The 461,373-nt window shown below is 55.8% G+C and carries 417 protein-coding genes, 13 tRNA genes, 6 rRNA genes, 5 pseudogenes, 1 riboswitch and 1 other annotated feature (2 of these 443 only partly in view); of the genes and pseudogenes, 203 read left to right on the forward strand and 238 right to left on the reverse strand.

Translation table 11 applies throughout. From position 1 onward, the window contains the following. Positions 1 to 53 (reverse strand): annotated as a pseudogene (locus BH712_RS25295) (DUF2575 domain-containing protein) (its annotated part extends 153 nt beyond the left edge of the window); the annotation flags it as partial. Between the two features lie 115 nt (positions 54 to 168). On the opposite strand from BH712_RS25295, the gene rpsT reads away from it, so the two are divergent. Beyond that, positions 169 to 432 (forward strand): 30S ribosomal protein S20, encoded by a 264-nt coding sequence (gene rpsT, locus BH712_RS10910; RefSeq protein ID WP_003856458.1) that lies wholly within the window; start codon positions 169 to 171, stop codon positions 430 to 432. A gap of 58 nt (positions 433 to 490) precedes the next feature. Here rpsT and nhaR read toward each other — a convergent pair whose 3' ends face one another. From nhaR to dnaK, 4 genes are all read right to left on the reverse strand, one after another. Beyond that, entirely contained in the window at positions 491 to 1,390 is a 900-nt protein-coding gene (gene nhaR / locus BH712_RS10915; protein WP_003856462.1) for a transcriptional activator NhaR, read from the reverse strand. Positions 1,391 to 1,448: 58 nt separating this feature from the next. Continuing rightward, positions 1,449 to 2,624, reverse strand: coding sequence for a Na+/H+ antiporter NhaA (nhaA, locus tag BH712_RS10920; protein ID WP_006810167.1), 1,176 nt, complete (start codon positions 2,622 to 2,624; stop codon positions 1,449 to 1,451). Positions 2,625 to 2,797: 173 nt separating this feature from the next. After that, entirely contained in the window at positions 2,798 to 3,943 is a 1,146-nt protein-coding gene (gene dnaJ / locus BH712_RS10925) for a molecular chaperone DnaJ (protein ID WP_008502040.1), read from the reverse strand. 87 nt (positions 3,944 to 4,030) lie between these two features. Continuing rightward, a complete protein-coding gene (gene dnaK, locus BH712_RS10930; protein WP_006810169.1) occupies positions 4,031 to 5,944 on the reverse strand; it encodes a molecular chaperone DnaK in 1,914 nt (637 codons plus the stop codon). Positions 5,945 to 6,240: 296 nt separating this feature from the next. Between dnaK and satP the strand changes: the two genes are divergently transcribed. Next, positions 6,241 to 6,807 carry an acetate uptake transporter gene (gene satP, locus BH712_RS10940; RefSeq protein WP_006810171.1) on the forward strand — a complete coding sequence of 189 codons (567 nt, stop codon included), beginning with the start codon at positions 6,241 to 6,243 and terminating at the stop codon, positions 6,805 to 6,807. On the opposite strand, the gene BH712_RS10945 is transcribed toward satP, so the two are convergent. The 3 genes from BH712_RS10945 to tal all read right to left on the reverse strand — a co-directional run bounded on the left by BH712_RS10945 (position 6,784) and on the right by tal (position 9,880). Beyond that, positions 6,784 to 8,106 carry an MFS transporter gene (locus BH712_RS10945; RefSeq protein ID WP_006810172.1) on the reverse strand — a complete coding sequence of 441 codons (1,323 nt, stop codon included), beginning with the start codon at positions 8,104 to 8,106 and terminating at the stop codon, positions 6,784 to 6,786. The genes satP and BH712_RS10945 overlap by 24 nt on opposite strands. A gap of 122 nt (positions 8,107 to 8,228) precedes the next feature. Continuing rightward, on the reverse strand, positions 8,229 to 8,816 hold the full coding sequence (mog, locus tag BH712_RS10950) for a molybdopterin adenylyltransferase (RefSeq protein WP_032673658.1): 588 nt from the start codon (positions 8,814 to 8,816) through the stop codon (positions 8,229 to 8,231). A gap of 110 nt (positions 8,817 to 8,926) precedes the next feature. Continuing rightward, positions 8,927 to 9,880: a transaldolase gene (gene tal, locus BH712_RS10955; protein WP_006810174.1), complete on the reverse strand. Its 954-nt coding sequence runs from the start codon at positions 9,878 to 9,880 to the stop codon at positions 8,927 to 8,929. A gap of 262 nt (positions 9,881 to 10,142) precedes the next feature. Here tal and BH712_RS10960 point away from each other — a divergent pair, with 262 nt between their 5' ends. Both BH712_RS10960 and yaaA read left to right on the forward strand, forming a co-directional pair. Beyond that, positions 10,143 to 11,576, forward strand: coding sequence for an alanine/glycine:cation symporter family protein (locus BH712_RS10960; RefSeq protein ID WP_006810175.1), 1,434 nt, complete (start codon positions 10,143 to 10,145; stop codon positions 11,574 to 11,576). A gap of 66 nt (positions 11,577 to 11,642) precedes the next feature. Further along, on the forward strand, positions 11,643 to 12,416 hold the full coding sequence (gene yaaA / locus BH712_RS10965; protein ID WP_006810176.1) for a peroxide stress protein YaaA: 774 nt from the start codon (positions 11,643 to 11,645) through the stop codon (positions 12,414 to 12,416). 32 nt (positions 12,417 to 12,448) lie between these two features. Here yaaA and BH712_RS10970 read toward each other — a convergent pair whose 3' ends face one another. The 7 genes from BH712_RS10970 to yjjY all read right to left on the reverse strand — a co-directional run bounded on the left by BH712_RS10970 (position 12,449) and on the right by yjjY (position 19,264). Beyond that, a complete protein-coding gene (locus BH712_RS10970) occupies positions 12,449 to 12,745 on the reverse strand; it encodes a DUF2502 domain-containing protein (RefSeq protein WP_006810177.1) in 297 nt (98 codons plus the stop codon). A gap of 248 nt (positions 12,746 to 12,993) precedes the next feature. Further along, entirely contained in the window at positions 12,994 to 14,280 is a 1,287-nt protein-coding gene (gene thrC, locus BH712_RS10975; protein ID WP_006810178.1) for a threonine synthase, read from the reverse strand. A 3-nt stretch (positions 14,281 to 14,283) separates the two neighbouring features. Beyond that, positions 14,284 to 15,213, reverse strand: a complete 930-nt coding sequence (thrB, locus tag BH712_RS10980; protein ID WP_006810179.1) for a homoserine kinase — start codon at positions 15,211 to 15,213, stop codon at positions 14,284 to 14,286. 1 nt (position 15,214) lies between these two features. After that, the gene (gene thrA / locus BH712_RS10985; RefSeq protein WP_006810180.1) at positions 15,215 to 17,677 is read right to left on the reverse strand and encodes a bifunctional aspartate kinase/homoserine dehydrogenase I; all 2,463 of its coding nucleotides are present in this window, start codon (positions 17,675 to 17,677) and stop codon (positions 15,215 to 15,217) included. Positions 17,678 to 17,701: 24 nt separating this feature from the next. Then, positions 17,702 to 17,819: a sequence feature (Thr leader region), on the reverse strand. Further along, positions 17,758 to 17,826, reverse strand: coding sequence for a thr operon leader peptide (gene thrL, locus BH712_RS10990; protein ID WP_015572623.1), 69 nt, complete (start codon positions 17,824 to 17,826; stop codon positions 17,758 to 17,760). Its footprint overlaps the feature before it by 62 nt. Before the next feature lie 211 nt (positions 17,827 to 18,037). Next, a complete protein-coding gene (locus BH712_RS10995; protein WP_006810181.1) occupies positions 18,038 to 18,724 on the reverse strand; it encodes a tRNA/rRNA methyltransferase in 687 nt (228 codons plus the stop codon). Positions 18,725 to 19,123: 399 nt separating this feature from the next. Beyond that, positions 19,124 to 19,264: a YjjY family protein gene (gene yjjY, locus BH712_RS24630; RefSeq protein WP_001541509.1), complete on the reverse strand. Its 141-nt coding sequence runs from the start codon at positions 19,262 to 19,264 to the stop codon at positions 19,124 to 19,126. 95 nt (positions 19,265 to 19,359) lie between these two features. On the opposite strand from yjjY, the gene arcA (BH712_RS11000) reads away from it, so the two are divergent. Continuing rightward, positions 19,360 to 20,076, forward strand: a complete 717-nt coding sequence (arcA, locus tag BH712_RS11000) for a two-component system response regulator ArcA (RefSeq protein ID WP_003856501.1) — start codon at positions 19,360 to 19,362, stop codon at positions 20,074 to 20,076. A 46-nt stretch (positions 20,077 to 20,122) separates the two neighbouring features. Here the strand turns inward: arcA (BH712_RS11000) and creD are convergent, their stop codons facing one another. The 4 genes from creD to creA are packed head-to-tail and all read right to left on the reverse strand — an operon-like array spanning position 20,123 to position 24,130. After that, positions 20,123 to 21,475: a cell envelope integrity protein CreD gene (creD, locus tag BH712_RS11005; RefSeq protein WP_006810182.1), complete on the reverse strand. Its 1,353-nt coding sequence runs from the start codon at positions 21,473 to 21,475 to the stop codon at positions 20,123 to 20,125. 56 nt (positions 21,476 to 21,531) lie between these two features. Next, positions 21,532 to 22,956, reverse strand: coding sequence for a two-component system sensor histidine kinase CreC (gene creC, locus BH712_RS11010; protein ID WP_006810183.1), 1,425 nt, complete (start codon positions 22,954 to 22,956; stop codon positions 21,532 to 21,534). After that, positions 22,956 to 23,645 (reverse strand): two-component system response regulator CreB, encoded by a 690-nt coding sequence (gene creB, locus BH712_RS11015; RefSeq protein WP_006810184.1) that lies wholly within the window; start codon positions 23,643 to 23,645, stop codon positions 22,956 to 22,958. Before creB ends, creC begins: the two co-directional genes overlap by 1 nt. 14 nt (positions 23,646 to 23,659) lie before the next feature. Next, the gene (creA, locus tag BH712_RS11020) at positions 23,660 to 24,130 is read right to left on the reverse strand and encodes a protein CreA (protein WP_003856503.1); all 471 of its coding nucleotides are present in this window, start codon (positions 24,128 to 24,130) and stop codon (positions 23,660 to 23,662) included. A gap of 215 nt (positions 24,131 to 24,345) precedes the next feature. Here creA and robA point away from each other — a divergent pair, with 215 nt between their 5' ends. Next, positions 24,346 to 25,215 (forward strand): MDR efflux pump AcrAB transcriptional activator RobA, encoded by an 870-nt coding sequence (gene robA / locus BH712_RS11025; protein WP_006810186.1) that lies wholly within the window; start codon positions 24,346 to 24,348, stop codon positions 25,213 to 25,215. Here the strand turns inward: robA and gpmB are convergent. Then, positions 25,212 to 25,859, reverse strand: a complete 648-nt coding sequence (gpmB, locus tag BH712_RS11030) for a 2,3-diphosphoglycerate-dependent phosphoglycerate mutase GpmB (RefSeq protein ID WP_006810187.1) — start codon at positions 25,857 to 25,859, stop codon at positions 25,212 to 25,214. The genes robA and gpmB overlap by 4 nt on opposite strands. Before the next feature lie 49 nt (positions 25,860 to 25,908). Between gpmB and yjjX the strand changes: the two genes are divergently transcribed. Continuing rightward, complete coding sequence (gene yjjX / locus BH712_RS11035; protein ID WP_032673791.1) at positions 25,909 to 26,424, forward strand: inosine/xanthosine triphosphatase; 516 nt, start codon at positions 25,909 to 25,911, stop codon at positions 26,422 to 26,424. Here yjjX and trpR read toward each other — a convergent pair. Further along, positions 26,415 to 26,744, reverse strand: coding sequence for a trp operon repressor (trpR, locus tag BH712_RS11040; protein ID WP_024907404.1), 330 nt, complete (start codon positions 26,742 to 26,744; stop codon positions 26,415 to 26,417). The two genes, yjjX and trpR, sit on opposite strands and share 10 nt — an antisense overlap. A 55-nt stretch (positions 26,745 to 26,799) precedes the next feature. Continuing rightward, complete coding sequence (gene sltY / locus BH712_RS11045; protein WP_006810190.1) at positions 26,800 to 28,737, reverse strand: murein transglycosylase; 1,938 nt, start codon at positions 28,735 to 28,737, stop codon at positions 26,800 to 26,802. Between the two features lie 226 nt (positions 28,738 to 28,963). On the opposite strand from sltY, the gene ettA reads away from it, so the two are divergent. Continuing rightward, positions 28,964 to 30,631 (forward strand): energy-dependent translational throttle protein EttA, encoded by a 1,668-nt coding sequence (gene ettA / locus BH712_RS11055; RefSeq protein WP_006810191.1) that lies wholly within the window; start codon positions 28,964 to 28,966, stop codon positions 30,629 to 30,631. Positions 30,632 to 30,723: 92 nt separating this feature from the next. On the opposite strand, the gene BH712_RS11060 is transcribed toward ettA, so the two are convergent. Next, a complete protein-coding gene (locus BH712_RS11060; RefSeq protein ID WP_006810192.1) occupies positions 30,724 to 31,623 on the reverse strand; it encodes a LysR family transcriptional regulator in 900 nt (299 codons plus the stop codon). 108 nt (positions 31,624 to 31,731) lie between these two features. On the opposite strand from BH712_RS11060, the gene BH712_RS11065 reads away from it, so the two are divergent. After that, positions 31,732 to 32,733 (forward strand): zinc-binding alcohol dehydrogenase family protein, encoded by a 1,002-nt coding sequence (locus BH712_RS11065; protein ID WP_006810193.1) that lies wholly within the window; start codon positions 31,732 to 31,734, stop codon positions 32,731 to 32,733. A 97-nt stretch (positions 32,734 to 32,830) separates the two neighbouring features. On the opposite strand, the gene nadR is transcribed toward BH712_RS11065, so the two are convergent. The 3 genes from nadR to serB are packed head-to-tail and all read right to left on the reverse strand — an operon-like array spanning position 32,831 to position 36,464. Beyond that, positions 32,831 to 34,063 (reverse strand): multifunctional transcriptional regulator/nicotinamide-nucleotide adenylyltransferase/ribosylnicotinamide kinase NadR, encoded by a 1,233-nt coding sequence (gene nadR / locus BH712_RS11070; RefSeq protein ID WP_006810194.1) that lies wholly within the window; start codon positions 34,061 to 34,063, stop codon positions 32,831 to 32,833. Positions 34,064 to 34,098: 35 nt separating this feature from the next. Beyond that, positions 34,099 to 35,484, reverse strand: coding sequence for a DNA repair protein RadA (gene radA, locus BH712_RS11075; RefSeq protein WP_003856523.1), 1,386 nt, complete (start codon positions 35,482 to 35,484; stop codon positions 34,099 to 34,101). An 11-nt stretch (positions 35,485 to 35,495) separates the two neighbouring features. Continuing rightward, positions 35,496 to 36,464, reverse strand: a complete 969-nt coding sequence (gene serB, locus BH712_RS11080) for a phosphoserine phosphatase (RefSeq protein WP_006810195.1) — start codon at positions 36,462 to 36,464, stop codon at positions 35,496 to 35,498. A gap of 117 nt (positions 36,465 to 36,581) precedes the next feature. Here serB and BH712_RS11085 point away from each other — a divergent pair, with 117 nt between their 5' ends. The 3 genes from BH712_RS11085 to BH712_RS11095 all read left to right on the forward strand — a co-directional run bounded on the left by BH712_RS11085 (position 36,582) and on the right by BH712_RS11095 (position 39,129). After that, complete coding sequence (locus tag BH712_RS11085; protein WP_006810196.1) at positions 36,582 to 37,226, forward strand: YtjB family periplasmic protein; 645 nt, start codon at positions 36,582 to 36,584, stop codon at positions 37,224 to 37,226. Between the two features lie 39 nt (positions 37,227 to 37,265). Continuing rightward, positions 37,266 to 38,279, forward strand: a complete 1,014-nt coding sequence (lplA, locus tag BH712_RS11090; RefSeq protein ID WP_032673659.1) for a lipoate--protein ligase — start codon at positions 37,266 to 37,268, stop codon at positions 38,277 to 38,279. A 166-nt stretch (positions 38,280 to 38,445) separates the two neighbouring features. Further along, a complete protein-coding gene (locus BH712_RS11095; RefSeq protein WP_006810198.1) occupies positions 38,446 to 39,129 on the forward strand; it encodes a DUF1120 domain-containing protein in 684 nt (227 codons plus the stop codon). Between the two features lie 55 nt (positions 39,130 to 39,184). On the opposite strand, the gene deoD is transcribed toward BH712_RS11095, so the two are convergent. From deoD to deoC, 4 genes are all read right to left on the reverse strand, one after another. Continuing rightward, a complete protein-coding gene (gene deoD / locus BH712_RS11100; protein ID WP_006810199.1) occupies positions 39,185 to 39,904 on the reverse strand; it encodes a purine-nucleoside phosphorylase in 720 nt (239 codons plus the stop codon). Between the two features lie 125 nt (positions 39,905 to 40,029). Next, the gene (deoB, locus tag BH712_RS11105; RefSeq protein WP_006810201.1) at positions 40,030 to 41,253 is read right to left on the reverse strand and encodes a phosphopentomutase; all 1,224 of its coding nucleotides are present in this window, start codon (positions 41,251 to 41,253) and stop codon (positions 40,030 to 40,032) included. Between the two features lie 53 nt (positions 41,254 to 41,306). Then, positions 41,307 to 42,629: a thymidine phosphorylase gene (gene deoA, locus BH712_RS11110; RefSeq protein WP_032673792.1), complete on the reverse strand. Its 1,323-nt coding sequence runs from the start codon at positions 42,627 to 42,629 to the stop codon at positions 41,307 to 41,309. 100 nt (positions 42,630 to 42,729) lie between these two features. Further along, the gene (gene deoC / locus BH712_RS11115) at positions 42,730 to 43,509 is read right to left on the reverse strand and encodes a deoxyribose-phosphate aldolase (RefSeq protein WP_003856543.1); all 780 of its coding nucleotides are present in this window, start codon (positions 43,507 to 43,509) and stop codon (positions 42,730 to 42,732) included. A gap of 262 nt (positions 43,510 to 43,771) precedes the next feature. Here deoC and BH712_RS11120 point away from each other — a divergent pair, with 262 nt between their 5' ends. Next, positions 43,772 to 45,307 carry a YjjI family glycine radical enzyme gene (locus tag BH712_RS11120; RefSeq protein WP_032673660.1) on the forward strand — a complete coding sequence of 512 codons (1,536 nt, stop codon included), beginning with the start codon at positions 43,772 to 43,774 and terminating at the stop codon, positions 45,305 to 45,307. Beyond that, entirely contained in the window at positions 45,282 to 46,142 is an 861-nt protein-coding gene (locus tag BH712_RS11125) for a YjjW family glycine radical enzyme activase (RefSeq protein WP_032673661.1), read from the forward strand. Before BH712_RS11120 ends, BH712_RS11125 begins: the two co-directional genes overlap by 26 nt. Here BH712_RS11125 and BH712_RS11130 read toward each other — a convergent pair. From BH712_RS11130 to BH712_RS11165, 8 genes are all read right to left on the reverse strand, one after another. Then, a complete protein-coding gene (locus BH712_RS11130) occupies positions 46,137 to 46,916 on the reverse strand; it encodes a metal-dependent hydrolase (protein ID WP_006810207.1) in 780 nt (259 codons plus the stop codon). The genes BH712_RS11125 and BH712_RS11130 overlap by 6 nt on opposite strands. Then, entirely contained in the window at positions 46,916 to 47,968 is a 1,053-nt protein-coding gene (locus BH712_RS11135; protein WP_032673663.1) for a patatin-like phospholipase family protein, read from the reverse strand. Before BH712_RS11135 ends, BH712_RS11130 begins: the two co-directional genes overlap by 1 nt. Positions 47,969 to 48,090: 122 nt before the next feature. Beyond that, the gene (locus BH712_RS11140) at positions 48,091 to 48,252 is read right to left on the reverse strand and encodes a DUF1328 domain-containing protein (protein WP_003856556.1); all 162 of its coding nucleotides are present in this window, start codon (positions 48,250 to 48,252) and stop codon (positions 48,091 to 48,093) included. Positions 48,253 to 48,377: 125 nt separating this feature from the next. Beyond that, positions 48,378 to 48,995, reverse strand: coding sequence for a molecular chaperone OsmY (gene osmY, locus BH712_RS11145; protein ID WP_006810209.1), 618 nt, complete (start codon positions 48,993 to 48,995; stop codon positions 48,378 to 48,380). A 304-nt stretch (positions 48,996 to 49,299) separates the two neighbouring features. Continuing rightward, entirely contained in the window at positions 49,300 to 50,889 is a 1,590-nt protein-coding gene (prfC, locus tag BH712_RS11150; protein WP_006810210.1) for a peptide chain release factor 3, read from the reverse strand. Positions 50,890 to 50,981: 92 nt separating this feature from the next. Continuing rightward, entirely contained in the window at positions 50,982 to 51,659 is a 678-nt protein-coding gene (gene yjjG / locus BH712_RS11155) for a pyrimidine 5'-nucleotidase (protein ID WP_006810211.1), read from the reverse strand. 19 nt (positions 51,660 to 51,678) lie between these two features. Beyond that, entirely contained in the window at positions 51,679 to 52,122 is a 444-nt protein-coding gene (gene rimI, locus BH712_RS11160; RefSeq protein WP_003856565.1) for a ribosomal protein S18-alanine N-acetyltransferase, read from the reverse strand. Further along, on the reverse strand, positions 52,091 to 52,504 hold the full coding sequence (locus BH712_RS11165; protein WP_006810212.1) for a DNA polymerase III subunit psi: 414 nt from the start codon (positions 52,502 to 52,504) through the stop codon (positions 52,091 to 52,093). Before BH712_RS11165 ends, rimI begins: the two co-directional genes overlap by 32 nt. A gap of 101 nt (positions 52,505 to 52,605) precedes the next feature. Here BH712_RS11165 and rsmC point away from each other — a divergent pair, with 101 nt between their 5' ends. The 4 genes from rsmC to BH712_RS11185 all read left to right on the forward strand — a co-directional run bounded on the left by rsmC (position 52,606) and on the right by BH712_RS11185 (position 54,098). Beyond that, complete coding sequence (rsmC, locus tag BH712_RS11170; RefSeq protein WP_006810213.1) at positions 52,606 to 53,634, forward strand: 16S rRNA (guanine(1207)-N(2))-methyltransferase RsmC; 1,029 nt, start codon at positions 52,606 to 52,608, stop codon at positions 53,632 to 53,634. Between the two features lie 144 nt (positions 53,635 to 53,778). Continuing rightward, a tRNA-Leu gene (locus tag BH712_RS11175) sits at positions 53,779 to 53,865 on the forward strand. A gap of 28 nt (positions 53,866 to 53,893) precedes the next feature. Further along, positions 53,894 to 53,979: transfer RNA gene (locus tag BH712_RS11180), tRNA-Leu, on the forward strand. A 32-nt stretch (positions 53,980 to 54,011) separates the two neighbouring features. Beyond that, positions 54,012 to 54,098: transfer RNA gene (locus BH712_RS11185), tRNA-Leu, on the forward strand. A gap of 41 nt (positions 54,099 to 54,139) precedes the next feature. Here the strand turns inward: BH712_RS11185 and BH712_RS11190 are convergent. Then, a complete protein-coding gene (locus BH712_RS11190) occupies positions 54,140 to 54,409 on the reverse strand; it encodes a DUF1435 domain-containing protein (RefSeq protein WP_006810214.1) in 270 nt (89 codons plus the stop codon). A 216-nt stretch (positions 54,410 to 54,625) separates the two neighbouring features. Here BH712_RS11190 and BH712_RS11195 point away from each other — a divergent pair, with 216 nt between their 5' ends. Both BH712_RS11195 and fhuF read left to right on the forward strand, forming a co-directional pair. Beyond that, positions 54,626 to 55,690, forward strand: a complete 1,065-nt coding sequence (locus BH712_RS11195) for a GGDEF domain-containing protein (RefSeq protein WP_006810216.1) — start codon at positions 54,626 to 54,628, stop codon at positions 55,688 to 55,690. 95 nt (positions 55,691 to 55,785) lie between these two features. Then, positions 55,786 to 56,574, forward strand: a complete 789-nt coding sequence (gene fhuF / locus BH712_RS11200; RefSeq protein WP_006810217.1) for a siderophore-iron reductase FhuF — start codon at positions 55,786 to 55,788, stop codon at positions 56,572 to 56,574. Positions 56,575 to 56,657: 83 nt separating this feature from the next. Here the strand turns inward: fhuF and BH712_RS11205 are convergent, their stop codons facing one another. Continuing rightward, on the reverse strand, positions 56,658 to 58,004 hold the full coding sequence (locus tag BH712_RS11205) for a PTS cellobiose transporter subunit IIC (protein WP_006810218.1): 1,347 nt from the start codon (positions 58,002 to 58,004) through the stop codon (positions 56,658 to 56,660). 328 nt (positions 58,005 to 58,332) lie between these two features. Between BH712_RS11205 and BH712_RS11210 the strand changes: the two genes are divergently transcribed. Further along, complete coding sequence (locus BH712_RS11210) at positions 58,333 to 58,791, forward strand: YbaK/EbsC family protein (protein WP_003856572.1); 459 nt, start codon at positions 58,333 to 58,335, stop codon at positions 58,789 to 58,791. A gap of 37 nt (positions 58,792 to 58,828) precedes the next feature. Here the strand turns inward: BH712_RS11210 and bglJ are convergent, their stop codons facing one another. Together bglJ and BH712_RS11220 are read right to left on the reverse strand one after the other, a co-directional pair. Beyond that, complete coding sequence (bglJ, locus tag BH712_RS11215) at positions 58,829 to 59,464, reverse strand: DNA-binding transcriptional activator BglJ (protein WP_032673666.1); 636 nt, start codon at positions 59,462 to 59,464, stop codon at positions 58,829 to 58,831. After that, positions 59,461 to 60,198: a helix-turn-helix transcriptional regulator gene (locus BH712_RS11220; RefSeq protein WP_032673667.1), complete on the reverse strand. Its 738-nt coding sequence runs from the start codon at positions 60,196 to 60,198 to the stop codon at positions 59,461 to 59,463. Before BH712_RS11220 ends, bglJ begins: the two co-directional genes overlap by 4 nt. 388 nt (positions 60,199 to 60,586) lie before the next feature. Here BH712_RS11220 and BH712_RS11225 point away from each other — a divergent pair, with 388 nt between their 5' ends. The 16 genes from BH712_RS11225 to BH712_RS11300 all read left to right on the forward strand — a co-directional run bounded on the left by BH712_RS11225 (position 60,587) and on the right by BH712_RS11300 (position 74,657). After that, positions 60,587 to 61,363: a threonine/serine exporter family protein gene (locus tag BH712_RS11225; RefSeq protein ID WP_032673668.1), complete on the forward strand. Its 777-nt coding sequence runs from the start codon at positions 60,587 to 60,589 to the stop codon at positions 61,361 to 61,363. Beyond that, on the forward strand, positions 61,354 to 61,827 hold the full coding sequence (locus BH712_RS11230) for a threonine/serine exporter (RefSeq protein ID WP_006810222.1): 474 nt from the start codon (positions 61,354 to 61,356) through the stop codon (positions 61,825 to 61,827). Before BH712_RS11225 ends, BH712_RS11230 begins: the two co-directional genes overlap by 10 nt. 44 nt (positions 61,828 to 61,871) lie before the next feature. After that, the gene (locus tag BH712_RS11235; RefSeq protein ID WP_006810223.1) at positions 61,872 to 62,324 is read left to right on the forward strand and encodes a MarR family winged helix-turn-helix transcriptional regulator; all 453 of its coding nucleotides are present in this window, start codon (positions 61,872 to 61,874) and stop codon (positions 62,322 to 62,324) included. A gap of 85 nt (positions 62,325 to 62,409) precedes the next feature. Beyond that, entirely contained in the window at positions 62,410 to 62,838 is a 429-nt protein-coding gene (locus tag BH712_RS11240; protein WP_006810224.1) for an organic hydroperoxide resistance protein, read from the forward strand. Positions 62,839 to 62,961: 123 nt separating this feature from the next. Next, positions 62,962 to 63,507: a primosomal protein DnaT gene (gene dnaT, locus BH712_RS11245; protein ID WP_006810225.1), complete on the forward strand. Its 546-nt coding sequence runs from the start codon at positions 62,962 to 62,964 to the stop codon at positions 63,505 to 63,507. Then, positions 63,504 to 64,241 (forward strand): replicative helicase loader DnaC, encoded by a 738-nt coding sequence (dnaC, locus tag BH712_RS11250; protein ID WP_006810226.1) that lies wholly within the window; start codon positions 63,504 to 63,506, stop codon positions 64,239 to 64,241. Before dnaT ends, dnaC begins: the two co-directional genes overlap by 4 nt. 84 nt (positions 64,242 to 64,325) lie before the next feature. Further along, positions 64,326 to 64,808, forward strand: coding sequence for a YjjA family protein (locus BH712_RS11255; protein ID WP_006810227.1), 483 nt, complete (start codon positions 64,326 to 64,328; stop codon positions 64,806 to 64,808). Between the two features lie 271 nt (positions 64,809 to 65,079). After that, positions 65,080 to 67,371, forward strand: a complete 2,292-nt coding sequence (opgB, locus tag BH712_RS11260) for a phosphatidylglycerol--membrane-oligosaccharide glycerophosphotransferase (RefSeq protein ID WP_006810228.1) — start codon at positions 65,080 to 65,082, stop codon at positions 67,369 to 67,371. 180 nt (positions 67,372 to 67,551) lie between these two features. Then, entirely contained in the window at positions 67,552 to 68,190 is a 639-nt protein-coding gene (locus tag BH712_RS11265) for an EAL domain-containing protein (RefSeq protein WP_006810229.1), read from the forward strand. A gap of 145 nt (positions 68,191 to 68,335) precedes the next feature. Then, entirely contained in the window at positions 68,336 to 68,836 is a 501-nt protein-coding gene (locus tag BH712_RS11270; RefSeq protein ID WP_006810231.1) for a Csu type fimbrial protein, read from the forward strand. Positions 68,837 to 68,838: 2 nt separating this feature from the next. Continuing rightward, the gene (locus tag BH712_RS11275; protein ID WP_006810232.1) at positions 68,839 to 69,618 is read left to right on the forward strand and encodes a fimbrial biogenesis chaperone; all 780 of its coding nucleotides are present in this window, start codon (positions 68,839 to 68,841) and stop codon (positions 69,616 to 69,618) included. Beyond that, on the forward strand, positions 69,536 to 71,830 hold the full coding sequence (locus tag BH712_RS11280) for a fimbria/pilus outer membrane usher protein (RefSeq protein ID WP_006810233.1): 2,295 nt from the start codon (positions 69,536 to 69,538) through the stop codon (positions 71,828 to 71,830). The genes BH712_RS11275 and BH712_RS11280 overlap by 83 nt, the downstream gene beginning before the upstream one ends. Further along, positions 71,821 to 72,777, forward strand: a complete 957-nt coding sequence (locus BH712_RS11285; RefSeq protein ID WP_032673669.1) for a Csu type fimbrial protein — start codon at positions 71,821 to 71,823, stop codon at positions 72,775 to 72,777. The genes BH712_RS11280 and BH712_RS11285 overlap by 10 nt, the downstream gene beginning before the upstream one ends. Positions 72,778 to 72,905: 128 nt before the next feature. Then, the gene (locus BH712_RS11290; RefSeq protein ID WP_006810235.1) at positions 72,906 to 73,646 is read left to right on the forward strand and encodes a winged helix-turn-helix domain-containing protein; all 741 of its coding nucleotides are present in this window, start codon (positions 72,906 to 72,908) and stop codon (positions 73,644 to 73,646) included. A 1-nt stretch (position 73,647) separates the two neighbouring features. Next, on the forward strand, positions 73,648 to 74,121 hold the full coding sequence (locus tag BH712_RS11295) for a hypothetical protein (protein ID WP_006810236.1): 474 nt from the start codon (positions 73,648 to 73,650) through the stop codon (positions 74,119 to 74,121). Positions 74,122 to 74,150: 29 nt separating this feature from the next. After that, positions 74,151 to 74,657: a GNAT family N-acetyltransferase gene (locus BH712_RS11300; protein ID WP_006810237.1), complete on the forward strand. Its 507-nt coding sequence runs from the start codon at positions 74,151 to 74,153 to the stop codon at positions 74,655 to 74,657. Between the two features lie 136 nt (positions 74,658 to 74,793). Here BH712_RS11300 and tsr read toward each other — a convergent pair whose 3' ends face one another. Further along, positions 74,794 to 76,458, reverse strand: a complete 1,665-nt coding sequence (gene tsr / locus BH712_RS11305) for a methyl-accepting chemotaxis protein (protein WP_032673670.1) — start codon at positions 76,456 to 76,458, stop codon at positions 74,794 to 74,796. A gap of 83 nt (positions 76,459 to 76,541) precedes the next feature. Continuing rightward, entirely contained in the window at positions 76,542 to 76,982 is a 441-nt protein-coding gene (gene hpaR, locus BH712_RS11310) for a homoprotocatechuate degradation operon regulator HpaR (protein ID WP_006810239.1), read from the reverse strand. Between the two features lie 269 nt (positions 76,983 to 77,251). Here hpaR and hpaG point away from each other — a divergent pair, with 269 nt between their 5' ends. From hpaG to BH712_RS11380, 14 genes are all read left to right on the forward strand, one after another. Continuing rightward, the gene (gene hpaG / locus BH712_RS11315; RefSeq protein ID WP_032673671.1) at positions 77,252 to 78,529 is read left to right on the forward strand and encodes a 4-hydroxyphenylacetate degradation bifunctional isomerase/decarboxylase; all 1,278 of its coding nucleotides are present in this window, start codon (positions 77,252 to 77,254) and stop codon (positions 78,527 to 78,529) included. Beyond that, on the forward strand, positions 78,526 to 79,992 hold the full coding sequence (gene hpaE, locus BH712_RS11320; RefSeq protein WP_006810241.1) for a 5-carboxymethyl-2-hydroxymuconate semialdehyde dehydrogenase: 1,467 nt from the start codon (positions 78,526 to 78,528) through the stop codon (positions 79,990 to 79,992). Before hpaG ends, hpaE begins: the two co-directional genes overlap by 4 nt. Before the next feature lie 2 nt (positions 79,993 to 79,994). Then, positions 79,995 to 80,846, forward strand: a complete 852-nt coding sequence (hpaD, locus tag BH712_RS11325; protein WP_032673672.1) for a 3,4-dihydroxyphenylacetate 2,3-dioxygenase — start codon at positions 79,995 to 79,997, stop codon at positions 80,844 to 80,846. A gap of 9 nt (positions 80,847 to 80,855) precedes the next feature. Then, positions 80,856 to 81,236 (forward strand): 5-carboxymethyl-2-hydroxymuconate Delta-isomerase, encoded by a 381-nt coding sequence (locus BH712_RS11330; RefSeq protein ID WP_006810243.1) that lies wholly within the window; start codon positions 80,856 to 80,858, stop codon positions 81,234 to 81,236. Positions 81,237 to 81,367: 131 nt separating this feature from the next. Continuing rightward, the gene (gene hpaH / locus BH712_RS11335; protein ID WP_006810244.1) at positions 81,368 to 82,171 is read left to right on the forward strand and encodes a 2-oxo-hept-4-ene-1,7-dioate hydratase; all 804 of its coding nucleotides are present in this window, start codon (positions 81,368 to 81,370) and stop codon (positions 82,169 to 82,171) included. 10 nt (positions 82,172 to 82,181) lie between these two features. Further along, positions 82,182 to 82,979 carry a 4-hydroxy-2-oxoheptanedioate aldolase gene (hpaI, locus tag BH712_RS11340; protein ID WP_032673673.1) on the forward strand — a complete coding sequence of 266 codons (798 nt, stop codon included), beginning with the start codon at positions 82,182 to 82,184 and terminating at the stop codon, positions 82,977 to 82,979. Positions 82,980 to 83,000: 21 nt separating this feature from the next. Then, positions 83,001 to 84,347, forward strand: coding sequence for a 4-hydroxyphenylacetate permease (gene hpaX, locus BH712_RS11345; protein WP_006810246.1), 1,347 nt, complete (start codon positions 83,001 to 83,003; stop codon positions 84,345 to 84,347). After that, positions 84,319 to 85,245, forward strand: coding sequence for a 4-hydroxyphenylacetate catabolism regulatory protein HpaA (hpaA, locus tag BH712_RS11350; protein ID WP_006810247.1), 927 nt, complete (start codon positions 84,319 to 84,321; stop codon positions 85,243 to 85,245). Before hpaX ends, hpaA begins: the two co-directional genes overlap by 29 nt. Before the next feature lie 184 nt (positions 85,246 to 85,429). After that, positions 85,430 to 86,992 carry a 4-hydroxyphenylacetate 3-monooxygenase, oxygenase component gene (gene hpaB, locus BH712_RS11355; protein ID WP_006810248.1) on the forward strand — a complete coding sequence of 521 codons (1,563 nt, stop codon included), beginning with the start codon at positions 85,430 to 85,432 and terminating at the stop codon, positions 86,990 to 86,992. 17 nt (positions 86,993 to 87,009) lie between these two features. After that, the gene (locus BH712_RS11360; protein WP_006810249.1) at positions 87,010 to 87,519 is read left to right on the forward strand and encodes a 4-hydroxyphenylacetate 3-monooxygenase reductase subunit; all 510 of its coding nucleotides are present in this window, start codon (positions 87,010 to 87,012) and stop codon (positions 87,517 to 87,519) included. Positions 87,520 to 87,851: 332 nt separating this feature from the next. Then, on the forward strand, positions 87,852 to 90,005 hold the full coding sequence (locus BH712_RS11365; protein WP_006810250.1) for a carbon starvation CstA family protein: 2,154 nt from the start codon (positions 87,852 to 87,854) through the stop codon (positions 90,003 to 90,005). Positions 90,006 to 90,101: 96 nt separating this feature from the next. Then, entirely contained in the window at positions 90,102 to 90,305 is a 204-nt protein-coding gene (locus tag BH712_RS11370) for a YbdD/YjiX family protein (RefSeq protein WP_003856610.1), read from the forward strand. A gap of 10 nt (positions 90,306 to 90,315) precedes the next feature. Then, a complete protein-coding gene (gene yjiA / locus BH712_RS11375) occupies positions 90,316 to 91,269 on the forward strand; it encodes a GTPase (protein ID WP_006810251.1) in 954 nt (317 codons plus the stop codon). Positions 91,270 to 91,455: 186 nt separating this feature from the next. Then, the gene (locus tag BH712_RS11380; protein ID WP_006810252.1) at positions 91,456 to 93,303 is read left to right on the forward strand and encodes a 3'-5' exonuclease; all 1,848 of its coding nucleotides are present in this window, start codon (positions 91,456 to 91,458) and stop codon (positions 93,301 to 93,303) included. A 64-nt stretch (positions 93,304 to 93,367) separates the two neighbouring features. Here the strand turns inward: BH712_RS11380 and BH712_RS11385 are convergent, their stop codons facing one another. Further along, complete coding sequence (locus BH712_RS11385; protein ID WP_006810253.1) at positions 93,368 to 94,726, reverse strand: esterase-like activity of phytase family protein; 1,359 nt, start codon at positions 94,724 to 94,726, stop codon at positions 93,368 to 93,370. 411 nt (positions 94,727 to 95,137) lie between these two features. Here BH712_RS11385 and BH712_RS11390 point away from each other — a divergent pair, with 411 nt between their 5' ends. Further along, on the forward strand, positions 95,138 to 95,683 hold the full coding sequence (locus tag BH712_RS11390; protein WP_006810254.1) for a YfaZ family outer membrane protein: 546 nt from the start codon (positions 95,138 to 95,140) through the stop codon (positions 95,681 to 95,683). 175 nt (positions 95,684 to 95,858) lie between these two features. Here the strand turns inward: BH712_RS11390 and BH712_RS11395 are convergent, their stop codons facing one another. Beyond that, positions 95,859 to 97,229 (reverse strand): NAD-dependent succinate-semialdehyde dehydrogenase, encoded by a 1,371-nt coding sequence (locus BH712_RS11395; protein WP_006810255.1) that lies wholly within the window; start codon positions 97,227 to 97,229, stop codon positions 95,859 to 95,861. Between the two features lie 315 nt (positions 97,230 to 97,544). Here BH712_RS11395 and BH712_RS11400 point away from each other — a divergent pair, with 315 nt between their 5' ends. Continuing rightward, on the forward strand, positions 97,545 to 98,816 hold the full coding sequence (locus tag BH712_RS11400; protein WP_006810256.1) for a DUF445 domain-containing protein: 1,272 nt from the start codon (positions 97,545 to 97,547) through the stop codon (positions 98,814 to 98,816). On the opposite strand, the gene BH712_RS11405 is transcribed toward BH712_RS11400, so the two are convergent. The 7 genes from BH712_RS11405 to BH712_RS11435 form a co-directional block, all read right to left on the reverse strand. Beyond that, positions 98,813 to 99,889, reverse strand: coding sequence for a DUF2955 domain-containing protein (locus BH712_RS11405; RefSeq protein WP_006810257.1), 1,077 nt, complete (start codon positions 99,887 to 99,889; stop codon positions 98,813 to 98,815). The genes BH712_RS11400 and BH712_RS11405 overlap by 4 nt on opposite strands. Continuing rightward, the gene (locus tag BH712_RS11410; RefSeq protein ID WP_102765767.1) at positions 99,879 to 100,946 is read right to left on the reverse strand and encodes an HlyD family secretion protein; all 1,068 of its coding nucleotides are present in this window, start codon (positions 100,944 to 100,946) and stop codon (positions 99,879 to 99,881) included. The genes BH712_RS11405 and BH712_RS11410 overlap by 11 nt, the downstream gene beginning before the upstream one ends. Next, on the reverse strand, positions 100,943 to 101,413 hold the full coding sequence (locus tag BH712_RS11415; protein WP_006810260.1) for a MarR family winged helix-turn-helix transcriptional regulator: 471 nt from the start codon (positions 101,411 to 101,413) through the stop codon (positions 100,943 to 100,945). Before BH712_RS11415 ends, BH712_RS11410 begins: the two co-directional genes overlap by 4 nt. Positions 101,414 to 101,559: 146 nt before the next feature. Then, on the reverse strand, positions 101,560 to 102,255 hold the full coding sequence (locus BH712_RS11420; protein WP_006810261.1) for an ArsR/SmtB family transcription factor: 696 nt from the start codon (positions 102,253 to 102,255) through the stop codon (positions 101,560 to 101,562). After that, positions 102,230 to 102,625, reverse strand: a complete 396-nt coding sequence (locus BH712_RS11425; RefSeq protein ID WP_006810262.1) for a hypothetical protein — start codon at positions 102,623 to 102,625, stop codon at positions 102,230 to 102,232. The genes BH712_RS11420 and BH712_RS11425 overlap by 26 nt, the downstream gene beginning before the upstream one ends. Then, a complete protein-coding gene (locus tag BH712_RS11430) occupies positions 102,618 to 102,941 on the reverse strand; it encodes an antibiotic biosynthesis monooxygenase family protein (protein ID WP_006810263.1) in 324 nt (107 codons plus the stop codon). Before BH712_RS11430 ends, BH712_RS11425 begins: the two co-directional genes overlap by 8 nt. A 152-nt stretch (positions 102,942 to 103,093) precedes the next feature. Further along, positions 103,094 to 104,509, reverse strand: a complete 1,416-nt coding sequence (locus BH712_RS11435) for an aldehyde dehydrogenase family protein (RefSeq protein WP_006810264.1) — start codon at positions 104,507 to 104,509, stop codon at positions 103,094 to 103,096. A gap of 100 nt (positions 104,510 to 104,609) precedes the next feature. On the opposite strand from BH712_RS11435, the gene BH712_RS11440 reads away from it, so the two are divergent. Continuing rightward, positions 104,610 to 105,512: a LysR family transcriptional regulator gene (locus BH712_RS11440; RefSeq protein WP_006810265.1), complete on the forward strand. Its 903-nt coding sequence runs from the start codon at positions 104,610 to 104,612 to the stop codon at positions 105,510 to 105,512. Here BH712_RS11440 and BH712_RS11445 read toward each other — a convergent pair. Next, complete coding sequence (locus tag BH712_RS11445) at positions 105,499 to 105,978, reverse strand: carboxymuconolactone decarboxylase family protein (RefSeq protein ID WP_006810266.1); 480 nt, start codon at positions 105,976 to 105,978, stop codon at positions 105,499 to 105,501. The genes BH712_RS11440 and BH712_RS11445 overlap by 14 nt on opposite strands. A gap of 102 nt (positions 105,979 to 106,080) precedes the next feature. Here BH712_RS11445 and pdxR point away from each other — a divergent pair, with 102 nt between their 5' ends. Further along, complete coding sequence (pdxR, locus tag BH712_RS11450; RefSeq protein ID WP_006810267.1) at positions 106,081 to 107,469, forward strand: MocR-like pyridoxine biosynthesis transcription factor PdxR; 1,389 nt, start codon at positions 106,081 to 106,083, stop codon at positions 107,467 to 107,469. 85 nt (positions 107,470 to 107,554) lie between these two features. Here the strand turns inward: pdxR and BH712_RS11455 are convergent, their stop codons facing one another. After that, positions 107,555 to 107,716: a DUF1127 domain-containing protein gene (locus BH712_RS11455; protein ID WP_003863073.1), complete on the reverse strand. Its 162-nt coding sequence runs from the start codon at positions 107,714 to 107,716 to the stop codon at positions 107,555 to 107,557. A 176-nt stretch (positions 107,717 to 107,892) separates the two neighbouring features. Between BH712_RS11455 and BH712_RS11460 the strand changes: the two genes are divergently transcribed. Beyond that, positions 107,893 to 109,308, forward strand: a complete 1,416-nt coding sequence (locus tag BH712_RS11460) for an aminotransferase-like domain-containing protein (protein WP_003863072.1) — start codon at positions 107,893 to 107,895, stop codon at positions 109,306 to 109,308. 108 nt (positions 109,309 to 109,416) lie between these two features. On the opposite strand, the gene BH712_RS11465 is transcribed toward BH712_RS11460, so the two are convergent. Beyond that, a complete protein-coding gene (locus BH712_RS11465) occupies positions 109,417 to 109,650 on the reverse strand; it encodes a DUF2171 domain-containing protein (protein WP_032673675.1) in 234 nt (77 codons plus the stop codon). A 219-nt stretch (positions 109,651 to 109,869) separates the two neighbouring features. Here BH712_RS11465 and BH712_RS11470 point away from each other — a divergent pair, with 219 nt between their 5' ends. After that, positions 109,870 to 110,055, forward strand: coding sequence for a hypothetical protein (locus BH712_RS11470; protein ID WP_032673676.1), 186 nt, complete (start codon positions 109,870 to 109,872; stop codon positions 110,053 to 110,055). Positions 110,056 to 110,101: 46 nt separating this feature from the next. Here the strand turns inward: BH712_RS11470 and BH712_RS11475 are convergent, their stop codons facing one another. Both BH712_RS11475 and BH712_RS11480 read right to left on the reverse strand, forming a co-directional pair. Beyond that, positions 110,102 to 111,223, reverse strand: coding sequence for a ribosomal protein uL16 3-hydroxylase (locus BH712_RS11475; RefSeq protein ID WP_006810271.1), 1,122 nt, complete (start codon positions 111,221 to 111,223; stop codon positions 110,102 to 110,104). Between the two features lie 134 nt (positions 111,224 to 111,357). After that, the gene (locus BH712_RS11480; protein WP_006810272.1) at positions 111,358 to 111,963 is read right to left on the reverse strand and encodes an ATP-dependent Clp protease proteolytic subunit; all 606 of its coding nucleotides are present in this window, start codon (positions 111,961 to 111,963) and stop codon (positions 111,358 to 111,360) included. A gap of 300 nt (positions 111,964 to 112,263) precedes the next feature. On the opposite strand from BH712_RS11480, the gene BH712_RS11485 reads away from it, so the two are divergent. After that, the gene (locus tag BH712_RS11485; RefSeq protein ID WP_006810273.1) at positions 112,264 to 112,881 is read left to right on the forward strand and encodes a response regulator transcription factor; all 618 of its coding nucleotides are present in this window, start codon (positions 112,264 to 112,266) and stop codon (positions 112,879 to 112,881) included. A 3-nt stretch (positions 112,882 to 112,884) separates the two neighbouring features. Here the strand turns inward: BH712_RS11485 and BH712_RS11490 are convergent, their stop codons facing one another. The 5 genes from BH712_RS11490 to BH712_RS11510 form a co-directional block, all read right to left on the reverse strand. Then, entirely contained in the window at positions 112,885 to 118,470 is a 5,586-nt protein-coding gene (locus tag BH712_RS11490; protein WP_006810274.1) for a trifunctional serine/threonine-protein kinase/ATP-binding protein/sensor histidine kinase, read from the reverse strand. A 9-nt stretch (positions 118,471 to 118,479) separates the two neighbouring features. Next, positions 118,480 to 118,860 (reverse strand): response regulator transcription factor, encoded by a 381-nt coding sequence (locus BH712_RS11495; RefSeq protein WP_006810275.1) that lies wholly within the window; start codon positions 118,858 to 118,860, stop codon positions 118,480 to 118,482. 23 nt (positions 118,861 to 118,883) lie between these two features. Then, positions 118,884 to 119,144 carry a XapX domain-containing protein gene (locus BH712_RS11500; RefSeq protein ID WP_006810276.1) on the reverse strand — a complete coding sequence of 87 codons (261 nt, stop codon included), beginning with the start codon at positions 119,142 to 119,144 and terminating at the stop codon, positions 118,884 to 118,886. After that, positions 119,141 to 119,362: a DUF1427 family protein gene (locus BH712_RS11505; RefSeq protein ID WP_006810277.1), complete on the reverse strand. Its 222-nt coding sequence runs from the start codon at positions 119,360 to 119,362 to the stop codon at positions 119,141 to 119,143. Before BH712_RS11505 ends, BH712_RS11500 begins: the two co-directional genes overlap by 4 nt. A gap of 61 nt (positions 119,363 to 119,423) precedes the next feature. Further along, on the reverse strand, positions 119,424 to 120,110 hold the full coding sequence (locus tag BH712_RS11510) for a hydrolase (protein WP_006810278.1): 687 nt from the start codon (positions 120,108 to 120,110) through the stop codon (positions 119,424 to 119,426). Positions 120,111 to 120,331: 221 nt separating this feature from the next. On the opposite strand from BH712_RS11510, the gene BH712_RS11515 reads away from it, so the two are divergent. Genes BH712_RS11515 through BH712_RS11530 form a run of 4 tightly spaced genes read left to right on the forward strand, consistent with a single transcriptional unit; the run spans position 120,332 to position 125,078 of the window. Then, a complete protein-coding gene (locus BH712_RS11515; RefSeq protein ID WP_006810279.1) occupies positions 120,332 to 122,203 on the forward strand; it encodes an amidohydrolase in 1,872 nt (623 codons plus the stop codon). Further along, a complete protein-coding gene (locus BH712_RS11520; protein ID WP_006810280.1) occupies positions 122,203 to 122,610 on the forward strand; it encodes a DoxX family protein in 408 nt (135 codons plus the stop codon). Before BH712_RS11515 ends, BH712_RS11520 begins: the two co-directional genes overlap by 1 nt. Beyond that, positions 122,607 to 124,226, forward strand: a complete 1,620-nt coding sequence (locus BH712_RS11525) for an MFS transporter (protein WP_006810281.1) — start codon at positions 122,607 to 122,609, stop codon at positions 124,224 to 124,226. The genes BH712_RS11520 and BH712_RS11525 overlap by 4 nt, the downstream gene beginning before the upstream one ends. Before the next feature lie 30 nt (positions 124,227 to 124,256). Then, positions 124,257 to 125,078 (forward strand): alpha/beta fold hydrolase, encoded by an 822-nt coding sequence (locus BH712_RS11530; protein ID WP_006810282.1) that lies wholly within the window; start codon positions 124,257 to 124,259, stop codon positions 125,076 to 125,078. 30 nt (positions 125,079 to 125,108) lie between these two features. Here BH712_RS11530 and BH712_RS11535 read toward each other — a convergent pair whose 3' ends face one another. After that, positions 125,109 to 126,236 carry a cellulase family glycosylhydrolase gene (locus BH712_RS11535; protein WP_006810283.1) on the reverse strand — a complete coding sequence of 376 codons (1,128 nt, stop codon included), beginning with the start codon at positions 126,234 to 126,236 and terminating at the stop codon, positions 125,109 to 125,111. Positions 126,237 to 126,347: 111 nt separating this feature from the next. Between BH712_RS11535 and BH712_RS11540 the strand changes: the two genes are divergently transcribed. The 3 genes from BH712_RS11540 to BH712_RS11555 all read left to right on the forward strand — a co-directional run bounded on the left by BH712_RS11540 (position 126,348) and on the right by BH712_RS11555 (position 129,512). Beyond that, positions 126,348 to 127,358 (forward strand): LacI family DNA-binding transcriptional regulator, encoded by a 1,011-nt coding sequence (locus BH712_RS11540; protein WP_006810284.1) that lies wholly within the window; start codon positions 126,348 to 126,350, stop codon positions 127,356 to 127,358. Between the two features lie 192 nt (positions 127,359 to 127,550). Further along, positions 127,551 to 128,552 (forward strand): tryptophan--tRNA ligase, encoded by a 1,002-nt coding sequence (gene trpS / locus BH712_RS11545; RefSeq protein ID WP_006810285.1) that lies wholly within the window; start codon positions 127,551 to 127,553, stop codon positions 128,550 to 128,552. A gap of 588 nt (positions 128,553 to 129,140) precedes the next feature. Next, a complete protein-coding gene (locus BH712_RS11555; protein ID WP_006810287.1) occupies positions 129,141 to 129,512 on the forward strand; it encodes a hypothetical protein in 372 nt (123 codons plus the stop codon). Positions 129,513 to 129,570: 58 nt separating this feature from the next. On the opposite strand, the gene BH712_RS24310 is transcribed toward BH712_RS11555, so the two are convergent. Then, the gene (locus BH712_RS24310) at positions 129,571 to 130,038 is read right to left on the reverse strand and encodes a SymE family type I addiction module toxin (protein ID WP_006810288.1); all 468 of its coding nucleotides are present in this window, start codon (positions 130,036 to 130,038) and stop codon (positions 129,571 to 129,573) included. Between the two features lie 300 nt (positions 130,039 to 130,338). Between BH712_RS24310 and BH712_RS11565 the strand changes: the two genes are divergently transcribed. Beyond that, positions 130,339 to 131,208 (forward strand): phosphorothioated DNA-binding restriction endonuclease, encoded by an 870-nt coding sequence (locus tag BH712_RS11565; RefSeq protein WP_032673678.1) that lies wholly within the window; start codon positions 130,339 to 130,341, stop codon positions 131,206 to 131,208. A gap of 369 nt (positions 131,209 to 131,577) precedes the next feature. On the opposite strand, the gene BH712_RS11570 is transcribed toward BH712_RS11565, so the two are convergent. The 5 genes from BH712_RS11570 to BH712_RS11590 are packed head-to-tail and all read right to left on the reverse strand — an operon-like array spanning position 131,578 to position 135,275. Further along, entirely contained in the window at positions 131,578 to 133,911 is a 2,334-nt protein-coding gene (locus BH712_RS11570) for a primase-helicase zinc-binding domain-containing protein (protein ID WP_006810290.1), read from the reverse strand. Between the two features lie 14 nt (positions 133,912 to 133,925). Continuing rightward, entirely contained in the window at positions 133,926 to 134,249 is a 324-nt protein-coding gene (locus BH712_RS11575; RefSeq protein WP_006810291.1) for a DUF5375 family protein, read from the reverse strand. Continuing rightward, entirely contained in the window at positions 134,246 to 134,470 is a 225-nt protein-coding gene (locus BH712_RS11580; protein WP_001014979.1) for a hypothetical protein, read from the reverse strand. Before BH712_RS11580 ends, BH712_RS11575 begins: the two co-directional genes overlap by 4 nt. Then, positions 134,470 to 135,018, reverse strand: a complete 549-nt coding sequence (locus BH712_RS11585) for a host cell division inhibitor Icd-like protein (RefSeq protein ID WP_000761643.1) — start codon at positions 135,016 to 135,018, stop codon at positions 134,470 to 134,472. Before BH712_RS11585 ends, BH712_RS11580 begins: the two co-directional genes overlap by 1 nt. Then, positions 135,015 to 135,275, reverse strand: a complete 261-nt coding sequence (locus BH712_RS11590; protein ID WP_001084853.1) for a helix-turn-helix transcriptional regulator — start codon at positions 135,273 to 135,275, stop codon at positions 135,015 to 135,017. Before BH712_RS11590 ends, BH712_RS11585 begins: the two co-directional genes overlap by 4 nt. A 905-nt stretch (positions 135,276 to 136,180) precedes the next feature. On the opposite strand from BH712_RS11590, the gene BH712_RS11595 reads away from it, so the two are divergent. The 5 genes from BH712_RS11595 (at position 136,181) to BH712_RS11615 (ending at position 141,799) form a co-directional block, all read left to right on the forward strand. Continuing rightward, entirely contained in the window at positions 136,181 to 136,933 is a 753-nt protein-coding gene (locus BH712_RS11595; protein WP_000214380.1) for a phage polarity suppression protein, read from the forward strand. Further along, positions 136,930 to 137,484, forward strand: coding sequence for a phage polarity suppression protein (locus BH712_RS11600; protein WP_006810292.1), 555 nt, complete (start codon positions 136,930 to 136,932; stop codon positions 137,482 to 137,484). The genes BH712_RS11595 and BH712_RS11600 overlap by 4 nt, the downstream gene beginning before the upstream one ends. Position 137,485: 1 nt before the next feature. Then, positions 137,486 to 137,758, forward strand: coding sequence for an Ogr/Delta-like zinc finger protein (locus BH712_RS11605; RefSeq protein ID WP_006810293.1), 273 nt, complete (start codon positions 137,486 to 137,488; stop codon positions 137,756 to 137,758). Between the two features lie 395 nt (positions 137,759 to 138,153). Beyond that, positions 138,154 to 140,139 carry an ATP-dependent nuclease gene (locus tag BH712_RS11610; protein WP_006810294.1) on the forward strand — a complete coding sequence of 662 codons (1,986 nt, stop codon included), beginning with the start codon at positions 138,154 to 138,156 and terminating at the stop codon, positions 140,137 to 140,139. Beyond that, complete coding sequence (locus tag BH712_RS11615) at positions 140,129 to 141,799, forward strand: ATP-dependent helicase (RefSeq protein ID WP_006810295.1); 1,671 nt, start codon at positions 140,129 to 140,131, stop codon at positions 141,797 to 141,799. Before BH712_RS11610 ends, BH712_RS11615 begins: the two co-directional genes overlap by 11 nt. 32 nt (positions 141,800 to 141,831) lie before the next feature. Here BH712_RS11615 and BH712_RS11620 read toward each other — a convergent pair whose 3' ends face one another. The 5 genes from BH712_RS11620 to rraB form a co-directional block, all read right to left on the reverse strand. Further along, the gene (locus BH712_RS11620) at positions 141,832 to 143,091 is read right to left on the reverse strand and encodes a tyrosine-type recombinase/integrase (protein WP_006810297.1); all 1,260 of its coding nucleotides are present in this window, start codon (positions 143,089 to 143,091) and stop codon (positions 141,832 to 141,834) included. Positions 143,092 to 143,254: 163 nt separating this feature from the next. After that, positions 143,255 to 143,339 (reverse strand) — tRNA-Leu (locus BH712_RS11625). 105 nt (positions 143,340 to 143,444) lie between these two features. After that, a complete protein-coding gene (locus tag BH712_RS11630) occupies positions 143,445 to 144,167 on the reverse strand; it encodes a hypothetical protein (protein ID WP_006810298.1) in 723 nt (240 codons plus the stop codon). Between the two features lie 30 nt (positions 144,168 to 144,197). Beyond that, on the reverse strand, positions 144,198 to 144,956 hold the full coding sequence (miaE, locus tag BH712_RS11635; protein ID WP_006810299.1) for a tRNA isopentenyl-2-thiomethyl-A-37 hydroxylase MiaE: 759 nt from the start codon (positions 144,954 to 144,956) through the stop codon (positions 144,198 to 144,200). A 46-nt stretch (positions 144,957 to 145,002) separates the two neighbouring features. Beyond that, positions 145,003 to 145,428, reverse strand: coding sequence for a ribonuclease E inhibitor RraB (rraB, locus tag BH712_RS11640; protein ID WP_006810300.1), 426 nt, complete (start codon positions 145,426 to 145,428; stop codon positions 145,003 to 145,005). A 99-nt stretch (positions 145,429 to 145,527) separates the two neighbouring features. On the opposite strand from rraB, the gene argL reads away from it, so the two are divergent. The 3 genes from argL (at position 145,528) to xynR (ending at position 147,542) form a co-directional block, all read left to right on the forward strand. Beyond that, positions 145,528 to 145,623 (forward strand): putative translational regulatory protein ArgL, encoded by a 96-nt coding sequence (gene argL, locus BH712_RS25145; protein ID WP_213748629.1) that lies wholly within the window; start codon positions 145,528 to 145,530, stop codon positions 145,621 to 145,623. Next, a complete protein-coding gene (gene argF, locus BH712_RS11645) occupies positions 145,593 to 146,597 on the forward strand; it encodes an ornithine carbamoyltransferase (RefSeq protein ID WP_006810301.1) in 1,005 nt (334 codons plus the stop codon). Before argL ends, argF (BH712_RS11645) begins: the two co-directional genes overlap by 31 nt. Before the next feature lie 186 nt (positions 146,598 to 146,783). After that, positions 146,784 to 147,542 carry a DNA-binding transcriptional repressor XynR gene (xynR, locus tag BH712_RS11650; protein WP_006810302.1) on the forward strand — a complete coding sequence of 253 codons (759 nt, stop codon included), beginning with the start codon at positions 146,784 to 146,786 and terminating at the stop codon, positions 147,540 to 147,542. A 4-nt stretch (positions 147,543 to 147,546) separates the two neighbouring features. Here xynR and BH712_RS11655 read toward each other — a convergent pair whose 3' ends face one another. The 5 genes from BH712_RS11655 to BH712_RS11675 all read right to left on the reverse strand — a co-directional run bounded on the left by BH712_RS11655 (position 147,547) and on the right by BH712_RS11675 (position 154,354). Continuing rightward, positions 147,547 to 149,157, reverse strand: a complete 1,611-nt coding sequence (locus tag BH712_RS11655; RefSeq protein WP_006810303.1) for a glycoside hydrolase family 43 protein — start codon at positions 149,155 to 149,157, stop codon at positions 147,547 to 147,549. A gap of 11 nt (positions 149,158 to 149,168) precedes the next feature. Then, positions 149,169 to 150,551 (reverse strand): MFS transporter, encoded by a 1,383-nt coding sequence (locus tag BH712_RS11660; protein WP_006810304.1) that lies wholly within the window; start codon positions 150,549 to 150,551, stop codon positions 149,169 to 149,171. Between the two features lie 226 nt (positions 150,552 to 150,777). Continuing rightward, positions 150,778 to 152,745 (reverse strand): xylonate dehydratase YagF, encoded by a 1,968-nt coding sequence (gene yagF, locus BH712_RS11665; RefSeq protein ID WP_006810306.1) that lies wholly within the window; start codon positions 152,743 to 152,745, stop codon positions 150,778 to 150,780. 14 nt (positions 152,746 to 152,759) lie between these two features. Next, positions 152,760 to 153,668: a 2-keto-3-deoxygluconate aldolase gene (gene yagE / locus BH712_RS11670; RefSeq protein WP_032673680.1), complete on the reverse strand. Its 909-nt coding sequence runs from the start codon at positions 153,666 to 153,668 to the stop codon at positions 152,760 to 152,762. A gap of 233 nt (positions 153,669 to 153,901) precedes the next feature. After that, positions 153,902 to 154,354, reverse strand: coding sequence for a YhcH/YjgK/YiaL family protein (locus BH712_RS11675; protein WP_006810308.1), 453 nt, complete (start codon positions 154,352 to 154,354; stop codon positions 153,902 to 153,904). Positions 154,355 to 155,028: 674 nt separating this feature from the next. Here BH712_RS11675 and arcA (BH712_RS11680) point away from each other — a divergent pair. The 5 genes from arcA (BH712_RS11680) to BH712_RS11700 all read left to right on the forward strand — a co-directional run bounded on the left by arcA (BH712_RS11680) (position 155,029) and on the right by BH712_RS11700 (position 160,325). Further along, entirely contained in the window at positions 155,029 to 156,249 is a 1,221-nt protein-coding gene (gene arcA / locus BH712_RS11680) for an arginine deiminase (protein ID WP_006810309.1), read from the forward strand. Positions 156,250 to 156,258: 9 nt separating this feature from the next. Then, on the forward strand, positions 156,259 to 157,170 hold the full coding sequence (gene arcC, locus BH712_RS11685; protein WP_006810310.1) for a carbamate kinase: 912 nt from the start codon (positions 156,259 to 156,261) through the stop codon (positions 157,168 to 157,170). 139 nt (positions 157,171 to 157,309) lie between these two features. Further along, positions 157,310 to 158,314, forward strand: a complete 1,005-nt coding sequence (gene argF / locus BH712_RS11690) for an ornithine carbamoyltransferase (RefSeq protein WP_032673681.1) — start codon at positions 157,310 to 157,312, stop codon at positions 158,312 to 158,314. A gap of 47 nt (positions 158,315 to 158,361) precedes the next feature. Next, a complete protein-coding gene (locus BH712_RS11695) occupies positions 158,362 to 159,765 on the forward strand; it encodes a YfcC family protein (protein WP_006810312.1) in 1,404 nt (467 codons plus the stop codon). Between the two features lie 80 nt (positions 159,766 to 159,845). Beyond that, a complete protein-coding gene (locus BH712_RS11700) occupies positions 159,846 to 160,325 on the forward strand; it encodes an arginine repressor (protein WP_003863366.1) in 480 nt (159 codons plus the stop codon). Positions 160,326 to 160,328: 3 nt separating this feature from the next. On the opposite strand, the pseudogene BH712_RS24635 reads toward BH712_RS11700, so the two are convergent. After that, positions 160,329 to 160,446, reverse strand: a pseudogene (locus BH712_RS24635) (hypothetical protein). Between BH712_RS24635 and BH712_RS11705 the strand changes: the two are divergent. The 5 genes from BH712_RS11705 (at position 160,426) to gbpA (ending at position 164,017) form a co-directional block, all read left to right on the forward strand. Beyond that, a complete protein-coding gene (locus BH712_RS11705; RefSeq protein WP_022646880.1) occupies positions 160,426 to 160,530 on the forward strand; it encodes a pyrBI operon leader peptide in 105 nt (34 codons plus the stop codon). The pseudogene BH712_RS24635 and the gene BH712_RS11705 sit on opposite strands and share 21 nt — an antisense overlap. A gap of 34 nt (positions 160,531 to 160,564) precedes the next feature. Then, positions 160,565 to 161,497, forward strand: coding sequence for an aspartate carbamoyltransferase (gene pyrB, locus BH712_RS11710; RefSeq protein ID WP_003863368.1), 933 nt, complete (start codon positions 160,565 to 160,567; stop codon positions 161,495 to 161,497). 12 nt (positions 161,498 to 161,509) lie between these two features. Next, positions 161,510 to 161,971, forward strand: coding sequence for an aspartate carbamoyltransferase regulatory subunit (pyrI, locus tag BH712_RS11715; protein WP_003863370.1), 462 nt, complete (start codon positions 161,510 to 161,512; stop codon positions 161,969 to 161,971). A gap of 74 nt (positions 161,972 to 162,045) precedes the next feature. Further along, entirely contained in the window at positions 162,046 to 162,432 is a 387-nt protein-coding gene (gene ridA / locus BH712_RS11720) for a 2-iminobutanoate/2-iminopropanoate deaminase (protein WP_006810315.1), read from the forward strand. Between the two features lie 136 nt (positions 162,433 to 162,568). Continuing rightward, positions 162,569 to 164,017 (forward strand): N-acetylglucosamine-binding protein GbpA, encoded by a 1,449-nt coding sequence (gene gbpA, locus BH712_RS11725; protein WP_006810316.1) that lies wholly within the window; start codon positions 162,569 to 162,571, stop codon positions 164,015 to 164,017. A gap of 95 nt (positions 164,018 to 164,112) precedes the next feature. Here the strand turns inward: gbpA and BH712_RS11730 are convergent, their stop codons facing one another. Then, a complete protein-coding gene (locus BH712_RS11730) occupies positions 164,113 to 166,497 on the reverse strand; it encodes a beta-N-acetylhexosaminidase (RefSeq protein WP_006810317.1) in 2,385 nt (794 codons plus the stop codon). Between the two features lie 210 nt (positions 166,498 to 166,707). Beyond that, positions 166,708 to 169,416 (reverse strand): magnesium-translocating P-type ATPase, encoded by a 2,709-nt coding sequence (mgtA, locus tag BH712_RS11735; RefSeq protein ID WP_032673682.1) that lies wholly within the window; start codon positions 169,414 to 169,416, stop codon positions 166,708 to 166,710. 386 nt (positions 169,417 to 169,802) lie between these two features. On the opposite strand from mgtA, the gene treR reads away from it, so the two are divergent. After that, the gene (gene treR, locus BH712_RS11745) at positions 169,803 to 170,750 is read left to right on the forward strand and encodes a trehalose operon repressor TreR (RefSeq protein WP_006810319.1); all 948 of its coding nucleotides are present in this window, start codon (positions 169,803 to 169,805) and stop codon (positions 170,748 to 170,750) included. 80 nt (positions 170,751 to 170,830) lie between these two features. On the opposite strand, the gene BH712_RS11750 is transcribed toward treR, so the two are convergent. Together BH712_RS11750 and BH712_RS11760 are read right to left on the reverse strand one after the other, a co-directional pair. Further along, a complete protein-coding gene (locus tag BH712_RS11750; protein WP_006810320.1) occupies positions 170,831 to 171,310 on the reverse strand; it encodes an Hcp family type VI secretion system effector in 480 nt (159 codons plus the stop codon). A 228-nt stretch (positions 171,311 to 171,538) separates the two neighbouring features. Beyond that, positions 171,539 to 172,231 (reverse strand): hypothetical protein, encoded by a 693-nt coding sequence (locus tag BH712_RS11760; RefSeq protein WP_006810322.1) that lies wholly within the window; start codon positions 172,229 to 172,231, stop codon positions 171,539 to 171,541. A gap of 383 nt (positions 172,232 to 172,614) precedes the next feature. Here BH712_RS11760 and treB point away from each other — a divergent pair, with 383 nt between their 5' ends. From treB to BH712_RS11775, 3 genes are all read left to right on the forward strand, one after another. Then, positions 172,615 to 174,033, forward strand: a complete 1,419-nt coding sequence (treB, locus tag BH712_RS11765; RefSeq protein ID WP_032673798.1) for a PTS trehalose transporter subunit IIBC — start codon at positions 172,615 to 172,617, stop codon at positions 174,031 to 174,033. A 51-nt stretch (positions 174,034 to 174,084) separates the two neighbouring features. Next, positions 174,085 to 175,740: an alpha,alpha-phosphotrehalase gene (treC, locus tag BH712_RS11770; RefSeq protein ID WP_006810324.1), complete on the forward strand. Its 1,656-nt coding sequence runs from the start codon at positions 174,085 to 174,087 to the stop codon at positions 175,738 to 175,740. A gap of 135 nt (positions 175,741 to 175,875) precedes the next feature. After that, the gene (locus BH712_RS11775; RefSeq protein ID WP_006810325.1) at positions 175,876 to 176,622 is read left to right on the forward strand and encodes an oligogalacturonate-specific porin KdgM family protein; all 747 of its coding nucleotides are present in this window, start codon (positions 175,876 to 175,878) and stop codon (positions 176,620 to 176,622) included. An 8-nt stretch (positions 176,623 to 176,630) separates the two neighbouring features. On the opposite strand, the gene BH712_RS11780 is transcribed toward BH712_RS11775, so the two are convergent. Continuing rightward, the gene (locus BH712_RS11780) at positions 176,631 to 177,290 is read right to left on the reverse strand and encodes a MurR/RpiR family transcriptional regulator (RefSeq protein WP_006810326.1); all 660 of its coding nucleotides are present in this window, start codon (positions 177,288 to 177,290) and stop codon (positions 176,631 to 176,633) included. Positions 177,291 to 177,469: 179 nt separating this feature from the next. Between BH712_RS11780 and BH712_RS11785 the strand changes: the two genes are divergently transcribed. The 5 genes and pseudogenes from BH712_RS11785 (at position 177,470) to nrdG (ending at position 185,127) form a co-directional block, all read left to right on the forward strand. Beyond that, on the forward strand, positions 177,470 to 178,867 hold the full coding sequence (locus BH712_RS11785) for a PTS fructose transporter subunit IIC (protein WP_071850048.1): 1,398 nt from the start codon (positions 177,470 to 177,472) through the stop codon (positions 178,865 to 178,867). Between the two features lie 10 nt (positions 178,868 to 178,877). Next, entirely contained in the window at positions 178,878 to 181,475 is a 2,598-nt protein-coding gene (locus BH712_RS11790; protein WP_006810328.1) for a glycoside hydrolase family 38 N-terminal domain-containing protein, read from the forward strand. 1 nt (position 181,476) lies between these two features. Then, positions 181,477 to 182,050: pseudogene (locus BH712_RS11795) on the forward strand (PTS sugar transporter subunit IIA). A 368-nt stretch (positions 182,051 to 182,418) separates the two neighbouring features. After that, positions 182,419 to 184,557 carry an anaerobic ribonucleoside-triphosphate reductase gene (nrdD, locus tag BH712_RS11800; RefSeq protein WP_006810330.1) on the forward strand — a complete coding sequence of 713 codons (2,139 nt, stop codon included), beginning with the start codon at positions 182,419 to 182,421 and terminating at the stop codon, positions 184,555 to 184,557. A gap of 105 nt (positions 184,558 to 184,662) precedes the next feature. Then, complete coding sequence (gene nrdG / locus BH712_RS11805) at positions 184,663 to 185,127, forward strand: anaerobic ribonucleoside-triphosphate reductase-activating protein (RefSeq protein WP_006810331.1); 465 nt, start codon at positions 184,663 to 184,665, stop codon at positions 185,125 to 185,127. A gap of 32 nt (positions 185,128 to 185,159) precedes the next feature. Here nrdG and BH712_RS11810 read toward each other — a convergent pair whose 3' ends face one another. The 12 genes from BH712_RS11810 to pmbA all read right to left on the reverse strand — a co-directional run bounded on the left by BH712_RS11810 (position 185,160) and on the right by pmbA (position 195,902). Beyond that, positions 185,160 to 187,070, reverse strand: a complete 1,911-nt coding sequence (locus BH712_RS11810; protein WP_006810332.1) for a BglG family transcription antiterminator — start codon at positions 187,068 to 187,070, stop codon at positions 185,160 to 185,162. 19 nt (positions 187,071 to 187,089) lie between these two features. Continuing rightward, positions 187,090 to 188,226, reverse strand: coding sequence for a lactonase family protein (locus tag BH712_RS11815; protein WP_006810333.1), 1,137 nt, complete (start codon positions 188,224 to 188,226; stop codon positions 187,090 to 187,092). Between the two features lie 94 nt (positions 188,227 to 188,320). Next, positions 188,321 to 189,061 (reverse strand): 2-dehydro-3-deoxy-phosphogluconate aldolase, encoded by a 741-nt coding sequence (dagF, locus tag BH712_RS11820; RefSeq protein WP_006810334.1) that lies wholly within the window; start codon positions 189,059 to 189,061, stop codon positions 188,321 to 188,323. Then, positions 189,058 to 190,176, reverse strand: a complete 1,119-nt coding sequence (locus BH712_RS11825) for a DgaE family pyridoxal phosphate-dependent ammonia lyase (RefSeq protein ID WP_006810335.1) — start codon at positions 190,174 to 190,176, stop codon at positions 189,058 to 189,060. Before BH712_RS11825 ends, dagF begins: the two co-directional genes overlap by 4 nt. Further along, entirely contained in the window at positions 190,160 to 191,293 is a 1,134-nt protein-coding gene (locus tag BH712_RS11830) for an amidohydrolase/deacetylase family metallohydrolase (RefSeq protein ID WP_006810336.1), read from the reverse strand. Before BH712_RS11830 ends, BH712_RS11825 begins: the two co-directional genes overlap by 17 nt. Before the next feature lie 42 nt (positions 191,294 to 191,335). Then, positions 191,336 to 191,977: a DUF4310 family protein gene (locus BH712_RS11835; protein WP_003856081.1), complete on the reverse strand. Its 642-nt coding sequence runs from the start codon at positions 191,975 to 191,977 to the stop codon at positions 191,336 to 191,338. A gap of 13 nt (positions 191,978 to 191,990) precedes the next feature. After that, positions 191,991 to 192,767, reverse strand: coding sequence for a DUF4311 domain-containing protein (locus tag BH712_RS11840; RefSeq protein WP_006810337.1), 777 nt, complete (start codon positions 192,765 to 192,767; stop codon positions 191,991 to 191,993). Between the two features lie 22 nt (positions 192,768 to 192,789). Continuing rightward, positions 192,790 to 193,089, reverse strand: coding sequence for a DUF4312 family protein (locus BH712_RS11845; protein ID WP_006810338.1), 300 nt, complete (start codon positions 193,087 to 193,089; stop codon positions 192,790 to 192,792). A 2-nt stretch (positions 193,090 to 193,091) separates the two neighbouring features. Continuing rightward, positions 193,092 to 193,454, reverse strand: coding sequence for an SFCGS family glycine-rich protein (locus BH712_RS11850; RefSeq protein ID WP_006810339.1), 363 nt, complete (start codon positions 193,452 to 193,454; stop codon positions 193,092 to 193,094). Between the two features lie 10 nt (positions 193,455 to 193,464). Then, positions 193,465 to 193,803: a PRD domain-containing protein gene (locus BH712_RS11855; RefSeq protein WP_026080657.1), complete on the reverse strand. Its 339-nt coding sequence runs from the start codon at positions 193,801 to 193,803 to the stop codon at positions 193,465 to 193,467. A 317-nt stretch (positions 193,804 to 194,120) separates the two neighbouring features. Then, positions 194,121 to 194,507 (reverse strand): cytochrome b562, encoded by a 387-nt coding sequence (gene cybC, locus BH712_RS11860; RefSeq protein WP_006810340.1) that lies wholly within the window; start codon positions 194,505 to 194,507, stop codon positions 194,121 to 194,123. A 42-nt stretch (positions 194,508 to 194,549) separates the two neighbouring features. Continuing rightward, positions 194,550 to 195,902 (reverse strand): metalloprotease PmbA, encoded by a 1,353-nt coding sequence (gene pmbA, locus BH712_RS11865; protein WP_006810341.1) that lies wholly within the window; start codon positions 195,900 to 195,902, stop codon positions 194,550 to 194,552. Positions 195,903 to 195,997: 95 nt separating this feature from the next. Between pmbA and yjgA the strand changes: the two genes are divergently transcribed. Continuing rightward, positions 195,998 to 196,549 (forward strand): ribosome biogenesis factor YjgA, encoded by a 552-nt coding sequence (yjgA, locus tag BH712_RS11870; protein WP_003856072.1) that lies wholly within the window; start codon positions 195,998 to 196,000, stop codon positions 196,547 to 196,549. Between the two features lie 88 nt (positions 196,550 to 196,637). On the opposite strand, the gene mpl is transcribed toward yjgA, so the two are convergent. Further along, the gene (mpl, locus tag BH712_RS11875; RefSeq protein WP_001303447.1) at positions 196,638 to 198,011 is read right to left on the reverse strand and encodes a UDP-N-acetylmuramate:L-alanyl-gamma-D-glutamyl-meso-diaminopimelate ligase; all 1,374 of its coding nucleotides are present in this window, start codon (positions 198,009 to 198,011) and stop codon (positions 196,638 to 196,640) included. A 179-nt stretch (positions 198,012 to 198,190) separates the two neighbouring features. Here mpl and fbp point away from each other — a divergent pair, with 179 nt between their 5' ends. Continuing rightward, on the forward strand, positions 198,191 to 199,189 hold the full coding sequence (fbp, locus tag BH712_RS11880; RefSeq protein ID WP_003856070.1) for a class 1 fructose-bisphosphatase: 999 nt from the start codon (positions 198,191 to 198,193) through the stop codon (positions 199,187 to 199,189). A 39-nt stretch (positions 199,190 to 199,228) separates the two neighbouring features. Here the strand turns inward: fbp and BH712_RS11885 are convergent, their stop codons facing one another. The 5 genes from BH712_RS11885 to ytfQ form a co-directional block, all read right to left on the reverse strand. Continuing rightward, positions 199,229 to 200,797 carry a methyl-accepting chemotaxis protein gene (locus tag BH712_RS11885; RefSeq protein WP_006810342.1) on the reverse strand — a complete coding sequence of 523 codons (1,569 nt, stop codon included), beginning with the start codon at positions 200,795 to 200,797 and terminating at the stop codon, positions 199,229 to 199,231. A gap of 93 nt (positions 200,798 to 200,890) precedes the next feature. After that, complete coding sequence (gene yjfF, locus BH712_RS11890) at positions 200,891 to 201,892, reverse strand: galactofuranose ABC transporter, permease protein YjfF (RefSeq protein WP_032673685.1); 1,002 nt, start codon at positions 201,890 to 201,892, stop codon at positions 200,891 to 200,893. Next, the gene (gene ytfT / locus BH712_RS11895) at positions 201,879 to 202,904 is read right to left on the reverse strand and encodes a galactofuranose ABC transporter, ATP-binding protein YtfT (RefSeq protein WP_169313200.1); all 1,026 of its coding nucleotides are present in this window, start codon (positions 202,902 to 202,904) and stop codon (positions 201,879 to 201,881) included. Before ytfT ends, yjfF begins: the two co-directional genes overlap by 14 nt. A gap of 10 nt (positions 202,905 to 202,914) precedes the next feature. Continuing rightward, entirely contained in the window at positions 202,915 to 204,417 is a 1,503-nt protein-coding gene (gene ytfR, locus BH712_RS11900) for a galactofuranose ABC transporter, ATP-binding protein YtfR (RefSeq protein ID WP_006810345.1), read from the reverse strand. A gap of 131 nt (positions 204,418 to 204,548) precedes the next feature. Then, entirely contained in the window at positions 204,549 to 205,505 is a 957-nt protein-coding gene (gene ytfQ / locus BH712_RS11905; protein ID WP_039272999.1) for a galactofuranose ABC transporter substrate-binding protein YtfQ, read from the reverse strand. Between the two features lie 309 nt (positions 205,506 to 205,814). On the opposite strand from ytfQ, the gene ppa reads away from it, so the two are divergent. Next, positions 205,815 to 206,345 carry an inorganic diphosphatase gene (gene ppa, locus BH712_RS11910; RefSeq protein ID WP_006810347.1) on the forward strand — a complete coding sequence of 177 codons (531 nt, stop codon included), beginning with the start codon at positions 205,815 to 205,817 and terminating at the stop codon, positions 206,343 to 206,345. 141 nt (positions 206,346 to 206,486) lie between these two features. On the opposite strand, the gene BH712_RS11915 is transcribed toward ppa, so the two are convergent. From BH712_RS11915 to tamA, 3 genes are read right to left on the reverse strand one after another with little or no spacing between them, the layout of a single operon-like run. After that, positions 206,487 to 206,831: a gamma-glutamylcyclotransferase family protein gene (locus BH712_RS11915; protein WP_017383925.1), complete on the reverse strand. Its 345-nt coding sequence runs from the start codon at positions 206,829 to 206,831 to the stop codon at positions 206,487 to 206,489. Between the two features lie 2 nt (positions 206,832 to 206,833). Further along, entirely contained in the window at positions 206,834 to 210,610 is a 3,777-nt protein-coding gene (gene tamB / locus BH712_RS11920; protein WP_006810349.1) for an autotransporter assembly complex protein TamB, read from the reverse strand. Then, entirely contained in the window at positions 210,607 to 212,340 is a 1,734-nt protein-coding gene (gene tamA / locus BH712_RS11925) for an autotransporter assembly complex protein TamA (protein WP_006810350.1), read from the reverse strand. Before tamA ends, tamB begins: the two co-directional genes overlap by 4 nt. A 224-nt stretch (positions 212,341 to 212,564) precedes the next feature. Between tamA and msrA the strand changes: the two genes are divergently transcribed. Continuing rightward, positions 212,565 to 213,206, forward strand: a complete 642-nt coding sequence (gene msrA / locus BH712_RS11930; protein ID WP_006810351.1) for a peptide-methionine (S)-S-oxide reductase MsrA — start codon at positions 212,565 to 212,567, stop codon at positions 213,204 to 213,206. Here the strand turns inward: msrA and BH712_RS11935 are convergent, their stop codons facing one another. Beyond that, positions 213,207 to 214,265: a LacI family DNA-binding transcriptional regulator gene (locus tag BH712_RS11935; RefSeq protein ID WP_001117848.1), complete on the reverse strand. Its 1,059-nt coding sequence runs from the start codon at positions 214,263 to 214,265 to the stop codon at positions 213,207 to 213,209. Between the two features lie 192 nt (positions 214,266 to 214,457). Between BH712_RS11935 and BH712_RS11940 the strand changes: the two genes are divergently transcribed. The 6 genes from BH712_RS11940 to paeA all read left to right on the forward strand — a co-directional run bounded on the left by BH712_RS11940 (position 214,458) and on the right by paeA (position 222,051). Further along, positions 214,458 to 215,609, forward strand: coding sequence for a Gfo/Idh/MocA family protein (locus tag BH712_RS11940; RefSeq protein ID WP_006810352.1), 1,152 nt, complete (start codon positions 214,458 to 214,460; stop codon positions 215,607 to 215,609). A gap of 15 nt (positions 215,610 to 215,624) precedes the next feature. Next, a complete protein-coding gene (locus tag BH712_RS11945) occupies positions 215,625 to 216,803 on the forward strand; it encodes a Gfo/Idh/MocA family protein (RefSeq protein ID WP_006810353.1) in 1,179 nt (392 codons plus the stop codon). A 2-nt stretch (positions 216,804 to 216,805) separates the two neighbouring features. Then, positions 216,806 to 217,873 (forward strand): Gfo/Idh/MocA family protein, encoded by a 1,068-nt coding sequence (locus tag BH712_RS11950; protein ID WP_006810354.1) that lies wholly within the window; start codon positions 216,806 to 216,808, stop codon positions 217,871 to 217,873. Between the two features lie 9 nt (positions 217,874 to 217,882). After that, complete coding sequence (locus BH712_RS11955) at positions 217,883 to 218,905, forward strand: Gfo/Idh/MocA family protein (protein ID WP_006810355.1); 1,023 nt, start codon at positions 217,883 to 217,885, stop codon at positions 218,903 to 218,905. 69 nt (positions 218,906 to 218,974) lie between these two features. Continuing rightward, positions 218,975 to 220,519 (forward strand): MFS transporter, encoded by a 1,545-nt coding sequence (locus tag BH712_RS11960; RefSeq protein WP_006810356.1) that lies wholly within the window; start codon positions 218,975 to 218,977, stop codon positions 220,517 to 220,519. A 194-nt stretch (positions 220,520 to 220,713) separates the two neighbouring features. Continuing rightward, positions 220,714 to 222,051, forward strand: a complete 1,338-nt coding sequence (gene paeA, locus BH712_RS11965) for a polyamine export protein PaeA (RefSeq protein WP_006810357.1) — start codon at positions 220,714 to 220,716, stop codon at positions 222,049 to 222,051. A 76-nt stretch (positions 222,052 to 222,127) separates the two neighbouring features. Here paeA and BH712_RS11970 read toward each other — a convergent pair whose 3' ends face one another. Continuing rightward, positions 222,128 to 222,334: a DUF1107 domain-containing protein gene (locus BH712_RS11970; RefSeq protein ID WP_003856054.1), complete on the reverse strand. Its 207-nt coding sequence runs from the start codon at positions 222,332 to 222,334 to the stop codon at positions 222,128 to 222,130. Positions 222,335 to 222,658: 324 nt separating this feature from the next. On the opposite strand from BH712_RS11970, the gene BH712_RS11975 reads away from it, so the two are divergent. Beyond that, a complete protein-coding gene (locus BH712_RS11975) occupies positions 222,659 to 223,216 on the forward strand; it encodes a YtfJ family protein (RefSeq protein WP_006810359.1) in 558 nt (185 codons plus the stop codon). Here BH712_RS11975 and cysQ read toward each other — a convergent pair. Then, complete coding sequence (cysQ, locus tag BH712_RS11980) at positions 223,210 to 223,950, reverse strand: 3'(2'),5'-bisphosphate nucleotidase CysQ (protein WP_032673688.1); 741 nt, start codon at positions 223,948 to 223,950, stop codon at positions 223,210 to 223,212. The genes BH712_RS11975 and cysQ overlap by 7 nt on opposite strands. A 190-nt stretch (positions 223,951 to 224,140) precedes the next feature. Between cysQ and BH712_RS11985 the strand changes: the two genes are divergently transcribed. After that, a complete protein-coding gene (locus tag BH712_RS11985) occupies positions 224,141 to 226,084 on the forward strand; it encodes a bifunctional 2',3'-cyclic-nucleotide 2'-phosphodiesterase/3'-nucleotidase (RefSeq protein ID WP_032673689.1) in 1,944 nt (647 codons plus the stop codon). Between the two features lie 81 nt (positions 226,085 to 226,165). Here the strand turns inward: BH712_RS11985 and BH712_RS11990 are convergent, their stop codons facing one another. Next, positions 226,166 to 226,552, reverse strand: coding sequence for a winged helix-turn-helix transcriptional regulator (locus BH712_RS11990; RefSeq protein ID WP_006810362.1), 387 nt, complete (start codon positions 226,550 to 226,552; stop codon positions 226,166 to 226,168). Between the two features lie 84 nt (positions 226,553 to 226,636). Between BH712_RS11990 and BH712_RS11995 the strand changes: the two genes are divergently transcribed. From BH712_RS11995 to BH712_RS12005, 3 genes are all read left to right on the forward strand, one after another. After that, the gene (locus BH712_RS11995; RefSeq protein ID WP_006810363.1) at positions 226,637 to 227,485 is read left to right on the forward strand and encodes an SDR family oxidoreductase; all 849 of its coding nucleotides are present in this window, start codon (positions 226,637 to 226,639) and stop codon (positions 227,483 to 227,485) included. Positions 227,486 to 227,566: 81 nt separating this feature from the next. Beyond that, complete coding sequence (locus tag BH712_RS12000; protein ID WP_006810364.1) at positions 227,567 to 228,391, forward strand: AraC family transcriptional regulator; 825 nt, start codon at positions 227,567 to 227,569, stop codon at positions 228,389 to 228,391. 75 nt (positions 228,392 to 228,466) lie between these two features. Further along, positions 228,467 to 229,432, forward strand: a complete 966-nt coding sequence (locus tag BH712_RS12005) for a DMT family transporter (RefSeq protein WP_039272994.1) — start codon at positions 228,467 to 228,469, stop codon at positions 229,430 to 229,432. 79 nt (positions 229,433 to 229,511) lie between these two features. Here BH712_RS12005 and BH712_RS12010 read toward each other — a convergent pair whose 3' ends face one another. Then, complete coding sequence (locus BH712_RS12010; RefSeq protein WP_006810366.1) at positions 229,512 to 231,161, reverse strand: methyl-accepting chemotaxis protein; 1,650 nt, start codon at positions 231,159 to 231,161, stop codon at positions 229,512 to 229,514. Positions 231,162 to 231,406: 245 nt separating this feature from the next. Between BH712_RS12010 and ytfE the strand changes: the two genes are divergently transcribed. Continuing rightward, complete coding sequence (ytfE, locus tag BH712_RS12015; RefSeq protein ID WP_006810367.1) at positions 231,407 to 232,069, forward strand: iron-sulfur cluster repair protein YtfE; 663 nt, start codon at positions 231,407 to 231,409, stop codon at positions 232,067 to 232,069. A gap of 86 nt (positions 232,070 to 232,155) precedes the next feature. Here the strand turns inward: ytfE and cycA are convergent, their stop codons facing one another. Then, positions 232,156 to 233,565 carry a D-serine/D-alanine/glycine transporter gene (gene cycA / locus BH712_RS12020; protein ID WP_006810368.1) on the reverse strand — a complete coding sequence of 470 codons (1,410 nt, stop codon included), beginning with the start codon at positions 233,563 to 233,565 and terminating at the stop codon, positions 232,156 to 232,158. Between the two features lie 315 nt (positions 233,566 to 233,880). Then, positions 233,881 to 234,501 carry a BamJ family beta-barrel-assembly machinery protein gene (gene bamJ / locus BH712_RS12025; protein ID WP_008502892.1) on the reverse strand — a complete coding sequence of 207 codons (621 nt, stop codon included), beginning with the start codon at positions 234,499 to 234,501 and terminating at the stop codon, positions 233,881 to 233,883. Positions 234,502 to 234,732: 231 nt separating this feature from the next. Between bamJ and BH712_RS12030 the strand changes: the two genes are divergently transcribed. Beyond that, on the forward strand, positions 234,733 to 235,371 hold the full coding sequence (locus BH712_RS12030) for an OapA family protein (protein ID WP_032673691.1): 639 nt from the start codon (positions 234,733 to 234,735) through the stop codon (positions 235,369 to 235,371). Positions 235,372 to 235,417: 46 nt separating this feature from the next. Here the strand turns inward: BH712_RS12030 and BH712_RS12035 are convergent, their stop codons facing one another. The 5 genes from BH712_RS12035 to rpsF form a co-directional block, all read right to left on the reverse strand. Then, positions 235,418 to 236,347: a DMT family transporter gene (locus tag BH712_RS12035; protein ID WP_032673692.1), complete on the reverse strand. Its 930-nt coding sequence runs from the start codon at positions 236,345 to 236,347 to the stop codon at positions 235,418 to 235,420. Positions 236,348 to 236,499: 152 nt separating this feature from the next. Further along, a complete protein-coding gene (gene rplI, locus BH712_RS12040; RefSeq protein ID WP_006810372.1) occupies positions 236,500 to 236,949 on the reverse strand; it encodes a 50S ribosomal protein L9 in 450 nt (149 codons plus the stop codon). Between the two features lie 41 nt (positions 236,950 to 236,990). Then, the gene (gene rpsR, locus BH712_RS12045; protein WP_000135199.1) at positions 236,991 to 237,218 is read right to left on the reverse strand and encodes a 30S ribosomal protein S18; all 228 of its coding nucleotides are present in this window, start codon (positions 237,216 to 237,218) and stop codon (positions 236,991 to 236,993) included. Positions 237,219 to 237,222: 4 nt separating this feature from the next. After that, positions 237,223 to 237,537, reverse strand: coding sequence for a primosomal replication protein N (priB, locus tag BH712_RS12050; protein WP_003856035.1), 315 nt, complete (start codon positions 237,535 to 237,537; stop codon positions 237,223 to 237,225). A 6-nt stretch (positions 237,538 to 237,543) separates the two neighbouring features. After that, entirely contained in the window at positions 237,544 to 237,939 is a 396-nt protein-coding gene (gene rpsF, locus BH712_RS12055) for a 30S ribosomal protein S6 (protein WP_003856034.1), read from the reverse strand. A 342-nt stretch (positions 237,940 to 238,281) separates the two neighbouring features. Between rpsF and yjfY the strand changes: the two genes are divergently transcribed. Beyond that, entirely contained in the window at positions 238,282 to 238,557 is a 276-nt protein-coding gene (gene yjfY, locus BH712_RS12060) for a DUF1471 family protein YjfY (protein ID WP_006810373.1), read from the forward strand. 133 nt (positions 238,558 to 238,690) lie between these two features. Here yjfY and BH712_RS12065 read toward each other — a convergent pair whose 3' ends face one another. The 6 genes from BH712_RS12065 to ulaA are packed head-to-tail and all read right to left on the reverse strand — an operon-like array spanning position 238,691 to position 243,098. Then, entirely contained in the window at positions 238,691 to 239,377 is a 687-nt protein-coding gene (locus tag BH712_RS12065; protein WP_006810374.1) for an L-ribulose-5-phosphate 4-epimerase, read from the reverse strand. Next, positions 239,370 to 240,230, reverse strand: coding sequence for an L-ribulose-5-phosphate 3-epimerase (locus BH712_RS12070; RefSeq protein ID WP_006810375.1), 861 nt, complete (start codon positions 240,228 to 240,230; stop codon positions 239,370 to 239,372). Before BH712_RS12070 ends, BH712_RS12065 begins: the two co-directional genes overlap by 8 nt. Before the next feature lie 9 nt (positions 240,231 to 240,239). Then, the gene (gene ulaD / locus BH712_RS12075) at positions 240,240 to 240,890 is read right to left on the reverse strand and encodes a 3-keto-L-gulonate-6-phosphate decarboxylase UlaD (protein ID WP_006810376.1); all 651 of its coding nucleotides are present in this window, start codon (positions 240,888 to 240,890) and stop codon (positions 240,240 to 240,242) included. Positions 240,891 to 240,902: 12 nt separating this feature from the next. After that, positions 240,903 to 241,370, reverse strand: coding sequence for a PTS ascorbate transporter subunit IIA (ulaC, locus tag BH712_RS12080; protein WP_006810377.1), 468 nt, complete (start codon positions 241,368 to 241,370; stop codon positions 240,903 to 240,905). A gap of 9 nt (positions 241,371 to 241,379) precedes the next feature. Beyond that, positions 241,380 to 241,685, reverse strand: a complete 306-nt coding sequence (gene ulaB / locus BH712_RS12085; RefSeq protein ID WP_003856022.1) for a PTS ascorbate transporter subunit IIB — start codon at positions 241,683 to 241,685, stop codon at positions 241,380 to 241,382. Between the two features lie 12 nt (positions 241,686 to 241,697). Further along, complete coding sequence (ulaA, locus tag BH712_RS12090) at positions 241,698 to 243,098, reverse strand: PTS ascorbate transporter subunit IIC (RefSeq protein WP_006810378.1); 1,401 nt, start codon at positions 243,096 to 243,098, stop codon at positions 241,698 to 241,700. 359 nt (positions 243,099 to 243,457) lie between these two features. On the opposite strand from ulaA, the gene ulaG reads away from it, so the two are divergent. Then, positions 243,458 to 244,522 carry an L-ascorbate 6-phosphate lactonase gene (gene ulaG / locus BH712_RS12095; RefSeq protein WP_006810379.1) on the forward strand — a complete coding sequence of 355 codons (1,065 nt, stop codon included), beginning with the start codon at positions 243,458 to 243,460 and terminating at the stop codon, positions 244,520 to 244,522. A 110-nt stretch (positions 244,523 to 244,632) separates the two neighbouring features. After that, positions 244,633 to 245,388 carry an HTH-type transcriptional regulator UlaR gene (gene ulaR, locus BH712_RS12100; protein WP_003856014.1) on the forward strand — a complete coding sequence of 252 codons (756 nt, stop codon included), beginning with the start codon at positions 244,633 to 244,635 and terminating at the stop codon, positions 245,386 to 245,388. Here ulaR and yjfP read toward each other — a convergent pair. Then, positions 245,385 to 246,107: an esterase gene (yjfP, locus tag BH712_RS12105; protein ID WP_006810380.1), complete on the reverse strand. Its 723-nt coding sequence runs from the start codon at positions 246,105 to 246,107 to the stop codon at positions 245,385 to 245,387. The genes ulaR and yjfP overlap by 4 nt on opposite strands. A 137-nt stretch (positions 246,108 to 246,244) precedes the next feature. On the opposite strand from yjfP, the gene bsmA reads away from it, so the two are divergent. The 3 genes from bsmA to BH712_RS12120 all read left to right on the forward strand — a co-directional run bounded on the left by bsmA (position 246,245) and on the right by BH712_RS12120 (position 249,100). Beyond that, on the forward strand, positions 246,245 to 246,574 hold the full coding sequence (gene bsmA / locus BH712_RS12110; protein WP_003856011.1) for a biofilm peroxide resistance protein BsmA: 330 nt from the start codon (positions 246,245 to 246,247) through the stop codon (positions 246,572 to 246,574). Positions 246,575 to 246,722: 148 nt separating this feature from the next. Next, positions 246,723 to 246,998 carry a DUF1471 family protease activator YjfN gene (gene yjfN, locus BH712_RS12115; RefSeq protein ID WP_006810381.1) on the forward strand — a complete coding sequence of 92 codons (276 nt, stop codon included), beginning with the start codon at positions 246,723 to 246,725 and terminating at the stop codon, positions 246,996 to 246,998. A 170-nt stretch (positions 246,999 to 247,168) separates the two neighbouring features. Next, positions 247,169 to 249,100, forward strand: coding sequence for a methyl-accepting chemotaxis protein (locus BH712_RS12120; protein WP_006810382.1), 1,932 nt, complete (start codon positions 247,169 to 247,171; stop codon positions 249,098 to 249,100). On the opposite strand, the gene BH712_RS12125 is transcribed toward BH712_RS12120, so the two are convergent. Further along, positions 249,097 to 250,719, reverse strand: coding sequence for an isovaleryl-CoA dehydrogenase (locus tag BH712_RS12125; RefSeq protein ID WP_006810383.1), 1,623 nt, complete (start codon positions 250,717 to 250,719; stop codon positions 249,097 to 249,099). The genes BH712_RS12120 and BH712_RS12125 overlap by 4 nt on opposite strands. A gap of 195 nt (positions 250,720 to 250,914) precedes the next feature. Here BH712_RS12125 and BH712_RS12130 point away from each other — a divergent pair, with 195 nt between their 5' ends. Then, positions 250,915 to 252,189 carry an MFS transporter gene (locus tag BH712_RS12130; RefSeq protein ID WP_006810384.1) on the forward strand — a complete coding sequence of 425 codons (1,275 nt, stop codon included), beginning with the start codon at positions 250,915 to 250,917 and terminating at the stop codon, positions 252,187 to 252,189. 91 nt (positions 252,190 to 252,280) lie between these two features. Here BH712_RS12130 and rlmB read toward each other — a convergent pair whose 3' ends face one another. From rlmB to nnr, 14 genes are all read right to left on the reverse strand, one after another. Then, entirely contained in the window at positions 252,281 to 253,012 is a 732-nt protein-coding gene (gene rlmB, locus BH712_RS12135) for a 23S rRNA (guanosine(2251)-2'-O)-methyltransferase RlmB (RefSeq protein WP_006810385.1), read from the reverse strand. Between the two features lie 63 nt (positions 253,013 to 253,075). Beyond that, positions 253,076 to 255,517, reverse strand: coding sequence for a ribonuclease R (gene rnr, locus BH712_RS12140; protein WP_032673693.1), 2,442 nt, complete (start codon positions 255,515 to 255,517; stop codon positions 253,076 to 253,078). 38 nt (positions 255,518 to 255,555) lie between these two features. Further along, a complete protein-coding gene (nsrR, locus tag BH712_RS12145; protein WP_006810387.1) occupies positions 255,556 to 255,981 on the reverse strand; it encodes a nitric oxide-sensing transcriptional repressor NsrR in 426 nt (141 codons plus the stop codon). 193 nt (positions 255,982 to 256,174) lie between these two features. Then, complete coding sequence (locus BH712_RS12150) at positions 256,175 to 257,473, reverse strand: adenylosuccinate synthase (RefSeq protein ID WP_032673800.1); 1,299 nt, start codon at positions 257,471 to 257,473, stop codon at positions 256,175 to 256,177. A gap of 104 nt (positions 257,474 to 257,577) precedes the next feature. Beyond that, positions 257,578 to 257,775: a DUF2065 domain-containing protein gene (locus BH712_RS12155; protein WP_003855996.1), complete on the reverse strand. Its 198-nt coding sequence runs from the start codon at positions 257,773 to 257,775 to the stop codon at positions 257,578 to 257,580. 71 nt (positions 257,776 to 257,846) lie between these two features. After that, positions 257,847 to 258,851 (reverse strand): protease modulator HflC, encoded by a 1,005-nt coding sequence (hflC, locus tag BH712_RS12160; protein ID WP_006810389.1) that lies wholly within the window; start codon positions 258,849 to 258,851, stop codon positions 257,847 to 257,849. Between the two features lie 2 nt (positions 258,852 to 258,853). Further along, the gene (gene hflK, locus BH712_RS12165; RefSeq protein WP_006810390.1) at positions 258,854 to 260,113 is read right to left on the reverse strand and encodes an FtsH protease activity modulator HflK; all 1,260 of its coding nucleotides are present in this window, start codon (positions 260,111 to 260,113) and stop codon (positions 258,854 to 258,856) included. Between the two features lie 56 nt (positions 260,114 to 260,169). Further along, the gene (hflX, locus tag BH712_RS12170; protein ID WP_003855991.1) at positions 260,170 to 261,450 is read right to left on the reverse strand and encodes a ribosome rescue GTPase HflX; all 1,281 of its coding nucleotides are present in this window, start codon (positions 261,448 to 261,450) and stop codon (positions 260,170 to 260,172) included. 74 nt (positions 261,451 to 261,524) lie between these two features. Continuing rightward, positions 261,525 to 261,836 carry an RNA chaperone Hfq gene (gene hfq / locus BH712_RS12175; RefSeq protein WP_006810391.1) on the reverse strand — a complete coding sequence of 104 codons (312 nt, stop codon included), beginning with the start codon at positions 261,834 to 261,836 and terminating at the stop codon, positions 261,525 to 261,527. Between the two features lie 85 nt (positions 261,837 to 261,921). Then, positions 261,922 to 262,872, reverse strand: coding sequence for a tRNA (adenosine(37)-N6)-dimethylallyltransferase MiaA (gene miaA / locus BH712_RS12180; RefSeq protein WP_006810392.1), 951 nt, complete (start codon positions 262,870 to 262,872; stop codon positions 261,922 to 261,924). Further along, the gene (gene mutL, locus BH712_RS12185) at positions 262,865 to 264,709 is read right to left on the reverse strand and encodes a DNA mismatch repair endonuclease MutL (protein ID WP_006810393.1); all 1,845 of its coding nucleotides are present in this window, start codon (positions 264,707 to 264,709) and stop codon (positions 262,865 to 262,867) included. Before mutL ends, miaA begins: the two co-directional genes overlap by 8 nt. Positions 264,710 to 264,718: 9 nt before the next feature. After that, positions 264,719 to 266,059, reverse strand: a complete 1,341-nt coding sequence (gene amiB, locus BH712_RS12190) for an N-acetylmuramoyl-L-alanine amidase AmiB (RefSeq protein WP_006810394.1) — start codon at positions 266,057 to 266,059, stop codon at positions 264,719 to 264,721. A 16-nt stretch (positions 266,060 to 266,075) separates the two neighbouring features. Then, the gene (tsaE, locus tag BH712_RS12195; RefSeq protein WP_003855970.1) at positions 266,076 to 266,537 is read right to left on the reverse strand and encodes a tRNA (adenosine(37)-N6)-threonylcarbamoyltransferase complex ATPase subunit type 1 TsaE; all 462 of its coding nucleotides are present in this window, start codon (positions 266,535 to 266,537) and stop codon (positions 266,076 to 266,078) included. Beyond that, positions 266,530 to 268,053: a bifunctional ADP-dependent NAD(P)H-hydrate dehydratase/NAD(P)H-hydrate epimerase gene (nnr, locus tag BH712_RS12200; protein WP_006810395.1), complete on the reverse strand. Its 1,524-nt coding sequence runs from the start codon at positions 268,051 to 268,053 to the stop codon at positions 266,530 to 266,532. Before nnr ends, tsaE begins: the two co-directional genes overlap by 8 nt. Between nnr and queG the strand changes: the two genes are divergently transcribed. Then, complete coding sequence (gene queG / locus BH712_RS12205) at positions 268,052 to 269,191, forward strand: tRNA epoxyqueuosine(34) reductase QueG (RefSeq protein WP_006810396.1); 1,140 nt, start codon at positions 268,052 to 268,054, stop codon at positions 269,189 to 269,191. The genes nnr and queG overlap by 2 nt on opposite strands. Positions 269,192 to 269,461: 270 nt before the next feature. On the opposite strand, the gene BH712_RS12210 is transcribed toward queG, so the two are convergent. The 4 genes from BH712_RS12210 to orn form a co-directional block, all read right to left on the reverse strand. Beyond that, a tRNA-Gly gene (locus BH712_RS12210) sits at positions 269,462 to 269,537 on the reverse strand. 45 nt (positions 269,538 to 269,582) lie between these two features. Then, positions 269,583 to 269,658: transfer RNA gene (locus tag BH712_RS12215), tRNA-Gly, on the reverse strand. Between the two features lie 45 nt (positions 269,659 to 269,703). Beyond that, a tRNA-Gly gene (locus BH712_RS12220) sits at positions 269,704 to 269,779 on the reverse strand. A gap of 196 nt (positions 269,780 to 269,975) precedes the next feature. Then, a complete protein-coding gene (gene orn, locus BH712_RS12225) occupies positions 269,976 to 270,521 on the reverse strand; it encodes an oligoribonuclease (protein ID WP_003855965.1) in 546 nt (181 codons plus the stop codon). 107 nt (positions 270,522 to 270,628) lie between these two features. Here orn and rsgA point away from each other — a divergent pair, with 107 nt between their 5' ends. The 3 genes from rsgA (at position 270,629) to mscM (ending at position 276,090) form a co-directional block, all read left to right on the forward strand. Then, positions 270,629 to 271,681: a small ribosomal subunit biogenesis GTPase RsgA gene (gene rsgA / locus BH712_RS12230; RefSeq protein ID WP_169313201.1), complete on the forward strand. Its 1,053-nt coding sequence runs from the start codon at positions 270,629 to 270,631 to the stop codon at positions 271,679 to 271,681. Between the two features lie 97 nt (positions 271,682 to 271,778). Next, on the forward strand, positions 271,779 to 272,747 hold the full coding sequence (gene asd, locus BH712_RS12235; RefSeq protein ID WP_032673801.1) for an archaetidylserine decarboxylase: 969 nt from the start codon (positions 271,779 to 271,781) through the stop codon (positions 272,745 to 272,747). 19 nt (positions 272,748 to 272,766) lie between these two features. Continuing rightward, positions 272,767 to 276,090, forward strand: a complete 3,324-nt coding sequence (gene mscM, locus BH712_RS12240; protein WP_032673694.1) for a miniconductance mechanosensitive channel MscM — start codon at positions 272,767 to 272,769, stop codon at positions 276,088 to 276,090. Positions 276,091 to 276,126: 36 nt separating this feature from the next. On the opposite strand, the gene yjeM is transcribed toward mscM, so the two are convergent. Continuing rightward, entirely contained in the window at positions 276,127 to 277,626 is a 1,500-nt protein-coding gene (yjeM, locus tag BH712_RS12245; RefSeq protein WP_006810400.1) for a glutamate/gamma-aminobutyrate family transporter YjeM, read from the reverse strand. Positions 277,627 to 277,804: 178 nt separating this feature from the next. After that, the gene (gene epmA / locus BH712_RS12250; RefSeq protein WP_006810401.1) at positions 277,805 to 278,782 is read right to left on the reverse strand and encodes an elongation factor P--(R)-beta-lysine ligase; all 978 of its coding nucleotides are present in this window, start codon (positions 278,780 to 278,782) and stop codon (positions 277,805 to 277,807) included. Positions 278,783 to 279,092: 310 nt separating this feature from the next. Here epmA and frdA point away from each other — a divergent pair, with 310 nt between their 5' ends. The 4 genes from frdA to frdD are packed head-to-tail and all read left to right on the forward strand — an operon-like array spanning position 279,093 to position 282,386. After that, the gene (frdA, locus tag BH712_RS12255) at positions 279,093 to 280,883 is read left to right on the forward strand and encodes a fumarate reductase (quinol) flavoprotein subunit (protein ID WP_006810402.1); all 1,791 of its coding nucleotides are present in this window, start codon (positions 279,093 to 279,095) and stop codon (positions 280,881 to 280,883) included. Further along, on the forward strand, positions 280,876 to 281,610 hold the full coding sequence (gene frdB / locus BH712_RS12260) for a fumarate reductase iron-sulfur protein (RefSeq protein WP_006810403.1): 735 nt from the start codon (positions 280,876 to 280,878) through the stop codon (positions 281,608 to 281,610). Before frdA ends, frdB begins: the two co-directional genes overlap by 8 nt. Positions 281,611 to 281,620: 10 nt before the next feature. Beyond that, positions 281,621 to 282,016, forward strand: a complete 396-nt coding sequence (frdC, locus tag BH712_RS12265; protein ID WP_032673696.1) for a fumarate reductase subunit FrdC — start codon at positions 281,621 to 281,623, stop codon at positions 282,014 to 282,016. 10 nt (positions 282,017 to 282,026) lie between these two features. After that, a complete protein-coding gene (gene frdD / locus BH712_RS12270) occupies positions 282,027 to 282,386 on the forward strand; it encodes a fumarate reductase subunit FrdD (protein ID WP_000609653.1) in 360 nt (119 codons plus the stop codon). A 29-nt stretch (positions 282,387 to 282,415) separates the two neighbouring features. On the opposite strand, the gene ampR is transcribed toward frdD, so the two are convergent. After that, positions 282,416 to 283,291 carry a LysR family transcriptional regulator AmpR gene (ampR, locus tag BH712_RS12275; RefSeq protein ID WP_006810405.1) on the reverse strand — a complete coding sequence of 292 codons (876 nt, stop codon included), beginning with the start codon at positions 283,289 to 283,291 and terminating at the stop codon, positions 282,416 to 282,418. Positions 283,292 to 283,423: 132 nt separating this feature from the next. Between ampR and blaACT the strand changes: the two are divergent. Next, a pseudogene (gene blaACT / locus BH712_RS12280) lies at positions 283,424 to 284,569 on the forward strand (ACT family cephalosporin-hydrolyzing class C beta-lactamase). 108 nt (positions 284,570 to 284,677) lie between these two features. Then, positions 284,678 to 285,208: a lipocalin family protein gene (locus tag BH712_RS12285; protein ID WP_001221665.1), complete on the forward strand. Its 531-nt coding sequence runs from the start codon at positions 284,678 to 284,680 to the stop codon at positions 285,206 to 285,208. Here BH712_RS12285 and sugE read toward each other — a convergent pair. After that, on the reverse strand, positions 285,205 to 285,522 hold the full coding sequence (sugE, locus tag BH712_RS12290; protein ID WP_000118522.1) for a quaternary ammonium compound efflux SMR transporter SugE: 318 nt from the start codon (positions 285,520 to 285,522) through the stop codon (positions 285,205 to 285,207). The two genes, BH712_RS12285 and sugE, sit on opposite strands and share 4 nt — an antisense overlap. A 262-nt stretch (positions 285,523 to 285,784) precedes the next feature. Between sugE and BH712_RS12295 the strand changes: the two genes are divergently transcribed. Continuing rightward, positions 285,785 to 286,384, forward strand: coding sequence for a LuxR C-terminal-related transcriptional regulator (locus tag BH712_RS12295; RefSeq protein ID WP_006810408.1), 600 nt, complete (start codon positions 285,785 to 285,787; stop codon positions 286,382 to 286,384). Positions 286,385 to 286,420: 36 nt separating this feature from the next. Here BH712_RS12295 and ecnB read toward each other — a convergent pair whose 3' ends face one another. From ecnB to efp, 3 genes are all read right to left on the reverse strand, one after another. Beyond that, on the reverse strand, positions 286,421 to 286,567 hold the full coding sequence (gene ecnB, locus BH712_RS12300) for a lipoprotein toxin entericidin B (RefSeq protein WP_003855942.1): 147 nt from the start codon (positions 286,565 to 286,567) through the stop codon (positions 286,421 to 286,423). A gap of 108 nt (positions 286,568 to 286,675) precedes the next feature. Further along, entirely contained in the window at positions 286,676 to 286,807 is a 132-nt protein-coding gene (locus BH712_RS12305) for an entericidin A/B family lipoprotein (protein ID WP_006810410.1), read from the reverse strand. 57 nt (positions 286,808 to 286,864) lie between these two features. Further along, the gene (gene efp / locus BH712_RS12310; protein WP_003855940.1) at positions 286,865 to 287,431 is read right to left on the reverse strand and encodes an elongation factor P; all 567 of its coding nucleotides are present in this window, start codon (positions 287,429 to 287,431) and stop codon (positions 286,865 to 286,867) included. 40 nt (positions 287,432 to 287,471) lie between these two features. Between efp and epmB the strand changes: the two genes are divergently transcribed. Further along, a complete protein-coding gene (gene epmB / locus BH712_RS12315; RefSeq protein WP_006810411.1) occupies positions 287,472 to 288,500 on the forward strand; it encodes an EF-P beta-lysylation protein EpmB in 1,029 nt (342 codons plus the stop codon). A gap of 66 nt (positions 288,501 to 288,566) precedes the next feature. Here epmB and BH712_RS12320 read toward each other — a convergent pair whose 3' ends face one another. Next, on the reverse strand, positions 288,567 to 288,920 hold the full coding sequence (locus tag BH712_RS12320) for a DUF4156 domain-containing protein (RefSeq protein ID WP_003855938.1): 354 nt from the start codon (positions 288,918 to 288,920) through the stop codon (positions 288,567 to 288,569). A 232-nt stretch (positions 288,921 to 289,152) separates the two neighbouring features. Here BH712_RS12320 and BH712_RS12325 point away from each other — a divergent pair, with 232 nt between their 5' ends. The 3 genes from BH712_RS12325 to iadA are packed head-to-tail and all read left to right on the forward strand — an operon-like array spanning position 289,153 to position 291,432. Next, a complete protein-coding gene (locus tag BH712_RS12325; protein ID WP_006810413.1) occupies positions 289,153 to 289,800 on the forward strand; it encodes a nucleoside recognition domain-containing protein in 648 nt (215 codons plus the stop codon). Then, positions 289,797 to 290,258 (forward strand): YjiG family protein, encoded by a 462-nt coding sequence (locus BH712_RS12330; RefSeq protein WP_006810414.1) that lies wholly within the window; start codon positions 289,797 to 289,799, stop codon positions 290,256 to 290,258. Before BH712_RS12325 ends, BH712_RS12330 begins: the two co-directional genes overlap by 4 nt. Before the next feature lie 10 nt (positions 290,259 to 290,268). Next, positions 290,269 to 291,432: a beta-aspartyl-peptidase gene (gene iadA, locus BH712_RS12335; RefSeq protein ID WP_006810415.1), complete on the forward strand. Its 1,164-nt coding sequence runs from the start codon at positions 290,269 to 290,271 to the stop codon at positions 291,430 to 291,432. Between the two features lie 65 nt (positions 291,433 to 291,497). Here the strand turns inward: iadA and groL are convergent, their stop codons facing one another. Both groL and BH712_RS12345 read right to left on the reverse strand, forming a co-directional pair. Next, positions 291,498 to 293,144 (reverse strand): chaperonin GroEL, encoded by a 1,647-nt coding sequence (groL, locus tag BH712_RS12340; protein ID WP_006810416.1) that lies wholly within the window; start codon positions 293,142 to 293,144, stop codon positions 291,498 to 291,500. 39 nt (positions 293,145 to 293,183) lie between these two features. Continuing rightward, on the reverse strand, positions 293,184 to 293,477 hold the full coding sequence (locus tag BH712_RS12345; RefSeq protein ID WP_003855929.1) for a co-chaperone GroES: 294 nt from the start codon (positions 293,475 to 293,477) through the stop codon (positions 293,184 to 293,186). Positions 293,478 to 293,655: 178 nt separating this feature from the next. On the opposite strand from BH712_RS12345, the gene yjeH reads away from it, so the two are divergent. Continuing rightward, positions 293,656 to 294,903 carry an L-methionine/branched-chain amino acid transporter gene (gene yjeH / locus BH712_RS12350; RefSeq protein ID WP_006810417.1) on the forward strand — a complete coding sequence of 416 codons (1,248 nt, stop codon included), beginning with the start codon at positions 293,656 to 293,658 and terminating at the stop codon, positions 294,901 to 294,903. 23 nt (positions 294,904 to 294,926) lie between these two features. Here yjeH and BH712_RS12355 read toward each other — a convergent pair whose 3' ends face one another. After that, entirely contained in the window at positions 294,927 to 295,391 is a 465-nt protein-coding gene (locus BH712_RS12355) for an FxsA family protein (RefSeq protein ID WP_032673697.1), read from the reverse strand. A gap of 335 nt (positions 295,392 to 295,726) precedes the next feature. On the opposite strand from BH712_RS12355, the gene aspA reads away from it, so the two are divergent. The 5 genes from aspA to BH712_RS12380 all read left to right on the forward strand — a co-directional run bounded on the left by aspA (position 295,727) and on the right by BH712_RS12380 (position 301,328). After that, positions 295,727 to 297,163, forward strand: a complete 1,437-nt coding sequence (gene aspA / locus BH712_RS12360) for an aspartate ammonia-lyase (RefSeq protein ID WP_003855923.1) — start codon at positions 295,727 to 295,729, stop codon at positions 297,161 to 297,163. A gap of 116 nt (positions 297,164 to 297,279) precedes the next feature. Then, positions 297,280 to 298,581 carry an anaerobic C4-dicarboxylate transporter gene (locus tag BH712_RS12365; RefSeq protein WP_003855921.1) on the forward strand — a complete coding sequence of 434 codons (1,302 nt, stop codon included), beginning with the start codon at positions 297,280 to 297,282 and terminating at the stop codon, positions 298,579 to 298,581. 113 nt (positions 298,582 to 298,694) lie between these two features. Further along, positions 298,695 to 299,018 (forward strand): divalent cation tolerance protein CutA, encoded by a 324-nt coding sequence (cutA, locus tag BH712_RS12370; RefSeq protein WP_003855908.1) that lies wholly within the window; start codon positions 298,695 to 298,697, stop codon positions 299,016 to 299,018. Next, positions 298,994 to 300,703 (forward strand): protein-disulfide reductase DsbD, encoded by a 1,710-nt coding sequence (locus BH712_RS12375; RefSeq protein WP_006810419.1) that lies wholly within the window; start codon positions 298,994 to 298,996, stop codon positions 300,701 to 300,703. The genes cutA and BH712_RS12375 overlap by 25 nt, the downstream gene beginning before the upstream one ends. A gap of 49 nt (positions 300,704 to 300,752) precedes the next feature. Further along, complete coding sequence (locus BH712_RS12380) at positions 300,753 to 301,328, forward strand: transcriptional regulator (RefSeq protein ID WP_032673698.1); 576 nt, start codon at positions 300,753 to 300,755, stop codon at positions 301,326 to 301,328. Here BH712_RS12380 and BH712_RS12385 read toward each other — a convergent pair. Next, the gene (locus BH712_RS12385; RefSeq protein ID WP_032673700.1) at positions 301,325 to 301,915 is read right to left on the reverse strand and encodes a LysE family translocator; all 591 of its coding nucleotides are present in this window, start codon (positions 301,913 to 301,915) and stop codon (positions 301,325 to 301,327) included. The genes BH712_RS12380 and BH712_RS12385 overlap by 4 nt on opposite strands. Positions 301,916 to 301,952: 37 nt before the next feature. After that, on the reverse strand, positions 301,953 to 302,798 hold the full coding sequence (locus BH712_RS12390) for an AraC family transcriptional regulator (RefSeq protein ID WP_006810422.1): 846 nt from the start codon (positions 302,796 to 302,798) through the stop codon (positions 301,953 to 301,955). A 169-nt stretch (positions 302,799 to 302,967) separates the two neighbouring features. Here BH712_RS12390 and BH712_RS12395 point away from each other — a divergent pair. Continuing rightward, positions 302,968 to 303,043: transfer RNA gene (locus BH712_RS12395), tRNA-Phe, on the forward strand. 113 nt (positions 303,044 to 303,156) lie between these two features. After that, positions 303,157 to 303,772: pseudogene (locus BH712_RS12400) on the forward strand (DUF2238 domain-containing protein). 108 nt (positions 303,773 to 303,880) lie between these two features. Here the strand turns inward: BH712_RS12400 and rrf (BH712_RS12405) are convergent. The 4 genes from rrf (BH712_RS12405) to BH712_RS12420 form a co-directional block, all read right to left on the reverse strand. Then, positions 303,881 to 303,996: ribosomal RNA gene (gene rrf / locus BH712_RS12405) — 5S ribosomal RNA — on the reverse strand. 71 nt (positions 303,997 to 304,067) lie between these two features. Continuing rightward, a 23S ribosomal RNA gene (locus BH712_RS12410) occupies positions 304,068 to 307,277 on the reverse strand. A gap of 183 nt (positions 307,278 to 307,460) precedes the next feature. Next, positions 307,461 to 307,536, reverse strand: a tRNA-Glu gene (locus tag BH712_RS12415). 85 nt (positions 307,537 to 307,621) lie between these two features. Further along, positions 307,622 to 309,163, reverse strand: a 16S ribosomal RNA gene (locus BH712_RS12420). The 16S, 23S and 5S rRNA genes sit together here with 1 tRNA gene alongside, the layout of an rRNA operon. 482 nt (positions 309,164 to 309,645) lie before the next feature. Between BH712_RS12420 and BH712_RS12430 the strand changes: the two genes are divergently transcribed. Then, a complete protein-coding gene (locus BH712_RS12430; protein ID WP_006810424.1) occupies positions 309,646 to 310,599 on the forward strand; it encodes a nickel/cobalt transporter in 954 nt (317 codons plus the stop codon). A gap of 32 nt (positions 310,600 to 310,631) precedes the next feature. On the opposite strand, the gene proP is transcribed toward BH712_RS12430, so the two are convergent. After that, positions 310,632 to 312,134, reverse strand: coding sequence for a glycine betaine/L-proline transporter ProP (gene proP / locus BH712_RS12435; RefSeq protein WP_006810425.1), 1,503 nt, complete (start codon positions 312,132 to 312,134; stop codon positions 310,632 to 310,634). Positions 312,135 to 312,782: 648 nt separating this feature from the next. Between proP and kdgT the strand changes: the two genes are divergently transcribed. Beyond that, the gene (kdgT, locus tag BH712_RS12440) at positions 312,783 to 313,775 is read left to right on the forward strand and encodes a 2-keto-3-deoxygluconate transporter (RefSeq protein ID WP_032673701.1); all 993 of its coding nucleotides are present in this window, start codon (positions 312,783 to 312,785) and stop codon (positions 313,773 to 313,775) included. 33 nt (positions 313,776 to 313,808) lie between these two features. Here the strand turns inward: kdgT and BH712_RS12445 are convergent, their stop codons facing one another. Both BH712_RS12445 and crfC read right to left on the reverse strand, forming a co-directional pair. Next, complete coding sequence (locus BH712_RS12445) at positions 313,809 to 314,687, reverse strand: diguanylate cyclase regulator RdcB family protein (RefSeq protein WP_006810428.1); 879 nt, start codon at positions 314,685 to 314,687, stop codon at positions 313,809 to 313,811. After that, a complete protein-coding gene (crfC, locus tag BH712_RS12450; protein WP_006810429.1) occupies positions 314,684 to 317,038 on the reverse strand; it encodes a clamp-binding protein CrfC in 2,355 nt (784 codons plus the stop codon). Before crfC ends, BH712_RS12445 begins: the two co-directional genes overlap by 4 nt. A 590-nt stretch (positions 317,039 to 317,628) precedes the next feature. Between crfC and BH712_RS12455 the strand changes: the two genes are divergently transcribed. The 16 genes from BH712_RS12455 to phnP all read left to right on the forward strand — a co-directional run bounded on the left by BH712_RS12455 (position 317,629) and on the right by phnP (position 329,513). Continuing rightward, positions 317,629 to 317,964 (forward strand): zinc ribbon domain-containing protein YjdM, encoded by a 336-nt coding sequence (locus tag BH712_RS12455; RefSeq protein ID WP_006810430.1) that lies wholly within the window; start codon positions 317,629 to 317,631, stop codon positions 317,962 to 317,964. Positions 317,965 to 318,044: 80 nt separating this feature from the next. Then, positions 318,045 to 318,476, forward strand: coding sequence for a VOC family metalloprotein YjdN (yjdN, locus tag BH712_RS12460; RefSeq protein ID WP_006810431.1), 432 nt, complete (start codon positions 318,045 to 318,047; stop codon positions 318,474 to 318,476). Between the two features lie 173 nt (positions 318,477 to 318,649). Continuing rightward, positions 318,650 to 319,438, forward strand: coding sequence for a phosphonate ABC transporter ATP-binding protein (gene phnC, locus BH712_RS12465; protein ID WP_003860210.1), 789 nt, complete (start codon positions 318,650 to 318,652; stop codon positions 319,436 to 319,438). A 23-nt stretch (positions 319,439 to 319,461) separates the two neighbouring features. Continuing rightward, positions 319,462 to 320,478, forward strand: a complete 1,017-nt coding sequence (gene phnD / locus BH712_RS12470; protein WP_032673702.1) for a phosphonate ABC transporter substrate-binding protein — start codon at positions 319,462 to 319,464, stop codon at positions 320,476 to 320,478. 158 nt (positions 320,479 to 320,636) lie between these two features. Further along, positions 320,637 to 321,416, forward strand: coding sequence for a phosphonate ABC transporter, permease protein PhnE (phnE, locus tag BH712_RS12475; protein WP_006810433.1), 780 nt, complete (start codon positions 320,637 to 320,639; stop codon positions 321,414 to 321,416). Between the two features lie 20 nt (positions 321,417 to 321,436). After that, entirely contained in the window at positions 321,437 to 322,162 is a 726-nt protein-coding gene (phnF, locus tag BH712_RS12480) for a phosphonate metabolism transcriptional regulator PhnF (RefSeq protein WP_006810434.1), read from the forward strand. Next, positions 322,163 to 322,615 (forward strand): phosphonate C-P lyase system protein PhnG, encoded by a 453-nt coding sequence (phnG, locus tag BH712_RS12485; RefSeq protein WP_006810435.1) that lies wholly within the window; start codon positions 322,163 to 322,165, stop codon positions 322,613 to 322,615. Beyond that, entirely contained in the window at positions 322,612 to 323,196 is a 585-nt protein-coding gene (gene phnH / locus BH712_RS12490; RefSeq protein ID WP_006810436.1) for a phosphonate C-P lyase system protein PhnH, read from the forward strand. Before phnG ends, phnH begins: the two co-directional genes overlap by 4 nt. Beyond that, positions 323,196 to 324,260 (forward strand): carbon-phosphorus lyase complex subunit, encoded by a 1,065-nt coding sequence (locus tag BH712_RS12495; RefSeq protein WP_006810437.1) that lies wholly within the window; start codon positions 323,196 to 323,198, stop codon positions 324,258 to 324,260. Before phnH ends, BH712_RS12495 begins: the two co-directional genes overlap by 1 nt. After that, positions 324,253 to 325,098, forward strand: a complete 846-nt coding sequence (phnJ, locus tag BH712_RS12500) for an alpha-D-ribose 1-methylphosphonate 5-phosphate C-P-lyase PhnJ (RefSeq protein ID WP_006810438.1) — start codon at positions 324,253 to 324,255, stop codon at positions 325,096 to 325,098. Before BH712_RS12495 ends, phnJ begins: the two co-directional genes overlap by 8 nt. Next, positions 325,095 to 325,850, forward strand: coding sequence for a phosphonate C-P lyase system protein PhnK (phnK, locus tag BH712_RS12505; protein ID WP_006810439.1), 756 nt, complete (start codon positions 325,095 to 325,097; stop codon positions 325,848 to 325,850). The genes phnJ and phnK overlap by 4 nt, the downstream gene beginning before the upstream one ends. A 106-nt stretch (positions 325,851 to 325,956) precedes the next feature. Next, a complete protein-coding gene (gene phnL / locus BH712_RS12510) occupies positions 325,957 to 326,637 on the forward strand; it encodes a phosphonate C-P lyase system protein PhnL (RefSeq protein WP_006810440.1) in 681 nt (226 codons plus the stop codon). Next, positions 326,634 to 327,770, forward strand: a complete 1,137-nt coding sequence (gene phnM / locus BH712_RS12515) for an alpha-D-ribose 1-methylphosphonate 5-triphosphate diphosphatase (protein ID WP_006810441.1) — start codon at positions 326,634 to 326,636, stop codon at positions 327,768 to 327,770. The genes phnL and phnM overlap by 4 nt, the downstream gene beginning before the upstream one ends. After that, a complete protein-coding gene (gene phnN / locus BH712_RS12520; RefSeq protein WP_032667876.1) occupies positions 327,767 to 328,318 on the forward strand; it encodes a ribose 1,5-bisphosphokinase in 552 nt (183 codons plus the stop codon). The genes phnM and phnN overlap by 4 nt, the downstream gene beginning before the upstream one ends. Then, complete coding sequence (gene phnO, locus BH712_RS12525) at positions 328,311 to 328,745, forward strand: aminoalkylphosphonate N-acetyltransferase (protein WP_006810443.1); 435 nt, start codon at positions 328,311 to 328,313, stop codon at positions 328,743 to 328,745. The genes phnN and phnO overlap by 8 nt, the downstream gene beginning before the upstream one ends. 9 nt (positions 328,746 to 328,754) lie before the next feature. Then, positions 328,755 to 329,513: a phosphonate metabolism protein PhnP gene (phnP, locus tag BH712_RS12530; protein ID WP_006810444.1), complete on the forward strand. Its 759-nt coding sequence runs from the start codon at positions 328,755 to 328,757 to the stop codon at positions 329,511 to 329,513. 58 nt (positions 329,514 to 329,571) lie between these two features. On the opposite strand, the gene yjdP is transcribed toward phnP, so the two are convergent. Continuing rightward, complete coding sequence (gene yjdP / locus BH712_RS12535; protein WP_006810445.1) at positions 329,572 to 329,892, reverse strand: DDRRRQL repeat protein YjdP; 321 nt, start codon at positions 329,890 to 329,892, stop codon at positions 329,572 to 329,574. A gap of 69 nt (positions 329,893 to 329,961) precedes the next feature. Then, positions 329,962 to 332,241 (reverse strand): ATP-binding protein, encoded by a 2,280-nt coding sequence (locus BH712_RS12540; protein WP_006810446.1) that lies wholly within the window; start codon positions 332,239 to 332,241, stop codon positions 329,962 to 329,964. A gap of 125 nt (positions 332,242 to 332,366) precedes the next feature. Between BH712_RS12540 and BH712_RS12545 the strand changes: the two genes are divergently transcribed. The 6 genes from BH712_RS12545 (at position 332,367) to BH712_RS12570 (ending at position 338,540) form a co-directional block, all read left to right on the forward strand. Next, entirely contained in the window at positions 332,367 to 333,887 is a 1,521-nt protein-coding gene (locus BH712_RS12545; RefSeq protein ID WP_006810447.1) for a sugar ABC transporter ATP-binding protein, read from the forward strand. After that, positions 333,884 to 334,879: an ABC transporter permease subunit gene (locus tag BH712_RS12550; protein WP_006810448.1), complete on the forward strand. Its 996-nt coding sequence runs from the start codon at positions 333,884 to 333,886 to the stop codon at positions 334,877 to 334,879. The genes BH712_RS12545 and BH712_RS12550 overlap by 4 nt, the downstream gene beginning before the upstream one ends. A 28-nt stretch (positions 334,880 to 334,907) precedes the next feature. Next, on the forward strand, positions 334,908 to 335,849 hold the full coding sequence (locus BH712_RS12555) for an ABC transporter substrate-binding protein (RefSeq protein WP_006810449.1): 942 nt from the start codon (positions 334,908 to 334,910) through the stop codon (positions 335,847 to 335,849). Positions 335,850 to 335,963: 114 nt separating this feature from the next. Next, the gene (locus BH712_RS12560; RefSeq protein ID WP_006810450.1) at positions 335,964 to 336,650 is read left to right on the forward strand and encodes a D-lyxose/D-mannose isomerase; all 687 of its coding nucleotides are present in this window, start codon (positions 335,964 to 335,966) and stop codon (positions 336,648 to 336,650) included. Between the two features lie 10 nt (positions 336,651 to 336,660). After that, positions 336,661 to 337,521 (forward strand): ketose 1,6-bisphosphate aldolase, encoded by an 861-nt coding sequence (locus tag BH712_RS12565; protein WP_006810451.1) that lies wholly within the window; start codon positions 336,661 to 336,663, stop codon positions 337,519 to 337,521. Further along, the gene (locus tag BH712_RS12570; protein WP_006810452.1) at positions 337,521 to 338,540 is read left to right on the forward strand and encodes a carbohydrate kinase family protein; all 1,020 of its coding nucleotides are present in this window, start codon (positions 337,521 to 337,523) and stop codon (positions 338,538 to 338,540) included. The genes BH712_RS12565 and BH712_RS12570 overlap by 1 nt, the downstream gene beginning before the upstream one ends. On the opposite strand, the gene BH712_RS12575 is transcribed toward BH712_RS12570, so the two are convergent. After that, the gene (locus BH712_RS12575; RefSeq protein ID WP_006810453.1) at positions 338,522 to 339,253 is read right to left on the reverse strand and encodes a response regulator; all 732 of its coding nucleotides are present in this window, start codon (positions 339,251 to 339,253) and stop codon (positions 338,522 to 338,524) included. The genes BH712_RS12570 and BH712_RS12575 overlap by 19 nt on opposite strands. A gap of 256 nt (positions 339,254 to 339,509) precedes the next feature. On the opposite strand from BH712_RS12575, the gene fdhF reads away from it, so the two are divergent. The 3 genes from fdhF (at position 339,510) to BH712_RS12595 (ending at position 342,929) form a co-directional block, all read left to right on the forward strand. Further along, positions 339,510 to 341,657, forward strand: a complete 2,148-nt coding sequence (fdhF, locus tag BH712_RS12585; RefSeq protein ID WP_080010477.1) for a formate dehydrogenase subunit alpha — start codon at positions 339,510 to 339,512, stop codon at positions 341,655 to 341,657. A gap of 323 nt (positions 341,658 to 341,980) precedes the next feature. Further along, entirely contained in the window at positions 341,981 to 342,133 is a 153-nt protein-coding gene (locus tag BH712_RS12590) for a Hok/Gef family protein (protein WP_006810456.1), read from the forward strand. Between the two features lie 121 nt (positions 342,134 to 342,254). Then, the gene (locus tag BH712_RS12595) at positions 342,255 to 342,929 is read left to right on the forward strand and encodes a tetratricopeptide repeat protein (RefSeq protein ID WP_006810457.1); all 675 of its coding nucleotides are present in this window, start codon (positions 342,255 to 342,257) and stop codon (positions 342,927 to 342,929) included. 51 nt (positions 342,930 to 342,980) lie between these two features. On the opposite strand, the gene gltP is transcribed toward BH712_RS12595, so the two are convergent. Beyond that, complete coding sequence (gene gltP, locus BH712_RS12600; protein WP_006810458.1) at positions 342,981 to 344,294, reverse strand: glutamate/aspartate:proton symporter GltP; 1,314 nt, start codon at positions 344,292 to 344,294, stop codon at positions 342,981 to 342,983. A gap of 422 nt (positions 344,295 to 344,716) precedes the next feature. Here gltP and acs point away from each other — a divergent pair, with 422 nt between their 5' ends. The 3 genes from acs (at position 344,717) to actP (ending at position 348,769) form a co-directional block, all read left to right on the forward strand. After that, positions 344,717 to 346,675: an acetate--CoA ligase gene (gene acs / locus BH712_RS12605; RefSeq protein WP_006810459.1), complete on the forward strand. Its 1,959-nt coding sequence runs from the start codon at positions 344,717 to 344,719 to the stop codon at positions 346,673 to 346,675. A 133-nt stretch (positions 346,676 to 346,808) separates the two neighbouring features. Further along, positions 346,809 to 347,123 (forward strand): DUF485 domain-containing protein, encoded by a 315-nt coding sequence (locus BH712_RS12610; protein WP_006810460.1) that lies wholly within the window; start codon positions 346,809 to 346,811, stop codon positions 347,121 to 347,123. Beyond that, complete coding sequence (gene actP / locus BH712_RS12615; RefSeq protein ID WP_006810461.1) at positions 347,120 to 348,769, forward strand: cation/acetate symporter ActP; 1,650 nt, start codon at positions 347,120 to 347,122, stop codon at positions 348,767 to 348,769. Before BH712_RS12610 ends, actP begins: the two co-directional genes overlap by 4 nt. Positions 348,770 to 348,802: 33 nt before the next feature. Here actP and BH712_RS12620 read toward each other — a convergent pair whose 3' ends face one another. Then, positions 348,803 to 349,492 (reverse strand): LrgB family protein, encoded by a 690-nt coding sequence (locus BH712_RS12620; protein WP_006810462.1) that lies wholly within the window; start codon positions 349,490 to 349,492, stop codon positions 348,803 to 348,805. Next, the gene (locus BH712_RS12625) at positions 349,485 to 349,895 is read right to left on the reverse strand and encodes a CidA/LrgA family protein (protein WP_006810463.1); all 411 of its coding nucleotides are present in this window, start codon (positions 349,893 to 349,895) and stop codon (positions 349,485 to 349,487) included. Before BH712_RS12625 ends, BH712_RS12620 begins: the two co-directional genes overlap by 8 nt. A gap of 102 nt (positions 349,896 to 349,997) precedes the next feature. On the opposite strand from BH712_RS12625, the gene BH712_RS12630 reads away from it, so the two are divergent. Further along, entirely contained in the window at positions 349,998 to 350,885 is an 888-nt protein-coding gene (locus BH712_RS12630; protein ID WP_006810464.1) for a LysR family transcriptional regulator, read from the forward strand. 82 nt (positions 350,886 to 350,967) lie between these two features. On the opposite strand, the gene BH712_RS12635 is transcribed toward BH712_RS12630, so the two are convergent. From BH712_RS12635 to soxR, 4 genes are all read right to left on the reverse strand, one after another. Further along, the gene (locus BH712_RS12635) at positions 350,968 to 352,614 is read right to left on the reverse strand and encodes a Na+/H+ antiporter (RefSeq protein ID WP_006810465.1); all 1,647 of its coding nucleotides are present in this window, start codon (positions 352,612 to 352,614) and stop codon (positions 350,968 to 350,970) included. A gap of 152 nt (positions 352,615 to 352,766) precedes the next feature. Continuing rightward, positions 352,767 to 354,116, reverse strand: coding sequence for a guanine/hypoxanthine transporter GhxP (ghxP, locus tag BH712_RS12640; protein WP_006810466.1), 1,350 nt, complete (start codon positions 354,114 to 354,116; stop codon positions 352,767 to 352,769). Positions 354,117 to 354,413: 297 nt separating this feature from the next. Next, on the reverse strand, positions 354,414 to 355,085 hold the full coding sequence (locus BH712_RS12650; protein ID WP_006810467.1) for a glutathione S-transferase family protein: 672 nt from the start codon (positions 355,083 to 355,085) through the stop codon (positions 354,414 to 354,416). Positions 355,086 to 355,441: 356 nt separating this feature from the next. Further along, positions 355,442 to 355,900, reverse strand: coding sequence for a redox-sensitive transcriptional activator SoxR (gene soxR / locus BH712_RS12660; RefSeq protein ID WP_003860275.1), 459 nt, complete (start codon positions 355,898 to 355,900; stop codon positions 355,442 to 355,444). A 98-nt stretch (positions 355,901 to 355,998) separates the two neighbouring features. Between soxR and soxS the strand changes: the two genes are divergently transcribed. Next, on the forward strand, positions 355,999 to 356,325 hold the full coding sequence (gene soxS / locus BH712_RS12665) for a superoxide response transcriptional regulator SoxS (RefSeq protein ID WP_003860277.1): 327 nt from the start codon (positions 355,999 to 356,001) through the stop codon (positions 356,323 to 356,325). A 6-nt stretch (positions 356,326 to 356,331) separates the two neighbouring features. On the opposite strand, the gene BH712_RS12670 is transcribed toward soxS, so the two are convergent. Further along, entirely contained in the window at positions 356,332 to 357,897 is a 1,566-nt protein-coding gene (locus tag BH712_RS12670) for an EAL domain-containing protein (RefSeq protein WP_006810468.1), read from the reverse strand. Between the two features lie 659 nt (positions 357,898 to 358,556). Here BH712_RS12670 and BH712_RS12675 point away from each other — a divergent pair. Continuing rightward, entirely contained in the window at positions 358,557 to 358,838 is a 282-nt protein-coding gene (locus tag BH712_RS12675; protein ID WP_022646751.1) for a YjcB family protein, read from the forward strand. A gap of 61 nt (positions 358,839 to 358,899) precedes the next feature. On the opposite strand, the gene ssb1 is transcribed toward BH712_RS12675, so the two are convergent. Further along, positions 358,900 to 359,430 (reverse strand): single-stranded DNA-binding protein SSB1, encoded by a 531-nt coding sequence (ssb1, locus tag BH712_RS12680; RefSeq protein ID WP_006810470.1) that lies wholly within the window; start codon positions 359,428 to 359,430, stop codon positions 358,900 to 358,902. Positions 359,431 to 359,681: 251 nt separating this feature from the next. Between ssb1 and uvrA the strand changes: the two genes are divergently transcribed. Then, a complete protein-coding gene (gene uvrA / locus BH712_RS12685; RefSeq protein WP_006810471.1) occupies positions 359,682 to 362,504 on the forward strand; it encodes an excinuclease ABC subunit UvrA in 2,823 nt (940 codons plus the stop codon). 3 nt (positions 362,505 to 362,507) lie between these two features. On the opposite strand, the gene BH712_RS12690 is transcribed toward uvrA, so the two are convergent. The 6 genes from BH712_RS12690 to dnaB form a co-directional block, all read right to left on the reverse strand. Then, positions 362,508 to 362,861 (reverse strand): MmcQ/YjbR family DNA-binding protein, encoded by a 354-nt coding sequence (locus BH712_RS12690; protein ID WP_006810472.1) that lies wholly within the window; start codon positions 362,859 to 362,861, stop codon positions 362,508 to 362,510. A 2-nt stretch (positions 362,862 to 362,863) separates the two neighbouring features. Continuing rightward, positions 362,864 to 363,280, reverse strand: a complete 417-nt coding sequence (locus BH712_RS12695; RefSeq protein ID WP_032673703.1) for a secondary thiamine-phosphate synthase enzyme YjbQ — start codon at positions 363,278 to 363,280, stop codon at positions 362,864 to 362,866. A gap of 112 nt (positions 363,281 to 363,392) precedes the next feature. After that, on the reverse strand, positions 363,393 to 364,106 hold the full coding sequence (gene aphA, locus BH712_RS12700) for an acid phosphatase AphA (protein ID WP_006810474.1): 714 nt from the start codon (positions 364,104 to 364,106) through the stop codon (positions 363,393 to 363,395). 216 nt (positions 364,107 to 364,322) lie between these two features. Next, positions 364,323 to 365,516: an aromatic amino acid transaminase gene (tyrB, locus tag BH712_RS12705; RefSeq protein WP_006810475.1), complete on the reverse strand. Its 1,194-nt coding sequence runs from the start codon at positions 365,514 to 365,516 to the stop codon at positions 364,323 to 364,325. Between the two features lie 109 nt (positions 365,517 to 365,625). Beyond that, positions 365,626 to 366,705 (reverse strand): alanine racemase, encoded by a 1,080-nt coding sequence (gene alr / locus BH712_RS12710; RefSeq protein ID WP_006810476.1) that lies wholly within the window; start codon positions 366,703 to 366,705, stop codon positions 365,626 to 365,628. A 16-nt stretch (positions 366,706 to 366,721) separates the two neighbouring features. Beyond that, complete coding sequence (gene dnaB, locus BH712_RS12715; RefSeq protein ID WP_003860298.1) at positions 366,722 to 368,134, reverse strand: replicative DNA helicase; 1,413 nt, start codon at positions 368,132 to 368,134, stop codon at positions 366,722 to 366,724. Between the two features lie 60 nt (positions 368,135 to 368,194). Between dnaB and BH712_RS12720 the strand changes: the two genes are divergently transcribed. After that, positions 368,195 to 369,178 carry a quinone oxidoreductase gene (locus BH712_RS12720; protein WP_006810477.1) on the forward strand — a complete coding sequence of 328 codons (984 nt, stop codon included), beginning with the start codon at positions 368,195 to 368,197 and terminating at the stop codon, positions 369,176 to 369,178. 185 nt (positions 369,179 to 369,363) lie between these two features. Here BH712_RS12720 and pspG read toward each other — a convergent pair whose 3' ends face one another. Next, entirely contained in the window at positions 369,364 to 369,606 is a 243-nt protein-coding gene (gene pspG, locus BH712_RS12725; protein ID WP_017382623.1) for an envelope stress response protein PspG, read from the reverse strand. A gap of 136 nt (positions 369,607 to 369,742) precedes the next feature. Continuing rightward, positions 369,743 to 370,738, reverse strand: a complete 996-nt coding sequence (gene dusA / locus BH712_RS12730) for a tRNA dihydrouridine(20/20a) synthase DusA (protein ID WP_006810479.1) — start codon at positions 370,736 to 370,738, stop codon at positions 369,743 to 369,745. Positions 370,739 to 370,885: 147 nt separating this feature from the next. Between dusA and BH712_RS12735 the strand changes: the two genes are divergently transcribed. Beyond that, on the forward strand, positions 370,886 to 371,149 hold the full coding sequence (locus BH712_RS12735; RefSeq protein ID WP_006810480.1) for a type II toxin-antitoxin system HicA family toxin: 264 nt from the start codon (positions 370,886 to 370,888) through the stop codon (positions 371,147 to 371,149). Then, positions 371,146 to 371,481 (forward strand): type II toxin-antitoxin system HicB family antitoxin, encoded by a 336-nt coding sequence (locus BH712_RS12740; protein WP_006810481.1) that lies wholly within the window; start codon positions 371,146 to 371,148, stop codon positions 371,479 to 371,481. Before BH712_RS12735 ends, BH712_RS12740 begins: the two co-directional genes overlap by 4 nt. Positions 371,482 to 371,513: 32 nt before the next feature. On the opposite strand, the gene BH712_RS12745 is transcribed toward BH712_RS12740, so the two are convergent. Then, positions 371,514 to 372,800 carry a conjugal transfer protein TraF gene (locus tag BH712_RS12745; RefSeq protein WP_226865092.1) on the reverse strand — a complete coding sequence of 429 codons (1,287 nt, stop codon included), beginning with the start codon at positions 372,798 to 372,800 and terminating at the stop codon, positions 371,514 to 371,516. A gap of 192 nt (positions 372,801 to 372,992) precedes the next feature. After that, positions 372,993 to 373,481 carry a cupin domain-containing protein gene (locus BH712_RS12750; protein ID WP_006810483.1) on the reverse strand — a complete coding sequence of 163 codons (489 nt, stop codon included), beginning with the start codon at positions 373,479 to 373,481 and terminating at the stop codon, positions 372,993 to 372,995. A gap of 117 nt (positions 373,482 to 373,598) precedes the next feature. Here BH712_RS12750 and zur point away from each other — a divergent pair, with 117 nt between their 5' ends. Beyond that, positions 373,599 to 374,111: a zinc uptake transcriptional repressor Zur gene (gene zur / locus BH712_RS12755; RefSeq protein ID WP_006810484.1), complete on the forward strand. Its 513-nt coding sequence runs from the start codon at positions 373,599 to 373,601 to the stop codon at positions 374,109 to 374,111. Positions 374,112 to 374,158: 47 nt separating this feature from the next. Here the strand turns inward: zur and BH712_RS12760 are convergent, their stop codons facing one another. The 4 genes from BH712_RS12760 to BH712_RS12775 all read right to left on the reverse strand — a co-directional run bounded on the left by BH712_RS12760 (position 374,159) and on the right by BH712_RS12775 (position 376,974). After that, complete coding sequence (locus BH712_RS12760; RefSeq protein WP_003860314.1) at positions 374,159 to 374,368, reverse strand: CsbD family protein; 210 nt, start codon at positions 374,366 to 374,368, stop codon at positions 374,159 to 374,161. Positions 374,369 to 374,487: 119 nt separating this feature from the next. After that, a complete protein-coding gene (dinF, locus tag BH712_RS12765) occupies positions 374,488 to 375,825 on the reverse strand; it encodes an MATE family efflux transporter DinF (RefSeq protein ID WP_006810485.1) in 1,338 nt (445 codons plus the stop codon). A 63-nt stretch (positions 375,826 to 375,888) separates the two neighbouring features. Further along, positions 375,889 to 376,497, reverse strand: a complete 609-nt coding sequence (lexA, locus tag BH712_RS12770) for a transcriptional repressor LexA (RefSeq protein ID WP_006810486.1) — start codon at positions 376,495 to 376,497, stop codon at positions 375,889 to 375,891. A gap of 108 nt (positions 376,498 to 376,605) precedes the next feature. Then, positions 376,606 to 376,974 (reverse strand): diacylglycerol kinase, encoded by a 369-nt coding sequence (locus BH712_RS12775; RefSeq protein ID WP_006810487.1) that lies wholly within the window; start codon positions 376,972 to 376,974, stop codon positions 376,606 to 376,608. A gap of 154 nt (positions 376,975 to 377,128) precedes the next feature. Between BH712_RS12775 and plsB the strand changes: the two genes are divergently transcribed. Next, positions 377,129 to 379,549 (forward strand): glycerol-3-phosphate 1-O-acyltransferase PlsB, encoded by a 2,421-nt coding sequence (plsB, locus tag BH712_RS12780; protein WP_006810489.1) that lies wholly within the window; start codon positions 377,129 to 377,131, stop codon positions 379,547 to 379,549. Positions 379,550 to 379,640: 91 nt separating this feature from the next. Here plsB and ubiA read toward each other — a convergent pair whose 3' ends face one another. From ubiA to malK, 5 genes are all read right to left on the reverse strand, one after another. Next, positions 379,641 to 380,510 carry a 4-hydroxybenzoate octaprenyltransferase gene (gene ubiA / locus BH712_RS12785; protein WP_006810490.1) on the reverse strand — a complete coding sequence of 290 codons (870 nt, stop codon included), beginning with the start codon at positions 380,508 to 380,510 and terminating at the stop codon, positions 379,641 to 379,643. 12 nt (positions 380,511 to 380,522) lie between these two features. Then, positions 380,523 to 381,020 (reverse strand): chorismate lyase, encoded by a 498-nt coding sequence (gene ubiC / locus BH712_RS12790; protein WP_003860326.1) that lies wholly within the window; start codon positions 381,018 to 381,020, stop codon positions 380,523 to 380,525. Positions 381,021 to 381,192: 172 nt separating this feature from the next. After that, positions 381,193 to 382,131 (reverse strand): maltose operon protein MalM, encoded by a 939-nt coding sequence (malM, locus tag BH712_RS12795; RefSeq protein ID WP_006810491.1) that lies wholly within the window; start codon positions 382,129 to 382,131, stop codon positions 381,193 to 381,195. Positions 382,132 to 382,245: 114 nt separating this feature from the next. Beyond that, positions 382,246 to 383,556, reverse strand: coding sequence for a maltoporin (locus tag BH712_RS12800; protein WP_026080558.1), 1,311 nt, complete (start codon positions 383,554 to 383,556; stop codon positions 382,246 to 382,248). 42 nt (positions 383,557 to 383,598) lie between these two features. After that, positions 383,599 to 384,708, reverse strand: coding sequence for a maltose/maltodextrin ABC transporter ATP-binding protein MalK (gene malK, locus BH712_RS12805; protein WP_003860329.1), 1,110 nt, complete (start codon positions 384,706 to 384,708; stop codon positions 383,599 to 383,601). A 370-nt stretch (positions 384,709 to 385,078) separates the two neighbouring features. On the opposite strand from malK, the gene malE reads away from it, so the two are divergent. From malE to malG, 3 genes are all read left to right on the forward strand, one after another. Continuing rightward, positions 385,079 to 386,269 carry a maltose/maltodextrin ABC transporter substrate-binding protein MalE gene (gene malE, locus BH712_RS12810; protein WP_032673704.1) on the forward strand — a complete coding sequence of 397 codons (1,191 nt, stop codon included), beginning with the start codon at positions 385,079 to 385,081 and terminating at the stop codon, positions 386,267 to 386,269. A gap of 120 nt (positions 386,270 to 386,389) precedes the next feature. Further along, positions 386,390 to 387,934 carry a maltose ABC transporter permease MalF gene (gene malF / locus BH712_RS12815; RefSeq protein WP_006810495.1) on the forward strand — a complete coding sequence of 515 codons (1,545 nt, stop codon included), beginning with the start codon at positions 386,390 to 386,392 and terminating at the stop codon, positions 387,932 to 387,934. Positions 387,935 to 387,948: 14 nt separating this feature from the next. After that, positions 387,949 to 388,839 carry a maltose ABC transporter permease MalG gene (gene malG, locus BH712_RS12820; RefSeq protein WP_006810496.1) on the forward strand — a complete coding sequence of 297 codons (891 nt, stop codon included), beginning with the start codon at positions 387,949 to 387,951 and terminating at the stop codon, positions 388,837 to 388,839. A gap of 96 nt (positions 388,840 to 388,935) precedes the next feature. On the opposite strand, the gene psiE is transcribed toward malG, so the two are convergent. The 6 genes from psiE to pgi all read right to left on the reverse strand — a co-directional run bounded on the left by psiE (position 388,936) and on the right by pgi (position 395,316). After that, positions 388,936 to 389,346, reverse strand: a complete 411-nt coding sequence (gene psiE / locus BH712_RS12825) for a phosphate-starvation-inducible protein PsiE (protein WP_000202963.1) — start codon at positions 389,344 to 389,346, stop codon at positions 388,936 to 388,938. A 179-nt stretch (positions 389,347 to 389,525) separates the two neighbouring features. Continuing rightward, positions 389,526 to 391,622: a YjbH domain-containing protein gene (locus BH712_RS12830; protein ID WP_006810497.1), complete on the reverse strand. Its 2,097-nt coding sequence runs from the start codon at positions 391,620 to 391,622 to the stop codon at positions 389,526 to 389,528. Further along, positions 391,622 to 392,359, reverse strand: coding sequence for a capsule biosynthesis GfcC family protein (locus BH712_RS12835; protein WP_006810498.1), 738 nt, complete (start codon positions 392,357 to 392,359; stop codon positions 391,622 to 391,624). The genes BH712_RS12830 and BH712_RS12835 overlap by 1 nt, the downstream gene beginning before the upstream one ends. Beyond that, complete coding sequence (locus BH712_RS12840; RefSeq protein WP_006810499.1) at positions 392,356 to 392,994, reverse strand: YjbF family lipoprotein; 639 nt, start codon at positions 392,992 to 392,994, stop codon at positions 392,356 to 392,358. The genes BH712_RS12835 and BH712_RS12840 overlap by 4 nt, the downstream gene beginning before the upstream one ends. 63 nt (positions 392,995 to 393,057) lie before the next feature. Next, positions 393,058 to 393,300 carry an exopolysaccharide production protein YjbE gene (gene yjbE, locus BH712_RS12845; RefSeq protein ID WP_003860341.1) on the reverse strand — a complete coding sequence of 81 codons (243 nt, stop codon included), beginning with the start codon at positions 393,298 to 393,300 and terminating at the stop codon, positions 393,058 to 393,060. 366 nt (positions 393,301 to 393,666) lie between these two features. Next, a complete protein-coding gene (gene pgi, locus BH712_RS12850; protein ID WP_006810500.1) occupies positions 393,667 to 395,316 on the reverse strand; it encodes a glucose-6-phosphate isomerase in 1,650 nt (549 codons plus the stop codon). A 374-nt stretch (positions 395,317 to 395,690) separates the two neighbouring features. Here pgi and lysC point away from each other — a divergent pair, with 374 nt between their 5' ends. From lysC to BH712_RS12865, 3 genes are all read left to right on the forward strand, one after another. After that, positions 395,691 to 397,040 (forward strand): lysine-sensitive aspartokinase 3, encoded by a 1,350-nt coding sequence (gene lysC, locus BH712_RS12855; protein ID WP_006810501.1) that lies wholly within the window; start codon positions 395,691 to 395,693, stop codon positions 397,038 to 397,040. A gap of 93 nt (positions 397,041 to 397,133) precedes the next feature. After that, positions 397,134 to 398,078, forward strand: coding sequence for a ketopantoate/pantoate/pantothenate transporter PanS (gene panS / locus BH712_RS12860; protein ID WP_006810502.1), 945 nt, complete (start codon positions 397,134 to 397,136; stop codon positions 398,076 to 398,078). A 50-nt stretch (positions 398,079 to 398,128) separates the two neighbouring features. Beyond that, complete coding sequence (locus BH712_RS12865) at positions 398,129 to 398,401, forward strand: YjbD family protein (protein WP_006810503.1); 273 nt, start codon at positions 398,129 to 398,131, stop codon at positions 398,399 to 398,401. On the opposite strand, the gene rluF is transcribed toward BH712_RS12865, so the two are convergent. From rluF to metH, 5 genes are all read right to left on the reverse strand, one after another. Then, a complete protein-coding gene (rluF, locus tag BH712_RS12870) occupies positions 398,402 to 399,274 on the reverse strand; it encodes a 23S rRNA pseudouridine(2604) synthase RluF (RefSeq protein ID WP_006810504.1) in 873 nt (290 codons plus the stop codon). A gap of 53 nt (positions 399,275 to 399,327) precedes the next feature. Continuing rightward, positions 399,328 to 399,666: a helix-turn-helix domain-containing protein gene (locus BH712_RS12875; RefSeq protein WP_006810505.1), complete on the reverse strand. Its 339-nt coding sequence runs from the start codon at positions 399,664 to 399,666 to the stop codon at positions 399,328 to 399,330. A 2-nt stretch (positions 399,667 to 399,668) separates the two neighbouring features. Then, the gene (locus BH712_RS12880) at positions 399,669 to 400,019 is read right to left on the reverse strand and encodes a type II toxin-antitoxin system RelE/ParE family toxin (protein ID WP_006810506.1); all 351 of its coding nucleotides are present in this window, start codon (positions 400,017 to 400,019) and stop codon (positions 399,669 to 399,671) included. Positions 400,020 to 400,161: 142 nt separating this feature from the next. Further along, positions 400,162 to 401,793 (reverse strand): Na/Pi cotransporter family protein, encoded by a 1,632-nt coding sequence (locus tag BH712_RS12885; RefSeq protein ID WP_006810507.1) that lies wholly within the window; start codon positions 401,791 to 401,793, stop codon positions 400,162 to 400,164. Between the two features lie 217 nt (positions 401,794 to 402,010). Then, positions 402,011 to 405,694: a methionine synthase gene (metH, locus tag BH712_RS12890; protein ID WP_006810508.1), complete on the reverse strand. Its 3,684-nt coding sequence runs from the start codon at positions 405,692 to 405,694 to the stop codon at positions 402,011 to 402,013. A gap of 193 nt (positions 405,695 to 405,887) precedes the next feature. On the opposite strand from metH, the gene iclR reads away from it, so the two are divergent. Next, positions 405,888 to 406,715 (forward strand): glyoxylate bypass operon transcriptional repressor IclR, encoded by an 828-nt coding sequence (gene iclR / locus BH712_RS12895; RefSeq protein ID WP_000258962.1) that lies wholly within the window; start codon positions 405,888 to 405,890, stop codon positions 406,713 to 406,715. Positions 406,716 to 406,737: 22 nt separating this feature from the next. Here iclR and aceK read toward each other — a convergent pair whose 3' ends face one another. The 7 genes from aceK to BH712_RS12930 form a co-directional block, all read right to left on the reverse strand. Further along, positions 406,738 to 408,489: a bifunctional isocitrate dehydrogenase kinase/phosphatase gene (aceK, locus tag BH712_RS12900; RefSeq protein WP_006810510.1), complete on the reverse strand. Its 1,752-nt coding sequence runs from the start codon at positions 408,487 to 408,489 to the stop codon at positions 406,738 to 406,740. Positions 408,490 to 408,606: 117 nt separating this feature from the next. Continuing rightward, entirely contained in the window at positions 408,607 to 409,911 is a 1,305-nt protein-coding gene (gene aceA, locus BH712_RS12905) for an isocitrate lyase (protein WP_032673705.1), read from the reverse strand. A gap of 31 nt (positions 409,912 to 409,942) precedes the next feature. Continuing rightward, positions 409,943 to 411,544, reverse strand: a complete 1,602-nt coding sequence (gene aceB, locus BH712_RS12910) for a malate synthase A (RefSeq protein WP_006810512.1) — start codon at positions 411,542 to 411,544, stop codon at positions 409,943 to 409,945. 270 nt (positions 411,545 to 411,814) lie between these two features. Next, complete coding sequence (metA, locus tag BH712_RS12915; protein ID WP_006810513.1) at positions 411,815 to 412,744, reverse strand: homoserine O-acetyltransferase MetA; 930 nt, start codon at positions 412,742 to 412,744, stop codon at positions 411,815 to 411,817. Between the two features lie 222 nt (positions 412,745 to 412,966). Then, positions 412,967 to 413,082 (reverse strand): 5S ribosomal RNA (rrf, locus tag BH712_RS12920). A gap of 71 nt (positions 413,083 to 413,153) precedes the next feature. Then, a 23S ribosomal RNA gene (locus BH712_RS12925) occupies positions 413,154 to 416,059 on the reverse strand. A 198-nt stretch (positions 416,060 to 416,257) separates the two neighbouring features. After that, a 16S ribosomal RNA gene (locus tag BH712_RS12930) occupies positions 416,258 to 417,799 on the reverse strand. Between the two features lie 563 nt (positions 417,800 to 418,362). Between BH712_RS12930 and purH the strand changes: the two genes are divergently transcribed. Then, positions 418,363 to 419,952: a bifunctional phosphoribosylaminoimidazolecarboxamide formyltransferase/IMP cyclohydrolase gene (gene purH / locus BH712_RS12940; protein ID WP_006810514.1), complete on the forward strand. Its 1,590-nt coding sequence runs from the start codon at positions 418,363 to 418,365 to the stop codon at positions 419,950 to 419,952. A gap of 15 nt (positions 419,953 to 419,967) precedes the next feature. Then, positions 419,968 to 421,260, forward strand: a complete 1,293-nt coding sequence (purD, locus tag BH712_RS12945; protein WP_006810515.1) for a phosphoribosylamine--glycine ligase — start codon at positions 419,968 to 419,970, stop codon at positions 421,258 to 421,260. A 67-nt stretch (positions 421,261 to 421,327) separates the two neighbouring features. Here the strand turns inward: purD and BH712_RS12950 are convergent, their stop codons facing one another. The 6 genes from BH712_RS12950 to nudC form a co-directional block, all read right to left on the reverse strand. Continuing rightward, positions 421,328 to 422,020 (reverse strand): DUF1481 domain-containing protein, encoded by a 693-nt coding sequence (locus BH712_RS12950; RefSeq protein WP_006810516.1) that lies wholly within the window; start codon positions 422,018 to 422,020, stop codon positions 421,328 to 421,330. An 11-nt stretch (positions 422,021 to 422,031) separates the two neighbouring features. After that, on the reverse strand, positions 422,032 to 422,304 hold the full coding sequence (gene hupA / locus BH712_RS12955) for a nucleoid-associated protein HU-alpha (RefSeq protein WP_002445246.1): 273 nt from the start codon (positions 422,302 to 422,304) through the stop codon (positions 422,032 to 422,034). Positions 422,305 to 422,490: 186 nt separating this feature from the next. Then, positions 422,491 to 423,081 (reverse strand): YjaG family protein, encoded by a 591-nt coding sequence (locus BH712_RS12960; RefSeq protein WP_003862310.1) that lies wholly within the window; start codon positions 423,079 to 423,081, stop codon positions 422,491 to 422,493. Positions 423,082 to 423,122: 41 nt separating this feature from the next. Further along, positions 423,123 to 423,794 carry a deoxyribonuclease V gene (gene nfi / locus BH712_RS12965; protein ID WP_003862312.1) on the reverse strand — a complete coding sequence of 224 codons (672 nt, stop codon included), beginning with the start codon at positions 423,792 to 423,794 and terminating at the stop codon, positions 423,123 to 423,125. A 9-nt stretch (positions 423,795 to 423,803) separates the two neighbouring features. Continuing rightward, a complete protein-coding gene (gene hemE / locus BH712_RS12970; protein ID WP_006810517.1) occupies positions 423,804 to 424,868 on the reverse strand; it encodes a uroporphyrinogen decarboxylase in 1,065 nt (354 codons plus the stop codon). A 38-nt stretch (positions 424,869 to 424,906) separates the two neighbouring features. Beyond that, positions 424,907 to 425,680, reverse strand: a complete 774-nt coding sequence (gene nudC / locus BH712_RS12975; protein ID WP_006810518.1) for an NAD(+) diphosphatase — start codon at positions 425,678 to 425,680, stop codon at positions 424,907 to 424,909. Between the two features lie 95 nt (positions 425,681 to 425,775). Between nudC and BH712_RS12980 the strand changes: the two genes are divergently transcribed. From BH712_RS12980 to BH712_RS13025, 10 genes are all read left to right on the forward strand, one after another. After that, a complete protein-coding gene (locus BH712_RS12980) occupies positions 425,776 to 426,273 on the forward strand; it encodes an Rsd/AlgQ family anti-sigma factor (protein WP_032673706.1) in 498 nt (165 codons plus the stop codon). 54 nt (positions 426,274 to 426,327) lie between these two features. Beyond that, a riboswitch (TPP riboswitch) is annotated at positions 426,328 to 426,437 on the forward strand. A gap of 79 nt (positions 426,438 to 426,516) precedes the next feature. Then, positions 426,517 to 428,412 (forward strand): phosphomethylpyrimidine synthase ThiC, encoded by a 1,896-nt coding sequence (gene thiC / locus BH712_RS12985; RefSeq protein ID WP_006810520.1) that lies wholly within the window; start codon positions 426,517 to 426,519, stop codon positions 428,410 to 428,412. Continuing rightward, the gene (gene thiE / locus BH712_RS12990) at positions 428,412 to 429,053 is read left to right on the forward strand and encodes a thiamine phosphate synthase (protein ID WP_006810521.1); all 642 of its coding nucleotides are present in this window, start codon (positions 428,412 to 428,414) and stop codon (positions 429,051 to 429,053) included. The genes thiC and thiE overlap by 1 nt, the downstream gene beginning before the upstream one ends. Next, positions 429,040 to 429,795: a thiazole biosynthesis adenylyltransferase ThiF gene (gene thiF, locus BH712_RS12995; protein ID WP_006810522.1), complete on the forward strand. Its 756-nt coding sequence runs from the start codon at positions 429,040 to 429,042 to the stop codon at positions 429,793 to 429,795. Before thiE ends, thiF begins: the two co-directional genes overlap by 14 nt. Beyond that, positions 429,779 to 429,979 (forward strand): sulfur carrier protein ThiS, encoded by a 201-nt coding sequence (gene thiS, locus BH712_RS13000; RefSeq protein WP_006810523.1) that lies wholly within the window; start codon positions 429,779 to 429,781, stop codon positions 429,977 to 429,979. The genes thiF and thiS overlap by 17 nt, the downstream gene beginning before the upstream one ends. A 1-nt stretch (position 429,980) precedes the next feature. After that, on the forward strand, positions 429,981 to 430,748 hold the full coding sequence (gene thiG, locus BH712_RS13005) for a thiazole synthase (RefSeq protein WP_006810524.1): 768 nt from the start codon (positions 429,981 to 429,983) through the stop codon (positions 430,746 to 430,748). After that, positions 430,748 to 431,881, forward strand: coding sequence for a 2-iminoacetate synthase ThiH (thiH, locus tag BH712_RS13010; protein WP_006810525.1), 1,134 nt, complete (start codon positions 430,748 to 430,750; stop codon positions 431,879 to 431,881). The genes thiG and thiH overlap by 1 nt, the downstream gene beginning before the upstream one ends. A 333-nt stretch (positions 431,882 to 432,214) precedes the next feature. Further along, on the forward strand, positions 432,215 to 433,756 hold the full coding sequence (locus BH712_RS13015) for a sensor domain-containing diguanylate cyclase (protein WP_006810526.1): 1,542 nt from the start codon (positions 432,215 to 432,217) through the stop codon (positions 433,754 to 433,756). A 180-nt stretch (positions 433,757 to 433,936) separates the two neighbouring features. Continuing rightward, positions 433,937 to 434,245, forward strand: coding sequence for a PTS sugar transporter subunit IIB (locus tag BH712_RS13020; protein WP_006810527.1), 309 nt, complete (start codon positions 433,937 to 433,939; stop codon positions 434,243 to 434,245). After that, complete coding sequence (locus BH712_RS13025; protein ID WP_003862327.1) at positions 434,245 to 434,562, forward strand: PTS lactose/cellobiose transporter subunit IIA; 318 nt, start codon at positions 434,245 to 434,247, stop codon at positions 434,560 to 434,562. Before BH712_RS13020 ends, BH712_RS13025 begins: the two co-directional genes overlap by 1 nt. Before the next feature lie 58 nt (positions 434,563 to 434,620). On the opposite strand, the gene rpoC is transcribed toward BH712_RS13025, so the two are convergent. The 13 genes from rpoC to BH712_RS13095 form a co-directional block, all read right to left on the reverse strand. Beyond that, positions 434,621 to 438,844, reverse strand: coding sequence for a DNA-directed RNA polymerase subunit beta' (rpoC, locus tag BH712_RS13030; RefSeq protein ID WP_006810528.1), 4,224 nt, complete (start codon positions 438,842 to 438,844; stop codon positions 434,621 to 434,623). A gap of 76 nt (positions 438,845 to 438,920) precedes the next feature. After that, positions 438,921 to 442,949, reverse strand: a complete 4,029-nt coding sequence (rpoB, locus tag BH712_RS13035) for a DNA-directed RNA polymerase subunit beta (protein WP_032673707.1) — start codon at positions 442,947 to 442,949, stop codon at positions 438,921 to 438,923. A gap of 319 nt (positions 442,950 to 443,268) precedes the next feature. Next, on the reverse strand, positions 443,269 to 443,634 hold the full coding sequence (gene rplL / locus BH712_RS13040; protein ID WP_002445276.1) for a 50S ribosomal protein L7/L12: 366 nt from the start codon (positions 443,632 to 443,634) through the stop codon (positions 443,269 to 443,271). A gap of 66 nt (positions 443,635 to 443,700) precedes the next feature. Continuing rightward, complete coding sequence (gene rplJ / locus BH712_RS13045) at positions 443,701 to 444,198, reverse strand: 50S ribosomal protein L10 (protein WP_003862338.1); 498 nt, start codon at positions 444,196 to 444,198, stop codon at positions 443,701 to 443,703. Positions 444,199 to 444,487: 289 nt separating this feature from the next. Continuing rightward, positions 444,488 to 445,192 (reverse strand): 50S ribosomal protein L1, encoded by a 705-nt coding sequence (gene rplA / locus BH712_RS13055; protein ID WP_006810530.1) that lies wholly within the window; start codon positions 445,190 to 445,192, stop codon positions 444,488 to 444,490. A gap of 3 nt (positions 445,193 to 445,195) precedes the next feature. Further along, positions 445,196 to 445,624 carry a 50S ribosomal protein L11 gene (gene rplK / locus BH712_RS13060; RefSeq protein ID WP_003862340.1) on the reverse strand — a complete coding sequence of 143 codons (429 nt, stop codon included), beginning with the start codon at positions 445,622 to 445,624 and terminating at the stop codon, positions 445,196 to 445,198. 156 nt (positions 445,625 to 445,780) lie between these two features. Then, on the reverse strand, positions 445,781 to 446,326 hold the full coding sequence (gene nusG / locus BH712_RS13065) for a transcription termination/antitermination protein NusG (protein WP_003862341.1): 546 nt from the start codon (positions 446,324 to 446,326) through the stop codon (positions 445,781 to 445,783). A 1-nt stretch (position 446,327) separates the two neighbouring features. Beyond that, the gene (secE, locus tag BH712_RS13070; protein ID WP_003862342.1) at positions 446,328 to 446,711 is read right to left on the reverse strand and encodes a preprotein translocase subunit SecE; all 384 of its coding nucleotides are present in this window, start codon (positions 446,709 to 446,711) and stop codon (positions 446,328 to 446,330) included. Between the two features lie 227 nt (positions 446,712 to 446,938). Continuing rightward, positions 446,939 to 448,123, reverse strand: a complete 1,185-nt coding sequence (gene tuf / locus BH712_RS13075) for an elongation factor Tu (protein ID WP_023323999.1) — start codon at positions 448,121 to 448,123, stop codon at positions 446,939 to 446,941. Positions 448,124 to 448,242: 119 nt separating this feature from the next. Then, a tRNA-Thr gene (locus tag BH712_RS13080) sits at positions 448,243 to 448,318 on the reverse strand. 6 nt (positions 448,319 to 448,324) lie between these two features. After that, positions 448,325 to 448,399: transfer RNA gene (locus BH712_RS13085), tRNA-Gly, on the reverse strand. A 116-nt stretch (positions 448,400 to 448,515) separates the two neighbouring features. Continuing rightward, positions 448,516 to 448,600, reverse strand: a tRNA-Tyr gene (locus tag BH712_RS13090). Between the two features lie 8 nt (positions 448,601 to 448,608). Further along, a tRNA-Thr gene (locus BH712_RS13095) sits at positions 448,609 to 448,684 on the reverse strand. Between the two features lie 317 nt (positions 448,685 to 449,001). Between BH712_RS13095 and coaA the strand changes: the two genes are divergently transcribed. Beyond that, positions 449,002 to 449,952 (forward strand): type I pantothenate kinase, encoded by a 951-nt coding sequence (gene coaA / locus BH712_RS13100; RefSeq protein WP_032673708.1) that lies wholly within the window; start codon positions 449,002 to 449,004, stop codon positions 449,950 to 449,952. A 41-nt stretch (positions 449,953 to 449,993) separates the two neighbouring features. Here the strand turns inward: coaA and dppF are convergent, their stop codons facing one another. From dppF to dppA, 5 genes are all read right to left on the reverse strand, one after another. Continuing rightward, positions 449,994 to 451,007 carry a dipeptide ABC transporter ATP-binding subunit DppF gene (gene dppF / locus BH712_RS13105; RefSeq protein ID WP_006810533.1) on the reverse strand — a complete coding sequence of 338 codons (1,014 nt, stop codon included), beginning with the start codon at positions 451,005 to 451,007 and terminating at the stop codon, positions 449,994 to 449,996. Beyond that, on the reverse strand, positions 451,004 to 451,987 hold the full coding sequence (dppD, locus tag BH712_RS13110) for a dipeptide ABC transporter ATP-binding protein (protein WP_006810534.1): 984 nt from the start codon (positions 451,985 to 451,987) through the stop codon (positions 451,004 to 451,006). Before dppD ends, dppF begins: the two co-directional genes overlap by 4 nt. Before the next feature lie 10 nt (positions 451,988 to 451,997). Next, the gene (gene dppC / locus BH712_RS13115; protein WP_006810535.1) at positions 451,998 to 452,900 is read right to left on the reverse strand and encodes a dipeptide ABC transporter permease DppC; all 903 of its coding nucleotides are present in this window, start codon (positions 452,898 to 452,900) and stop codon (positions 451,998 to 452,000) included. A 9-nt stretch (positions 452,901 to 452,909) separates the two neighbouring features. After that, entirely contained in the window at positions 452,910 to 453,929 is a 1,020-nt protein-coding gene (dppB, locus tag BH712_RS13120) for a dipeptide ABC transporter permease DppB (protein WP_006810536.1), read from the reverse strand. Positions 453,930 to 454,106: 177 nt separating this feature from the next. Then, a complete protein-coding gene (gene dppA, locus BH712_RS13125) occupies positions 454,107 to 455,714 on the reverse strand; it encodes a dipeptide ABC transporter periplasmic-binding protein DppA (RefSeq protein WP_006177809.1) in 1,608 nt (535 codons plus the stop codon). 618 nt (positions 455,715 to 456,332) lie between these two features. Between dppA and BH712_RS13130 the strand changes: the two genes are divergently transcribed. The 4 genes in view from BH712_RS13130 to BH712_RS13145 are tightly spaced (at most 40 nt apart) and all read left to right on the forward strand, a layout consistent with a single transcriptional unit that may run on beyond the window. Then, entirely contained in the window at positions 456,333 to 457,175 is an 843-nt protein-coding gene (locus tag BH712_RS13130; protein ID WP_000090707.1) for a TnsA endonuclease N-terminal domain-containing protein, read from the forward strand. After that, positions 457,162 to 459,285 (forward strand): transposase, encoded by a 2,124-nt coding sequence (locus BH712_RS13135; RefSeq protein ID WP_000351437.1) that lies wholly within the window; start codon positions 457,162 to 457,164, stop codon positions 459,283 to 459,285. The genes BH712_RS13130 and BH712_RS13135 overlap by 14 nt, the downstream gene beginning before the upstream one ends. Continuing rightward, positions 459,285 to 460,733, forward strand: a complete 1,449-nt coding sequence (locus BH712_RS13140) for an ATP-binding protein (protein ID WP_001049180.1) — start codon at positions 459,285 to 459,287, stop codon at positions 460,731 to 460,733. Before BH712_RS13135 ends, BH712_RS13140 begins: the two co-directional genes overlap by 1 nt. 40 nt (positions 460,734 to 460,773) lie before the next feature. Next, on the forward strand, positions 460,774 to 461,373 hold the start of the coding sequence (locus BH712_RS13145) for a TnsD family Tn7-like transposition protein (RefSeq protein WP_006810538.1). 957 nt of this gene lie beyond the right edge of the window; 600 of the gene's 1,557 nt are visible here — the first part of the coding sequence; its start codon is at positions 460,774 to 460,776; its stop codon lies off the right edge, out of view.

A 461,373-nucleotide genomic window follows, 5' to 3' on the forward strand; every position in this document is an offset into this window, starting at 1 on the left:
CTGTATTCACGAACGACAAGCTGGTAGAATCCTGCGCCATCACTACGTAACGTAGCGTCGCCACATTAACGGCGCTTATTTGCACAAATCCATTGACAAAAGAAGGTATAGAGGGCATATTCCTCGGCCTTTGAATTGTCCACATAGATCATATTTGGGAGTTGGACCTTGGCTAATATCAAATCAGCTAAGAAACGTGCCGTTCAGTCTGAAAAGGCTCGTAAGCACAATGCAAGCCGTCGCTCTATGATGCGTACTTTCATCAAGAAAGTATACGCAGCAATCGAAGCTGGCGACAAAGCTGCAGCGCAGAACGCATTTAACGAAATGCAACCAATCGTGGATCGTCAGGCTGCTAAAGGTCTGATCCACAAAAACAAAGCAGCGCGTCATAAAGCAAACCTGACCGCGCAGATCAACAAACTGGCTTAATCGCCACTTGTTGTTGCTTGTTTGAAAGAACCCGCTTAACGCGGGTTTTTTTATGTCTTCAGATTGCCGGTGGCGTAAACAGCGCCGAGTAGTCACGGTTGCAGATTCGCTGCACCGCCGGGTGCTGAATCATCCTTTCGGCGAATATGGCGTGATACTCCTCCATCACGTTATCTACCCTGCCAATCTCCGTAATCTTGTCGTCTGAATAGAGATCGTGCGCGTATAGCGTCGGGGCAACGAAGATAGCGTTGTGCGCCTCGCCAAAGGCTTTCATCAGCGCTGCATCGTCGAACTCACCGAGGATTTCTACGTTCAGCCCCTGCGAGTTAAACCAGTTAAGCAGCTTGCGCCCGAGCATTGAGCGTCTTCCCGGCACCAGCAAGCGGCGCTCTTCCAGGCAGGCCGGAAACGGTTTTTCCGGTGGCGGATTGATGCACCAGAAACTGACGCCGCATTCACCAATTTTCACCGAGAACAACCCTTCCTGTTGCGTCGAATCGATGGGGCAGTCCGAGATAATCATGTCCAGCTTGTGCTGGCTCAGCTGTTCCAGCAGCATTTCATGAGTGGACTCAAAGCAGCGTAAATGAATCTGTTCATCTTCCACCACCGCCGCATCCAGCACGCCGCTCACCAGCCGTTTAGACAGCGCATCCGCCACCCCCACGTCAAAGAGCAGGTTAGACTCTTTGCGATAGTTAACGATATCCAGCATCTCCTGGCTCAGGGTGAACATCTTGTCCGCGTAACGGAACACCAGTTCACCCAGCTCGCTCGGCTCAATGCCCCGCCCTTTCCGCTTAAAAAGCTTTCCCTGCAAGCGCTCTTCCAGGGCTTTGATTTGCCCGGTGATAGTCTGTGGCGTCAGGTAGAGCGCCTCTGCGGCTCCCACGACCGAGCCCTGCTTGTAGACATGCCAGAAGTAATAGAGGTGGTTATAGTTCAAATGTGACATCACGTTTTCACTCCCTGATAGTTTATCGGGAGAAGGCTTCCCTCCTCCCGGTTTCCTGTTATGCCTGGACAGCCTGTCCGGACAACTTCACCTTCAACAAGGTATAACCAACAACCGCGGCCAGTAACGACCCGATAAGAATGCCGAGTTTCGCCCAGATAATAAGCTCAGGCGCGCTTGCACCAAACGCCAGCGTCGAGATAAAGATCGACATGGTGAAACCAATACCGCACAGCACGCCGACGGCCATAATCTGTCTAAAGGTGGTTCCGTTTGGCAATGACGCCAGCTTCAGTTTCAGCGCCAGCCAGCAGAACAGGCTAATGCCCAGCGGCTTACCGATAAACAGACCGGCGATGATGCCCAGCGGCAGCACGGAGGTGAGTCCGTCCAGGGTAACCCCTGCCAGGGACACACCCGCGTTGGCAAACGCGAACAGCGGCAGGATCATAAAGCCCACCCACGGGTGCAACACATGCTCTAACTGTTTAGCAGGCGATTTACCGTCCTTCTCCTTCAGCGGAATAAAGAAGCCAACGATGACGCCAGCCAGCGTGGCATGCACGCCAGACTTCAGCACCGCCGTCCACAGCACCATTCCCACCAGAATATAAATACCCGTGCGTCGGACATTGAAGATGTTCAGCAACGCCAGCACCGCAATAGCCACGGCCGCCACGCTCAGCGACAGAACAGACAGATCGCTGGTGTAGAACAACGCGATAATCACGATAGCGCCCAGGTCATCAATAATCGCCAGCGCCATCAGGAAAATTTTGAGTGCGGTCGGCACACGGCTGCCAAGCAGGGCTAAAACGCCGAGCGCAAACGCGATGTCCGTCGCGGCCGGGATCGCCCAGCCGTCACGCGCAACCGGATCCTGCCACGCAAACGCGAGGAAAAGCAGCGCCGGAACGACCATCCCGCCAATTGCCGCGATCACCGGAAACGCCGCGCGCTGTCGGCTGGCAAGCGAACCGATCACAAGTTCACGTTTGACCTCCAGCCCCACCAGCAAAAAGAACACCGCCATCAGTGCATCGTTGATCCACAGCAGCATGTTCTTGTTAATTTCCAGCGCCCCAACCTTAAGCTCAACGGGCGTTTCCAGAAATGCGTGATAGAGATCGCGCGTCATGCCCATGTTGGCGAGCAGCATAGCAGCCACAGCAGCAATGATCAGAATGATGCCGCCGGACGCCTCACTGCTAAAGAAACGGTGTAGTAATTTCACGTTTACTCTCTCTTTTACAACAATACCTCGGTAAAACCATAATATCAGCGCAAACAGATCGGTAAAAACAGATTAATATTGGGTATAGATTCAGTTTAACCGAGCAATAAGGCTATAAAGCAAAAAGCCCGGAATCGCTTCCGGGCTTTAAAGGATAGTAACCAGCTGGCGAATTAGCGGGTTAAATCGTCGAAGAATTTTTTGACGCCATCGAAGAAGCTTTTGGAGCGCGGGCTGTTTTTCTCACCCGTTGGGCCGCCAAAGCTTTCCTGCAACTCTTTCAGGAGCTGTTTCTGCTTGTCGTTCAGGCCGACCGGCGTTTCAACGACCACGCGGCATAACAGGTCACCCTGCGCGCCACCGCGAACGGATTTAACGCCTTTGCCGCGCATGCGGAACAGTTTGCCGGTCTGGGTTTCGCCAGGAATTTTCAGGTTAACGCGACCGTCCAGCGTCGGCACTTCGATTTCACCGCCGAGTGCCGCCATCGCGAAGTTGATCGGCACTTCACAGTACAGGTTGTTACCTTCACGCTCGAAGATGGCGTGCTGCTTCACCTGCACCTGAACGTACAGATCGCCTGCCGGTGCGCCGTGCTCCCCTGCTTCACCCTCGCCTGCCAGACGGATGCGGTCGCCCGTATCAACGCCCGCCGGGATCTTAACGGACAGCGTTTTGGTTTTCTCAACGCGACCATGACCGTGGCATTTGGTGCACGGATCTTTAATCAGCGTACCGCGACCATGACAGTGCGGACACGCCTGCTGCACCGCGAAGAAGCCCTGACGCATCTGGACCTGACCGGAACCGTGACAGGTCGGACAGGTCTGCGGCTGAGTTCCAGCCTTCGCACCGCTGCCGTGGCAAACGTCACACTCTTCCAGCGTCGGGATACGGATCTCTTTGGTTACGCCACGAACCGCTTCTTCCAGCGTCAGATCCATGTTGTAGCGCAGGTCTGCGCCGCGCGCCGCGCGTTGACGACCACGACCACCACCGAAGATATCGCCAAATACATCGCCAAAGATGTCGCTGAAATCCGCACCGCCGCCAAAGCCGCCGCCACCAAATCCACCGCCGCCCATGCCGCCCTGTTCAAAGGCCGCGTGACCGTACTGGTCATAGGCCGCACGTTTTTGTGCATCGGTCAGGACTTCGTAGGCTTCTTTGATCTCTTTAAATTTGGCTTCAGCCTCTTTGTCACCCTGATTGCGGTCCGGGTGGAATTTCATGGCCAGGCGCTTATACGCCTTTTTAATTTCACGCTCTTCCGCAGTTTTCGGAACGCCTAAAATCTCGTAATAGTCTTGCTTTGCCATTGGTTTTTTTAAGCCCCTTAACATGCGAGCACGGGCGTGGAGAATTCTCCTACGCCCGTGCCGATTACTTACCCTGCATCAGGGCGATTATTTTTTGTCTTTCACTTCTTCGAACTCAGCGTCGACAACATCGTCGTCTTTCGCGTTGTTCTGGGAAGCATCAGCGCCCGCCTGCTGCTGTGCGTGCTGCTGCTGAGCGATTTCCATCAGCTTCTGAGAAACCTGTGCCAGCTCCTGCATCTTCGCTTCGATGTCCGCTTTGTCTTCGCCTTTCAGAGACGTTTCCAGCGCGCTCAGTGCAGTTTCGATCGCAGTTTTGTCTTCCGCTGGCAGTTTATCGCCCGCTTCTTCAACCTGCTTACGGGTGCTGTGCAGCAAATGGTCACCCTGGTTACGGGTCTGAACCAGCTCTTCGAACTTACGGTCGGATTCCGCGTTAGCTTCGGCATCACGAACCATTTTTTCGATTTCCGCTTCGTTCAGGCCAGAAGATGCCTTGATGGTGATCTTCTGCTCTTTACCGCTGTTTTTGTCTTTCGCAGACACGTGCAGGATACCGTCAGCATCGATGTCGAAGGTGACTTCGATCTGTGGCATGCCGCGTGGTGCCGGGTTAATACCGTCCAGGTTGAACTGACCCAGAGATTTGTTATCTGCCGCACGCTTACGCTCACCCTGAATCACATGGATGGTTACCGCAGACTGGTTGTCTTCAGCGGTAGAGAACACCTGGCTGTGTTTCGTCGGGATAGTGGTGTTTTTGTTGATGAGCGGGGTCATCACGCCACCCATGGTTTCGATACCCAGAGACAGCGGGGTAACGTCCAGCAGCAGTACGTCTTTCACTTCACCCGTCAGTACACCACCCTGAACCGCAGCACCGATAGCCACTGCTTCGTCCGGGTTAACGTCTTTACGTGGCTCTTTGCCAAAGAATTCAGCCACTTTCTTCTGAACCATTGGCATACGGGTCTGACCACCTACCAGGATAACGTCCTGAATGTCAGACACGGACAGGCCAGCGTCCTGCAATGCAACTTTCAGTGGCTCGATAGAACGGTTCACCAGGTCTTCTACCAGGCTTTCCAGTTTCGCACGGGTCACTTTGATGTTCATGTGTTTTGGACCGGTCGCGTCTGCGGTGATGTACGGCAGGTTCACGTCGGTCTGCTGAGCGGAAGACAGCTCGATCTTCGCTTTCTCAGCGGCTTCTTTCAGGCGCTGCATCGCCAGCGGGTCGTTACGCAGGTCAATGCCCTGATCTTTCTTGAACTCGTCAACGAGGTAGTTGATCAGACGGGTATCGAAGTCTTCACCACCCAGGTGGGTATCACCGTTGGTTGCCAGAACTTCGAAGGTTTTTTCGCCGTCAACGTCGTCGATTTCGATAATAGAGATATCGAAAGTACCACCACCCAGGTCGTAAACCGCGATAGTACGGTTGCCAACTTCTTTATCCAGACCGTAAGCCAGCGCAGCTGCGGTTGGTTCGTTGATGATACGTTTTACTTCCAGACCTGCGATACGGCCAGCATCTTTGGTTGCCTGACGCTGAGCATCGTTGAAGTAGGCAGGTACGGTAATAACAGCTTCAGTTACCGGCTCACCCAGGTAATCTTCCGCGGTTTTCTTCATTTTTTTCAGCACTTCAGCAGAGATCTGCGGTGGTGCAGTTTTGGTGCCTTTCACATCAAGCCATGCATCGCCGTTATCCGCTGCGATGATTTTGTAAGGCATGATGGAAACGTCACGCTGAACTTCTTCGTCCTGGAAGCGGCGGCCAATCAGGCGTTTGATCGCAAACAGGGTATTTTGCGGGTTTGTCACTGCCTGACGTTTAGCCGGCTGACCAACCAGAGTTTCACCATCCTGGGTATAAGCAATGATAGAAGGCGTGGTGCGATCGCCCTCGGCGTTCTCCAGCACACGTGCAGTAGTGCCATCCATAATCGCTACACAAGAGTTGGTAGTACCCAGGTCGATACCAATAATTTTACCCATCTAAACGTCTCCACTAAAAATTCAGTCAACATGTGGTTGTGTACCTGTAATAAGGGCAGAACGTGCTTTTTCAACTGCCCAGATTTGTTTTTTTTCAGGTCCACACACTGCGGTTGCTTACAAGATGGGGTCACAACGGCATCCATCAAGGGGGAAGGATAAAAAATTTTTTAATTTCACCCCGATGAGATCATAGACGGCGTCGATGCCGCCCATTATGATGCCGCGCCCCGTCAGGGAGAACTGGCGCGGGTTTAACCATTTCACCATATTAATGATGATTTTTTTGAGGACTTATGGGCAACACTAAGTTGGCTAATCCGGCTCCGCTGGGCCTGATGGGTTTTGGCATGACCACCATTCTGCTGAACCTGCACAATATCGGGATGTTCCCGATGGACGGCGTAATCCTGGCGATGGGCATTTTTTACGGCGGTATCGCACAAATTTTTGCGGGCCTGCTGGAATATAAGAAAGGCAACACCTTCGGCTTAACCGCCTTTACCTCTTACGGTTCCTTCTGGCTGACTCTGGTCGCGATTCTGCTGATGCCTAAAATGGGCCTGGCGGAGGCGGCAAACGCCCATTTCCTGGGCGTGTACCTGGGGCTGTGGGGCGTGTTCACCCTGTTTATGTTCTTCGGCACCCTTAAGGCGAACCGCGCGCTGCAATTCGTCTTCCTGAGCCTGACCGTACTGTTCGCCCTGCTGGCCATCGGTCACCTGGCGGATAACGAAGGCATCGTTCACGTTGCCGGCTGGGTGGGTCTGGTTTGCGGCGCAAGCGCAATCTACCTCGCTATGGGTGAAGTGCTGAACGAGCAGTTCGGCCGCACCATTCTACCGATTGGTGAAAAACACTGATCCCTCTGTCGTGCCCGCGTCGCGGGCACGACGTCCCTCTGACTGGCGAAGCCACATCCCCAATACCAGACCCATCAGCGATAACGCCAGCACGTACCACGCTGGTGCGAGCGGCGACACGCCCATCAACACCGTGACCACAATCGGGGTCAGCCCACCGAAAATGGCATACGAGACGTTATAAGAGAAAGAGATCCCGGTGAAGCGTACCTCCGGCGGGAAGGCGCGGACCATCACGTACGGTACGGCGCCAACGACGCCCACGCACAGCCCGACAATGCCGTACAGCAGGAACAGCTGTTCAGGATGGTTGCCCGCCAGATGGTAAAATGCCCAGCTCGACGCGGCCAGCAGCAGGCTGCCGACAATAAAGGTCACGCTGGCCCCGAAACGATCCGCCGCCAGACCGGCGGCCAGACAGCCAAAGCAGAGCATAATTGTCGCGATACTGTTCGCCTGTAACGTCACGGCGGGCGCAAAACCGTACTGTTTTTGCAGCCAGACTGGCGACATCAAAATGACCACCACAATGCCCGCAGACAGCAGCCAGGTCAGAAGCATCGATACCACCACCGCTTTTTTATGCCGCACCACCACCGTTTTCACCGGCAGTTCTTGCGCCAGCGCCTTTCGCTGCTGCATTTCCAGAAATATTGGCGTCTCCTGCAACCAGCGTCGCAGGTACATTGCCACCAACCCAAACGCCCCGCCCAGCAGGAACGGGATACGCCAGCCCCAGTCGTGAACGGCCTGCTGCGTCATGCTGGTATTGATGATGGTGGCGACCACGGAGCCAAGCAGGATCCCGATCGTCAGCCCTGCGGTCAGCGTTCCGCACGCAATGCCGATCCGGCGCACCGGGACGTGCTCCGCGACAAACACCCAGGCGCCCGGCACTTCCCCACCGATGGCCGCCCCCTGGAGAATACGCATCAGCAGCAGTAATAACGGGGCGATAATGCCCATCGACTCATAGGTAGGCAAAAGACCAATCGCCAGCGTCGGCACGGCCATCAGCAGGATACTGAGGGTAAACATCTTCTTGCGCCCAACCAGATCGCCAAAGTGCGCCATGACAATGCCGCCCAGCGGACGCGCCAGATATCCGGCGGCAAAAATGCCGAAGGTTTGCACCTGACGCAGCCATTCAGGGATATCCGCCGGGAAAAACAGCGCCCCCACGACGGCAGCGAAGAAGACGAAGATGATGAAGTCGTAAAACTCCAGCGCGCCGCCTAAGGCGGCGAGCGTCAGGGTTTTGTAGTCCAGTCGATTCAGAGGTCGGGTGTTATGTGACATAGCGAACCATTGTGCATGTGTTGTGGATTATTTTTTACAGCAATCGTAAAGAAAAAATTACTATATCGTAAATCCATTTACACGCTACCGTGGCTGGCGCGAATGTCACATTTTAATCAATTTCAGGAGATTGTTTCGCGGCGAGCGCTTTTAGGGCGAAATGCTGCTACCACGTTGCCGTCAGTTTCCACATAGGGACCGTCAAGCAACTGTATACAATACGGTACACTTGCAAAGATGCCGTGCACGATAACGCTGCCGTCCTCGGCTTTCACCCCTTCCAGCGTTTCTTTGATCGACTTCGGCTGCCCCGGCAGGTTCAGGATCAGCGCCTGTTTGCGGATCACCCCGACCTGACGGGAAAGAATGGCCGTCGGGACAAAGTGTAGACTGATCTGACGCATCTGTTCACCGAAGCCCGGCATTTCGCGGTCGGCAACCGCCAGCGTCGCGTCCGGCGTCACATCGCGGCGCGCGGGGCCGGTTCCGCCCGTTGTCAGAACAAGGTGGCAACTCATCTCATCCACCAGTTCACACAGGGTCTGCTCGATGATCGGCTGCTCGTCCGGGATCAGGCGAGTCTGGATCTCAAACGGGGTAGTGAGCGCGCTGCTCAGCCACGCTTCCAGAGCAGGGATGCCTTTATCCTGATAAACACCGCTGGAGGCGCGGTCAGAAATCGACACTAAGCCGATGCGTAAGGTATTCATATCCATTCCATTCAAAAAGTACTGATTAAAGGGAATGATACACGCAGAGAGGAAATTCAGACAGTGGCGGGGGGAAGACGCGTGACCGGGAACCCGGTCACGCAGAATGATTACAGCAGGTCGCCGATCATTTTTTCCAGTTTTTCCTGGTCGATAGCAAACTTACGGATACCGTCCGCCAGTTTGTCTACGGCCATTGGATCCTGGTTATGCTGCCACAGGAACTCGGATTCGGTGATGCGCTCCGGGCGCGCTTTCACTTCGCCGGTGTAAGACAGTTTACGCTCGATAGTCCCTTCGCTTTCTGCCAGCTCTTTCAGCAGCGCAGGGGCGATGGTCAGGCGGTCACAGCCAGCCAGCTCGATGATTTCGCCGACGTTACGGAAGCTTGCGCCCATAACAACGGTCTCATAGCCGTGCTGTTTGTAGTATTCGTAGATTTCAGTCACGGAAATCACGCCAGGATCTTCAGACGCCGCATACTCTTTCTTGTCGGTATTGGCTTTGTACCAGTCCAGAATACGGCCCACGAACGGAGAAATCAGGTATACGCCAGCTTCTGCACATGCACGCGCCTGCGCGAAGGAGAACAGCAGAGTCAGGTTACAGTTGATGCCTTCTTTTTCCAGCTGCTCAGCAGCGCGGATGCCCTGCCAGGTAGAGGCCAGTTTGATCAGGATACGATCGTTGCTGATGCCCGCATCGTTGTACAGTTTAATCAGGCGTTTTGCTTTGGCGATAGACGCTTCGGTGTCGTAGGAGAGACGTGCATCAACTTCGGTAGAGATACGGCCAGGAACGAGTTTCAGGATTTCCAGACCGATGTTCACTGCCAGTTTGTCAGTGGCATCCACAACCTGCTGCGCGCGGTCATTGCTCTGTGCTTTCGCCCAGGTCACCGCCTCGTCGATCAGTTTGCGATACTCAGGGATCTGCGCGGCGTTAAGGATCAGAGAAGGGTTGGTTGTGGCATCCTGCGGCTGGTACAGCTTCATTGCCGCGATATCTCCGGTGTCAGCGACGACAGTAGTGAACTGACGAAGGGAGGTCAATTTATCCGTCATGATAGTGTTTCTCTTTTAACGTGCCCTGGATAATTCACACTACCGACAGCTTGCCAGCAGCGGAAAAATGACAGGTTTACTTGTTAGGGGGATGTAACCGGTCTGCCCTGATGATAACACGAGTGAGAGGCAGCGCAACCGCAGACAGTGCGCTTAGGCAGAGTATGATAAACTCAGAATATTAACAGGCTGCTAAGTAACAGCATGCACACTCAGTGGTAGCGCTTACATATTCACTTTGGCATCAACAAGAGGGACGTTAGTGCCTGATTTCTTTTTCTTTATTAACGAAGTCCTTTGGGGTTCGATCATGATATACCTGCTTTCAGGAGCAGGTATCTGGTTTACGTGGCGCAGCGGGCTGATTCAGTTCCGCTATATCCGCAAATTTGGCAGAAGTCTGAAAAACAGCGTCACCCCACAGCCGGGCGGTCTGACCTCGTTTCAGGCGCTCTGTACCAGCCTGGCCGCACGCGTGGGCAGCGGTAACCTGGCCGGTGTCGCGCTGGCGATCGGCGCGGGCGGTCCGGGCGCGGTATTCTGGATGTGGGTGACAGCGATTATCGGCATGGCCACCTCCTTTGCGGAGTGCTCCCTTGCGCAGCTCTACAAAGAAAAAGACAGTAAAGGTCAGTTCCGAGGCGGCCCTGCCTGGTATATGGCTCGCGGGCTGGGAATGCGCTGGATGGGCGTGCTCTTCTCACTCTTTTTACTGATTGCCTATGGCCTTATTTTCAATACCGTACAGGCAAACTCCGTCGCCCACGCGCTACGTTTCGCCTTCAACTGTCCGGAGTGGCTGACGGGCGGCGCGCTTGCCCTTCTCACCCTGCTGACCATTGTGACCGGGCTAAAAGGGGTTGCCCGCCTGATGCAGTGGCTGGTTCCGCTGATGGCGCTGCTGTGGGTGTCCACCAGCCTGTTGGTGTGCGCGATACATATCGACGAGGTGCCGAACATTATCGCCACCATTTTCAAAAGCGCGTTCGGCTGGCGCGAAGCTGCTTCCGGCGCACTGGGTTACACCGTAAGCCAGGCACTCGCCGCAGGATTTCAGCGGGGGATGTTCTCCAACGAAGCGGGGATGGGTTCCACGCCGAATGCCGCCGCCGCGGCCGCATCCTGGCCCCCGCATCCCGCCGCGCAGGGCATTGTGCAGATGATTGGCGTCTTCACAGACACCATTGTTATCTGTTCCGCCAGCGCGATGATAATGCTGCTGGCTGGTGCGACTGAACATCCGTCCGGCAATACGACAGGTATTCATTGGGTACAACAGGCGCTGGTCTCCCTCGTCGGCGGCTGGGGCGCGGGCCTTGTCGCACTTGTCGTGGGGCTGTTTGCCTTCAGTTCCATTGCGGTGAATTATATCTATGCCGAAAATAACCTTATTTTCCTGAAGGTTGATTCGCGTCTGGCCCGCAACGTACTTCGCGCGGGGGTGCTGACGATGGTGATCGTCGGCTCCCTGCTCAGCATGCCGATGATCTGGCAAATAGCGGACGTCATTATGGCGCTGATGGCCATCACCAACCTGACGGCCATTTTGCTCCTTTCACCGGTTGTGGCGCTGATCGCGCGCGATTATCTGCGTCAGCGCAAGCTCGGCGTACAGCCCGTCTTTGACGCCTCACGCTATCCCGAAATCGAGTCACAACTTGCCCCTGGCACCTGGGATGATTTGCCGCGGCAATAACAGCTATCGATCAATTCAGGGCGATTTTTTGTTAAAGTCGCTCTAAATTTCCTGCAAGGACTGGATATGCTGATTCTGATTTCACCTGCAAAAACGCTCGACTACCAGAGCCCGCTCGCCACTGAGCGTTATACCCAGCCGGAATTGCTGGACTACTCGCAACAGCTGATCCACGAGGCGCGTAAACTTTCGGCTCCGCAGATCGCCTCGCTGATGAGCATCAGCGATAAACTCGCCGACCTGAACGCCACCCGTTTTCACGACTGGCAGCCTGACTTCACGCCCGCTAATGCCCGCCAGGCGCTGTTAGCCTTCAAAGGTGATGTCTACACTGGCCTGCAAGCAGAAACGTTTAGCGAAGCCGATTTCGATTTTGCCCAGCAGCATCTGCGCATGCTGTCCGGTCTGTACGGGGTTCTGCGCCCGCTGGATCTGATGCAGCCGTATCGCCTGGAGATGGGTATCCGCCTGGAAAACGCCAAAGGCAAAGATCTGTACCAGTTCTGGGGCGATGTTATCACCGACACGCTTAACGCCGCGCTGCAAGCCCAGGGGGATAACGTGGTGATCAACCTGGCCTCCGATGAGTACTTCAAATCGGTGAAGCCGAAAAAGCTGGATGCGGACATTATCAAGCCGGTGTTCCTCGACGAGAAGAACGGCAAATTTAAAGTGATCAGCTTCTACGCTAAAAAAGCGCGCGGTCTGATGAGCCGCTTCATCATCCAAAACCGCCTGACGAAGCCAGAGCAGCTCACCGGCTTTAACTGTGAAGGGTATTTCTTCGACGAGGCATCGTCAGGAAAAAACGAGCTGGTGTTTAAGCGTCACGAGCAATAAATGACAACCCCGCCCTCTGGCGGGGTTCTGCATTAATGGTGTTTCCAGTCCGGGCCAGGACGATGATCGTCATGGCGACGATCGTCATGATGGTGGTCACGATCGCGATGTTCATCGTGCGGACGCCAGTGGTTATCGCGCCAGTCATAGTGCGCTTTCCACCAGTCATGGTCGCGCCAGCGGCCACCATCCCAGTAGTGTCCGTTATTATCCCGATCGCCTATTTGCAATTTTACCGCAGGTACGAGAGTAATTTCAGATGCCTGTACCGCCATAGGGGCGACCAGCATCAGGGAAAGCGCGATGAGTGCAGGTTTCAGTGTAGACACAGGTGACTCCTTATTCTTCTTGCCCGACGTGGGCCGATGTAAGGAGAGTACGTGATGGGAACGGGGGATGTTATTCTCTGCAATCCTAAACGCTAAGTGACCGCATTTATTGGGAATTTCTGCTTTTTTCCTGCTGTTTTTCTCCTTAATTTCTCCATAAAAAAGCCGGGTGGCGGCTTCGCCTTACCCGGCCTACATTCTGAGCCGTTGTAGGCCCGGTAAGGCGTAGCCGCCACCGGGCAACAAACTTACGCTCGGGTCATCATCAGCTTACGCAGCGCGGCAAAGTCTGCGGGCAGCTCATGGGACAGCAGCGGCAGCTCGGCGCGCTCGGCCAGCTCTTTTGGCAGCGGCAGCGTTTCGCCCAGGATCGCTTCCACGCTCTCTTTGAACTTGGCTGGATGGGCGGTGCCGAGGAACAGGCCATACTCGCCCGGTTGAAGCTGATCGCGCAGGGCACGATAGGCAATCGCCGCGTGTGGCTCAGAGGTATAACCCACCGCTTTCAGCTCGCGCATGGTGGCTTTAGTGGTTTCGTCCGTTACCGCAGCGTAGCCCAGGTCGCCCAGACGCCAGACCTTACGGCGGAACAGCTCTTCCACACGCGGCCAGTTGTTAGGCTGTGACACATCCATCGCATTGGAGAGCGTGGCCTGAGTCGCGTTCGGCGCCCATTTTCCGTCCTTCAGGAAACGCGGCACAGTGTCGTTGACGTTGGTAGCGGCAATAAAGCGTTTCACCGGCAGGCCGAGTGATTTTGCCAGCAGGCCCGCCGTCAGATCGCCGAAGTTCCCGCTTGGCACGGAAACCACCAGCTGATTGCGCGCTTCCTGCGGCAGCTGCGCCACCGCTTCGAAGTAGTAGCAGATCTGCGCCAGCAGACGGCTGATGTTGATGGAGTTGGCAGAGTTCAGCCCCAGCGCCGCCTTCAGCTCTTCGTCATCGAAGGCCTGCTTGACCAGCGCCTGGCAGGCATCGAAGTCGCCGTCGATCGCCACGGTTTCAATGTTGCCCCCCAGGGTGCAGAACAGTTTTTCCTGAAGCGGACTGATTTTGCCTTTCGGATAGAGGATCACCACGCGGACGTTTTTCAGGCCGTAGAACGCATGGGCCACCGCTGCCCCGGTATCACCGGAGGTCGCGGTCAGGATGGTCACCGGTTTGTCGCCGCTGATGTGGGTCAGCATCTGCGCCATAAAGCGACCGCCGAAATCTTTGAACGCCAGCGTCGGGCCGTGGAACAGCTCCAGACAGCCAACGTCAGGCTCCACCTGTTTCACCGGAGCCGGGAAAGCAAACGCCGCACGCACGCGCTCTTCAAGCAGCTCCTGCGGGATTTCGTCGCCGATAAACGCAGACAGAATTTTGGTGCTGCGGGTGACAAAGTCCTGTTTCAGCAATTCATCAATTTCAGTCAGCTGAAATTCCGGCAGGTCGTGGGGGAAGAACAGCCCCTGATTTTTGCCCAAACCCTGCGTTACCGCCTGCGCGAAGCTGACCTGCTCGTTATGATCTTTAAGGTTGTAGAGTTTCATTCGTTATCCCAGTACTCGTGCGCCAGCCGTGTCCAGACGGCAAATATGAACAAAGCCTTCCTGATTTTGCAGGTAGTGTTTAGAGAGCCAGTCCGCCACGCGCTGCGCGGTGTCTGGCTTGTCGCATAAGGCGAACAGCGTCGGGCCGGAGCCGGAGATGCCACACGCCTGTGCGCCGATATCCATGGATGCCTGTCGCGCATCGTTAAAGCCCGGCAGCAGCTTCGTGCGATACGGTTCGGCAATGACGTCTTTCATCAGTTTCGCCGCCAGCTGCGGCTGACGGGTGTAGCAGGCGTGAATAAAGCCCGCCAGATGACGCCCGTGGGCGATACAGTCCTGACGACGATACTGCGCCGGCAGGATCGCACGCGCTTCGGCGGTAGACACTTTAATGCCCGGATAGGCCAGTACCCACAGCCACTCATCAAACCCTGGCACCTGCTGGCTGATGATGCCATTTTCTTCAATCATCAGTTGCATGCCGCCAAGGAAACATGGCGCCACGTTATCATAATGAATGCTGCCGGAGATGCGCCCCTCCAGCTCGCCCATCAGCGCCAGCAGACGGCTGTTGTTCAGCGGCTTGCCGCAGTGCTCATTCATCGCCACCAGCGCGGCAACCACCGAGCAGGCGCTCGAGCCGAGGCCCGAGCCAATCGGCATGCTCTTTTCCAGCGTCATGGCGACCGGCACGTTTTTGCCGATCTCCTGACAGAAGCGTTCCCAGCACTGATAAACGATATTTTCGCGCGGCTCAGACGGCAGTTTGCTGGCGAAGCGGCCCACGTTATTCAGGCTAAAGCTATCAGCCGCTTCCACCGTTACCGTATCACCCAGCAGCGAACCATCCACCGGCGTCACCGCCGCGCCCAGCACGTCAAACCCGACGCTCATATTGGCGCTGGAAGCCGGGGCATATACTTTAACCATCTTAAACTCCTAACTTCCATGACAGGGTACGCAGCAGATCGGCAAACACGCCCGCCGCCGTTACATCATTCCCTGCGCCATAGCCGCGAAGCACCAGCGGCAGTGGCTGATAATAATGGCTGTAGAACGCCAGGGCGTTCTCGCCGTTTTTCACCTTGTACAGCGGATCGTTGCCATCCACTTCGGCAATCTTCACCCGGCACACGCCGTCTTCTTCAATGTTGCCAACATAGCGCAATACCTTACCTTCATCACGGGCTTTCGCAACGCGTGCGGCAAAGGCATCGTCAAGCTGGGGCAAATTCGCCATAAAGGTGCTGACATCGCCGCTGCTGTCAAACTCGGCTGGCAGCACCGGTTCAATCACGATGTCGGAAAGCTCCAGCTCGCGGCCCGTCTCACGCACCAGGATCAGCAGCTTACGCGCCACGTCCATGCCGGAAAGGTCGTCGCGCGGGTCTGGCTCGGTGTAGCCCAGCTCGCGCGCGGCGCGGGTGGCTTCCGACAGGCTCATCCCTTCATCCAGCTTGCCGAAGATAAACGACAGAGAGCCGGAAAGGATGCCGGAGAAACGCTGGAGTTCATCCCCCGCGTTCAGCAGGTTTTGCAGGTTCTCGATGACCGGCAGGCCCGCGCCCACGTTGGTGTCATACAGAAACTTGCGGCGCGACTTACTCGCCGCCAGGCGCAACTGGTGATAGTAATCCATCGACGAGGTGTTGGCCTTTTTGTTCGGCGTCACCACGTGGAAACCTTCGCGCAGGAAATCCGCGTACTGATCGGCCACCGCCTGGCTGGAGGTACAGTCGACGATCACCGGGTTAAGCAGGTGATACTCTTTTACCAGACGGATCAGGCGGCCCAGGTTAAACGGCTCTTTTGCCTCTTCCAGCTCCGCCTGCCAGTTTTCCAGGTTCAGACCGTGGACGTTAGTCAGCAATGCTTTCGAGTTAGCGATACCGCAGACGCGCAGATCGATGTGCTTTTTCTTAAGCCACTCCTGCTGGCGCTTGACCTGCTCCAGCAGCGCGCCGCCGACGCCGCCAACGCCCACCAGGAACAGCTCAATCACCTGGTCGGTATTGAACAGCATCTGATGCACCACGCGCACGCCGGTAGTGGCATCATCGTTATCCACAACCACGGAAATTGAACGCTCTGATGAGCCCTGGGCAATCGCCACGATATTGATATTGGCCCGCGCCAGCGCGGCGAAGAATTTGGCAGAGATACCGCGCAGGGTGCGCATGCCGTCACCCACCACGGAGATCACGGCCAGGCGCTCCTGAATAGAGAGCGGCTCCAGCAGTTCCTCTTTCAGCTCCAGGTAGAACTCTTCTTCCAGCGCGCGACGGGCGCGCAGGCAATCGCCCTGTGGGACGCAGAAGCTGATGCTATATTCCGAGGAAGACTGCGTGATCAGCACGACGGAGATCCCGTTGCGGGACATGGCGGCAAACACGCGCGCAGCCATGCCGACCATGCCCTTCATGCCCGGGCCGGAGACGCTGAACATCGCCATGTTATTAAGATTCGAAATGCCTTTCACCGGCAGGTCATCTTCATCCGCGCTGGCGCCAATCAGCGTACCCGGCGCCTGCGGATTACCGGTATTTTTAATCAGGCAAGGGATCTGGAACTGGGCAATCGGGGAGATGGTACGCGGGTGAAGCACTTTAGCGCCGAAGTAGGAAAGCTCCATCGCTTCCTGGTACGACATCGACTTCAGCAGCCTGGCGTCCGGCACCTGGCGCGGATCGCAGGTATAAACGCCGTCGACGTCAGTCCAGATCTCACAACAGTCTGCACGTAAACAGGCCGCCAGCACGGCAGCGGAGTAATCAGAGCCGTTACGCCCCAGCACCACCAGTTCGCCCTTCTCGTTACCGGCGGTAAAGCCTGACATCAGGATCATATGGTCAGACGGAATTTTGCTTGCCGCAATGCGGCGTGTCGACTCGGCAATATCGACGGTGGATTCAAGGTAGTGACCTACTGCCAGCAGTTTCTCAACCGGATCGATGACCGTCACGTGGTGACCGCGCGCTTCCAGCACCCCCGCCATGATGGCGATGGAGAGTTTTTCACCCCGGCAAATCAGCGCCGCGTTGATGCTGTCCGGGCACTGACCCAGCAGGCTGATACCGTGAAGAACATGTTTGATCTGGGCAAATTCGAGTTCAACGGTGGCTTTCAACTGCGCCAGCGGGAAACCAGGCTGGGCGTCTGCCAGCCCCTGAAGCAGATCGGCGAAGATATGCTCGGCGTCGCTGATGTTCGGCAGTGCATCCTGACCACCGATGGTTTTTTCAATCATCGCCACCAGGTGGTTCGTGATTTTGGCCGGGGCAGAGAGCACGGTGGCAACCTGCCCCTGCCTGGCGTTGCTTTCCAGGATATCGGCAACACGCAGAAAACGCTCTGCATTTGCCACTGACGTACCGCCGAACTTCAACACTCGCATGGTTCTACCTCATTTCCTTTAGCCGAAAAAAAAGCCCGCACTGTTCAGGTGCGGGCTTTTTTCTGTTTTTCCTGTACGCGTCAGCCCGCATCGTTACCTGTGGTAATGATGATGGTTGTAGTAATGGTGGTGATGCTGATGCGTTTCATGGATGTTGTGTACTCTGTCATTATTATCTGTCTGTGCTCTATTCTTTTAGGGTTAAAGGATCGAGCCTCTTAAGTCAATGAATTTTTAATTTGATCACAATTCGGGACATTCTCACGTCCCGCTGTGGGCTGATTTATTTTCATCGGAATCCCCCAGATGCAACCCCAGACATTAGCAGGATCGGCCATAATAAAAACCTATGGCACGATTTTACTCGGCTAATTTTTTTTCAATATCATGGAGCAATCGGTGCAGCATTGCGGTGTCGCGCTGTTCAAGACGCCCTAAACGCTGCTGCAACCAGTCCACCATTTTTTGATCATCCGCGACGCCCAGCTGCACAAGAAGCTTATCCGCACGAACCCGCAGTGCCGCCAGCTGGTTTTCATCCGGCATTGTCACCGGTGGCTGAGAAATTTGTATTAAGGATGCTAATTGATAGCAATAAACCATCACCGCCTGCCCCAGATTGAGTGATGGATAATCCGCCACCATCGGCGCGCCCGTCAGCACGTCAGCCAGCTCCAGTTCTTCGTTGGTCAGCCCGGAATCCTCGCGTCCAAATACCAGTGCGGCTTTCTCCAGCCACTGGCTTTTTTCTTCCAGCATCGGCACCAGTTCAGCGGGCGTGGCGTAATAGTGAAACTTCGCCCGGCTGCGCGCGGTCGTCGCGACGGTAAACGAAATATCGTGCAGCGCGTCAGCGAGTGTTGCGTAAGTGGTTATATTATCGAGAATATCACCCGAACCGTGCGCAACCCACCGCGCAGGAGGTTCCAGATGTGCGGTGCTGTCCACAATACGTAAATCGGTAAAACCCATGGTCTTCATAGCCCGCGCCGCAGCGCCAATATTCTCGGCTCTCGCTGGTGCAACCAGCACAATCGACAGATGCATTTATGCTCTCTTTTTAATCAGTTAGCGGGTAAAAATGTGATTCACTTCATCATATTACGCAGCGCGAATTTACAAATTTGCAACACAAATCACTGAAATAGCGTTTCATAACAAATTAAAAACGCTAAACTATTTTGTGGCTGAACAATCAGTTAGAATGTTAACAGAAGTTCATTATCCTTATGTTTTGTAATGATAATGACCATATGAATACTCTTTTCTGATTGGATTCGTACCGTTTATCAATCAATGTCCGCAACTAGTTGGTTTATTGAAAAATTGTGACAAAGGCTAGCATTCAGCTACGATGATTTCATCAAACTGTTAACGTGCTACAATTGAACTTGATATATGTCAACGAAGCGTAGTTTTATTGGGTGTCCGGTGTCACTTAGCCTGTTATGTTGCTGTTAAAATGGTTAGGATGACAGCCGTTTTTGACACTGTCGGGTCCAAAGGGAAAGTACCCACGACCAAGCTAATGATGTTGTTGACGTTGATGGAAAGTGCATCAAGAACGCAATTACGTACTTTAGTCACGTTAAGCCGATCATGTTAATTTGCGACATGCATCAGGCAGGTCAGGGACTTTTGTACTTCCTGTTTCGATTTAGTTGGCAATTTAGGTAGCAAACATGCAGACCCCGCACATTCTTATCGTTGAAGACGAGTTGGTAACACGCAACACGTTAAAGAGCATTTTCGAAGCAGAAGGCTACGATGTCTTTGAAGCGACCGATGGCGCAGAGATGCATCAGATCCTTTCTGAAAATGATATCAACCTGGTGATTATGGATATCAATCTGCCGGGCAAAAACGGGCTTCTTCTGGCGCGCGAACTGCGTGAACAGGCGAACGTCGCGTTGATGTTCCTGACAGGCCGTGACAACGAGGTTGATAAAATTCTTGGTCTGGAAATCGGCGCGGATGATTACATCACTAAGCCGTTCAACCCTCGCGAGTTAACCATTCGTGCACGCAACCTGCTGTCCCGCACCATGAATCTTGGTACGGTCAGTGAAGAGCGTCGTAGCGTCGACAGCTACAAATTCAACGGCTGGGAACTTGATATCAATAGCCGTTCGCTGATTAGCCCGAACGGTGAGCAGTACAAACTGCCGCGCAGTGAATTCCGCGCGATGCTGCACTTCTGCGAGAACCCGGGCAAGATTCAGTCCCGTGCAGAACTGCTGAAGAAAATGACCGGTCGTGAGTTGAAGCCACACGATCGTACCGTTGACGTAACCATCCGTCGTATTCGTAAACATTTCGAATCTACGCCGGATACGCCGGAAATTATCGCCACGATCCATGGTGAAGGCTATCGTTTCTGCGGTGACCTCCAGGAGTAATCCGTTCCGTCACGCAGTAAAAAACGGCGCTTTTGCGCCGTTTTTTTTATTTCCAGATCCGCATCGTATCGTCATCCGGCGATGCTGGTGGCTCAGGCCGCTTCGGCTGTGAAAGTGAATACCAGTCGAGATGTCGGGTCAGGTACATCACGGCGAACAGCGCCAGCGCGAGAACCGCAGACCCCAATAGCAGCGCGCTATCCTCCGAGCGCAACAGGAACCACATCACCACGTCCAGCCCCAGTAGGGCCAGCACGAACAGCCCGCTGCGCTTCCAGCTTTTCAGCACAGCATGCAGGTACATCCCGTTCATCGCCGCGCCCACCAGACTTGCAACAACCCAGGCTGGTGTAAAGCCGACGTGTTCTGACAGCGCCAGCAGCACCAGATAGAACAGCACCAGCGAAAGCCCCACCAGCAGATACTGCATCGGGTGCAGGCGCAGACCGGTGAGAGTTTCGAAGACAAAGAAGGCCATAAACGTCAGCGCAATCAGCAAAATAGCGTATTTGATCGCCCGGTCAGTCAGTTGATACTGATCGGCGGGCGTGGCTACCGTGACGCTGAAAGCGGGGATCGACTCCCACGTCGGAGATTCACTGCCGTTGAACCAGCTCTCAAGGTTGTTCGCAAACCAGCTGCTCTGCCAGTTCGCCTGAAAACCGGAATCACCAATTTTGTGTTTCACCGGCAGATAGTTACCCATAAAGCCCGGATGCGGCCAGTTGCTGTTCAGCGCCATTTCACTGTTACGTCCCACAGGCACCACGGCAAAACTTCCCGTCCCCGCCAGATTCAGCGACATCTCCATGACAAACGTTTTTGGCTCCAGCGCTTTGTCCGTCAGCGGGATATGAATACCGGAAAGCCCCCCATACACGCCTGAACCCGGCTCTACGCTCAGCGTCTCACCGTTAATACTGGAGACGTTCACCGTGCCAATGCCGCGAGCATCGCCCACGCCAACAACGATAAACGGCTGCCCCAGGGTCATCGTCTCCCCTTTCAGTTGAGTGATTTTTTCGGTGTTGAATCGCGCTTTTATGTTGAGTTCAGTGTTCCAGATCTGACCGTCATAAATACCGATATTTCGGGACTCAACGTGCTGGTTACCCTCAACAAGCAGAGACTCCGGCAGGATGAAACGCATATAGCTTTTCTTGTACTCGACTTGCTTCTCATCCTCTGACTTGTAGAAGACCTCCGTGACCGGGATCGCCATCAGCGGGCCGACCAGTTTTTGCGGTCCACTGGTACTCTGGCGAAGCGTGTTTTCGACATCATTACGGTAGCTTTCACGCTCTGAAATGAGGTTACTCACCATACACAGCGGAACTAACAGCAGCAGAATGCACCCCAGCAGGGTGCTTACTTTCCAGAACAGGGGGGATTTCATCATTACGTCTCCTTTGCGATGAGGAGAGCGTAACCAGGCTGTGTGGGGGCAGTTTGAAGTTATGTGAAGGGACGGTGAAGTGTCAGCGTGGCCATCACGCCGCCTTCATCACGATTGCGCAATGTAATCTCTCCCTGATGCAGACGAGCCACCTCCTGGACAAAGGCCAGCCCAAGCCCGCTGCTCTTAACCCCATTCTCCCGCGGCAGGGAATAGAAGCGTTCAAAAATACGATCCCGCGCGTAATCCGGGATCCCGCTTCCGCTGTCGGTGACGATCAGCTGTATCTGCCCGTGCTCTTCCCGGGCCGCCAGTTCTATGGATCCGCCCTCCGGTGTGAAATCGATAGCGTTATCCAGCAAATTACCGAGCGACTGTTCGAGCAGGTCGGGATCGCCTTTAACATAAAGCGAAGCAGGCTGGAGGGTCAGCGCAATCTCTTTTGACGCCAGCTGCGCCGATCGCGCGTCAGCAAGCCGGGTAAACAGCGAGTCGACCCGGACGGCCTCGGGCGTAATCTCGACCCGATTTTCAAGCCGAGCCTGAGCGAGCAGTTTTTCAACCAGCGACTGCATGCGCGCGTTTTGTACCAGAATGTTATCGATGAACCGCGCAGCCACCTGCGGCGGCGGCTGCTCGGCGAGTATTTCCGCCGCGCCGCGTATGGCCGCGATCGGGCTTTTCAGCTCGTGGGTGAGCGCATGGACATAGCGTTCAATATAGTTTTTCCCTTCGAGGCGAATGCGCATATTTTCCAGCGCCTGGGCCAGCTTGTGCAGTTCGCTGCTGCCCGGATTGGGCAGCGGGAGAGGCGTGTCGGTGGTCACCGAGTCGGCGTAGCGCGATAACGTACTGATGGAACGGTTGATCCACCAGGCGACAAAAAGACCGATCAGCAAAGCAATGCCGAGCAGCGCCCCGCCTGCCCACAGAATTCGCCGCTCGCTGCGTTGAATAACCGGGGCCATCGCGCTGTTAGGTTTCCCCACCGACAGCACGCCGATGATTTTGCCCTGCTCCACAACCGGCGCGGCAACATACATCACCGTACTCTCCGGATCCTCGGGATTGATCTGAGTACTGCGCGCGCCGTATTCGCCGCGAAGCGTCAGCCAGACGTCGTTCCAGCGAGAGTAATCTTGTCCTAACGCCAGGCCTGTGGAATCAAACACCACTCTGCCCTGCGCATCGGTCATATAGACGTGATACTCGTTGCGCACCTTATGAATGCCGCCGATATTGGCGCGGAAAGGCCGCTGATGGAGCTGGGAAAAGGCCTGCGCCAGTTTGCCCTGCTGCGCATTGCCCGAAAGAAGATCCTCACGCCCGACTTCGGCGAGCAAGGTCGCGGTATCGATCAATGTGCCCTCGGTTGCCCTACGCACGCCGGGCTTCACTTCCTGAACAAAGATCGACAGCACAAACCACGCGGCGATGGCCACGATGAGGAAATATCCCAGCAATAACCGCATCCCAATGCGCATCAGTAAAGGCCCAGACTATAGCCCATACCGCGATGGGTGCTGATGGGTGAAAGCTCCTCGTTCACCGCCCGCAGCTTGGCGCGCAGGGTTTTGATGTGGGTATCCACAGTACGATCGAAACTGTCCCCGTCTTCACCCCATACCTTGTCCATGAGCTGCTGGCGAGAAAATACGCGTCCGGGCGCCTGTAACAGGGTTTTGAGCAGCAAGAATTCGTAGCGGGTCAGGGGCAATGCTTCACCGCACCAGCTGATTCGGGCTGCAGGTTCGTTCAGTTCAAACTGCCCGATACGCACCGTCTCTGCTGGCGCGGCGGATTTTTGCATCCGCCGTAAAATGGTCCTTACCCGGGCGCATACCTCGCGCGGGGAGAAAGGTTTGGCGACGTAGTCGTCTGCGCCCATTTCCAGGCCGAGGAGTTTATCCACTTCGTCACTGCGTGCCGTCAAAAACAGCACGGGCAGTGACGGATGCTGCGCCAGAAGCTGGCGGCAGAGCTCGAAACCACTGATGTCCGGCAGCCCGATGTCCAGAATGGCGAGCGCCGGAACCTGCCGCCGCGCCGCCTCCAGCACGGGTAGCCCCCGTTCAAACGCCTCTACCGCAAACCCTTCCTGCTGAAGCATGTAGATAAGCGTATCGGCAATACTGGTTTCGTCTTCAACCAGCCAGACCACAGGTTGTTGCATGGTTCATTCCTGTATCAATGCCACGGCATAATCGGCACCGCGCTAATCGCGTTTTTCGGTGAGCCTTCCACGACTTTGTCGGAATAAGCCAGATAAGCCAGGGTGTTGCGCTTCGCGTCATAAAAACGCACCACCTGTAGCTTTTTGAATACCAGCGAGGTCCGTTTCTGGAATACGACGTCGCCCTGCGCTTTGCCGTTTTTGATTTTGTCACTCAATTCCACCGGGCCAACCTGCTGGCAGGAAATGGCCGCGTCAGACGTGTCTTCAGCCAGACCCAGGCCGCCTTTAATCCCGCCCGTCTTCGCCCTGCTGACATAGCAGGTGACGTTTTTCACGTCCGGATCGTCAAAGGCCTCCACCACAATTTTGTGGTCCGGCCCAAACATTTTAAACACGGTATCCACGGAGCCAATTTGCTCCGCCTGCGCCACGCGCCCTGCCATCAGCGCCAGAGCCGCAAAGACTAAAACCTTGTATTTCATATTGTTACCATTCATAAAAAATTACGCTGAGCGATTATTCAACAGGTTAGGTAAAAATGTAGCAAGATCACAGGATTAGAATATATCCGCACATAAATCACCACAAAAAGCATTTATGCGCAAAAAAAACACTGAATGCTAAAACGTCAAAAAATGCTATTATCCGCTAACCTGTAAACAGGCACCTGCGGCAGTTTTAAGGATGAGGATAGTATATGGATCAGGCTGGAATTATTCGCGACCTGCTCACCTGGCTGGAAGGTCATCTCGACCAGCCATTGTCACTGGATAATGTGGCGGCAAAAGCAGGCTATTCCAAGTGGCATCTGCAAAGGATGTTCAAAGATGTCACCGGTCATGCTATCGGTGCCTATATTCGTGCACGACGGTTATCAAAGTCTGCTGTCGCGTTGCGCCTGACCGCGCGACCAATACTGGATATTGCTCTGCAATATCGCTTCGATTCACAGCAAACCTTCACCCGCGCCTTTAAAAAACAGTTCTCGTTAACGCCAGCGCTTTATCGTCGTTCGCCGGACTGGAGTTCCTTTGGTATGCGTCCGCCGCTGCGTCTGGGCGAGTTTGCGATGCCAAAATATGAAATCATCACCCTGCCGGAAACGCACCTGGTTGGCACCACGCAGAGCTACTCCTGTTCCCTGGAGCAGATCTCCGAGTTCCGCCATCAGATGCGTGTTCAGTTCTGGCGCGAATTTTTAAGCCACGCTCCGGCGATCCCGCCGATTCTGTATGGCCTGAACGAAACGCATCCAAGCCAGGAAAAAGACGACGAGCAGGAGGTGTTCTATACCACGGCGCTGACGCCTGACATGGCGAACGGTTACATTCATGGCTCGAAGCCTGTCGTGCTGGAAGGCGGCGAGTATGTGATGTTCTCATACGAAGGTTTAGGCACGGGCGTTCAGGAGTTCATCCTGACCGTTTACGGGACCTGCATGCCGATGCTGAATCTGAATCGCCGTAAAGGTCAGGACATTGAGCGCTACTATCCGGCGCATGATGCTAAACCGGAAGAAGGCCCTATCAATCTGCGTATGGAATTCCTGATTCCGGTACGTCGTTAACGCTGCAATTCGTCCAGTGCAGGGGCATCAAGATGCGAAATGTCCCCTGCCATCTCAACCACCCACCCCGATGCCAGCCAGGCACTTTCCTGATAGTCGATACGGGAAATGGAACAGTTGCGCAGACGCAAACGACGCTCGGCATAAGCCGGCAGTCCCAGAATGGTGCTCACCAGGCAACCCAGCGCGATACCGTGGCTCACCAGCAGCGGTCGGCTACCCGCAGGAAGTTTCAGGCACTCTGCCAGCGCGGCATGCATGCGCACGCTCAGCTCCTGCATGGATTCCCCCTCCGGGATGCGACCATCTTCAGTACCGTTCACCAGCGTGCGACGCCAGCCTTCTTCGGTTTCCGTCAGCGTATCGATAGGACGTTTTTCCAGCACCCCCATATCCAGTTCGCGCAGGCGCGGTTCGAGGGTGACGTCGCAGCCACAGGCATCGGCAATGATGCGCGCCGTCTGCTGCGTGCGGCCTAAATCACTGGAGATGACGTGAGTGATACCCAGCGTTCTGGCGCGCTCCGCCACCTGCCACGCTTGTTGCACACCCTTGTCGGTGAGAGGACTGTCTGACTGGCCTTGAATACGTCGCTCGGCGTTCCACTGCGTTTCACCGTGGCGAACAAGGTATACCTGTAACATGCTTTTTTTCCGTTATACTGCGATGAATTTTTTTAAATCGAGCTTAATTATGCACCATGTTGTCTCTGCTACCACCAATCCTGCCAAAATTCAGGCAATTCTAAGGGCATTTGAAGAGATCTTCGGCGAAGGATCCTGCCATATTGACGCCGTCGGCGTCGAGAGTGGTGTGCCGGAACAGCCGTTTGGCAGCGAGGAAACGCGCGCTGGCGCACGAAATCGCGTGGCGAATGCCAAAGCCGCCGCGCCAGACGCTGACTTTTGGGTCGCGATTGAAGCGGGCATCGACGAAGGCGCAACCTTCAGCTGGGTGGTGATTGAAAGCCGTGAGCAGCGCGGCGAAGCGCGTTCAGCCACCCTGCCCCTGCCGGAGATTATTCTGGAGAAAGTGCGCGAAGGCGAAGCGCTCGGGCCGGTGATGTCGCAGTACACCGGCATTGATGAGATTGGCCGTAAAGAAGGGGCCATTGGCGTCTTTACCGCGGGCAAGCTCACCCGTTCGAGCGTTTACCACCAGGCGGTGATCCTGGCGCTAAGCCCGTTTCATAACGCCATTTATCGTTGATCGCTCAATAAGACTGACTCGAGCCACTGGCGCAGCTCAACCGGCGCAGACTTCAGGCTGTTCGATCCACGGGTAATCGTCGCGATGCCCGCGCCCAGCTCGTTTTTCAGCTCGCGCTGGCTCATCTCACCGCGCAATAGCTCTTCAATAATCCGCACGCGCGTGCCCAGCGCCTCACGCTCGTCCGGCGTAAGCATCAGCTGCATGAGGGGTAGGTGCAAATCCTGCTCGTAAGACTGGCGAAGCAGCTCCACAAAACGAAGCCACTCCTGGTGACGCTGTTCGGCCATCGCCGAGGAATACGGGGAATGCTGGGTCATGTTATGCTGCCTCTTGTACTCATTAGCGAGTACAGCATAACACAACCCACGCCGATCAGTAACGTCTCTGCCACTCGGCATCGCTCATCAGGGTATCTTTCTGCCCCATGAAGTAGCGATAGTAGGCGTCATACGCCAGCACGTTCTTCACATAGCCGCGCGTTTCCGAGAACGGAATGCTCTCGACGAACGCCACGGCGTCGATACGCCCTGCGCTATTGCCAAGCCATGTCCGCACGCGGCCGGGTCCGGCGTTGTACGCCGCTGACGCGAAGATGCGGTTATTACCGAACTGCTGATAGACATACTGCAAGTAGCTGGTGCCGATATTGATGTTGGTCTCCGGATCCAGCAGCTGGGACGGGCTGCTGTAGCCTGGAATAGTAAACATCTTCACCGTGTGCGTCGCGGTGCCCGGCATAATCTGCATCAGGCCACTGGCCCCCACAGGAGAACGCACTTTCGGGTTCCACGCGCTCTCCTGACGGGCAATGGCCATCGCGTAACTTTGCGGAATGTCTTTGCCGCTGGTGTAACGTTCGAAGAGATCTTTATAAGCCAGCGGGAAACGCTCTTCGAGATGATCCCACAGCTTGCCGGCGATCGTCGCCTGTACGCTCAGATCCCACCAGCGATTATCAAACGCATAGCGGGCAAGCTGCGCTTTCTCATTCGTGGTGCGGCTGGTCACCAGGTTGGCCCATTCGCTGCGCGCGGTATTATCCAGATTCCAGTACATCAGCTCGCGCACGCGCGCCATTTCTGGCCCCTGCGTCAGCGCCGGGTTCGCGTTAGCTGGCGCTTTGTCGATCTTAAGGGTGTACTCCTCGCCCAGACGCTGCGCCGCCGCCATCGGGTAGAAGCCGCGCTGCTGCATCAGGGAGTGGAGGATCTCTTTGGCTTCGTCTTCACGACCACGCTCCAGCAACAGGTCCGCCTGCCAGTATCGCCATTCATCTTTCTCTTTGGCATCCATCGGCAGACGTGCCAGCCAGGTATTGAGACCACGACGATCGCCCGTGCCCAGCGCCATGCGCACGCGACGTTCCACCAGCGAGACAGAGTTTGAACGCATTACCGCATCGTCACGCCAGCGCGCCTGTTCGTCGGTCACATCCGTACCCATCAGTCGCCACGCAACAATGTCGCGCAGTTCCTGGGTTTGATCGTCATTCAACTTCTGGGCCTGCACCAGCTGCGGGATCATCAGCCGGGCGTTTTCCACATCATCACGCGCCACGCTGGTAAAGGCCACCGCCGCCATCTGGCGGGTAAAATCGGTTGCGCCAGTGGTGCGCGCAAACGTCAGCACGGTATTGGGATCGTTCGCCAGACTGATAACGGCAGACGCAATGGTCTGATAATCCGCTGGCATCTGGCCCGCCAGCACGGTGACCAGCCGGGTGTTTCCGGCCTTCATCGCCAGGCGAATGCGTTCCAGGTAAGAGAGCGGATCCTGCTTGCCCGAGGCGCGCCAGGCGCTGAAAAGCGGGTCACAGGCGTTTGGCTGGCTTTTCCCCGTCAACCACAACTCTTTCGCACCAGCCCAGGCTTCCTCCTGCTGACCGGTCGCCCATTTCGCATAATAGTAATTACACTGCGCTTCCGTCGCGCCCGGTTTATCCGGGCTGAAGGCCAGCAAACCGCGCCAGTCTTCGCGACGGGCCAGCTCGTTTACGAACCGGGACTTCAGGGTGCGCGCAGGCGGCAGGGTCGGGTTCGCCTGAATGAAGTTATTGACGGTGACGGTCGGTTGATTCATGAGATCGTCGGTGATCTGACGATACTCCAGATACGGATACAGCGGATAATCCTTCAGCGTCGGCATCAGCGCCTGGACGGTATCCATCTGCTTGTTGTCCCATGCCTGTTTAATCTGGGCATAGCGGCTACGTTGTTCATCCAGTGAATCGGCATGTACCGCCTGGCTTACCGCCATTACGCATACGCTGGCCGCCAGCAGACGCCAGACCACCCGTTTGGCTTTTTCCACACGCTCTTCCTCATTGTTTTTCGTCAGTTGCAGCGTCTTGCCACGTAAAAGTTACATCAACTTATGCTAACCAGGCATCCCACAACGCGCCACGTCATGGACACTTTTTTACCTTTCTTGCGCGTTTTAACACTCCCGACGTTCCTGGCTGGGATTAGGGCGTGAAAAAGGCTACACTTCGAGGCTGAAATTCCTTCTCATCACGATAAAAGAGGCGAAGTCCAACGTGGCTCAATTCGTTTATACCATGCATCGTGTCGGCAAAGTTGTTCCGCCGAAACGTCATATTCTTAAAAATATCTCGCTGAGCTTCTTCCCGGGCGCAAAAATCGGTGTTCTTGGTCTCAACGGTGCCGGTAAGTCCACCCTGCTGCGCATCATGGCCGGCATCGATACAGACATCGAAGGTGAAGCCCGTCCGCAGCCTGGCATCAAGATCGGCTACCTGCCGCAGGAACCTCAGTTGAACCCGGAACACACCGTTCGCGAATCCGTTGAAGAAGCGGTATCCGAAGTGGTTAACGCGCTGAAAGGTCTGGATGAAGTGTATGCCAAATACGCCGAGCCGGATGCGGACTTCGACAAGCTTGCTGCACAACAGGGCAAGTATGAAGAGATTATCCAGGCGCACGACGGTCACAACCTGAACGTGCAGCTGGAGCGCGCCGCTGATGCCCTGCGTCTGCCAGACTGGGATGCGAAAATCGCTAACCTGTCCGGTGGTGAACGCCGCCGCGTGGCGCTGTGCCGCCTGCTGCTGGAAAAACCAGACATGCTGCTGCTCGACGAACCGACCAACCACCTGGATGCGGAATCCGTGGCATGGCTGGAGCGCTTCCTGCACGACTTCGAAGGCACCGTGGTGGCAATTACCCACGACCGTTACTTCCTCGACAACGTGGCAGGCTGGATCCTGGAGCTGGACCGCGGGGAAGGTATTCCATGGGAAGGCAACTACTCCTCCTGGCTGGAGCAGAAAGACCAGCGTCTGGCGCAGGAAGCGTCTCAGGAAGCCGCCCGTCGTAAATCTATTGAGAAAGAGCTGGAGTGGGTGCGTCAGGGCGCGAAAGGCCGTCAGTCTAAGGGCAAAGCCCGTCTGGCACGCTTTGAAGAGCTGAACAACACCGAATACCAGAAACGTAACGAAACCAACGAACTGTTTATTCCACCTGGCGCACGTCTGGGGGATAAAGTGGTTGAAGTAACCAACCTGCGTAAGTCCTACGGCGACCGCCTGCTGATCGACGATCTGACCTTCTCCGTACCGAAAGGCGCTATCGTCGGCATCATCGGTCCGAACGGCGCGGGTAAATCCACCCTGTTCCGCATGATGTCCGGTCAGGAACAGCCTGACAGCGGCTCTATCACCCTGGGTGAGACCGTGAAGCTGGCCTCCGTTGACCAGTTCCGTGACGCCATGGATAACAGCAAAACCGTGTGGGAAGAGGTCTCCGGCGGTCTGGATATCATGCGTATCGGCAACACCGAGATGCCAAGTCGCGCCTACGTTGGCCGCTTTAACTTCAAGGGCACCGACCAGGGCAAACGCGTGGGCGAGCTGTCCGGCGGTGAGCGCGGTCGTCTGCACCTGGCGAAACTGCTCCAGGTTGGCGGCAACGTTCTGCTGCTCGATGAACCGACTAACGACCTGGACATCGAAACCCTGCGCGCGCTGGAAAACGCCCTGCTGGAATTCCCGGGCTGCGCGATGGTTATCTCGCACGACCGTTGGTTCCTGGACCGTATCGCGACCCACATCCTGGACTACCAGGACGAAGGTAAAGTGGAGTTCTTCGAAGGTAACTTCACCGAATACGAAGAGTACAAGAAACGCACGCTGGGCGCCGACGCGCTGGAGCCGAAGCGTATTAAGTACAAGCGTATTGCGAAATAAGTGCCTGAGTGCCGGGTGGCGGCTTCGCCTTACCCGGCCTACGGTACTGCGCAGTTTGTAGGCCGGGTAAGCGTGAGCGCCACCCGGCTTTTTTATTTGCCCACGTAGTACCGCTTCACCTCATCAAACTGCATTGCAAAGTCGATATAGCTCATTAGCGCAGGCGAATTCAGCTTGCGGCTCGGGTAGGCCAGCCAGAGATCGTTACCTTCAACGCTCCATTCTGGAAGCACCTGAACCAGCGCCCCCTTTTCGATCTTATCCTCCAGCAGAAAGGCGGGTAACAGCGTGATCCCCGCCCCGGCAATGGCACACTCACGGGCATATACCAGATTATCGGTCATGTGCGCGTTATCCGGCAGGTAGCGGTAATCCTCGCTCTCGCTTCGCAGAAGCCACTCCGACCATGCCCGGTGCGTAATGCAGCGGTGATCCACCAGTTGTCGGGGATGGGTTAACGGCGCACGACGCGCCAGATAGTCAGGCGAGGCAAGCATGTAGCGCGGACAGTGCCCAATCATGCGGCCAATCAGGGAGGAGTCCTGCGGTTTGCCGGTGCGCAGCGCCACGTCAAAGCCAGACTCGACCAGATCCACCACGTCGTCAGAGATCGACACATCCAGCGACACGTCAGGATAGCGAAGCTGGAACTCGGCATTCATATGCGCCAGCAGCGTCGCGCCAATCCCGGCCGGACAGGTGATCCGCAGCCGCCCGCTGGGGTTTTCGCGCAGGCGCTGAATGGCATACTCCGCGCGCTCGCTGGCCGCCAGCATTTCACGGCAGTGCACCAGATAGTGCTCGCCTGCAAAGGTCAGGCTGATCCTGCGAGTCGTGCGGTTAAGCAGGCGGATCCCCACCTGCTGCTCCAGCTGGCTTATCCGCTGGCTGACGCTGGATTTCGGCAGCTCCGCCTTCTGCGCCGCCGCGGTAAAGCTGCCCATCTCGGCCACCAGCGCAAACAGCGCCATATCCTGAAGCTGTTTAAACATGATTGTTCACCCTGTGCGAACGCTGAGTTCTTGATTGTCCATCTTATCATGCAGCTGACCACTTACTAGACTAGCCTCAACAAGACGCATTTCATTGAGGAGCACACCATGTCTGTTAAAGCCATTGCCGTTAGCCCAGAAAATCCCTCCACCTTTATTGAAATCGCCCCGCCGATGCCGCAGCCCGGCGAGCACGATCTGCTGGTTGAGGTAAAAGCCGTATCCATAAATCCGGTCGATACCAAAGTGCATGCGGGGATCGCCAAAAATGGGCTGAAAGAGCCACGCATTCTCGGGTGGGATGCCAGCGGGATCGTCAAAGCGGTTGGGGCTGGCGTCACCGGATTCAAACCGGGTGACGAAGTGTGGTACGCGGGAGATATCACCCGTCCGGGGAGCAATACTACGCATCAGCTGATCGATGCGCGTATTGTCGGGCACAAGCCCACAAGTCTTGGCTGGGCCGCCGCGGCTGCGCTGCCGCTGACGGCGCTTACCGCGTGGGAAGGCCTGTTTGAACGGCTGAACATTCAGGATGCCGACGCAGATAAGACTCTGCTGATCATCGGCGGCGCGGGCGGCGTGGGATCGCTGGCGATCCCGTTTGCGAAGCACAACAGCAAGGTGAAGATTATCGCAACCGCTTCGCGGGAAGAATCCGCCCGGTGGTGTCGCGATCGCGGGGCTGACGTAGTGGTCAACTACCGCGATCTGAAAGGCGAGCTGGCGAAGCAGGGGATCACCTTTGTGGATTACATTTTTATCCTCAACGACACCGACGGACACTGGGATGCGGTCAGCGATCTGATTGCGCCGCAGGGGCATATCTGTTCCATCGTTGAAAACGCGCATCCGCTGAACCAGGACAAGCTGAAGTCCAAATCTGCCGCCCTGCACTGGGAATTTATGTACACCCGCAGCATGTACCAGACCGCAGATATGGCGCGTCAGGGGGAGATTTTAAACGAGGTGGCGAAGCTGGTGGATGACGGCGTGGTGGAAAGCTCGCTCAGCGAAACGCTGCACGGGCTGAGCGTGGAAAGCATTACCGAAGCGCACCGCAGGGTGCTGGAGGGGCATATGCGGGGGAAAGTGGTGGTTGAGTATTGAGGTATTCCCCCCTCACCCCGGCCCTCTCCCCAAAGGGGCGAGGGTGTAATTATTCCCTCTCCCCTCTGGGGAGAGGGTTAGGGTGAGGGGTTATCTTTTAACCCTGCTCCCCCATCATCTCCTTCACCAGCTCGACGCAGCGCAGGAAGCGGGAGTCGTAGTCCGACTCCTCCACATGGACAAACTCAACGTTGTTTTCGTTGAGCATCTCCACCAGCATGGACTGGAACTCGCGCCTGTCCACGGAGCTGCCAAGGCTGCGCATGCCGTCAGCCACCCACGGCGTGTTGTTTTCCAGCAGGATCACCAGGTCAAAGCGGTATTCGTCAATCAGCGCCTGCACGAACGGGTGCTCGCGCCCCTCGTACTTCTTGCAGAACGCCTGCGTGGTGACGAAATCGGTATCAATAAACGCCACTTTGTTAGCGTATTTCACCGCGAAATCAATGTACTGGGCATGCCCGAGCGCGATTTTATCGTAGTCGGAATACTGCAACGCCATCTCGTCACCGCCGAGGTGTGAGAAGACGTAATCGCGGCCATACTCCCACGCGCTGGTAGTGTTGAAGATGTTCGCCAGCTTATTTACCAGCGTCGATTTCCCGCTCGACTCGCCGCCCAGAATAGCCACGGTGCGCACGAAGAACGGCTTCACTTCGGTCGGAATGTAATCCCAGTAGCGGAACGGGTTCTCGCGGATCTGCGCCCCGCTGATGTTCATGAACGTGCGTTTAGGATCGATCAGCACCGTCTCAATGCCCAGATGCTCGCGGAACTGCGGCGCGTCCGACTCTTCAGAGGTGTAGATCCAGTTAGGCGCGATGCCCTTCTCTTCCATAAACGCTTTGATGCCGTTGCTCCACACGTCCCAGCCGTGCGGGTACGGCTCCATGCCCTCTTCGTTGAAAGCATGAATGCGAATATTTTTCTGATACTTAAACGTCTGAAGCAGCCAGCGAAGGCGGTCCGGCACGGTGGGCTGCTGCGACATGGCGCTGTCTTCAAACAGCTGGCGATCGCGGGTTTCATCATAACCCATGATGATATGCAGTTCGTCAACCTGGCTACAGGCGCGCTGGATCAGATAGATGTGACCAGTATGCAGCGGGTAGAACTTACCGAACACCACGCCAATGTTCTTTTGCATTCGCGGAAATTCAAGCCCCAGAAAACGGTGCAGCGCTTCAAGCTTCTGCGCGCTGGGGCTTTTGATTTTGGCGTTCAGCAGTTGGCTCAGGTAGCCCTTGGTCATGCCGCTGGCGTCCGCCACCTGCTGCAACGTGCAGCCCTTCTGGCGGATAGCGGTCTTGATGTAGTCAAATGATGACATAAATTACGGTGCCTCCTGCAAAATCGAATACGTAATTATAAGTCGTCAAAGACATTTAACGCATCTGCGAGTTTTTTAACGCCAAAAACCTGCATCCCTTCCGGGATTTTTTTCGGCACGTTGGCGGCCGGAACAATCGCGCGGCGGAAACCGTGTTTTGCCGCTTCGGAGATACGCTCCTGGCCGCTCGGTACCGGGCGTATCTCGCCGGCCAGCCCCACCTCGCCAAACACCACTAAATCCTGCGGCAACGGTCTGTCGCGCAGGCTGGAGACCATTGCCAGCAGCAGCGCCAGGTCCGCGCTGGTTTCCGTCACCTTTACCCCACCCACCACGTTGACGAACACATCCTGATCCGCCATTTGCAGGCCGCCGTGACGGTGCAGGACCGCCAGCAGGATCGCCAGGCGGTTCTGTTCCAGACCAACCGCCACGCGCCGCGGGTTGCCCATCATCGAGTGATCCACCAGCGCCTGAATTTCAACCAGCAGCGGACGCGTTCCCTCCCACAGCACCATCACCGAACTGCCGGAGGTGATCTCGTCGCCACGGCTCAGGAAGATGGCCGACGGGTTGCTGACTTCGCGCAGCCCCTGCTCGGTCATGGCAAACACGCCCAGCTCATTCACTGCGCCAAAGCGGTTTTTATGGCTACGCAGGGTACGAAAACGGGAGTCCGCATCGCCGTCGAGCATCACGGAGCAGTCGATACAGTGCTCCAGCACCTTTGGCCCCGCCAGCGAGCCATCTTTGGTGACGTGGCCGACCATCACTATCGCCACGCCACGCGTTTTGGCAAAGCGCGTCAGGTAGGCTGCGGTTTCACGCACCTGTGCCACGCTCCCCGGCGAGGACTGGATGTCCGCCATGTGCATCACCTGGATGGAGTCGATCACCATCAGCTTCGGCTGCTCTTCTTCGGCGATCATGCAGATCTGCTCGATGCTGGTTTCCGACAGCATATTCAGATTGCCGGTTGGCAGGCCGAGGCGGTGCGCACGCATCGCCACCTGCTGGAGTGACTCTTCACCCGTCACGTACAGGGTTTTCATCTGTTCGGCGAGCTTGCAGAGCGTTTGCAGCAGCAGGGTCGATTTACCCGCGCCCGGGTTACCGCCGATCAGAATGGCGCTGCCCGGCACGACGCCACCGCCGAGTACGCGGTCAAATTCTTTGAATCCGGTAGAGAAGCGCGGCAGCGCCTCAAGGCTGATATCCGAAAGTTTTTGTACCTTCGACACGCCTGCATTGCCCGCATAGCCGCTCAGCCGTTCATTGCGGGCCACGCTCGGCGAAGCCGCCACACCACGCACTTCAGTGATGGTGTTCCAGGCATGACAGGCGCTGCATTGCCCCTGCCAGCGCGGATAATCCGCACCACATTCATTACAGACAAATGCGCGTTTTGGAGCTTTCGCCACGGTTTACCTCGTTATTTTTGATTAATGCTGCCGGAGAGAATGCAGAACACCCCCATCAGGTCAGCGTGACGGATAGTCACTTCCGTCTTTTCATTCACTTTCGGCTTGGCATGGAAGGCAATACCCAGTCCGGCCACTTTGATCATCGGCAGATCGTTCGCGCCATCGCCGATGGCAACGGTCTGCTCGACCGGAATGTCATATTTCTCCGCCAGACGCGTCAGCGTATTGGCTTTGTACTGCGCATCCACGATGTCACCGATGACCTGCCCGGTCAGCTTGCCGTCCATGATCTCCAGTTCGTTGGCCACCACGGTGGTCAGACGCAGTTTGTCACGCAGGTAATCGGCAAAGAAGGTGAACCCACCGGAGGCAATCGCCACCTTCCAGCCGAGCGTCTCCAGCTTGAGCACCAGCTGCGTCAGCCCCGGCATCAGGGGCAGTTCGTCGCGCACCTGACGCAAAATAGTCGCATCGGCCCCCTTCAGGGTCGCCACGCGCTGTCTCAGGCTGGCGGTGAAATCCAGCTCGCCGCGCATCGCACGTTCGGTGACTTCCGCCACCAGCTCGCCGCTGCCCGCCAGTTTAGCAATCTCGTCAATACACTCGATCTGAATGGCGGTGGAGTCCATGTCCATCACCAGCAGGCCCGGCGTTTTCAGGTGCGGAATTTTGCCGAGCGGGGCAACGTCCAGCCCGGCGTCATGCGCCAGACGGGTGGCGCGCTGCGTCAGGGAACCCGCCAGGCGAATAACCTGATAGTCTTCCACGCACCAGGCCGCAACGATGACCATCGCTGCGCCCAGTTTGGTTTGATACTGCGTGAGGCGTTGCTTATCCAGGCCGCGTCCGTACAGCAGCCAGCCGCTACGGCCAGCGTGGTAATCGAGAGGCATCACCTCATCGCCACTTAAAGAGAGCGGCAATCCTGGCCATAAAGAGACATCCGTTGGCAGGTCGCACCAGGTAATGTTCGGCATTGAAGCTCCTGTAATTTCGTTCGCGCCGGAAGGTTCCAGAGGGAAAATAACGCATGAGGCTACCCTGTAACCATCACTTCTGGCAACATTAAGCCGTAAATTTTAAGCAGGTGGAATATGGCTCGCGCAAAACTGAAATTCCGGCTTCATCGCGCCGTGATTGTCCTGATCTGTCTCGCACTATTAGTGGCGCTTATGCAGGGGGCATCCTGGTTTAGCCAGAATCACCAACGGCAGCGTAACCCGCAGTTTGAAGAGCTGGCCCGTACGCTGGCGCGTCAGGTGACGCTCAACGTTGCGCCGTCTATGCGCACCGAAACGCCGGATGATAAGCGGATAGCCCAGGTATTACGCCAGCTGACGGAAAACAGCCGCATTCTGGATGCGGGGGTGTACGATGAACAGGGCGACCTGATTGCCCGCGCGGGTGAGCACGTCGACGTGCGCGACAGGCTGGCGCTGGACGGCAAAAAAGCCGGTGCTTATTTCAACCAGCAAATCGTCGAACCTATTCAGGGCAAGAATGGTCCGCTCGGGTATCTGCGCCTGACGCTTGACACTCACACCCTGCCAACCGAAGCCAAACAGGTGGATAACACCACCAATATTTTGCGCCTGATGCTGCTGCTCTCACTGGCGACTGGCGTGGTACTGGCGCGCACGTTGCTGCAAGGCAAGCGCACCCGCTGGCAACAGTCACCGTTCCTGTTAACCGCCAGCAAGTCGGTCCCCGAAGAGGAAGAGAGCGAGAAGAAAGAATAGTGGTAAAGTAGGCGGATGATTCGGAAAAGGAACTCTGCCATGACGACGTTACGCCTGCTTATCTCTGACTCTTACGATCCCTGGTTTAACCTGGCGGTGGAAGAGTGCATCTTTCGCCAGATGCCCGCCACCCAGCGCGTCCTGTTTCTCTGGCGCAACGCTGATACGGTCGTTATTGGTCGCGCGCAAAATCCGTGGAAAGAGTGTAACACCCGCCGTATGGAAGAGGACAACGTCCGCCTGGCGCGCCGGAGCAGCGGCGGCGCGGTGTTTCACGATCTGGGCAATACCTGCTTTACCTTTATGGCAGGCAAACCGGAGTATGACAAAACCATCTCCACCGCTATTGTGCTCAACGCGCTCAATGCCCTCGGCGTGACGGCTGAAGCTTCCGGACGTAATGACCTGGTGGTGAAAACCCCTGAAGGCGACCGGAAAGTGTCAGGCTCAGCCTACCGCGAAACAAAGGATCGCGGATTCCACCATGGCACCCTGCTTCTTAACGCTGATCTGAACCGCCTTGCGAATTACCTTAACCCCGACAAAAAAAAGCTTCAGGCAAAGGGAATTACCTCTGTACGTGGTCGTGTGGCTAATCTGGTTGAACTTCTGCCGGATATTACGCACGAGCGGATCTGTGAAGCCGTTCGCGAGGCGTTTTTTGCCCATTACGGTGAGCGCGTTGCAGCAGAAATTATCTCACCGGATAACACCCCGGACCTGCCCAACTTTGCAGAGACGTTCGCGCGACAGAGCAGCTGGGAATGGAATTTCGGCCAGGCCCCCGCGTTTTCGCATCTGCTGGACGAACGGTTCGCCTGGGGCGGAGTAGAACTGCACTTCGACGTTGAAAAAGGGCATATCACCCGTACGCAGATTTTTACCGATAGCCTCAATCCGGCACCGCTGGAAGCGCTGGCCGCGCGTTTACAGGGGTGTTTGTACCGTGCGGATATGCTCCAGCAGGAGTGTGATGCGCTGCTGGTTGATTTCCCGGAACAGGAAAATGAGCTGCGGGCGCTTTCAGCGTGGATAGCAGGCGCGGTGCGCTAACCTATCCGGGCGCATTCCACGGCAGATTGAGCTTATTATCAATTTAAACTTTATAATCAATGAAGAAAAAATAATTAAAGTAGAGTGACTGGTCTGATTATCATCATCCTGATTTGCACAATTTGTGCTATAGCCCGTGGTTGATTATTACTATCAAGGAAATGATATGAAGAAGTCCTCAATTGCCGCCGCCCTTTTTTGCGCGGCCTTTATGACTACTGCCCATGCAGCAGAAACCGCCGTTCTTAAATTAAAAGGTACGTTAACCAATTCTGCCTGTACACCTGAACTGAGCAATGGCGGTATTGCCGATTTTGGTTATATCCGTACGGCGGAATTAAGCGCGACACAAACAAACCAGATCGGAAAACGCGACATTACGCTGACAATTAACTGCCAGACCAAAACCCAGGTAGGCTGGAGCATTGTTGACAACCGCGCGGACAGCTTACCAAGTCCTTTCATTACCGTTGATGATGCCGCTGCGAACGGTGAATATGCCTTTAGCGGATCGTCCACGTTTGGCGTTGGAAAAACGCCAGGTGGCGTTAACATCGGTGCCTATGCCGTCTATGCCGATCTGCCGAACGTAACGGGTAATGGCATTGCTGTTGATGTTCTTTCTCATGCAGGCGATAGCTCCACCTGGACTAAGAGCACCACGGGTCGCCCGACGATCGGTGTCGATGTCTTTACCGTTACGAACAAGGGTGAGAAAGAGCCTATTGCATTTACCGAAGCCGTGTTCCCACTGAAAGTGGTACTGGCTGTTCAGGCTACCGACAAGCTGTCGATCACTGACGACGCGCCGTTAGATGGTCAGGCGACCATCAGCCTTACTTATCTGTAATTTGCAGAAATAAAAAAGCCTCCGTCACGACGACGGAGGCTTTTTAGTAATAGCGTTACGCTTTATCGCCCAGCAGAACGGATTCCAGCGCGATTTTGATCATGTCGTTGAAGGTGGTCTGACGCTCGGCAGCAGTGGTCTGCTCGTGGGTACGGATGTGGTCGGACACGGTGCAGATGGTCAGCGCTTTCGCACCAAACTCAGCCGCCACGCCGTAGATACCCGCCGCTTCCATTTCCACGCCCAGGATGCCGTATTTTTCCATCACGTCGAACATGTCGCCTTCTGGCGAGTAGAACAGATCGGCAGAGAACAGGTTGCCCACGCGCGCGTCAACGCCCAGCGCTTTTGCCGCGTCAACCGCGTTACGCACCATGTCAAAGTCAGCGATTGCCGCAAAGTCATGATCTTTAAAGCGGATGCGGTTGACTTTGGAGTCGGTACACGCGCCCATGCCGATCACCACGTCACGCAGCTTAACGTCCATACGTACCGCGCCACAGGAGCCGACACGGATGATTTTCTTCACGCCGAAATCGGTGATCAGCTCTTTGGTGTAGATGGAGCAGGATGGGATACCCATGCCGTGACCCATCACGGAGATTTTGCGGCCTTTATAGGTGCCGGTGAAGCCCAGCATGCCGCGCACGTTGTTCACTTCACGCACGTCTTCGAGGAAAGTTTCTGCAATGTGCTTCGCGCGCAGCGGGTCGCCCGGCATCAATACGACGTCAGCGAAATCACCCATTTCTGCATTAATGTGAGGAGTTGCCATCTTCAGTTCCTTTTACATTGTTGTTTTTGCCGGGTGGCGGCTACGCCTTACCCGGCCTACATTCTGTTCTCCCTCTCCCACGGGGAGAGGGCCGGGGTGAGGGCATCAGGCCGCACCCAATCCGTTTAGAACATAGCCTTGCCATATTCCATGTCAGACGTACCAAAGTATTTCGCAATGGTCTGGCCGATGTCCGCGAAGGTTTCACGGTGACCGAGCGAGCCCGGTTTGACTTTCGGGCCATACACCAGCACCGGAATGTGTTCACGGGTGTGATCGGTACCGGTCCAGGTCGGGTCACAGCCATGGTCAGCGGTCAGGATCAGAATGTCATCTTCCCCCACCAACTCCATCAGCTCTGGCAGACGGCGGTCAAACAGCTCCAGACCCGCAGCATACCCGGCGACGTCGCGACGGTGGCCCCAGGAGGAGTCGAAGTCCACGAAGTTGGTGAAGACAATCGTCTTATCACCCGCTTCTTTCATCTCTTTGATGGTGGCGTCGAACAACGCATCCAGACCGGTCGCTTTGACCTTTTTGGTAATGCCGCAGTTGGCGTAAATGTCCGCGATTTTACCCACGGAAACGACCTGACCGTCTTTCTCGTCGACGAGTTTTTGCAGCACGGTCGGCGCCGGTGGCTCCACGGCCAGATCGTGACGGTTGCCGGTACGCTGGAAGTTACCCGCTTTGTCGCCGATAAACGGACGCGCGATAACACGGCCAATGTTATAGCCGCCTTCGGTCAGCTCTTCACGCGCGATTTCGCACAGTTCGTAGAGTTTATCCAGACCAAAGGTCTCTTCGTGGCAGGCGATCTGGAACACGGAGTCAGCGGAGGTGTAGAAAATCGGCTTACCGGTTTTCATGTGCTCTTCGCCGAGCTGATCCAGAATCACGGTACCGGAAGAGTGGCAGTTGCCGAGGTAGCCCGGCAGGTTAGCGCGCTGCACCAGCTTATCCAGCAACTCCTGCGGGAAGCTGTTCTCGTGATCGGAGAAATACCCCCAGTCAAACAGCACCGGCACGCCAGCGATTTCCCAGTGACCGGACGGGGTATCTTTACCGGAAGAGAGCTCGTGCGCCCAGGCGTAGGCGCCCACCACTTCCGCGTTACCGTCCATACCGGCTGCGATTTTACCGGTAGAGCCTTCATGCGCTTTTACCAGCCCGAGGCGGGTCAGGTTTGGCAGGGTCAGAGGTCCTTTACGACCGTTGTCCGCTTCGCCTTTGGCACAGGCTTCCGCGATGTGACCCAGGGTATCGGAACCCACGTCACCAAAACGTTCTGCATCTTCGGTTGCGCCGATGCCGAATGAGTCCAGCACCATAATAAATGCACGTTTCATAATTGTTCTCCGTACTTAGTGCTTCATAAAAATGCGATCAGATCAGTATACCGCTATTCAGTGATACGACGATAGACCGTCGGTGTGGTTTCCGGTGCTTTATCGTCAAGAGATATTGCCGCTTTCACCGCTTTCGCCGCGTCCTGCCAGCTGGCTTCGTCTTTCGCGTGGATCACCGCCAGCGGACGCTGGCCGTCAACGCTGTCGCCCAGACGGGCCATATCGGTAAAGCCGACGCTGTAATCAATGGTGTCCGATGCCTGACGACGACCGCCGCCCATAGAGACGACAGCCATGCCGAGCGCGCGGGTATCCATAGCCGAAACAAAACCTTCGCTGTCCGCATAAACGGCTTTGCTGAGCATCGCGGTTGGCAGGTATTTCGCGTAGTTTTCCACGAAGTCGGTCGGGCCTTTCTGCGCCGCGACCATCCGACCAAAAATCTCCGCCGCTTTGCCGTTGTCCAGCACCGCCTGCAATTTCGCGCGTGCTTCCGCATCGTCTTTCGCCAGCTTGCCGGAGTTCAGCATCTCCACGCACAGCGCCATGGTGACGTCGAACAGGCGCGGATTGCGGTATTCGCCTGTAAGGAACTGCACGGCCTCGCGGACTTCGACGGCGTTACCGGCGCTGGAGGCCAGCACCTGGTTCATGTCCGTCAGCAGCGCGGTGGTGCGCACGCCCGCGCCGTTGGAGACGCCAACGATCGCCTCGGCCAGCGCCTCAGAGAGTTCATAGGTTGGCATAAATGCGCCGCTGCCCACTTTCACATCCATCACCAGCGCGTCCAGCCCTTCCGCCAGTTTTTTGGCAAGGATAGAGGCGGTGATCAGCGGGATGGAGTCTACGGTCGCGGTAATATCACGCGTTGCGTAGAAACGCTTGTCTGCCGGAGCAAGAGAGCTGGTCTGGCCGATAATTGCCACACCAACGTCTTTAATAATGTCGCGGAAACGGCTGTCATCCGGGAAGATATCGAAGCCCGGAATGGCTTCCAGTTTGTCGAGCGTCCCGCCGGTGTGGCCCAGGCCGCGCCCGGAAATCATTGGGATGTAACCGCCGCAGGCCGCCACCATAGGGCCAAGCATCAGGGAGGTCACGTCGCCCACGCCGCCGGTGGAGTGTTTGTCCACAATTGGGCCGTTGAGGTTGAGGCTTTTCCAGTCCAGAACGGTTCCTGAATCTCGCATCGCCATGGTCAGCGACACGCGCTCAGGCATAGACATATCGTGGAAGAAAATGGTCATCGCCAGAGCCGCAATCTGCCCTTCTGAGACGGTGTTATCACGAATGCCGTTGATAAAGAAGCGGATCTCTTCGTCGCTTAATGCATGACCATCACGTTTTTTACGAATAATTTCTTGTGCGAGAAACACGGTAACCCCCATGCGGAATCGGGTGAATGGCGGCGGGTATGTTGACCCGCCCTACGATCCTGTAGGCCGGGTTAGCGTAGCGCCACCCGGCAATTCAAACTTAGTAGCTGCTTGCGCTCTTACCGTCGCCGTGACCCAGCGCCTTCAGCAGGCTGGCCAGCAGGCTGGATGCGCCGAAGCGGTAGTGGCGGGAATCGGCCCAATCGGCACCGAACAGCTCGTCGGCAATCGCCAGGAACTGCTGCGCGTCTTCCGCGGTACGCACGCCACCCGCCGGTTTGAAGCCAACGGTTTTGGACACGCCCATATCGCGAATAACTTCCATCATGATGCGCGCGCTTTCCGGCGTAGCGTTGACCGGCACTTTACCGGTAGAGGTTTTGATGAAATCCGCACCGGCTTTGATGGAGATTTCAGACGCTTTACGAATCAGCGCCTCTTCTTTCAGCTCGCCGGTTTCGATGATCACTTTCAACAGCACGTTTGCCGCCGCGCACGCGTCTTTACAGGCTTTCACCAGGTCAAAACCGACCTGCTCGTTGCCCGCGATCAGCGCGCGGTACGGGAACACCACGTCAACTTCGTCTGCGCCGTACGCAATCGCCGCGCGGGTTTCCGCCAGCGCGATCTCGATGTCGTCATTGCCGTGCGGGAAGTTAGTTACGGTTGCAATGCGCACATCCGGCGTGCCCTGCTCTTTCAGCGTTTTGCGGGCAATCGGGATAAAGCGCGGGTAGATGCAGACGGCGGCGGTGTTACCCACTGGCGTTTTCGCCTGATGGCACAGGGCGATGACTTTTTCATTGGTGTCGTCATCGTTCAGGGTGGTCAGGTCCATCAGTTTCAACGCACGCAGGCTGCTTGCAGTTAAATCGGTCATAACATTCTCCAACGGCAGTGCCGTATAAATTTTACCTTGCGGGTCTGTGAGTATTCTAACATTCACCCGCATCCACACTTCGACATTCATCACAGTTAATGAAAACTGTGTGCAAATTTGCATTACTGTAATGAGATCGTCTTCAAACTTTAGCGCGTTAATTGCTGACTAAATCGGCGATATCCCCTGTCGGATCAAAAGCGCCGTCAGACGGGCTTCCTACAATTCGTTCACCGTCCGCCGAACAATCAAGGAAATGAATATGTCCGACGCCCTGCAACAACGTTGCCAGCACATTGTGACCAGCCCGGTGTTAACCCCCGAACAAAAACGTCATTTTCTGGCGCTGGAAGCGGAGAACAACTTGCCCTATCCCGCTCTGCCAGAGGCGGCCCGCGCTGCGCTGGACGAGGGATTCATCTGCGACATGTTCGAAGGCCATGCGCCGTACAAACCGCGCTACGTGCTGCCGGATTACGCTAAATTCCTGGCTAACGGTTCAGAATGGCTGGAGCTGGAAGGGGCGAAAGATCTGGATGATGCCCTCTCGCTGCTCACTATCCTTTATCACCATGTTCCATCCGTCACATCGATGCCGGTCTATCTGGGCCAGCTCGATGAGATACTCAATCCCTATGTTAAAATTCTAACACAGGATGAAATCGATAGCCGAATAAAACGTTTCTGGCGTTACCTGGACAGAACCCTGCCCGATGCGTTTATGCATGCCAATATCGGCCCGGCGGATACGCCTGTCACCCGAGCCATCCTTCGTGCGGATGCAGAACTGAAGCAGGTTGCGCCGAACCTGACCTTTATCTACGACCCGGACGTTACCCCCAGCGATCTGCTGCTGAGCGTGGCGAAAAACATTTGTGAGTGTAGCAAGCCGCATATTTCCAATGGCCCGGTGAATGATAAAATTTTCACAAAAGGCCGTTATGGTGTGGTGAGCTGTTACAACTCCCTGCCGCTGGCAGGCGGTGGCAGTACGCTGGTGCGCCTTAACCTGAAGGCGATTGCGGAGCACAGCCACTCCCCGGAAGACTTTTTCACCCGCACCCTGCCGCACTATTGCCAGCAACAAATCGCGATCATGAATGCGCGCTGCGATTTTTTGTATGAGCAATCCGGCTTCTTTGAGAATAGCTTCCTGGTGAAAGAGGGGCTGATTGATGCCGATCGTTTTGTACCGATGTTTGGCATGTACGGCCTGGCCGAAGCGGTGAACGTGCTGTGCGAGAAAGCAGGTATTACGGGCCGTTACGGTAAAAACGAACAGGCTAATGCACTGGGCTACCGCATCAGTGAACAGCTGGCGGCGTTTGTTGAAAACACGCCGGTAAAACACAGCTGGCAGCACCGCGCGATGCTGCATGCCCAGTCTGGGATCAGTTCCGATTCAGGCACCACGCCGGGCGCGCGTCTGCCGTATGGCGACGAGCCGGACCCTGTCAGCCACCTGCTGGCCGTGGCGCCGCACCATAAACACTATCATTCGGGGATCAGCGATATTCTCACCCTGGATGAGACGGTTAAACGTAATCCTCAGGCGGTGGTGCAGCTGTGCCTGGGGGCGTTCAACGCCGGTATGCGTGAGTTCACCGCGAATGTCGCCGGAAACGACCTGGTGCGCGTAACCGGGTATATGGTGCGGCTTTCCGATCTGGAGAAATACCGGGAGGCTGGCTCACGCACCAACACCACCTGGCTCGGCGAGGAGGCCGCGCGCAATACCCGTATTCTGGAACGACAGCCACGCGTGATAAGCCATGAACAGCAGATGCGCTTTAGTTAGTCAGGTTATACCTTTCTCCTGCGTGGATGGGCCGGGCAGCCGCCTGGCGCTGTTCCTTCAGGGCTGTAACCTGCGCTGCAAAACCTGCCACAACCCGTGGACGATAGGGCGCTGCAACGACTGTGGCGACTGTGTTCCTCACTGTCCTCATGATGCGCTGACGATTCAGGCCGGGCGCGTCTGGTGGCAGGAGAGTGACTGTCAGCAGTGCGACACCTGTCTGCACCTGTGTCAGCAGCAGGCGACGCCGATGGCGCAGCGCTATAGCGTTGAGGAGATCCTCACCCGGATCCGCACGTCCGCGCCGTTCATTGAGGGCGTGACCGTCAGCGGGGGGGAGGCCACCACGCAGCTGCCGTTTGTGGTGGCGCTGTTCACCGCGATCAAAGCCGATCCGTCCCTGCGCCATCTGACGTGTCTGGTGGACAGCAACGGCCTGTTAAGCGAAACCGGCTGGCAAAAGCTGTTACCGGTGTTTGACGGCGCGATGGTGGATCTGAAAGCCTGGGGCAATGAGCATCACCGTTTTCTGACCGGGCGCGAAAACACGCTGATCAAGCAGAGCATCCGCTGGCTGGCCGATCGTCATCGCCTGACGGAGTTACGCCTGCTGGTGATCCCCGATCGGTGTGATTATCTGCAACATCTGTCACCGTTGACCGCTTTTATCCACACGCTGGGGAACGTTCCGGTGCGGATCAACGCGTTTCATATCCATGGGGTTTACGGGGAGGCGGCGCGATGGCGGAGCGCCACACCGGAAGATATTGAGCCACTGGCCCTGGCCCTGGAACAGCAGCAGATTACGGTGATCCGCCCTGCTCTTTATCTATAGCGAGATGCCGAAGACCGCTCGGGTATTTTCCAGCAGCGCGCTGGCAATCACATCGTCAGGCTCCTGACGCAGCTCACACAGCACAGCAAAAACGCGCGCCGCCTGCTCCGGGCGGTTGGGCTGGCCCTGAAAATCCTTCAGCGGCATGTCAGGCGCATCTGTTTCCAGCAGGAGCGAGGTCAGCGGGAGTTGCGCCATCACATCACGGGTTTTGCTGGCACGCGGATAGGTAATGGTGCCGCCGACGCCTATTTTATAACCCAGCTCGATGAAACGCTGCGCCTGCTGAAGGCTGCCAGCGAAACCGTGGACCACGCCCCTGCGCGGCACATCGATGCGCTTCAGTTGCATCGCCAGTTTGTCATGGGTACGTCTGGAGTGGAGGATCACCGGCAGATCGTGGCGCTTTGCCAGCCGGAGTTGCGCATCCAGGATCGTCTGCTGGCGCTCGAACTGCGGATCTTCACGATAGAGATCGAGGCCGATCTCACCGATGGCAACCAGCTTCGTATCCGCGTTTTGCAGCATGGCATCCAGCCTGTCGATATGGTCATCAAGATGATGCTCAATAACGATCGGATGCAGACCCAGCGCGGCGTACAGCGCATCGTTATCCCGGGCAAGCGCCAGCACTTTCTCGAATCTTGCCGCTTCAATAGCGGGCACAATGATGGCTCTCACACCGGCCTGAGCCGCGCGCTCAATGCTTGATGTTTCCTCCCCGCTGAACGGCGGGAAATCAAAGTGGCAATGGGTATCGACAAAGCAGTGCATCACGCCAGATCCTCGTTATCGAGTAAGCCATCGTTGGCCTGCGGCGCGTCCACCAGCGGCATCGCCACCGCGTCATTAGCCACAATAGCGGGCGGCAAAATGATGCTTTTATGCCGTTGAACAGGCGGTTGCTCGGCCAGCATTTTTCCGACGGTCGCCAGGAAGTAACGCCCGCAGAGCCGCCCTGTTTTGTAATCCATACGCAACGCAGGCAGCCGACTGCCCAGCGCCATGCTCAGCAGCGGCTTAGGCGGATAAATTTCAAAGATGCGCAGCTTGCCCGGTGGTTTTTCAATAAAACGCTGCATCGCGCCGTAGGTCGTTTCATGCTGCTTCGCGATATTCACCAGCGGTTGCAGACTGCTGTCGCCCAGCCAGCGTTCCATCCGCTTAAACCACTGTGGGGTGTAATACATTTGCGATGGCACCGTGCGGATCACCACAATGGTTTTTGCCCCGCGCCGCGCCGCCTCCTGTACCGGCACCGCGTCGCTGATACCGCCGTCAAGATAGCTTATTCCCTCCAGCAACGCGCCGGTGCGGTAGAAACCCGGGATCGCGCTGGATGCGCGAATGATATCGAGCCAGTTCTCTTTCTGCGGCGAAAAGTAACCCGGCGAATAGTCATCGCCACGGCTGGCGCACATCCAGAACGCTTTGCCGGTATCGAACAGACGTGCAGCGGTATCCATAGCCAGCGGCATCTGGCTGGAGGTGGCATCCAGCAGCCAGTCGAGATCGATCAGGTTCCCGCCGCGCACGAAGCGTACCGGATTGAAGAATTCTTTGGAGGTGGTGTAGCGCATAATCACTTTACGCGCATAGCCGGGCTGGTTGCAGACATAGGCAGAGAGGTTTTGCGCCCCGGCAGAGGTACCAAAATAGAGATCGAACGGGTTGAACTGCGCGCGCATAAATTCGTCGAGCACACCGGCCGTGAATATACCGCGCTGCCCACCCCCTTCACAGACCAGCGCAAGCTGGCCTGCATGAAACGGTTTTAACGTCAGCGGCGCAATATTGCCGAGCGTCACGGGAATTCGTTGCCCCACCTCTGCCTTCCTGTTTTCATTATTTTGATGAGACACAGTAACGCACTTCCCCGGTGGTTCTCAAACAAGAAAAAGCCAGTCACGAGGACTGGCTTGAGTTTGTTTAATATATATTGCGTTTGCTACGGGCGACGTCGACCCGTAAACAGGCTGACCAGGAACAGAATAATACCCACGACGAAGACAATTTTTGCTGCCCAAGCCGCAGTACCCGCCAGTCCACCAAAGCCCAATGCGGCGGCAATTAACGCGATAACCAGAAATATAATGCCCCAACGAAACATAAGCCTCTCCTTTACCATAGTTAATGTCGGCCGCTAAACGTGAGCGCTCAGGTCACTCACCGGCTTTTCCAGAGTCGTTTTTATTTCGCCCGCAGGTGTAATCCTGTCGGGCGAATGGTGCTGCTTTACTTCGTTTTCAGATCGTTTTTGACGCTTTTCACACCATCAATCGCTTTCGCAATTGACTCGGCACGATCGCTTTGTGCCTGGTTCTCAACCGTACCGGACAGCTGGACCACACCATCGGTGGTTTCAACTTTCACCATACGGGATGGCACGATGTCGTCAGCTAACAGTTTAGCTTTGATTTCGCTGGTAGTTGCTGCATCTCCGGCATAGCCCTTCACCGACGATTCTTTGTTGTCACGTACGTGCAGTTTGTCGCTGACGGAGCTAACGCCCTCAACGCCTTTAGCCACTTTAACGGCCTCTTCGGCCTGGGTCTGGCTTTCAACGAAACCGCTCAGGGTGACAACTTTGTTGTCGGTTTTAACAGAAATATCGGTGCTCTTGATGGATTCATGATCCACCAGTGCGGCTTTCACTTTTGCTGTGATTGAGCTGTCATCCATGAAATTACCGACTTTATTCATAGAGCTATCGATTTTTTCCCCTGCGGTATCGGCGGTATTTTGCGCTTTATCCATGGTGCTGGTTTCCGCCAGTGCAGAACCGCTTACCAGGACACTACCCAACGTTACAGCCAGCAGAGTTTTAGAAATCTTCAGTCTTGTCATATTCATCGATTTATTCCTGTGTTTTGCCCGTTATTTGGGCGACATACTTCCCTAAATCTTGGTTTTATATATTGCGAATTAACACCGGGGCAAAATGGAGAACCAATCGACATGCATTGAACAGTTAATTCATCCACGCCCGGTGCTAAACACTGAGTTAAATATAGATCACAATCAGAGGGGTGCATTCAGAATTGGGGAAAAAACGAACGAATAGCGAAAAATTGCGGTGAATTAAGAACATTCCGCAAGGGTTTAATAACACAGGAATTAAAGAAGAGCACGGCGGCTGCCGTGCTCTGAGAGGGGATTAATGCTCGCGCGTTTTGCGGAACTGAACATCAGGATAACGTTCCTGCGTCAGGTTCAGGTTTACCATGGTCGGGGCGATATAGGTCAGGTTATCGCCGCCATCCAGCGCCAGCTGAACTTCGTTCTTACGCTTAAATTCTTCGAATTTCTTCACGTCTGAACATTCAACCCAACGCGCGGTCGCCACGTTCACCGATTCGTAAATCGCTTCCACGTTGTACTCGCTCTTAAGGCGGGCTACCACCACGTCAAACTGGAGCACACCTACCGCGCCCACGATCAGATCGTTGTTGGCGATTGGGCGGAACACCTGGACTGCCCCCTCTTCGGAAAGCTGAACCAGGCCTTTCAGGAGCTGCTTCTGCTTCAGCGGGTCGCGCAGACGAATGCGGCGGAACAGTTCCGGCGCGAAGTTCGGAATGCCGGTGAACTTCATCATCTCGCCCTGCGTGAAGGTATCGCCAATCTGAATGGTACCGTGGTTGTGTAAACCAATGATGTCGCCCGGATAGGCTTCTTCCACGTGCGAACGGTCGCCCGCCATGAAGGTCAGCGCGTCGGAGATCACCACGTCTTTACCGATACGCACCTGACGCAGCTTCATGCCCTTCTCATACTTACCGGAGACGACACGCATAAAGGCGACGCGGTCGCGGTGTTTCGGGTCCATGTTGGCCTGAATTTTAAAGACGAAGCCGGAAAACTTCTCTTCCTTCGCTTCCACTTCGCGGGTGTCGGTTTTACGCGGCATCGGCTGCGGTGCCCACTCCACCAGACCGTCAAGCATATGGTCAACACCGAAGTTACCCAGCGCGGTACCGAAGAAGACCGGCGTAATTTCACCGCTCAGGAACAGCTCTCTGTCGAACTCGTGCGACGCGCCTTTCACCAGCTCCAGTTCATCGCGCAACTGTGCAGCCAGCTCTTCACCGACAGCGGCGTCCAGTTCCGGGTTGTCCAGACCTTTCACAATGCGGACTTCCTGAATGGTGTGGCCTTTACCGGTCTGGTACAGGTAGGTTTCGTCTTTATAGAGGTGGTAAACCCCTTTGAACAGCTTGCCGCAGCCAATCGGCCAGGTGATGGGCGCGCAGGCAATCTTCAGCTCGTTTTCCACTTCATCCATCAACTCCATCGGGTCACGGATGTCACGGTCGAGTTTGTTCATAAAGGTGAGGATCGGCGTATCGCGCAGACGGGTAACTTCCATCAGCTTGCGGGTACGATCTTCAACCCCTTTCGCAGCGTCGATCACCATCAGGCAGCAGTCCACCGCCGTCAGGGTACGGTAGGTATCTTCGGAGAAGTCTTCGTGGCCCGGGGTGTCAAGCAGGTTCACCAGGCAGTCGTGATACGGGAACTGCATCACGGAGGTGGTAATCGAAATACCACGCTGCTTTTCCATCTCCATCCAGTCGGATTTTGCATGCTGGCTGGAGCCACGGCCTTTAACGGTCCCCGCGGTCTGGATCGCCTGTCCGAACAGCAACACCTTCTCGGTGATGGTCGTTTTACCGGCATCCGGGTGCGAGATAATGGCAAAAGTGCGGCGTTTGGCCACCTCTTGCAGATAAGGAGACAACGTCATAATCAATTCTTCTTAGGTAAGCGCGGTAGCAGGCCGCGCATCATGGAATACGAAAAATGCGGCTATTTTACCCATCAACAGGGGGCAGGCAATCATTGTTTACACAGGAGCTGCTCCAGTTCGTTCAATGACGTAACGGTCCAGGTCGGCTCGATGCCTTCCGGCAGCGCGCGCCCATGCGCATTCAGCCAGACGGTAGACAGACCCGATCTCATACCCCCCAGAATATCAGATTCTGCCGTATCCCCCACCATCAGCACGCGATCGCGGTCAGGATTACCGGCTTGCGCCAGCGCATAATCGAAAATACGCGGATCCGGCTTCGGTACGCCCACCTGTTCGGAGATCACCAGCGCGTCGAAATGATCGCGCAGGCCGGTGCGTTCAAGGCGGATCTGCTGAAGCGCGGTAAAGCCGTTGGTGATGATCCCAAGCTTCGCCTTCCCTTTCAGCGAATCCAGCAGAGAAACGGCGCCAGGCAGCGGCGCGCAGATGTCCGCCATCGCATTCAGGAAGGCCTCATTCAGCACCCCTGGACTGACATTTAACCGTTCAGCCCACACGTCAAAACGCTGATGCTGAAGCTGTAACGCGGTGATGGCACCGTTCTGGTAGTCCACCCACAGCGGTTTGTTCACCGCCTGATAGTCCTGAAAATCTTCAGCGGTGAAGGTCACGCTATAGTCGAGAAACATCCGCTGTAGGCCGCCGAACGAGTCAAACGTAAACAGCGTTTCGTCGGCATCAAAGAAAATCCAGTCCCATTTCATCGTTACAACCTTATTTTCGTTATCCAATTGGCAGAGCCATGATAATGGCGTCTTCACGTCCCTCTGCGGTGGGGTAGTAGTTACGGCGGATAGTCGCCTCGTTGAAGCCTAAGCTTTCATAGAGCGCGATGGCGGCGACATTGGACGCGCGCACTTCCAGCCACAGGGTGAAAACGTCACGGGTTTCCAGCTCACGGATGAGGTGCTCAAGCAGTTCCCTGCCCAGCCCGCGGCGTTGGTAAGCGGGATCGACCGCGATATTAAACAGCGTCGCCTCGTCCAGAACGACCTGCGTGATGGCGAACGCAGCCATCGCACCGTCCACGTCCAGGCGGAGATTTAAATAGCGTTCGCCCTGATTGCTGGCAAACGTCTTTTCGCTCCACGGAAAGGCATGGGCGCGGGTTTCAATCGCGAACGCGGTAGTCAGGTCAGCCGTCGTGAGGGAAGAAATCGTGTTCATATTCGCAAATTTGTTGCCATAGCGCGCTGCGCGCTTTTGGGTTGGCTTTCAGTTCGTCCAGCGCTGGCGAGCTGATCTGGCTTCCTTCAAGAGGAAGCTCGTCCACCGCCCCGATTCGCCAGCTGTTACAGCGGCTGTCAGGGGGAAGCATCGCGACGCTTTCGGGCGCCAGCTGTAATACCTGATCGCGGGTCACCTTCAGGCTGCGAAGGACATCCTCAATCAGCGGTTCATTCAGGGCAGGCAGCGCCTCTGCCACCATCACCAGGCGGACATGCGCAGGGATGGAGATGGCTATTTCGCCCCGCAACGCCGTCGGGCGACGCAAAGCCCACTGGGTGATGCCCAGTTGCTGCAACTGCCAGTCTCGTCGGGATGTCATAGCAAAACTCCTGTCTCTCAGGCGCGCAAATATAGCAAATGTGTCGAAACTGCGCCATCTACCTACTATAATCCCCGCCTGAGTTTATTGAGGAACAATTCATGTCTGCATTTACCCCGGCAAGTGAAGTCTTGCTGCGTCACAGTGATGATTTCGAAGAAAGCCGTATTCTGTTTGCCGGAGATATGCAGGATGACCTGCCCGCACGTTTCGACTGTGCTGAAAGCCGTGCCCATACCCAGTACTATCACCACTGGCAGGTGCTGAGCCGCCAGATGGGCGAGCGTGCGCGCTTTAGCCTGGCGGCGGAGCAGAGCGATATTGCTGACTGCGATACGCTCATTTACTACTGGCCAAAGAACAAGCCGGAAGCCCAGTTCCAGCTGATGAACCTGCTTTCTCTGCTGCCGGTTGGCTGTGATATTTTTGTTGTCGGTGAGAACCGCAGCGGAGTGCGTAGCGCAGAGCAGATGCTCGAAGCCTGGGCGCCGCTGACGAAAATCGACAGCGCCCGTCGCTGCGGCCTGTATCATGGCCGTCTGGAAAAACAGACCACCTTTGATGCCAACGCCTTCTGGGACGAGTATCAGCTTGACGGCCTGACCATTAAAACCCTGCCAGGCGTATTCAGCCGTGACGCGCTTGATACGGGCAGCAAACTGCTGCTGTCCACCCTGACGCCGCACACCAAAGGCAAAGTGCTGGACGTGGGCTGTGGCGCGGGCGTGCTGTCAACGGTTCTCGCCAGCCATTCACCCAAAGTGCGTTTAACCCTGTGTGACGTAAGCGCCCCGGCGGTGGAAGCCAGCCGCGCCACGCTTGCTGCGAATGGCATTGAAGGTGAGGTGCTTGCCAGCAACGTTTTCTCCGACGTGACCGGTCGCTTTGACATGATCATCTCTAACCCGCCGTTCCACGACGGTATGGAGACCAGCCTTGAAGCGGCGCAAACGCTGATCCGTGGCGCAACCCGTCACCTCAACAGCGGCGGTGAGCTGCGTATCGTGGCGAACGCCTTCCTTGCGTACCCGAAAGTGCTGGATGAAACCTTTGGTTTCCACGAAGTGATCGCCCAGACGGGCCGCTTCAAGGTATACCGCACCGTAATGACGCGTCAGGCGAAAAAGTAATTCCCCTGTCCGGCGATGGCTGACGCTGCCATCGCCCATTTTTGCAGCAATCAAAACAACGTGCGCAATTTTCTGTTGACGTAAAGCTGAAAACATCTAGAATGCGCCTCCGTGGTTACGATACTTTTACAGTGTCGATGGTATGCGAAGGTGGCGGAATTGGTAGACGCGCTAGCTTCAGGTGTTAGTGTCCTTACGGACGTGGGGGTTCAAGTCCCCCCCCTCGCACCATAAATCACGTTGATATTGCTCGCACTGGGCGAAGGTGGCGGAATTGGTAGACGCGCTAGCTTCAGGTGTTAGTGTCCTTAGGATGTGGGGGTTCGAGTCCCCCCCCTCGCACCAACGAGGCGATATCAAACCAGTAAGATGACTGTGCGAAGGTGGCGGAATTGGTAGACGCGCTAGCTTCAGGTGTTAGTGTCCTTACGGACGTGGGGGTTCAAGTCCCCCCCCTCGCACCAATTATCTTACATCCCTTCAGCAGTACCTCTTGTTTTTCCTTTTATTTCAAACTCATCAGAATCACCAGCAGCCCACTGATTAGTGCAACGCATGATGGCAGCAGCACATAGTGCCGTAACTGTTTGTGCCAGATCATCGCGGATGTCACCAGCAACCCTGAGACAATCATTGCTTTCCAGATATCAATGGGAAGATCGGCAAACATTAATCCACCGATGATGGAACCAGGCAGCAATATCCCCCACCCACTTCCCAGCGCTTTGCTCAACATGGTTTCACCTCTCGCACTGATAATGATAACCAATATCATATGATAGTAATTATCACTTGTCAGTATGCGACGTAAGAAATTGCGCCAGCATATGCTTTCCCATAATGACAGAGAATGTGTAAGGTGATAAATTGCCCACCTGTTAACTTTCTATAAAGTTTTTCTGATAATAAAAATTCAATTTTGAAGCGCCCAATATTACATAACAACACCTTGCTCCTTGTTTTAATTGAGTTTTAATAAAAACGCACGCATATGACATCACAATCCTGGCTGTCTCTGGTCAACAAGAAATATCAGCTATCTTTACGTTTGTTTTTATTTCTGAACGCCGCATCAGCACTGTTCTCGGTAACAAACCCCCTTTATTCCGTACGTGTGTTATCAGTTCCCCTGATTGCCGTACTGACTATCAGCACAGGCTTACTTATCTGGCACTGGAAAAACAGCACGCGAAAAATAAATATCCCTGTTGTTTCAGCTATTTTTGGGCTTTTATGGGCCTGGCAGATCGTCTCAAAATTTCTCTTAATAACGCACGATCATGCGACCTATTTAATGATGGCGCTATTAACGGTGCTTTTTATAGGGTCTCTGGCGTTTGCCAGTAATATTAAAGCCTTTACGCTACATTCCTTTCCCGCTTTTATCTCCTGCCTGTGGCTTAGCCCGTCCGAAAACTGGCTGAGAATGGTCTATTTTTTCGCGCTGCCGGTGGTCGCCATTGGTATTCACCATGTACTTCAACGGCGCAATGACCGTTTCGCCCAGGAGTTGCTTTCCGAACTGCTGGAAGAGCGGGAAACCCTGACCGATCTCAGCATGATGGATCCGCTCACCGGCTTATATAACCGTCGCGGGCTGCAAAGCCGTCTGGAGAATCTCCCCAGACCTGACGGTGGCGAGCACTTCGTGCTGCTGATGGATATCGACCATTTCAAAGCCTACAACGACCATTACGGCCATATGATGGGCGATCAGGCCTTAATCAGAGTCTCGGCTGCGATCCGCGACGCCGTACGCTCACGCGATGTTGTCGCCCGGTTTGGCGGGGAAGAATTTATGGTGCTGTTGAGTAACATCCCCCTGGAGCAAGCACGCCAGACGGCAGAGCGCATACGTCAGAAGGTTTACGATCTTAAAATCCCCCATATGTTTAACGAAAGCGTCGCCACTAACGTGACTATCAGCATTGGCATCGCCATGTTCGAAGGAGAAGACGTTGAGGGCGCGCTGGCGAAAGCCGATAAAGCTCTCTATGAAGCCAAGCATATGGGACGCAACAGCATTCTGCTGAGCGACGAGCTTCATACCGCCTGAAACCGCCTTCACAGCGCCAGTATAAAACGCTTGCGCTCGGTTTTATCTATAGTTAGGATTGGCAATCATTATCATTTAGATTTGTAATCCACACTATGGCGACTCGTACTGCACACATCGTTGAGCCTCTACTCTGGCGAGCTCCACTCTCCGCCGGGGAAACGACGCTTGCGGATGCCATTCGGGAAAAAATCGCCGTAACACGCGCCCATCTGCTGGATTTCATCAAACTGGATGAAGCGCCCCCGCATCATGCGCTGACGCTGAGTCAGTGGCAACGACCTGCCGAGCTGCGGTCACTGCTGGCAACCTATTCCGACCACATTTATCGTAACCAACCGACGCTGACGCGGGAAAACAAACCGCTACTTTCCCTCTGGGCACAGTGGTATATCGGTCTGATGGTACCGCCAGTGATGCTGGCATTGTTGACCCAGGAGACCATGCTCGATCTCTCGTCGGAACATTTCCACGTCGAATTTCATGAGACCGGGCGCGCCGCCTGTTTCTGGATTGATGTACATGAAGATCCGAGCGCGAAGCATTTGTCATCCCAGGCGCGTATGGAACGGCTGATCACAAGCGCGCTGGTTCCAGTCATTGATGCGCTGGAAGCGACAGGTGAGATCAACGGCAAACTGATCTGGAGTAATACCGGATATCTTATCCACTGGTATTTAACGGAGATGAAGCCGCTGCTCGGCGACGAGAAAGTCGATGCGCTGCGTCAGAGCTGTTTCTTTGCCAGACAGCTGTCGGATGGACGGGATAACCCTCTTTACCGCACCGTGGTGCCGCGTGAGGGACTGCTGGTACGTCGTACCTGCTGTCAGCGCTACCGTCTGCCGGATGTTCAGCAGTGCGGCGATTGCACGCTTAAGTAGTCTGGCCCGGCCTGTTGCCCTCAGCCCGCAGGGCGAGGGAACAAACACTAAAACGGCAACCTGCGTTGCCGTTTTGCTTTTACCTAAGCGACCTGCTGATTTTCCTCTTCCCCATTACGCTGTGCTTCTTCCGCTTCCTGCTGAAGCAACTGTTTCTCATACACCTTGAAGAACGGGAAATAGATAATGGCGGAGACGCAGGCTAAAACCAGCACCAGGATGGCTGCCCGGAAATCCCAGCCCAGCGCCCAGGCGGCACCAACCGGAGCCGGTGCCGTCCACGGCACAACGGAAATCACGCGGCCAATCAGATCAAATTTCATCGCTGCCCATGCCAGCACGGCATTGACCATCGGCGCCAGCAGGAAAGGAATAAAGAACACCGGATTCATCACAATCGGCGTACCGAAAATCACCGGTTCATTGATATTGAAAATGCTTGGCACCACGCTCAGACGTCCAATGGAGCGCAGGTGTGCGGAGCGGCTACGCAGATAGCAGAACACCAGCCCCATCGTCGCCCCCGATCCGCCGATAACAATAAAGAACGTCCAGAAGGCTTCCATAAAGATGTGTGGCAAAGGCAGGCTCGCCGCCAGCGCGGTCTGGTTCGCCCCGAGGTTAGTCAGCCAGAACATTTGCAGCATCCCGGAGACAATCGCTGCGCCGTGGATCCCGGCAAACCACAGCAGGTGACCAATCAGCACCGCCAGCAGGATCGCAGGCAACGAGTCAGCCGCAGAGACCAGTGGCTTGAATATCGACATGATGGCCTGTGGGATCAGCATACCGAACTGCGACTGGATCAGCAGGCTCAGCGGATAGAGCGTCAGCACCACCACCAGCACCGGAATCAGCAGGTCAAACGAGTTTTTGATCATCGGTGGAACCTGGTCTGGCAGGCGGATCCCGATATTGTGCGCTTTCAGGAAACGCATCATCTCAACGCAATAGATCGCCACCAGAATCGCGGTGAAAATACCGGTCCCTCCAAGGCTATCGACCGGTAAAGCGCCTTTGGTTTTAGGGGCGGCTACCAGCAGGAACGCCATCAGCGACAGCATGGCGCACATGAACGGATCCAGCTGATGGGTTTTAACGTAATGTTTGCCCAGGTTGTAGGCAATAGCCGCACAGATATAAAGGGACATCACCCCCATCGTCATATCAAACGGCGTCAGAATTTGACCTTCAAACTGCTTCGCCATATCCAGCCAGGCGCGAGCAAAACCCCAGGTAGTATCAGGCGAAAAAGGCGGGTAAGCGAACACTAATAAAAACGAACCCACAATCATAAACGGCATCGCTGAGATAAACCCGTCACGAATAGCCATGACATGGCGCTGGGAAGAGATGCGCCCGGCAATAGGGCTGACATAATTTTCAACGAAGCGGAAAATCAGATTAAATGCAGCATGGTTGGCAGACATAGCAGCTCTCCTGTCAGACGTTCGTTTCGGACGCTCTCACGTCACACGTTGTTCCATACATCAGCGTCACAACCTTGCCGGATCGTGTACCAGCGGTACTGCTCAAACGGAATGGTTTCATAATTAGCTCTTATTATTAGATACAGGGGAAGTTACACACTTAGTATTAATCTCTGCATCACGCTCTGCAACCGGTTACTGTAACCGGTTTCTGTGAATGTGAAGGCGATCCAGAAATCACCCCCGGCGGATATTTGTTACGTGAGGGATATTTACAGCGACTAAATTCTTATGACAGATTACGCAGGATATTTGTCAGGAGGAATCAATGAGTTTGCAGTCTGTACAGCAGTTTTTCGCCGAACACGCTCCGGATATAGAGATCATTGAGCTTAACCAAAGCACAGCGACTGTTGCCCTTGCTGCTGCCGCGCACAACGTTGAACCCGGCCAGATTGCCAAAACGCTGTCACTGAAAATCAAAAATGACGTGATTCTGGTGGTCGCAAAAGGCGATGCGCGTCTGGATAACAAAAAGCTCAAAGAGACATTCGGCGCAAAAGCCCGCATGCTCAGCAGCGATGAGGTAGTCACTCTGACGGGTCATCCTGTTGGCGGCGTCTGCCCGTTCGGACTGGAAAATCCGCTCTCTGTTTACTGTGACATCACATTAAAACAGTACGCGGAAGTGTTACCCGCAGCGGGCGCCATCCACAGTGCGGTGCGTATATCGCCCGACAGAATGGCGGAACTGACCGCAGCAAAATGGGTGGATGTCTGCATTTGAACGTTGCGCCAGAAGAACTCTGGCGCATCACTTTATGCTAAGAAAATGAAGGAACGGTGAGAGCGGAACGACGGACTTCACGGGCAGGGAGATGCGCCAGAATATCCGCCGCATCCAGTAATCCCACGTCAGAATTGACACCCAGCTTTACCATGGCATTAAATTTATGCGCCCGGATGGTTTTAATATTGCGTTCAAGCTGTGCCGCAATTTCAGGGATTGAAAAACCCGATGACATATAACGCAGAATCGCCCTTTCGGTCGGGCTTAGCATGCGATTCTGGCTCACACACCAATGATTGTACATGTTGTCATTCACCTGATGCGTTTCGCTGAGTAATGTCTCCAGCCCCTCCATTAACTGCTTTAGCGGAACCGATTTACTGATTATCCCATGCAAGCGAGAAGGCGAAAGATGGCTGACCAGCCTCGCCTCCATCTCATCAGAGGCCAGCACGATACGCTGGACGTCGCTGTGGGTGAAGGTGAGATCCCGTAAACAGGCCAGACAGTTTCTCCGCTCCTCACGCTCATCAGACAATGAATAGATAACCGCATAGAATGAGATATCCGAGAGCGCCACTTTAAAACTATCGAATCTGCTAAACAGGTGCACCTGGTAATGGCTCAGGGCGGGCATCGCAAAAAGATGCTTCAGCCCTACAGCGCTCATTGAGCAGCTTTCGATGACGGCGATATGTCTTGTTGCAGTGGTCTTTTCCATTCCTCAAACTCTCCATAAGCCGACATTAAACTGAGTTCTCGCATTCCCTGGGTACTGCTTATCCACGCGTACATATCGGCATTACTGCGAAGTGATAAGCGGCGCATTGCACTGTTTTTCTGTGCACTGATCGTTTTATTACTCTTATTCAGTAACGTGGCAATTTGGTTGATCCCCCAACCTTTACCAAGCAAACGCAACACCTTGCGCTCAGAGTGGGTGAGCGCAATCATTTGCTCACTCTCCTCTTCAATATCGGGCGTTTCCGGTATTAATAACGTCTGGCTTATTCGCTCGGCACGCTCACTGCCCGCGCGAATAGCGTTAATAACGCCTTCAATGGGTTCCATATCCGAAAGCAGCGTGCTTTCCGGACGCATAAGAAGCTCTACTGCAAGCGGATAAAGGGGACGCGAGACAAGGAATATCCAGTGAATATCCCGATACTGATTCATTAATCCATAATATTGCTCAAGCGTGCCGCGAGGATTGCGATACTCACCCGAAATATCGGCAATAACGACCCCAGCGCGACGCAACTGTAGTAGCGTCAACTCCTGCATCGAACGGCAATACGTTATCTCAAAATCGGGAAAGTGACGCGACATGACGCTACCTAACCCATTTTGCATAACCGGTACTCTACTAATCACAACTCCGTGTTTACCATTCAATGGCAACATAGACCCTCCATGTCATGAATTCATTATTTAAGAACGAACTAACCCTACGAGATTAAACACGTTTGTATTCCTTAGTACAAAACGCCTTAATATTCGTAAACCAGTAGAAATGTCACGTGGGTTATGAAACGCCCAATACAGTCTTAATATCGCACAAAGACTACAAGAATTTAATTCACATTGCGTGAAAAGATCGAAAATATGAAATTAGAAATACTTAATACATTGTTTCTATAAATTCCCATCACACATTCATTAAATAAATAAAAATGACGCTTTCGCCGTGCTGGAAACGCAACTGATCGCACAAATGTTGATCTGGCCCAGCGCAAAGGCCCCCGCACTTTGTGTTAAAAGTAAGCAATCTCTCTTCTCTTCAGGGCGTTTCATGCAGGCAGATCGGTCTACGCAACGTGCTACCACGCGGCTATGTATTCAGTGCGGGCTTTTTCTCTTACAGCACGGGGCAGAAAGCGCCCTCGTGGAAGAACTTTCCACACGCCTGGGGCTGGCGCTGGGGATGGACAGCGTTGAGAGCTCCATCTCGTCAAATGCCATTGTGCTGACCACCATTAAAGACGGACAGTGCCTGACCTCCACCCGTAAAAATCATGACCGCGGCATTAACATGCACGTCGTGACGGAAGTGCAGCACATCGTGATCCTTGCCGAACACAAGCTGCTCGATCTCCGGGAGATAGAGAAACGCTTCAACCAAATCAAACCTCTCCGGTATCCACGCTGGCTGGTTGTGCTGATGGTGGGACTGTCCTGCGCCTGCTTCTGCAAGCTCAACGCGGGCGGCTGGGACGGCGCTGTCGTGACTTTCTTTGCCAGCAGCATCGCGATGTATGTCCGCCAGCTGTTGACGCACAGGCAGTTACATCCGCAAATTAACTTCTGCATCACGGCTTTTGTGGCGACAACCGTATCCGGCCTGCTTTTGCGCCAGCCCTTTTTCGCCAGCACGCCGACTGTGGCGATGGCCGCCAGCGTATTGCTTCTGGTGCCGGGTTTTCCCTTAATCAATGCCGTCGCTGATATGTTTAAAGGCCACATCAACACCGGTCTGGCGCGCTGGGCGATAGCCAGCCTGCTGACACTGGCGACCTGTATCGGGGTGGTAATGGCCATGACGCTCTGGGGGTTACGCGGATGGGCGTGATGGATTTTCTGCTCGCACTGGCGCAGGACATGCTTCTGGCAGCCCTTCCCGCCGTTGGATTTGCGATGGTGTTTAACGTCCCGCAGCGTGCGTTACCCTGGTGTGCGCTGCTGGGTGCCATTGGTCACGGCTCACGTATGGTCATGATGACGTCGGGCTTTAATATCGAGTGGTCGACATTTATCGCCTCCATGCTGGTTGGCAGCATCGGTATTCAGTGGTCCCGCTGGTATCTGGCGCACCCGAAAGTGTTCACCGTGGCGGCGGTGATCCCGATGTTCCCGGGCATTTCAGCCTATACGGCAATGATCTCCGCCGTAAAAATCAGCCACTTTGGCTACAGCGAGCCTCAGATGATCCTGCTCCTGAGCAACTTCCTCAAAGCCTCGTCGATTGTGGGCGCGCTCTCCATCGGCCTGTCGATCCCCGGCTTATGGCTTTACCGCAAACGTCCACGCGTGTAATAAAATCGCTTGCAATTGTATCGTGCGCTATCTATATTCATTTCATGGACGCAAAAACGAACGACACCACCCACGCGCTTCTGCTGGATAACCAGCTCTGTTTTGCCCTCTATTCGGCAAACCTGGCGCTTAACAAGCTGTACCGGCAACTGCTGGCGCCGCTTAACCTGACCTACCCGCAATACCTGGTGATGCTGGTGCTGTGGGAGCAGGACGATATTACGGTGTCAGATATTGGCGAGCGGCTGTTCCTGGATTCCGCCACGCTGACTCCCCTGCTGAAACGCCTGGAAAGTGCGGGGTTGATCTTCCGCCAGCGTTCCCGTCAGGATGAGCGTCAGGTCGCCGTCACCCTGAGCGATGCGGGTCGCGAGCTGCAACAGCAGGCCGTGGCGATCCCACACGCCGTGGGCTGTGCAGCGAAGTGTGATACCGACACCCTGCTGGCGCTCAAGCAACAGCTTGAACTTTTGCGCCAACAGCTGCATCGCGCTTAAGCGCTATACTTTACGCGTCCGCTTTTAACTTAATACATCGCGCGCTATTTAATAGCGCATATAAACGTAAGATGAGGAACCTGCCATGTCTTTAGAAAAAGTTGTCTACACTGCCAAAGCCAAAGCAACCGGAGGCCGTGATGGCCGCGCCACCTCTTCCGATGGCGTTCTGGATGTCAAACTGGGTGTGCCAAAAGAGATGGGCGGCATGGGGGGAGAAGTCACCAACCCTGAACAGCTGTTCGCTGCGGGCTACTCCGCTTGCTTCCTGGGCGCAATGAAGTTCGTGGCGGCACGTGACAAATTCGCTCTGCCAAAAGACGCCTTTATTGAAGGCGAAGTAGGAATTGGCCCGCTGCCAACCGGTTTTGGTATCGAAGCGAAGCTGAATATCCACGTTGAAGGAATGGACGCAGCGGAAGCCAAAAAACTGGTGGATGCGGCGCATATCGTCTGTCCGTACTCTAACGCAACGCGCGGCAATATTGACGTGACGCTGAAAATCATCGCGTAACAACGCCTGTGATGATAGCCCCGGTAAGCGTAACGCCGCCGGGGAAATCCTCTGCTTTCCTTCCCTCTCTCTGTGCTACCATAACCCTCAATCACGCCCGTAGTAATCAGTAGAGAAAGTGTTATGTCCTCCAGAATCCTGACCACCAGCATTGCTGGCATTGATGCCTTTATGCGCGATCCTCGCGGTGTGTTGACGCACGCCGAAGGCGGCACGCTCGCGGTATTTGCCGACAACGCCCCGGCGTTTTACGCGGTCACGCCGGAACGTCTGGCGCAGCTTCTGGAGATTGAAGCGAAGCTGTCGCGCCCGGCGAGCGATGTCATGCTGGATAATCAGTTTTTTGACGAACCCACCAGTGCCCCGGTAGCCATCCCAATGGGGAAATTTCCCATGTACGCTGGCTGGCAGCCGGACGCCGATTTTCAGCGGCAGGCGGCATTATGGGGAATAGCCCTCTCGCAGCCCGCGACACCGGAAGAGCTGGCGGCCTTTACCGCTTACTGGCAGGCTGAAGGGAAAGTATTCCACCATGTTCAGTGGCAGCAAAAGCTTGCGCGCAGTCTGCAAATCAACCGCGCCAGCAACAACGGCCAGCCAAAACGTGATATCAATGCCTTTTCAGAACCGGACAAAAAAATTCCTGATGGATTCCGAGGTGCAAAATGAAAAACGTCGGCGACCTGATGAAACGTTTGCAGAAAATGATGCCCGCCAACGTGAAGCCCGCCTTCACCACCGGTGAAGAGCTGCTGGCGTGGCAAAAAGAGCAGGGTGAAATCCGCGCGGCGGCCCTCGCCCGCGAGAACCGTGCGATGAAAATGCAGCGCACCTTTAACCGCTCGGGCATTCGCCCTCTGCACCAGAACTGCTCCTTTGAGAACTACAAGGTTGAGTCACAGGGGCAGATGAACGCCCTTAACCAGGCGCGCCAGTATGTGGATGAATTTGACGGCAACATCGCCAGCTTCATCTTTAGCGGTAAACCCGGCACCGGGAAAAATCACCTGGCGGCCGCTATCTGCAACGAGCTGCTGCTGCGCGGGAAATCAGTGCTGATTATCACCGTGGCCGATATTATGTCCGCCATGAAGGACACCTTCAGCAACCGCGAAACCAGTGAAGAACAGCTGCTGAATGATTTAAGTAACGTGGATTTGCTGGTCATCGACGAGATCGGCGTCCAGACGGAATCCCGCTACGAGAAAGTGATCATCAACCAGATTGTCGATCGCCGTTCGTCATCAAAACGTCCCACCGGTATGCTGACGAACCACAATATTGACGAGATGACCCGGTTGCTTGGCGAGCGGGTGATGGATCGCATGAAGCTGGGTAATAGCCTGTATGTCATCTTCGACTGGGACAGCTATCGCAGTCGCGTCACCGGCAAAGAGTATTAAGATATTTCCAGGGAGCGCCAGAAGAGCAGAGGTATATACTGGACCCACTTCTGGCCCAAAACGGACCTTGTTGAGTAATTCATTATGAAAAAACAGTTTTTTATCAGCATCCTTACTGGCGCTCTGCTGGTGACTGGCGCAGCGCAGGCCGCATCATGGCAGGAGTCGCTCTCCAGCGCAGCAAGTGAGTTGACCAAAGAGAGCGGTACTTCTCAGGGCGGGCTGTCCGCCTCGTCCCTCACCGGCCTGCTGAGTAACAGCTCCCAAAGCCTGAGCGCCGGAACGATGAACAACGCGGCGGGTATTCTGGAATACTGTGCGAAGCAGAAGCTGGCTTCCGTCACCGATACCGAAAACATCAAGAACCAGGTGCTGGGTAAACTGGGTCTGGACACCCAGGAGCAGAAGGCGGATACCAACTATATGGACGGTATTCAGGGCCTGCTGAACGCGCAAAATGGCCAGCAACTTAATCTCAGCACCCTTGGAAACTCATCTCTGGCGAAACAGGTGAAAACGAAAGCCTGCGATCTGGTGCTGAAACAAGGCGTTAATTTCCTCTCCTGATCGTCCCCCATTTTCTGCCACAACACGCCGCGTTTATCGCGTTAGTCTTACCCCGCGGCGTGAAGTGCGTTTTTTTACCCCTTGCCACCACTTCAGCGTCCGTATGCCACGATGCGACTGTATTCAAAAATCCGATTTTATAAACCAAATCCTAACAACAGCACACTTTCGTGACACTAAAATTGCAGCTAAGCGACATCGCAATTACATTGTATTACCCAAAAAATAAGCAATTAGCCGGCTAAGCGTCCGGCATGATGAGGATCGGCTGTTGTCAGAGTTAATGTCCCTTGTCCTTTTCCTGGCTTCCATCGGCGTTTATGCCTGGAAAGCCGGTCGTCACACCTGGTGGTTTGTGGCCACCCTGGTGGTACTCGGCATTTTTATTGTTCTAAACATTACGTTATATGCCAGCGATTACTTTACCGGCGACGGTATTAACGACGCGGTGCTTTACACGTTGACCAACAGCCTGACCGGCGCTGGTGTGGGTAAGTACATCCTTCCGGGTCTGGGGCTGGTGGTCGCGCTGGTGGGCATTTTCGCCGCGCTGGCCTGGGTCCTGCGCCGTCGCCGTCACCGTCCGCATCATCATGGCTACAGCCTGCTGGCGCTGTGCCTGGCGCTGGCCTCGGTGGATGCCAGCCCGGCATTTCATCAAATTACCGAGCTGGTAAAATCCCAGTCGCGCGATGGCGATCCGGACTTCGTGACCTACTACAAAGAGCCAGCGAAAAAAATCGATAACCCCAAACTTAACCTGGTCTACATCTACGGTGAGAGTCTGGAACGCACCTATTTTGACAACGAGGCGTTCCCGAACCTGACGCCAGAGCTTGGCGCGCTGAAAAATCAGGGCCTCGACTTCAGCCACACCATGCAGTTACCCGGCACGGATTACACCATCGCCGGGATGGTGGCCTCCCAGTGCGGCATTCCGCTGTTCGCTCCGTTTGAAGGTAACGCCTCCGCCTCGATGTCGAGCTTCTTCCCGCAAAACATTTGCCTTGGCGATATCCTGAAAAACTCGGGCTATGAAAACTACTTTATGCAGGGCGCTAATCTGCGCTTTGCCGGGAAAGATGTGTTCCTGAAATCCCACGGTTTCGATCACTTGTATGGTTCCGAAGAGCTAAAAACCACCGTCGCCGATCCGGCTTACCGCAATGACTGGGGCTTTTACGACGATACCGTTCTGGATGAAACCTGGAAGAAATTCGAGGAACTTTCTCGCGCCGGTAAACGCTTCTCGCTGTTTGCGTTGACCGTCGACACGCACCACCCGGATGGTTTCGTATCGCGCACCTGTAAACGTCAGCGCTACGACATTGACGGTCAAAACAACAAGTCCTTTAGCGCCGTGACCTGTAGCCAGGAGCATATCGCGGCGTTAATAGAGAAAATCAAAGCCTCGCCTTATTTTAAAAATACGGTCATCGTCGTGTCGTCTGACCATCTGGCGATGAAAAACAGCGCCTGGGATGAGCTGAATAAGCAGGATCGCAGCAACCTGTTCTTTGTGCTGCGCGGCGATAAACCGCAGCAGGAGGTCATTGCCGCTAAGCGTAACTCGATGGATAACGGCGCGACCGTGCTGGATATTCTGGGGGGCGATAACTTTATTGGCCTGGGCCGCAGCACGCTGTCGGGCCAGTCCCTGTCGGAAATCTTCCTCAACATGAAGGAAAAAATCCTCGCCTGGAAGCCGGATATCATTCGTCTGTGGAACTTCCCGAAAGCGATTAAAGATTTCACCATCGATCAGGATAAAAAAATGATCGCGTTCTCCGGCAGCCATTTCCGCCTGCCACTGCTGCTGCGCGTGTCGGATAACCGCGTCGAGCCGCTGCCGGAAAGCGAATACTCCGCACCACTGCGCTTCCAGCTGGCAGAATTTGCCCCGCGCGATAATTTCGTCTGGGTCGACAGGTGCTACAAAATGGGCCAGCTCTGGTCGCAATCGCTGTCGCTGTCCACCGACTGGTGCGTCTCTCAGGGACAACTCGGCGGTGAGCAGACCGTGCAACACGTTGACAAACCGCAGTGGCAGGGGAAAACCGCCTTTAAAGACACGGTGATTGATACCGCACGCTATCAGCGCAACGTTGACCTGCTGAAAATCGTCGATAACGACATTCGCTACAAAGCAGACAGCTTTATCTTTAACGTTGCCGGTGCGCCGGAAGAGGTGAAGCAGTTCAGCGGTATTTCACGGCCTGAATCCTGGGGGCGCTGGTCTAACGCACAGTTAGGTGATGAGGTGAAAATTGAGTATACCCAGCCGTTACCGGAGAAATTCGATCTGGTGATCACCGCCAGAGCATTTGGTCCCAACGCAAACCGCCCTATTCCGGTGCGCGTCGGTGATAAAGAACAGACGCTAACGCTGAGCAATGACGTCACCACCAGCACGCTGCATTTCGATAATCCTTCGCGCAGCAATACGCTGGTCATTGTGCCGCCCGATCCACAGTCCACTAACGAAGGGAATATTCTCGGTCACTCTCCACGCAAGCTGGGGATCGGCATGGTGGAAATCAAAATCGTCAAAAACAACGGGTAATGCGCGCAGCGCCCGGCTTCCTGCTGGGCGCTTATGAAATTAAATAATCCTTTATAACGTTTATAAATTAGATAAAAACACTATATATACGCGTTTTTTATTTATAAATATCCCGCCAAAATCACAATCCATAAAATGTGCAGCTTCTGAATTTACCACGGAGCGTTACGCACTTTTATCATGCTAACCGGCTATAAGTTCGAATCCATCCGGGCACTGCGCAGCGAACACGTGATTGCCTGGGAGGTATTGTCCACGGCACTGCCTCACGTCGATCTCGAAGACTATTTTTGCTCGATGCCCGCGACGCAGCGTAAAGCGCATTTCTTTGCGCAGCTTCGACATGCCATGTTCTGCGAAGCGGGCGACAAATATTATCTCAACGCGACGACAGATTTGCTGCTGGAAACGGACTTCCTCGACAGGCTGAAAGAAGAAACGCCCAGCCCGGAGAGGCTTGCTGTCGAAGTCACCGATCTTTACAGGCTGGTACATCTTGACGATACGCAAAGCCGGACCCTGCGGACGTGCATCGCCACGCTGCATCGGTGGGGAATAGAAGTGTGGGCCGACGATGTCTGCGAAGACATTCTTCCCGACCTGCTTGCCAGCCAGATCCGCTTCTGCGGTGTAAAAATTGACAAGCATACCTTCTGGGGCGGACGCACCGAGCGGGAAAAGTTTTTACAACTCACCCGCCAGTGCAAACGTCTCGCCAGCAAGGTGCTGATAGAGGGCATCGAAACCGCGGGTGATTTCGCCCTGGCCCGCTCCAGCGCGGCCGATTACGGTCAGGGTTACCTGTGGGGAAGACCGTGACGCCTGGTATCGTTAACGCTGGCTATCAGGTCATCGTCCTGTTTTGCAGCCATCCCCTGGCGGAGTTTCATCGGAAGCTCTGCCTGCTGGACGCTCAGTCCTTTTCTTTGTCAATGCACCGTTAATCACGTTAGGAAATACAATCATGAGAATTATTCCCACAGCTATATGTTGTTCCGTTCTCCTGCTTCCTGCCGCTGCTATCGCCGCAGACAACAGCACCGCGAGCGCGACGATGCACGTCTCACTGGAAGTGGTTAAGTCCTGCACCCTCAACGCCAACGATCTTAACTTCTCGCGCCACGGTACGGACGAAGCGGGTGAAATTCAGGCCAGAACGCAGGTCGATATTGTCTGCACCAACGGTACGCCGTTCACCCTTTCCGCCACCAGCAGTGACAGCAGTGAGAACGGCACCTTCTGGCTGAAGCCGGAAAACGGCGAAACGGGCGCACAAAAGATTGCGTGGAAGCTGTTTGCTGACGAAGGCAAACAGACGCAAATCACCGGCACCGAAGGGCTCACCGATACCGGCAACGGGATGAAACAGGAAGAGACGCTGTATGGCGTGATTGACGCAGGCGCCCTGACGACCGCCCAGGCGGGTACCTATAGCGACGATGTAACCTTAAACCTGGAGTACTGATCGTGCGTCGCTTTCTTCCCTGCTTCATTATCTGGTTCATGATGCTGGCGCTGCTGTCACGGTACGCGCTGGCCGCCACGCTTCAGGTCGCGCCCGTGACGCTCGACATGCAGAGCGGCCAACGAGCCACGGCCGTTTACCTCACGAACAGTGGGAAAACGGCCATCCACGCTCAGATACGGGTGTACGAATGGTCCCAGAAAAACGGCAAGGATGTTCTGGAAGCAACCGAAAAGGTCGTCAGCAGCCCGGCGATGACCTCGCTGGCGCCGGGCCAGCAGCAGCTGGTGCGTATTATCGTGATGCAGCCGGGTGCGCATAAACAGGAGCAAAGCTACCGGCTGGTCATCGATGAGCTGCCAGACGCCGCGTCCCGTGCCGCCAACCCCAGCGCCGTTCACTTCCTGCTGCGTTACTCGATTCCGGTCTTCATAGCCGGAAGCCAGACAACGCCCCTCAGCCAGGATGACCTGAGCTGCGAACAGGCCGAAATCCCGGCAACGCTTCGCTGCTATAACGCCGGAAACCGCCATATTCGCCTCAGCCACCTTCAGGTCCTGACGGCCAGCGGGCAGGTTGCCGGATCGGTCAAAGGGCTGGCGGGCTATGTTCTGCCGGGCCAGACCGCGCTTGTACCGCTCAAGCAGACTCCCCGCCACTCGCTCAGCGCGTTACGCGCCTACATCAATGACGATCGCCATGCCAGCCAGATCCCCCTGCGTCCGCTCGCTGCTCGCGCTCCTGCTTTGGCTACCGCTCATTCTGTCAGCAGCCCGGGCTGAATCTCCCGTCGACGCCGTTCAGTGGCTGGCCATTACCGTTAACCACGCCCCGCGCGGTGAGCTGTGGGCCTGCCGCGTTGCGGGTGATGCCCTGTGGATTGGCCGCAGCGATATCGCAAAACTGGGGCTTCGCGCCCCGGAAGGCCGCAGCGAGTGGGTTGAACTGACGTCCCTGCCGGGCCTGAAGGTCAGCCTCGACGTGCTTTCGCAGCAGGTGACTATCAACGCCGAGGCGAAGGCGCTTGAGGGTCAGCAGCACGTAACGTTCGGGAGGCCTCCCTCGCAGTACCGCTATCCTGAAGCGCAGCCCATCAGCGCCTTTACCCTCGGGTACGCGCTCTATGCCAGCGAGTCCGAGGGAAAACGCCAGCTTAATGCGCAAACCACGCTGTCCGCCTCCGGGCCGCTGCCCGGCCTGTTCAGCAGCAGCTTTTCCAGCCATGCGGGGGAGGAAAACAGCGCGGGTCGCCCCACCCACACGCGTCTTGAAACCCGCTGGCAGCGGGATAACGCAGACTCGCTGACCAGCCTGGCGCTGGGGGACAGCATCACCACCGGCACGCGCTGGAGCCGCCAGGTCCGCTTCGGCGGGCTGCACTGGGCGCGCAATTTTGAGCTTAATCCGCAACTCAACACCGAACCGCGCAGCCGTTACAGCGACACGGCCATCCTGCCTTCAACGGTCGATCTTTACATCGACGGCCTTAAGCAGAGCAGCCAGCAGGTAACGCCGGGTGATTTTCTGCTCGATACCCTGCCTTCCTTTACCGGCAGCGGGCAGGCGCAGGTGGTGATTACCGACATCAACGGCCAGCGGCGTACCGTTCAGCTCGATTTGTACGGCGCGCCGGGAATGCTGGCGGAGGGGCTTAGCAGCGGTTCGCTGGACATTGGCTGGATGCGGCAAAACTATACCTTGCGATCCGATGACTATGCCGCCTCGCCGATGCTCGATGCCGGCTGGCGCTATGGCGTGAATAACCAGCTGACGCTGGCGCTGCATACGGAACAGCAGCGAAAGCTGCGCAACGTGGGTACAGGCGCAGACTGGCTGATCTCCCCCACTGCGGGCATTCTTAGCCCGCACATCGCCCTAAGCGACAGCGCCTACGGGAAGGGGATGCAGTGGGGCCTCGGCTGGCAGTGGAATGGCAGCGGGACGGGGCTTTCCGCCAGCACCGTTCGCACCGACGCCGCATTCGCGGATAACGCCCGCATGAGCGGGGCCGCGCCCGTCAGACGCAGCGATAGCGTATGGGTTAGCCACGCATTTCCCCATTTCGGCACGCTGGGGGCGGGCTGGGTGCAGCAAAATATACAGGGCAACCGACAGCGCTATCTTAATGCCTCATGGTCCGTCTCGCTGCCAGCACATCTCTCCACCACGCTGAGCTATACCCGCTCGTTTACGGACGCGTCGAGCAATGTCCAGCTTATGCTCTCCGTCCCGCTGGGCCGCCAGAACACCCTCTCGGTTCAGGCCAGCCGGGACCGGCCGCGTATGGACTATCGCCACCAGCCAGACAATCAGGCGGGCGGCTGGTCCTGGCAGCTGGGGCAGGGCTTTGGCCAAAACCGGGAAAGGTATGCAGACGCAGGCTACCTTGGCCGCGCCGGAGAGTGGCACGTCGGGCTGGAGCAGAGCGCTAACGCGGGTAACCAGTACGCCTCGGCCGAAGGCAGCCTGACGCTGCTGGACAACAGCCTGCACGCTTTACGCTACAGCCAGCAGGGTCTGCCGCTGGTCTCCACGCGTGGTATCGGGCATGTACCGGTGATGCTGGAAAACCGCCGCGCGGGTGAAACCGATGAGCAAGGATACCTTCTGCTGACCGACCTGCCGCGCTACCACAACAGCAAAGTCACCATCGATCCGCTGGAACTGCCGCCCGACGTCATCGCCCCCGTCACCGACATGTATGCCAGACCGGGCAACGGTAACGCGGTGAAAGTCGATTTTAACGTCCATCGCGCCATGACGGTTCAGGCCCGGCTGGTCGACAGACACCGCCAGCCGCTGCCGCTGGGCAGCGTCGTTTCAACGCCACACGGCGCCACCATTGTGGGTCGCGACGGGTTTATCTGGCTTGAAGATCCGCCCCTGCCGGGCGAGCTGGTGGTGAAAACCGGTGAAGGCGAGTGCCGGGTCACGCTTCCGGCCCCGCGCACCTCGTCAACCGTAATCAATATTGGAGAACAACTGTGTCATTAAAAACGCTGTTAACGTTGCTGCTTGTGCTGTCCATGAAGGCGATGGCGGCAGCGTGCTGGATCACCTCCCCCGCCGTTATTAACTTCGGCAACGTCGTGGCGGGTAACGCAGCCTCAACCCACACCGAGGTAAAGTTTAGCTGTCAGGCCGACAACTACGGCACGGCAGAATATATCAACGTCTGTCTGAGCAGCATCGACGCCCCGCCCTTTCAGATGCTTTCGACGGGCGACCAGGAGGGAAAACAGTACACCCTGCTGTTTCGACTGCTTAACGGCCTCGCGCGCTCGCAGGAGTTAGGCCCCGCCAGCCGCGGGGATCTCATCCAGCAGACCATCACTGCGGGAAGCAACGCCAGCGTCAGCGGCAGTTTTCCGCTTATCGCCACCCTGCCAGCGGGGCAAAGCCAGCTCCTCGCGACCCACTATTACAACTACAACATGAACCTGCGTATCGCCTGGCACAGCGCCACCCGCCAGGATGCCTTGCAAAGCTGTGCTGACGGCTCTGCGGAGGGGGAACAGGTGCAGGGCGGGAGCAATGCGCAGGCCGAAATCAGCGAAGGATGCTACATAGAGCGTGTCACGCCGCTGAACTTCGGCACCCTGACCAGCACCGCCACGCTGCGCCCCACGCGCTCGACGGCAACCCTCACCACGCGCTGCCCGGCCGGTACCGCATTCACCCTTGCCATGGGGAAAGGCAATCATGCCAGCGGCGACTGGCGGCAGCTTTGCAACGATGAGGGCCAGTGCCTGCGCTATGGACTCTGGCAGGATGCGGGCGCGACGCAGCGCTGGGGCGATCGAAGCAGCGGCGATACGCTGAACGTCACCAACCCCGCAGGCGGCACGCAGAACTTCACCGTATACGGGGAGGTTCCGGCCCAGCCCCTGAGCGGGACGGGGGAATTTATTGATGACGTGATAGTCACACTGACTTATTAACCTCACCAAAAAACCGTCTGGATCAATGTTATCGGTAACAGTGACGCTAAAATAACCAATAACGCTGCTTACTAAGACGTAATGCCTGGTTTTTTAATTGAATATCTCTGTCTGTATTACAACACCTTATGAAATACCTGCTTGCTGACGCCCTCATTTACAATGACGAGGACGGCATTATTACTCCTGTCAATGCGCCGGAAGAGGATGCGCAGATCCTCACCTGTACGGCCAATACCATCCTGAAGCTGCTGGTGAAGCATCACGGGAACGTTGTCGAACGGGAAACTTTCCTTCATGACGTCTGGGATCGGCGCGGGCTTCAGGGCTCCAACAACTCGTTAAACCAGTACATCAGCATCCTGCGCAAAATGCTGGCCAGCCTGGTTCCCGACGTGCTGTTTATCGTCACGGTGCCGAAAACGGGCTTTATGCTCTGCGCGGACGTCACGGTGACGACGCTGGAGGAAGGGGCACCCGCGGCCGAAACGGCAAAACCGGCATGGCGCGTTCGTCCGGAACGGCTGTTCTGCGGCGCGTTCACGCTGGCGATTATTGCGCTGTGCGTCTGGATAACGGCCATTAAGCCCGATGCACCACAGAGTGACATTCACCTGCTTACCCATATCGGCAAGTGTCCGGTCTACACCTTTACGCCGCTGGCGGATGTGTTCCATGACAGGGCCATTGCCCTGGCGCAAAACCTTCAGCAGGACGGTCATCTCCCGTGCCTGAAAAATTCGATCTTTTACATGCACATTCAGAGAACGCTTTTCTACGGCCATGAAGGGCGGCTGGTGCTTTCCCAGTGCTCGCTCACGCACGATAAAGCCAGCGCCTGTCGTACGCTTTACTATTACGAGTGGTGATATGAAACACAAAAAAGTGTGGCTAATACTGGTCCTTAACCTGTTGCTTCTGGGCGCCGCGCTGGCGTGGTATGTCTACACGCCCCCGCTGTCGGTGGCCTGCGATGGAAATCTGACCTTCTCCGACAGGCGCGATAACCACGAGTTCACGTTCGACGGGGAGATCATCATGCATTTTCACCCCGATAAAACGGGCTACATCACGCTAAACGGCAACGTTGAGAATGCTCCGAAAAGCTGGGAGGTTTCTCGTCAGGAGATGTTTAAATGGCGGCACGTTGAGGGAGCGCTGTATGAAATTATCATTCAAAAAGTGGAGCGCTTCAGCCATGACGCCATGCCGCCGGGGGTATTTGAAAAGTACGTGGCTGGCCTGACGCTGGGGAAAAAAAGGCTCCTGACGATAGAGCGTACGCCGCATAAGGCGCTGGTGATCAGCAATTTTTACTCGCCGGTGCTGGTCTGCTCGGAGTAATAGCGGTCGGTCAGGCTATACTTCCCGCCATGAACATGACTATTCGCCCCACAACCCGCGATGACGTTACCGCCCTGCCCGCGATCGAACGTGCGGCCGGGCAGCGGTTTCGCGACGTTCCTGAGCTGGCCTGGCTTGCCGACGGCGAGGTCATTTCCGTTGAGGATCACCTCGGCTATGCCGCGCGAGGATCAAGCTGGCTGGCGCTGGCAGACGACAGGCCGGTGGGGTTTATTCTCACCGAAGCCCATCCATCGTCGCTGTTTATTGTGGAACTCTCTGTTCATCAGGACTGGCAGGGACACGGTCTCGGACGCCAGTTAATTGCCCGTGCCGCGGCGCATGCTCGCAGTCTCGGCCTGAACTCGCTGACGTTAACGACGTTTCGTGATGTCCCGTGGAATGCGCCGTTCTATGCGCGGCTGGGGTTTGAAATGATGACGACGCTGACGCCGGAGCTGCGCCAGAAACGCGAAGAAGAGGCGGCGCACGGTTTAGCGTATGGTTCCCGCTGCGCCATGCGCCTGCCCCTGTAGTATCGCCCGGTGGCGCTGCGCTTACCGGGCCTACAAAAACCCATCCCGTAGGCCGGGTCAGGCGCAGCCGTCACCCGGCGAAACGCCCCCCGTAGGCCGGGTCAGGCGCAGCCGCCACCCGGCAAAAAGCACAGCGTCAGAACGTTTCCCAGTTATCGCCCGCGTCTGCGGTCGCTGGTTTACGCGCCACGACCGGTGCGGCAACGCTTTTCGCGGAGGCAAACTCGCGCGCCTTCATCTGCTCCTGCTGAATACGGAACACCGCAACAGCCTGCGTCAGACGGCTCGCCTGCTCTTCCAGCGCCGCCGCCGCAGCAGCAGACTCTTCCACCAGCGAGGCGTTCTGCTGGGTCACGCGATCCATCTCCGCTACCGCCAGCCCCACCTGGTCGATACCGCGGCTCTGCTCGTCAGACGCAGACGCAATCTCGCCCATGATGTCGGTCACGCGGGTCACCGCATTCACGATCTCACCCATGGTTTCACCGGCGCTTTCTACCAGCGTTGAACCCACTTCCACGCGGCCCACGGAGTCTTCAATCAGGCTCTTGATCTCCCGCGCTGCCTGGGCGCTGCGCTGCGCCAGGTTACGGACTTCACCTGCAACCACCGCAAAGCCGCGGCCCTGCTCGCCCGCACGCGCCGCTTCTACCGCCGCGTTCAGCGCCAGAATATTGGTCTGGAAGGCAATACCGTCGATCACGCTGATAATATCAGCGATTTTCTGCGAACTGCCCGCGATGTCGCGCATGGTCTGCACCACGTTATCCACCACTTTACCGCCTTTCTGCGCGGTTTCGGATGCGCTCAGGGCCAGGTTGCTCGCCTGACGGGCATTCTCGGCGTTCTGCTTCACGGTGGCAGTCAGCTGTTCCATGCTGGCGGCGGTCTCTTCCAGAGAGGCAGCCTGCTGTTCGGTACGGGATGAGAGATCGTTATTGCCCATCGAGATTTCGCTCGCACCGCTGTAGATGGCATTCGCGCCGTTACGCACGTCACCCACGGTACGCACCAGCTCGCCCTGCATGTGGCGCAGGGAGTCGGCCAGTTCGCCCATCTCGTTGGAGCCTTCCACGTCGATACGCTTCACCAGATCGCCGCTGGCGATATGACGAATGCTGTCAATCAGACGGTTCATCGGTGAAATCAGCGCCTGACGAATGCCCAGCCAGACGGCAACAATCACCACCAGCACCGCAACCAGCACGCTAATCAGCACCCAGATCGCCTGGCGGTAAGAGCTGTTGCTGTCTTCAACCGCGGTCTGATACAGCGCGTCGTTCTGTTGCAGGTAGTTAACGTACTGCTTCTCAAAGCCATCCTGATAGCTCTGGGTCGGCTGGTCGAAGAACGCGTTGATCTTGCCTGCCCCCAGCAGCTGGATCAGCTCAGCCAGCGCACCGTGGTAGATATCGTAATTACGTTTGATTTCCAGCGCCGCAGCGTCGCTCTGACGCGGGTCGCGCGGCAGTGCTTCGTAATCGGCCCAGTTTTTTTCCGCCTGTTTCAGAGACGCAGAGGCAATCTGCATCAGCTCGTTGACGGTTGAGCCGCTGCCGATGTTGTTCTGATCCATCATGTAGCGGATACCCGCGCGGTTCAGGGTATTACGGGTTTGCAGCAGCGCCACCCAGCTACCGTTCAGGGTGGATTGTTGCTGGCGAATGGTTTGCAGGACGGTGAAATTCTCTTTGTCATGCTTCAGGGCATTGAAGAAAAGACCACCGGATGTGAGTTGTAAAAGGCCAAATATCGCTAAAACCAGCATGAGACTGGTGACAATCTTGATACGATTTAACATGTTTTCTCTTTCCTCAGACAGATACAGAATTTTCGGCCTGGAAAGGGAAAACTTTACGAAAATCATCCTGGAATTTAGGGTTTTTACTCTTCGTCCCGCGCGGCAATATGTCGGTTTCCAAGTTCAATAAACTCTTCCAGCAGCGCCGTGAGCTGCTTCATCTTCTCCGGCGTATATTCCGCCTCAATCTGCTGGTACGCCTCTTCCACCTGAGCCTGAGCACGCTGGTACAGTGCGTTGCCTTCTTTCGTCAGCGACACGTACAGCTTGCGCTGGTCGTTCACCGGCTTTAAGCGCAGCACCAGACCGTCGCGCTCCATCCGCGTCAGAATGCCGGTCAGGCTCGGGCGTAAAATGCAGGTGCGAAACGCCAGATCGTGAAAATCCATGGAAGGATGCTCGGCCAGCACGCGGACAATACGCCACTGCTGCTCGGTCAGATTATGCCGCTTCACTATCGGGCGGAAGTAGCCCATCGCCGCTTCACGCGCCTGCAACAGCGCGATGGTTAATGAGTCATGCATCACCTTCCCCTTACATCATTAACAAGTAAACAATTAAAAACAGATGCTTTTATAGACAACCTGTTTTAACCCAAAAAGTGTAACAGAAACAACGCCATTTTTTTAATGCATTGATTTAAATGCAAATCCACTCATTTATGTAAATTTATTGTTATTCATATCACAAATTATTCACTTCTGATTGCGAAACGAACAGCAAAAGCATAAAACCAGATCATTAACATATTAATGAAAATCAAAACCGGACAGCCGGTCTGAGGAGTATGGGAATGAAAGGTACTGTTTTTGCCGTGGCGCTAAACCATCAAAGCCAGCGCACAGCCTGGGCTGAAGCGTTTGAAAAAGCCCCCTATAACGCGCCGCCAAAAACGGCGGTGTGGTTTATCAAGCCGCATAACACCGTTATCCGCGCAGGCGAACCGATTCCCTTCCCGCAGGGAGAAACCGTGTTAAGCGGTGCGACGGTAGCGCTGGTGGTGGGCAAAACCGCCAGCAAGGTACGCGTTGAAGAGGCGGCGGCGTACATCGCCGGGTATGCGCTCGCCAACGAGGTGAGCCTGCCGGAAGAGAGCTTCTACCGCCCGGCCATCAAGGCCAAATGCCGGGATGGTTTTTGCCCGCTTGGCGAACCTGTCGCCGTTGATAACGTCGATAACCTGACCATCATCACCGAGATCAACGGTCGCGAAGCGGACCACTGGAACACGGCCGATCTGCACCGCAACGCCGCCGAACTGCTGAGCGCCCTGAGCGAATTCGCCACCCTGAACCCCGGTGATGCGATATTGCTCGGCACCCCGCAAAGCCGCGTGGAGATCCGCCCGGGCGATCGCGTGCGCATTCTGGCGGAAGGTTTCCCGCCGCTGGAAAACCCGGTGGTCAATGAACGCGACGTTGCCATCGCTCAACGCACGCCGCCGCACGCCACATTGTTTGCCCTCGGTCTGAATTATGCCGACCACGCCAGCGAGCTGGACTTTAAGCCGCCCACCGAGCCGCTGGTGTTTATCAAAGCGCCGAACACCTTTAACGGCGACGGCCAGACCTCGGTGCGCCCGAACAATGTCGACTATATGCACTACGAGGCCGAGCTGGTGGTAGTCATCGGTAAAACCGCGCGCAAGGTGAGCGAAGCCGAGGCGATGGAGTATGTGGCGGGCTACACGGTGTGCAACGACTACGCCATCCGCGACTATCTCGAAAACTACTACCGCCCGAATCTGCGGGTGAAAAGCCGCGACGGGCTGACCCCCATCAGCCCGAACGTGGTGCCAAAAGAAGCCATTCCTGACCCACACAACTTAACCCTGCGCACCTTCGTCAACGGTGAACTGCGTCAGGAAGGCACCACCGCCGATCTCATTTTCAGCATCCCATTCCTGATTGCGTATCTGAGCGAGTTTATGACCCTGCAACCGGGCGACATGATTGCCACCGGCACGCCGAAGGGGCTGTCCGACGTGGTACCGGGCGATGAGGTGGTGGTGGAAGTGGAAGGCGTAGGCCGTCTGGTAAACCGAATTGTCAGTGAGGAGACCGCAAAATGAAAAAGATTAACCACTGGATCAACGGGAAAAACGTCGCCGGAAGTGAGTACTTCCACACCACCAACCCGGCCTCCGGCGAGGTGCTGGCTGAAGTGGCCTCCGGCGGGGAAGCCGAAATCCATCAGGCCGTTGCCGCCGCCAAAGAGGCGTTCCCGAAATGGGCCAACCTGCCGATGAAGGAGCGCGCGCGCCTGATGCGTCGCCTGGGCGATCTGATTGACCAGAACGTGCCGGACATTGCCGCGATGGAAACCGCCGACACCGGCCTGCCGATCCACCAGACCAAAAACGTGCTCATTCCGCGCGCCTCGCACAACTTTGAATTCTTCGCCGAGGTGTGCCAGCAGATGAACGGCAAAACCTACCCGGTCGATGACAAGATGCTCAACTACACCCTGGTGCAGCCAGTGGGCGTCTGCGCGCTGGTGTCGCCGTGGAACGTGCCGTTTATGACCGCCACCTGGAAGGTTGCGCCGTGCCTCGCGCTGGGAAACACCGCGGTGCTGAAGATGTCTGAACTCTCGCCGCTGACCGCCGACCGTCTGGGCGAGCTGGCGCTGGAGGCGGGCATTCCGGCGGGCGTGCTGAACGTGGTGCAGGGCTATGGCGCGACGGCGGGCGACGCGCTGGTGCGCCATCACGACGTGCGCGCCGTCTCCTTTACCGGCGGGACCGCCACCGGGCGCAACATCATGAAAAACGCCGGGCTGAAGAAATACTCTATGGAGCTGGGCGGTAAATCGCCGGTATTGATTTTTGAAGACGCCGACATCGAGCGTGCGCTGGACGCCGCCCTGTTCACCATCTTCTCCATCAACGGCGAACGCTGCACCGCTGGCTCGCGCATCTTTATCCAGCAGAGCATCTACCCGGAATTCGTCAAGCGCTTCGCCGAGCGCGCCAGCCGCCTGCGCGTGGGCGACCCGACCGATCCGAACACCCAGATTGGTGCGCTCATCAGCCAGCAACACTGGGAAAAAGTCTCCGGCTATATCCGTCTCGGTATTGAAGAAGGCGCGACCCTGCTGGCGGGCGGCCCGGACAAACCAACCGATCTGCCTGCGCACCTGAAGGGCGGCAACTTCCTGCGCCCGACCGTACTGGCGGATGTTGATAACCGCATGCGCGTGGCGCAGGAGGAGATCTTCGGGCCGGTGGCCTGCCTCCTGCCGTTCAAAGACGAAGCGGAGGGCCTGCGGCTGGCGAACGACGTGGAGTACGGGCTGGCGTCATATATCTGGACCCAGGACGTCAGCAAAGTGCTGCGTCTGGCGCGCAATATCGAAGCGGGCATGGTGTTCGTTAACACCCAGAACGTGCGCGACCTGCGCCAGCCCTTTGGCGGCGTGAAAGCCTCCGGCACCGGGCGCGAGGGTGGCGAGTACAGCTTTGAAGTCTTCGCGGAGATGAAGAACGTCTGCATCTCCATGGGCGACCATCCGATTCCAAAATGGGGGATCTGATCATGGGAAAATTAGCGTTAGCGGCAAAAATCACCCACGTCCCGTCGATGTATCTCTCCGAACTGCCGGGCAAAAACCACGGCTGCCGCCAGTCGGCCATCGACGGGCATAAAGAGATCAGCAAGCGCTGCCGCGAGCTGGGCGTGGACACCATCATCGTGTTCGACACCCACTGGCTGGTGAACAGCGCGTACCACATCAACTGCGCGGACCATTTTTCAGGCGTCTACACCAGCAACGAGCTGCCGCATTTTATTCGCGACATGACCTACGACTACGACGGCAACCCGGAACTCGGTCAGCTGATCGCCGACGAGGCGGTGAAGCGTGGCGTGCGCGCCAAAGCGCACAACATCCCGAGCCTCAAGCTGGAGTACGGCACGCTGGTGCCGATGCGCTACATGAACGCGGATAAGCACTTCAAAGTGATCTCCATCTCGGCGTTCTGCACGGTTCACGACTTCGCCGACAGCCGCAGGCTGGGCGAGGCCATCGTCAGCGCCATCGAAAAATACGACGGCACCGTGGCGGTGCTCGCCAGCGGCTCGCTCTCGCACCGCTTTATCGATGATCAGCGCGCGGAGGAGGGGATGAACAGCTACACCCGCGAGTTCGACCGCCAGATGGACGAGCGGGTGGTGAAGCTGTGGCGCGAAGGCCAGTTTAAGGAGTTTTGCAGCATGCTGCCGGAATACGCCGACTACTGCTATGGCGAGGGCAACATGCACGACACGGTGATGCTGCTGGGGATGCTCGGCTGGGACAAATACGACGGCAAGGTGGAGTTCCTCACCGAGCTGTTCGCCAGTTCCGGCACTGGTCAGGTTAACGCCGTTTTCCCGCTGCCCGCGTAAGGAGTCACCATGCCGCATTTTATTGCTGAATGTACCGACAACATCCGCGAGCAGGCCGACCTGCCGGGGCTGTTCGCCAAAGTGAACGAGGCGCTGGCCGCCACGGGCATCTTCCCCATCGGCGGTATCCGCAGCCGCGCCCACTGGCTGGACACCTGGCAGATGGCCGACGGCAGGCACGATTACGCCTTTGTGCATATGACGCTGAAGATTGGTGCCGGGCGCAGCCTGGAGAGCCGGGAAGCCGTGGGGGAGATGCTGTTTGAGCTGATCAAAACGCACTTCGCGGAGCTGATGGCGGAGCGCTATCTGGCGCTGTCGTTCGCCATGGAAGAACTCGATCCGACGCTCAACTACAAGCAGAACAACGTGCACGCGTTGTTTAAGTAACACGCTTGATCGATCCCCTCTCCCCTTTGGGGAGAGGGTTAGGGTGAGGGGAAATCTCTGCGGCCTGATGCCCTCACCCCGGCCCTCTCCCACAGGGAGAGGGAGAAAACAAATAACAACAGGATATCGCCATGCTCGACAAACACACCCATACTCTGATCGCCCACCGCCTGCATCAGGCGGAACAATCCCGGGAGCAAATCCGCGCGATCTCGCTGGAGTACCCGGAGATCACCATTGAAGACGCCTACGCCGTCCAGCGCGAATGGGTGAACCTGAAAATTGCCGAAGGCCGTGTGCTGAAAGGCCACAAGATCGGCCTCACCTCCAAAGCGATGCAGGCCAGCTCGCAGATCAGCGAGCCGGACTACGGTGCACTGCTGGACAACATGTTCTTCCACGACGGCAGCGACATCCCCGTGGATCGCTTTATCGTCCCGCGCATTGAAGTGGAGCTGGCCTTCGTGCTGGCAAAACCGCTGCGCGGCCCGAACTGCATGATCTTCGACGTCTACAACGCCACGGACTACGTCATCCCCGCCCTGGAACTGATCGACGCCCGCTGCCACAACATCGACCCGGAAACCCAGCGCCCGCGCAAGGTGTTCGACACCATCTCCGATAACGCCGCCAATGCGGGCGTGATCCTCGGCGGCCGCCCAATTAAACCCGACGAGCTGGATCTGCGCTGGATCTCCGCCCTGCTCTACCGCAACGGCGTGATCGAAGAGACCGGCGTTGCCGCTGGCGTGCTTAACCACCCGGCGAACGGCGTGGCGTGGCTGGCGAACAAACTCGCGCCATACGATGTGCAGCTTGAACCAGGGCAAATCATCCTCGGCGGCTCGTTTACCCGCCCGGTACCCGCCAGCAGGGGCGACACCTTCCACGTCGACTACGGCAACATGGGCTCCATCAGCTGCCGCTTTGTATAAGGAGATGACCATGCAAAACGCATTCAAAGCGGCGCTGAAGGCGGGCCGTCCGCAAATCGGGTTATGGCTGGGGCTGACCAGCAGTTACAGCGCAGAGCTACTGGCCGGAGCAGGCTTCGACTGGCTGCTGATCGACGGGGAGCACGCGCCAAACAGCGTGCAGACCATCTTAACCCAGCTACAGGCCATCGCCCCTTATCCCAGCCAGCCGGTGGTGCGCCCGTCGTGGAACGATCCGGTGCAGATCAAACAGCTGCTGGACGTGGGGGCGCAAACCCTGCTGGTGCCGATGGTGCAAAACGCCGACGAAGCGCGGCTGGCGGTGAGCGCCACGCGCTACCCGCCTGCGGGCATTCGCGGCGTTGGCAGCGCGCTGGCGCGGGCGTCGCGCTGGAACCGCATCCCGGACTATCTGCATCAGGCTAACGACGCCATGTGCGTGCTGGTGCAAATCGAAACCCGCATGGCATTGAAAAACCTGCCGCAGATCCTGGACGTGGAAGGCGTCGACGGGGTGTTTATCGGCCCGGCGGATCTGAGCGCCGACATGGGCTTCGCTGGCAACCCGCAGCACCCGGAGGTGCAGGCCGCCATTGAACAGGCGATCGCGCAGATCCTGAGCGCGGGTAAAGCGCCCGGCATCCTGATGGCGAACGAGCAGCTGGCGAAACGCTACCTTGAACTCGGCGCGCGGTTTGTCGCCGTCGGCGTGGATACCACTCTGCTCGCCCGTGGCGCGGAAGCGCTGGCGGCGCGCTTTATCGAACAACCGGTTACGTCAGTGAATAACAATAAATCCGTCTACTAAACGTAAGATCTGGAGCGCACCATGACGACCTCTACCCTGCAAGATAAGAAAGCTATAGAACATCGCGCGATCAACAAGCTGTTCCGTCGTTTGATCGTGTTTCTCTTTATCCTGTTTGTTTTCTCGTTTCTCGATCGCATCAACATCGGCTTTGCCGGACTGACGATGGGCAAAGATCTGGGCCTCACCTCCACCATGTTTGGCCTGGCCGCGACGCTGTTTTACGTCACCTACGTGCTGTGCGGCATCCCGAGCAACATCATGCTGGCGAAGGTCGGCGCCCGCCGCTGGATCGCCGGGATCATGGTGGTATGGGGCATCGCCTCCACCTGCACCATGTTCGCCACCAGCCCGGAAACGCTTTACGTGCTGCGCATGCTGGTGGGCATTGCCGAAGCCGGTTTCCTGCCGGGCATTCTGGTGTATCTCACCTGGTGGTTCCCGGCCTATCATCGCGCCCGCGCCAACGCGCTGTTTATGATTGCCATGCCGGTCACCATGATGCTCGGCTCGATCCTCTCCGGGTACATCCTGGCAATGGACGGGCTGTGGAACCTGAAAGGCTGGCAGTGGCTGTTCCTGCTGGAAGGGTTGCCGTCGGTGGTGCTCGGCGTCGTGACCTGGTTTTACCTCAACGACACGCCGGATCAGGCCACCTGGCTGGACGATGACGAAAAGCAGGCGCTGAAAGCGATGATCGCCCGCGAGCAGGAGGTCGCCATTGCCCAATCCGTCACGCCACGCTCGACGCTGCGCGAAGTGCTGACTCCGGCGGTGCTGCTCTACACGCTGGCCTACTTCTGCCTGACCAACACACTCAGCGCCATCAACATCTGGACGCCGCAGATCCTGCAAAGCTTCAACACGGGAAGCAGCAATATCGTCATCGGCCTGCTGGCGGCGATCCCGCAGTTTTGCACCATCCTCGGGATGATCTGGTGGAGCCGCCGCTCCGACAGGCTGAAAGAGCGAAAAAAGCACACCATCCTGCCGTATCTGTTTGCGGCAGCGGGATGGATGCTGGCCTCGGCGACCGATCACAGCCTGATCCAGCTGCTTGGCATCATCATGGCCTCAACCGGATCGTTTACCGCCATGGCGATCTTCTGGACCACGCCGGACCAGGTGATTAGCCTGCAATCCCGCGCGGTGGCGCTGGCGGTGATCAACGCCATCGGCAACGTCGGATCTGCCGTCAGCCCGTTGCTGATTGGGATCCTGCGCGACGCGACCGGCAGCTTTAGCTCGGGGCTGTGGTTCGTGGCGGGTCTGCTGGTGGTGGGCGCGCTGGTGCTGACGCGCATTCCGATGACGCAGCGGGATCAACAGAGGAACGATCATGTGCCTGAGCCCCATCGCCAACATTGATATCAGCAAGGAGTACGACGAAAGTCTGGGCACCGACGATGTGCATTACCAGTCGTTTGCCCGCATGGCGGCCTTTTTTGGCCGCGACATGCAGGCGCATCGTCACGACCAGTATTTTCAGATGCACTTTCTCGATACCGGACAGATTGAACTTCAGCTTGACGATCACCGCTACTCGGTGCAGGCCCCGCTGTTTGTGCTGACGCCGCCGTCGGTGCCGCACGCGTTTATCACCGAATCCGACAGCGACGGTCACGTGCTGACGGTGCGCGAGGATCTCATCTGGCCGCTATTAGAAGTGCTCTACCCCGGCACGCGGGAAGCGTTCGGCCTGCCGGGGATCTGCCTGTCGCTTGCCGACAGGCCTGACGAACTGGCGGCGCTGAAGCACTACTGGCAGCTCATTGCCCGGGAATCCACGGAACAGCTGCCGGGACGTGAATATACGCTGACCCTTCTGGCGCAGGCGGTGTTTACCCTGCTGCTGCGCAACGCGAAGCTCGACGACCACGCCTCAGGCGGTATGCGCGGCGAGCTGAAGCTGTTCCAGCGCTTTAATCAGCTGACAGATGCGCACTACCACGAGCACTGGACGGTGCCGGAATACGCCAGCGAACTGCACCTCACCGAATCCCGCCTGACGGACATCTGCCGCCGCTTCGCCAACCGCTCGCCGAAACGGCTGATCTTCGACCGGCAGCTGCGGGAGGCCAGACGGCTGCTGCTGTTTTCCGACAGCACAGTGAGCGAAATTGCCTGGCAGCTGGGGTTTAAAGATCCGGCCTATTTCGCCCGGTTTTTTAACCGGCTGACGGGGTGCTCACCCAGCGCGTATCGGGCGCAGAAAGTACCGGTTTCCCCTCACCCCGGCCCTCTCCCCACAGGGGAGAGGGTGTAATTGTTCCCTCTCCCCTGTGGGGAGAGGGTTAGGGTGAGGGGACAACGATCACAAATCCCCTCTCCACCCGAAAAGTACCTGCCGTTGTCCCAATCGTCCCTTCACGTTCCGCCCCTCTCACGCTTCAATTAAACAACAAAAACAAAACATAAATTTAACAACCATCTTCCGATACGAGGTCCCTATGAAGCCTGAAGATTTCCGCGCTGATGCCAAACGTCCGTTAACCGGTGAAGAGTATTTAAAAAGCCTGCAAGATGGCCGTGAGATTTATATCTACGGCGAACGCGTGAAGGACGTCACTACCCACCCGGCATTTCGCAATGCGGCGGCGTCCATCGCCCAGATGTACGACGCCCTGCACAAGCCAGACATGCAGGATACCCTCTGCTGGGGCACTGACACCGGCAGCGGCGGCTACACCCATAAATTCTTCCGCGTGGCGAAAAGCGCCGACGACCTGCGCCAGCAGCGTGACGCCATCGCCGAGTGGTCGCGCCTGAGCTACGGCTGGATGGGGCGTACGCCGGACTACAAAGCGGCGTTCGGCTGCGCGCTGGGGGCGAACCCTGCCTTCTACGGTCAGTTCGAGCAGAACGCCCGCAACTGGTACACCCGTATTCAGGAAACCGGCCTCTACTTTAACCATGCCATCGTAAACCCGCCGATCGACCGCCACAAACCGGCGGACGAGGTGAAAGACGTTTACATCAAGCTGGAGAAAGAGACCGACGCCGGGATCATCGTCAGCGGCGCGAAAGTGGTGGCGACCAACTCGGCGTTGACCCACTACAACATGATCGGTTTTGGCTCGGCGCAGGTGATGGGCGAAAACCCGGACTTCGCGCTGATGTTCGTCGCCCCCATGGACGCCGAAGGGGTGAAGCTGATCTCCCGCGCCTCTTACGAGATGGTGGCAGGTGCCACCGGCTCTCCGTACGACTATCCGCTCTCCAGCCGCTTCGACGAGAACGATGCGATCCTGGTGATGGATAACGTGCTAATCCCATGGGAAAACGTGCTCATCTATCGCGATTTCGACCGCTGCCGTCGCTGGACGATGGAAGGTGGCTTCGCCCGCATGTACCCGCTTCAGGCCTGCGTGCGTCTGGCGGTGAAGCTCGACTTCATCACCGCCCTGCTGAAAAAATCGCTGGAGTGTACCGGCACCCTTGAGTTCCGTGGCGTACAGGCAGATCTCGGCGAAGTGGTGGCGTGGCGCAACATGTTCTGGGCGCTGAGCGACTCCATGTGCTCCGAAGCCACGCCGTGGGTGAACGGCGCGTACCTGCCTGACCACGCGGCGTTGCAGACCTACCGTGTGATGGCGCCAATGGCCTATGCGAAGATCAAGAACATCATCGAACGTAACGTCACCTCCGGGCTGATCTACCTGCCGTCCAGCGCCCGTGACCTGAACAACCCGCAGATCGACCAGTATCTGGCGAAGTACGTGCGCGGCTCCAACGGAATGGATCATGTCGAACGCATCAAGATTCTGAAACTGATGTGGGATGCCATCGGCAGCGAGTTTGGCGGACGTCACGAGCTGTACGAAATCAACTACTCCGGTAGCCAGGATGAAATCCGTCTGCAATGCCTGCGTCAGGCGCAAAGCTCCGGCAACATGGACAAGATGATGGCGATGGTTGACCGCTGCATGTCCGAGTACGACCAGCACGGCTGGACCGTACCGCACCTGCACAACAACACTGATATCAACATGCTGGATAAGCTGCTGAAATAACGCAGCGGGAGGTTTCAATGCAAACAGAAGAACGCCTGCGTTTTCGCGACGCGATGGCCAGCCTGTCGGCGGCGGTGAATGTGGTCACCACCGAGGGGGACGCCGGTCGCTGCGGCATTACCGCCACCGCTGTCTGCTCGGTAACGGACACCCCGCCTTCGATCATGGTCTGCATCAACGCCAACAGCGCCATGAACCCGGTCTTCCAGGGCAACGGCAAACTGTGCGTCAACGTGCTGAACCACGAGCAGGAGATCATGGCCCGCCACTTCGCCGGGATGACCGGCATGGCGATGGAGGAGCGCTTCGCTCTCTCCTGCTGGCAGAAAGGCCCGCTGGCGCAGCCGGTACTGAAGGGCGCCCTGGCAAGCCTGGAAGGTGAGATAGCCCAGGTGCAAACCATCGGCACCCATCTGGTCTATCTCGTGGAAATTAAGAACATCATCCTCAGCAGCGAGGGGCACGGCCTGATCTACTTCAAGCGCCGTTTCCACCCGGTGATGATGGAGATGGAAGCCGCGGTGTGATCCCGTTGCGCAAAAAAACGCTAACGTTTCGGCAAAGGTTCGCGGTTAACACGCCATAAGATCGCTTTCCGGGAAGGCTGGCGCGCAGGGCCAGCCTTCCCCCGCAGGATTAGATTATCCTTAGTGATCTCAATCACATATTTTCGCCCGCCGGGGGTGAGCCTAAACCACTTACCCTCGCTTTTGACCGCTCACGCATCGCTTTCAACCACTCACCCATTTACCGTGCTTTACACGCGCGAGGATCTGGCACGATCGCTCCAGCATTACTCAATACCTCCTCACAACGAACCCTGACCCTTTTTTCTTTACATAAAAAACCAGGTCTTACTATGGATACTAAAAAACTACTCAAGCACGTGCCCTGGGCCTTACTCGGGATCATCGGTGCTTTCTGTCTGGCGGTTGTCGCATTACGCCGGGGCGAGCACGTCAGCGCCCTCTGGATCGTGGTCGCGTCGGTTTCCGTCTACCTTGTGGCTTATCGCTACTACAGCCTGTACATCGCGCAGAAGGTCATGAAGCTCGACCCGACGCGCGCCACCCCGGCGGTCATTAACAATGACGGCCTGAACTACGTGCCAACCAACCGCTACGTGCTGTTTGGTCACCACTTTGCCGCCATTGCAGGCGCTGGCCCGCTGGTCGGCCCGGTGCTGGCCGCGCAGATGGGCTACCTGCCGGGTACGCTCTGGCTGCTGGCAGGCGTGGTGCTGGCGGGTGCGGTGCAGGACTTTATGGTGCTGTTTATCTCCTCGCGTCGTAACGGTTCGTCGCTGGGCGAGATGATCAAAGAGGAGATGGGCCGCGTGCCGGGCACGATCGCCCTCTTCGGCTGCTTCCTGATTATGATCATCATCCTGGCGGTGCTGGCGTTGATCGTGGTGAAAGCGCTGGCCGAAAGCCCGTGGGGCGTCTTTACCGTCTGCTCTACCGTACCGATTGCGCTGTTCATGGGCATCTACATGCGCTTCCTGCGCCCTGGCCGCGTGGGTGAAGTGTCGGTCATCGGTATCGTGCTGCTGGTCGCGTCCATCTACTTCGGCGGCGTGATTGCGCACGACCCGTACTGGGGCCCGGCGCTGACCTTTAAAGACACCACCATCACCTTCGCGCTGATCGGTTACGCGTTCATCTCTGCGCTGCTGCCGGTGTGGCTGATTCTGGCCCCGCGTGACTACCTGGCGACCTTCCTGAAAATCGGCGTTATCGTCGGGCTGGCGATTGGTATTGTGATCATCAACCCGGAGCTGAAAATGCCGGCGGTGACGCAGTACATTGACGGTACTGGTCCGCTGTGGAAAGGCGCCCTGTTCCCGTTCCTGTTTATCACCATCGCCTGCGGCGCCGTATCTGGCTTCCACGCGCTGATCTCCTCCGGCACCACGCCGAAGCTGATGGCCAACGAAACCGACGCGCGCTTTATCGGTTACGGCGCGATGCTGATGGAATCCTTCGTGGCGATCATGGCGCTGGTTGCGGCGTCGATTATTGAGCCTGGCCTGTACTTCGCGATGAACACCCCGCCAGCGGGTCTCGGCATCACCATGCCAAACCTGCACGAGATGGGCGGCGAAAACACCGCGCTGATCATGGCGCAGCTGAAAGATGCCAGCGCACACGCGGCGGCGACCGTCAGCTCCTGGGGCTTCGTGATTTCGCCTGAGCAGATCATGCAGACCGCGAAAGACATCGGCGAACCGTCCGTGCTGAACCGCGCAGGTGGCGCACCGACGCTGGCCGTGGGCATTGCACACGTGTTCCACAAAGTGCTGCCGTGGGCGGACATGGGCTTCTGGTACCACTTCGGTATTCTGTTTGAAGCGCTGTTCATCCTCACCGCGCTGGATGCCGGTACGCGTGCAGGCCGCTTCATGTTGCAGGATCTGCTGGGTAACTTCGTGCCGTTCCTGAAGAAAACCGACTCTCTGGTAGCCGGTGTGCTGGGTACTGCGGGTTGCGTAGGCCTGTGGGGTTACCTGCTGTATCAGGGCGTTGTTGACCCACTGGGCGGCGTGAAGAGCCTGTGGCCGCTGTTCGGCATCTCTAACCAGATGCTGGCGGCTGTGGCCCTGGTGCTGGGTACCGTTGTCCTCGTGAAGATGAAACGCACCAAATACATCTGGGTAACCGTCGTTCCTGCACTGTGGCTGCTGCTCTGCACCACCTGGGCGCTGGGTCTGAAACTATTCAGCACCAACCCGCAGCTGGAAGGCTTCTTCTTCATGGCTAACCAGTACAAAGAGAAGATTGCCGCAGGCGGCGCGGATCTGACCGCGCAGCAGATTGCCAACATGAACCATATCGTGGTGAACAACTACACCAACGCGGGTCTGAGCATTCTGTTCCTGGTGGTGGTGTACAGCATTATCTTCTACGGCATCAAAACCTGGATGAAAGTGCGCAACGCCGAAGGCCGTACGGATAAAGAGACCCCGTACGTGCCGGTACCGGAAGGCGGCGTGAAGACCTCTTCGCACCATTAAAAAAATGGCGGGTGGCGCTACGCTGACCCGCCCTACAACGGTACTGTAGGCCCGGTAAGCGTAGCGCCACCGGGCTTTGTCTTATCAGGATGCATTATGTTTGGTAACTTAGGCGAAGCAAAAAAATACCTCGGTCAGGCGGCGAAAATGCTGATTGGCATTCCGGACTATGACAACTACGTTGAGCATATGAAGACCAACCATCCGGATAAGCCGTACATGACCTACACTGAATTCTTCCGCGAGCGTCAGGAAGCGCGCTACGGCGGAAGTGGAGAAGGCGGCGTCCGCTGCTGCTAAAGGAGAAACCATGACCCCGATTGCCGTTACCCTGCTGACCGGTTTCCTCGGCGCCGGTAAAACCACCCTGCTGCGCCATATCCTGAATGAACAGCACGGCTTCAAAATCGCCGTTATCGAAAACGAATTTGGCGAAGTCTCCGTTGACGATCAATTAATCGGCGACCGCGCCACGCAGATCAAAACCCTGACCAACGGCTGCATCTGCTGCACCCGCTCTAACGAATTAGAAGACGCCCTGCTGGACCTGCTCGACAGCCGCGATCGTGGGGACATCGACTTCGACCGCCTGGTAATCGAGTGCACCGGCATGGCCGACCCCGGCCCGATTATTCAGACCTTTTTCTCGCACGAGATCCTTTGCCAGCGCTACCTGCTGGACGGCGTGATTGCCCTGGTCGACGCGGTCCATGCCGACGAGCAGATGAACCAGTTCACCATCGCCCAGTCCCAGGTGGGCTACGCCGACCGCATCCTGCTGACCAAAACCGACGTGGCGGGTGCAAGCGAGAAACTGCGCGAGCGCCTGACGCGCATTAACTCGCGTGCGCCGATTTACACGGTGACGCACGGCGATATCGATCTCGCTCAGCTGTTCAACACCAACGGCTTTATGCTGGAGGAGAACGTCACCGCGAAGCCGCGCTTCCACTTTATATCCGACAAGCAAAACGACGTGGCGTCGATTGTGGTGGAGCTGGACTACCCGGTTGACATCAGCGAGGTCTCCCGCGTGATGGAGAACCTGCTGCTGTCGTTTGCCGACAAGCTGCTGCGCTACAAAGGGATGCTGTGGATAGACGGCGAGCCGAACCGCCTGCTGTTCCAGGGCGTACAGCGCCTGTACAGCGCCGACTGGGACCGCCCGTGGGGTGAGGAAGCGCCGCACAGCGTGATGGTGTTTATTGGAATACAGCTGCCGGAAGAGGAGATTCGGGCAGCGTTTGCGGGGCTGAAGAAATAAATTTTCGCTCCCTTTTAATCCATAAAGGGAGCGTATTTCAGTGAGGCAAAATGCGGGTTTCGTCCTTTCTGTTTGCAATATTGTCTGTTAATGTTCTTACCAATAATGAAATCATGCTTTGATTAATATTCATTACAATATTAATTAATTGGATTCGTATAATTTTCATGAATTGGTAGGCGTATTATGGCAATGATTATTCCCACAATTAGCAGCTGTAGCGAAAGAATAATGGCCGGAGAAAAAAGGCTTGCAAGGCTTCTGGAGGGTGGGCTTAGCGAACAGTGTACCTGCTGGTATGATACCCGAATGGGAGACAAAGACGATCATCCTGATTTTGTGATTCTGTCCCCCGATAAAGGACTGCTGTTTATAGAAGTGAAAGACTGGTTTATCACAAAAATAAAATCGGCTAATAAAACGCATATTCATTATGAAACCAAAAACGGCATAGAGCCGTTGAAGAACCCACTCGAACAGGTTCGACAATATACATTTAATATCGTCAATAGCCTGAAAAAAGATCCCCTGCTTCGCCAGCAACAGGGAGATCATGAAGGCGGTTTTGTTATGCCGTATGGGTATGGTGTTTATTTGAGCAACATCACCCGGGCACAGCTGGAAAAGAGTTTTCTACCCGAAGAGCTGAATGAAATACTGCCCGCCAGCCAGGTGATTTGCAAAGATGAGCTTACAGAGTTTATGACCAGAGATCAGATCTCTGCCCGGCTCGAATCCCTTCTTAAACATCGCTTCGTCCATCACACGACACCACAACAACTCGACCGCATTCGGTGGCATCTTTATCCCGATGCACGTATTAATTCATCCGTGACGCGGGTTGAGCTGGATAATTTTACGCTCCACACGCCCGATATCGTTTGTATGATGGATACAAAGCAAGAACAGCTCGCAAGAAGCATGGGAACGGGGCACCGCGTTATCCATGGTGTAGCAGGATCAGGAAAAACCCTTATTTTACTTCACCGCTGTATTGAACTTGCTAACAATATTGAAAACACCAAACCGATCCTGGTCGTTTGCTATAACATCACTCTGGCCAAAAAACTCAAAGCGCAACTGGAGCAACACACTCTGCGTCTTCCTGTCGACGTCACCCATTTCCACGCCTGGTGTTATCAACAATTAAACGCGCACCGGCGTCTTCCACCCAGGAGCAAAAATTTTATTGAACTGATGGAAAATGCGCTGACGGTGGCATTTGAAGAGGGAGTGATCAAATCGGAGCAGTACAGCGCCGTTTTGATAGATGAAGGACACGATTTTAAGCCAGAATGGCTAAGAATTCTCGCTAAGATGCCGGACAATAAAGATAGCGCCCTGCTTTTCCTGTACGATGACGCTCAGTCAATCTACCAGAAAAAGAAAGCGCTCGATTTTACCCTTTCCAGTGTCGATATAAAGGCGCAGGGTCGTACCACTATTCTGGATACCAATTATCGCAACACCCGGCAAATACTCCATTTTGCCAGCAGCGTTGCATTTAATTATCTCAATAACCACATAGAAGCGTCCCTCAAATACCAGCAGCCTGCCGCAGGAGGACTACCCGGGAAGTATCCGGCGCTGGTCAGTTTTGATAATCAGGACGAAGAGATTACACACGTTCTCGATTGGGTCACAGAGCAGCGACAGCAGGGAGTTGCATGGTCGGAAATCGCCATACTGTGCCCCTCAACCTACAGCATTTCAGGTATGCTCGCGCCACGGCTTGAAGCCCGCAAGATCCCATATCAGATGATTGTCTCAAGCGATGATAAAAAACACTGGTCCCCGCAGAATGATTTCCTCTGCGTCATGCCGCTGCCCAGCAGCAAGGGGCTTGAGTTTAACTCGGTCGCCATTATGGATGCGGCAAAGGAAAGGGACAGCGAAGATCTGAGTGACGATATCAAGCGCCTTTACGTCGGTTTTACCCGTGCGCGACAGAATCTTCTGGTGACCATGCACGGAACCGGAAATCTGCGAGATCATCTGGTCGAGACCTGGGAAAAGAGCGTTAAGATGGTCTAGCTGTCCAGTAAGCACCGAACATCCCCTCTCCCCTGCGGGGAGAGGGTTAGGGTGAGGGGTAAAATTATTTCAACGCCTCCGGCAGCGTTACAATCCACAGCTCGCTGTCGGACTCCGGCTTCTTCAGCGGCTTCACGCTGAGCGTGGTTTCCACCGGCTTATCATCCAGCGTCAGCGTGCCTTCCGCGTTCACCCGATAATCCTTGAGCTTCTTGCCCTCGACCGGGTTTTGCATTGCCACCTTCACGCCAAAGTCATTATCGTTCGCCACCGCAAGCCGTTTGCCGTCGATCAGCGCCAGCCCTTCGGCCTTCTCCTGCTGCCAGCCCAGCGCACGCAGATCGACCACCTGCGTTTTAGCCGCAAGGGTGATGCCGCGCTGCGCCAGCGTTTTCTCATCATCAAACTCCGGGTACTCGCCCGGCTTGTCGAATGCCGCCAGATCGCTCGCCTTACTCAGATCCACCCTGTAGATAAGGTTACGCATCGCGTCGTTTTTATCCTCGCCCTGTTCAATCAGCAGGATGGTGTGGTTACCCAGCGCCACGATGTCGCCGATTTTAGCGTCGCTGTTTTTGCTGTAGGCCGCGCTGTCGATGGGGTAGCCGTACATCGCGGTTTTCCCGGTCGCCGGGTCGAAGCTCACCAGACGCGTAAACAGCGCCTGTTTTTTGCTCTTCCCGTCGATATCCAGCGTGCTTTGCACGGCGGCGATAATGCGTCCGTCCGGCATACGGGTCAGCCCTTCGAAGCCCCGGTTTGCCTGACGCCATTTGATAACGTTTGGCAGACCGCCTGCGATGGATTTCTCCCCTTCCGCCGCCTGCGGACCGTGGATCGCGAGGATTTTCACTTTACTGTCGATATTGATCAGGAACGGGCCATACTCATCGCACAGCCAGAAGCCGCCCTTCCCGTCCGGGGTGATGCCTTCCGTATCCAGCCCGCGGTTATCGCCTTTCAGCACTTTTAAGGTGTCGCTTAGCGCGATTTCATTGGTGGAACCAATCACCCCGCTTTGCAACGGCAGACCGTTGATCTCGCCTTTATCGTCATGCAGAGGACGCGCATCTATGGCCTCCGCTTTACCGTTTTGCACACGGATCGTCATCAGCAGCGGGGCGAAATCCGGGGTAACAAAGATTTTGGCGTCGTTTTTCCCCATTTTTGGCGAGTCCGCGTTAGGACCGCGATCGGTCACGGTCGCAAACGTCAGCGCATCGCCCTGCTTGCCCGTGAACAACAAACCCGAACCGATTCCCACAGGCAGCCCATTCGGGAATGCGCTGGCAAATGCACCGCTGTATTTGATATGTGAGCCTTCGGGAAAGGTGACGACGTAGCGCTCCGCGGTTGGCTGTGCCGCCAGTCCAGAGAAAGAGAGCGCACAACCGATAAGCACAGGAATGATTTTTCTTTTCATATTGTTAGCATCCAGTTAGTGAAGCCAACAACGTAATGAAGAAACGTGTCAGAAAAATGACATGTTTAAGCACTGAACCGCCTCTTATAGACGTATATCAATCACCAGAAATGTAAACCTCTGTCTTTATCTATGTCAGCTGAAATACTTTTGGAAATTATTAGAAACTCAATTAATTCATCGCGAATGACTATTTGCGCCTCGTTCATTTTACGTTTAGCCAGGAATGTAAACTGTCCTTAAACGCGAATGTATTGGGCATTGACGATTTGCCCTATAAACAATTTCACAACATTTAAGATTCAAAAACCCAATAAACCCAGTATAAAAACGCGACAACAGTCACGTTTGCAGTCATAAACATCACTTGTTAAGGTGCCCTCAGATTAATTTAATGACGAGGAAACACTCATGAAAAAACTTAACATCCTGATCCTTTCTGCTCTGACCGCCGTATCGGGCTCCGCACTGGCCATGGGTGGCAGCATTGAGCAAGGTAAAAACTTTACAAACCTCAATCTGGAAATGGGGAAATCCTCATCCGGCCTGTATGCGGAGAGCAACTGGCTGAAAAACACCGATGACGGCACCCAGACCGGCGGCGTTGGGGCTGGCTACAACCTGGAAGTAGGCCCGGTAATGCTGAACGCGGGCGCTAAAGCCATCTACATCGGCCCGAAAAAAGGCGATAACGGCGTGGCGTTCCCGATTGGTGGCGGTGTCAACGTTGCGCTGACGGACAGCATTCACGTGTTTGGTGAGGGTTATGTGGCACCAGACGGGCTGAACAACAGCGTGAAGAACTATGTTGAAGCTAACGGCGGCGTAAGCTGGACGCCAGTCAAACCTGTCACGCTGAAAGTGGGCTATCGCCACGTGAGCGTAGACGGTAAAGACGGTCGTCCAAACCACACGCTGATCGACGGCGCATATGTAGGCGGTGGAGTGTCCTTCTAAGCCTGTCTGCGCATTTCGCCCGGCGGCGCTACGCTTGCACGGGCCTACAATGAAGGGTGCAATGTATTAAAATTATTGCACATTGTAGGCCGGGTAAGCGCAGCGCCACCCGGCAAGAAAGGCGATGCGACCGTTAATGGCAAACCTGCCGGATGGCAGGTTTTTTATTACCACGTTACTTGCGAACGACCACCAGCTTCTGGTTCACAAACTCTTTGATCCCCAGGTCCGACAGCTCGCGTCCGTAACCCGAACGCTTCACGCCGCCGAACGGCAACTCAGCCGCAGTGTCGGTGAGCCAGTTGATGTACACCATCCCGGTCTCAATGCGTGACGCCATTTTCTTCGCGCGCTCGATGTCCTGGCTGAACACCGCGCCGCCCAGACCGTAGTGGGAATCGTTCGCCAGGGCGACCGCCTCGTCGTCGTTTTTCACCACATAGATCTGCGCAACCGGGCCAAAGAACTCTTCGAAGTACGCCGGGTTATCGCGTGAGATATTGGTCAGGATGGTCGGCTCAAAGAAGCTCCCGTCACGCTGCACAGGCTTGCCGCCATAGTGCAGCGTTGCACCGTTTTTCACTGCCTCGTCGACCTGTCTGGTCAGCGTTTCCAGCGCATCTTTAGACGACAGCGGCCCCAGCGTGGTGCTTTCGTCCAGCGGATCGCCAATCTTCACCTGCTTAAACGCCTCGGTGAACTTGCTCAGGAACGCGTCTGCAATGCCCTCATGCAGGATAAAGCGCTTCGCCGCGGTACAGACCTGCCCGGCGTTGTTGAGTCGGGCGTTAACGCCGATCTTCACCGCTTTCTCCAGGTCCGCATCGTCCAGCACCACGAACACGTCGTTCCCGCCCAGCTCAAGGGTCGATTTTTTGATGTGCTTCGCCGCCTGTGCCGCAACCACGCTACCCGCTTTTTCTGAACCGGTCAGCGCCGCCCCCTGCACCCGATCGTCGGCGATGATGTTTGCCACCTGATCGGACGAGATAAACAGGTTGGTCCACGCCCCTTCCGGCGCGCCCGCTTCACGTACCAGCTGTGCAAACGTCTCTGCACAGTGCGGCACGATGCTGGCGTGCTTGGCGATCACCGGGTTGCCCGCTGCCAGGTTTGGCGCCAGAACGCGCATCAGCTGATAGTACGGGAAGTTCCACGGCTCGACGGCCATCAGCACGCCAATGGGTTGATGTTCAACCCATGCTTCCCCGAGTTCAGAGTCATACTTCACCGGGGCCAGGAACTGCTTCGCGTTGTCCGCATAGTAGCGGGCAATTTGCGCGCACAGCTTCACCTCGCCGCGGCTTTGCTCGATGAGCTTACCCATCTCCTGGCTGGCGATTTTTGCCAGGTCCTCCACGCGTTCGTCGATCAGGTCCGCCAGCTTATGCAGCACCGGCAGGCGCTGGCTGATGTCGCCTTTGGCCCAGTCGGAGTGATAGAGCGCATCGGCTGCCTTCAGGGCCGCTTCAACGTCTGCGTCAGTGTGGGAGGGATATTCTTTGATGAGCTGGTTCGTGGCAGGATTTACTGTCTGGTAAGCCATATCGAATCTCCTTGTTTTACCGCTTAGGGTATTAAGGGTAGTCAATCTGACTGGCTATGAAGGTAAAGTTGGGTATATACGGAGGGTTCTTAACAAGACGCTGCCAGGCGATGCGCAGCCATGGTATAAAAAACGCTCATTACCGGAGTACTTATGACCGATACCCGTCACATCCGCCAGACCTTTCACCGCGCAGCAGGCCTTGAGCTGCGCATCTACCTTTTGATTTGATTTCTGAAGGAGCATTCCAGAAAGCGAGATGACTGGCCTCGTGCAGCTTTGCACTTTTCCCCCGTATCCCTCTATCCTTAACCCATGGAAAAACATACCGAACTCAAACGCGCCAAGCTTCTTGCGCTGTCGCTGCTGCTGATTGCCGTCGCGGCCTTTATCATCACCCTGTTCCTGCCGCAGACCTTCTGGGTACGCGGCGTAAAGGCCATTGCCGAGGCGGCGATGGTTGGCGCGCTGGCGGACTGGTTTGCCGTCGTCGCGCTGTTCCGCCGGGTGCCCATTCCGTTTATCTCGCGCCATACGGCGATTATCCCGCGCAATAAAGATCGTATCGGCGACAATCTCGGCCAGTTCGTGCAGGAAAAGTTTCTCGATACGCAATCCCTTGTCGACCTTATCCGTCGCTACGAGCCGGCCCAGATGATTGGGACCTGGTTCAGCCAGCCCGACAACGCTCAGCGGGTCGGGCAGCATTTGATTCAGGTTATGAGCGGTTTTCTGGAGCTCACTGACGATGGACGCATTCAGCGCCTGCTCAAACGGGCGGTACATAAGGCCATCGACAAGGTCGATTTAACCGAGACCAGCGCCGTCATGCTGGAAAGCATGACCAAAAACAACCGCCACCAGGTGCTGCTGGACGCGATCATTAACCGCCTGATTACCCTGATCCAGCGGGAAAGCACGCGGGAATTTATTGCCGACCAGATCGTTCACTGGCTCAAGACCGAGCATCCGCGCAAGGCGATGGTGTTGCCCACCGAGTGGCTGGGCGATCAAAGCGCCGAGATGGTGTCAAACGCGGTGAACACGTTGCTGGACGACATCAGCCACGACCGCACGCACCAGATCCGTCAGGCGTTTGACCGCGCCACGATCAAGTTCATCGATAATCTGAAAAACGATCCGGAAATGACGGCGAAAGCCGAGAATATCAAACACTACCTGAAGAATGACGAGGCCTTTAACCGCTATCTGGGGGAGATGTGGGCCGATCTGCGCCAGTGGCTGAAAAATGACATGCAGAGCGACGATTCCCGCGTGAAGCAGCGTATCGCCAACGCCGGGCTGTGGTTTGGCGAAACGCTGACCAACGACGCCAGCCTGCGCGCGTCGCTGAACGAGCATCTGGAGCAGGCCGCGCACCGCGTGGCGCCGGATTTCGCCACCTTCCTGACGCGCCATATCAGCGACACGGTGAAAAGCTGGGATGCCAAAGACATGTCACGCCAGATAGAACTCAATATCGGTAAAGACCTTCAGTTCATTCGCGTTAACGGCACGCTGGTGGGCGGAACGATTGGCCTTATCCTGTTTCTGCTCTCGCAGTTGCCCGCCTTGCTGGGGCATTAATCCGCTTTTGGCGGCGCGATAACGTAGCGCGTCGCCTCAAAGCGATTCAGGATCAGGTGTACCAGAAAGACCATTGTCAGCGTGACCACCAGCGCAAAGGTGACGGAGGTGATGCGGTACAGATCGCTGAACACCAGGTCGCTGTCCGGGTGCATATTCTGCCCGAACATAATGCCGATGGTGGTAATACTGGCGAAGCCTACCCCGGCACCGACCTTCTCCATCACGTGCAGTCGCGCCCCAAACGCCAGCCCAAGGCCAATCAGCGGCATCATCAGCAACATATGGCTGCTGTGATCGTAGAGGATCAGCTGGACGACAAGGATATAGAGGCAGCCCAGCACCACGCCGACCACGCGCCAGATCGAGCTGATTACCGAGCCGCGATAGTGCATCGGGAACAGGATCAGAATGCCCGCCATCAGCGCCGAAAGGGAATCGCTTAAGTCGCTGATCTGAAATACCACAAAAATCAGCGTCGCCACGGTGCCCGAGAGCAGCGACTCGTGCCGCACGCGGGCGTCATCTTTCTCGATCAGCGGCGGCGGCTTACGCGGCTCCACGTCCGGCAGCAGGTAGTTCATCAGCGCGCTCAGGCATACCGCCATCACGCTCGCTTCGATGTTGGAGAATAAAAGCGTGTGCCAGTTGGTGGTGGGATAGCTCATAAAGTTGAGCATCACACTCTGGCAGACCACGCCCATCGAACCGAACAGGAACAGCGGCCCCTTACTCATAAAGCGAAAACGCATCACGTACAGGGCAAACACCACCAGCGTCATAATGATCGGCCACTGGGACAGATAGCCGATGATAAACACCATTTCGACGCAGTTCAGCGAGGCGCTGAAGATAAACTGCTTCGCCACGTGGCGGTTAAAGACCGGCACCAGCGACAGCAGCATGATCGGGTAGACCACAAAAAACACGCCGTAGCTGGTGTTGTAGAAACTCGAAATGCTGAGCGCAATCATCCCGGCAAAGACGATGCGCAGGGTCTGGCGAAAGTCGTTTGCCGTATAGACAATGTTGCCGTGCGGGGTAAATACCCGCGCCAGGGTGCTAATAGACATAGTGAAGCAGGCTCACCAGATGGATTTGCATCCCGGAGAAGAATCGCGCAAACGGCCCTTCGCTGTTATAGAGCTGCACGGTGGCGCGCGCGCCGGTCGGCAGCGGCTTCGGTAAGGCTTCGTCCAGCGCCACGTGAATGCGCATACGTTGGGCATCACGCACCCAGCGGTTGGAGGTTTCCGGTTCAGAAAGTTGACCGTTTACGGCCTCCTGTCCGGCGAGGATCCCCGCGTCGCTGCTGGTAACGTGGGCACGGAAAACCTGCCCCGGGAAGGCGTCAAACACCACGGCGGCGTCGGTGCCCTGGTGGGTATGACGCAGGCTCTTCTCGCGGAAATCCGCCACGATATCGATCCGGGTGTTCACCAGCGCCAGCGCAGCCGAACCGGACGAGGCATAAAAACCGGGGCTTAATTGCAGGTTACTGACCGTGCCGTCCGCCTCGGCGTAGACCTTCGTCCAGCCAAGATTCAGCTCCGCTTCGTCCAGCGCGTTACGGTATTTTTGCAGCGTCACGTTACGGTGCTCGTCCCGCTCGCCGCGCTGAATGCGCAGGTTATGAATATTCGCCTGAAGCGAACTGACGGACTGCTCACTGCTCTGCCAGGTGGTGCGGACTTTATCCAGATCCGCCTGCGACACGTTCTGCAAGGTGCTGAGTTTCTGGTAGCGGTCGAAGGTCACTTTGTCGTTACGCGCCGTCAGCACGGCGGTTTTCAGGCTGGCCTGCGCCGCGGCAATCTGCGCATCCAGCTGATCGTTTGACAGACGCGCCTGTTCCAGCGCGATTTGCGCCGCTTCCACCTTATTGCGAAACGGCGTGGCGTCGAGCTCAAACAGCAGATCGCCTTTCTTGACCTGACTGTTGTTGTGGACATGTACCGCCGCCACATAGCCGGAAACGCGCGCAGACACCGGGGTCACCACGCGCATCACGGTGGAGTCCGGCGTCAGCGGGATCCAGATATCCGCGACGATAAAGTAGACAAACATCAGCAGGAAAGAGGCAATACTCACCCTTACCCAGCGGGCAAACTTTTGTTCAGGAGTCATTATTTTTCGGTCTTATTATCTTCTTCGCGGATTGTCCGCAAATTGCAGGCGATTTGATTGAGTGTGGCGCTGAAAATGTCGATATGTTCCGGCGAGATGTTTTGCGATACGCGCGCCTGATACGTCTCAATCACCCGAGTGAGCCTTTCAAGAATGGCTTTTCCCTCAGGCGTCAGCGTCAGCAGCCGGATGCGCTTGTCATACGGCGAGACGGTACGCAGCAGGTAGCCCTGCTTTTCCAGCTGTGTCAGCGTGCGCATCAGCGGAGGCAGTTCAATCCCCTGCACTTCCGCCAGCTCGCTGACCGAGACATTATCCCCGAGTTGATGAAGCTGCATCATCACCGTCCAGCTCGACTGGGTTAACCCGGTATCGAGAATGGCGTCGTCAATGACTGCGCGCCATTGACGCACGATCATCGCCATCCGCATGCCCATCGGCCTGCGGCTAAACAGATCTTCTTCACTCATGGGGAGTCCTCTCGTCGTACGCCATTACGATAATAGTTATCAGGGTAAGTATCAAGAAACGAGAGGTAAAAGCGCAGGAATTGCGAAAGGCGTTACGGGAGGCGATGTACACGTAGGCCCGGTAAACGCAGCGCCACCGGGCGTTTTTAGCGGCTAAAAAGCCTCTTTACAGCGGCCTTTCCCGTCGCCGTCACCACCACCTCCCGATACCCCACCACCCGCTGGATCCAGCCTTTACTTTCAAGATAGTCGAGCAGCAACGCACCGGCTTCTCCGCCCAGGTGAAAGCGCCGCTCGCTCCAGTCCAGGCAGGCGCAGCAGGCCTTGCGACGGGGCTTGGGATTTAACGCAATACCGAGCTTCAGGAACTGCTCGCCGCCATACGGCGTGAGCGCTGAACCGTCTGCCTCCAGCCAGCCTTCCGTCTGCATGAAATCATAGATTTGCACCGCGACCGTTCCGGCAAGATGGTCGTAGCAGGTCCGCGCTTCGCGCATGGCTTTCGGCGCGGTGGTTTCCGGCGGGGTGATGCGGCTCCAGGAGATCCCCATCATCTGCTCGACCAGCGCCGCCACGTCGTGCCCCGCCAGACGATAATGGCGGTGCCGCCCCTGAGACAGACAGATAATTAACTTTCCCTCCACCAGCCGGGCGAGATGCCCGCTGGCGGTCGACGGCGCGACGTCTGCCACGGTGCTCAGTTCGGTGGCGGTCCACGCCCGCCCGTCCATCAGCGCGCACAGCATCTTCACGCGCGACGGATCGGCCATTGCCGCCGCCACCGCCGCAATGGCCTGCTCCAGCGCCGCGCTGTTATCAGTCGGTAAGCTTGTCTTTAACATGTGCCGCCCAGGGTTCGGTGATCTCTGCGGCCAGCTTATCATCATCCGTCACCAGAATAAGGTGATTCGCATGGTCGCTGTACTGGGTTAGAACAGACACGCCGCGTGCCGCCAGCGCCGCCGCAATTTCACCCAGCTCGCCGGGGCGCTCCTGTTTGAGTTTTCTGATAACCGGCCTGCGCACCGCCTGCACGGTAAACCCGGCCTCCATCAGCACGCGACGGGCTTTTCCCCCGTCCTCCACCAGAAAATGGGCTTCTGTACCGAATACGCCGCCACCCTCAAGCCCCACGCCGTTGCGCCCTAACAGCTGTCCAAAGCGCGCCAGCTCACCGGGCCTGTCGCTGAAAATCACGTGAACGTCATACATCCGCGTGCCCTCCGGTTTCGGAACTGTACTCCCGCACCAGCTGCGCCACCCGAATACGGTAGAAAGAGAAAATCGACTCCCGCCCTTCGGCCTGCGCGGCCTGATGGAAAACATTCTGCTTCCAGCGGCGGACGGCCTCTTCATCCCGCCACCAGGAAAGGGACAGGATTTTGCCGTCGGTCGTCAGGCTCTGGAACCGTTCGATATCGATAAAGCCGTCGATGTTGGCCAGCAAAGGCTTAAGCTCTGCGGCAAGTTGAAGATAGCGCGCCTGATGGGCAGGCGCGGCTTTGGCTTCGAAAAGGACTGCGATCATGAAGGTTTCTCCGCTGTGATGTTGAGGAGAGCATGCAGGAGGAAAAAGCACAATGCTTCGGTATGGAGCGAAGTGTTGTGCCGGATAGCGCTGCGCTTATCCGGCCTACGGGCTCCTGTAGGCCCGGTAAGCGCAGCGCCACCGGGCAGGGTTTAACCCACAATCGACCTCGGCTCCATAAACGCCCGGATCCCCCACTCGCCCATCTCGCGTCCCACGCCGGAGTGCTTAAACCCGCCGAACGGCGCTTTCGGTTCATGAGCGAGGGTGTTCACCAGCACGCGACCGGAGACAATCTGCTGCGCCACGCGGCGCGCGCGATCCGCATCGCCGCCCAGCACCATCGCGCTCAGGCCGTATTCTGTGTCGTTGGCAATGGCAATCGCCTCCGCCTCGTCCCGATATGGGATTACGCACAGCACCGGGCCAAAAATCTCGTCACGGGCAATCGCCATCTGGTTGTTCACGTCGGCAAACAGCGTCGGGCGCACAAACCAGCCGTCCTGCGTGCCCTCTGGCCGCCCTTCTCCGCCCGCCAGCAGGCGCGCCCCCTCTTCAATACCTTTGCGGATATAACCCTGCACCCGCTGCCACTGTTTTTCGCTGACCATCGGGCCGACCTCCGTCGCGCTATCGCGCGGGTCGCCGGATCTCACCGCCGCCACGGCCTGCGCCAGCGCGGTTTCGATCTCCGCCTTACGTGCCTGCGGTATCAGAATGCGCGTTCCGGCCACGCATGCCTGCCCGCTGTTCATAAACCCGGCCTGAATCACCAGCGGGATCGCCTGCGCCAGATCCACATCATCGAGCAGGATCGTCGGCGATTTACCGCCTAACTCCAGGGTTACGCGCGTAAAGCTCTCCGCTGCATTGCGCAGGATCGCCTTGCCGGTATTCGTGGAGCCGGTAAACGAGATTTTGGCCACGTCCGGATGGCGGCTGATAGTCTCACCGACCGTCTCACCCCGCCCGGTGACAATGTTAAACACGCCCGGCGGCAGCGCGGCATCGCGCAGCGCTTCGGTGACAATCCGGGTTTGCAGGGCGCTCATCTCGCTCGGCTTGATGACTGCCGTGCAGCCCGCCGCCAGCGCGGTCGCCAGCTTGCCGCAGATAAACCCGGCGTCGCTGTTCCACGGCGTAATCAGCCCGGCCACGCCGAGCGGCGTCATCTGCACCGTGGCTGCGCCTGCGGAGGTGACGAACTCAAACGCCTCCAGCGCCTCGATGGCCTGTGCAATTACCTCCGCCGGATAGCGGGCCATCCACGCTGAGCGCGAGGCGGGCGCGCCGTACTCTTCGATGACCGCTTCCAGCAAATCGTCATGACGCGCGACCACGGCGGCGTGCATGCGCTTCAGCGCCGCGATACGTTCCTGCTTTGTGGTCTGTGACCACGCCGGAAAAGCCGCTTTTGCCGCCGCAACGGCGCGCGCGGCGTCAACCTCATCCGCCAGACGAACCTGGCCGATGACCTGCGCCGTCGCCGGGTTGTACAAATCAAACCACTCGGTGCCGTGCGGGGTAACAAATTCGCCGTTAATAAAGATCTGTTCGATGGTGTGCATATAAACCTCCTCAGGCTGTGTGAGCACAGTCTGGCACGGCTTCTCCGTTGCGATAATCCACGCTATGCTGCAAGGGTTGTTTCGATTTTCAGGATAATCTATGCATCGTTCAGGTCTGACAGAGCTGGAAGTGGTCATGGCGGTGGTGCGGCGCGGCAGCTTTCGCGGCGCGGCGCAGGAGCTGGGCATGTCCGCCACGGCGGTAAGCAACGCCATCGCCGGGCTGGAGAGCCGCCTTGATACCCGCCTCTTTAACCGCACCACCCGCAGCGTGGCGCTCACCGACGCCGGACAGCGCTACGTGGCGCGTATCGGCCCGGCCCTCCAGGAGATCCGCCTCGCCAGCGAGGAGATCCACAGCGACACCGGGGAACCCGCCGGTACGCTGCGTCTGAACGTACCGAACCATATCGGCACCCTGTTTCTGGACCAGCTGCTGATCGACTTTATGATCCGCTACCCGAAAATGCGCGTCGAGACCGTCAGTGAAGCAAGAATGATCGACATCGTCGCGGAAGGCTATGACGCGGGGATCCGCCTTGAGGAGTCCGTGCCGCAGGACATGATCGCCGTGCCGCTGACCGGGGAGATCCGCCAGCTGGTGACCGCCACGCCGGACTATTTTGCCCGTCACGGCACGCCGCAGACGCCTGACGATCTGCTTTCACATCAGGGGATCGGCATGCGCATGGCCCACGGCGGGATCTACCGCTGGGAGCTGGCGCGTCGGGGGGAAACGTACGCCCTTGCCGTGCCGCCGCGCTTTGCGACGTCCGATCTTTTTGCCGCGATCCGCGCCGTAAAAGCGGGATTAGGGGTGGGATTTTTGCCGGAACTGTATATCCGGGAAGCGCTTGAGCGTGGAGAACTGGTGAGCGTGCTAAACGACTGGGTGCAGCCCTTTGCCGGACTGCGCCTGTATTACCCCGGCCATCGCCACGTCCCGCCGGGATTACGGGCGCTGGTGGCGATGATCCGCGAGCGCGGGATTATTCCAGGTTAGCTTTATTCAGTCCGTATGCCGCATCCAGCGAGCCAGGCTCCATGCGGGAGGTAATGCCCAGGCGGTTCCAGGCGTTGATCGCTACGATGGCGAAGTTTAGCTCTGAAATTTCCACGTCCGAGAAGTGCTCCGCCACGCTGCGGTACAGCGCGTCGCTTACCCCATGTACGCCAGGCTGGGTCAGCGCTTCGGTGAAGGCCAGCGCGGCTTTCTCGCGGGCGCTGAACAGCGGAGACTCGCGCCATGCCGCCAGATGGTACAGGCGCAGCTCGCGCTCGCCAGCAATTTTGGCCTCTTTCGAATGCATATCCAGGCAGAAGGTACAGCCGTTCAGCTGCGACACGCGAATATCGATCAGGTGCTTCAGCGCCGGGTCAATGGAGGTTTTCGCCACTTCCATGCTCAGGGCGGAAAGCGCGTTAGCGAGGGCAGGTGTGGCTTTGTGGTGGTTGACGCGAGTGCTCATTGTCTTTCCTCTTTTTTGTGCGGTTTATTTCATGCGATGAGGCAAATCTACGCCGTTAATGACATAGTAAAAAGACACAAAACATGTGAAATGAGGTAGGACATGAAGCCGGGCTATCACGAGATTTATACCCGCTATCGCGATAACATCACCCGCGGCGTACTGAAGCCCGGCGACAAGGTGCCTGCCATCCGCGTGCTGGCTGAAGAGCTGAAGGTCGCGCGAAAAACCGTTGAAACCGCCTATGCCATTCTGACGGGGGAAGGGTATCTGGTAAGCCAGGGGGCGCGCGGGACGCGGGTGAACCCGGATCTTCTGCTGCCCGCGCAAAACGCCCCCGCAGAACAAGCAACCGGCACGCTGCCCGCGTCGTTGATTAGCCAGCGCGAACGCGCCGGTTTTCTGCGCCCCGGCATTCCCGCGCTCGACAGCTTTCCCTATAAAAAATGGCTGCTGCTGGCAGGCCAGGCGACACGCGCCATGCGTCAGGAGGAGATGCTCAACCCGCCCGTTCTGGGCTGGTATCCGCTGCGCGAGGCGATTGCCCGCTATCTCAATATCTCGCGCGGGTTATCCTGCACCGCAGAACAGGTGCTGATTACCAGCGGCTACAGCGGCAGCCTGCGCCTGATCCTCGACACGCTCGCCAGCCGCAGCGACAAGGTGGTGTTTGAGGATCCGGGCTACTTTATGGGCCAGCAGTTGCTCAAGCGGATTGTGCCCCGTCTGCACACCGTGCCGGTCGATCGCGCCGGGATGGATACGGACTATCTGCTGCGTAATCACCACGATGCCCGCTTCGCCATCGTCACTCCGTCGCACCAGAGTCCGCTGGCGGTTACGCTCTCCCTGCCGCGCAAGCAGCAGTTGCTCGACTGGGCGTCACAAAACGAGGCGTGGATCATTGAAGATGATTATGACGGCGAATTTCACTACACCCGCAAAGTGCTGCCGTCGCTGAAAAGCCTCGACCGGCACGACAGGGTGATCTTTATGGGCACCTTCAGTAAAACCATCATGCCATCGCTGCGCATGGGCTACGTGGTAATGCCCGCCAGCACCGTCGGGGCCTTTACCGACTGCGCGGATATCCTCACCAGCGGCCAGCCGGTCCTGACGCAAAAAATTCTCACTGCGTTTCTTAACGAGGGCCATTTTTTTCGGCATCTCAAGAAGATGCGCGCCCTCTATCAGACCCGCCGCGACTGGATGATCGCCGCCCTGCGTGAGGTGTATGGCGATCTGTTTTTCACCGAGCAAAACGACGGTGGAATGCATATTGTCGCGTTCCTCGCAAAGGGAAGCGCGGACCATGAGATCGCCCGCTGCTGGCAGGAACAGCAGCTTCAGGTGAATGCCCTCTCGGCGTGGTATCGCGGATCGGGCAAACGCTACGGGCTGGTGATGGGCTATAACAACGTGCGGTCGTATCAGGAGGCGCTGGATTTACTGGAAAGGCCGAAACGGCAGACGCAAGAACTGTTGAGCTGAAAACCGCCGGGTGGCGGCTGCGCCTTACCCGGCCTACGGTCTCCTGTAGGCCCGGTAAGCGTAGCGCCACCGGGCAACCCTATGCTCACACATCATATCGCGATAACCCGACATCCTTGAGCTGCTCGTCGCTCATCTGGCTCAGAATACGGCGGGTACGGTTGATGCGATACCAGTTACGCAGCGTTTTCGCTACCCAGACAAACGCGATAAACGGACGTTTTGAACGATTCTCGTAGAATTCCATGATGCTCTCCTCGCTGTGCCAGTGGGGTTATCATCATGGAAAACGGCCATTACAATACAGATTCAAAAACTGCTTTTGTTTACCATACAGATCCGCTAAAACGGTATCTGCATGGTGGTTTACCCATCAATCTGTACTGGTTTAATGCTCTGTATGGTGAAAACAAAGGATACAGCATGACGCGCTATCAACATCTGGCCAACCTCCTGGCGGAACGTATTGAACAAGGGCTGTATCGCAGCGGCGAACGTCTGCCGTCGGTCCGCACGCTGAGCCAGGAGCATGGCGTGAGCATCAGCACCATACAGCAGGCCTACCAGATCCTCGAAAATCTCCAGCTGATCACGCCTCAGCCGCGCTCCGGCTATTTTGTCTCGAAACGCAAAGCGCAGCCGCCCGTCCCGGCGATGACGCGCCCGGTGCAGCGCCCCGTGGACGTCACCCAGTGGGATGAAGTGATGATGCTGCTGGACGCCCGCGCCGACAAAGAGATGATCTCCTTTGGCGGCGGCTCGCCGGACATTAACCAGCCGAGCCTGAAGCCGCTGTGGCGCGAGATGAGCCGCATTGCGCAGCATAACCCGGGCGAAATGCTGAGTTATGACGTGCTCGACGGCCGCCTGGAGTTACGCGAGCAGATCGCCCGCCTGATGCTGGACGGCGGCTCTACCGTCGCGGCAAACGAGATTGTCATCACTAACGGTTGCCACGGCGCGCTGTCGATCGCCCTGCTCTCGGTGTGTAAGCCGGGGGATATCGTGGCGGTCGAGTCACCATCCTTTCACGGCACCATGCAGATGCTTCGCGGGTTTGACATCAAGGCGATTGAAATTCCCACCGATCCTGAAACCGGGATCAGCATCGAGGCGTTGGAGCTGGCGCTGGAGCAGTGGCCGATCAAGGCGGTGATCCTGGTGCCAAACTGCAATAACCCGCTCGGGTTTATCATGCCGGAGGCGCGTAAGAAGCAGGTCTTAGCCTTGGCACAGCGGCACGACATCGTGATTGTTGAGGATGATATCTACGGCGAGCTGGCGGCGGAGTATCCGCGTCCGCGCACCATTCATTCTATGGACATTGATGGTCGCGTGCTGTTATGCAGTTCGTTTACCAAAACCGTGGCGCCGGGCCTGCGGGTCGGCTGGATTGTGCCGGGGCGCTATTACGACCGGGTGATGCACATGAAGTACGCCGCGGGCGGGTTTAACGTGCCGGGCACGCAGATGGCGGTGGCGGCGTTTATCCGCGACGGCCATTACCATCGCCACGTGCGGCGTATGCGCCAGATTTATCAGCAGAATATGGAGACCTACACCTGCTGGGTGCGGCAGTATTTTCCGGCAGAGATATGCGTCACCCGCCCGCAGGGCAGCTTCCTGCTGTGGGTTGAGCTGCCGGAGACGGTCGATATGGTGTGCGTCAGCAAGCAGCTGTGTCGGCTGAAGATCCAGGCCGCGGCCGGGTCGCTGTTTTCCGCCTCCGGGAAGTACCGCAACTGCCTGCGGATCAACGTGGCGCTGCCGCCGACAGACAAAAATCGCGAGGCGTTGAAAAAGATGGGAGAAGCGATTGTGATTGCGATGGAGGAGTAGTTTTTTGCCGTTGTAGGCCCGGTAAGGGCAGCAATCACCGGACGCAGACATTATTACGCTCCGGGCGAAGCCGGAGCGTATACGTATATTTCTTTGCGAGAAATATATTTATGCTTCCTGCCACTCAGCAAAAACCTCTTTATGGTTTTTGGTCAGGACAACTTTATTATCTTCGACCTTATCGACCCAGCCGAGAGGAATAAAGTGGTGCTTGCCGCCCGATTCCGGGTCGCTCTTCGCAAGCTTGATACGCTCACCGTCTACATGGTCCACAACCCCGACGTGCGTTCCGCAGCTGGCGACAACCTGAGTGTGATCCTTAATTGCGCTTTTATCTACCATAATCATTCTCCTGTTTCGGTTATTTGCCTGTTGCACGAAATTAACTGTAGCGCATAAATTCAGGCATAAAAGGCTTATTAGCATTTTGAAACATCATTGACAGAAGCGAATATTGTGTCTATTTAGCGCCGAATTGAAAAAATAAGAATGAGATGAATTATTACCGGCTGATTATTTCCCGTTCATAATTAAATTATGGCAACCAACGAGGAGGTATTTATGACGATTCGCAACAATCGGGCAGAAATTTCGCTGGCTCTTGGTGAAGCGGTTTTAGACATCGTGCAAAAAGGCCATGAAGTATCGCGAGAAAATCTCGCCCAGGCGATGAAAAATAAAGCGGAGAAAGAGCGCGATGATGAGCGGCTTCTTAACTACTGGAAGGCCTGTAATATGCTGGTTTAAACGTAGCGGCGTTTAGCCTGACTAAACGCCGCCTGCTGTTACTCATCTACTCGTCGAAGTACCAGTAGCCCTGGTTAATTAATCCGGTCAGCTCGTCCACAAACGCCGGATTATTCAGCGCCTCGCCCAGCTCAGCCTGGCCCAGCTCGGTGTAGCGACACAGCGCATCCGCCGCGTTCGCATCCACCGTTTCCAGCTGTTCGCTGTTGATAAAGAAGCTGCCGTTGATATTCAGCATGCGCAGCCCGCTCAGGCGGGAGAGCGTTTCGCCCCCTTGCAGCGCGTCGAGCACCTCTTCTGCGGAATACGGCGGCTCGGCGGCAGCAATATCCAGTTCATGACGCGGCGTCGAGACGAAGCTGCCAAACCATTTCGTGAAATCATCTGGCTTGCTAATCATGTCGATCATCATCTGGCGGATACGATCAAGCTCGTACTGCTCCACGCGGCCAGGGTGTTCGCGACAGGTCAGATCCGGATCGCTGTAGTGCTCGCCGCCCAGATCGTTCTCCAGCGCGTAATCGGCGAAGCTGCTGATCAGATCGCGGCCGTTCGGCCCGCGGAAACCGACAGAGTAGTTGAGCGCGGTTTCATGGGTGAAGCCGTCATGCGGGAATCCAGGCGGAATGTAGAGGATATCACCCGGCGCCAGATCTTCGTCGATGATCGGCTCAAATGGATCTACATGCAGCAGGGCCGGATGCGGACAGAACTGACGCATCGGCAGTTTGTCACCCACGCGCCAGCGACGGCTACCCATCCCCTGGATGATAAACACATCATACTGATCGATGTGCGGCCCCACGCCGCCGCCCGGGACGGAGAAGGAGATCATCAGGTCATCAAGACGCCAGTCCGGCAGGACGCGGAACGGACGCACCAGTTCTGCGGCGGGCATATGCCAGTGATTCACCGCCTGCGCCAGCAGCGACCAGCCGGTTTCACCGAGATTATCGAAATGCTCAAACGGGCCATTGCTCGCCTGCCACTTGCCGTTAGCATGGCTTACCAGGCGGCTATCGACTTCCGGCTCCATCGCCAGACCCGCCAGTTCATCAGGGGTAATGGGGTCGACAAAATTCGGGAAGGCATTTTTCAGCACAACGGGTTGTTTTTGCCAGTATTTTTCAAGAAATTCCGGCCAGTTCAGGTTCAGTTGATACGCCATGGTTAGCACCAGTGAGAGGGTAAACAGGCGCGATTATAGAAGAGACGGCCAGGGGGGAACTTGTCATGGGTCAATCGAGCGCGTGTAGGTCGGGTAAGGCAAAGCCGTCACCCGACGCACACGCGGGCTAAAACTTAATCCAGGTTCAGCTCGTCATAATGGGTGATCAGTTTGCCCACGATGCCGTAGTCCAGCGCTTCCGCCGGTGACATCCAGAAGTTACGGTCGGTGTCTTTCTTCACTTTTTCCAGCGGCTGGCCGGTGGCATCGGCAATCAGCTTGTTCACGCGTTCCAGCATGCGGATGATCTCACGCGCTTCGATCTCAATATCCGTCGCCTGGCCGCGCACGCCGCCCAGCGGCTGGTGGATCATAAAGCGGGTATTCGGCAGCGAGTAGCGGTGCTCTTTTTTCGCCGCCAGGAAGATGGTGATCCCGGCGCTCGCCACCCAGCCGGTGCCGATAACGTGCACGTCCGGGCGGATGAACTTGATGAAGTCGTGGATGGTGTCGCCCGCTTCCACGTGGCCGCCCTGGCTGTTGATGTACAGCTTGATCGGATCGTTGCTGACGCTTTGCAGCAGGATCATCTGCGTGATGACTTTCTGGGCCAGCTCCTGGTTGATCTCACCGGAGATGACAATCGAACGGGATTCCAGCAGTTTTTGCTGTAGAGCGCCCGCGCCGTTTGTTCCTTCCGCTTTTTCTTTATCGTCACTGCTTTTCAGTGTGTAGTGCATCGTTATGTCCTCAGCTTGTCGCGCTCAAAATCAGAGTGTAGCCTGTTTTACTCGTCGGCGTCCTCACACAAAACATCGCGTGTCGTGCGCTGGCTCCGCAGCCAGAAAGATCTCTAAAAACAGCGCTTCACTCCTAACTAATTCGCCACATTTTTATTACACTTTCATATCATCTTCATATTGATAAATGATAATAATAATTAATGTGTTAGTATGAATGAGGATAGCAAACAGTCGCTTACGTTCAAAAAGGCGCTATTTTATTCTCGATGATTTACTGATCACACACCGGGGCGGTGAATGGAACACATTGTTTATGTGGTTGATGACGATGACACAGTCAGGCAGTCCGTTGTTGGGCTGCTGGAATCAGCGGATATACACGCCCTTGGCTTTTCCTCCGCAGAAGCCTTTCTCAGTTACCCCTTTGAGGATCTGCCCTCCTGCGTGATCCTGGATATGCAAATGCCGACAATAACCGGATTTGATGTCGCAGATGCGCTGAAAGCCAGCGGGCGGGAAATACCGATCATCTTTCTCACCGGCCACGGCACCATTCCTATGTCCGTCCGGGCGATCAAAGGCGGGGCCTACGAGTTTCTCACTAAGCCCGTTGAATCCAGCGCGCTGATTGGCTCCATTGAATCCGCGCTCCGGCTGGCACAGCACAACGCCGCCCGCGTCAAAGAGCACTACGCCCTGAAACAGCGCCATATGTCCCTCACCCCGCGCGAGCGTGAGGTGCTTGAGCTGGCCATCAGCGGCAAGCTCAACAAGCAGATCGCCGCCGAGCTGGGCGTCAGTGAAATTACGGTGAAAGTGCACCGCCGCCGGGTAATGGAGAAAATGCAGGTCCGCTCCGTGGCCGAGCTGGTCAGGGCGGTTGAGCGCCTGACCAAACATCAGCCTGCGGAGTAACCGTTACTCTTCCTGTCCGGCCAGCGGCAGCGCGAAGGTAAAGACCGTGCCGTACGGCTCTCTGCGGCGCGCGCTCAGTTTCCCCCGGTGCCGTTCAATGATGCTGGCGCTGATGGTCAGCCCCATCCCCATCCCCTGCGCTTTGGTCGAGTAAAACGAGTCAAAGATCCGCTCGGTATGCTCCGGCTCGATGCCGCTGCCGGTATCGGCAATCTCAAAGATCACCTTCCCCTCGGCGCAGTTCGCGGTGGAGATCGTGATGCTGCACGGGCGATCCGTCACTTCCGCCATCGCTTCCATCGCATTCATCACCAGGTTAAGCAACACCTGCTGGATCTGCACGCTGTCGCCGATGATAAAGCTGTTATCAGCGTTCAGAAGATAATCAACGCTTATGTGTCGCAGTTCAAGTTCGCTGCGGGAGAGCATAATGATGTGGTGGATCAGGAAGTGCAGATCGATTCGCGTAAACGTGGGATCCTGTTTGCGCGTCAGCGACTGAATGCTGCGGATGATCTCCCCTGCCCGCTCGCCCTCGGCGGCGATCTCCTCCAGCCCCTCTCGCACTTTGTCCAGCCGCGCCGGATCGCGGTTGAGCCAGCGCAGGCTTGCCCCGGCGTTCGAGACAATCGACATCAGCGGCTGGTTGATCTCGTGGGCGATCGACGAGGTCAGCTGCCCGACGGTGGTGGCCCGGGAGACTCGCGCCAGATCCGCCTGTGCCACCCGCATCGCATCCTCCGCCGCCCGCTGGCTGGTGATGTCGGTGATAATACCGTAATACTCATTCACCTCGCTGCCTACGCCCACCGGATCGCCAATCCCGAGGATGTAGCGAACGGAGCCGTCGGTGCGGATGATGCGAAACTCCGCGCGCATCGACAGCCCGTCACGCACGCTCTGGTTAACGAGAGTGCTGATCCGGCCATAATCGTCCTCATGCACGAAGGTCAAAAACTCCGCCATTGAGATCATTTTTTGCTGCTCCGGCAGACCAAGGATGCGGGCGTACTCTTCGGACATAAACATCAGATCCTGCACCAGCTCCCAGCGCCAGCTGCCGGTGTGGCTGATCTGCTCGCCCAGCATCAGCGAGGTCTGGCTGGCGCGCAGCTCTTTCTCCACCCGTCGGCGCTGGATGTTTTCCGCCAGCAGCTCGGCGTAGAGCCGCGCCGTCTCCAGCGAAACCGCCGCCTGCGCGCCCAGCAGGCTGACCACGCGTGAATGCTCGGCGGTAAACACTTCCGGCATCAGGCGGTTTTCCAGATACAGTACCCCCACCAGCCGCGCCTGTTTGAACATCGGGACGCACATTACGGCGGCGCCGGACGTTACCAGATAAGGATCCTGGCTGAACGGGTGAAACTCCTCCGGTTTGCCGGTGCGGATCTCCTGCCCGGTGCGGATCACCGCGGCCAGCACCGACAGCGGCATGTCCGTCGCCATCGGTGACGCTTTCAGGATCCGCACCCGTACCCCGTCAGTGCGGGTCCAGGCGCTGGCTTCGATCTCCGGGATGTGATTTTCACTGACGCGCAGCAGCAGGCCACGCTGCGCCCCGGCCCGTTCAAGCAGCAGCGTCATCAGGTTTTCGATCAAACGTTCAAGGTTGATCTCTTCGGACAAGGCGCGTGAGGCTTTGATGACGCTCTGTAAATCGCGGATCACCTCGTTCTGGGCGAAGGCCGCCGTGTCATACGCGCGGCTCTGCCCGGAGGCCAGCAGATGCGGGAAATCCTGCTCCAGCTGGCGCACCTTGGCCTGTGCCCCGGCACGGCCCCAGGCGGCAATCGCGCCGCGGAAATGGGCGTCGGAGGCGGTCGGGTAGCCGCAGGCCAGCGAGAAACGCCCTGCCAGCTCGTGCGCCAGGGCGTTGATCGGGTTAAACCCGCCCTCCCGCGAAAGCCGCACCGCTTTTTCATACTGCTCCAGCGCGATGCTGTTCATGCCGTCCAGACGGACGATTTCAGCGTAAATCAGCGCCTCTTTATCGGCAAACGTGCCCGGATTAATTCGCGCCCAGAGGGCGATTTTGTCGTAATGGTGATGAATACTGCGGCGATAATCCGCCGAAAAGGTCTCCGGCGTGAGCTGGCGCGAGAGCGCCAGCGCGCTGTAAAAATGGTAATCCAGCAGATGAATATGACCCGGCGCGGACCACGCATACCAGCCCGCCCTCTCTAAATCCGCCTGCGCGTCGGCATATTCGCCGCAGGTAAAATGCGCCATCCCGCGATAGAGCCAGTACCAGAACAGCATGGTCGAGGTCTGATCGGGCGCCTGTTCCGGCGGCGCGGGCAGCAGATCGTCAGGCAGCGCCTGGGCGGCGCTCCAGGTGCCCGTCACCGGCGTACGTAAAAACTCCACGTAGCGGCGCTGAATGTGCAGAACGGTTTCAATGTCCTGAAAATCCGTTTTGTGCACAAAGGCCAGGCCGCGATCGATGCTGGTCAGCACGCCATCCAGATGATCGCCCCGGGAGAGGAAGTTAATGATCTGATGACAGGCCGCGAAACAGGCCATCGTCATGTCACCGTGGGTCACCGCCGAGGTAAAGCAGGCTTTTGCGCACTCAATCGTGTACGACAGCGGCTGGGTCCAGACGCTGAGCTGGTCGAGCGGTAGCAGGGTTTTGGCTTCATAGGCGTCATAGCCGTGGCGGTTCACCAGCTCGCGAGCCAGCGTGCCGTACTCAAACCCGAGACGGTATTCGGCGTAGCGGTGGCCAATCAGCACGCCAAACCAGGCCATCGCCGTGGTGGAGGCGCCGGTTATGCCGTGGTCGAGCGTCAGGTGCATCATCCGGCACAGGAGTAAAAAGTGCAGGCGCGGGCAGGTAAAGCTGGCGAATATACTGGCGCTGTAAAGCAGGTTCATCACCGCTTCGGTCTCTGCGCTCTCCATCAGCTTAAGCTGAGAAAACGGGTTCTGCGGCGCGTCGGCGGTGCGTTGACAGAACAGCTGCCAGGCTTCGTCACATTCGGCATTTTCCGGGTAGCGACTGATCTGGATCCCGAACACGCCCAGCCAGCATAACGACGCCTCCAGCGCCAGGCGGATCTCCGACTGGCGCATATAGACTTCCGCCAGCAGGTTGGCGGCCAGCGCTTTTTCCGTCAGCCCGCCCGGTGAACCGAGGATCGCATCGCACAGCGCGCGCGTACGCTCCAGGTGCCCAAGCGCAAACTCACAGCCCGCCTCTTCGATATCCAGCATAAAGTCCGAGACCGGGCCAGCGTTCCCCAGCGCTCTGGCGGTCTGGATATAGCTTAAGGCGGAGAGGTAATCGCCGGTACGCTTCGCACGCCGCGCGGCCTGAAGGCTTAGCTCACGGAATCGCTGCCGCTGGGGGGCAGGCTGGATGCAGTCCAGCGCGGCGCTGACGTGGTGAACCGCGCGGAACAGCAGTTCGTTGCCTGCCGTCTGCCGCACGGCATCCGCCAGCAGGCTGGCGGTGGTCAGGTGCAGATGGCTTTTCTCGCCCTCATCCAGCAGGGCAAAGGCGGCTTCCTGCACCCGATCGTGGGTAAAGGCGTACTCTTTCTCCGTCAGCACAATCAGCTGAGCGGTAACCGCCGGGTGAAGCGCGTAGCGGATTTCCGCCGCCGACTGCCCCACCACGCGGCACAGCATCTCCAGTTCGCCCGTGCAGCCGAGGCAGGCGATGCTGCCCAGCAGACGGCGCGTCTCGTCAGGCATCTCCTCCAGCTGCTCCAGCACCAGCGTCACCACGTTTTCGGTATAGTGCCGGGCGCGGATGGCCTGGAGATCGTAATGCCATTTCCCCTGGTATTTGTTATGCACCACCAGTCCGTCATCGACGATGCGGCGGAAAAATTCCTGCACGAACAGCGGGTTGCCGCCGGTTTTTTCATGGATCAGCGTGGCAAGATCGGCGGTGCCGGTACTGCGGACATGAAAAATCCCCCCGAGCCAGCGCGCCACGGCCTTCACCGACAGCGGCTGTGGCACGATCGTCGTGGCATGCTGCGCCGCCTCCGGCAGGCTCGCCAGCGCGGTCTGCAAGGTGGCGTCAGAAAGCGAACTGAGATCGCGGTGCGCCACCACCACCAGCAGCGGGATGGCGCCACAGGTACGCAACAGGTGATCGAGCGTTTGCAGGCTGGCCGCGTCAATCCACTGCACATCGTCCAGCAGCAGCACCAGCGGCGCGCCCTGGGTGGCGAAGGTTTTCACCAGCGCCAGCACCATATGGCTGAAGCGCGCCCGCGCGTCGATGGAAAACGTATCCGCCGAGAAACGCGGTTTATTCTCCAGAAGTAAATTCAGCTCCGGCACCAGGCTGACAGCCAGCTCTTCGTAGCCTTCCAGCGCGCGCGACAGGCGGATTTTCCACGTCGCCACCTCCCCGCCCGGCAGCCCGAGCAGGTGCAGCGCGAGCGTCCGAAACGCCGAACTCAGTACGCCGTAGGGCAGCGTGGGGGAATATTGATCGACCTTGCCTACCGCCAGCAGCACCTTGCGCTGTTGCAGCGATTTCAGGGTGGTGGCGATCACGGAAGATTTGCCGATCCCCGACGGACCGCCAATCGTCACCAGTTCCGGCGCACCGCTCTGGCTGACCTGTTCAAACGCGGCGATAACGTCGCTGGCCTGCGGGTGCGCAGAGAAAAGCGCATCCGCAAGCTGGATCGCCGGAGAGTGATCCTGCTGGCCGGGAATAAAGTCGACGATTTCGCCTTCGGCGGTCAGCGTCGCCTGGCAGCGCCTGAGGTCGGCTATCAGCCCGTCAACGGTCTGATAGCGATTCTCCGGATTTTTTTCCAGCAGCTTAAGGATAATGGTCGACAGCATGCCGGGTACGTCCGGACGCACCCGCCCCGGGGCAAGCGGCTGTGAGGCAATGTGGTAATGCGCCCAGTTGGTCTGGTCATCAGCGCTCAGTTCAAACGGTAATCGCCCGGTCAGAAGTTCATAAAGCACGATACCCAGACTGTAGAGATCGCTCCGGCTGTCGACGGCGCGTTGGGTACGCGTGGTGTGTTCCGGTGACATATACGCGGGCGTGCCGCCCGAGGCGGAAAGCGGGGTCCGGGAGAACGCGTCGGAGGTGTCGCAGGAGAGGCCAAAGCTGCACAGACGGCAGGTAGCGTCGTGATGAACGAAGATCGCCCCGGGTTTGATATCGCCGTGGATCAGGTTGTGCAGGTGCATCTGGCGCAGGGGACCGCAGAGGCGGATCGCCATCTCGATAAAACGGGCGATCCCGGAAATCGCCTTACCTGCCCGGCACGCCAGCAGTTCAAAGCAGAACGGCGCGTAGACCAGCGCAAAACGTCCGCGGTACTGGGTCGAGGCGACGGGCCGGATTGCCCAGCCGTCATGAAGCCTGTCGCGCAGGGCAAACTCGTTTTTCAGCCGCCGGGTGGCCCGCTCCTCGTCTTCATCGCTGACCGCAGTAGCAATAATAAACGAACCGCCGGACTGGGGATGTCGCCCGTTCATCCAGGAGATGCCGTCCTCCTGCGCCAGCACGGTAAAAATAACATCCTCTTTCAGAACAAAAGCCCGCCCTTCATGGAGACTTCCCCGGGCGGGCCAAAATGCAGGCGACGTATGTTCGTTCATCCGCGATCCTTATTGTCGGCGGGTCAGCTCCCGCTGAATATGATCCAGCAGAATATCGATGTTAATCGGCTTACGCAAAAATGCAGCGGCCCCCAGACTGAGTGCATACCGCTGCATATTTTCATCAGCATGGCCGGAGATAAACAGTATTGGCGGCGGCGGCGTGGCCAGCAACCGCAGCTTCTCAAACAGCTCGATGCCGTTCATGCCGCGCAGCTTGATGTCGGTGATCACCAGCGACGCGCCGGACAGGGCGAGAGGGTGGCTCAAAAACACCTCTGCCGAATCGAAGGTATCGGTAGCATACCCTTCCGATTGCAGCAGATTACTGAGTCCGCTGCGAACAGAGCGTTCGTCATCAATGATGGCAATGCGCCACGGCAGCGTCATGCTGTCTTTCCTCAAATAAATCGTTACGCGTCGCGGCTTTCCTTCGCGGGCGCTGGGGGCGCGGTACCGCTGATCTTCGGTACGCATTCATGACGAAACCAGGCCAGGGTCAGCGGTTCGCGGCTCACCAGGCGACGTCCGATGGGGATCAGCTGTTCACCCACCAGCATACCGAACAGGCCAAGCAGCGCGACGACCGGCGGCGCCGGGGAATGCACGTCGAGCAGGGCGTAAATTACCCCAGCCGCGACCCCGCACACCAGCGAAATAATCCAGGCCTTCATGATGACGCTCCGTTCGGGGGCTGAACGTGGGGAATCGTCACCTGCACGTCAGCGGGATTATCGCGGGATAAAAGATGACGCATTGCCTGTTCGCCTGCCAGCATCCCCAGCAGACCAATCAGCGCCAGCGCGGGCGGCGCGGGGGAACGCACCTTCAGCACGGCATACATCAGGCCAATCAGCACGCCTGCTGCGAGGGATATCAACCCTGTACTCATCGTGAACTCCAGAGAAAGCGTCAGCGGCGAGCCGGATGAGGGACCAGCCCGCCAGCGGAACTTAGCGAGCCGGGACCGGCGCTAAGGTGCGGTGCTCGCTCTTCTGGCGAGACGGCGCTTTGTGCACCATGGTGTAGGCGTAATCCACGCCCATGCCGTAGGCACCGGAGTGCTCGCGCACGATATCCATCACCGCGGTGTAGGTCTCTTTACGCGCCCAGTCGCGCTGCCACTCCAGCATCACCTGCTGCCAGGTCACCGGGATCACGCCCGCCTGGATCATGCGCTGCATCGCGAAGTCGTGGGCTTCTTTGGAGGTACCGCCGGACGCGTCCGCCACCATATAAATTTCGTAGTCGCCTTCCAGCATCGCGCACAGGGCAAAGCTGTTGTTGCACACTTCGGTCCACAGACCGGCAACCACCACCTTCTTCTTGCCGTTAGCCTTCAGCGCATCGCGCACCTTCTGGTCGTCCCAGGAGTTCATGGAGGTACGCTCCAGAATGTCCTGGCCCGGGAACACGTCCAGCAGCTCCGGGTAGGTATTACCGGAGAAGCTTTCGGTTTCAACGGTGGTGATGATGGTTGGGATGTTGAACACCTTAGCCGCTTTCGCCAGCGCCACGGTGTTGTTTTTCAGCACCTGGCGGTCAATAGACTGCACGCCAAACGCCATCTGCGGCTGGTGGTCGATAAAGATCATCTGACAGTTGGCAGGGGTTAAGACTTCGAGCTTAGAAGTGGTCATAAGATTATCCAGTGAGGTTAAAGGTTAAAATCGCCGCGAACAGCGCGCCGATAAAATCACCTTCATCCTATGGCCCCCACCGTTGGTGTGTAATTATCTCTTCGTATAGTTAACCTTAGGTATAGTTATACTTTGGTATACCTATCCTATTGTATAACTGGATCTTTGCCGAAACCGGTTCCCATAATCCTGACCATTCCCCCTCTCAGTCTGGAGCAGTTATGGTTACCCCCGGTAAAGCCGATCTCATCCTGGTTAACGGCCAGTTTCACACCGTCGATCGCGAGAATCCTCTCGCGGAAGCCGTTGCCGTGCGCGACGGGAAATTCCTGGAAGTGGGCACCGTTGCCGAGGTGATGCAACACCACTGCGACGCCACCAAAGTGGTCGACTTAAAAGGCCACACCGCCATCCCCGGCCTGAACGACTCGCACCTGCACCTCATTCGCGGCGGGCTGAACTACAACCTTGAACTGCGCTGGGAAGGCGTGCCGTCCCTGGCCGACGCCCTGCGGATGCTGAAAGAGCAGGCCCTGAGCACGCCGTCGCCCCAGTGGGTGCGCGTGGTCGGCGGCTGGAGCGAATTCCAGTTTGCCGAGCGCCGTATGCCAACCCTGGACGAGATCAACGACGCTGCGCCGGATACCCCGGTGTTCATTCTCCACCTGTACGACCGCGCCCTGCTCAACCGCGCCGCGCTGAAGGTGGTCGGTTACACCAAAGAGACGCCAAACCCGCCGGGGGGCGAGATCCAGCGCGACGCCAACGGCAACCCGACCGGGATGCTGATTGCCCGTCCGAACGCCATGATCCTGTACTCAACCCTCGCCAAAGGGCCGAAGCTGCCGCTGGAGCAGCAGGTCAACTCCACGCGTCAGTTCATGCGCGAGCTGAACCGTCTGGGGCTGACCAGCGCCATCGACGCGGGCGGTGGCTTCCAGAACTACCCGGAAGATTACGAGGTGATTGCCGAGCTGCACGAGAAAAAGCAGATGACCATCCGCATCGCCTACAACCTGTTTACCCAGCGTCCGGGCCACGAACTGGAGGACTTTGAAAAATGGACCGACATGCTTACGCCGGGCCAGGGCAGCGACTTTTTCCGTCACAACGGCGCGGGCGAGATGCTGGTCTTCTCCGCCGCCGATTTTGAAGACTTCCTCGAACCGCGCCCTGACCTCGCGCCGGGCATGGAGGACGAGCTGGAGCGCGTGGTGCGCCATCTGGTGGAGCACCGCTGGCCGTTCCGCCTGCACGCCACCTATAACGAGTCCATCAGCCGCATGCTGGACGTGTTCGAGAAGGTGAACCGCGACATTCCGTTCAACGGCCTGCACTGGTTCTTCGACCACGCCGAAACCGTGTCGCAGGCCAACATCGACCGCATCAAAGCACTCGGCGGCGGCATTGCCGTGCAGCACCGCATGGCCTTCCAGGGCGAGTACTTTGCCGAGCGTTACGGCATCGAAGCCACCCGCCACACGCCGCCGGTGGCAAAAATGCTTGAGACCGGCGTGCCGGTGGGATTAGGGACGGACGCCACCCGCGTGGCGAGCTATAACCCGTGGACCGCCCTCTACTGGCTGGTCTCCGGCCGCACCGTTGGCGGGATGCAGATGTACGATCACAGCGCTCGTCTGGACCGCGATACCGCCCTGATGCTCTGGACCCAGGGCAGCGCGTGGTTCTCCAGCGAGCAGAATCAGAAGGGGCAGATCAAAGCGGGCCAGCTCGCGGATCTGGCCGTGCTCAGCAAAGACTACTTCCGCGTGCCGGAGGAGGAGATCAAGGGCATCGAGTCCGTCCTCACCGTGGTGAACGGCGATATCGTCTATGCCGCAGGCGCTTTTGGCCCGCTCGCGCCGCCCGCCATTCCGGTCCTGCCCGAGTGGTCCCCGGTGGTGAAGGTGCCGGGCCACTACCGCAGCGCGCCGCCGCAGGCCGCACGCGTGGGCATGAGTGTGGCTCACCACTGTAGCGGCCCGTGCGGGGTTCACAGCCACCAGCATGATTTTGCCCGCACGTCAGCGATGCCGGTATCCGACGATAACGCTTTCTGGGGGGCGCTGGGTTGCAGCTGCTTTGCATTCTGATGAAACAAAATGACGCTTCGCCCCGGGTCGACCCGGGGCTGTTCTTTCTGCGCCTGACCGGCAGTCTGCTGCTGCTTTACGTGCACGGCCTGCCGAAGGTGCTGCACTTCAGCGAAGAGCTGACGCGCATCGAAGATCCGTTTGGTTTCGGGCCGTATGCCAGCCTGATCCCGGCGATCGTCGCCGAGGTGATCTGTCCGCTGTTTATCATTGCGGGGGTTTACACCCGTCTGGCGTGCCTGCCGATTATCGCCGTGCTGCTGGTGGCGATGCTGGCGGTTCACCCGAACTGGTCGATTGCCGAGGGGCAGTTCGGCTGGCTGCTGCTGATTATCTTCACCACCCTTGCCCTCACCGGGCCGGGCCAGTGGCGAGTGCAGCGTAAAACAACGGAGAGGTTCGCATGACCCAGGTAAACGACGTTCGCGACGCACACGTCGAGACGACCCCCGCACCCGCGGTTTCGCCCTGGCAGCCGCTGAGCCAGCCGGTGTTCCGCATGCTGTGGATCGCCACGGTGGTCTCTAACGTCGGCTCATGGATGAGCGACGTCGGTATCAACTGGAGCATGCTGACGCTCAGCGCCGATCCTTTGGATATCGCGCTGGTGCAGGCGGCAAGCAGCCTGCCGATGTTCCTCTTCGCCCTGCCGTCCGGGGTGATGGCGGACATCGTCGACCGACGTAAATACCTGCTTTTCTCCCAGCTGTGGGTGTTCATTGCCGCCGCCGGGCTGACGCTGCTCTCTTTTACCGGACACGTCACCCCCACCGTTCTGCTGGTGGCAACGTTTCTGCTGAGCGTGGGCGCGGCCATGAGTTCGCCGCCGTTTCAGGCGATTGTGCCTGACCTGGTGAGCAAGCCCGAGCTGGGTTCCGCCGTGGCGCTTAACTCGCTCGGGGTGAACATCAGCCGGGCGATTGGCCCTGCACTGGGCGGTTTTCTGCTGTCGCTTGCCGGACCGTGGATGGTGTTTGCCCTGAACGCGCTGTCCGTGATGGGCGTGGCGTGGGTGCTGTGGCGCTGGCGTCCGGCGCCGTCCGTGCAACGTCTGCCGCCGGAGCACTTCTTCTCCGCGGTGCGGTCCGGCATTCGCTACGTGCACGCCGCGCCGGTGCTGCGTAACGTGCTGGTGCGCACCGTGGCCTTCTTCGTTTTCGGCAGCGCGGGCTGGGCGTTACTGCCGCTGGTGGCGCGCCGCGAGCTGGGCTTAGGCCCGGCGGGCTACGGTGTGATGCTGGCGTGTATCGGCCTTGGCGCCATTGCCGGGGCCATCCTGCTGCCGCGTCTGCGCCAGCGGCTGAACGCCGATCGGCTGATGGTGGCCGCCAGCCTGACGTTTGCGATCACCATGCTGGCGCTGGCATTTGTGCGTCACTTTTGGCTGCTAAACTTGTTTGAGTTCTTTACCGGCTTCGCGTGGATTGCGGTGCTTTCTACCCTCAACCTTGGCGCGCAGCGCAGCGCCGCACGCTGGGTTAAAGCCCGTGCGCTGGCGGTGTATCTGACGGTGTTTTTCGGTTCGATGACCGCAGGCAGCGCCGTCTGGGGCCAGATTGCCTCGCAGTTCGGCACCCCGACCTCGCTGGTTGTCGCCACGCTGGGCATGGTGCTGGCGAGCACGACGGTGTTCCGCTGGAAGCTGGAGAAAGATCCGGATTTAAACCTCGACCTGAGCGGGCAGCCGCTGGACGGCGTGGAGATTGAACTCCCGAACGAGCGCGGCCCGGTGCTGGTGTCGCATGAGTACATTATCGACCCGCAGAATGCGAAAGCGTTTTTGCAGGCCGTGCACGAGCTACGCCGGGTGCGCCGCCGCGCCGGGGCGATGAGCTGGGCGGTGTACGAGGATATCGAACGTCCGGGTCTGTTTATCGAGACCTTCCTGATGGGTTCCTGGATCGAGCATCTGCGCCAGCAGGAACGCCACACCATGAATGACCTCCTGTTGCAGAGCCGCGTTCTGGCTTTTCATCAGGGCACCACATCACCGGCAATTCGTTATCTGGTCGCGCCGGTCTGAACATAACACTCACCTGTAGAGGAACACACTATGGCAACGTTTAAGGCAAAAGATGGTACGCAGATTTATTACAAAGACTGCGGCGCGGGCAAACCGGTTCTTTTCAGCCACGGCTGGCCGCTGGACGGGGATATGTGGGACAGCCAGCTGAACTTCCTGGCCGAGCGCGGTTACCGCACCATCGCCTTTGACCGTCGCGGGTTTGGGCGTTCGGATCAGCCGTGGAACGGCTATGATTACGATACCTTTGCGTCCGACATTAACGACCTGATCACCACGCTGGATCTGCGCGACGTGACGCTGGTGGGCTTCTCCATGGGCGGCGGCGACGTGACGCGCTACATCAACAACTACGGCAGCGAACGCGTGGCCGGTCTTGCGCTGCTGGGCGCGGTAACGCCCATTTTCGGCAAATCCGATAGCTACCCGGAAGGGGTGGATCAGAGCGTGTTCAGCGGGATCCGCGACGGACTGCGTAAAGATCGCGCCCAGTTCATCAGCGATTTCGCCACCCCGTTCTACGGCACCAATGCCGGGCAGACCGTTTCCGCGGGTGCCCTGACGCAGACGCTGAACATCGCCCTGCTGGCGTCGCTGAAAGGCACCATCGACTGCGTGACCGCCTTCGCCGAAACCGATTTCCGCCCGGATATGGCGAAAATCGACGTCCCGACGCTGGTGATCCACGGCAGCAACGACCAGATCGTGCCGTTTGAAACGACCGGCAAGCTGGCGGCAGAGATGATTAATAACGCCACGCTGAAAGTGTACGACAACGCGCCGCACGGCTTCGCGCTGACTCACCAGGACCAGCTCAACGAAGATCTGCTGGCGTTTGTGAAGTCGCTGTAAGTCATTACGCGAAGCCTGATGGCGCTTCGCTTATCCGGCCTGTAAAGGTTGATTTTGCAGGCCGGATAAGGCGCAGCCGCCACCCGGGGCGATCTTGCGCAGATACTGCATCAGCGCGATTTCCCGGTGTGAGAACGGGATACCGTTCTCCTCAAATACGTCGTGGAACCACAGGCGGCAGTAGTCCGTGGACTCCTTCATCACTACCGGCCACGGCAGCCACGTCTGGGTTTTGCCGCGCACCAGCCCCCACTGGTACGGCGCGACCTTCGCCGCGTACATCAGCGGAAGTTGCTCTTCAATGGTGCTGCCCACGTGGCGCGCCAGCCATTCGGTACAAAATAGTGGGCGACCGAGTTTTTGCAGCTGCTGGATCATCGCCGTCATGCGCCCCGTGTGGGTGTAGGCGTGGAAGCTCACCACGTCCGACAGCGCCAGCGCAGTCTGGTCCAGCGGATGGTGAAAGAACGTTTCCCCCTCCTCTTCCGGCGGGACTCGCCATGCGCAGACGGTGAGCGGCTGGGTCGGATCTTCCTCACGCACCCACTGGAACGCGAGCTTCATAAGCTTATGCGCGCAGGTCTCCAGTTTCGCGTCGTACTGCACCTCCTGCGTGCCCGTCGCGAAAATGCCGCGGTTGCCCGGCTCGTTGTAGAGATCCCACAGCAATACGCGTTTATCCTCGCGGAACTGGCGGACAACGTCGCGGATATAGCGTTCAATGTCTGCCCAGCAGTCGGGATTACACACCTTGTCGCGCCCCGGGCTCGCCGCCGCCTGGCTGTTGTGCTTGCCCGGCACGGGCGGCTTTTGCGGGCCGAGATATGGCTCGTCGCCGGAGAAGCCGCAGTCGTCCATCAGGGTCAGCATGGTGCTGAACCCGTGAGCGTCGGCAATCGTCAAAAACCGGTCGATGCGCGCCATCAGCCCGTCGCGATCGTGCTCCCAGACGATAAACGGCAGGTTTATGCGCAGGGTGTTGTAGCCCGCGTCCGCCGCCCAGCCCAGCTCGCGCTTGATGGTTGCGGCATCGAAGGTCTCTTCCTGCCAGATATCGGTCCAGTTCACCGCCGTCGACGGCAGATAGTTAAACCCGCACAGCCAGCCTTTCTGCTGATACCACGCCTGTGCCTGCTCCCTGCTCCATTGCTCTTTCATTATGCGTCCTCTCGCTGATAAAATTTAGCTAATAAATATTAGCCGAAGGATAAACGCGCAAACTGCGAACCCCTTCACAAGGTTCACGCAGGCGCGAAAAGGAGAGGACGGATGAAGCGAAAAACGAAAGTAACGATGAACGATATTGCGCGGGCGGCGGGGGTGTCGCAGGCGACGGTATCGCTGGTGCTTAACCAGTCCCGCAACATCAAGCTCAGTGACGACACCCGTCAGCGGGTGATCAACGTCGCCACCGACCTGGGCTACGACCGCCTCCCCGCCGTTCACGCCCCGCGTAACCAGGAGGAGATCGCCCTGCTGGTGAGTTCCATGCAAAGCGTCGACCCGTTTATCGACGCCATCAGCCAGGCGCGGGAAGCCGCGTGGCGCAACGAGACCCTGCTCACCGTCTACGATTACGGCGACGACATCGAGCTGGCCCTGAACATCATCCGCCAGCTGGAGAAGCGCAACTGCATCGGGATTATTCTTGCCTCTCCGGTCACGAACGTCGTCGATATGACGGCATTTCAGGAGTGCACCCGCATCCCGCGGGTGCTGCTCAACCAGCGCGACCCCGGCTCGCCGCTGCTGCCGTCGTTTATCCCGGACGACTACGCCAATGCTTTTCAGGTCACTAAACACCTTATCGCCTGCGGGGCCACGCGCATCGCTCACATCACCGGCGAGAGCTGGATGGAGGCCTCGCGCCAGCGTCTGGCGGGCTACCGGGCGGCATTGCAGCAGGCCGGACTCGCGTGTAACGACGGCCTGGTGCGCCAGACCAACTGGCAGTTCAGCGAGTCCTTTACCGCCACCACTTCGCTGCTGGAACTGGCCGAGCGCCCGGACGCCATCTTCTGCGCCAGCGACTGGCTGGCGATTGGCTGCTATCAGGCGCTGGCGGTGCACGGCGTGCGCATCCCGCAGGACATGCTGCTGGCGGGCTACGACGACCAGAAGATTTCCGAGCAGCTCACCCCGCCGCTGACCAGTATCCAGCTCCCCTACAGCGAGCTGGGACGGCTGGCGGCGGAGTACCTGTGCAATCAGGAAGATGCCGCCACGCACGTGACGCTGGCGGGCAGGCTGAAGGTACGCGCCTCAAGTAGCGGCGCCTGAGCCGCTTTACCCCTGCGCTTTCGCATGATAGGTTAATCCGATGAACACACGCTCCGCCGTACTCACCATTAAACGCTGGTGGCTGCCTTCTTAAAGGCGGCCCGGAGTAGTTTTCCCATTTCAGATAGCCGCCGAAAGGCGGCTTTCACATTTCTAAGACCCCTTTCGGCAATTGCACATTAAGGAGTCTTTATGAACGCACCCACCATCCTCACCGGCGATCGCCCAACCGGCCCGCTGCACCTCGGTCATTTCGTCGGATCGCTGCGCCAGCGCGTGGCGCTTCAGGAGACGCACAACCAGTTTGTGCTGATTGCTGACCTTCAGGGGCTGACCGACAACGGCAGCAATCCGCAAAAAATTCGCGATAACATCCCCGAAGTGCTGGCCGACTACCTCGCCGCGGGCATCGACCCGAACCTGACCACCATCTGTCTGCAATCCGCCCTGCCCGCCCTCGCCGAACTGACGATGCTGTATATGAACATCGTTACCGTCGCCCGCGTGGAGCGTAACCCGACGGTGAAGAACGAGATTGCCCAGAAAGGCTTCGCCCGCTCGCTGCCGGTCGGGTTTATGGCCTACCCCATCAGCCAGGCGGCGGACATCACCGCGTTTAAGGCCGAGTGCGTGCCCGTCGGCGACGACCAGCTGCCGATGATTGAGCAGACCAACGAGATTGTGCACAAGATGAACAGCCTGCTGCCCGCCCCGGTGCTGCGCCACTGTAAGGCGATGCTGAGCGACACCAGCCGCCTGCCCGGCATCGACGGCAGCGCCAAGATGTCGAAATCACTGGGCAACACGCTGCACCTTTCGGCCAGTGAAGAGACCATTCACCGTGCGGTCAGCGCCATGTACACCGACCCGAACCACCTGAAGGTGAGCGACCCGGGGCAGATTGAGGGGAACGTGGTGTTTACGTATCTCGACGCGTTTCATCCGGACAAGGGCAAGGTGGCGGCGATGAAGGCGCACTATCAGGCGGGCGGGCTGGGCGACCGGGTGTGTAAGAACGAGCTGGAGGGGTGTTTGCAGGAGCTGATTGCGCCGATGCGGGAGCGGAGGGCGATGTATATGCGGGATAAGGGGGAATTGATGGCGATGCTGAAGCGCGGGACCGAACGGGCGCAGGGGGTGACGCAGGAGACGTTGAGGGAGGTGAAGGTGGGGCTGGGGGTGCCGGTGTTTTGATGAGGTGAGTTGATTGAGGTTGGGCGGTGGAGTGCGTGGGAAGAGCACGAAGCCGCTTTGTAGCCCATTAAAATAATGGTTAAAGCGCAAGAGTCTCTTAAATGCATTATTAGTGAATGTCGTTTGTCATCCTACTAAGTGCACGATATTCATAGGCTCTTTATATTTTTAAACGTCGCGGCAGCTGTTATGAGCAAGTTTATTATTTCCATGCTGAATACGTTACTTTGTGTTTTTGTCATTGTGTTATGCCTCATATGCGTGGGCGCCACTGATAACTGGAAAGAATCCACTATAGCTATAATCATCACTTTAGGATGCGCAAATTTTATGGCCGTTTTACTGAATCGTGTATTGCCTCATAAGTTATCTATCTTAGAAGGAATACTGGAATTATTGGGAGGACCACTATTAGTTATAGGAGCAATTGTGTGCTTTGATATATTCGAACCCTGGCCGTTAAAAATCATTGGGATGTTTGTATGGGTTATTTTGATTTTCTTTGGACCATCAATAATAAGTCCCAGGCGTTAATTCGGTCTCTTCATAAATGTCTGCGCCATTTCTTCCCCCAAGGAATCCAACATAATGAATCCCACTCTTTCGCAGGTCATAGAAGTTGTACGTCAGTCATCTGGACATCATCGCAAGCGCATTGATGAGAACACCCTAATCGAAGCCGATCTTGATATCTGCGGCATGGATGGCGATGACCTGATAGAAGACTGCGAGGAAGCGTTTGGCGTTACGCTCGTCACTGAAGAAGATGGTTATAAGAAAACTTTTTCTCTCGCTGAAAACGAGTTTCTTTTTAGCACTGAGGGCATAGATTACTTGGGTATCTGCCGTTTGATTCGCAGGTTACGAGGCATTCCCGAACCTGTGATACGCGATTTAACCGTTGGCGAACTCCATGCTGTACTGGTTAAAACTGTGAAAGAACAAGTACATCATGATTGAGTGACTTTTAGCGTAGTGCGGGCATGCGCTCTTATGCCCGCACTCGTTAGTCTTAAGTTTAAACGGCCTTCCCACCTCCGCGCTTAATCATCGGAACATCCCCCGTATCATTCAGCGCTCCTGGAAAGGTCTTCAACCACTGCGCCACTTTTTGTTTATTGATATTCACCACGCTCATTCCTTCCAGGCATCCCCATAATTCTCTTGTATGCTGCGGCGTAATCACAATGCAGTCTTTCATGGCGCGGATTTTTACGGGCATACCGTTGATAAAGCCCGCGCGGGTTAACCAGTCGCCGCCCAGAAGAAGGTATTTCATGTCTATGCGTGCATACAGTTCGCAACAGGCGGCACTGTCCTGCGGCGTTTCGGCGCGGGGATGAACGGGTGCCGCGTTGGGCGGGTTGCCGTGCAGACGGCGGGCGCTGTTTTTGCGGACCAGCTCGCGATTTTCAATCATGTCGGTGAAAGCGTCTGATTCTGTTTTGCAAACAGTAAACTCTGGCTTAAAATTCGTCGCAGCCATTTTCAACTCCTCGATAGTTGGTTGTGGTTAGCGGTATGGGGGTGTTGCAGCACCTTCATATCGCGAATTCTTCATTAAATTCTCTTTGATACTTCCTTTGCCGTTCGGCGTAATTTCTGGTGCTTATTATACCGTGCTGAATATAAATACAGCGGTTTGGCTTGGGGTAAATTTGGAATTTGCGAGGAGGATTCAGGAAATAGTGTTATGTACGGTAAGGTCATGTTTTTGTTAGTTGCGGGTTGATTGGTCTGGGTTTTGCGAGCATCATCGCATTTATTTACCTTCTACCGTAACGCGATGGCTTCCAGCAAAACTCTCGAACAGGCAATTGCCGACATCACCATCTGGCGCAAAGGCGAACAGCGTGCGCCGCATAAGCCTTTATTGCTTCTGTACGTGCTGGCGAACTATCAGCAGGGGCATGCACGACTGTTTGATTACGGAACCGAGGTCCACGAAAAGTTGCTTAGCCTGTTAGAACGCTTTGGCCCACAGAGGAAAGCACATTACCCGAATATGCCTTTCTGGCGGCTCAAAGGGGATGGTTTTTGGGATCTGAAGAACACTGAGTTCTGTTCGACCACTGGTAGTAAGCAGCCGCCCGTTAAAGAACTTGTGGAACATAATGTCGCGGGCGGGTTTGATGAAGAACACTTTGTATTGCTGAGTAAGAACAAAAACCTGAGCGGCTTGCTGGCGCAGCAGATCCTTGAAGCACATTTTCCTGAAAGCATTCAGGAAGAGATCGCGGATGAGATGGGTTTTGATATCCAGCAGATTAGTAAGGTTCGCGATCCGCTGTTCCGGCAGCAGGTGCTACGTGCTTATAACTATGAGTGCGCAATCTGTGGATTCAACATGCGGCATGATAACGCCTCTGTTGGACTTGAAGCTGCGCATATCAAGTGGAAGCAGTTTGGCGGACCGTGTGAGATCCCGAACGGACTGGCGTTGTGTGCGATTCATCATAAGGCGTTTGATAAGGGCTCGATTGGGCTGGATGAGAGTATGCGGGTGCTCGTGTCTGAGGCGGTGAATGGGAATGGGATTGTTGGGCGGTTGTTTTGGGATTTTGCAGGGAAGCAGATTGCTTTGCCGATGGTGAAAGGGAATTATCCAGGGGAAGGGTTTGTGGAGTGGCATCGGAGAGAAGTGTTTAGAGGGTGAGTGCGAAGGCCGGACTCGCACATTCATTTAAATTCTTGTAAAAAATGGATTTTATTCATAATTAATTCAATTATGCCCCCTTTTGTGCCCCCTCCAATCGCTGTTCACATTTTGATTTTTGTTGATTATTTATCCAAAAATTATCGAAGAAATAGTCAATCCAGTTAGGTTCCGTTAAACGGATCCAAACCGGGACTTGACTCAACAAAAAATACTTTTTTTTCGCAAAACCATGCACACTATTCACTCTGCAACTTTTAATTTATATATCAATTGGTTATGTATTAACAGTTAGGTGAAGAGTGAACTGCTATCTCTACATTCGTACGTTTCCAATAAGAAACCCGGCATCAGCCGGGTTAGTTGTAATTATTTGATTGTTGGCTCATCACACTTGGGAAGCCAGTCTGCATTACTTTCCTCTTTTAAAGTGAGGTTAGTCTGCATTCCCTGATTAGTTCGCCGCTTCTCATAATTTAGCCCGTATTCCTTCAGCATAACTGGTAGCCCTTTGCCAAACATTGTCAGGCTAAGGGTATTTTTAAAGCCATTAGCCTCCATGTATACGAGATAGGCATGGTAAAGGTACGTACGTGGCTGGCGCGGGACAATATTGGCGTTCCCCATAAACATGCCGTTGGTGTCAGGTAATGCCTCAAGGTAACCACAAAAATCAAATGCTGGATCAGCATCACGCTTGATGGTGAGAGCCTCATCAGAATTCTGCTGCGACTGAAGCAATGTTCTGGCGCTCATCGGATCGCTGAAACGCTGCATGAGCTGACGAACAATCACAGCCAGTTCTCGTGCAATTTTATCTTTCAACTGCGGATCGCGTTCTTCCGGTGCTATCTGCTCAGGAAAATGCAGAATAACTCTCCTGCGGGACACACCACCACTGCGATCAGTGAAGCGCATAGGATTATTATTTACGGCCAGGATAACCGCCGGAATATGTGTTGAATAAGCATTCTGATATTTGGGGTCCACAGATACTGCATCGCCACCAGTTATAGCCTTAAGCCCGGCGCCGTCGCCGCTCCACTTCTCCTGATCAGGCAGGCGAATAAGAGAAAAACCTATCAGAGCCGCACGTTCTCGCGGGGACTCCAGCGTTTCAATGGTCGCAGAGGTGGCGTTATCCTCTCCAGCAAGCATGGTCGCAATTTCAGCCAGAATACTTTTGCCACTTCCACCAGGGCCAGTCACTTCCAGAAAGAGCTGCCAGTCATAGCGGTTCGCTAGCACCATAAATAACGCTGCAAGAATAATGTCACGTTTTGCTGGCTTGTGTCCGGCGGCCCGGTCCAGCCAACGCCAGAATGCCGGGGCATGAGTTTCAAGCGTTTCCCCCTTTACCGGTGGCGTGAAATCGACTTCACACAGGGTACGCAGCCAGTTCTCTTTACAGTGCGGACTAAAAAGCCCTGTTCGCGTATCGAGAACGCCATTACGAAAACCAATCAGATGACGTGACGGATTTTGCTGCTGCGGAACAATTAACTTTAATGTTTCCACCAGTGAGGCAATTTTTCCTGAGGAAAACGGTGCCCCGAGGCGCTGGAAAAGGGCTGCGACATCTCGGGCAAAATCTGACTGAGAAATAACTTTCCACGCTCCAGACTCGTAGCGGGATAAAAGCTGCCCGTTCGGATCAACCGCCAGTGCATCCCTGTAATGCTCCCGAACCCTCTGAGCTTTTTCGCTGACACTCATCGCTGTGAATTCTGCTTCACTCATTGTGTCGAAAGGACTGGCGTTATGTGGCTTCAAAGCCTCAAGAATTGCCTTCCGGGTGGATTCCTCTCCGTATTGGGTAAGCGCATCATTCCAGTCACCAAAAACCGGTGGCAGCACAATGTCACACTGACTCGCTTTTGCAGCAGTTTCAGCCCTGTTCTGGCCTGAACCATTCAGATCGCGGTCCGCTGCAATAATTAACTGATATCCAGGATACTTATTATGGGCAACGCTGCTCAGAGAAAGAAAGTTGACCGACGAAAATGCCACCATGACGGCTTCTCCTGTCAAATAATGTATGGTAAGCGCCGTGGCGTAACCTTCCGCAATCCAAATCCTTCTTACAGAACTCCCGCCCCCTTCTATCAGATGATAGGCCTCCTTAACCTGACCTCCTTTAAGAAAACACTTGCTACCATTGCCACTGATAAGCTGAATATTCACCAGCTCCCCGTCAGCGTTATAGAGTGGGACGATCAAATCACCGGGGCGGAACATCACCCCACCGGCCTTATGAGCTGAAGTCAGCTCATGGCAAATATGCTCCGGGAAACCTTTATGTGTAAGATAAGTGTTTCCGGCAGATTCACGCGAGGCTTGCAGCAGTCGCGCGGCAAGTGCTGCCGCTGCATCTTTCCCGCTATCGGTATCGGCGGTTAACGTCCTGACCTCGGAATTAACTATAGACAGATCATGTGTCAGTCCATGTATCCTGTCAGCTGCTTCACTGATATCCACATTCAGTGCCCTGGTGACAAGCGCTAAACCATCCCCGGCTCCGCACTGATTGCAGAACCATGTTCCGCGTCCTTCCTGATCGTCGAAGCGAAAACGATCTTTACCGCCACAGACCGGGCAAGGCTGATGGCGATTTTTCAATATATTCACGCCCAGCGCTGGCAGAATCTGAGCCCAGTGACCGCGGGCAGCCTTCACGGCCTGACTGACTTTCATTCCTGACATGACGCAGTTCTCCCTCAGTGTAAAACCGGCTTTTTGATGTGACGGACGCATAACTCATCCATTACGGCTGTTCCGAGCTGGGAGAGTGCGGGACAGGACATTAGAGGGCCGTATTCCATCAGGTCTGAAAGCAGGGCGCAGGCGATTTCCATGCCTTTTGTTTGCCCGTGCTGTCGCAGATAAAATCCTTCAAGCTCACGGGCAATAGCGGTTTCAATTTCATCCAGAGTGAGCTGCAGATGGCGGTTTTGCTGATAGCAGGCACTCAACCAGGCGCAGGCTACCGCGCGGCGATACAACGCTACCCGAAGTGAAAGGGAAAGAGTGCGTGATTTCATTGCACCACCTCCATGTTCATGAGGTCATCCTGGCAACGCTGTACCACGCCATCAAGCTGCTCTGTCATCAGATAAATCAGGGAAACCAGTTGTTCACATTGAGCACTGGCAGGTTTTTCGTAGCAATCCTGAAGAACAGCCATTCCAGTGACAAACTCTCCCACGTTACGAAGATGCTTCAGGCGGAGAATATCGTCATAAGAGATTGCGGCGTGATTCATTAGATCACCTCCCGGACAGGCAGGCGAGCAGCAAGACAAAGCACATACTCATGGACCAGTGAAAGACGTGCATGATGCTCATTGCTGGCGATGATACGCAGCATACTGATACGTGGTTTACGTTCTGCACGACGAACGGCGGCAAAAACAAATATAAATTGAGGATGTGACGGGGCGAGGATCGTAGCCATAAGGGCAACCTCCAATAAGTAGCGGTAAATGCCACCACCGGAGTTCCTACGCTCATGGGTGGTGACCCGAACGGGGGTAGGAATACCGGCCTTATTGGAAACCGGCCAGCCCGAAGGCTGCCCCGCCCGGACCACCATTATCTGAAAGGGGCTAAGGTATAAGCACCGCAGCCCGAAAAATGGGTGTGCCTGAGCAACGACGTAAAAAAAGACGCACGGCGCGTCTGGTGTCGCCAATAAGTAACTCGGGTTCCTACGCCCGGCAGCCGATTTTGCGGCAGCGGGAAAACTATACCTGGAAAAGATATCAGGACGCAAGCCAGAAAAAAGGAGATGAGACTGCAAAGCAAGTTTCACGCATGGCCTCCTTGCTCGCGGGCAGCAATTCGCGCCGCCATCCATGCACTGACCTCCGACTGTACCCAGGCCACATTTTTTCCACCCAGGGATATCTGCTGCGGGAAGGCATCGCGGCTGATAAGATCGTAGATGGTTGAACGGGATAGCCCGCAAAGGTGCATCACTTCAGGTAATCGTATGAAGCGCTCCTGCTGAGCCGGAACCGGGAGCACCGGAGCAGCTGGTGCCGGGGTGGAAACGGAAATACTATTCATCTGGCTACCTCTCTAATATGTTTACAACAGTCCGGGCAATTCCATGCGGATTCAGGTAGTTCCTTATTATGTTTATATAAGCGGCTCGCGCATGCTTTATTTATTTTGTGTGAAATGTTGATTTCTCAAAAAATAAAACAGCTAAAAACCGTATGAAACGAACAAAAACAAACAATTCCTTTATGGAATATAATAAGGAGCATCAATAATAAAAAAGTCTATTACACTAGGCAGGATCACAGCTCAAATCTGAACCAGCCCATATCATTCAGGGCTTTACATCATAAGCACTAAGACAATACCTGATTAATAAAAGAGCCAAAAACGGCCAAAAATAAACAGCTCACCATGTGTATCAATAAATCCGATGATTAAAGAAATTAAATTACCATCTTACTTCCGCATGTATCCGGATGTGTTTAATGAACATCAGACAAATTCATTTTTATGAATATTTCCCTGAAATGCAACTGAGTGCAGGGAGGTTGAATGTTCAATTATTAAACAGACATAAGACATCTTTTATTCTTTACATAGAATATGTATTGAATACTGGTGAATATTGGTGATGAGAAAAGCTCCAGTAATAAACTGAAATAAATATCGCGATTTATATGAAAAATAAATATATGTTTAATTTTATCTCTGTGAACAGTCATGAACAGTAGATGATCACTTTAATTAAAACACTACACCACTTAACCACATGTATTTACTATATTTTTATTGAAGTGAACAGTAGTGAATAGTATGTATTAAAGGAAGGGTGTAGATCAGACATGACACCTTTCTCTGGCTAGCCAGAACAAGGTCATTGTTCAGTCACTGACACAATCCTCCTCGGTAGTGCGCTTGTATGGACCCCGGCACAATTGACACAACAACAAAACACTACCGGAGCAGCCATGACAACTGTTAACCAGATCTCTGATGCAAACATTACCCCCACCCTCCCGCCGAAAATTCGCGAAGCGGTGGAAAAAGTTAAGGCAGCAAAAGCTGTCTGGCAGGAAGAACGGCGAAAACAAACCGAAGCCGCTGCAATGACTGAAACTATCCGTAAACGTCAGGAAGATACAAAAACGGAGACGCAGGCGCTTAATGATGAATGGCGAAACCTGTTTCGTGAGAATCAGGGGAATATGACGCCACGAATGAAAAAACTGCGGGCAGAAATCGCCCTAGGACGCGAAACACTAGATGAGTTCGAAGATTTGCTGGCTGCTCAGGCTGCAGAAAATGAATTCCTGCCATGGAAAACTGCGGATGCTGCAAACCGCTACATCAGCGAACATAATCACCTGATTGAAACTCATGCAGTGTGGCTCTGGAATGAGTTTATGAAGGAACACGGCCAGAAACTTATTCAGATCCTTGGATTGCTGAAAATGACTCTGGGCCGAAGCGCATCTTCTGTTATCGGTGTAGTTCATACCGTAAACGACCCCGAAAGTGTGCTGAAGCAATTTATCAGCGAGCAACTCACCACTCCGGCACTGTTCTGTAACGTATCTTCAACGGATGATATTGCCCTGCCGGGGATCAGCATTTATGCGGACGATAAAGCCATACAGGATGCCAGACAATCACCCAGCCCTGCAGCACGTTCCCGGATGCTTAAACAGCGTGACATGGCTAAAGGGGGCGAGAAGGAATGAATACCGGAACCATTACTCAGGAAGCTCTCAACGATTACCGCGCGGCAATAAAAAGCTGGCTGACACTACGTAATGTGCAAAGTACCAGCCAGCTTCGTCTGGCTGCTTTGCTGGATACTGAAGAAAAACCCGCAGCATATGCCAGCCAGCTTGAGGATCTTCGTGAGCGTCTTGCACTCCTCGAATGGCAGATTAACTGTGCCGCCCGGGATGGTCTTTATGCTCACCAGATTGTGCTGGAAAGCTGTGTTACAAGCGCAACGGAAAACTTCATGAGCGAGCATGGTGATGCACTCACTGACGCTCTGGCTCCTTTTCTTTGCGCACCATACGGGCTTGAGGCGGCAATGAAAATATTACGAACCGCTGTAGCCCGACAAACGGAAGTCCGTACTCCGGTAATTCCAGCAGCATATAAGAGCATTATCGACGAAACCGGATTAACGGTGGATGCATCAATGCGCGCTGATGCTTCAGCCAGTTTCACCCCGGCACAACATAAAGTTTTCCTGGCCCGCCTTAATCGACTTAATGAAAAAGGAGTGTGCTGATATGGCCCTGAAGTGTCCTGAATGTGGCGCGGTCGCTCACGCCAGAACCAGCGCCTATGAAGCTCCGTCGGTTAAACGCTCATGGTATCAGTGCCAGAATCTGGAATGTTCCTGCACATTTACCGCACTGGAAAGCGTGGATACGATCATTATGAAGCCTCGACGCAATGAACAGGAATCAGACAAAGCAAAAATGCCGGAAAAACAGCAGCAAACTCTCAATCGCTATGGCTCCGCATCAAAGCTGTCAAACCGTCAGCAAATTCCTGTCTGATTAACAAAATACGCCCACGAAGTCCCGGTCCAGTACCGGGATTTTTTACGCCTTTTCCCTGGCTGGCCTGAGAGCGTATGAGTGCATATCTATGGCGCATGAAAACGCATGAGTCTCATGCGCCATTTTTGACGCGAAAGCCCTTGTGTGGTGGCTTCTGAGACGATTTACGGGGTGCATGAAAACCAGTCTGTTAAGCGAAGCGGGCAGGCGGGCGGGGCTGTGCACGTTGGTGATTTTGTAATTATGTAGTTTAATATTGAGTTTCTCCCAAAAGTAGGTTTAATATAGCTTCAGCTACGATGTAGTTTTGATACAGCATTGAATAATCTTCTTTTAATTAATTTAGCCAAGCAGTTATTTTACGGTGCAAATACATTACAAGGTTCTAATCCATGCATTTAAAAAATATGACTATCGGTGGTTTTAAAAGTTTTTCATATAATGAACCACAAAAAATTTCATTTGAAAAAGACAGAACAGTATTCATAGGTAACAATGGAACCGGAAAGAGTGCAATTCTTGATGCACTAAATAAATTATTCAGTGTTTCAAATTCATTCCGAACCATATATCCTTCTGAATTTCATGTTGAAAACGAAGATGATCAAACCCAAATTAAAAATCTCTTCATAGATGTCACATTTGCTTTCGGCAAAATAAAAGATGATGTAAGTATCCCTTCGTTAATAGAACAAATGACACTCGATGACGGAGAGGATGTAATCTTTAGGGTCCGACTTGAAGCATCATTAAGTTATGAATTTTCAGATGTCGGCGATATAGATGAAAACATCTATATCATTACAGATATCTCAGAAACTCCCAGCGATGATTGCAAAATAAAATTATCACCATTGATTCGAAATTCAATTCAAATCCATTACGTACCTGCGACCAGAGATCCATTAAAACAATTAACTTACTCCTCATCAGCGGTTTTGGGTAAGTTAATGAAAGCGATTAACTGGGATGAAAATGCTAGGGACGAGTATAAAGAGAAAGCATTAGAACTGATTGCCATCGCGAAGAAAAACAAAGAGATAAGTTTAATATCAGAGTCCATTAATAGTGGATGGTCAACACTTTATAAAGAGAGTGTACTTTCAAATGCCCAATTAGACTTCCCTCTAAACTCGATAGATGACTTGATGAAGTTAGTTACTTTATTCTTAAGTCCCAATGAACAAGGTGCAATTATATCGGCTGAATTACTTAGTGATGGTCAAAGATCCCTGATGTATCTTGCAATAATCAATGCATTATTTAACGTGGAAATAAAAATAAAACACGCGGCTAAAGGTGAATATAGTTTTGATAAATCAAAATTAAGACTCCCAATATTTAGCTTAATTTCATTAGAAGAACCAGAAAACCATTTATCACCTCATTATCTCGGTAGGATAATAAAGTTATTTTCCAACTATGCCGAGAAAGATTCATTCCAAATGGTAATGTCTACGCATTCAACCTCTATAATGTCCAGAATAGAACCTGAACAGGTTCGACATTTTTCCTTGAAAAACACTTGTAGTGTTATAAATAAATTAGAACTACCGTTGAAATCCGATGAGAAATTTAAATTTATAAATGAAGCGGTCAAATCATATCCTGAAATATATTTTGCTAGTCTTGTAATTTTAGTGGAGGGTGATAGTGAGCAGGTAATACTACCCAAAATATTTGAATCTTATAACTTTGACGCAGATAGTAAAAATATTGCAATTGCTCCTTTAGGTGGTAGGCATGTAAATCATTTCTGGCGCTTACTTGAGTCTTTAAAAGTACCTTACATAACATTATTAGATCTCGACCTAGGAAGAAATGGTGGAGGATTTGAAAGAATCAAATATGCCATAAAACAATTATCCTCTCATAGGAATGTAACTTATTTACATTCTGAGATGCTTGACCGATTACCTAATTGGGACTCGGAGCAAGATCCATTAACTTTTACAATATGTTACAAAGATGGAAAAGAAGTAAATATTGTCGACGAGTTAAAAAAGCATAATATATTTTTCTCTGCTCCTTTAGATATAGACTATATGATGATTAATTCGTTTCCTGAAATTTATTGTGAAATAGATTCAGAAAACAATGAAAGGGGACCAGAGGTTTTGAAGCAAGAAAAAATAATTGAAAATGACATAATAAAACAAGTCCTTAAAGATGGAAACAAAGGGAATAAAAATTATAAACATGATAATGGTTATTTAACAAAATTTGTTTGGTATAATTATAGATTCCTTGGCAGTAAAAGCAAACCAGCCTCTCACATACGGCTTATTAATAAAATAAAGGGATCACTTGTCGAAAGGATGCCAAGCGTTCTTAAAGAATTAGTAGAAAGAGTGGGAGAGATTAGCCATGGTAGATAATTCTTTACCACAATGGAATCCAGAAGAATTCATTGTTAAAACTAATGAGTTAGAAAGTATTATTTATGAACAAGACTCATTATCAATACTAGCAGGGCCTGGGGCTGGTAAAACTGAGATGCTTGCTCAAAAAACCATTTATCTTTTAGAGCATGATATTTGCCCTTGGCCTAAGAAAATTCTTTTCCTAACATTCAAAAACGAAGCTAGTAAAAATGTCAAAGATAGAGTATTAAAGCGCTCACCTGAGGCAAATGACAGATTTCTATCTAAGACTTATCATTCCTTTGCTAAATCTATCGTCGATAGATTCAGATTATCACTTGATGAAAACATAAGACCTAATGCAGGATATGATGTTATATTCAAGGGTAAGAGCGATAAAAACAAAGTTCATATTAGTGATGTAATTAAATATGCGTCAGCAATAATAAAAAACAATGGAAAAATTCCGATTTTATATCAGGAATGTTTTACTCATATTTTTCTTGATGAATTCCAAGATACCACATTACAGCAGTATGAGCTTATTTCATTATTATTCTTGAATAGCCAAGTAAAAATTATTTGTGTAGGAGATCTAAATCAAAGCATTATGCTTTTTGCTCAAGCTTATCCTGAAATATATCGACTAGTAGAGACAGATTTTAAACCTAAAAGAAAATTACTAATTAGTAATTTTAGAGCCGGCGTTAAAATAAAAGAATTCCTAAGCCACTTTCAACCTTTTGTCGAAAAAGGAGTATTTAATCAGATAACACCACATAAAAATAATAACTGCACAATTCATCATTTTAATGATGATATCAATGAGTCGGAATTCATAACTGACTATGTATTAAATAAAATTGCATCTGGATTTTCACCAGAAGACATATGTATACTCACCCGACAAAAATCAAGCAACTACAGTGCTAAATTATGTGATCGATTAAATAATAAAGGCATCAGTAATATTGTTTATGATACTTTTCAGGATGCGATAGCAGATCCATTAGGAATTATCTTTAGTTTAATCCTCGAATGTGCATTGATAAAATCACCTAAGGCTTGGTCTGAGTTGTTAAATCTATATATAGAACTGAACATAATAGATGAGAACAATGACTCTGATAATAATAAGTTAATAACGTTTATTGATTATTTTTCAACTACTAAAAAAGCTACGGCTTTCAACGACTATAAGAATGTTTTAGATTTTATAACAAATATAATTGATCACATAGGCCTCAATCTAATAAAGAGCAAATGGCCACAACACAAATCAGTTGAACATACAAAATACATTTGGACGGAGTTAGCTAAACAACTTCATAAAATATACTCAAATAATATTGACAGAGAAACAATTGTGATGAATTTCTGTGGGAAGCAATCATTAAAAATAATGAACATACATAAATGCAAAGGGCTTGAGTATAAAGCCGTGATACTAATTGGTTTCGAGGACGAGGCTTTCTGGAATTATTCTGATGATAACTTCGAAGAGCGATGCGTTCTGTATGTGGCGTTTACTAGAGCTAAAGAAGAGATATTAATAACACAATCAGATTATAGAGACTTTATATCTGGTGGCAGAAAAAAAACCAGTCAAGAAATCACTTCAAAATTAAGGGATAATTTAATCGACAAATGCGGGTTTATACTCCACTTACATTAGTCGCAAAGTATCTCATAGAGAAGTATCATATTTTATGATCCTTCTCTAGCAAAGTCATAAGGAGATATAGAACGTGATTTATTGGAATATAGAAAATCTGCCCACCACTGCACCATCAAACGACGCTCATCCAAATGCTCAGAAGTATGAATATAAGCAGCACGCACATTATTACGCTCTGAGTGGCTCAACTGGCGCTCGATCGCATCATCGCTCCATAGCCCTGACTCCCCCAATGCACCACGCGCCATCGTTCTGAACCCATGCCCACATACCTCAGTTTTCGTGTCATATCCCATTGCACGCAATGCACTATTTACCGTGTTTTCACTCATAACCTTAGTTGCGTCATGATCTCCAGGGAACAGCAGCTCTTTATCGCCACTAATCTGCTTAAGCTGCTCTAACAAAACCATCGCCTGCCGACTAAGCGGAACGATATGCTCCTCTTTCATTTTCATGCCACGATACGAGTAACGCACACCTTTTATTTCCTCTCGCTTTGCAGGTATACGCCAGAGAGATTTATCAAAGTCGAACTCATCCCATCTCGCAAAACGTAGCTCACTGGAACGCACAAAAGTTAGCAAAGAAAGCTCGACCGCGATCCGTGTCATTACACGGCCACGATATGCAGCAAGACGTGCAAGAAACTCAGGGAACCGGCTAGAAGGTAAAGCAGGGTAATGTCGCGCTTTGGTTGTCGATAGTGCACCGGCCATATCGCTGGCTGGATTTGAGTCGATGTAATCGTTCTGTACGGCATAACGCATAATGGCCGTGACGCGCTGTTGCAGGCGCTGAGCGACATCGTGTTTGCCACTGGCATCAACTTTTTTAATCGGGGCTAACAGGTGGCTAGTTTTAAGCTGCCGAATGTCGGACGAACCGATATGAGGGAAGATATAAAGCTCAAGATAGCGAAGAACGCGCGATCGATGGTCTTCACTCCAGCGCTTGTTACTGGCATGCCATTCTCGGGCGATAGTTTCAAAAGTATATGCCCCCGAATTCGCGGCCTGAGCTTCTTTCTGTTCGGCTTTTGGGTCTATGCCCTGCACTAAAAGCTTTTTAGCTTCATCGCGTTTTGCTCTTGCCTGAGCAAGCGTCACAGTAGGCCAAACACCAAAAGCGAGGCGATCCTCTTTTTTGTCAGAGGGACGTCTGTATTTCATGCGCCAGTATTTGGAACCTTTGGCCGAAACCTCAAGATACAAACCGCCACCATCGGCCATTTTGTAGGTTTTGTCTTTTGGCTTTGCGGTCTCGACCTGTCTGGCGTTGAGCTTCATTTGGGGGCACATTTCTAATCGAAGTTAAGATGCCCCCAATTATGCCCCCAATGACATCCGGATTTCAACGGACAACCTCGGACGACGCAGGACGTAAAAATCGCTGCAAGCATTGATTTTAAAGGGATAGTTAGACTTTCTCGGATGGTCTTGGAAGTACTAATGGTGCCGAAGGCCGGACTCGAACCGGCACGTATTTCTACGGTTGATTTTGAATCAACTGCGTCTACCGATTTCGCCACTTCGGCACTGAAGGGGATGCGGAAACGTTGTGGATTATACCTGTCGCGCGCCGCCATGCAAGCGACGACGCGCTAAACCCGCGCTAAGTGCCCAAAAAACCAGCGCTACCGTCAGTCTAGCTCAGACACCGCCAACCGAATCACCCCCGCCGCCTTCTGCTCCGGCAGCGCCAGCACCTTCGCCCACATCGCCTGCACCATATCGCAGGAGAGCTTCTCTTTGCCCGCCGCCTTCTCCGGCATCTGCAACAGCTGGATATCCTCGCCGTACTTATCGGCAAGTTGCTTCATAATCGGCCGGACATCCTCGACAGCCGCCTCGCGTTCGGCCTGCGTCACGGTGTGGCGATTTTTGCCGTAGGCCGCGCGCATCATATCGGCGTCGGCCTGCATGCGTCGGTTCATCAGGTCTTTATCCAGCATGCGCATCGGGTTCACGCCGCCCTTCACCATCGGGTAGAGGAAGCGGAAACAGGCGTCGTCGCTCACTTTCTGGATGGCGGCGGTCTGCTCCATGTTGATGGTCATGTAGTTCACCACGTTGGCATCCGGGGCGTTTTGCAGGCGCGTCATCTGCAAATGCAGGATCTGCGGCTGGATGGTGTCGATAATCTGCTGCTCCGGCTCGCCCGCTTTTTGCAGGGCGGCCATCTGGTCGAGAATACGCTGATGCAGCGCAGGCTCTTGCTCCTTAATCACCTGCCAGGCGGGCATCGCGTTAAGGGCGGTATCCATCTGCTGTTCCGGGGCGCGTTGCCTGTCAAAGAACACCCAGAACGCCACGGCGGCAGCCGCGACAATAACAACGACCGTACTGATCCACGTTTTTTTCATCTCGCATCCTTATCCTTGCGTTATGCCGGTTTACACCGGCACGCCGCTGTGGAAGCGAAACTCGTGGTCCGGTGTCGAGATAAGTGTGGCTTCAATTTCGCCAAAAAGCTGTATGCGCGGTGAGATATCGTCGTCGCTCACCTGCTGAGCCAGCGTCAGGTAGTCCTGATAGTGGCGCGCTTCCGAGCGCAGCAGCGAGAGATAGAACTTCTGCAAATCGTCGTCGAGGAACGGGGCCAGCGCGGCGAAGCGTTCGCAGGAGCGGGCTTCGATGTAGGCGCCGCAGATGAGCTTGTCGATCAGCGTCAGCGGTTCGTGGGTGCGCACTTCCTTCAGCATCCCTCTGGCGTAGCGGCTGGCGGTGATTTTGACGTACGGAATATCGCGGGCCAGCATCGCCTCGCGCACCTGCCAGAAGTGGTGCAGCTCCTCTTTAATCAGCAGCACCATGCTGTCGATGAGCGCCTGGCCCCACGGGTCGTCGGTTTTGGGCATCACGCTTTTGCCAATCTGCCTGTGCAGGGCGATGAAGTCCGGCTCCGGGCCGTCGCGGAAGGTGAACTGTTCGTAGGGTTTGAGCCACTCGAGCAGCGCGTCGGCACCGCTTTCGTCGGCGACGTATTTACGCACCAGCAGCAGCGCGGTCTGGGCGGCCTTAAGCTCGCACACCATGTGGTCGGTGAGCAGCAGCGGCAGGTTCGCCGGGTCGCGGGCTTTATCAATCCATGCTTGCGGGGTCGGGCACTGGAGGAAGTTGAGTACGGGGGCGAGTATCTGCGGGTAATCCATGGTTCTGCCTTGAAAAAGCGGTGGCGCGGGCCACCGCCTGAAACGCTTAGTGACGCACGCCGTCGTCGTCTTCGTCGACGTAATCTTCGTCGTCGCCTTCTTCGCCGTCTTCACCGTTCGGATCTTCGAAGTAGGTGCCCCAGCCGTCGTACTCCACGTCAAACTTCTCGGCCAGGTTCATCAGCTGTTCTACCTGCGCGTCAATCAGCTCCGCCTTCAGCGCGCCTTCGCTCAGGATATCGCAGCAGATGACGGTGTCGCCCTCTTCCACTTCCAGCTCTTCCGGCTCGGTCACTTCGTAACCCAGCTTGAAGGCTTCCACGGCCATTTTTTCCAGCGCGTCGAAATCATCCGCAGAGAAATGGTGCTCGATGGTGTACAGCGCGTCCGGATCGCTACCGTCTTCCAGCAGTTCTTCAATAATCAGACGCGTCTCTTCGCGTTGTTCTTCCAGGTGTTCCGGGTTTGCCATGGCTCAATCCTCTTTAAAGTGCGGCAGATACTTCTATTTTCACACACGGACGGGTTTGCCTCCACCTTTGTAAGAAAGAATTGTGAAACGGGGTTGCAAATGAATAATTACACATATAAAGTGAATTTTAATTCAATAAGTGGCGTTCGCCATGCGAGGATAAAATGTCCGATTTGTACAAAAAACACTTTCTGAAATTGCTCGATTTTACCCCTGCACAGTTCACTTCTCTGCTGACTCTTGCCGCACAGCTCAAAGCCGATAAAAAAAAGGGCAAGGAAGTACAGAAGCTTACCGGTAAAAACATCGCGCTCATCTTCGAAAAAGACTCGACCCGTACACGTTGCTCTTTCGAAGTTGCCGCATTTGACCAGGGCGCGCGCGTCACCTATTTAGGGCCGAGCGGCAGCCAGATTGGGCATAAAGAGTCAATTAAGGACACCGCGCGGGTTCTCGGGCGGATGTACGATGGCATTCAGTATCGCGGCCACGGTCAGGAAGTAGTCGAAACGCTGGCGCAGTATGCGGGCGTGCCGGTGTGGAACGGGCTGACCAACGAGTTCCACCCGACCCAGCTGCTGGCGGACCTGCTGACCATGCAGGAGCACCTGCCGGGCAAGGCGTTTAACGAGATGACGCTGGTCTACGCGGGCGACGCGCGCAACAACATGGGCAACTCGATGCTGGAAGCGGCGGCGCTGACCGGGCTGGATCTGCGTCTGGTGGCTCCGAAAGCCTGCTGGCCGGAAGAGCGCCTGGTGGCGGAGTGCAGCGCACTGGCCCAGAAGCACGGCGGTAAGATCACCCTGACGGAAGACGTGGCGGCGGGCGTGAAGGGCGCGGACTTTATCTATACCGATGTGTGGGTGTCGATGGGCGAAGCCAAAGAGAAGTGGGCGGAGCGGATTGCGCTGCTGCGCGGGTATCAGGTGAACGCGCAGATGATGGCGCTGACCGGCAACCCGGACGTGAAGTTCCTGCACTGTCTGCCGGCGTTCCATGACGACCAGACCACGCTCGGCAAGCAGATGGCGAAGGAGTTCGACCTGCACGGCGGGATGGAAGTGACGGACGAGGTGTTTGAGTCGGCGGCGAGCATCGTCTTCGACCAGGCGGAAAACCGGATGCATACCATTAAGGCGGTGATGGTGGCGACGCTTGGGGAGTGATCCTCTCTCCCACTTTATTGATTCGGAGCACTCTTCTTGCCGGGTGGCGCTGCGCTTACCCGGCCTACAAGTCCTGTAGGCCCGTGCAAGCGTAGCGCCGCCGGGCAAACCGGCTCCATTTCATTGATTTTTCACCCCGAAAAAGGTACGTTTTCGCCTTCATTCCAGCGTGGACATGCCAGCATTATGCCGATTATTCAGTCTGTTGAACGTGCGTTGCAGATCCTCGACCTGTTCAACGAGCAGGCCACCGAGCTTAAGATCACCGACATCAGCAAACTGATGGGGCTGAGCAAGAGTACCCTCCACTCGCTGCTGAAAACCCTCCAGCTTCACGGCTATATCGATCAGAATCCGGAGAACGGTAAGTATCGCCTCGGCATGAAGCTGGTCGAGCGCGGTCATTTTGTCGTGGGCTCGATGGATATTCGGCAGAAGGCGAAAGGCTGGCTGACGGAGCTGTCACAGCGGACCGGGCAGACCACCCATCTGGGGATCCTGGACGGGCGTGAAGGGGTCTATATCGAGAAGATTGAAGGCAAGCTGGCCGCCATCGCCTATTCGCGCATTGGCCGCCGTCTGCCGGTTCACGCCACCGCCATCGGCAAGGTGTTGATTGCCTGGCTGGGCGAGGCCGAGCTGAACGCCCTGCTGGAGGGCTATCAGTACACTACCTTTACGCCCGCTACCCTTGCCTCTCGCGAAGCCTTAATGAGCGCCATGGCGCAGACCCGCGAGCAGGGTTACGCCCTGGACCGCGAAGAGAACGAGCAGGGCGTACGCTGCGTGGCGGTGCCGGTGTGGAACCACGAATCCCGCGTCATCGCCGCCCTGAGCCTCTCGACGCTGACCTCGCGCGTGGACGATGCTGAACTGGCTAATTTCCGCGAGCAGCTTCAGCAGGCCGGGCTCCAGCTCTCACGCGCACTGGGCTACCCGGCCTGAGCCGTCAGACCGGCTCGTAGGTGAAGTAGTCGAAATCCGCGTGGCAGCCGTCGCCGCTGATGTCCTCGCAGTGCAGCCCCACAAACGCGCCGGTGAAGAAACCGCGCCCGCCGATGTAGTCGTCCGACAGCTTCCACGCCTCATACGTGACAGGTACGGTGTGCCACGTCTCGCCGTCGAACGAGTAGCTGTAGCGGTAGACCAGCGTATCCACGTCGACCCGCAGCCAGATGCTCTCCGCCTGTTCAGGCACCGGAATCGGCTGCTCGTGCAGCGGCCATGACGGCACGTTGTGGTCAAGCTGGATCACCTTGATCGTTCTCCCCTGCCCCTCCTCGTAATCCACAAAGCAGTAGCTCCAGTTTTTGCTGTTGTAGTAGCAGGTCAGCCCCGCGCTCTGCTGGAAGTGGACCGGCGAGAACTGCATCCGCGTCTCGGCCCGGAAGGTGAAGTGCTGCCAGCGGCGCGCCACGGTCGACTGGGTGAAGGTCGAGTTGAGCGAGTCGTTGCCGTACAACCGTAAATAGCCCGGGCGGGCGGTGAGCGAGCCGAGGGTGTCGTCGAACGGAATGCGCAGGGTCTGTAATTCAGGGTCAAGCGTACTGCCGTCGAAATCGTCCCGCCAGTTACCCTGTGCGACTGTGGGCTGCTCCGCCACCTGCGGGCCGGGCACGGTGAGCTGCGCGTGCTTACCGCCTTCCACGTACGGCCAGCCGTCGCGCCATTCAATGCGGGCGATGCCGGTCTCGCGCCCCAGCGGGCAGTAGCCGCGTCCGCCGGAGGCCAGCAGCGGTATACCGGGCAGGCGCAACGGGCGGCTGGTGAGGTAAGCCATATACCACTCCCCGGTGTGGGTTTGCAGCAGCGAGCCGTGGCCGCTCTTTTGCAGCGGGTTCTCCGGCAGGTGCCAGCTGGTCATCATCGTCACGTCCGGGTGCAGCTCGTACGGCCCGTCGATATTTTTGGAACGCAGCACCACGACCGCGTGTTCGTAGCTGGTGCCGCCTTCGGCAACCATCAGGTAGTACCATCCCGCGTGGCGATACAGGTGCGCCCCTTCGGTGTAGCAGAGCGGCGTGCCGGTAAACAGCGTTTTGCGCTCAGGCGAGAGCGTGCCGGTCTGCGGGTCAAACGCCTGCATCACGATGGTGTTGTGCGGGTTGCTGTGGTGGCGCGGCCCCCACGGGCGGTAGATATAGTATTTACGGCCATCGTCGTCGTGGAACATCGACGGATCGAACCCGCCGTTGCCCATAGGGATCGGCTCGCTCCACGGCCCTTCGATGGAGGGCGCGGTGACGAGGAAGTTGCGGCCGTTTTTCCACGGCGAGTCGACAATCTTCACGTCGGTATAGAGCAGCCAGAACTTCCCGTCGGCGTAGCTCAGGCACGGCGCCCAGATGCCGCCGGAGTCCGGGTTGCCCTTCATGTCCAGCATCGACACGCGATCCAGCGGGGTGCTGACCAGCGACCAGTTTTTCAGATCGCGGGAGTGGTAGATGCGCACGCCCGGGAACCACTCGAAGGTCGAGGTGGCGATGTAGTAGTCCTCGCCCTGACGGCACAGGGACGGGTCCGGGTTGAAGCCGGTCAGAATGGGGTTAGTGATTTCCATATTGCCTCCGGTTAATGGGATGCGGCTGTCGCGGCGTCGGGAACGGCCTCGCCCTGCGCCGCGCGGTGCTTGATCAGCTGCTGGCTGATGGCCTGCACGCGGGCGTCGGTGAGCTTGTAGAACGACAGCATGATGAACATGCCCGCGTAGAGCACCACCGGCACCACGCAGAACAGAATTTTGATGGTGGTGAGCACCTCAACCGGCTGCACGCTGCTGCTGGCGGAGTAGTTCACCCAGGCCAGGATCCAGCCCACCACCGCCCCGCCAATCGCCAGGCCAATCTTCAGGCTGAACAGGTAGGTGGAGAACACCAGTCCGTCGAGGCGGCGTCCGCTGCGGCTCTCCTCGTAATCCACCACGTCAGAGGCCATCAGCCACTGTAGCGGCGTGGTGGTGTTAAAGACGAACAGGAACAGGATGTTGAGGGCGAAAATCAGCGCGATGTGCTCCGCCGGGGTGAAGAAGATCAGCAGGCTAATCAGTGAGTAAGCGACAATGATCCACTTAAAGGCGGTGACGCGGTCGAAGCGGCCCAGCAGACGAGACGAGCAGAGCGAGCCGAACATGGTGGCGAGGCTGCCGTAGAGTAAAAACTGCGTCGCCATCTCCGGGTGATCCATCACGTATTTTACGAAGTAGAGCGTCGCCCCGCCGCGCACCACGTTGGAACAGGTCGCCATCATCTTGAACGCGCACATGATGCGCCACTGGCCGTTGCCCAGCAGCAGTTTGAGATCTTTCGCCACCGATGATCCAGGCTGCACCTCAAAGGTGTAGCGCTCTTTGGTGGTGAAGAAGCAGACGTAGAGCAGCACCACGCCGCTCAGCCCCAGCACGCACATGGCGCCGAAGTAGCCCACCTGCTCGTCCCCTTTGCCGATGATGCTGACCAGCGGCAACGCGATACCGCTGATGGCAAGCGAACCCGCCGCCGCAAGGAAGAAACGCCAGGACTGAAGGGCGTGACGCTCTTTCGGATCGGCGGTGATCACTCCCGGCATGGCGCAGTACGGCACGTTAACGAAGGTGTAGACCAGGGTCAGCAGAATGTAGGTTACGCAGGCGTAGATGATTTTGCCCTGCGCCGAGAAATCCGGCGTGTAGAAGGTCAGCATACAGACGATGCCAAACGGGATGGCGCCCCACAGCAGGAACGGGCGGAACTGGCCGTAGCGGGTGCGGGTGCGGTCTACCAGCAACCCCATCAGCGGATCGGTCACGGCGTCGAGCACGCGGGAGACTAAAAACAGCGTGCCCATAATGCCCGCAGAGAGGCCAAACACATCGGTGTAGAAATAGGCCAGCAGGAACATCGTGGCCTGCCAGACGAAGCCGCAGGCGGTATCACCCAGCCCGTAGCCAATTTTGTCTTTCATGGTTAATTGCGTCATCAGAATTACACCCTTTTGTAGTGTGCTGAATTACAACATTGTGTTACTGGAGTGTAATGAGCTGTTCAATTAACCAGCAATGGTCATATCTTATTTCTGAATTACGTTATTTTGCTTTTGTGACGCCAACGATATATCTCAACCCCTTGTTTAAATTAAAAAATTACAGATATGAGAAAACCGCCCGCGGAATATTTACCGCAGACGGTTTTATCTCTGAAAATAATTAAAGGCCGAGCGCTTTTTTACCGGCGTTAATTACCTCGATGATTTTATCGGTGTCATAAATACAGCCTTTCCAGGTGCCGCCGCTCACGGACTGTAATGCCGCCCACAGGCGGGTATCGTCCGGCAAAAAGTCATGGGCGTGCAGGTCCGGGTGCGTCTGCCGCCTTACCAGCTCGCGTGCGCCCTCCTCCGGCGTCAGCGGATTGTCCGCCGTACCGATAAAGTTCACGCTGCCCGTCAGGGTCAGGCGGTCGACCGCAATCTCGATGATGTCGTTGTCGCGCAGCTTGCCAATCGGCCCGCCCGCCAGTGCTTCCGGCGATACGTGGCCGAAGCAAGCCCCCGTCGACACGCCCGAGAAGCGCGCATCGGTGATGAGCGACACCGTTTTGCCCCACGAGATATGCTTCAGCGCGGAGGTAAGCTGGTAGGTCTCTTCCATGCCGGTGCCGGAGGGTCCACCGCCGATCACCACCATGATATCGCCCTGCTGAATCTCTTCCCGCTTGATGGCCCTGATTGCCTGCGCCTCCGAGACAAACACCCGCACCCGGCCAGTGTGGCGGTAAACGCCATCGTCGCCCACTACCGACGGGTCGATCGCCGTGGCCTTGATCACCGATCCTTCCGGCGCGATGTTGCCCGTCGGGAAGCAGACCGTCGAGGTCAGCCCTTTCGCTTTTGCCTTCTCCGGCGGCAGGATCACGTCATCCGGCTCCACGCCGTCCTGCTCGCGCAGGCACTGGCGGAAGCGCTTACGACGCTCGGACGTCTGCCACCAGTCGAGGTTCTCGCCCACCGTCTGGCCGGTCACGGTCATGGCATCCAGATGCAGCAGGCCGAGATCGCGCAGGTGGAGCATGACTTCCGGCACGCCGCCCGCGAGGAAGGCGCGCACGGTCGGGTGATAGTCCGGGCCGTTGGGCAGTACGCTCACCAGGCGCGGCACCCTGCGGTTGACGCGCGTCCAGTGCTCAACGTCCGGGATCGTACAGCCCGCCGCGTGGGCGATGGCCGGAATGTGCAGCAGTAAATTGGTGGAACCACCGAACGCGGCGTGGATCACCATGGCGTTTTCGATGGCTTTATCGGTGAGGATGTCGCGCGTGGTGATGCCGCGGTTATCCAGTTCGCTCACCGCCCGCGCCGACTGGCGGGCGATCTCCAGCCACACCGCCTGCCCGGACGGCGCCAGCGCAGAGTGCGGCAGCGCCAGCCCCAGCGCTTCCGCGACCACCTGCGAGGTGCCCGCCGTGCCGAGGAACTGACACCCGCCGCCCGGCGAGGCGCAGGCGCGACAGCCCAGCTCGGCGGCCTCCTGCAAGGAAAGTTCATGGTTGGCGAAGCGCGCGCCGATGGTCTGCACCTTACCCGCATCCTCCCCCACGGTTGGCGGCAGCGTCGCGCCGCCCGGCACCAGAATGGTCGGCAGGTCGTGCATGGAAGCCAGGGCGATCATGGTGGCGGGCAGCCCTTTATCGCAGGTTGCCACGCCGATCACCGCCCGCCGCGTCGGGAGAGAGCGGATCAGGCGGCGAAACACGATCGCCGCGTCGTTGCGGTACGGCAGGGAGTCGAACATGCCGTGCGTACCCTGCGAGCGACCGTCGCACGGATCGCTGACGAAGGCCGCAAACGGGATCCCGCCGTTGCGGGTGATCTCCTTCGCCGCCGCCTGCATCTGCATGCCGATTTCCCAGTGTCCGGTGTGGTAGCCCAGCGCAACCGGGCGTCCGTCTCCGGCGCGGATGCCGCCCTGGGTGCCGATGATCAGCACCTCTTTGCCGGTCAGCTTGTTGGCGTCCCAGCCCATCCCGGCGTTCTGCGTCATGCCGAACAGGTTGCCGCTGGGGGATTCCATCAGCATCTGCGGGGTCAGCGGCAGCGCGCCCTGCGGCCCTGCGGCATGGGTGATCACCGAATAAAACGCGTCGTCCTGTGGGGTGAAAATTTTCTCAATGGTCATCGTTATCGTCCGGCTCAGCAGAGCTTGAGCTGTTGTAACAGGGTTTTCAGCTGCGCCTTGCGCGGCTCGTCCAGCGGTGATGCGGGCGGCAGCACATACGTGGAGACTGGGCGGCCGCAGAGCACAATCGCCTCTTTAATGACGTTCACAAACGGCGTATCCAGCTGATACATCTGCGGAATTTGCAGCAGGGTCTGATGATACTCAGCCGCTTTCGCTACGTCCCCGTCGCGCCAGGCTTTCAGAAGATTTACCGACACCTGCGGGGCAAAGTTGCCGCTGGCCGAGATCGCCCCGTCGCCGCCGAGCAGCAGGGTATTAAACAGATGATCGTCGTAGCCGCAGAGCACGGTGAAGTGCGGATGGGCGCCTTTAACGGTGTGGATCATGCTACGCAGGTGGGCAACAGAGTCGATGGTATCTTTGATGCCGATAATGTTGCTGCGCGAGTCGGCGAGGGTTTTCACCAGCGCTGGCGTCAGATCCTGCCCGGTCAGCGCCGGGAAGTTATAGAGCATCACCGGCAGCGTGACGCTGTCGGCCACCTGCTCGAAATAGCGGATCAGGTTCGCTTCCGACACTTTCCAGTAGTAGGGGTTGATCACCACGATACCGTCCGCGCCCGCCTGCTGGGTGTGCTGGCTCAGTTCAATGGTTTCCCGGGCGTTGGTGCCGCCAGTGCCGATCAGGACCGGCACACGACGATCGACATGATCGATAGCAAAGCGGGCAATGGTTTTACGCTCTTCGGCGCTAAGCTGGGAGAACTCGCCGCCGCTGCCCAGGAAGAACAGGCCGTCAACGCCTGCTTTGATCAGATCGTCGATCAGCGCGGCGGTGCCCGGCTTATCAAGCTGGCCATCAGCGGTAAAGATGGTGGAGACAGGGGGAATGATTCCCGTGAACAACGCGGTCTGCGGCATGAGATCTCCTTGCTGAATCATTTTGTTCTACATTATAGAACAGTGTTCGTTAATTTAACGATCATACTATGACGCAGAAAAAGGAGAGGTAAATGGGAGATGAAGAGGGAGTGTGGGAAGTTTAAGCTGGATCACATATTGTTTCCCCCTCACCCTAACCCTCTCCCCAAAGGGGAGAGGGGACTTTAACACCCTCTCCCCTTTGGGGAGAGGGCCGGGGTGAGGGGTGTGGGTTACTCAACTAACATTTTCACGACTACTTTTCGCACCTTAGCAGGCGCCCCCACCGCGCACAGCGGCTTATGCACTTCGCCCGGGTAAAACACCACAAAATCCCCTTCGCTCAGCACAACGGTTTTCTCCTGCTCGCCTTCCGGCAGGAACGCGATGTCTTTATCGGCCAGCCAGTCGGTGTCCGGCGTGCCGTGCGGCAGGGTGCTGAAGGTCATCCCTTCCTGACCCTTCAGCACAATCTGAATATCCAGATAGCGTGCATGATATTCAGCACGACGCTCGGCGAACGGCTGGGTCATGTCTTCAGAGACCAGATAAAACAGGCTGTCGCCGTTGATGTCGTGCTTGCCGGTCGGCGTCGCGTCGGTGACGTGGGCCTTAACGTGCTCAATGGCCTGGCGCAGCTCTTCTGGCAGCCAGGACTGGAGATGATGAATATTGCCAATAATCATGATGCAACCCTCAAATTAAAACATTGTTTCATTTTAGCTTTTATACGAGAATTGCTGCTTCCATACCAGTTCTTTTTTGGCAAGATTTGCGCCAGCGCATGTTTATCGGGAAATGTGTTAATCCCCTGTTAACAGCACACAGGCATTTATGCAGTGGTTATGCATAACCTCATTTCATGCGCTTTACGTATCTGATCTAACTCGCTGAATTGAAACGGTAACTCACAAAACAGGTTGGTATATCACACTTTATCACTCCAGTTATTTCCTTTTAAAATCCATAATTATTTATTGATTTTTCTTAAGTCAAAAATAGTTAACTGTCGTTATTGCATAGCTATTCCTGGCGCTAGGTTTTATTTTTTATAATCAAGCACATAACTAAATATTTCAAAACGTGTAATTCTACAAAATAATAACAAATTCAAATATTGCCACCCGTTTCTGCTTAGCTATTCATCCGTCAATAATATGAAATTAATCATTATCTGATGCGAATCATGCAATTGAAAACAAGCGACTCACTATCGGTTTTCGCGTGAGCAATGTCACAATAACCATTATTTAAGCGCCTACTATGAATCACGAAATCAATTGAGCTTAGCCGCCATGAAATTAAACACATCACATGGCGCATGCCCTTTTTATTCTGAAAAAAAGTTAAAGGAATAATTATGGAAAAGCATTACGTCGGTTCTGAAATTGGTCAATTGCGTAGCGTTATGCTGCACCGTCCTAATTTAAGTCTGAAACGGTTAACCCCCTCAAACTGTCAGGAGCTGTTATTTGATGACGTGCTCTCGGTTGAACGGGCGGGTGAAGAGCATGACATCTTCGCAAACACGCTGCGCGAACAGGGTGTGGAAGTCCTGCTGTTGACCGACCTTCTGACACAAACCCTTGATATTGCTGAAGCGAAAGCCTGGCTTCTTGAAACACAAATCTCCGACTATCGCCTTGGCCCGACCTTTGCCGCCGACGTGCGCGGCTGGCTGGCGGATATGCCGCACCGTGAACTGGCGCGGCGTTTAAGCGGCGGATTAACCTACGGTGAAATTCCGGCAGTCATTAAAAATATGGTGGTGGATACCCACACGGCGAATGATTTTATTATGAAACCGCTGCCGAACCATTTATTTACCCGCGATACTTCCTGCTGGATATATAACGGCGTTTCCATTAATCCGATGGCGAAACCTGCCCGTCAGCGTGAAACCAATAACCTGCGGGCAATATATCGCTGGCATCCGGCATTTGCCGACGGCGATTTTATTAAGTATTTCGGCGACGAGAATATTAATTACGACCACGCCACCTTAGAAGGCGGCGACGTATTAGTGATTGGTCGCGGGGCAGTCCTGATCGGCATGTCCGAGCGCACGACGCCGCAGGGCGTGGAGTTCCTCGCCAACAGCCTGTTCAAACACCGCCAGGCCGAGCGCGTGATTGCCGTTGAACTGCCAAAACACCGCTCCTGTATGCACCTCGACACCGTCATGACCCACATCGACGTGGATGCCTTCTCCGTCTACCCGGAAGTGGTGCGCAAGGACGCCCAGTGCTGGACGCTCACCCCGGACGGACGCGGCGGCCTGCTACGTACGCAGGAAACCGACCTGCTGCACGCCATCGAGAAAGCCCTTGGTATTAACCAGGTGCGCCTGATCACCACCGGTGGCGACGCCTTCGAAGCCGAACGCGAGCAGTGGAACGACGCCAACAACGTCCTGACCATTCGCCCGGGCGTGGTGATCGGCTACGAGCGCAACGTCTGGACCAACGAGAAGTACGACAAAGCGGGCATCACCGTGCTGCCGATCCCCGGAGATGAACTCGGACGCGGCCGCGGCGGCGCGCGCTGCATGAGCTGCCCGCTGGAACGCGACGGAATTTAAGGAGCCATCATGGAACGAAAACCCACTCTGGTTGTGGCGCTGGGCGGCAACGCGCTGCTCAAGCGCGGCGAGCCGCTGGAAGCGGAGATCCAGCGCCAGAATATCGAGCAGGCCGCCCGCACCATCGCCGGGTTAACGGCGCAGTGGCGCGTGGTACTGGTGCACGGCAACGGGCCGCAGGTCGGGCTGCTGGCGTTGCAAAACAGCGCCTACGACAAAGTCACGCCCTATCCGCTGGACGTTCTCGGTGCCGAAAGTCAGGGAATGATCGGCTACATGCTCCAGCAGGCGCTGAAAAACAACCTGCCGCAGCGCGAGGTGAGCGTCCTGCTCACGCAGGTGGAAGTGGACGCCGCCGACCCGGCCTTCAGCAACCCGACTAAGTACATCGGTCCGGTTTACAGCGAAGCCCAGGCGAAAGCGCTGGCCGCGGAAAAAGGCTGGGTGTTTAAGGCCGACGGGAGTTATTTCCGCCGCGTGGTGCCGTCGCCGCAGCCGAAGCGCATCGTCGAGAGCGACGCCATCACGGCGCTGATCCAGCGCGACCACCTGGTGATCTGCAACGGCGGCGGTGGCGTGCCGGTAGTGGAAAACGCCAACGGCTATCGCGGCATTGAGGCGGTGATCGACAAAGACCTCTCCGCCGCCCTGCTGGCGCGCCAGATCGAAGCCGATGCCCTGCTGATTTTGACCGATGCCGACGCGGTGTACCTCGACTGGGGCAAGCCGACCCAGCGCCCGCTGGCGCAGGTGACGCCGGAACTGCTCAGGGGCATGCAGTTTGACGCCGGATCGATGGGGCCGAAAGTGGCCGCCTGCCGCGAGTTTGTTGAAGCCTGCAACGGCATTGCCGGGATCGGCGCGCTGAATGATGGCGCGGAGATCCTGGCGGGCGAGAAAGGCACGTTGATTCGTAACTGAGAACACATACACACACATACACACCTCTCACCCCGGCCCTCTCCCCAAAGGGGAGAGGGTGGAATCGTCCCCTCTCCCCTTTGGGGAGAGGGTTAGGGTGAGGGGAAAGGTTTTTATAATTTTAAAAAAGGATTTATCCATGACCATCAACCTGAAAAACCGCAACTTCCTGAAACTGCTGGACTACACCCCGGCGGAGATCCAGTACCTGATCGACCTCGCCATTGAACTGAAGGCCGCCAAAAAAGCCGGACGCGAAAAACAAACGCTGGTCGGGAAAAACATCGCCCTGATCTTTGAAAAAACCTCCACCCGCACCCGCTGCGCCTTTGAAGTGGGCGCGTTCGACCAGGGCGCGCAGGTCACCTATCTCGGCCCAAGCGGCTCACAGATTGGCCACAAAGAGTCGATGAAGGACACCGCCCGCGTGCTGGGCCGCATGTATGACGGCATCGAGTACCGCGGCTACGGCCAGGCCATCGTCGAGGAGCTGGGCGAGTATGCGGGCGTGCCGGTGTGGAACGGTCTGACCGACGAGTTCCACCCGACCCAAATCCTTGCCGACCTGATGACCATGCTGGAGCACGCGCCGGGCAAAACCCTGCCGGAGCTGAGCTTTGCCTACCTGGGCGATGCGCGCAACAACATGGGCAACTCCCTGATGGTCGGCGCGGCGAAGATGGGGATGGATATCCGCCTGGTTGCGCCGAAATCCTTCTGGCCGGAAGCCGGGCTGGTTGAGCAGTGCCGCGCCATCGCCAAAGAGACCGGCGCGCGCATCACCCTCACCGACGATGTGGAAGAAGGCGTCCACGGCACCGATTTCCTCTACACCGACGTGTGGGTCTCCATGGGCGAGCCGAAGGAGGCGTGGGCCGAGCGCGTCAGCCTGATGAAGCCGTATCAGATTAACGCGGACGTGATGAAGGCCACCGGCAACCCGAACGTCAAGTTCATGCACTGCCTGCCCGCGTTCCACAACGAGCACACCAAAGTGGGCCGCGAGATCGAGATGGCGTACGGCCTGAAGGGGCTGGAGGTGACGGAAGAGGTCTTTGAATCACCGAACTCCATCGTCTTTGACGAAGCAGAGAACCGCATGCACACCATCAAAGCGGTCATGGTGGCGACACTCGGCGACTAATCACCGCCCGGCGCGCCGCGGGGTGCGCCGGGTTTAAGGAGCACATCATGGGCAAGTTCAAGTTTCCCTCCGCTTACACCATTCTCTTTTTTCTGATTGCCGTGGTTGCCGTGCTGACGTGGATTGTCCCCGCCGGTCAATACCATATGGCGATGAACGAGGCGCTCGGCAAAGAGGTGCCGGTCGCCGGGACCTATGCGGCAGTGGCATCACATCCGCAGGGGCTGGTTGCGGTGCTGATGGCGCCGATTGCCGGGCTGTACGATCCGGAATCCGGCCAGGCCGGGGCGATCGACGTGGCGCTGTTTATTCTGATCATCGGGGGATTTCTCGGGATCGTCACCAAAACCGGAGCGATTGACGCCGGGATCGAGCGCGTCACCACCCGCCTGCGCGGACGCGAGGAGTGGATGATCCCGATCCTGATGGCGCTGTTTGCCGCAGGCGGCACGATTTACGGCATGGCCGAAGAGTCGCTGCCCTTCTATACCTTACTGGTGCCGGTAATGCTGGCGGCGCGGTTCGATCCGGTGGTTGCAGCCTCCACCGTGCTGCTCGGCGCGGGGATCGGCACCCTCGGATCCACCATCAACCCGTTCGCCACGGTGATCGCCGCCAACGCCGCCGGGATCCCCTTCACTAACGGCATCGCCCTGCGCCTGGCGCTGCTGGTGATTGGCTGGGTCATCTGCGTGGCGTGGGTGATGCGCTATGCCCGCAGGGTGCGCCAGGATCCGTCGCTGTCGATCGTGGCGGATAAGCAGGAGGAGAACCTCGCCCACTTCCTCGGCAACAAGGGCGAGCAGTCGCTGGAGTTCACTCCGGTGCGCAAAATTATCCTGGTGATCTTCGCCCTCGCCTTCGCGGTGATGATTTACGGCGTGGCGGTACTGGGCTGGTGGATGGCGGAGATCTCGGCGGTGTTCCTCGCCAGCGCCATTATCGTCGGCCTGATCGCCCGCATGAGCGAAGAGGAGCTGACCTCAACCTTTATCAACGGCGCGCGAGATTTGCTGGGCGTCGCGCTGATTATCGGCATCGCGCGCGGTATCGTAGTGATCATGGATAAGGGCATGATTACCCACACCATTTTGCACAGCGCCGAGGGGATGGTTACCGGGTTGTCGACGGTGGCGTTCATCAACGTGATGTACTGGCTGGAAGTGGTGCTGTCGTTTCTTGTGCCTTCTTCGTCCGGCCTGGCCGTTCTGACGATGCCGATCATGGCACCCCTTGCCGATTTCGCTAACGTCAACCGCGACCTGGTGGTCACGGCTTACCAGTCGGCGTCCGGCATCGTTAACCTGATCACTCCCACCTCTGCCGTCGTGATGGGCGGGCTGGCTATTGCCCGCGTGCCCTACGTGCGTTATCTGAAATGGGTGGCGCCACTGCTGGGGATTTTAACGGTGGTGATTATGGTGGCGTTAAGCCTGGGTGCCTTGTTGTGATTTGCCGGATGGCGCTGCGCTTATCCGGCCTACGGATCGGTGCAGTGCCACCGGTTATTTCGGGAACTGATATGGGAACTATGATGGATTACGAAGAGTACTCTCCCAAAGAGCAACTACAGCTAACGGTCTGCCAGCGTCTGATCGCGGAAAAGAGCTATCTCTCCCAGGAAGAGATCCGCCGCGATTTGCAGGAGCGGGGTTTTGAGACCATCAGCCAGTCCACCGTTTCACGTCTGCTCAAGTTGCTTGGTGTCATAAAAATTCGAAATGCCAAAGGGCTAAAGATTTATTCGTTGAATCCCCAGCTGCGCCCGGCCCCCGACGCGGCGCGTACCGTCTCTGAAATGGTGGTGAGCGTGGAGCACAACAGCGAATTTATCCTTATCCACACCGTCGCCGGATATGGCCGCGCGGTGGCGCGTATTCTGGATTATCACCAGTTACCGGAAATTTTAGGCGTGGTGGCCGGAAGCAGTATTGTCTGGGTCGCCCCCCGCGTGGTGAAGCGCACCGCACTGGTGCATAAGCAAATTAATTATTTACTCAGAACGCATTAATATTCATAAAGAACCGTTTGCATTGAGTAAAGCGTGCATTAAATCGCTTGATCCCAAAAGCGAGCTGCGTATAATGCCCGACAATTTGCCGGGAGGAAGCATGGTCAAGCGTGTACGACATAACGTCTTACCGCGTCTGAAATCAGACGCTGGCCTGCCGTTTTTCTTCCCGTTGCTAAACCTATTCCCAGAGCCCCTCATTTGAGGGGCTTTTTTTTGCCCGGCGTCAGGAGATAAACATGAATCCGCTTTATCAAAAACACATCATTTCCATAAACGACCTCAGCCGCGAAGAGCTGGAACTGGTTCTGGAAACCGCGGCAAAACTGAAGGCCAATCCGCAACCGGAGCTGCTGAAGCACAAGGTGATTGCGAGCTGCTTCTTCGAAGCCTCGACCCGCACCCGCCTCTCCTTTGAAACCTCCATGCACCGCCTGGGCGCGAGTGTGGTGGGCTTCTCGGACAGCAGCAACACGTCGCTGGGTAAAAAAGGCGAGACTCTGGCGGATACCATTTCAGTGATCAGCACCTACGTTGACGCGATTGTGATGCGTCACCCGCAGGAGGGCGCGGCGCGCCTGGCGACCGAGTTTTCCGGCGGTATTCCGGTGCTGAACGCCGGTGACGGCGCCAACCAGCATCCGACCCAGACCCTGCTGGATCTGTTCACCATTCAGGAAACGCAGGGCACGCTTGAGAACCTGAACATCGCCATGGTCGGGGACCTGAAGTATGGCCGCACCGTCCACTCCCTGACCCAGGCGCTGGCGAAATTTAACGGCAACCGCTTCTTCTTCATCGCGCCGGATGCGCTGGCGATGCCGCAGTACATTCTCGACATGCTGGACGAAAAAGGCATCGCGTGGAGCCTGCACGCCAGCATCGAAGAAGTGATGGGCAACGTGGATATTCTCTACATGACCCGCGTGCAGAAAGAGCGTCTGGATCCGTCCGAGTACGCCAACGTGAAGGCGCAGTTTGTGTTGCGCGCCAGTGACCTCGAAGGCGCGCGCGACAACATGAAGGTGCTGCACCCGCTGCCGCGCATCGATGAGATCACCACAGACGTGGATAAAACGCCGCACGCCTGGTACTTCCAGCAGGCCGGAAACGGCATCTTCGCCCGCCAGGCGTTACTGGCACTGGTTCTGAATCGCGAATTGGCACTGTAAGGGGAAACGACAATGACACACGATAACAAACTCCAGGTTGAAGCCATCAAACGTGGCACCGTGATTGACCACATCCCTGCACAGGTCGGCTTTAAGCTGCTGACGCTGTTCAAACTGACCGAAACCGACCAGCGTATTACCATCGGCCTGAACCTGCCTTCCGGCGAGATGGGCCGCAAGGACCTGATTAAAATCGAGAACACCTTCCTGACCGACGAGCAGGTTAACCAGCTGTCGCTGTACGCACCGGACGCCACCGTTAACCGCATCGACGATTACGACGTGGTGGGGAAATCTCGCCCGAGCCTGCCGGATCGCATCGAAAGCGTACTGGTCTGCCCGAACAGCAACTGCATCAGTCATGCTGAGCCGGTTTCCTCCAGTTTTGCAGTGAAAAAGCGCGCCAATGACATCGCACTCAAATGCAAATACTGCGAAAAAGAGTTTTCTCATTATGTGGTGCTGGCCAACTAATTGAGGTTGGTAAAGGATCCCGGCCTCCCTATAATGGCCGGGAACATTTAATCAGCTGTTATTCTGGAGAAATCATGACCAAAGTACTCGCGACGGAAAATGCACCAGCGGCTATCGGCCCCTACGTTCAGGGCGTTGATCTGGGCAGCATGATCATCACCTCTGGCCAGATCCCGGTGAACCCAAAAACCGGTGAAGTGCCAGCCGACGTAGCGGCACAGGCGCGTCAGTCGCTGGAAAACGTGCAGGCGATCGTTGAATCTGCCGGTCTGAAAGTGGGCGATATCGTCAAAACCACCGTGTTCGTGAAAGATCTGAATGACTTCGCGACCGTTAACGCCACTTACGAAGCGTTCTTCACCGAGCACAACGCCTCTTTCCCGGCGCGCTCCTGCGTGGAAGTGGCCCGTCTGCCAAAAGACGTGAAAATTGAAATTGAAGCGATTGCCGTACGTCGTTAATTCATTTCAATAAAGAGAAGGCAGCTGAGGCTGCCTTTTTTATTTCGACCACTTTTACTCACCGTAGCAAATGACGTTGCCCCCGCCCCATTAATAGACTGACGCTGCCTTTTTATATCTTATTAATGGACGACGAATGAAACTCTCGAAAATTGCGCTGGCCGTTGCCACATTAACGGTGGCGTCTTCTGCACTTGCACATGGATATATTGAATCCCCCGCCAGCCGCGCTTATATGTGTAAGCTCGGCCAGAATATTGACTGTGGCTCTGTACAGTATGAACCGCAGAGCGTAGAAAAATCCTCCGGCTTTCCAACGGGTGCGATGCCGCCGGACGGACAGCTTGCCAGCGCCGGTATTGCCAACTACTCCCAGCTTGATAAGCAGAGCCTGAACGCCTGGACCAAAAGCCCCATGACGGCAGGTCCGCATGCGTTCGTCTGGCGCCATACTGCACCGCATAAAACCACCAACTGGCGCTATTACATCACCAAACAAAACTGGAACCCCAATAAGCCGCTGACCCGCGACCAGTTTGAGTTAACGCCATTCTGTACCATTAACGGCAATGGTCAGGCACCGGCGATGACAAAATCCATGACCTGTAACGTGCCCGAGCGTACGGGCTACCAGGTGATTTATGGCGTGTGGGAAATCGCGGATACCGCAAACAGTTTTTATCAGGCCATTGACGTGGACTTCGGTAACGGCGGTAACGTCACGCCGGACGACACCCCGGCGGTGATATCCCAGTGGAATAAAACCCTGAGCGGGCAGATTGTCGGTAACAACCTGAACACGGGCGATAAAGTGATTGCGCGATTCTTCGATGCCAACGGGGAAGTTGCCGCCATGCGTACCGAGATGACGATTAGCTCTGCTGCCCAGGGGGATGCGAACCAGTGGTCATACGATCTGGCGCAGAAGATCAACGCCGCGCACAGCGATGTGCGTGTCGGGGTGAAGGATGAAGCGGGCGAAATTAGCCCGGTCCACGGCGCAAACAGCGTCTTCGTCAAAGACGGCAGCGCCCTGCGGTCCGTTGCGATCTCGTACGAAGAGCAGAAGGCAGAAGTGCATGAAACCATTGCCGTTTCTGGCCTGCACTACAGCAAAATCGAGAACGGCAGTGCGACCGTTACCTTCCACGTGAATACCACGGGCGACGTGAACCTTGAAGCGCACGTGATGAACCACAACGGGGCGGAAAAAGGCTACCTGAAGCAGGAGATGAACAACGCCAGCCAGGACGTGACCATGACCCTGACTGACGTGACGGCGGGCCACCATATGCTGAAATACTTTGCCACCAACAAAGACGGTACGCTGTTCGCGCAGGACGTGCTGGATCTGATGCTGGAAAGCGACGCGGCGGACAGCAGCGGCCCGCATGACTTTATCTTCCCGGATAACGTCGCGTCCTACAAAGCGGGGACCGTAGTGCTACAGCCGAAAGACGGTAAGACCTACCAGTGTAAGCCTGTCCCGTTCAGCGGCTACTGCATACAGTACAGCCCAACCGCCAACCAGTTTGAGCCAGGCGTTGGCTCACACTGGAGAGAGGCGTGGGTTCTGAAGAACTGAGTAGTCTTTTCCCCTCACCCTAACCCTCTCCCCACAGGGGAGAGGGAACCGATCGAGCCCCTCGCCCCTTTGGGGAGAGGGGTTGGGGTGAGGGGCTACTGATTCCGCGTCGCGCGCAGCAGCGTTTCCAACGGATACACCGCCGCAATCACCACCTCGTCCTGCACCTTCGCCGCGTTATCCAGCTCGCTCTGGATCGACGCTATCTCGTTATCATCCAGCGTGCCCTGACGCGCCACCAGATCCGTCAGCCTCAGGCCAGTCGAGGCCAGCTTATCCACCTCCTGAATCACCGGTTTGATGGCCTTAAGCTGATAGCTGTTTTCGCTTAGCGCCAGCGCGTCGCTGGTATTACTCTGCCAGCGGGTAAAGATGTGGCGCAGCGCCTCGGCGCTTTCCGTGTCTTCCGCGTCGCTCACCAGACGGTCCGCCCATTTATTCATCTGACGCACGGTGGTGCTTTCGGCGTTCAGCGCGTCAGCGAGCCGGTTAAGCGGTTCAAACTGATGGTAGTTTCCGGCCTGGAACTTCAGGTGCTGGCGAGTGTAATATTGCGCCGGTTCGAGCGCCTGGGCGAGGATTTGCAGCGGTAAGGTATCCGCAGTATTTGCCAGCCGCGTGAACTGTACCTGCTGCTGGGTATGCTGCTGTAGCCCAACCGACACCGTAGACCAGCTGTCCATCGCCTGAAGCCGGGTATACATGTTGTCGATGTCGTTCACGTCCTTCGCGGACCATAGCCGCTCCGCCACCGCAAAGGCGCGCGGCCACAGACGGATATCCAGCACCGGCGCGACCACGTTTTCCGCCCACAGCGCGGCTTCACCGCCGAGCAGATTGGCCTCGTTCGCCGGGTCCGGCACCACCGGCGCCATGCCTTTTGGCACCTCATCCAGACGCGTGCCGCTAATCGGGTAGCGCGTGTTCCCCACCAGGAAATAGCCGGTGAGCGTGTCGTTATCAACGTTGACGACCGGGCGCGTTTCGCCCATCCAGGTGTCGACGGTAAAGGTCACCTGATTGTCATCACGCCACTGAATGTTATCCACCGCGCGGCGGGATTTTCCGGCAAAATCAATGAATCCGCGCCAGCCAGCATCCCCTTTCACCAGCGTAAAGCTGCCTTCCACCGGCTTGCCTTTCAGACGCGGCATGGAGAAAGCCCAGCTCTGGGCACTGTCGGTATCCGCAATCACATCCACGCCGTTCAGCCCCTGCGGCACAATTTCGTTGCGGTAGTGGTAGGCGGTGGATTGCGGCTGGTCGAGGTAGAAGCCCGTTGAGAGAATGCCCTTATAGCCGTTCTGCGCCACCTGCCCCAGCGCATCCTGTCCCTGCCAGGACTGGATCAGAATGCTTTTCGGCAGGTCGGGATGGTAGATCTCATCCCAGCCGACCATCTGCCGGTGGTGCTTCTCAAGGATCGTCTCCAGCTTGCGGTTGAAATACGCCTGTAATGCGTGGCTGTCCGCCAGTTTGTTGTCGCGCATGAATCTCTGGATCGCCGCGTTTGCTTTCCACTGGCTGTCGTCCACCTCATCGCCGCCAATATGCAGATACGGATCGGGGAAGATCGCCGCCAGTTCGCTGACCATCGCGTCGGCAAAGGCGTAGGTTGCCTCTTTGGTTGGATCCAGCACCGGCTTCAGCACGCCCCAGTGGCGCTCCATGGCGTACGGCCCCGGCGCGCTCATCAGTTCCGGATAGGCGACGGCAATCGCCGAGGCGTGGCCCGGCATGTCAATTTCCGGCACCACGCGTATGCCGCGCTCGGCAGCGTAGCGCACCACCTCGCGCATCTGCTCAGGGGTGTAGAACAGCCCATCGCTGGCAAGCTGGATTAATTTTGGATAACGCTTCGAGGTAAAGCGCCAGCCCTGATCGTCCGTCAGGTGCCAGTGCAGGACGTTGAGCTTCGCCGCGGCCATGCCGTCAATTTGACGTTTGATATCGGGTAACGGGATGAAATGACGCGCCGAATCGAGCAGCAGCCCGCGCCACGGGAAGCGTGGCGAATCCTCAATAGTCACCCACGGCAGCGAGGTGTTTTCCGCGCCGTTCTGCATCAGCTGGAGCAAGGTTTCCATGCCGCGCAGCGCGCCGAAGCGGGTGTTGGCGGAGATGTTTACGCCGTTGGCGTCCACCGTGAGCTTGTAGCTTTCATCGCTGTCCGGCAGCGGCTGCGGCTTCACCTTTTTGGCAATGGCGATACGGATGGTCGGCTTGTCCGGTTTTTCGGCCTGCGGCTGGAGCGTCCAGCCAGTTTGCAGGGCGATGCGCTGGCGCAGGCGGTTGACGGCGTCACCCAGATCGTCGCCGCTGACGCTCACGGAGAGTTGATTGTCAATAACCAGCACGCCCTGGGTTGTCGGGCGTTCAACCTTCGCAGGCCAGGGCATTAAGGGAAGGTCGCCTGCCGGGGCGGCAAAGGCGGAGGCGCCGAGCATCAGCCCGGCGGTTAAGAGACTGTACCGTAACATGAATGTTCCTTATCTGACGGGCCAAATACAGGCAAAACATTCTGTTAACATGCGTACAAATTGTCGTCAAGCGAATGCGCCGACGCAGATCACAGGTTGTTGAATTTGGGAGGAAAGCTAGGCCCCTCACCCCGGCCCTCTCCCCAAAGGGGAGAGGGTGTAATCATCCCCTCTCCCTTCCAGGGAGAGGGTTAGGGTGAGGGTGTGTTTTTACTGCCATCCATACCGGCGCGCATAGAAGCCTTTCACCATCTGCGTCAGCACCATGTAGCCCGCGAGGATCGCCACCAGCCATGGGAAGTAGCTCAGCGGCAGCGCCTGAAGTTGCAGGTAGCTTGCCAGCGGCGAGAACGGCAGCGCGATCCCGAGCGCCATCACAATGCCCGTCATCACTATTAGCGGCCACGCGGCGCGGCTCTGGATAAACGGAATGCGGCGGGTGCGGATCATGTGCACAATCAGCGTCTGGGACAGTAACCCCACCACAAACCAGCCGGACTGGAACAGCGTCTGGTGTTCCGGCGTGTTAGCGTTGAACACAAACCACATCAGGCAGAAGGTCAGAATGTCGAAAATGGAGCTGATCGGCCCAAAGAACAGCATAAAGCGCCCCAGATCGGCGGGGTTCCAGCGCTGCGGCTTCTGGATCTGCTCGTCGTCGACGTTATCAAACGGGATCGCCACCTGAGAGACATCGTACATCAGGTTCTGGATCAGCAGATGCAGCGGCAGCATCGGCAGGAACGGCAGAAAGGCGCTCGCCACCAGCACGCTAAAAACGTTACCGAAGTTGGAACTGGCGGTCATTTTGATGTATTTGAGCATGTTAGCGAAGGTGCGACGCCCTTCAATAACGCCCTCCTCCAGCACCATCAGGCTCTTTTCCAGCAGGATGATATCCGCCGCTTCACGGGCGATATCCACCGCGCCGTCCACGGAGATGCCAATGTCCGCCGCACGCAGGGCGGGCGCATCGTTGATGCCGTCGCCCATAAAGCCCACCACATGCCCTTCACGACGCAGCAGCGTGACGATGCGCTCTTTGTGCATCGGCGTCAGGCGGGCAAACAGCGTCGTGCGCCGGGCAAGCTGCGCCAGTTCGTCGTCGGAGAGGTGCTCAATGTCGCTCCCCACCACCACGTCGCCCGCGTCCAGCCCCACTTCGTGGCACACTTTGGCGGCCACCAGCTCGCTGTCGCCAGTCAGGATTTTGACGGTGATGCCGCTCGCTTTCAGCGCTTTCAGCGCGGGCGCGGTGGTCTCTTTCGGCGGATCGAGGAACGCGATGTAACCTTCGAGGATCAAATCGGATTCGTCGATACGCTGATAATCCCCTTCCCGCGCGGGCAGGAACTTGCTGGCGACGGCCACCACGCGCAGTCCCTGACGGTTCAGGTTATCGGTGACGCGTTTGATGCGCCGCAGCATGGTCTCATCCAGCGGCACGATCTCCCCGTTATGGCGCACCTGCGTGGACACGTTGAGGATCTCCTGCAATGCCCCTTTGCAGATCAGCTGATGCACGTCCGGCTGCTCGCTGACCACCACCGACATGCGGCGGCGTTCGAAGTCGAACGGGATTTCGTCCACCTTCTGCCAGCGGCCGGAGAGCGTGCGGGCGGCCTCCTCGTCCACGCCTTCCAGCACCGCCACGTCGAGCAGTTTTTTTAGCCCGGTCTGGTAATGGCTGTTCAGCCACGCGCTGTGGAGCACGCGCTCGCTGGTTTTACCGGCGATGTCGGTGTGGTTCTCCAGCACGATTTTGTCCTGCGTCAGGGTGCCGGTTTTATCGGTGCAAAGGATGTCCATCGCGCCAAAGTTCTGGATGGCGTCGAGATGCTTGACGATCACCTTTTGTTTAGAGAGTTTGACCGCCCCGCGCGCCAGCGTGGAGGTGACAATCATCGGCAGCATTTCCGGCGTCAGGCCAACGGCCACGGAGAGCGCGAACAACGCCGCTTCCCACCAGTCGCCTTTGGTGTAGCCGTTGATCAGCAGGACGATTGGCGTCATCACCATCATAAAGCGGATCAGCAGCATGCTGACGCGACCAATGCCTTTCTGGAACGCATTCGGCTCGCTCTCCTGCTCGCTGACGCGTCCCGCAAGCTGTCCAAACCAGGTGTTGCCGCCGGTGGCGGTGACAATCGCCTGCGCCGTGCCGCTCACCACCGTGGTGCCCATAAAGCACAGGGTGTCGCACTCCAGTGGGTTCATCTGCTGCAGGTCGCGGGTCCGCGCCACCTTTTCCACGGGCAGGGATTCACCGGTGAGCGAGGCCTGTGCGACAAACAGATCCCGCGCCTGGATGATGCGTAAATCCGCCGGGATCATGTCCCCCGCCGCCAGCTTCACCAGATCGCCCGGCACCAGCTGGTCAATGGGCAGCTCAATCCAGGCGTTTTCGCCAAGGTCGTTAATCACGCGCGACACGGTGGCGGTGTTACTGACCATCGCTTTCAGCGCATCCGCCGCTTTGGTGGAGCGGGCTTCCTGAATGAAGTTCAGCAGCGTGGAGATCCCCACCATCAGGGCAATCACGCCTGCGGCAAACAGATCTTCCGTGGCGTAGGAGATGATCCCGAGCATCGTCAGCAGCAGGTTGAACGGATTGCGGTAGCAGAGCCACAGGTGGACCCACCATGGAGAGGGTTTTTGTGCCGGGATCTGGTTGTCGCCATATTTTGCGCGGCTTTTTGACACTTCTTGCGCGTTCAGCCCTTCCGGGTGGCCGCCAAAGGCGCGCCAGACTTCGTTTTCATCCATCGCCGCCACGTTCAGGCAACGCTCGGTCAGGGAAGCGGGGATTGCCGCTCCCGCCATCGTTTTAGCATTTGGCAGCGGGTCGCGCGCAATCAGGCGACGTGGCAGGTGACGGCTCAGCTGCGTAAACAGCTGCCGGGTGATATTTTTCAGCATAGTCATTCCCCCGCATCCGCAAAGGCGGACGCAGTTTTCCCGCAGGCGTGGCAAAGCCGTACCTGTCAGGCACTTTATTTATCAAGCAGGAACGTATGAACGTTGCTGCCTCACGCCGGTGAGACAGCAAAAGGCTGGCTTACCGGAAAGAACGTTTGCTCCTGGTCAGGAGAGGTGTGGGATCGGGATCCATATGGCCTCCGGTAAGTAAAAAACAGGGTGTCGGCGCGCAGTATAGCGATTTATCCATACCGCTTGTGTCTAATCGGGCGGTATTATAACGCCCTGCAAATAAACCGAACGTAAACCAGACTTTGCCCATAGCGAATTCGCAGGATAGCATTAGGCTCAATTGATTATTTTATCGTTGTTACAGGGAATACAGCATGCAGAACCGCCTAACGATTAAAGACATCGCGCGTTTAAGCGGCGTGGGGAAATCGACTGTCTCACGCGTGCTGAACAACGAAAGCGGTGTCAGCGAGCGCACACGCGAGCGCGTCGAGGCGGTGATGCATCAGCACGGTTTTTCCCCTTCCCGTTCCGCGCGCGCCATGCGCGGGCAGAGCGATAAAGTGGTCGCCATTATTGTCTCGCGTCTGGATTCCCTCTCTGAAAACCTCGCCGTGCAGACCATGCTGCCCGCGTTCTACGAGCAGGGCTATGATCCGATCATGATGGAGAGCAAGTTCTCCGCACAAATGGTGGAGGAGCATCTCGGTATGCTTCAGCGCCGCAACATTGATGGCGTGGTGCTGTTCGGGTTTACCGGCCTGAAAGAGGACGTACTTAAACCCTGGCAGCCGTCACTGGTGCTGCTGGCGCGCGACGCCAGCGGGTTTGCCTCTGTCTGTTACGATGACGAAGGGGCGATCGTGATCCTGATGCAGCGCCTGTATGAACAGGGCCATCGGCATATCAGCTATCTCGGCGTACCGCATGCCGATATCACGACCGGCAAGCGTCGCCATGAAGCGTACCTGGCGTTTTGTAAACAACACAACCTCCCCGCCGTGGCCTCGCTGCCCGGTCTGGGTATGAAACAGGGATATGAGCAGGTCGCCAGTGTGCTGACGCCACAAACCACCGCTCTGGTGTGCGCCACAGATACCCTTGCGTTAGGTGCGAGCAAATATTTACAGGAGCAGCGCATCGGGGAGCTGCAACTGGCGAGCGTGGGAAGCACGCCGCTGATGAAGTTCTTGCACCCGGAGATCATCAGCGTCGATCCGGGCTATGCCGAGTCTGGCCGACAGGCAGCCGCGCAGCTGATCGAGCAGATCAACGGTCGTACCGAACCCCGTCAGATCGTTATTCCTGCCCACCTGTCGTAGAACGTGTCAGGAAGGAAAATAAGCGCCGGGAGAAGAAGATCAATTAGCGTATCAACGTCTCTGCGCTATTTCTTTCGATATTATGCACAACAGCGATCGTTCCATGAATCACGATACAGGATATTGCCTTCCGTATACTTCCATGTGATCGCCTCATAGCGCAATTCGAGCGTTTCGAGGTGAGTACTGCTCGTGCCGTTGGGTGACAGATATGGCGCTACCGTTGTGAACTTCACGTTTTCAAGAATGATGTTAAAATACTCGGCTTCGATCCCTGAGTCCAAAATACGGTACATTTTGATTGTCGCTTTCTTCATTGTTCGCCCTTCGCACACCGCACGATACAGCAGGGGAGTTGTCTGATCGAATTCCTTAATTATTGTGATTGGGCGGTGAACACGAGTACCAGTGAGTTTTCCCCAATGGGGGTCAACCGGGATGGTCACACAGTGAGAGAATGATTTTAATTCAATAGAACCCAGGCGCAGCGGTATCATGCAGCTACCGACAACCGGCGAACCGTTCTCATCTTCAAGCCATAAGTGTGCGGGAGTAGACATGTAACTTCCTTATTAGTTGATATCAATATTGGAGTGTTCAGCCTTTTATATAAAGGCCAAAAATAATCATTACGGCAATGAAGAAAACACCGATTGGCCAGACTGGGCTTCCTGGAAAGAAATGAGCCTGAATAAGGGCGAATATAATTGTTAGCGCGGTTGGGCCGTAGACTGAAAAGAAAGTTCTCCCTTGCCAACGTAAAAAACGTTTTATGTAGTTCAACATAACTATTGGATCATCCTGCTAATAATGTCTGCAATTTGGTCATTCGACGCCCATTGCGCTTTCATCGCGCCCGCCCGATGAAATATCGGCTCAATGAGAAAATAGAGCATTTCCAGTCCTTGCGCATAGAGTGCAGAATAATAGGCAGGGAATTGAATATGCAGGCGATAAGCACTGTCTGCGGCTTTCTGCACGACACCATAAAAGCCTATAAGGGCAATACCCCGGGATGCCCATGTTCCTGCAATGGCGCTGAGTTCGAGACTGAGGTTTAAACCAAGACGAACGTAAGAGGCGACAGCTAATGTAAATCCAGCACCTGTGAGAGTAACTGCTGCAACATGAACATTTACGGCCATCAGGCGCTGCTTGATGTATTCTAACTGGTCTGAGGTTTTGTTTTTGAAAATTTCTTCAAAGTAGATTTGTAGCATGTTACAGGCGACATCAACGCCACTGAGCACCTTATAAACGGCATCCCTGAAACGTATATCTTCGGTCTTCTGTCTCTGGCAAACATCATTGTATTCATCGGTGAAACATGAGGTGTAATACAACAGACGAGTCGCGCCTTTACTTATCGTATCTACCTGATTTTTAACTTGCTCACTTACACCTGTAATAGCATGGTCGAGCTTTAACGCAAGTATTTTATTGGCCTGTAGATAACTGATGATCTCGTTGTTTCCGTACATACGCGCCCCAGACTTTTTTAACAATTTGAAAGCAGCCTATGCCTGAACGCGATATGAATGTTCCAACCCGATCACGTTTAGGTCTGGTAAACGTATTTTTAAGATATTGACCCGGTATTTTTTCAAAAACATTAACTATTAACCTCATGAATTTAGAATATTTTTATATCACTCCCCTCACTGGCCCGTAAGCGACAGACATACATCTCAAAGGAGATACACGCGCTTGAACACATATCAAGAAACGCATCCAGATAGCCCCCGCTAAACGGATTATTGTGATCTTCGCCCGATTTCGGGAACGTTCCCATTTTCGCCGTCACGCTGAAAGAGTAGGCTTGCGCTCAGGTCATTACCCTATCAATCGGTCATGAGGTTTCATGATGAGTAAAGTCAAACAAGCAGATATCGATCAGCTGATCGTCCTGGTCGGCGGACGCGATAACATCGCCACCGTCAGCCATTGCATTACCCGCCTGCGCTTCGTGCTGAACGATCCGGCCAAAGCCAACCCGAAGGCCATTGAAGAGTTGAAAATGGTTAAAGGCTGCTTCACCAACGCCGGGCAGTTCCAGGTGGTGATTGGTACTGAAGTGGGCGATTACTATCAGGCTCTGCTGGCGACTACCGGGCACTCTTCCGCCGATAAAGAGCAGGCGAAGAAGGCCGCGCGCCAGAATATGAAATGGCATGAGCAGCTCATTTCCCACTTCGCGGAGATCTTCTTCCCGCTGCTGCCAGCGCTGATCAGCGGGGGCTTAATCTTAGGCTTCCGTAACGTCATCGGCGATGTGCCGATGAGCGACGGCAAAACCCTGGCGCAGATGTACCCGGCGCTGCAAAGCATCTATGACTTCCTGTGGCTGATTGGCGAAGCCATCTTCTTCTACCTGCCGGTGGGGATCTGCTGGTCGGCGGTGCGCAAAATGGGCGGTACGCCAATCCTCGGTATCGTGCTCGGCGTGACGCTGGTCTCTCCACAGTTAATGAACGCTTACTTACTTGGTCAGCAAACGCCAGAGGTGTGGAACTTCGGCCTGTTTACTATCGCCAAAGTGGGCTATCAGGCGCAGGTGATCCCGGCGTTGCTGGCGGGTCTGGCGCTGGGCTTTATTGAGACGCGCCTGAAGCGCATCGTGCCGGATTACCTCTATCTGGTGGTGGTCCCGGTCTGCTCGCTGATCCTGGCGGTGTTCCTGGCACACGCCTTTATCGGTCCGTTTGGCCGCATGATTGGCGACGGCGTGGCCTTCGCGGTGCGTCACCTGATGACCGGCAGCTTCGCGCCAGTCGGTGCCGCGCTGTTTGGCTTCCTGTACGCTCCGCTGGTGATCACCGGTGTGCACCAGACCACGCTGGCGATCGATATGCAGATGATCCAGAGCCTCGGCGGTACGCCTGTCTGGCCTATCATCGCCCTGTCTAACATCGCACAGGCCTCGGCGGTAACCGGCATCATCATTGTCAGCCGTAAGCACAATGAGCGTGAGATCTCCGTTCCGGCGGCCATCTCCGCTTACCTCGGCGTCACTGAACCGGCGATGTACGGTATCAACCTGAAATACCGCTTCCCGATGCTCTGCGCGATGATCGGCTCCGGTCTGGCGGGCCTGCTGTGCGGCCTGAACAGCGTGATGGCGAACGGGATTGGCGTCGGCGGCCTGCCGGGTATCCTCTCCATTCAGCCCGCTTTCTGGCAGGTATTTGCCCTGGCAATGGCGGTGGCGATTATCATCCCAATGGCGCTGACGACCGTGGTTTACCAGCGTAAGTTCCGTCAGGGCACGTTGCAGATTGTTTAATTCTCTCTTTCGGGGCGCAGTTGCGCCCCTTCGCATTTGCAGGAACGTACTATGAATACCCTTCCTCACTGGTGGCAGAACGGCGTCATCTATCAGATTTACCCAAAGAGTTTCCAGGACACCACCGGCAGCGGCACGGGCGATGTGCGCGGAGTGACGCAGCGCCTGGACTACCTGAAAACCCTTGGCATTGACGCCATCTGGCTGACGCCGTTCTATATCTCCCCGCAGGTGGATAACGGTTACGACGTGGCGAATTACACCGCCATCGACCCGTCCTTTGGCACGCTGGATGACTTTGACGAGCTGGTTACCGAAGCGCATGCGCGTGGCATCCGCATCGTACTGGATATGGTCTTTAACCACACCTCCACGCAGCATGCCTGGTTCCGCGAGTCGCTGGATAAAGCAAGTCCGTACCGCCAGTTCTATATCTGGCGTGACGGTACGCCGGATGCGCTTCCCAATAACTGGCGCTCCAAGTTTGGCGGCAACGCCTGGCGCTGGCACGCCGAAAGCGAGCAGTATTATCTGCACCTGTTTGCGCCGGAGCAGGCGGATCTCAACTGGGAAAACCCGGCGGTGCGCGCCGAGCTGAAAAAGGTGTGTGAATTCTGGGCCGATCGCGGCGTGGACGGTTTACGTCTGGACGTCATCAACCTCATCTCTAAAGATCAGCACTTCCCGGACGACACTATCGGCGACGGTCGCCGCTTCTACACTGACGGGCCGCGCATTCATGAGTATCTTCAGGAGATGAGCCGCGACGTTTTTACCCCGCGTAACCTGATGACGGTGGGCGAGATGTCCTCCACTTCGCTGGAAAACTGCCAGCAGTATGCAGCCCTCGACGGCCGTGAGCTGTCGATGACCTTTAACTTCCACCACCTGAAGGTGGACTACCCCGGCGGCGAAAAGTGGACGAAGGCGAAGCCGGACTTCGTGGCGCTTAAAACCCTCTTCAGCTACTGGCAGCAGGGGATGCACAACAAAGCCTGGAACGCGCTGTTCTGGTGTAATCACGACCAGCCACGCATCGTGTCGCGCTTTGGCGATGAAGGCGAATACCGCGTGGCGGCGGCGAAAATGCTCGGCATGGTGCTGCACGGGATGCAGGGCACGCCGTATATCTATCAGGGTGAAGAGCTGGGTATGACCAACCCGCATTTCAGCCGCATCACCGACTATCGCGACGTGGAAAGCCTGAACATGTTCGCCGAACTGCGGGCTAACGGTCGCGATACGGATGAGTTACTGGCGATTCTGGCAAGTAAATCCCGCGACAACGGCCGCACGCCGATGCAGTGGGACGCATCGCACAATGCGGGCTTTACCGAGGGCGAGCCGTGGATTGGCGTCTGCGATAACTACGAAACCGTGAACGCCCGCGCGGCGCTGGACGACCCGGACTCGGTGTTTTACACCTATCAGTCGCTGATTCGCCTGCGTAAAACCCTGTCGGTGCTGACGTGGGGCGACTATGAAGATTTGCTCCCGGAGCACCCTTCCCTGTGGTGCTACCGCCGCCAGTGGCAGGGGCAAACGCTGATGGTGGCGGCGAACCTGAGCCGCGAGCGCCAGCAGTGGCAGCCGGACCCTGTAGAGGGGGCATGGCGGGTGGCACTCAGCAACTATGAGGACGTTCCTTCCCGCCCCGATACGCTGCTACTGCACCCGTTTGAAGCCATCTGGTGGGTGCAGGAATAAACAACAGGAGATACAGCATGCTGTATCTCTTTTTTTTATGTTTAGCGATACGCTAAATGTACGACGATAACTTTTACAATATGCCGCACCCAAAATAAAAATAGCCTGCCAATTAAATAACCTCGGCAGGATATTATGAAAAAGACAATTATTAACGCAACGTGTATCAGCGCATTATTATTAAGCACACAGGGATGGTGCGGAAATACGTCCGTCGACCTTCGTTTTGGTCATAATACGCGCTCAGACGTAAATGATTCTCGTATTAAGGTCATGCATCAGGCGAATAACGGTTTTTACTTCTCCGTTGAAGCCGCACAAAACCACAACGACACCTTTTTTGGGGATACCGACCGCTATAATCCAGACGATAAAGGGTTAACAGAAGCGGCACAGGAGATCGAAACGCGCTGGCGCTTCGATCTGGGAAATGGTTTCGCCGTTGCGCCAGGGATGGTGACGGTGTTCACCACCAGCAATACCCATTACCGCCCCTTCATTCAGGGCTGGAAAGCGTTCGATAACGGTCTGAACCTCTCCGCCCGTTACCGCTATAACACCGTCAATGACGCGCACAGCGACAAAGAACTCGACGGCAGCGGCTACACCCGTCGCCAGTCACACCAGTTCGACATTTGGTTTGCGTATAACATTGGCAAATTCGGCATGTCCTACAACCCGCGCTTCCGCTGGCAGGATAATGTCGATCAGGGAACCGGGGATGACACCTACTGGGAGCATACCGTCGCGTTCAACTACAAGCTCGACGATGGCTGGACGCCTTACGTCGAACTGGTTTCGCTGGATAAAACCTATATCAACGATGACGGCAACCATGAAAATGATTATGCCGTACGTCTGGGGATCGTGAAGCAGCTCTGACGGCCTGACTACACCGTATCGTGCTGTAGCAGCCTACAGCCGATACGGTCCACAGCGCTTAACAGTTCAAGCTGCCCTTCCCGCTGATACAGCGACACCGCGTTCATGTCGATCGGTAACGGCCAGCAAAGCGTTGAGATCGACGCCAGTGTCGACCCCTGCCGGGTGATCGCAATAATCTTCAACCCTTTGCGCAGCGCGTTACGCGCCATTTCAATCAGCGACTGCGTCTCCCCGGATTTACTGATCAACACCAGCGTCCCCTTCGATACCCGCGTGAGCTGGTGCATGTCATTCAAAATAAGGTGCGGCAGGCTCGCCAGCGATAAAAAGCGCGACAGGTAGTTGAGGCTGGTGAGCGAGGCTCCCCGTGCGTACAGATAGATATGGCTGGAATGCGTAAGCAACCTGGCCACGTCTGTCACAATATCATCCGCCTGTGGCCCCGCGTCGGGGGCGGCAGGTGCAGGTGTAAAATGATCGCGTAAAAAACGATACCGAAGCTCGGTATAGCTTTTATAGCCCATTTTTTTACACACACGATTAACGGATGTTGTCGTGGTAAAGGTATCACGGGCAATCTCTTTTGCCGATATATTAGAAATATTACGCGCGTGATGCTGAATGTATTCAAATATCAAACGTTCACTTCCCTGGAATGAATTCATCTATTACGCCCCGTTTAATCCCGACACGATATTAACACAACAGGGAAATAGTCTCTGGAAGGCGCTTCACACATTGCATGTTGGCGTATCACGATACGTAATTAGTATTAGCAAACATTAAAAACTGTTTTAGGTTCTCTTTATACTCCCCCTGTTTTCACATTCAGGGAATTATGACAATGACGAGACAAAAAGTTGTCGCCGTAACGGCCTGCCCGACAGGTATCGCACACACCTTTATGGCGGCAAATAAAATTATTGCATGGGCTAAAGCGCACAATATCGAGGTAAAGGTCGAAACCCAGGGCAGCGATGGCGTCAAAAACCGCTTAACGAAACAGGATATCGCCTCCGCCACGGCCATTATTCTGGCAACCGACGTGCCCATTCAGGATGCCGAGCGTTTTGAAAACATTCCCCACCTTCAAACCCGCACGCAAGAGCTGATCAAACATACCGATCGCTATCTGCGTCAGGCGCTGGCCATGGAAAAAAACGTCACCTCTGTCGCCCACGAAGACGATCTCCCGCGTTCGGCTTACCAGATTTTTATTGGCCATATTATGGCGGCCATCAGCTATATGCTGCCGGTGGTGGTGATGGGCGGGCTGATGATGGCGACGGCCAAAATTACCGGGCAGTTTATTAACATCGAACATTCGCCGTTCAGCGTGCTGGATAAAGTGGGCTTTATGACCATCAAGTTTATGTATCCGGTCTTCGCCATGTATCTGGCGTTTTCCATTGCCGGTAAACCGGCGCTGATCCCCGGGCTTATCGGCGGCATGATGTCCGATGAAGTCTACAAGCGCTTCTTTGATATCGAAGGCTTTATGCCGTCCGGCTTTTTCGGCGCGATCGGCATTGGCTTTTTTGTGGGCTATCTGGTGCGCTGGCTCAATGATTCGATTCACGTCCGTCAGCAGCTCACCACCATCAAAACCATGCTGATCGTCCCGCTGATCACCGGCATTACGCTGGTGATGGTCATGGAATACCTGATTAACCCCATTTTTGGCTCGCTTAACCAGCTGATGGTGGTCTTTTTTACCTCGGCAGGTGACACCGGGCGCGGGTTCTATTCCGCGATGATCGCCGCGGGCACCGCGTTCGACCTGGGCGGCCCGGTCAACAAGGCGGCAGGCTCGGTCGCGCTCGGCCTGAATGGTATCAGCGAGACGTTTGATTTAACCGCCCGCGAACTCTCCATCGTGATCCCCTCCATTGGCGTCGGCTTTGCCGCGTTTCTCAATGGCCGCTTTGGATTGCCGGATGTCTTTAGCCAGGAAGAGAGAACCGTTGGTAGCACCTCGTTGTTGCTGGGCGTGATTGGCATCTCCGAAGGCGCTATCCCGTTCATTCTGAAAAACCCACGCCTGATCCCGGTGTTCATGACCGGTGCCGTCGCTGGCGCACTGGTCGCCATTGCCCTTGGCGTGAAACAGACGCTGCCTTTGCCAGCGATCTGGGGCTGGCCGCTGGCAACCAATGTGGCGGGCTACCTGGCGAGCGTCTTTATTGGCGCCCTGATTTGCGCCCTGGGCGTGCTTTACGTCAGCCCAAAGAACGCCAGATAAGGGGAGTGTCATGAATCAGATCCACGTCATTGCCCACACGCACTGGGATCAGGAGTGGTATTTCACCCGTCAGGACAGCATGGTGCTGGCGTCATACAACTTTGCGGATGTCATCAACACGCTGGAGCAGGACCCGGCTTATACCTGCTATCACCTTGACGGACAGATGGCGGTAGTGGAGGACTTTCTCGCCATCAATCCCGATTATCGCGCCCGGCTGGAAACGCTGGTCAAAGAGAAAAGGATTTTCGTAGGGCCGTGGTATACCCAGACGGACACCTACAACGTGCATGGCGAATCGATTATCCGCAACCTGAAGTACGGCATTTTCGCTGCCCGAAAGCTGGGGCATGCCATGCAGGTCGGGTATCTTCCGGATACGTTCGGCCACAACGCGCAAATGCCCACGATTTTGCAGGGCTGCAATATCGACAATATCGTCTTCTGGCGCGGTATCGATCACGACAGGCACGCCAAAAGCAGCCAGTTTCTCTGGCGCGCGCCGTCAGGGGCGACCGTCATCGCCTGTGCGATGGCGCTCGGTTATGGCGCCGCGAAAAACATGCGTTCAGAAGCCTGCCATCTACAGGGAAAAATCTACCCGATGGTCACGCTTTTGCGCTCGCGAGCCGGTATAAACGACCTGCTGCTGCCCTGTGGCGGCGATCAGGTCAGTATCGACCCGGCACTGCCAAAAATCCTCGAGATCGCCAGCGCACACTCCCCCGATGAGGACCGATACGTTATCAGTTCGCTGGAGCGTTACGTCGACATCCTTCGCGCACAGCGTGAGCAGTTTGAACACTGGGAAGGGGAGCTGAAATCGCCGCGCTACACCCGCATTCATAAAACGATCGGCTCCGTGCGCTACGACATCAAACAGAAAAATGATGAGGTTGAACGGTTCATCCTGCGACAGCTGGAGCCGACAATCGCCATGGCGCGTCATCAGGGGATCCCGGTCAACCTCTCCGTGGTCGATACACTCTGGAAGAAGCTGTTGCGAAGCCATGCCCACGACTCCATCGGCGGTTGTAACAGCGATGCCACCAACCGCGACATTCTGCATCGTCTGGAGCAAACCGAACAGCTGTGCCATAGCCTGTGGAATCTGGTGGTGAAAACCCTCGCCGCTGCCTGCGCTCAGGAAGGCGACCTGCTGATTTTCAACCCGCTGGCCACCCCAACGCAGCGCGTGGTGAAAACCACCCTGTATAGCCGCGCTGAAAATATCGCGCTGACGTATCAGGGGCAGCCTATCCCCTTCGACGTTTTGAAAAGAGACGTGCTGCCTGGCGGAACAGCGATCTCCCTTACCGCTGAAGGTGAATGTGAAACACCCCTTCCCCCTTATTTCCGCTGGCAGGTTGCATTGCAAACGCCGATTTTGCCGTCAGTCGGCTACCTTACCGTCAATGTTGAAGATAGCCCTGCACCGTTCAGGCAGCCTGAACAGATTAAGGGCGAGGGGATAGAGAATACGTATTATCAACTGACGCTGGACACCGGAACGCTAACCCTGCATGACAAACGCAGCGGCAGACGCATCCCCTCTTTCTTTACCCTCGAAGACTGCGCGGACGCGGGCGACAGTTACGATTTCTCACCGCTTGCGGGCGATACGCCGACGCGCTGTTCGCATTTTACGCTCGTCGACTGCCTGAAAACGCCGCTTGTTGAAAAGCTGATCGTCGAGGCCACGATGCTTCTTCCGCGGGATCTCACCGATCGTCAGGAAGATACCCGAACGCCGTTCTCCCTTCGTCTGGTGTGCGAATTACGCCACGGCGATCCGAACCTGTATGTCGAGGCTTCGCTGGAAAACAGCCACTGCGATCACCGGCTACGTTTACTGATCGGCAGTGATATTCACACCCGTCACGCTCTCGCCTCACAGCCCTTCGCAATCATCCAGCGCGAAACGGGATATGACGATGAAAACTGGCAGGAGCGCTATCGCGAGATGCCCGTGGATATCGAAACCAGCGAGGGAATTATCGCTGTCACGGAACCGGGTAAGGCGCTGGTGGTGACAAGCCGTGGCATGAAAGAATTTCAGATTATCGGCAGCGAACCCGCGGCGATTGCCCTGACGATGTTTAAATCGACGGGCGTGCTCGGGCGCAACGATCTCGACTGGCGGCCGGGCCGGGCCTCCGGCATCAATAATACCGTGGTTGAGACCCCCGATGCCCAGTTGCTGAAACCGCTGCGCTTTTCATTCACCGTCGCGCTGGCCGACAACGCCGACCACCTCACGCTGCGCCAGCTGGAGAATCAGGCGGCTGGACAGCCCTTCACCTATCAACGGCAAACGTTACACACGCTCGATCACCGGCTTGAGCGCTTTGCGTTGCGTCTGCCCGAATGCAGGATTCCGGCAGAATTCTCGTTACTCACCCTGCCGGAGCCGCTCATCCTTTCCGCTCTGCCCCACGCGCAGCAGCTGCATGGCACCGTTGTGCGCCTGTTTAACGCCGGAACAGAGCCGGTTCCCGTCCCGGAAAGTCTGGCGTTGCTCCGGCAGATCAACTATCTGGAAGAGCCGATGCCGCCGGTAACGGCGATCCTCCCTTCTGCGACCTGCGATTTTTTGATTGAGGCTTAACATGAACTTGCTTGCATTGACGCATCCCGACCTGGTGTTTATTAACCCGCCCCAACGTACGCCTGACGCCTTGATCCGCTGGCTCGCCGGGCCGCTCGCCAGGCGGAATGTCATCAACGATCGAGAGGCATTTATCGACAGCGTTTTACAACGCGAAAGTGAAGGCCCGACCGCGCTGGGGGAAGCACTCGCCGTCCCGCACGGTAAAAGCGAGGCGGTGCAACAGGCGGCATTTTGTCTGGCGCTGTTTGACGAGCCGATATGCTGGCCGGGGCTGGAAGGTGACGAAGAGGTGAGAATGGTTTTCCTGCTCGCCATTCCACCAGCGGAAGCAGGCAGTACGCATATGCAGTTGCTGACGACGCTGACCAGCAAACTCACGGAAGATCGGGTGCGCGAGCAGCTGCTGGCGGCGCGTACCCGGGAAGAGGCGATGTCTGCCCTGGGTGAGGAAGAATGTCAAAAACAGGACGATGCCCCCGAACGCTCTCTTCTCATCCCGTTGTTACTGGGCAGCATCGCTGCCGCAGCCTTTTTTGCAGGCAGGATTGAGCTGGCTCTGCGGGGTGAATTAATCGAGTAGCGCTCAGTACAGGCTCTGCTGAGCGCTTGTTTTTGTTGAAAAATTAAACAGATTTTTCCTTCGCGTCTTTACAAAGTCTCCAGTGCCCGCCGTTTGTACTCTCGTCTTTTTACTTTGTCCTGCATCAAAAAAACCGCAAACTTGTTTGATGCAAATCACTATATGTAGCACTTAAAATGCACGCCGACCCAACATCTTGTATTTATCGTCTACTATTCCAACAACAAGACGGCGCTTACGCTGGCCGGAATTGTGGATAACACGAGCTGGGAACGCGGGAAGTCTTTGGCGCGGCGAAAAATACGCCCGGTGAATACTTCTCCACCTCTGTGGATAACCTGTTTTTAAAATGGAGTGATCATGACACCGCATGTGATGAAACGTGATGGCTGTAAAGTGCCGTTTAAATCAGAGCGCATCAAAGAAGCCATTCTGCGTGCAGCTAAAGCAGCGGGAGTCGATGACGCAGATTACTGCGCCACCGTCGCAGAAGTCGTTAGCAGCCAGATGCATGAACGCAGCCAGGTGGATATCAACGAGATCCAGACCGCGGTTGAAAACCAGCTGATGTCTGGTCCGTACAAGCAGCTGGCGCGCGCCTACATTGAGTATCGTCACGACCGTGACGTGCAGCGTGAGAAACGCGGTCGCCTGAACCAGGAGATCCGCGGCCTGGTAGAGCAAACCAACTCTTCGCTGCTCAATGAAAATGCCAATAAAGACAGTAAAGTGATCCCGACCCAGCGCGACCTGCTGGCCGGTATTGTCGCCAAGCACTATGCCCGCCAGCACCTGCTGCCGCGCGATGTGGTATCGGCGCACGAGCGCGGTGAGATCCACTATCACGATCTCGACTACTCGCCGTTCTTCCCGATGTTTAACTGCATGCTGATCGACCTGAAAGGTATGCTGACCCAGGGTTTCAAAATGGGCAACGCGGAGATTGAGCCGCCGAAATCCATCTCCACCGCGACGGCGGTCACGGCGCAGATCATCGCCCAGGTGGCGAGCCATATCTATGGCGGCACCACCATTAACCGCATCGATGAAGTGCTGGCCCCGTTCGTGACCGAGAGCTTCAACAAGCACCGTAAAACGGCGGAAGAGTGGCAGATCCCGGACGCCGACGGTTATGCCCGTTCCCGCACCGAGAAAGAGTGTTACGACGCGTTCCAGTCGCTGGAATATGAGGTAAACACGCTGCACACCGCCAACGGCCAGACGCCGTTTGTGACCTTTGGATTTGGTCTCGGCACCAGCTGGGAATCGCGCCTGATCCAGCAGTCTATTCTGCGTAACCGTATCTCCGGCCTCGGCAAGAACCGCAAAACCGCGGTATTCCCGAAGCTGGTGTTCGCGATCCGCGACGGCCTGAACCACAAATTTGGCGACCCGAACTACGACATCAAACAGCTGGCGCTGGAGTGCGCGAGCAAGCGCATGTACCCGGACATCCTGAACTACGATCAGGTAGTGAAAGTAACCGGTTCGTTTAAGACACCGATGGGCTGCCGCAGCTTCCTCGGCGTGTACGAAGATGAAAACGGCGAGCAGATCCACGACGGGCGCAACAACCTGGGCGTGATCAGCCTGAACCTGCCGCGCATCGCCCTGGAAGCCAAAGGTGATGAAGCGGCCTTCTGGACGCTGCTGGATGAGCGCCTTCAGCTGGCACGTAAGGCGCTGATGACCCGCATCGCCCGCCTTGAAGGGGTCAAAGCCCGCGTCGCGCCAATTCTCTATATGGAAGGGGCCTGCGGCGTGCGCCTGAAAGCGGATGATGACGTGTCGGAGATCTTCAAAAACGGTCGCGCGTCGATCTCTCTCGGCTATATCGGCATTCACGAAACGATTAACGCACTGTTTAGCAACAAGCACATCTATGACAACGACGCCCTGCGTGAAAAAGGCATCGCGATTGTGCAGCGCCTGCGCGATGCGGTAGATCAGTGGAAAGACGAGACCGGCTACGGTTTCAGCCTGTACAGCACGCCGAGCGAAAACCTCTGCGATCGCTTCTGCCGTCTGGATACCGCCGAGTTCGGCATCGTGGAAGGGGTGACCGACAAAGGTTACTACACCAACAGCTTCCACCTCGACGTGGAGAAGAAGGTGAACCCGTACGACAAGATCGACTTCGAGGCGGCCTATCCGCCTGTCGCCAGCGGCGGTTTTATCTGCTACGGCGAGTACCCGAACATTCAGCACAACCTGAAGGCGCTGGAAGACGTGTGGGATTACAGCTATCAGCACGTGCCGTATTACGGGACCAACACGCCAATCGACGAGTGCTACGAGTGCGGCTTTACCGGTGAGTTTGAGTGCACCAGCAAAGGCTTCACCTGCCCGAAATGCGGTAATCACGATGCCGCCCGCGTCTCCGTGACCCGCCGCGTGTGCGGCTATCTCGGCAGCCCGGATGCCCGCCCGTTTAACGCCGGTAAGCAGGAAGAGGTGAAGCGCCGCGTGAAGCATCTGGGGAATGGGCAGATCGGGTAATCCGCTGCCACGTTAATGCCCGGTGGCGCTGCGCTTACCGGGCCTACGGACCGCTCTCTTTTGTAGGCCGGGTAAGCGCAGCGCCACCCGGCGTGGTTATTCGCGATGAACTATCACCAGTACTACCCCGTCGACATCGTTAACGGTCCCGGCACCCGCTGCACCCTGTTTGTATCAGGCTGCGTTCACGAGTGCCCCGGCTGCTACAACAAAAGCACCTGGCGCCTGAACTCGGGTATGCCGTTCACCGCGGAGATGGAAGATCGCATCATCAACGACCTGAACGACACCCGCATCAAACGCCAGGGGATCTCACTTTCCGGCGGCGACCCGCTCCATCCGCAAAACGTGCCAGCGATCCTGAAGCTGGTAAAACGCATCCGCCGCGAGTGCGCGGGAAAAGATATCTGGGTCTGGACGGGCTATAAGCTGGATGAACTGAATGCGCAGCAGAGGGAAGTGGTGGATCTGATTAACGTCCTGGTCGACGGCAAGTTCGTGCAGGATTTAAAAGATCCTATGCTTATCTGGCGCGGCAGCAGCAACCAGGTTGTGCATCATCTGCGTTGAATGAAGGCGGATATCCTCAGTCCGCCTGAACGTCAAAACCGACTCAAACTCTCCATCGCCACCGCCTTGAATGCCGCGAAATCCTCGCACTGGCACAGGCGCGCCATCGCCCGTTCACGCAGGAAGGTGACAAAGATGTCGTAAATCGCCATTGCCTCTTCGTACTCGCTTTTGCTGATGGCGAGCAGGAAGATGACATGGGCAGTTTCATCTCCCCACGGAATGCCCTGCGGCGCCAGCACGGTATAGACCACCGTTTTTTGCGCCAGCAGGCCGAGGGAGTGCGGCAGTGCAATGCCGTCGCCAAGCATGGTGCTGACGATGGCTTCACGCTCGATGACCGAATCCAGAAACTCCGCGCCGACAAAACCTTCGCCTTCAAGCTGCCCGCACAGTTCGCGGAACAGCGTTTGCTGGTCGACAGGCTTGTCGAGAATGCGGAAATGGGCCGCGTCGAAGTATTTCTCCAGCATCCACGGGCGGGTGCGGTCCACCAGCACCAGCTTGCCGATCTGCTCTAACTGATAATCGGTCGGGAACGGGGCGATCATCACCACCGGTTTGGATTTTTCGCTCACGCGGGCGGTGGAGATCACAAAGTCTTCACCGATGGCATCGGCAAGCTCGTACTCGCGCAGGGTGAGTGTGCGCGTCACCTCAATCTGCGGGTATTTACGCTGAAGCACGGCCTCGATCATGCGCACCATCGCGTTACCGGCGTCGCACACCAGCAGCACGCGCGGCTGGCGCTGGTAGCCGATGTTGTAATGGCGCTCCAGCCCGACGCCGATATGCAGCACCAGAAAACCAATTTCGTTTTCGCTGATCACATACGGGGTGTATTTGCCCCAGCTCGACACCGCCGCCAGCGTCATATCCCACGCCATCGGGTAGTGCTGCTTGATGTTATCCAGCAGCGGATTGGGGATCATGATTTGATACCGCACGCGGGTGATCATGGTTTTGATGTGCGTGAGCAGATCCGCATGCAGTTGCTCATCGCTGAGCAGGTTGTAGTTATAGTGGGTATTGATGTAGCGCAGAATGTAGTTGACCAGGGCTTCGTCGTCGTCGGCGTTAATCGCGCTCGGGGCGATCTCCTGGATCTGCCGCGCCGCAATGTGCACGCACAGCCAGCTCTCTTCGGAAGGCGACAGCGCTTTGCCCGCCAGCTCCTGGATAGCCACCGCGATATCTTTCGCCGCCTCGCGCACGTTCTCTTCCACGTCTTCCGCGTGAAACTCCGGCAGCGGATAGCCCTCGCTGATACGGCGCACCGACACCGCACAGTACAGCCGCAGGAACAGTTCGCCTTCGTCGGTCAGGCGAATATGATGGCGCGTCAGCGCGTCGTGCAGCACCGGCACCATCTTTTCCGCCACGCCTGCGTTGAGCGCCACGTCGGTCACCAGCGGGTTCAGGCTGTCCTGCTGCGCCAGCTCCCACAGGAGGTCGGTCAGGCAGGCGCGGATCGCCATCTCGCTGCCAAACAGCTTCATGCCATGGCGCGGGCGGGTTTCCAGCGTCAGGTTGTAACGATGAAACCACTCACGCACTTCCACCATGTCGCTCTGCAAGGTGGCCCGGCTGACGAACCACTCATCGGCCAGATCCTCCAGCTTGAGAGAAAAGGCTGACGTCAGAAAACGCACCACCAGATAGTGCACACGCTCTGGTCCGGTTTGCGGAATGCGCAGCGCGCGCGGATGGGATGCCTGCAATTGTTGATAGCGCGCCACATCATTAATTTTGAGCTGATAGCCGTTGCCCCGGCTCAAAATGAACTGCGCGCCGTGGCTGGCCAGCAGCGCGTTCAGGGCGGTGATATCCGCCCGGACGGTTCGCGTGGAGACCGACAGCCGCTGCGCCAGCTCGTCCTGCGGCAGCGTCTCGTTTTGCAACAGATCGAAAAGTTGCGCTAAACGTTGGTTCGGAAATCGCACGTCGTTGTCCTCTTACTGCTCAGGGTGAAATGACCATCTGGGATGGGCTGCCGACCGGGGTATAGTCTGGCCCGGCGCTCAGCTTGCCGTCCGGCGCCACGCGGAAACGGGTAATGTTGTCGCTGCGCTGGTTCATGACGTACAGCCAGCGCCCCTGCTTATCGAGGGTCAGGGTGCGCGGATAGTCGCCCCGCGTCCAGACATCGTCCTGATGCGTCAGCGTCCCCTCCGCCGTTACGGTAAAGTGCCCGATGCTGTTATGCAAACGGTTAGCGACATACAGCTGTTTCCCGTCGGCGCTTAGCGCCAGCCCGGCAGCAAAACTGGTGCCTTTATAACCGTCCGGCAGGGCTGAAACCGTTTTACCCTCTTTCAGCCTGCCATTGCTGTCCAGCGCATAATGGGTGAGCGTAGACGCCTCTTCGTTAATCAGCCACAGGGCATCGCCCTTCGGCGTAAAGACGAAGTGGCGCGGCCCGGCCCCTTTCGACGAGGCACTGATAAACGGCGGATCGTTCGGGGTCAGCTTTCCTGTTTGATCGTCAAAACGGTACTGATAGATGCGATCCAGCCCAAGATCGGTGGAAAACACGTATTTACCGCTCGGATCGGCGGCGATCATATGCGCATGCGGGCCGTTGTGATCGCTGATGGCAAAGCTACCCTCAACAGCCGCTTCCGGCTTCGCCGCGCCCGGTTCGCCCCGATCCTGATGGGTGTCAGTAGCCTCACCCAGGCTGCCGTCTGCGTTAACGGGCAGCACCGCGACAGTTCCGCTGACGTAGTTCGCCACCAGCAGGTGTTTGCCGTTTGGCGTCAGCGAAAGATAGACCGGACCGGCACCGCCGGAGGCCACCTGATTCAGCTCGCTCAGATCACCGTTATCCTCCACCCGCAGCGCCTGCACCACGCCCTGCTCCACTTCGCTTGCCAGATACAGCGTCTTGCCGTCGTGCGAGACGGTCAGCTGCGCGGCGTTCGGCAATTTGCTCACCAGCGTTTTGTTACTCAACGCGCCGGTTTGCGGATCGACGGTAAAGCGGTACAGCCCTTCGCCGTTGGGATTATAGGTGCCGATCCAGGCGTACTGGGTCTGGGCGATAGCAGAGGTAGCAAGCAAAGAGAGTGAAGCGACAAGCAGGTTACGGGTGTGCATGGTGGCTCCTTGGATTTGTGCGGTGTTTCACCCCCTCACCCTAACCCTCTCCCCTTTGGGGAGAGGGCCGGGGTGAGGGGTGTAGTTTTTTTTGTTACTTCACCAACTTCTTCGTCATTTCCAGCAGGGTACGCACGTCTTCCGGACGCGTGTCGCCGCTGGCCTTGTCGATAATTGAACTGTAGATGTGCGGGATGATTTTGCTCACGCCCGCGTCAAGGGCGATCTGCAAGATCTCCTCATAGTTTTCCAGATCGATACCACCCGTCGGCTCCAGCCAGAAGTCGTGACGGGCGCAGGCTTCCGCCACCGCCTGATATTCGTCACGGCACTTCAGGCCGCCCATCGGGAAGTACTTGATGGAGCTGCCGCCGAAATCTTTCAGCAGGGCAATGGCGGTTTCAACCGGCACAATGCCGTCCGGTGCCGTGCTGCTCAGCGGCCCGGTGGAGATTTTCACCATGCCGACGGTGCCGGTCGGGGAGACCAGGCCGTTGACCACCGACTCATTCTGCCCCAGCAGCGCGCGGCTGGTGGCCACGCCGGTAAAGACCTGGTTAACGTGCTGCGGCTGTACCTGGCGGGAGATTTCACTCACCATCGCCGACTGGTTCGGATCCCCCGCGCCCAGCCCCACGGAGAGCGCGTTATCAATCAGTGCCGCGTACTCACGCATATCGGCAACGGCGCTGGCCACGTCCGGGTAATTTTTGGAGAGCACGCCCACCAGCACATGACCTTCCGCCGCCTCGTAAATGGCGCTGGCGTTGGCTTTCGATCCTGCCAGCACGTTCAGGCAGACACGGTCACGGTAAAAGTTGGGGGTCAGTTTCATGCGTTTTTCTCCTGTCCTAATACTTCGCTAATGCGGCGGTACACGATGTTCAGCTGGTCAGCATTTACGCTGCGCACATCCGCTTCGATAATCCCTTCGTTGGCTTTATAGCCACGGAAGTAAATAGCATATTCGCCCTGCTTCAGCGCGTTCACCAGCTCACCGGTGCCGACGCCGGTGGTGGCTTCGTCAAACTTAATTTCGGTGCGGGCGATGTCACGCCCGGCACTGTCCCAGACCACGCGCGCGGTGACGCCGTTCAGGGTGTTGAGCGCGTCGATAAACGGCGTCATCTTCGCCACCATCTCTGCACCGCTCTCTTTGGTCGCCGTCAGGTAGTGTTCGATGGCGCAGGTCAGGCCAAGAATCCCCTCTTTGCCCACCTTCATCGCGCGGCCAATGCCCGCCGTCTGGCGCTTCACCCACTCAACGTACCGGGTTTTGCCGATCACCAGCCCGCTGGTTGGGCCTTCAATCGCCTTCGCGCCGCTGTAGATCACCAGATCCGCGCCGGATCGGTAATAGGTATGCAGATCTTCTTCCGCCGCGGCATCAACGATCAGCGGCAGATCGTGCTTGCGCGCCACCACCGCCGCCTGCTCGACGCTGAGCATGCTTTTCTGCACGCAGTGGTGCGATTTAATGTAGAGGATCGCCGCCGTCCGCGGGGTGATCGCCGCCGCCAGCTGATCGGCGGAACATTCGTTGGCGTAGCCCGCCTCCACCAGCTTGCCGCCGCCCAGCGCCACCATGGTACCTACCGGCGCGCCAAAGTTGACGTTGTGGCCTTTCGGCAGGACGATCTCGTTGTTCTCAATCGGAGTGACGTGCAGGTTTTCCAGCAGCCAGTCGCTGTCTTTTACCAGCACCGCCGCCACGGACTGGGCAATGCCCGCCGACGCGCAGGAGACCACCGTCGCCCCTTCCACCTCCAGCAGCTTCGCAATGTATTCCCCGGTTTTGTTGACCAGATCCTTCATCTCGAAATAGTGATTCATGCCGTCCATCGCCGCCTGCACCACGTCCGGGCGCGGCGTGGAGACACCCAGCGCCGTCATGCGGCCAGAGGTGTTGATAACCTGCTTTAAGTTGTACTTCTCATAAATCGAAGGCATGTTCCGTGCTCCCTTGTTCGGTCATGTAGCCCTTGCCCGCGCGGATCGCGGCAAGCGGCACCAGAAGGTGTTCAGTTTGCAGACTGTCGTTTTCAGCATCCGTCAGCACCGTCGGCTGGCGCTTGAGGGTAAACAGCGTCAGGTCGGCGTCGAGACCAGGCTGAATGCGGCCTTTGTGGGTCAGGCGCAGGCCGTCTGCGGCGTTGGCGGTGACGCAGTCAATCACCTGCGGCAACGACATGCCGATGGCGAGGAATTTCGACATTACGCTTGCCAGCGAGCCAACCGGGCCATTGATGCGGTTGCGGCAGTAGATATCCGAGCTGATGGTGTGCGGCAGAATGCCCATCGCGATGGCGCGTTTCGCCACTTCAAAGCTGAAGCTCGCTGTGCCGTGGCCGACGTCCAGGCGCACGCCGCGCTTCAGGGCGGACGTAATGGACGCACGCAGCTCGCCGGAGGGCGTCAGAATGCGGTTTGGCTTGCCGTTGTAGCAGTGGGTGATGATGTCGCCTGAACTGAGCAATTCAGCAATTTCGTCGAGGTTCGGCGGGTTGTTGCCGATGTGCACCATCAGCGGCAGATCGCCGTTCTCTTTCTGGATCGCTTTCGCCCGCTCCAGCGGCGTGATGCCGTTCTCACCGACCACGCTGCTGCTCATGCGCGCCTTCAGGCCGACGATAAAATCCGGGTGGCGCGTCACCGCCTGCTTCACCGCCTCGGCGTCAATATTCGCCATATTGGCCAGCTCGTTCTGGGCGATCAGCCCCACGCGGGAGATGTTCAGCAGGGCAAACACCTCGGTGGAGGCTTTGCGGGTGATGGCGTAAAAATCGTCCACGTCGTCGGCCCCGGTACTGCCCGCGTCCACCACCGTGGTCACGCCGGTGGCAATGCCCACGCTGTCCGGCTCGTCGTGGTAAATCGGGGAGTTCGGGTAGCAGTGTACGTGGGAGTCAATCCAGCCTGCGCTGACGAACACGTCACCGTTAAGCTCAACCGTCTTGCGGGCGGGAGCGTCAATGTCGCCCGTCGCAGCGATCTTCCCGTCCTGAATGGCGATATCGGTCAGGGTATCGTCGGCAAGGCGCGCACGGCGCAGGAGTAAATCAAACATGGGGATCTCCTGAGAAGGCGGGCGCCGGAGCGCCCGCGGGTATTAAAGGGCGACCGGGAACAGCCAGCCCAAAATCATTGCGCCGAGGATGGCGCCACCGGTAATCGGCTTCTGCCAGATGTAGAACAGCAGCGCACCGACCAGAGAGCCAACGCCGATGGGAATGGAGGCGGTCATGGCGCTGAGAATAATCAACGGCCCGAGGAAGCGGCCGGAGGCGTTACCCGCCCCCATCATCACGTCTGCGCCGTAGGTGGAGTTGCTCTGATTGATGGTGAACTTACGCGCCAGAATGATGACGTAGCCAATCGCCAGGCCAATCACCAGGCCGGTAATCAGCGAGGCAATGAAGTTGGTCACCGGGAACATGATCCCCGCGCCCAGCAGCAGCGCCGGAACGCCGAGGCCCACGCCGGTCTGGATCGCCCCGCCGATGTCGAGAATCCCCACCAGCGACCCTTCGATAATACGGGCGAACAGGAAGCTCGCGCCGAACGCCGCCACCGCGCCGTAGACGCCGGTATCGATTCCCGCTTTCAGCATCGCCACGAAGGCCACTTCGTTAAACGCGCCGATGCCGTAGAGGTAGTACATGTGCGTCCCGGCAAACACGCCGGAGGAGAGCAGGCCAACGAAGATCGGGAACGACCAGTCGGCATACCAAAAACCTTTATTCTGTTCCATGTCGAGGCTCCTGTTATTTACCGCTGAGCGAGTTGTGGATCATGTCGAGCCAGTTCGGCACGGTCAGATGGAAGGATTCGATCATCTTCATGTCGAAGCCGCGGAAGAAGCCGCTCAGCACGAACAGCAGGACAATCGCCGCCATCATCACTTTGGTGACGTGGTTCCAGCCGCTCTCTTCCACGCCTTTGCCGATCAGGATCCCCAGCACCAGGCCCGGTACGGCGTTACCCATAATCAGCTGTGCCGCGCCGCCAAAGATGGTGGCCCAGAAGCCCGATTTTTTACCCGCGTCGATAGCGGCCAGCCAGAAGATCACCGGCATCACGGTGTTGACCAGCAGGTTCGCGGCAGGCACCAGCACCTTCACGGCGGTGACCTGAAGCGCTGCCGGAACGGAGGAGGCGGTCAGGTTAAGGAAGGTCACGACAATCATGCCGATGATGCCGCAGGCAATCGCCATTTTGCGCGGGTCATGCAGCGTTTCGCCGACGTTACGGTTTTTGATCATCAGTGCAGCAGCACCCCAGTTCGGGATGATGCGGTGGTCAACGTCCTGTGTGAAGGCACCTGCGGCCACGGAAGAGGCCCAGGCGTTAAAGAAGAAACCTAACCCAAAGGAGAAGTGGGACGCCGGATCCCCTTCACAGGAGTTCAGTTCCCCCAACGTACGAAACGCGCCCATACCCTGAGTGGTAGGCGCATGAAACATGCGTGCAGCCCCGGCGCCGACACCGACGCCAACCAGGCCGCCAATGATGAGCGATTTTATTAATATAATTAAGAACATCAGTCTGCCCTTTTATGAATAATCAGCGTTGCGTGACGAAATCCACCTGGTCGAGATTGATGGCGGTCACGTTGACGGTCACATCCAGCTCCACGCTGTAGGTGCGTCTTTCCCGGCGCAGAAAGAAGAACAGAAACGCTTCTTTTCGCACCGCTTCTTGCGCCTGAACAACCTGCACATCCTGTGGCTCAATACGCAGTAAGATATGCGGTGAGGCTTTCATCACCGCGGCCTGAACGTGGTTGAGCGCGTCGGCAAAGGCGCGCGCTTTGGCGTCGCCCTTCCCCTTCACTCTCACCGTGGTTGTGAACTGTTCTTTCATGCTTATGCGCCGTACTTCTTCTGCCACGCCTGTACCAGACGCTCGCCCAACTCTTCTTTATCCATAAAGCCGAAGCCCAGCACGTTGCAGCCTTCATTGATGGCGGTCACGCCCTCATCCACGGAGCGCATGCCGTATTTGGCCTTGTAGCCATATTTGGTTTGGGCGGTGATGGCGCCCGCGCCGCCGCTGCCGCAGAAGGAGATGCCGAAGGTGGCGTTTTCTGCTTTCATCACGTCACCGAGCTTCATATCCGCTGCCATACCCGGTACGACAACCGCACGTCCGCCAGCCTTTTCCACACCGGCAGCCACTTTCTGACCTTTGCCCAGGCGATCGCCAATTACGACTGTAATCTGTTCCATGTATTGCTCCTTAAAGGTTGTCTTTCGCGACTTCGAAGTGAACGGAGAGCAGCCAGGCTTCTTCATCAGGAAGGTTGCCAAACTGCGCTACCACTTCACGGGCAAGCTGCATTGAATCTGGTGAAATTTCGTCGAACAGCTCTGCTTCAACCTCCGGCAGCGGCTCGCCGGTCACGGACCGGTGCGCCATTGCGCGCACGTGGGAGGTCAGCATCTGCTCCTGTACCGCGTTGGGGATGATGTTGTGCCGGGCCAGCAGGGCGTAGACCTGCTGAAGCATGGTGTTCGCGAGCTGTTCTGTTTGCACCGCCTGTTCCCCAACGTCGTTCATTACCGCTCCGTTAATCACTCGTCTTACCCCGTTAATGGCTCTGGAATAAAACTAACGGCGGGGGGGAAATGTTTGTAGCGAGTTGTTTTCCACTTCAAAGTGGAAAGGCGAGCAGCGGCAGTGATCTGTGCCACATAAATGCGGTGAATCTGGATTAATTGCGACATTTACGTGATGAATATCACGTATTTCAGCGGTAAAACGCACGCCGGGGAAACGAAAACGTTCAGGCGTGGTGACGCAAAAATGTGATGGCGATAGGGTTTACTTATTACCGCGTAAAAAAAAACGGGGGCCACTGGCCCCCGCTGGTTGTTTGTCAGATGCGCGATCGGTTAACGATACTTTTTGTGATACGTGTTGCGGGTCGTCACAAACTGATCGGCTGCCGCCTGGGCTTCCTTCACTTTGCCTTCGTTCGCCAGCTTCAGCGCGCCGTCAATCTGGCCGACCAGCACGTCAAAACCGTGGCGGTAGTCTTTCATTTCGGCGCTGTCCGCCGCTTTGCTTTCCAGCTTCGGCGGGGTCGCTTTTTGCGCGTCCAGCGCGGCTTCACGCATCTTTGTGAGTGCGTCTTTCATCTCCGCCGCATTGTCGGTTTTCTGCACCACCTTCAGGTTTTGACTGAGGATGTCCATGTTGTCTTCGAGATCGGCAGCAAACGCAGATGAACCAAGAACCAGCGTTGAAGCCGCGACGATCGCTAACAGGTGTTTACGCATTGCTCACTTCCTTTTTTATTATTAATCACGCTTTTACGGGTATTATTGCCCGGCGATTTTCATCTCCGGCAGTAATACAGAACCACACTGAATATTGCTGCGTGTTTCAATATCGTTACCGACCGTAACAATATTGCGCCACATGTCCTTGAGGTTGCCGGCGATGGTGATTTCGCTCACCGGATACTGAATTTCGCCGTTTTCGACCCAGAAGCCCGCCGCACCGCGAGAGTAATCGCCGGTGATACCGCTCACGCCCTGCCCCATCAGCTCGGTGACCACCAGACCGGTGCCCATCTCTTTCAGCATCTGCTCAAAGTTGAGACCCTGTCCGGCAATGCGCCAGTTGTGGATCCCGCCCGCGTGCCCGGTGCTTTTTAGCCCCAGCTTGCGCGCAGAGTAGTTGGTCAGCAGCCACTGGGTCAGCACGCCGTCTTTCACGATATCACGGCGTTCCGTGCGCACGCCTTCGCTGTCGAACGGCGTCGAGGCCAGCCCTTTCAGTAGGTGCGGATGTTCTTCGATGGTCAGCCATTCTGGCAGGATCTGTTTGCCCAGCGAGTCGAGCAGGAAGGTCGATTTACGGTACACCGAACCGCCCGCAATCGCCCCCACCAGATGACCAAACAGGCCCGTCGCCACTTCATTGGCAAAAATGACCGGGGCTTTCATCGTGGAGAGTTTACGCGGCGAAAGGCGTGACAGCGTGCGTTCGGCGCACTCCTTACCCACCCACTCCGGAGACTGCAAATCCCCCAGCGCGCGGCCAATGGTATACGCATAATCACGCTCCATGTCGCCGTTCTCTTCGGCAATGACGCAGCTGGAAAGCGAGTGACGGGTTGAGCTGTACCCCTGCAACATGCCGTGGGAATTACCGAACACTTTGATGCCGTAGTGGCTGTTAAAGCTGCCGCCTTCGGTATTGGTGATGCGTTTGTCAGCCTGTAAAGAGGCCTGCTCGGCACGCGCGGCCAGCTCAATGGCTTCATCCGGCGTCACTTCCGCCGGATGGAACAGATCGAGATCCGGCGCGTCAAACGCCAGCAGCTCTTTATCGGCCACGCCAGCGTAAGGATCCGGGGAGGTGTAACGGGCGATATCCAGCGCCGCCTGCACCGTACGGGCGATGGCATCCGGGCTGAGATCGGTGGACGACGCGCTGCCTTTGCGATTCTGGTGATACACCGTGATCCCCAGCGCGCCATCGCTGTTAAATTCTACATTCTCCACTTCGCCATAGCGGGTACTCACGCTAATGCCGGTGGTTTTGCTGACCGCCACTTCGGCGCCATCTGATTTACCTGAAGCGAGCGTCAGCGCGGTGGAGACGGCTTCTTCCAGGATCTTACGCTGCGCTTCAACTTGTGAGGTTACTTTCATCGCAAATGCCATACTGTAAGAGAGAGTTAAGTGAAGTCTAACAGAGAACCGTTTTTCAGTGCGCGCCTTAACTGGTAACATTAGCCTCTTTTTTTAAGGAGCCTGACATGACTAAGCAGCCCGAAGACTGGCTCGACGACGTTCCCGGTGATGACATCGAAGACGAAGATGATGAGATCATCTGGGTCAGTAAAAGTGAAATTAAACGTGACGCCGAAGAGTTAAAACAGCTTGGCGCAGAAATGGTAGAACTGGGTAAAAACGCGCTGGATAAGATCCCGCTCGACCAGGATCTGCGTGATGCCATTGAACTGGCACAGAAAATCAAGAAAGAAGGGCGTCGCCGCCAGCTTCAGCTTATCGGGAAACTGCTGCGTCAGCGCGACGTTGAGCCGATCCGTCAGGCACTGGATAAGCTGAAAAACCGCCACAACCAGCAGGTTGCGTTGTTCCATAAGCTGGAGCAGATCCGCGATCGTTTGATCGAGCAAGGTGATGACGCGGTACCTGAAGTGCTGAACCTGTGGCCGAATGCCGACCGCCAGCAGCTGCGATCGCTTATCCGTAACGCGAAGAAAGAGAAAGAAGGGAATAAGCCGCCGAAATCTGCGCGTCTGATTTTCCAGTATCTGCGCGAGCTGTCTGAGAACGAAGAGTAATATCTTCCCCTCACCCCGCTCTCTCCCCAAAGGGGAGAGGGAGAAAAGAATGAAGGCCCGGTAAGCGCTAGCGCCACCGGGCTTTTTTTTACTCTGCGGTCGCGGCTTTCTTCGCCAGACCGTCCAGCAGCTTCTGATGGATCCCACCAAACCCGCCGTTGCTCATTACCAGAATGTGATCGCCAGGCTGTGCGGCTTTCACCACCATATCCGCTAAGACATCTACGTCCGCACTCCAGTGCGCTGGCTGAATGCAGGCATCGGCCACTTCCGCCACCTGCCACGGAATGTGCTGCGGTTGCAGGAGGAAGACTTCGTCGGCACGGCCTAAAGACGGCGCAAGATCGTCCTTGCAGATGCCCATTTTCATGGTGTTCGAACGCGGTTCCAGCACGGCCAGAATACGCGCGGTGCCGCCAACTTTGCCACGCAATGCGGCGAGCGTCGCCAGAATGGCGGTTGGGTGATGCGCGAAATCATCGTACACCGTCACGCCATTCGCTTCACCGCGCAGCTCCAGACGGCGACGGGCGTTGATAAACGTGCCCAGCGCATTGGCCGCATCCGCAGGCAGTACGCCCACGTGACGCGCCGCGGCGATCGCCATCAGGCCGTTGTGCATGTTGTGCTCGCCCACCAGGCCCCACTTCACCTCGCCCACTTTCTCACCGTCGAGCAGCACTTCCCATTCGGACGCATCCGCGTTGAGTTTCTTCGCCTGCCAGTGACCCTGTTCGCCCACCAGTTCCTGCTCGCTCCAGCACCCCATCGCCAGGGTCTGTTTCAGGTTGATGTCGTTCTCCGGCAGGATAATGCGCCCCTGACCCGGAACAATACGCACCAGATGGTGGAACTGTTTCTGAATCGCTTTCAGGTCGTCAAAGATATCCGCGTGATCGAACTCAAGGTTGTTGAGGATCAGCGTGCGTGGGCAGTAATGCACGAACTTGGAGCGCTTGTCGAAGAATGCGCAGTCGTATTCATCCGCTTCAATCACAAAGAACGGGCTGTCGCCCAGACGCGCGGAGACGTCGAAATTCCCCGGCACGCCGCCGATCACGAAGCCCGGCTTGTAGCCGCAGGCTTCAAGGATCCAGGTCGCCATACCGGCGGTGGTGGTTTTGCCGTGCGTCCCGGCAACGGCGACAACCCAGCGGTCACGCAGGACAAAATCATGCAGCCACTGCGGGCCAGACATGTACGGGATATTGCGTTCCAGCACCGCTTCAACGCATGGATTCCCACGGGTCATGGCGTTACCAATGATCACCAGATCCGGCTGCGGCTCCAGCTGACTGGCGTCATATCCCTGAATCAGAGAAATTCCCTGCTTCTCCAGCAGCGTGCTCATCGGCGGATACACATTGGCGTCCGAACCTGTCACTTCATGGCCCAGCGAGCGCGCCAGCATTGCCAGTCCGCCCATGAAAGTGCCACAAATCCCCAATATATGAATGCGCATACGTCACTATCCTTCTTCAATGTGGCGCACATTTTACTCACATGTCAGCGGCTGTGAAACGCATTTCAGGTAAATCCGTATTTTGCTGGCGCGATTCACCTCTGCGCTAATATTTGAATGTTTGTTAAGATTGTTGGACATCAACCGCTTTACTCAACATAAGATGCAGGGAAAGTGTTATGAAAACGTTAGGTGAATTTATTGTCGAAAAGCAGCACGAGTTCTCTCATGCTACGGGTGAGCTCACTGCTTTGCTGTCGGCAATAAAGCTGGGCGCTAAGATCATCCACCGCGATATCAACAAGGCCGGTCTGGTCGATATCCTGGGTGCCAGCGGTGCCGAGAACGTTCAGGGTGAGGTTCAGCAGAAACTCGACCTGTTCGCCAATGAAAAACTGAAAGCAGCACTGCGCGCGCGCGACATCGTTGCGGGTATCGCCTCTGAAGAAGAAGATGAGATCGTCGTATTCGAAGGGTGTGAACACGCGAAATACGTTGTTCTGATGGATCCGCTGGACGGCTCCTCCAACATCGACGTTAACGTTTCTGTCGGTACCATTTTCTCCATCTACCGCCGCGTCACGCCGGTTGGCACACCGGTGACGGAAGAGGACTTCCTGCAACCGGGCAGTAAACAGGTTGCCGCCGGTTATGTGGTGTATGGCTCGTCCACCATGCTGGTGTACACCACCGGCTGCGGCGTACACGCCTTTACCTACGATCCGTCCCTGGGCGTATTCTGCCTGTGTCAGGAGCGTATGCGCTTCCCGGAGAAGGGCAACACCTACTCCATCAACGAAGGCAACTACATCAAATTCCCGAACGGCGTGAAGAAGTACATCAAATTCTGCCAGGAAGAGGATAAAGCCACGCAGCGCCCGTACACCTCGCGCTATATCGGCTCGCTGGTGGCGGATTTCCACCGTAACCTGCTGAAAGGCGGTATTTACCTCTACCCAAGCACCGCCAGCCACCCGGACGGGAAGCTGCGTTTGCTGTATGAGTGCAACCCAATGGCGTTCCTGGCCGAACAGGCTGGCGGCAAGGCGAGCGACGGTAAAGAGCGTATTCTGGATATCGTGCCGGAAAGCCTGCACCAGCGCCGTTCGTTCTTCGTTGGCAACCGCCATATGGTGGATGACGTTGAGCGCATGATCCGCGAATTCCCGGACGCGTAACGGACAAACAGGGGAGCCATCAGGCTCCCCTTTTTTTGGTCATGCCGTTTGCGCCGTCAGCTTGAAGGAGGCCATGGCTTCCATCAGCTCGCGCGACTGCTCCTCCAGGGAACGTGTTGCCGCAGAGGATTGCTGCACCAGCGCCGCGTTTTGCTGCGCGGTTTCATCCATCTGATTGACGGCGATATTCACCTGCTCAATACCGCGGCTCTGCTCCTGAGACGCCGTCGCAATTTCACGCATCAGTTTGGTCATCCGCAGCACTTCGGTGGCGATCTCGTCCATCGTCTCACCGGCCTGCTGCGCCAGCTCGCTGCCCTCGTTGACGTGAGTTTGTGAATCGCTGATAAGGGAACGGATCTCTTTCGCCGCGTCGGCACTGCGGCTGGCGAGATTACGCACCTCACCCGCCACGACCGCAAAACCTCGGCCCTGCTCACCCGCCCGCGCCGCTTCAACGGAGGCGTTCAGCGCCAGAATATTGGTCTGGAACGCAATGCCGTCGATGACGCTCAGGATATCGGCGATGCGCGCCGAACTGCCGGAAATGTCGCGCATCTTCTCGATGACGTAGCAGACCATTTCGCTGCCGTGATCGGCGGTATCAGAGACCGACTTCGCCAGCTGGTGCGCCTGCTCGGCGTTATCGGCGTTAAGTTTCACCGTGGCGGTGATCTCTTCCATGCTGGCGGCCGTCTGCTCCAGCGACGTGGCGGTGGATTCCGTGCGCTGGGCCAGGTTCATATTCCCGGCCGTCAGTTCGCGGCTGCCTGTATCAATCTGCGAGCTGGCGTCACGCACCCGCAGAACCGAGTCCATCAGCGCCTGGCGCATCCCTTCGATGGCCGCGTTCAGGCGATTAAATTCCTGGCTCGCTGGCGCGTTCAGGGTGTGGGTTAAATCGCCGGCCGCCACGTGCTCCAACTGGGCAATCGAGGCTGAAAGCGGCTTGAGCAGCATATGGCGCAGCACCAGCCAGGCCAGCACGATAATGCCAGCCGTCAGCAGCGCCGCGACGATAATCAGGATCAGCACGCGGATTTTACTCGCCTGTACGGCGCTCACCTCCGCTTTGCCGCGCGCCTCGCTCCATGCCTGGAACGCCTGCATCGCGTTATCAAACTGCTTCGCCACCGGGACCAGCTTGTTTTCCAGCAAATCGTAATAGCTGTCCGCGCTTTGCTCGTTCAGGGCTTTCAGCATCGGGCTGATACCCTGCTGGTTGTACACCGCCAGGCTCGCGGCGACGTTATCTAGCAGCTTTTGTCCCTGCTCATCCGCCACGCCACTGCCGATCACGCCCTTCAGCGTTTTCTGTGCCAGCGCCATTTCCTGATTAATGGTTTTGACCGCCCTGGCCGCATCGTCCAGAAGGCCGACCTCCATCATGCGGACGGCCTGACCCGCTTCGTTACGCGCGCGCAGGATCAGCGTATAGCCGGAATTCAGCTGCACCATCTGTTCACCCTGAAGGTGATTGATGCGCTGGAGAGAAGCGGAACTTTGTGTAAGGGCATAAATGCCGATGCCGCTAACAATCAGCAGCAGAAGGGTCATAACGGCCAGTAAAGAGAGCAAGCCGGTACGAATCGATAGCGTTTTCAGCATGATGTTATTTCCGGTAGCGAGATATTTCTGGGCATAAAAAAAGAGTATCGGCCGCTACCGGAAAATGTTTAGAGTTTAAGCAATTTCAGCATGTTATCGCTCTGTTACAGATGTATTCACACGGGTAACAGGCGAGCTTTGACGGTTCTCCCAGAGCACCGTCAGGCCGCGCTGGAGGGCGATAAAAATAAACAGCAGAATGCCGATGGCGATTTTGGTCCACCAGGAGCTGAGCGTGCCGTCGAAGTTGATATAGGTCTGAATCAGCCCCTGGATCGCCACGCCAAACAGCGTGCCGAGCACCGTCCCCACCCCGCCGCTGAGCAACGTACCGCCAATCACCACCGAGGCAATGGCGTCCAGCTCAACGCCCACTCCCGCCAGGGCATAGCCTGCCTGGGTGTAAACCGAGAACACAATCCCCGCGAGCGTGGCCAGCCCGGTCGAAAGCATATAGATGCGGATGGTCGTGCTGCGCGTGGAAATTCCCATCAGGTTCGCGGACGTGGCGCTGCCGCCAATGGCATAAACCTGATTACCAAACCGGGTACGGTGGGCGAGGAAGATCCCGATTACCACCACGCCCAGCATCAGCAGCCCCATTGCGCTCAGGCGTCCCCCGCCGGGGATTTTCCACGCCAGGCTGGAGAGCGTGTCGTAGATCGGATGGTTAATCGGAATCGACTCCTCCGACACCAGATAGCTCACGCCGCGCAGGAAAAACATTCCCGCAAGGGTGATGATAAACGCCGGTATTTTCAGCGCGTCGATCAAAAGCCCCATAAAGGCGCCGAACGCACAGCCCATGATCAGCACCAGCGGGAACGCCAGCAGCGGCGAAATACCCCAGTAGCCAATCGCTTTGGCAAGGAACACGCCGGTAAAGGCGATCACCGACCCGACGGAGAGATCGATCCCGCCGGAGAGGATCACAAACGTCATGCCGACGGCGATAATGCCTAAAAACGCGTTGTCGGTCAGAATATTGCAAATCACTCGCGTGGAGGCGAAGCCCGGGAACTGGGTCAGACAGTAGAGGTAACCCAGCACGAACACGCCCAGCGTGATCATTAACGGCAAATTACGTTTTATCATGACCGCGGAACCCCTTAATGAGAGTGATAAAGCGCGGCGACTGCACGATAAGTACGATAAGCACCACGACCGCTTTGACGACCTGATTAAGCTCCGGCTGGAACCCGGAGAGCAAAATACCGGTATTCATACCCTGAATAATCAACGCCCCCACCACCGAGAGCAGCAGATTAAAACGTCCGCCCATCAGCGACCCACCGCCGATAACCACCGCGAGGATCGCATCCAGCTCCAGCCAGAGTCCGGCGTTGTTGGCATCCGCTCCGCGAATATCGGCGGCCACGATCACCCCGGCAATCGCAGCACAGACGCCGCTCAGCACGTAAGTCAGCATCACCATCAGCCGCGTATTCACCCCGGCGTTTTTCGCGGCCCGAATGTTAATCCCCACCGCTTCGATGAACATCCCGAGCGCCGTTTTGCGGGTGAAAAGCCAGAACACCACCAGCGTCACCAGCGCGACGATCACCGGCGTCGGGAAGAACAGAAAATTACCGCTGCCGATCCACGCCAGGCTCGGGGAGGTAAAGGTGACGATTTGACCGGAGGTGATAAGCTGCGCCACACCGCGCCCGGCCACCATCAAAATCAACGTCGCAACAAACGGCTGGATCTTGAGCACCGCGACCAGAATGCCATTCCACAGCCCGGCTAATACGCCGGATCCCAGCGCGGCAAGCAGGACCACCGGCAGGCTGTGTCCGGCCACGGTCATTGAGGCGGCGGTGGCCCCCGCAATCGCCATGACCGCACCGACGGAGAGGTCGATCCCGCCGGTGGCAATCACCAGCGTCATACCAATCGCCAGCAGCGCCACGGGCGCGGCACGGTTTAAGATGTCGATCGGGCTGCCAAACAGGCGGCCATCCTGAACGATGATCTGGAAGAAATGCGGAGCCACCAGGCTATCCACCAGCAGCACCAGCAGCAGCGCCACGATTTGCGGCGTGCCGGTCGGCCAGCTGAAGCGGCGCTTCGCTTCGCCAGTTTGCGAAAGAGAACGGGACATCACATTTGACTCCTTACGCCGCGATGGCATTCATGATCGCCGGAACCGACAGTTTATCCAGCGGGATCTCTGCCACCTGTTTGCGATCGCGCATGATGATGACGCGATCGGCATAGCCAACCAGCTCCTCCAGCTCAGACGAGATCACCAGCAGCGCCAGCCCGTCCGCACAGAGCGTTTCGATAAGCCGGATGATTTCGGCGTGCGCGCCCACGTCGATGCCGCGCGTCGGCTCGTCGAGGATCAGGAACTGCGGTTTGGTGAGCAGCCATCGAGAGAGCAACACCTTCTGCTGGTTACCGCCCGAGAGGAACTCAATGGGCTGTTCCGCGCTCGGGGTACGGATACCGAGCTGGCGGATGAAGCGCTCGGCAATCGCGTTCTGCTCTTTACGCGGGATCGGACGCAGCCAGCCGCGCTGGGCCTGTAGCGCCAGGATGATGTTTTCCCGCACCGAGGCGGCGGCAATAATACCGTCCGTTTTCCTGTCCTCCGGGCAGAAGCCCACGCCGAGACACGACGCCTGATGCGGCGAACGTAGCGTTTGTGGTTTGCCTTTGATCAGCGCCGTTCCGCTGTCGGCAGGTTTGATCCCGAAGATCACTTCGGCGGTTTCGGTGCGCCCCGAGCCTAACAGCCCCGCCAGACCCACAATTTCACCGGGGCGTACCTCCAGGTTAAACGGCGCGATGATCCCTTTTTTGCCGTAATCGTGAAACGCAGCGATCGGTTTTTCGCTCAGCAGCGTGCGGCCCGCGCGCTGGAGCGCGTTGGTCTCCAGCTCGCGGCCCAGCATCATTTTGACCAGCTCGATCTGCGGCAGCTCGCGGGTTTCCCGGCAGCCGACAAAGCTGCCATTGCGCAGCACCGTAATGCGATCGCTCACCTCGTAAACCTGATCGAGGAAATGCGTCACGAAAATCAGGCTGACGCCCTGATTACGCAGCTGGCGCATCAGGGTAAAAAGCATCTCCACTTCCTGGGTATCGAGGCTGGCGGTGGGTTCGTCGAGGATCAGCACCTTCGCAGAGAGATCGATAGCCCGGCAGATGGCAACAATCTGCTGCATCGCCACGGAAAAGCGGTTCAGCGGTTCGCGCACGTCAAGAGAGAAGCCATACGATTCCATCAACTTCGTGGCGCGAGCTTCCATCTCTTTGCGGCGCAACAGGCCAAAGCGTCGTGGCTCGCGGCCAATAAACAGGTTATCCGCTACCGACATGTTTGGCAGCAGGTTCACTTCCTGGTAGACCGTGCCGATCCCCAGTTGCTGGGCATGCGCGGTGTTCTTAGGCGAAATGGCGTGACCTTCCAGCCAGATAGCGCCGCGATCGGCGTGATAGACCCCGGTCAGGGTTTTAATCAGCGTCGACTTCCCCGCCCCGTTTTCGCCGAGCAACGCCATGATCTCCCCCCGCCGCAGGCTGAAATCAACGTTATCCAGCGCCTTAACGCCAGGGAAAAATTTACTCAGGCCCTCTGTGCGGAGGATTTCCTGGTGTTGTTCGGTAGTCATGGTTTCCCCTCACCCTGACCCTCTCCCCAGAGGGGAGAGGGGACTCTTCGTGCCAGTCTTTCATTTTCTGCCCAAACCGCCCTTTTCCCTCTCCCCTCCGGGGAGAGGGCTAGGGTGAGGGGTGTGAGGGCTTAGTAACCCATATTTTTCTTCTTCTCTAACTCTTCTTTCGCCGTGTCCGGCAGGTAGAGCGTGGATTTGGTAACGGTCACTTTCTCAGGCATCGTGCCGTCTTTCTTGAATTTCTCCAGCGCATCGAATGCCGGGCCAGCCATATTCGGCGTCAGCTCCACGCTGGCGTTCGCTTCACCGTCAATCATCGCTTTGTAGATGTCCGGTACGCCGTCGATCGAGCCGGTGAGGATATCTTTGCCCGGCTTCAGGCCCGCTTCTTTGATGGCCTGGATGGCGCCGATCACCATGTCGTCGTTGTGGGCGTAAACCATGCAAATGTTTTTGCCGTTATTTTCAGCCTTGATGAAGCTTTCCATGACCTCTTTACCCTTGCTGCGGGTGAAGTCGCCGGACTGAGAACGGATGATCTTAATGTTTGGTGCTTTGGCGATGGCCTCCGCGAAACCTTTTTTACGGTCGATAGCCACGCTCGCCCCGACGGTGCCCTGCAACTCAACCACGTTACACGGCTTGCCATCCACCTGCTTCACCAGCCAGTCACCAATCAGTTTGCCTTCCAGTACGTTATCGGCGGTGACGGTGGTCATATAGAGAGATTTGTCTTTTACATCGATGGAACGGTCGAGCAGGAAGACCGGAATTTCAGCATCTTTGGCTTCCTTCAGCACCGGCTCCCAGCCCGTGGCGACAACCGGGGCAATAAAGATGGCATCCACGCCCTGAGCGATAAACGAGCGCACCGCTTTAATCTGGTTCTCTTGCTTTTGCTGACCATCGGCGATTTTCAGCGTAATACCGCGCTTTTCGGCCTCACTTTTCGCCACATTCGTTTCAGCGGCGCGCCAGCCGGATTCAGATCCGACCTGCGAAAATCCAACGGTTAAAGGTGCGGCCATCGCCATAGACGACATGGCTGCCGAAACTGCTGTAACAAGAAGTAAGCGCTTCCACATATGAACGTCCTCGTAGGGTAGATTATTGTTGGTTAAAAGATGTTCCGCGGATGAACTATAGCCAATCGAATATGTTACGGATTGCGTTACATCACACTTCAGAAAAGTGAATAAAACGTTAATCACAAGTTTGTAATCGCTTTCATTTCAACATTTAAAATGCGGCTGAGTTTATGGATTATCCTGTCATGGAAACGGTCTGAAAAGTGAAGGCGCGAGGGAGAGAAGACGAAAACAGGCGGAGACTTTCAGCGCCAGTTGGCTATAATACCTGCCACTTGTTTACCATCCATTTTAAAGGACACCGACATGAGCTTACTCAACGTCCCTGCGGGTAAAGAACTGCCAGAAGACATCTACGTTGTGATCGAAATCCCGGCCAACGCAGATCCAATCAAATACGAAATCGACAAAGACACCGGTGCGCTGTTCGTTGACCGTTTCATGTCTACCGCCATGTTCTATCCGTGCAACTACGGCTACATCAACCACACTCTGTCTCTGGACGGTGACCCGGTTGACGTACTGGTCCCAACGCCATACCCATTGCAGCCAGGCTCCGTCATTCGCTGCCGTCCTGTTGGCGTGCTGAAAATGACTGACGAAGCGGGTGAAGATGCGAAACTGGTTGCCGTACCGCACACCAAGCTGAGCAAAGAGTACGATCACATTAAAGATGTGAACGACCTGCCAGAGCTGCTGAAAGCGCAGATCGCCCACTTCTTCGAGCACTACAAAGATCTCGAAAAAGGCAAATGGGTTAAAGTTGAAGGCTGGGATAACGCAGAAGCGGCGAAAGCAGAAATCATCGCCTCTTTCGAGCGTGCGGCTAAGAAGTAATTCTTACTGCTGAGACTAAGCCCCGCGCGTCGGGGCTTTTTTGTGCCTGTCGATGCCCCCGGCGGCGCTACGCTTGCACGGGCCTACAATCAGCAAGAGGCGCAAAACGACAACGCCACCTTACGGTGGCGTTGTCGTTTTTCAGAACTGGTCTCTGTCTAACCAGTTACCGCTTTCAATCAACGTTAACCCGTCAACCGAACGTTGGTACACGTACATCCATGCACTGCCGTAAGGCGTCTGGATCAACTGGCGAGCGTATTCACCGCCCCTGGTGCGCAAGGCATCAAGTTCGGCCAGCGTAGCATTATCAATACGATAAACCTCACCCTGTACCGTTCCGTTCCCCGGAACCGCGCCTGGATAGTGGCCCAGACTGTACAACTGGTAGTTTTCGATTGTGTAATTTCCCAGCAACTGGGCGTTGGTCATCCAGTGGCTGTTGCCTTGCCTGGTTCGTAAACTGCCGTAAACAAATATTCGCATTGCTAAAACTCAAACTGATAGAGCAGATCAAGTGCCTGGTCTACGCCGGACACTGCTTCCAGATATAGCTTAGGCATCAGGCGATAACGTAACGTGAGTGTAGCCAGTGAGTCAAAGATCCCCACGCCATATTTTACCTGTAGACCCGGCAGTACATAGCCGCTGACCACTACCTGCGAAGAGTCACCCACGCCCTGAGTGTCCAGCGCCAGATTGCTTACGCCAAACGTCTCGCCGATTTTACCCACAACCTGACCACTTTGTGCAACCCCCAGACCGACTAACATTGATGTCATTGCCGCGCCATCGCCCTGTTGACTATCCAGACCCTGGCCGCGCAGCAGGTAAGAGAGCGCTTCCTGTTGCGACATGGCCGGGTCAGAGAAGATCTCTGCCTTAGGTTCGTCGGCGGAGCCCGTCACGCGCACGCCTGCAATCACATCATCTTCGGTGGCTTCCGGGTTGCGGATCGCTTCGATATTGAGCACCGGCTGATCCGGTGGACCGGAGAACAGCAGTTCGCCTTTACGCACAATCAAATCCTGACCGTAGGCATGGAAGCGCCCTTCAGGAATATTGATTTGTCCATTCAGACCAAGCCCCTGTTGATCCTGCGCCACTTTCAGGTCACCCGTCAGTCTCGCCTTCAGCCCAAACGCGTCCAAACGCACGTTATTCCCCACGTGCACGATAAGATTACTATTGATCGGTATGCCAGCGCTCTTCTGTTCAACAGGTTTCAGATTTTCATTGAGCATAACTTCGTCACTGGAGACGCCCACCGCGCTTTCCGGCACCTCGTGAACCACGATGCGCGCCCACGGTACGTCAACACGGCCGTCCAGGGTGAAGAGACTCGGCGTTGCCTCAAAGACCACGTCTGGCGACACGTCCAGCCGCACCATCGGCGGTACCGTGATACGCACCCTGCTGCCCTTGGCCGCAATACGGGCGCGCCAGTTGTCGAGCTGGCTCCAGTCTGCGTCACCGCTCAGGTTGATTTGTCCCTGCTGCGTCAGCACTGAGCCACTCAGGGTTGAGCTTTGGCCGTTAAAGTTCATCGTCAGCTGGCTTGGCTGCATATCGAACGGCATAAAGTTACCGTCAATGTCCACGCCGTTTAACCGCATCTGGCCAAACAGCTGCGGGCTTTGCGCATCCCCCGCCAGACGCAGGTTGGCGCTGAGCATCCCCGCCGCCTTTTCTCCCCGCGAGAAGATCGGATTCACCATCGCCAGGTTGAAGTTGCGGATATTGACGTTACCGCCGAGATTGCGTCGGCCTTGCGGATCGGTAATTTGCACCTGTCCGTCAAACTGACCGTTGTTGGTCAGGCGGATCAGCCACCCGAGTTCTGCGCGATTGTTACGCAGGTCAGCGTTCAGATTCAGGGTATCGAACGCCACCGGCAGCGGCGCGTCATTGACCTCCTGCGTCACCTTCACGTTACGCCCTGAGAGGGTAACGCTGCCCTGCGGCAGACCCTCTTTGGTGGTGTCCCACGCAACGTCCGCTTTACCGCTAAAGACGCCGCTGGCCTGGGTGGTTTCCGGCATAAACGGTTTCAGCATCGCCAGGTCGAAACGGTTGAGGTTGATCTGCGCACGTCCTTCCGCACCCGCATCAATGGTCTGCGGCACGCACAGCTCAGCATTCGGGTTAGTCCAGCAGTGTGGCCCAATGCTGATCTTTTGCTCTGCGTTGCGGTAGTCCAGCGCGACAGACCGCGACAGCACCAGCGGCCCTACCGGCGTGCTAAAGCGAGTGTTATCCAGAACGCCTTTCCAGCGCGTCGCCTGGCGGTCAAAACTGCCCGTCAGGTGAAGCTGACCGGAGACCGGCTCGCCCTGTACCCGTAGCTGGAGATCGTGCTGCTTTTCGTTCCCTTTTGCCGCCAGCGTGACCAGACTGATGTTCACGTCCGGCTGAGAGATGCGCTCCACGCGCAGATCCAGGTTTCCGCCGATCTGATCGGTGGATTTCACGTCTCCCTCGACACGCACGCGGGCAATGGAAAGTTCCTGCCAGCGCAGATTATTGGCGGTGATGTCCGCCAGCAACTGCGGCGCCTCCACCGTACCGCGAACCTTCACTAACCCTTTCGCCGTACCGCCCAGACCCGGCAGGGCGTTATCGAGATTCGGCGCGTCGATGGTGGCATCCAGATTGAGGTCTTTCACGCCCAGCTCGCCTTTGATATCCGCCGTGTTGCGACCCAGCGCCACGTGCAGGCCCGGGATCACCCACTGGAGATAGCTGTTGCCCTTAAGCGAGCCTTCTACGTTGACTTTGTTCTGCTTCACGTTGCCGGTGAGCTTGAGTTCCGGCACGTCCATCTGCCAGGTGCCCCCGTACAGGCTGCCGCGGGTTTTGATCAGGCCATCCAGTTTTGACGGCCACTCCGGGACCTCTTTAGCGGTGTTGATCCCGGTCAGCTTCAGCTCGCCGCGCCAGCTGATCGCCTGCTGCCAGTCGAGCAGCGCGGTCAGCTCGGTTTTCCCTTCCAGCGCCGCCACGGTCAGCTTGTCGAGGTTAACCTGCAACTCGTTACCCTTCGCATCCAGGGTAATATCGGCGGGCGGTACATCCTGCCCCTTCACTGCCGTGCGGAACGACAGCGTGTAGTCGGTCATTTTGCCACTCAGCTTTAGCTTCAGATCGTCAGCCTGGAACTGCTTTTCGCCGGTGAACGGCCAGTAAAGCTGCTTGCTGACAACCTCAAGGTTGAGCGGTAGACCAGCCTCTGCCAGCTGGGTTTGCCCGCGCAGCACCATATCCACCGGGCCGGAAAGGTTCACGCCGAACTCAAGCTTCTCCCGTAGCGCGCCGCCGACTTTCACCTTGACCTTTTCGCCCTTCAGCGGATCGATGTTCAGGGCGCTGTTCAGCGTAATATCCACCGGCCAGTTGTCGCGCAGCAGCGCATTGCCGGAGGCATTCACCGACCCCTGATTGGTGTCGATATCCAGCGCGTCGAGCTTCATGTTGCCGTCGATACTGCTGACTTTAAGCAGCATGTTGAAGACCGTCAGATCGGTATCGCCGGTCAGACGCAGCTGTTCACCCTTAAACTCTTCGATATTGAGGTTCAGCGGCAGATGCACGTCGGTCATCTCCGGCAGGACTGGCTTAGAGAAGAGATCTTTCAGCGTTTCGCCCAGCGGTTTTTCTTCCGGCTGCGGGTTCTGGATCTTCGGCTCGACGATCTCCTCCTGCGCCACGTCGGCCACCTTCGGCAGCGCAATCAGCAGCCCTTGCAGGGAGGTAGGGGTCAGGGTGAGGTTTTTCTCCTGCCAGCGCAGGCCGGAGGTGAAATCCATCACGGATACCGTCGTGTCGTCGATTTTGATATTGACGTTATCCAGCGCGACCCGGTAGAGCGCAATCGGGTACGGCGTGGAGAGATTCAGCGGACCGCTATCCTCCTCTTCGACAGGCTCAGACTTCGGCATTTTTTTGGAATCTATCGCCACGTTAACGTCTTTTAACGACAGATCGTTTACGCACAGCTGGCTGTCCCGCAGGCAGCCGAGCTTGACCGCCAGATGAAACTCACCCGCGTTTACCGCCACGCCGGGCTGTTCATAACGGATATTTTTCAGGCGCAGATCGCGCCAGCCGCCCGTCACCTGGCCGATTTCCAGCCCCGGTACCCAGCGGTTCGCGGCGTTAAACAGCAGATGCAGGCCCGTGGTGGTGCCCACCAGAAACGCCACCGTACCGAGCAGCAGTACGATAAAAATCAGTACTCCGAGGCTTATCTTCTTCCATAAACTCATAATTCAGGCCCCAGACCGATGTAAAACTGTAAACCGTGTTCGTCTTTGTCGCCCACCGGAACGGCGAAATCGAGCTTGATTGGCCCGACCGGTGACTGCCAGCGCACGCCCACACCCGCGCCGGTTTTGAAATCGCTGCGGCGGATATCGTTCACCGCCTCACCGCCGTCAACGAACATGGCGCCCCACCATTTGCCGCTGACGTTGTACTGGTACTCCAGCGAGCCGGTCGCCAGTTTGGAGGCCCCGGTCAACTGGCCTTTGTCGTTTTCAGGTGAGATCGATTTGTACTTATACCCGCGAATGCTGCGGTCGCCCCCGGCGAAGAAGCGCAGATCCGGCGGGACGCGTTCGAAGTCACCGGTTTCGATCCAGCCGAGGTTGCCGCGAACCACAAAGCGGTGTTTGTCATAGAGGGTGCGGATCCAGACGTTTTGCGCCTGCACCACAGAGAAATCCACGTCTGAGCCCCAGGCGGAGTTGGAATAATCGATGGAGTAGCGCTGGGAATCGCCCCAGGTCGGCATCAGGCCACCGCGTGAGCGGGTACGGCTGATCATCACGCCCGGATAAAGCAGCATGGTGGTGTTGGTGACGTTTGCCTGGGTAAAGTGGTCAAGGCTCCAGCGCAGGTTAATGGCGCGCTGCCAGCCGCTGGAGAGATCCCAGTAACGTGACACGGCAAGCGTGGTGGAGTCTGACTCGGTATCGTTCAAATCGGTGCGCTTGAAGCCGCCCTGAACCAGGTAATACTGCTCAAGCGGATTTTTCAGCAGCGGCATTTTATAGCTGAAGTCGAGCTGCTGTTCCGGAGCCGAGATGCTGGCGCTGGTGGTCAGGCTGTGGCCGTAGGAGTTCATCCACGGCTTTTTCCACGAGGCTTTCACGCGCGGGCCAACGTCCGTCGAGTAGCCCACACCGGTCTCAATCGTATTCTCGGTGCGCGGAGAGACCACGCCATGCAGCGGCAATACTTTGGTTTTGCGCGATTTTTCAAATTCAGGGGCAACAATCACCGAGTTAAACCAGCCGGTGGCCGATAAACGACGGTTGAGTTCGCCCAGATCGCTGGACTGGTAGTAGTCGCCCTTTTTAAACGGCACCAGGTTTTGCAGATACTCGTCACGGATTTGCGATCCTTCGAAGGTTACATCGCCAAACCGGTAGCGCTCGCCGCTGTCGTAATCGATATCCCAGAATGCCTGACGTCGCTCAAGCGCAACGCCCAGCTGGCTTTTGTTGAACTGGCTGTCGAAGTAGCCTTTGCGCAGCGAAACGCTGGTTAATGATTTTTTAAAGCGATCGTAATCCCCGTGATTGAGCACGGTGCCCACTTTCGGGCGGGTGCTGAGCAGATCCAGGTAATCACGATCCGTGCGCGCACCGCCGCGCAGTACCACGTTCGTGCCGCCAATCAGGACGGGTTCGCCCGGCGAGACGCGGGCAATCAACACCTGACGTCCTTTCGCCGGGGGCGGGCGTAAATCGAAATCAATGGTGGGTTCGTAGTACCCCAACGCCTTTAAGCCTTCGCGGATGGCGTCATCCACGCGCGCGCGAAAACGCCGATCCGGCGTGACCTCATCGCTCTGGATGGTGGAAAGCTGCGCACGCACGTTTTTTTCCAGCGCCCCGGATAACCCCTCAACCTGCAAACGGACATTCGCCGCGCTGGCAATCCCGCTGGTCAGCATTAAACTGACTAAACATAACTGGCGGATCTTTGTCACGTTTTCTCCTGAATATCCCTGTTTCCACCCTGGAAGCAAATGCAGTGCCGCTCCGCGGCAAAATACGGCCTGAAAGCCAAAAACCCAAATTACGGGTTGAAAAAGGGTGCAACACCCAAATATTTCTTATGATTAAATCTAGACTCATTCATCGCATTTATTGTGTTCAATTAAACGCTTCGTGACAACCTTAACCGAAACAACGCTACCCGGGAGGCCCCACCGTGAGTTTATTCGATAAAAAGCATCTGGTATCACAAGCCGATGCATTACCGGGACGCAACACCCCTATGCCAGTGGCAACCTTACACGCCGTAAACAACCATTCCATGACAAACGTTCCTGATGGCATGGAGATCGCCCTGTTTGCCATGGGCTGCTTCTGGGGCGTAGAACGCCTGTTCTGGCAACTGCCGGGCGTGTACAGCACCGCTGCGGGCTACACCGGAGGATATACGCCTAACCCAACCTACCGCGAAGTCTGTTCCGGCGAGACCGGTCACGCCGAAGCGGTGCGTGTGGTGTATGACCCGAGCGTCATCAGCTATGAACAGCTGCTCCAGGTATTCTGGGAAAACCATGACCCGGCGCAGGGCATGCGTCAGGGTAACGATCACGGCACCCAATACCGCTCGGCCATCTATCCGCTCACCCCGGAGCAGGAGGCCGCGGCCCACGCCAGCCTGACGCGTTTCCAGGAAGCGATGCAGGCCGCCGGTGATAAACGTCAGGTCACGACGGAGATCGCGACCGCGAAACCGTTCTACTATGCTGAAGACGACCACCAGCAGTACCTGCATAAAAATCCGTACGGTTACTGCGGGATTGGCGGCATCGGCGTTTGCCTGCCTCCTCAGCAGGCCTGATTACTCCAGCAGCGCCACGCGAGCCGCGTGGCGCGTGGCATTACTCACCGAACCGTAATCAATGACCTTCCCCTGCAACAGCAGGTTAAAAACCGGCGCCTGTGGCCGGTTGAGCCGTGTTTGCAGCAAATGCACCGCTTCTATGCCCAACTCCCGGCACGGCACCGTGATCCCCGTGATGGGCTTTTCAAGCCGGTTTGCTAAATTCCACGCAAAATCAGTGGTGATGATGGAGATGTCCTCCGGCACGCGCAGCCCATGCCGCTGTAACGCCTTCAGCACACCCTCGGTCATGCTGGTGCTGTTGGGAAAAATGACCTCTGGCCATTGCGCTCTGTCGTGACGTAACAGCCACTCATCCAGTTCGCGCTCAGCCTCTTCAGCGGTAAACCACTCCGTGACCAGTAAATCCCGCTGTGGCTCAAACGCCACGTGAAAATGCCGGTACGCCTCTTTAATGCCGTCCAGCCGGGCATAGAGCGTGTCCCGGCGCAGGCAGGTAATGGTCAGCACCCGGCGATGGCCCTGTTCGAAGAGATACTGCATTGTGGTAAAGCCAATCGCGCGGTGATCGGGGGAAACCGAATCCAGCACCCGGTCCCGGTCCACGGAATTAATTAATACACAGGGTTTATTCAGGGTGCTGGCCAGCTTAAATATGGTTGAATCATCCGTACCAATGATAATTATTGCGTTTATATTTTTATGGCTGGCCTTTTCCATAAATAATTTTACATCCGCATTCTGTTCCTCCAGTCCGCAATAACTGATCCAGACATTATGGCGCGCGCTGGCTTCAGCGATGCCTTTGGTCACTTCCAGATAAAAAATATCCCCACGTCCCTGAAACGTTCTCTCAGGCGCAAATACAGCGATTCCGTTAATTAACAGCCGCCCGCTTGCCATCGATTCCAGCACGCCAAGCTCCCGTGCGGTGCGGACAATGGCCTCCCGGGCCTTGTCGCTGGTATAAGACTTGCCGCTCAACACCCTGGAAACCGTGCTCACGGAATAGCCCGTCAGGGACGCGATCTCCTCCATTTTTAACTTGCCCGGCATAGTGTGACCTCGCTCTCAATCAGTTTTTGCAAATATTTGCAGAAACAGCGCATTGATTTTAAAACCAAATTTCAAAATGGTTGGAGTTTACTTATTGACCTTGCGAGTATTCTCACAAAAACACATTGTCGCTACGGCTCGCCTTTCCTATTTTTCGCTCATCACGCTTTCTGACTGAAATTAAGGTGAGACATGGAGAAGGTACGTTTTGGCATTATTGGTATAGGTAATATCGGTACGGTCCACGCGCGCTATTTACTGGCCGGGACCGTCAGCGATGCCTGCCTTGCGGCAGTGTGCGATAACGCGACGGAAAAGCATCCGGCGATTCGTCAGCTGGTGGGCGGCATTCCGCTGTTCAGCGATGCGCAGGAGATGCTCCAGAGCGGGCTTATCGATGCGGTGATTGTCGCCACGCCGCATTACGACCACCCTCGCCTGTCGATGCTGGCAATGCGCAACGGCATCCATACCCTGTGTGAGAAGCCAGCTGGCGTCTATACCGCGCAGGTGCAGGAGATGAACGCCTGCGCCCGGGAATGCGACGTGGTGTTCGGCATCATGTATAACCAACGGCCCAATCCGCTGTATCAGAAAGTGAAAGATCTGATCGACAGCGGCGAGCTGGGCGAGATCCGCCGCTCCAGCTGGATCATCACCAACTGGTATCGCTCGCAGAGTTACTACAATTCCGGCGGCTGGCGTGCGACCTGGAAAGGGGAAGGCGGCGGCGTGCTGCTCAATCAGGATCCGCATCAGCTCGATCTCTGGCAGTGGCTGGTGGGCATGCCGGTTCGGCTGCGCGCGTTTTGCCAGTTCGGGAAGCATCGCGACATTGAAGTGGAAGACGAGGTCACCGCCTATGCGGAGTACGCCAACGGCGCAACCGGCGTGTTTATCACCACCGTCGCCGAAACGCCGGGCACCAACCGTCTGGAGATCGTGGGCGATCGCGGCAAAGTCGTCGTTGAAGAAGGGAAGCTGCGCTACTGGCGGCTGCGCGAATCGGAAACCGAGTTTAACGCCCGCTGGCAGAATGGCTTCGGTGAGCCGGAATGCTGGGAGGTGTCTGTCCCTGTTGCCCCGGAATACAGCGAGCACCACGTCATCACCGCCAACTTCTGCGCCGCCGTGCTGCGCGGCGAGCCGCTGATTGCGCCGGGTCTGGAAGGCATTCGCGGTTTAACCCTCTCTAACGCCATGCACCTCTCCACCTGGACTGACGACTGGGTTGAGCTACCGCTGAACGAAAAGCAGTACCTGCGCCTGCTTCAGCAGCGCATCAGCACCTCTGTAGATAAAGGGGCCACCAGCATCACGCTGGATGCCGCGGGCACCTGGTAACACCGGAGAAGATCGATGTTAAATGTCGCTATTGTGGGAACGGGAAATATCTCCCATAACCATATTCAGGGTTATTTGCAGTTTGGACAGCGCTGCCGGATCGTTGCGCTGGTTGATATCTACCCGGAGAAAGCGGAAGAGAAAAAAGCGCGTTATGGCCTGACGGACGCCCGCGTGTACGCCAGCCACCAGCAGATGCTGGCGGACGCGCTTTCCATCGATATCGTTGACGTCTGCACCCCACCCTATGTTCATGCGGAGATCAGCATTGACGCGCTTCATGCTGGCTGTCATGTGCTGTGCGAAAAACCGATGGCCGCCTCGCTGGAAGAGTGTGATGCGATGATCGCCGCCCAGCAGGCCAGCGGAAAAACGCTCTCCATTATTGCCCAGAACCGTTTTACCGATGCCTTCTGGCGCTTAAAAGCGGCGCTGGATTCCGGCCTCGCCGGAAAAATTTGTCATGCGCAGGTGGATTCCTTCTGGTGGCGCGGACACTGCTACTACGACCTGTGGTGGCGCGGCACGTGGGAAAAGGAAGGGGGCGGCTGCACGCTGAACCACGCGGTGCACCATATCGACGCCATTCAGTGGATGCTCGGCTTTCCGTCTGAGGTGGTGGCGATGATGACCAACGTGGCGCATGACAATGCCGAAGTGGAAGACCTTAGCGCCGCGATATTCAAATACCCCAGCGGCGCGCTTACGCAGCTTACCGCCTCGGTGGTGCACCACGGGGAAGATCAGAAAATCATTATCCAGGGTGATAAAGCCCGAATCTCCGCCCCGTGGCAGGCTTATGCCAGCGTGAGTGCTGACAACGGCTTCCCGCAGGAGACCCACGATCTTGAGCGAGAATCTCAGCTTAATGCCGTTTTCCAGGCGACACCCAGGCTCGAATGGACCCTGCACACCGGGCAGATTAACGACCTGCTCCAGAGCATTGAGCGCGGCACGGCCCCGCTGGTGGACGGCGTGCAGGGCAAGCGCTCGCTGGAGCTGATTACTGCGATGTATAAATCCGCCATTACCCGTAGCGTCGTCTCCCTGCCCATTGGCCGCGACGATCCGTTTTATCGTACCGGCGGGACGAACGCCCTCGCCCCCCGTTTTTATGAAAAATCCGCAAGCGTCGCCAACTTCAGCGAAGTCGGCGCTATCCCTCTGGGTAAAGATCTGGATCGAGGACTGTAACCATGAACAAAAATGACGGAATGAACTACGCGCCGGTGGGCAAACCGCAGCCGGTGGTACAGGCGGGTGAATTTGTATTTGCCGCCGCCGCGCTCGACCACGGCCATATCTATGGAATGTGTAATGGCCTGATTGAAGCAGGCGCCACGCTGAAGTGGGTTTACGATCCCGACCCGGCGAAAGTGGAGACGTTTGTTCAGCTGTACCCGCAGGTGAAGGTGGCTGATTCTCTGGACGTTATTCTCGCCGATGACGAGGTGCGCCTGGTGGCGGGGGCGGCTATCCCCTCCAGACGCTGCGCCCTGGGGCTGAAGGCGATGGCGGCAGGCAAAGACTACTTCACGGACAAAGCGCCACTCACCACCCTTGAACAGCTGGCCGACGCCAAAGCGATGGTAGAGAAAACCGGGAAAAAGTACGCGGTCTACTACAGCGAGCGTCTGCACGTGGAAAGTGCGGTCTTTGCCGGGCAACTGGTGCAGCAGGGTGCCATTGGTCGCGTGGTGCAGACCCTGGGTATGGGGCCGCACCGGGAAGGGACGGGACGTCCGGAGTGGTTTTACGATCGTCGCGACTTCGGCGGCATCCTGTGCGATATCGGCAGCCACCAGATCGAGCAGTTCCTGTTTTATACCGGCAACCGCGACGCCACCGTGGTCGCCAGCCAGGTGCGCAACGTTAACCACCCGCAGTATCCCGCATTCGAAGATTTTGGCGACGCGATGCTCAAAGGAGAAAACGGCGCCAGCGGCTATTTCCGCTGCGACTGGTTCACTCCTGACGGGCTTTCCACCTGGGGCGATGGTCGTCTGACGCTACTTGGTACGGACGGGTATATCGAGATCCGTAAATACGTCGATCTCACCCGGGGGGAGCAGGATGTCGTCTACCTCGTCAATAACGAGGGCGAGTTCCGCTATCCGGTGGCCGGGCAGGTTGGGTTCCCCTACTTTGGCGAACTGATCCTCGACTGCCTGCACCGCACCGAGAATGCCATGACGCAGGCGCATGCTTTCAAAGCGGCCGAACTGTGCGTGAAGGCACAAATGCTCGCAAACGCAGCGGACTAAGGGGGCGTCATGAACATCCTGAACACGGCGATTATCGGCGCCGGGGCTATTCACCGTTGCCATGTGAACGCCCTGAGGCAAATCCCGAATGTGGCGCTGCGCGCGCTGGTCGATATCGATAGCGTCAACGGACTTAAGCTGGCGATGAACTATCAGTGCCGCTTTTATCAGGATTACCGGGAAATGCTGCTGGATGACAGCATCGACGTGGTGCATATCTGCACGCCCCACTTCGAGCATAAAAACATGATTCTGGCGGCGCTGGCCGCCGGGAAGCATGTTTTTTGCGAGAAACCGGTGGGTATGAACAGCAGCGAGCTTGGCGATATCACCACTGCCGCGGCGCAGGCGTCCGGCAGGCTCGGCGTTTGCTACCAGAACCGGTACAACCCCAGCAGCCTGCGCATTCATAAAGAGCTGGCGCAGGGCAGTCTGGGCAAGATGCTGAGTATCAAAGCGGTCCTGACCTGGTCCCGCGCGGGGGCGTACTACACGGAAAGCCCGTGGCGGGGCCAGCTGGCTACGGAAGGCGGAAGTTTGCTGATCAACCAGGCGATCCATACCCTCGATCTGATGCAGTGGTTCGCGGGTGGCGTCACGCGGCTGAAGGGGGTGGTCGACAGCGGTGAACTGGCCGACGTGACGGAAGGGGAAGACAGCGCGATGGCGACGCTGCACTTCACCAACGGCGCCCGCGGCCTGTTTTATGCCAGCAACTGCAACACCATGGATTCCCCCCTCTGGCTGGAGATCCACTGCGAGCGCGGCTCGCTGCTGCTCAACGACAACACGCTCTGGCGCATAACGCCTGGCGAACGGTTTCGCCTTGAAAGCGATGCCTCTCCCGATGGCACGGCAAAAAGTTACTGGGGATTAGGACACCAGCAGGCGATCCGCCGTTTTTATCACGCCATTCATCACCCGGAGAGTACGGATTTTACCGATATTCGTACCGCTGGAAAATCAATCAAGCTTGTGGAGGCTTTTTATCGGTCATCTCAGTTAAGACAATGGATAGATATTAATAATTAGAACATCACGTGTAGTCCAGCAGTGCAATAAAAATACAACCTCTCCATCTACCCTACACTGGATATTATTATGGTTAAACCAACTGAACGCAGAGTGGGTTATGGCGTGGCGCTTGGCTACGGCATAACCGACCTCTTTGGCGGAGGCGCTTTCGCCATTATCGGCACCTGGCTGTTATTTTTTTACACCACCTATTGCGGATTATCCGTCGTGGAAGCCGGCTCTATATTTGCAATTGCCCGCGTTATTGACGCGGTATTAAGCCCGATAATGGGCTATGTCACCGATAATTTTGGTGATACCTGGCTTGGGCGTAAATTTGGCCGTCGTCGCTTCTTCTTATTACTTAGCTCTCCCTTAATGTTCCTGTATGCCCTGCTGTGGGTGACGGATATGGGTTACTGGTATTACCTGGGCACCTATCTCTCCATCGAACTGCTTTCAGCGATGGTGCTGGTGCCGTGGGAAACCCTCGCCGCTGAGATGACCAACCGGTATGAAGAACGCAGCCGCCTGTCCGGGGTGCGAATGATCTGCTCGCAGCTGGGCGGTTTTCTGGCGGTGTCGGTGCCGGGCGTGATTATGCAATTTACCGGCAAAGATAATTCATTTACCTACACGCTGACCGGGCTGATATTTTCCTGCGTCTTTTGCATAGCGGTGTTTATTACCTGGTACACCACCTGGGAAGCGAAAGATGTGCATCAGGAGTATGACTTCAAAGTTGATAATCAGCGTGGCAGCGGGCTGGGTAATCACCTGAAATATCTGGTGCTGGATCTCTTCTCCTCGTTCCGCATTCGCGCGTTCCGCCTGCATATTATTATTTATATCTTTTCGTTCACCGCGATGGACGTATTTGGTTCAGTATTTACCTATTACGTTGTTTATTGCCTGAGTCAGGATGCGGCGGCGGTCTCTGGCTGGTTGAGTATTGCGGCGTTTGCCTCCGTGCCGGGTACGTACGGATTTATGCTGCTACTCAACAGGCTGAACATGACGCCTTCCGCTGCGTTGCGCTTTTCCTATAGCTGTATTTTCCTGGTACTGGCCTTCCTGTTTACGGTTTATCTCACCAAAACCGAGGTGCCGACGTTGCTCTTTTCCGCCGTCTTTATTCTGTTGGGTGCGGCCCGCTCTGGCCTTTATTACATTCCGTGGAATATTTATAGCTTTATTCCGGATATTGACGAGATCGTCACGCAGCAGCGCCGTGAAGGTATTTTTGCTGGCGTAATGGTGCTGACCCGCAAAAGCACCGTTGCCATTGCGATCATGATTATCGGCCTGGTGTTGCAGGAGTCCGGTTTTGTGAAAGGCAGTGGTGCACAGCCGGAAAGCGCGCTGGGAGCGATAATTGGCCTGATGATTTTCGCCACCGCCGCGCTGCTGGCCGTGAGCTTCTTCGCAACCTACAGATTTAAGCTGACCCGAGAAACGCACAAGGTTCTGCTTAAGGAGATCGCGCGTCGGAAGCTCGGTGGCGATTATCGCGACTGCGATGCCGACACCCGCGTGGTCATCAAACAGCTAACAGGCTATGAGTACGATCAGGTCTGGGGCGGCGATGCCACACGCCTGGCCGTGGGCGCAAACTTATCCACCGTGAAATAGCCCTTCTCGCCGGATCCGCCCTGTGCTGGTCCGGCTTTTTTTGTTGAAAACGTGACCTCTGGCAGATTTACACGCCTTTACGCTATACTACCGCTGAAATCATCGGCTCAACGCTACGAGCCGACGTTCAATGTGTCTTCACACGAATGGTATCAACTCCCCTTCTGAGGATCTGGCGAGAAGCCGGATAAACTATGTTAAACAGTATTTTAGTAATACTTTGTCTCATTGCCGTCAGTGCATTTTTCTCGATATCGGAGATCTCGCTGGCTGCCTCCCGTAAAATCAAACTGAAGCTGCTTGCCGACGAGGGCAACATCAACGCATCACGTATTCTGAAAATGCAGGAAAACCCCGGCATGTTCTTTACCGTGGTGCAGATTGGCCTGAACGCGGTCGCCATTCTTGGCGGTATCGTGGGCGATGCAGCGTTTTCCCCGGCGTTTTATAGCCTCTTTGTTAAGTACATGTCCGTGGAGCTGGCCGAGCAGTTGAGCTTTATTCTCTCCTTCTCCCTGGTGACCGGCTTGTTCATTTTATTCGCGGACCTGACCCCGAAACGCATCGGTATGATTGCGCCAGAAGCTGTGGCTTTGCGTATCATCAACCCGATGCGCTTCTGTCTGTACGTCTTCCGTCCGCTGGTGTGGTTCTTTAACGGCCTGGCGAACGTGATTTTCCGCATCTTCAAGCTGCCCATGGTGCGTAAAGACGACATCACCTCCGACGATATTTATGCGGTGGTGGAAGCCGGGGCGCTGGCAGGGGTGCTGCGCAAGCAGGAGCACGAGCTGATTGAGAACGTTTTCGAACTGGAATCCCGTACCGTGCCGTCTTCCATGACCGGCCGTGAAAACATCATCTGGTTCGATCTGCATGAAGACGAGCAGAGCCTGAAGACCAAAGTGGCGCAGCATCCGCACTCCAAGTTCCTGGTTTGTAACGAAGATATCGACCATATCATCGGCTATGTGGACTCCAAAGACCTGCTGAACCGCGTACTGGCAAACCAGAGCCTGGCGCTGAACAGCGGCGTGCAGATCCGCAACACCCTGATTGTGCCGGACACCCTGACGCTCTCCGAAGCGCTGGAAAGTTTCAAAACCGCCGGGGAAGACTTCGCGGTGATCATGAACGAATATGCGCTGGTGGTGGGCATTATCACCCTTAACGACGTTATGACGACGCTGATGGGCGACCTGGTCGGTCAGGGGCTGGAAGAGCAAATTGTGCAGCGTGATGAGAACTCATGGCTGATCGATGGCGGTACGCCGATTGAAGACGTCATGCGCGTACTCGACATCGACGAGTTCCCGCAGTCCGGCAACTACGAAACCATCGGCGGCTTTATGATGTTTATGCTGCGTAAAATCCCGAAACGTACCGACTCGGTGAAGTTCTCCGGCTTCAAGTTTGAAGTGGTGGATATTGATAACTACCGCATCGACCAGCTGCTGGTCACGCGTATTGATAGCAAACCGACCGTGCTGGTGCCGAAACTGCCGGATGCGGAAGAGAAGGTGTCGGCGTAATCTTTTATATGTCCCACAAACATCAACGGCTCCCATCGGGAGCCGTCTTTTTAACTACTACTGCATAGCACGTTGGTTAAGCCATCTCAGTTTGCAGACGCATAACCTGACGGTTGACTTCGGACATCACAGACAAGTGCTGTTTGTCCTTCACTTTCGGGATAAGGATTTTGCCCTTATCGAACTCAAAAGCGCCAACATCCTTGATGTACAACCGTCCACGGAACAGGATCTTCACGTACTTCGCCACCTGAAGCGGGTTGTAGCGTTGGAAAATTTTCATTCTTGTATCTCCTGCGAATCATACGCTCTTGCGGTGCCACAATCGGCCCGACTGTCCTGAGCGCAAATTTTGATGCCCAATGACTATAGACCAGAACCTCATACTTACCCAGTGTGCATAAGTTTATTTACCGTATGATTACAATTATTCAGAATAATCTTTGCAAAGCGTGATACAGCGCAGTATATGCCGTCGTTTTTGCATGGATATGTGCGTTCGCCCGCAAACTGGCATCGGGATTGCGGGAAAAGCCTATTGATCGCACTTATGATTAAAAGCGCATGACCAAGTGGTCGGATCACCTGCTAACAATAAGGAAACACCATGACCCTACGTAACCTCCTGGCAGCAGCTTGCCTGTTGCTGCCGCTGATGGCTTCCGCACACAACATTGAAAAAGGACAGCGTGTCCCGCCGGTCGGGATTGCTGACCGGGGAGAATTGATTCTCGACAATGATAAGTTTAGCTACAAAGCCTGGAATAGCGCGCAGCTTGCGGGCAAAGTGAGAGTTGTACAACATATTGCCGGACGTACATCCGCGAAAGAGAAAAACGCCACCCTCGTGGAAGCGATCAAAGCCGCAAAATTCCCGCACGATCGCTACCAGACCACCACCATCGTGAACACCGACGACGCGATTCCCGGCTCCGGGATGTTTGTGCGCTCAAGCCTTGAGAGCAATAAGAAGCTCTATCCGTGGTCGCAGTTTATTGTCGACAGCGACGGCGTGACGCGTAAGGCATGGCAGCTGGAAGAAGAGAGTTCTGCGATTGTCGTGCTGGACAAAAACGGTCGCGTGCAGTGGGTTAAAGATGGCGCGCTGACGCAGGATGAGGTGCAGCAGGTGGTTGCCCTGCTGCATAAGCTGCTGAATCAGTAAAGTGACACCCGGAAACCCGGATTCAGGAAAGACTCGCGCGGGGTATAGTCCAGCGGCTTACCCTGCCAGTCATGCACATGCGCGCCTGCCGCTGCGGCGACAGCGTGACCTGCGGCGGTATCCCAGACGTTAGTCGGCCCGAAACGGGGGTACAGCTGCGCCTGCCCTTCCGCCACCAGGCAGAACTTCAGCGACGACCCAATCGACGTCGTCTGGTGTTCGCCCAGCTGTTGCAGGTACTCCTCCAGCTCGCTGTCGCTGTGCGAGCGGCTGATCACCACCAGCGGAGGACGGGCATCGCGCACCTGGATCTGCTTACGCACGCCGCACTCTTCCTTCCAGGCTTTACCTTCCGCCGCGCTGTACATCACCTTCATCACCGGGGCGTAAACCACGCCCAGCACCGCTTTTCCTTTTTCAATCAGGGCGATGTTGACGGTGAATTCACCGTTACGCTTGATAAACTCTTTCGTGCCGTCCAGCGGGTCGACCAGCCAGTAACGCTGCCAGTGCTGACGTTCGTCCCAGCTCTGGGGCGCTTCTTCAGAAAGGACCGGAATATCCGGCGTCAGGGCCTGCAAACCTTTCAGGATCACCGTATGCGCCGCGATATCCGCCGCCGTCACCGGGGAGTCGTCCGCTTTGCTGACAACGTCCATCGGTGTGGCGCCATCGTACACCTGCATAATGGCATCACCCGCATCCCGTGCGAGCTGACAAATTTTATCTAACATTCTCCACCTCTTCGTTAACGCAGTGGGCATAACTTATTGTTTTAGTTATATCGTAATGTGAACAATTCCGCTATCTGTGAAGCAATTCTGGTTTCAGCGCCTTTTTTTCTGGCAGCATTCACACTTCTGTAAGCAACAAATACTACATACATACTCTTTTGTGGCTTGGATCGAAAAAAGGACTCCTCAGATGATTAAGTTTAGCGCAACGCTCCTGGCAACGCTGATAGCGGCAAGCGTTCAGGCGGCGACGGTGGATCTCCGTATTCTGGAAACCACCGATCTGCACAGCAACATAATGGACTTCGATTACTACAAAGATACCCCTACGGAAAAATTCGGACTGGTACGCACGGCAAGTTTGATCAACGCCGCCCGCGGTGAAGTGAAAAACAGCGTGCTGGTCGATAACGGGGATTTAATTCAGGGCAGCCCGCTTGGCGACTACATGGCGGCGAAGGGGCTGAAAAAAGGCGAGATCCACCCTGTCTATAAAGCGATGAATACCCTGGATTATGCGGTTGGCAACCTGGGCAACCACGAATTTAACTATGGCCTGAAATACCTGCACGACGCGCTGGCAGGGGCAAAATTCCCGTACGTTAACGCCAACATCATCGACGTTAAGACGCAAAAGCCGCTCTTTACCCCTTACCTGATTAAAGAGACCGAAGTTGTCGACCAGGACGGTAAAAAACAGACGCTGAAAATCGGTTACATCGGCTTTGTGCCACCGCAGATCATGACGTGGGATAAAGCCAACCTCGACGGCAAAGTGACCGTCAACGACATTACCGAAACCGCGCGCAAATACGTGCCGGAGATGCGGGCGAAAGGCGCGGATGTGGTGGTCGTCGTGGCACACTCTGGCCTCTCGGCCGACCCGTATCAGGTGATGGCGGAGAACTCCGTGTACTATCTCAGCCAGGTGCCGGGCGTGGATGCGATCCTGTTTGGTCACGCTCACGCCGTCTTCCCGGGTAAAGATTTCGCTGATATCAAAGGCGCGGACATCGAAAAAGGGACGCTTAACGGTGTGCCATCGGTGATGCCGGGCATGTGGGGCGACCACCTTGGCGTGGTGGATCTGGTGCTGAATAACGACAGCGGAAGCTGGAAAGTCACGCAGTCAAAAGCGGAAGCGCGTCCGATTTACGACGCCGCGGCTAAAAAATCGCTGGCCGCAGAAGATAAAAAGCTGGTCGACGTGCTGAAGCATGACCACGATGCAACGCGTGAATTTGTCAGCAAGCCGATCGGTAAATCCGCTGATAACATGTACAGCTTCCTCGCGCTGGTACAGGATGACCCGACCGTGCAGGTGGTCAACATGGCGCAGAAAGCCTATGCCGAACACTTTGTACAGGGCGATCCGGATCTGGCAAAACTGCCGGTCCTGTCTGCCGCGGCTCCATTTAAAGTGGGCGGACGTAAGAACGACCCGGCAAGCTATGTTGAAGTGGAAAAAGGCCAGCTGACCTTCCGTAATGCCGCCGATCTCTATCTCTATCCCAACACCCTCGTGGTGGTGAAAGCCACCGGGAAAGAGGTGAAGGAGTGGCTGGAGTGCTCCGCCGGGCAGTTTAACCAGATCGATCCGCACAGCAGTAAACCGCAGTCGCTGATTAACTGGGACGGTTTCCGCACCTACAACTTCGACGTGATCGACGGCGTGGAATATCAGATTGATGTGACGCAGCCTGCAAAATATAACGGCGAATGTCAGGCCATTAATCCGCAGGCGGAGCGCATCAAAAACCTGACCTTCAACGGCAAGGCAATTGACCCGAATGCCACCTTCCTGGTCGTGACCAACAACTACCGCGCCTACGGCGGTAAGTTCGCCGGTACGGGTGACAGCCACATCGCCTTTGCCTCGCCGGACGAGAACCGTTCGGTGCTGGCGGCGTGGATTAGCGCAGAGTCGAAAAAGGCTGGCGAAATTCATCCGGCGGTGGATAACAACTGGCGTCTGGCGCCGATCCACAGCGACACGACGCTGGATATTCGTTTCGAAACCTCACCTTCCGATAAAGCAGCCGCGTTTATCAGGGATAAGGCGCAGTATCCGATGAAGAAGGTTGCGACGGATGATATCGGGTTCGCGATTTATCAGGTGGATTTGAGCAAATAGCGGTGATTGGCTTCTGTATGACCGGCCTACGTGATCGAGGATTACGGGTAGGCCGGGTAAGGCGAAGCCGCCACCCGGCTTTTACGCCGCGCGCTCATCCCGAATCGCCATCACCTTCGGCGTATTCACCTCAATCCAGTCGGCCAGCGCGGCCACCTTTTCGCTCACCTCCAGCCCCATCGGCGTCAGGCTATACTCCACATGCGGCGGCACGACCGGATACGACACGCGATTGACAAAGCCGTCCTGCTCGAGGGCCTGAAGCGACTGAGACAGCATCTTTTCGCTCACCCCGCCCATTTTATGACGCAACGCGCTAAAACGGTGCGTTCCTTCACGCAGAGCCAGCAGGATCAGCACGCCCCAGCGGCTGGTAACGTGTTTCAGCACCTCCCGTGACGGGCACTGTTCCGCAAAGAGGTTGCCATCGCGCATTTGCTCGCTGAGCGTCGGTATCGTTGTTTTCATACTTACCTTTTTGTACGTACTTACTAAAAGTTAGTGATGGTGATAGTGTGCCATAACACCAGACAAACACGAAGGAGATTCATCATGATCGCGATTACCGGCGCTACCGGCCAGCTTGGCCAACACGTTATTGAAGAACTGCTGAAAACCGTTCCGGCCAGCCAGATCGTGGCTATTGTGCGTAACCCGGCGAAAGCCGAAGCGTTGCGTCAGCAAGGGGTCGTTGTGCGTCAGGCGGATTACACCGATGAAGCTGCATTTACCACCGCGCTGAACGGCGTGGATAAACTGCTGCTCATCTCCTCCAGCGAAGTAGGCCAGCGCGCCGCACAGCACCAGAACGTGATTAACGCCGCCAAAGCCGCCGGGGTGAAATTCATCGCCTACACCAGCCTGCTGCATGCGGACAGATCCCCGCTGGGTCTGCACGTTGAGCATGTCGAAACCGAAAATGCACTGGCAGAATCCGGCCTGCCTTACGCCCTGCTGCGCAACGGCTGGTACACCGAAAACTACCTGGCAAGCGCACCGCCTGCGCTGGAACATGGCGTATTTATGGGTGCCGCAGGCGAAGGCAAAATTGCCTCTGCGACCCGTGCGGATTACGCGGCGGCGGCAGCGAAAGTGATTTCTGAAGAGGGTCATGCCGGCAAGGTGTATGAACTGGCGGGTGACAATGCCTGGACGCTGAGCGAACTGGCGGCGGAGCTGAGCAAGCAGAGCGGTAAGCCGGTAACGTATCAGAACCTCAGCGAAGCGGATTTCGCCGCCGCGCTGAAGGGCGCGGGGCTGCCTGCCGGACTGGCGGAAATGCTGGCGGATTCCGATACCGGTGCGTCCAGAGGCGGCCTGTTCGACGACAGCCGTACCCTGAGCAAACTGATCGGCCGCCCGACCACACCGCTGGCAGAGAGCGTCAAAGCCATCCTCTAGTTGTTAAAAATTGGTTATTTTTTGTGGCATCCCCTCGGGTCATCTCTGATAATGAAGCGATGACCCACAAGGAGGCTCACCGTGCAAGGCGTACCGGAACAGTTCACTGATGAGAGAGACAGCGCGCGCTTTCGCCATCTGGCGCAGCTGCCGGGCCTGGAGCTTTATCACGCCCATATCTCTGACTACGCCTTTGAGCCTCACACGCACGAAGCCTTCGGCATCGGCACCATCGAAACCGGTGCCGAACGCTTCCGCTATCGCGGTAGCCAGCATCTTGCCGCGGAAAAATCCGTCGTGACCATGAACCCGGACGAGATCCACACCGGAGAATCTGCCACCGAAGGCGGCTGGCGCTACCGCATGGTCTACATCGAACCCGACCTGCTGGAAGAGGTCACCGGTCTGCGTCACTGGTGGTTTAATGACGTTACGCGCCACGACCCACTGCGTTCACAGCAGATTGGACAGCTTATTTACGGCCTGTGGCACACCAACGATCCGCTGGCGCAGAAGGGGTTGTTACTGGATTTGATTCAGACTTTTCAGCCGCTGGCCCACCACGCGCCGGTGATGCAGGAGGCCGCACACCGCTTCGATCGCGTTCGTGACTATCTGCACGACAACTACATGCGCGCCCTGACGCTGGACGAGCTGGCTAACGTTGTCTCGCTCAGCCCCTACCATTTCCAGCGCCAGTTCAAAGCCCATTTTCACGTTACGCCACACCAAATGCTGATGGCCATCCGCCTGTGGCGCGCCAAAGCATTCCTCACTCACGGCATGCCCGCCGCCGAGGTAGCCGCCGCGACCGGGCTGACCGATCAGTCGCATTTGACCCGCGCCTTTACCCGCCGCTACGGCATTACGCCCGTGCGTTACCAGAAGCAGGTTATGCCGCGTTAATGCGCAACCTCATACAATACGCGCGCATTTTGTCCTCCTACACTGAGCGCAAAGTGAATCAGGATGGATGGAAAAATGATTAGCGGCGTGTTGTATGCCCTGCTTGCGGGTTTGATGTGGGGGCTGATTTTCGTTGGCCCACTGATTGTGCCGGAGTATCCGGCAATATTGCAGTCGACCGGGCGTTATCTGGCGCTGGGGCTGATCGCCGTGCCGCTGGCCTGGCTGGGGCGCGCGCGTCTGCGTCAGCTGGGTCGACAGGACTGGCTCACCGCGCTGGCGCTGACCATGATGGGTAATCTCATCTATTACGTTTGCCTGGCGAGCGCCATTCAGCGCACCGGTGCGCCGGTGTCGACCATGATTATCGGCACGCTGCCGGTGGTCATTCCGGTTTTCGCGAACCTGCTTTACAGCCAGCGTGACGGCAAACTGGCGTGGTCAAAAATGGTGCCCGCGCTGGCCTGCATCGCCGTAGGACTGGTGTGCGTGAATATTGCCGAGCTTCGCCACGGCCTGGAAGATTTCAGCTTATGGCGTTACGGTTCGGGGATCGTTTTAGCCTTCATCTCGGTGGTGTGCTGGGCCTGGTATGCCCTGCGCAACGCACGCTGGCTGCGGGAAAACCCGGATAAACATCCGATGATGTGGGCGACGGCGCAGGCGCTGGTCACACTCCCTGTCTCGTTGCTGGGCTATGTGGGCGCGTGTGTCTGGCTGGGTAGCCAGCAACCGGACTTTGCCCTGCCCTTTGGACCGCGCCCGTGGCTGTTCGTCGGGTTAATGGTCGCCATTGCCGTGCTCTGTTCGTGGGTTGGCGCGCTGTGCTGGAACATTGCCAGCCAGAAGCTGCCAACGGTGATCTTAGGGCCGCTGATTGTCTTTGAAACGCTGGCCGGGCTGCTCTATACCTTCCTGATGCGTCAGAGCATGCCGCCGCTGTTAACGGCCTGCGGGATCGCATTGCTGGTCGTTGGGGTGGTGATTGCGGTGAGAGGGAAGCCGGAAAAACCGAGGGTCATTCCGGCGTCGGAGATGTGAGCATTGCCCAGCGGCGCTGCGCTTGCAGGGCCTACAAAACCGCAGGCCCGGTAAGGCGTAGCCGCCACCGGGCAAGCCTTTAAAACGTTTCCCAGTTCGCTTCAGACGCCGCCGCTACGGGCTGCGCTTTAGGTACATGGGTCTTTACCGGCGCGGCTTTCACCGCCTGATTACGGGTAATTTTAAACACCGCTACCGCTTCGTTCAGGCGTGCAGCCTGATCTTCCAGCGCCGCCGCTGCCGCCGCAGACTCTTCCACCAGCGAGGCATTCTGCTGGGTGACGCGATCCATCTCCGCCACCGCCTGACCCACCTGGTCGATACCGCGGCTCTGCTCGTCGGACGCAGACGCGATTTCACCCATGATATCGGTTACGCGCGTAACCGCATTAACGATCTCCGCCATCGTCGCGCCCGCTTCATTTACCAGCTGAGAACCCGCGTTAACGCGCTCGCCGGAATCATCGATCAGCGCTTTGATCTCTTTCGCCGCCTGCGCGCTGCGCTGGGCAAGGGTACGCACCTCGCCCGCCACAACCGCGAAGCCACGGCCCTGCTCGCCCGCACGCGCCGCTTCCACCGCCGCGTTCAGCGCCAGAATGTTGGTCTGGAAGGCAATGCCGTCGATCACGTTGGTAATTTGTGCGATTTTGCTGGAACTGGTGGCAATCTCGTCCATGGTGCGCACCACGCCCTCGACCACGTTTCCACCCTTCTTCGCGGTAGAGGAAGCGTCCAGCGCCAGACGGGAAGCCTGACGCGCGTTATCGGCGTTTTGCTTCACGGTGGCGGTTAGCTGTTCCATGCTGGCTGCCGTCTCTTCCAGAGACGCGGCCTGCTGCTCGGTGCGGGAAGAGAGATCGTTGCTGCCCGCCGAGATTTCACCCGCGCCGGTGTAGATGGTGTCTGCGCCTTCACGCACCACGCCCACCGTGTTAGCCAGCGCGGTCTGCATCTCGTGAACGTTGCGCGCCAGAATTGCCATTTCATTTTTGCCCTCAGCCTGAATCGGCTGGGTTAAATCCCCTGCGGCAATGGCGCGGATATGGTTGATCACCTCTTCCAGCGGCAGCAGCAGCACGCGACGCATCGCAATCCAGCTGGAAATTATTACCGCGATCACCAGCAGCATCACCGTAGAGAGGATCCACAGAATGCGTTTGTAGTCGCTTTCATTGTCCTGGATACCTTTGGCGGTCAGCGCGGCCTGCGCCTCACGCCACTCGCGATAAACCTTTTGCATCGCCGTCTGTTTCTGTTCGGCATTTTGTTTGAACATCTCTTCCAGATTGCCCTGACCCAGCAGAACGTTCATTTGCGTCAACGTGGCGGAGTAGATGCGGTATTGCTCTTCCAGACGATCGGCCAGGTGCTCGTCCATACCCGGCGTTTCCGGCAGCGCGTAGTATTTATCGTAATGGGTCTGGGCATCGGCCAGCAGGTTTTTCGCGGTATTGACCAGCTCGTTCAACTGCCCTCCGTTTATCTGCGACGCCATGCTGCTTTGCAGGCGCAGCATGCCGCGGTTGAGGGTGACGCGCGCCTGATTCAGGCTGATCCAGGCGTCGGTGAACTCCGCCACGTTCTGGCTGGAAAGCTGCGAAACGGTGAAGTTCTCTTTATCGTTATTGAGCGCATTAATGAAAATGCCGGCGGAGATCAGTTGCATGATGCCGAGCACAAGCAGCACCGAAATCAAAAGAGTAATGACTTTTATACGTTTAAACATGCGTTGCCTTTTTTATATACAGGTATTGTCTGACCTGTATCTATCGGCACGCCCGGCAGGTTGTTTACTGTTTCTCCACCTTTAAAAACTTTCGAAAGCCCTTTTCTGTATTCAATCAGCAAGTTAAACGTAGACTTTTTTTGTGATCGCCTTCTCATTTTCACCCTTGCCTCTAAAGGGTTATAGTATCCGCTTAAAGATGCATTTAAAATGCATCTTATATTCCTGATGATGAGGTAACTGCTATGGCCTTCCGCGACCAACCCTTAGGCGAGCTGGCGCTCTCCATCCCTCGCGCTTCTGCGCTGTTCCGTAAATACGATATGGATTACTGCTGCGGCGGTAAGCAAACGCTGGCGCGCGCTGCGTCGCGAAAAGAGTTGAATGTAGAGGTTATCGAAGCAGAACTGGCTCAGCTGGCTGAACAGCCTGTCGATAAAGACTGGCGCACCGCGCCGCTGACTGAAATCATCGACCACATCATCGTGCGTTACCACGACCGTCACCGCGAACAGCTACCGGAGCTGATTTTGCAGGCGACCAAAGTGGAACGCGTTCACGCCGATAAACCTTCCGTACCGCGCGGTCTGGCGAAATACCTGACCATGCTGCACGAAGAACTTTCCAGCCACATGATGAAAGAGGAGCAGATCCTCTTCCCGATGATCAAGCAGGGCATGGGCAGCCAGGCCATGGGGCCTATCAGCGTGATGGAAAGCGAACATGATGACGCTGGCGAACTGCTGGAAGTGATCAAACACACCACCAACAACGTCACACCGCCGCCAGAGGCGTGCACCACCTGGAAAGCCATGTACAACGGCATCAACGAGATGATCGACGATCTGATGGAACACATCAGCCTTGAGAATAACGTTCTGTTCCCGCGCGCATTGGCTGATAAATAAAAAAGCCCGGTGGCGCTAGCGCTTACCGGGCCTACAAGGTCCTCGAACGTAGGCCGGGTAAGCGTCATCGCCACCCGGCAACATGCTTAACGCATGCCTGCCATACGTTTCTTACCGATAAACATCCAGCCCAGCCCCAGCGCGATAAACCACAGCGGGGTGACAATCAGCGCCTGTCGGGTATCGTCTTCCAGCGTCAGGAGCACCAGCACGAAGACGAAGAACGCCATGCACACCCAGCACATCAGCTTGCCCAGCGGCATCTTGTAGATCGACTTCTCATGCAGGTGTGGACGCTGTTTGCGGTACACCAGGTATGAGCACAGGATGATGGTCCAGACGAACATGAACAGGATCGCCGACACCGTGGTGATCATGGTGAATGCGCCGATGACGCTCGGGTTGACGTAAAGCATCACCACGCCGCCCAGCAGGCAGATGCAGGAGAAGGTCAGCCCTTTCGCTGGTACAGCGCGTTTAGACAGTTTGGCAAACGCGCTCGGGGCAACGCCCTCCTGCGCCAGACCGAACAGCATACGGCTGGTTGAGAACACGCCGCTGTTCGCGGAAGAGGCCGCAGAGGTCAGCACCACGAAGTTAATCAGGCTCGCCGCCGCAGGCAGCCCCACCAGTACGAACAGCTCAACGAACGGACTCTTAGTTGGCACCACCGAACTCCACGGCGTCACGGACATGATGATAATCAGCGCAAAGACGTAGAACATGATGATACGCAGCGGAATGGAGTTGATGGCGCGCGGCAGGGATTTCTCCGGATCTTTGGTTTCCGCCGCCGTGGTGCCCACCAGCTCAATCCCCACAAATGCAAACACCGCAATCTGGAAACCGGCAAAGAAACCGCTGATACCTTTCGGGAACCAGCCGCCGTCATTCCACAGATGGGCAAACGAAGCCTGAACACCGGTCGGCGACTGGAAGTGCGTCAGCACCATCACCAGCCCGACGACAATCAGTGCGACGATGGCGACGATTTTGATCATGGCGAACCAGAACTCCATCTCACCGAACATTTTAACGGTGGCGAGGTTAAGGCTCAGCAGCAGAACAATCACCGCCAGCGAGGCCACCCAGTCCGACAGACCGGGGAACCAGAATTGAGCGTAGGCCGTAATAGCGACAACATCCGCCATGCCGGTAACCACCCAGCAGAACCAGTAGGTCCAGCCGGTAAAATAGCCCGCCCACGGACCGAGCAGGTCTGACGCGAAGTCACTGAAGGATTTGTATTCGAGATTCGAGAGCAGCAATTCACCCATTGCTCGCATCACGAAAAAGAGCATAAAACCGATGATCATGTAAACGAAGATGATCGACGGGCCGGCAAGACTGATGGTTTTGCCCGATCCCATAAACAGCCCGGTGCCGATGGCTCCCCCAATGGCAATAAGCTGTATATGACGGTTTGTGAGATTACGCCGTAGCGACTGTTCAGACGTCGCCTCTTCTGCGGCGGCGACTTTGACCTGATCTACCATGTTATATTTTCCTGTTTATGCCTGTCTGTGTTGTTAAGGCTCTTCTGGCCTTTAAATACGCCAAATAAATGACGGACCCTGTGTAAGGGCATATCGATAGTAGGTAAGAATCGGCGGGATGAATACTATGATTTGAATATTATGTTAATAATATGTTGAAAGTGAGTGTCATATCACTCATACAGCGCGAAACAGCTCACAAAAATACACGTAACAGTTTCGTTTGCAATACAAAATGTTGATTCCGTCGTAACTCTAGGTTTTATCACTCTTTTCCTCTCCCCGGACCGGAGAGAGGAAAATAAGAAATTCCGATTACAGGATTTCCAGCAGCTCGACTTCAAACACCAGGGTGCTGAATGGCGGAATGGACGCACCAGCGCCACGCTCGCCGTAAGCCAGGTTATGCGGGATAGTCAGTTCCCATTTGGAACCTACTGGCATCAGGGTCAGGGCTTCGATCCAACCCGCGATAACGCCGTTGACCGGGAATTCAGCCGGTTCGCCACGCGCAACGGAGCTGTCGAACACAGTACCGTCGATCAGCTTACCGGTGTAGTGCACGCGAACGTGGTCGGTACGCGCCGGGATTGCGCCATCACCCTGATTGATTACGCGGAACTGCAAGCCGGACTCGGTGCTGTTCACGCCTTCACGCTCACGGTTCTCTTCCAGATATTTCACGCCTTCTGCCGCCATCTCTTCGAAACGCGCGCGACGTACTGCGTCAGCACGTTCATGGATTTCACGCAGCGCACGGTGCACAACGTCAACCGGCACAGCAGGCTGCTTGCCTTCCAGCGCATCAGCGATACCCGCCACCAGCGCTTCCGGTAACAGACCTTCCAGGCCGGATTCGCTCAGTTGCTGTCCTACCTGCAAGCCGATGCCGTAGCTTGCCTGCGCTTCGATAGTGTCAAAAGTCGGGGTGGTCATGGGGTTTCCTTCCATCACATTTAAAGTAGCGGGCAGCATATCAGCCATGCCCTTATGGGTAAAACTTTGTCTGAAGTAAAGGTGACAAACTGCGACGAAACGGAAACAATAGTAGCCGTCAGGATTTTCCCAAATATATGTCACGAAAGCTGGCTTTGTTACGCCCATCAGGCAGTTAGCAAACTACACTTCTCAGGACAGGATAAAAAGACGCGGAGCAGGAGGAGAGCCATGCCCGGGCGATTTGAACTGAAACCTACCCTGGCGAAAATCTGGCATGCGCCGGATAACTTTCGCATCATGGACCCGCTGCCGCCTTTGCACCGCAGAGGCATTATCATCGGCGCGCTGCTGATCGTCATCGGCTTCCTGCTTCCTTCCGGCAGTGACAACGTTGATACCGCGCCGGTCAGCCGGAATGCTGAGCTGGATATCCAGTCGCAAAGCCAGCCGCAGCCTGATTCACAGCCGATGCAGACGCAGCTGGTCACGCCATCTAACGATCCGGGCCAGGTTGCGCCGGTTGAACCTGAACCCGTTCAGGAAGATCAGGAGCAGGCCGCCGCCCCTTCAGCGCCACAGGCGCAACAGCCCACCGGCATTGAGCAGCAGTGGCGTTCGTATCGCGTAGAGCCAGGGAAAACCCTTGCCCAACTGTTCCGCGATCACAATCTGCCCGCCACGGATGTGTATGCCATGGCGCAGGTCGAAGGGGCAGGCAAACCGCTGAGCAATCTGCAAAATGGTCAGATGGTGCAAATCCGCCAGAATGCCAGCGGCGTGGTAACCGGGCTGACGATTGACACGGGGAATGGCCAGCAGGTGCTGTTTACCCGTCAGCCGGACGGCAGTTTTATCAGAGCACGTTAAGGGCCCAGGCCGGGTAAGGCGAAGCCGCCACCCGGCACTGTTGTTCTCAGGCACGCCGCTTATTCACCCACCAGATCCCCGAGCAGACCAGCACCAGCGCAATCGCGTATTTGATGTCCAGAATGTTTTCGCCGAGGAAGATGGCGGAAAGCACCGTCCCTGCTACAGGAATGACAAAGTTGAACGGGGCAATCATACTCACGCGGTTCACTTTCAGCAGCGCGCTCCACAGGGCGAACGCCACGGATGAGAGCAGCGTAAGATACCCCAGCACGGCGACGGCCTTCATGCTGTGCACTTCCAGCGTCCCGCCCGTGGCATAGCCGCCCGCCAACAGTACCGCCCCGCCTATCCCCAGTTGCCAGCCCGTCATCACCGTCGGGTCCACGGTCTGGGAAATGCGTTTCCCGTAAAGCGTGGCGGCAGAGAGAACAAAGGCTGCCAGCACCACAAATCCGTCTCCTTGCCAGACAAACTGGAAATCACTTAATCCGCTGTGGAAGTTCACCAGCATCACCCCGGCAAAGCCGAGAACACAACCCAGCGTTTTGTTATAGCTGAGCTTGTCATTATGGTAGATAAAGTGCGCCAGCAGCACGCTGAAGAAGGTGCCGGTGGCATTCATGATGGAGCCGTTCACCCCGGTCGTGTAGGCCAGGCCGATATAAAAGAAGGTGTACTGGATGGTGGTCTGGGTCAGCCCGAGGATCGTGAGCTGGCCATACTGCGTTGGCGTGAGCCTGCCAATCGGTTTTCGTTGGGCAAGGGCAAAAAGCAGCAGCAACGCACCGGCAAACAGAAAACGGTATCCGGCAAAAACGACTTTGGAGGGGATATCGTCGGTCGCGATCTGAAAGAGTTCGTAGCCACTTTTAATGGCCGGGTATGAGCTTCCCCAAAGCAGACAGCAGAGCGTGGCGCAGGCATAGGCCACATGTCGACGGGCAAAGACGGGCGTGGGCAGAGCGGTATCCATGACGACTCTCATAAATAAAATTGCGTTTCAATTTATTATCAGAGAATGCGTGAGGAATAGCGACCTTACAAGCACAAAAGATGATGCAGGGTCACGCTAAAAAGCAAAACGCCGGCACAAGGCCGGCGCTTCGACGTGAGCAGAGTAAAAAATTACTCAGCTACTACGTTAACAACCAGTTTAGCGAACACTTCGCTGTGAACCTGGAAGTCAACTTCGTGCTCACCAGTGGTACGCAGAACGCCGTTCGGCATGCGAACTTCGCTCTTAGCCACTTTAACGCCTGCCGCAGTAACTGCATCAGCGATATCGCGGGTACCGATGGAACCGAACAGTTTACCTTCGTCGCCAGCTTTAGACGCGATAGTAACGGTGCCCAGTGCGTTGATTGCTTCAGCGCGAGCGTTAGCAGCCGCCAGAACGTCAGCCAGTTTGGCTTCCAGTTCAGCACGACGTGCTTCGAAAAACTCTACGTTTTTCTTAGTAGCTGGAACAGCTTTACCCTGTGGAACCAGGAAGTTACGAGCGTAACCCGCTTTAACGTTTACCTGATCACCCAGGCTGCCCAGGTTTGCTACTTTATCAAGCAGAATAACTTGCATTACCTTATCCTCTTAAAGTCGTATTAATGGACCGTGCCCGATTACTGATGACGATCAGTGTACGGCAGCAGAGACAGGTAGCGAGCGCGTTTGATAGCGCGAGCCAGCTGACGCTGATATTTTGCACGAGTACCGGTGATACGGCTTGGGACAATCTTACCGCTTTCGGTGATGTAGTTTTTCAGCGTTGCGATATCTTTATAGTCGATCTCTTGAACGCCTTCCGCGGTGAAACGGCAGAACTTGCGACGACGGAAATAACGTGCCATATGGCTAGTCTCCAGAATCTATCAAATCAATCTGCTCGGCATGCAGAACCATTTTGCTCAGGCCGTTCTTTGCCTTGTGGCAAGAGATGAACCCCTGAACGATTACTGCGCTACCGACCGTTAAACTGTGAGTAATGGCCTGGTTTTCGTGTCCGCTAATAATAACGGGCATTTGGCACCACGCCTGCCGGTGAAACCCGGCTTCCTCTTGCACAGAACGATGCTCAAGCACGAACTGGCAATGCGGAATTCCTGATGGGCTGACCTTTCGAAGGGGGGTCCTGCACACGGTGCCGGACAACACCAGACGGTTGGTCATCAGAAATTACTCTTCAGAATCCCCAGCATCAGAATCATCTGCGGTTTCGTTTGCGAAATCATCGCGACGCTCACGGCGCTCGTCTTTCGCTTTAACCATCGGAGATGCTTCGGTCACTGCGTGTTTGGTACGCATAACCATGCTGCGGATAACGGCATCGTTGAAGCGGAAGGTAGTTTCCAGCTCATCGATCACTTCCTGCGGAGCTTCAACGTTCATCAGAACGTAGTGAGCTTTGTGCAGTTTGTTGATCGGGTAAGCCAGCTGACGGCGGCCCCAGTCTTCCAGACGGTGGATCGTGCCTTCTGCACCAGTGATGGCAGCAGAGTAACGCTCGATCATACCCGGAACCTGTTCGCTCTGGTCAGGGTGGACCATAAAAACGATTTCGTAATGACGCATCGAATTGCTCCTTACGGATTATTCAGCCTCCTGTCTGGGTCAGCCGAGGCCCGGGGAGGCAAGGAACGTGTTAAAGGTCGGCTGAAAAATTGACGCGTCATAATACTTGCGCGCCCCCGGAAACTCAAGCCGATCGCACAAATAATTCGCACAAAGGGTAAAGCTGTTCTAAGTGGGTGATTTAAAATCGCTCGTATCTGAAGCGCTGTTTTTTTGAACAACACCATCAGAAATGGTCATCCATCGCAATCAGAGTAGCGATTACACTTTAATCAGAACCCCGAGAAACAGAGAAGGAGAGCATTACCCCGTATCACAGCACGCAGTCGTGGAGCGCAAATCATGAAAAGAATCGCAACCGCCATTTTGGCTGCGCTTTTGCTCAGTGCAAACGCGATGGCAGCCATCAAGATAGACAGCCGACAGGCCAGAAACATGGATGATGTGCAGAGCTTAGGCGTTATTTACATCAATCATAACTTCGCCACTGAAAGTGAAGCAGATCAGGCGCTTAATGAAGAAACCGATGCACAGGGCGCGAAATATTATCACGTCATACTGACACGCGAGCCCGGGAGCAATGGCAATATGCACGCCAGTGCAGATATTTACCAGTAACGCTTATCGCCAGCACCAGGAAAGCCAAATAAAATCAAATTAATATATAACTCGCCCCCTGCCCGGGGGCTTTTTTATGAATGGCTCCGGAATACCACCGGTTACAACTGTTTCGGTATTCCAGAGCACTTATTCACTTCTGCCCGTAATAAGCATTCGGGCCGTGCTTACGCATGAAATGCTTGTTCATCAGGTAATCATCGATGCCCTGAAGCTGTGGGTTAATGCCGCGCGCAATCCACGCCATTCGAGCCACCTCTTCCATGACCACCGCGTTATGCACGGCGTCATGCGCATCTTTACCCCAGGAGAACGGCCCGTGCTGATACACCACAATACCTGGTGTATGCAGTGGTTCCGTCTCACCCAGCGTTTCGATAATGACTCTGCCGGTGTTAAGTTCGTACTCGCCTTCGACCTCAGCCTGCGTTAACGCTCGCGTGCAGGGAATATCGCCAAAGAAGTAATCCGCATGCGTCGTGCCCAGCGCCGGGATTGCCAGCCCTGCCTGTGCCCAGGCGGTGGCGTGCGTGGAGTGGGTATGCACGACCCCGCCAAGGGACGGGTAACGCTGGTACAGCGCCAGATGGGTTGCCGTATCTGAAGAAGGACGCCATTTGCCTTCAACGACGTTTCCTTCAAGATCAACCACCACCATATCGTCCACGTTCATGGCGTCATAGGCCACGCCGCTCGGCTTAATCACCACCAGCCCCTGCTCGCGATCGATGGCGCTTACGTTGCCCCAGGTAAACGTCACCAGACCATAGCGCGGGAGATCCATATTGGCCTCAAAGACCTGCTGTTTCAGCTTAAGCATGTTCCGCCTCCATCAGGCCTGCCCGTGCCATGCGCTCGCGCACCCAGTCTCGTGCTTTCGCCACTTCTGCCGCCGGGTCGTCCGCGGTTTCACTCCACATCTCAATCAGGTAAGGCCCGCAATAACCTGTCTGTTTGAGCGTCTGGAAACACCGTTCGAAATCCACCACCCCGGTGCCGAACGGAACGTTTTTAAACACGCCGGGACGGGTATCTTTGACGTGTACCGCCACGATATGCCCGATGCCCGCCTGTAGCTCCATCTGTACGTCGTTATCCCATGCCGACAGGTTGCCGATATCCGGATAAAGCTGGAACCACGGGTTGTTCAGATAGTGCGCGTAGCCCAGCGCCTTGCTGATGGAGTTCATCAACGGATAATCCATGATCTCCATCGCCAGCGTCACCTGCGCACGGCTTGCCATCTCAACGCTCTCTTTCAGGCCGTCACGAAAACGACGACGCGTTTCATCGTTGGCTTCCTGGTAGTAAACATCATACCCGGCGAGCTGGATCACGCGGATGCCGACATCCTGTGCAAAGCGAATGGCTTTACGCATGATCTCCAGCCCTTCGGCGCGTACGGCGTCATCTTCGCTGCCAAGCGGAAAACGACGGTGAGCACTCAGGCACATGGATGGCACGCGCACGCCGGTTTCGGCAATGGCGCTCACCAGCGCCAGACGCTGTTCGCGACTCCAGTCAAGGCGAGCAAGCCGCTCGTCCGTCTCATCCACCGACATTTCGACAAAATCGAAACCCAGCTGCTTCGCCAGCTGTAACCGCTCCAGCCAGCACTCCCCCGCAGGGAGTGCCTTTTCATAGATGCCAAGCGGGACCTGTTTTGACAACATACCCGCTCCTTAGCCCCAAAGCTGAGCGATTGAGCGTTTGAACTGACGCGCCGCTTCCACCGGAGATTCCGCGTCGCGAATGCTGCGGCCAGCAATAAAGACGTGGATTGGAATACCTTTGAACAGCGGCAGATCTTCCAGCGCCAGGCCACCGGTGACGGTCACTTTGAAACCCATATCCGCCAGGCGTTTAATCGCGCTGATATCGGCTTCGCCCCACGCCACGCCTGCGGCCTGCGCATCACGGCTGCGGTGATACACCACCTGCTGTATACCCGCGTCGCGCCACTCCTGCGCCTGCTCCCAGGTCCAGAAACCGGTCAGTTCAATCTGCACGTCGCCGTTGAACTCTTTTGCCACGTCCAGCGCGCCTTTGGCGGTGTTGATATCCGCACAGCAGATCACGGTGACCCAGTCGGCGTTGGCTTCAAAGCACATGCGGGAAAGGATTTTGCCCGCATCAGCGATTTTGGCATCCGCCAGCACGATTTTATGCGGATAGAGCGCCTTCAGGTCACGAACCGCACGAACGCCTTCGCCCACGCACAGAATGGTACCGACTTCGATGATGTCCACCTCTTCCGCAATCAGACGGGTGGTTTCGTAAGCGTGAGACAGAGTCTGGTTATCCAGCGCGACCTGCAACATTGGTAATGACATTTTCAATTCCTCTTAAACGGCCGCCGCAGTGGCGTTATCAATTAAATCCAGCACGTCCTGCGCGGTACGGCAGGCGCGTAAACGGTCAAAGTTGGCTTCGTCCTCAAACAGATTGACGATCTGCATGATCCCCACCTCCTGGTGGGTGTTGGCATCGACAGCCGCCATGGTGATCAGAATGTCGACCGGGTCGTTATCTTCGTGGTTGAACACCAGTGGTTTTTTCAATGTCACCAGCGCAAAACCGGTTTTCTTGACGCCTTCTTCCGGACGGCCATGCGGCATAGCCAGCCCCGGGGCAATCACAAAATAGGGTCCAAACTGCGCCACGCCATCCAGAATGGCCTGGTAATAACGCGGCTCGACAACGTCCGCCTTAACCAGCAGGTCCACGCTCAGCTTCACCGCTTCCTGCCAGGTGCTGGCTTCGGCCTGTAAAAGGATGGAGTTATTCTCTGCCAGCGAATCACGTAGTTTCATGTGGCGTCCTCACTTCACGTCTTGTGGGAAGTGTTCTTTGATCACTTCCAGCAGTTTTGGCCCAAAATCCGCAGGCGACAGCATATTGCGTACGCCTACCACATATTTGTTCCCCGAGACGCTAATCTCACCGGCAATGTGCGTTGAGGCGATGATGATGTCCGCGCCGTTCAGTTCACTTTTGTATTCACCCACTGCGCAGCTGTTCACCGTGTGGTCAATGTTTGACTGGGTTAAAAACTGATCCACTTTCATTTTCATGATCATGGAGCTTCCTTGCCCATTGCCACACACAGCCAGGATACGTACGGTCATAATCGAAACTCCTTAGTGAGCAGAAACTTCTGCTGTTTGTTTTTCCGCATCTTCTTCAGCTCGCAGCGAACGGCCAGCGAAGAACATATAAGTCAGTGCAATCAGGATGATGACGGCCATAAAGACCAGCCCGACGGACGCAAAGCCCTGCATCATCGGCGGCGCCAGGATTGACCAGTCCGCCATGCCCATCCAGGCGCTCATGCCGGTGAGCTTGACCGCCCACACGCACCCGAAGATTTCAACCATGCCCATCACCAGGCAGATCTTGAGCGCCGCGCGCCATCCGCCGAAGTGGTTAGCAAACACGCCGATAGTGGCATTGGAGAAGAACATCGGGATAAAGCCAGGAATAATCAGGATTGAGGAGCCGCAGCCCACCAGGATGCCGACCGCAATCAGCTGGCCGATGGTGCCCCACATAAAGCCCCAGACGACGGCGTTTGGCGCAAAGCTATAGATAGCCGCACAGTCAATCGCCAGCACCGCGCCAGGGATCAGACGCTGGGAGATGCCGTTGAAGGCCTCGGACAGTTCGGCGACAAACATACGCACGCCCTGGGTGATGATGAAAATCGCTACCGCGAAGGAGAAACCGGTTTGCAGGATATAGACCGTCCAGTGGGTTTTACCCGCCATCGCCTGCACCACGTCAATGCCAAAGGAGAGCAGGATGGCACCGAAGAAGATAGTCATCACAATCGCCGTGGAGACGATGTTGTCGTGGAAGATATTCAGCCAGCCAGGCAATTTGAGGTCTTCAACGCTCTCCTCTTTTTTACCCAGGTACGGCGCAACTTTATAAGCAATCCAGGAGGCGAACTGCTGCTGGTGACCGATGGAGAAGCCGCAGCCGTCAGTGACGTCCTGCGTTGGCTTATACATCATGTTGGAGGTGATGCCCCAGTAAAGCGAGACCAGCACTGCCGTGCAGATGACCGTGGTCCACATTGGGTAGCCGAAGATATAGAGAGAAACCGCAATCAGCCCCGCCTGCTGGAACATGATGTGCCCGGTGAGCATGATGGTGCGAATACCGGTGATGCGGCGCAGGAGCACGTAAATGATGTTCAGCGCCAGCGCGAGCAGTACCGCATACCCAACCCAGCTGTACGCATCTCCCATGCGATCGATGGTGGCCATCATAGACGCGTAAGTGTCAGAGATGGCGCCGTTAATGCCGTACACCTCGGACATTTTGGCAACGACCGGCTTAAACGTGCTGGTCAGAATGCCAGACCCCGCCTGCAACAACATAAAACCAATGATGGTTTTGATGGTGCCTTTGATAATCACGCTGACGCTTTTGCGCAGCAGGATGTACCCCAGGCACGTCACGATACCCAGCAACAGCGGGGCGTTGGTCATTACCTGATTAAAGAAAACGGTAAAGACGTTGTAGAGGATCTCCATAACTCTCTCCAGAAAATGAGAACACGAGGGGCAATCCCTGTGTGGTTGGTGCCCTCACTCTATTAATCACAAATAATCATCACAAGATTGCATTTGATTATTTGTGACGCATCACGCAATTTATTTCCACGCTGTTAGTAATGATTTTCACTACCGTTCCAGTCCAATAAATAAATTCTTAATATTCATACAATTAACTATAGATAGCGGTTATCTTAACAACGTCATGACGTTTTTTCTGTGATGTGACGAGGGGAATTTTCCGTAAGATAGCCATTGCAAATCGGTTCAAAGAGTGACAGCATTAATCACAACAAATCACAGCATGATTACTTTTGATTAAACCCAGGAGTCAAACGATGAGTAAAGTGAAAACCATCACCCGTGAATCATGGATTCTGAGTACCTTTCCGGAGTGGGGCAGCTGGCTGAACGAAGAGATCGAGCAGGAACAGGTTGCTCCTGGCACATTTGCGATGTGGTGGCTGGGCTGCACCGGCATCTGGCTGAAATCAGAAGGTGGCGCCAACATTTGCGTTGATTTCTGGTGCGGCACCGGCAAACAGAGCCATGGTAATCCGCTGATGAAAAAAGGCCACCAGATGCAGCGTATGGCTGGCGTGGAAAAACTTCAGCCGAACCTGCGCACCACGCCTTTTGTGCTTGATCCTTTTGCCATTCGCCAGATCGACGCCGTTCTCTCTACCCACGATCACAACGATCATATCGACGTGAACGTGGCGGCAGCGGTCATGCAAAACTGCGCGGACGACGTACCGTTTATCGGGCCACAGACCTGCGTGGATTTGTGGATTGGCTGGGGCGTGCCAAAAGAGCGCTGCATCGTGATGAAGCCAGGCGACGTGGTGAAAATCAAAGACATCGAAATTCATGCGCTGGATGCCTTTGACCGTACCGCGCTGATCACCCTGCCAGCCGACCAGAAAGCCGCAGGCGTGCTGCCAGACGGCATGGACGAGCGCGCGGTGAACTACCTGTTCAAAACGCCTGGCGGTTCCCTGTATCACAGCGGCGACTCCCACTACTCCAACTACTACGCGAAGCACGGTAACGAGCACCAGATTGACGTGGCGCTGGGATCCTACGGTGAAAACCCGCGCGGGATCACCGACAAAATGACCAGCGCGGACATGCTGCGCATGGCCGAAGCGTTGAACACCAAAGTGGTGATCCCGTTCCACCACGATATCTGGTCAAACTTCCAGGCCGACCCGCAAGAGATTCGCGTCCTGTGGGAGATGAAAAAAGACCGCCTCAAGTATGGCTTCAAGCCGTTCATCTGGCAGGTTGGCGGCAAGTTCACCTGGCCGCTGGATAAAGACAATCTTGAGTACCACTACCCGCGTGGTTTCGATGATTGCTTCACGATTGAACCAGACCTGCCGTTCAAGTCCTTCCTCTGATTCCGAGGCTCCATCGCCAGACCCTGCGTCTGGCGATGTCATTTTTATTTTAGTAATTTCACGCTATTTCAAATATCATCTTTTCAAATCAATTCTTATCGGAATAGCTCATGACGGAAGCGCAACGGCATCAAATTTTACTGGAACTCCTGGCGCAAACAGGGTTTATCACCGTCGAGAAAGTGATCGAACGTTTAGGGATCTCCCCCGCCACCGCGCGGCGGGACATCAACAAGCTGGATGAGAGCGGCAAACTTAAAAAAGTCCGCAACGGCGCAGAGGCCATCAGCCAGCAGCGCCCACGCTGGACGCCGATGAACATCCACCAGGCGCAGAATCACGATGAAAAGGTGCGGATTGCCAGAGCGGCATCACAGCTGGTCAATCCTGGAGAAAGCGTGGTGATCAACTGCGGTTCGACGGCGTTCTTACTGGGCCGCGAGATGTGCGGCAAGCCGGTGCAAATCATCACCAACTATTTGCCGCTGGCCAACTATCTCATTGACCAGGAACATGAAAGCGTGGTGATCATGGGCGGCCAGTACAACAAGAGCCAGTCCATCACCCTGAGCCCGCAGGACAGTGAAAACAGTCTCTACGCCGGGCACTGGATGTTTACCAGCGGCAAAGGCCTGACGGCAGATGGCCTGTATAAAACCGATATGCTTACCGCTATGGCAGAGCAGAATATGCTTAACGTGGTGGGCAAGCTGGTGGTGCTGGTCGACAGCAGCAAGGTCGGTGAACGCGCTGGCATGCTTTTCAGCCGCGCCGAGCAAATCAGCATGGTGATCACCGGCAAAAACGCTAACCCCGAGATCCTCAGCAAGCTGGAGGATCAGGGTGTCACGGTGCTGCGCGTTTAAAGGTGTTGACGGAAGAATTCCACGGTTGATTCCAGCGCTGCCGGCGTAATACGGTGCCGGACGCCAGCTCCCCACAGGCAGGTCAGATTGCTGTCCAGCCCTTCACGCTGTAGCGCCTGTTGCAGACGGAACGTTTCGCCGGGCGGTACAACGTCGTCGGCGTCGCCATGCCACAGCAGCAGCGGACGATCGGCCAGTTGCGCAAGCGCATGGCTGACGTCCCATTCAGACAACAGGGCTTCAATCTCCTGAGGGGCCTGCGGCGGGAACAGCGTCTTTGCCAGTGACGTAAAGTAGCCCGATCCCATCAGGCAAGCCACGGACGTCACCTCCGGATGCCTGGACATGATCCCCAGCGCCGTCATTCCTCCCATTGATGCCCCAGCGACCGCCAGCCGTTTCCCCTCCACCAGCCCGGCCTGTAAGAGCGCGTCACGCAGCCCGGCAAACTCCGTCAGATTGCCGTGCAGCGTTTGCCAGAACAGCCCCAGCCGCGCCTGCTCATCGCCCGTAAAGCGTGCCCCATGATTCGGCGCATCCGGCATGACCACCCGGAAACCGGCCTGCGCCAGCGCGACGGCAAAATAGCTGTAGACCAGCTTCGAGGAGAGAAAGCCATGATAGAAAACTACCGTGGGCAGCGGCTGCTCACCTTTACCAGCCGGGAAAGCATGGATGATCTCATGCTCACTCAGCTGGTGAGTTTCAATTTCAATCATTGTCGATCCTGTGCTGATGAATGATTCATAATGTTGAGAGCTGGATTACGGTTTCACGATATTTTCATTCGAAATCTACGTCCCAGATAACACTTCGGGAACATTCCCCCAAAACTAAATTCGCAGACAACTACACTATGGCTATCAGGAAAAGAGACAGGTTTATGCGCAGGCTTACCGCTTTATTGCTGGTCTCACTGCTCAGCGGATGTTCCGTATTGCAGGGTACGCCAGAACCGGCGCCGCCGGTTACCGATCATCCTCAGGAAATTCGTCGTAATCAGACAGAAGGATTACAACGCCTGGGTACCGTATCCGCGATGGTTCGTGGTTCACCGGATGATGCAGAAGACGCAATTGAAGCACAGGCCGTTGCCGCAAAAGCAGATTATTACGTCATCACAATGATTGATGAAACCATTATTACGGGACAGTGGTACGCGCAGGGCATTTTGTACCGGAAATAATCATCATCATTTGAATGACCTTTACACTGCTTTGCGTCCGTAGACATTTTCCTGTCCACAATAAACTCCATGCCAGCGACAATGGAAATGAGTTTATTCGCGAAGGATTGCCCGGCGGATACCGGAGACACGTGAAAAGGAGCTGACGATGAAACGAACCCTTGCTTTAACGACGCTAATGCTTTCAGCGGGCCTGCTGAGCACCACGGCGCAGTCGGCCGAATTTGCCAGCGCGGATTGCGTCACGGGCCTGAACGAGATTGGTCAGATCTCCGTCAATAATATCACGGGGAGTCCGCAAGACGTTGAACGTGTCGTCGCCCTGAAGGCCGATGAACAGGGCGCATCCTGGTATCGCATCGTCCAGATGCAGGAAGATCACCATGTAAATCACTGGCGTGTGCAGGCCATTCTGTATGCATAATCCCTTCTGATAAAAGCCACTTAATTTTAGTGGCTTTTCACTTTTGCAAATTTTTTATCCCTCACAAAACCAAATAAAAACAAAAGCGTAACATCCAGTTACATTAAACAGATAAACGTTCTCTCCGCTCTGCCGTTGAACAGCCATCACTTTTCAATAATGAGCAATTTATGATCACCTTTTTCCGCCGGGCAGGTCTGGGCACGAAGCTATCGCTGCTAACAGGTGCGAGTGTCGCCACGCTTTTTTTGCTGTTCACTTTCCTGTTGAGCCATAACGCTAGCCAGCAGCTTGAAGATCTTGCGGTTGAAGACCTGCATAATCAATCCACCGGCATGGTGGATATGGTGCAAATGTTCAACACCAGCCTGAGCGAAGAGGTTGAAAGCTATACCCGTCTGTTCACCACCTTTTTGCCACAGCCGCTGACCCGCGACAGCAGCCAGAGCCGGACCATAAACGGGCTTACCGTTCCTCTGCTGAAAGGCGGCGAAACGGTGTTGCATGAAAACAATACGCTTTCTGATGACTTCCTGAGCCGTACGGGGGCCATCTCGACGCTGTTTGTCCGTAGCGGTAACGATTTTATCCGCGTGGCTACATCGCTGCGTAAAGAGAATGGCGACCGCGCCATCGGAACCGTTCTTGATACCACCAGCCCGGCATTTGCGGCTGTCACCAGAGGGGAGGTCTATCGTGGCCTCGCGCTGTTGTTCGGCAAGCGTTATATCACGCAGTACCAGCCTGTTAAGAATGCGGAAGGTCAGGTTATCGGGATTATCTTTGTCGGCGTGGACATCACCCATTCGTGGAACGTCATGCGCGAGAAAATCCTTAACCGTCGTCTGGGCGAGAGCGGCCACTTCTTTGTGCTGGACCGCAGCAACGGCAAAACGCGCGGACAGTATCTGTTCCATGCCAGCGAAGAGGGCAAACTGCCCAACTGGGACACGGCGACACAGCAGCAGCTACTGAGTGATAAGGCAGGTACGCTGGAACGCGTGAGCGCGGATGGCCGTACGCTCAAGGTGGCCTACACGCCGCTGCCGGGCTGGAACTGGACCATCGTGGGTGAAGTGGATAAAGCCGTACTGCTTTCAAGCGTCACTACGCTGCGCGATCGCTTCCTGATGGCAGGCGTGGTGTTATCCGCGCTCTTCGCAGGCCTGTTCGTGATCCTCATTCGCCGGATGCTAACCCGTCCGCTGCGCGCGGTGATCGCACTTGCCCGGCAGTATGCCGCAGGCGATCTGCGCGCCAGCCTGCCGGTAACCCGCCAGGATGAAGTCGGGCAGCTGATTGACGCCATCAACGGGATCGGGGGCGGCCTGCAAAAAATTGTGTTGCAGGTCCGCGAGGCCGCAAGCGAGATCCATCTGGGAACTAACGCGCTGGCTTCAGACACCGGGGAGATCTCTGAGCAGATCAACAAGCAGGCCAGCAGCGTTGAGGAGACCTCCGCCAGCATGGAGCAATTAGCCGCTACCGTGCAGCAAAATGCTGCCAACATGGAACAAACGCAGCAGTTGGTGGGTGAAACCTCGCGCGCGGTACATCAGGGTGGAGAGACGGTGACTCACGCTGTCTCTACCATGGATGATATTCGCGACGCATCGAAACGCATTGAAGACATCACCCGCGTGATTGAGTCCATCGCCTTCCAGACCAACATTCTGGCGCTCAATGCGGCGGTTGAAGCGGCGCGAGCGGGCGAGCACGGCAAAGGCTTCGCAGTGGTGGCGCAAGAGGTGCGCGCCCTGGCGGCACGCAGCGCCAACGCGGTAAAAGAGATTGAACAGCTGATTGGCGACACGCTGAACAAGGTGAGCGAAGGCCATGCGCTGTCTGAGCAGACGCGTCTGGCGATGGATGCCATCATTGTTCATATCGATAACATCAGCCAGCTTGTCACCGGGATCAACCACGCCTCCCGCGAGCAGTCTGCGGGGATTGGCCAGGTGAATCTGGCGATGACGCACATCGGTGAGGCATCGCACATCAATGCCGATCGCATCTCACGCAGCGAGCAAACGGCACAGACGCTGCGCGAGAAGGGGTCACATCTCACCCGTCTGGTGAGCCTGTTCCAGCTGAAAGCTTAACCGACCCGGCCCGTGGCGCGCAGCAGCAGGTCGTTTTGCACCTGCTCGCTCATCAGCGTACCGCCGCGGGTATCCAGCATCATGCGGCACCACGCCTGCGCCACGGGCGGCGATGCGTGCCGCAGCATCTGGCTTCCGGCCCCCAGCAAAAAGAGCTGCTGCGCAATCTCCCTGCCCTGCGCTTCCTGCGGTTTACGCAGCTTCTGCTGTAGCTGCCGCCAGCTGCGATCGAAGTGTCTGTCCTGGCCTTTTACCTGCGCAAAATCCTCGGTGAGCAGGTCGAGAATGCCCGACTGCTTCGCCAGCACGCGCAGAACATCCAGGCACATAATATTGCCGGAGCCTTCCCAGATGCTGTTGACGGGCATTTCACGGTACAACCGCGGAAGCTCACTCTCTTCGCAATAGCCTGCGCCGCCCAGCACCTCCATCGCCTCTGCCACAAACGGTATACCCGCTTTGCAGATGCTGTATTTTGCCGTCGGGGTGAACAGCCGCGCCCATGCAGCTTCCTGCGGATCGGTGCGGTTGTCCCACGCCCGGGCGAGTCGGAACAGCAGTGCCGTATGCCCCTCCAGCATCAGCGCCATACGGCTTAGTACCTCGCGCATTAACGGCTGGTCAATCAGATTTTTGCCGAAGGTCTGCCGCTGATGGGCATGATAAAGCGCCACCGAGAGCGCACGCCGCATCAGTCCGTGGCTGCCAAGCGCGCAGTCAAAGCGCGTCAGCCCGCCCATCTTCAGAATTTGCCGGACGCCTTCCCCCTCTTCGCCCAGCAGCCAGCCGGACGCATCAAGGAACTCCGCCTCACTGCTGGCATTTGAGCGGTTGCCGAGCTTGTCCTTCAGACGTTCAAGACGCACGGCGTTACGTTGCCCGTCGGGTAAGAAACGCGGGACAAAAAAGCAGGACAGCCCACCTTTCGCCTGCGCCAGCACCAGATGCGCATCACTTTGCGGTACGGAGAAAAACCATTTGTGGCCCACCAGCCGGTAGTGGCCATCGCTGCATTTCTCTGCTTTGGTGGTATTGCTGAGCACGTCTGAACCGCCCTGCTTTTCCGTCATCCCCATGCCGATCAGCAGGCCGCGCTTTTGCGCCCCCGCCGCGAGATGGGGATCGTAACGATCGCTCATCAGTGGCGTTAACCAGTCATGGAACGGTTTGGGCAGCGATTGTTGTAACAGCGGCGTGGCGGCGAAGGTCATGGTCACCGGGCAGAGCGTTCCCGCCTCCACCTGAGCATGAAGCACAAAACGTGCGGCCCTGGCGACGAACGCGCCTTTCCGCGCTTCCTCCTCCCACGCCAGGTTGTGTACCCGGTTGGCGCAAAGCCCCTGCATCAGAAGATGCCATGCCGGATGAAACCGGACGTCATCCAGCCGCTCTCCCGTGGCGTCATAACGCAGCAGTTCCGGCGGGTTAACGTTCGCCAGCCTGCCCAGCTCCAGCGACTCTGCCGTACCCAACTGTTGTCCGATACTGGCAAGAAGATCCATATCCCACTCAGCCCCTTCGCGCACCACCGCATCACGCAGGGCGCAATCCGAGAGAAAAAGGTTGCTGTTCGATAGCGGTGCAGGTTGATTAAAAACGGTATGTGTCTGCCAGTGCATGCTGTCTCCCTCCTTTCATTGGCACTAAAGGTAAGTATGGACAGAGGGCATGCACGCTGCATGGGAGGGGGGTCACACGATGACGATCGTGTTGATATCATTCGTGAAATAGCTCACAGAACATAAGAATAAACTATTTCATTACTTCACTAATGCTGAATAATTTATTCTTACCCCGTTTTTGTGAGGATCGTTATGCAACAGGATGCGCACAAGCGTGCATTAATTGCAGGCTCCATCGGTAATTTTATCGAGTGGTATGAATTTGCGGTCTACGGTTTTCTGGCAACGGTAATTGCCAGAAATTTCTTCCAGCTTGAGGGGGAAGCGGAGCTTACCAGCCTGATCCTCACCTGGGCCTCGTTCGCCATCGCTTTCTTCTTCCGCCCGCTGGGTGCAGTGGTCTTTGGCCGCATTGGCGACAGGATTGGCCGCAAACCGACGCTGATTATTGTGCTGGTATTGATGACGCTCGCCACCGCTGCCATCGGCATTGTACCGGTCTACGCCAGTATCGGGATTGCCGCGCCGCTGATCGTGACGCTCCTGCGTATTCTACAAGGACTGTTCGCGGGCGGTGAGTATGGCGGTGCGGTCTCGTTGATGACGGAGTTCGCCCCGCGCGGCAAGCGCGGTCTTTACGGGGCATGGCAGTCCTTCACCGTGGCGCTCGGGCTGTTAGCGGGCGCAGGCATTGTCGCGTTGCTCTCTGTTCTTCTTTCCCCTGAAGCCCTGCACGACTGGGGCTGGCGTATTCCGTTCTTCCTGGCGCTGCCGATGGGGGCGGTCGCGCTATGGCTGCGGGTAAGCATGGAAGAAACGCCGAGCTTTGTTAAGCAACAGGAAAAACCGGTTGTGACCCAGGCCAGCACCGCCGCCACGTTCAAAACCATCCTGATGGGCATTGGCCGCGTGATAGTCTGGTCTGCGGCGGGTTATACCTATCTGGTGATTATGCCGACCTATCTGCAATCTGCGCTGCATACCGGTTCTAACCAGGCGCTGCTGATTGCGGTGATTTCAAACATTGGGTTTGCGCTCACGATCATTCCGTCGGGCATGCTGAGCGACAGGATCGGGCGGCGAACGGTGATGATTATCGCCACCGTGCTCCTGCTGATCCTCGCCCTGCCGCTGCTGAAAATTTTGCAGGCGGAGTCCAGCACGCTGGCGGTCAAAGCGATTGTGGTGCTGATTGCGGGCGGTCTGGTAGGAATGCTGGCAGGGCCAGGGCCAGCCATGCTGTCTGAGATGTTTCCGACGCGCGTGCGTTATACCGGGCTGGGGCTGGCCTATTCTCTGTCGAATGCAATCTTCTCCGGCTGTGCGGGGCTGATTATTACCGGGCTGATTAAAGAGACGGGCAACCTCGATATTCCGGCGTATTACGTGATGGCAACGGCGGTGGTGAGTATTTTCGCGCTGATGACGCTGAGAAAGGATGACCATTTGCGGTCACTGGAGGAGTGAAGTTAATGCCCGGTGGCGCTACGCTTACCGGGCCTACGGTACCGTGCCTTTGTAGGCCGGGTAAGGCGAAGCCGCCACCCGGCACCACAATCTACCCCCGCTGACGCACCGCTTCAAACAGGCAGATACCCGTCGCAACAGAAACGTTCAGGGACGATACGCTGCCCGCCATCGGGATGCTGATCAGCTCATCGCAGTGCTCGCGCGTCAGACGACGCATGCCTTCACCTTCCGCACCCATCACCAGCGCCATACGGCCGGTCATTTTGCTCTGGTACAGGGTGTGATCCGCTTCACCGGCTGTTCCCACGATCCAGATATTCTCTTCCTGCAACAGACGCATGGTGCGCGCCAGGTTGGTGACGCGGATCAACGGAACGTTTTCCGCCGCGCCGCAGGCCACTTTTTTAGCGGTAGCGTTCAGCTGCGCGGAGCGATCTTTCGGCACAATCACCGCATGCACGCCTGCTGCATCGGCGCTACGCAGGCACGCGCCGAGGTTGTGCGGGTCGGTTACGCCATCGAGGATCAGGAAGAACGGGTTATCCAGCTCAGCGATCAGATCGGGCAGATCGTTCTCCTGATACTGACGGCCCGGCTTCACGCGCGCGATAATGCCCTGGTGTACAGCACCTTCGCTTTTCTCATCCAGATACTGGCGGTTCGCCAGCTGGATCACTACGCCCTGCGCTTCCAGCGCGTGGATCAGCGGCATCAGACGTTTGTCTTCACGCCCTTTCAGAATAAAAACTTCCTGAAAACGCTCCGGCGCGCGCTCCAGCAGGGCCTGCACCGCGTGGATGCCGTAAATCATTTCACTCATTGATGATTCTCATAATAAATATTTTCCCTCTCCCGTTGGGGAGAGGGTCAGGGTGAGGGGAAATTACTCCGCCTGCTGTTTCTTCGCCGCACGCTTCGCTTTGGTCGCGGCCGCTATTTTTTGAGTCTTAGTCGACGGTTTTTTCGCTTTTCGGGCGTCTTTTTTCGCCGCCTTGGGCTTTTGCTTCTTCTCGCCACGGAAAGCGCTGTCTGGCTCAAAGTTTACTCTTTTACCTGCCTGACGTCGCTTGCCGCCCGCTTTAGCGTTGCCGCCTTTTTTCGCTTTCTCACGCTCGGTTTTCCCGACGTTACGCGGCGCGCGCTCGCTGGAGATGAGGCTGAAGTCGATTTTACGGTCGTCCATATTCACGGCTTCAACCTTCACTTCTACCCGATCGCCCAGACGGTAGGTCTGGCCGCCGGATTCGCCGATCAGACGTTGTCCGACCTGGTCGAAGCGGTAGTAATCGTTATCGAGGCTGGAAACGTGCACCAGACCGTCGATAAACAGCTCATCCAGACGAACGAAGAAACCAAAGCCGGTGACGCTGGCAATCACGCCTTTAAAGACGTTACCCACCTGATCCAGCATAAAGTCACACTTCAGCCAGTCCGCCACGTCGCGCGTCGCTTCATCCGCACGACGCTCGGTCATGGAACAGTGCTGGCCCAGTTGCAGCATCTCTTCCATGGAGTAGTGATACCCCCCGGTTTCTGTCGTGTTGCCTTTGTGACCCTGCTCGTGCGCCAGCAGATACTTGATAGCACGGTGCAGGGACAGATCCGGATAACGGCGGATCGGCGAGGTAAAGTGCGCGTAAGACTGCAACGCCAGACCAAAGTGGCCCCGGTTTTCCGGATCGTAAATCGCCTGCTTCATGGAGCGCAGCAGCATGGTTTGCAGCATTTCCGCGTCAGGACGATCGCTGATCGATTCCAGCAGCTCGGCGTAATCGCGTGGTTCAGGCTTATTACCGCCAGGCAGCTCCAGACCGAGTTCAGCCAGCACGGAGCGGAACGAGGTCACAGCTTCCGTGGTTGGCTTGTCGTGAATACGGAACAGCGCAGGCTCTTTGGCTTTCTCAACGAAACGTGCCGCCGAGATGTTCGCCAGGATCATACACTCTTCAATCAGCTTGTGCGCATCGTTACGCTGGGTCTGTTCAATGCGCTCGATACGACGCTCAGCGTTGAAGATGAACTTCGCCTCTTCACTCTCAAACGAGATCCCACCGCGCTCTTCGCGCGCCTGATCCAGCGTTTTATAGAGGTTGTGCAGTTCTTCGATGTGTTTGACCAGCGGCGCGTACTGCTCGCGCAGATCCTGGTCGCCCTGCAACACATGCCAGACCTTGGTGTAGGTCAGGCGCGCATGGGAACTCATTACCGCTTCGTAGAACTTATAGCCCGTCAGACGTCCCTTGCTGGAGATGGTCATTTCGCAGACCATACACAGGCGGTCCACCTGCGGGTTGAGGGAACACAGGCCGTTAGAGAGCACTTCTGGCAGCATCGGTACAACCTGCGACGGGAAGTAGACCGACGTACCGCGGCTGCGCGCTTCGTTATCCAGCGGCGTGTGCGGACGCACGTAATAGCTCACATCAGCGATGGCCACCCACAGACGCCAGCCGCCACCGCGTTTTTTCTCGCAGTACACGGCATCATCAAAGTCGCGGGCGTCTTCACCATCAATGGTAACCAGCGGCAAATCGCGCAGATCCACGCGTCCTGCTTTGGACTCTTCAGGCACTTCTTCGCGCAGGTTTTCAATCTGATCTTCCACCGCTTTCGGCCAGACGTACGGAATTTCATGAGTACGCAGCGCCATATCGACGGCCATACCGGTGCCCATGTTATCGCCCAGCACTTCGACGATTTTACCTACCGCTTTGGTGCGACGGGTTGGGCGCTGGGTGAGTTCGACCACCACCACAAAGCCCATGCGCGCGCCCATCACCTCTTCAGGCGGGATCAGGATATCGAAACTCAGACGGCTGTCGTCCGGCACCACAAAGCCTACGCCCGCATCAGTAAAGTAACGGCCCACAATCTGGCTGGTTTTTGGCACCAGCACGCGGACCACGCGCGCTTCGCGGCGGCCTTTACGGTCTGCACCCAGCGGCTGCGCCAGGATCTGGTCGCCGTGGATACACATCTTCATCTGTTCGGATGAGAGGTACAGGTCGTCCTTACGGCCTTCCACGCGCAGGAAACCAAAACCATCACGGTGACCAATAACGGTACCTTTCAGCAGGTCGAGGCGTTCTGGCAGCGCGTAGCACTGGCGGCGGGTAAAGACCAGCTGCCCGTCGCGCTCCATGGCGCGCAGGCGGCGGCGAAGGGCTTCAATTTGCTCTTCACCTTCAATGTTTAATTCAACGGCAAGTTCTTCACGATTGGCGGGTTTTTCGCGTTTTGTTAAGTGTTCAATGATGAACTCGCGGCTGGGGATAGGATTCGCGTATTTTTCGGCTTCGCGTTCCTGGAAAGGATCGTGTGACATGTCGGTTCCTCCGTTGTCAGCTCCGGTGGAAATTTTCTTCATTCCACCAGCAATAATTTATAAAGCGGTTGATTCTCTTCAACCAAATCGGCCAGCGTGTAGTTATCCAGTTCCTTGAGAAAACTTTGCACGGCCGTTGAAAGCGCCTGTTTCAGGCGGCATGCGGGCGTAATGTGGCAGAACGCGCTGCTACAGTTCACCAGAGAGAGAGGCTCCAGTTCACGTACCACATCGCCAATACGGATACTCTGTGCCGGTTTACCGAGACGGATCCCTCCATTCTTCCCGCGGACGGCAGCAACGTATCCGGCACGACTAAGTTGATTGATTATTTTGACCATATGATTACGGGACACACCGTACACCTCTGTGACTTCAGAGATGCTGGTCATCTTCCCATCGGGTAACGACGCCATGTAAATCAGCGCGCGTAAGCCGTAATCGGTGAAACTTGTTAACTGCACATCAACCTCAGGAAAAAAGGGAAAACGCGGTCAAACCGCAGAGATATTCATTAATGATGATAAACCAGCCAGATAGTTAGCGGCTAATTTATTTGACAGACGGGGCGAAAAAGCGGAGATCCAGGAGCGGTCGCCGGATGGCGCTACGCTTATCCGGCCTACGGGTCTCCCCGCAGGCCAGCAGTCACGAAGATTATGCGTCGAACGGGTCGCGCAGGATCATCGTTTCAGTACGATCCGGGCCGGTAGAAATAATATCGATCGGCACTTCGGTCAGTTCTTCGATGCGCTTGATGTAATCCAGCGCCGCCTGCGGCAGACCGCTACGCTCTTTCACACCGAAGGTGGTCTCAGACCAGCCCGGCATGGTTTCGTAGATTGGCTCAATGCCTTCCCAGTCGTCAGCTGCCAGCGGAGTGGTGGTCACTTCGCGGCCATCTGGCATACGGTAGCCTACGCAGATTTTCACTTCTTTCAGACCGTCCAGCACGTCCAGCTTGGTCAGGCAGAAACCAGACAGGGAGTTGATCTGTACTGCGCGACGCACGGCAACGGCGTCCAGCCAGCCGGTACGACGACGACGACCGGTGGTCGCGCCAAACTCGTTACCCTGCTTGCACAGGAACTCGCCGGTTTCATCAAACAGCTCGGTCGGGAATGGACCTGCACCCACGCGAGTGGAGTACGCTTTGATGATGCCCAGAACGTAATCGACATAACGCGGGCCCAGGCCGGAGCCGGTTGCCACGCCACCTGCGGTGGTGTTAGAAGAGGTTACGTACGGATAGGTACCGTGGTCGATGTCCAGCAGCGTACCCTGCGCGCCTTCGAACATGACGAAATCGCCACGCTTGCGCGCCTGGTCCAGCAGATCGGACACATCAACAACCATACCGGTCAGAATGTCGGCAATCGCCATGACGTCATCCAGCACTTTCTGGTAGTCAACGGCTTCGGCTTTGTAGAAATTCACCAGCTGGAAGTTATGATATTCCATCACTTCCTTCAGTTTTTCAGCAAAGGTCGCTTTGTCGAAGAGATCGCCCACGCGCAGACCGCGACGTGCAACTTTATCTTCGTAAGCCGGGCCGATACCACGACCGGTGGTGCCGATCGCTTTCGCGCCACGCGCTTTTTCACGCGCCACGTCCAGTGCCACATGATAATCCAGGATCAGCGGGCAGGCTTCGGAGAGCAGCAGACGCTCACGAACAGGGATACCACGGTCTTCCAGACCTTTCATCTCTTTCATCAGCGCAGCGGGAGACAGCACAACGCCGTTACCGATGATGCTGGTGACGTTTTCGCGAAGAATGCCTGATGGAATAAGATGGAGGACGGTTTTTTCACCGTTGATTACGAGAGTATGGCCTGCGTTGTGACCGCCCTGGTAGCGTACAACATATTTAGCCCGTTCAGTCAGAAGATCAACAATCTTCCCTTTACCTTCGTCACCCCATTGGGTGCCCAGTACGACGACGTTGTTACCCATTTTTTTCAAAATCACCGTTTGCTTAAAAATGGATTCTACCATCGCTTTTTCAGATATACAGCACTTTTTGACCCTAAAATATGCCGATTGCGGTTAGTTTTTGATCAGCCAATCGTTTTCCTCAACATGTAGTAGATAACGATACCCGCAACCACAAGACCACCGCCAAAACGACGCAAAATATTATCCGGCAGTTGGCTCATCGTGGCGATCATTCGACGCCATGCGCGGGGATAGAGCATCGGGCCGAGGCCTTCCAGCACCAGAACCAGGGCCAGCGCAAGCCAGATCGTGGAATTCATTTTTCATCCTCATAAAAGAAAACCACCGCTCCGTGGGGAGCGGTGGTTTGAATACTCAAACGAGCCTGAGTTTATCGCGTTGCGTTAGTCGGCGTCTTCATATAACGGAAGAAATCGCTGTCCGGGCTGAGCACCATCACATCCTGGTTGCTCTGGAAGCTATTCTCGTAAGCGCGCAGGCTACGGATAAAGGCGTAGAAGTCTGGATCCTGGCTGAACGCATCGGCGAACAGCTTCGCGGCTTCCGCATCACCTTCACCGCGCAGGATACGGCCCTGACGCTCAGACTCTGCAAGCGTCTTGGTCACTTCGTAGTCCGCTGCCGCACGCAGTTTTTCCGCTTCTTCCTGACCCTGTGAACGGTGACGACGGGCTACCGCTTCACGCTCGGCGCGCATACGGTTGTAGATCGCCTCGGACACTTCCGCTGGCAGGTTGATCTGCTTGATACGCACGTCAACCACTTCGATACCCAGTGCCGCCATACTGTTCGGGTTGATCACCGGCACTTTACCGTTGGTTTCAGCCTGAACACGTTCAGCCGCTTTGGCAATCGCATCGTCTGCCGCCGGGGTTTCAACTTCATCCTCGGTGCCCGCAGAACCGGAGTTCAGCGCATCACGCACTTCCAGCGTCAGACGACCACGGGAATCGGTCACGATGTCTTTCACATCCAGACGACCGATTTCAGAACGCAGACGGTCAGAGAACTTACGTTTCAGCAGCACTTCTGCCTGAGAAACGTCGCCCCCCCCGGTTGCCAGGAAGTAGCGGCTGAAATCGCTGATGCGCCATTTGATGTAGGAATCAACGATCAGGTCTTTCTTCTCTTTGGTCACGAAACGATCGGCCTGGTTATCCATGGTCTGGATACGCGCATCGAGCGTTTTCACTGACTGAATGAACGGGATCTTGAAGTGCAGACCCGGCTCATAAATCACCGGACGCTTGTCGCCGTCACGCACGACGCTGCTGAACTGGAACTTGATCCCACGCTCGCCCTCTTTCACCACAAAGATGGAGGTGTAGAGCACGACCAGTGCGATGATGATGATCGCAATAACTGACTTACGCATCCTTATTCCCCCTGACGCTGGTAGTCGTTACGCTGCGCGTTAGCACGGCGTTGGTCCATAATGTCACCATCGTTCGAAGAAGGCGTTGTGTTCGCGCTGGCGCTGCCAGACGAGGCTGGCGGCAGACGCAGCAGGTTGTTCGCACCGCTGTTGTCTTTTGCTGCCGGTGCAGAACCGCCTTTCAGCATCTGATCCAGCGGCAGAACCATCAGGTTTCCGCCTTTGTTATCGTTAACCAGCACTTTACGCGTATGGCTCAGCACTTTTTCCATGGTCTCGATATAGAGACGCTCACGGGTAATTTCCGGCGCGGCTTTATATTCCGGCAGGATCTTCGCGAAGCGAGCCACTTCACCCTGTGCTTCCAGGATGGTCTGGGTCTTATACGCACGCGCTTCTTCCAGAATACGTTGCGCCTGACCGTTAGCACGCGGCTGAACTTCGTTGGTGTACGCTTCCGCTTCACGGATGTACTGCTGTTCGTTTTCACGCGCGGCAATCGCATCGTCAAACGCGGCTTTCACTTCTTCCGGCGGACGTGCAGCCTGGAAGTTGACGTCCAGCAGGGTGATACCCATGTTGTACGGGCGAATAGTCTCTTCCAGCTCACGCTGGGTATCGCTACGAATAACGGTACGACCTTCGGTCAGGATACGGTCCATGGTGTATTTGCCGATCACGCCACGCAGGGCGCTGTCGGTCGCCTGACGCAGGCTGTCATCGGCACTGGTCACGCTAAACAGATAACGCTCCGGATCGGTCACGCGGTATTGCACGTTCATCTCAACGCGCACCACGTTCTCGTCAGAGGTCAGCATTACGCCAGAGGCGGCCAGTTCACGGACGGACTCTACGTTAACCGCGGTCACGTCATCGATGAAGGTCGGCTTCCAGTTCAGGCCCGGCTCAACCAGATGGCTGAACTTACCGAAACGGGTGACCACGCCGCGTTCTGCTTCTTTAATGGTGTAGAACCCGCTGGCTGCCCAGATGATTACCACCGCAGCGGCGACAATGCCCACCACGCGGCCACCCATTGGCGGGCGCGGACTCTGAGTGGCGTTGCCACCCGAGCCAGAACCTTTTCCTCCGCCAAGGCCACCAAGCTTTTTGCTCAGTTTGCGGAAGATATCATCCAGATCCGGCGGCCCCTGCTCGCGACCACCTTTGTTGCCATTTCCCCCAGAGTTGCCGCCTTGATTATTGCTGCTTCCCCACGGGTCGCGGTCTTGTCCGTTATTACCGGGCTGATTCCACGCCATGTATATGCTCCATATTTGTTATGCAAGGGCGAATTTTTCAGGCTTCCCCTTTCTGATCAGACGATATAGTCCGCCAGCGCAGGTTCTTGTTTACAGAGGCGACGCCAGTCAACGATCGGCATACGCACCTGCATCCCCACGCTGCCGTCATCCTCCATCCACTCTTTTTCTATCGCCTGAAGCTGATAAAACCGGCTGCGCAGCCTGCCTTCCTGTGGCGGCAGTCGCAGCGTGTGCTGAGCTACCTCACCGGAAAGACGTTCTGTCAAAGCCTGGAAAAGCAGTGGCACACCAATCCCGGCCTGAGCAGACAGCCAGACCCGAATCGGTTTGTTCTCTTCATCTCGGTCAATACGCGGTTCGAAATCGTCCAGCATATCGATCTTGTTCATCACCAACAGCGTTGGAATTTCGTGGGCGTCGATCTCTTCGAGCACCACGTTCACCGCGTCGATGTTCTCCTGCACGCGTACGTCAGCCGCATCAATGACGTGCAGCAGGAGAGTCGCCTGCCGCGTCTCCTGCAACGTCGCTTTAAACGCTGCCACCAAATCGTGCGGCAGATGACGGATAAACCCTACGGTATCCGCCAGCACCGTTTCACCCACGTCTGCGACGTCAATACGGCGCAAGGTTGGGTCCAGGGTCGCAAAGAGCTGGTCTGCGGCATACACCTGGGCCTCGGTTATCTGGTTAAACAGGGTGGATTTACCGGCGTTGGTATAGCCCACCAGCGACACCGTTGGGATGTCGGCTTTCGTTCGCGCCCGACGCCCCTGCTCGCGCTGTTTCTCAACACGTTCCAGACGTGAAAGGATCTGGGTTATACGACCACGCAGCAAACGGCGGTCGGTTTCGAGCTGGGTTTCACCCGGGCCGCGCAAACCAATCCCGCCTTTTTGTCTTTCAAGGTGTGTCCAGCCACGCACCAGACGCGTCGCCAGATGGCGCAGCTGCGCCAGCTCAACCTGCAACTTACCCTCGTGGGTACGCGCACGCTGAGCAAAAATATCTAAGATCAACCCCGTGCGATCGATAACACGGCATTCGCAGAGAGCTTCCAGGTTACGTTCCTGAGCCGGAGACAGCGCATGATCAAACAGCACAACAGATGCGCCGGTTGCTTTTACGGCATCCGCAATTTCAACTGCTTTACCTTCACCAACAAAGTACTTCGGGTGCGGCGCTTTACGGCTACCGGTAATCACCTGCATTGCTTCGACACCGGCGGAAGAGACCAGAGATTCAAACTCCTGGAGGTCTTCCATATCTTTGTCTTGCGAAAAATAGATGTGTACCAGCACCGCCTGCTCACCGGCGTCATAACGGTCAAACAAGCGTAAACCTCTCTAAAAAGATCAGCGGGGAACGCAGGATCCCTGGCTCCCCGTGTGGATAACAGCCCAAAACCTTATTCGGTTTCTTCGCTGTCCTGCGCAGGTGCAGATGAACCCTGCGCGTTGCTGCCGTGATGGTAGTTACTGCCAGTGCCGCCGCCAGCGTTATTGCTGTGATGAGATACCGGACGGGACGGAACAACAGTAGAAATCGCGTGCTTATAGACCATCTGGCTGACCGTGTTTTTCAACAGGATCACGAACTGATCGAAAGACTCAATCTGACCTTGCAGCTTAATACCATTCACCAAATAAATAGAAACTGGAACACGCTCCCGACGCAATGCGTTCAGGAACGGATCTTGTAAAGATTGCCCCTTAGCCATTCTATCTTTTCCTTATATGCTTGTTTTGTACTTAGAACCTTGCGATTCTGAAAAATTGCGCACGATACGGCTTAATTGTACACATTCAGTCAGCGATATCACCAACAACCTCAATCACTTCGTTTAACGCCTGTTGTGGTTTTTCACTGTCTAACCAGTGAACCCCCTCCCAACCGCGCAACCAGGTGATCTGGCGCTTCGCTAACTGTCTCGTGGCGCAAACACCTCGATAAACCATTTCATCGTATGAAATCTCGCCTTCAAGATACGACCACATCTGGCGGTATCCCACACAACGAATGGAAGGCATGTCCGTATGCAAATCTCCACGGGCAAAAAGCGCCCGCACTTCTGCTTCAAAATCTGAAGCCAACATCTGATGAAAACGCTGCTCAATTCGTTGATGGAGCAGTTCACGGCTCGCCGGGGCGATGGCGAACTGATGCACCTGATACGGCAGAGCGTCTCCTGACGTTTGCGTCAGTTCCGTTAAAGTTTTACCCGAAATGAAAAAAACTTCCAGTGCCCGGGAAAGCCTTTGCGGATCGTTTGGGTGGATCCGCGCTGCGGCAACCGGGTCAATCTCCTCCAGTTGCTTGTGCAAAACGTCCCACCCCTGCTCTGCCGCCTGCTGCTCAATCTTCGCTCTGACTTCCGGATCGGCCGATGGCAGAGGCGATAACCCCTCCAGCAGCGCCTTGAAGTAGAGCATGGTTCCGCCAACCAGCAGCGGTATGCGTCCCGCGGCGGTAATCTCGGCCATCTCGGCTAAGGCGTCGCGGCGAAAATCTGCTGCGGAGTAAGCCTGTGCCGGGTCGAGAATATCCAGCAAACGGTGCGGCGCTGCACGCAGTTCGTCTGCGTTGGGCTTCGCCGTGCCGATGTCCATCCCTCGATAAATGAGGGCAGAATCTACGCTAATCAACTCTACTGGCAAAACTTTACGTAACTCAATGGCTAACGCTGTTTTGCCAGAGGCCGTTGGGCCCATTAAAAAAATTGCCTTTGGCAGGCTCGCCTTACTTACATCAGTCATGTTTCAGGGCGGTCATCGCCGTTTGTAAATCAACAGGTTGTAACAAGCCACCTGGTGGTGCTTTCACCAGCTGCGGACAGAGGCGTTCCACCTCCGCCAGCACGGTGATCGCCTGCGCCATACTCCACGGTGCATGTTCGCTGGCCAGATGGCGGGCGATCCACTGCGCGGTATCGGCGGCATCAAACGTCGTTTGCTGCGCCAGGTAGCCTATCAGTTCAGGAATCAAGTTTTGTAAATTTTGTTGGCGTAAGGGTAAAGGCACTGCGCGAATTGTCACATGCTGCGCGTCCAGTACGATTTCAATCCCCATTTCGGCCAGTTGCGTCTGCACCCTTCGCAAAACCCCTGTTTCTTCAGGGGATATTTTCAGGCGAACGGGAATCAACAGCGGCTGCGCGCAGGCGGCATTCACCCCCGGGGTTAATTGCGCCTGTTTGAGCCAGCGCTCCGCTACGGAAAGCGCCAGCAACAGCAGTTTACCTTCACGTTCGAGCAACGCCATGTCGGGAGCAACAATGGTCAGTACCCGCCCAAAACTCTGGCTATGTCCATCCAGAGAGGGGGGTGAAACCGTGATGTGCTCTTTATGCTCTACCGCCGGGGTATCCAGCAGTTTACGGTACAGCGCTCCCTGCTGTTTTTGATAGCCCGGCTGAGCGTTGGGATAGTTAGCGCCGGTTGGTCGCGGTGCGTTGCCCGCCGGGGATAAACGTGGGGCAGCTGGCTCGCGTGCTACCGCCGGTTCAGCAAAATGGTTACGCCCCGCCGCCACGCGGTTTTCCGGCAGTGGGCGCGGCGCCGGTTCTTCTTTTGCCAGCGGCAACTCTGGCTCTGCCTGCTGCTGCAATACAGCGGCAACGCCCTGATAGATAAAATCATGCACCAGGCGCGACTGGTGGAAGCGCACCTCATGCTTGGCGGGGTGAACGTTAACGTCAACCTGATGCGGGTCGATCTCCAGATAAAGCACAAAGGCGGGCTGTTGATCGGCGCCGAGCTTATCTTCGCAGGCCTGGCGAATGGCGTGATTAATCAGGCGGTCACGCATCATGCGGCCATTCACATAGCAGTACTGAATTTCAGCGAACGCGGCGCTGCTGGCGTTCGGATCGGCAACCCAGCCGCGCAGGGCCAGATCGCCATGCTGCCACTCAATGGACAGCGCTTTTTCCAGAAACGGTGTGCCGCAGATGGCCCCCAGCCGACGCTCCTTTTGCCCGCCTTCCGCCACCGCGCGGTACTGGCGCATCACCTTACCGTTATGGCTGAGGTTAAGGGTGACATCAAAACGCGCCAGCGCAATGCGGCGGATGATCTCGTCGATATGTCCGAATTCGGTCTTCTCGGTTCGCATAAACTTGCGGCGAGCGGGGGTGTTGTAGAACAGATCCAGCACTTCAAGGGTAGTGCCGACAGGGTGCGCCGCCGGTTTCACCGTGACGTCCATATCGCGCCCTTCAGCGTAGGCCTGCCAGGCTTCCTGCTGGTCGGCCGTGCGGGAGGTCAACGTTAAGCGGGAAACGGAGCTGATACTGGCCAGCGCTTCGCCGCGAAAACCCAGGCTGATAATCGCTTCCAGATCGTCGAGTGACGCAATTTTACTGGTGGCATGACGCGCCAGCGCCAGCGCCAGTTCGTCCTTTTTGATGCCACAGCCGTTGTCACGAATGCGGATGAGCTTTGCGCCTCCGCGTTCGATATCGATATCGATGCGGGTCGCCCCCGCATCAAGGCTGTTTTCCACCAGCTCTTTCACTACCGACGCAGGGCGTTCCACCACCTCACCGGCGGCGATTTGGTTCGCGAGCTGCGGCGGTAGAACCTGAATCGGCATGAACTCTCCTTAATTAGTCGCGGTCATTTCACCCGGCAGCGCGGCGCTTGCCGTCTGGGCTGCCCCGCCCTGCGGCGCAGACTGAAGCGGATGCGCGTCAAAGTATTTACGCAGACCGTTGTAAATCGCTTCGGCAATTTGCTGCTGATAGTTGTCGCTTCCCAGTAAACGCTCTTCGCCGTGATTACTGATAAAGCCCGTCTCCACCAGAATCGACGGAATATCCGGCGAACGCAGGACACCGAGGCTCGCATGCTCCGGACGACGCTTATGCAGCGATCCAATGCTTTGCAGCTGGTTCAGTACGTTAGTGGCGACATCATACCCGACGCGCTGAGAATGACCGAATTGTAAATCCAGCACTGCCTGGCTGAGATACGGATCGGCCTGACTGTTTGCCAGCACATCCCCTGCCCCGCCTAACAGTTCAGACTGCTTCTCGTGCTCTTCAAGCCAGTTCGCCATTTCACTGTTGGCGCGACGGTTCGACAGCACCCATACCGACGCACCGGTGGCGTTACGGTTCGGCGCAGCATCCGCGTGAATCGACACCAGGAAGTTGGCGTTTTGCTTACGCGCCACATCCGAGCGACCCATCACCGAAATAAAATAATCTCCGTCGCGGGTCATGACCCCTTTAAACATCGGATCGTCATTCAGAAGCGTACGCAGCTTACGGGCAATGGCGATAGTGACGTTTTTCTCCCGCGTGCCGCCCGGGCCAATCGCGCCAGGATCTTGCCCGCCGTGTCCGGCGTCAATGGCGATAATCACTTTGTCGCCACTGACCGGCGTACGCCGCGCGCTGACCGCCGGACGCGTCACCGTGTTGCTGCTGGTCACGGCGGTAAGTCGGTCATTTTGTGATTTAAACGGATTACGGGCTGGCTCTGACGGACGCGGGGTATAAACCGGCGCTTCCACGCGTTTTGCCACAACCGGTGCAGGCGGTGGAGGCGGCGGCACGTCAGCATTGATGGTGAAGACCACCGTATAGTTCGCGCCGTTTTGCTGCTTAACCGCCTTCGTTTTGCCTTTTTCGGTGAGATCGACCACCAGACGCAGAGACTGCGCATCCTTCGGCGTCCCCGAACGGATGCTTTTCACCAGATTGTTACCGCTGAACTGGAGCGGCAGCCCCTGGATCACCCCGGTCTGTTTAATATCGAGCGCCACGCTGCGGCTGTCGATTTGTGAGAAAGCATATTCAGGGTCGCCCATAAAGCTGAATGTAATACGGGCCTGGCTATCGCCATTCGACACCTGAATATCCGAGAGGCTGGCCGCCCCGGCCTGCGCGCACAGCAGGACCGTGGCAGCCAACACCCAACCTTTAACGCGATTAATCATCCCGTTATCCCTACGCTCAACCGGCTAAACGCGCCAGTAAGGAACAGCCTGATGAGGAAACCGCACTGATGCGCGCCTCACGCCCTTGTGCCTGGTAATCTAAGTGAATTTCGACATCCGGGTCAGGCAGCACACCCGCACCTTGTTGCGGCCACTCCACCAGGCAGATGGCGTCGTTGGCAAAGTAATCGCGGATCCCCATAAATTCCAGCTCCTCAGGATCCGCAAGACGATATAAATCAAAGTGGTACACCATGATATTTTCAAGCGTGTACGGTTCTACCAGCGTATAGGTCGGGCTTTTTACGTTCCCGTTATGGCCTAACGCCTGCAAAAAGCCACGGCTGAAGGTTGTTTTACCCGCGCCTAAATCGCCATACAGATAAATGACGGTCGCCCCCTGACAGGCCTGCGCCACGCGCTTGCCGAGATCTAAAGTGGCTTGTTCATCAGGTAAAGGAATCGCTCGATTAGTCATTTTCTACGTCAATCACATCCGGGTTAACAACACGCCGCAGCGTGCAAAAAAGATCGGTGGCCAGCATACCGCGCGTTCCATAGCGGGCAGCCAGCCTGTCAGCCGCCGCACCGTGGGCCACACAGCCAGCACAGGCTGCATCATAAAGGGGAAGTTTCTGTCCGAGCAATGCGCCGATAATGCCAGAGAGCACATCGCCCATACCGCCGCTCGCCATGCCTGCATTACCGGCATCAATAATGCCTGTCGCATCATCGCTGGCAATGACCGTCCCCGCCCCTTTCAAAACGGCAACACCTCCGTAACGTTTTACCAGACGTTGGGCAGAAAGTAAGCGATCGCTTTCAATTTCTGCCACGCTACAGTTAAGCAGCCGTGCGGCTTCGCCGGGGTGCGGCGTCAGAATGCGATTGTGACGCTTATCCGGGTTTATTGCCAGAAGGTTAAGCGCGTCGGCATCCCACAGCATCGGTTTACGAAAATTCTCGACCTTTTGCAGGGCCGCTTTACCCCAACTCTGCTGACCAAGCCCCGGACCGATCACCACCACATCGGCCCATTCAAGGCTCTCTTCGAGCGTCTCAGGGGTAAGTTCATGGACCATTAATTCCGGACGCGCGGTAATTATCGGCGGAATGTTTTCACTGCGGGTCAGCACGCGTACCAACCCGGCGCCGCAACGCAACGCGGCCTCTCCTGTCATACGAATCGCACCTGCCGTTCCGTGATCGCCACCAATAATGACCAGCCGACCATGGTCGCCCTTATGGGACGTTGGCCGACGCGGCGGCAGCCACTGCGTAAGCCGGGACGCGTCAACGCGGGTGATGTGAGTATCTTGTCCGGCCAGCCAGTTTTCCAGCCCCAGGGCGGTATAGTGTAACGTGCCCACGACATCCCGTGCCTTACCGGTAAGCAGGCCCGGTTTCAGGGCAATAAAGGTCACAGTGTGCGCAGCCTCGATTGCTTCGCCCGGCGTCGCGCCGGTTTCGGCCATCAGGCCGGAGGGAATATCCAGCGCCACCACCGGGGCGGGGTGCGCATTAGCGCGCGTAATCAGCGCGGCGACATTATCGCGAGGCGCACGCATCAGCCCCGTCCCCAGCAGACCATCAACAATCACGTCAACATCATCGGGCCAAACGATATCAGGCGCATGAATGATGCCCCCCGCATTCAGCCAGGCTTCTCTGGCCAGGCCCGCTTCTTCTGGTAGCGGCTTGTCGCTCTCCAGCGCCAGCAGGGTGACGCGCAGCCCCGCCGCCACGGCAAGACGAGCCACCACATAGCCATCACCACCGTTATTGCCGTGCCCGCACAGTATCAGGTAGTGCGAGGCATCCGGATAAGCCATGCGCGCCACGTTAAAGGCCGCCTCGCCAGCACGCTGCATCAGTTCGTAAAGGGTAATGCCCAGGCTGTCTGCGGCCTCTTTCTCGGCCCGACGAAGGTCATCCGCATGCCAGATGGAATGTGGTATACTTGCGGGGTTTTTCTTCACAGTATGGTCCGTCATGTCACAGCCCCTCGATCTCAATGAATTAGCGCAAAAAATAAAACAGTGGGGTGCTGAACTGGGCTTCCAGAAGGTCGGTATTACTGACACCGACCTCTCTGCCAGTGAGCCTAAGCTACAGGCATGGCTGGATAAACAATACCACGGCGAGATGGAGTGGATGGCGCGTCACGGTATGATGCGTGCCCGCCCCCACGAACTGTTGCCAGGTACGTTGCGCGTCATTAGCGTACGCATGAACTATTTGCCCGCTAACGCGGCCTTTGCGCGCACGCTAAAAAATCCTTCGCTGGGTTACGTCAGCCGATACGCGCTGGGACGTGATTACCACAAACTTCTGCGCAACCGTCTAAAAAAGCTCGGGGAAACCATTCAGCAGCACTGTGTTTCGCTGAATTTTAGACCCTTTGTCGATTCTGCGCCTATTCTTGAGCGCCCGATCGCTGAAAAAGCGGGGCTTGGCTGGACAGGTAAGCACTCACTTATCTTAAGCCGCGATGCGGGTTCGTTTTTTTTCCTGGGTGAACTGCTGATTGATTTACCCCTGCCGATAGACGGTCCGGTGGAAGAAGGCTGTGGCCGCTGTGTGGCCTGTATGACCATCTGCCCAACAGGCGCTATTGTTGAACCGTATACCGTTGATGCGCGCCGCTGTATTTCCTATCTCACCATCGAACTGGAAGGTGCCATTCCAGAGGAATTTCGCCCGCTAATCGGCAACCGCATCTACGGCTGTGATGACTGCCAGCTGATTTGCCCGTGGAACCGTTATTCACAGTTGACGGACGAAGAAGACTTCAGTCCACGCAAGGCGTTACATGCCCCGCAGCTAATCGAACTGTTCGCCTGGAGCGAAGCCTGGTTCCTGAAAGTAACGGAAGGTTCCGCCATACGTCGTATCGGCCACCTGCGCTGGCTGCGTAATGTGGCCGTTGCGCTGGGGAATGCCCCGTGGGATGAAGCAAATCTTCAGGCACTCGAAAGCCGGAGAGGTGAGCACCCACTTCTTGATGAGCACATAGAATGGGCGATTGCGCAGCAAATTGAAAAGCGAAATGCGGGCGTGGTAGAAGTGCAGTTACCGAAGAAACAGCGCCTGGTCAGGGTGATTGAAAAAGGGCTGCCACGCGATGTGTGATATATTCACAGGCTGTGAATAAAAATAAGAATTCAGGCGCCATCAGCGCTGGCAAACAGGTCAAGTGATCTCAATAACATTTTGAAATCAAAATTTCTTGATTAATTTCATCGAGTTACGAAGATATTATTCACCCTGCTAACATTTTGTACAGGCTGGTTTTATCGCGCTTTCTGTGGATAACTCTGTTCACAAGAGTATTTCAAATACAATAGAAAACATCCCCAACGAAGCATTTCGCTGTGGATAATCTTGAGAAGAAGAAGAATTTGGAGCGGGAAACGAGACTCGAACTCGCGACCCCGACCTTGGCAAGGTCGTGCTCTACCAACTGAGCTATTCCCGCTTGGGTGTTCTGGTGCTATGCGTATCTTGCGATACTTTCAAATTTTGGAGCGGGAAACGAGACTCGAACTCGCGACCCCGACCTTGGCAAGGTCGTGCTCTACCAACTGAGCTATTCCCGCTTGGGTGTTCTGGTGCTGGCGTATCTTGCGATACTTTTCAAATTTTGGAGCGGGAAACGAGACTCGAACTCGCGACCCCGACCTTGGCAAGGTCGTGCTCTACCAACTGAGCTATTCCCGCAAATCTTTACTGCTTTTGTTGCTGTCGTAACGTGTAATTCTCTGTCGTTACGGGAGGCGCATTATACGAGAAATCCGTTTAGCTGCAACCCCCCTCAAAGCGATTTTTTTGAAATTCAGTTCAAGTGCTTATTTAATCGGCAAGCTGCACAATTTAACGTCAAAAACCAGGCTGCGCAACGCGCCGGATCGCAAAATCAGAGCTTAATAAAGTTTTCGCGATAGTACGCCAGCTCCGCAACAGACTCGCGGATGTCGTCCATTGCCTGGTGCGTCCCCTGCTTCGTGAAGCCGTCGAGAATTTCCGGTTTCCAGCGACGGGCCAGCTCTTTCAGGGTGCTCACGTCCAGATAGCGGTAGTGGAAATAGGACTCCAGTTCCGGCATGTACTTAAACAGGAAACGACGATCCTGACCAATGCTGTTGCCACAGATAGGCGATTTTCCTGCTGGCACCCACTGCTTCAGAAATTCAAGCGTTGCCAGTTCCGCTTCGCGATCACCCAGGGTGCTGGCTTTCACGCGTTCCACCAGCCCGCTGCCGGTATGGGTACGCACGTTCCACTCATCCATCAGCGCAAGCTGGTCATCGGACTGGTGCACGGCAATCGTTGGGCCTTCCGCCAGAATATTGAGATTGGCATCGGTGACCAGTGTGGCGATCTCAATAATGCGATCGCGCTCGGGATCCAGACCGGTCATCTCCAGATCGATCCAAATCAGGTTGTTTTCGTCCGCGCTCATGTTATTTTCCACCCTTCTCGCATAACCGGCAGTAGCAGGTTAACTAGTATTAATTAGAGTGTATCATAGAGGTTTTGCCCGCTATGGGCGACCAGGAGCCAGCGCGATTGAGTAAAAATAAACTCTCCAAAGGGCAGCAGCGCCGTGTGAATGCCAATCACCAGCGCCGTCTTAAAACCACTACGGAGAAGCCCGATTACGACGACAACCTGTTTGGCGAAGCGACAGAAGGCGTTGTGATTAGCCGCTTCGGCATGCACGCCGATGTCGAATCTGCCGACGGGGATATCCACCGTTGCAATATCCGTCGCACTATCCGTTCACTGGTGACCGGTGACCGCGTGGTCTGGCGTCCAGGCAAGGAGGCGGCGGAAGGGGTAACGGTTAAAGGCATCGTTGAAGCCGTGCATGAACGCACGTCGGTACTTACCCGTCCTGATTTCTACGATGGCGTAAAGCCCATTGCCGCAAACATTAACCAGATCGTCATCGTTTCGGCGATTTTACCTGAGCTTTCGCTCAATATTATTGACCGTTACCTGGTGGCCTGCGAAACGCTACAGGTTGAGCCGCTCATCGTACTGAACAAAATCGATCTGCTGGATGACGAGGCCATGGCCTTTGTGAATGAGCAGATGGACATCTACCGCAATATTGGTTATCGCGTTTTGATGGTATCCAGCCGCACCAAAGATGGCCTGAAGCCGTTAGAAGATGCGTTAACCGACCGCATCAGCATCTTTGCAGGGCAGTCCGGCGTGGGTAAATCGAGCCTGCTTAATAACCTGCTTGGCCTTCAGCAAGCGATCCTGACCAACGATGTATCAGACGTCTCCGGCCTCGGTCAGCACACCACCACCGCCTCACGTCTCTATCACTTCCCGCACGGCGGCGATGTGATTGATTCCCCGGGGGTGCGTGAATTTGGTCTCTGGCACCTTGAGCCGGAACAAATCTTTAATGGATTTGTCGAATTCCATGACTATTTAGGCGCTTGCAAATACCGCGACTGTAAACATGACAACGATCCGGGCTGCGCCATCCGCGAAGCGGTGGAGAACGGTGAAATTGCGGAAACCCGTTTCGAGAATTATCACCGTATTCTCGAAAGCATGGACCAGGTAAAAACGCGTAAAAACTTTTCTGATTCTGATAACTGACAACTAAGCTAAGCGTCGCTAAAATCGTCCCCTTTTTTCAGGTTCCGGCAGCGTAATGCCGGATCAGGAACGACAAAACAATGGCCTGGAGGCTACCTTGTTAAACTCATTTAAACTTTCGCTTCAATACATTCTGCCGAAACTGTGGCTCACTCGCCTGGCGGGCTGGGGCGCGAGCAAACGAGCGGGATGGCTGACCAAACTGGTCATCGACCTGTTCGTGAAATACTACAAGGTCGACATGAAAGAAGCGCAGAAGCCGGATACGGCAAGCTACCGCACCTTCAACGAATTTTTTGTGCGTCCGCTGCGCGACGAAGTGCGCCCGCTGAATACCGACCCGAACGTGCTGGTGATGCCTGCTGACGGCGTGATCAGCCAGCTGGGTAAAATTGAAGACGACAAAATTTTGCAGGCGAAAGGCCATAACTACAGCCTGGAAGCGCTGCTGGCCGGTAACTACCTGATGGCCGATCTGTTCCGCAACGGGACTTTCGCGACCACCTATCTCTCCCCGCGCGACTACCACCGCGTGCATATGCCGTGTAACGGTATCCTGCGCGAGATGATCTACGTGCCGGGGGATCTGTTCTCCGTAAACCATCTGACGGCGCAAAACGTCCCTAACCTGTTTGCCCGTAACGAGCGCGTCATCTGCCTGTTTGACACTGAATTTGGCCCAATGGCGCAGATTCTGGTGGGTGCTACCATTGTAGGCAGCATCGAAACCGTCTGGGCGGGCACCATTACTCCGCCACGCGAAGGCGTGATCAAGCGCTGGACCTGGCCTGCCGGCGAAGAAGACGGGTCTGTGGCCCTGCTGAAAGGTCAGGAGATGGGCCGCTTCAAGCTCGGCTCAACGGTGATCAACCTGTTCGCGCCGGGTAAAGTGAACCTGGTCGACGAGCTGGAAAGCCTGTCGGTGACCAAACTCGGCCAGCCTCTGGCTGTATCGACTGAAGTCTTTGCAACGCCAGACGTTGCACCTGCCCCGTTGCCGGAAGAAGAGATCAAAGCCGAGCACGATGCCAGCCCGCTGGTTGACGACAAAAAAGACGAAGGCTAACAACAGAAGGATCGCTGACGTGCGCCCGATTATCGTATTACTGATGGCCTGGTGCCTCAGCATGGGGGCGTACGCAGCGACGGCCCCCGACGCCAAACAGATAACCCAGGAGCTGGAACAGGCTAAAGCGGCGAAACCCGCTCAGCCGGAGACTGTCGAGTCGCTCCAGTCTGCACTGAACGCGCTTGAGGAACGAAAGGGTTCCCTTGAGCGCGCGCAGCAATATCAGCAGGTTATCGACAACTTCCCCAAACTCTCTCAGACCCTGCGCTCGCAGCTCAACAACCTGCGCGATGAACCACGCCAGGTCCCCGCGGGGATGACGTCCGAGGCGCTGAATCAGGAGATCCTGCAAGTCAGCAGCCAGCTACTGGAAAAAAGCCGTCTGGCGCAGCAGGAGCAGGAACGGGCGCGTGAAATTGCCGATTCCCTCAGCCAGCTTCCACAGCAGCAAACCGATGCCCGCCGTCAGCTAAATGAGGTGGAACGCCGCATCGGGACGCAGACAGGCAACACACCGCAGAATCAGGCGCAAAATCTTGGTCTACAGGCGGAATCCGCCAGACTTAAAGCGCTGGTCGATGAACTGGAGCTGGCGCAGCTTTCCGCAAACAACCGCCAGGAACTGTCGCGGATGCGTTCCGAACTGGCGCAGAAGCAGAGCCAGCAGCTGGATGCGTATCTCCAGGCGCTCAGAAATCAACTCAACAGCCAGCGTCAGCGTGAAGCTGAACGTGCGCTGGAAAGCACCGAATTACTGGCCGAAAACAGCGCTAACCTGCCCGACAGCATCGTCGCCCAGTTTAAGGTTAACCGCGAGCTTTCTGCCGCGCTGAATCAGCAGGCGCAGCGCATGGATTTGGTCGCGTCGCAGCAGCGTCAGGCCACCAATCAAACCCTTCAGGTTCGTCAGGCGCTCAATACGCTGCGCGAACAGTCCCAGTGGCTTGGCTCGTCTAACCTGTTGGGCGAAGCGTTACGCGCACAGGTCGCCCGTCTGCCAGAGATGCCAAAACCGCAGCAGCTTGATACTGAAATGGCGCAGTTGCGCGTTCAGCGTCTTCATTATGAAGACCTCCTCAACAAGCAGCCGCAAATCCGCCAGATCCGTCAGGCTGACGGCCAGCCGCTCACCGGCGAGCAAAGTCGTATTCTGGAAGCCCAGCTGCGCACCCAACGCGAACTGCTCAATTCCCTGTTACAGGGAGGCGATACGCTGATCCTGGAGCTGACCAAGCTGAAAGTGTCGAACAGCCAGCTGGAGGATGCGCTGAAAGAGGTCAACGAAGCCACGCACCGTTACCTTTTCTGGACGTCCGACGTGAGGCCGATGACCTTCGCCTGGCCGATTGAGATCGTTCAGGACCTGCGCCGCCTCATTTCGCTGGACACCTTCAGCCAGCTGGGCCTCGCCAGCGTAATGATGATAACCAGCAAGGAGACCATCTTCCCGCTGCTGGGGGCGCTGATTCTGGTGGGCTTCAGTATTTATTCCCGTCGTCACTTCACCCGTTTCCTTGAGCGCTCCAGCGCCCGTGTGGGTAAAGTGACCCAGGATCACTTCTGGCTGACGCTGCGTACGGTGTTCTGGTCAATTCTGGTCGCGTCTCCGCTGCCGGTGCTGTGGATGACGCTCGGATACGGCCTGCGTGAAGCCTGGCCCTATCCGCTTGCCGTCGCGATTGGCGATGGCGTGACCGCCACCGTTCCGCTGCTGTGGGTGGTGATGATTTGCGCCACGTTTGCGCGGCCAAATGGTCTGTTCATCGCTCACTTTGGCTGGCCGCGTAATCGCGTTGCGCGGGCGATGCGTTACTACCTGATGAGTATCGGGCTGATTGTGCCGCTGATTATGGCGTTGATCATGTTCGATAATCTCAATGACAGGGAGTTCTCCGGCTCGCTGGGACGGCTGTGCTTTATGCTGATCTGCGGGGCGTTAGCGGTGGTGACGCTCAGCCTGAAACGTGCCGGGATCCCGCTCTATCTCGACAAGACCGGCAGTGGCGATAACATGTTTAACCGTCTGCTGTGGAACCTGCTGCTCAGCGCACCGCTGGCGGCGATGCTGGCGGCAGCGGTCGGTTATCTCGCCACATCGCAGGCGCTGCTCGCACGACTGGAAACGTCGGTCGCTATCTGGTTCCTGCTGCTGGTGGTCTACCATGTGATCCGCCGTGGCATGCTGATCCAGCGTCGTCGCCTGGCGTTTGACCGTGCCAAACATCGCCGCGCAGAAATCCTTGCCCAGCGTGCGCGGGGCGAGGAAGAGCCGAACCATGTCAACAGTACCGAAGGGACGACAGACGCCGATGACGTCGAACTGGATCTGGATGCGATCAGCACCCAGTCCCTGCGGCTGGTGCGCTCAATTCTGATGCTGGTTGCCCTGCTGTCGGTGATCTTCCTGTGGTCGGAAATCCACTCCGCGTTTGGCTTCCTGGAGAACATCTCGTTGTGGGATGTGACGTCCACGGTGCAGGGGGTCGAAAGCCTGGAGCCCATCACCCTGGGGGCAGTGCTGATTGCGATTCTGGTGCTGATCATCACCACGCAGCTGATACGTAACTTCCCTGCCCTGCTGGAGCTGGCGCTGTTGCAGCATCTGGATTTAACCCCCGGCACGGGCTATGCGATCACCACCATCACCAAGTATTTAATCATGCTGTTTGGTGGGCTGGTTGGCTTCTCGATGATTGGTATCGAATGGTCAAAACTTCAATGGCTGGTTGCCGCCCTGACCGTTGGCCTGGGCTTTGGTTTACAGGAGATCTTTGCCAACTTCGTTTCTGGTCTGATCATTCTGTTTGAAAAGCCGATCCGAATTGGCGATACGGTGACTATCCGCGATCTGACCGGCAGCGTCACCCGAATCAACACCCGCGCCACCACCATCAGCGACTGGGACCGTAAAGAGATCATCGTCCCGAACAAGGCGTTTATCACCGAGCAGTTTATCAACTGGTCGCTGTCCGACTCCGTCACGCGTGTGGTGCTGACCGTACCCGCCCCGTCGGATGCCAACAGCGAAGAGGTGACGCAAATCCTCTATACGGCTGCTGAACGGTGTTCGCTGGTAATCGACAACCCGCCGCCGGAGGTGTTCCTGGTTGATTTGCAGCAGGGGATTCAGATTTTCGAGCTGCGTATCTATGCCGCGGAGATGGGACACCGTATGCCGCTGCGCCATGAGATCCACCAGCTGATTCTGGCTGGCTTCCGCGAGCACGGAATTGATATGCCGTTCCCACCGTTCCAGATGCGTCTGGAAACGCTGGACGGACGTAAGACAGGAAGAACGTTGACGTCAGCGGCGCGCACGCGCCCGGCGGGAAGTTTGTAATCCTTTCCCCCTCCCCGTCGGGAGGGGGTCAATCCTTTACGCCACTTCTGCTACACAGGCCGTCGAACGACGACGGTAATGCTCATAAATTCCCATTGCCAGCAGCGAGAAGAAGATCGGTCCGCCAACCATCCACAGCGTGCTGTTCCAGTCATTTGCCTCAACCACAGGCTGAATGACGGTAAAGATATTGGCGAACGCGACGACCAGCACCACAACAGTGGTCGCCAGCAGCGTCGCCGCGCGGGTTTTGAAGATCACAAACGGCCGCTCCAGATCCTGCTTCGCCTTAAAGAACGGGAACGCCAGCGTCAGGAACAGATACGGAAGCGTCATCGATACGTTCGCCATCAGGGTCAGCTTGTTATAAAACGCCGATGCGGTATCGCCGCCAAAGGACACCAGCAGAATAAACACGCATACCAGCAGGCACTGCATCCACATCGCGTTGGCAGGCATACCGGCAGCATTAAGCTGCGTCATACCTGCAGGCCACAGCGCCTTTGGTGTCCCCTGAATAATCGCTTTCAGCGGCGAGTAGATCAGCGTGAAGAACGCGCCCGTATAGGCGAGGAACATCGACAGGCCGGTAATCCGCGCAAACCAGACCCCTAGTGTGGCCGACGTTTCCGGCGCGAGATCCATGGCGTTGCCCAGCGTCATCCCCAGGCTTTTCATCAGCACGTAGGTAATGTTGCCGAGGTTAGTGGTGTTATTGCTCAACACCTGTTGCCAGTTGGTGCTGACGCCCCAGAGGAAAATCGCCAGTGAGTAGCCAATGGAAATGACGATGGCGGCAAAAATAATGCCTTTGGCGAAGTTCTTTTCCGGGTTTTCGGTTTTGTCGACCAGCCCGCCCACGGCTTCAATACCGCCGTAAGCAAAGATGGCAAACACCACGAAGGAGAGCATGGCCAGCCCGGACTGGTAACCTGGATTAGGCGATGAAACGAAGTTGACTTCCTGTGCGAAATGCCCGCCGTTCAGGCACAGAATGGCGATGCTGACCAGCAGCAGCACCAGGTTCAGGCACATTACGGAAATACCCCCAACCGCGGTGATACGGGCAATTTTGTTGATGCCTTTGGAGGCCACCAGCGTGACCACCACCATCCAGCACACCGCCAGAATACCGACCACCTGCGTGGAGCTTAGCCCCGCCAGGGACCAGACCTGCGTTTTATCCGCACCGAAAAGAAACGTTGAGAACGGCACCCAGACCTTGGCCGCCGTGCTGACCATCCAGACGACGTAGGATGAAAACCACATGAACGTACCGATAAACGCGTAACGCGGACCGACGCTGTTGTTCATCCACGAATAGATGCCGCCCTCTTCTTTCCGGTAAGCTGAACCCATCTCGGCCATCATCAGCGCAAACGGAATAAAGAAGAACAGAGCGGAAACGATATAAAACGGTGTCGCGCTGTAGCCCATCAAATAAAACGCGGACGGGCTATTGGCAAAGCCAAAGACGGACGTAAAAATCATCAGGATGAGCCCGGTTAGGGTCATTTTTTTAAGTGAGTGAGACATATAACCATCCGAAACGGAATTAAACTGCGCGGATGGTAGCAGATGACCAGACAAAGATTGTGGCTATCCGAGTCAAATTAAGAATAAGACCCGTGTTTAGAGGAAATAGCAGTTTTTAATGTGGCAGGGTTAAATGACCGAGTAGGCCGGGTAAGCGACAGCGCCACCCGGCATTTTTTCAGGCGCGATCGACCGTAAAGGCAATCACATCGCCCAGCTGTTCCGCGCCCAGCGCCAGCATGACCAGACGATCCACACCCAGCGCCACGCCGGAGCAGTCCGGCAGACCGGCTTTAAGCGCTTCCAGCAGATGAGTATCAATCGGCTGCTGCGGCAGGCCACGTGCGTTGCGCTTGCGGTTATCCTGCTCGAAACGCTGCTGCTGCTCGCGTGCGTCGGTCAGCTCGTGGAAACCGTTCGCCAGCTCGATGCCTTTGAAATAGACCTCAAAACGCTCCGCCACGCGGTGATCTTCGGTACTGATCTGCGCCAGTGAGGCCTGGCTGGCCGGGAAGTGATAGACAAACGTCGGACGATCTTTGCCAATCTGCGGTTCAACGCCAAAGGTGAACAGCAGTTGCAGCAGCGTGTCGCGATCCTCTTCGGTATCGGCCACGTTGCTCAGATCCAGTTTTGCCGCCACTTCGCGCAGCTGTGTTTTATCAGCCGACAGCGGATCGATTTCCAGATGGCGCTGGAAGGCCTGCTGATAGGAGAGCGTTTCCGCTTCTGCGCAATCCAGCACCTGTTGCAGCAGATCGTCGACTTCGTTCATCAGACGATACATGTCGTAGTGCGGACGATACCACTCCAGCATGGTGAATTCCGGATTATGGTGGCGGCCCATCTCTTCATTACGGAAGCTACGGCACAGCTGATAGACCGGACCACATCCGGCCGCCAGCAGACGCTTCATATGGTATTCCGGGCTGGTCATCAGATACAGATTCATGCCCTGAGAGTGGCCTGGGCCAACAAAACGGGTTTCAAACGGGACCAGATGAATATCCGTGACCGTCGCCTGACTCATGCACGGCGTTTCCACCTCCAGGACGCCGCGATCCGCAAAGAAGCGGCGGATCTCCGCCATAATTGCTGCGCGCTTTAGCAGGTTTGGAATGGATGCGCTCGGCTGCCAGGTGGCCGTTTCGCTCATGAGTTATTTCTCCGTTTTCAGACAAGGGCACGAAGTCTACTCGTAAGCCGGGGCAGAGACAAATTTTGCACAGTAAAAGTCCCTTTTCATTGCACAGAGAAATACTGTGACGCCATTCATTAATCACGATGATAAATCACCGCACAGAACAGCAAAAAAATCGAACACGTCAAATTTCCCTCACGTCTACGCGGTTATACTGTTTTACCCATAAAGGAGCAGTGGAATCGCTTCCGCAATCGTCCATTCGGGCAGGTGAACGTCCTTTAGTTCATTCCGTTGCGGGAAAACAAAAATCTGGAGGAATGTCGTGCAAACTTTTCAAGCCGATCTTGCCGTAATAGGCGCTGGCGGGGCTGGATTACGCGCTGCAATTGCTGCGGCACAAGCCAATCCGAACGCTAAAATCGCATTGATTTCAAAAGTCTATCCGATGCGCAGCCACACGGTAGCCGCAGAAGGAGGATCCGCCGCCGTCGCGCAGGATCATGACAGCTTCGAATACCATTTCCACGACACGGTTGCAGGGGGCGACTGGCTTTGCGAACAGGATGTCGTTGATTACTTCGTTCACCATTGCCCAACGGAAATGACCCAGCTGGAACAGTGGGGATGCCCGTGGAGCCGCCGTCCGGACGGGAGCGTCAATGTCCGCCGCTTCGGTGGCATGAAAATCGAACGCACCTGGTTCGCCGCCGATAAGACCGGCTTCCACATGCTGCACACCCTGTTTCAGACCTCCCTCCAGTTCCCACAAATCCAGCGCTTTGACGAACATTTTGTTCTCGACATTCTGGTCGACGACGGTCATGCGCGCGGGCTGGTGGCGATGAACATGATGGAAGGCACGCTTGTCCAGATCCGCGCGAATGCGGTGGTGATGGCAACGGGCGGCGCGGGACGTGTATATCGCTATAACACCAACGGCGGGATCGTCACCGGTGACGGTATGGGCATGGCGCTCAGCCACGGCGTGCCGCTGCGTGATATGGAATTTGTTCAGTATCACCCAACCGGCCTGCCCGGCTCCGGCATCCTGATGACGGAAGGCTGCCGCGGCGAAGGCGGTATTCTGGTCAACAAAAATGGTTACCGTTATCTACAGGATTACGGTATGGGTCCGGAAACCCCGCTTGGCGAGCCGAAAAACAAATACATGGAACTCGGCCCACGCGACAAAGTCTCCCAGGCTTTCTGGCACGAGTGGCGCAAAGGCAACACCATCTCCACGCCGCGCGGCGACGTGGTACATCTCGACCTGCGTCACCTGGGCGAGAAGAAACTGCTGGAGCGTCTGCCGTTCATCTGCGAACTGGCAAAAGCCTATGTGGGCGTCGACCCGGTGAAAGAGCCGATCCCGGTGCGTCCAACCGCGCACTACACCATGGGCGGTATCGAGACCGATCAGCAGTGCGAAACCCGCATCAAAGGGCTGTTTGCCGTGGGCGAATGTTCCTCCGTGGGTCTGCACGGCGCAAACCGTCTGGGCTCGAACTCGCTGGCTGAGCTGGTGGTCTTTGGCCGCATGGCGGGCGAACGCGCGATGGAGCGTGCCGCAACGGCAGGTGAAGCTAACAGCGCCGCGCTGGATGCACAGGTTGCAGACGTCGAAAAACGGCTGAAAGACCTGGTGAACCAGGAAGGTAACGAAAACTGGTCGAAGATCCGCGACGAAATGGGGCTGTCGATGGAAGAAGGCTGCGGGATCTATCGTACGCCTGAACTGATGCAGAAAACCGTCGACAAGCTGGCCGAGTTGCAGGAGCGCTTCAAACGCGTACGCATCACCGACACGTCCAGCGTCTTCAATACCGACCTGCTTTATACCATTGAGCTGGGCCACGGCCTGAACGTCGCAGAATGTATGGCTCACTCCGCACTGGCGCGTAAAGAGTCCCGCGGCGCGCACCAGCGTCTGGATGAGGGCTGCACCGAACGTGACGACGTCAATTTCCTTAAACACACTCTCGCCTGGCGCGATGCGGATGGCACCACCCGTCTGGACTACAGCGATGTGAAAATCACCACGCTGCCACCAGCGAAACGCGTGTACGGTGCAGAAGCAGAAGCCGCCGATAAGAAGGAGAAGGCGAATGGCTGAGATGCAAAAACTGAAAATTGAAGTGGTGCGCTACAATCCGGAAGTGGACGCCGCACCGCACAGCGCTTTCTATGAAGTCCCTTACGACGAGCAAACCTCCCTGCTGGATGCGCTCGGTTATATCAAAGATAACCTGGCGCCAGACCTGAGCTACCGCTGGTCCTGCCGCATGGCAATCTGCGGCTCCTGCGGCATGATGGTCAACAAGGTGCCGAAGCTGGCGTGCAAAACCTTCCTGCGTGATTACACCAAAGGCATCAAGGTTGAAGCGCTGGGCAACTTCCCGATTGAGCGCGATCTGGTGGTCGACATGACCCACTTTATCGAAAGCCTCGAAGCGATTAAGCCGTACATCATTGGCAACCCGCGCACGCCGGATCAGGGCCCAAACACTCAGACGCCCGCACAGATGGCGAAATACCACCAGTTCTCTGGCTGCATCAACTGTGGCCTGTGCTACGCCGCCTGTCCGCAGTTTGGCCTGAACCCGGAGTTCATCGGCCCGGCCGCCATTACTCTGGCGCACCGCTACAACGAAGACAGCCGCGATCACGGCAAAAAAGAACGTATGGCCCAGCTCAACAGCCAGAACGGGGTCTGGACCTGCACGTTTGTCGGTTACTGCTCCGAAGTTTGTCCGAAGCATGTCGACCCGGCCGCCGCCATTCAGCAGGGCAAAGTGGAAAGTTCGAAAGACTTTCTTATCGCTACCCTGAAACCACGCTAAGGAGTGCATGATGACGACTAAACGCAAAGCCTACGTGCGACCAATGCCGTCCACCTGGTGGAAAAAACTGCCGTTTTATCGCTTCTATATGCTGCGTGAAGGCACGGCAGTTCCCGCGGTCTGGTTCAGCCTTGAACTGATGTACGGGGTTTATGCTCTTAAGCACGGCCCGGAAGCCTGGGCCAGTTTTGTGAGCTTCCTGCAAAACCCAATCATTGTTGTGCTGAACCTGATTGTGCTCGCCGCCGCGCTGCTTCATACCAAAACCTGGTTTGAACTGGCGCCAAAAGCAGCGAACATCATTGTAAAAGGCGAGAAAATGGGGCCAGAGCCGGTCATTAAAGGGCTGTGGGCAGTGACGGCAGTTGTCTCTGTGGTCATTCTGTTTGTCGCACTGTTCTGGTAAGGAGACTACTGTGATCAATCCAAATCCAAAACGTTCAGACGAGCCGGTCTTCTGGGGACTGTTTGGCGCAGGCGGTATGTGGAGCGCCATTATTGCCCCGGTCATTATCCTGCTGGTCGGGATCATGCTGCCGCTGGGGCTGTTCCCGGGCGATGCGCTGAGCTATGAGCGCGTGCTGGCCTTTGCGAGCAGCTTTATTGGCCGCGTGTTCATCTTCCTGATGATTGTCCTGCCGCTGTGGTGCGGTCTGCACCGTATCCACCATGCAATGCACGATCTGAAAATCCATGTGCCAAGCGGTAAATGGGTCTTCTACGGTCTGGCGACCATTCTGACGGTCGTCACGCTGATTGCCGTGGTCACTATCTGACTGAACAGGCCCGCCATCCGGCGGGCTTTTTATTTTTTCATTTTCTCCACAAGCCACCGGGAAAATTCACGCATGGCGGGCGTTTCTGCCCGGGACTGCAATCGGGTCAGCCAGTAGCTGCCTAGCTCAATCTTCGTCGCAAAGGGCTGCACAATGCGTTCGCTGGCTAGCAGATGGGTAAACATATCGACAGGCGCAATGGCAATGCCCACTCCTGCCTGAGCGGCCTCCAGCATAGTTACGGACGAATCAAAGACCATCACGCGGTGCGTTGGCGAAGGGGGATGCTCACCGGCCGCCTGCATCCATGCGGTCCACTCGTCGCGTCGGTAGGAGCGCAGCAGCGTAAACCTGAGGATGTCGGTCGGGCTGTGCAGGCTGGCAGCGATATCGGGCGTACACAGCGGCGCGAGCGGCGCACGACAAAGAAATTCAGCCTCGGTGCCGTGCCACGCCCCGCCACCGTAGCGGATTGTATAATCAAGCCCTTCGGCAGCCGGATCAACGCGGTTGTTATGGGTGGAAAGCTGAAGATCGATGTGCGGATAGCCACGACGAAAATCGTCCAGCTGTGAAAATAAAACCCCGGTCGCAAAGGTACCCACCACGCCGATTTTCAGCTTCTCCTGCGCCTGATGGTTAGCGAAGCGATCCAGCATTCCGGCAATTCGATCGAACGAATCGTTCAGCACCGGCAGTAAATTCTCGCCCTCGGTAGTCAACATCAGCCCGCGCGAAACGCGAACGAACAGTTGACAGTTCAGGTGCTGCTCCAGCGTTTTCACATGCTGGCTAATGGCCGAGTGCGTCACGTTCAGTTCAATGGCCGCATGCGTAAAGCTGAGGTGTCTTGCGGCGGCTTCAAAGGCTCGAAGCGAATTAAGAGGGAGGTAGCTTCGCGTCACGGTCTCATCCGTTAGAAAAATTAACAGCTAATGCTAAATTTAACCGTTTGTCAGGCACAGTCAAATCCAACAGACTACGCCTGTCTGACGGGCCCGGACATCCCCTTGACTCGCTATTACGGAAGATGATTGATGATGAAAAAATCCTTTTGCTGCGCCCTGCTGCTCGCCATCTCTGGCGCTGCTCTCGCCGCGCCAGTATCAGAAAAACAGCTGGCGGAGGTGGTCGCGAATACGGTTACCCCGCTGATGAAAGCCCAGGCTATTCCAGGCATGGCGGTGGCCGTTATCTATCAGGGAAAACCGCACTATTACACGTTTGGCGAAGCCGATATTGCGGCCAAAAAACCCGTTACGCCACAAACCCTGTTCGAGCTAGGTTCTATAAGTAAAACCTTCACCGGCGTTTTAGGTGGGGATGCCATTGCTCGCGGTGAAATTTCGCTGGATGATCCGGTGATCAAATACTGGCCTGAACTGACGGGCAAGCAGTGGCAGGGTATTCGTATGCTGGATCTCGCAACCTACACCGCGGGCGGCCTGCCTCTACAGGTACCGGAAGAGGTCACGGATAACGCCTCCCTGCTGCGCTTTTATCAACACTGGCAACCGCAGTGGAAGCCTGGCACAACGCGTCTTTACGCCAATGCCAGCATCGGACTTTTTGGCGCGCTGGCGGTCAAACCTTCCGGCATGCGCTATGAGTAGGCCATGACGAAGCGGGTCTTCAAGCCGCTCAGGCTGAACCATACCTGGATTAACGTTCCGAAAGCGGAAGCGGCGCATTACGCCTGGGGTTATCGTGACGGTAAAGCGGTCCACGTTTCACCGGGTATGCTGGACGCAGAGGCCTATGGCGTGAAAACTAACGTGCAGGATATGGCGAACTGGGTGATGGCGAACATGGCGCCGGAGAACGTTGCTGATGCCTCACTCAAGCAGGGCATCGCGCTGGCGCAGTCGCGCTACTGGCGTATCGGGTCAATGTATCAGGGCCTGGGCTGGGAAATGCTCAACTGGCCCGTGGAGGCCAAAACAGTGATCGAGGGCAGCGACAATAAGGTGGCACTGGCGCCGTTGCCCGTGGCAGAAGTGAATCCACCGGTTCCCCCGGTCAAAGCGTCCTGGGTCCATAAAACGGGCTCTACTGGCGGGTTTGGCAGCTACGTGGCATTTATTCCTGAAAAGCAGATCGGTATTGTGATGCTCGCGAATAAAAGCTATCCGAATCCGGCACGCGTTGAGGCGGCATACCATATCCTCGACGCACTACAGTAAAACATTGCCGGGTGGCGGCTTCGCCTTACCCGGCAAAACACCCTGCACAATCTCCCGCATTTTCCCTGCTGTCATCTACACTTAACAAAAAACAGTAAGGAAACTCCTATGCGCATTCTGCCTGTTATTGCCGCAGTAACAGCCGCGTTTTTAGTGGTTGCTTGCAGTTCCCCTACTCCTCCGCCTGGCGTCACGGTAGTCAGTAATTTCGACGCTCAGCGCTTCCTCGGCACCTGGTATGAAATCGCCCGAATGGACCATCAGTTCGAACGGGGCTTAGAGAAGGTCACGGCCAGCTACAGCGCGAGGGATGACGGCGGGATCCAGGTCATTAACCGCGGCTATAACCCGGATCGCCAGATGTGGCAGCAGTCGGTTGGTCAGGCCTATTTCACCGGCGCCTCTAACCGCGCAGCCATGAAAATTTCATTTATCGGCCCATTCTACGGCGGATACAACGTCATTGCGCTGGACAGAGAGTACCGCCACGCGCTGGTGTGTGGGCCGGATCGCAACTATCTTTGGCTCCTCTCCCGCACGCCAACGATCCCGGCGGAAATGAAACAGCAGATGCTGGACATAGCGACCCGGCAAGGGTTTGATGTGACGAAATTAATCTGGGTGCAACAGCCGCATTAGTGCGTACTGAGTTTTAACCCGATGATACCCGCAACAATCAGCGCGAGGCTGGCGATGCGCGCCAGACTCGCAGATTCCCCCAGCAGCAGAATGCCGGTAATGGCAGCCCCTACCGCGCCAATGCCCGTCCAGACAGCGTAAGCCGTTCCAACTGGCAAGGTCCGCATCGCCCATGACAGCATGACGATACTGACAATCATCGCAGCGATGGTGATGACGCTGGGCGTCAGGCGGGTAAAACCGTGGGTGTATTTCAGACCAATTGCCCATACCACTTCGAGCAAACCGGCAACTACAAGAACGATCCAGGACATTTCAGGCTCCTTAACTTAAAGACAAGTTGGGGCCGTCCCCGATGAGTGAAGCGCTTACGGGTCGTCCCGCAAGGCAGAAGTAGCACTTCATATTTTGGTGAGGGCGGAATTTTTTTTCAAACTTTTTCTGCTGAACACGTTAAGGCAAGAAATAGCCTCAGTAAGGCACGTAGTTCAGGCATTTATGACTCATCCGACTTCTCTATGATGATAGGCTTTCTGATGGCAGGAAGCCAAACCACTAGCCGACTGCGAAAATTTTATGTTCAAAATTCTTTTGATTGACCGTTGTCACTTCACCCGCACGGGATTTGAAGCCTGGGTCAATCATTCAGACCTGCTTTCGGGTCATTTCGTCGTAACCGGGGTGAATAACCTTTTTCTCGCCAGAGAGCATATTTTGCAATGGAAACCTGCGCTGGTTATCGCTGATTTATCTGGCTTCCGGCAGGATTTACACCATTTTCAGCAGCTATCCTCCCTGCTGATTGCCAGCGAAACGCTGCCTTTTATTTTGCTGCAATCGGGGCAGGAGCAGGAGATGACAAATTATCTGGCACAGTACCCGATATGGTCTTCACTCTCCAAAAATACCGATCTGGAAGGACTGGCAGCGGTAATAAACGACGCGCTAACGTCATGCGCAAGCGCGGAGCTTCCGGAAATGGCGGCACCGTTACTGACGCGTCAGGAAGAGAGAGTTTTGACACTGTGGATGGATGGTGCGAGCAACCAGAAAATTGCCAGCAATCTGCGCATTAACGGGAAAACGGTGTACACATACAAACGCAATATCCGCATGAAGCTTCATATGGATACGCGCTACTCCCCGTTTTTATCACTACAGGAAGTGGAGAATTGACGGTACGGTAAATAGCCTGCCGTACCGTCGCGTTGATTAGTTCTGAGCTTTAGTTGCTGCGCCAGAAATCGCGTTACCACCGTCGGAGATATCTTCCCCTACGCCACGGGTGGTGTTACATGCAGTCAGTACCGAAGAAAGCACCAGAACAGAAAAGATCGCTGCAATTGTTTTCTTAACCATAATATCTTCCTTTTATAGCCAAAGTTATTTTGTGTATAGCAACTTAAGAATAGACAAGATCTTGTCGTTTGACGGAAAAGGAAGAATTTTTAGGAAAATTAGACGGAATTAGCTGGCCGCATGGGAAATGATATGGCCGAGATCCTGGATATCTTCACCCACGCCACGCGCGGTGTTGCAACCGGAGAGAATTGCGCTGGAGAGCGCTAACAGAAGCAGAATTTTAACGGTACGTTTCATCTTCCCTGCCTGCAAAATCAGGCGCAGCGGGCGCTGCGCCTTTAATCATGACGTAAATTACTTCACGCGGGATACGTATTCGCCGGAGCGGGTATCCACTTTGATCACTTCACCGATCTGTACGAACAGTGGCACTTTCACCACTGCGCCGGTAGACAGGGTGGCAGGCTTGCCGCCAGTACCTGCGGTATCACCTTTCAGACCTGGATCGGTTTCAACGATTTCCAGCTCAACGAAGTTCGGCGGCGTAACGGCGATAGGCTGACCGTTCCACAGGGTCACGATGCACTCAGCCTGATCCAGCAGCCACTTAGCGTTGTCGCCAATGGCTTTCGCGTCAGCAGACAGCTGTTCGAAGGTTTCGTTGTTCATGAAGTGCCAGAACTCACCGTCGTTGTACAGGTAAGTCAGGTTCATATCGACAACATCAGCGCCTTCAGCGGAGTCTGTAGATTTGAAGGTTTTCTCAACACGGGTACCGGTCAGCAGGCGACGCAGCTTAACGCGCGCAAATGCCTGGCCTTTACCTGGTTTAACGAATTCGCTGGCTTCAACCGCGTACGGTTCGCCGTCCATCATGATTTTAAGACCAGCACGAAAATCGTTGCTATAGTACGTTGCCATAAGGCCCTCTAAATTTGTTAACTGGTAGCTAAGCCACAAAATGGCGCATATTGTAACCCTAAACACCCCGTCCAGAGAAGATTGGTTATCGCAACTTGCCGATGTAATCACCAGTCCTGATGAATTGCTGCGTCTTTTAGACCTCGAACAGCACGAAGCGTTGCGTGCAGGCCGTGAGGCGAAGCGCCTTTTCGCCCTGCGCGTTCCCCGCGCGTTTGTTGCCCGAATGGAAAAAGGCAACCCTGACGATCCGCTATTAAAACAAACGCTTACGTCGCAGGATGAGTTTATTACCGCGCCGGGCTACAGCACCGATCCGCTGGAAGAACAAAACAGCGTGGTGCCGGGTTTACTGCACAAATACCGCAATCGTGCCCTGCTGCTGGTTAAGGGCGGCTGCGCGGTAAATTGCCGCTATTGCTTCCGTCGCCACTTCCCGTATGCCGAAAATCAGGGTAATAAGCGCAACTGGCAGGTGGCGCTGGACTACATCGCGGCGCATCCGGAACTGGATGAAATCATCTTCTCCGGGGGCGACCCGCTGATGGCAAAAGATCATGAACTGGACTGGCTGCTGACGCAGCTTGAGGCCATCCCGCATATTAAGCGTCTGCGCATTCACAGCCGTTTACCGATCGTCATCCCCGCGCGTATCACCGACGCGCTGGTCACGCGCCTGGAGCAGTCCCGTTTGCAGGTACTGCTGGTGAACCATATCAACCACGCGAATGAAATTGACGCGGACTTTCGTGCGGCGATGGCGCGTTTGCGCAAAGCGGGCGTAACGCTGCTCAACCAGAGCGTATTGCTGCGCGGCGTGAATGACAGCGCCCGCGTGCTGGCCGATCTCAGCAATGCTTTATTTGATGCGGGCGTCATGCCCTATTACCTGCATGTTCTGGATCGCGTCCAGGGCGCAGTGCACTTCATGGTGACGGATGACGAAGCCCGGAAGATTATGCGCGAGCTGTTAACGCTGGTTTCAGGTTATATGGTGCCGAAGCTGGCACGTGAGATTGGCGGAGAGCCGAGTAAGACGCCGCTGGATTTGCAGCTGCGGCAGCAGTAAAAAGGCAGGTGGCGCTACGCTTACCTGCCCTACGGGCTCCGGGCGCAGCGCCATCAGCAAGTTAACTCAGTTCGGGCACTTATAGACCTGGCCGTTCATCTGGCTGGCGGTTGGTACAAAGCTGGACAGCATACCCTGCGTCGGACTGCTCACGCCGTAAATCACGTTGCCGCCCATTGCCGCAGCCTGATTACGCAGAGCATTGGCCGCACCGCGCATAGAGCCGCCCTCTTCGCCATGCTGCCCCGACATCCAGTTGCTTTGCTCGCCAGTGGCGGTGCCTAACAGCTGGCATTCGCTGCCCGGCTTATCTTCCACAAAGCGAACGCTCTGGCCCGCTGCCGTCAGCTCATTGCTGGTGCTACAACCCGCCAGCAGCAATGCTGCACCTACAATCCCTGCACAGACTTTTATGCGCATGTTATTCCTCGTTTTCAATAAGCTGGACAGTAGTTGTCCGTGTGTAAACCTTATACTAAAAAGATGACCAAAAGAAAAATGCTGAGCATTTCTGCGAGCCAGATTCCGCTGGCACTCCTCCGACATCTTAAATGAATTCTGATAATAACCTTTGGGATATCGTGTTTTAGCCCCCGATCGTTTTTAGTGGTGCGACGTACACCTTTTGTACGCGACTAAAACAGGGGGTTTCATGAGTGCATCATCCTCAGGAGAGGAAAAGGTAACATGGGTGGGCTATCTGGCGTTCGTGCTCACCATCGTATTTTTCTCAGGCTTTTTCGCCAAAAGTACCGAATGGTGGCGGGTACTGGATTTTACCGTTTTAAACGGCAGCTTTGGCGCAGTGAACGGGGCGCTAACGTTTCGCGGCGAGGGCGGCACGGGCGCGAAAGATGGTTTTTTGTTTGCCCTTGAACTGGCGCCCTCGGTCATTTTATCGCTCGGGATCATTGCCGTCACCGAGGGGCTGGGTGGTCTGCGTGCCGCACAGCAGCTCATGACGCCCATTCTGCGCCCGCTACTCGGCGTGCCGGGCATCTGCTCTCTGGCGCTTATCGCCAACCTGCAAAATACCGATGCAGCCGCAGGGATGACCAAAGAGTTGACTGACGAAGGGGCGATTACTGACCATGAACGCGCCATATTCGCCACCTTCCAGACCAGCGGTAGCGCCATCATTACCAACTATTTTTCGTCCGGTGCTGCCCTCTTCACCTTCATTACCGTCCCGGTGATTACGCCGCTTGCCGTCATTCTGGTATTCAAATTTGTTGGCGCGAACTTCCTGCGACTGTGGATCGCCCATATGGAAGTTCGCCGCGTTCAGGAGGAAAAATGATCGCCCAGCCGCGTAAAAATATCATGGACTTGTTTATCGATGGCGCCCGCCGCGGCTTTACCATCGCCACCACCAGCCTGCTGCCGAATGTGGTGATGGCGTTTGTCATCATTCAGGCGCTCAAGGTCACCGGCCTGCTGGATATTGTCGGCAGGGTATGCGAGCCGATCATGGCGCTATGGGGGCTTCCGGGTGCGGCGGCAACGGTCCTTCTGGCTTCGGTGATGAGCATGGGCGGCGGTGTGGGGGTCTGCGCCAGTCTGGTCGCTGCCGGCACGCTCAACGGTCACGATGCCACCATCCTGCTGCCCGCCATCTATCTGATGGGTAATCCGGTGCAAAACACGGGCCGTTGCCTGGGTACCGCAGGCGTCAACCCGAAATATTATCCGCACATCATTACTGTGTGCGTCATTAACGCCCTGCTCTCAATGTGGGTGATGCAGCTACTCTTCTGAGGAGATAAAAATGGATTTTTCAGTGCTGGAACCGCATCTGTTCCGCAATGCGCATCTTTACGCGCCGGAGGATCTTGGGCGTTGCGATCTGCTGATTGCCGGGGGAAAGATCGTCGCAGTCGAAAAAACGGGCCACGCCACAACGAGGCCAGACTGTCCCGAAAGCGATCTCGCCGGAGCGGTGGTGTGTCCGGGGTTTATCGATCAGCATGTGCACCTGATTGGCGGCGGCGGTGAAGCCGGTCCCCACACCCGTACGCCAGAGGTGCGATTGTCTGCGCTGGTGGCGGCGGGCATCACCTCTGTTGTTGGCCTGCTGGGCACCGACGGCGTGACCCGCCATCCCGAGTCGCTGCTGGCGAAAACGCGGGCGCTTGAGCATGAAGGGATCAGCGCGTGGATGCTGACAGGCGCGTATGGCCTGCCTTCTCCGACGATTACCGGCAGTATCGAAAAGGATGTGGCGCTGATTGATAAAATCATTGGCGTGAAATGCGCGATTTCCGACCATCGCTCCTCCGCACCGGCAGATGACCAACTCGCGAATATGGCCGCGCAGTCGCGCGTCGGGGGTCTGCTGGGCGCCAAAGCGGGGATATCCGTGTTTCACCTCGGCAACAGCCCGAAACTGCTGGAGCCGCTGCTTAACATCCTCAATAACGCTGACGTGCCCCGCACGAAGCTGCTGCCAACCCACGTCAACCGTGCCCAGGCACTGTTCCACGCCGCACTGGACTATGCCCGCGAAGGGGGATACATCGACATCACCACCAGCATCAGCGAGCCTGTTGATGCCGCCACCGCCATCGCGACGGCCCGTGAAGCGCAGGTGCCGTTTAACCGTCTCACGCTCAGCTCGGATGGCAACGGCAGCCAGCCGAATTTTGATGCAAACGGTAATCTTGTTGGCATTGGCGTGGCGGGCTTCGAATCCCTGCTCGAAACCTTACAGCAGCTGGTCAGCCGGTATCACCTGCCGCTGGAGGAGGCGCTTCTGCCGTTTACGCGGAACGTGGCGGAGTTTCTCGGGCTGGAGCATAAGGGTCGGATCGCGCCCGGTTGCGATGCCGATTTCCTGGTGATGACGGATGATCTGAAGATCCGCGAGGTCTGGGCGAAAGGCCGCCAGATGGTGCGTGAAGGTGTTGTGTGCGTGAAAGGCACGTTTGAGTAGAAGACAATAAAAAACCCCGGGCATTGCTGCCCGGGGTTCGTTCTGAGAGGTTCAGAACAACATGATTACATCATGCCGCCCATGCCACCCATGCCGCCCATACCACCAGCAGCACCTAAGTCAGGCGCGTCGCCTTTAGGCATGTCGGTCACCATGCACTCGGTCGTGATCATCAGACCAGCTACAGATGCCGCGTATTGCAGAGCAGAACGGGTCACTTTAGTTGGATCCAGGATACCGAAGTCGATCATGTTGCCGTATTCTTCAGTTGCCGCGTTGTAACCGTAGTTACCTTCACCCGCTTTCACGTTGTTCGCAACCACAGACGGCTCTTCACCGGCGTTGGACACGATCTGACGCAGAGGAGCTTCCATCGCGCGCAGCGCAACTTTGATACCCACGTTCTGATCTTCGTTCTGAGCAGTCAGGCCAGCCAGTTTAGCGGCTACACGCACCAGCGCGACACCACCACCAGCGACCACGCCTTCTTCTACCGCAGCACGGGTCGCGTGCAGGGCGTCGTCAACGCGTGCTTTCTTCTCTTTCATTTCAACTTCGGTAGCCGCACCGACTTTGATTACCGCTACGCCGCCTGCCAGTTTCGCTACGCGCTCCTGGAGTTTTTCACGGTCGTAATCGGAAGTGGCTTCTTCGATCTGCTTACGGATCTGACCAACACGGCCCTGAATAGCGGCTTCTTCACCCACACCGTCGATGATGGTGGTGGTGTCTTTGTTGATTACAACGCGTTTCGCCTGACCCAGGTCTTCCAGGGTCGCTTTTTCCAGCTCCATACCGATCTCTTCAGAGATCACGGTACCGCCGGTCAGGGTAGCGATATCCTGGAGCATCGCCTTACGACGATCGCCGAAGCCAGGTGCTTTAACCGCAGCCACTTTCACGATGCCACGCATGGTGTTAACCACCAGGGTCGCCAGCGCTTCGCCTTCAACGTCTTCAGCAATGATAACCAGCGGCTTGCCTGCTTTCGCAACGGCTTCCAGTACTGGCAGCATTTCGCGGATGTTGGAGATTTTCTTGTCAGCCAGCAGGATGAACGGGCTTTCCAGCTCAACAGCACCAGTTTCTGGCTTGTTGATGAAGTATGGGGACAGGTAACCGCGGTCGAACTGCATACCTTCTACCACGTCCAGTTCGTCTTCCAGACCAGTACCGTCTTCTACGGTGATCACGCCTTCTTTACCGACTTTGTCCATCGCTTCAGCGATCAGTTTACCTACGGTTTCGTCGGAGTTAGCGGAGATAGTACCAACCTGAGCAATGGCTTTAGAGTCAGAGCACGGTACGGACAGCGCTTTCAGTTCTTCAACAGCGGATGCGACAGCTTTGTCGATACCACGTTTCAGATCCATTGGGTTCATGCCCGCAGCAACGGCTTTCAGACCTTCGGTGATGATTGCCTGCGCCAGTACGGTCGCGGTGGTGGTACCGTCACCGGCAGCGTCGTTCGCTTTGGAGGCAACTTCTTTCACCATCTGTGCGCCCATGTTTTCGAACTTGTCTTCCAGCTCGATTTCACGTGCAACAGAAACACCATCTTTGGTGATGGTTGGCGCGCCGAAGGATTTGTCCAGCACTACGTTACGGCCTTTCGGGCCCAGAGTGACTTTCACTGCGTCTGCCAGTACGTTTACGCCGCGGAGCATTTTTACACGAGCGTCGTTACCGAATTTTACGTCTTTAGCTGCCATGTTCTTATTTCCTCAAATTCGTACAGTTTCGTGCGTTAATTACGCTTCAACAATTGCCAGAATGTCGCTCTCGGACATGATCAACACTTCTTCATTGTCGATCTTCTCGGATTTCACGCCGTAGCCATCGTTGAAAATGACGATGTCACCAACTTTAACGTCCAGTGGCTGCACAGTTCCGTTTTCCAGGATGCGGCCCTTACCGACAGCGATGATTTCGCCACGCGTTGATTTTGCTGCTGCTGAACCGGTCAGAACGATACCGCCAGCAGACTTGGTTTCAACTTCTTTACGTTTGACGATCACACGATCATGTAACGGACGAATACTCATTGATAGCTCTCCTTTGAGAAAGTCATTATCAGTTATGGATGACGCCGGTCCGCATGCGGTTTTCCGGCTAGTGCCCTGAGAGATGGGGATAGCTTTTTACCCCTTCAAGGGGTAATCGAAAAAAAATTTGCGAAAGTGTTACCATCCACTCTCTTTTGATGGTGGCAGGACGAGGTAAATGAGTGGACTCAGGCAGGAGTTAGGGCTGGCGCAGGGCATTGGCTTACTCTCAACGTCTTTGTTAGGCACGGGGGTATTTGCAGTTCCCGCACTGGCGGCGTTGGTTGCCGGCAATAACAGTCTTTGGGCATGGCCAGTGCTGATTGTGCTGGTGTTCCCGGTGGCGATTGTGTTTGCCATCCTCGGGCGGCACTTCCCGAGCGCAGGCGGCGTGGCGCATTTTGTCGGCATGGCGTTTGGGCCGCGGATGGAGCGCGTCACCGGCTGGCTATTTTTGTCGGTGATACCTGTTGGCCTTCCGGCAGCGCTGCATATCGCGACCGGTTTCGGACAGGCGCTGTTTGGCTGGCACGATGAACAGCTGCTGCTGGCGGAACTCGGTACGCTGGCGATTGTGTGGTGGGTTGGCTCACGCGGGGCCAGTTCCAGCGCCAATCTGCAAACGCTGGTCGCGGTGTTAATTGTCGCGCTGATCGTCGCCATCTGGTTTGCAGGTGACATTACCGTGGCGGATATTCCTTTCCCCGCGATGAACGACATCGACCATACACAGCTTTTCGCTGCGCTATCCGTCATGTTCTGGTGTTTCGTCGGTCTGGAGGCGTTCGCTCATCTGGCATCCGAATTTAAACAGCCCGAGCGTGATTTCCCCCGCGCCCTGATGATTGGCCTGCTGCTGGCGGGCACCGTGTATTGGGCCTGTACCGTACTGGTGCTTCACTTCAACGCGTTCGGTGAAGAGAAAGCCGCCGCTGCGTCACTGCCGGGTATCGTGGTGCAGCTGTTTGGCGTGAAAGCCCTGTGGGTGGCCTGCGTGATTGGCTACCTCGCCTGCTTTGCCAGCCTCAACATCTATATCCAGAGCTTCGCCCGGCTGGTGTGGTCTCAGGCACTTTATAAACCAGACAGCCGCCTCTCACGCCTGTCAAAACGTCAGCTTCCGGTGAATGCGCTGAATACCGTACTGGGCTGCTGCGTGGTGAGTTCCCTGGGCATTTATCTCCTCGACATCAACCTTGACGCGCTGATTGTCTACGCCAACGGCATTTTCATTATGATCTACCTGCTGTGTATGCTGGCGGGCTGTCGTTTGCTGAAAGGACGCTTTAAGGCGCTGGCGGCTGTCGGGTGTGTTCTGTGCCTGCTGCTGCTGGCGATGGTGGGGTGGAAGAGTGTCTACGCCATCGTCATGCTGGCGGGGCTGTGGGTGTTTTTACCGAAGCGGAAAAATCCGCAGGCCCGGTGAGCGAGCGCCACCGGGCCAGAAACTCACCGATCGTCTTTATGATCTAACCGGTCGCGCTGGTCATCCTTACGCTGGTACTCCCCTTCGAAGGTATCCCCCGGGCCGGTGCTGAAACCACCGCCCGGCATACGGCTAAAGCGCAGATGCGGCAGCAGCTTCATGGTCAGGTGCTTCTGCACCGGCGGCAACAGCAAGAGCAGGCCGAGGAAGTCGGTAAAGAAGCCCGGCAGGATGAGCAGAAAACCAGCAATAATCAGCGACACGCTTTTGATCATCTCGGCTGCCGGGCTTTCGCCTGCGGCCATCTTCTGCTGCATTAACAGGAAATTTTTGAAACCCTGATTACGCACCAGCGACATGCCGATGACGGAGGTGAAGATCACCAGAATCAGCGTCAGCAGGACGCCCAGCACATGGGCAACCTGGATGAAAATCGAAATCTCAATGTAAACATAAAGAAAGAAAGCAATAAACGGTATCCAGCGCACTGGCATCTCCTGTGTGGCAGGTGCCTTCTGGCCCCTGACTGAATGTGTTCGCGAAGCGCGTAGGTAAGAGATGGTGACGGTTAGCCAAAATTCAATCGGTTTGCACGGATATTTTTTCTGGAAATATTAAAGCGGTGACATATTTCACAGATTAATAATTATCATGAAATCGGGTCGATAATAAGTGATCCAGCTTACGGCAATTCGCTATCATCAGCATATGATCTCGAACATCTGGCCGAATGAGGGAATAATCGTCGGTCATAAAATATTCAAAACCACATATATACTGTGTGTTTAGTACAATCCATCGGCAGCTTGAAAAGAAGGTTCACATGTTAAACAACATTCGTATCGAAGAAGATTTGTTGGGTACCAGGGAAGTTCCAGCGGATGCCTACTATGGTGTTCACACTCTGAGAGCGATTGAAAACTTCTACATCAGCAACAGCAAAATCAGCGACATCCCTGAATTTGTGCGTGGCATGGTGATGGTAAAAAAAGCCGCGGCTCTGGCGAACAAAGAGCTGCAAACCATTCCTAAAAGCGCTGCAAATGCGATTATCGCCGCGTGCGATGAAGTGCTGAACAACGGCAAATGCATGGATCAGTTCCCGGTTGACGTCTATCAGGGCGGCGCGGGCACCTCCGTCAACATGAACACCAACGAAGTACTGGCAAACATCGGCCTGGAGCTGATGGGACATCAGAAAGGTGAATACCAGTACCTGAACCCGAACGACCACGTTAACAAATGTCAGTCCACCAACGACGCCTACCCAACCGGCTTCCGCATCGCGGTGTATGCCTCTGTCGTGAAACTGGTCGACGCGATTAATCAGCTTGGCGATGGCTTCCAGCGTAAAGCCGTTGAGTTCCAGGACATCCTGAAAATGGGCCGCACCCAGTTGCAGGACGCGGTGCCAATGACCCTCGGACAAGAATTCCATGCGTTTAACGTGCTGCTGAATGAAGAGACGAAAAACCTGCTGCGCACATCCGAGCTGCTGCTGGAAGTGAACCTGGGCGCAACCGCCATCGGTACACGCCTGAACACGCCAGATGGCTATCAGCAGTTGGCGGTACAGAAGCTGGCTGAAGTGTCCAACCTGCCGGTTGTGCCTGCGGAAGACCTGATTGAAGCCACCTCGGACTGCGGCGCTTACGTGATGGTGCACAGCGCACTGAAACGTCTGGCGGTGAAACTGTCCAAAATCTGTAACGACCTGCGTCTGCTCTCCTCCGGTCCGCGCGCTGGCCTGAACGAAATCAACCTGCCAGAGTTGCAGGCGGGTTCGTCCATCATGCCAGCGAAAGTGAACCCGGTGGTGCCGGAAGTGGTTAACCAGGTTTGCTTCAAGGTGATTGGTAACGATACGACCGTCACCATGGCCTCCGAAGCCGGTCAGCTCCAGCTGAACGTGATGGAGCCGGTGATTGGCCAGGCGATGTTCGAATCCATCCATATTCTGACCAACGCCTGCTACAACCTGCTGGAGAAATGCATCAACGGCATCACCGCCAACAAAGAGGTGTGTGAAGGCTACGTCTATAACTCAATCGGTATCGTCACCTACCTCAACCCGTTCATCGGCCACCACAACGGCGATATCGTCGGGAAGATTTGTGCCGAAACCGGTAAGAGCGTGCGTGAGGTCGTTCTCGAGCGAGGATTGTTGACCGAGGCCGAACTGGACGATATCTTCTCCGCCCAGAACCTGATGCACCCGGCATATAAAGCGAAACGATATACCGATGAAAGCGAACAGTAACCGTTCAGGCTAAGCTTCCGAAAGGCACGTCACTTGTGACGTGCCTTTTTTCTTTATGGACGTTACCAAAACACAACAATTCAATATCAACTTGTTAATGAGCAAGGCAGGTCTTTATGTTTGGAGCAGAACTCGTCATCGTCCTGTTGGCGATTTATTTGGGCGCACGACTCGGGGGTATCGGCATCGGTTTTGCTGGTGGTCTCGGGGTGCTTGTACTTACCCTGATCTTTCAGATTAAACCCGGCGCAATCCCTTTTGACGTTATCGAAATCATCATGGCGGTTATTGCTGCTATTGCGGCCATGCAGGTCGCAGGCGGTATGGACTACCTGGTCAGTCTGGCGGAGCGAATGCTGCGTCGCCATCCGAAATACATCACCTTCCTTGCCCCGCTGGTGACCTGGTTTATGACCATTCTCGCCGGTACTGGCCATACCGCGTTCTCCACGCTGCCGGTAATCACTGAAGTGGCGAAAGAACAGGGTATTCGTCCGTCTCGCCCTCTGTCTATTGCCGTGGTCGCCTCCCAGATTGCGATTACCGCCTCGCCTATTTCCGCGGCCGTGGTCTTCTTCGCGGGTATCCTTGAGCCGATGGGGGTAAGTTACCTGACGCTGCTGGCAATCTGTATTCCGGTCACGCTGATTGCGGTAATGATCACTGCCGTGCTGTGTAACTTCCTCGGTGCCGAGCTGAAAGACGATCCGGTTTATCAGGAACGTCTGGCAAAAGGTGAAGTGAGCCTGCGCGGTAGCCAGGTCTTCGAGCTGAAGCCGCATGCAAAACGCTCCGTACTGCTGTTCCTGATTGGTATCGTCGCCGTGATGTTCTACGCGACCGCCATCAGCGACACCGTAGGGCTGATCCAGAACCCGGTGCTGCCGCGTAACGAAGCCATTGTGGTGTTTATGCTGACCATCGCGACGCTGATTAGCATCACGTGTAAAATCGACACCAGTGAAGTGCTGAATGCCAGCACCTTCAAATCCGGTATGAGTGCCTGCGTGTGCGTGCTGGGTGTGGCGTGGCTCGGTGATACCTTCGTGAAAGCACACATCAGCGATATCCAGACCGTTGCAGGCGACCTGCTGCACAACTATCCGTGGCTGCTGGCGGTGGTGCTGTTCTTTGCCGCGACGCTGCTGTACTCCCAGGCCGCGACCACCAAAGCGCTAATGCCTGCGGCACTGATGCTGGGCGTAACGCCGCTGACGGCGATTGCCTCTTTCGCGGCGGTTTCCGCCCTGTTCGTTCTGCCAACTTACCCAACCCTGCTGGCCGCGGTTGAGATGGATGACACCGGCTCCACCCGCATCGGTAAATACGTGTTTAACCACGCGTTCCTGATCCCGGGCGTGGTGGCGATTACGCTCTGCGTGATCCTCGGCTTTATCATCGGCGGCATTGTGCTGTAAACGATTAGCCGTTGTAAAAATAGTTAAAATCGGGCCGCTCTGCGGCCCGTTTCATTAATGACCAACCGCCTTGCGTGATATAGTGAAGACTTTCGTGATGAGGAGGTCGACTTGTGAACACGCCTGATGCTGTTGTTGTACTGTGTACCGCCCCTGATGAAGCTTCTGCCCAGGATCTCGCCGCCAAAGTGTTGGCCGAAAAACTGGCTGCCTGTGTCACACTTCTTCCCGGCGCTACCTCCCTTTATTACTGGGAAGGCAAGCTGGAGCAAGAGTACGAAGTCCAGATGTTGCTCAAAACCAATCTGACAAACCAGCAGGCGCTCCTCGACTGCCTCAAATCTCATCATCCATACCAAACCCCGGAGCTTCTGGTTCTGCCAGTGGTCCACGGCGATAACGATTATCTCTCATGGCTCAACGCTTCTTTACGCTGATCCTGCTGCTGTGCAGCACGTCAGTTTTTGCCGGGTTGTTTGACGCACCCGGCCGTTCGAATTTTATTCCTGCCGACCAGGCGTTCGTTTTTGACTTTCAGCAAAACCAGCACGATCTCAGTCTCACCTGGCAGGTGAAAGAGGGTTACTACCTCTATCGCAAGCAGGTCAGCATCACGCCAGCAAAGGCGAACGTCGGCGCATTGCAGATGCCCGCTGGCGAGTGGCACGAGGACGAGTTCTACGGCAAGAGTGAAATCTATCGCCAGCGTTTAAGCGTGCCCGTCACGGTGAACCATGCCGATAAAGGCGCCACATTAACGGTCACCTATCAGGGCTGCGCCGACGCGAGCTTCTGCTATCCCCCGGAAACGAAGGTCGTTCCGCTTACTGAAGTGAAAGCGGCTGCCTCCCCTCTCCCCTCAGGGGAGAGGGCCAGGGTGAGGGGTGAAGGTGAAGGTGAAGCCGCTTCAGACCTTCCGTTCTCAGCGCTATGGGCGTTACTGATTGGTATCGGCATCGCCTTTACGCCCTGCGTGCTGCCCATGTACCCGCTTATCTCTGGCATCGTGCTGGGCGGCAAGCAACGTCTTTCTACCGCCCGCGCGCTGTTGCTGGCCTTTATCTACGTGCAGGGCATGACGTTAACCTATACGGCACTCGGCCTCGTGGTGGCCGCTGCCGGGTTGCAGTTCCAGGCTGCCCTTCAGCACCCTTATGTGCTTATCGGGCTGTCAGCGGTGTTTATTCTGCTGGCGCTGTCGATGTTTGGCCTGTTCACCCTGCAACTGCCTTCATCCCTCCAAACCCGTCTGACGCTGATAAGCAACCGTCAGCAGGGTGGCTCTGCGGGCGGCGTGTTCGCCATGGGTGCCATCGCCGGGCTGATTTGCTCTCCCTGCACCACTGCGCCGCTGAGCGCCATCCTGTTATACATTGCCCAGAGCGGCAACCTGTGGCTCGGCGGCGGCACGCTGTACCTCTACGCGCTCGGCATGGGCCTGCCGCTAATCCTGGTGACGGTGTTTGGCAATCGTCTGCTGCCGAAGAGCGGCCCGTGGATGGAGACGGTAAAAACCGCGTTTGGGTTTGTCATTCTGGCGCTACCGGTATTTCTGCTGGAACGCATTGTGGGTGACGTATGGGGCATTCGCTTGTGGGCAATGCTCGGCGTGGCTTTCTTCGGCTGGGCATTTATCGTCAGCCTGGGGGCCAAAAAAGCGTGGATGCGTCTGGTGCAAATTCTCCTGCTCGCTGGCGCGCTGGTGAGCGCGCGTCCGCTTCAGGACTGGGCGTTCGGCTCGCCGGTAGCTCAGACCCAGGCGCATTTGAATTTCACGCAAATTAAAAACGTGGATGAACTCAACAGCGCGCTGGCTCAGGCAAAAGGCAAACCGGTCATGCTCGATCTCTATGCCGACTGGTGCGTAGCCTGCAAAGAATTTGAAAAATACACCTTCAGCGATCCGCAGGTACAACGCGCGCTGAGCGATACCGTTCTGCTCCAGGCGAACGTTACCGCCAACAACGCGCAGGATAAGGCCCTGCTGAAACAACTTAACGTGCTCGGCCTGCCTACCATCCTGTTCTTCAATGAACAGGGGGAAGAGCAGCCGACGCAGCGTGTAACCGGGTTTATGGACGCAACGGCATTCAACGCGCATTTGCGCAATCGCCAACCGTAAACAACACTTTAGACGGGATAAACCGTTGGGAATAGCGGAGGAGATAACCGTGCAACGCGAAGACGTACTGGGACAAGCCCTGCAATTGCTTGAGATTCAAGGGATCGCCAGCACCACGCTTGAGATGGTCGCCGACCGTATCGATTACCCTCTGGATGAACTTAAGCGCTTCTGGCCGGATAAAGAGGCGCTGCTGTATGATGCCCTGCGCTATCTCAGCCAGCAGGTGGATATCTGGCGCAGGCAGCTGATGCTGAATGATGAACTGACCACTGAGCAAAAACTGCTGGCACGCTATACCGCACTGACGGAGTGTGTAACCAACAACCGTTATCCTGGCTGTCTGTTTATCGCCGCCTGCACCTACTATCCGGATCCCGGGCACCCCATCCATCAGCTGGCAGATCAGCAAAAACGTGCTGCACACGAATTCACACACGAACTGCTGACCACACTTGAGGTGGATGACCCGGCGATGGTCGCGAAGCAGATGGAGCTGGTGCTGGAAGGTTGCCTGAGCCGCATGCTGGTGAACCGTAGCCAGGCTGATGTGGATACGGCGCACCGTCTGGCGGAGGATATTTTGCGCTTTGCGCAGTGTCGTATGGGCGGCGCACTGACCTAAGCCAGCATTCCCGTCCAGGCGGAAATAAACAAACACAGCGCCATCACGCGCTGAAATCGCACCATCGCCACGGTGGTGCGGAAAATCCTGTTCACCGCCTTCCCCAGCCACGCCCAGCACAGCAAACAGACCACGGAGATCGCCAGAAACCATAGCGCCATCAGCGCAATATCCCGTAATGCATGGTCGCTTGCTGGCGCAAACAGGCTGACGACTGCCAGCGCCATCATCCAGGTTTTTGGGTTTACAACCTGTAATAGCGCCGCAGCCCGGGCGGTAAATCGGACATGGCGGCTGGAGGAGAGATTCGCGGCCGGGGCGCTAAACAGCTGCCAGCTCATCCAGGAAAGCCACAGCACGCCCGCCCAGCTCATCACCTGACGTATCAGCGGATACTGGCGCAACACTTCTCCTGCCCCTGCACCTGAAATCAGAACAATAGCGCTGGCGGCAATACACCCGCCCAGGATCGCAGGAACCGTATTTTTTACGCCAAAGTGCTGACTGTTAGCCAGCACCAGAATATTGGTTGGCCCCGGCGTAATGGAGGCAACAAATGCAAACAGCAGGAAGGGGATTACATTCACAGGTGGCTCCTTTTTTATTAGAGCCACGAATGTGCCGTTATTTTCTGGAAACGTCTGGAAGGTTTGTGCACAACCGACGGTAGTGTGCCGGAGAAATACGGTATGCCCGCTGGAACCAGCGACCAAGATGGCTTTGATCGGCAAAACCCACTGCCGTCGCAACATCAACAGGAAGTTCCCCACACGCCAGCATCTGTCGGGCTTTTGCCAGGCGTAGCTGGATAAGCCAGGCGTGCGGTGCCAGGTGAAATTCGCGTTTAAAACAGCGGGTGAGCGTAAAGCGATCCGTACCCGTCTCACGGGCAAGGTCTGACAGCCCGACGTTCTCGCCGATATGCGCATAGAGATAGTCGCGGGCACGATGCGCCACGGCGGAGCTTTGTAACTGAGACGGGAGTTTCTTACGCCAGTGGCAGTGAGCAGTGATCTGAGAGAGCAGGTTATCCATTGTGCTTTGTTGAACGATCTTCATCTCATCGTTATGCAACGAGGCAAACGTATCCCCGATAGAGCGCACCAGCTGAGGCTCTCGCGTCAGCGTTTGGGCAAAGTGGAGGGTATAGCTCCCGGGAGTAGCGTCGTACAGCCCTTGAAGCGTATGGGTGAGCCAGTGTTCATCCAGATAAAAGGTCAGATAGGTAAAGCCACCCTCTACCGGTGCATCACCGTCATGGATTTCACCGGGCTCAAGCAAAAAAGCATCGCCCGGCTGGCTACGGTGGCGTTCACGGCGACAGTGGAACTGCTGCGTGCCGGAAAGGGTTATTCCGACCAGATAGCTATCATGCCAGTGGGGATCAAAGGCGTGTCCTTCGAAATGCGCCTTAATTGTCTCAATACCTGTTTCTGCATGCTGACGCAGCTCAAGCCAGTCGTTTGCCATACTGCCCTCCTCTTACCGTCAGCATTGTCACACCTTGCCTGAACTGTCTGGAAGATTTGTGCAGATTCAGCGCATAAACGGACAGATTGCCGCAAACTTAAGCAGTTGAACAGCTTTTCCCGAAATAATGTTGACGATCGCGCGCGATTGCGGTTTAATGCGCTCCGTTGCCCGGATAGCTCAGTCGGTAGAGCAGGGGATTGAAAATCCCCGTGTCCTTGGTTCGATTCCGAGTCCGGGCACCACTATTTAAAGAACCCAGCCTATGGCTGGGTTTTTGCTTTTCTGTATCCGCTACGCATTGAATTTTCCCTCCTGTCAGGCAATAGTGATTTTTTCCCCTGACAATGAAAATGATATGAACTTATCTGCTTTAAAAGTCGGGTCACTGCTCCTGCTGATGATCCTGATTTATACCGGCCTGTTCACGAGCGACCGCGTCACCTGGCTGATGGAGGTGACGCCCGTCATCATCATCATTCCACTTCTGCTCGCCACGCACCGGCGATACCCTCTGACTCCCCTTCTCTATACCTTGATTTTCTTTCACGCCAGCATTCTGATGACTGGTGGAATGTACACCTACGCAAAGGTTCCGGTTGGTTTTGAGGTTCAGGAGATGCTCGGGCTTAGCCGTAATCCGTATGACAAGCTCGGTCACTTTTTCCAGGGACTGGTTCCCGCACTGGCAGCGCGAGAAATTCTGCTGCGCGGTGGGTATGCGTGGGCGTAAGATGACGGGATTTCTGGTGTGCTGTGTTGCTCTGGCTATTAGCGCCACCTATGAACTCATTGAGTGGTGGGCAGCTTTGGCAATGGGGCAGGGTGCGGATGATTTTCTGGGGACGCAGGGCGATCCATGGGATACCCAGTCGGATATGTTTTGCGCGCTGCTGGGCGCGTTAACGACGGTGCTGCTCCTTGGGCGTTTCCATCAGCGGCAATTACGTCGTTTGAATGTTTGTCAGGGGTAGTGTGCCTGACCTGCCGGGTGGCGGCTTCGCCTTACCCGGCCTGCAAAATTCAGGGGTACAAAAACGCAAAAAGGCCATCCTTGCGGATGGCCTCTTCACTTGTTTGATGCCTGGCAGTTCCCTACTCTCACATGGGGAGACCCCACACTACCATCGGCGCTACGGCGTTTCACTTCTGAGTTCGGCATGGGGTCAGGTGGGACCACCGCGCTAAAGCCGCCAGGCAAATTCTGTTAATCTGTATCAGGCTGAAATGTGATTGTCTGTCTCTTCGCCAAAACATCTTCGGCGTTGTAAGGTTAAGCCTCACGGTTCATTAGTATCGGTTAGCTCAACGCATCGCTGCGCTTACACACCCGACCTATCAACGTCATCGTCTTTAACGTTCCTTCAGGAGACTTAAAGTCTCAGGGAGAACTCATCTCGGGGCAAGTTTCGTGCTTAGATGCTTTCAGCACTTATCTCTTCCGCATTTAGCTACCGGGCAGTGCCATTGGCATGACAACCCGAACACCAGTGATGCGTCCACTCCGGTCCTCTCGTACTAGGAGCAGCCCCCTCAATTCTCCAGCGCCCACGGCAGATAGGGACCGAACTGTCTCACGACGTTCTAAACCCAGCTCGCGTACCACTTTAAATGGCGAACAGCCATACCCTTGGACCTACTTCAGCCCAGGATGTGATGAGCCGACATCGAGGTGCCAAACACCGCCGTCGATATGAACTCTTGGGCGGTATCAGCCTGTTATCCCCGGAGTACCTTTTATCCGTTGAGCGATGGCCCTTCCATTCAGAACCACCGGATCACTATGACCTGCTTTCGCACCTGCTCGCGCCGTCACGCTCGCAGTCAAGCTGGCTTATGCCATTGCACTAACCTCCTGATGTCCGACCAGGATTAGCCAATCGTGCTCCTCCGTTACTCTTTGGGAGGAGACCGCCCCAGTCAAACTACCCACCAGACACTGTCCGCAACCCGGATTACGGGTCTACGTTAGAACACCAGCCATTAAAGGGTGGTATTTCAAGGGCGGCTCCACGCAGACTGGCGTCCACGCTTCAAAGCCTCCCACCTATCCTACACATCAAGGACCAGTGTTCAGTGTCAAGCTATAGTAAAGGTTCACGGGGTCTTTCCGTCTTGCCGCGGGTACACTGCATCTTCACAGCGAGTTCAATTTCACTGAGTCTCGGGTGGAGACAGCCTGGCCATCATTACGCCATTCGTGCAGGTCGGAACTTACCCGACAAGGAATTTCGCTACCTTAGGACCGTTATAGTTACGGCCGCCGTTTACCGGGCTTCGATCAAGAGCTTCGCGTTGCCGCTAACCCCATCAATTAACCTTCCGGCACCGGGCAGGCGTCACACCGTATACGTCCACTTTCGTGTTTGCACAGTCTGTGTTTTTAATAAACAGTTGCAGCCAGCTGGTATCTTCGACTGATTTCAGCTCCGCCCGCAGGGGCTTCACCTACATATCAGCGTGCCTTCTCCCGAAGTTACGGCACCATTTTGCCTAGTTCCTTCACCCGAGTTCTCTCAAGCGCCTTGGTATTCTCTACCTGACCACCTGTGTCGGTTTGGGGTACGATTTCGTGTACCTGATGCTTAGAGGCTTTTCCTGGAAGCAGGCATTTATCACTTCAGCACCGTAGTGCCTCGTCATCACACCTCAGCGTTAACAAGGTACCGGATTTACCTGGAACCTCCGCCTACATGCTTAAACCGGACAACCGTCGCCCGGCTGACATAGCCTTCTCCGTCCCCCCTTCGCAGTAACACCAAGTACAGGAATATTAACCTGTTTCCCATCGACTACGCCTTTCGCCTCGCCTTAGGGGTCGACTCACCCTGCCCCCGATTAACGTTGGACAGGAACCCTTGGTCTTCCGGGCGAGCGGGCTTTTCACCCGCTTTATCGTTACTTATGTCAGCATTCGCACTTCTGATACCTCCAGCAACCCTCACAGGCCACCTTCAACGGCTTACAGAACGCTCCCCTACCCAACAACGCATAAGCGTCGCTGCCGCAGCTTCGGTGCATGGTTAGCCCCGTTACATCTTCCGCGCAGGCCGACTCGACCAGTGAGCTATTACGCTTTCTTTAATGATGGCTGCTTCTAAGCCAACATCCTGGCTGTCTGTGCCTTCCCACATCGTTTCCCACTTAACCATGACTTTGGACCTTAGCTGGCGGTCTGGGTTGTTTCCCTGCTTCACGACGGACGTTAGCACCCGCCGTGGTCTCCCGTGATAACATTCTTCGGTATTCGTAGTTTGCATCGGTTGGTAAGCCGGGATGGCCCCCCTAGCCGAAACAGTGCTCTACCCCGAAGATGAGTTCACGAGCGCTACCTAAATAGCTTCGGGAGAACCAGCTATCTCCCGGTGTTGGATTGGCCGTTTCATCCCGCCAGCCACAGGTCATACCGCTAATTCTTTCAACATTAGTCGGTTCTGTCCTCCCAGTTAGTGTTACCCAACCTTCAACCTGACCATGGACTAGATCACGGCGGTCTCGGGTCTATACCCTGCACTTAACGACGACGTTAAGACCGCCGTGTTCCCTCGTGATACATCTCCTATACGGTTACGCTTGCATACAGAATGTAAGTCGCGGATGCCCATTATACCGAAACAGTACGCAGTCTACCCCGATAGATGAGCTCACGAGCGCTACCTAAAAGCTTTCGGAGAACCAGCTATCTCCCGGTTTGATTGCCTTTCACCCCCGCCACAGGTCATCCGCTATTTTCAACATTAGCTCGGTTCGGTCCTCCAGTTAGTGTTACCACCTTCACCTGCCCATGCTTACGAGTCACGTGGTTTCGGGTACTATACCGCTGCAACTTAACGCCCAGTTAAGACTCGGTTTCCCTTCGGCTCCCCTATACGGTTAACCTTGCTACAGAATATACAGTCCGCTGACCCATTATACAAAGGTACGCAGTCACCCCATAAAGAGGCTCCCACTGCTTGTACGTACACGGTTTCAGGTTCTTTTTCACTCCCCTCGCCGGGGTTCTTTTCGCCTTTCCCTCACGGTACTGGTTCACTATCGGTCAGTCAGGAGTATTTAGCCTTGGAGGATGGTCCCCCCATATTCAGACAGGATACCACGTGTCCCGCCCTACTCTTCGAGTTCACAGCATGTGCATTTTCGTGTACGGGACTATCACCCTGTACCGTCGGACTTTCCAGACCGTTCCACTAACACACAAACTGATTCAGACTCCGGGCTGCTCCCCGTTCGCTCGCCGCTACTGGGGGAATCTCGGTTGATTTCTTTTCCTCGGGTACTTAGATGTTTCAGTTCCCCGGTTCGCCTCGTTAACCTATGTATTCAGTTAACGATAGTGTGTCGAAACACACTGGGTTTCCCCATTCGGACATCGCCGGGTCAAAGGTTCATATCACCTCGCCGGCGCTTTTCGCAGATTAGCACGTCCTTCATCGCCTCTGACTGCCAGGGCATCCACCGTGTACGCTTAGTCGCTTAACCTCACAACCCGAAGATGTTTCACTTCTGATTGCGAAAATTTGAGAGACTCGAACACACCATTAAAGATGTGTCGTTTCAATTTTCAGCTTGATCCAGATTTTTAAAGAGCAAATATCTCAAACATGACTCGCAAGTCAGTTTTGAGATATGACGGCAGGTGACTTTCACTCACGAACCAGCAAGTGGCGTCCCCTAGGGGATTCGAACCCCTGTTACCGCCGTGAAAGGGCGGTGTCCTGGGCCTCTAGACGAAGGGGACGTATAAGTCTCAATCGCAAGACGCCTTGCTATTTACTTTTCATCAGACAATCTGTGTGAGCACTGCAAAGGCAGGTTCTTTAAGGTAAGGAGGTGATCCAACCGCAGGTTCCCCTACGGTTACCTTGTTACGACTTCACCCCAGTCATGAATCACAAAGTGGTAAGCGCCCTCCCGAAGGTTAAGCTACCTACTTCTTTTGCAACCCACTCCCATGGTGTGACGGGCGGTGTGTACAAGGCCCGGGAACGTATTCACCGTGGCATTCTGATCCACGATTACTAGCGATTCCGACTTCATGGAGTCGAGTTGCAGACTCCAATCCGGACTACGACGCACTTTATGAGGTCCGCTTGCTCTCGCGAGGTCGCTTCTCTTTGTATGCGCCATTGTAGCACGTGTGTAGCCCTACTCGTAAGGGCCATGATGACTTGACGTCATCCCCACCTTCCTCCAGTTTATCACTGGCAGTCTCCTTTGAGTTCCCGGCCTAACCGCTGGCAACAAAGGATAAGGGTTGCGCTCGTTGCGGGACTTAACCCAACATTTCACAACACGAGCTGACGACAGCCATGCAGCACCTGTCTCAGAGTTCCCGAAGGCACCAATCCATCTCTGGAAAGTTCTCTGGATGTCAAGAGTAGGTAAGGTTCTTCGCGTTGCATCGAATTAAACCACATGCTCCACCGCTTGTGCGGGCCCCCGTCAATTCATTTGAGTTTTAACCTTGCGGCCGTACTCCCCAGGCGGTCGACTTAACGCGTTAGCTCCGGAAGCCACGCCTCAAGGGCACAACCTCCAAGTCGACATCGTTTACGGCGTGGACTACCAGGGTATCTAATCCTGTTTGCTCCCCACGCTTTCGCACCTGAGCGTCAGTCTTTGTCCAGGGGGCCGCCTTCGCCACCGGTATTCCTCCAGATCTCTACGCATTTCACCGCTACACCTGGAATTCTACCCCCCTCTACAAGACTCTAGCCTGCCAGTTTCGAATGCAGTTCCCAGGTTGAGCCCGGGGATTTCACATCCGACTTGACAGACCGCCTGCGTGCGCTTTACGCCCAGTAATTCCGATTAACGCTTGCACCCTCCGTATTACCGCGGCTGCTGGCACGGAGTTAGCCGGTGCTTCTTCTGCGGGTAACGTCAATTGCTGAGGTTATTAACCTCAACACCTTCCTCCCCGCTGAAAGTACTTTACAACCCGAAGGCCTTCTTCATACACGCGGCATGGCTGCATCAGGCTTGCGCCCATTGTGCAATATTCCCCACTGCTGCCTCCCGTAGGAGTCTGGACCGTGTCTCAGTTCCAGTGTGGCTGGTCATCCTCTCAGACCAGCTAGGGATCGTCGCCTAGGTGAGCCGTTACCCCACCTACTAGCTAATCCCATCTGGGCACATCCGATGGCAAGAGGCCCGAAGGTCCCCCTCTTTGGTCTTGCGACGTTATGCGGTATTAGCTACCGTTTCCAGTAGTTATCCCCCTCCATCAGGCAGTTTCCCAGACATTACTCACCCGTCCGCCACTCGTCAGCGAAGCAGCAAGCTGCTTCCTGTTACCGTTCGACTTGCATGTGTTAGGCCTGCCGCCAGCGTTCAATCTGAGCCATGATCAAACTCTTCAATTTAAGTTTGATGCTCGTGAATTAAACTTCGTAATGAATTACGTATGTTCACTCAGAGACTTGGTATTCATTTTTCGTCTTGCGACGTTAAGAATCCATGTCACTTTGAGTGCCCACACAGATTGTCTGATAAATTGTTAAAGAGCAGTTGCGACGCGCTTCGGCGCTCTGTCGCGAGGTGGCGTATATTACGCTTTCCTCTTTCAGAGTCAACCCTGATTTTCAGGATTTTTTCTCTTCAACCGACCGGTCTGTCTGTGAAGTGATTCACATCCGCCGTGTCGATGGAGGCGCATTATAGGGAGTTCCCGAGCGACCGCAACAGAAAAGTTGCAAAAAAATGACTGACTGCTGTATTCCCCAGCAAAACCCCGCTTTATACCTTTTTACGCACAGACTTATCCACAATTCATTGACGATCCCGGTGTGATCCAACCAATTGAACACTATACTAGCGGCAAATATTTCTCTCGCGGGCCAACCTCATGACGACACAACGACTTCAACGTGACTGGCGTATCCCAACCGCCGGGCTGACCGTGCTGGTGTTACTTATGGCAGGTTTTGCGCTGCATACGCACTGGAATGCTTTTATTCAGTGGTGCCTCGCCACCCAGATCACCCTGCACCGATATCTGGTGATGTATCTCCTGCAACTTAATAATCATCAGTACAGCGGTGGGCTGTGGTTGTTAACCGGTGCGTTTCTTTATGGTGTACTCCATGCCGTTGGACCGGGACACGGCAAATTTATCGTCGCCACTTATCTCACCACCAATAAAGAGAGCCAGCTCGCGGCGCGCGTCGTACCGTTTATTGGTAGCCTGATGCAGGGTGTCAGCGCGATCGTCTTTGTCTTTATCCTGGCGGTTGGCTTAAACCTCGCATCAGGGGATATCAGCACCAGCCGTTGGTATGTCGAGAAAATCAGCGCCGTACTGATTGCCGCCTTCGGTGCGTTTATCATTTATCAGGCGCTCAGCAGCCTGCGCCCGCGCAAAATGGCGATTAACGCCATCAAGCCGCTTCACCAGCATAATGAACAGTGTGGCTGCGGCCATCACGGCGTTGGGGTGGATCTAACCAGAAGCGACTGGAAAACCCGCCTGGGCGTGGTGCTGGCCATTGGCGCGCGCCCGTGCAGCGGGGCAATTATGATCCTGATGTTCTCGAATGCGCTCGGCATTATTAGCTGGGGGATAGCTGCGGTGATGACAATGTCGCTGGGCACGGCGCTGTCGATTATGGGGCTGTCGCTGGCGGTACGTTACGCGCGTGAACGCACAGTAGCCTGGTTTGGTGGCGGCACGTATCTGAACTGGGTAATGCCGATGGTCAAAATTGCCGGAGGGGTTGTTCTGATCCTGTTCGCGACGGTCCTGTTCCTGACGGTGATCCCCGTCAGCGCGGGCGGCGACTATATCGCCGCAGGATGCTAATAAAAGAAAACCCGCCAGCGGCGGGTTTTTTATCATTCGTTAATTCGCGGATGCTGGTCAACCAGGCGAGAACGTTTTTTCTGAAGCGCCTCAATCTCTGCGTCAATATCTTCAATCTTCTGCTCTACATTATCGTAGTGCTCACGCAGGATCTCTTTCGCTTCCTGAATATCAGACGCCGCAGGCGTTGCCCCTTTCAGCGGACGATTCGCCGTCTCCTTCATGGTAATACCGGTAATCAGGCCGATCACCGCAATGACCATCAGATAGTAAGCAGGCATCATCAGGTTCTGTGTGCTCTCCACCAGTGAAGCAGCAAGCGTCGGCGTCAGGCCCGCAATCAGTACGGAGATATTAAAGGCCGCGGCCAGCGCGCTGTAGCGAATATGCGTCGGGAACATTGCCGGCAGCGTAGAAGCCATCACCCCGATAAAGCAGTTGAGGATCACCGCCAGCATCAGCAGACCGGCGAAAATCAGCCCCAGCACGTTACTGTTAATCAGAATAAAGGCCGGGATTGCCAGTGCGAACAGGGCGACGCTGCCAAGAATAATGAATGGCTTACGGCCAAAGCGGTCACTCAGCAGACCCATAATCGGCTGCACAAACAGCATACCTACCATGATGGCGATAATAATCAGCACACCGTGGTCTTCCGAGTAGTGCAGGTTATGCGACAGGTAGCTCGGCATATAGGTCAACAGCATGTAATAGGTGACGTTGGTGGAAATCACCAGACCAATACAGGTCAGCAGGCTGCGCCAGTGTTTAGTCGCGATCTCTTTAAACGACACTTTCGGGCCATCCTGCAACCCTTCACGGTCACCCTGCTCCAGCTTATCAACGTGCTGCTGGAACGCAGGCGTCTCTTCCAGGGCGTGACGCAGGTAAAGGCCAATAATGCCCAGCGGCAGCGCCAGGAAGAATGGAATACGCCAGCCCCAGTCAAGGAAGTTCTCTTCACCCACGACGGTTGAGATCAGAACGACAATCCCTGCACCCATGACGAACCCGGCAATCGAGCCAAAGTCCAGCCAGCTGCCCATAAAACCGCGTTTACGGTCCGGAGAATATTCGGCGACAAATATCGATGCGCCGGTATATTCGCCGCCAACCGAGAAGCCCTGCGCCATCTTACAGATCAACAGCAGAATCGGCGCCCATATACCAATGGTCGCATACGACGGAATAAGGCCGATACAGAATGTACTTATCGACATGATGACAATGGTAATAGCCAGGATTTTCTGGCGACCATATTTATCACCCAACATGCCGAAGAATAGACCACCGAGAGGGCGAATCAGGAAGGGAACAGAGAACGTACCCAGCGCGGCAATCATCTGCAAGCTGGGATCGGCACCGGGGAAGAACACTTTACCAAGTGCATAGGCCACAAAGCCATAAACACCAAAATCGAACCACTCCATCGCATTACCGAGCGAGGCCGCTGTAATCGCTTTGCGCAGTTTCGCGTCATCAATAATGGTGACATCGCGCAGCGTGATGGGTTTTACTTTTTTCCTTCTAAGCATAGCTTTCCTCGTAGACTCAGCCCCGTCCGTTTCACAGCGCCTTTTGCAAGCTGTGAACCAGAAATTCGCTCCATGCGAATCTCCTTATTCAAGCGTAGCAGGTTTACTTACATTGACGTTTTACCTCAATACAACCGAACCTGTTGACGCCTGTCTGGGCAGTTAAAGACCTTTTTACCCTACCAGCGTTTATATATGTGATCAACTTCACATATATTTTTCCTGTTTGTAAGTTGCCTTCAGCTTTTGTCAATTCACGATAAATAAGGTCATTCTCAACACCCCTTATCAAACCGATTTTAACGCCCGTTATTATTCCGCTCAAAACAAAAAAGAATCACATTTCTTCACACCGAATTTACACAAAATTTAATTATTAACAGTGAGAAATCCTGTTTACATTCAATATGTGACGAAGATAACTAAAACACTGTTTTATTTTCATTGAATCGCAATTCCAAAGATCGCATGATAAATCCGAACACGATATCCCAGCGGCTTTCAAATGAAGGAAAACTGAACGTCAGAATTTCGCTTTACAGCATAAGTAACGAATCTATTGGTTACGTTAAAAGACAATCCATTGAATTTGCTGATCTAATTTTTAAGATTTCCGCCAGCCACGCGGGCGAGATGTGAGGGTTAATGATGAAAATTAAAGCTACAATAGAACGCATCCCTGGCGGGATGATGCTGGTCCCGCTGGTACTTGGTGCGATATTAAATACGCTGGCCCCGAATACCGGTGCTTATTTTGGCGGTTTTACGAAAGGTATGATTACCGGAACGGTACCGATTCTGGCAGTCTGGTTCTTTTGCATCGGTGCGTCTATTAACTTGCGTGCAACAGGTACGGTATTACGTAAATCAGGGACGCTGGTCATTACCAAAATAGCGGTCGCCTGGGTTGTTGCCATGATCTGCGCGATGTTCATTCCGGAGAATGGAATTCAGACCGGTTTCTTCGCCGGATTATCCGTTCTGGCCATAGTCTCAGCAATGGATATGACCAACGGCGGTCTCTATGCCAGCCTGATGAATCAATATGGCACCAAAGAAGAATCAGGCGCATTCGTGCTGATGTCCCTGGAGTCGGGTCCGCTGATGACCATGTTGATTCTGGGGTCTGCTGGCCTTGCCTCCTTTGAACCGCACCACTTTGTCGGGGCGATCCTGCCGTTCCTGATTGGTTTTGCGCTGGGCAATCTCGATCACGATCTGCGCGATTTCTTCAGCAAAGCCACCCCGGTACTGATCCCGTTCTTCGGCTTCGCGCTGGGCAATACCATCAACCTGAACGTGATTCTGGAAACCGGCCTGCTGGGTATTGTGCTGGGTGTTGCCGTCATCGTCATCACGGGTATTCCGCTGATTATTGCAGACCGCGTCATCGGGGGCGGCAACGGAACCGCGGGTGTAGCCGCCTCTTCGGCCGCAGGTGCTGCGGTAGCCAACCCGGTGATTATCGCCCAGATTAACCCGGCCTTTGAACCCGTGGCCGCTTCCGCTACGGCTCTGGTTGCCGCCAGCGTGATTGTGACGGCAATTCTGGTCCCCATCATCACGGCACTGTACGCCAGACGCTTTGGGCATGTGCCTGAGTCCCGGACAGAACCTGAAGCGGTCGAAATGCACCACTAACCTGTTCGCCCCCTCCTTAAAACGAGGGGGCAATCACGCACCAAACATCTCTTCCACCATGCCATCTACCAGCCGTTTTGCCGAACAGAGCCTCGGCATCCCCAGCGCGACCGTTTGCCAGCTCTGCGTCACTGACCAGCTCACCGGATGTTTATCCGCCTGACACCAGTCCCCCAGCCAGCCCAGCATATCTTTATAATCAATCAGACCGGGAGAGGAGGGCGTCGTCAGCCACTGATGATAAAAATGCCGGGTCGTGGGAGAAGCATTAATCCCCTGTGCCAGATAGTTTGCGGCCATGCTGCGCAGATTGTCTTTCAGCATGGCCGCGACGTCACTGTTCGCCAGACGACAGGCATCGCCAAAAGCGCCCCAGCGCAACTCTTCCAGCGCAATAAAGCAGCGGCCAGCCAGCGACCAGCCGTCATACTGCCCGGCTCGCCAGCGGGTAAAAATTTGCTCGCTGTGCTCACCCGCCTGCACCGTAAGGCCGCGCTGCGCGAGCGCTTTCTCTTTATAAGCGGCACGCTGGTTGAAATGCACGGAGAGCGCCTCGTACTGTTGCAATAATCCGGGAGGGTGTGGGATGCGTGGGTTAACCTGCTGGCGCAGGGCTACCAGCTTATCGGTCATACGGGTCAGCGCAAGATGTCCGGGGTCAAGCATCCCGGCCAGTTTCTCCGCCAGACCCAGCCGTAGCGCTGCATTTTCGTTGAGCATTCCCGCCATTGCCCACGGCCGCAGCCGGGTCTGCGTAATGATCTCCTGCGTCAAACGCTCACGAAATTGCAGCTGCTGTGGCCCCAGGAGGGAGTGACGTGCAGCATCCGCCCCCTGGACCAAATCGACCATAAATTTTGGATGAATACACTCCAGCGTCCGCCCGGGACCGTCCAGTAGCTGTGTTGTCATGGTTGCTCTGCCGCGAATAAGGTTTGAATATCATCGCGTAACAGTCGGGTATCTTCCTGAATCCACGCCGCAGTGGTCATACTTTGCTTCAACAACTGGCTAAGCGCCCGGGTTGAATGCTCATTCTGCTGCCGCACGGCAAGGCTATCACGCAAGCTTTCCTGTAACCCGGTCAGGCATAACGAAAACTCTGCAAAGAACGTTGCCATACCTGCCGTAACAGAGACATCGACCTGCGCGGCCAAAGCTTTACGAATTTGATCGCAAAACTGATCGGTATGTTGCGTAAATTTGCCATGAAGCTGAGCGATGTCGATGACATAGCGTGTGCGCGTCACCACATACTCTTCCCAGCCCCAGCCAGGATTATTGAGCCAGCGCGAGACGGTATCACGTACGCTGCCCGCCCCTGCTGGCTGACTGGCAGGAGGAGTGTCCTGCACAATGGCATCATTAAATAAACTGCGGGTATTGAAATTAAGCTGGTTTGCCTGGAACGCCGGGAAGCTAATCCGCGCCCGTAATCCGGCATGACTAAGCTGTTCCTTGATTCGCGTCTCGATGGGGCGCATCGCCTCATTCAACGATCGGGCGAGCGTAGACTCCAGTTGATCGAAACGTAACGCCAGCTCCCGGCCAATTCTGCTCTGCGCACTCAGCAAAATCTGTTCGCATGACGATCGGATCTTGCTCAGGACAATCTGCGCCTGCCCTTCATCGTCAAGCACCAACTGCTGGATCGCATCCGCGTCGTCTGTACGCAAACTGGATGGCTCGCGCCCTGCTAAATCAAGAATAAACGGACGGCTGAAAATGTCGCCCAGCGCCTGGTGAAGTTCACCTTTCTGGCGAAGCAGGAATGCGTCCGTTGCGTTGAGCGCCTCTTCAACTTCATGTTGAACCTCATCGCTCACCACGCTTTGCCGCTGACGCAGCATCGTCATATCCTCTTCCAGACGCGCAATATTCAGTTCCAGCTCATCAAAAGCGACCGTCAGTCCCTGATGGCGAAAATCCAGGTATTCTCTGGCATTTTGCGCATAGTTCAGCAGCTTATGTGATGCCGACCGCAGAGCGAACAGCGAAGCGTTGGCGTAAGCCGCGTAAATCAGTTTGCGGATGGGCTGTTCGAACAGCGAATCCTCCCACAGCAGATCTGCCGCATGGCGAATATGGTCAATATCGTCCAGGTCGGCCGTTCGCCAGCGGCGACCCAGCGCGGCCTCGGCAAAATCCTGTACCCAACGCTGATCCTGATGATCGGGAAGCCGCCCATGGACGTTCATCTCATAGCGGGCGCGGTTTGCCAGATAAGCCCACATGGAAGAGACCGGATAAATTTGCCCCGGCGAAATATTCCCTTTCATCAGCGTGCCGGAAATCATCGCCCGCACCTGCTCTTCATCGTCGCTGTTACGATCTTTCTGATCGAATTTATTGACCAGGGCGTAAAGCGGCACGGATTTCCCCGCCGCCGAAATTGCCTGACGAACCTCCGCATCAGAAATAGATTTAAGCTGGGTATAGTCCATTACCGCCAGCACGGCGGAGGCGCGCGCCAGCTGCTCGCTGAGCATTTTTTGCAGGTGCGGCTGCCCTGCCTCGTTCGGCCCCGGCGTGTCGAGCAGCGTCAGTTGCCCCAGGTGCGCGTCCAGACCGGCGAGATGCACAAACTCCACCTCAATCACCGGAATATGTTCAATCGCGGCATACTCAGAGAATGGAAACTCCACGCCCAGCGCCTGAGAAAGCCGCACCAGATCGTTCAGGCTTTTCAGACAATGAAAGATGGGCTCCGCGCCCAGGTGATGTTTTTCAAACGCCTCACCTCTTTCGATGCGCTCCAGCAGCGTAGTCATGTCCTTGTCTATTTCCAGTCGCCGCGCCAGCTTACCGCGATCTTTTTCGCACAGTTTTTTTTGCAACTGGGCAATCAGGGTATCAATGGGCGCAACGTGCAAAAAATGCAGCACCGGCTCCTTCTGGCCCGGCGTATGGCGGATCAGCGTGGGAAGCGCCGTCATCGGACGATTGCGGTTCGGCAGCACTTCAGTGCCCACAATCGCATTAATGGTGGTCGATTTTCCCGCTTTCATGGTACCCACAATCGCCAGTACCATTTCGAGCCGGGTTATTTTGCGTAATTCGTTATTCAGCATCGCCTGCTGAGCATCGACTCCCCGCGCGCTAAAATGTAATGGCAAAACGTTGTTATTAACGCCGCTCATGGCAGCGGCTGTGCTATCCAGCTTTGCAATCGGCATCGATTTTAATGAATCAAGATTGTTCAGTGCGAGCTGTAACAAACGTTCAGCTTCCTGGCTTAATTCAAATATGGTCTGTGTGTGCATGATAAAAGCCTTCCCTTAACGCAAATTTATTACTTTTATTAAGCCACGATGTTTTAATTATACTTTTCAGGCTCATATGATCACGTATGGAAAACATGTTCATTTAATACAACTGATTGAAGCTAATGAGAATTTAACAACCGCCCTCGTAATGCGTGTAAAACAACCCCTGGCCAGAAAGCCAAAAGTGAATAGACAAAACGCATTTTCAGGAAACATCAGGATATATCATCGTTATTTACCCACCAAAAAAGAGAGGTATTCCCTGGCACCAAAAGATGTATAGCATCAGAGGGGATAGATAAATAACGGCTTGTTCCTTCACCTTATCCGAAATGGCACAGCGTAGCAATTTGCGGTAATAAAATATTCGATACATTTAACATGATGACGATCGCTGCCGTTCAGGGCACAACCCTTCCTTAATTCACTGACCGTTCGTGTCATCGCTTGCGCTTTTATGCGCTATTTTTATAAAACAATATCACCGACAAATGTGGGGATTTGCGTTATACTCGCTGCCTTTTTCGGCACACTGCCGTCATTTAGCTGGCGTTTTCCAGCGTGTTAACACTTTTGAGGATACCAACATGCAACTTCCACACTGCCCGAAATGCAATTCTGAATACACTTATGAAGACAATGGCATGTTCGTTTGCCCGGAATGCGCCCATGAATGGAACGATGCGGAGCCTGCGCAGGACAGCGATACGCTGATCGTGAAAGACGCGAACGGCAACCTGCTGGCAGACGGCGACAGCGTTACCGTTGTGAAAGATCTGAAAGTAAAAGGCAGCTCCTCCATGCTGAAGATCGGCACGAAAGTCAAAAATATCCGTCTGGTTGAAGGCGATCATAATATCGACTGCAAAATTGACGGCTTCGGTCCGATGAAACTGAAATCTGAGTTCGTGAAAAAGAACTGATTGACCCGCCCGGTGACGCTTCGCTTACCGGGCGTCCGGGAACTACACTTAACGGGCTTTTCTTACGTGAGGTAAAGATTATGCCGTTAAGTCCTTATATCTCTTTCGCTGGCAACTGTGCGCAGGCTACCGCCTTCTATCAGCAGGCCGTCGGCGCAGAACTCCTCTACAAAATCACCTTCGGCGAAATGCCTAAAGACGACAACAGTGAAGAAGGCTGTCCGTCAGGCATGAACTTCCCGGATTCCGCCATCGCCCATTCGAACGTCCGCATTGCCGGCAGCGATATCATGATGAGCGACGGTCTGCCGCCCGGCAGCAGCGCGCAATACGCAGGCTTCACGCTAGTGCTCGACACACAGGACGTGAATGAAGGCAAACGCTGGTTCGACAACCTCTCTGATGGCGGCAATATCGAAATGGCCTGGCAGGAGACTTTCTGGGCTCACGGATTCGGTAAAGTCACCGACAAATACGGTGTGCCGTGGATGATTAACGTCGTTAAATCGTAGGCCGGATAAGCGCAGCGCATCCGGCAACAGCGCCCGGTGGCGCTGCGCTGACCGGGCCTACGGTGATTGTCATCAAACTCACCTCAACTCTTCAAACTCCCGCAACCAACACTTAACCTGAATGTCATATTGATGCGCCAGCATGAGGCCACATTTATCGTGAGGCCCGGCACATGCAAACTGTCATTCGCGTCGAGAAACTGAGCAAAACCTTCCATCACAACAAGGCGCTGCATGCCGTTGATCTGACCGTCCAGCAGGGCGAAATGGTGGCGCTGTTGGGGCCGTCTGGTTCAGGTAAATCCACCCTTCTTCGTCACTTAAGCGGCCTGATTACCTGCGACAAAACGCCGGAAAGCCGCGTCGAACTGCTGGGTAACACCGTGCAACACGCGGGCCGTCTGGCGAGCGATATTCGCAAAAGCCGCGCTCAGACGGGCTATATCTTTCAGCAGTTCAACCTGGTGAACCGCCTGACCGTGCTCGAGAACGTGCTGATTGGCGCGCTCGGCAGCACCCCGTTCTGGCGCACCTGCCTGCGCTGGTTCTCCCCATCCCAGAAGCAGGAAGCCTTACAGGCGCTGACCCGCGTCGGCATGGCGCATTTTGCCCACCAGCGCGTCTCCACGCTGTCCGGCGGACAGCAGCAGCGTGTCGCCATCGCCCGCGCCCTGATGCAGAAAGCCAAAATCATTCTGGCCGACGAACCTATCGCCTCGCTGGATCCTGAGTCCGCCCGCATCGTGATGGAAACCCTGCGCGACATCAACCAGAACGACGGCATCACCGTGGTAGTGACGCTGCACCAGGTAGATTACGCCCTGCGCTACTGCGAGCGCATCGTCGCCCTGCGTCAGGGCCATGTGTTCTTTGATGGCGCAAGCCACCAGTTTGATAACGAACGTTTTGATCATCTCTACCGCAGCGTAAACCGCGTCGAAGAACGCGCGCAGGCTGCTTAACGTCCCCATAACGAGGAATGGACATGAACTACAAAGCCGTTGCCGCGCTGGCCTTCACCAGCATGTTCAGCATCAGCACGCTGTTAAGCCCGGCCCACGCCGAGGAGCAGGAAAAAGCGCTGAACTTTGGCATTATTTCAACGGAATCACAGCAAAACCTGAAGCCGCAGTGGGAACCGTTCCTGAAAGATATGGAAACCAAACTGGGGATCAAAGTGAACGCCTTCTTCGCCCCGGACTACGCGGGCATCATCCAGGGAATGCGCTTCAACAAAGTGGACATCGCCTGGTACGGTAACCTCTCTGCGATGGAAGCAGTGGATCGTGCCAACGGCCAGGTCTTTGCCCAGACCGTTGCGGCAGACGGCTCCCCGGGCTACTGGAGCGTACTGATCGTTAACAAAGACAGCCCGATCAACAACCTCAACGACATGCTCTCCAGACGCAAAGAGTTGACCTTTGGTAATGGCGATCCGAATTCTACGTCTGGCTTCCTTGTACCGGGGTACTACGTCTTCGCGAAAAACAACGCCTCCGCCAGCGACTTCAAACGCACGGTCAACGCCAGTCACGAAACCAACGCCCTGGCCGTGGCGAATAAGCAGGTGGATGTTGCCACCAACAACACCGAAAACCTCGATAAGCTGAAGACCTCCGCGCCGGACAAGCTCAAGGAAATCAAGGTGATCTGGAAATCGCCGCTGATCCCGGGCGACCCAATCGTGTGGCGTAAAAATCTCTCCGAGAGCACCAAGGACAAGGTCTACGACTTCTTTATGAACTACGGCAAAACGCCGGAAGAGAAAGCGGTTCTGACGCGTCTGGGCTGGGCACCGTTCCGCGCATCCAGCGATTTGCAGCTGGTGCCGATTCGCCAGCTGGCGCTGTTTAAGCAGATGCAGGGCGTGAAGGACAACAAAGGTCTGAAGGAAGAAGAGAAGACCAGCAAAGTGTCGGAAATTCAGGCGCAGCTGGACGATCTCGACCGCCTGACCGCCGCGCTGGGCGCCATGACCAGCGTGAACAAAGCGGTGCAGTAACTTAAGTCCCCTCTCCCTTGAGGGAGAGGGTTAGGGTGAGGGGGAAATGCGCACGCTGATGCCCTCACCCCGGCCCTCTCCCACAGGGAGAGGGAGAACAGATCGTAGGCCGGATAAGCGTAGCGCCATCCGGCACACAAAGAGCCACGGAGTAAAACATGCAAACCATCACCCTCCCGCCGCCAAAGCGCAGCTGGTTCTCGCTCATAAGCTGGGCCATCCTGCTGGCGGTGCTGGTCATCTCCTGGAAAGGCGCGGAAATGGATCCGCTGCTGCTCGTCAAAGATTCCGGCAACATGGCGACCTTCGCCGCCGACTTCTTCCCGCCGGACTTCAGCCAGTGGCCGGATTACCTCAGCGAAATGGCGATCACTCTGCAAATTGCCGTCTGGGGCACCGCCCTTGCTGTCGTTCTCTCCATTCCGTTTGGCCTGATGAGCGCCGAAAACATCGTACCGTGGTGGGTTTACCAGCCGATGCGTCGCCTGATGGACGCCTGCCGCGCCATCAACGAGATGGTGTTCGCCATGCTGTTCGTGGTCGCCGTCGGCCTGGGTCCGTTCGCGGGCGTGATGGCGCTGTTCATCCACACCACCGGCGTGCTCTCCAAGCTACTCTCCGAAGCGGTTGAGGCCATCGAGCCTGGCCCGGTGGAAGGCATCCGCGCAACGGGCGCCAACAAAATCGAAGAGATCCTCTACGGCGTCCTGCCGCAGGTGATGCCGCTGTTGATCTCCTACTCCCTGTACCGCTTTGAGTCTAACGTTCGCTCCGCCACCGTGGTCGGCATGGTCGGCGCAGGCGGGATTGGCGTCACCCTGTGGGAAGCGATTCGCGGTTTCCAGTTCCAGCAAACCTGCGCACTGATGGTGCTCATCATCATCACCGTCAGCCTGCTGGATTTCCTCTCTCAACGTTTGCGTAAGCACTTCATCTGAGAAGCGAGGCTTTGATTTGTATGCACTTATCCAGACATCCGACCAGTTACCCTACCCGCTGGCAAGAGATTGCGGCAAAGCTCGAAGTGGAGCTGCGCACGCACTACCGCTGCGGCGACTACCTGCCTGCCGAACAGCAGCTTGCCGACCGGTACGAAGTGAACCGCCACACCCTGCGACGCGCCATTGACCAGCTGGTTGAGCGCGGCTGGGTCCAGCGCCGTCAGGGCGTCGGCGTGCTGGTGCTGATGCGCCCGTTCGACTACCCGCTCAACGCTCAGGCGCGTTTTAGCCAGAACCTGCTCGATCAGGGTAGCCATCCCACCAGCGAAAAGCTGCTCTCGGTATTGCGCCCGGCCTCCCGCCACGTGGCGGACGCGCTGGGGATTCAGGAGGGCGACAACGTGGTACACCTGCGCACGTTGCGCCGGGTGAACGGCGTGGCGGTTTGTCAGATCGACCACTACTTCGCGGACCTCACCCTCTGGCCCGTGCTGCAACATTTCGCCAGCGGTTCCCTGCATGATTTTCTTCAGGACGCGACGGGCATCGCGCTCAAACGCACCCAGACGCGCATCAGCGCCCGCCGCGCGCAGGCAAAAGAGAGCAAGGTGCTGGAAATTCCCAACATGGCCCCGCTGCTCTGCGTACGCACCCTCAACCACCGTGACGGCGACGTCAACGCAACGGAATACTCCGTCAGCCTGACCCGCGCCGACATGATTGAATTTACCATGGAGCACTGAATGCACTTCGACACAGCCACTCGTCAGCGCTGGATGCGCGTGCTGGCGCACAGCCAGCCTGCTGCGCTACGTGAGCGCATGAACGCGCTCGGCCTGACGCCAGACTACGACACGATCCGCGCGCCGGAGATCGGCCTGGTACAGATCCAGGCACGCATGGGCGGCACCGGCGAGCGCTTCTTCGCGGGCGATGCCACCCTCACCCGCGCGGTGATCCGCCTGAACAGCGGCACGCTAGGCTACGGCTACGTGCTGGGCCGCGACAAAGCGCACGCCGAGCGCTGCGCAGCGATCGACGCGCTTTTACAGGAACCGCCACATTTTCAGACGTTAATGGAAACCCTTATTGCCCCGCTGGAAGCTGACCGCGCCGCACGCCTTGCCGCGCGTCAGGCCGAAGTGAATACCAGCCGGGTCGATTTCTTTACGCTCGTTCGCGGAGACAACGCATGACGCTTCAACCTGCTTTTACCCTGGCCGTCCAGGATGCCCAACAGAGTTTCCGTCGCCTGCTGAAAGCCATGAGCGAGCCGGGCGTGATTGTCTCCCTGCATCAGCTTTCACAGGGCTGGCTGCCGCTAAACCTGGCGACCACCAGCGTGCTGCTTACCCTGGCCGATAACGACACCCCGGTGTGGCTGTCAGACGCATTGCTGAACGATATCGCCAGCCAGAACCTGCGCTTTCACACCAACGCGCCGCTGGTCGAACAGCCCCAACAGGCGGTCTTCGCCGTGGCCGACGAGCAGATCAGCCATGAACAGCTTAACGCCCTGAGCGAAGGCAGCGCCGTCGCACCGGAAACCAGCGCCACGCTGATCCTGCAAGTCTCCAGCCTGAGCGGTGGCCGCATGTTGCGCCTGACGGGGGCTGGCATCGCCGACGAGCGGATGGTCGCGCCCCAGCTGCCGGAGTGCATCATTCATGAGCTGACCGAGCGTCCGCATCCGTTCCCGCTCGGTATCGACCTGATCCTGACCTGCGGCGAACGCCTGCTGGCAATCCCGCGGACCACTCACGTGGAGGTGTGCTGATGTACGTTGCCGTCAAAGGGGGCGAGAAGGCGATCGCCGCCGCCCATGCCTTGCAGGAGCACAGACGTCGGGGGGATGACGCCCTTCCCGAGCTAAGCGTCGCCCAGATTGAACAGCAGTTAAACCTGGCCGTCGACCGCGTGATGACCGAAGGCGGCATCGCGGACCGCGAGCTGGCGGCGCTGGCGCTGAAGCAGGCCAGCGGCGATAACGTGGAAGCCATCTTCCTGCTGCGCGCTTACCGCACTACGCTGGCGAAGCTGGCGGTGAGCGAGCCGGTGAACACGGCGGAAATGCGATTAGAGCGCCGTATTTCTGCGGTTTATAAAGACATCCCCGGCGGCCAGCTGCTTGGCCCAACCTACGACTACACCCATCGCCTGCTGGACTTCACTCTGCTGGCGAACGGTGAAGCGCCGCAGCTCAACACTTCAGACGCCGAACACGACGCCTCTCCGCACGTCTTTAGCCTGCTGGCCAACCAGGGGCTGGCGAAGGCGGAAGAGGACACCGGCAGCACACCGGATGACATCACCCGCACGCCGCCGGTCTATCCCTGTTCGCGCTCGTCCCGCCTGCAACAGCTGATGCGCGGCGACGAAGGCTATCTTCTGGCACTCGCCTACTCCACCCAGCGCGGCTACGGGCGCAACCACCCGTTCGCGGCGGAGATCCGCAGCGGCTATATCGACGTTGAAATCGTGCCGGAAGAGCTGGGTTTTGCGGTAAACGTCGGCGAACTCTTGATGACAGAGTGTGAAATGGTTAACGGGTTTGTCGCGCCAGAGAATGAAGATCCGCACTTTACCCGCGGCTACGGGCTGGTGTACGGCCTGAGCGAGCGCAAGGCGATGGCGATGGCACTGGTTGACCGCGCGCTCCAGGCACCGGACTACGGCGAGCCAGTCTCCGGCCCGGCACAGGACGAAGAGTTCGTGCTGGCCCACGCGGATAACGTCGAGGCCGCGGGCTTTGTCTCGCACCTCAAGCTGCCCCACTACGTCGATTTCCAGGCTGAACTGGAACTGCTGAAACGCCTGCAACGGGAGCGCGCTAATGGCTAACTTAAGCGGCTACAACTTTGCCTATCTGGACGAGCAAACCAAACGCATGATCCGCCGCGCCATCTTAAAAGCGGTGGCTATTCCGGGCTATCAGGTGCCGTTTGGTGGTCGTGAAATGCCAATGCCCTACGGCTGGGGCACCGGCGGCATTCAGATCACCGCCAGCGTGATTGGCGAAGCGGACGTGCTGAAGGTCATTGACCAGGGCGCGGACGACACCACCAACGCCGTGTCGATCCGCAACTTCTTCAAGCGCGTGACGGGCGTCAACACCACCGAGAAAACCGAAGACGCGACGCTGATCCAGACCCGTCACCGCATCCCGGAAACCCCGCTGACGGAAGATCAGATTTTGATTTTCCAGGTGCCGATCCCGGAGCCGCTGCGCTTTATCGAGCCGCGCGAAACCGAAACCCGCACCATGCACGCCCTGGAAGAGTACGGGATCATGCAGGTCAAACTGTATGAGGACATCGCCCGCTTCGGCCATATCGCCACCACCTACGCCTACCCGGTGAAGGTCAACGGGCGCTACGTAATGGATCCGTCGCCGATCCCGAAATTCGATAACCCGAAGATGGACATGATGCCCGCCCTGCAACTCTTTGGCGCCGGACGTGAAAAACGCATCTACGCCGTCCCGCCGTATACCCGTGTGGAGAGCCTCGATTTCGACGATCACCCGTTTACGGTGCAGGAGTGGGACGAGCCGTGCGCCATCTGTGGCTCGAAGCACAGCTATCTGGATGAAGTGGTGCTGGACGACACGGGCAAACGGATGTTTGTCTGCTCCGACACCGATTACTGCCGCCAACAGAGCGAGGCGAACAGCCAATGAAACCGCTGCTTTCAGTTAATAACCTGACTCACCTTTATGCGCCGGGAAAAGGCTTCAGCGACGTGTCGTTCGAACTGTGGCCGGGCGAAGTGCTGGGCATTGTCGGCGAGTCCGGCTCCGGAAAAACCACCCTGCTGAAGTCCATCTCCGCGCGCCTGACGCCGCAGAACGGCGACATTTTGTATGAGGGCGTGTCGCTGTATGGCATGAGCGAAGCCGAACGCCGCCGCCTGCTGCGCACCGAGTGGGGCGTGGTGCACCAGCATCCGATGGACGGCCTGCGTCGCCACGTCTCTGCGGGAGGCAACATAGGCGAACGCCTGATGGCCACCGGCGCGCGGCACTACGGCAACATCCGCGCCACCGCCCAGCACTGGCTGGAAGAAGTTGAAATCCCCGCCTCGCGCATTGACGACCTGCCCACCACCTTCTCCGGCGGTATGCAGCAGCGTTTACAGATTGCCCGCAATCTCGTTACCCATCCGAAGCTGGTGTTTATGGATGAACCGACCGGCGGGCTGGACGTCTCCGTGCAAGCGCGCCTGCTCGACCTGCTGCGCGGCCTGGTGGTGGAGCTGAACCTTGCGGTGGTGATTGTCACCCATGATTTAGGCGTTGCGCGCCTGCTGGCGGACCGCCTGCTGGTAATGAAGCAGGGTCAGGTGGTGGAAAGTGGGCTGACCGACCGCGTGCTCGACGACCCGCATCATCCGTATACCCAGTTGCTGGTGTCGTCCGTATTGCAGAACTGATGCTTCTTTGCCGGGTGGCGGCTCCGCCTTACCCGGCCTACAGGTGCGCTATTCGTAGGCCGGGTAAGCGAAGCGCCACCCGGCAACCCAAACCCACGAGGCCAAAATGATCCACGTTGAAAATGTCAGTAAGACCTTTGTGCTCCACCAGCAAAACGGCGTACGCCTGTCGGTATTGCAAAACGCCTCGTTAGAGGTGAATCAGGGCGAATGCGTGGTGCTGCACGGCCACTCCGGCAGCGGGAAATCCACCCTGCTGCGCTCCCTGTATGCCAACTATCTGCCGGACGAAGGCCATATCCATATTCGCCATAACAATGAATGGGTTGATCTGGTGCAGGCTCCAGCGCGCAAGGTGCTGGAAGTGCGCCGTACAACGATCGGTTGGGTCAGCCAGTTCCTGCGGGTGATCCCGCGGATCTCCGCCCTGGACGTGGTCATGCAGCCCCTGCTGGATCTCGGCGTACCGCGCGAAACCTGCGCCGCTAAAGCCGCCAGCCTGCTGACGCGCCTCAACGTACCGGAGCGTCTGTGGCACCTCGCCCCGTCGACCTTTTCCGGCGGCGAACAGCAGCGCGTCAACATCGCCCGCGGGTTTATCGTCGACTACCCGATTTTACTCCTGGATGAACCCACCGCCTCGCTCGACAGTAAAAACAGCGCAGCGGTGATGGATCTGATCGAACAGGCCAAAGCGCGCGGCGCAGCGATCGTCGGGATCTTCCACGACGAAACCGTACGCAGCCGCGTGGCAGACAGACTGCACCCGATGGGGACACACGTATGATTATCAATAACGTCAGGCTGGTGCTGGAAAACGAGGTGGTTGGCGGCTCAATCGAGATCCAGGACGGCGTCATCCGCGCCTTTGCCGAAACCCAGAGCCGCTCACCGGAAGCGATGGACGGCGAAGGCGGCTGGCTGCTGCCGGGGCTGATTGAGTTGCATACCGATAATCTCGATAAATTCTTCACCCCGCGCCCGAAGGTCGACTGGCCCGCGCATTCAGCCATGAGCAGCCACGACGCGCTGATGGTCGCCAGCGGCATTACTACGGTGCTGGACGCGGTGGCGATCGGCGACGTGCGGGACGGCGGCGACCGTCTTGAGAACCTGGAGAAGATGATCAACGCCGTGGAGGAGACGCAAAAGCGCGGTCTCAACCGCGCCGAGCACCGTCTGCACCTGCGCTGCGAGCTGCCGCACCACACCACCCTGCCGCTGTTTGAAAAGCTGGTCGGCCGCGAGCCGGTCTCGCTGGTCTCCCTGATGGACCACTCGCCGGGGCAGCGCCAGTTCGCCAACATTGAAAAGTATCGTGAATACTATCAGGGCAAATACGCGCTCAACGATGCCGAGATGGCGCGCTACGAGGAAGAACAGCTTCAGCTTGCGGCGCGGTGGTCGCAGCCGAATCGCCTCTCCATTGCCGCGATGTGCCGTGACCGCAACATTGCCCTGGCCAGCCATGATGACGCCACGCACGACCATGTTCGTGAATCCCACCAGCTTGGCAGCGTGATCGCCGAATTTCCCACCACGTTCGAGGCGGCAGAGGCATCCCGCCAGCATGGCATGAACGTGCTGATGGGGGCGCCGAACATCGTGCGCGGCGGGTCGCACTCCGGCAACGTGGCGGCAAGCAAGCTCGCCTCCCTCGGCCTGCTGGATATCCTTTCGTCCGACTACTACCCTGCCAGCCTTCTGGATGCGGCGTTCCGGGTGGCGGACGACGAAGGCAACCGCTTCACGCTGCCGCAGGCGATCCGTCTGGTGACGAAAAACCCGGCCTCCGCGCTTAATCTTCACGATCGCGGTGAAATTGCCGAGGGGAAACGGGCCGATCTGGTGCTGGCGCACCGTAAGGGCGAGCACGTGCATATCGACCACGTCTGGCGTCAGGGAAAAAGGGTGTTCTGATGGGAAGACTCATCTGGTTAATGGGCCCGTCCGGCTCCGGGAAGGACAGCCTGCTGTCGGCGTTACGGCAGCGGGAACATTCACAGCTGCTGGTGGCGCACCGCTATATCACGCGCGATGCCAACGCCGGGAGTGAGAACCATATCGCCCTGAGCGAGCAGGAGTTTTTTACCCGCGCCGGACAAAACCTGCTGGCGCTAAGCTGGCATGCCAACGGCTACTACTATGGCGTCGGCATTGAGATCGACCTCTGGCTGCACGCGGGGTTCGACGTGCTGGTTAACGGCTCGCGGGCGCATCTCCCCCAGGCTCGCGCCCGGTACGAAGCGGCGCTGCTCCCGGTCTGTTTGCAGGTTTCTCCGGACGTTCTGCGTAGCAGGCTGCAAACGCGGGGGCGCGAAAACGCGCGCGAGATCGACCAGCGCCTGGAACGCGCGGCGCGCTACACCCCGTCGGGTTGTCACGTCCTCAATAACGACGGAAGTTTGCTACAGTCAGTCGAGACCTTTTTATCGCTTATTCGCCAGAAGGAGAAACAGCATGCCTGACTGCCAGCTTCGCCCCGCCACCGCCGACGATGCGCCGATCGTTTACGCTCTGATCTGCGAACTTAAGCAGGCAGAGTTCGATCATCAGGCGTTTCACGCCGGATATCTGGCCAACTTGCAGGATCACAATATGCGCTACCAGCTGGCCGAGCTGGACGGGCAGATCATCGGTATGATCGGCCTGCATATGCAGTTTCACCTGCACCACGCCCGCTGGATCGGCGAGATCCAGGAGCTGGTGGTGATGCCGCAGGCGCGCGGATTGAAAGTGGGTAGCCAGCTGCTGGCCTGGGCAGAGGAGATCGCGCGTCAGGCAGGCGCTGAGCTGACCGAACTGTCCACCAGCGTGAAGCGCGTGGACGCACACCGTTTTTATGTCCGTGAAGGGTATACGCAGAGCCATTTTCGCTTCACCAAACCGCTGTAGAGGTGCGTTATGAGTCTGACGATCACGCTGACGGGAACCGGAGGGGCGCAACTGGTGCCGGTGTTTGGCTGCGACTGCGCGGCGTGCCGACGGGCACGTTTGCAGGAAAATTATCGCCGTCGCCCCTGTAGCGCGGCGGTCAAATTCAACGATGCGGTCACCTTGCTGGACGCGGGTATTCCCCACCTGATGGACGACTGGCCCGCGGGGAGTTTCAGGCAGTTTTTGCTCACCCATTATCATATGGATCACGTTCAGGGGCTGTTCCCCCTGCGCTGGGGCGTGGGGGCGACCATTCCGGTTTACGGTCCGCCGGACGACGCAGGCTGTGACGACCTGTTCAAACATCCGGGTCTTCTGGATTTCAGCCACACGGTCGAGCCGTTCGTGATGTTTGAACTTCAGGGCTTGCGGGTTACGCCGCTGCCGCTCAACCATTCAAAACTGACCTTCGGCTATCTGCTGGAGTCCGCCCACAGCCGCGTCGCGTGGCTTTCTGATACCGCCGGGCTACCGGATAAAACGGTGACGTTTCTGCTTAACAACCAGCCGCAGGCGATGATTATCGACTGTAGCCATGAACCACGCCCGGAGACCCCGCGCAACCATTGTGATTTGAATACGGTGATTGCGCTGAATAAGGTGATTGGCTGTCCGCAGGTGATCCTGACGCACATCAGCCATCAGTTTGACGCGTGGATGATGGATAACCCGCTGCCGTCCGGCATTGAAGCGGGCTATGACGGGATGGTACTGGTGCTGGATTAGGTTTTGCCGGGTGGCGGCTACGCCTTACCCGGCCTGTGCGTTGCGATACCGGAGTTAACTACCGATCGTAATCGTCCTCTAACCGGCGCTCATCCTCTTCTAAGCGACGACGATCGTCATCCAGCTGGCGCTGACGCTCGTCTAAACGCTGGCGTCGATCTTCTAACTGCCGACGACGATCGTCGTACTGTCGACTGTCGGTTTGACGGCTGCGATCGTAACGATCGTCGTCATCGTCATTACGGCTGCTGCCGGGGTTATAGGCGTCGTTGATCGCCTGCTGAATATTGCCAATGGCATCATCAATCACATCGGCATGCGCCAGTTGGCTGGTTAAAGTCAGCAGACCCAATAACAGAGCGGTAGAGTAACGTTTCATAAGGCCAGACTCGCAGGTGAACTGGTCTTAAAGTAATGAATGGCTGTTCGCTGGAGTAGCGGAGGAATCTCAAATTACCATCACCTTACGCAGCGCCTGCGCCAGCTGTGCGCGGGTGAACGGCTTTCGCAGTAACTGAACCTCCGGCAGCTGCGGGTTATGCGCCGGACGTAAATCCTGCCCGCTGATCAGCAGAACCGGCAACTGCGGATAGTGGCTGCGCACATGGTCGATGACCTCCGCACCGCTCAGGCCGCCCGGCAACATCAGGTCGCTGATAAACATGCCGATATCCGGCGATGCGTCCAGCATGTTTAGCGCCTGCTCGCCGTTTTCGGCTTCAAGCGTCAGGTAGCCAAGCTGGTGCAGTTGCTCGCACAGGGTCTGACGCACACCCGCCTCATCTTCCAGAACCAGCACAAGCAGCTCACTTTCTGCCGGGGCCGTGGTCGCCAGCACAGCATCATCGGAGAACGCGGGCAGCGTCGAGCGCGGCAGCTGGAGCCGCACGGTGGTTCCCTGCCCTGGCGCGCTTTCGATCTCAACGCGACCACCCGACTGGCGCACAAAGCCGTACACCATCGACAGCCCTAACCCGCTGCCGCTGCCGGTCTGTTTGGTGGTGAAGAACGGTTCAAAGACCTGCGATTTCACCTCCTGCGACATCCCGCAGCCGTGGTCAATCACCTCCAGCGCGACCATATCCTGTCTTCGCCCGTCGCTGCGGGTCACGCGCTGGTTCCAGGTGCGGATTTTAATCACACCGTTCTGCCCCTCCATTGCATCGCGCGCGTTCATTACCAGGTTGATAATGGCGTTTTCCAGCTGGCTGACGTCGATCCATGCGGGCCATGCCGGGGTTTGCGCTTCAATATCCAGCGTCAGCGTGGCGGGAAGCGAGTGCCGCATCAGCTCGCTCAGGTTCTCCAGCAGCGGCTTCATCTCTACCGCATGTGGATGCAGGGCCTGCTTGCGCGAGAAAGCCAGCAGGCGCTGGGTGAGCATGGCGCCGCGTTCCGCGGCTTTTAACGCACGGGTGATGCGCGGCGCGTCCGGTGATGATGAATCGGTCAGCTCCAGACTGCCGATAATCACCGCCAGCAGGTTATTAAAATCATGCGCCAGCCCGCCCGTCAGTTGCCCTACCGCCTTCATTTTCTGGCTGTGCAGTAGCGCCTCCTCCAGCCCCTGACGTTCGATGCGGTCGATCTCCATCTGTGTGGTTTTCTGTTTCAGCAGGCGCGTGGTGTGTTCAAGCGAGGCGGTGTTGCGGGCAAAAACGTTAAACGCGCGCGCCAGTTCCCCCAGCTCATCACGCCGCTGTAGCGCGGGCACCGACACATCCTGCTCGCCGTGAGCGAGACGCGACATTGCCCTTGAGATAGCCGTCAGGTTGGAGCCAAGATTACGGTAAATATACCAGCAGGCACAGCCGGTGATGATCAGCGCCAGCACCGCGAAAACGCTGATAAACACGCTGATGGACCGCAGCTCCTGGTGGCTTTGGCCGGTACGCAGCCGGGAGGCCTGTGCCACCTGTTCGACATACTGATTAATGTCGCGGTTTAATATCGCCACCAGCGCCTTGATGTGGAACATATACCAGCTGATGGACAGATCGCTCTCCTCCAGCTGCTTCGACAGTGGCGCGAGCTTGCGCAGCTCATCATTAAAATCCGGAAGCACCTGGTTGACCACCGGTTGCAGGGCGCTCGCGGGTAACCCCGCGGTTACTGCATCCAGCTGCTGCACCGTGGCGCGCGGTGAAGGGGTATCGATAGCGGCAACGATTAGCCTGTCCATCTCTGCAAGCTGCCTGGCATCTGGCACATTGCTCGCGTAACGGCGGTTGATATCCTGCAAATGACGCAGATAGCTTTGGCTTTGATACAGCGCGCTGAGTAGCGCGTTACGCTCCAGATGCCGCTTTTGCCCGCGTTCCAGCATGCCCGTCACGCTCTGCTGTAACTCATTGCTCCTGCGAATAATACGCGCCACCAGCGCTGGCTCCAGCTGTGCCAGCGGCGCATCGGCAAGCTGCTCCAGCGAGTGGCGCAGCGCCATCTGCGTCTGTTTTAGCCGTTCGGCTTCGCCTTTGTACTCCAGTGCACCGACCACCTGCGACAGCCGCACCGCCGCCGTTGCCACATTCGCGGTATCACGGGCGAGGTTCATGCTGCCGGTCATGTCATCCAGCGTTTGCCGCTGCACCTGCTCCTGGATCTGGCTGGCGTGACGAAAGCCGAGCACCGCCACGCCGCTGACCATCAGCGTTACCGCCACCACCAGCAGGTTAAATATCAGCAGGCGACCGCGGGCGCTGGTGAAGAACGGGGGGCGTGAAGACATGTTGACTCCGTAACTGTGATCCACATTCGCTATTCATAACTATGACAAATATGAACAGCTTCTGACATTTTGCATTTACGCGCCTGTGATGAAGTGCAGATATCGACATTCACAGGAGATCCGCCATGAGCAGAACCCCGGTTTTAGAGATGCGCCACATTGCCAAAACCTTTGGCAATTTCCACGCGCTCAAGGGTGTGGATTTGACGGTTTTCCCCGGTGAGATCCACGCGCTGATGGGAGAAAACGGCGCCGGGAAAAGCACGCTGATGAAGATCCTCGCAGGCGCGTATACCGCCAGCAGCGGCGAGATCCTCATCGACGGTCAGCCGTTTCACATCAAAGGCCCGAAAGATGCGCTGGCCGCAGGTATTACCCTGATTTACCAGGAGATGCAGCTTGCTCCGAACCTGACCGTGGCGGAAAACATTTTTCTTGGCAGCGAGCTGTCGCGCGGCGGGCTGGTGCAGCGCAAAGAGATGGCCGCCCAGGCGCAGGCGGTGATTGATCGTCTCGGCGCGCAGTTCAGCGCCACCGACCTGGTCATGAAGCTGACCATCGCCGAACAGCAGCAGGTGGAAATCGCCCGCGCGTTGCACCGCAACAGCCGCATTCTGGTGATGGACGAACCCACCGCCGCCCTCTCCTCCCGCGAAACCCACCGCCTGTTCGAACTGATTTTGCGCCTGCGCGATGAAGGGATGGCGATTATCTACATCAGCCACCGCATGGCGGAAGTGTATGAACTCTCTGACCGCGTCAGCGTGCTGCGCGACGGGCAATACGTCGGCAGCCTGACGCGCGATAAGCTCAATGCGTCAGAACTGGTGCGCATGATGGTGGGCCGTCCGTTAAGCGATCTGTTTAACAAAGAGCGCGATATTCCGCTCGGCAGCCCGCGTCTTAACGTGCACCACCTCACGGATGGCAAAAAAGTACAGCCGTGCAGTTTGCAGGTGCGCTCCGGCGAAATCGTCGGGCTGGCAGGGCTGGTCGGGGCCGGGCGTTCCGAGCTGGCGCAGCTGATTTTCGGCGTGCGCAAAGCCACCGGCGGCATGATTGAGGTGGACGGCGAACCGGTGGTGATCCACTCCCCGCGCGCGGCCATTGAAAACGGCATTGGTTTTCTTACCGAGAACCGCAAGGAGCAGGGGCTGTTTCTGGAGCTGGCGGCGCAGGAGAACATCACCATGGCGACGCTGGAGCGCGACGCCACCTTCGGCTGGCTGAACCGCAAAAAAGCGCAGTCCATTTCCGATGACGCCATCGCCCTGCTCAACATCCGCGTGCCCCATTCTCAGGTACGGGCGGGCGGACTTTCGGGCGGCAACCAGCAAAAGCTGCTGATCTCCCGCTGGGTGGCGATTGGCCCGCGCATTCTGATTCTGGACGAGCCGACGCGCGGCGTGGACGTCGGCGCGAAAAGCGAGATCTACCGCATCATGAACCAGATGGCGCGCAAGGGCGTGGCGATTCTGATGATCTCCAGCGAGCTGCCGGAAGTGGTGGGGATGAGCGACCGGGTGTACGTGATGCGGGAAGGCAGTATTGCGGGCGAGCTTCACGGGCGCGACATCTCTCAGGAAAACATTATGACGCTGGCAACCGGCGTGAACGACACACATCATCAGGCGGTGCAATCATGACAACTCCAACCCATCCGCAGCAGGTGGCGAAATCCGCCTCCGCCAAAAAAATGCTGATGAGCGATCTGATGCAAACGATCGGCATTTTGCCGATTTTAATCCTGATTGTGGCGGTATTTGGCTTTATCGCCCCCAACTTCTTCACCGAAAGCAACCTGCTCAACATTACCCGACAGGCGTCAATCAACATCGTACTGGCGGCCGGGATGACCTTCATCATCTTAACCGGCGGGATTGACCTCTCCGTTGGCTCGATTCTGGGCACCACGGCGGTGGCGGCGATGGTGGTGTCGCTCATTCCTGAATTTGCCATGCTCTCCATTCCGGCGGCGCTGATGCTCGGCATGGTGCTGGGCCTGTTCAACGGCGCGCTGGTGGCCTTCGCCGGGCTGCCGCCGTTTATCGTCACGCTCGGCACCTATACGGCGCTGCGCGGCGCGGCCTACCTGCTGGCGGACGGCACCACGGTGATTAACTCCAACATCAGCTTCGAGTGGATCGGCAATAACTATCTTGGCCCCGTACCGTGGCTGGTGGTGATCGCTCTGGCGGTGATTGTGGTGTGCTGGTTTATTCTGCGTCGCACCACCCTCGGCGTTCATATCTACGCGGTCGGCGGCAATATGCAGGCGGCACGCTTAACCGGCATCAAGGTCTGGCTGGTGCTGCTGTTTGTCTACGGCATGAGCGGCCTGCTCTCCGGCTTAGGTGGGGTGATGAGCGCCTCGCGCCTCTACAGCGCCAACGGCAACCTCGGCACGGGTTACGAGCTGGATGCGATTGCGGCGGTGATCCTCGGCGGCACCAGCTTCGTCGGCGGGATCGGCACGATCACCGGCACGCTGGTCGGGGCATTGATCATCGCCACCCTCAACAACGGCATGACGCTGATGGGCGTCTCCTACTTCTGGCAACTGGTGATCAAAGGGGCGGTGATCATCATTGCGGTGCTGATCGACAAATACCGTACCCGACACCATCAAAGTGCATAACAACAACACCCTACGTGAGGAATACAGCATGAGATTGAAGCTCTTAGTGACCGCGCTCTGTGCTGGCGCGCTGCTGGCCGCAACCCCGTTTGCGCAGGCAAAAGATCTGAAGTCCATCGGCGTGACGGTGGGCGACCTGGCTAACCCGTTCTTCGTGCAGATCACCAAAGGTGCCGAGCTGGAAGCGCGCAAGCTGGCGGGCGATAACGTCAAGGTGACGCTGGTCTCCAGCGGGTACGATCTGGGCCAGCAGGTGTCGCAGATTGATAACTTCATTGCCGCGAAAGTGGACATGATCATCCTCAACGCCGCGGATTCCAAAGGGATCGGCCCGGCGGTGAAGCGCGCTAAAGAGGCGGGGATCGTGGTCGTCGCGGTGGATGTAGCGGCGGAAGGGGCCGATGCGACCATCACCTCCGATAACACCCAGGCGGGGGAAATGGCCTGTAAGTACATTACCGACCGCCTGAAAGGTAAAGGCAACGTGGTGATCATCAACGGACCGCCGGTCTCTGCGGTGCAAAACCGTGTCGAAGGCTGTCAGACCGAGTTTAAACGCCATCCGGACATCAAGGTGCTCTCGGATAACCAGAACGCCAAAGGCAGCCGTGAAGGCGGGCTGGAAGTGATGACCTCCCTGCTGGCGGCCAATCCGAAGATCGACGGCGTATTCGCGATTAACGATCCGACGGCGATCGGCGCCGATCTGGCGGCGAAACAGGCCCAGCGCAACGAGTTCTTTATTGTCGGCGTGGACGGTTCCCCGGACGGTGAAGAGGCGCTGAAGCGCGAAAACTCCCTGTTTGTGGCGACCCCGGCGCAGGATCCGCAGGTGATGGCGGCGAAGGCGGTGGAGATCGGCTATGACATTCTTCAAGGCAAACCCGCGCCGAAAGAGCCTGTGCTGATCCCGGTGACGATGATCGATAAAAAGAACGTCGGCACGTATAAGGGGTGGACGGTTAAATAACATCCCTCACCCTAACCCTCTCCCCCCAGGGGAGAGGGAACGATTACACCCTCTCCCCTTTGGGGAGAGGGCTGGGGTGAGGGGTACATTTTGCACGTAACTTAAGGAGTCCCCATGAAACGCTCCGACATCAATGAAATCCTCGGCCACACGCGGCAATTTTTTTCGATGCACGACGTGCATCTCCCTCCGTTTGCCAGCTTTCCGCCCACAAAATGGCAGCAGCTTGACCAGGCCGCATGGCAGGAGGTGTTTGACCTCAGGCTTGGCTGGGACGTGACGGCGTTTAGCGGTAACAATTTTGCCGCACAGGGGCTAACGCTGTTCACCCTGCGCAACGGCTCCCCCAATGGCGTGCCTTATGAAAAGTGCTATGCCGAAAAAATCATGCACGTTCGCGACGGCCAGGTGACGCCGATGCATTTCCACTGGCGCAAGCGGGAAGACATCATTAACCGGGGCGGCGGGAATCTGATTATTGAGTTATGGAATGCGGGCGCGCATGAAGAGACCGAAAACACCGACGTGACCGTTACCGTTGACGGCTGTCGGCAAACCCACGCACCCGGCAGCCAGCTGCGCCTCACGCCAGGGGAAAGTATCTGCCTGACGCCCGGCCTGTACCACAGCTTCTGGGGCGAACGCGGCTTTGGCGACGTGCTGGTGGGCGAAGTGTCGTCGGTGAATGACGATGAGCACGACAACCACTTTTTACAGCCCATTGCCCGCTATAACGACATCGAAGAAGACGAACCGGCGGTGCTGGTGCTGTGCAACGAGTACACCCTCTTTCGAATATAAGGAGTGAACGATGCCACTGATTTCTCTTGCCGACGGTCTGGCACACGCCAGGGAACACCGCTACGCCCTGGGCGCGTTCAACGTGCTCGACTCCCATTTTCTCCGCGCGCTGTTTGCCGCCGCAAAGCAGGAACGCTCGCCGTTTATCATCAACATCGCGGAAGTGCATTTTAAGTACGTGTCTCTGGAGTCGCTGGTAGAAGCGGTGAAATTCGAAGCCGCCCGGCACGATATTCCCGTGGTGCTGAACCTCGACCACGGCCTGCATTTTGAAGCCGTGGTGCGCGCCCTGCGCTTAGGATTTAGCTCGGTGATGTTCGACGGCTCGACGCTGAGCTATGAGGAAAACATCCGCCAAACCCGGGAAGTGGTGAAGATGTGCCACGCGGTGGGCGTGTCGGTGGAGGCGGAGCTGGGTGCGGTCGGCGGGGATGAGGGCGGCGCGCTGTACGGGCATGCGGACGAAGCGTTCTTTACCGACCCACAGCTGGCGCGCGAGTTTGTCGACTCAACCGGTATCGACGCGCTGGCGGTCGCCATTGGCAACGCGCACGGCAAATACAAGGGCGAGCCGAAGCTTGATTTCCCGCGGCTGGACGCCATTCGTCAGCAGACGGGCCTGCCGCTGGTTTTACACGGCGGCTCTGGCATCAGCGATGCTGATTTCCGCCGCGCCATCGAGCTGGGTATTCACAAAATCAATTTTTACACCGGCATGTCGCAGGCCGCACTCGCCGCCGTCGAGCAGCGCATGGCGAACCGCCAGCCGCTGTACGATGAGTTTGCCGAACTGCTGCTGGGCATTGAAGAGGCTATTACCGATACGGTCGCGGAGCAGATGCGCATCTTCGGCAGCGCGGGGCAGGCATAATGGAACGCAAAGGGATCATTGCCGCAGGCAACATGCTGGTGGATCATGTTCACCAGATCGTACAGTGGCCGGAACGCGGCTGGCTGGCGGAAATCACCCACAGCGAACGCTCAACCGGCGGTGCGCCGCTCAACGTTCTGCTGACGCTGGCGAAAATGCACGTCGGCCTGCCGTTGCAGGCGGTGGGGCTGATTGGGGAAGACGGCGACGGAGACTATATTCTGGCGATGCTCGACCAGTATCACGTTAACCGCCAGCGGGTGCAGCGCACGACGTTCGCCCCGACCTCTATGTCGCAGGTGATGACCGACCCCAGCGGACAGCGCACCTTTTTCCACTCGCCGGGCGCCAACCGCCTGCTGGATCTTCCCGCCTTCGATCGTTTAGACGGCTCGCTGAAGATCTTCCATCTCGGCTACCTGCTGCTGCTCGACAGCCTGGACATGCCGGATGAGGAGTTTGGCACCCGTAGCGCGCGGTTACTGGCACAGATGCGCGATCAGGGGTATGAAACCTCGCTCGATCTGGTGTCCCGCAAGGGCGACCCGCGCTATCAGCCGCTGGTGCTCCCTGCCCTGCGCCATCTTGATTATCTGGTGATTAACGAACTGGAAGCCGGTGAGTTCAGCGGGCTTGAGATCCGCGACGACCACGATGCGCTGAACATGGCTCATATCGCCGACGCTGCCGCACAGCTGCTGGCGGCAGGCGTGCGGCAGCGGGTGGTGATCCACTGCCCGGAAGGGGCATGGGGTGAAGCGCCAGGTGAAGAAGGGCAATGGGTTCCGTCGTGGAGGCTGGAGCAGAACGAAATTATCGGCAGCGTCGGCGCGGGCGACGCGTTTTGCGCGGGCTTTTTATACGGCTGCCACGAATCTCTGCCGCTGACGGAGAGTATTTATCTGGCGCACGCCTGCGCGCGGGCCAGCCTGCTGGCGGCCAATGCAATTGACGGCGCGAAAACGCTGGCCGAGCTTCAGGCGTTTATTCAGGAGAACGGTCAGGCGGCTTTCTCATGATGGGAAACGTCTGCGGCAAAAACATAGCCCAGACCACGAATGGTTTTGATCAACAGAGGCTGGTGCGGATTGACCTCAATTTTTCGCCGCAGCCGCATGATCAACACGTCGATCGTGCGGTCAAAGACTTCGGCGCTTTCGCTGTGGGTCAGCTCCAGCAGCTGTTCACGGCTCAGTACCCGGCGGGCGTTTTGCGTTAATGCCAGCAGCAGGCCGTATTCGCCCTGGGTTAACGGCACGGTGTTACGCTGCGGATCGCTTAGCTCGCAGCGGGTGGTATCCAGCGTCCAGCCGTTAAAGGCAATACCTTCAACGCGCGGCGCGGCAGGCTCCGCGTCCAGTGCGCCGGTACGACGTAGCACCGCCTTAACGCGGGCGACCACCACGCGCGGATTGAACGGTTTTCCGATGTAATCATCAGCGCCCATTTCCAGCCCGACGACCACATCTGATTCACTTCCCAGCCCCGTCAGCATCACTACCGGTAGCGATGGTCGCTGCTTTTGCAGTTGCAGCAAAACCTGTAATCCGTTGATATCCGGCAACATCATGTCCAGCAGGACCAGCGCAATTCCGGGATCCTGCTGGACACGGTTTACCGCGTCCTGACCGGTGTGACACGTCAGCACGGTAAAGACGTGCTCGCTGAGCACATCCTGTAGCAGTTCGCAGACTGCGACATCATCATCAACCACCAGAATCGCCGGTTTCATCGCATGCTTCCGTCAGGGAATTATGTTAAGTCTGAACCATTCTGCCGTCGGCTCCAGCCGAATTGTTTTTTACGTGACGGAAATTCAAGCCATGTCACATCCCCTGCCCTTTCGACACGTCAATTTTGACGATTGGCTGTTTTTCGTCAGGGTTTTGCCTCGCAAAGGGTCGTAAAGTCAGGAAATACCCATACTAAAAACATGGCATAGAAGCTGCATATTGGGCAGGTAAGAACTGTTTAACTGGAGCAAAGTGATGAAAAAAGTCGTCACGGTTTGCCCGTATTGTGCCTCAGGTTGCAAGATCCACCTGGTGGTCGATAACGGCAAAATCGTCCGGGCGGAAGCGGCGCAGGGTAAAACCAATCAGGGCACGCTGTGCCTGAAAGGGTATTACGGCTGGGATTTTATTAACGATACCCAAATCCTCACGCCGCGCCTGAAAATCCCCATGATCCGCCGCGAGCGCGGCGGCAAGCTGGAAGCCGTCTCCTGGAATGAAGCGCTGGATTATGTCGCCACGCGCCTGAGCGCCATCAAGGCCAAGTATGGCCCGGATGCGATTCAGACCACCGGCTCCTCACGCGGAACCGGGAATGAAACCAACTATGTGATGCAAAAATTCGCGCGCGCCGTTATTGGTACCAATAACGTCGACTGCTGCGCTCGCGTCTGACACGGCCCATCGGTTGCAGGTCTGCACCAGTCGGTCGGTAACGGCGCAATGAGTAATGCCATCAACGAGATAGATAACACCGATCTGGTGTTCATCTTTGGCTATAACCCGGCGGATTCTCACCCTATCGTCGCGAATCACGTTATTCGCGCCAAACAGAACGGGGCGAAAATCATCGTCTGCGATCCGCGCAAAATCGAAACCGCGCGCATTGCGGATATGCACATCGCGCTGAAAAACGGCTCGAATATCGCGCTGTTGAATGCGATGGGGCACGTCATTATTGAGGAGAACCTGTACGATCAGGCGTTTGTCGCAAGCCGGACGGAAGGGTTTGAAGAGTATAGGAAAATCGTCGAAGGCTATACGCCGGAGTCGGTAGAGGCGATAACCGGCGTCAGCGCGCAGGAAATTCGCCAGGCGGCGCGGATGTACGCCGGGGCGAAAACCGCCGCCATCCTGTGGGGCATGGGCGTGACCCAGTTCTACCAGGGCGTGGAAACCGTGCGCTCGCTCACCAGCCTCGCGATGCTGACCGGGAATCTGGGTAAAGCGCATGTCGGCGTGAACCCGGTGCGGGGTCAGAATAACGTGCAGGGCGCGTGCGACATGGGCGCGCTGCCGGACACCTATCCGGGCTACCAGTACGTCAAATTCCCGGAAAACCGCGAGAAATTCGCGAAGGCCTGGGGCGTGGAGAGCCTGCCGGAACACACCGGATATCGCATCAGCGAGCTGCCGCACCGCGCGGCGCACGGTGAAGTGCGTGCGGCCTACATTATGGGTGAAGATCCGCTCCAGACCGACGCCGAGCTGTCTGCGGTGCGCAAAGGCTTTGAGGATCTGGAGCTGGTGATCGTCCAGGACATCTTCATGACCAAAACCGCGGCGGCGGCGGATGTGATTCTGCCATCAACCTCCTGGGGCGAGCATGAAGGTGTCTATACGGCAGCAGACCGCGGCTTCCAGCGCTTCTTTAAAGCGGTCGAGCCGAAGTGGGATCTGAAAACCGACTGGCAGATCATCAGCGAAATCTCCACCCGCATGGGCTACCCGATGCACTACAACAACACCCAGGAGATCTGGGACGAGTTGCGGCATCTGTGCCCGGACTTTTATGGGGCAACCTATGAAAAAATGGGTGAGCTGGGCTACATCCAGTGGCCGTGCCGGGATGAGTCAGAGGCCGACCAGGGGACGTCATACCTCTTTAAAGAGAAGTTCGACACCCCGAACGGACTGGCGCAGTTCTTTACCTGCGACTGGGTTGCGCCAATCGACAAACTCACCGACGAGTATCCGATGGTGCTCTCCACCGTGCGCGAAGTGGGCCACTACTCCTGTCGTTCCATGACCGGCAACTGCGCCGCGCTGGCGGCGCTGGCGGATGAACCGGGCTACGCGCAGATCAACACCGCCGATGCCGAACGGCTCGGTATTGAAGATGAAGCGCTGGTGTGGGTGAACTCGCGTAAAGGCCGCATCATTACGCGTGCACAGGTCAGCGAACGTCCGAACAAAGGGGCGGTCTACATGACCTACCAGTGGTGGATTGGCGCCTGTAACGAACTGGTGACGGAGAATTTAAGCCCGATAACCAAAACGCCGGAGTATAAATACTGCGCCGTAAACGTAGAGCCAATCGCGGATCAACACGCTGCGGAACAGTATGTGATCGACGAATATAACAAGCTGAAAGCCCGCCTGCGTGAAAGCGCAATGGGGTGATGCTGTTATTTAATCGCTGACTCAATGGGGTGATATATTCACCCCTTTTTTATTTCTGGCATAGCTATTAATTATATCTATATATATATTTCTGAAGGCGTCTCGCAGAAAAAATGTAATTCACGCGAAAATAAATTACATCTTTGCATTTTAATTCAGATGGATAAGATAAGCGGCGGGTGCTTAAGACTTTCTGTCTTGAGCATTGTTGAGGGACAGAAGGTGGAAAGCCCCGGGAAATTTGCATTTACCCGAGGCTACCCCTCAACAACCAACAGGTTGAGAGTAGCCTCTTATTCTTTTTTTCACAAGGAGTAAAAGGCATGACGCCATTAAAAACTGCGCTGGGCATGGTCTTTATTATTTGCCTGACGATAGTGATCTTTACCTTTATTACTCGCGGTAAGTTATGTGAGTTTTCAATAAAGGGTGAACATCAGGAGGTGGCGGCGAAATTAGCCTGTCACGCAGGCTAACCTCTTCGGGCGGAACAGCGGTTCCGCCCGGCTTGTAGGATGCTGAGGTCTTAACGCACCCGTTTTTTTCTTCTGTCGCCGCGATTATACTGCGCGGCATGTACCCAGATGATAAGAATCCATGAAACCCATTTTTCTGTTGTTGTTATTTTTCACCGCGTTTACCCATGCCGATGAGATAGGCAGCCAGTATAAAAAGCAGGCTGAAGCGGGCGATGCGCGCGCGCAGTATTATCTTGCTGATACGTACTTCAGCTCCGGTGACAGAAAGCAGGCCGCGCTGTGGGCCGAGAAAGCCGCGAAAGGCGGTGATGTCGACGCCATGGGGTTGCTATCGCAGATCCTCTTTACGCAGGGGGATTACGCTCAGGCTAAAGCGCTGGCGCAGCAGGCCACTATCGCTGGCAGCAAGCGCGGCACGATTATGCTGGCGCGCATTCTGGTGAATACGGAGGCGGGTAAAACCGACTACCCGCAGGCCATCACACTGCTGCAATCAGCGACCGAAGATATCGATAGCGACTCGGCGGTAGATGCGCAACAGCTGCTTGGGCTGATCTATGCCAACGGCGTTGAAGTCCCTCAGGATGACGTGCAGGCCGCGGCGTGGTTCAAGCGAAGCTCGGCCCTTTCCCGGACGGGCTATGCGGAATACTGGGCAGGAATGTTGTTCAGGCAGGGTGAGAAAGGCTTTATTACACCGAATAAACAGAAAGCGCTTTACTGGTTAAATCTGAGCTGTACCGAAGGGTTTGATACGGGGTGTGAAGAGTTTGATGCGTTAAGCGGGGAATAAAATCCCCTCACCCTAACCCTCTCCCCAAAGGGGAGAGGGAAAATAGTTACATCACTGGTCAGCCGTTTTATCAAAACGACCCAGCACCTCACGTTCATACGCCAGCGCTTTTTTACGGTCGAACTTGTGTTCCCACTTGGAGATAACCAACACCGCCAGCGCATTCCCCACCACGTTCAGCGCGGTACGCGCCATGTCGAGGATACGGTCCACACCGGCGATAAACGCCAGGCCTTCCAGCGGAATACCGACGCTGCCCAGCGTCGCCAGCAGCACCACGAAGGAGACGCCCGGCACGCCTGCAATACCTTTGGACGTCACCATCAGGGTCAGCACCAGCACGATCTCCTGCCACAGCGACAGGTCAATGCCGTACAGCTGCGCGATAAAGATAGCGGCGATACTCTGGTACAGCGTTGAACCGTCGAGGTTAAAGGAGTAGCCGGTCGGCACCACGAAGCTGGTGATGGACGCCGGTGCACCGTAGGCCTCCATCTTCTCAATGATACGCGGCAGCACGCTCTCGGAGCTTGCCGTGGAGTACGCCAGAATCAGCTCATCTTTCAGGATGCGGATCAGGATCCAGATGCTCAGCCCGCACAGGCGCGCCACAATGCCCAGCACCACCAGCGCGAAGAACAGGATGGCAAAGTGCACCAGAATTACCAGCTTCGCCAGCGGCCACAGGGAAGCAAAACCGAAGTTCGCCACGGTCACGGCAATCAACGCGAACACCCCGACCGGCGCATAGCGCATCACCATGTGGGTCACTTTAAACATGGTTTCGGAGACAGAGCGGAACACGGTGACCAGCGGTTCACGGTGCGTCGCGGGCAGGGAAGAAAGCCCCAGACCAAACAGCACCGAGAAGAAGATGATCGGCAGCATCTCGCCCTTCGCCATGGACGCGATAATGTTGGTCGGCACCAGCGACAGGATAGTGCCCATCAGACCGTGCGCATGGCTCTGCACGTCTGCGGTGGTGCTTTGGTATTTCGAAATATCCACCGTCGCCAGCTGCGACATATCGATCCCGGCCCCTGGCTGGAACACATTCGCCAGAGTGATGCCAAGAATGATGGCAACCGTGGTGATCACTTCGAAATAAAGAATGGTTTTCACACCGATGCGGCCTAACTGTTTCGCATCACCTACCCCGGCAATACCGACCACCAGCGTCGAGATCACAATCGGCACAACAATCATCTTGATCAGATGAATAAAGATGTCCCCTGCCGGTGAAAGCAGGTTCGCAATCAGCCACTCGCGGCTGTCGCTATGATAATGGAGATAACTGCCCAGCATAATGCCCAGCACAAGGGCCAGCAGGATCTGCCAGGCCAGGCTGACTTTCAAATTTTTCATAAAAACTGACTTCCTCAATGAATCTCCGCACCATCAAAACTGCATGAATATGGAGACATACTGAAAGGGTATGAATTGTGTTGCGTTGGTTTATGGGATTTTTTAACGCGGCGTATGAGTATCATTTGCACGGCATGCTGCGCAAGCCTTAAAGAACAAGGCATTTCACTGCAAAAAAGGTCAGTGACGGTAATTTATAACAATTCGCATAAATAACCATTTGTTATACAAAATATTTTCACTTCAAAAAAGTGAATAATTCTTCTGGTGAATTATTTACCTTCAAAGATTCATTCGCTCAATTTTCATACTCTTCAGACAATGCGTGATCTGTCGCCCAAATACTAAACAAAGCTTGTAAAGCCCCTACTATTAACGTTTTTGCGACATATTATTAACATCTTACAAGGAGAAAAAAAGCCATGAGCCAAATACACAAACACGACATTCCCGCAAACATTGCGGACCGTTGCCTGATAAGCCCGGAGCAGTACCAGGAGAAGTATCAGCAATCCATTTCCAGCCCTGACGCGTTCTGGGGTGAACAGGGTCACATCCTCGACTGGATCAAACCTTATCAGAAAGTCAAGAACACCTCTTTCGCGCCGGGCAATGTCTCCATTAAATGGTATGAAGACGGCACGCTGAACCTGGCGGCGAACTGCCTGGACCGTCATCTTGCCGAACGCGGCAACGAAACGGCCATTATCTGGGAAGGCGACGATGCCTCTCAGAGCAAACACATCTCCTATAAAGAACTGCATCGCGACGTCTGCCGCTTCGCCAACGTGCTGCTGGCCCAGGGCATCAAAAAAGGCGACGTGGTGGCGATCTATATGCCGATGGTGCCGGAAGCCGCGGTGGCTATGCTGGCCTGCGCGCGCATCGGTGCGATCCACTCCGTTATCTTCGGCGGCTTTTCCCCTGAAGCGGTTGCCGGGCGCATCGTTGACTCGAATTCGAAGCTGGTGATCACCGCTGACGAAGGCGTGCGCGCCGGGCGCGGCATTCCGCTGAAGAAAAACGTCGATGAAGCGCTGAAAAACCCGAACGTAACATCCATCAATAACGTCATTGTCCTCAAGCGCACAGGCGGCAAGATTGACTGGCACGAGGGGCGAGACCTGTGGTGGAGCGATCTGATTGAGAACGCCAGCGAGCAGCATCAGCCGGAAGAGATGAACGCGGAAGATCCGCTGTTTATCCTTTATACCTCCGGCTCCACCGGCAAGCCGAAAGGCGTGCTGCACACCACCGGCGGCTATCTGGTTTACGCAGCCACCACCTTTAAATACGTCTTTGACTACCATCCGGGCGACATCTACTGGTGCACCGCCGACGTGGGCTGGGTCACCGGTCACAGCTACCTGCTGTATGGCCCGCTGGCCTGCGGCGCAACGACGCTGATGTTTGAAGGCGTACCGAACTGGCCAACGCCAGCGCGTATGTGTCAGGTGGTCGACAAGCACCAGGTCAACATTCTCTACACCGCGCCAACGGCAATCCGTGCGCTGATGGCGGAGGGCGATAAGGCCATCGAAGGGACCGACCGCTCTTCCCTGCGCATCCTCGGTTCCGTGGGTGAGCCGATCAACCCGGAAGCCTGGGAGTGGTACTGGAAGAAAATCGGTAACGAGAAATGCCCGGTGATGGACACCTGGTGGCAGACCGAAACCGGCGGCTTCATGATCACCCCGATGCCGGGCGCCACGCAGCTGAAGGCCGGTTCGGCCACCCGTCCGTTCTTCGGCGTGCAGCCTGCGCTGGTGGATAACGAAGGCAACCCGCAGGAAGGGGCCACCGAGGGCAACCTGGTGATCGTCGATTCCTGGCCGGGCCAGGCGCGTACCCTGTTCGGTGACCACGAGCGGTTCGAGCAGACCTACTTCTCGACCTTCAAAAACATGTACTTCAGCGGCGACGGCGCGCGCCGGGACGAAGACGGTTATTACTGGATCACCGGGCGCGTGGACGACGTGCTGAACGTCTCCGGCCACCGTCTGGGCACGGCGGAGATTGAGTCCGCGCTGGTGTCGCATCCGAAGATTGCCGAAGCGGCGGTTGTCGGCATTCCGCACAACATCAAAGGCCAGGCGATCTACGCCTACGTCACGCTGAACCACGGCGAAGAGCCGTCGCCAGAGCTGTATACCGAGGTGCGCAACTGGGTACGTAAAGAGATTGGCCCGCTTGCCACGCCGGACGTGCTGCACTGGACCGACTCACTGCCGAAAACCCGTTCCGGCAAGATTATGCGTCGTATTCTGCGCAAAATCGCGGCGGGCGACACCAGTAACCTCGGTGATACCTCAACGCTTGCGGATCCTGGCGTGGTGGACAAACTGCTCGAAGAGAAGCAGGCCATCGCAATGCCTTCATAATTTTTTCTCCCTCTCCCCGTGGGAGAGGGCCGGGGTGAGGGCATCAGACCGCACCTTCCTCCCCTCACCCTAACCCTCTCCCCACAGGGGAGAGGGGATAAAACAAACCAACCTTACTTCTGGAGACTCTGTGATGAATAACGATATTTGTCAGCAGATAGAGAATAGTGCGCACTACAGGGAGCTCGTCGATAAACGGCAACGGTTTGCCTTCATCCTTTCCATCATCATGCTGGTGATTTACGTCGGCTTTATTCTGCTCATCGCCTTTGCTCCGCAGTGGCTCGGTACACCGCTGCACGCGGGAACCAGCGTCACGCGCGGCATTCCGATTGGCATTGGCGTGATTGTGATTTCGTTTGTGCTGACGGGTGTGTACGTCTGGCGCGCCAACGGTGAATTCGATCGTCTTAATAAAGAAGTTCTGCGTGAGGTAAAAGCATCATGAAGCGAGTCCTGACGGCGCTAGCCGCCACACTTCCCTTTGCCGCACACGCGGCAGATGCCCTTACCGGCGAAGTCCAGCGCCAGCCTACCAACTGGCAGGCGATTATCATGTTCCTGATTTTCGTGGTGCTGACGCTCTATATCACATACTGGGCGTCGAAACGCGTACGCTCCCGTAACGATTACTACACCGCGGGCGGCAACATTACCGGCTTTCAGAACGGGCTGGCGATTGCGGGGGACTTTATGTCCGCCGCCTCGTTCCTCGGGATCTCCGCGCTGGTCTACACCTCCGGCTATGACGGACTGATCTACTCCCTCGGCTTCCTCGTGGGGTGGCCGATCATTCTGTTCCTGATTGCCGAGCGCCTGCGTAACCTTGGCCGCTACACCTTTGCGGACGTGGCTTCATACCGCCTGAAACAAGGCCCTATCCGCATGCTCTCTGCCTGCGGTTCGCTGGTGGTCGTGGCCCTTTACCTGATTGCCCAGATGGTGGGAGCAGGCAAGCTGATCGAACTGCTGTTCGGCCTGAACTACCACGTCGCGGTGGTGCTGGTAGGGGTGCTGATGGTGATGTACGTCCTGTTCGGCGGTATGCTGGCAACGACCTGGGTGCAGATCATCAAAGCCGTACTGCTGCTGTTCGGTGCGAGCTTTATGGCCTTTATGGTGATGAAGCACGTCGGCTTTAGCTTCAATAATCTGTTTACCGAAGCCATGTCAGTACACCCGAAAGGGGAAGCGATCATGAGCCCGGGCGGGCTGGTGAAAGACCCGATATCCGCGCTCTCGCTCGGCCTCGGCCTGATGTTCGGTACCGCTGGCCTGCCGCACATTCTGATGCGCTTCTTTACGGTGAGCGATGCGCGTGAAGCGCGTAAGAGCGTCTTCTACGCCACCGGCTTTATGGGTTACTTCTATATCCTGACCTTTATCATCGGCTTCGGCGCAATCATGCTGGTGGGGGCGAACCCGGCGTTTAAAGACGCGGCGGGCGCGCTGATTGGCGGTAACAACATGGCGGCGGTGCACCTGGCCGACGCGGTGGGCGGCAACCTGTTCCTCGGCTTTATCTCTGCCGTGGCCTTCGCCACCATCCTCGCGGTGGTCGCCGGGCTGACGCTGGCCGGGGCGTCTGCGGTATCGCATGACCTCTACGCCAACGTTTTCCGCAAAGGCGCGAGCGAACGCGATGAGCTGAAGGTCTCCAAAATCACCGTGCTGGTGCTGGGCGTTGTGGCGATTCTGTTAGGCATTCTGTTCGAGAAGCAGAACATCGCCTTTATGGTGGGGCTGGCCTTCTCAATTGCGGCAAGCTGTAACTTCCCGATCATCCTGCTCTCCATGTACTGGTCCAAACTGACCACCCGTGGGGCGATGATTGGCGGCTGGCTGGGCCTGCTGACGGCGGTAATTCTGATGATCCTCGGCCCGACCATCTGGGTGCAGATCCTCGGTCACGAAAGCGCTATCTTCCCTTACGAGTACCCGGCGCTGTTCTCCATTGCCGTGGCGTTTATCGGGATCTGGATCTTCTCGGCCACCGACAACTCGCCGGAGGGTAACCTGGAGCGTGAGAAATTCCGCGCCCAGTTTATCCGCTCGCAAACTGGCCTGGGCGTTGAGCAGGGCCGCGCGCACTAAGCCTTTTCTCCCCGGTCATCCTGGCCGGGGAGCTTAAAACATCACCCACGCCACCAGCGGTGCAATCAGCACCATCGTGACGCCCGAAAGCATCATCACCAGGCTTGCAACGACCCCTTCCTGCTGACCCAGCTCATACGAACGCGCCGTGCCCGCACCGTGCGACGCCGCGCCAAATCCCGCCCCTTTCGCCATCCCTTCGCGAATGGAAAGCCGCAGGAACAGCACATCCCCCACCGCCATGCCGAAGACGCCCGTCACCACCACAAACAGCGCCACCAGATCCGGCTGCCCGCCGAGCGGTTTTGCAGCCGCCAGCGCAAACGGCGTGGTCACCGAACGCACCGCCAGGCTGCGCTGAATTTCATCCGACAGGGTAAACAGCCGCGCCAGCCAGACCGAGCTGCACACCGCCACCACCGTGGCGGTAATCACGCCCGCGCTAAGCGACATCCAGTGGCGTTTGATAATAGCGAGATTGTCATAAACGGGGACGGCGAAGGCGATGGTCGCCGGGCCAAGCAGCCACAACAGCCAGTGGGATTCACCGATATAGTTCTGCCAGGAGATATGGCCGAAGACCAGCATCAGCACCAGCAGGATCGGCGTAAAAACCAGCGGCATCAGCGGCAGCGCGCGAAAACGGCGATACAGGCGCTTGTTGGCAAAGTAGATGACGACGGTCGCAATCAGGCACAGCACGCTTATCTGAAAGTTAGTCATGCTTCTGCCTGCTGATTTCAAAGCGATACACCTTATCCACCACCCAGGCGGTGGCACCCAGCACCATCAGCGTGCTCAGGGCGATAACCGCGAAGATGCGCCAGCCGTCAACCATCAGCAGCTGCGCATAGTTCACCACCGCCACCACCGCAGGCACAAAGAACAACAGCATCTCCGCCAGCAGCCAGCGCGCCCCGGCGCGGACCCAGCGGAGGGGGATCACGCGGCACAGGATGAGCGACAGCATCAGCACCATACCGACAAGGTTGGCAGGCAGCGGAAGATGCAGCCAGCCGACAAGATATTCCGCGAAAACAAACAGTCCCGCGTAGAGCAGTACCTGAATGGGTACCTGGAGTCGTTGCACAACGGCAGGCGTAACACGGCTTAACGCCACGGCCATGGGGGTTTTCCTCAGAAATGAGACGAGGCGCCAGTATAGTGAGCGCACGGTATGGACTGAAATGAATTAAAATCATCGAAGGTATAGTTTCGAGGAATAATCATGGACATAAGAACGCTGCGCTATTTTGTCGAGGTGGTTCGCCAGCAAAGTTTTACCCGCGCAGCGGAGAAGTTGTTCGTTACCCAGCCGACCATTAGCAAGATGCTGAAAAACCTGGAAGATGAGCTGAACTGTACCCTGCTGATCCGCGACGGACGCAAGCTGCTGCTGACGGATACCGGGCGCGTGGTGTTCGAGCGCGGGCTGGCCATTCTGGCGGAGTTCCGCCAGCTGGAGGCCGAGCTTGGTGACATCAACCACCTGACCAAAGGGCTGCTGCGGCTCGGCATTCCACCAATGGTCGGCATGATGATGGCCGGGCCGATCAGCCTGTTTCGCCAGCGCTATCCCGGCGTTGAGCTAAAAATTTCTGAATTTGGTGGCCTGACCGTGCAGCAGGCGGTGATGAACGGTGAACTGGACGTGGCGATGACCGCCCTTCCCGTGGAGGAGGAGAGCGGCCTGGCGACGCTACCACTGTTCAGCCACCCGCTGTGCGTACTGGTGCCCCGCTCCGGCGACTGGCTGAAAACAGACTCGGTGAAGCCCGAGCTTCTCGGCGAGCATCCCCTGCTGATTTACAATGAAGACTTCGCCTTAAGTCGCCAGCTGATGGCGCTGTTTAACCAGCACAACGTGAAGCCGCGCATTGCGGTACGCAGCGGCCAGTGGGATTTTCTGGCGGCGATGGTACAGGCGGGCGTGGGGATTGCCATTCTGCCGCAGCCGATCTGCGAGCGGCTGGATAAAAACACGCTGCGCTGGATCCCGCTGGAGAGCGACCTGCACTGGCAGTTAGGAATGATATGGCGTGAAGGTGTCTATCTGTCGCACAGCGCACAGGCGTGGTTGCAATGCTGTGAGGGGTTTTGGGTGCGGTCTGAATAGTGCCGGGTGGCGGCTTCGCCTTACCCGGCCTACGGTTCAAACGTAGGCCCGGTAAGCGCAGCGCCACCGGGCAATTACAGCGCTACTGATTCTCTATTAATAACGCTTCTAACAGGTCCAGATCGTGCAGCAGCTTTTGCAGCGTCTCGTTGCTGATCTGGCGCGTGGCGCGCAGGTGATACAGCTCGGCACGCTCGGAGCGCAGCGCCGCCAGGCGGAAACGGCGTTCGAGGTTCTCTTCCTGCAACGAACTCTCTACGTCGTTACGTCCGTCGGCACGACGACGTAAATTACCGATCACGCGTGAACTAACTTCCTTCAGCAGCTGGTTATCAATGTTCTCTTCGGCATCGGCGGCCAGACGCTCCTCCATCTTCTCGATGGCGACAATCGCCACTTCCGCCGTCGCCGCGCGGGCAATCCGCTCTTCTTTGTGCTGTTGCGAGGAGTCACCCGCGTCAATATGTTGCAGCAGAATCGGCAACATAATCACGCCGACAAACAGCGAGAAGAGGATCACGCCCGCCGCCAGGAATACCAGCTCGTAGCGCGCCGGGAAGACGTCGCCCGTCGGCAGCAGCAGCGGAATGGAGAGCACACCGGCGAGGGTAATCGCCCCGCGTACGCCCGCGAAAGAGGCAATCAGCAGCTCGCGCGTGGTCCAGGAGCCGAACTCCATCGGCTTTTTGGTCAGGAAGCGAACGCTGAACTTTTTCATCGTCCACAGCCAGCCGAAACGCACCAGCATCAGCGCCATGTAGATCAGCACGATATCGGTAAACAGCATCCAGACTTCAACGTTTGGATCCGCCTCCGCTGCAATCAGCGACGATTCCATAATGCCCGGCAGTTGCAGGCCCAACAGCAGGAACACCATGCCGTTAAACACAAACTCAAGCATTGCCCAGGTGCTGTTCGCACGCAGGCGCATCGCCAGCGGCGCGCGGCGCATGACGCCGGAGCGGGTGATGGTCATCCCTGCCGCGACCGCTGCCAGAATACCCGATACGCCGATGTGTTCGGCAATCAGGTAAGAGGCAAACGGCAGCAGGAACAGCAGCACGATTTGCGTGGCTGGCTCATCGCCCCCCCAGCGGCTGAGGAAGCGCAGCGAGCGTCCGTACAGCCAGCTCACCACGAAGCCCGCAAGGATACCGCCAATCGCCACCTTGAAGAATTCCAGCGTTGCGCCGCCGATGGTAAAGACCATGGTGCCCATGGCAACCGCCACGGCAAACTTCAGGGCCACCAGACCGGAGGCGTCGTTCATCAGCGCCTCGCCCTGCAAAATGCCCATAATTTTCTTTGGAATGCGCCCTTCGCCCACAATGCCAGACAGCGCCACGGCATCGGTAGGCGACAGTACGGCGGCCAGCGCAAAGGCGGGTATAAGCGGGATCCCCGGTACGGCCCAGTAGATCAGGAAACCAATCCCGACCACGGTGACGACCACCAGCGCCAGCGCCAGACCGAAGATCTCGCGCCCGTGCTCAAGGAATTCGCGCGTGGGGGTTTTCCAGCCATCGGCAAACAGCAGCGGCGGGATAAACAGCACGAGGAACAGTTCCGGATCGAACTCCACGTGCAGACCGAACGTCGGCCACGCCAGCAGCGCACCGATAGCTATTTGCATTAAAGGCAGGGGGACCTGGAAGGGCAGTACGCGTGTAACCACCCCGGATAACGAGACCACAAGGGTCATGATGAGTATTGTGAAGAAAATTTCCATGCGTTCCCTGTTTGCTGTGTTTCTTATATGCCAAACCTGAGGCGTCGTGCCTCTTATTCTATCCTCTCCAGAGTAACGTAAAAGACAACGGGATGAGTCCTGAAAATAAAAACGGGCGGCCTGAGCCACCCGTTTTCGCATCAATGGATAACCTAGATTGCCCAGCCGCCCGCGTAGAACGCGACCAGCGCAACGGCGATCACCACAGTGCCGATGTTCAGCTTGCGCCACTCACCGGAAACCAGACGGCCAATCACCAGCGAGGCGAAACCGATCATGATACCGGTCACGATGTTACAGGTCAGCACGATAAATACCGCGGTGATCAGTCCGGACATGGCATCCACGAAGTCCGCAAAGTCGATTTTCGCCACGTTGCTCAGCATCAGCAGGCCGACGTACATCAGCGCTGGCGCAGTCGCGTACGCCGGGACCAGGTAAGAGAGCGGAGAGAGGAACAGGATCAGCAGGAACAGCACGCCGACGGTGATGGCCGTCAGGCCGGTTTTACCACCTGCCGCCGTACCCGCTGCGGATTCGATATACACCGCCGCAGGCGCCGCACCTACGAGACCAGAGAAGACGCTACTCAGGGAGTCGGTAGTCAACGCTTTGCCGCCGTCGATGATCTGGCCGTCTTTATCCAGCAGGTTAGCCTGCCCCGCCACCGCGCGGATGGTACCGGTGGCGTCAAACACCGCGGTCATTACCAGCGCCAGCACGCTTGGCAGGATCACCGGGTTCAGCGCGCCCACAATATCCAGGCTGCCAATCAGGGAGTTGCCTTTGTCATCGCTTAGGGACGGCATGGCGAAAATCCCGGAGAAATGAACGGTCGGGTCGAAGATCAGGCCGACGATGGACACGCCGATAATGGTCAGCAGAATGCCGCCCGGCACTTTCAGTTTTTCCAGGCCGATAATCACCGCCAGACCCACCAGCGACATGATCACCGGGAAGCTCGCGAAGTTACCCAGCGCAACCGGCAGGCCATCCAGCGGGTTTTTGATAACCAGACCCACGCCGTTTGCGGCAATGAGCAGCAGGAACAGGCCAATACCGATGCCGGTACCGTGCGCCACGCCCTGCGGCAGGTTGCGCAAAATCCAGCTACGGATGCCAGTCGCAGAGATGACGGTGAACAGTACCCCCATCAGGAACACCGCGCCGAGCGCTACCGGGACGCTAATATGCTGGCCCAGCACCAGGCTGAAGGCGGTAAACGCGGTCAGGGAGATGGCGCAACCAATCGCCAGAGGCAGGTTCGCCCACAGGCCCATCACAATCGAACCCACACCCGCAACCAGGCAAGTGGCAACGAAGACCGCCGCTGGCGGGAAACCCGCTTTGCCGAGCATGCCCGGCACCACAATGACGGAGTACACCATCGCCAGAAACGTGGTCAGACCGGCGACAACTTCCTGGCGCACGGTGCTGCCGCGGGCAGAAATTTTAAACATGGCGTCAAGTGAACCGCCGGTACGCGCAGATGGCGTAGACATAGAAAACATCCCCTGAAAATTTTTATTGAAAGTCCGTAAGCGTGGTGGAGACTCCACTGCCAGCGAAACGTCAAATCCTTGTGCTGCGTTTGCGACGAAAGGGGCGTCACAAAAAAAGCAAACGTTTAGCTCCGCGCTTACAAAACGGGTGGTCAAATGTAGGCAAACGATTATCTAGCCTAATACCCGCCCTTTTCAACTGAACTTTCTCGTTTTTCGCTAAAATTGCCTCGTGACGATGAAGAATTAAGCAGAGGATGCGCAAACGTTATCGTCCATGCGCAATTTCGTTACATTTCATCCCTCGCCGGGGATCGTCAGCGGGCCGCCTTTCGCAAGCGTGGTCTGCCACCCCGGGCGCGCTTCCACTCTCTTTTTCCACGCCGCTATGTGGTCGAGATTGTCGACACCGCCCCTCGCCAGCAGGGCGAAGAGGGGAAAACTCATCTGAATATCAGCCATGGTCAGCGTGTCGCCGGCAAACCAGCTGTTTTCGGCGAGATGATCGTTAATAAAGCGTGCATGCGTTTCAAGCTGGCGGTTGAGATACGCTTTTTGCACGCCCTGTCCCAGCGCCTTACCCAGCGTGCGCAGGCCAAACGGGACGGGGGGTTTACCGAGGCTGTTGAACACCAGCTTCATTAACAGCAGCGGCATCAGAGATCCTTCGGCGTAATGGAGCCAGAAGCGATACTGCACTTTATGGGCAGGATCTAACGGTTTGAATTGTGACGCCGGATCGTACGTTTCCTGAAGATATTCAAGGATCGCGCCTGATTCGGCCAGAACCAGTCCGTTATCTTCCAGTACCGGGGATTTTCCCAGCGGATGGACTTTTTTGAGCGCGTCTGGCGCGAGCATGGTTTTTTCGCGCTGATAGCGCACAATCTCATACGTCAGACCCAGCTCTTCCAGCGCCCAGAGGACGCGATGTGAACGAGACTGATTAAGGTGGTGGACCGTTAGCATGATGTTCTCCGGTGATTCATACTTTTTAACTATAGAAAACTGAACAACTTCACGAAAAAAATTCGGCTAAAATCTCATCATCTCCGGTGGCAAAAACGACGGCCGGGCATAGAATTAAAGTGTCAGTACAAACCGGAACCTCCTCCACAAGCTCGACACGAGGGGTACTGATGTCGGGGGAAACCCTCCCGTGAACCAGCGGGATAGAGAGAAAGACAAAGACCGGAAAAAACTAAAGCGCCCTGAGTGGCGCTTTAGTTCTTTATGCTGTTTGCCGGGTGGCGGTTGCACCTTACCCGGCCTATAAAACCGAGAGCGTAGGTCAGGTAAGCGAAGCGCCACCCGGCAAACACCTCTCAATCCTCCTCCAGCAACCGCGCCCCTGTTCCCTGCTCGCCCAGCCTGTCGCCGGGGTTACGCAGCGGGCAGTCACTACGTGAGAGACAGCCGCAGCCGATACAACCGTCCAGCTCATCACGCAGCGCGACCAGCGTATGAATGCGCCTGTCCAGCTCCTCTCGCCACTGGGACGACAGCTGCTTCCACTCTTTCGCGCTCAACGAGTGCCCTTCCGGCAAAACGCCGAACGCGTCACCGATGGTGGCCAGGGGAATGCCAATACGTTGCGCAATTTTGATAATCGCCACGTAGCGGAGCACATCACGGGTGTAGCGCCGCTGATTTCCGGCGTTACGGATACTTTTTATTAACCCTTTGCTTTCATAGAAATGGAGCGCCGACACCGCCACGCCGCTTCGCTTCGCCACTTCACCGGGGGTTAACAGCGCTTTGATGCGCGGTAATCTCTTTTCCATAAAACCTCTTTACCTCAAGTTAACTTGAGGAATTATACTCCCCCGCAGAGAAAACGACGAATCAACCGAGAAAGTTGTATCTACAGAGGGGCAACCTTATGTCGCATCAGCAGATTATTCAGACACTTATTGAATGGATTGATGAACATATCGACCAGCCGTTGAACATTGATGTGGTCGCGAAGAAGTCGGGCTATTCGAAATGGTATTTACAGAGAATGTTCCGCACCGTAATGCATCAAACGCTGGGTGACTACATTCGCCAGCGCAGGCTACTGCTGGCGGCGCAGGCGTTACGCTCAACGCAGCGGCCCATTTTTGATATCGCAATGGATCTGGGCTATGTGTCGCAGCAGACCTTTTCCCGCGTCTTCCGCCGCGAATTTGACCGTACGCCGAGCGACTACCGCCATCAGCTCAATTAATGCGTGTTAACGCGAGGGTTGCTGCTGCCAGGCCATAAATGCCTGCGGCGGCATCGCTTTCGCGAAGTGCCATCCCTGACAATACTGCACGCCACGTTTCAGTAGCCAGTTCACCTGCTCCCCCGTCTCGACCCCTTCCGCAATGGTTTTCAGCCGCAGGCTTTGCGCCATCTCAATGATGTGCTCGGCAATCAGGTGACTGGTGCTGTTGGTGGTTAAGGTATCGATAAAGGATTTGTCGATTTTCAGGATATCGACGTTGAGCGAATAGAGGTTATGCAGGTTAGAGTAGCCGGTTCCGAAATCATCGATCGCCACTTCATAGCCCGCCTGGCGAAACGCCTGGATAACCGGCGTCGTTTTAGGCACATCAATAAAACCACGCTCTGTTACCTCAATTTTGATTTGCTGCGCGCGAACCGAGTAATAGCGGGCTTTGTCGGAGATCAGAGCGATAAGACGCGAGGAGTGGAAATCCGAGGCCGACAGGTTTATTGAGACATACAGATGAGGATGAGCGGCAAGGAAATGCCCCAGATCGCTGAACACCTCCTCCACGACGTAGTCCGTAATGCGCTCAATCATCCCCTCTTTTTCTGCCAGGGGAATAAATTCCGCGGGGCTCATAACCTGCCCGTTGAATCCCGGCCAGCGTAACAACGCCTCTGCCCCCACGCACTCGTTATGTTTAATATCAATAATGGGCTGATAATGGACGCACAGCTGGCGTTTATTCAGCGCCCGATGCAGAAGACGGCCAGGCGAATTGAATTCGCGGTGTGTGCGCGACCACACCAGCAGAATAATAATGCTGCAAATCATCCCCAGCGGTAGCGTCAGGGTAGCCTGATGATAAAGCGTTTTATAAAAACGGGCATTGGACGTTGAAACGATAGCCGCAATCGGTCGCTGCTGCGATTTTACGATCGTATAAAAACGCTCACCTTTCTGAAAAGTCGTTTCCTGATGTCGAATCATCGAATGCATTAAAGAAATATTAGCTTTCTGGCTGACAGAAAAGAATGCATTGCTGACGGTGTCATACACTCCCCACGACAGAGAACGATCGTCTGACATCACCTCACTGTACGAAAGCGGATTAACCACGACGACATAATTTCCGCGCTGCATATATATCATTTTATAACCATTAAAAAATGGCGTATCGCGAAAATAATAGATGGCAACGTCGGGTTTACGGGTGTAATTGGCAGCGGGGATAGTGTAAGGATGGTCCGGTGTGAAAAGGGTCGAGCAAAGAAAACGCTGCCCTTCAGCGTAAATTAAATCGGCAACAAAAAGACGACCGCGTGCAACGTTCAACATATATTGACGATGCGTCGGCGTACAAACGTTACCCTGATATTTTTCCGCCTCTTCCCGAGCCAGATCAACCTGTTGAATAACCCGTTCAGTTTTGTTTAAAGTAAGTTCAGCAAACGTGCGCAGCTGGGCGCTGATTTCCGACACGGCTCTGATCTGGGCAAACCATAGCGCAAGCATCACCGGCAGCATAACTACCATGATAATCCCGACCACGTTGTGCATTTTGCGCCGCGCGCTACGATTCATTTCCCGCTCTGTATCCCTGCATGTTGTACGCCTGTAGTAATGAAGGCCGGCTGCTGTGATAAACAGGTGATTACGTTGCATGAATCATGCGAAGTTAGCAACTGACTTTTGGTATTAAAAATCCTAAAATTCGTGATGCCGATAATATTTTCCCGTAAGCTAAACTGAAAGTATTCGTTCAGTTTCTATTAAGGGAAATAATTATCCAGCATAGCCGGGCGGTTTAAGTTAACACGACAGAGAGTCGTTGATTTAACCAAACGTCTGAGCGCATGAAAAAGATGCAGGATGAACCTGCAACGTCGTGATAATTGTTCGTGGATGCTTCGTTATTTGATTTATTCATAATCAGATGCGACCACATTATTTTTTGCGATGCCCGACAAATAGCGTTTCCATTTTCCCGTAAAACGACTCACCCGACGCGTTCCCTGCATGGGCCGCGTGTTCACCTGCTCTTTGCGCACATGCCCACGCCGACGCGGCGCTGAGGCACCAGCTCTGCTGACAAAGATATATTCTCCCGGGTGATAAATCGCCCATTTTTCCTCGATGTGATACTGGCGAATAAAACAGCAAATGTGATATAGTTCACACATCTTATGTAACGAGAAACATTGTTTCATTCCAGTTCGTCTGTTTTGTCGAGGATGGGTTTTATGGCAACCATTACCACCAGCATGGTGCTCCTGCGCTGGCCGTTGTTGAGCGCGGTTTTGATGTTTTTAGCCAGCACGTTAAACATTCAGTTCCGAAAGTCCGACTACGCAGGTCTTGCGGTGATTAGCACCCTGTTAGGGTTGGGCGCCGCATGCTGGTTCGCAACAGGTTTGCTCGGCATTACGTTGGTGGATATGGCCGCCGTCTGGGAAAACATTAAAGTGGTGATGGTTGAAGCCATGAGCCATACGCCGCCAGACTGGCCGATGGTGATTACCTGATCGCCTGTTATTAAAAAACCCAGACAGGTGTCTGGGTTTTTTTGTTTTATGCGTCTGGATATCAGAACGGGATATCGTCGTCGAAGTCCATTGGCGGTTCGTTAGACGGTGCAGGAGCAGACTGCTGCTGCGGACGAGACTGCGCGCCGCCGCTAAACTGGTTGCCGCCCTGTGGCTGCTGAGGCTGACCCCAACCGCCCTGCTGCTGGTTCTGGCCGCCACCTGCCGGTGCGCCACCGCCCTGACGGCCACCCAGCATCTGCATGGTGCCGCCCACGTTTACCACCACTTCCGTGGTGTATTTTTCCTGACCGGACTGATCGGTCCATTTGCGGGTGCGCAGCTGGCCTTCGATATAGACCTGAGAACCTTTACGCAGATACTCACCGGCCACTTCTGCCAGTTTGCCAAACAGCACAACGCGGTGCCATTCGGTCTGCTCTTTCATTTCACCGGTTGCTTTATCACGCCAGGATTCGGAAGTAGCCAGCGTAATGTTGGCAACTGCGCCACCACTCGGCATGTAGCGTACTTCCGGGTCCTGGCCCAGATTACCGACGAGAATCACCTTGTTTACGCCTCTGCTGGCCATGTTCGTGTCTCCTGAATACGTTTCTTAATAGTGTAAACGCGCGAGTGTACCATTTCCATGCGACACTTTGATAGTTGCGTAGCATGTTCCAGAGTTCTCTCGCGGACTCGACATTGTTACACAGTGAATCAGAAAATGCATTCCAATACTGTATATTCAAACAGGTCATTTTGTGTCATAATTAGCCGTTTCTGACAGCCGTTTGTCCTTCAAACAAATCAGGCAATCCGTGTTCCAACCGGGAAAGGTGAATGGATAAGATCGAAGTTCGGGGCGCCCGCACCCACAATCTCAAGAATATCAACCTCATAATCCCTCGCGACAAACTCATCGTCGTGACCGGGCTTTCGGGGTCTGGCAAATCCTCACTGGCTTTCGACACCTTGTATGCCGAAGGACAGCGTCGTTACGTTGAATCACTCTCGGCGTACGCGCGTCAGTTCCTGTCGCTGATGGAAAAACCGGATGTCGACCACATTGAAGGGTTGTCCCCTGCTATCTCCATTGAGCAGAAATCCACGTCGCATAACCCGCGTTCAACGGTCGGTACCATTACCGAAATTCATGACTACCTGCGCCTGCTGTATGCACGCGTGGGCGAGCCGCGCTGCCCGGATCACGACGTCCCGCTGGCAGCCCAGACCGTCAGCCAGATGGTAGATAACGTGCTGTCGCAGCCGGAAGGCAAACGCCTGATGCTGCTGGCGCCAATCATTAAAGAGCGTAAAGGCGAACACACCAAAACGCTGGAAAACCTGGCAAGCCAGGGGTATATCCGCGCCCGTATCGACGGCGAAGTGTGTGACCTGTCCGATCCGCCAAAGCTGGAGTTACAAAAGAAACACACCATCGAAGTGGTGATTGACCGCTTTAAGGTACGTGAAGATCTGGCGACACGTCTGGCGGAATCTTTTGAAACGGCGCTGGAACTGTCGGGCGGCACGGCGGTGGTGTCAGACATGGACGATGCGAAAGCGGAAGAGCTGCTCTTCTCCGCCAACTTCGCCTGCCCGATTTGCGGCTACAGCATGCGCGAGCTGGAACCGCGCCTGTTCTCGTTCAACAACCCGGCGGGCGCGTGCCCGACCTGTGACGGCCTCGGCGTTCAGCAGTATTTCGACCCCGACCGCGTGATCCAGAATCCGGAGCTGTCGCTGGCGGGTGGCGCCATTCGCGGCTGGGATAAGCGTAATTTTTACTACTTCCAGATGCTGAAGTCGCTGGCAGAGCACTATAAGTTCGACGTTGAAGCCCCGTGGGCCAGCCTGAGCGCGAACGTACATAAAGTGATCCTGTTCGGTTCCGGCAAAGAGAACATCGAGTTCAAGTACATGAACGATCGCGGTGACACCTCCGTGCGTCGCCACCCGTTCGAAGGGGTGCTGCACAACATGGAGCGCCGCTACAAAGAGACCGAATCCAGCGCGGTGCGCGAGGAGCTGGCGAAGTTTATCAGCAACCGCTCCTGCGCCACCTGTGAGGGCACGCGTCTGCGTCGCGAAGCGCGTCACGTGTTTGTGGAAAACACGGCGCTGCCGACCATCTCAGACATGAGCATCGGCCACGCGATGGACTTCTTCAACAACCTGAAGCTCTCCGGCCAGCGCGCGAAAATCGCCGAAAAAGTGCTGAAAGAGATTGGCGATCGCCTCAAGTTCCTCGTGAACGTCGGCCTGAACTACCTGACGCTTTCCCGCTCGGCTGAAACGCTCTCTGGCGGTGAAGCCCAGCGTATCCGTCTGGCGAGCCAGATTGGTGCCGGTCTGGTCGGCGTGATGTACGTGCTGGATGAGCCGTCTATCGGCCTGCACCAGCGCGACAACGAACGCCTGCTCGGTACGCTGGTTCACCTGCGTAACCTCGGCAATACGGTGATCGTGGTGGAGCACGACGAAGATGCGATCCGCGCGGCTGACCATGTGATTGACATTGGCCCGGGCGCTGGCGTTCACGGCGGCCAGGTGGTGGCAGAAGGGACGCTGAAAGACATTATGGCGGTCCCCGAGTCGCTGACCGGTCAGTACATGAGCGGCAAGCGTAAAATTGAAGTGCCAAAACAGCGCGTGGCGGCGAACCCGGAAAAAGTGCTGAAGCTGACCGGCGCGCGCGGCAACAACCTGAAAGACGTGACCCTGACGCTGCCTGTCGGGCTGTTTACCTGCATCACCGGCGTGTCCGGTTCCGGTAAATCGACGCTGATCAACGATACGCTGTTCCCGATTGCACAGACGGCGCTGAACGGCGCAACACTGGCCGAACCTGCACCGTACCGCGACATTCAGGGGCTGGAGCATTTTGACAAGGTTATCGACATCGACCAGAGCCCGATTGGTCGTACGCCGCGTTCCAACCCGGCGACCTATACTGGCGTCTTTACGCCCGTACGTGAACTCTTTGCCGGTGTGCCGGAATCACGTTCACGTGGCTATACGCCAGGACGTTTCAGCTTTAACGTGCGCGGCGGCCGCTGTGAAGCGTGCCAGGGCGACGGCGTGATCAAGGTTGAGATGCACTTCCTGCCGGATATCTACGTGCCGTGTGACCAGTGCAAAGGCAAGCGCTATAACCGCGAAACGCTGGAGATTAAGTACAAAGGCAAGACCATCCACGAAGTGCTGGATATGACCATCGAAGAGGCGCGCGAGTTCTTTGACGCCGTCCCTGCGCTGGCGCGTAAGCTGCAAACCCTGATGGACGTGGGTCTGACCTATATTCGTCTGGGGCAGTCAGCGACAACGCTGTCCGGCGGTGAAGCGCAGCGCGTGAAGCTGGCGCGCGAGCTGTCCAAACGTGGAACCGGTCAGACGCTGTACATTCTGGATGAGCCGACCACCGGCCTGCATTTTGCGGATATTCAGCAACTGCTTGATGTGCTCCACCAGCTGCGCGATCAGGGCAACACCATCGTGGTGATTGAGCACAACCTGGACGTGATTAAAACCGCAGACTGGATTGTCGATCTCGGCCCGGAAGGCGGCAGCGGCGGCGGTGAAATCCTCGTCTCCGGTACGCCAGAGACCGTTGCAGAGTGCGAAGCCTCGCACACCGCGCGCTTCCTCAAACCGTTGCTGTAATCGTCATACGGAGAGCTGCTGTCGGATCGTTTCCGGCAGCAGTTCAACCGCCTGTTGATACGACGCATCCACCAGGTAGTAAATTTGCGAATCTGGCAGCGAGCCGTCGAGAAACACCGTACTCCAGTGCGCTTTATTCAGATGCTTACTTGGCCTGACATCATCGTGCTGCTGGCGCAATAAATCGGCCAGTTCCGGACTGGTTTTCAGCGATGCCGCCGGGCGACCTTCCACCTCTTTCACCATTGCGAACAGCACATCACCCACTTTGATCTGCGTGGCTTTCCAGTCGCTGTGAACGCTTTGTTCCGCACCCGGCTTACTCATGCAGTACTGAAGTATCTCCGAAATTGTCATCTTTATTCCCCTTGTAGCGTTGCGATAATTTTACGCGAACCACCGTGAATGCGATGTTCTCCCAGCCAGATCCCCTGCCACGTGCCCAGCAGTAGCCGTCCGTTGTGGACCGGCAGCATCAGCGAGACGCCCAGCAAAGAGGATTTGATGTGTGAAGGCATATCGTCCTCCCCCTCGTAATCATGCTCATACGGAGCGTTATCCGGGACGGTTTTCAGAAAATGCCGCTCCATGTCAGACCGGACGGTGGGATCGCAATTTTCATTGAGCGTGAGAGAAGCAGACGTGTGCTGAAGCAGCAGATGCAGCAAACCCGTTTTGACGCGCGAGAGATCGCGGATTTGCCCGATGACTTCGTCCGTCACAAGGTGAAATCCGCGTGGTTTTGCGCTTAAGGTCAGGGTCTGTTGATACCACATATGCTGCTCCATTATGAAAGGTGAATCTTTCTAAGTGTGCAGCAAGAAAGCGAAAGGTAAAACCCGCGCGGCGAGATTTGAATAAAAAAGCATTCACCCCGCCGTTAATGCATCAGTATTCCGAGTTAACGATCACCTCTTCACCAAATTTTCCGGCCATGGGCAGCGGTCGGTAGGTGGAGTTAGAGGCGCGTAACACCCTGATGCCTCTGGCTCCCACGTCCTGCGCCGCGGTGATGTCGTTATCTGAATCACCGTAGAACACTTTAATATTTTTCTTTTCCAGCCACTGGGTTTTGGTGTTTTGCCCTTCATGGTCCCCGGCAAAAATGACCGGGTTCATGCTGGCTGCCGGGATCAGAAAATCATCCTGTAGCGTTTTCGAGACGGTTTCGGTTTTGGTCTGGCTACGTCCGGTCACGAAGTAAATGCTGTCGCCGCGCTTTACGTGCATGGCGATCAGCGCACGGGCAACCTCTTTCGGGATACTGAACTCATCCCAGCCGTTGTTCATCTTTTCCCAGAATTCCGGGTTTTTCAGATAGGCTTCGCTGTCCGGGGAGTACGTTTTTTTGCCGCGCCAGAAACCGGGGCTGGAGAAGAGAACGGTATCGTCAATGTCGAAGCCCACGGCCATCGGCGGGCGGCCCGTCAGGCTGTTTTCGATTTGTGCCACTGAAACCCAGTGAATGGGCGCCTGTTCGGCAAGAATGGCGGCGGTGGTGCCGGTGTAAAGCGGCGTCGGTGCAGAAGCCCGCGCAACAACGGTACTATTAAGCGAGAATAATAAGCAGGCGGCGCTGAGCGCCAGTGTGATCTTGCGCATATTTTCCCCTGAATATTCAGTTTGTTATCGTTTTATTTTGAGCGGATGGTCAAAAAACTATCCGACCATAACCCCAGCGGGAGGGGAAGGAAAGGAGTTTTTACTTATGAAGCTGAATAAAAAGAAGACGATCACATAATGTCGGGCATCCTGTTTGTGCGGCCTGATGCCCTCACCCCAGCCCTCTCCCACGGGGAGAGGGAGGTAAGTGAATACTTACATTACGGCAGCGAAGGCCTGCGCCACGCGCTGGACGTTGCCAGCATTCAGCCCCGCCACGCACATACGGCCGCTGGCGATCAGGTAGACGCCGAACTCTTCACGCAGGCGATCGACCTGCGCTGCGCTCAGTCCGGTGTAGCTGAACATCCCGCGCTGCTTAAGCAGATAGTCGAAATTCTGCCCTGGCACCGCCTCTTTAAGCACGTTAACCAGCGCCTGACGCATCGACAGGATCCGCTTACGCATGCCTTCCACTTCCGCAAGCCAGGTGGCTTTCAGCTGTTCGTCGCCGAGTACGGTCGCGACCACCTGCGCACCAAAGTTCGGCGGGCTGGAGTAGATGCGGCGGACCGTCGCTTTCAGCTGACCGAGTACGCGTCCCGCGGCTTCGGCGTCTTCACACACCACGGACAGACCGCCAACGCGCTCGCCGTAAAGAGAGAAGATTTTTGAGAAGGAGTTGCTGACCAGAGCGGGAAGCCCCGCGCTGGCAATCGCGCGAATGGCGTAGGCATCTTCTTCCATGCCCGCGCCAAAGCCCTGATAGGCGATGTCGAGGAAAGGGATCAGGTTACGCGCCTTCAGCACCTCGATCACCGCATCCCACTGGGCATGGGTGAGGTCCGCACCGGTCGGGTTATGGCAGCACGGATGCAGCAATACGATGCTGCGCGCCGGCAACGTGTTCAGCTTTTCCAGCAGCGCATCAACGCGCACACCGTTGGTTTCGCTGTCGAACCACGGATAGGTTTCAACCCTGAAGCCTGCACCCTCGAAGATCGCAACGTGGTTTTCCCACGTCGGGTCGCTGACCCATACGCCGGAATCCGGGAAGTACTTTTTCAGGAAATCTGCACCCACTTTCAGCGCCCCCGAGCCACCCAGCGTCTGGATAGTCGCCACGCGCTTTTGCGCGAGCACCGCGTGGTCCGCACCAAACAGCAGCGGCGCGATGGTGTTGCGGTAGGTGTTTAACCCTTCCATCGGCAGATAAAGTGAAGCACCGTGCGGGGTTGCGTTAAGACGCGCTTCGGCCTCGGCAACGGCTTTCAACTGAGGAATGATGCCCTCTTCGTTGTAGTAAAGACCAATGCTGAGGTTCACTTTGTCGCTGCGAGGATCTTCTTTGAAACGCTCCATCAAGGAGAGGATAGGGTCGCCAGCGTAGGCGTCTACTTTCTGAAACACGCGATGTTCTCCGGATTATTATCAGGCAGGGAATTCAACAATAAACCGGAAGCGGAAGAAGATCGAGGGGATGTTAACAGAAGCGGGATGCATCGCATCCCGCTAACGCTCAGTCGACGTATTTCATCGCGACCCTTGAGGTAAGGCGCGTGATAAGTTCGTAAGCACTCACTTTTGTTATTTCAGCAATTCGCTCTACGGGCAGGCCTTCGCCCCACATCACCGCATCGTCCCCCGCTTTATCCTGCGCGTCCGGCCCCAGATCGACGCAAATCATGTCCATCGCCACGCGGCCAACAATCTTCACTTCACGGCCATTCACCAGCACCGGCGTGCCCGTTGGTGCGGCGCGCGGATAGCCATCGCCGTAGCCCATCGCCACCACGCCAAGACGCGTGTCGCGCTCGCTGGTCCAGGTGCCACCGTAACCCACCGGCTCTCCCGCTTTGTGCTCACGCACGGCAATCAGCTTTGACACCAGCGACATCACCGGCTTAAAGCCAAAGTCCGGCCCCCAGGGTTTGTTCTCCAGCGGCGAAACGCCATAAAGAATGATGCCCGGACGCGCCCAGTCGAAGTGCGACTGCGGCCACAGCAGGATCCCGCCGGACGCCGCAATCGAGCGCATCCCCGGTTTGCCTTCGCAGAAGGTATTAAAGATATCAAGCTGCCGCTCGGTTGCGCCGCAGTCAGGTTCATCAGCACGGGCAAAGTGGCTGACGATGTTCACCGGCTGACGCACATTTTTGCACTGGCACAGGCGCTGATAAAACGCCTCGGCGCTTTCAGGACGCACGCCAAGACGGTGCATGCCCGTGTCGAGCTTCATCCAGACGGTAACCGGCTCGCTCAGCGCAGCGGTTTCCAGCGCGGCCAGCTGTTCTTCGTTATGTACCGCCGTGTGCAGGTGCTGATCGGCAATGGTCGGCAGGTCCGAGGCTTCAAAAAAGCCTTCGAGGAGCAAAATTGGTTGCGTAATTCCACCTGCGCGCAGGCGGAGAGCTTCTTCGAGACGGGCAACGCCAAAAGCGTCGGCATCGGGGAGCGTTCGCGCGGTCTCAAGAAGACCGTGTCCGTAAGCGTTCGCTTTCACGACTGCAACGAGCTTACTGGCGGGCGCCAGTTCACGCAGACGTTGCAGGTTGTGTCGCAGAGCGCGGCGGTTAATCACAACAGTTGCCGCTTGCATTTGAATTCCTTAGAAATTACTCATCATCATATTGAGGACCGGCATAGTTGTCGAAACGCGACCACTGGCCGTTAAAGGTCAGACGTACCGTACCGATGGGGCCGTTACGTTGCTTACCAATAATAATTTCGGCGATCCCTTTCAGATCGCTGTTCTCGTGATAAACCTCATCACGGTAGATGAACATGATTAAGTCGGCATCCTGCTCGATAGAACCGGACTCACGCAGGTCAGAGTTGACCGGGCGTTTATCGGCGCGTTGTTCCAGAGAGCGGTTAAGCTGGGAGAGTGCCACCACCGGCACGTGCAGCTCTTTGGCTAACGCCTTGAGCGAGCGGGAAATCTCGGCGATCTCCAGCGTACGGTTGTCAGAGAGTGACGGGACGCGCATCAGCTGAAGGTAGTCGATCATGATAAGGCCGATACCGCCGTGTTCACGGGCGATACGGCGCGCGCGGGAGCGCACTTCCGTCGGCGTCAGGCCAGAGGAGTCATCAATATAGATGTTCCGTTTTTCCAGCAAAATGCCCATGGTGCCGGAGATCCGCGCCCAGTCCTCATCGTCCAGCTGACCGGTACGAATGCGGGTCTGATCCACGCGCGACAGGGACGCCAGAGAACGCATCATGATCTGTTCTGAGGGCATCTCAAGACTAAAGATAAGCACCGGCTTATCCTGCAACATCGCCGCGTTTTCGACGAGGTTCATCGCAAATGTCGTTTTACCCATCGACGGACGCGCCGCGACGATAATCAAATCCGACGGCTGAAGACCCGCCGTTTTCTTGTTGAGATCGTCATAGCCGGTGTTTACGCCGGTGACGCCATCGTGCGGCTGCTGAAAAAGCTGTTCAATACGCGCAACGGTGGCGTCGAGCACATCGGCGATATTTTTCGGGCCTTCGTCTTTGTTCGCACGGCTTTCAGCGATTTTAAAGACGCGGGACTCCGCCAGGTCGAGCAGATCTTCGCTGGTGCGCCCCTGGGGATCGAAACCGGCCTCGGCGATTTCGTTTGCCACCGAGATCATCTCGCGTACCACGGCACGTTCACGGACGATATCCGCATAAGCGCTGATGTTTGCGGCACTTGGTGTGTTTTTTGACAGTTCTGCCAGATAGGCGAACCCGCCGACGCTGTCCAGTTGCCCCAGACGCTCCAGCGATTCTGCGAGCGTAATCAGGTCAATCGGGCTGCCCGACTCCTGCAAACGCGCCATTTCCGTGAAGATGTGGCGGTGCGGGCGGGTATAGAAATCTTCCGCGACAACGCGCTCGGCAACGTCGTCCCAGCGTTCGTTATCCAGCATTAAACCGCCCAACACCGACTGTTCCGCTTCAATCGAGTGCGGCGGGACCTTTAACCCGGCGACCTGATAATCACGCTCACGAGGTTCAGTCTGTTTGTTGAAGGGTTTGTTTCCTGCCATAGTGAATGGAGTTACCGAGATAAAGAGTGGGTCGAAAGATTACCACATTCTGGAGGAAGCATGGCAACACGTATTGAATTTCACAAGCATGGTGGCCCTGACGTACTCAAAGCGGTGGAATTTACCCCCGCTGCGCCTGGCGAGAACGAAATCCAGGTTGAAAACAAAGCGATCGGCATTAACTACATCGATACCTATATTCGCGGCGGCCTCTATCCGCCTCCGTCAATGCCGAGCGGACTGGGCACCGAGGCGGCCGGTATCGTCAGCAAAGTGGGCAGCGCGGTTAAGCACATTAAGGAGGGCGATCGCGTAGTCTATGCGCAATCTGCCCTGGGTGCTTACAGCTCCATCCATAACGTTCCGGCCGAGAAAGCGGCGCTTCTGCCAAATGCGATCAGCTTCGAGCAGGCTGCCGCCTCATTCCTGAAAGGGCTGACGGTCTTTTATCTGCTGCGTAAAACTTACGAAATTAAGCCTGACGAGCAATTTCTGTTTCACGCAGCCGCAGGTGGCGTGGGGCTGATTGCCTGCCAGTGGGCGAAAGCCCTGGGGGCGAAGCTTATCGGCACCACCGGCAGCGCGCAAAAAGCGCAGCGTGCGCTGGACGCGGGCGCATGGCAGGTGATCAACTACCGGGAAGAGAGCATCGTTGAGCGGCTGAAAGAGATCACCGGCGGCAAAAAGGTGCGTGTGGTGTATGACTCGGTGGGGAAAGACACCTGGGAATCTTCGCTGGACTGCCTGCAACGCCGCGGGCTGATGGTGAGCTTCGGTAACGCCTCCGGCGCCGTCACCGGCGTTAATCTCGGCATACTGAATCAAAAGGGGTCGCTGTACGTCACTCGCCCTTCCCTGCAAGGTTACATCACCAACCGGGAAGAACTTGAGGAAGCCAGCAACGAGCTGTTCTCACTGATCGCCAGCGGGGTGATTAAAGTGGATGTGGCAGAAGCGCAGAAATATCCGCTGACCGATGCGCAACGTGCGCATGAGGTGCTGGAGAGCCGGGCAACGCAGGGGTCTAGTCTGTTAATTCCCTGAGCCTTAAAAAGAAATTGGGCTTCCCGTGGGAAGCCCTTTCTTTTTTTTAGTTCGGCTGTATGTAGGGTACAGCTCGATGAATTCTTTAGCGGCAGCAATAGTGACAGATTCGATAAGTAAATCCTATTCTGTTCTAAGGATTGCGGCAGGAAAAGTTGCAGGTATGTGACGTACCCCTCAATACCTTAGTAACGGAAGCGGTTATTACGCTGATAAGTGGGCAGTTTTGGCGATTTAATCGCCCGTATCGCCCATACCACCGCAATGGCCAGAAGTAACCACGGCAAGAGTTTAATCGTCAGCGCAAATAAACCGCCGACAAACATCACCACCGTGGCCACCACGAGCGCGGCCAGAATACCGAGCAGCGACACGCCCGTGACCATCAGCATAATAAAGAAGCCAATCACAAAAAGTAGTTCCAGCATGGTGCTCTCCCACGAGTTCCCGAATGATGCTGCGATCATTACAAGAAACATGCCAAAAATAAGTTGTTGTTCTGAAAGCAAAACGCCCTGCAAGGGTTTGCAGGGCGTGGCGTATTTGACCATCTTTTAGCGAAATTTAACGTTTATCCGCAACCAGACGCAGCGCGTGTTCCAGCACCTCAATGTCCGCACCGGCTTTATGCGCGTTCTCGCTGAGATAACGACGCCACTGGCGCGCGCCGGGAATGCCCTGGAACAGGCCGAGCATATGGCGGGTAATGTGGCCAAGATAGGTACCATTACTCAGCTCGCGCTCAATGTAGGGGTACATGGCGCGCACCACGGCCACCGGATCGGTATCGGCACCTTCAACGCCGAAGATTTCACGGTCAACCGTCGCCAGAATGCCCGGATTCTGATACGCCTCGCGTCCGACCATCACGCCATCCATATGTTCGAGATGCGCTTTGGCCTCGTCCAGGGACGTAATACCGCCGTTGATCGACATGGTCAGGTGCGGAAAGTCGCGTTTCAGCTGGTACACGCGAGGGTAGTCCAGTGGCGGGATCTCACGGTTCTCTTTCGGGCTAAGGCCAGAGAGCCAGGCTTTTCGGGCGTGGATGATAAACATCTCGCATTCGCCCTTCCCTGACACCGTGTTGATGAAATCACACAGGAATTCGTAGCTGTCCTGGTCGTCAATGCCGATACGGGTTTTGACCGTGACCGGGACAGAGACGACGTCGCGCATCGCTTTGATGCAGTCCGCCACCAGGTGTGCATTCCCCATCAGACATGCGCCGAACATACCGTTTTGAACACGGTCGGACGGGCAACCGACGTTGAGGTTAATCTCGTCATAGCCACGTTCTTCAGCCAGTTTCGCACACTGCGCCAGCGCAGCCGGATCGCTGCCCCCCAGTTGCAGCGCAACTGGATGCTCCTCTTCGCTGTACGCCAGATAATCGCCCTTGCCGTGAATAATTGCCCCGGTAGTCACCATTTCGGTGTACAGCAGCGTATGGCGGGAGAGCTGACGCAGGAAGTAGCGGCAGTGTCTGTCCGTCCAGTCGAGCATCGGCGCAATGGAGAAACGGTGTGCAGGGAAAGCGGTCTGGTGTTCTGACAACATGGCGAAGTTTTAAGCATCTGGTGGAAAAGGGGCGCTACTATAGCACAGGCTTAAAAAGGATACGATCCGGCTTGATGTGATATCAAAAAGTGATATCATTCATTGCAACTTTGGCGGGGAAGAAAATTAAAATGGACTCTATCAACTATGAAAACATTGAACGCCCGCCACCAAAAAACATTGCAGCTCATTTTCTCTGTACCAACGCCAAGTTCTCTGGAATGGCGCAGGATTGAAGCACTTTTCATTGCTCTGGGTGCGAAAGCCTCAGAAGGTAGCGGTTCAAGGGTAAGATTCGAAATCAATGGAGTTGTGGCTTCGTTTCATCGTCCTCACCCGGATAAAGAAGCGAAGGTTTATCAGGTTCGCGACGCAATGGCTTTTCTCATCGCAACGGGGGTATCTCCATGATTAACACCATGACTTATAAAGGCTATGCCGCAAAAATTGATTACAGCGACGAAGATCTGTGCTTCGTTGGGCATGTTGCGGGCATAAGAGATGTTATCGGTTTTCATGCTGATAACGTCGCAGCCCTCCGCAAAGCGTTTGAAGAAGCAGTTGATGATTATCTTGCCTACTGTACAGAACAAGGTCGAGAACCTTTGCGCCCGGCAAGCGGGAAAATCAGCCTGCGCATCGCGCCTGAAATACATTCCGCAATTAACATCGCAGCCGAAGTTTCAGGTAAAAGCGTAAATCAATGGATCAGCGATACGCTGAGCAAAGCGGCACACGGATAAGCTTAGGGCACCATTAACGGTGCCCTTAATATTTAGAACGTCATGCTCAACTGTGCCCCGGCGCCCCAGGTCTCGTCTTCGCCATAAAGCCCCATCAGGTCAACATGGACGGAGTTAAACGGCGCAAAACCGACACCGCCGGTGAAGACGTTGCTGTCGTTCCCTTTCATATCCGCACGATAACCGGCGCGCACTGCCAGCCAGCTCAGTGGCGTGACTTCAGCACCAACGCCAACGTACTGGGAGGTGTCTTCGCTTTTAAAGCCTTTGGTTTCGGTCAGATCGCCGTCCGCGGTCAGCGTGACCAGATCGTTATGCCAGGCGGCCCCGGCAGTGACCAGCGGTCGGATCTGATAGGTGTCTTTATAACTCACCACCTCTCCTGTGCGCCCGTTGCGAATGCGGATATCTTTGGTATCGATATCGCGCGACATCAGGTTTTGCCCGCTCACGCCGACCGTCCAGTTTTCACCAAAGTCAGCAGCAATACCGGCATCGACGTTGAAGCCGGTGTCGTCGGTACGGTAGCGGCTGTCGTTCCACTTATTACTGTCATAGTCGTAGATCGAGGTGGTGTAGTTATAGAGCCAGGTTTTTTGCAGCTTCGGCGTGACACCAACGGAAACCGGAACGCCGCCAAGATCGAACTGACGGGCTACCGCAATACCGTAGTCGGACACAATCGCCGCCCGACCAGACGCCGTAGAGTTAAGGTTTTTGGTGATTTGATCGGTACCGTTTAGCGCGGCGTCCAGCGCCACACCGGCAGCCACAGCATCGTTTCGTTGAATACCGCGCAGATAATCAATGTCCTGCTGATCGATTGAAGAGCTGACCCGGCCATGGGCATAGCCTTTTGCCATAAAGGCCACGGAAAGGACATCGTTAGGGATACTGACGGCAATCCCCGCCCCTGCGGTGGCGTGTGCGGTTTTGCCTTTCAGGTAGTCCAGCTCATCGGCGAGATCTTTCGCCGCGCCCTGGAACTGATTAATCGAACCTAGAGGGTTGGTGATAATTTCAATGGGCGTCAGACTATCAACCACATCCTTGTAATGATTGATTTTGTCGTTAATGGTATCAATCTCGTCCTGAAGATTGTCTTCATCAGTCACCTGCACGCCCACGGACGGCAAAATGACCGTCACATCATCCTCGGGCTTAGATTTTGCCAGCAATGCGGGGTTGATTAACGCCCCGCTGCCATAGCTCCCTGCCGCGACGCCTGTGCCACCCATTGCGTCACTGCGCGCTTCCGTCCAGGTATTGGCTGCTCCCGCCTGATTTGCCATAAAAAAGGAGACAGCAATGCTAACCATCGAAAATTTAAAATGTTTTTTCACAGTGTGCTCGTAAATAGTTTGTTATTAGTTAACCCTGTCTGTTATCACCCAAACAGGAACGAACTATTGCTGTGAATAAGTGCAAAAAGACCCGCTATTTCCTTAAGTTAAATTCCATCCCGGCCTGTTGTAATATGTGACGGCCATCAATATTTATAGAAGAGGAAATTATTTTCGCCCAGGTTTTCCATCGTGCGGCCCAAAAAACTGCGGCGGATGGTCCACCCAGCGGTCTTCGCGCGTCGCGGCATACTCCGGATTGAGCGGATAGTAGATGCGGTTATGTTTTTTATTGGCCTCACCCACCACCAGTAAGCGCACCTCTTCATCGGTATTGTTGATAAAGGTATGGCACACGCCCGTCCCGGCAGGGAACCCCACGCTGTCTCCGGGTTCGAGCTTCCACAGATAGCCATTAATCCAGGCTTCAGGGTAACCCTCCAGAACGTAAACAAACTCCTCTTCGTCGCTTTCCGCATGCGGATAAGACGTGCGGCGTCCGGGCGGCAGCCGTTCATGGTGAATACCAATGCGGCCCAGTCCCAGCTTTCGGGCCAGCGGCGCGCCAACAGAAAAACGTTCGTTGCTGTCAGGATACGTTGCGTCATCGGCACCTTCCACGTCCCGCCAGTGCCGAATACAGTCAGGTCTTTTCATTATGCGATCTCCCGATTTGCGATGCGTCAGGTATAGCACAGCCTGGCGGATCTCGGTGTTTTTAGCAGAACATGATAAAGTGAGGGTTTTCACCCCTTACCACATCCGAGGTGCCCGATGGACAAGTCCACAAAAGAGCTGTTAGCGCAAGCTGAAAAGCTGTGCGCGCAACGCAATGTGCGCCTGACCCCGCAGCGCCTTGAGGTACTGCGTCTGATGAGCCTGCAACAGGGTGCCATCAGCGCCTACGATCTGCTCGACCTGCTGCGTGAAAGCGAGCCGCAGGCAAAGCCGCCGACCGTCTATCGGGCGCTGGATTTTCTGCTGGAGCAAGGGTTTGTGCATAAAGTGGAATCAACCAACAGCTATGTGCTGTGCCATCTTTTTGACCAGCCGACTCACACGTCCGCCATGTTTATCTGCGATCGCTGTGGTGTGGTGAAGGAGGAGTGTGCGGAAGGGGTGGAAGATATTATGCATACGCTGGCAGCCAGAATGGGCTTTGCGCTGCGCCATAACGTGATCGAAGCCCACGGCTTATGTTCTGCCTGCGTGGAGGTGGAGTCATGTCGCCATCAGGACGCCTGTCAGCACGATCACTCTATTCTGGTGAAGAAAAAGCCACGTTAAAACCAAAGAAAAAGGCGGCTTATAGCCGCCCTTGGGGATAGTGCCGGTTACCAGCGGTAGTCGTTACGGGTTTCCCAGTCTTTGACTTCATTTTCCGCCTGATCTTTTTCGTAACCGTAGCGCTCCTGGATTTTACCTACCAGCTGATCGCGCTTACCTTCAATGACGGTCATATCGTCATCTGTCAGCTTACCCCACTGTTCTTTCGCTTTACCTTTGAATTGCTTCCAGTTGCCGCCGATTTCGTCTTTATTCATAATCGTGTCCTCGTGTTAAGCGTCTATGAGTATCGTCCGCTTCGTTCTTTTCTGCTGGACGTGATTATTATTGTAGTTAAGGATTCGGCAGTTGTTTTTATATTCGGAATCTTTAACCGTTACGATATATCGTGCGAAGCTGGAAACCAGGTATTGTTTCGCCAGTGACGATGCCAGATAACGGCCAGCGAAAGGCCACGCAGTGAAAGAAAGACCGCCAGCGCCAGCCACAGACCGTGATTACCAAGATATGGCAGGGTCAGCAGCGTCAGGCCGAACCCCGCCGCAGCGACGGCCATGCTGTTGCGCATCTCCGCCCCCCGCGTGGCGCCAATAAACATCCCGTCCAGCAAATAGCACCATACGCCCACCACGGGTAGAACCACCTGCCAGAGAAGGTAGCGATCGGCCAGCTCACGTAGCGCGGGTATTGAGGTCAGCAGTGCGACAATATGCTCGCCAAAACAGGCATAAACGAAGGCAAATACCAGGGCCACCAGACCCGCCTGACGGCAGGCAGCACGCCAGACTTCACGCAACTGGCCGCTTTCACGCGCGCCATAGGCCTGCCCTGAATGCGCCTCCACGGCGTAAGCAAAACCATCCAGCGCGTAAGCGGTAAAGGTCAATAACGTCATGAGCACTGCGTTGACCGCGACGATCTCTGGCCCAAGACGCGCACCAAACACGGTTAATGCGCCAAAGCAGAGTTGCAGCAGGAGCGAACGGAGCATGATGTCGCGATTAAGCGCCAGCAGCTTACGAATGTTGCCACGCCAGGCCGTTTTCAGCAGCGCAAGCGAGATACCGCGCATCGCCAGCACGCGCCAGACCATCCACAAACCGATCAGCAGCGTACCGTACTCGGCAATTGCCGTGGCCAGCGCTGCACCCCGGACGTTCATGTGCAGTCCCATCACTAGCCAGAGATCGAGCACAATGTTAAGCAGATTGCCCACCACCAGCAGGATCACCGGCGCGCGGGCGTACTGTACGCCCAGTAACCAGCCCAGCAGGACCAGGTTTGCCAGTGACGCGGGCGCGCTGAGCCAGCGAATTTCGAGGAACCGCCGGGCCTGCTCCAGTACGGCATCACTGCCACCCACAATATGCAGCGCAAGATCAATCAGCGGCGTTCGCAACAGAACGATTAACGCGCCAGCACCGAACGCCAGTATAAGCGGCTGAACCAGCGCACGCGCCAGACGGAGGGGATCTTTTGCACCATACGCCTGAGCCGTCAGGCCTGTCGTACTCATGCGCAGAAAGAGTAGCAGCATAAAGAGGAAGCTGGTCGCCGTTGCGCCGATCGCGACACCGCCCAGATAAATCGGCGAATCCAGATGCCCGATTACCGCCGTATCCACCAGCCCCAGCAGAGGAACGGTGATATTGGAAAAAATCATCGGTAGCGCAAGACGCCACAACGCCTTATCGGCAGAAGTTAGCAATGCCATGGAAAGTACCGGAATCAAAAAATAGGCCAGGCTGTAGAGAAACTACAGCCTGTCAGGAAGAGATTACAGCCATTCACCGTTGCGGATAACGCCGACGGCCAGGCCTTCAATGGAGAAGCTCTGCTCGCGGAGATCCACCACAATCGGGGAGAATTCGTTGTTTTCTGGCAGAAGCTGAACGGTGTTACCTTGTTTTTTCAGGCGCTTAACCGTCACTTCATCGTCAATGCGCGCCACCACGACCTGGCCGTTACGCACGTCCTGCGTTTTGTGTACCGCCAGCAGATCGCCATCCAGAATACCGATATCTTTCATGGACATCCCGCTAACACGCAGCAGGAAATCTGCGCTCGGCTTGAACATGCCTGGGTCAACCTGATAGTGCCCTTCGATGTGCTGCTGTGCCAGCAGGGGTTCACCTGCGGCAACGCGGCCCACCAGCGGAATACCGGTCTCTTCTTCCACCAGCAGACGAATGCCGCGTGATGCGCCGGAAACAATCTCAATCACGCCCTTACGCGCCAGCGCCTTAAGGTGCTCTTCGGCAGCATTAGGAGAACGGAAGCCCAGACGCTGTGCAATTTCTGCACGCGTGGGTGGCATACCCGTCTGGCCGATATGATCCCGAATGAGATCAAACACCTCTTGCTGCCTGGTCGTTAACGCTTTCATACCGCCCCCTGGGTGTATATACAGTTATGCTGTGAGTATATACAGTCAAAGGCGATTTTGGAACCAAAAACTGCACAAAAAACCAGGGACTTAATTATTCCTCGAGGCTCATCGGAAATGCGACCAAAGCAGCGTGACCCAGGTGATCGCCGCAGTGATAATCGACAGCAGTACGGCAGCGGAACCCATGTCCTTCGCCCGGCCAGACAGTTCATGGAATTCCGACCCAATCCGGTCCACAACGGCCTCAATCGCGCTATTAAGAATTTCCACTATCATCACCAGAAGGACAGATCCGATGAGCAGTACGCGGGTGATAGCATCAACATCAAGGAAGCAGGCGATGACAACCGCAACGATTGCGGCAACCGCCTCCTGGCGGAAAGCGGCTTCATTAACCCATGCGGCGCGGAAACCTTTCCATGAATAACCGGCAGCTTTAATGATTCGGGTTAACCCAGTGGTATTATTGGCCATTAAAAGAACCTTTTATGATAAATAGCGTCAGTTACTACAGGCGCAGCGCGTTTCGCTGCAACCTGAAGTATGACGGGTAACAACAGAAATTTTGCGCGCTTTCTGTTATCCTTGCGCCGCAATTGCATTATTAACCAGAGGCTTTACATCGTTTATGTCCGGCTGGCCACGAATTTACTACAAATTACTTAATTTACCATTAAGCGTACTGGTAAAAAGTAAGTCTATCCCAGCAGAACCCGCGCTGGAATTAGGGCTCGATACGTCGCGCCCGATTATGTACGTTTTGCCTTATAACTCGAAGGCAGACCTGCTTACGCTTCGCGCTCAATGTCTGGCGCATGATTTACCTGACCCGCTTGAACCGCTGGAAGTCGACGGTACGCTGCTGCCGCGCTACGTGTTCATCCATGGCGGACCGCGCGTGTTCACCTATTACACGCCGAAAGAAGAGTCCATTAAGCTGTTCCATGATTACCTCGATCTGCACCGCAGCAACCCCGATCTGGACGTGCAGATGGTGCCGGTGTCGGTAATGTTTGGGCGTCGTCCGGGACGCGAAAAAGGGGAAGAGAACCCGCCGCTGCGTATGCTCAACGGCATTCAGAAGTTCTTCGCCGTCTCCTGGCTGGGACGCGACAGCTTTGTCCGCTTCTCGCCTTCCGTTTCACTGCGCCGCATGGCGGATGAACACGGCACCGACAAAATTATTGCGCAAAAGCTGGCGCGCGTTGCGCGTATGCACTTTGCACGTCAGCGTCTGGCGGCCGTTGGGCCACGTCTCCCGGCACGTCAGGATCTCTTCAACAAGCTGCTGGCTTCCAAAGCGATTGCCCGTGCCGTAGAAGACGAAGCGCGCAGCAAGAAAATTTCGCACGAGAAAGCGCAGCAGAACGCAATCGCGCTGATGGAAGAGATCGCCGCGAACTTCTCCTACGAGATGATTCGCCTCTCCGACCGTATCCTCGGCTTCACGTGGAACCGCCTCTATCAGGGGATTAACGTCCACAACGCCGAGCGCGTGCGTCAGTTAGCGCACGACGGCCACGAGATTGTCTACGTGCCCTGCCACCGCAGCCACATGGACTACCTGTTGCTCTCTTACGTCCTCTATCACCAGGGGCTGGTGCCGCCGCACATTGCTGCCGGTATCAACCTGAACTTCTGGCCAGCAGGCCCGATTTTCCGCCGTCTGGGTGCCTTCTTCATTCGCCGTACCTTCAAGGGCAACAAGCTCTACTCCACCGTCTTCAGGGAGTATCTGGGCGAGCTGTTCAGCCGCGGTTATTCCGTGGAGTACTTTGTTGAAGGGGGGCGCTCCCGTACCGGTCGTCTGCTCGATCCGAAGACCGGCACGCTGTCGATGACCATTCAGGCCATGCTGCGTGGCGGTACGCGTCCTATCACGCTGGTGCCTATCTACATCGGGTATGAACACGTGATGGAAGTGGGCACCTACGCGAAAGAGCTGCGCGGTGCGACCAAAGAAAAAGAGAGTCTGCCGCAGATGCTGCGTGGGCTGAGTAAATTGCGCAACCTCGGCCAGGGATACGTTAACTTTGGCGAACCCCTGCCTCTGATGACATATCTGAACCATCATGTTCCGGAGTGGCGCGAGTCTATCGATCCTATCGAGGCGGTACGTCCGGCCTGGCTGACGCCAACGGTCAACGGCATCGCATCCGAGCTGATGGTACGCATCAACAACGCCGGTGCGGCAAACGCCATGAACCTGTGCTGTACCGCGCTTCTGGCCTCTCGCCAGCGTTCACTGACCCGTGAGCAGCTGACCGAGCAGATTGATTGCTACCTCAACATCATGCGCAATGTGCCGTATTCCGTGGATTCGACCGTACCGTCTGCCACTGCCAGCGAGCTTATCGATCACGCGTTGCAGATGAACAAGTTCGAAGTCGAGAAAGATACGATTGGTGACATCATCATTCTGCCGCGCGAGCAGGCCGTGCTGATGACCTACTACCGTAACAACATCACGCATATGCTGATGCTGCCGTCGCTGATGGCGGCCATTATTACCCAGCATCGCCGTATTTCACGTCAGGAGCTGCTGCGCCACATTCAGGCCATCTACCCGATGCTGAAAGCGGAGCTGTTCCTGCGCTGGAGTGAAGATGAGCTGGCGGCAGAACTGGATAAAATGACCGCAGAGATGCATCGTCAGGGGCTGATTACCATCAGCGATGATGATCTGCATATCAACCCGTCACGTTCTCGTACCTTGCAGCTGCTGGCTTCCGGTGCGCGTGAGACGTTGCAGCGCTACGCCATTACCTTCTGGTTGTTGAGTGCAAACCCGTCAATCAACCGCGGTACGCTGGAAAAAGAGAGCCGGACGCTGGCCCAGCGCCTCTCCGTTCTGCATGGCATTAATGCCCCGGAATTCTTCGACAAAGCGGTATTCAGCTCCCTGGTGCTGACGCTGCGCGACGAAGGGTATATCAGCGATACGGGCGATGCCGAGCCGGAAGAGACGATGAAGGTTTATCAGATGCTGGCAGAGCTGATTACCTCGGATGTGCGTTTGACGATTGAGAGTTCGACGCAGGGCGAGTGATGTTAAAAAGCCGGGTGGCGCTAACGCTTACCCGGCCTACATGTTCCGCTAAATCGTAGGCCGGGTAAGGCGAAGCCGCCACCCGGCTTTTTTATGACCAGTAACTCATCGCCAGCCCCAGAAACAGCACCAGCCCGACGTAGTTGTTATTCAGAAACGCTTTAAAGCAGGCTTCACGCTCGCGCTTCGCGATCAGCTTTTGCTGATACGCAAACAGCAGCCCCGCCACCAGCACGGACCAGTAAAACGCCCAGTTCAGCCCGTTCAGGCGACCAATCGCCACCATCAGCGCCAGCACCGCCACCTGCAATATGCCAATGATCAGTTTGTCGTGACGACCAAACAGGATTGCCGTCGATTTGATGCCAATCTTGAGATCGTCATCGCGATCGACCATCGCGTATTGGGTATCGTACGCAACGGCCCAGAGAATATTCGCCAGGAACATCAGCCAGCAGCTGAGTGGAACGGACTCGCTGACCGCGGCAAATGCCATGGGAATCGACCAGCCAAATGCCGCACCTAATACCACCTGCGGCAGATGGGTGTATCGCTTCATAAACGGGTAAACCCAGGCCAGCGCCAGGGCTGCAACGGAGAGCAGAATGGTCATGGTGTTAAGCGTTAACACCAGCAGGAAAGAGAGAAGCACCAGCACCACAAACAGGATACGCGCCTCTTTCCCGGTCACCTGCCCGCTCGGCAGAGGTCGATTCGCGGTACGCTTCACATGCCCGTCAAATTTACGGTCGGCATAGTCGTTAACCACACAACCCGCAGCGCGCATCAGCCAGACACCCGCCACAAACACCGCCAGGATCCACAGTGGCGGCACGCCCGGCGTGGCAACCCACAGCGCCCATAAGGTCGGCCACAGCAGCAGCAGCGCGCCAATGGGTTTATCAGTACGCATCAGGCGGTGATAGGCCAGCAGCTTATTCTGCGTCAGACTCCACTCCATTTTTTCTCCCTCTTAGTACAACGGCGATGCAGGCAAAAAAAGTTCCGTCAGTATTAACGGCTTGCCACTCAAACGAAGGCGGGAACGGCGCCCCCACAAATCGGCATCGCAACCAATTTCAATAAAATCACGGGTCAGTTCAGACGAGGTGAACAGATAGCGCCCCAGGGGCGTTTTGCCGAGGCGTTGCAATGCCAGCTCCGGCCCCGAAAGTGTAGACTCCGGAACCACCGTCCGCCCGGCAAGCCACGGCTCGCCATCCGCACAAAGTAAAATTTCACGCAGCCAGTAGCGTTCTTCCTGCGGCAGCAGCGGCAACTCGCTGGCAATCTCCGCAGGCGAGACAAACCCTTCCTGAATCATCGTCACCGTGACCGTTTTACCCTGTTGCTCAAAACGTTTTGTCATGGAATCTTCCAGCAGCAGCCAGTCCAGTTGCTCCGGGTTAAGCGCGGGTATTTGGTCGAAATAGCGTAGCGCACGCAGCTGCGTTAGCGCGGGGTGTGACATGCCAGACTCTCCGATTCATAACGTAAAGGCATTGTATCGCAGATTGGCAAAATGAGGACGGACAAACCAAATTTAGCGATCACTATCGCAACAATGGTGCAACTTGGCCAAAAAAAGTGCGCCCGGTAAGGCGCACTAAACGACTAACAAAATCAGCACTGCGGGGAGACGGTTACCCCTTGCCTTTTACACTGCTGATAAAGGTGGAACGGGCAGTGGTTGAACCTAAACGCTCGGCTTCATCAAGCAGTTTCAGCGCTTTATCGACGTCGCCGTTTTTAACCGCCTGCTTGATGGCGTTGTTGAAGTACGTTTCCGTGTCGTTAAGCACCGGCTCGGCTTTTTTCGTCGGGGCCGGGGCTGCGGCTGGTGCGGCGGCTGGCGCGGCATACACAGGGGCGGCAGTATTACCCACCGTTACCGGGCCAGGACCCGATGAGCCAAACAGTGGGCCAACGAGCACGCTGGAGGCGCTGTTGGTGGAGACTTTCAGCTTGATCAGACCATCGGTGGTGTGACGGGCAAGCGGGTCAGGAATATCCGGGACGGAGTTCCCCGTGCCTTTCGCATAGGCTTTTGCCGGATCAACAAGCTTCGTTGTCTGTTGCAGATCTTTTTCAGTCGTGAACACCAGAACATAAATCTTCTGCTGACCCAGGGCAGGCGTCAGGCGCATAACGCCTTCCAGACGGTCAGCGCTCATGACGCCGGGTTCCTGATAGCTGAAATAGTCGCTTGGGAAGAAAGCGGATGGCGTCATGTTCTGATCGAGGATCAGCACGTTAGGCGCGAAGACGCTGGTCTGTTTATTGACTTCACTGGTCAACGTCAGGGTCAGCTCACCGATATTCGCAGGCACGCTGAAAGCCGCAACCGGACCGCTGACACCCGGCACGTTCAGTGACTGACCACCCGCTGAAAGCTGGGTAGTTTGTGTTTTTGATTGATCAACTGGCGTCCACACCAGTTGCTGAAGTGCCGCGGCCGGAATAGCTGGCGCAGCACTGGTATTCTGAGGAACAAAATTCACATCTGCAAAAGTAACCGCAGGCGCACAGGCCAACAGCCCCGCAGAGAGGCACAGCGCGACGAGACTTTTCTTCATTTTCATTGTTATTACCTCTGATAGCGTGAGCACTGCGGTGGCCAGGCAATAGCGCGCAGCACCCTAAGGAGAGAGGGGCTTACGCCCCTCTTTTCAGGTCATTACGTCAGGCTTGACGAATTACCACCAGATTTCCATCTGGGCGCCGAAGGTCCACTCATCGTTGTCGCCACGGCTGAAGGTTTTCGCGGAGGTGTCGCTATACGCTACGCCAGAGGTGTAACCTGCACCTGAGTCGTTGTTTGCATAGCCCCATTTCTCATCCCACTTCGCGTAGGTTGCGAAGACACGGATAGCCGGACGAGACCAGATGCTGTCGCCTGCCTGCCATTGCTGTGCCAGGGTGATTTTGTACTGGCTGTTTTTGTCGTCAGTTTTCTGAGATTTGACGTTGTCGTAGCCCACTTCCAGCAAGGTGCTCATGATCGGCGTCCATTTGAACATTGGACGAACACCCACGGTCCACCACTCGGTACCGTTGTTGTTGTCACGATCGATGTTCTGGTACATACCGACGTACATCAGGTCCCAACGGTCTGCCAGGGTGATTGCACCGTGGTCCAGCACACGCCACATAGAACCGTCGTTATCGATGCTGCCGCCCTGTGGAATCCCTTTACCGTTAGAGGTCATGGAGTCCGTACCGTATTGCAGGACGAACTTGTTGAAGCCTTTCATCATGCTCTGGGTGTGTTCAGCGGTGAACAGCCAGCCATCTTTAGAGGCGCCAGGTTGCAGATAGTAGTCGTCAGGAATGTTGGTATGACCGTAGTCAACGCCCAGCTCCAGCGTACCGCCCGGGTTAGTTTCCAGACCGGCTAAACGGACGTCGAAGACATCGTTTGGTACCACGTTGTCATAAATACGGTCACCGTTCGCATCACGATCGGCGAAGGTTGCAGAACCGCCGGACTCAGAAGAACGGGTCGCTGCCAGAGAGAGTTTACCGAAGCCCAGATCGATGTTTTCAATACCGGCACCAGGACCAGAAATATCCCAGTAGTAGAAGTCGATCATGTGTACGTCATGACGCTGATAGAAGCGCTTACCGGCCCAGATGGTAGAGCCTGGCAGCCATTCAATCAGGTTTTTACCCTGCACGTTAGCTTCACGGAAGGCCGGGCTGGTGGATTCCCAGTCGTTCTGCTGAGAAACGGAGTACGCTACGTTGGTGTCGAAATAGAAGCTCTTATCGCCTTCTTTCCACACTTCCTGGCCCAGTTTCAGTTCGGCGTAGGTTTCACATTCGTTACCGAGACGGTATTTACTTTGTGCGCCTGTTGCCTGGAAACATTGTTGTTCACCGCCACTTCCGGTCCAGCCAATGCCGGAACGAGCATAACCTTTAAAGTCTACGGCGCCCGCCTGGGCAGACAGGATGCCTGCCGCAATGGCGACAGCCAGAGGGACTTTGCGCAGAGTAATCATTATTCTATCTCCTGAGATCATTGCTTTTCTTTGTAATTGGAATGCTTAAACGCCTGGCTCTTTGTGCAACCGACGACATGCAGTGCCATCCTCACGGAACAGATGGCAACGCTCTGGCGGCAAACCGATAGCGAATGTGGCACCCTCTTCTACCAACACCACGTCATTCTGGCGGTAGACCAGGTTCTGACGGATGGCGGGGATCTGGATATGAATCTGTGTTTCGTGACCAAGCTGTTCGACGACCTGAACTTCACCTTCCAGCGTCACATCAGCGATGTGGCTCGGCAGTAAATGTTCAGGGCGGATACCGAGGGACATATTGGCCCCCACCTGTACGTTGGCGCTGTCGACCGGCAGCCAGACTTGCTGACGGTTTGGCAGCTCCACCTGTACCTGTTCGATTGCCGTCGCGGTCACTTTAACGGGCAGGAAATTCATCTTTGGCGAGCCAATAAAGCCCGCAACAAAGCGGTCTGCCGGGTAGTGATACAGCTCCAGCGGTTTGCCCACCTGCGCCACGCGACCGGCGTCCAGCACCACGATTTTGTCGGCCAGCGTCATCGCTTCGACCTGATCGTGGGTGACGTAAATCATCGTGCGCCCAAGGCGCTTGTGCAGACGGGAGATTTCGATACGCATCTGGACGCGCAGGGCGGCATCCAGGTTGGAAAGCGGTTCATCGAGCAGGAACACGCGCGGTTCGGCCACCAGCGTACGGCCAATCGCCACACGCTGACGCTGACCACCGGAAAGCGCTTTCGGTTTACGCTCCAGCAGATGTGCCAGCTGGAGCACTTCCGCCACCTGGGTGACGCGCTGGTTAATGGTCTCTTTTTTCGCGCCGGCCAGCTTCAGGCCAAAGGACATGTTCTCGGCAACGGAAAGATGCGGATAGAGTGCATAAGACTGGAACACCATGCCCACGCCGCGTTCAGCAGGCGGGATGTCGTTCATTCGGGTATCACCAATAAAGAGATCGCCACTGGTGATGGTTTCAAGACCGGCAATCATACGCAGCAGAGTCGATTTACCACAGCCTGATGGACCCACGAACACCACAAACTCACCTTCGTGGATGTCCAGATTGATGTCTTTTGACACCACTACGTCGCCCCAGGCTTTCGTTACATTACGCAGCTGTACGCTCGCCATGCCCTTCTCCCTTCGTTACAACCTGTCACCGACAGAAACATTCAAGATAAGTTCACTATGCGTGTTCCATTACTTTCGTGAATCCTCCACCCCCCGGCTTTTTTATGGGGGAGGAGGCGGGAGGATGAGAGAGCAGGCTCTGCGACCGCAGCTGAGGGGCTGAGGCGAAAATCGTGAAGCGGCCTGCAAAATTCAGTGGGTTTTTATGTGCGCCAGCACTCATAACTTAAATTTATGTTACAGGGATCACACAAACAGGGGGTGGGGCGTAGGGACTGGGAGGATGGAAAGAGGATGTCAAATAAGGAGACTGAGTCACGTTGAACCACCTTATGTATCCACGAGCACATCACCAAAAAGGATGGCAGATATGAATATCAAGACTGGCGCACGCGTTTTCGCATTGTCCGCCCTCGCAGCAATGATGGTTTCCGCCCCAGCGCTCGCCAAAATTGAAGAAGGCAAGCTGGTAATCTGGATTAACGGCGACAAGGGCTATAACGGCCTGGCCGAAGTGGGCAAAAAATTCGAGAAAGACACCGGTATCAAAGTCACCGTAGAGCACCCGGACAAGCTGGAAGAGAAATTCCCGCAGGTTGCAGCAACCGGTGATGGCCCGGACATTATCTTCTGGGCGCATGACCGTTTCGGGGGTTACGCGCAGTCTGGCCTGCTGGCAGAAGTCACACCAGACAAAGCCTTCCAGGACAAACTGTTCCCGTTCACCTGGGACGCCGTTCGCTATAACGGCAAGCTGATCGCTTACCCAATCGCGGTTGAAGCCCTGTCACTGATTTACAACAAAGACCTGGTGCCAAACCCACCAAAAACCTGGGAAGAGATCCCTGCCCTGGATAAAGAGCTGAAGGCGAAAGGTAAATCCGCCCTGATGTTCAACCTGCAAGAGCCGTACTTCACCTGGCCGCTGATTGCTGCCGATGGCGGTTACGCGTTCAAGTTTGAAAACGGCAAATATGACGTGAAAGACGTGGGCGTGGACAATGCGGGTGCGAAAAAAGGCCTGACCTTCCTGGTTGACCTGATTAAGAACAAACACATGAATGCGGATACCGACTACTCCATCGCGGAAGCGGCGTTCAACAAAGGCGAAACCGCGATGACCATCAACGGTCCGTGGGCCTGGACCAACATCGACAAGAGCAAAATCAACTACGGCGTGACCCTGCTGCCAACCTTCAACGGCAAGCCGTCTAAACCGTTCGTTGGCGTGCTGAGCGCGGGTATCAACGCCGCCAGCCCGAACAAAGAGCTGGCGAAAGAGTTCCTCGAAAACTACCTGCTGACCGATCAGGGTCTGGATGAAGTGAACAAGGACAAACCGCTGGGCGCCGTTGCGCTGAAATCCTTCCAGGATCAGCTGGCGAAAGATCCACGCATCGCGGCCACCATGGATAACGCCCAGAAAGGCGAAATCATGCCGAACATCCCACAGATGGCTGCGTTCTGGTACGCCACCCGTACTGCGGTTATCAACGCTGCAAGCGGTCGCCAGACTGTTGATGCTGCGCTGAAAGATGCTCAGGGTCGTATTACTAAGTAAGCAGAAAAACGGCGGGTGGCGCGTGCGCTTACCCGCCCTACGACTACGGCACGATCCGTAGGTCAGGTAAGCGCAGCGCCACCTGACGAAAAGTTTCCACCGTTGTAGAGGAAGAACCCCATGGATGTCATTAAAAAGAAGCACTGGTGGCAAAGCGACGCACTGAAGTGGTCAGTGATAGGTCTGCTGTGTCTGCTGGTGGGTTACCTTGTTGTTTTAATGTACGTACAAGGGGAATATCTCTTTGCCATCATGACGCTGATCTTAAGCTCTGCTGGCCTGTATATTTTCGCCAACCGTAAAGCCTATGCTTGGCGCTACGTTTACCCAGGTGTTGCCGGAATGGGGCTGTTTGTCCTCTTTCCGCTGATCTGCACCATCGCAATCGCCTTTACCAACTACAGTAGCACCAACCAGCTCGCGCAGGAGCGCGCCACCCAGGTGCTTCTGGATCGCTCTTATCAGGCGGGTAAAACCTTTAACTTCGGTCTGTATCCCGCGGGAGATGAATGGAAGTTAGCGCTCACTGACGGCGAGAGCGGCAAAAACTATCTTTCCGACGCGTTCAAATTTGGCGGCGAGCAGAAGCTGGTCTTAAAAGAGGCTGCGGCCCTGCCGGAAGGTGAACGCGCCAACCTGCGTATCATTACCCAGAACCGCCAGGCGCTGACCCAACTCACCGCCGTGCTGCCTGATGACAGCAAAGTGACCATGAGCTCGCTGCGTCAGTTCTCCGGCACGCAGCCGCTGTATACCCTGGCGGACGACGGCACGCTGACCAACAACCAGAGCGGCGTGAAGTACCGTCCGAATAACGACATTGGTTTCTATCAGTCCATTACCGCCGACGGCAGCTGGGGTGACGACAAGCTCAGCCCGGGCTACACCGTCACCATTGGCTGGGACAACTTTACCCGCGTGTTTACCGACGAAGGTATCCAGAAACCGTTCTTCGCCATCTTCGTCTGGACGGTAGTCTTCTCGGTACTGACCGTGATCCTGACCGTGGCCGTGGGCATGGTGCTGGCCTGCCTCGTGCAGTGGGAGTCCCTGAAAGGGAAAGCGATTTACCGCGTACTGTTGATTCTGCCTTACGCCGTACCGTCGTTTATCTCAATTCTGATTTTCAAAGGGCTGTTTAACCAGAGCTTCGGTGAAATCAACATGATGCTGAGCGCGCTGTTCGGTATCAAACCGGCCTGGTTCAGCGACCCGACCACCGCCCGCTCGATGATTATCATCGTCAACACCTGGCTGGGTTATCCGTACATGATGATCCTGTGCATGGGCCTGCTGAAGGCTATCCCGGACGACCTGTACGAAGCCTCGGCGATGGACGGCGCGGGTCCGTTCCAGAACTTCTTCAAGATTACGCTGCCGCTGCTCATTAAGCCGCTGACGCCGCTGATGATTGCCAGCTTCGCCTTTAACTTTAACAACTTCGTGCTGATTCAGCTGTTGACCAACGGTGGCCCGGACCGTCTCGGCACCACCACGCCAGCAGGCTATACCGACCTGCTCGTGAGCTACACCTACCGTATCGCCTTCGAGGGCGGCGGTGGTCAGGACTTCGGCCTGGCGGCAGCGATTGCCACCCTGATCTTCCTGCTGGTTGGCGCCCTGGCGATTGTGAACCTGAAAGCCACACGTATGAAATTTGACTAAGGAGGGCACTGAACATGGCAATGGTACAACCCAAATCTCAGAAACTGCGCCTCCTCGCGACGCACTTAGGCCTGCTGATTTTCATCGCGGCCATCATGTTCCCGCTGCTGATGGTTATCGCCATCTCCCTGCGTTCGGGGAACTTCGCCACCGGGAGTCTGATCCCGGATGAAATTTCCTGGGAGCACTGGAAGCTCGCGCTGGGCTTCAGCGTGGAACATGCCGATGGCCGCGTCACGCCGCCGCCGTTCCCGGTGCTGCTGTGGTTATGGAACTCAGTGAAGGTGGCGACCATCACCGCGATCGGCATCGTGACGCTCTCCACCACCTGTGCTTACGCCTTCGCCCGTATGCGTTTCCCGGGCAAAGCAACCCTGCTGAAAGGGATGCTGATTTTCCAGATGTTCCCGGCAGTGCTGTCGCTGGTGGCGTTGTATGCCCTGTTTGATCGTCTTGGCCAGTACGTGCCGTTTATCGGCCTGAACACCCACGGCGGCGTGATCTTCGCCTATCTTGGCGGCATCGCCCTGCATGTGTGGACCATCAAAGGCTACTTCGAAACCATCGACGGTTCGCTGGAAGAGGCGGCATCGCTGGATGGTGCCACCCCGTGGCAGGCGTTCCGTCTGGTGCTGCTGCCGCTGTCGGTGCCGATTCTGGCGGTGGTGTTTATTCTGTCGTTTATCGCGGCGATCACCGAAGTCCCGGTTGCCTCACTGTTACTGCGCGATGTGAACAGCTACACCCTGGCCGTCGGTATGCAGCAATACCTCAACCCGCAAAACTACCTGTGGGGCGACTTTGCCGCGGCGGCCGTACTTTCCGCCATCCCGATTACCGTGGTGTTCCTGCTGGCCCAGCGCTGGCTGGTGAATGGCCTGACGGCGGGCGGTGTGAAAGGTTAAGTTTCATCTGTTATGCCACTGCAACCCTCAACTTTAGACGTATTGTATTGAACCAACTTGTGACTGTTGTTAGGCGCTCTTCGGAGCGCCCTTTTTTTATTCCCGTTTCAGCCGCTTCGAGTTGCACAGCCAGAGGGTGATCACCAGCAGCAGGATCGCCGCCGAGTAGATCAGCACGTCGAGTGGGGATTTATGATCGACGATGATCAGCCGCACAATGGCGGTGATGCCAATGTAGACAAAATAGCGTAGCGGGAAGTGAAAGCCGGACTGAAAGTACTTCACAATCAGGGCGATAAATTCGAAGTAGAGAAAGTAGACCACCAGGCCTTCCACCAGCGCATATTTGCTGGTTTGCTCAGGGGCGAACAGCACATCCGCCAGATGCACCGTCTCTTTGCCGAGAAAGACAACCAGAATCAGACCAAGACTTAGCAGACCGAGGTTCAGCACGGTCTGGAGGATGGTTGAGATAAACTCAACGCGCGGACGAGTCAGGGATGTCATACAGCACCTCATTCTCCAGGGCGAGGTTCCTGTATAACGCAAAAATGTGACGGGGATCTATATTTTTTGTTTATGTTTTGTCCACATGAACATTCTTGCCGGGCGGCACTGCGTTTGCCCGGCCTACAAAAAACACTGTCGTAGGCCCGGTAAGCGCAGCGCCACCGGGCAAACAAGTATCAGCGGAAGTTAATGTTCTTATCGCTGGTCATGTCATACAGCTGGAATTTACGTCCAAGCTGCTGACCGCCGTCGCGCGTCAGCGGCGTCCAGCCCACTGCCGCGCGGCTGCGGGTTGGGCCTGACGAGAACAGATCCAGCGGAATCGATACGTACACCCCTTTGGTGAAGTCCCCTTCCCCGTACTCGTCCGGCGAAACGTTGGTGATGGTGGCATAGCCGCCCACCACGACGCCGCTGTCGAAGTGTTTGGAGATATCCAGCGTGCCGCCCTTATCGCCCGCCAGGTACTGCCCGACGCTGGCTTTCACCAGCACGTCCTGCGCGAACGACGGCGTCCAGTAGGCGGTCAGGTGACCGGTTTTGACACTGTAGTCGGTGAACTTCATCATGTCCTGCGCGCTGCGCCAGTCACGCTGTTTCACGTAGTTGGCATCAATCCCAAACGCCCAGTTGCTGTCAACAGGACGATAAAGCACCTCCGCCCCCGCGCCGCCAAACATGGTTTCCAGATAGCCACCGTAAACCTGGCCGTAGAAGCCGTTGCCGAAGTACTGGAAGTAGTTGGCCTGAAGGTTATTCACGTAGATATCGTTCTGCACATATTCACGAACGCGGGTACGCACGCGCGGCAGTTTTGAATCGTTCGGCGGGTTGGTGTAGTTAAATTTGTCGTAGTTGTTGGCAATGTTGCCGAACAGACTACCGGTGGTCAACAGGTGGTCAGTCACCCACAGATCTGCCGTCGCCATCGCGCCCAGCTGATACATGTAGAAGTTTTCTGGCCCACCCACGGACTGGTTCAGCACCGGATCGATATGGAAATCGAAGCGGGATTTATCGATATACCAGCCCTGCTCGGTGCTCTCTGGCACCACCGGTTCAACGCGTTTTTGCAGCAGCTCGGTTTCATGTCCCAGCGGTTCGCCTTCAAGATGACGCTTAAGGCTGGCAACATCGGTTTCGGTGGTGACCTGCGGCAGGTTGAGACGGTTCTCCGTCACGCGGATCGTGCGGATCCCCTCCGGCAGATCGTTCATGACGATCCGGTTGGCGCGCTCGATCCCTTCCCGGGAGTCGCGGTATTTCACCTGCTCGCCGGTGACGTACAGCGTATCGCCTTTGGTCTGGATCTTCGGATCCGCCAGGCCCGCGTTATATTTCAGCAGCGTCAGCTGGTTCGCTACCACGGAGTGCTGAATGATCGCATCCTGCGGCTCCGGCTGATATTTTGGCCGCGGGTTGTCATTGTAGTGCGGCCGCATGTCGTTAAAGTTAGTGCGCAGGGTAAAGCCAAACATCAGGGTATTACCGCGCTCATAGCTGAGGTTAACGTCGGCCCAGTCGGTGACGCGGTAAATGGCGCCGACGTTAAACTTGCTCTTCTGCTCTATTTTGCCAGCAAAATCTTCGCTGTAGTTATTGCCTTCGTACTCCAGCTTCAGGCGCAACGGCTGCCATGGCGTTTGGTACTCTACGCCACCAAACAGCGAGGCCGGGCCGTGGAACATCTGGTCGCCGTTGATGGAACCGGCTTTCTGGTAGCTGTTATCACGGTAGCAGTATTTATCACTGTAGGAGCAGAACGGGTTTTTGACGTTGCCGCTGGTGCCGAGATAGCCCCACCCCAGACCGAGTGAGAAATCAAACGGTCCCCAGGCTTTGCTGGCCACAATGTATTCCGCGTCAAACAGGCCAGTCCCGCCGATATCTTTCGCGCCAACAGAGACCTGCGGCATCCAGTAGCTCTCTTCCCACAGGCGCAGCTTCACGTCGAAAGCTTTGTCTTTATAAGTCTGGTCGCCGGAGAAGGCATCCACGCTGCTGTACTGTTTTGTACGCACGTCGGTGTAGCGCAGCGTGGTCTCCAGCCAGGGGAACAGCTGCACGGACGCAGAGTAGTAACGGTACTGATCGTTATCGCGATAGTTAAGGCTGATTTCCCCCTCGCGGGCCATACGCGCCGTCGGGGTTTGCAGTAAGCCCACGCCGCCAAAATCGGACTGCGACGGGCCGATGGGTGCCGGATACGTTTCTGCATGACAGGCGGCACTCACGCACAGTGCAAGCATGCTGTAGAGATAGTTTTTTTTCATTATTCCGGTATCCGCTGTATCAGGGAGCGAAGGATATCGGCATTAAGCCCGTCATACGCTTTCGTCCAGAAATGGTCGGCAAAACCGACAAAAATGATGCTGCCTGGCATAGGTTCGATATGGCGTTTATTCCAGTAAGCCACCGGCGCTTTTTGGGTATGCCCGTCCGGATAGACCACCCAGGCATAGCTGTTATCCGCTCCGCTGAGCAGACTTTGCTCGTCGAGATAGCTCGCGACGTCCCGGCCCGGCGTAAACGGCTTTTTGCCGGGGCTGCTGAGAAGCCCCATCACGGTGACGGTGGAAGGCTGAGCCGGAAGCCACAGGGTATAGTCCCCTTCCAGCGACGGATTGCCGTTTTCCGCGACGCGCACCTCATCCGGATCGAGATTCACCTTCTGGCGACCCGTCACCTTAACCGCCTGAAGCTGCTGACGCAGGCTGTTAATGCCCGCGGCATCGTCGGCATCTTCCTGTTGTGCCAGCCCGCTTAATCGGGCGAGCAGCGCCTGATGTTTTTGTTCCGCGACTACCGTCGCCTGACGCTCGCTGATAACCGCCCCGGTCCACCAGCTTTTCGCCAGCCTCGGCTGCCCCACCAGATCGAGCAGATGCCCGGCATTGGTTAAGGTTTTTGGTTTTTCGCTGTCCGGGGTGTAGACCTGTACCGTTCCCGCAGACCATGCCAGCGGCGAGGCCAGGCTGGCGAGAAGCGCAACGTGGATGAGCATTTTCATGATTTCGCCGCCTTGATCAGGGTGGTTTTCACCGGGAAGAAACCGGCACCGAGATACTGTAAGGACTGGCGGATTTGTCCCTCTTCGTCCACCCAGAAGCGGTTATGCCAGGTGGCCTGATCGGTTGTCACCTTTTCATCCAGTACACGCACCTGCGTTTCGTCGCTGCCCACTTTGACACTGTCCGAACCGTCCCAGCGGAAGGTGGAGCGGGCCGTGGCGTAGCGAACCTGCTTATGCTCGGTCCAGCCCATCGTGCGCGTCCAGCTTGCACCATCGACGATCTGATTGGGCTTGATAAGCGGATCTTCCGCCAGGTTGTTCACCTCAAGCAGGTTATCGCCGCCGAGCAACGTTTTCACGATGCGGGAATGCTGCGTCACGATGGTGGCCTGATCCTGCGTCACCCATTTCTGCTGCCCGTTTTCGTCGAAAGCGAGCACCACAAACAGTTGCGGGCCATCGTTTAGCTGCATGTACTGGCTGGCGTACGGCATGTTCTGAAGTTCGTCATCGGTCAGTTGCACGCCCGGCGTACCGAACAGGCTGTCCCACAGTGAGTGGCCCAGCCCTTTGGTGGTAGCTGAGCAGGCCTGCAACAGCAGGCAAATCAGGATGATTGCAGGTCGCTTCACGACTCTTCTCCGAAGGGGCGAAATAACCACACCGAAGTGTGGTTATGATTAAAACACCCGGTATTACTGGGTGCTGGTCGTCGTAGTGGTCGTGGTTCCGGTATTGGAGCCATCACCGCCACCGGTTGCCGCCAGCGCGACACCCACGGCTGAACTTACGGCGCTGGTGCTGGCTGCGGTAGAACTCCCCGCAGACGCAGACGTCGCTGCCGACCCTGCTGCTTCCCCGACCTGGACCGGAGCTGCATAGACAGACGTCGCCGCAAGTGCAGATATGGCAAAAATGCCATACAGTACTTTCTTCATAACAATTTCCCTTCAATGAATGAATGGAGATTTGCCCGAAAAGAAATTCAGGCGGATTCGAGTATACACAACTAAAGCAGTGGGTTTACCGTGGGGGTAAATAGGAAGGAGGTTTTCAGACTAATGGTTAAAAATGAAAAGAAAGCAGAATTAATTAAATATATAATTACTTAAAATCAATAAGTTATAATATAAGACTATTAAAGTACCACTCCGTATTTTCTTAAAATAAACCGCAGCAATTAACGGGTTAACCGTCTTTTTCGGATTAAACTCAGATTGAGAATTTGAGTTAACTAACAGACATCAGGAATTATCCGATAAAAAAATGCCGGCATATCGCCGGCATTGTTCATGACATATTTATTACGCGCGCCATGCTTTATAACGGTTAATCAGACCATTGGTGGAGCTGTCGTGGCTGTCGATCGCTTTATCGTCACCCAGCTCTGGCAGAATACGGTTTGCCAGCTGTTTGCCCAGCTCAACGCCCCACTGGTCAAAGGTGAAGATGTTCAGGATAGCGCCCTGCGTGAAGATCTTGTGCTCATACAGCGCAATCAGCGCGCCCAGGCTGAACGGCGTGATTTCGCGCAGCAGGATGGAGTTGGTCGGGCGGTTGCCTTCGAACACCTTGAACGGCACAACGTGGTCCAGCGTGGCCGGATCTTTACCCTGGTCACGGTACTCCTGCTCAACCACCTCGCGGGATTTACCGAACGCCAGCGCTTCGGTCTGAGCGAAGAAGTTAGACAGCAGCTTCGGATGGTGGTCGGACAGCGGGTTGTGCGTGATAGCCGGGGCGATGAAATCACACGGTACCATTTTGGTGCCCTGGTGGATCAGCTGGTAGAACGCGTGCTGACCGTTGGTGCCCGGCTCGCCCCAGATGATTGGGCCAGTCTGGTAATCCACCGCGTTGCCGTTACGGTCAACGTACTTACCGTTGGATTCCATGTTGCCCTGCTGGAAGTAGGCCGCAAAGCGATGCATGTACTGGTCGTACGGCAGAATCGCTTCGGTTTCAGCGCCGAAGAAGTTGTTGTACCAGATCCCGATCAGCGCCAGCAGCACCGGCAGGTTCTTCTCAGGCGCGGTGGTGGAGAAGTGTTTGTCCATCGCATGCGCGCCGGAGAGCAGCTCAACGAAGTTGTCGAAGCCCACGGACAGGATGATGGACAGGCCAATCGCAGACCACAGAGAGTAGCGACCGCCAACCCAGTCCCAGAACTCGAACATGTTCGCGGTGTCAATACCGAACTCGCCCACGGCTTTACCGTTGGTGGACAGCGCCGCGAAGTGTTTCGCCACGTGCTTTTCGTCACCCGCAGTTTTCAGGAACCAGTCGCGCGCGCTGTGGGCGTTGGTCATGGTTTCCTGGGTGGTGAAGGTTTTGGACGCCACCAGGAACAGGGTGGTTTCCGGGTTCACCTTTTTCAGCACTTCAGCGATGTGCGTCCCATCGACGTTAGAGACGAAATGCATGTTGAGGTGGTTTTTGTACGGGCGCAGCGCTTCGGTCACCATGAACGGGCCGAGGTCAGAGCCGCCGATACCGATGTTCACCACGTCGGTAATCGCCTTGCCGGTGTAGCCTTTCCACTGACCGGAGATGATCGCTTCAGAGAAGGTTTTCATCTTTTCCAGCACCGCGTTCACTTCCGGCATCACATCTTTGCCGTCAACGATAATTGGAGTATTGCTACGGTTGCGCAGCGCCACGTGCAGCACGGCACGGTCTTCGGTGCGGTTGATCTTCTCACCGGAGAACATGGACTTGATGGCATCTGCCAGCTCAGTCTCTTTCGCCAGTTCTTGCAGCTTCGCCAGCGTCTCTTCGGTGATACGGTTCTTGGAGAAATCCACCAGCATCAGGTCATCGAAGGTGGCGGAAAACTTGCTGAAACGATCGGCATCTTTCGCGAACAAATCCGCGATGGTGACGTCTTTTATTTCATCAAAATGTTTCTGTAGTGCCTGCCATGCAGCGGTCTGCGTTGGGTTGATGTTTTTCATAGCAATACTCTTCTGATTTGAGAATTGTGACTGCGGTCGATTGTAGCGCCTGCAAATAAAAATTGTGATGGTTTTTATGCCATTGCCCTGGTCTGCATCAAACGCAGGTGAAAAGACCCGAAAAGTATAGCTGCTGTCGCGCCCTTCCGGCGTGGCGAAATGTTGGTCAAAATGGGGTAAAAAGGAGCATAAAATGTGGGCCTGTTATAAGTCCTGTTTCTCAGGGGTACCCCCCCATAAAAAATCCGCATAATCCCAGCATTGACAGGACCTCCCCCACATTTTATTTATAGGGCCGTATTTTGCGCCTGCACCTGTTCTCGCTTCATTCTTGTGCCAAGGTCGCTCTATTCATTCCCTGACACGAGGTTGTTATGACGAGTTTTGTGGTCGCCAAGTTTGGCGGCACCAGTGTGGCAGACTACGATGCCATGAACCGCAGCGCCGATGTGGTGCTGGCCGATCCGAATACCCGCCTGGTGGTGCTGTCCGCCTCAGCCGGCGTGACGAACCTGCTGGTTTCTCTGTCTGAAGGACTGGAAGCGACCGAACGCTTCGTGAAGCTGGATGCACTGCGCAAAATTCAGTTCGATATTCTTGAGCGTCTGCAAAACCCGAACGTTATTCGTGAGGAAGTGGAACGCCTGCTGGAAAATATCACCACCCTGGCAGAAGCCGCGTCGCTGGCCACCTCCAGCGCACTGACCGACGAACTGGTCAGCCACGGCGAACTGATGTCCACCCTGCTGTTTGTTGAGATCATGCGCGAGCGCAATATTCAGGCGCAGTGGTTCGACGTGCGTAAAGTCATGCGCACCAGCGACCGCTTTGGCCGCGCCGAGCCGGACGTTGAAGCCCTGGCAGAGCTGACTAACCAGCAGCTTGCTCCGCGCCTGGATGAAGGCATTGTGATCACCCAGGGTTTTATCGGCAGTGAAGCCAAAGGGCGCACAACCACGCTGGGCCGTGGCGGCAGCGACTATACCGCCGCCCTGCTGGGTGAAGCCCTGCACGCGACCCGCGTGGATATCTGGACGGACGTGCCGGGTATCTATACCACCGACCCGCGCGTAGTGTCTGCGGCAAAACGTATTGATGTGATCGCGTTTGAAGAGGCGGCCGAAATGGCTACCTTCGGCGCGAAAGTGCTGCACCCGGCCACGCTGCTGCCCGCCGTGCGCAGCGACATTCCGGTCTTCGTTGGCTCCAGTAAAGATCCGAAAGCGGGCGGGACGCTGGTCTGCAAGAAAACCGAGAATCCACCGCTGTTCCGCGCGCTGGCCCTGCGTCGTAAGCAGACGCTGGTTACCCTGCACAGCCATAATATGCTGCACTCCCGCGGCTTCCTGGCAGAAGTGTTTGGCATCCTGGCGCGCCATAATATCTCTGTGGATCTGATCACCACGTCAGAAGTCAGCATTGCGCTGACGCTCGACACCACCGGCTCCACCTCAACCGGCGACACCCTGCTGACGCAGTCGCTGTTGATTGAGCTTTCTGAGCTGTGCCGCGTGGAGGTGGAAGAAGATCTGGCGCTGGTCGCTATCATCGGCAACAAGCTGTCGCGCGCCTGCGGCGTGGGCAAAGAGGTCTTCGGCGTGCTCGACCCGTTCAATATCCGCATGATCTGCTACGGTGCCTCCAGCTACAACCTCTGCTTCCTGGTCCCTGCCGATCAGGCCGAGCAGGTCGTGCAGAAACTTCATCAGAATTTGTTTGAATAAAATTCGTTAGCACGATAAACAATACCTATAAGCCGGGCACAGACCCGGCTTTTTCATAACTAAACAACACGACAATACTGCAAGGAATTCACTATGTTATCCGCTATCACCCGGCTATTCCCGTTATGGGCGCTGCTGCTCTCTGTACTCGCGTATTACACCCCCTCCACCTTCACGGGCATTGGTCCGTGGGTCACCACGCTGCTGATGCTGATTATGTTCGGCATGGGCGTGCATCTGAAAATCGACGATTTTAAACGCGTGCTGTCGCGCCCGGCGCCGGTTGCCGCAGGGATTTTCCTGCACTACCTGGTGATGCCCCTCGCGGCGTGGCTGCTGGCGATGGCCTTTAAGATGCCACCCGACCTTTCCGCCGGGATGGTGCTGGTGGGGAGCGTCGCCAGCGGCACGGCATCTAACGTGATGATCTATCTCGCGAAAGGCGACGTGGCGCTCTCTGTCACCATCTCGTCCGTCTCCACGCTGGTGGGCGTGATTGCCACGCCGCTGTTAACCCGCCTGTACGTGGACGCGCATATCCAGGTGGACGTGATCGGCATGCTGCTGAGCATCCTGCAAATTGTGGTGATCCCGATTGCGCTGGGGCTGGTGATCCATCATCTCTTCCCGCGGGTAGTGAAAGCGGTTGAGCCGTACTTGCCCGCGTTTTCAATGGTCTGCATTCTGGCCATCATCAGCGCCGTGGTAGCTGGCTCTGCATCGCACATTGCTTCGGTAGGCTTTGTCGTTATCGTCGCGATTGTGTTGCATAACACCATTGGTCTGCTGGGCGGATACTGGGGCGGGAAGCTGTTTGGCTTTGACGAATCCACCTGCCGCACGCTGGCGATCGAAGTGGGGATGCAGAACTCGGGCCTGGCGGCGGCGCTGGGTAAAATTTACTTCTCACCGCTGGCAGCGCTGCCGGGGGCGCTGTTCTCCGTCTGGCACAACCTGTCCGGTTCACTGCTGGCGGGCTACTGGTCCGGTAAACCGATTGATGGACAACCGAAAAAAGATGCGGTGAAACAGGGTTAATTGGCTCGGCTTGCTTTACACTGAAGCCTCCCCATCAGGAGGCTTCAGCAATGGCTACACCACGTTTAACCCAGAAAGACATGACCGAAGCCGAGCAGCGCGAACTGAAAACGCTTCTCGACCGCGCCCGCATCGCACATGGCCGCACGCTGACGAACGCCGAAACCAATCAGGTTAAAAAAGAGTACATCGATAAGCTGATGGCGCAACGTGAGGCTGCGGCGAAAAAAGCCCGCAAGCTGAAAAAAGAGCAGGCTTATAAGCCGGATGCAGAGGCGACCTTTTCCTGGTCCGCCAGCACATCAAACCGTGGAAGGCGCTAATCAGCGCCCTTTCTTTTTGCGCCCCGGCTGGGTAAAGCGTTTTCCGTTGCCCGGCTTGCCTCGCCCTTTCTCTTCCGTCTGCGGTGCCTTCACCACCGGACGCTTAATCGCCTGTGTTTTCGGTTTCGCTTTAGCTTTCGGCTTCGCTTCGGACGAGGAGTTCTCGATAAGTTTGAACAGCTCGATCAGCTCGTCATCCGTTAAGTCACGCCACTCGCCCAGCGGGATCCCGGACAGGCTGACGTTCATGATGCGTGTGCGTTCCAGCTTCGTCACTTCATAACCGAAGTACTCGCACATGCGGCGGATCTGGCGGTTCAGGCCCTGCACCAGCGTGATACGAAACGCAAACGGCGCCTCTTTTCTGACTTTACACTTCTTCGTCACGGTGCCCAGAATCGGCACGCCTGCGCCCATCCCACGGATGAACTCGTCCGTGACCGGCTTGTTCACCGTAACAATGTACTCTTTCTCGTGATCGTTACCGGCACGCAGAATTTTGTTCACCAGATCGCCGTGGTTGGTGAGGAAAATCAGCCCCTGAGAGTCCTTATCCAGGCGGCCAATCGGGAAGATACGGCTGCTGTGGTTCACGAAATCTACGATGTTGTCCCGCTCGCCGTCTTCCGTGGTACTGACAATCCCAACCGGTTTGTTCAACGCGATAAACACCAGGTCTTCGGCATCACGCGGTTCGATGACCTGACCATTCACTTTCACCACATCGCCAGGTACCACCTGATCGCCAATGGTGGCGCGTTTGCCGTTAAGAAACACGTTACCCTGTTCAATGTAACGGTCAGCCTCGCGACGTGAGCAGATCCCGCTCTCGCTAATGTATTTGTTTAATCGGGTTGATTGAGTTGGCAGCATAGTTTCTCCTGTTAAGGGCGAAATATACCTTAGGTTTGGGCTGGAAAAAAAGATTAGCCGACGGTTACTGAGACGGGTTTTCCAAGTTTGCACAACATCATGACCAGCGTGTCGAGCGTAAACTTGTTGGTTTTAAGATTCACCACGTCGGAGACACGTGGTCGGGATACATTAAGCCTGGCGGCAACATCCACCTGACGGAGTTTGTTTTCCGTGATCCATGTGGAAATTTCCTGCATAAGTTGCCGCTTGATAGCAAGCAGTTGCTCGACTTCTTTCTCAGCGTTTTCCTGTAACTGTTTAGCCTCTTTTTCTTCAAAGCCCAACTCTGCGAAAATATTCGTTTCGGCCGCTGTCACATGCCGAATTTTTGTATCAACGTGAATCCCCATTTTTACCCTCTCCGAGCATCAAGCACTGCCTGAAAACGTGCCTTTGCTATGTATTTATCATGGCCAGATGTCCGCTGCGTCTTCTTGTTGAAGCAATGCAGGACGTACACAACATCTTCATATCGAGCCAAATAGAGAATTCGATAAGCGCCAGAATTATCACGAAGCCGTACCTCCGCAACGCCTTTACCGATCTCTGACATCGGCTTCCAGTCAGCCGCTTCTAACCCTGCCTGGAGCCGGTGTAACTGGTAGCCAGCGTCTTTACGTATTCCCTCCGGGAAACTGAGTAAATCTGCGAAGGCACTACCCATCCACGCAATGGGCCGCAGTATCGGCCTTTCTGATAGCATATCACATCCTTGTATAAAATTTTATACATTCATAAGCGTAAAAATGGCGGCGCAGGTTTATTAGCCCCCACGCCGCCACGTTACGTTTTTACCAGGATTTAGTCATGCCAGATGGAACGATACTGCGAGGTGCTTTCCGGAATTAATACTCATCCCGCTCGTCGTCCTCATCCGGCTGCTCCATTACGCTATAGGCCACCGCACAGAACAACGAGTTGAGACGCTTCATATCCCCCAGCAGCCCCAGGTGCAGGGAGCTGGTCTCGATACTCTGCACGTTCTGCTGGTGCAGGCGCTCAACGTGGGCGTGCGAGTAGCGGCGATTAAGGATGCGGAAACGGTGTTTATTGCGGCGCAGGCGGCGCGCGCTCGGCACGTCGCTGGAGAAGAAGACCGACATCGCCAGCTTCAGGTTGCTGACCAACTGTTCATGCAGCGCTTCCAGCTCCTTCAGCCCTTCAACAGAAAACGCACGACGTGCGGCCAGGGATTTGTCCGCGATTTCGCTGCCCATACGCTCGACGATATCCGAAGCCTGTTCAAGGTTGAGGGACATCTCAATAATTTCCGCCCAGCGACGGGACTCCTCTTCCGCCAGTTCGTCCTGCGGGATACGCGCCAGATAGAGCTTGATGGCGGTATACAGCACGTTGATATCGTCCGCCAGCCTGCGTAGCTCTTTCTCTTCGCGCGGCTCGCCGTGCATCACCTTTTGCAGCCCTTCCAGCATGGTTTCCATCGCATCGCCCATGCGCAGCGTTTCGCGGGCGGCATTTGCGATGGCCAGCGCGGGCGTGTCCAGCACCGCGGTGTCCAGATGCTTCGGTTTGAGGCGTGCGTCCAGTTCCGGCTCATCACGAATAAGCCGCTCGCAGAAGCGGGCCATCGGCGCGGCAAAGGGCACCATCGCCAGACAGCGCACCAGGTTGTAGAAGACGTGGAAGTAGATCACCAGCTCCGCTTTCGGCAGAGAGAGGTTGTCCATCAGGTTCGCCAGCGGATGGACAAACGGCAGAATAATCAGGCTACCCACCAGCTTAAACAGCAAGCTCCCGAGCGCCACGCGGCGGGCGGCGGCATTGGCCGCGCTGTTATTAAGCATCGCCAGCAGGCCAGAGCCAAGGTTGGCACCAATGACCAGACACAGCGCCACCGGGAAGGAGATTACCCCTGCGGCGGTTAAGGTCGCCGTCAGCAGGACTGCGGCCAGGCTGGAGTAGCTGACGATGGCAAACACCGCGCCAATCAACGCATCCAGCATAATATCGCCGGTCAGCGAGGCGAAGATGACCTGCACACCGTTGGCCTGGGTGATTGGCGTGACCGCCTGCACAATCAGCTCCAGCGCCAGCAGGATCAGCCCGAGGCCAATGCCGACGCGACCAAGCTGCCCGGCACGGCTTTGCTTACGGCCGAGGAAGAAAATGACGCCGATAAAAATCAGCAGCGGCGACAGCCAGGAGAGATCGAACGTCAGGATGCGCGCCATCAGCGCGGTACCGACGTCGGCGCCAAGGACGATCACCAGCGCCGGGGCGAGCGCCACCAGATCCTGCGCCACGAACGAGGTGACGAGCATGGTGGTGGCATTACTGCTTTGCACCAGCGCCGTCACGCCAATGCCCGCGCAGAAGGCGAGCGGCTTCTTCTCAACACTGCCGCTGAGCACGGTACGTAAACGTGCGCCAAACACACGCATCACGCCGGTACGAACGATATGGGTGCCCCATACCAGCAGTGCGACTGCGGAGAGCAGGTGTAACAACGTCAACACGGTAGGTTTTCCTCCTTATCGTTATCTGTTTTCCTGAGGCTTGTTGCGCGTTGTCTTGCCGGATGGCGGCTACGCCTTATCCGGCCTACGCGTAGGCCCGGTCAGCGCAGCGCCACCGGGCAATGTGGTAAGAACCTTCTTCCAGTATAAGGGTTTAAACGTAAGAAAGAGACAGGGCACCGTTGAGGTGCCCTGTTTGTTGTAAGGAAAGGTGACGTTAGTCTGCGTCGTAGCCTAAATTCGGCGCCAGCCAGCGTTCTACCTCTGACACGCTCATGCCTTTACGCAGGGCGTAATCCTCAATCTGATCGCGCTGAAGCTGTGCCACGGCGAAGTACTTGCTGTCCGGGTGGCTGAAATACCAGCCGGAAACGGACGCGCCCGGCCACATGGCGAACGACTCGGTAAGTTTCATCCCCGTATGCGCTTCGACGTCGAGCAGTTTCCAGATGGTGCCCTTCTCGGTGTGTTCCGGGCAGGCCGGATAACCCGGCGCCGGACGAATGCCCTGGTAGTTTTCGCGGATCAGCTCCTCGTTGCTGAGGTTCTCATTCGCCGCATAGCCCCAGTGCACCTTGCGCACGCGCTCGTGGAGGTACTCGGCGAACGCTTCCGCCAGGCGATCGGCAATCGCTTTCACCATGATTTTGTTGTAATCATCGTGCTGCGCGTCGAACGCATCCGCCAGCGCGTCTTCTTCCAGACCACCGGTTACGGCAAACGCGCCGATATAGTCGGCTTTACCGCTCAGCTTCGGCGCGACGAAATCCGCCAGGCAATAGTTGGCAAAGCCCACTTTCTCGGTTTGCTGGCGCAGGTGATGGCTCACGGCCAGCACGTGGGTGCGGGTTTCATCGCGGTAGATTTCCACGTCGTCGCCCACGCGGTTCGCCGGAAACAGCCCCACCACCCCGCGCGGGTTGAGGGCTTTTTCTGCGCTAAGTCTGTCGAGCATGTCGTTGGCATCTTTAAACAGACGCTTCGCCTCTTCGCCCACCACCTCATCTTCAAGAATGCGCGGATATTTGCCCGCCAGCGACCAGGTCATAAAGAACGGCGTCCAGTCGATGTAGTTTCGCAGCGTTTCGATGCTGGCCGTCACGTCCTGCACGCCCAGACGGTGCGCGACCGGCGGCGTATAGCTGGACCAGTCGAACGCCAGATCGTTATCGCGCGCTGCCTGAAGTGAAACCGGCGGGGTACGCGGTTTCTTGCGACCATGCTGAATGCGGACGGTTTCGTACTCTTTGCGGGTGCGCGCCACAAAATCATCGCGCTGGGTGTCCGACAGCAGCGCGGAGACCACGCCCACGGTGCGCGAGGCGTTCTGCACATACACCGTCGGGCCGCTGTAGTTCTGCTCGATCTTCACTGCCGTGTGCGCTTTCGAGGTGGTCGCCCCGCCAATCAGCAGCGGAATGGTGAAGCCCTGACGCTCCATCTCTTTTGCTACGTTGACCATTTCGTCCAGCGACGGCGTGATCAACCCGGAAAGACCAATCAGATCCGCATTCACTTCGCGCGCGGTCTTGAGGATTTTGTCCGCCGGGACCATCACGCCCAGGTCGATAATTTCATAGTTATTGCACTGCAGCACCACCCCGACGATATTCTTGCCGATGTCGTGCACGTCGCCCTTCACGGTGGCGATAACCATCCTGCCGTTGCTGGAGCCTTTCTCTTTGCTGGCCTCGATAAACGGCTCCAGATAAGCGACGGCCTGCTTCATCACGCGGGCAGATTTCACCACCTGCGGCAGGAACATTTTGCCCTCGCCGAACAGATCGCCGACCACGTTCATGCCGTCCATCAGCGGCCCTTCGATCACTTCAATCGGACGGGCGGCCTGCTGACGCGCCTCTTCAGTATCCTGCTCGATGAACTCGGTAATGCCTTTTACCAGCGAATATTCCAGACGCTTTTTCACGTCCCAGGCGCGCCATTCGGCCTGCTGAACGTTGGCTGATTCGTCAGATTTACTGCCGCGGTATTTCTCCGCCAGATCCAGCATGCGCTCGGTGGCATCGTCACGACGATTGAGGATGACGTCTTCTACGGCGTCGCGCAGCTCGGCAGGCAGATCGTCGTAAATCGCCAGCTGGCCGGCGTTGACGATCCCCATATCCATCCCGTTGCGGATGGCGTAGTAGAGGAACACGGCGTGGATCGCTTCGCGCACCGGGTCGTTGCCGCGGAACGAGAACGACACGTTAGACACGCCGCCGGAGATCAGCGCGTGCGGCAGCTCGCGTTTAATGTCCTCACACGCACCGATAAAGTCCTGGGCGTAGTTGTTGTGCTCTTCAATCCCGGTCGCGACGGCGAAGATGTTCGGGTCGAAGATAATGTCTTCCGGCGGGAAGCCCACCTCTTCGGTCAGAATTTTGTACGCGCGGCGGCAAATCTCGATTTTGCGCTCGCGGGTATCGGCCTGACCCACTTCGTCAAAGGCCATGACCACCACGGCGGCACCGTAGCGGCGCACCCTCTTCGCGTGGTGGATAAAGGTATCGACGCCCTCTTTCATCGAGATGGAGTTAACGATGCCTTTACCCTGAATGCACTTCAGCCCTTTTTCGATGACGTCCCATTTGGAAGAGTCAATCATGATCGGCACGCGGGCGATATCCGGCTCACCGGCGATCAGGTTGAGGAAACGCACCATCGCCGCTTCGGCGTCGAGCATCCCCTCATCCATATTGATATCGATGATCTGCGCCCCGCTTTCCACCTGCTGGCGGGCAACGTCCAGCGCTTCGCTGTACTTCTCTTCTTTGATCAGGCGCTTGAACTTCGCGGAACCGGTAACGTTTGTACGTTCACCCACGTTCACAAACAGGCTATCGTCGCCAATGGTTAACGGCTCAAGGCCGGAAAGGCGACAGGCAACCGGAAGCTCGGGCAGCTTGCGCGGCGGAAGCCCGGCGACGGCGCGGCTCATGGCGGCGATATGCTCCGGCGTGGTGCCGCAGCAACCGCCGACAATGTTGAGGAAGCCAGACTCGGCCCACTCGCGGATTTGCGCCGCCATGGTGTCGGCATCCAGATCGTACTCGCCAAACGCGTTCGGCAGACCGGCGTTCGGGTGGGCGGTGACGTAGCACTCTGCAATGCGCGAAAGCTCCTGCACGTACTGGCGCAGTTCGTCTGGCCCCAGCGCGCAGTTCAGGCCGAAGGAGAGCGCTTCGGCGTGGCGCAGGGAGTTGTAAAACGCTTCGGTTGTCTGCCCGGACAGGGTGCGGCCTGAGGCGTCGGTGATGGTGCCGGAAATCATGATCGGCAGGTCAATGCCCAGCGCCTCGAACTCCTCTTTCACCGCGTAAATCGCGGCTTTAGCGTTGAGGGTATCGAATACGGTTTCAATCAGGATCAGGTCAGAGCCGCCTTCCACCAGCGCTTTGGTCGATTCACGGTAGGCCGCAACCAGCTGGTCAAAGGTGATATTGCGAAACGCCGGATCGTTGACGTCCGGTGAAATCGACGCGGTGCGGTTGGTTGGGCCAAGCACCCCGGCAACGTAGCGCGGCTTGTCCGGCGTGCGGGCCGTCCACTCGTCGGCGCAGGCGCGGGCGAGTCTGGCCGCTTCAAAGTTGATCTCCGCCGACAGGGATTCCATCTGGTAATCTGCCATGGCGATGGTTGTCGAGTTAAAGGTGTTGGTTTCAACGATATCCGCGCCCGCTTCAAAGTAGGCGTTGTGGATATCCCTGATGACGGACGGTTTGCTCAACACCAGCAGGTCATTGTTTCCTTTCAGGTCGCAAGGCCAGTCGGCAAAGCGCTCGCCGCGGAAATCGTCTTCACTCAGACGATAGCCCTGGATCATGGTGCCCATGCCGCCGTCCAGCACCAGAATTCGTTCATTTAACTGCGCACGCAGTTGCTCTACTTTGCTGCTCACACTTGCTCCCGACAACGCTCAACAAGGCCAAAAGGCTGCGTTCCATACTGGCACAATCTTGCAGGGTGGAAAAGTCACACGGCGGTAACATGAGACATGTTCACCATCACTCCTCCGATCAGTCAGGAAAGCGGTTGCAAAACCACCAAATAAAACGAAAATGATTTCCACGATACAGAAAAAGGAGTTCGTCATGGTTACGACCGTTCCCGCTAAACGCGGCAGAAAACCTGCTGCCAACCCTGCCGCACAGCCCGGTGGACAGGTTCAATCCCTGACGCGCGGCCTGAAGCTGCTGGAATGGATAGCCGAATCGCATGGCAGCGTGGCCCTGACGGAGCTGGCGCAACAGGCGGGACTGCCGAACTCCACTACGCACCGTCTGCTGACTACCATGCAGCAGCTGGGTTTTGTGCGTCAGGTGGGCGAGCTTGGACACTGGGCGGTGGGCGCGCATGCGTTTATTGTCGGCAGCAGTTTCCTGCAAAGCCGCAACCTGCTGGCGATAGTGCACCCGATTTTGCGCAAGCTGATGGAAGAGTCCGGCGAGACGGTAAACCTGGCCGTGCTGGATCAGAGCGACCACCAGGCGATTATCATCGACCAGGTGCAGTGTACGCAGCTGATGCGCATGTCCGCGCCGATTGGCGGCAAGCTGCCGATGCATGCCTCTGGCGCAGGGAAAGCGTTTCTCTCACAGCTTAGCGAAGAGCAGGTGACGGGTCTGCTGCACCGTAAAGGGCTGCACGCCTACACCCACGCCACGCTGGTGTCGCCGGTGCATCTGAAAGAAGATCTGGCTCTGACCCGCAAGCGCGGCTATTCGTTTGATGACGAAGAACATGCCCTCGGGCTGCGCTGTCTCGCGTCCTGTATTTTCGACGAACACCGCGAGCCGTTTGCCGCCATCTCCATCTCCGGGCCGATTTCACGCATGACCGACGACCGCGTGACCGAGCTGGGCGCGCTGGTGATTAAGGCCGCGAAAGAGGTGACGCTGGCGTATGGTGGAATTCGTTAATATTGAGTGCGGTCTGATGCCCTCACCCCGGCCCTCTCCCACAAGGAGAGGGAGAAAATCTTATGCAAAACCGCTGTTTACGGCGGTAAGCGTAGACATCTTCCACGTGCCCATTTTTGATCCGCGTTTGCAGGCCGCGCCAGTAGCTGGCGCGGAACAGATCGGCATGCATCTCTTCAAATAACGGGCCGATGCGCGGGTCGGCGCACAGCCAGTGGCGAAACTCCTCCGGAAACACGTCCCCCGGCGAGACGCTGTACCACGGCTCGCTGGACAGTTCATCTTCCGGGTAACGGGGCGGCGGAATATCGCGGAAGTTCACCTCGGTCATGTAGCAAATTTCATCGTAATCGTAGAACACCACCCGACCATGCCGGGTGACGCCAAAGTTTTTAAACAGCATATCGCCGGGGAAAATATTGGCGGCGGCAAGCTGGCGAATCGCGTTGCCGTACTCTTCTATGGCATCCCGCAGCGCCTGACCTTCGGACTGCTCCAGCCAGATATTTAGCGGCACCATGCGACGTTCAATATAAAGATGGCTAATCACGATTTTATCGCCAAGATCGGTGATTTTCGCGGAGGCTTCCTGCATCAATAGCGCCATGAGCGCCGGGTCGATCTGCTGTTTATCCAGCACAAAGTTTTCAAACTCCTGGGTATCCGCCATCCGACCAACGCGGTCATGCTCTTTGACCAGTTGATAACAGGCGCGGACATGCGCGGCGCTCATCTCTTTCTGCGGGGCGAATTTATCCTTAATCACCTTAAATACCCGGTCGAAGCCCGGCAGCGTGAAGACCAGCATCACCATACCGCGAATGCCGGGCGCCTCGATAAACTGCTCATCGGCCGTGGTGACATAGCGCAGGTACTCCCGGTAGCTTTCCGTTTTGGCGTGCTTCTGGCAGCCAATCGCCATATACAGCTCGGCGGTGGTTTTGCCTGGGAGGATCTCGCGCAGCCACTCCACCAGGGCGGCAGGCAGCGGCGCGTACACCATGAAATAGGAGCGGGCGAAGCCAAACACGATGCTGGCCTCGGCGCTGGTGGTCAGGCAGGTATCGACAAACAGTTCCCCGTCGTCGGTACGGTGGATCGGTAGCAGAAACGGCACGATGGCCGACGGCGTTACCAGTTTGCCAGCCAGCCAGGCGGCTTTATTTCGGTAGAAAAGCTCGTTGGCAACCTGCAAATGGCTTTGACTGAGTACCTCAGCGCCGAAGGCTTCATTCAGATGCGCATGGATATAGCCGATATCCCGCGCTTTATTCTCCCACGGCAGGCGCAGCGGTAAATCCGTTAAGACGCGGTGCAGGAGCTTTTCCCAGCCGCGATCGGGAAAGAAATCTTTCGCCAGCGGACGCGGAATGGTACGGAAGCGGCGTTCCGGCTGGGAGCTGAAGATAAATAACCGCTCAGGAGATAATGAGCGGTGGTCAAATAACCGGCAATAGACGGAGTTGAAAAAGCTCTCCGCAATCTCGAAGCGCGGGTAGTCCGGTAGCAGATGGGTGTAATGCTTTTTCACGCGAAGTAAAAATTCCGCATCCGGGCTTTTACCCTCGGTAATACAGCGCAGCTGCTCCACCACCAGACCAACGTGGTGGTCGTAGAGATGGATACGCTGCTTCATGGCCAGCTGAACCGCATGCCAGTCAGCGTGCTCAAAACGCTGTTGCGCGCCGGAGGTGACTTCCAGAAAGCGGCCATACTGGGCATCAAAGCCCTGCAAAATAGTCTGTGCAATCAGCAATTCCAGGCCACGCGACATAGTTTCACCTTACCCCTCACCCCGGCCCTCTCCCCAGAGGGGAGAGGGAGAAATACAAACCAGTGCCTAACCGTCCCCTCTCCCCTCTGGGGAGAGGGTTAGGGTGAGGGGAAAACATCAGAACTGTGCTTCTTCGGTTGAGCCTGTTAAGGCGGTGACGGAGGAGGTCCCGCCCTGAATAATCGTAGTCACGTTATCAAAGTAACCGGTTCCCACCTCCTGCTGGTGAGACACGAAGGTATAACCCTCTTTGCCCGCCGCAAATTCCGGCTGCTGCACCTTCTCAACGTAGTGCTTCATGCCTTCGCCCTGCGCGTAAGCGTGTGCCAGATCGAACATGTTGAACCACATGCTGTGAATACCCGCCAGGGTGATGAACTGGTACTTGTAACCCATATCTGAAAGCTGCTGCTGGAAGCTGGCGATGGTGGTATCGTCCAGATTCTTTTGCCAGTTGAAAGACGGCGAACAGTTATAGGCCAGCAGCTTGCCCGGATATTTCGCATGAATCGCATCGGCAAAGCGCTTCGCCAGCGCCAGATCCGGCGTGGAGGTTTCACACCAGACCAGGTCCGCGTAGGAGGCATACGCCAGGCCACGGCTGATCGCCTGTTCAATACCAGCATGCGTGCGATAGAACCCTTCGCTGGTGCGCTCGCCGGTGATGAATTCACTGTCGTACGGGTCGCAGTCAGAGGTGATCAGGTCCGCCGCGTCCGCATCGGTACGGGCAATCACCAGCGTCGGCACGCCGAGCACGTCTGCGGCCAGACGCGCGGCAACCAGCTTCTGAATCGCCTCCTGGGTCGGCACCAGCACCTTGCCGCCCATATGTCCGCACTTCTTCACCGACGCCAGCTGATCTTCGAAGTGAACGGCCGCTGCACCGGCTTCAATCATCGATTTCATCAGCTCGAAGGCGTTCAGCACGCCGCCGAAACCGGCTTCCGCATCCGCGACGATCGGCAGAAAATAATCGATGAATCGCGGATCGTGAGGTTCGATACCCGCCGCCCACTGGATCTGATCCGCACGGCGGAAGGTGTTGTTGATCCGATCCACCACTGACGGCACCGAGTTCGCCGGATACAGCGATTGATCCGGATACATGCTGGAGGCCAGGTTTGCATCCGCCGCGACCTGCCAGCCGGAAAGATAGATAGCTTCAATACCGGCCTTCGCCTGCTGCAATGCCTGACCGCCGGTCAGTGCGCCGAGGCTGTTGATATAGCCCTTTTTGGCGCCGCCGTGCAGCAGCTTCCACATTTTCGCCGCGCCGTTCTGTGCCAGCGTGCATTCCGGGTTGACCGAGCCGCGTAATTTCACCACTTCCTCTGCGCTGTACGGACGACGAATGCCTTCCCAGCGCGGTTGAGTCCACTCTTTCTGTAATTCTTCGATTTGTTGGGTACGGGTTTTCATGTGCAGATGCTCCATATTGTTATGTGGTGGATTACGCCAGGAAGCGGTAGCCCGGCAGGGTCAGGAAGTCGATTAAGTCATCTGAGATGGTGATTTGCTCCATCAGGCGTGCGGCGTCGTCAAAACGCCCGCTGCTAAAGCGGTGCTCGCCCAGTTCGTCCTGGATAACCCGCATCTCTTCGGCCAGCATCTGGCGGAACAGGGCTTTGGTTACCGGTTTGCCGTTGCTGAGCGTTTTTTGATGATGGATCCACTGCCAGATGGAGGTACGAGAGATTTCCGCCGTCGCGGCATCTTCCATCAGGCCGTAGATCGGCACGCAGCCGTTGCCGGAGATCCACGCTTCGATGTACTGCACGGCAACGCGGATGTTGGCGCGCATCCCCTCTTCCGTCCGCTCCCCCGCACACGGCGCCAGCAGTTGTTCTTCTGCGATTGGCGCATCCTCTTCACGGGTGACAAACAGCTGGTTTTTGTTGTCGCCGAGGACGCGGTTAAAGACTTCCATCGCCGTATCGGCAAGACCAGGGTGTGCAATCCACGTGCCGTCGTGACCGTTGCGGGCTTCCAGCTCTTTATCGGCTTTCACCTTGTTGAGCACCTGATTGTTGCGCTCGACGTCTTTGCTCGGGATAAAGGCCGCCATGCCGCCCATCGCGAACGCGCCACGCTTGTGGCAGGTTTTAATCAGCAGACGCGAGTAGGCGCTGAGGAACGGTTTATCCATGGTGACAACCTGACGATCCGGCAATACACGATCGGCATGGTTTTTCAGCGTTTTAATGTAGCTGAAGATGTAATCCCAGCGGCCGCAGTTCAGGCCGACAATGTGGTCGCGCAGCGCATGCAGGATCTCGTGCATCTGGAATACGGCAGGCAGGGTTTCAATCAGCAGCGTAGCTTTAATGGTGCCGCGCGGCAGGCTGAAGCGGTCTTCAGCATAGCTGAATACTTCACTCCACCACGCCGCTTCCTGCCAGGACTGGGTTTTCGGCAGGTAGAAATAGGGACCGCTGCCTTTCGCCAGCAGGTTTTTATGGTTGTGGAAGAAGTACAGCGCAAAGTCGAACAGGCTGCCCGGAATGGCTTCCCCGCGCCAGGTAACGTGTTTTTCAGGCAAATGCAGACCGCGTACGCGACAGATCAGCACCGCCGGATTCGGTTTAAGCTGGTAAATTTTACCGGCTTCATTGGTATAGCTGATGGTGCCGTTGACGGCGTCGCGCAGGTTGATCTGCCCGTCGATAACTTTCCGCCAGTCCGGCGCGAGGGAGTCTTCGAAGTCCGCCATAAACACTTTGACGTTGGCATTCATGGCGTTGATCACCATTTTGCGCTCTACGGGGCCGGTGATCTCTACGCGGCGATCCTGCAAATCGTCAGGTATTCCGCGAATTTTCCATTCACCGTGGCGAATGGAAGCAGTTTCCGAAATAAACCCTGGCAACTTGCCGTTATCGATTTCCTGCTGTTGATGAATGCGTGCCGCCAGCAGCTTATTACGCTGTGGCGTAAAGCGGGTCACCAGTTCAGTCAGAAACTCTACCGCTTCGGCCGTTAAAACGTGCTGTTCTTGCTCACCATTCGGCTGGGTAAAGGTCAATTCATCGACCGTTGTTGCCTGTTGAGTCATCGTTCTGCTCCTCATCAAAGATCCAAAATCACGCCCCCGATGCGAACGAAAGATCGTTGTGTAGTTTTCGCTCAGCAGAATTAAGACTATCTATAATTTTTCCAAAATCAAAAACAATTTCCATTTTAATTTATTTTGATGCACAACATATTGATTAGTATGGAATTAAAGTTTTATCGGATGTTGAGTGGGATTTCGGAAATAAAAAAAGCACCCGAAGGTGCCTGATTTGAATAGCTGAAACGCTTTAGGATCGTTTAATGCAGACGATTACTCCAGCGTCGGATTCATGTGGCGAAGATCGTACGGCGTAATCTGGTAGACGTAATAGTTGAGCCAGTTGGTGAACAGCAAATTTCCGTGGCTACGCCAGGTTGCCCGAGGCGTGTTTTGTGGATCGTTTTTCGGGAAATAGTTGTACGGGACATCCGGATTCAGACCCGCTTCAACATCACGAAAATACTCTGACGCGAGGGTATGCGGATCGTACTCAGGATGGCCGGTAACGAACGCGATGCGTTTGTCTTTGCTGGCGAACAGGTAGGCATCTCCGTCTTCCGTTTCGGCCAGGATTTCCAGGTCGGTGTAATCGCGGATCAGCTGAGCCGGAAAATCGGCGTAGCGAGAATGCGGGGCCAGGAAGGTGTCATCGAAACCACGCGTCAACAACGCATGTGGGTGAAGTATGTGGTGTTCGTATACACCGGAAAGTTTGTCACTGCGGGTTTGCTTGGGAATGCCATAGAGGATGTTCAGTGCGGCCTGTACCGCCCAACAGACAAACAAGGTGGACGTAACGTGATCTTTTGCCCACTCCAGCACCTGCTTGATCTGCGGCCAGTAGGCTACGTCATTAAATTCCACCAGACCCAGCGGTGCACCAGTGACGATCAGTCCATCGAAGTTCTCATCGCGAATGTCGTCAAAGTTACAGTAGAAGTTATTCAGATGCTCAGCAGGCGTGTTGCGTGACTCACGCGCGTCAATGCGCAGCAGCTGAATATCAACCTGAAGCGGAGAGTTCGAAAGCAAACGCAGGAACTGGTTCTCCGTTTCGATCTTCTTTGGCATCAGGTTAAGGATCAGCACCTTCAGCGGGCGAATTTCCTGACCAGAAGCACGTGAAGTTGTCATTACGAAGACATTCTCTTCACGCAAGAAATTGACGGCTGGTAGCTCGTCCTGCACCCGAATCGGCATAACCTAAAATCCTCACAGCATACGTATAAACGTTTAGACATCCAGACAGCTAACGATACCCAGAAACAGGCTTAATGTCGAGTCTGCAAGCAGAAGGTGAGAAAGTTTCAAGGAGGGGATGGTGCGGTTTGATGCCCTCACCCCGTCCCTCTCCCCGTGGGAGAGGGAGAAAACAAAAGCAAAAAACCCCGCACCTTTCGGTACGGGGTTTCTTTAATTGATGCCTGGCAGTTCCCTACTCTCACATGGGGAGACCCCACACTACCATCGGCGCTACGGCGTTTCACTTCTGAGTTCGGCATGGGGTCAGGTGGGACCACCGCGCTAAAGCCGCCAGGCAAATTCTGTTAATCTGTATCAGGCTGAAATGTGATTGTCTGTCTCTTCGCCAAAACATCTTCGGCGTTGTAAGGTTAAGCCTCACGGTTCATTAGTATCGGTTAGCTCAACGCATCGCTGCGCTTACACACCCGACCTATCAACGTCATCGTCTTTAACGTTCCTTCAGGAGACTTAAAGTCTCAGGGAGAACTCATCTCGGGGCAAGTTTCGTGCTTAGATGCTTTCAGCACTTATCTCTTCCGCATTTAGCTACCGGGCAGTGCCATTGGCATGACAACCCGAACACCAGTGATGCGTCCACTCCGGTCCTCTCGTACTAGGAGCAGCCCCCCTCAATTCTCCAGCGCCCACGGCAGATAGGGACCGAACTGTCTCACGACGTTCTAAACCCAGCTCGCGTACCACTTTAAATGGCGAACAGCCATACCCTTGGGACCTACTTCAGCCCCAGGATGTGATGAGCCGACATCGAGGTGCCAAACACCGCCGTCGATATGAACTCTTGGGCGGTATCAGCCTGTTATCCCCGGAGTACCTTTTATCCGTTGAGCGATGGCCCTTCCATTCAGAACCACCGGATCACTATGACCTGCTTTCGCACCTGCTCGCGCCGTCACGCTCGCAGTCAAGCTGGCTTATGCCATTGCACTAACCTCCTGATGTCCGACCAGGATTAGCCAACCTTCGTGCTCCTCCGTTACTCTTTGGGAGGAGACCGCCCCAGTCAAACTACCCACCAGACACTGTCCGCAACCCGGATTACGGGTCTACGTTAGAACACCAGCCATTAAAGGGTGGTATTTCAAGGGCGGCTCCACGCAGACTGGCGTCCACGCTTCAAAGCCTCCCACCTATCCTACACATCAAGGACCAGTGTTCAGTGTCAAGCTATAGTAAAGGTTCACGGGGTCTTTCCGTCTTGCCGCGGGTACACTGCATCTTCACAGCGAGTTCAATTTCACTGAGTCTCGGGTGGAGACAGCCTGGCCATCATTACGCCATTCGTGCAGGTCGGAACTTACCCGACAAGGAATTTCGCTACCTTAGGACCGTTATAGTTACGGCCGCCGTTTACCGGGGCTTCGATCAAGAGCTTCGCGTTGCCGCTAACCCCATCAATTAACCTTCCGGCACCGGGCAGGCGTCACACCGTATACGTCCACTTTCGTGTTTGCACAGTGCTGTGTTTTTAATAAACAGTTGCAGCCAGCTGGTATCTTCGACTGATTTCAGCTCCGCCCGCAGGGGCTTCACCTACATATCAGCGTGCCTTCTCCCGAAGTTACGGCACCATTTTGCCTAGTTCCTTCACCCGAGTTCTCTCAAGCGCCTTGGTATTCTCTACCTGACCACCTGTGTCGGTTTGGGGTACGATTTCGTGTTACCTGATGCTTAGAGGCTTTTCCTGGAAGCAGGGCATTTATCACTTCAGCACCGTAGTGCCTCGTCATCACACCTCAGCGTTAACAAGGTACCGGATTTACCTGGAACCTCCGCCTACATGCTTAAACCGGGACAACCGTCGCCCGGCTGACATAGCCTTCTCCGTCCCCCCTTCGCAGTAACACCAAGTACAGGAATATTAACCTGTTTCCCATCGACTACGCCTTTCGGCCTCGCCTTAGGGGTCGACTCACCCTGCCCCGATTAACGTTGGACAGGAACCCTTGGTCTTCCGGCGAGCGGGCTTTTCACCCGCTTTATCGTTACTTATGTCAGCATTCGCACTTCTGATACCTCCAGCATGCCTCACAGCACACCTTCAACGGCTTACAGAACGCTCCCCTACCCAACAACGCCTAAGTGTCGCTGCCGCAGCTTCGGTGCATGGTTTAGCCCCGTTACATCTTCCGCGCAGGCCGACTCGACCAGTGAGCTATTACGCTTTCTTTAAATGATGGCTGCTTCTAAGCCAACATCCTGGCTGTCTGTGCCTTCCCACATCGTTTCCCACTTAACCATGACTTTGGGACCTTAGCTGGCGGTCTGGGTTGTTTCCCTCTTCACGACGGACGTTAGCACCCGCCGTGTGTCTCCCGTGATAACATTCTTCGGTATTCGTAGTTTGCATCGGGTTGGTAAGCCGGGATGGCCCCCTAGCCGAAACAGTGCTCTACCCCCGAAGATGAGTTCACGAGGCGCTACCTAAATAGCTTTCGGGGAGAACCAGCTATCTCCCGGTTTGATTGGCCTTTCACCCCCAGCCACAGGTCATCCGCTAATTTTTCAACATTAGTCGGTTCGGTCCTCCAGTTAGTGTTACCCAACCTTCAACCTGCCCATGGCTAGATCACCGGGTTTCGGGTCTATACCCTGCAACTTAACGCCCAGTTAAGACTCGGTTTCCCTTCGGCTCCCCTATACGGTTAACCTTGCTACAGAATATAAGTCGCTGACCCATTATACAAAAGGTACGCAGTCACCCCATAAAGAGGCTCCCACTGCTTGTACGTACACGGTTTCAGGTTCTTTTTCACTCCCCTCGCCGGGGTTCTTTTCGCCTTTCCCTCACGGTACTGGTTCACTATCGGTCAGTCAGGAGTATTTAGCCTTGGAGGATGGTCCCCCCATATTCAGACAGGATACCACGTGTCCCGCCCTACTCTTCGAGTTCACAGCATGTGCATTTTCGTGTACGGGACTATCACCCTGTACCGTCGGACTTTCCAGACCGTTCCACTAACACACACGCTGATTCAGACTCCGGGCTGCTCCCCGTTCGCTCGCCGCTACTGGGGGAATCTCGGTTGATTTCTTTTCCTCGGGGTACTTAGATGTTTCAGTTCCCCCGGTTCGCCTCGTTAACCTATGTATTCAGTTAACGATAGTGTGACGAATCACACTGGGTTTCCCCATTCGGACATCGCCGGGTCAAAGGTTCATATCACCTCGCCGGCGCTTTTCGCAGATTAGCACGTCCTTCATCGCCTCTGACTGCCAGGGCATCCACCGTGTACGCTTAGTCGCTTAACCTCACAACCCGAAGATGTTTCACTTCTGATTGCGAAAATTTGAGAGACTCGAACACACATGAGCTGTGTGTCGTTTCAATTTTCAGCTTGATCCAGATTTTTAAAGAGCAAAACTTCTTAATGCACTCAAAAGTACATTCAGAAGTTCATCATTCATCAGACAATCTGTGTGAGCACTGCAAAGGCAGGTTCTTTAAGGTAAGGAGGTGATCCAACCGCAGGTTCCCCTACGGTTACCTTGTTACGACTTCACCCCAGTCATGAATCACAAAGTGGTAAGCGCCCTCCCGAAGGTTAAGCTACCTACTTCTTTTGCAACCCACTCCCATGGTGTGACGGGCGGTGTGTACAAGGCCCGGGAACGTATTCACCGTGGCATTCTGATCCACGATTACTAGCGATTCCGACTTCATGGAGTCGAGTTGCAGACTCCAATCCGGACTACGACGCACTTTATGAGGTCCGCTTGCTCTCGCGAGGTCGCTTCTCTTTGTATGCGCCATTGTAGCACGTGTGTAGCCCTACTCGTAAGGGCCATGATGACTTGACGTCATCCCCACCTTCCTCCAGTTTATCACTGGCAGTCTCCTTTGAGTTCCCGGCCTAATCGCTGGCAACAAAGGATAAGGGTTGCGCTCGTTGCGGGACTTAACCCAACATTTCACAACACGAGCTGACGACAGCCATGCAGCACCTGTCTCAGAGTTCCCGAAGGCACCAAAGCATCTCTGCTAAGTTCTCTGGATGTCAAGAGTAGGTAAGGTTCTTCGCGTTGCATCGAATTAAACCACATGCTCCACCGCTTGTGCGGGCCCCCGTCAATTCATTTGAGTTTTAACCTTGCGGCCGTACTCCCCAGGCGGTCGACTTAACGCGTTAGCTCCGGAAGCCACGCCTCAAGGGCACAACCTCCAAGTCGACATCGTTTACGGCGTGGACTACCAGGGTATCTAATCCTGTTTGCTCCCCACGCTTTCGCACCTGAGCGTCAGTCTTTGTCCAGGGGGCCGCCTTCGCCACCGGTATTCCTCCAGATCTCTACGCATTTCACCGCTACACCTGGAATTCTACCCCCCTCTACAAGACTCTAGCCTGCCAGTTTCGAATGCAGTTCCCAGGTTGAGCCCGGGGATTTCACATCCGACTTGACAGACCGCCTGCGTGCGCTTTACGCCCAGTAATTCCGATTAACGCTTGCACCCTCCGTATTACCGCGGCTGCTGGCACGGAGTTAGCCGGTGCTTCTTCTGCGGGTAACGTCAATCGACAAGGTTATTAACCTTATCGCCTTCCTCCCCGCTGAAAGTACTTTACAACCCGAAGGCCTTCTTCATACACGCGGCATGGCTGCATCAGGCTTGCGCCCATTGTGCAATATTCCCCACTGCTGCCTCCCGTAGGAGTCTGGACCGTGTCTCAGTTCCAGTGTGGCTGGTCATCCTCTCAGACCAGCTAGGGATCGTCGCCTAGGTGAGCCGTTACCCCACCTACTAGCTAATCCCATCTGGGCACATCCGATGGCAAGAGGCCCGAAGGTCCCCCTCTTTGGTCTTGCGACGTTATGCGGTATTAGCTACCGTTTCCAGTAGTTATCCCCCTCCATCAGGCAGTTTCCCAGACATTACTCACCCGTCCGCCACTCGTCAGCGAAGCAGCAAGCTGCTTCCTGTTACCGTTCGACTTGCATGTGTTAGGCCTGCCGCCAGCGTTCAATCTGAGCCATGATCAAACTCTTCAATTTAAAAGTTTGATGCTCAATGAATTAAACTTCGTAATGAATTACGTGTTCACTCGTTGAGACTTGGTATTCATTTAGTGTCCGAGGACATTAAGAATCCATGTCACTTTGAGTGCCCACACAGATTGTCTGATAAATTGTTAAAGAGCAGTTGCGACGCGCTTCAGCGCTCTGTCGCGAGGTGGCGTATATTACGCTTTCCTCTTTCAGAGTCAACCCTGATTTTCAGGGTTTTTTCTCTTCAACCGACCGGGTTATCTGTGAAGTGATTCACATCCGCCGTGTCGATGGAGGCGCATTATAGGGAGTTCTCAGCAGGCCGCAACCGCTAAATGACAGAAAAATGACTGACTGCTGCATTCCACAGCAAAACCCCGCCTTATACCTTTTTACACACAGACTTATCCACAATGATACGAAAAAGTAAAAATGTGCGAGCGTTGCGCAAACGTTTTCGTTAAAATGCTCGCGCTTAATAAGGATGCCCCGTCAGGTGTGTTAGATGAGTTTTTCGCAGGAAAATTCATCTAACGCTCTCTGTAATCGTGAAATCCAGGGGATTTACCATGCAACAACGTCGTCCAGTCCGCCGCGCTCTGCTCAGTGTTTCTGATAAAGCCGGTATCGTCGAATTCGCTCAGGCACTTTCCGCACGCGGTGTGGAGCTGCTTTCTACAGGTGGCACCGCGCGCCTGTTAGCAGAGAAAGGTCTGCCGGTAACCGAAGTGTCCGATTACACCGGTTTCCCGGAAATGATGGATGGACGCGTCAAAACCCTGCATCCGAAAGTGCACGGCGGCATTCTTGGCCGTCGCGGGCAGGACGACGGCATTATGGAGCAGCACAATATTGCCCCCATCGACATGGTTGTCGTTAACCTCTACCCGTTCGCTCAGACCGTTGCCCGCGAAGGTTGTTCTCTGGAAGACGCGGTTGAGAATATCGATATCGGCGGCCCGACCATGGTGCGCTCCGCAGCCAAGAACCATAAAGATGTGGCTATCGTGGTAAAGAGCAGCGACTACCACGCCATTATTAATGAGATGGATGCCAACGAAGGGTCCCTGACGCTTGCAACGCGTTTTGACCTCGCCATCAAAGCCTTCGAACACACCGCCGCCTACGACAGCATGATCGCCAACTACTTCGGTAGTCTGGTGCCTGCTTACCACGGTGAAAGCAAAGATCCTTCTGGCCGCTTCCCGCGCACCCTGAACCTGAACTTCATTAAGAAGCAGGATATGCGCTACGGCGAGAACAGCCACCAGCAGGCTGCCTTCTATATAGAAGAAGAGGTAAAAGAAGCCTCTGTTGCGACTGCTCAGCAGGTACAGGGCAAAGCCCTCTCCTATAACAACATTGCCGATACCGACGCCGCGCTGGAATGCGTGAAAGAGTTCAGCGATCCAGCCTGCGTTATCGTCAAGCACGCCAACCCATGCGGCGTCGCGGTAAGCACCTCTATTCTGGATGCCTACGATCGCGCCTACAAAACCGACCCGACCTCCGCGTTCGGCGGCATCATCGCCTTCAACCGCGAGCTGGATGCTGAAACCGCGCAGGCCATCATCTCCCGCCAGTTCGTTGAAGTGATCATCGCGCCATCCGCATCCGAAGAAGCGCTGAAAATTACCGCGGCGAAACAGAATGTGCGCGTGCTGGTTTGCGGCCAGTGGGCCGAGCGCGTGCCGGGCCTGGACTTCAAACGCGTGAACGGCGGGCTGCTGGTTCAGGACCGCGATCTGGGTATGGTGACAGAAGCCGACCTGCGTGTCGTCACCAAACGTCAGCCAACCGAGCAGGAGCTGCGTGACGCGCTGTTCTGCTGGAAAGTGGCGAAGTTCGTGAAATCCAACGCCATCGTCTACGCCAAAGAGAACATGACCATCGGAATAGGTGCAGGCCAGATGAGCCGCGTTTATTCTGCGAAAATCGCGGGTATTAAAGCAGGTGACGAAGGTCTGGAAGTCAAAGGCTCCGCCATGGCCTCTGACGCCTTCTTCCCGTTCCGTGACGGTATCGACGCGGCCGCTGCTGTGGGGATCACCTGCGTGATCCAGCCTGGCGGCTCAATCCGTGATGACGAAGTGATTGCCGCTGCCGACGAGCACGGCATCGCAATGATCTTCACCGACATGCGCCACTTCCGCCATTAATTCCCGGAGCAGAAAATGAAAGTATTAGTGATTGGTAACGGCGGGCGCGAGCACGCTCTGGCATGGAAAGCAGCACAGTCTCCGCAGGTTGAAACCGTCTTTGTGGCACCGGGTAACGCCGGTACCGCGCTGGAACCCGCGCTACAGAACGTCGCCATCGGCGTAACCGATATCCCGGCGCTGCTGAACTTTGCCCGGAACGAGAATATCGATCTGACCATTGTTGGCCCGGAAGCGCCGCTGGTGATTGGCGTTGTAGATGCCTTCCGCGCCGCGGGTCTGAAAATCTTCGGCCCAACGGAAGGTGCAGCACAGCTGGAAGGCTCCAAAGCCTTCACCAAAGATTTCCTCGCGCGTCATAACATCCCGACGGCGGAATATCAGAACTTCACCGAGGTAGAGCCTGCTCTGGCTTATCTGCGTGAAAAAGGCGCACCGATTGTTATCAAGGCCGACGGCCTGGCAGCAGGTAAAGGCGTTATCGTGGCGATGACCCTCGAAGAAGCCGAAGCCGCCGTTCAGGATATGCTGGCGGGTAACGCCTTCGGTGATGCCGGTCACCGCATCGTGATCGAAGAGTTCCTCGACGGCGAAGAAGCGAGCTTTATCGTGATGGTTGACGGCGAGCACGTCCTGCCGATGGCCACCAGCCAGGATCACAAGCGCGTGGGCAATGCCGACACGGGGCCAAACACCGGCGGGATGGGTGCTTACTCCCCTGCTCCGGTAGTCACTGACGAAGTACACCAGCGCACCATGGACCGCATCATCTGGCCAACCGTGAAAGGGATGGCGGCGGAAGGTAATACCTACACCGGTTTCCTCTACGCAGGCCTGATGATCGACAGGCAGGGTAACCCGAAGGTGATTGAATTCAACTGCCGCTTTGGCGATCCGGAAACCCAGCCGATCATGCTGCGCATGAAATCTGACCTGGTGGATCTGTGCCTGGCGGCATGCGAAGGCAAGCTGGACGAGAAAACCTCCGAGTGGGACGAGCGCGCCTCTTTAGGCGTGGTGATTGCTGCGGGTGGCTATCCGGGCAACTACAACACCGGGGATGAGATCCACGGCCTGCCGCTGGAAGAGGTTGACGGTGCGAAGGTGTTCCACGCCGGTACGAAGCTCTCTGGCGACGACCGTGTGCTGACCAACGGTGGCCGCGTGCTGTGTGCGACTGCACTGGGCCAGACCGTGGCAGAAGCGCAGAAGCGCGCCTATGCGCTAATGGCGGATATTCACTGGAAAGGCAGCTTCAGCCGTCAGGATATCGGTTATCGTGCCATTGCGCGGGAGCAGGGGGAGTAAGGGAGGCGTCTGTTCCCCTCACCCTAACCCTCTCCCCTAAGGGGAGAGGGAACCGCTCGCGGCACAATTAGAAACTTTTCTCTGTCGGCTGCCAGGTGCAGAAATCTTCGTTCGCCACCAGCAACAGCTGAGAGCCTTCCGGCGCTTCCAGCCACGCCACACTCACCTCCATTGATGAATGCCGCTGACGACGCTGAATGTGTTCGGTTGCCCAGGATTCAAGGTCAGGCTTCACCGTTTGCCCTTCGCAGGTGGTCACCGTGCCGTCGGCATGCCAGCGCCCCTGGCGCAATACCACGCGGCCCTGACGCAGCGCATCGCTGGTCTGGCGAAGTTGTTCGGCACGGTAGCGGTAGAGGGCGACCTGATCGCTGGAAAGCTGCTGTTTCTGGCCACTGACCTCATGCTGCATAAAGCTCAGCTCGCCGTGGTCGTCGAAACGCACCTTCACGTGTTCGGGAGTCTTACTGTAGATATTAAGTTCAATGAGCGACAGCGCATCGCCCTGCCAGCGGTATTCTGCGGTCGAGGTATTGCCGTTATGCCACGGACTGAATGCGGAAAGCAGATGGACTTCATCGCTGGAATCTTTGCGCCAGATCCTGACCGCCCCCTGATCGTCAGCGTAGCCGCTGGCGGTAAACGGAGGAAGAGAAGAATCATGACTACAGGCGGAGAGCAACAGTATGCCTGCCAGCGCGAGCGTCCCACGCCAGAATGACAAAAGGGGCGTCGCCGCCCCTTCGTTAAAACTGTTCACTGCCACGCGTCTTACTTAACTGCGTCTTTCAGTGCTTTACCAGAAACAAATGCCGGCACGTTAGCTGCGGCGATTTTGATTTCTTTACCGGTCTGCGGGTTGCGGCCAGTACGCTCAGCGCGGTGGTTCACTTTGAAGGTACCGAAACCAACCAGTTGTACAGCATCGCCTTCTTTCAGAGACTCAGTAATAGCAGCCAGGGTAGATTCCAGAGCAGCTTTAGCCTGCACTTTAGACAGATCAGCCTTGTCCGCAATTACATCAATCAGTTGAGTCTTGTTCATAAGTTATCCTTTCAATGTGTTTATCGCTTGCTAAGCATCGAGTGCGACGAAAATGCCAAAAAAGCACTCTCCTGCATACACGCACCGATAGCCACTTTTTTTCGCCCCCCAAATGTAGACCAGACGGGGGGCGAAAGGGAAGAGTCGAGGAGTGACAAAACAGGCGTTAAATCACGTTTTGTTGTCTCATTGGTTAAAAATTATACCAATATTGCTCTCACCGGCCTCGCGCAGGTCCGCGCGCAGCCCTTTGATCAGCTCAATATCACGCTCTTCACACTCTGCCAGCAGACGGAAGATCTCCCACTGAATGTCCCATTCCTGTTCAACCGCCGGGTTAGCACGCAGCTCTTCGTCGGTCATTTCACGGCCTTCCTGGGTCATTTCCAGCATCGCGACGGTGGTGATGGATGCCTTACTGACTTCGATGGCGTGCTCCAGCGTTTCACCGCTCAGACGGGAATGGATCAGCTCGCTCAACGCCACACAGGCATCAATAGCTGGGTAGACGCCATACAGATCGAAATCATCCGCAGCCGGAATAGCCTCTTCCAGCTTTTCCAGCTGAGAGTCGAAGTTTACCTTCGCGTCTTTCACCGTCAGCGTCTCCCAGATTAAATCCAGGATACGACGATAAATCTGGCCTTCGCCAAACGCCGTCTGCTTGCAGAACGCGGCATAGTTGGGATACATGCGCTCGCACAGGCAAGCCATAAACGTCACGTGCTGCCAGCTTTCCAGCTTCTCAAGGCGCAGATGAATCGGGTTTTGTAACATGATGATGTCTCGAATCGAAAATTAGCCGCAGTTTACCTGAATCACGGCTGAATTTCCTGCCAACGAATGAATGCGGGACGTGAAGAGGCAACGGCGTCAGCCCAGCGGGTTGGCTCCGGTAAACGGTAGCCCTTCATACAGCGCTGCACCCACGCCAGGGCGCTGTCCATGCTGACCCGATGCCCGGTGGCAATAAACAGCGGATTGCAGCGCGCTTTACTGCGCCAGACCCACGCCAGCTGCTCACCTTTATGGATAAGCGGTGCCAGCGCGCCTGGTTCGGCAGAGAGCGGCTCAAACGCGCCGCACAGGCGTTTTTTCGCCACACCGATGGTCGGCACGTCCACCAGCAGACCAAAGTGGCTGGCGACGCCTAAGCGACGCGGATGGGAGATACCGTGCCCATCAACAAACAGCAGATCGGGTTTTTGCGAGAGTTGCTCCCACGCGGCCAGCAGCGCGGGATATTCGCGGAAGGAGAGAAAGCCGGGGATATAGGGCATGGTGGTGGCGATACGCGCCACCTTGTACTCCACCAGCTCCAGCGAAGGGTATTTCAGCACCACCATCGCCGCTCGCGTCACTTCACCGCCCTGCTCAAACCCGACGTCCGCTCCGCCGATGTACCGCGGAGGGTCCGTATCCAGACGATCCTCGCGGATCACCGATGAAGCCAGTTCGATTTGCTGAGCGCGTAGCGACGCGAGATCCATAACCACTCCTTACTTATGATACTGGGCAGAAAGCCGATGCACCGCCTCCACAAATACGCCTGCGTGTTCTGGCGGTACATCCTGATGAATACCGTGACCGAGGTTGAAGACATGGCCTTCGCCCTGGCCGAAACCAGACAGTATAGTCGACACTTCTTCTTCAATGCGGGCTGGCTGCGCATAGAGCATGGACGGGTCCATGTTGCCCTGGAGCGCCACTTTGTCCCCCACGCGACGACGCGCATCGGCAATATCGGTGGTCCAGTCGAGGCCCAGCGCGTCGCAGCCGGTGGCCGCCATCGCTTCCAGCCACTGACCGCCGCCTTTGGTAAACAGCGTTACCGGCACGCGGCGGCCTTCGTTTTCACGCAGCAGGCCGTCGACGATTTTGTGCATGTAGTACAGGGAGAACTGCTGATAATCGCGTCCGGTCAGCACGCCGCCCCAGGTGTCGAAAATCATCACTGACTGCGCACCGGCTTTAATCTGCGCGTTGAGATAGAGCGTGACGCTCTTCGCCAGCTTGTCGAGCAGCGCATGCAGCGCCAGCGGCTCGGCGTACATCATCTTTTTGATCACAGTAAAGGCTTTGCTGCTGCCGCCTTCCACCATGTAGGTGGCCAGGGTCCACGGGCTGCCGGAGAAGCCAATCAGCGGCACCTCGCCTTTCAACTCGCGGCGGATGGTGCGCACGGCGTTCATCACGTAGCCCAGCTCGCCTTCCGGATCGGGGATCGGCAGCTTATCGACGTCGGCTTTGCTTTTGATCGGAGAGGTAAAACGCGGGCCTTCTCCGGTTTCGAAATAGAGTCCAAGGCCCATCGCATCCGGAATGGTGAGAATGTCCGAAAAAAGAATGGCGGCATCAAGCGGGTAGCGGCGTAGCGGCTGGAGCGTCACTTCACAGGCCAGCTCGGCGTTTTTGCACAGCGACATAAAATCACCGGCCTGGGCGCGCGTGGCTTTGTACTCTGGCAGATAGCGTCCCGCCTGGCGCATCATCCACACCGGGGTGACATCAACGGGCTGGCGCAGCAGCGCACGCAGATAACGATCGTTCTTCAGTTCGGTCATTTTGCAGTTCCTTATTGCGTCAGTCCGTCAGTGTAACACTACTCATACTCGGCCCGACACATTGCCACGGTATCTTCTATCAGGCGACGCGCCACCGTACCCGGAGGGGGTAAAAGAGGCAAATCGTCGTAGCGATACCAGTTCGCCTCCAGCAGCTCTTTCTGATCGATAACAATCTCGCCGCTGTCGTATTCCGCCATAAACGCGGTCATCAGGGACATCGGGAACGGCCACGGCTGCGACGTCACGTAGCGCAGGTTTTTCACCTTGATGCCGCTCTCCTCCATCACCTCACGCGCCACCGCCTGCTCCAGCGTTTCACCCACTTCGACGAAACCGGCCAGCACGGTATGAATGCCGTTGCGATGGCGCGTATGCTGTGCCAGCAGGATGGAATCATCACGGCGGATGGCGACAATGATGCACGGCGCGATTTGCGGATAGTAGCGTTCACGGCAGTGGCCGCAGAGCATTGCCCACTCGGTTTTGCTCGGGTGCATGGTGTGCCCGCAGTAGCCGCAGTATTTGTGCGAGCGGTAAAACTCCGCCAGCTGCACGCCGCGCCCCGCCAGCTGAAACAGGCCGACATCCCGATCCAGTACCTGACGAACGGATCCCATATCCTGACGACGAGCCTGTTGGATCAACCATACCGGATCGCCCTGCCACTCGCCGATCCGCAGAGCGGGTTGGCCGACGAGATCGAAGATCTCTGCCGCTCCGTAGGGTATCTCCCCACCAGGCAGCCATAATTTTTGTTCGTGACTGACGATCCACCAACCCAGATCTGATTTTTCAATAATACGATCCATATCTATTGCACTACCTTCGCTTCACTGACATTTTGTTAGCATTGTGGTTACATTTTGGATAAGCAGATCCCATTCTAAACCTTATGGAGTCGACCATGTTAAACCAGCTGGAAAGCCTGACTGAGCGCGTTGGAGGAAGTAACACCCTGGTGGATCGCTGGCTACATGTGCGCAAGCATCTACTCGTGGCGTATTACAATCTGGTTGGTCTTAAGCCTGGCAAAGAATCCTTTATGCGGCTGAATGAAAAAGCGCTGGATGACTTTTGTCAGAGCCTTGTCGACTACCTTTCCGACGGCCATTTCAACATTTATGAACGCATTATCCGCGAAATGGAAGGGACAACGCCGTATTTAGCGGCCAGCAAACTTTGTCCGCTGCTGGAAGCCAACACCCAGCAGATCATGGACTACTACGATTCCACGCTTGAGAACGCTATCGATCACGATAACTATCTTGAGTTTCAGCAGGCGCTTTCCGACCTTGGCGAGGCGCTGGAAGAGCGATTCACGCTGGAAGACAAGCTCATCGCCCTCGTGCTGGACAACAACCTGAATATCAGCATCAGCGATAACGTTGCGCGCCCTGCTTGAGTTCTTAATCGTTAACGAGTAATTTACAACCATTCGCCCCTCTCACGAGGGGGATTTTTCTTGTCGGAGTGCCCAGTGCGAAAGCACGGGCTGAGACCGTTAATTCGGGATCCGCGGAACCTGATCAGGCTAATACCTGCGAAGGGAACAAGAGTCACACTGCTGTTGTATCGCCCCTGGGGCGATCTTCTCTTGCTTCATCCGTCGTCTGACAAGCCATGTCCTTCACATCTGGAATGAGCTATGTCTACAACAAAACTGACCCGCCGCGAACAGCGCGCACAAGCCCAACACTTCATCGACACCCTGGAAGGCACCGCTTTCCCGAACTCAACGCGCATTTATATTTCTGGCTCGCAGGCTGATATCCGTGTGCCGATGCGCGAAATTAAGCTCAGCCCGACGCTTATTGGCGGCAGCAAAGATAACCCGCAGCATGAAGACAACGAAGCCGTGCCGGTTTACGACACCTCCGGCCCGTACGGCGACCCTTCTGTTGCCATCAACGTGCAGCAGGGTCTGGCAAAGCTTCGCCAGCCGTGGATTGATGCGCGTAACGACTGCGAGGAACTGAGCGTGCGCAGCTCGGCGTATACCAACGAGCGCCTGGCCGACGACGGTCTGGACGAGCTGCGCTTTACTGGCCTGCTGACGCCAAAACGCGCCAGAGCGGGTAAATGCGTGACCCAGCTGCACTACGCGCGCCAGGGTATTGTCACACCGGAGATGGAGTTCATCGCCATCCGCGAAAACATGGGCCGCGAGCGCATCCGTAGCGAAGTGCTGCGCTATCAGCATCCGGGTGAAGGCTTTGGCGCTCGCCTGCCGGAGAACATCACGCCGGAATTCGTGCGTGACGAAGTGGCCGCCGGGCGCGCCATTATCCCCGCCAACATCAACCACCCGGAATCCGAGCCGATGATTATCGGCCGTAACTTCCTGGTGAAGGTCAACGCCAACATCGGCAACTCTGCCGTTACCTCTTCCATCGAAGAAGAGGTGGAAAAGCTGGTCTGGTCGACGCGCTGGGGCGCGGACACGGTAATGGACCTTTCCACGGGCCGCTACATCCACGAAACCCGCGAGTGGATCCTGCGTAACAGCCCGGTGCCAATTGGCACCGTCCCGATTTATCAGGCGCTGGAGAAGGTCAACGGCATTGCAGAAGACCTCACCTGGGAAGCGTTCCGCGACACGCTGCTGGAGCAGGCCGAGCAGGGCGTGGACTACTTCACCATCCACGCGGGCGTGCTGCTGCGCTACGTGCCGATGACGGCGAAACGTCTGACCGGTATCGTCTCGCGCGGCGGTTCGATTATGGCGAAGTGGTGCCTGTCCCACCATCAGGAGAACTTCCTCTACGAGCATTTCCGTGAGATCTGTGAAATCTGCGCTGCGTACGATGTCTCTCTGTCGCTGGGCGACGGCCTGCGTCCTGGCTCCATCCGTGACGCGAACGACGAGGCGCAGTTTGCCGAGCTGCATACGTTGGGCGAACTGACCAAAATCGCCTGGGAGTATGACGTGCAGGTGATGATTGAAGGCCCGGGCCACGTGCCGATGCAGATGATCCGCCGCAACATGACCGAGGAGCTGGAGCACTGCCACGAAGCACCTTTCTATACCCTGGGGCCGTTGACCACCGATATTGCGCCGGGCTATGACCACTTCACGTCCGGGATCGGCGCGGCGATGATCGGCTGGTTCGGCTGCGCCATGCTCTGCTACGTGACGCCGAAAGAGCACCTCGGCCTGCCAAACAAAGAGGACGTGAAGCAGGGGCTGATCACCTACAAGATTGCCGCCCACGCGGCGGATCTGGCGAAAGGCCATCCGGGCGCGCAAATCCGCGACAACGCTATGTCCAAAGCGCGCTTTGAATTCCGCTGGGAAGACCAGTTCAACCTGGCGCTGGACCCGTTCACCGCCCGCGCCTATCACGATGAAACCCTGCCGCAGGAATCGGGTAAGGTGGCGCACTTCTGCTCCATGTGCGGGCCAAAATTCTGCTCGATGAAAATCAGCCAGGAGGTGCGCGACTACGCCGCCGCGCAGACCATTGAAGTCGGTATGGCGGACATGTCGGAAACCTTCCGCGCGAAAGGCGGTGAAATTTACCTCAAAAAAGAGGAGGCGTAATGTATCAGCCTGATTTCCCCCCCGTACCCTTCCGCTTAGGGCTTTACCCGGTGGTGGACAGCGTGGAGTGGATCGCCCGCCTGCTGGAAGCGGGCGTTCGCACCCTCCAGCTGCGCATCAAGGATAAACGTGATGAAGAGGTGGAGGCCGACGTGGTCGCCGCCATCGCGCTGGGACGCCGCTACGACGCCCGCCTGTTTATCAACGACTACTGGCGGCTGGCGGTTAAACACCAGGCGTACGGCGTGCATCTGGGACAGGAAGATCTGGAAACGACCGATCTCAACGCGATCCGTGACGCCGGTCTGCGGCTGGGCGTCTCCACCCACGATGATATGGAGATCGACGTGGCGCTGGCGGCCCGCCCCTCTTACATCGCGCTCGGGCACGTTTTCCCGACGCAAACCAAACAGATGCCGTCCGCGCCACAGGGTTTGACGCAGCTCGCGAGCCACGTCAAACGCCTTGCCGACTACCCCACCGTCGCCATCGGCGGGATCAGCCTCGAACGTGCACCCGCCGTGCTGGAAACTGGCGTCGGCAGTATCGCCGTCGTCAGCGCCATCACCCAGGCGGCAGACTGGCAGGCCGCCACCGCGCAGCTTTTACAACTGGCAGGAGCAGGCGATGAAAGATCGTGATTTTATGCGTTACAGCCGCCAGATCCTGCTGGAGGATATCGCCATCGACGGGCAGCAAAAGCTGCTCGCCAGCCGGGTACTGATTGTCGGTCTGGGCGGATTAGGTACCCCCGCCGCGCTGTATCTGGCAGGGGCGGGCGTGGGCACGCTGGTACTGGCCGATGACGACGAGGTACATCTCAGCAACCTGCAACGGCAAATCCTCTTCACGACAGAAGACATCAACCAGCCTAAAGCTCACGTTACGCGCCAGCGGCTGAACCAGCTTAACCCGGATATCGAACTGGTTGCGCTCCAGACGCGGCTTAGCGGGGACGATCTGCAACGGGAAGTGGCCCTTGCCGACGTGGTGCTGGACTGCACGGACAACATGGCAACGCGTCAGGCCATTAATGCGGCCTGTGTGACACAGAACACGCCGCTGATCACCGCCAGCGCGGTCGGTTTCGGCGGGCAAATGATGGTACTTACGCCGCCGTGGGCACAGGGCTGCTATCGCTGCCTGTGGCCGGACGAGGCGGAACCGGAGCGTAACTGCCGCACGGCAGGCATTCTTGGGCCAGTGGTGGGCGTGATGGGAACCCTTCAGGCGCTGGAGGCCATCAAGTTGCTCAGCGGCATGGAGACAGAACGCAACACGCTGCGGCTGTTCGACGCCCGCTCCAGCGGCTGGCGTCATCTGGCGTTGAACCGCGCCAGCCACTGTCCGGTATGCGGAGGCCGCGATGCGCATTCTGTTTAACGATGAGCCGATGACGTGCGATGACGATCTCACCGTTGCCGCACTGCTCGACACGCTGCGCCAGCTCAAGCCGGGAACGGCGCTGGCGCTCAATCAACAGATCCTGCCGCGTGAGCAGTGGGAATATCAGCAGGTCAGTGAAGGCGACCAGATCCTGCTGTTTCAGGTTATCGCAGGGGGCTGAAATGTTACGTATTGCCGATAAAACGTTTGAATCACACCTGTTTACCGGGACCGGGAAATTCGCCTCGCCACAGCTGATGGTGGATGCCATCCGTGAAAGCGGCAGCCAGCTGGTGACGCTGGCGATGAAGCGCGTGGATCTGCGTCAGCACAATGATGCCATACTTGCACCGTTACTGGAGGCAGGCGTGACGCTCTTACCCAATACTTCCGGTGCGAAAACGGCCGAGGAGGCGATTTTCGCCGCGCAACTGGCCCGGGAAGCGCTCGGCACCCGCTGGCTGAAGCTGGAAATTCACCCGGACGCCCGCTGGCTGTTGCCCGACCCAATCGAAACCCTGAAAGCGGCAGAGAAGCTGGTGCAACAGGGCTTTACCGTCCTGCCCTACTGCGGCGCAGATCCCGTGCTGTGTAAGCGTCTGGAAGAGGTCGGCTGCGCTGCCGTGATGCCATTAGGCGCGCCCATTGGCTCCAATCAGGGTCTGGAAACCCGTGCAATGCTGGAGATCATCTTCGAGCAGGCTACCGTGCCCGTGGTGGTGGATGCGGGGATCGGCGTACCCAGCCACGCCGCGCAGGCGCTGGAGATGGGCGCCGACGCGGTGCTGGTGAATACCGCCATTGCGGTGGCCGACGACCCGGTAATGATGGCGCGTGCGTTCCGCCTTGCCGTGGAATCTGGTCTGCTGGCACGGCAGTCCGGCCCCGGCTCGCGCAGCGTTCAGGCGCAGGCCACCAGCCCGCTGACCGGTTTTCTGGAGGCGCTCTGATGGCTACCTTTACCGATCGCTGGCGTCAGCTTAACTGGGACGATATAGCCTTACGCATCAACAGTAAAACCGCTGCGGACGTAGAGCGGGCGTTAAGCGCCCGGCAGCTGACCCGCGAGGATTTGATGGCCCTGCTTTCTCCGGCAGCCAGCACGTACCTTGAACCGATGGCGCAGCGCGCTCAGCGTCTCACCCGCCAGCGCTTTGGCAACACGGTAAGTTTCTATGTGCCGCTCTATCTTTCTAACCTGTGCGCCAACGACTGCACCTACTGTGGCTTCTCCATGAGCAACCGCATTAAGCGTAAAACGCTGGATGAGCATGAGATCGCCCGCGAGTGTGCGGCTATTCGGGAAATGGGTTTTGAACATCTTCTGCTGGTGACGGGCGAACACCAGAGCAAGGTGGGAATGGACTATTTTCGCCAGCATCTTCCGGCCATTCGCCGCGAATTTGCCTCATTGCAGATGGAAGTGCAGCCTCTGTCGCAGGAGGAATATGCGGAGCTGAAAACCCTCGGGCTGGACGGCGTAATGGTTTATCAGGAAACCTACCATGAGGCGACCTATGCCCGACATCACCTGAAAGGGAAGAAGCAGGATTTCATCTTCCGGCTGGAAACGCCGGACAGGCTGGGGCGCGCCGGTATCGATAAAATTGGGCTGGGCGCGCTTATCGGTCTGTCTGACAGCTGGCGGGTGGACTGCTATATGGTGGCGGAACACCTGCTGTGGTTGCAGCAGCACTACTGGCAAAGCCGCTATTCCATCTCGTTCCCGCGACTGCGTCCGTGTGCGGGAGGCATTGAACCCGCCTCGCTAATGGATGAACGCCAGCTGGTGCAAACCCTGTGCGCCTTTCGTCTGTTCGCGCCGGAAGTGGAATTGTCGCTCTCCACCCGTGAATCCCCCGCGTTTCGCGACCGCGCGATCCCGCTGGCGATCAACAACGTCAGCGCCTTTTCCAAAACGCAGCCGGGCGGTTACGCTGACGATCATCCGGAACTGGAACAGTTCGCACCGCACGACGGACGACGACCCGAAGCGGTGGCGGAAGCGCTGGCTGCACAAGGTCTACAGCCGGTGTGGAAAGACTGGGATAGCTGGCTGGGAAGAGCTTCGCATCTGGGCTGAAACCGTCTGCAAAAACGCGGAAAGGTTACGAGGCGGCTCGTAAAATCAAAACCGGGCGATTGAGGCGATCTGCCCGGTTTTCTTATGCTTAACCACGTCAGCAACGGACGCTGACCAGGGTGAAAATGCTTCTTCCTCGTTTCGCCCTGCCCTCCGCCTCTTAAACAGAATTTCAATTGATACAATAAATACGTCGTTTCTTATCTACGCTTAAGATAAATCATCTCGTCGGTAACCGCCTTCTGTATAATTTACTACCAGCAACCGGACAGCGACTATGCTGAGGATATCGACAGACGCAACGCGTCTACCATCTGGATTGATGTACAACTCATGGCACTCCACAGTAAAAAGCTCTCTTTTACCCGGCCAATTATGGTCAGCTTCGCGGGGATCCTGTTCAGTTTCGCGCTGATCGCCATCCTGGTTATTCTTTCACAGAGAAAGGATTTCCTTGAGGATTATCATAAGATTAATGGTAACTTCACCCATAATCTGGCGGTTAACTATACCGAAACCATTCTGCGGGAAAATGACTATATTCTTGGTCGCGCTGCGATGTACTTCGCCCGTAATGACAGAGTGAATCAGACAATAAATATCGACCCGACACACGGTTTGCAGATGTTAATGCATTTGCAGAACCTGATGCCGACGGTGTCGTCTATCTCGCTGGCGGACACCGAAGGGCGCCATCTGCGCGCGCCGGAAGTGCTTCCAACGGAGAAGGGTAAGTCGTTCGACGCGCGAACCCGCCCATGGTTTATCGGGCAAGCGGAAGCCAGCAACTTTCCTCACTATACGCGCCCTTATCTGGACTATTTCACCCAACATCCCACCGTCACCCTCTATAAGCCGGTCATTTCACCGGAAGGCCGTCTGAAGGGCACGCTCGCTTTTCATCTTGATTTAACGTCCATGGGATATACGCTGCGCCAGATGGTGGCGCCGGTTCAGGGTGAGTTTTTTATCGTCGAGCGTGACGGCGCCGTTGTGCTTCATCCGGACACGGGGGCGCTCTTTAAGCAGTACGTAAGCGAAGCGCTGATGGACAAAATGACCAGCGGCGAAGGCCATCTTTTCGACCCCAAAAGTAAAACCTGGTATTACTACTACTCTTTCACCAATCCGGACTGGTTTGTGATTTATCGGGTTTCCGATGCCACGCTGACCGTTATCACCCGACATGAAACCACCGTCGTCGGCTGGGGATTTGCGCTGGCGGCAATCATCATTATTCTGTTCGGACTGTACCTTCGTCATGCTTCGCGTTCTGTGCTGATGAACATTATCAACGCCATCAAAACCGGAGACGTCAACCAGGCGCCACGCCTTGAGGCGATGCTCAGCCATACCATCCGAACGAATAAAGAACGCGAGCTGGCCTATGTCCGTCAGGCCACTCATGATGCGCTGACAGGCTGTAAAAACCGCCGTGCATTCGATAACGATGTGGGAGAGTTGCTGGCCGCTCATCAACCATTCGTTCTGGCGCTGATCGACATCGATAACTTCAAATCCATTAACGACACCTGGGGCCACCTGAGCGGGGATATTGTTCTGCGCAACGTGGCGCGCGAGGGTATTCAGATCATGCAGCCGCACCACGTTTCCGTTTACCGCTACGGTGGAGAGGAATTCGCCGTGATTTTCCCGGCCGAACTGATGAACTCCGCGAACGCGTTACTGGAAGCCTGGCGCACCACCGTTGAAAAGCGGACCTGGCGGGAAGAGAACCTGCGAGTGACCTTCAGCGCCGGGTTGGGAGAGTGGCACTTCGAACCGCTGGAACAATTTATCGGTAGCGTAGATGAAGCGCTGTACACCGCTAAACAACAGGGTAAAAACCGCATCGTAAGCACGGCCAGCCGATAATCCCCCTCCTGAAATTCTACCCGTTCTGACGGGCAGAATGCTCGCCTGTATAAAATTGTAACCGGTTTCAGAAAAATGCCGATTTCTTTGTGATGACTGACACACAATCGCGGTAAAGCGGTTGTTGAAGCGGTCTGCACGGGATAATTATCAATAAACACATGTAGATCGAGGCTGACTATGAAGAACATCGTTTTATGCTGTGCAGCGGGAATGTCAACCAGCATGCTGGTTCAACGTATGATAGATGCCGCGCAGAAAAAAGGAGTCGAAGTAACCATTAAAGCCGTTCCGGTCGCGGAGTTTAAAGATAACATCGCGACGGCTGATATCGTATTACTGGGGCCACAGGTTAAATACGAACAGGCAAAACTTCAGGCGCAGGCCGATCCGCTCGGAAAAAAGGTCGCGGTCATCGACATGATGGATTACGGCATGATGAAAGGTGATGCCGTACTGGAAAAAGCGCTCAAACTTCTGGAGTCATAATGGAAGACTTAGAAACCACGATTATGGAACTGCTTGTCAACGCAGGTGCGGCGCGCAGTGCGGCCCTGACAGCGTTGCAGATGGCGCGAAAAGGCGACTTTGACGAAGCCGAAAAAGCGATGGAAGAATCGCGTGAATATGTGAAACATGCACATACGATCCAGACGCAACTCATCGGTCTTGATGAAGGGACCGGGAAACTTCCGGTTAACCTGATCACCGTCCACTCTCAGGACCACCTGATGAACGCGATGGTTATTCAGGATCTGGCGGGCGATATGATTGAGCTTTATCGTCGGATCCCGTTAGTGAATTGACGACATGCAGATGTAAAAAAACCCGCCGAGGCGGGTTTTTTATTTATGGCATCAACGATTACTCGTTGTCGGAACCACCCAGACCTGCGTTCAGCAGTTCTGCCAGGCTCGCGGAGGCATCTTCAGCAGTAACCTGCGGTGCAGCTGGCAGTTCGCCCGCTGCACGACGACGCATACGATCCTGGTGGTACGCATAACCGGTACCAGCCGGGATCAGACGACCCACGATAACGTTCTCTTTCAGACCGCGCAGTTCATCACGTTTACCTGCAACAGCGGCTTCGGTCAGGACACGAGTGGTTTCCTGGAACGATGCTGCGGAGATGAAGGACTCGGTTGCCAGAGACGCTTTGGTGATACCCAGCAGATCGCGTGCGAAGGTCGCACCGATTTTGCCGTTCGCTTCCAGATCGCGGTTAGCGATCTTAACGCGTGAGTATTCAACCTGCTCGCCTTCCAGGAAGTCGGAGCTGCCCGCGTTTTCGATGGTTGCTTTACGCAGCATCTGACGAACGATAACTTCAATGTGTTTATCGTTAATCTTAACGCCTTGCAGACGGTAAACGTCCTGTACTTCGTTAACAATGTAACGGGTAACAGCATGTACACCACGCAGACGCAGGATGTCGTGCGGCGCTTCTGGACCGTCGGAAACCACGTCACCACGTTCCACGCGTTCACCTTCGAACACGTTGAGCTGACGCCACTTAGGAATCATCTCTTCGTACGGCTCGCTGCCATCTACTGGCGTGATAACCAGACGGCGCTTACCTTTGGTCTCTTTACCGAAGGAGATGATACCGCTAATTTCAGCAAGGATCGCAGGCTCTTTCGGACGACGTGCTTCGAACAGGTCAGCAACGCGTGGCAGACCACCGGTGATGTCCTTGGTACCGCCGGATTCCTGAGGAATACGCGCCAGGGTGTCACCAGAGCTGATCTGTACGCCATCTTCCAGCTGAACAATCGCTTTACCCGGCAGGAAGTACTGCGCAGGCATATCGGTGCCTGGGATCAGAACGTCGTTACCCTGAGCATCAACGATTTTCAGTGCAGGACGCAGATCTTTACCACCGGTAGTACGTTCAGCAGAATCCAGAACCACCAGAGAAGACAGACCGGTCAGCTCGTCGGTCTGACGAGTAATGGTCTGGCCGTCAATCATGTCAGTAAAGCGGATGAAACCACTTACTTCGGTGATAACCGGCATGGTGTGTGGATCCCAGTTTGCAACGGTTTCACCGCCGGCAACCTGCTCGCCATCACCTTTCGCCATAACTGCACCGTAAGGCACTTTATAGCTCTCTTTGGTACGACCGAATTCGTCGATCAGCTTCAGCTCGGTGTTACGAGAGGTCACAACCAGCTTGCCTGCGGAGTTAACAACAGACTTCGCGTTGCTGAGCTTGATGCTACCTTTGTTTTTCACCTGGATGCTGGATTCAGCAGCCGCACGAGATGCCGCACCACCGATGTGGAACGTACGCATCGTCAGCTGTGTACCCGGCTCACCGATGGACTGTGCCGCGATAACGCCGATAGCCTCACCTTTGTTGATGATGTGGCCACGCGCCAGGTCACGACCGTAGCAGTGCGCACACACACCAAAGTCGGTGTCACAGGATACAACGGAACGCACTTTCACGGAGTCAACAGAGTTTGCTTCCAGCAGGTCACACCACTGTTCGTGCAGCAGCGTATTGCGTGGAACCAGAATGTCTGCGGTGCCCGGCTTCAGAATGTCTTCCGCGGTCACACGACCCAGTACGCGATCGCGCAGCGGCTCTTTAACATCACCACCCTCGATAACCGGGGTCATGGTGATACCTTCGAGGGTGCCACAATCGTCTTCGGTAACAACCAGATCCTGCGCAACGTCAACCAGACGACGCGTCAGATAACCGGAGTTCGCTGTTTTCAGTGCGGTATCCGCCAGACCTTTACGCGCACCGTGCGTGGAGATGAAGTACTGGAGTACGTTCAGACCTTCACGGAAGTTCGCGGTGATTGGCGTTTCGATGATGGAGCCATCTGGCTTCGCCATCAGACCACGCATACCTGCCAGCTGACGAATCTGTGCCGCAGAACCACGCGCACCGGAGTCGGCCATCATGTAGATGCTGTTGAAGGAGACCTGCTGCTCTTCTACGCCGTCACGGTTAATGACGGTTTCGGTTTGCAGGTTATCCATCATCGCTTTAGATACACGATCGTTCGCCGCAGCCCAGATATCGATAACTTTGTTGTAACGTTCGCCTGCGGTTACCAGACCAGACTGGAACTGCTCCTGGATCTCAGCAACTTCAGCTTCCGCTTCAGAGATGATCTCGTGTTTCTTCTCTGGGATGACCATGTCATCAATACCAACAGATGCACCTGAACGCGCTGCATAAGCAAAGCCGGTGTACATTGTCTGGTCAGCGAAGATAACGGTCGGCTTCAGACCCAGAATGCGGTAACAGGTGTTCAGCATTTTGGAGATCGCTTTCTTGCCCAGCGCCTGGTTGACGATGGAGAAAGGCAGACCTTTCGGTACGATCATCCACAGAATCGCACGACCAACGGTCGTGTCTTTCAGGCTGGTGTGCGCAACGAATTCGCCGTTTTCATCTTTTTCGTATTCGGTGATACGCACTTTAACGCGCGCATGCAGAGAGGCCAGGCCAGCGCGATAAATACGCTCCGCTTCTTTAGGGCCAGTCAGCACCATGCCTTCGCCTTTGGCGTTAACACAGTCACGGGTCATGTAGTACAGACCCAATACAACGTCCTGAGAAGGAACGATGATAGGTTCACCGTTCGCTGGAGACAGGATGTTGTTGGTAGACATCATCAGCGCACGCGCTTCGAGCTGGGCTTCCAGCGTCAGCGGTACGTGAACAGCCATCTGGTCACCATCGAAGTCGGCGTTATAGGCCGCACAAACCAGCGGGTGCAGCTGGATAGCTTTACCTTCGATCAGTACTGGCTCAAAGGCCTGGATACCCAGACGGTGCAGGGTTGGTGCACGGTTCAGCAGTACCGGGTGTTCGCGGATCACTTCGTCCAGGATATCCCAAACGACAGCTTCTTCACGCTCAACCATTTTCTTCGCGGCTTTGATGGTGGTGGCCAGGCCACGCAGTTCCAGCTTGCCGTAGATGAACGGTTTGAACAGCTCCAGTGCCATTTTCTTCGGCAGACCGCACTGATGCAGACGCAGGTATGGACCTACGGTGATAACAGAACGACCGGAGTAGTCAACACGCTTACCGAGCAGGTTCTGACGGAAACGACCCTGCTTACCTTTGATCATGTCGGCCAAAGATTTCAGAGGACGTTTGTTAGAACCGGTGATCGCACGACCACGACGACCGTTATCCAACAGGGCATCGACTGCTTCCTGAAGCATACGTTTTTCGTTGCGTACGATGATGTCCGGCGCAGCCAGATCCAGCAGACGTTTCAGACGGTTGTTACGGTTGATCACGCGACGGTACAGATCGTTCAGATCGGACGTTGCGAAACGACCACCATCCAGCGGAACCAGCGGACGCAGATCTGGCGGCAGAACCGGCAGAACGGTCAGGATCATCCACTCTGGTTTGTTACCAGACTGAACGAACGCTTCCAGCAGTTTGATACGCTTGGTCAGCTTTTTACGCTTGGTTTCGGAGTTGGTTTCGTTCAGCTCTTCGCGCAGCGTTTCACACTCTTGCTCCAGATCCATGCTCTTCAGCAGGGCCTGGATAGCTTCCGCACCCATTTTCGCGTCGAATTCGTCACCGAACTCTTCCAGCGCGTCCAGATACTGTTCTTCGGTCAGGATCTGGTTACGTTCCAGATTCGTCATCCCGCCTTCGATAACCACATAAGATTCGAAGTACAGAACACGTTCGATATCGCGCAGCGGCATATCCAGCAGCAGGCCGATACGGGACGGCAGCGATTTCAGGAACCAGATGTGAGCGGTCGGAGACGCCAGCTCGATGTGGCCCATACGCTCACGGCGTACTTTGGTCTGGGTCACTTCAACGCCGCACTTCTCACAGATCACACCACGGTGTTTCAGGCGCTTGTACTTACCGCACAGGCACTCGTAATCTTTTACTGGCCCGAAAATACGCGCACAGAAAAGGCCGTCACGCTCAGGTTTGAACGTACGGTAGTTAATGGTTTCCGGCTTTTTAACTTCACCGAAAGACCATGAACGGATCATGTCTGGCGAAGCCAGAGCAATTTTGATCGCATCAAACTCTTCGGTTTTAGTTTGCGCTTTCAGAAACTTTAATAAGTCTTTCACGGATTTGCTCCCGTCGGAGTTAGCACACTCTGCTGTCGGGCGTTAACCCGACAGCAGTGACCTGTTTGAGCGAGAATTACTCGTCTTCCAGTTCGATGTTGATACCCAGCGAACGAATCTCTTTCAACAGTACGTTGAAGGATTCTGGCATGCCCGGTTCCATCTGATGGTTGCCGTCTACGATGTTCTTATACATCTTAGTACGACCGTTCACGTCATCAGACTTAACGGTGAGCATTTCCTGCAAGGTGTATGCTGCGCCGTATGCTTCCAGCGCCCACACTTCCATCTCCCCGAAGCGCTGACCACCGAACTGAGCCTTACCACCCAGCGGCTGCTGAGTAACCAGGCTGTAAGAACCGGTAGAACGAGCGTGCATCTTGTCGTCGACCAGGTGGTTCAGTTTCAGCATGTACATGTAACCTACGGTTACCGGACGCTCGAACTGTTCACCGGTACGGCCGTCAAACAGCGTAATCTGACCAGACGTTGGCAGACCACCCAGTTGCAGCAGCTCTTTGATTTCAGCTTCTTTTGCACCGTCGAATACCGGCGTTGCAATTGGCATACCTTTGCGCAGGTTCTCTGCCAGACGCAGCACTTCTTCATCGCTGAAGGTGTTCAGGTCGACTTTCTGACGAACGTCGGTACCCAGATCGTAGGCACGCTGGATGAACTCGCGCAGTTTCGCGACTTCCTGCTGCTGTTTCAGCATGGCGTTGATCTTGTCGCCGATACCTTTTGCAGCCATACCCAGGTGGGTTTCCAGAATCTGACCGATGTTCATACGAGACGGTACGCCCAGTGGGTTTAGTACGATATCTACCGGCGTACCGTTAGCATCGTGCGGCATATCTTCGATCGGGTTGATCTTAGAGATAACACCCTTGTTACCGTGACGACCTGCCATCTTATCACCAGGCTGGATCTGACGTTTAACAGCCAGATACACCTTAACAATCTTCAGCACGCCTGGTGCCAGATCGTCGCCCTGAGTGATTTTGCGGCGTTTCGCTTCGAGTTTTTTCTCGAACTCGTGTTTCAGTTCGTCATACTGCTCAGCCAGTTGTTCCAGCTGATTCTGTTTCTCTTCGTCGGTCAGGCCCAGTTCCAGCCAGCGATCGCGTGGCAGTTTGTCGAGCTTCTCAGCTTCAACGCCACCGGCAACCAGCACCGCATAGATACGGCTGAACAGGCCCGCTTCGAGGATTTGCAGTTCTTCAGACAGGTCTTTCTTAGCCTGTTTGAGCTGCATCTCTTCGATTTCCAGCGCACGCTTATCTTTCTCAACGCCATCACGAGTGAAGACCTGAACGTCGATAACCGTACCGGAAACACCGTTTGGTACGCGCAGAGAAGAGTCTTTAACGTCAGACGCTTTCTCACCGAAGATAGCACGCAGCAGTTTCTCTTCTGGCGTCAGCTGGGTTTCACCTTTCGGCGTAACCTTACCAACCAGAATGTCACCGCCGGTCACTTCCGCACCGATGTAAACAATACCGGATTCATCCAGCTTGGAGAGCGCAGCTTCACCCACGTTAGGGATGTCAGCGGTGATCTCTTCTGGCCCCAGCTTGGTGTCACGGGACACACAGGCCAGTTCCTGAATGTGGATGGTGGTGAAACGATCTTCCTGAACCACACGCTCGGAGACGAGGATGGAGTCTTCGAAGTTGTAACCGTTCCACGGCATGAACGCTACGCGCATGTTCTGACCGAGCGCCAGTTCACCGAGGTCGGTGGACGGACCGTCTGCCAGCACGTCGCCGCGCTCAACTGGCTCACCCAGAGATACGCAAGGCATCTGGTTGATACAGGTGTTCTGGTTAGAACGGGTGTATTTGGTCAGGTTGTAGATGTCGATACCCGCTTCGCCCGGATACATCTCGTCTTCGTTAACTTTGATAACGATACGGGATGCGTCGACGTACTGTACGGTACCGCCACGCTTAGCCACTGCCGTAACACCGGAGTCAACGGCAACAGCACGTTCCATACCGGTACCAACCAGCGGCTTATCAGCACGCAGAGTTGGAACGGCCTGACGTTGCATGTTCGCACCCATCAATGCACGGTTGGCGTCATCGTGTTCCAGGAACGGGATCAGGGACGCACCGACGGATACCACCTGCTGGGTGGATACGTCCATGTAGTCAACCTGGTCGCGGCTGAACAAGCTGGATTCGCCTTTGCTACGGCAGGTAACCAGATCTTCTACAAAGTGGCCTTCGTCATCCAGGTTGGAGTTCGCCTGAGCGATAACGTAGTTGCCTTCTTCGATAGCAGACAGGTAATGAATTTCGTCGGTAACCACACCGTCGGTCACTTTACGATACGGGGTCTCAAGGAAACCGTATTCGTTCGTCTGTGCGTACACGGACAGGGAGTTGATCAGACCGATGTTTGGACCTTCAGGCGTTTCGATTGGACATACGCGACCGTAGTGAGTCGGGTGTACGTCTCGAACTTCAAAGCCTGCACGTTCACGGGTCAGACCGCCTGGGCCGAGTGCGGAGATACGTCGTTTGTGCGTAATCTCAGACAGCGGGTTGTTCTGGTCCATGAACTGAGACAGCTGGCTGGAACCGAAGAACTCTTTCACTGCCGCAGAAATCGGCTTGGCGTTGATCATATCCTGAGGCATCAGGGTATCCAGATCGCCCAGAGACAGACGCTCTTTCACCGCACGCTCTACACGTACCAGTCCAACGCGGAACTGGTTTTCCGCCATTTCGCCTACGGAACGGATACGACGGTTGCCGAGGTGGTCGATATCATCCACTTCGCCTTTACCGTTACGGATATCGATGAGCTTCTTCATCACTTCAATGATGTCGTCTTTGCTCAGGATACCGGAACCTTCGATTTCGTCGCGCAGCAGAGAACGGTTGAACTTCATACGACCAACCGCGGACAGATCGTAGCGGTCTTCGGAGAAGAACAGGTTCTCGAACAGGCTTTCAGCCGCTTCGCGAGTTGGTGGCTCACCAGGACGCATCATGCGGTAGATTTCGACCAGCGCGCTCAGACGATCGTTGGTTGGATCGACGCGTACAGTCTCAGAGATGTACGGGCCATGGTCCAGATCGTTGGTGAACAGCGTTTCGATACGTTTGTGGCCAGACTGGCTCAGCTTAGCCAGCAGATCCAGGCTCAGCTCCATGTTAGCCGGGCAGATCAGCTCGCCAGTTGATTCATCAACGTAATCTTTCGCGGCTACTTTTCCTGCAATGTATTCAACCGGAACTTCGATGTGTTTGATATCATCTTTTTCCAGCTGACGGATGTGGCGCGCGGTAATACGGCGACCTTTTTCCACATACACTTTGCCGTTGGCTTCGATGTCGAACGATGCGGTCTCACCACGCAGACGTTCCGGCACCAACTCCATCTGCAACTTGTTGTCGCGGATTTCAAAGATCACTTTCTCAAAGAACAGGTCCAGGATCTGCTCAGTGGTGTAGTTCAGTGCACGCAGAATGATGGTTGCAGGCAGTTTACGACGACGGTCGATACGGACAAACAGGTTGTCTTTTGGATCGAATTCGAAGTCCAGCCATGAACCACGGTAAGGAATGATGCGTGCGTTATACAGTACTTTACCGGAAGAGTGCGTTTTACCTTTATCGCTGTCAAAGAAGACGCCCGGGCTACGGTGCAGCTGGGAAACGATAACACGCTCAGTGCCGTTGATAACGAAAGTACCGTTGTCCGTCATGAGTGGAATTTCACCCATGTAGACTTCTTGTTCTTTAATGTCTTTTACGGTGCCTTCCGGCGCTTCGCGCTCGTAGATCACCAGACGCAGTTTTACGCGCAGCGGTGCGGAATAGGTCACGCCACGGATCTGACATTCCTGAACGTCAAACACCGGTTCGCCAAGGCGGTAGCTGACGTATTGCAACTCGGAATTACCGCTGTAGCTCTGAATCGGGAACACGGAACGGAAGGCTGCTTCCAGGCCGTACTGCCCTTCAGGATCTTGCTCGATAAACTTCTGGAACGAGTCAAGCTGGATAGAAAGGAGATATGGAATGTCCAGAACTTGTGGACGTTTACCAAAATCCTTACGAATACGTTTTTTCTCGGTATAGGAGTAAACCATAGGGTTCCTCAGCTCGCTGACAAGTCGACCCATCTGTCCGACGAAGGGACAGTTTGTGCAACACCATTTTGTGGACCGGAAAATTGAATACTTTCCGCAATACCTGTTGCTATCACGCTTAAACCATTTCATTGCGATTTACACAGAGCGAGCACCCTGTCGCAGTATATTAAGTCGTCGATAGAAACAAGCATTGTCAGGACAACCAGCAGTCAAACAGTGTGAAATGCTGCTGATGCCTTACAGCGCAAAAAGGCTGGTGACTAAAAAGTCACCAGCCATCAGCCTAATTGCTTAGGCTGCAACCAGAAAAGTTGGCTTATTTAACTTCAACTTCAGCGCCAGCTTCTTCCAGAGATTTTTTCAGTGCTTCTGCGTCGTCTTTGCTCACGCCTTCTTTCAGCGCAGCTGGAGCAGATTCTACCAGGTCTTTCGCTTCTTTCAGACCCAGGCCAGTTGCGCCACGTACTGCTTTGATTACAGCAACTTTGTTCGCGCCAGCAGCTTTCAGAATTACGTCGAATTCAGTTTTTTCTTCAGCAGCTTCAGCCGGGCCCGCAGCTACAGCTACAGCAGCAGCAGCAGAAACACCGAATTTTTCTTCCATTGCAGAAACCAGCTCTACAACGTCCATTACGGACATAGCTGCTACTGCTTCAATGATTTGATCTTTAGTGATAGACATTTAAATTGTTCCTGAAAATCAGAATAAGTTTATACGTAAGCAAATGCTTTATAAAGATAACTGCGATTAAGCAGCTTCTTTCGCATCGCGTACAGCAGCCAGAGTGCGAACCAGTTTGCCAGCCGCAGCTTCTTTCATGGTTGCCATCAGGCGTGCAATTGCTTCTTCGTAGGTCGGCAGGGTTGCCAGGCGATCGATTTGCGATGCCGGGATCAACTCACCTTCAAAGGCTGCAGCTTTGACCTCAAATTTTGCATTCGCTTTCGCGAACTCTTTGAACAGACGAGCAGCAGCGCCCGGGTGTTCCATAGAGTATGCAATCAGGGTCGGACCAACAAACGTGTCTTTCAGGCACTCGAACTGAGTACCTTCAACTACGCGACGCAGCAGGGTGTTACGAACAACACGCATGTATACGCCAGCTTCACGACCTGCTTTACGCAGTTCAGTCATTTTGTCTACAGTAACGCCACGGGAATCCGCAACTACTGCAGACAGCGCGCCTTTGGCTACTTCGCTGACTTCAGCAACAATCGCTTGTTTGTCTTGAAGATTTAAAGCCATTAGCTTTGCTCCTGGATGTTTGCCGGAACTCATGTTCCGGAACTCACTTCACTCGACCCAACGGGAAGAGCGTCTTAATACGGTGAGCAGAAACAAGCCAGAGTATTTAAAATAATCTTAGCGTTCTGTCACCGTCTACGCAGGGGATTAAGTTTCTTGCGAAACACCTGCGGTCTTCGACGGAGGCCTGGATAGGCCAGGCTCCAACGAACAATTCTTTTAGCCGCTAACTTTTGTTAGCAAACGTGGGGGTAAGATTGTAGACAAAATCACCGCCCACGTAAAGGCATTAGTTTGCAGCAGCGCTCAGGCCAGCCTGGTCAACTGCAACACCTGCACCCATGGTGGTGGAGATGCTAACTTTCTTGATGTAAACGCCTTTCGCCTGAGTTGGTTTAGCTTTTTTCAGCGCAACCAGCAGAGCTTCCAGGTTTTCTTTCAGTTTGTCAGCGTCAAAGTCCACTTTACCGATGGTGGTGTGGATGATGCCGTTTTTGTCGTTACGATAACGAACCTGACCTGCTTTAGCGTTCTTAACCGCTTCAGCAACGTTAGGGGTTACAGTACCCACTTTCGGGTTTGGCATCAGGCCGCGTGGACCCAGAACCTGGCCCAGCTGGCCAACAACGCGCATTGCATCTGGTGAAGCAATAACAACGTCAAAGTTCATTTCGCCTTTCTTGATCTGATCAGCCAGATCTTCCATACCTACCAGTTCAGCGCCGGCAGCTTTAGCAGCTTCAGCGTTTGCACCCTGAGCAAATACAGCTACGCGTACGGAACGGCCAGTACCGTGTGGCAGTACAGTTGCGCCACGAACGTTCTGATCGGATTTACGAGCGTCGATGCCCAGGTTAACGGCAACGTCAACGCTTTCAACGAACTTAGCAGTTGCCAGTTCTTTCAGCAGAGCGATAGCTTCGTTGATGTCGTACTGTTTGGTCGCATCAACTTTGTCACGGATCACGGACATGCGCTTGGTCAGTTTAGCCATTTCTTAGTCCTCCACTACCAGGCCCATGGAACGTGCAGTACCTTCGATGGAGCGAGTCATCGCTTCAATGTCGGAACCAGTCATGTCGGCAGCTTTGGTCTGCGCGATTTCCTGCAACTGAGCGCGGGAAATTTTACCCACTTTGTCTTTGTTCGGCTTACCGGAACCAGACTTGATGCCCGCTGCTTTCTTCAGCAGAACTGCTGCTGGAGGGGTTTTGGTAACGAAAGTGAAAGAACGGTCAGCGTAAACAGTGATTACAACTGGGATTGGCAGACCTTTTTCCATGGATTCGGTTTTGGCGTTAAACGCTTTACAGAATTCCATGATGTTCACACCCTGCTGACCCAGAGCTGGACCAACTGGTGGACTTGGGTTCGCCATACCTGCTGCAACTTGCAGCTTGACGTAGGCTTGTACTTTCTTAGCCATTCTAAAATCCTCTGATTGGGTAATAACGCCTCGGAGAGGCTCCCCGTGAATAAAATTCGTTTTACGGGTCGGGACCCATAAAAACAAAAGGCGCGAAATTGTATTCCAATCTCGCGCCCTGTGCAACGATTAAATCGTCGCTTTTTTGATCGCTGCTTAGGCTTTTTCGACCTGAGCAAAGTCCAGCTCTACCGGGGTCGCACGACCAAAGATAGAAACGGAAACTTTCAGGCGGGACTTCTCGTAGTCCACTTCTTCGACGACGCCATTAAAGTCAGCAAACGGACCGTCATTAACACGAACCATCTCACCCGGTTCAAACAGCGTTTTCGGACGCGGTTTATCACCAACCTGCTGGAGGCGGTTCATAATCGCATCAACTTCTTTGTCGCTGATTGGCGCCGGACGATCGGATGTGCCGCCGATAAAGCCCATCACGCGTGGTACGCTGCGCACCAGGTGCCAGCTCGCGTCGTTCATCACCATCTGAACCAGCACGTAACCCGGGAAGAATTTACGCTCGCTTTTGCGACGTTGGCCGCCACGGATCTCAACCACTTCTTCGGTCGGAACCATAACTTCGCCAAACAACTCTTCCATATTGTGTAATTTGATATGCTCACGCAGCGACGTAGCTACGCGGCCTTCAAAACCGGAAAACGCCTGAACGACGTACCAGCGCTTTTTAGGGGCTTCAGACATCTCAGAACCTCAGGCCAGTGATAAAGGATACCAGGCGAACCAGAATACCATCCAGTCCCCACAGGATCAGTGACATTACAGCGGTAACCGCCGCTACAATCAGCGTGGTGTGCAATGTTTCCTGGCGAGTCGGCCAAATGACCTTGCGGACTTCGGTACGCGCTTCGCGGGCAAACGCAACGGTCGCTTTGCCTTTCGTCGTCAACAGCGCGACACCACCCGCCGCAGCAATCAGAATTACCACTGCAAGCGCGCGTAGCGGCAGCATCATGTCACGATAAAGATAGTTGCCGACAATCGCCACAATCAGCAGCACGGCTACAACTACCCATTTCATCGCTTCCAGGCCGCGCCCGCTCCCTTGAGCTTCGGTATTCGCACTCATAAACCAACCTGTCAGAAGTATTCTACAAACATTTTCACCCCGCGAGTGCGAGGCAAACCAATCGAAATGCTATTCGCTTTTCGTATTATACGCTCTCCGCAGAGCCTGTCTCAGCAATGATTATGACAAAATTAATCACTGATGAGCCAGGTTCTGATGTGAAAGCGTGCAAAAAGGGCATCAAATGATGCCCTTTTATTGCGCATTGCGTCAAATGTTATCAGCGATTAGCCGAGAACTTTAGCAACAACGCCCGCGCCAACGGTACGGCCGCCTTCACGGATTGCGAAACGCAGACCGTCGTCCATCGCGATTGGGTGGATCAGCGTCACAACCATCTTGATGTTGTCGCCTGGCATTACCATCTCTACGCCTTCTGGCAGTTCGATGGTACCGGTCACGTCAGTTGTACGGAAGTAGAACTGTGGACGGTAGCCTTTGAAGAACGGAGTATGACGGCCGCCTTCGTCTTTGGACAGAATGTACACTTCAGATTCGAACTTGGTGTGTGGCTTGATTGAGCCTGGCTTCGCCAGAACCTGACCACGTTCGATTTCTTCACGTTTGATACCACGCAGCAGAACACCAACGTTCTCACCAGCACGGCCTTCGTCCAGCAGTTTGCGGAACATTTCAACGCCAGTACAGGTAGACTTCGCAGTCTCTTTGATACCAACGATTTCAACTTCTTCACCTACTTTGATGATACCGCGCTCAACACGACCGGTAACAACGGTACCACGACCGGAGATGGAGAATACGTCTTCGATTGGCAGCAGGAATGGCTTGTCAATCGCACGCTCTGGTTCTGGGATGTAAGAATCCAGGAAGCCAGCCAGCTCGATGATTTTCGCTTCCCACTCTGCGTCGCCTTCCAGCGCTTTCAGCGCGGAACCACGAACGATTGGGGTGTCGTCGCCTGGGAAATCGTACTGAGACAGCAGTTCACGAACTTCCATCTCTACCAGTTCCAGCAGCTCTTCGTCATCAACCATGTCGCATTTGTTCAGGAACACGATGATGTAAGGAACGCCTACCTGACGACCCAGCAGGATGTGCTCACGGGTCTGAGGCATTGGGCCGTCAGTCGCAGCAACAACCAGGATCGCGCCGTCCATCTGCGCAGCACCGGTGATCATGTTTTTAACATAGTCGGCGTGGCCTGGGCAGTCTACGTGTGCGTAGTGGCGAGTCGGGGTGTCATACTCAACGTGAGAGGTGTTGATGGTGATACCACGAGCTTTTTCTTCTGGTGCGTTATCGATCTGGTCGAAAGCACGAGCAGCACCGCCGTAGGTTTTAGCCAGTACGGTAGTGATTGCAGCGGTCAGCGTTGTTTTACCATGGTCAACGTGGCCGATAGTACCGACGTTAACGTGCGGTTTTGTACGTTCAAACTTTTCTTTAGACATCGATTGTCCCTCTAAGACACGGATAAATCGGTGATATCACCACATCAACCAGGCGAAAATGCCTGAACTGTTGAATACATTTACATTGAAACAGAGAGAAATGGGAGGGAGAAGTGAAGTGGTGCTGATACCCAGAGTCGAACTGGGGACCTCACCCTTACCAAGGGTGCGCTCTACCAACTGAGCCATATCAGCACGTATTGGAGCGGGCAGCGGGAATCGAACCCGCATCATCAGCTTGGAAGGCTGAGGTAATAGCCATTATACGATGCCCGCATCCTGAAACTCGGCTACCCAGTTCTTTCTGTAACAAAAAAAGAGATTTCTCTCTTTTCTGTTCGAGCTGGTCAATTTTTCCAACCAGCTCCGGCGGCGTTGACGCTGCCAGAAAGTGGTGGTGGGGGAAGGATTCGAACCTTCGAAGTCTGTGACGGCAGATTTACAGTCTGCTCCCTTTGGCCGCTCGGGAACCCCACCGGACTTGATGGTGCCGACTACCGGAATCGAACTGGTGACCTACTGATTACAAGTCAGTTGCTCTACCTACTGAGCTAAGTCGGCATCAAGTAGCGCGCATTCTATGGAGACCTGCGCAGTCATGCAACTAAAAAATTGCATAAAACGTTCTTTCGCTCACATTTTATTCGAAACCAGGGTTAACCGCTGTAAATTCATCCGCTCGCGATTAAAAATTCAACATGAACGCCTGATATCGGCACGCTATAGCCCCAGGTGATGCCTGCCCGGTTAAGCATCGCTTTCCCATATTTTTTCTTATTATTCCTCTCATCTGGTGTTAACCTCCTGCCCATTGTCCAAAATTAACTATGTGATGAGCCCGCACCCGCCGTTTCGTGATGGTTCACAGAAGCATGCTTATGAGCAAAAAAGAGCAAACGTTAATGACGCCCTATCTTCAGTTTAACCGTAGCCAGTGGGCAGCCCTGCGTGACTCCGTCCCTATGACACTGACGGAAGGTGAAATCGCAAGGCTAAAAGGGATAAACGAAGATCTCTCCCTGGAAGAGGTGGCAGAAATCTATCTCCCCCTCTCTCGCTTGCTTAACTTCTATATCAGCTCCAACTTGCGTCGTCAGGCCGTACTGGAACAGTTCCTCGGCACGAACGGTCAACGTATTCCTTATATCATCAGTATTGCGGGCAGCGTGGCAGTGGGTAAAAGTACCACCGCGCGCGTGCTACAGGCGCTGCTGAGCCGCTGGCCGGAACACCGCAGCGTGGAGTTGATCACCACCGACGGCTTCCTGCATCCCAACGAGGTGTTAAAAGAACGCGGCCTGATGAAAAAGAAAGGCTTCCCGCTCTCTTATGATATGCACCGCCTGGTAAAGTTTGTCTCTGATTTAAAATCAGGCGTGCCTCACGTTACCGCACCGGTCTACTCGCATCTGATCTATGACCGCATCCCGGATGGCGACAAAACGGTTGTGCAGCCCGACATCCTGATTCTGGAAGGGTTAAACGTCCTGCAAAGCGGGATGGATTACCCTCACGACCCGCATCATGTGTTTGTCTCTGACTTCGTCGATTTCTCAATTTATGTCGATGCGCCGGAAGATCTGCTGCAACGCTGGTATATCAACCGCTTCCTGAAGTTCCGCGAAGGGGCGTTCACCGACCCGGATTCCTACTTCCACAACTACGCCCAGCTCTCTGAAGAAGAGGCTATTAACGTGGCGACCGGGCTGTGGAATGAGATCAACTACGTCAACCTCAAAGAGAACATCCTGCCGACGCGCGAACGCGCAAGCCTGATCCTCACCAAGAGTGAGAAACACGCCGTCGACCAGATTCGTTTACGGAAGTAGACCTCAGACGTAAAAAAACCGGCTTATCGCCGGTTTTTTCTTTATGCATGCGGCTTTTCGCCGTTTTCATCCTGATCGACTGCGAAGCAGGCCACCAGCTGTCCACCATAATCCTTCAGCTGTGGCTGCAACTGCGTGCACGGGCCGAAGCGCCGACGGCAGCGGGCGTTGAACGCACATCCCGGCGGCGGGTTAAGCGGGCTTGGCAATTCGCCGGTCAGCTTAATGCGCTCACGACGGTCATCCGGGTTAAGCCGCGGCGTCGCAGACAGTAGCGCCTGCGTATACGGATGACGCGGGTTAGTAAAGATCTGATCTTTCGTCCCCTTCTCCACGCAGCGTCCCAGATACATCACCATCACCTCATCGGCAATGTGCTCGACCACGGACAGATCGTGGGAGATGAAAACGTACGACAGCCCCAGATCCTGCTGTAAATCCATCATCAGGTTGAGCACCTGCGCACGAACGGACACATCGAGCGCTGAGACCGGCTCATCGGCAATCACCACGTCCGGGTCAAGCATCAGCCCACGGGCGATGGCAATACGCTGCCGCTGACCGCCAGAGAACATATGCGGGTAGCGATCGTAATGCTCGGTTTTAAGCCCCACCTTCGCCATCATCGCCAGCGCTTTTTCACGACGCTGCTCTTTGCTCAGACTGCTGTTAATCAGCAGCGGCTCTTCCAGAATTTGTCCGACTTTCTTCCGCGGATTCAGAGAGCCGTACGGATTCTGGAACACGATCTGGATTTTCTGACGACGCAGCTTCTGCGCCTGCGGATCGTGCTTGAGCAGGTCCTGGCCCTGATAGTAAAGCTCGCCGCCGGTTGGCGTTTCAATCATCGTCAGCAGACGGCCCAGCGTGGATTTTCCACAGCCCGACTCCCCGACGACTGCCAGCGTTTTACCGCGTTCAAGGCTGAAGGAGACGCCGTCCAGCGCTTTCACCAGGCGCTCAGGGGCAAAGATCCCCTTCTTCACCGGGTAATGTTTTTTCAGGTCGATAGCCTGCAACAGCGGTTGTTGCGTGGTGGCCTGGTGCGTACTCATAGTGTTGGCCTCCCGGCATCATCGAGTGGATAGTGGCATTTAGACTGACGACCGTCAGCAAGCTGGTTCAGCTCTGGCTCTTCTGCGCGGCACTTATCCGTAGCATACGGACAGCGCGGATTGAGCAGACAGCCCTGCGGACGGTCATATTTACCCGGAACCACGCCCGGCAGCGATGCCAGACGCGCTTTGTCCTGGGCAAACTCCGGCAGCGCACGCAGCAACGCCTGCGTATACGGATGACGCGGTGCACGGAAGATATCGTGCGAGCTTCCGGTTTCCACCACCTGGCCCGCGTACATCACGATGATTTTGTGTGCCGCTTCCGCCACCAGCGCCAGGTCATGCGTAATCAGCACCAGCGCCATGTTCTCTTTCTGCTGCAATTCCAGCAGCAGCTCGATGATTTGCGCCTGGATGGTCACGTCCAGTGCGGTAGTTGGTTCATCCGCAATCAGCAGTTTTGGTCGACAGGCAATCGCCATCGCGATCATCACGCGCTGGCTCATCCCGCCGGAAAGCTGATGCGGGTATACATCCAGACGCGACGCCGGATCGGGAATACCCACCTGCGTCAGCAAATCGATAGCACGCTGGCGACGGGTTTTCTTGTTGCCGCCCTGATGCACCTTAATGGCTTCCATAATCTGGAAACCGACGGTGTAGCACGGGTTCAGGCTGGTCATAGGGTCCTGGAAGATCATCGCCACTTCCGCGCCCACCAGCTGGCGGCGCTGTTTTTCGGAAATGCGCTTCAGATCCTGGCCGTTAAACTCCAGGTTTTCAGCCATCACGCGGCCCGGGTAGTCAATTAGCCCCATAATCGCCAGCGAACTCACTGACTTACCGGAGCCAGACTCACCTACAATCCCGACCACTTCACCCTGATTTACGCTGTAGCTAATGCGGTCCACGGCGCGAAACTCAGTGCCAACGTCACCGAAGTGCACGGATAATTTATCTACATTTAATAACGCCATCTCGTGCCTCTTACTGCTTCAGTTTGGGATCAAGTGCATCACGCAGACCATCACCCATCAGGTTAAATGCCAGCACCGTCAGCAGAATCGCCAGACCCGGGAAGGTGACGACCCACCAGGCGCTTTGTGCGAACTGCAACACGTCGGAGAGCATGGTGCCCCACTCCGGTGTTGGCGGCTGCGCACCCATGCCAAGGAAGCCAAGAGCGGCCATATCGAGAATGGCGTTAGAGAAACCGAGCGACGCCTGAACAATCAGCGGCGCAAGGCAGTTTGGGAAGATATTGATAAACATCTGACGCATCGCACCGGCACCCGCCACGCGCGAGGCGGTAACGTAATCGCGGTTAACTTCCACCAGCACCGCCGCACGGGTCAGACGCACGTAGTGCGGTAGCGCAACAAACGTCAGCGCAAGCGCGGCGTTACCAATCGACGGGCCAAAGATCGCCACCAGCACCAGTGCCAGCAGCAGGCTTGGCAATGCCAGCATAATGTCGACAACGCGCATGATGATGTTATCAACGATGCCGCCGAAGTAGCCCGCCACGAGGCCGAGTACGATCCCCATGATCAGCGACAGAACGACAACGAGGCAGCCAACCAGCAGCGACAGGCGTGCGCCATACATCAGGCGCGACAGCACATCGCGGCCCACGTCATCGGTGCCCAGCAGATGCGTCAGGCTTCCGCCATCCTGCCATGCAGGAGGTGCCAGCAGCGCGTCGCGGAACTGATCCGCCGGGTTATACGGCGCGAGGACGTTCGCAAACACCGCAATCAGGATCATGATGGAAACATACACCAGCCCGACGACCGCGCCTTTGTTGCGCTTGAAGTAGTGCCAGAACTCCTGCATCGGCGTCATTGGCACCGGTGCGGTAACCACTTTATTTTGAGTAACTTGTGACATGATGGCCCCTTACTTCTTGTGACGAATACGCGGGTTCACCACGCCGTACAGCAAATCGACCAGCAGGTTGACGAGGATAATCATCGTCGCGACCAGCAGTACACCACCCTGCACCACCGGATAGTCACGGCGTTGCAGCGCATCAATCAGCCAGCGTCCAAGCCCCGGCCAGGAGAAGATGGTTTCGGTCAGGATCGCCCCCGCCAGCAGCGTACCTACCTGCAAACCGATAACAGTCACCACCGGCAGCATGGCGTTACGCAGGGCATGAATGATGATGACGCGCATACGGGTCAGGCCTTTGGCCCGGGCAGTCCGAATATAATCTTCGCCCAGCACTTCCAGCATGGAAGAACGGGTCATACGCACGATCACCGCCAGAGGGATGGTGCCCAGCACCATTGCAGGCAGGATCATGTGCGCAACCGCATCAATGAAGTTACCCTCTTCGCCCCAGATCGCCGTATCAATCAGCATAAAGCCGGTTAACGGGTTGGTGTCGTCAAGGAAGACCATATCGCTGACGCGACCGGAAACCGGCGTCAGGTTCCACTGTACCGAGACCAGCATGATCAGCATCATGCCCCACCAGAAGATAGGCATGGAGTAGCCGGTCAGTGCCAGGCCAACGGCGGTGTGGTCGAAAATAGAGCCACGCTTAACGGCAGCCAGTACGCCAACGGGAATACCCACCGCAGTCGCGAAGATCATGGCGCAGATACCGAGTTCCAGTGTCGCTTTAAAACGCGGTACAAACTCGTCCCACACCGGAAGACGGCTTTTCAATGAAATCCCTAAATCGCCGTGTAACACGCCCCAGATATAGTGGAGGTACTGCTGCCACATCGGCTTATCAAGGCCGAGTTCAGCCAGCAGTTGCGCATGACGTTCAGGGGAGATACCACGCTCGCCCGCCATAATCATCACCGGGTCACCCGGGATCATATGGACGAAGGCAAAAGTGAGAAGGGTGATACCGATAAACGTCGGGATAACCAGTCCCAGACGTCGGAGGATGAACTGCAACATAACCCGGATTCTCTCTGATGACGCACGCCTTGTAGCGTGACGTCTGTATTGCTCACAAATCTTATTCCCTCCCCTTTCAGAGTGGGAATAAAGCACTGCTGCCGGGTGGCGCGACGCTTACCCGGCCTACATACCGTAGGCCAGTGCAAGCGCAGCGCCGCCTGGCGTTGCTTTTAATTATTCAACAGACACGTTTTCGAAGTGGTGTTTGCCCAGTGGATCAACCACGTAGCCCTTCACTTCTTTACGCACTGGCTCGTACACGGTGGAGTGAGCAACAATCAATGCCGGAGCCTGATCGTGCATAACAACCTGCGCTTGCTTGTACAGTTCGATACGTTTGTTGTGATCGTCGGTCGCACGCGCCGGCTGGATCAGGTCTTCAAACGGTTTGTAGCACCAGCGAGAGTAGTTGGAACCGTCTTTCGCTGCCGCACAGCTGAACAGGGTTGCGAAGAAGTTGTCCGGATCCCCGTTGTCGCCGGTCCAGCCCATCATGACAGCCTGGTGTTCACCTGCTTTGGCGCGCTTCAGGTACTCGCCCCACTCGTAGGTCACAATCTTGGCCTGTACGCCAATCTTCGCCCAGTCAGCCTGAACCATTTCCGCCATACGACGTGCGTTCGGGTTGTAAGGACGCTGTACCGGCATCGCCCACAGCTCAACGGTGAAGCCTTTATCCTGACCGGCTTCTTTCAGCAGCGCTTTCGCTTTCTCAGGATCGTAGGTGTAGTCCTTGATGTCGTCGTTATAGCCCCACATGGTTGGTGGGATCAGGTTCTTGGCCGCAACGCCTGCGCCCTGGTAAACGGCTTTGATGATCGCTTCTTTGTTCACCGCGTAGGTCAGCGCCTGACGCACTTTCACGTCATCGAACGGTTTCTTCTCAGTGTTGAAGGAGAGATAACCCACGTTCAGGCCCGCCTGCTCCAGCAGGTTGATATTTTTGTCCTGCTTCATGCGCGCGATGTCAGCCGGGTTTGGATACGGCATCACCTGACATTCGTTTTTCTGCAATTTTGCGTAACGCACGGAGGCGTCAGGCGTGATGGAGAAGACCAGGCGGTCGATCTGCGGCTTGGTGCCCCAGTAGCCCGGGAAGGCTTTATACAGAATACGTGAATCTTTCTGGTACTGAAGCAGCTGGAACGGGCCGGTACCGATTGGGTTCAGGTCCACTTTTTCCGGCGTACCGGCTTTCAGCATGTTGTCCGCGTACTCTTTCGAGAGAATAGAGGCAAAGTCCATCGCCAGGTCAGCCAGGAATGGCGCTTCCGGACGCGTCAGCACGAACTGAACGGTTTTATCGTCCACTTTTTTCACTTCAGCGATCAGGTCTGGCAGACCCATTCCTTCGAAGTATTCATAGCTGCCGCCAGACACTTTATGGTACGGGTTCTGGGCATTTTTCTGACGGTCGAAGGAGAACACGACGTCGTCGGCATTAAAGTCGCGCGTAGGTTTAAATTCTTTGCTGTCCTGCCACTTCACGCCCTGGCGCAGGTGGAAGGTATAGGTTTTACCGTCTTCGCTGACGTCCCACTTCTCAGCCAGGCCAGGAATCACTTCCGTGGTGCCGGTTTTAAATTCAACCAGACGGTTATAGATCGGTACAGAGCTTGCGTCGTAAGTCGTACCAGAGGTAAAGAGCTGTGGGTTAAAGCCTTCCGGAGAGCCTTCAGAACAGTAAACCAGGGTTTTTGCCTGTACGCTTGCTGCGACGGTCATGGCCACCAGGCTCAGACCAAGCTTCAGCATCCCTGACTTCTTCAAGGAAATACTCATTATTGTGCTCCAATGTGATGTTTTGCTTTGTTGTGTTACGCCGCCTGACCTTTATTTATTTTTTACCCGGTCCGGTCGGTGATGCCCGAAGGCGTTAAAAGGGATAGAGAATCCTTTCAGAAGAGCGTTTGAGTTGCAGCGCAGATCCTCCCTGAAATGCCCCTCGTGCCCTACAATCTGTCAACAGAATGTGAAAACGTCAATACAGGTGGCGGGGATTTACGTGGAGTGTGAGAAACCGCAAACAAAGATTAAAAAAACCCTGACCGTAAGTTTTCAGCAGAGAAATTTATGCTACTCGCCATGATGCAGCACAATTATCTTCATATTTCGCAACACTCAGTGATTAAGTTTTATTCAGAATGGGTAAACTTTCTTACAGAATGGTGATTATCTGAGCACTAAATACCGCGAACGTTAAAACGCACAGCGAAAAATGCTGAGGTTATCCATAAGCAACTGTCCGAGGACAATAAAGTTGTACACAAAGCACTAAAGTTGTAACCATTCTCAAAAAACGACGCTAATGTTGTATACTTACTGAATGTGTGGTTATAGGGTTGGAGACTATAAAATGCACATATAGGTACGTATCAATGTCGTTTTTAGGGTACGATCATGGCTAGGGGTAGGCGTCTCAAATCCTATTTGGATTATGAAAATGCGCTAGGTGACGGCATAGGAGTGGGCTATGGCCAAAGTTATCAGCCCTGGCTTAGAGCTCAGGACGTTAAATCCCGTGGAAACCGTTCGATAGTCTTTGGCCTTAAGACGTTTCGAAACCATCATCTCCTTTCTTCTGTCGAAAGTAACTTTTTCTATCTGGCTGAGTTTAATGACTCGGTGATTGATATCCGGGAACAATTCCCACTCTTTCCTCTCCGGCTTACCCAACAAATAGCAAATCATCTACATTTTCAACATCCTATGGTGAGGGGAGTAAGAGGAGTACCTGTCGAAGTTCTGAATGTTATGACAACCGATTTTTTACTGACCTTGAGAACTCCTGAAGGCGGACTTCGATACAAAGCTATAGCAGTAAAACATAACGAGAGCATACCTGAACGCGAAGCCCAAAAACTTGAAATAGAGAGGATGTTTTGGCAGTTGATTGATGTTGAGTTTCAAATTTATGTTGGCTCGGAACTCAATAACGTCGTCGGTAAAAACATTTGCTGGGCTACTTCTGTATTAAGAGATGGTTCTGAATTTTATGATAAATATCCTCTTGATAAAATCCTATGGAAGCTTAAACCAGATGTTTATCCCATAGTAGGACTACGTGCAATGATTTCATCAATCTTTGGGGTAGATGCACAAGAAGCGATGATGTTATTGCAGGCAATGATTGGATTAAAAATGATAAATGTTGATTTATCATATCCAATACTCGAAACCGGTCTGATAAAGATAATTTCCAATGACCACTATATAGGACTGAACGCAAATGGATATTATTAGGAATTCAGTCTGGCTCTCTCAAGGCACTGATTTGCTTGCAGAGGGACTTTACCGTGTTTTGGATTTTGACAGAAAGGTCGATTTGTTAATTTTGTTTAAAATAAAATCAGAAAGAACGGGTAAGCCAATCCCTTTCTCATTTTCAATGTTTAAATATTATATTGAATCAAATAGCATAACTTGTAAAGATTATATATATCCTTCATATATGTTAGTAGATGAGAAAGAATTAACAGATAAAGACAGAGGAAGGCGAGATGAAAATTACAATATCATTAAAGATCTTGTAGATGACAGAATGTTTCTGTTCGACTATGCATTACATAAAAAGTCGCACCTTTTAATGGATTACTCAAGAAATAAAAAAATATCACAATATACTATCAGAACGCTTCTGGCGTTGTATTGGCGACATGGGCAGGATATTTATGCATTGCTACCCGCATTCTCGAACTGTGGCGCCGCTGGGAAAAGTAGAATCAAACATGAAATTAAACTTGGGAATTCCAAAAAAAACAGAGCATTACCTAATGAACGATCACGTGTTTTCATTCTTAATGAAAGAGATATAAATAATATTAGAAAATCTCTCATTACGTATCATTATAAAGTTAACGGAGATACGATAAAGAAAACATTAGAGAGACATATTGATTTGTATTTTAGGGATGAAATTAAAACAGCAAACCTAGAAAATAGAGCTCCATATGTTCCTTCTTTAAAACAATTTTCATACTGGAATAAAAAACTCTTCACTAAAGATTTCTCGATAAATAAGAAGAACACGAAAAAAGAAATAGACCTCAAAATGCGGGCGCTTTTAGGTAGTGTGGCTAATACAACTGTTTTGCCGGGTGATGTTTTCGAAATAGACTCAACTGTCGCTGATGTACATCTTATTTCGAGTTTAAACAGACGAAAAGTCATTGGGCGTCCTACTATTTATACAGTGGTGGATCGTGCAACAAGAATGATTGTTGGCCTTCATGTTTCTTTATACCATGCTTCATGGCGAGCCGCCCGACAAGCGTTAGCAAATTGCTTTATGCCAAAAAAAGAATATTGTAGATTATTTGGAATCTCTATTACTGATGATGATTGGCCTTGTTCTCACATTCCATTAACATTGATGTGTGACAACGGGGAGATGATTGGTCTTAAACCTCAGGAAGAGATGACCCCCCTGACAAAACTTGAGTTTGCGCCAGTCGGTAGAGGCGACAGAAAAAGCATTGTTGAACGCTGTTTCGGCATTCTGAATGATGAGGTTATTCATAGGCTTATTGGAACAACACGAAGGGGAAAGATTGTTAAAGGAGAGCCAACACCGCAATCCAGGGCTTGTTTAACGATTCAGGAGGTCACGTCTTTACTGATTCGGGAGATACTTGCACATAATCAGAGAACGTATGAGGAACTGGCTTATATCAATCCCTTACTGATTGAAAATGATCTCGTAATATCACCAAAAAATAGTTGGATGATAAGCTTAAAGCACGGGAGATTCAGCGCAAGAGCCGTTGGGGCCGACGAAGTGATCGCACGATTGTTAATCCCTGTGAACGCTAACATTACCGCCGGTGGGATTCAGTACAATAATCTTTTTTATGAATGTGATCCTGAAATTGCATCAGGTGTCAGAGTATTTGGAAGAACCACTTGTGAAGCAAGAATAGATGACAATTGCGTAGATTATATATATGTAAGATTTGACAAAAATAGCATTTTCAAAAAACATTACCTACTTAAGAAAAGAGATGTATTTAAAGGGAAAGCTCATCTTGATACAGATGTAATGGCTGATTGGGTAGATACTCAAAAAGAAATTAATTTATTTACTCTGGATTCGCTCAGCAATATCAATAATAAAGATGAATTTAACAGGAAAGGTAACGAAAGATTAAATGAAATATACGAATCTCGCCGGGTACATGGTAAAGATATTAAAAAGAACAGGAAAAATGAACTTGATTCATTAGGGCGAACTCATGTTGCTAATGGAAGATCTGAACCCCTACTTCCTTCATCCAGTAATGTTCTGCTTTTGCCTGGCCGGGAGGAGAAACAAAGATGGTTAAAAGGTAAGAAGAAGACTGAGGACGCAGAATAATGAATCTTATACGGCGCGTTTCAGCGATATATAAAGAACAGGAGTTACCTGAGTATCGTGGCAATCCCTTAATTGAAGCACTTCCTGAAGCGCTTACGGAAGATGAAGTACTTCTGGAAATGAGTTATTTCCCCGAAATTGACGAAAAAATCCGCTGGACTGCCCCGGCGAATGTTAGAGAGCAGTATGTCGAACGTATAAAGAAATTCCGTTGCCCTCAAACCAATCTTATCCAGGCTTATAAGATGATCTTACGGGCACTTAGGGAAAGCTATGCAGCTCGTAATCCTTTAAAAAGCGGAACAATTCAATATCTTCATTACTATGGAAATGAGCGTCCTGATATTGAGCCAGAAAGTGGATATTTTAAATCCCAGGCTGAAACTATTACGATAGTTGGAATGAGTGGTTCTGGAAAAACTACCATGATTGAGCAAGTCATGGATCATTTCCCTCAGATTATAGAACACAGCAGCTATAAAGGAGTTTTTCCCGGCTTCAGTAAGCAAATTGTATGGGTAAAGATTAATTGTCCATACAATTCAAGTGTGAGAGACCTTTGTGAAGAGATTTTACAAAAATTAGATGATGCAATTGGTATTGAACGAACTACACCTGAGATTAGAAATGGTGCTCTGGCTCGCCAGATTGCACAAAGAATTAAATCATCATTTTTGGGTATCCTTGTTATTGATGAAATGCAGAGGCTTAAATTTTCAAGAACCGGGGGTGAGAGTAAGTTGATTGATTTTTTACATGAAATTGTAGATTCCATGGGGGTATCTATGGTTTTTTGTGGAAATCATCCTTTTGACGAGACGCTGACAAAGAAAATGAGAATTGCCAGGCGGGCAGAGTCTGGTGGTTACATGAAAATTAAGAATGTTAGATACGATTCACAAGACTGGCAATCGTTTATTCATTATTTATGGCCATTACAATGGACAAATGTTGAAACTCCATTAAATGATGAGTTAAACGAAAAATTATTCATTTTATCTAAAGGCAATATTGGATTGGCTCAGATGATTTATCGGGGGGCACAATTAAAGGTTATCGGTAGCGGCAATGAAATCATCACTGGCGCAGTCTTGTCGGCCTCTGTACCGGTACTCGTGAGTCATACGGAGGAATATAAGGATACTCCACTCCCGGGGGCCGCGACTGAAGATGAGGAAGCTAAATGGCTCTCTGCATCTAATGAGGGTGATGCTTCGGCTAAAATCATGGCAGAGAAGTCCCTAAAGTCTTTGATCCCTGGGGATATAGACAGGCCACAGCACAAGGAATTCGTAGGAAAAATAGACGAGGTTTTGCGCAATTTCGACGAGAAAATACTGTCTCTTGACCACGATCTTGTTATCAACAGAACAGCTGAAAAGAAAAATACCTACGATGCTCTTCAGCGTTGCGGGCTTATAAATATAGATCCACTTAATAAATTGTAATGAGGTAACAGTTCGTAACGGTCAAAGAGAGGTGTGGGAAATGAGAATGTTGCCTGTTTTGCCTGATGAATCCTTGTTCAGCCGGTTTTGTCGGACAACTACCGTGTACGGTATGTCCCCATCTTCTCTGTTAACGATCATTTTCAACAAACCTGATATGAACGTCCATCCAATTCTCAATTCAGGATTAAAGGCTATTTCTCTTCATACATCCGAAAGGGCAGATCAGCTCTGGCATGAACAGACTTTACTCCCTCTTTTTGCCTGGGCACTACCAATCAGTCGTAATGAAATTATGGATTTCAACACGACCCCTGCCAGGCTTAATCGATTGTGCCGCCTTAGTAATTTTTCACTAGGGCAGCGCACACTATTGAAGTTTTGCCCGGTTTGCGCTCGTGAAGATACTTTTCATTATGGTGTTACTTATTGGCATCTGGCGCATCAGCTTCATGGGGTTACAACCTGCCATCGGCATCCGGTAGCGCTTGAAAGCATCCATGTCCCTTCTTCACCGCACATACGTATTGGACTGATGCCTCCTGTTTCGTATACAGAACAACTTAGCAATGAGATAGACTTCGATTTTGCTAAGTTTTGTTATAAGTCCCTAAATATAATCAGAAGAAAAGATATTACA

Source organism: Enterobacter hormaechei ATCC 49162 (assembly GCF_001875655.1).
Lineage (GTDB): Bacteria > Pseudomonadota > Gammaproteobacteria > Enterobacterales > Enterobacteriaceae > Enterobacter > Enterobacter hormaechei.

Bases quoted from the DNA above. Each gene is read 5' to 3' on its own strand.
- malF (WP_006810495.1), top strand. From the start codon at position 386,390: ATGGATGTCATTAAAAAGAAGCACTGGTGGCAAAGCGACGCACTGAAG.
- cycA (WP_006810368.1), bottom strand. From the start codon at position 233,565: ATGGTAGATCAGGTCAAAGTCGCCGCCGCAGAAGAGGCGACGTCTGAA.
- BH712_RS11060 (WP_006810192.1), bottom strand. From the start codon at position 31,623: ATGTTTAAACAGCTTCAGGATATGGCGCTGTTTGCGCTGGTGGCCGAG.
- yjjX (WP_032673791.1), top strand. From the start codon at position 25,909: ATGCACCATGTTGTCTCTGCTACCACCAATCCTGCCAAAATTCAGGCA.
- cybC (WP_006810340.1), bottom strand. From the start codon at position 194,507: ATGCGTAAACACCTGTTAGCGATCGTCGCGGCTTCAACGCTGGTTCTT.
- argF (WP_006810301.1), top strand. From the start codon at position 145,593: ATGTCCGATTTGTACAAAAAACACTTTCTGAAATTGCTCGATTTTACC.
- pyrI (WP_003863370.1), top strand. From the start codon at position 161,510: ATGACACACGATAACAAACTCCAGGTTGAAGCCATCAAACGTGGCACC.
- tamB (WP_006810349.1), bottom strand. From the start codon at position 210,610: ATGAGTTTATGGAAGAAGATAAGCCTCGGAGTACTGATTTTTATCGTA.
- BH712_RS12635 (WP_006810465.1), bottom strand. From the start codon at position 352,614: ATGGAAATTTTCTTCACAATACTCATCATGACCCTTGTGGTCTCGTTA.
- hpaX (WP_006810246.1), top strand. From the start codon at position 83,001: ATGACGACCTCTACCCTGCAAGATAAGAAAGCTATAGAACATCGCGCG.
- trpS (WP_006810285.1), top strand. From the start codon at position 127,551: ATGAACGCACCCACCATCCTCACCGGCGATCGCCCAACCGGCCCGCTG.
- BH712_RS12150 (WP_032673800.1), bottom strand. From the start codon at position 257,473: ATGGGTAACAACGTCGTCGTACTGGGCACCCAATGGGGTGACGAAGGT.
- yjdN (WP_006810431.1), top strand. From the start codon at position 318,045: ATGCCGTTAAGTCCTTATATCTCTTTCGCTGGCAACTGTGCGCAGGCT.
- kdgT (WP_032673701.1), top strand. From the start codon at position 312,783: ATGAAAATTAAAGCTACAATAGAACGCATCCCTGGCGGGATGATGCTG.
- pyrB (WP_003863368.1), top strand. From the start codon at position 160,565: ATGAATCCGCTTTATCAAAAACACATCATTTCCATAAACGACCTCAGC.
- malM (WP_006810491.1), bottom strand. From the start codon at position 382,131: ATGAAAATGAAGAAAAGTCTCGTCGCGCTGTGCCTCTCTGCGGGGCTG.
- BH712_RS12375 (WP_006810419.1), top strand. From the start codon at position 298,994: ATGGCTCAACGCTTCTTTACGCTGATCCTGCTGCTGTGCAGCACGTCA.
- mutL (WP_006810393.1), bottom strand. From the start codon at position 264,709: ATGCCGATTCAGGTTCTACCGCCGCAGCTCGCGAACCAAATCGCCGCC.
- BH712_RS11940 (WP_006810352.1), top strand. From the start codon at position 214,458: ATGGAGAAGGTACGTTTTGGCATTATTGGTATAGGTAATATCGGTACG.
- BH712_RS11660 (WP_006810304.1), bottom strand. From the start codon at position 150,551: ATGACGCAATTAACCATGAAAGACAAAATTGGCTACGGGCTGGGTGAT.
- BH712_RS12130 (WP_006810384.1), top strand. From the start codon at position 250,915: ATGCAACAGGATGCGCACAAGCGTGCATTAATTGCAGGCTCCATCGGT.
- rnr (WP_032673693.1), bottom strand. From the start codon at position 255,517: ATGTCACACGATCCTTTCCAGGAACGCGAAGCCGAAAAATACGCGAAT.
- BH712_RS11590 (WP_001084853.1), bottom strand. From the start codon at position 135,275: ATGAATAGTATTTCCGTTTCCACCCCGGCACCAGCTGCTCCGGTGCTC.
- phnP (WP_006810444.1), top strand. From the start codon at position 328,755: ATGAGTCTGACGATCACGCTGACGGGAACCGGAGGGGCGCAACTGGTG.
- treR (WP_006810319.1), top strand. From the start codon at position 169,803: ATGCAGAACCGCCTAACGATTAAAGACATCGCGCGTTTAAGCGGCGTG.
- lexA (WP_006810486.1), bottom strand. From the start codon at position 376,497: ATGAAAGCGTTAACGACCAGGCAGCAAGAGGTGTTTGATCTCATTCGG.
- rplL (WP_002445276.1), bottom strand. From the start codon at position 443,634: ATGTCTATCACTAAAGATCAAATCATTGAAGCAGTAGCAGCTATGTCC.
- frdC (WP_032673696.1), top strand. From the start codon at position 281,621: ATGACGACTAAACGCAAAGCCTACGTGCGACCAATGCCGTCCACCTGG.
- thrC (WP_006810178.1), bottom strand. From the start codon at position 14,280: ATGAAACTCTACAACCTTAAAGATCATAACGAGCAGGTCAGCTTCGCG.
- rpsR (WP_000135199.1), bottom strand. From the start codon at position 237,218: ATGGCACGTTATTTCCGTCGTCGCAAGTTCTGCCGTTTCACCGCGGAA.
- phnM (WP_006810441.1), top strand. From the start codon at position 326,634: ATGATTATCAATAACGTCAGGCTGGTGCTGGAAAACGAGGTGGTTGGC.
- BH712_RS12575 (WP_006810453.1), bottom strand. From the start codon at position 339,253: ATGAAACCGGCGATTCTGGTGGTTGATGATGATGTCGCAGTCTGCGAA.
- BH712_RS12610 (WP_006810460.1), top strand. From the start codon at position 346,809: ATGAATAACGATATTTGTCAGCAGATAGAGAATAGTGCGCACTACAGG.
- BH712_RS11300 (WP_006810237.1), top strand. From the start codon at position 74,151: ATGAACATGACTATTCGCCCCACAACCCGCGATGACGTTACCGCCCTG.
- BH712_RS11510 (WP_006810278.1), bottom strand. From the start codon at position 120,110: ATGACCACTTCTAAGCTCGAAGTCTTAACCCCTGCCAACTGTCAGATG.
- BH712_RS11605 (WP_006810293.1), top strand. From the start codon at position 137,486: ATGGCCCTGAAGTGTCCTGAATGTGGCGCGGTCGCTCACGCCAGAACC.
- BH712_RS11485 (WP_006810273.1), top strand. From the start codon at position 112,264: ATGGAACACATTGTTTATGTGGTTGATGACGATGACACAGTCAGGCAG.
- malK (WP_003860329.1), bottom strand. From the start codon at position 384,708: ATGGCGAGCGTACAGCTGCGTAATGTAACGAAAGCCTGGGGCGACGTA.
- nhaR (WP_003856462.1), bottom strand. From the start codon at position 1,390: ATGTCACATTTGAACTATAACCACCTCTATTACTTCTGGCATGTCTAC.
- yjfF (WP_032673685.1), bottom strand. From the start codon at position 201,892: ATGATAAAACGTAATTTGCCGTTAATGATCACGCTGGGCGTGTTCGTG.
- lplA (WP_032673659.1), top strand. From the start codon at position 37,266: ATGACGACGTTACGCCTGCTTATCTCTGACTCTTACGATCCCTGGTTT.
- BH712_RS11700 (WP_003863366.1), top strand. From the start codon at position 159,846: ATGATGGATTACGAAGAGTACTCTCCCAAAGAGCAACTACAGCTAACG.
- BH712_RS11165 (WP_006810212.1), bottom strand. From the start codon at position 52,504: ATGACATCCCGACGAGACTGGCAGTTGCAGCAACTGGGCATCACCCAG.
- BH712_RS12625 (WP_006810463.1), bottom strand. From the start codon at position 349,895: ATGGCCGTGGCGTTAAGCCGTGTTACGCCTGCCGTTGTGCAACGACTC.
- BH712_RS11460 (WP_003863072.1), top strand. From the start codon at position 107,893: ATGACGCGCTATCAACATCTGGCCAACCTCCTGGCGGAACGTATTGAA.
- BH712_RS11230 (WP_006810222.1), top strand. From the start codon at position 61,354: ATGGGCGTGATGGATTTTCTGCTCGCACTGGCGCAGGACATGCTTCTG.
- BH712_RS12570 (WP_006810452.1), top strand. From the start codon at position 337,521: ATGGAACGCAAAGGGATCATTGCCGCAGGCAACATGCTGGTGGATCAT.
- dppA (WP_006177809.1), bottom strand. From the start codon at position 455,714: ATGAGTATTTCCTTGAAGAAGTCAGGGATGCTGAAGCTTGGTCTGAGC.
- BH712_RS12305 (WP_006810410.1), bottom strand. From the start codon at position 286,807: ATGAAACGTACCGTTAAAATTCTGCTTCTGTTAGCGCTCTCCAGCGCA.
- BH712_RS10945 (WP_006810172.1), bottom strand. From the start codon at position 8,106: ATGTCACATAACACCCGACCTCTGAATCGACTGGACTACAAAACCCTG.
- BH712_RS11655 (WP_006810303.1), bottom strand. From the start codon at position 149,157: ATGGAAATCACTAACCCCATTCTGACCGGCTTCAACCCGGACCCGTCC.
- miaE (WP_006810299.1), bottom strand. From the start codon at position 144,956: ATGGATTACCCGCAGATACTCGCCCCCGTACTCAACTTCCTCCAGTGC.
- BH712_RS11825 (WP_006810335.1), bottom strand. From the start codon at position 190,176: ATGCCTTCGATTTATGAGAAGTACAACTTAAAGCAGGTTATCAACACC.
- BH712_RS24310 (WP_006810288.1), bottom strand. From the start codon at position 130,038: ATGGCTGCGACGAATTTTAAGCCAGAGTTTACTGTTTGCAAAACAGAA.
- BH712_RS11675 (WP_006810308.1), bottom strand. From the start codon at position 154,354: ATGATTATTGGCAATATTCATCATCTCCAGTCCTGGCTGCCAGAAGAG.
- phnE (WP_006810433.1), top strand. From the start codon at position 320,637: ATGCAAACCATCACCCTCCCGCCGCCAAAGCGCAGCTGGTTCTCGCTC.
- BH712_RS11885 (WP_006810342.1), bottom strand. From the start codon at position 200,797: ATGCTGAAAACGCTATCGATTCGTACCGGCTTGCTCTCTTTACTGGCC.
- BH712_RS11835 (WP_003856081.1), bottom strand. From the start codon at position 191,977: ATGGAACAGAATAAAGGTTTTTGGTATGCCGACTGGTCGTTCCCGATC.
- satP (WP_006810171.1), top strand. From the start codon at position 6,241: ATGGGCAACACTAAGTTGGCTAATCCGGCTCCGCTGGGCCTGATGGGT.
- groL (WP_006810416.1), bottom strand. From the start codon at position 293,144: ATGGCAGCTAAAGACGTAAAATTCGGTAACGACGCTCGTGTAAAAATG.
- BH712_RS11435 (WP_006810264.1), bottom strand. From the start codon at position 104,509: ATGCACACCATCGAACAGATCTTTATTAACGGCGAATTTGTTACCCCG.
- BH712_RS11270 (WP_006810231.1), top strand. From the start codon at position 68,336: ATGAGAATTATTCCCACAGCTATATGTTGTTCCGTTCTCCTGCTTCCT.
- dinF (WP_006810485.1), bottom strand. From the start codon at position 375,825: ATGGCATTGCTAACTTCTGCCGATAAGGCGTTGTGGCGTCTTGCGCTA.
- BH712_RS11575 (WP_006810291.1), bottom strand. From the start codon at position 134,249: ATGAAATCACGCACTCTTTCCCTTTCACTTCGGGTAGCGTTGTATCGC.
- trpR (WP_024907404.1), bottom strand. From the start codon at position 26,744: ATGACCCAGCATTCCCCGTATTCCTCGGCGATGGCCGAACAGCGTCAC.
- ridA (WP_006810315.1), top strand. From the start codon at position 162,046: ATGACCAAAGTACTCGCGACGGAAAATGCACCAGCGGCTATCGGCCCC.
- BH712_RS12155 (WP_003855996.1), bottom strand. From the start codon at position 257,775: ATGAATTCCACGATCTGGCTTGCGCTGGCCCTGGTTCTGGTGCTGGAA.
- BH712_RS11555 (WP_006810287.1), top strand. From the start codon at position 129,141: ATGAATCCCACTCTTTCGCAGGTCATAGAAGTTGTACGTCAGTCATCT.
- BH712_RS12775 (WP_006810487.1), bottom strand. From the start codon at position 376,974: ATGGCCAATAATACCACTGGGTTAACCCGAATCATTAAAGCTGCCGGT.
- yjfP (WP_006810380.1), bottom strand. From the start codon at position 246,107: ATGATTGAAATTGAAACTCACCAGCTGAGTGAGCATGAGATCATCCAT.
- BH712_RS13025 (WP_003862327.1), top strand. From the start codon at position 434,245: ATGGAAGACTTAGAAACCACGATTATGGAACTGCTTGTCAACGCAGGT.
- BH712_RS11445 (WP_006810266.1), bottom strand. From the start codon at position 105,978: ATGAGCACTCGCGTCAACCACCACAAAGCCACACCTGCCCTCGCTAAC.
- hfq (WP_006810391.1), bottom strand. From the start codon at position 261,836: ATGGCTAAGGGGCAATCTTTACAAGATCCGTTCCTGAACGCATTGCGT.
- ytfQ (WP_039272999.1), bottom strand. From the start codon at position 205,505: ATGTGGAAGCGCTTACTTCTTGTTACAGCAGTTTCGGCAGCCATGTCG.
- bsmA (WP_003856011.1), top strand. From the start codon at position 246,245: ATGGCTATCAGGAAAAGAGACAGGTTTATGCGCAGGCTTACCGCTTTA.
- dnaK (WP_006810169.1), bottom strand. From the start codon at position 5,944: ATGGGTAAAATTATTGGTATCGACCTGGGTACTACCAACTCTTGTGTA.
- sugE (WP_000118522.1), bottom strand. From the start codon at position 285,522: ATGTCCTGGATCGTTCTTGTAGTTGCCGGTTTGCTCGAAGTGGTATGG.
- deoB (WP_006810201.1), bottom strand. From the start codon at position 41,253: ATGAAACGTGCATTTATTATGGTGCTGGACTCATTCGGCATCGGCGCA.
- purH (WP_006810514.1), top strand. From the start codon at position 418,363: ATGCAACAACGTCGTCCAGTCCGCCGCGCTCTGCTCAGTGTTTCTGAT.
- BH712_RS11565 (WP_032673678.1), top strand. From the start codon at position 130,339: ATGGCTTCCAGCAAAACTCTCGAACAGGCAATTGCCGACATCACCATC.
- BH712_RS11495 (WP_006810275.1), bottom strand. From the start codon at position 118,860: ATGACGCTGCCGTGGCGCATTGCCATCATTGATGACGAACGCTCTGTT.
- pgi (WP_006810500.1), bottom strand. From the start codon at position 395,316: ATGAAAAACATCAACCCAACGCAGACCGCTGCATGGCAGGCACTACAG.
- phnO (WP_006810443.1), top strand. From the start codon at position 328,311: ATGCCTGACTGCCAGCTTCGCCCCGCCACCGCCGACGATGCGCCGATC.
- BH712_RS11465 (WP_032673675.1), bottom strand. From the start codon at position 109,650: ATGGTAGATAAAAGCGCAATTAAGGATCACACTCAGGTTGTCGCCAGC.
- BH712_RS11290 (WP_006810235.1), top strand. From the start codon at position 72,906: ATGAAATACCTGCTTGCTGACGCCCTCATTTACAATGACGAGGACGGC.
- cysQ (WP_032673688.1), bottom strand. From the start codon at position 223,950: ATGTTAGATAAAATTTGTCAGCTCGCACGGGATGCGGGTGATGCCATT.
- zur (WP_006810484.1), top strand. From the start codon at position 373,599: ATGGACAAGTCCACAAAAGAGCTGTTAGCGCAAGCTGAAAAGCTGTGC.
- fbp (WP_003856070.1), top strand. From the start codon at position 198,191: ATGAAAACGTTAGGTGAATTTATTGTCGAAAAGCAGCACGAGTTCTCT.
- BH712_RS11840 (WP_006810337.1), bottom strand. From the start codon at position 192,767: ATGTTCTTAATTATATTAATAAAATCGCTCATCATTGGCGGCCTGGTT.
- BH712_RS11695 (WP_006810312.1), top strand. From the start codon at position 158,362: ATGGGCAAGTTCAAGTTTCCCTCCGCTTACACCATTCTCTTTTTTCTG.
- lysC (WP_006810501.1), top strand. From the start codon at position 395,691: ATGACGAGTTTTGTGGTCGCCAAGTTTGGCGGCACCAGTGTGGCAGAC.
- BH712_RS12745 (WP_226865092.1), bottom strand. From the start codon at position 372,800: ATGGTTAGCATTGCTGTCTCCTTTTTTATGGCAAATCAGGCGGGAGCA.
- BH712_RS12560 (WP_006810450.1), top strand. From the start codon at position 335,964: ATGAAACGCTCCGACATCAATGAAATCCTCGGCCACACGCGGCAATTT.
- yjfY (WP_006810373.1), top strand. From the start codon at position 238,282: ATGAAAAGAATCGCAACCGCCATTTTGGCTGCGCTTTTGCTCAGTGCA.
- rlmB (WP_006810385.1), bottom strand. From the start codon at position 253,012: ATGAGTGAAATGATTTACGGCATCCACGCGGTGCAGGCCCTGCTGGAG.
- robA (WP_006810186.1), top strand. From the start codon at position 24,346: ATGGATCAGGCTGGAATTATTCGCGACCTGCTCACCTGGCTGGAAGGT.
- crfC (WP_006810429.1), bottom strand. From the start codon at position 317,038: ATGCACACACAGACCATATTTGAATTAAGCCAGGAAGCTGAACGTTTG.
- panS (WP_006810502.1), top strand. From the start codon at position 397,134: ATGTTATCCGCTATCACCCGGCTATTCCCGTTATGGGCGCTGCTGCTC.
- BH712_RS10995 (WP_006810181.1), bottom strand. From the start codon at position 18,724: ATGCATCTGTCGATTGTGCTGGTTGCACCAGCGAGAGCCGAGAATATT.
- thiH (WP_006810525.1), top strand. From the start codon at position 430,748: ATGGCTACCTTTACCGATCGCTGGCGTCAGCTTAACTGGGACGATATA.
- BH712_RS11915 (WP_017383925.1), bottom strand. From the start codon at position 206,831: ATGCGAATATTTGTTTACGGCAGTTTACGAACCAGGCAAGGCAACAGC.
- nrdD (WP_006810330.1), top strand. From the start codon at position 182,419: ATGACACCGCATGTGATGAAACGTGATGGCTGTAAAGTGCCGTTTAAA.
- BH712_RS12630 (WP_006810464.1), top strand. From the start codon at position 349,998: ATGGACATAAGAACGCTGCGCTATTTTGTCGAGGTGGTTCGCCAGCAA.
- rplJ (WP_003862338.1), bottom strand. From the start codon at position 444,198: ATGGCTTTAAATCTTCAAGACAAACAAGCGATTGTTGCTGAAGTCAGC.
- ecnB (WP_003855942.1), bottom strand. From the start codon at position 286,567: ATGGTTAAGAAAACAATTGCAGCGATCTTTTCTGTTCTGGTGCTTTCT.
- hflK (WP_006810390.1), bottom strand. From the start codon at position 260,113: ATGGCGTGGAATCAGCCCGGTAATAACGGACAAGACCGCGACCCGTGG.
- fhuF (WP_006810217.1), top strand. From the start codon at position 55,786: ATGGCGACTCGTACTGCACACATCGTTGAGCCTCTACTCTGGCGAGCT.
- BH712_RS12565 (WP_006810451.1), top strand. From the start codon at position 336,661: ATGCCACTGATTTCTCTTGCCGACGGTCTGGCACACGCCAGGGAACAC.
- thrB (WP_006810179.1), bottom strand. From the start codon at position 15,213: ATGGTTAAAGTATATGCCCCGGCTTCCAGCGCCAATATGAGCGTCGGG.
- BH712_RS11500 (WP_006810276.1), bottom strand. From the start codon at position 119,144: ATGAAGGCCTGGATTATTTCGCTGGTGTGCGGGGTCGCGGCTGGGGTA.
- dnaJ (WP_008502040.1), bottom strand. From the start codon at position 3,943: ATGGCAAAGCAAGACTATTACGAGATTTTAGGCGTTCCGAAAACTGCG.
- ubiA (WP_006810490.1), bottom strand. From the start codon at position 380,510: ATGGAGTGGAGTCTGACGCAGAATAAGCTGCTGGCCTATCACCGCCTG.
- ulaC (WP_006810377.1), bottom strand. From the start codon at position 241,370: ATGAAACTACGTGATTCGCTGGCAGAGAATAACTCCATCCTTTTACAG.
- BH712_RS12675 (WP_022646751.1), top strand. From the start codon at position 358,557: ATGGCAACCATTACCACCAGCATGGTGCTCCTGCGCTGGCCGTTGTTG.
- BH712_RS11530 (WP_006810282.1), top strand. From the start codon at position 124,257: ATGGCAACGTTTAAGGCAAAAGATGGTACGCAGATTTATTACAAAGAC.
- dusA (WP_006810479.1), bottom strand. From the start codon at position 370,738: ATGTTGTCAGAACACCAGACCGCTTTCCCTGCACACCGTTTCTCCATT.
- BH712_RS11265 (WP_006810229.1), top strand. From the start codon at position 67,552: ATGCTAACCGGCTATAAGTTCGAATCCATCCGGGCACTGCGCAGCGAA.
- mog (WP_032673658.1), bottom strand. From the start codon at position 8,816: ATGAATACCTTACGCATCGGCTTAGTGTCGATTTCTGACCGCGCCTCC.
- thiE (WP_006810521.1), top strand. From the start codon at position 428,412: ATGTATCAGCCTGATTTCCCCCCCGTACCCTTCCGCTTAGGGCTTTAC.
- BH712_RS11515 (WP_006810279.1), top strand. From the start codon at position 120,332: ATGGTTACCCCCGGTAAAGCCGATCTCATCCTGGTTAACGGCCAGTTT.
- BH712_RS12590 (WP_006810456.1), top strand. From the start codon at position 341,981: ATGACGCCATTAAAAACTGCGCTGGGCATGGTCTTTATTATTTGCCTG.
- BH712_RS11615 (WP_006810295.1), top strand. From the start codon at position 140,129: ATGGTAGATAATTCTTTACCACAATGGAATCCAGAAGAATTCATTGTT.
- yagF (WP_006810306.1), bottom strand. From the start codon at position 152,745: ATGACCATTGAGAAAATTTTCACCCCACAGGACGACGCGTTTTATTCG.
- BH712_RS12495 (WP_006810437.1), top strand. From the start codon at position 323,196: ATGTACGTTGCCGTCAAAGGGGGCGAGAAGGCGATCGCCGCCGCCCAT.
- BH712_RS11455 (WP_003863073.1), bottom strand. From the start codon at position 107,716: ATGGAATTCTACGAGAATCGTTCAAAACGTCCGTTTATCGCGTTTGTC.
- rplI (WP_006810372.1), bottom strand. From the start codon at position 236,949: ATGCAAGTTATTCTGCTTGATAAAGTAGCAAACCTGGGCAGCCTGGGT.
- gltP (WP_006810458.1), bottom strand. From the start codon at position 344,294: ATGAAAAATTTGAAAGTCAGCCTGGCCTGGCAGATCCTGCTGGCCCTT.
- nusG (WP_003862341.1), bottom strand. From the start codon at position 446,326: ATGTCTGAAGCCCCTAAAAAGCGCTGGTACGTCGTTCAGGCGTTTTCC.
- BH712_RS13015 (WP_006810526.1), top strand. From the start codon at position 432,215: ATGGCACTCCACAGTAAAAAGCTCTCTTTTACCCGGCCAATTATGGTC.
- coaA (WP_032673708.1), top strand. From the start codon at position 449,002: ATGAGCAAAAAAGAGCAAACGTTAATGACGCCCTATCTTCAGTTTAAC.
- BH712_RS11475 (WP_006810271.1), bottom strand. From the start codon at position 111,223: ATGGCGTATCAACTGAACCTGAACTGGCCGGAATTTCTTGAAAAATAC.
- phnK (WP_006810439.1), top strand. From the start codon at position 325,095: ATGAAACCGCTGCTTTCAGTTAATAACCTGACTCACCTTTATGCGCCG.
- frdB (WP_006810403.1), top strand. From the start codon at position 280,876: ATGGCTGAGATGCAAAAACTGAAAATTGAAGTGGTGCGCTACAATCCG.
- BH712_RS11985 (WP_032673689.1), top strand. From the start codon at position 224,141: ATGATTAAGTTTAGCGCAACGCTCCTGGCAACGCTGATAGCGGCAAGC.
- BH712_RS11365 (WP_006810250.1), top strand. From the start codon at position 87,852: ATGGATACTAAAAAACTACTCAAGCACGTGCCCTGGGCCTTACTCGGG.
- BH712_RS12980 (WP_032673706.1), top strand. From the start codon at position 425,776: ATGTTAAACCAGCTGGAAAGCCTGACTGAGCGCGTTGGAGGAAGTAAC.
- BH712_RS11360 (WP_006810249.1), top strand. From the start codon at position 87,010: ATGCAAACAGAAGAACGCCTGCGTTTTCGCGACGCGATGGCCAGCCTG.
- purD (WP_006810515.1), top strand. From the start codon at position 419,968: ATGAAAGTATTAGTGATTGGTAACGGCGGGCGCGAGCACGCTCTGGCA.
- BH712_RS11955 (WP_006810355.1), top strand. From the start codon at position 217,883: ATGAACATCCTGAACACGGCGATTATCGGCGCCGGGGCTATTCACCGT.
- phnL (WP_006810440.1), top strand. From the start codon at position 325,957: ATGATCCACGTTGAAAATGTCAGTAAGACCTTTGTGCTCCACCAGCAA.
- BH712_RS12320 (WP_003855938.1), bottom strand. From the start codon at position 288,920: ATGCGCATAAAAGTCTGTGCAGGGATTGTAGGTGCAGCATTGCTGCTG.
- BH712_RS11850 (WP_006810339.1), bottom strand. From the start codon at position 193,454: ATGGAACAGATTACAGTCGTAATTGGCGATCGCCTGGGCAAAGGTCAG.
- orn (WP_003855965.1), bottom strand. From the start codon at position 270,521: ATGAGCGCGGACGAAAACAACCTGATTTGGATCGATCTGGAGATGACC.
- BH712_RS11750 (WP_006810320.1), bottom strand. From the start codon at position 171,310: ATGTCTACTCCCGCACACTTATGGCTTGAAGATGAGAACGGTTCGCCG.
- rpoB (WP_032673707.1), bottom strand. From the start codon at position 442,949: ATGGTTTACTCCTATACCGAGAAAAAACGTATTCGTAAGGATTTTGGT.
- arcC (WP_006810310.1), top strand. From the start codon at position 156,259: ATGGAACGAAAACCCACTCTGGTTGTGGCGCTGGGCGGCAACGCGCTG.
- hpaH (WP_006810244.1), top strand. From the start codon at position 81,368: ATGCTCGACAAACACACCCATACTCTGATCGCCCACCGCCTGCATCAG.
- BH712_RS12880 (WP_006810506.1), bottom strand. From the start codon at position 400,019: ATGCTATCAGAAAGGCCGATACTGCGGCCCATTGCGTGGATGGGTAGT.
- gpmB (WP_006810187.1), bottom strand. From the start codon at position 25,859: ATGTTACAGGTATACCTTGTTCGCCACGGTGAAACGCAGTGGAACGCC.
- BH712_RS11540 (WP_006810284.1), top strand. From the start codon at position 126,348: ATGAAGCGAAAAACGAAAGTAACGATGAACGATATTGCGCGGGCGGCG.
- BH712_RS12010 (WP_006810366.1), bottom strand. From the start codon at position 231,161: ATGTTTAAACGTATAAAAGTCATTACTCTTTTGATTTCGGTGCTGCTT.
- BH712_RS12555 (WP_006810449.1), top strand. From the start codon at position 334,908: ATGAGATTGAAGCTCTTAGTGACCGCGCTCTGTGCTGGCGCGCTGCTG.
- aceB (WP_006810512.1), bottom strand. From the start codon at position 411,544: ATGACTCAACAGGCAACAACGGTCGATGAATTGACCTTTACCCAGCCG.
- rsmC (WP_006810213.1), top strand. From the start codon at position 52,606: ATGTCTGCATTTACCCCGGCAAGTGAAGTCTTGCTGCGTCACAGTGAT.
- hpaI (WP_032673673.1), top strand. From the start codon at position 82,182: ATGCAAAACGCATTCAAAGCGGCGCTGAAGGCGGGCCGTCCGCAAATC.
- BH712_RS12545 (WP_006810447.1), top strand. From the start codon at position 332,367: ATGAGCAGAACCCCGGTTTTAGAGATGCGCCACATTGCCAAAACCTTT.
- BH712_RS12875 (WP_006810505.1), bottom strand. From the start codon at position 399,666: ATGGGGATTCACGTTGATACAAAAATTCGGCATGTGACAGCGGCCGAA.
- uvrA (WP_006810471.1), top strand. From the start codon at position 359,682: ATGGATAAGATCGAAGTTCGGGGCGCCCGCACCCACAATCTCAAGAAT.
- arcA (WP_003856501.1), top strand. From the start codon at position 19,360: ATGCAGACCCCGCACATTCTTATCGTTGAAGACGAGTTGGTAACACGC.
- BH712_RS13135 (WP_000351437.1), top strand. From the start codon at position 457,162: ATGGATATTATTAGGAATTCAGTCTGGCTCTCTCAAGGCACTGATTTG.
- creA (WP_003856503.1), bottom strand. From the start codon at position 24,130: ATGAAATACAAGGTTTTAGTCTTTGCGGCTCTGGCGCTGATGGCAGGG.
- BH712_RS12035 (WP_032673692.1), bottom strand. From the start codon at position 236,347: ATGGATACCGCTCTGCCCACGCCCGTCTTTGCCCGTCGACATGTGGCC.
- queG (WP_006810396.1), top strand. From the start codon at position 268,052: ATGTCACAGCCCCTCGATCTCAATGAATTAGCGCAAAAAATAAAACAG.
- pmbA (WP_006810341.1), bottom strand. From the start codon at position 195,902: ATGGCATTTGCGATGAAAGTAACCTCACAAGTTGAAGCGCAGCGTAAG.
- ubiC (WP_003860326.1), bottom strand. From the start codon at position 381,020: ATGTCACACCCCGCGCTAACGCAGCTGCGTGCGCTACGCTATTTCGAC.
- BH712_RS11295 (WP_006810236.1), top strand. From the start codon at position 73,648: ATGAAACACAAAAAAGTGTGGCTAATACTGGTCCTTAACCTGTTGCTT.
- hpaR (WP_006810239.1), bottom strand. From the start codon at position 76,982: ATGCATGACTCATTAACCATCGCGCTGTTGCAGGCGCGTGAAGCGGCG.
- deoD (WP_006810199.1), bottom strand. From the start codon at position 39,904: ATGGCAACTCCTCACATTAATGCAGAAATGGGTGATTTCGCTGACGTC.
- BH712_RS11370 (WP_003856610.1), top strand. From the start codon at position 90,102: ATGTTTGGTAACTTAGGCGAAGCAAAAAAATACCTCGGTCAGGCGGCG.
- BH712_RS11705 (WP_022646880.1), top strand. From the start codon at position 160,426: ATGGTCAAGCGTGTACGACATAACGTCTTACCGCGTCTGAAATCAGAC.
- ulaG (WP_006810379.1), top strand. From the start codon at position 243,458: ATGAGTAAAGTGAAAACCATCACCCGTGAATCATGGATTCTGAGTACC.
- yjjG (WP_006810211.1), bottom strand. From the start codon at position 51,659: ATGAAATGGGACTGGATTTTCTTTGATGCCGACGAAACGCTGTTTACG.
- rluF (WP_006810504.1), bottom strand. From the start codon at position 399,274: ATGCTGCCAACTCAATCAACCCGATTAAACAAATACATTAGCGAGAGC.
- soxR (WP_003860275.1), bottom strand. From the start codon at position 355,900: ATGGAAAAGAGATTACCGCGCATCAAAGCGCTGTTAACCCCCGGTGAA.
- BH712_RS11240 (WP_006810224.1), top strand. From the start codon at position 62,410: ATGTCTTTAGAAAAAGTTGTCTACACTGCCAAAGCCAAAGCAACCGGA.
- yaaA (WP_006810176.1), top strand. From the start codon at position 11,643: ATGCTGATTCTGATTTCACCTGCAAAAACGCTCGACTACCAGAGCCCG.
- BH712_RS12430 (WP_006810424.1), top strand. From the start codon at position 309,646: ATGACGACACAACGACTTCAACGTGACTGGCGTATCCCAACCGCCGGG.
- BH712_RS11065 (WP_006810193.1), top strand. From the start codon at position 31,732: ATGTCTGTTAAAGCCATTGCCGTTAGCCCAGAAAATCCCTCCACCTTT.
- BH712_RS11580 (WP_001014979.1), bottom strand. From the start codon at position 134,470: ATGAATCACGCCGCAATCTCTTATGACGATATTCTCCGCCTGAAGCAT.
- epmA (WP_006810401.1), bottom strand. From the start codon at position 278,782: ATGAGCGAAACGGCCACCTGGCAGCCGAGCGCATCCATTCCAAACCTG.
- BH712_RS13130 (WP_000090707.1), top strand. From the start codon at position 456,333: ATGGCTAGGGGTAGGCGTCTCAAATCCTATTTGGATTATGAAAATGCG.
- plsB (WP_006810489.1), top strand. From the start codon at position 377,129: ATGTCCGGCTGGCCACGAATTTACTACAAATTACTTAATTTACCATTA.
- BH712_RS11430 (WP_006810263.1), bottom strand. From the start codon at position 102,941: ATGATCGCAGTCCTTTTCGAAGCCAAAGCCGCGCCTGCCCATCAGGCG.
- osmY (WP_006810209.1), bottom strand. From the start codon at position 48,995: ATGAATATGACAAGACTGAAGATTTCTAAAACTCTGCTGGCTGTAACG.
- BH712_RS11470 (WP_032673676.1), top strand. From the start codon at position 109,870: ATGACGATTCGCAACAATCGGGCAGAAATTTCGCTGGCTCTTGGTGAA.
- phnF (WP_006810434.1), top strand. From the start codon at position 321,437: ATGCACTTATCCAGACATCCGACCAGTTACCCTACCCGCTGGCAAGAG.
- gbpA (WP_006810316.1), top strand. From the start codon at position 162,569: ATGAAACTCTCGAAAATTGCGCTGGCCGTTGCCACATTAACGGTGGCG.
- BH712_RS12455 (WP_006810430.1), top strand. From the start codon at position 317,629: ATGCAACTTCCACACTGCCCGAAATGCAATTCTGAATACACTTATGAA.
- dppF (WP_006810533.1), bottom strand. From the start codon at position 451,007: ATGAGTACGCACCAGGCCACCACGCAACAACCGCTGTTGCAGGCTATC.
- BH712_RS11235 (WP_006810223.1), top strand. From the start codon at position 61,872: ATGGACGCAAAAACGAACGACACCACCCACGCGCTTCTGCTGGATAAC.
- hpaB (WP_006810248.1), top strand. From the start codon at position 85,430: ATGAAGCCTGAAGATTTCCGCGCTGATGCCAAACGTCCGTTAACCGGT.
- BH712_RS11830 (WP_006810336.1), bottom strand. From the start codon at position 191,293: ATGTTTGATTTACTCCTGCGCCGTGCGCGCCTTGCCGACGATACCCTG.
- BH712_RS12005 (WP_039272994.1), top strand. From the start codon at position 228,467: ATGATTAGCGGCGTGTTGTATGCCCTGCTTGCGGGTTTGATGTGGGGG.
- BH712_RS11630 (WP_006810298.1), bottom strand. From the start codon at position 144,167: ATGAAAAAAACGTGGATCAGTACGGTCGTTGTTATTGTCGCGGCTGCC.
- dnaT (WP_006810225.1), top strand. From the start codon at position 62,962: ATGTCCTCCAGAATCCTGACCACCAGCATTGCTGGCATTGATGCCTTT.
- ulaD (WP_006810376.1), bottom strand. From the start codon at position 240,890: ATGTCATTACCAATGTTGCAGGTCGCGCTGGATAACCAGACTCTGTCT.
- bamJ (WP_008502892.1), bottom strand. From the start codon at position 234,501: ATGACCACCCCGACTTTTGACACTATCGAAGCGCAGGCAAGCTACGGC.
- BH712_RS11775 (WP_006810325.1), top strand. From the start codon at position 175,876: ATGAAAAAGACAATTATTAACGCAACGTGTATCAGCGCATTATTATTA.
- BH712_RS11790 (WP_006810328.1), top strand. From the start codon at position 178,878: ATGAATCAGATCCACGTCATTGCCCACACGCACTGGGATCAGGAGTGG.
- BH712_RS11505 (WP_006810277.1), bottom strand. From the start codon at position 119,362: ATGAGTACAGGGTTGATATCCCTCGCAGCAGGCGTGCTGATTGGCCTG.
- pspG (WP_017382623.1), bottom strand. From the start codon at position 369,606: ATGCTGGAACTACTTTTTGTGATTGGCTTCTTTATTATGCTGATGGTC.
- treC (WP_006810324.1), top strand. From the start codon at position 174,085: ATGAATACCCTTCCTCACTGGTGGCAGAACGGCGTCATCTATCAGATT.
- malE (WP_032673704.1), top strand. From the start codon at position 385,079: ATGAATATCAAGACTGGCGCACGCGTTTTCGCATTGTCCGCCCTCGCA.
- BH712_RS11780 (WP_006810326.1), bottom strand. From the start codon at position 177,290: ATGAATTCATTCCAGGGAAGTGAACGTTTGATATTTGAATACATTCAG.
- creD (WP_006810182.1), bottom strand. From the start codon at position 21,475: ATGATGAAATCCCCCCTGTTCTGGAAAGTAAGCACCCTGCTGGGGTGC.
- alr (WP_006810476.1), bottom strand. From the start codon at position 366,705: ATGCAAGCGGCAACTGTTGTGATTAACCGCCGCGCTCTGCGACACAAC.
- BH712_RS11225 (WP_032673668.1), top strand. From the start codon at position 60,587: ATGCAGGCAGATCGGTCTACGCAACGTGCTACCACGCGGCTATGTATT.
- tuf (WP_023323999.1), bottom strand. From the start codon at position 448,123: ATGTCTAAAGAAAAGTTTGAACGTACAAAACCGCACGTTAACGTCGGT.
- BH712_RS12445 (WP_006810428.1), bottom strand. From the start codon at position 314,687: ATGACAACACAGCTACTGGACGGTCCCGGGCGGACGCTGGAGTGTATT.
- ulaB (WP_003856022.1), bottom strand. From the start codon at position 241,685: ATGACCGTACGTATCCTGGCTGTGTGTGGCAATGGGCAAGGAAGCTCC.
- BH712_RS11610 (WP_006810294.1), top strand. From the start codon at position 138,154: ATGCATTTAAAAAATATGACTATCGGTGGTTTTAAAAGTTTTTCATAT.
- BH712_RS11210 (WP_003856572.1), top strand. From the start codon at position 58,333: ATGAGTTTGCAGTCTGTACAGCAGTTTTTCGCCGAACACGCTCCGGAT.
- phnC (WP_003860210.1), top strand. From the start codon at position 318,650: ATGCAAACTGTCATTCGCGTCGAGAAACTGAGCAAAACCTTCCATCAC.
- hupA (WP_002445246.1), bottom strand. From the start codon at position 422,304: ATGAACAAGACTCAACTGATTGATGTAATTGCGGACAAGGCTGATCTG.
- thiG (WP_006810524.1), top strand. From the start codon at position 429,981: ATGTTACGTATTGCCGATAAAACGTTTGAATCACACCTGTTTACCGGG.
- efp (WP_003855940.1), bottom strand. From the start codon at position 287,431: ATGGCAACGTACTATAGCAACGATTTTCGTGCTGGTCTTAAAATCATG.
- BH712_RS11420 (WP_006810261.1), bottom strand. From the start codon at position 102,255: ATGTTAAAGACAAGCTTACCGACTGATAACAGCGCGGCGCTGGAGCAG.
- rplA (WP_006810530.1), bottom strand. From the start codon at position 445,192: ATGGCTAAACTGACCAAGCGCATGTCCGTGATCCGTGACAAAGTTGAT.
- iclR (WP_000258962.1), top strand. From the start codon at position 405,888: ATGGTTACGACCGTTCCCGCTAAACGCGGCAGAAAACCTGCTGCCAAC.
- amiB (WP_006810394.1), bottom strand. From the start codon at position 266,059: ATGATTAATCGCGTTAAAGGTTGGGTGTTGGCTGCCACGGTCCTGCTG.
- paeA (WP_006810357.1), top strand. From the start codon at position 220,714: ATGTTAAACAGTATTTTAGTAATACTTTGTCTCATTGCCGTCAGTGCA.
- BH712_RS11205 (WP_006810218.1), bottom strand. From the start codon at position 58,004: ATGTCTGCCAACCATGCTGCATTTAATCTGATTTTCCGCTTCGTTGAA.
- phnJ (WP_006810438.1), top strand. From the start codon at position 324,253: ATGGCTAACTTAAGCGGCTACAACTTTGCCTATCTGGACGAGCAAACC.
- dppC (WP_006810535.1), bottom strand. From the start codon at position 452,900: ATGTCACAAGTTACTCAAAATAAAGTGGTTACCGCACCGGTGCCAATG.
- dppB (WP_006810536.1), bottom strand. From the start codon at position 453,929: ATGTTGCAGTTCATCCTCCGACGTCTGGGACTGGTTATCCCGACGTTT.
- creC (WP_006810183.1), bottom strand. From the start codon at position 22,956: ATGCGCATTGGGATGCGGTTATTGCTGGGATATTTCCTCATCGTGGCC.
- metA (WP_006810513.1), bottom strand. From the start codon at position 412,744: ATGCCGATTCGGGTGCAGGACGAGCTACCAGCCGTCAATTTCTTGCGT.
- ppa (WP_006810347.1), top strand. From the start codon at position 205,815: ATGAGCTTACTCAACGTCCCTGCGGGTAAAGAACTGCCAGAAGACATC.
- rimI (WP_003856565.1), bottom strand. From the start codon at position 52,122: ATGAACACGATTTCTTCCCTCACGACGGCTGACCTGACTACCGCGTTC.
- BH712_RS12830 (WP_006810497.1), bottom strand. From the start codon at position 391,622: ATGAAAAAAAACTATCTCTACAGCATGCTTGCACTGTGCGTGAGTGCC.
- tal (WP_006810174.1), bottom strand. From the start codon at position 9,880: ATGACGGATAAATTGACCTCCCTTCGTCAGTTCACTACTGTCGTCGCT.
- BH712_RS12835 (WP_006810498.1), bottom strand. From the start codon at position 392,359: ATGAAAATGCTCATCCACGTTGCGCTTCTCGCCAGCCTGGCCTCGCCG.
- BH712_RS11220 (WP_032673667.1), bottom strand. From the start codon at position 60,198: ATGTTGCCATTGAATGGTAAACACGGAGTTGTGATTAGTAGAGTACCG.
- BH712_RS11760 (WP_006810322.1), bottom strand. From the start codon at position 172,231: ATGTACGGAAACAACGAGATCATCAGTTATCTACAGGCCAATAAAATA.
- ghxP (WP_006810466.1), bottom strand. From the start codon at position 354,116: ATGTCTACGCCATCTGCGCGTACCGGCGGTTCACTTGACGCCATGTTT.
- BH712_RS11390 (WP_006810254.1), top strand. From the start codon at position 95,138: ATGAAAAAACTTAACATCCTGATCCTTTCTGCTCTGACCGCCGTATCG.
- nfi (WP_003862312.1), bottom strand. From the start codon at position 423,794: ATGGATCTCGCGTCGCTACGCGCTCAGCAAATCGAACTGGCTTCATCG.
- BH712_RS11730 (WP_006810317.1), bottom strand. From the start codon at position 166,497: ATGTTACGGTACAGTCTCTTAACCGCCGGGCTGATGCTCGGCGCCTCC.
- ulaA (WP_006810378.1), bottom strand. From the start codon at position 243,098: ATGGAGATCCTCTACAACGTCTTTACCGTTTTCTTTAATCAGGTAATG.
- tsr (WP_032673670.1), bottom strand. From the start codon at position 76,458: ATGTTAAATCGTATCAAGATTGTCACCAGTCTCATGCTGGTTTTAGCG.
- ytfE (WP_006810367.1), top strand. From the start codon at position 231,407: ATGGCCTTCCGCGACCAACCCTTAGGCGAGCTGGCGCTCTCCATCCCT.
- BH712_RS12650 (WP_006810467.1), bottom strand. From the start codon at position 355,085: ATGCTAACGGTCCACCACCTTAATCAGTCTCGTTCACATCGCGTCCTC.
- aceA (WP_032673705.1), bottom strand. From the start codon at position 409,911: ATGAAAACCCGTACCCAACAAATCGAAGAATTACAGAAAGAGTGGACT.
- BH712_RS13140 (WP_001049180.1), top strand. From the start codon at position 459,285: ATGAATCTTATACGGCGCGTTTCAGCGATATATAAAGAACAGGAGTTA.
- phnD (WP_032673702.1), top strand. From the start codon at position 319,462: ATGAACTACAAAGCCGTTGCCGCGCTGGCCTTCACCAGCATGTTCAGC.
- BH712_RS11255 (WP_006810227.1), top strand. From the start codon at position 64,326: ATGAAAAAACAGTTTTTTATCAGCATCCTTACTGGCGCTCTGCTGGTG.
- BH712_RS11095 (WP_006810198.1), top strand. From the start codon at position 38,446: ATGAAGAAGTCCTCAATTGCCGCCGCCCTTTTTTGCGCGGCCTTTATG.
- BH712_RS11785 (WP_071850048.1), top strand. From the start codon at position 177,470: ATGACGAGACAAAAAGTTGTCGCCGTAACGGCCTGCCCGACAGGTATC.
- dagF (WP_006810334.1), bottom strand. From the start codon at position 189,061: ATGAAACTGACCCCCAACTTTTACCGTGACCGTGTCTGCCTGAACGTG.
- BH712_RS11120 (WP_032673660.1), top strand. From the start codon at position 43,772: ATGTCCGACGCCCTGCAACAACGTTGCCAGCACATTGTGACCAGCCCG.
- BH712_RS13020 (WP_006810527.1), top strand. From the start codon at position 433,937: ATGAAGAACATCGTTTTATGCTGTGCAGCGGGAATGTCAACCAGCATG.
- rpsF (WP_003856034.1), bottom strand. From the start codon at position 237,939: ATGCGTCATTACGAAATCGTTTTTATGGTCCACCCTGACCAGAGCGAA.
- BH712_RS12065 (WP_006810374.1), bottom strand. From the start codon at position 239,377: ATGCTTAAGCTGAAACAGCAGGTCTTTGAGGCCAATATGGATCTCCCG.
- thiS (WP_006810523.1), top strand. From the start codon at position 429,779: ATGCGCATTCTGTTTAACGATGAGCCGATGACGTGCGATGACGATCTC.
- tsaE (WP_003855970.1), bottom strand. From the start codon at position 266,537: ATGACTAATCGAGCGATTCCTTTACCTGATGAACAAGCCACTTTAGAT.
- BH712_RS11380 (WP_006810252.1), top strand. From the start codon at position 91,456: ATGGCAATGATTATTCCCACAATTAGCAGCTGTAGCGAAAGAATAATG.
- proP (WP_006810425.1), bottom strand. From the start codon at position 312,134: ATGCTTAGAAGGAAAAAAGTAAAACCCATCACGCTGCGCGATGTCACC.
- BH712_RS11140 (WP_003856556.1), bottom strand. From the start codon at position 48,252: ATGTTTCGTTGGGGCATTATATTTCTGGTTATCGCGTTAATTGCCGCC.
- prfC (WP_006810210.1), bottom strand. From the start codon at position 50,889: ATGACGTTGTCTCCTTATCTGCAAGAGGTGGCCAAACGCCGCACTTTT.
- BH712_RS12120 (WP_006810382.1), top strand. From the start codon at position 247,169: ATGATCACCTTTTTCCGCCGGGCAGGTCTGGGCACGAAGCTATCGCTG.
- hpaG (WP_032673671.1), top strand. From the start codon at position 77,252: ATGAAAGGTACTGTTTTTGCCGTGGCGCTAAACCATCAAAGCCAGCGC.
- rraB (WP_006810300.1), bottom strand. From the start codon at position 145,428: ATGGCAAACCCGGAACACCTGGAAGAACAACGCGAAGAGACGCGTCTG.
- malG (WP_006810496.1), top strand. From the start codon at position 387,949: ATGGCAATGGTACAACCCAAATCTCAGAAACTGCGCCTCCTCGCGACG.
- BH712_RS12030 (WP_032673691.1), top strand. From the start codon at position 234,733: ATGCCCGGGCGATTTGAACTGAAACCTACCCTGGCGAAAATCTGGCAT.
- phnH (WP_006810436.1), top strand. From the start codon at position 322,612: ATGACGCTTCAACCTGCTTTTACCCTGGCCGTCCAGGATGCCCAACAG.
- BH712_RS12390 (WP_006810422.1), bottom strand. From the start codon at position 302,798: ATGGCAAACGACTGGCTTGAGCTGCGTCAGCATGCAGAAACAGGTATT.
- hpaA (WP_006810247.1), top strand. From the start codon at position 84,319: ATGTGCCTGAGCCCCATCGCCAACATTGATATCAGCAAGGAGTACGAC.
- BH712_RS11945 (WP_006810353.1), top strand. From the start codon at position 215,625: ATGTTAAATGTCGCTATTGTGGGAACGGGAAATATCTCCCATAACCAT.
- thrA (WP_006810180.1), bottom strand. From the start codon at position 17,677: ATGCGAGTGTTGAAGTTCGGCGGTACGTCAGTGGCAAATGCAGAGCGT.
- dnaC (WP_006810226.1), top strand. From the start codon at position 63,504: ATGAAAAACGTCGGCGACCTGATGAAACGTTTGCAGAAAATGATGCCC.
- pdxR (WP_006810267.1), top strand. From the start codon at position 106,081: ATGAAGCCGGGCTATCACGAGATTTATACCCGCTATCGCGATAACATC.
- serB (WP_006810195.1), bottom strand. From the start codon at position 36,464: ATGCCGAACATTACCTGGTGCGACCTGCCAACGGATGTCTCTTTATGG.
- BH712_RS12720 (WP_006810477.1), top strand. From the start codon at position 368,195: ATGGCAACACGTATTGAATTTCACAAGCATGGTGGCCCTGACGTACTC.
- BH712_RS11990 (WP_006810362.1), bottom strand. From the start codon at position 226,552: ATGAAAACAACGATACCGACGCTCAGCGAGCAAATGCGCGATGGCAAC.
- BH712_RS11600 (WP_006810292.1), top strand. From the start codon at position 136,930: ATGAATACCGGAACCATTACTCAGGAAGCTCTCAACGATTACCGCGCG.
- BH712_RS11400 (WP_006810256.1), top strand. From the start codon at position 97,545: ATGGAAAAACATACCGAACTCAAACGCGCCAAGCTTCTTGCGCTGTCG.
- BH712_RS11085 (WP_006810196.1), top strand. From the start codon at position 36,582: ATGGCTCGCGCAAAACTGAAATTCCGGCTTCATCGCGCCGTGATTGTC.
- BH712_RS12690 (WP_006810472.1), bottom strand. From the start codon at position 362,861: ATGACAATTTCGGAGATACTTCAGTACTGCATGAGTAAGCCGGGTGCG.
- BH712_RS11480 (WP_006810272.1), bottom strand. From the start codon at position 111,963: ATGCACTACACACTGAAAAGCAGTGACGATAAAGAAAAAGCGGAAGGA.
- yjdP (WP_006810445.1), bottom strand. From the start codon at position 329,892: ATGAAACGTTACTCTACCGCTCTGTTATTGGGTCTGCTGACTTTAACC.
- BH712_RS11570 (WP_006810290.1), bottom strand. From the start codon at position 133,911: ATGTCAGGAATGAAAGTCAGTCAGGCCGTGAAGGCTGCCCGCGGTCAC.
- hpaE (WP_006810241.1), top strand. From the start codon at position 78,526: ATGAAAAAGATTAACCACTGGATCAACGGGAAAAACGTCGCCGGAAGT.
- BH712_RS11130 (WP_006810207.1), bottom strand. From the start codon at position 46,916: ATGCACTGCTTTGTCGATACCCATTGCCACTTTGATTTCCCGCCGTTC.
- BH712_RS11935 (WP_001117848.1), bottom strand. From the start codon at position 214,265: ATGCCGGGCAAGTTAAAAATGGAGGAGATCGCGTCCCTGACGGGCTAT.
- nudC (WP_006810518.1), bottom strand. From the start codon at position 425,680: ATGGATCGTATTATTGAAAAATCAGATCTGGGTTGGTGGATCGTCAGT.
- bglJ (WP_032673666.1), bottom strand. From the start codon at position 59,464: ATGAGCGCTGTAGGGCTGAAGCATCTTTTTGCGATGCCCGCCCTGAGC.
- dnaB (WP_003860298.1), bottom strand. From the start codon at position 368,134: ATGGCAGGAAACAAACCCTTCAACAAACAGACTGAACCTCGTGAGCGT.
- BH712_RS11195 (WP_006810216.1), top strand. From the start codon at position 54,626: ATGACATCACAATCCTGGCTGTCTCTGGTCAACAAGAAATATCAGCTA.
- thiF (WP_006810522.1), top strand. From the start codon at position 429,040: ATGAAAGATCGTGATTTTATGCGTTACAGCCGCCAGATCCTGCTGGAG.
- iadA (WP_006810415.1), top strand. From the start codon at position 290,269: ATGGATTTTTCAGTGCTGGAACCGCATCTGTTCCGCAATGCGCATCTT.
- dppD (WP_006810534.1), bottom strand. From the start codon at position 451,987: ATGGCGTTATTAAATGTAGATAAATTATCCGTGCACTTCGGTGACGTT.
- BH712_RS11520 (WP_006810280.1), top strand. From the start codon at position 122,203: ATGAAACAAAATGACGCTTCGCCCCGGGTCGACCCGGGGCTGTTCTTT.
- BH712_RS11975 (WP_006810359.1), top strand. From the start codon at position 222,659: ATGACCCTACGTAACCTCCTGGCAGCAGCTTGCCTGTTGCTGCCGCTG.
- argL (WP_213748629.1), top strand. From the start codon at position 145,528: ATGAATAATTACACATATAAAGTGAATTTTAATTCAATAAGTGGCGTT.
- ytfR (WP_006810345.1), bottom strand. From the start codon at position 204,417: ATGACTACCGAACAACACCAGGAAATCCTCCGCACAGAGGGCCTGAGT.
- BH712_RS12330 (WP_006810414.1), top strand. From the start codon at position 289,797: ATGATCGCCCAGCCGCGTAAAAATATCATGGACTTGTTTATCGATGGC.
- yjeM (WP_006810400.1), bottom strand. From the start codon at position 277,626: ATGTCTCACTCACTTAAAAAAATGACCCTAACCGGGCTCATCCTGATG.
- arcA (WP_006810309.1), top strand. From the start codon at position 155,029: ATGGAAAAGCATTACGTCGGTTCTGAAATTGGTCAATTGCGTAGCGTT.
- yagE (WP_032673680.1), bottom strand. From the start codon at position 153,668: ATGCCGCAGACCGCGTTGTTCACGGGAATCATTCCCCCTGTCTCCACC.
- priB (WP_003856035.1), bottom strand. From the start codon at position 237,537: ATGACCAACCGTCTGGTGTTGTCCGGCACCGTGTGCAGGACCCCCCTT.
- phnG (WP_006810435.1), top strand. From the start codon at position 322,163: ATGCACTTCGACACAGCCACTCGTCAGCGCTGGATGCGCGTGCTGGCG.
- BH712_RS12670 (WP_006810468.1), bottom strand. From the start codon at position 357,897: ATGAATCGTAGCGCGCGGCGCAAAATGCACAACGTGGTCGGGATTATC.
- BH712_RS11525 (WP_006810281.1), top strand. From the start codon at position 122,607: ATGACCCAGGTAAACGACGTTCGCGACGCACACGTCGAGACGACCCCC.
- BH712_RS11125 (WP_032673661.1), top strand. From the start codon at position 45,282: ATGAACAGCAGATGCGCTTTAGTTAGTCAGGTTATACCTTTCTCCTGC.
- ulaR (WP_003856014.1), top strand. From the start codon at position 244,633: ATGACGGAAGCGCAACGGCATCAAATTTTACTGGAACTCCTGGCGCAA.
- BH712_RS11405 (WP_006810257.1), bottom strand. From the start codon at position 99,889: ATGTCTATTAGCACCCTGGCGCGGGTATTTACCCCGCACGGCAACATT.
- treB (WP_032673798.1), top strand. From the start codon at position 172,615: ATGAGTAAAGTCAAACAAGCAGATATCGATCAGCTGATCGTCCTGGTC.
- BH712_RS12540 (WP_006810446.1), bottom strand. From the start codon at position 332,241: ATGTCTTCACGCCCCCCGTTCTTCACCAGCGCCCGCGGTCGCCTGCTG.
- BH712_RS11535 (WP_006810283.1), bottom strand. From the start codon at position 126,236: ATGAAAGAGCAATGGAGCAGGGAGCAGGCACAGGCGTGGTATCAGCAG.
- BH712_RS12285 (WP_001221665.1), top strand. From the start codon at position 284,678: ATGCGCATTCTGCCTGTTATTGCCGCAGTAACAGCCGCGTTTTTAGTG.
- BH712_RS11950 (WP_006810354.1), top strand. From the start codon at position 216,806: ATGAACAAAAATGACGGAATGAACTACGCGCCGGTGGGCAAACCGCAG.
- BH712_RS11845 (WP_006810338.1), bottom strand. From the start codon at position 193,089: ATGAAAGAACAGTTCACAACCACGGTGAGAGTGAAGGGGAAGGGCGAC.
- BH712_RS11595 (WP_000214380.1), top strand. From the start codon at position 136,181: ATGACAACTGTTAACCAGATCTCTGATGCAAACATTACCCCCACCCTC.
- BH712_RS11280 (WP_006810233.1), top strand. From the start codon at position 69,536: ATGCCAGCCAGATCCCCCTGCGTCCGCTCGCTGCTCGCGCTCCTGCTT.
- BH712_RS12960 (WP_003862310.1), bottom strand. From the start codon at position 423,081: ATGTTACAAAACCCGATTCATCTGCGCCTTGAGAAGCTGGAAAGCTGG.
- aphA (WP_006810474.1), bottom strand. From the start codon at position 364,106: ATGCGCAAGATCACACTGGCGCTCAGCGCCGCCTGCTTATTATTCTCG.
- BH712_RS12325 (WP_006810413.1), top strand. From the start codon at position 289,153: ATGAGTGCATCATCCTCAGGAGAGGAAAAGGTAACATGGGTGGGCTAT.
- BH712_RS12125 (WP_006810383.1), bottom strand. From the start codon at position 250,719: ATGCACTGGCAGACACATACCGTTTTTAATCAACCTGCACCGCTATCG.
- yjgA (WP_003856072.1), top strand. From the start codon at position 195,998: ATGACTAAGCAGCCCGAAGACTGGCTCGACGACGTTCCCGGTGATGAC.
- nrdG (WP_006810331.1), top strand. From the start codon at position 184,663: ATGAACTATCACCAGTACTACCCCGTCGACATCGTTAACGGTCCCGGC.
- nadR (WP_006810194.1), bottom strand. From the start codon at position 34,063: ATGTCATCATTTGACTACATCAAGACCGCTATCCGCCAGAAGGGCTGC.
- BH712_RS12365 (WP_003855921.1), top strand. From the start codon at position 297,280: ATGTTTGGAGCAGAACTCGTCATCGTCCTGTTGGCGATTTATTTGGGC.
- aspA (WP_003855923.1), top strand. From the start codon at position 295,727: ATGTTAAACAACATTCGTATCGAAGAAGATTTGTTGGGTACCAGGGAA.
- BH712_RS11385 (WP_006810253.1), bottom strand. From the start codon at position 94,726: ATGAAAAGAAAAATCATTCCTGTGCTTATCGGTTGTGCGCTCTCTTTC.
- BH712_RS12865 (WP_006810503.1), top strand. From the start codon at position 398,129: ATGGCTACACCACGTTTAACCCAGAAAGACATGACCGAAGCCGAGCAG.
- rplK (WP_003862340.1), bottom strand. From the start codon at position 445,624: ATGGCTAAGAAAGTACAAGCCTACGTCAAGCTGCAAGTTGCAGCAGGT.
- actP (WP_006810461.1), top strand. From the start codon at position 347,120: ATGAAGCGAGTCCTGACGGCGCTAGCCGCCACACTTCCCTTTGCCGCA.
- BH712_RS12070 (WP_006810375.1), bottom strand. From the start codon at position 240,230: ATGTTGTCAAAACAGGTCCCGCTTGGCATCTATGAAAAGGCACTCCCT.
- BH712_RS11815 (WP_006810333.1), bottom strand. From the start codon at position 188,226: ATGCACACCCGTAACCTGCTTGTCGCTTCACTCTCTTTGCTTGCTACC.
- BH712_RS12620 (WP_006810462.1), bottom strand. From the start codon at position 349,492: ATGACTAACTTTCAGATAAGCGTGCTGTGCCTGATTGCGACCGTCGTC.
- BH712_RS12595 (WP_006810457.1), top strand. From the start codon at position 342,255: ATGAAACCCATTTTTCTGTTGTTGTTATTTTTCACCGCGTTTACCCAT.
- hflC (WP_006810389.1), bottom strand. From the start codon at position 258,851: ATGCGTAAGTCAGTTATTGCGATCATCATCATCGCACTGGTCGTGCTC.
- BH712_RS11415 (WP_006810260.1), bottom strand. From the start codon at position 101,413: ATGAGTGAAGAAGATCTGTTTAGCCGCAGGCCGATGGGCATGCGGATG.
- BH712_RS11960 (WP_006810356.1), top strand. From the start codon at position 218,975: ATGGTTAAACCAACTGAACGCAGAGTGGGTTATGGCGTGGCGCTTGGC.
- yjiA (WP_006810251.1), top strand. From the start codon at position 90,316: ATGACCCCGATTGCCGTTACCCTGCTGACCGGTTTCCTCGGCGCCGGT.
- BH712_RS11620 (WP_006810297.1), bottom strand. From the start codon at position 143,091: ATGAAGCTCAACGCCAGACAGGTCGAGACCGCAAAGCCAAAAGACAAA.
- xynR (WP_006810302.1), top strand. From the start codon at position 146,784: ATGCCGATTATTCAGTCTGTTGAACGTGCGTTGCAGATCCTCGACCTG.
- BH712_RS11440 (WP_006810265.1), top strand. From the start codon at position 104,610: ATGCATCGTTCAGGTCTGACAGAGCTGGAAGTGGTCATGGCGGTGGTG.
- nnr (WP_006810395.1), bottom strand. From the start codon at position 268,053: ATGACGGACCATACTGTGAAGAAAAACCCCGCAAGTATACCACATTCC.
- BH712_RS11490 (WP_006810274.1), bottom strand. From the start codon at position 118,470: ATGAACGAACATACGTCGCCTGCATTTTGGCCCGCCCGGGGAAGTCTC.
- BH712_RS11425 (WP_006810262.1), bottom strand. From the start codon at position 102,625: ATGTATGACGTTCACGTGATTTTCAGCGACAGGCCCGGTGAGCTGGCG.
- deoC (WP_003856543.1), bottom strand. From the start codon at position 43,509: ATGACCGATTTAACTGCAAGCAGCCTGCGTGCGTTGAAACTGATGGAC.
- BH712_RS12760 (WP_003860314.1), bottom strand. From the start codon at position 374,368: ATGAATAAAGACGAAATCGGCGGCAACTGGAAGCAATTCAAAGGTAAA.
- creB (WP_006810184.1), bottom strand. From the start codon at position 23,645: ATGCAACAACCTGTGGTCTGGCTGGTTGAAGACGAAACCAGTATTGCC.
- miaA (WP_006810392.1), bottom strand. From the start codon at position 262,872: ATGACTGATGTAAGTAAGGCGAGCCTGCCAAAGGCAATTTTTTTAATG.
- thiC (WP_006810520.1), top strand. From the start codon at position 426,517: ATGTCTACAACAAAACTGACCCGCCGCGAACAGCGCGCACAAGCCCAA.
- BH712_RS11190 (WP_006810214.1), bottom strand. From the start codon at position 54,409: ATGATATTGGTTATCATTATCAGTGCGAGAGGTGAAACCATGTTGAGC.
- yjbE (WP_003860341.1), bottom strand. From the start codon at position 393,300: ATGAAGAAAGTACTGTATGGCATTTTTGCCATATCTGCACTTGCGGCG.
- yjfN (WP_006810381.1), top strand. From the start codon at position 246,723: ATGAAACGAACCCTTGCTTTAACGACGCTAATGCTTTCAGCGGGCCTG.
- hemE (WP_006810517.1), bottom strand. From the start codon at position 424,868: ATGACCGAACTGAAGAACGATCGTTATCTGCGTGCGCTGCTGCGCCAG.
- mpl (WP_001303447.1), bottom strand. From the start codon at position 198,011: ATGCGCATTCATATATTGGGGATTTGTGGCACTTTCATGGGCGGACTG.
- aceK (WP_006810510.1), bottom strand. From the start codon at position 408,489: ATGTCGCGTGGCCTGGAATTGCTGATTGCACAGACTATTTTGCAGGGC.
- secE (WP_003862342.1), bottom strand. From the start codon at position 446,711: ATGAGTGCGAATACCGAAGCTCAAGGGAGCGGGCGCGGCCTGGAAGCG.
- BH712_RS11330 (WP_006810243.1), top strand. From the start codon at position 80,856: ATGCCGCATTTTATTGCTGAATGTACCGACAACATCCGCGAGCAGGCC.
- yjeH (WP_006810417.1), top strand. From the start codon at position 293,656: ATGAGTGGACTCAGGCAGGAGTTAGGGCTGGCGCAGGGCATTGGCTTA.
- BH712_RS12345 (WP_003855929.1), bottom strand. From the start codon at position 293,477: ATGAGTATTCGTCCGTTACATGATCGTGTGATCGTCAAACGTAAAGAA.
- BH712_RS12740 (WP_006810481.1), top strand. From the start codon at position 371,146: ATGATTAACACCATGACTTATAAAGGCTATGCCGCAAAAATTGATTAC.
- soxS (WP_003860277.1), top strand. From the start codon at position 355,999: ATGTCGCATCAGCAGATTATTCAGACACTTATTGAATGGATTGATGAA.
- BH712_RS12550 (WP_006810448.1), top strand. From the start codon at position 333,884: ATGACAACTCCAACCCATCCGCAGCAGGTGGCGAAATCCGCCTCCGCC.
- hpaD (WP_032673672.1), top strand. From the start codon at position 79,995: ATGGGAAAATTAGCGTTAGCGGCAAAAATCACCCACGTCCCGTCGATG.
- BH712_RS11995 (WP_006810363.1), top strand. From the start codon at position 226,637: ATGATCGCGATTACCGGCGCTACCGGCCAGCTTGGCCAACACGTTATT.
- BH712_RS11395 (WP_006810255.1), bottom strand. From the start codon at position 97,229: ATGGCTTACCAGACAGTAAATCCTGCCACGAACCAGCTCATCAAAGAA.
- mgtA (WP_032673682.1), bottom strand. From the start codon at position 169,416: ATGCTGAAAAATATCACCCGGCAGCTGTTTACGCAGCTGAGCCGTCAC.
- acs (WP_006810459.1), top strand. From the start codon at position 344,717: ATGAGCCAAATACACAAACACGACATTCCCGCAAACATTGCGGACCGT.
- BH712_RS12735 (WP_006810480.1), top strand. From the start codon at position 370,886: ATGAAAACATTGAACGCCCGCCACCAAAAAACATTGCAGCTCATTTTC.
- BH712_RS11970 (WP_003856054.1), bottom strand. From the start codon at position 222,334: ATGAAAATTTTCCAACGCTACAACCCGCTTCAGGTGGCGAAGTACGTG.
- BH712_RS12750 (WP_006810483.1), bottom strand. From the start codon at position 373,481: ATGAAAAGACCTGACTGTATTCGGCACTGGCGGGACGTGGAAGGTGCC.
- BH712_RS12695 (WP_032673703.1), bottom strand. From the start codon at position 363,280: ATGTGGTATCAACAGACCCTGACCTTAAGCGCAAAACCACGCGGATTT.
- epmB (WP_006810411.1), top strand. From the start codon at position 287,472: ATGGCGCATATTGTAACCCTAAACACCCCGTCCAGAGAAGATTGGTTA.
- psiE (WP_000202963.1), bottom strand. From the start codon at position 389,346: ATGACATCCCTGACTCGTCCGCGCGTTGAGTTTATCTCAACCATCCTC.
- argF (WP_032673681.1), top strand. From the start codon at position 157,310: ATGACCATCAACCTGAAAAACCGCAACTTCCTGAAACTGCTGGACTAC.
- ssb1 (WP_006810470.1), bottom strand. From the start codon at position 359,430: ATGGCCAGCAGAGGCGTAAACAAGGTGATTCTCGTCGGTAATCTGGGC.
- BH712_RS12295 (WP_006810408.1), top strand. From the start codon at position 285,785: ATGTTCAAAATTCTTTTGATTGACCGTTGTCACTTCACCCGCACGGGA.